The organism is Corynebacterium pygosceleis, assembly GCF_016595275.2.
In the GTDB taxonomy this organism is placed as follows: Bacteria; Actinomycetota; Actinomycetes; order Mycobacteriales; family Mycobacteriaceae; genus Corynebacterium; species Corynebacterium pygosceleis.
On the sequence record NZ_JAENIQ020000002.1, the window covers coordinates 1 to 461373 of the forward strand.

Annotated in this window: 404 protein-coding genes, 9 tRNA genes and 2 pseudogenes (1 of these 415 only partly in view); 159 read left to right on the forward strand and 256 right to left on the reverse strand. The window is 66.4% G+C overall.

Annotated features, from left to right (window positions below; genetic code table 11):
* Positions 1 to 263: 263 nt before the first annotated feature.
* From JIM94_RS03315 to scpB, 16 genes are all read left to right on the forward strand, one after another.
* The gene (locus JIM94_RS03315) at positions 264 to 1484 is read left to right on the forward strand and encodes a hypothetical protein (protein WP_200254724.1); all 1221 of its coding nucleotides are present in this window, start codon (positions 264 to 266) and stop codon (positions 1482 to 1484) included.
* 123 nt (positions 1485 to 1607) lie between these two features.
* Complete coding sequence (locus JIM94_RS03320) at positions 1608 to 2591, forward strand: HAD-IIA family hydrolase (RefSeq protein ID WP_200254726.1); 984 nt, start codon at positions 1608 to 1610, stop codon at positions 2589 to 2591.
* Between the two features lie 2 nt (positions 2592 to 2593).
* The gene (locus tag JIM94_RS03325; protein WP_200255190.1) at positions 2594 to 2785 is read left to right on the forward strand and encodes a hypothetical protein; all 192 of its coding nucleotides are present in this window, start codon (positions 2594 to 2596) and stop codon (positions 2783 to 2785) included.
* Between the two features lie 57 nt (positions 2786 to 2842).
* Entirely contained in the window at positions 2843 to 3679 is an 837-nt protein-coding gene (locus JIM94_RS03330) for a TlyA family RNA methyltransferase (protein ID WP_200254728.1), read from the forward strand.
* Positions 3676 to 4593 (forward strand): NAD kinase, encoded by a 918-nt coding sequence (locus tag JIM94_RS03335; protein WP_200254730.1) that lies wholly within the window; start codon positions 3676 to 3678, stop codon positions 4591 to 4593. Before JIM94_RS03330 ends, JIM94_RS03335 begins: the two co-directional genes overlap by 4 nt.
* A gap of 83 nt (positions 4594 to 4676) precedes the next feature.
* Positions 4677 to 6407 (forward strand): DNA repair protein RecN, encoded by a 1731-nt coding sequence (gene recN, locus JIM94_RS03340; protein ID WP_200254732.1) that lies wholly within the window; start codon positions 4677 to 4679, stop codon positions 6405 to 6407.
* 116 nt (positions 6408 to 6523) lie between these two features.
* Positions 6524 to 7708: a putative cytokinetic ring protein SteA gene (gene steA / locus JIM94_RS03345; protein ID WP_200254734.1), complete on the forward strand. Its 1185-nt coding sequence runs from the start codon at positions 6524 to 6526 to the stop codon at positions 7706 to 7708.
* 48 nt (positions 7709 to 7756) lie between these two features.
* Positions 7757 to 8818 (forward strand): copper transporter, encoded by a 1062-nt coding sequence (locus tag JIM94_RS03350; protein ID WP_200254737.1) that lies wholly within the window; start codon positions 7757 to 7759, stop codon positions 8816 to 8818.
* 242 nt (positions 8819 to 9060) lie between these two features.
* Positions 9061 to 10722: a CTP synthase gene (locus JIM94_RS03355; protein WP_234039985.1), complete on the forward strand. Its 1662-nt coding sequence runs from the start codon at positions 9061 to 9063 to the stop codon at positions 10720 to 10722.
* 12 nt (positions 10723 to 10734) lie between these two features.
* Complete coding sequence (locus tag JIM94_RS03360; protein WP_336296536.1) at positions 10735 to 11397, forward strand: NUDIX hydrolase; 663 nt, start codon at positions 10735 to 10737, stop codon at positions 11395 to 11397.
* A complete protein-coding gene (locus JIM94_RS03365) occupies positions 11394 to 12332 on the forward strand; it encodes a site-specific tyrosine recombinase XerD (protein WP_200254739.1) in 939 nt (312 codons plus the stop codon). Before JIM94_RS03360 ends, JIM94_RS03365 begins: the two co-directional genes overlap by 4 nt.
* A 217-nt stretch (positions 12333 to 12549) precedes the next feature.
* Positions 12550 to 13422, forward strand: coding sequence for a ParA family protein (locus tag JIM94_RS03370; protein WP_200255126.1), 873 nt, complete (start codon positions 12550 to 12552; stop codon positions 13420 to 13422).
* Between the two features lie 2 nt (positions 13423 to 13424).
* Positions 13425 to 14258, forward strand: a complete 834-nt coding sequence (locus JIM94_RS03375; protein WP_248085791.1) for a segregation and condensation protein A — start codon at positions 13425 to 13427, stop codon at positions 14256 to 14258.
* Positions 14259 to 14444, forward strand: coding sequence for an excalibur calcium-binding domain-containing protein (locus JIM94_RS03380; protein WP_200254741.1), 186 nt, complete (start codon positions 14259 to 14261; stop codon positions 14442 to 14444).
* Between the two features lie 149 nt (positions 14445 to 14593).
* Positions 14594 to 15424, forward strand: a complete 831-nt coding sequence (locus JIM94_RS03385; RefSeq protein ID WP_200254743.1) for a sulfurtransferase — start codon at positions 14594 to 14596, stop codon at positions 15422 to 15424.
* A gap of 30 nt (positions 15425 to 15454) precedes the next feature.
* Complete coding sequence (scpB, locus tag JIM94_RS03390; RefSeq protein WP_248085788.1) at positions 15455 to 16024, forward strand: SMC-Scp complex subunit ScpB; 570 nt, start codon at positions 15455 to 15457, stop codon at positions 16022 to 16024.
* Here scpB and JIM94_RS03395 read toward each other — a convergent pair.
* Together JIM94_RS03395 and JIM94_RS03400 are read right to left on the reverse strand one after the other, a co-directional pair.
* Positions 16018 to 16503: a hypothetical protein gene (locus JIM94_RS03395; RefSeq protein WP_200254745.1), complete on the reverse strand. Its 486-nt coding sequence runs from the start codon at positions 16501 to 16503 to the stop codon at positions 16018 to 16020. The two genes, scpB and JIM94_RS03395, sit on opposite strands and share 7 nt — an antisense overlap.
* A gap of 121 nt (positions 16504 to 16624) precedes the next feature.
* Entirely contained in the window at positions 16625 to 18115 is a 1491-nt protein-coding gene (locus JIM94_RS03400; protein WP_200254747.1) for a peptide MFS transporter, read from the reverse strand.
* Positions 18116 to 18333: 218 nt separating this feature from the next.
* Here JIM94_RS03400 and JIM94_RS03405 point away from each other — a divergent pair, with 218 nt between their 5' ends.
* From JIM94_RS03405 to JIM94_RS03440, 8 genes are all read left to right on the forward strand, one after another.
* Positions 18334 to 20061 (forward strand): ABC transporter transmembrane domain-containing protein, encoded by a 1728-nt coding sequence (locus JIM94_RS03405; RefSeq protein WP_234039987.1) that lies wholly within the window; start codon positions 18334 to 18336, stop codon positions 20059 to 20061.
* A complete protein-coding gene (locus tag JIM94_RS03410) occupies positions 20058 to 21878 on the forward strand; it encodes an ABC transporter transmembrane domain-containing protein (RefSeq protein WP_200254749.1) in 1821 nt (606 codons plus the stop codon). The genes JIM94_RS03405 and JIM94_RS03410 overlap by 4 nt, the downstream gene beginning before the upstream one ends.
* A 144-nt stretch (positions 21879 to 22022) precedes the next feature.
* A complete protein-coding gene (locus JIM94_RS03415; RefSeq protein ID WP_200254751.1) occupies positions 22023 to 23303 on the forward strand; it encodes an adenosylmethionine--8-amino-7-oxononanoate transaminase in 1281 nt (426 codons plus the stop codon).
* Positions 23300 to 23974: a dethiobiotin synthase gene (gene bioD / locus JIM94_RS03420; protein ID WP_200254753.1), complete on the forward strand. Its 675-nt coding sequence runs from the start codon at positions 23300 to 23302 to the stop codon at positions 23972 to 23974. Before JIM94_RS03415 ends, bioD begins: the two co-directional genes overlap by 4 nt.
* 71 nt (positions 23975 to 24045) lie before the next feature.
* Positions 24046 to 24924 (forward strand): pseudouridine synthase, encoded by an 879-nt coding sequence (locus JIM94_RS03425; RefSeq protein ID WP_200254755.1) that lies wholly within the window; start codon positions 24046 to 24048, stop codon positions 24922 to 24924.
* Positions 24925 to 24941: 17 nt separating this feature from the next.
* A complete protein-coding gene (cmk, locus tag JIM94_RS03430; RefSeq protein WP_200255134.1) occupies positions 24942 to 25634 on the forward strand; it encodes a (d)CMP kinase in 693 nt (230 codons plus the stop codon).
* Entirely contained in the window at positions 25631 to 27265 is a 1635-nt protein-coding gene (der, locus tag JIM94_RS03435; protein ID WP_200254757.1) for a ribosome biogenesis GTPase Der, read from the forward strand. The genes cmk and der overlap by 4 nt, the downstream gene beginning before the upstream one ends.
* Positions 27266 to 27571: 306 nt before the next feature.
* Complete coding sequence (locus JIM94_RS03440) at positions 27572 to 27724, forward strand: zinc transporter permease (protein ID WP_200254759.1); 153 nt, start codon at positions 27572 to 27574, stop codon at positions 27722 to 27724.
* A gap of 110 nt (positions 27725 to 27834) precedes the next feature.
* On the opposite strand, the gene JIM94_RS03445 is transcribed toward JIM94_RS03440, so the two are convergent.
* From JIM94_RS03445 to JIM94_RS03460, 4 genes are all read right to left on the reverse strand, one after another.
* A complete protein-coding gene (locus JIM94_RS03445) occupies positions 27835 to 29238 on the reverse strand; it encodes a Na+/H+ antiporter family protein (RefSeq protein WP_200254761.1) in 1404 nt (467 codons plus the stop codon).
* A 161-nt stretch (positions 29239 to 29399) separates the two neighbouring features.
* Positions 29400 to 29476: transfer RNA gene (locus tag JIM94_RS03450), tRNA-Pro, on the reverse strand.
* Between the two features lie 103 nt (positions 29477 to 29579).
* On the reverse strand, positions 29580 to 29975 hold the full coding sequence (locus JIM94_RS03455) for a YchJ family metal-binding protein (protein ID WP_200254763.1): 396 nt from the start codon (positions 29973 to 29975) through the stop codon (positions 29580 to 29582).
* Between the two features lies 1 nt (position 29976).
* On the reverse strand, positions 29977 to 31167 hold the full coding sequence (locus JIM94_RS03460) for an alpha/beta fold hydrolase (RefSeq protein ID WP_200255136.1): 1191 nt from the start codon (positions 31165 to 31167) through the stop codon (positions 29977 to 29979).
* A 260-nt stretch (positions 31168 to 31427) separates the two neighbouring features.
* On the opposite strand from JIM94_RS03460, the gene secA2 reads away from it, so the two are divergent.
* The 5 genes from secA2 (at position 31428) to JIM94_RS03485 (ending at position 36764) form a co-directional block, all read left to right on the forward strand.
* Positions 31428 to 33722 (forward strand): accessory Sec system translocase SecA2, encoded by a 2295-nt coding sequence (gene secA2 / locus JIM94_RS03465; RefSeq protein ID WP_200254765.1) that lies wholly within the window; start codon positions 31428 to 31430, stop codon positions 33720 to 33722.
* Between the two features lie 233 nt (positions 33723 to 33955).
* On the forward strand, positions 33956 to 34402 hold the full coding sequence (gene odhI / locus JIM94_RS03470; RefSeq protein WP_200254767.1) for an oxoglutarate dehydrogenase inhibitor Odhl: 447 nt from the start codon (positions 33956 to 33958) through the stop codon (positions 34400 to 34402).
* Positions 34403 to 34501: 99 nt separating this feature from the next.
* Entirely contained in the window at positions 34502 to 35254 is a 753-nt protein-coding gene (gene ftsR, locus JIM94_RS03475; RefSeq protein WP_200254769.1) for a transcriptional regulator FtsR, read from the forward strand.
* 89 nt (positions 35255 to 35343) lie between these two features.
* Positions 35344 to 36108, forward strand: coding sequence for a bifunctional nuclease family protein (locus tag JIM94_RS03480; protein ID WP_200254771.1), 765 nt, complete (start codon positions 35344 to 35346; stop codon positions 36106 to 36108).
* 110 nt (positions 36109 to 36218) lie between these two features.
* Positions 36219 to 36764 carry a MerR family transcriptional regulator gene (locus tag JIM94_RS03485; RefSeq protein ID WP_200254773.1) on the forward strand — a complete coding sequence of 182 codons (546 nt, stop codon included), beginning with the start codon at positions 36219 to 36221 and terminating at the stop codon, positions 36762 to 36764.
* A gap of 164 nt (positions 36765 to 36928) precedes the next feature.
* On the opposite strand, the gene JIM94_RS03490 is transcribed toward JIM94_RS03485, so the two are convergent.
* The 6 genes from JIM94_RS03490 to gndA all read right to left on the reverse strand — a co-directional run bounded on the left by JIM94_RS03490 (position 36929) and on the right by gndA (position 44691).
* Positions 36929 to 38401, reverse strand: a complete 1473-nt coding sequence (locus JIM94_RS03490) for a hypothetical protein (protein WP_200254775.1) — start codon at positions 38399 to 38401, stop codon at positions 36929 to 36931.
* 83 nt (positions 38402 to 38484) lie between these two features.
* The gene (locus JIM94_RS03495; protein ID WP_418904440.1) at positions 38485 to 39345 is read right to left on the reverse strand and encodes a 3-methyladenine DNA glycosylase; all 861 of its coding nucleotides are present in this window, start codon (positions 39343 to 39345) and stop codon (positions 38485 to 38487) included.
* Positions 39346 to 39350: 5 nt separating this feature from the next.
* Positions 39351 to 40412 carry a hemolysin family protein gene (locus JIM94_RS03500; protein ID WP_200254779.1) on the reverse strand — a complete coding sequence of 354 codons (1062 nt, stop codon included), beginning with the start codon at positions 40410 to 40412 and terminating at the stop codon, positions 39351 to 39353.
* Positions 40409 to 41788 (reverse strand): hemolysin family protein, encoded by a 1380-nt coding sequence (locus tag JIM94_RS03505; protein ID WP_200254781.1) that lies wholly within the window; start codon positions 41786 to 41788, stop codon positions 40409 to 40411. The genes JIM94_RS03500 and JIM94_RS03505 overlap by 4 nt, the downstream gene beginning before the upstream one ends.
* Positions 41789 to 41820: 32 nt before the next feature.
* On the reverse strand, positions 41821 to 43227 hold the full coding sequence (locus JIM94_RS03510) for a DEAD/DEAH box helicase (RefSeq protein WP_200254783.1): 1407 nt from the start codon (positions 43225 to 43227) through the stop codon (positions 41821 to 41823).
* Complete coding sequence (gndA, locus tag JIM94_RS03515; RefSeq protein ID WP_200254786.1) at positions 43228 to 44691, reverse strand: NADP-dependent phosphogluconate dehydrogenase; 1464 nt, start codon at positions 44689 to 44691, stop codon at positions 43228 to 43230.
* 145 nt (positions 44692 to 44836) lie between these two features.
* Between gndA and JIM94_RS03520 the strand changes: the two genes are divergently transcribed.
* Together JIM94_RS03520 and JIM94_RS03525 are read left to right on the forward strand one after the other, a co-directional pair.
* Complete coding sequence (locus tag JIM94_RS03520; RefSeq protein WP_200254788.1) at positions 44837 to 45310, forward strand: hotdog family protein; 474 nt, start codon at positions 44837 to 44839, stop codon at positions 45308 to 45310.
* A 61-nt stretch (positions 45311 to 45371) separates the two neighbouring features.
* Positions 45372 to 45824 (forward strand): PaaI family thioesterase, encoded by a 453-nt coding sequence (locus tag JIM94_RS03525; RefSeq protein ID WP_200254790.1) that lies wholly within the window; start codon positions 45372 to 45374, stop codon positions 45822 to 45824.
* A 48-nt stretch (positions 45825 to 45872) separates the two neighbouring features.
* Here JIM94_RS03525 and JIM94_RS03530 read toward each other — a convergent pair whose 3' ends face one another.
* Together JIM94_RS03530 and JIM94_RS11385 are read right to left on the reverse strand one after the other, a co-directional pair.
* On the reverse strand, positions 45873 to 47444 hold the full coding sequence (locus JIM94_RS03530) for a bifunctional hydroxymethylpyrimidine kinase/phosphomethylpyrimidine kinase (RefSeq protein WP_200254792.1): 1572 nt from the start codon (positions 47442 to 47444) through the stop codon (positions 45873 to 45875).
* A gap of 27 nt (positions 47445 to 47471) precedes the next feature.
* Positions 47472 to 47849: a thiamine phosphate synthase gene (locus JIM94_RS11385; protein WP_200254794.1), complete on the reverse strand. Its 378-nt coding sequence runs from the start codon at positions 47847 to 47849 to the stop codon at positions 47472 to 47474.
* 377 nt (positions 47850 to 48226) lie between these two features.
* Here JIM94_RS11385 and JIM94_RS03540 point away from each other — a divergent pair, with 377 nt between their 5' ends.
* The gene (locus tag JIM94_RS03540; protein WP_200254796.1) at positions 48227 to 48841 is read left to right on the forward strand and encodes a class I SAM-dependent DNA methyltransferase; all 615 of its coding nucleotides are present in this window, start codon (positions 48227 to 48229) and stop codon (positions 48839 to 48841) included.
* Between the two features lie 132 nt (positions 48842 to 48973).
* Here JIM94_RS03540 and JIM94_RS03545 read toward each other — a convergent pair whose 3' ends face one another.
* Positions 48974 to 50389: an NAD(P)/FAD-dependent oxidoreductase gene (locus JIM94_RS03545; protein WP_200254798.1), complete on the reverse strand. Its 1416-nt coding sequence runs from the start codon at positions 50387 to 50389 to the stop codon at positions 48974 to 48976.
* A 230-nt stretch (positions 50390 to 50619) separates the two neighbouring features.
* On the opposite strand from JIM94_RS03545, the gene JIM94_RS03550 reads away from it, so the two are divergent.
* Positions 50620 to 51972 (forward strand): SAM-dependent methyltransferase, encoded by a 1353-nt coding sequence (locus JIM94_RS03550; RefSeq protein ID WP_200254800.1) that lies wholly within the window; start codon positions 50620 to 50622, stop codon positions 51970 to 51972.
* Here JIM94_RS03550 and JIM94_RS03555 read toward each other — a convergent pair.
* The 4 genes from JIM94_RS03555 to JIM94_RS03570 all read right to left on the reverse strand — a co-directional run bounded on the left by JIM94_RS03555 (position 51957) and on the right by JIM94_RS03570 (position 58137).
* Complete coding sequence (locus tag JIM94_RS03555; RefSeq protein WP_200254802.1) at positions 51957 to 52631, reverse strand: histidine phosphatase family protein; 675 nt, start codon at positions 52629 to 52631, stop codon at positions 51957 to 51959. The two genes, JIM94_RS03550 and JIM94_RS03555, sit on opposite strands and share 16 nt — an antisense overlap.
* Before the next feature lie 41 nt (positions 52632 to 52672).
* Positions 52673 to 53344 (reverse strand): DedA family protein, encoded by a 672-nt coding sequence (locus JIM94_RS03560; RefSeq protein WP_200254804.1) that lies wholly within the window; start codon positions 53342 to 53344, stop codon positions 52673 to 52675.
* A gap of 206 nt (positions 53345 to 53550) precedes the next feature.
* On the reverse strand, positions 53551 to 54912 hold the full coding sequence (locus tag JIM94_RS03565) for an MFS transporter (protein WP_200254806.1): 1362 nt from the start codon (positions 54910 to 54912) through the stop codon (positions 53551 to 53553).
* 282 nt (positions 54913 to 55194) lie between these two features.
* Entirely contained in the window at positions 55195 to 58137 is a 2943-nt protein-coding gene (locus JIM94_RS03570) for an FAD-binding and (Fe-S)-binding domain-containing protein (RefSeq protein ID WP_200254808.1), read from the reverse strand.
* Between the two features lie 403 nt (positions 58138 to 58540).
* On the opposite strand from JIM94_RS03570, the gene JIM94_RS03575 reads away from it, so the two are divergent.
* Positions 58541 to 59518 (forward strand): bile acid:sodium symporter family protein, encoded by a 978-nt coding sequence (locus tag JIM94_RS03575; RefSeq protein WP_248085761.1) that lies wholly within the window; start codon positions 58541 to 58543, stop codon positions 59516 to 59518.
* 41 nt (positions 59519 to 59559) lie between these two features.
* On the opposite strand, the gene JIM94_RS03580 is transcribed toward JIM94_RS03575, so the two are convergent.
* From JIM94_RS03580 to JIM94_RS03595, 4 genes are read right to left on the reverse strand one after another with little or no spacing between them, the layout of a single operon-like run.
* Complete coding sequence (locus tag JIM94_RS03580) at positions 59560 to 60723, reverse strand: aminotransferase class V-fold PLP-dependent enzyme (RefSeq protein WP_200254813.1); 1164 nt, start codon at positions 60721 to 60723, stop codon at positions 59560 to 59562.
* Positions 60720 to 61592 (reverse strand): carboxylating nicotinate-nucleotide diphosphorylase, encoded by an 873-nt coding sequence (nadC, locus tag JIM94_RS03585; RefSeq protein ID WP_248702987.1) that lies wholly within the window; start codon positions 61590 to 61592, stop codon positions 60720 to 60722. Before nadC ends, JIM94_RS03580 begins: the two co-directional genes overlap by 4 nt.
* A 2-nt stretch (positions 61593 to 61594) precedes the next feature.
* Positions 61595 to 62932 (reverse strand): quinolinate synthase NadA, encoded by a 1338-nt coding sequence (gene nadA / locus JIM94_RS03590; protein ID WP_200254815.1) that lies wholly within the window; start codon positions 62930 to 62932, stop codon positions 61595 to 61597.
* A gap of 48 nt (positions 62933 to 62980) precedes the next feature.
* Positions 62981 to 63640, reverse strand: coding sequence for an NrtR DNA-binding winged helix domain-containing protein (locus JIM94_RS03595; RefSeq protein WP_200254817.1), 660 nt, complete (start codon positions 63638 to 63640; stop codon positions 62981 to 62983).
* A gap of 496 nt (positions 63641 to 64136) precedes the next feature.
* Here JIM94_RS03595 and JIM94_RS03600 point away from each other — a divergent pair, with 496 nt between their 5' ends.
* On the forward strand, positions 64137 to 64373 hold the full coding sequence (locus JIM94_RS03600; RefSeq protein ID WP_200254819.1) for a hypothetical protein: 237 nt from the start codon (positions 64137 to 64139) through the stop codon (positions 64371 to 64373).
* Positions 64374 to 64596: 223 nt separating this feature from the next.
* On the opposite strand, the gene JIM94_RS03605 is transcribed toward JIM94_RS03600, so the two are convergent.
* The 5 genes from JIM94_RS03605 to JIM94_RS03625 all read right to left on the reverse strand — a co-directional run bounded on the left by JIM94_RS03605 (position 64597) and on the right by JIM94_RS03625 (position 67900).
* Positions 64597 to 65040 (reverse strand): hypothetical protein, encoded by a 444-nt coding sequence (locus JIM94_RS03605; protein ID WP_200254821.1) that lies wholly within the window; start codon positions 65038 to 65040, stop codon positions 64597 to 64599.
* Positions 65041 to 65628: a DUF433 domain-containing protein gene (locus JIM94_RS03610; protein WP_200254823.1), complete on the reverse strand. Its 588-nt coding sequence runs from the start codon at positions 65626 to 65628 to the stop codon at positions 65041 to 65043.
* A gap of 974 nt (positions 65629 to 66602) precedes the next feature.
* A complete protein-coding gene (locus tag JIM94_RS03615; protein ID WP_200255192.1) occupies positions 66603 to 66836 on the reverse strand; it encodes a hypothetical protein in 234 nt (77 codons plus the stop codon).
* A gap of 14 nt (positions 66837 to 66850) precedes the next feature.
* Positions 66851 to 67516 (reverse strand): YceI family protein, encoded by a 666-nt coding sequence (locus JIM94_RS03620; protein WP_248702988.1) that lies wholly within the window; start codon positions 67514 to 67516, stop codon positions 66851 to 66853.
* A 57-nt stretch (positions 67517 to 67573) separates the two neighbouring features.
* Positions 67574 to 67900, reverse strand: a complete 327-nt coding sequence (locus JIM94_RS03625) for a hypothetical protein (RefSeq protein ID WP_200255140.1) — start codon at positions 67898 to 67900, stop codon at positions 67574 to 67576.
* A 369-nt stretch (positions 67901 to 68269) separates the two neighbouring features.
* Here JIM94_RS03625 and JIM94_RS03630 point away from each other — a divergent pair, with 369 nt between their 5' ends.
* The 3 genes from JIM94_RS03630 to JIM94_RS03640 all read left to right on the forward strand — a co-directional run bounded on the left by JIM94_RS03630 (position 68270) and on the right by JIM94_RS03640 (position 69252).
* Entirely contained in the window at positions 68270 to 68656 is a 387-nt protein-coding gene (locus tag JIM94_RS03630; RefSeq protein WP_200254827.1) for an RNA polymerase-binding protein RbpA, read from the forward strand.
* A gap of 102 nt (positions 68657 to 68758) precedes the next feature.
* Positions 68759 to 69058, forward strand: coding sequence for a Rossmann-fold NAD(P)-binding domain-containing protein (locus tag JIM94_RS03635; protein WP_200254829.1), 300 nt, complete (start codon positions 68759 to 68761; stop codon positions 69056 to 69058).
* Complete coding sequence (locus tag JIM94_RS03640) at positions 69055 to 69252, forward strand: hypothetical protein (RefSeq protein ID WP_200254831.1); 198 nt, start codon at positions 69055 to 69057, stop codon at positions 69250 to 69252. The genes JIM94_RS03635 and JIM94_RS03640 overlap by 4 nt, the downstream gene beginning before the upstream one ends.
* A gap of 53 nt (positions 69253 to 69305) precedes the next feature.
* Here the strand turns inward: JIM94_RS03640 and JIM94_RS03645 are convergent, their stop codons facing one another.
* From JIM94_RS03645 to JIM94_RS03665, 5 genes are all read right to left on the reverse strand, one after another.
* On the reverse strand, positions 69306 to 70100 hold the full coding sequence (locus tag JIM94_RS03645; RefSeq protein ID WP_200254833.1) for a polyprenol monophosphomannose synthase: 795 nt from the start codon (positions 70098 to 70100) through the stop codon (positions 69306 to 69308).
* 7 nt (positions 70101 to 70107) lie between these two features.
* Positions 70108 to 71676: an apolipoprotein N-acyltransferase gene (gene lnt, locus JIM94_RS03650; RefSeq protein ID WP_200254835.1), complete on the reverse strand. Its 1569-nt coding sequence runs from the start codon at positions 71674 to 71676 to the stop codon at positions 70108 to 70110.
* A gap of 12 nt (positions 71677 to 71688) precedes the next feature.
* Entirely contained in the window at positions 71689 to 72261 is a 573-nt protein-coding gene (locus tag JIM94_RS03655; RefSeq protein ID WP_200254837.1) for an FxsA family protein, read from the reverse strand.
* 37 nt (positions 72262 to 72298) lie between these two features.
* On the reverse strand, positions 72299 to 75901 hold the full coding sequence (cobN, locus tag JIM94_RS03660; protein ID WP_200254839.1) for a cobaltochelatase subunit CobN: 3603 nt from the start codon (positions 75899 to 75901) through the stop codon (positions 72299 to 72301).
* 79 nt (positions 75902 to 75980) lie between these two features.
* Positions 75981 to 77219: a lipase family protein gene (locus JIM94_RS03665; RefSeq protein ID WP_248167277.1), complete on the reverse strand. Its 1239-nt coding sequence runs from the start codon at positions 77217 to 77219 to the stop codon at positions 75981 to 75983.
* 168 nt (positions 77220 to 77387) lie between these two features.
* Here JIM94_RS03665 and JIM94_RS03670 point away from each other — a divergent pair, with 168 nt between their 5' ends.
* The 6 genes from JIM94_RS03670 to JIM94_RS03695 all read left to right on the forward strand — a co-directional run bounded on the left by JIM94_RS03670 (position 77388) and on the right by JIM94_RS03695 (position 82866).
* On the forward strand, positions 77388 to 78602 hold the full coding sequence (locus JIM94_RS03670) for a precorrin-3B synthase (RefSeq protein WP_200254843.1): 1215 nt from the start codon (positions 77388 to 77390) through the stop codon (positions 78600 to 78602).
* Between the two features lie 27 nt (positions 78603 to 78629).
* A complete protein-coding gene (locus JIM94_RS03675) occupies positions 78630 to 79274 on the forward strand; it encodes a precorrin-8X methylmutase (RefSeq protein ID WP_200254845.1) in 645 nt (214 codons plus the stop codon).
* Positions 79275 to 80816, forward strand: a complete 1542-nt coding sequence (gene cobJ / locus JIM94_RS03680) for a precorrin-3B C(17)-methyltransferase (protein ID WP_200254847.1) — start codon at positions 79275 to 79277, stop codon at positions 80814 to 80816.
* A 104-nt stretch (positions 80817 to 80920) separates the two neighbouring features.
* Entirely contained in the window at positions 80921 to 81280 is a 360-nt protein-coding gene (locus JIM94_RS03685; RefSeq protein WP_200254849.1) for a hypothetical protein, read from the forward strand.
* Between the two features lie 250 nt (positions 81281 to 81530).
* Positions 81531 to 82529 (forward strand): hypothetical protein, encoded by a 999-nt coding sequence (locus tag JIM94_RS03690; protein WP_200254851.1) that lies wholly within the window; start codon positions 81531 to 81533, stop codon positions 82527 to 82529.
* Positions 82522 to 82866, forward strand: coding sequence for a PadR family transcriptional regulator (locus tag JIM94_RS03695; RefSeq protein ID WP_200254853.1), 345 nt, complete (start codon positions 82522 to 82524; stop codon positions 82864 to 82866). Before JIM94_RS03690 ends, JIM94_RS03695 begins: the two co-directional genes overlap by 8 nt.
* Here the strand turns inward: JIM94_RS03695 and JIM94_RS03700 are convergent.
* Genes JIM94_RS03700 through JIM94_RS03720 form a run of 5 tightly spaced genes read right to left on the reverse strand, consistent with a single transcriptional unit; the run spans position 82863 to position 87619 of the window.
* Positions 82863 to 83600, reverse strand: coding sequence for a cobalt-precorrin-6A reductase (locus JIM94_RS03700; RefSeq protein WP_200254855.1), 738 nt, complete (start codon positions 83598 to 83600; stop codon positions 82863 to 82865). The genes JIM94_RS03695 and JIM94_RS03700 overlap by 4 nt on opposite strands.
* Entirely contained in the window at positions 83588 to 84361 is a 774-nt protein-coding gene (gene cobM, locus JIM94_RS03705) for a precorrin-4 C(11)-methyltransferase (protein ID WP_200254856.1), read from the reverse strand. Before cobM ends, JIM94_RS03700 begins: the two co-directional genes overlap by 13 nt.
* The gene (cbiE, locus tag JIM94_RS03710) at positions 84358 to 85656 is read right to left on the reverse strand and encodes a precorrin-6y C5,15-methyltransferase (decarboxylating) subunit CbiE (RefSeq protein WP_200254858.1); all 1299 of its coding nucleotides are present in this window, start codon (positions 85654 to 85656) and stop codon (positions 84358 to 84360) included. The genes cobM and cbiE overlap by 4 nt, the downstream gene beginning before the upstream one ends.
* Before the next feature lie 23 nt (positions 85657 to 85679).
* Positions 85680 to 86453 (reverse strand): SDR family oxidoreductase, encoded by a 774-nt coding sequence (locus JIM94_RS03715; protein WP_200254860.1) that lies wholly within the window; start codon positions 86451 to 86453, stop codon positions 85680 to 85682.
* Positions 86450 to 87619: a M24 family metallopeptidase gene (locus tag JIM94_RS03720; protein WP_200254863.1), complete on the reverse strand. Its 1170-nt coding sequence runs from the start codon at positions 87617 to 87619 to the stop codon at positions 86450 to 86452. The genes JIM94_RS03715 and JIM94_RS03720 overlap by 4 nt, the downstream gene beginning before the upstream one ends.
* Before the next feature lie 91 nt (positions 87620 to 87710).
* Between JIM94_RS03720 and JIM94_RS03725 the strand changes: the two genes are divergently transcribed.
* Positions 87711 to 88418, forward strand: a complete 708-nt coding sequence (locus JIM94_RS03725; RefSeq protein ID WP_200254865.1) for a trypsin-like serine protease — start codon at positions 87711 to 87713, stop codon at positions 88416 to 88418.
* A gap of 23 nt (positions 88419 to 88441) precedes the next feature.
* On the opposite strand, the gene JIM94_RS03730 is transcribed toward JIM94_RS03725, so the two are convergent.
* The 7 genes from JIM94_RS03730 to JIM94_RS03760 all read right to left on the reverse strand — a co-directional run bounded on the left by JIM94_RS03730 (position 88442) and on the right by JIM94_RS03760 (position 96561).
* Entirely contained in the window at positions 88442 to 91261 is a 2820-nt protein-coding gene (locus tag JIM94_RS03730; protein ID WP_200254867.1) for a DEAD/DEAH box helicase, read from the reverse strand.
* Positions 91262 to 91297: 36 nt separating this feature from the next.
* Positions 91298 to 92329: a twin-arginine translocase subunit TatC gene (gene tatC / locus JIM94_RS03735; protein WP_410170827.1), complete on the reverse strand. Its 1032-nt coding sequence runs from the start codon at positions 92327 to 92329 to the stop codon at positions 91298 to 91300.
* A 98-nt stretch (positions 92330 to 92427) separates the two neighbouring features.
* Complete coding sequence (gene tatA / locus JIM94_RS03740) at positions 92428 to 92856, reverse strand: Sec-independent protein translocase subunit TatA (protein WP_200254869.1); 429 nt, start codon at positions 92854 to 92856, stop codon at positions 92428 to 92430.
* Between the two features lie 51 nt (positions 92857 to 92907).
* On the reverse strand, positions 92908 to 93840 hold the full coding sequence (locus JIM94_RS03745; protein WP_200254871.1) for a helix-turn-helix transcriptional regulator: 933 nt from the start codon (positions 93838 to 93840) through the stop codon (positions 92908 to 92910).
* 53 nt (positions 93841 to 93893) lie between these two features.
* Positions 93894 to 94898, reverse strand: a complete 1005-nt coding sequence (locus JIM94_RS03750) for a helix-turn-helix transcriptional regulator (protein ID WP_200254873.1) — start codon at positions 94896 to 94898, stop codon at positions 93894 to 93896.
* Positions 94895 to 96364 carry a Pup--protein ligase gene (pafA, locus tag JIM94_RS03755; RefSeq protein ID WP_234040007.1) on the reverse strand — a complete coding sequence of 490 codons (1470 nt, stop codon included), beginning with the start codon at positions 96362 to 96364 and terminating at the stop codon, positions 94895 to 94897. Before pafA ends, JIM94_RS03750 begins: the two co-directional genes overlap by 4 nt.
* Before the next feature lie 5 nt (positions 96365 to 96369).
* Positions 96370 to 96561: a ubiquitin-like protein Pup gene (locus JIM94_RS03760; RefSeq protein ID WP_200254875.1), complete on the reverse strand. Its 192-nt coding sequence runs from the start codon at positions 96559 to 96561 to the stop codon at positions 96370 to 96372.
* Positions 96562 to 97075: 514 nt separating this feature from the next.
* On the opposite strand from JIM94_RS03760, the gene JIM94_RS03765 reads away from it, so the two are divergent.
* Positions 97076 to 100990, forward strand: coding sequence for a Rib/alpha-like domain-containing protein (locus tag JIM94_RS03765; RefSeq protein WP_200254877.1), 3915 nt, complete (start codon positions 97076 to 97078; stop codon positions 100988 to 100990).
* Positions 100991 to 101475: 485 nt separating this feature from the next.
* The gene (locus JIM94_RS03770; protein ID WP_200254879.1) at positions 101476 to 103887 is read left to right on the forward strand and encodes an HtaA domain-containing protein; all 2412 of its coding nucleotides are present in this window, start codon (positions 101476 to 101478) and stop codon (positions 103885 to 103887) included.
* Positions 103888 to 103946: 59 nt separating this feature from the next.
* Here the strand turns inward: JIM94_RS03770 and dop are convergent, their stop codons facing one another.
* The 6 genes from dop to JIM94_RS03800 form a co-directional block, all read right to left on the reverse strand.
* Entirely contained in the window at positions 103947 to 105494 is a 1548-nt protein-coding gene (gene dop, locus JIM94_RS03775; protein WP_200254881.1) for a depupylase/deamidase Dop, read from the reverse strand.
* Between the two features lie 41 nt (positions 105495 to 105535).
* Positions 105536 to 107158 carry a proteasome ATPase gene (gene arc, locus JIM94_RS03780; RefSeq protein WP_200254883.1) on the reverse strand — a complete coding sequence of 541 codons (1623 nt, stop codon included), beginning with the start codon at positions 107156 to 107158 and terminating at the stop codon, positions 105536 to 105538.
* Positions 107159 to 107241: 83 nt separating this feature from the next.
* Positions 107242 to 108078 (reverse strand): tRNA (adenine-N1)-methyltransferase, encoded by an 837-nt coding sequence (locus JIM94_RS03785; RefSeq protein WP_200254885.1) that lies wholly within the window; start codon positions 108076 to 108078, stop codon positions 107242 to 107244.
* 40 nt (positions 108079 to 108118) lie between these two features.
* Positions 108119 to 109381 (reverse strand): M18 family aminopeptidase, encoded by a 1263-nt coding sequence (locus JIM94_RS03790; RefSeq protein WP_200254887.1) that lies wholly within the window; start codon positions 109379 to 109381, stop codon positions 108119 to 108121.
* 15 nt (positions 109382 to 109396) lie between these two features.
* On the reverse strand, positions 109397 to 110167 hold the full coding sequence (locus JIM94_RS03795) for a YyaL domain-containing protein (protein ID WP_200254889.1): 771 nt from the start codon (positions 110165 to 110167) through the stop codon (positions 109397 to 109399).
* Entirely contained in the window at positions 110149 to 111390 is a 1242-nt protein-coding gene (locus tag JIM94_RS03800) for a thioredoxin domain-containing protein (protein ID WP_200254891.1), read from the reverse strand. The genes JIM94_RS03795 and JIM94_RS03800 overlap by 19 nt, the downstream gene beginning before the upstream one ends.
* Before the next feature lie 120 nt (positions 111391 to 111510).
* Between JIM94_RS03800 and JIM94_RS03805 the strand changes: the two genes are divergently transcribed.
* Positions 111511 to 112371: a RecB family exonuclease gene (locus tag JIM94_RS03805; protein WP_200254893.1), complete on the forward strand. Its 861-nt coding sequence runs from the start codon at positions 111511 to 111513 to the stop codon at positions 112369 to 112371.
* A gap of 165 nt (positions 112372 to 112536) precedes the next feature.
* On the opposite strand, the gene JIM94_RS03810 is transcribed toward JIM94_RS03805, so the two are convergent.
* The 8 genes from JIM94_RS03810 to JIM94_RS03845 form a co-directional block, all read right to left on the reverse strand.
* Positions 112537 to 113847 carry an anaerobic C4-dicarboxylate transporter gene (locus JIM94_RS03810; RefSeq protein WP_418904441.1) on the reverse strand — a complete coding sequence of 437 codons (1311 nt, stop codon included), beginning with the start codon at positions 113845 to 113847 and terminating at the stop codon, positions 112537 to 112539.
* Positions 113848 to 114018: 171 nt separating this feature from the next.
* Positions 114019 to 115587: an aspartate ammonia-lyase gene (gene aspA, locus JIM94_RS03815; RefSeq protein ID WP_418904442.1), complete on the reverse strand. Its 1569-nt coding sequence runs from the start codon at positions 115585 to 115587 to the stop codon at positions 114019 to 114021.
* A gap of 185 nt (positions 115588 to 115772) precedes the next feature.
* Positions 115773 to 116618, reverse strand: coding sequence for an ATP phosphoribosyltransferase (gene hisG, locus JIM94_RS03820; protein ID WP_200254895.1), 846 nt, complete (start codon positions 116616 to 116618; stop codon positions 115773 to 115775).
* A gap of 54 nt (positions 116619 to 116672) precedes the next feature.
* A complete protein-coding gene (locus JIM94_RS03825) occupies positions 116673 to 116945 on the reverse strand; it encodes a phosphoribosyl-ATP diphosphatase (protein ID WP_200254897.1) in 273 nt (90 codons plus the stop codon).
* Between the two features lie 26 nt (positions 116946 to 116971).
* On the reverse strand, positions 116972 to 117709 hold the full coding sequence (locus JIM94_RS03830) for an HAD family hydrolase (protein WP_248167264.1): 738 nt from the start codon (positions 117707 to 117709) through the stop codon (positions 116972 to 116974).
* 16 nt (positions 117710 to 117725) lie between these two features.
* The gene (locus JIM94_RS03835; protein WP_234040009.1) at positions 117726 to 118166 is read right to left on the reverse strand and encodes a hypothetical protein; all 441 of its coding nucleotides are present in this window, start codon (positions 118164 to 118166) and stop codon (positions 117726 to 117728) included.
* 18 nt (positions 118167 to 118184) lie between these two features.
* Positions 118185 to 119483, reverse strand: coding sequence for a cysteine--1-D-myo-inosityl 2-amino-2-deoxy-alpha-D-glucopyranoside ligase (gene mshC / locus JIM94_RS03840; protein ID WP_200254899.1), 1299 nt, complete (start codon positions 119481 to 119483; stop codon positions 118185 to 118187).
* A gap of 68 nt (positions 119484 to 119551) precedes the next feature.
* Positions 119552 to 120376 carry an undecaprenyl-diphosphate phosphatase gene (locus JIM94_RS03845; RefSeq protein ID WP_200255152.1) on the reverse strand — a complete coding sequence of 275 codons (825 nt, stop codon included), beginning with the start codon at positions 120374 to 120376 and terminating at the stop codon, positions 119552 to 119554.
* Between the two features lie 179 nt (positions 120377 to 120555).
* Here JIM94_RS03845 and JIM94_RS03850 point away from each other — a divergent pair, with 179 nt between their 5' ends.
* From JIM94_RS03850 to JIM94_RS03860, 3 genes are all read left to right on the forward strand, one after another.
* On the forward strand, positions 120556 to 121494 hold the full coding sequence (locus JIM94_RS03850) for an aldo/keto reductase (RefSeq protein ID WP_200254901.1): 939 nt from the start codon (positions 120556 to 120558) through the stop codon (positions 121492 to 121494).
* Between the two features lie 93 nt (positions 121495 to 121587).
* Positions 121588 to 122703, forward strand: a complete 1116-nt coding sequence (locus JIM94_RS03855) for a YncE family protein (protein ID WP_200254903.1) — start codon at positions 121588 to 121590, stop codon at positions 122701 to 122703.
* 134 nt (positions 122704 to 122837) lie between these two features.
* The gene (locus tag JIM94_RS03860; RefSeq protein ID WP_200254905.1) at positions 122838 to 123941 is read left to right on the forward strand and encodes a quinone-dependent dihydroorotate dehydrogenase; all 1104 of its coding nucleotides are present in this window, start codon (positions 122838 to 122840) and stop codon (positions 123939 to 123941) included.
* Here the strand turns inward: JIM94_RS03860 and JIM94_RS03865 are convergent.
* From JIM94_RS03865 to JIM94_RS11275, 4 genes are all read right to left on the reverse strand, one after another.
* Positions 123938 to 124348 (reverse strand): hypothetical protein, encoded by a 411-nt coding sequence (locus JIM94_RS03865; protein WP_200254907.1) that lies wholly within the window; start codon positions 124346 to 124348, stop codon positions 123938 to 123940. The two genes, JIM94_RS03860 and JIM94_RS03865, sit on opposite strands and share 4 nt — an antisense overlap.
* Before the next feature lie 65 nt (positions 124349 to 124413).
* On the reverse strand, positions 124414 to 124953 hold the full coding sequence (locus JIM94_RS03870) for a YbhB/YbcL family Raf kinase inhibitor-like protein (protein WP_200254909.1): 540 nt from the start codon (positions 124951 to 124953) through the stop codon (positions 124414 to 124416).
* A gap of 48 nt (positions 124954 to 125001) precedes the next feature.
* On the reverse strand, positions 125002 to 126822 hold the full coding sequence (locus JIM94_RS03875; RefSeq protein ID WP_200254911.1) for an ABC transporter ATP-binding protein: 1821 nt from the start codon (positions 126820 to 126822) through the stop codon (positions 125002 to 125004).
* Positions 126819 to 128423 carry an ABC transporter transmembrane domain-containing protein gene (locus tag JIM94_RS11275; RefSeq protein WP_200254913.1) on the reverse strand — a complete coding sequence of 535 codons (1605 nt, stop codon included), beginning with the start codon at positions 128421 to 128423 and terminating at the stop codon, positions 126819 to 126821. Before JIM94_RS11275 ends, JIM94_RS03875 begins: the two co-directional genes overlap by 4 nt.
* Before the next feature lie 215 nt (positions 128424 to 128638).
* Between JIM94_RS11275 and JIM94_RS03890 the strand changes: the two genes are divergently transcribed.
* Positions 128639 to 128724 (forward strand) — tRNA-Leu (locus JIM94_RS03890).
* A gap of 103 nt (positions 128725 to 128827) precedes the next feature.
* Positions 128828 to 130360, forward strand: a complete 1533-nt coding sequence (locus tag JIM94_RS03895) for an SDR family NAD(P)-dependent oxidoreductase (RefSeq protein WP_200254915.1) — start codon at positions 128828 to 128830, stop codon at positions 130358 to 130360.
* Between the two features lie 14 nt (positions 130361 to 130374).
* Here the strand turns inward: JIM94_RS03895 and JIM94_RS03900 are convergent, their stop codons facing one another.
* From JIM94_RS03900 to JIM94_RS03920, 5 genes are all read right to left on the reverse strand, one after another.
* Positions 130375 to 131004, reverse strand: a complete 630-nt coding sequence (locus tag JIM94_RS03900) for a dihydrofolate reductase family protein (protein WP_200254917.1) — start codon at positions 131002 to 131004, stop codon at positions 130375 to 130377.
* A gap of 312 nt (positions 131005 to 131316) precedes the next feature.
* On the reverse strand, positions 131317 to 131748 hold the full coding sequence (locus JIM94_RS03905; protein ID WP_200254919.1) for a cupin domain-containing protein: 432 nt from the start codon (positions 131746 to 131748) through the stop codon (positions 131317 to 131319).
* A 167-nt stretch (positions 131749 to 131915) separates the two neighbouring features.
* The gene (meaB, locus tag JIM94_RS03910) at positions 131916 to 133013 is read right to left on the reverse strand and encodes a methylmalonyl Co-A mutase-associated GTPase MeaB (RefSeq protein ID WP_200254921.1); all 1098 of its coding nucleotides are present in this window, start codon (positions 133011 to 133013) and stop codon (positions 131916 to 131918) included.
* Positions 133014 to 133028: 15 nt separating this feature from the next.
* Entirely contained in the window at positions 133029 to 135314 is a 2286-nt protein-coding gene (scpA, locus tag JIM94_RS03915; RefSeq protein ID WP_200254923.1) for a methylmalonyl-CoA mutase, read from the reverse strand.
* Positions 135315 to 135322: 8 nt separating this feature from the next.
* The gene (locus JIM94_RS03920) at positions 135323 to 137161 is read right to left on the reverse strand and encodes a methylmalonyl-CoA mutase family protein (RefSeq protein ID WP_200255154.1); all 1839 of its coding nucleotides are present in this window, start codon (positions 137159 to 137161) and stop codon (positions 135323 to 135325) included.
* A 389-nt stretch (positions 137162 to 137550) separates the two neighbouring features.
* Here JIM94_RS03920 and JIM94_RS03925 point away from each other — a divergent pair, with 389 nt between their 5' ends.
* Positions 137551 to 138183 carry a TVP38/TMEM64 family protein gene (locus JIM94_RS03925; RefSeq protein WP_234040094.1) on the forward strand — a complete coding sequence of 211 codons (633 nt, stop codon included), beginning with the start codon at positions 137551 to 137553 and terminating at the stop codon, positions 138181 to 138183.
* A gap of 157 nt (positions 138184 to 138340) precedes the next feature.
* Positions 138341 to 138940, forward strand: a complete 600-nt coding sequence (locus JIM94_RS03930) for a MarR family transcriptional regulator (protein ID WP_200254925.1) — start codon at positions 138341 to 138343, stop codon at positions 138938 to 138940.
* Positions 138941 to 139024: 84 nt separating this feature from the next.
* Here the strand turns inward: JIM94_RS03930 and JIM94_RS03935 are convergent, their stop codons facing one another.
* From JIM94_RS03935 to JIM94_RS03945, 3 genes are read right to left on the reverse strand one after another with little or no spacing between them, the layout of a single operon-like run.
* A complete protein-coding gene (locus JIM94_RS03935) occupies positions 139025 to 140224 on the reverse strand; it encodes an SPFH domain-containing protein (protein WP_410170958.1) in 1200 nt (399 codons plus the stop codon).
* Between the two features lie 35 nt (positions 140225 to 140259).
* The gene (locus JIM94_RS03940; protein WP_200254926.1) at positions 140260 to 140688 is read right to left on the reverse strand and encodes an NfeD family protein; all 429 of its coding nucleotides are present in this window, start codon (positions 140686 to 140688) and stop codon (positions 140260 to 140262) included.
* A 47-nt stretch (positions 140689 to 140735) separates the two neighbouring features.
* The gene (locus JIM94_RS03945; RefSeq protein WP_200254929.1) at positions 140736 to 141578 is read right to left on the reverse strand and encodes a DUF3097 domain-containing protein; all 843 of its coding nucleotides are present in this window, start codon (positions 141576 to 141578) and stop codon (positions 140736 to 140738) included.
* A 34-nt stretch (positions 141579 to 141612) separates the two neighbouring features.
* Between JIM94_RS03945 and JIM94_RS03950 the strand changes: the two genes are divergently transcribed.
* Entirely contained in the window at positions 141613 to 142434 is an 822-nt protein-coding gene (locus JIM94_RS03950) for a hypothetical protein (protein ID WP_200254930.1), read from the forward strand.
* A gap of 68 nt (positions 142435 to 142502) precedes the next feature.
* Here the strand turns inward: JIM94_RS03950 and JIM94_RS03955 are convergent, their stop codons facing one another.
* The 3 genes from JIM94_RS03955 to JIM94_RS03965 form a co-directional block, all read right to left on the reverse strand.
* Positions 142503 to 143594 carry a ferrochelatase gene (locus JIM94_RS03955; protein ID WP_200254932.1) on the reverse strand — a complete coding sequence of 364 codons (1092 nt, stop codon included), beginning with the start codon at positions 143592 to 143594 and terminating at the stop codon, positions 142503 to 142505.
* A 71-nt stretch (positions 143595 to 143665) separates the two neighbouring features.
* A complete protein-coding gene (locus JIM94_RS11280; protein ID WP_200255159.1) occupies positions 143666 to 145621 on the reverse strand; it encodes a DIP1281 family NlpC/P60 protein in 1956 nt (651 codons plus the stop codon).
* 677 nt (positions 145622 to 146298) lie between these two features.
* Positions 146299 to 146781 (reverse strand): Rv1476 family membrane protein, encoded by a 483-nt coding sequence (locus tag JIM94_RS03965; protein ID WP_200254934.1) that lies wholly within the window; start codon positions 146779 to 146781, stop codon positions 146299 to 146301.
* A 477-nt stretch (positions 146782 to 147258) separates the two neighbouring features.
* Between JIM94_RS03965 and can the strand changes: the two genes are divergently transcribed.
* The 3 genes from can (at position 147259) to JIM94_RS03980 (ending at position 151698) form a co-directional block, all read left to right on the forward strand.
* Entirely contained in the window at positions 147259 to 150078 is a 2820-nt protein-coding gene (can, locus tag JIM94_RS03970) for an aconitate hydratase (protein WP_200254936.1), read from the forward strand.
* A gap of 215 nt (positions 150079 to 150293) precedes the next feature.
* The gene (locus JIM94_RS03975; RefSeq protein WP_200254939.1) at positions 150294 to 150872 is read left to right on the forward strand and encodes a TetR/AcrR family transcriptional regulator; all 579 of its coding nucleotides are present in this window, start codon (positions 150294 to 150296) and stop codon (positions 150870 to 150872) included.
* 82 nt (positions 150873 to 150954) lie between these two features.
* The gene (locus tag JIM94_RS03980) at positions 150955 to 151698 is read left to right on the forward strand and encodes a glutamine amidotransferase (RefSeq protein ID WP_200254941.1); all 744 of its coding nucleotides are present in this window, start codon (positions 150955 to 150957) and stop codon (positions 151696 to 151698) included.
* A gap of 21 nt (positions 151699 to 151719) precedes the next feature.
* Here JIM94_RS03980 and JIM94_RS03985 read toward each other — a convergent pair whose 3' ends face one another.
* Complete coding sequence (locus tag JIM94_RS03985; RefSeq protein WP_200254943.1) at positions 151720 to 152259, reverse strand: DUF1990 domain-containing protein; 540 nt, start codon at positions 152257 to 152259, stop codon at positions 151720 to 151722.
* Between the two features lie 71 nt (positions 152260 to 152330).
* Positions 152331 to 153962: an ABC-F family ATP-binding cassette domain-containing protein gene (locus JIM94_RS03990; protein WP_200254945.1), complete on the reverse strand. Its 1632-nt coding sequence runs from the start codon at positions 153960 to 153962 to the stop codon at positions 152331 to 152333.
* A 106-nt stretch (positions 153963 to 154068) separates the two neighbouring features.
* Between JIM94_RS03990 and JIM94_RS03995 the strand changes: the two genes are divergently transcribed.
* Positions 154069 to 155181 carry a lycopene cyclase family protein gene (locus tag JIM94_RS03995; protein ID WP_200254947.1) on the forward strand — a complete coding sequence of 371 codons (1113 nt, stop codon included), beginning with the start codon at positions 154069 to 154071 and terminating at the stop codon, positions 155179 to 155181.
* Positions 155182 to 155212: 31 nt separating this feature from the next.
* Here JIM94_RS03995 and JIM94_RS04000 read toward each other — a convergent pair whose 3' ends face one another.
* From JIM94_RS04000 to JIM94_RS04040, 9 genes are all read right to left on the reverse strand, one after another.
* Complete coding sequence (locus JIM94_RS04000) at positions 155213 to 155650, reverse strand: hypothetical protein (protein ID WP_200254949.1); 438 nt, start codon at positions 155648 to 155650, stop codon at positions 155213 to 155215.
* A gap of 481 nt (positions 155651 to 156131) precedes the next feature.
* Entirely contained in the window at positions 156132 to 159461 is a 3330-nt protein-coding gene (locus JIM94_RS04005) for an exo-alpha-sialidase (RefSeq protein WP_200254951.1), read from the reverse strand.
* 421 nt (positions 159462 to 159882) lie between these two features.
* The gene (locus JIM94_RS04010; RefSeq protein WP_200254953.1) at positions 159883 to 160287 is read right to left on the reverse strand and encodes a metal-sulfur cluster assembly factor; all 405 of its coding nucleotides are present in this window, start codon (positions 160285 to 160287) and stop codon (positions 159883 to 159885) included.
* Positions 160287 to 160733 (reverse strand): Fe-S cluster assembly sulfur transfer protein SufU, encoded by a 447-nt coding sequence (gene sufU / locus JIM94_RS04015; RefSeq protein WP_200254955.1) that lies wholly within the window; start codon positions 160731 to 160733, stop codon positions 160287 to 160289. Before sufU ends, JIM94_RS04010 begins: the two co-directional genes overlap by 1 nt.
* A complete protein-coding gene (locus JIM94_RS04020) occupies positions 160733 to 162010 on the reverse strand; it encodes a SufS family cysteine desulfurase (protein WP_248702989.1) in 1278 nt (425 codons plus the stop codon). Before JIM94_RS04020 ends, sufU begins: the two co-directional genes overlap by 1 nt.
* Positions 162010 to 162765, reverse strand: coding sequence for a Fe-S cluster assembly ATPase SufC (gene sufC, locus JIM94_RS04025; protein ID WP_200254959.1), 756 nt, complete (start codon positions 162763 to 162765; stop codon positions 162010 to 162012). Before sufC ends, JIM94_RS04020 begins: the two co-directional genes overlap by 1 nt.
* 91 nt (positions 162766 to 162856) lie before the next feature.
* The gene (gene sufD, locus JIM94_RS04030) at positions 162857 to 164041 is read right to left on the reverse strand and encodes a Fe-S cluster assembly protein SufD (protein ID WP_200254961.1); all 1185 of its coding nucleotides are present in this window, start codon (positions 164039 to 164041) and stop codon (positions 162857 to 162859) included.
* Between the two features lie 5 nt (positions 164042 to 164046).
* The gene (sufB, locus tag JIM94_RS04035) at positions 164047 to 165492 is read right to left on the reverse strand and encodes a Fe-S cluster assembly protein SufB (protein ID WP_200254963.1); all 1446 of its coding nucleotides are present in this window, start codon (positions 165490 to 165492) and stop codon (positions 164047 to 164049) included.
* Positions 165493 to 166278: a helix-turn-helix transcriptional regulator gene (locus JIM94_RS04040; protein WP_200255161.1), complete on the reverse strand. Its 786-nt coding sequence runs from the start codon at positions 166276 to 166278 to the stop codon at positions 165493 to 165495.
* A 406-nt stretch (positions 166279 to 166684) separates the two neighbouring features.
* Here JIM94_RS04040 and mptB point away from each other — a divergent pair, with 406 nt between their 5' ends.
* The 5 genes from mptB to JIM94_RS04065 all read left to right on the forward strand — a co-directional run bounded on the left by mptB (position 166685) and on the right by JIM94_RS04065 (position 172275).
* Positions 166685 to 168379 carry a polyprenol phosphomannose-dependent alpha 1,6 mannosyltransferase MptB gene (gene mptB / locus JIM94_RS04045; RefSeq protein WP_248085673.1) on the forward strand — a complete coding sequence of 565 codons (1695 nt, stop codon included), beginning with the start codon at positions 166685 to 166687 and terminating at the stop codon, positions 168377 to 168379.
* Positions 168376 to 169362 carry an ABC transporter ATP-binding protein gene (locus JIM94_RS04050; protein ID WP_410170825.1) on the forward strand — a complete coding sequence of 329 codons (987 nt, stop codon included), beginning with the start codon at positions 168376 to 168378 and terminating at the stop codon, positions 169360 to 169362. The genes mptB and JIM94_RS04050 overlap by 4 nt, the downstream gene beginning before the upstream one ends.
* Before the next feature lie 98 nt (positions 169363 to 169460).
* Entirely contained in the window at positions 169461 to 170171 is a 711-nt protein-coding gene (locus JIM94_RS04055) for an ABC transporter permease (protein WP_200255167.1), read from the forward strand.
* A 150-nt stretch (positions 170172 to 170321) separates the two neighbouring features.
* Positions 170322 to 171263, forward strand: a complete 942-nt coding sequence (locus JIM94_RS04060; RefSeq protein ID WP_200255169.1) for a COX15/CtaA family protein — start codon at positions 170322 to 170324, stop codon at positions 171261 to 171263.
* Between the two features lie 52 nt (positions 171264 to 171315).
* Positions 171316 to 172275 carry a quinone oxidoreductase family protein gene (locus JIM94_RS04065; RefSeq protein ID WP_200254965.1) on the forward strand — a complete coding sequence of 320 codons (960 nt, stop codon included), beginning with the start codon at positions 171316 to 171318 and terminating at the stop codon, positions 172273 to 172275.
* Positions 172276 to 172303: 28 nt separating this feature from the next.
* Here the strand turns inward: JIM94_RS04065 and JIM94_RS04070 are convergent, their stop codons facing one another.
* Positions 172304 to 173236 carry a heme o synthase gene (locus JIM94_RS04070; RefSeq protein WP_200254967.1) on the reverse strand — a complete coding sequence of 311 codons (933 nt, stop codon included), beginning with the start codon at positions 173234 to 173236 and terminating at the stop codon, positions 172304 to 172306.
* A gap of 452 nt (positions 173237 to 173688) precedes the next feature.
* On the opposite strand from JIM94_RS04070, the gene tkt reads away from it, so the two are divergent.
* From tkt to pgl, 5 genes are all read left to right on the forward strand, one after another.
* Positions 173689 to 175788 carry a transketolase gene (gene tkt / locus JIM94_RS04075; RefSeq protein ID WP_248167253.1) on the forward strand — a complete coding sequence of 700 codons (2100 nt, stop codon included), beginning with the start codon at positions 173689 to 173691 and terminating at the stop codon, positions 175786 to 175788.
* Positions 175789 to 175963: 175 nt separating this feature from the next.
* Positions 175964 to 177046 (forward strand): transaldolase, encoded by a 1083-nt coding sequence (gene tal / locus JIM94_RS04080; RefSeq protein WP_200254969.1) that lies wholly within the window; start codon positions 175964 to 175966, stop codon positions 177044 to 177046.
* 98 nt (positions 177047 to 177144) lie between these two features.
* Complete coding sequence (gene zwf, locus JIM94_RS04085) at positions 177145 to 178701, forward strand: glucose-6-phosphate dehydrogenase (RefSeq protein ID WP_248085664.1); 1557 nt, start codon at positions 177145 to 177147, stop codon at positions 178699 to 178701.
* 72 nt (positions 178702 to 178773) lie between these two features.
* Entirely contained in the window at positions 178774 to 179742 is a 969-nt protein-coding gene (locus JIM94_RS04090; protein ID WP_200254974.1) for a glucose-6-phosphate dehydrogenase assembly protein OpcA, read from the forward strand.
* A 20-nt stretch (positions 179743 to 179762) separates the two neighbouring features.
* A complete protein-coding gene (gene pgl / locus JIM94_RS04095) occupies positions 179763 to 180524 on the forward strand; it encodes a 6-phosphogluconolactonase (RefSeq protein ID WP_200254977.1) in 762 nt (253 codons plus the stop codon).
* Between the two features lie 247 nt (positions 180525 to 180771).
* On the opposite strand, the gene secG is transcribed toward pgl, so the two are convergent.
* The 25 genes from secG to pyrR all read right to left on the reverse strand — a co-directional run bounded on the left by secG (position 180772) and on the right by pyrR (position 211836).
* A complete protein-coding gene (gene secG, locus JIM94_RS04100; protein WP_198735961.1) occupies positions 180772 to 181008 on the reverse strand; it encodes a preprotein translocase subunit SecG in 237 nt (78 codons plus the stop codon).
* 213 nt (positions 181009 to 181221) lie between these two features.
* On the reverse strand, positions 181222 to 183972 hold the full coding sequence (ppc, locus tag JIM94_RS04105) for a phosphoenolpyruvate carboxylase (RefSeq protein WP_200254979.1): 2751 nt from the start codon (positions 183970 to 183972) through the stop codon (positions 181222 to 181224).
* A 157-nt stretch (positions 183973 to 184129) separates the two neighbouring features.
* Entirely contained in the window at positions 184130 to 184912 is a 783-nt protein-coding gene (gene tpiA / locus JIM94_RS04110; protein WP_200254981.1) for a triose-phosphate isomerase, read from the reverse strand.
* A gap of 71 nt (positions 184913 to 184983) precedes the next feature.
* Complete coding sequence (locus JIM94_RS04115; protein ID WP_200254983.1) at positions 184984 to 186198, reverse strand: phosphoglycerate kinase; 1215 nt, start codon at positions 186196 to 186198, stop codon at positions 184984 to 184986.
* Positions 186199 to 186371: 173 nt separating this feature from the next.
* Positions 186372 to 187376 carry a type I glyceraldehyde-3-phosphate dehydrogenase gene (gap, locus tag JIM94_RS04120; protein WP_200254985.1) on the reverse strand — a complete coding sequence of 335 codons (1005 nt, stop codon included), beginning with the start codon at positions 187374 to 187376 and terminating at the stop codon, positions 186372 to 186374.
* 439 nt (positions 187377 to 187815) lie between these two features.
* The gene (gene whiA, locus JIM94_RS04125) at positions 187816 to 188802 is read right to left on the reverse strand and encodes a DNA-binding protein WhiA (RefSeq protein WP_200254988.1); all 987 of its coding nucleotides are present in this window, start codon (positions 188800 to 188802) and stop codon (positions 187816 to 187818) included.
* 80 nt (positions 188803 to 188882) lie between these two features.
* Positions 188883 to 189902: a gluconeogenesis factor YvcK family protein gene (locus JIM94_RS04130; RefSeq protein ID WP_272493927.1), complete on the reverse strand. Its 1020-nt coding sequence runs from the start codon at positions 189900 to 189902 to the stop codon at positions 188883 to 188885.
* A 16-nt stretch (positions 189903 to 189918) separates the two neighbouring features.
* The gene (rapZ, locus tag JIM94_RS04135; RefSeq protein ID WP_200254990.1) at positions 189919 to 190833 is read right to left on the reverse strand and encodes an RNase adapter RapZ; all 915 of its coding nucleotides are present in this window, start codon (positions 190831 to 190833) and stop codon (positions 189919 to 189921) included.
* A 61-nt stretch (positions 190834 to 190894) separates the two neighbouring features.
* Positions 190895 to 192952, reverse strand: a complete 2058-nt coding sequence (gene uvrC / locus JIM94_RS04140) for an excinuclease ABC subunit UvrC (protein ID WP_200254992.1) — start codon at positions 192950 to 192952, stop codon at positions 190895 to 190897.
* A gap of 58 nt (positions 192953 to 193010) precedes the next feature.
* Complete coding sequence (locus JIM94_RS04145) at positions 193011 to 193484, reverse strand: PH domain-containing protein (protein WP_200255175.1); 474 nt, start codon at positions 193482 to 193484, stop codon at positions 193011 to 193013.
* Between the two features lie 171 nt (positions 193485 to 193655).
* A complete protein-coding gene (gene rpe, locus JIM94_RS04150; protein WP_200254994.1) occupies positions 193656 to 194315 on the reverse strand; it encodes a ribulose-phosphate 3-epimerase in 660 nt (219 codons plus the stop codon).
* 42 nt (positions 194316 to 194357) lie between these two features.
* Positions 194358 to 195941 carry an RsmB/NOP family class I SAM-dependent RNA methyltransferase gene (locus JIM94_RS04155; protein ID WP_200254996.1) on the reverse strand — a complete coding sequence of 528 codons (1584 nt, stop codon included), beginning with the start codon at positions 195939 to 195941 and terminating at the stop codon, positions 194358 to 194360.
* Complete coding sequence (fmt, locus tag JIM94_RS04160) at positions 195938 to 196882, reverse strand: methionyl-tRNA formyltransferase (protein WP_200254998.1); 945 nt, start codon at positions 196880 to 196882, stop codon at positions 195938 to 195940. Before fmt ends, JIM94_RS04155 begins: the two co-directional genes overlap by 4 nt.
* Before the next feature lie 106 nt (positions 196883 to 196988).
* A complete protein-coding gene (locus JIM94_RS04165; protein WP_200255000.1) occupies positions 196989 to 199019 on the reverse strand; it encodes a primosomal protein N' in 2031 nt (676 codons plus the stop codon).
* A gap of 36 nt (positions 199020 to 199055) precedes the next feature.
* Positions 199056 to 200279, reverse strand: coding sequence for a methionine adenosyltransferase (gene metK, locus JIM94_RS04170; RefSeq protein ID WP_200255002.1), 1224 nt, complete (start codon positions 200277 to 200279; stop codon positions 199056 to 199058).
* A 238-nt stretch (positions 200280 to 200517) separates the two neighbouring features.
* On the reverse strand, positions 200518 to 201804 hold the full coding sequence (gene coaBC, locus JIM94_RS04175; RefSeq protein ID WP_200255004.1) for a bifunctional phosphopantothenoylcysteine decarboxylase/phosphopantothenate--cysteine ligase CoaBC: 1287 nt from the start codon (positions 201802 to 201804) through the stop codon (positions 200518 to 200520).
* A gap of 162 nt (positions 201805 to 201966) precedes the next feature.
* Positions 201967 to 202242 carry a DNA-directed RNA polymerase subunit omega gene (gene rpoZ, locus JIM94_RS04180; RefSeq protein ID WP_200255006.1) on the reverse strand — a complete coding sequence of 92 codons (276 nt, stop codon included), beginning with the start codon at positions 202240 to 202242 and terminating at the stop codon, positions 201967 to 201969.
* 75 nt (positions 202243 to 202317) lie between these two features.
* Complete coding sequence (gmk, locus tag JIM94_RS04185) at positions 202318 to 202890, reverse strand: guanylate kinase (RefSeq protein WP_200255008.1); 573 nt, start codon at positions 202888 to 202890, stop codon at positions 202318 to 202320.
* An 8-nt stretch (positions 202891 to 202898) separates the two neighbouring features.
* Positions 202899 to 203225 carry an integration host factor, actinobacterial type gene (mihF, locus tag JIM94_RS04190; RefSeq protein WP_198735979.1) on the reverse strand — a complete coding sequence of 109 codons (327 nt, stop codon included), beginning with the start codon at positions 203223 to 203225 and terminating at the stop codon, positions 202899 to 202901.
* Positions 203226 to 203453: 228 nt separating this feature from the next.
* Positions 203454 to 204305: an orotidine-5'-phosphate decarboxylase gene (pyrF, locus tag JIM94_RS04195; protein WP_200255010.1), complete on the reverse strand. Its 852-nt coding sequence runs from the start codon at positions 204303 to 204305 to the stop codon at positions 203454 to 203456.
* Positions 204302 to 207658 carry a carbamoyl-phosphate synthase large subunit gene (gene carB, locus JIM94_RS04200; protein ID WP_200255012.1) on the reverse strand — a complete coding sequence of 1119 codons (3357 nt, stop codon included), beginning with the start codon at positions 207656 to 207658 and terminating at the stop codon, positions 204302 to 204304. The genes pyrF and carB overlap by 4 nt, the downstream gene beginning before the upstream one ends.
* A gap of 6 nt (positions 207659 to 207664) precedes the next feature.
* The gene (gene carA, locus JIM94_RS04205) at positions 207665 to 208876 is read right to left on the reverse strand and encodes a glutamine-hydrolyzing carbamoyl-phosphate synthase small subunit (RefSeq protein WP_200255014.1); all 1212 of its coding nucleotides are present in this window, start codon (positions 208874 to 208876) and stop codon (positions 207665 to 207667) included.
* 41 nt (positions 208877 to 208917) lie between these two features.
* Positions 208918 to 210276, reverse strand: coding sequence for a dihydroorotase (locus tag JIM94_RS04210; protein ID WP_200255016.1), 1359 nt, complete (start codon positions 210274 to 210276; stop codon positions 208918 to 208920).
* 53 nt (positions 210277 to 210329) lie between these two features.
* On the reverse strand, positions 210330 to 211253 hold the full coding sequence (locus JIM94_RS04215; protein WP_200255018.1) for an aspartate carbamoyltransferase catalytic subunit: 924 nt from the start codon (positions 211251 to 211253) through the stop codon (positions 210330 to 210332).
* Positions 211254 to 211263: 10 nt separating this feature from the next.
* Positions 211264 to 211836, reverse strand: a complete 573-nt coding sequence (pyrR, locus tag JIM94_RS04220; RefSeq protein WP_200255020.1) for a bifunctional pyr operon transcriptional regulator/uracil phosphoribosyltransferase PyrR — start codon at positions 211834 to 211836, stop codon at positions 211264 to 211266.
* A 152-nt stretch (positions 211837 to 211988) separates the two neighbouring features.
* Here pyrR and JIM94_RS04225 point away from each other — a divergent pair, with 152 nt between their 5' ends.
* From JIM94_RS04225 to JIM94_RS04240, 4 genes are all read left to right on the forward strand, one after another.
* Positions 211989 to 213383: a TIGR01777 family oxidoreductase gene (locus JIM94_RS04225; RefSeq protein WP_200255022.1), complete on the forward strand. Its 1395-nt coding sequence runs from the start codon at positions 211989 to 211991 to the stop codon at positions 213381 to 213383.
* 128 nt (positions 213384 to 213511) lie between these two features.
* Positions 213512 to 213964, forward strand: a complete 453-nt coding sequence (locus JIM94_RS04230; protein WP_200255024.1) for a YbjN domain-containing protein — start codon at positions 213512 to 213514, stop codon at positions 213962 to 213964.
* Complete coding sequence (locus JIM94_RS04235) at positions 213957 to 214457, forward strand: YbjN domain-containing protein (RefSeq protein WP_200255026.1); 501 nt, start codon at positions 213957 to 213959, stop codon at positions 214455 to 214457. The genes JIM94_RS04230 and JIM94_RS04235 overlap by 8 nt, the downstream gene beginning before the upstream one ends.
* A gap of 35 nt (positions 214458 to 214492) precedes the next feature.
* A complete protein-coding gene (locus tag JIM94_RS04240) occupies positions 214493 to 215389 on the forward strand; it encodes a hypothetical protein (protein WP_200255028.1) in 897 nt (298 codons plus the stop codon).
* Between the two features lie 6 nt (positions 215390 to 215395).
* Here the strand turns inward: JIM94_RS04240 and JIM94_RS04245 are convergent, their stop codons facing one another.
* From JIM94_RS04245 to aspS, 17 genes are all read right to left on the reverse strand, one after another.
* Positions 215396 to 216244 carry a PPK2 family polyphosphate kinase gene (locus tag JIM94_RS04245; protein WP_200255031.1) on the reverse strand — a complete coding sequence of 283 codons (849 nt, stop codon included), beginning with the start codon at positions 216242 to 216244 and terminating at the stop codon, positions 215396 to 215398.
* A gap of 81 nt (positions 216245 to 216325) precedes the next feature.
* Positions 216326 to 216973, reverse strand: a complete 648-nt coding sequence (nusB, locus tag JIM94_RS04250; protein ID WP_200255033.1) for a transcription antitermination factor NusB — start codon at positions 216971 to 216973, stop codon at positions 216326 to 216328.
* 20 nt (positions 216974 to 216993) lie between these two features.
* Positions 216994 to 217557: an elongation factor P gene (gene efp / locus JIM94_RS04255; RefSeq protein WP_200255035.1), complete on the reverse strand. Its 564-nt coding sequence runs from the start codon at positions 217555 to 217557 to the stop codon at positions 216994 to 216996.
* Positions 217558 to 217652: 95 nt separating this feature from the next.
* Entirely contained in the window at positions 217653 to 218747 is a 1095-nt protein-coding gene (locus tag JIM94_RS04260) for a M24 family metallopeptidase (RefSeq protein WP_267173034.1), read from the reverse strand.
* Positions 218748 to 218952: 205 nt separating this feature from the next.
* Positions 218953 to 219390 carry a type II 3-dehydroquinate dehydratase gene (aroQ, locus tag JIM94_RS04265; protein WP_200255037.1) on the reverse strand — a complete coding sequence of 146 codons (438 nt, stop codon included), beginning with the start codon at positions 219388 to 219390 and terminating at the stop codon, positions 218953 to 218955.
* Between the two features lie 10 nt (positions 219391 to 219400).
* Positions 219401 to 220495, reverse strand: a complete 1095-nt coding sequence (gene aroB / locus JIM94_RS04270) for a 3-dehydroquinate synthase (protein ID WP_200255039.1) — start codon at positions 220493 to 220495, stop codon at positions 219401 to 219403.
* Between the two features lie 43 nt (positions 220496 to 220538).
* Positions 220539 to 221048, reverse strand: a complete 510-nt coding sequence (locus tag JIM94_RS04275; RefSeq protein WP_200255042.1) for a shikimate kinase — start codon at positions 221046 to 221048, stop codon at positions 220539 to 220541.
* The gene (gene aroC / locus JIM94_RS04280) at positions 221048 to 222259 is read right to left on the reverse strand and encodes a chorismate synthase (RefSeq protein ID WP_200255044.1); all 1212 of its coding nucleotides are present in this window, start codon (positions 222257 to 222259) and stop codon (positions 221048 to 221050) included. The genes JIM94_RS04275 and aroC overlap by 1 nt, the downstream gene beginning before the upstream one ends.
* 62 nt (positions 222260 to 222321) lie before the next feature.
* Positions 222322 to 222753 carry a prepilin peptidase gene (locus JIM94_RS04285; protein WP_200255046.1) on the reverse strand — a complete coding sequence of 144 codons (432 nt, stop codon included), beginning with the start codon at positions 222751 to 222753 and terminating at the stop codon, positions 222322 to 222324.
* A 76-nt stretch (positions 222754 to 222829) separates the two neighbouring features.
* A complete protein-coding gene (locus JIM94_RS04290) occupies positions 222830 to 223162 on the reverse strand; it encodes a hypothetical protein (protein WP_200255048.1) in 333 nt (110 codons plus the stop codon).
* The gene (locus JIM94_RS04295) at positions 223159 to 224007 is read right to left on the reverse strand and encodes a shikimate dehydrogenase (protein WP_200255050.1); all 849 of its coding nucleotides are present in this window, start codon (positions 224005 to 224007) and stop codon (positions 223159 to 223161) included. The genes JIM94_RS04290 and JIM94_RS04295 overlap by 4 nt, the downstream gene beginning before the upstream one ends.
* Positions 224008 to 224062: 55 nt before the next feature.
* Positions 224063 to 225253: an endolytic transglycosylase MltG gene (mltG, locus tag JIM94_RS04300; RefSeq protein ID WP_200255052.1), complete on the reverse strand. Its 1191-nt coding sequence runs from the start codon at positions 225251 to 225253 to the stop codon at positions 224063 to 224065.
* Positions 225254 to 225784 (reverse strand): Holliday junction resolvase RuvX, encoded by a 531-nt coding sequence (ruvX, locus tag JIM94_RS04305; protein WP_200255054.1) that lies wholly within the window; start codon positions 225782 to 225784, stop codon positions 225254 to 225256.
* A 254-nt stretch (positions 225785 to 226038) separates the two neighbouring features.
* A complete protein-coding gene (gene alaS / locus JIM94_RS04310; RefSeq protein ID WP_200255056.1) occupies positions 226039 to 228708 on the reverse strand; it encodes an alanine--tRNA ligase in 2670 nt (889 codons plus the stop codon).
* Positions 228709 to 228850: 142 nt separating this feature from the next.
* Positions 228851 to 230215 (reverse strand): replication-associated recombination protein A, encoded by a 1365-nt coding sequence (locus JIM94_RS04315; RefSeq protein ID WP_200255058.1) that lies wholly within the window; start codon positions 230213 to 230215, stop codon positions 228851 to 228853.
* A gap of 85 nt (positions 230216 to 230300) precedes the next feature.
* Entirely contained in the window at positions 230301 to 231563 is a 1263-nt protein-coding gene (locus JIM94_RS04320; RefSeq protein WP_200255060.1) for a phosphotransferase family protein, read from the reverse strand.
* 356 nt (positions 231564 to 231919) lie between these two features.
* Positions 231920 to 233716 (reverse strand): aspartate--tRNA ligase, encoded by a 1797-nt coding sequence (gene aspS, locus JIM94_RS04325; RefSeq protein ID WP_200255062.1) that lies wholly within the window; start codon positions 233714 to 233716, stop codon positions 231920 to 231922.
* 189 nt (positions 233717 to 233905) lie between these two features.
* Between aspS and ypfJ the strand changes: the two genes are divergently transcribed.
* From ypfJ to JIM94_RS04340, 3 genes are all read left to right on the forward strand, one after another.
* The gene (ypfJ, locus tag JIM94_RS04330; protein ID WP_200255064.1) at positions 233906 to 234793 is read left to right on the forward strand and encodes a KPN_02809 family neutral zinc metallopeptidase; all 888 of its coding nucleotides are present in this window, start codon (positions 233906 to 233908) and stop codon (positions 234791 to 234793) included.
* Positions 234794 to 234891: 98 nt separating this feature from the next.
* Positions 234892 to 235983: an ACR3 family arsenite efflux transporter gene (arsB, locus tag JIM94_RS04335; RefSeq protein WP_200255066.1), complete on the forward strand. Its 1092-nt coding sequence runs from the start codon at positions 234892 to 234894 to the stop codon at positions 235981 to 235983.
* Between the two features lie 26 nt (positions 235984 to 236009).
* Positions 236010 to 236459: an arsenate-mycothiol transferase ArsC gene (locus tag JIM94_RS04340; protein ID WP_267173032.1), complete on the forward strand. Its 450-nt coding sequence runs from the start codon at positions 236010 to 236012 to the stop codon at positions 236457 to 236459.
* Here JIM94_RS04340 and JIM94_RS04345 read toward each other — a convergent pair.
* Positions 236456 to 239179 carry a DEAD/DEAH box helicase gene (locus JIM94_RS04345; protein WP_200255068.1) on the reverse strand — a complete coding sequence of 908 codons (2724 nt, stop codon included), beginning with the start codon at positions 239177 to 239179 and terminating at the stop codon, positions 236456 to 236458. The two genes, JIM94_RS04340 and JIM94_RS04345, sit on opposite strands and share 4 nt — an antisense overlap.
* A gap of 143 nt (positions 239180 to 239322) precedes the next feature.
* Between JIM94_RS04345 and JIM94_RS04350 the strand changes: the two genes are divergently transcribed.
* On the forward strand, positions 239323 to 239901 hold the full coding sequence (locus tag JIM94_RS04350; RefSeq protein ID WP_200255070.1) for a TetR/AcrR family transcriptional regulator: 579 nt from the start codon (positions 239323 to 239325) through the stop codon (positions 239899 to 239901).
* Positions 239902 to 239910: 9 nt separating this feature from the next.
* Here JIM94_RS04350 and JIM94_RS04355 read toward each other — a convergent pair whose 3' ends face one another.
* Positions 239911 to 240570 (reverse strand): hypothetical protein, encoded by a 660-nt coding sequence (locus JIM94_RS04355; RefSeq protein WP_200255072.1) that lies wholly within the window; start codon positions 240568 to 240570, stop codon positions 239911 to 239913.
* A 122-nt stretch (positions 240571 to 240692) separates the two neighbouring features.
* Between JIM94_RS04355 and JIM94_RS04360 the strand changes: the two genes are divergently transcribed.
* The gene (locus tag JIM94_RS04360) at positions 240693 to 241460 is read left to right on the forward strand and encodes a CBS domain-containing protein (RefSeq protein WP_200255074.1); all 768 of its coding nucleotides are present in this window, start codon (positions 240693 to 240695) and stop codon (positions 241458 to 241460) included.
* A gap of 39 nt (positions 241461 to 241499) precedes the next feature.
* Here the strand turns inward: JIM94_RS04360 and hisS are convergent, their stop codons facing one another.
* On the reverse strand, positions 241500 to 242780 hold the full coding sequence (hisS, locus tag JIM94_RS04365) for a histidine--tRNA ligase (protein WP_200255076.1): 1281 nt from the start codon (positions 242778 to 242780) through the stop codon (positions 241500 to 241502).
* A gap of 89 nt (positions 242781 to 242869) precedes the next feature.
* The gene (locus JIM94_RS04370) at positions 242870 to 243517 is read right to left on the reverse strand and encodes an MBL fold metallo-hydrolase (RefSeq protein WP_200255078.1); all 648 of its coding nucleotides are present in this window, start codon (positions 243515 to 243517) and stop codon (positions 242870 to 242872) included.
* Positions 243518 to 243672: 155 nt separating this feature from the next.
* Between JIM94_RS04370 and JIM94_RS04375 the strand changes: the two genes are divergently transcribed.
* The 4 genes from JIM94_RS04375 to JIM94_RS04390 all read left to right on the forward strand — a co-directional run bounded on the left by JIM94_RS04375 (position 243673) and on the right by JIM94_RS04390 (position 246495).
* Positions 243673 to 244530, forward strand: coding sequence for a peptidylprolyl isomerase (locus JIM94_RS04375; protein WP_234040011.1), 858 nt, complete (start codon positions 243673 to 243675; stop codon positions 244528 to 244530).
* Between the two features lie 292 nt (positions 244531 to 244822).
* Positions 244823 to 245209: a hypothetical protein gene (locus JIM94_RS04380; protein ID WP_200255080.1), complete on the forward strand. Its 387-nt coding sequence runs from the start codon at positions 244823 to 244825 to the stop codon at positions 245207 to 245209.
* Between the two features lie 213 nt (positions 245210 to 245422).
* Positions 245423 to 245800, forward strand: a complete 378-nt coding sequence (locus tag JIM94_RS04385; protein WP_200255082.1) for a hypothetical protein — start codon at positions 245423 to 245425, stop codon at positions 245798 to 245800.
* Positions 245801 to 246024: 224 nt separating this feature from the next.
* Positions 246025 to 246495, forward strand: a complete 471-nt coding sequence (locus JIM94_RS04390; protein WP_200255084.1) for a hypothetical protein — start codon at positions 246025 to 246027, stop codon at positions 246493 to 246495.
* A 107-nt stretch (positions 246496 to 246602) separates the two neighbouring features.
* Here JIM94_RS04390 and JIM94_RS04395 read toward each other — a convergent pair whose 3' ends face one another.
* The 24 genes from JIM94_RS04395 to JIM94_RS04510 all read right to left on the reverse strand — a co-directional run bounded on the left by JIM94_RS04395 (position 246603) and on the right by JIM94_RS04510 (position 271467).
* Positions 246603 to 248882 carry a RelA/SpoT family protein gene (locus JIM94_RS04395; RefSeq protein ID WP_200255086.1) on the reverse strand — a complete coding sequence of 760 codons (2280 nt, stop codon included), beginning with the start codon at positions 248880 to 248882 and terminating at the stop codon, positions 246603 to 246605.
* Positions 248882 to 249436: an adenine phosphoribosyltransferase gene (locus JIM94_RS04400; protein WP_200255088.1), complete on the reverse strand. Its 555-nt coding sequence runs from the start codon at positions 249434 to 249436 to the stop codon at positions 248882 to 248884. Before JIM94_RS04400 ends, JIM94_RS04395 begins: the two co-directional genes overlap by 1 nt.
* Positions 249433 to 251082 carry an ABC transporter substrate-binding protein gene (locus JIM94_RS04405; RefSeq protein ID WP_200255090.1) on the reverse strand — a complete coding sequence of 550 codons (1650 nt, stop codon included), beginning with the start codon at positions 251080 to 251082 and terminating at the stop codon, positions 249433 to 249435. The genes JIM94_RS04400 and JIM94_RS04405 overlap by 4 nt, the downstream gene beginning before the upstream one ends.
* A 280-nt stretch (positions 251083 to 251362) precedes the next feature.
* A complete protein-coding gene (gene secF, locus JIM94_RS04410) occupies positions 251363 to 252481 on the reverse strand; it encodes a protein translocase subunit SecF (protein ID WP_200255092.1) in 1119 nt (372 codons plus the stop codon).
* Between the two features lie 3 nt (positions 252482 to 252484).
* Positions 252485 to 254500, reverse strand: a complete 2016-nt coding sequence (gene secD, locus JIM94_RS04415) for a protein translocase subunit SecD (protein WP_200255094.1) — start codon at positions 254498 to 254500, stop codon at positions 252485 to 252487.
* A 450-nt stretch (positions 254501 to 254950) separates the two neighbouring features.
* Complete coding sequence (yajC, locus tag JIM94_RS04420; RefSeq protein ID WP_200255096.1) at positions 254951 to 255361, reverse strand: preprotein translocase subunit YajC; 411 nt, start codon at positions 255359 to 255361, stop codon at positions 254951 to 254953.
* Positions 255362 to 255429: 68 nt separating this feature from the next.
* Complete coding sequence (ruvB, locus tag JIM94_RS04425; RefSeq protein ID WP_200255098.1) at positions 255430 to 256527, reverse strand: Holliday junction branch migration DNA helicase RuvB; 1098 nt, start codon at positions 256525 to 256527, stop codon at positions 255430 to 255432.
* A 58-nt stretch (positions 256528 to 256585) separates the two neighbouring features.
* Complete coding sequence (ruvA, locus tag JIM94_RS04430) at positions 256586 to 257185, reverse strand: Holliday junction branch migration protein RuvA (protein ID WP_200255100.1); 600 nt, start codon at positions 257183 to 257185, stop codon at positions 256586 to 256588.
* Positions 257182 to 257769: a crossover junction endodeoxyribonuclease RuvC gene (gene ruvC, locus JIM94_RS04435; protein ID WP_248085658.1), complete on the reverse strand. Its 588-nt coding sequence runs from the start codon at positions 257767 to 257769 to the stop codon at positions 257182 to 257184. Before ruvC ends, ruvA begins: the two co-directional genes overlap by 4 nt.
* A gap of 171 nt (positions 257770 to 257940) precedes the next feature.
* The gene (locus tag JIM94_RS04440) at positions 257941 to 258702 is read right to left on the reverse strand and encodes a YebC/PmpR family DNA-binding transcriptional regulator (protein WP_200255102.1); all 762 of its coding nucleotides are present in this window, start codon (positions 258700 to 258702) and stop codon (positions 257941 to 257943) included.
* A gap of 197 nt (positions 258703 to 258899) precedes the next feature.
* Positions 258900 to 259499, reverse strand: a complete 600-nt coding sequence (gene pdxT, locus JIM94_RS04445) for a pyridoxal 5'-phosphate synthase glutaminase subunit PdxT (RefSeq protein WP_200255104.1) — start codon at positions 259497 to 259499, stop codon at positions 258900 to 258902.
* Positions 259499 to 260377 (reverse strand): acyl-CoA thioesterase, encoded by an 879-nt coding sequence (locus JIM94_RS04450; RefSeq protein WP_200255106.1) that lies wholly within the window; start codon positions 260375 to 260377, stop codon positions 259499 to 259501. Before JIM94_RS04450 ends, pdxT begins: the two co-directional genes overlap by 1 nt.
* Before the next feature lie 112 nt (positions 260378 to 260489).
* On the reverse strand, positions 260490 to 261032 hold the full coding sequence (locus tag JIM94_RS04455) for a DUF7822 domain-containing protein (protein WP_200255108.1): 543 nt from the start codon (positions 261030 to 261032) through the stop codon (positions 260490 to 260492).
* A 96-nt stretch (positions 261033 to 261128) separates the two neighbouring features.
* Positions 261129 to 262025, reverse strand: coding sequence for a pyridoxal 5'-phosphate synthase lyase subunit PdxS (gene pdxS / locus JIM94_RS04460; RefSeq protein WP_200255110.1), 897 nt, complete (start codon positions 262023 to 262025; stop codon positions 261129 to 261131).
* Positions 262026 to 262152: 127 nt separating this feature from the next.
* On the reverse strand, positions 262153 to 262617 hold the full coding sequence (locus JIM94_RS04465) for a LemA family protein (RefSeq protein ID WP_200255111.1): 465 nt from the start codon (positions 262615 to 262617) through the stop codon (positions 262153 to 262155).
* Positions 262611 to 263735 (reverse strand): glycosyltransferase family 4 protein, encoded by a 1125-nt coding sequence (locus JIM94_RS04470; RefSeq protein WP_200255112.1) that lies wholly within the window; start codon positions 263733 to 263735, stop codon positions 262611 to 262613. Before JIM94_RS04470 ends, JIM94_RS04465 begins: the two co-directional genes overlap by 7 nt.
* The gene (locus tag JIM94_RS04475; protein WP_200255114.1) at positions 263732 to 264706 is read right to left on the reverse strand and encodes a phosphatidylinositol mannoside acyltransferase; all 975 of its coding nucleotides are present in this window, start codon (positions 264704 to 264706) and stop codon (positions 263732 to 263734) included. Before JIM94_RS04475 ends, JIM94_RS04470 begins: the two co-directional genes overlap by 4 nt.
* 13 nt (positions 264707 to 264719) lie before the next feature.
* Positions 264720 to 265370, reverse strand: coding sequence for a phosphatidylinositol phosphate synthase (pgsA, locus tag JIM94_RS04480; protein WP_200255116.1), 651 nt, complete (start codon positions 265368 to 265370; stop codon positions 264720 to 264722).
* Positions 265363 to 265974, reverse strand: a complete 612-nt coding sequence (locus JIM94_RS04485; protein ID WP_234040013.1) for an ATP adenylyltransferase — start codon at positions 265972 to 265974, stop codon at positions 265363 to 265365. The genes pgsA (JIM94_RS04480) and JIM94_RS04485 overlap by 8 nt, the downstream gene beginning before the upstream one ends.
* Positions 265958 to 267943, reverse strand: a complete 1986-nt coding sequence (gene thrS, locus JIM94_RS04490) for a threonine--tRNA ligase (protein ID WP_200255183.1) — start codon at positions 267941 to 267943, stop codon at positions 265958 to 265960. The genes JIM94_RS04485 and thrS overlap by 17 nt, the downstream gene beginning before the upstream one ends.
* Before the next feature lie 313 nt (positions 267944 to 268256).
* Positions 268257 to 269552, reverse strand: a complete 1296-nt coding sequence (locus tag JIM94_RS04495; RefSeq protein ID WP_200255118.1) for a Dyp-type peroxidase — start codon at positions 269550 to 269552, stop codon at positions 268257 to 268259.
* Between the two features lie 173 nt (positions 269553 to 269725).
* Entirely contained in the window at positions 269726 to 270442 is a 717-nt protein-coding gene (locus tag JIM94_RS04500) for a copper chaperone PCu(A)C (protein WP_200255120.1), read from the reverse strand.
* Between the two features lie 6 nt (positions 270443 to 270448).
* The gene (locus JIM94_RS04505) at positions 270449 to 271039 is read right to left on the reverse strand and encodes a copper resistance CopC family protein (protein WP_248085656.1); all 591 of its coding nucleotides are present in this window, start codon (positions 271037 to 271039) and stop codon (positions 270449 to 270451) included.
* 356 nt (positions 271040 to 271395) lie between these two features.
* Positions 271396 to 271467 (reverse strand) — tRNA-Val (locus tag JIM94_RS04510).
* Between the two features lie 358 nt (positions 271468 to 271825).
* Between JIM94_RS04510 and JIM94_RS04515 the strand changes: the two genes are divergently transcribed.
* The 9 genes from JIM94_RS04515 (at position 271826) to msrB (ending at position 275038) form a co-directional block, all read left to right on the forward strand.
* Positions 271826 to 271898, forward strand: a tRNA-Gly gene (locus JIM94_RS04515).
* 30 nt (positions 271899 to 271928) lie between these two features.
* Positions 271929 to 272002: transfer RNA gene (locus JIM94_RS04520), tRNA-Cys, on the forward strand.
* 13 nt (positions 272003 to 272015) lie between these two features.
* Positions 272016 to 272087, forward strand: a tRNA-Val gene (locus tag JIM94_RS04525).
* A gap of 32 nt (positions 272088 to 272119) precedes the next feature.
* A tRNA-Gly gene (locus JIM94_RS04530) sits at positions 272120 to 272192 on the forward strand.
* Between the two features lie 30 nt (positions 272193 to 272222).
* A tRNA-Val gene (locus tag JIM94_RS04535) sits at positions 272223 to 272294 on the forward strand.
* Between the two features lie 32 nt (positions 272295 to 272326).
* Positions 272327 to 272402: transfer RNA gene (locus tag JIM94_RS04540), tRNA-Gly, on the forward strand.
* A gap of 101 nt (positions 272403 to 272503) precedes the next feature.
* Entirely contained in the window at positions 272504 to 273250 is a 747-nt protein-coding gene (locus JIM94_RS04545; protein ID WP_200255194.1) for a pyrimidine reductase family protein, read from the forward strand.
* A gap of 52 nt (positions 273251 to 273302) precedes the next feature.
* Entirely contained in the window at positions 273303 to 274628 is a 1326-nt protein-coding gene (locus JIM94_RS04550; protein WP_200255196.1) for a glycosyltransferase family 87 protein, read from the forward strand.
* The gene (gene msrB, locus JIM94_RS04555) at positions 274625 to 275038 is read left to right on the forward strand and encodes a peptide-methionine (R)-S-oxide reductase MsrB (protein ID WP_200255198.1); all 414 of its coding nucleotides are present in this window, start codon (positions 274625 to 274627) and stop codon (positions 275036 to 275038) included. Before JIM94_RS04550 ends, msrB begins: the two co-directional genes overlap by 4 nt.
* Before the next feature lie 85 nt (positions 275039 to 275123).
* Here the strand turns inward: msrB and hemQ are convergent, their stop codons facing one another.
* Complete coding sequence (gene hemQ, locus JIM94_RS04560; protein ID WP_323374236.1) at positions 275124 to 275825, reverse strand: hydrogen peroxide-dependent heme synthase; 702 nt, start codon at positions 275823 to 275825, stop codon at positions 275124 to 275126.
* A gap of 187 nt (positions 275826 to 276012) precedes the next feature.
* Here hemQ and JIM94_RS04565 point away from each other — a divergent pair, with 187 nt between their 5' ends.
* The gene (locus tag JIM94_RS04565; protein WP_248085654.1) at positions 276013 to 276657 is read left to right on the forward strand and encodes a DUF3000 domain-containing protein; all 645 of its coding nucleotides are present in this window, start codon (positions 276013 to 276015) and stop codon (positions 276655 to 276657) included.
* A 14-nt stretch (positions 276658 to 276671) separates the two neighbouring features.
* Here the strand turns inward: JIM94_RS04565 and JIM94_RS04570 are convergent, their stop codons facing one another.
* From JIM94_RS04570 to JIM94_RS04585, 4 genes are read right to left on the reverse strand one after another with little or no spacing between them, the layout of a single operon-like run.
* The gene (locus JIM94_RS04570) at positions 276672 to 277427 is read right to left on the reverse strand and encodes an iron ABC transporter ATP-binding protein (RefSeq protein ID WP_200255202.1); all 756 of its coding nucleotides are present in this window, start codon (positions 277425 to 277427) and stop codon (positions 276672 to 276674) included.
* Entirely contained in the window at positions 277424 to 278455 is a 1032-nt protein-coding gene (locus tag JIM94_RS04575; protein WP_248085651.1) for an iron chelate uptake ABC transporter family permease subunit, read from the reverse strand. The genes JIM94_RS04570 and JIM94_RS04575 overlap by 4 nt, the downstream gene beginning before the upstream one ends.
* Positions 278442 to 279383, reverse strand: a complete 942-nt coding sequence (locus JIM94_RS04580; RefSeq protein WP_200255204.1) for an ABC transporter permease — start codon at positions 279381 to 279383, stop codon at positions 278442 to 278444. Before JIM94_RS04580 ends, JIM94_RS04575 begins: the two co-directional genes overlap by 14 nt.
* A 10-nt stretch (positions 279384 to 279393) precedes the next feature.
* Positions 279394 to 280410, reverse strand: a complete 1017-nt coding sequence (locus JIM94_RS04585; protein ID WP_200255206.1) for a siderophore ABC transporter substrate-binding protein — start codon at positions 280408 to 280410, stop codon at positions 279394 to 279396.
* Between the two features lie 377 nt (positions 280411 to 280787).
* Between JIM94_RS04585 and JIM94_RS04590 the strand changes: the two genes are divergently transcribed.
* Positions 280788 to 281993, forward strand: coding sequence for an HRDC domain-containing protein (locus JIM94_RS04590; RefSeq protein WP_200255209.1), 1206 nt, complete (start codon positions 280788 to 280790; stop codon positions 281991 to 281993).
* 63 nt (positions 281994 to 282056) lie between these two features.
* Here the strand turns inward: JIM94_RS04590 and dxs are convergent, their stop codons facing one another.
* From dxs to dut, 5 genes are all read right to left on the reverse strand, one after another.
* On the reverse strand, positions 282057 to 284033 hold the full coding sequence (gene dxs, locus JIM94_RS04595; RefSeq protein ID WP_200255211.1) for a 1-deoxy-D-xylulose-5-phosphate synthase: 1977 nt from the start codon (positions 284031 to 284033) through the stop codon (positions 282057 to 282059).
* Between the two features lie 345 nt (positions 284034 to 284378).
* Positions 284379 to 285713 (reverse strand): class I SAM-dependent RNA methyltransferase, encoded by a 1335-nt coding sequence (locus tag JIM94_RS04600; RefSeq protein ID WP_200255213.1) that lies wholly within the window; start codon positions 285711 to 285713, stop codon positions 284379 to 284381.
* Positions 285714 to 285812: 99 nt separating this feature from the next.
* A complete protein-coding gene (locus JIM94_RS04605) occupies positions 285813 to 286424 on the reverse strand; it encodes a DUF3159 domain-containing protein (protein WP_200255579.1) in 612 nt (203 codons plus the stop codon).
* A gap of 89 nt (positions 286425 to 286513) precedes the next feature.
* The gene (locus tag JIM94_RS04610) at positions 286514 to 287452 is read right to left on the reverse strand and encodes a DUF3710 domain-containing protein (protein ID WP_200255215.1); all 939 of its coding nucleotides are present in this window, start codon (positions 287450 to 287452) and stop codon (positions 286514 to 286516) included.
* 209 nt (positions 287453 to 287661) lie between these two features.
* The gene (dut, locus tag JIM94_RS04615; RefSeq protein WP_200255581.1) at positions 287662 to 288147 is read right to left on the reverse strand and encodes a dUTP diphosphatase; all 486 of its coding nucleotides are present in this window, start codon (positions 288145 to 288147) and stop codon (positions 287662 to 287664) included.
* A gap of 97 nt (positions 288148 to 288244) precedes the next feature.
* Here dut and JIM94_RS04620 point away from each other — a divergent pair, with 97 nt between their 5' ends.
* Entirely contained in the window at positions 288245 to 288736 is a 492-nt protein-coding gene (locus JIM94_RS04620; protein ID WP_200255217.1) for a DUF3093 domain-containing protein, read from the forward strand.
* Positions 288737 to 288870: 134 nt separating this feature from the next.
* On the opposite strand, the gene JIM94_RS04625 is transcribed toward JIM94_RS04620, so the two are convergent.
* From JIM94_RS04625 to JIM94_RS04635, 3 genes are all read right to left on the reverse strand, one after another.
* Positions 288871 to 289164, reverse strand: coding sequence for a DUF4193 domain-containing protein (locus JIM94_RS04625; protein WP_200255219.1), 294 nt, complete (start codon positions 289162 to 289164; stop codon positions 288871 to 288873).
* Positions 289165 to 289279: 115 nt separating this feature from the next.
* Positions 289280 to 289450: a hypothetical protein gene (locus JIM94_RS04630; RefSeq protein WP_200255221.1), complete on the reverse strand. Its 171-nt coding sequence runs from the start codon at positions 289448 to 289450 to the stop codon at positions 289280 to 289282.
* Positions 289447 to 290322 carry an inositol monophosphatase family protein gene (locus JIM94_RS04635; RefSeq protein ID WP_200255223.1) on the reverse strand — a complete coding sequence of 292 codons (876 nt, stop codon included), beginning with the start codon at positions 290320 to 290322 and terminating at the stop codon, positions 289447 to 289449. Before JIM94_RS04635 ends, JIM94_RS04630 begins: the two co-directional genes overlap by 4 nt.
* Before the next feature lie 81 nt (positions 290323 to 290403).
* On the opposite strand from JIM94_RS04635, the gene ppgK reads away from it, so the two are divergent.
* Both ppgK and JIM94_RS04645 read left to right on the forward strand, forming a co-directional pair.
* Positions 290404 to 291159, forward strand: a complete 756-nt coding sequence (gene ppgK, locus JIM94_RS04640; protein ID WP_200255225.1) for a polyphosphate--glucose phosphotransferase — start codon at positions 290404 to 290406, stop codon at positions 291157 to 291159.
* 494 nt (positions 291160 to 291653) lie between these two features.
* On the forward strand, positions 291654 to 293306 hold the full coding sequence (locus JIM94_RS04645; protein WP_200255227.1) for an RNA polymerase sigma factor: 1653 nt from the start codon (positions 291654 to 291656) through the stop codon (positions 293304 to 293306).
* A 117-nt stretch (positions 293307 to 293423) separates the two neighbouring features.
* On the opposite strand, the gene JIM94_RS11390 is transcribed toward JIM94_RS04645, so the two are convergent.
* From JIM94_RS11390 to JIM94_RS04660, 4 genes and pseudogenes are all read right to left on the reverse strand, one after another.
* Positions 293424 to 294767, reverse strand: coding sequence for a DUF418 domain-containing protein (locus JIM94_RS11390; RefSeq protein WP_200255229.1), 1344 nt, complete (start codon positions 294765 to 294767; stop codon positions 293424 to 293426).
* 101 nt (positions 294768 to 294868) lie between these two features.
* A pseudogene (locus tag JIM94_RS11465) lies at positions 294869 to 295051 on the reverse strand (ATP-dependent helicase); the annotation flags it as partial.
* A gap of 68 nt (positions 295052 to 295119) precedes the next feature.
* Positions 295120 to 296527, reverse strand: a pseudogene (locus JIM94_RS04655) (DEAD/DEAH box helicase); the annotation flags it as partial.
* A 47-nt stretch (positions 296528 to 296574) separates the two neighbouring features.
* Positions 296575 to 296814, reverse strand: coding sequence for a DUF3039 domain-containing protein (locus tag JIM94_RS04660; protein WP_200255583.1), 240 nt, complete (start codon positions 296812 to 296814; stop codon positions 296575 to 296577).
* Between the two features lie 156 nt (positions 296815 to 296970).
* Between JIM94_RS04660 and JIM94_RS04665 the strand changes: the two genes are divergently transcribed.
* From JIM94_RS04665 to JIM94_RS04685, 5 genes are all read left to right on the forward strand, one after another.
* A complete protein-coding gene (locus JIM94_RS04665; protein ID WP_200255233.1) occupies positions 296971 to 297408 on the forward strand; it encodes a DUF3099 domain-containing protein in 438 nt (145 codons plus the stop codon).
* A 53-nt stretch (positions 297409 to 297461) separates the two neighbouring features.
* Positions 297462 to 299066: a DUF7782 domain-containing protein gene (locus tag JIM94_RS04670; RefSeq protein ID WP_200255235.1), complete on the forward strand. Its 1605-nt coding sequence runs from the start codon at positions 297462 to 297464 to the stop codon at positions 299064 to 299066.
* Between the two features lie 25 nt (positions 299067 to 299091).
* The gene (gene dtd / locus JIM94_RS04675; protein WP_200255237.1) at positions 299092 to 299532 is read left to right on the forward strand and encodes a D-aminoacyl-tRNA deacylase; all 441 of its coding nucleotides are present in this window, start codon (positions 299092 to 299094) and stop codon (positions 299530 to 299532) included.
* Between the two features lie 114 nt (positions 299533 to 299646).
* Positions 299647 to 300636 (forward strand): sigma-70 family RNA polymerase sigma factor, encoded by a 990-nt coding sequence (locus JIM94_RS04680; protein WP_234040189.1) that lies wholly within the window; start codon positions 299647 to 299649, stop codon positions 300634 to 300636.
* Between the two features lie 414 nt (positions 300637 to 301050).
* Positions 301051 to 301734: an iron dependent repressor, metal binding and dimerization domain protein gene (locus JIM94_RS04685; protein WP_200255239.1), complete on the forward strand. Its 684-nt coding sequence runs from the start codon at positions 301051 to 301053 to the stop codon at positions 301732 to 301734.
* 50 nt (positions 301735 to 301784) lie between these two features.
* Here the strand turns inward: JIM94_RS04685 and JIM94_RS04690 are convergent, their stop codons facing one another.
* Positions 301785 to 302816, reverse strand: coding sequence for a DUF4192 domain-containing protein (locus JIM94_RS04690; RefSeq protein WP_200255241.1), 1032 nt, complete (start codon positions 302814 to 302816; stop codon positions 301785 to 301787).
* A gap of 507 nt (positions 302817 to 303323) precedes the next feature.
* Between JIM94_RS04690 and JIM94_RS04695 the strand changes: the two genes are divergently transcribed.
* Positions 303324 to 304352 (forward strand): PAC2 family protein, encoded by a 1029-nt coding sequence (locus tag JIM94_RS04695; protein WP_200255243.1) that lies wholly within the window; start codon positions 303324 to 303326, stop codon positions 304350 to 304352.
* Between the two features lie 51 nt (positions 304353 to 304403).
* Positions 304404 to 306944 (forward strand): DEAD/DEAH box helicase, encoded by a 2541-nt coding sequence (locus JIM94_RS04700; RefSeq protein ID WP_200255246.1) that lies wholly within the window; start codon positions 304404 to 304406, stop codon positions 306942 to 306944.
* Between the two features lie 15 nt (positions 306945 to 306959).
* On the opposite strand, the gene JIM94_RS04705 is transcribed toward JIM94_RS04700, so the two are convergent.
* The 4 genes from JIM94_RS04705 to JIM94_RS04720 all read right to left on the reverse strand — a co-directional run bounded on the left by JIM94_RS04705 (position 306960) and on the right by JIM94_RS04720 (position 311329).
* A complete protein-coding gene (locus JIM94_RS04705; RefSeq protein ID WP_200255247.1) occupies positions 306960 to 309179 on the reverse strand; it encodes a sensor histidine kinase in 2220 nt (739 codons plus the stop codon).
* 198 nt (positions 309180 to 309377) lie between these two features.
* Complete coding sequence (locus JIM94_RS04710; protein WP_200255249.1) at positions 309378 to 310037, reverse strand: response regulator; 660 nt, start codon at positions 310035 to 310037, stop codon at positions 309378 to 309380.
* 170 nt (positions 310038 to 310207) lie between these two features.
* The gene (gene ahpD, locus JIM94_RS04715) at positions 310208 to 310732 is read right to left on the reverse strand and encodes an alkylhydroperoxidase, AhpD family (protein ID WP_200255251.1); all 525 of its coding nucleotides are present in this window, start codon (positions 310730 to 310732) and stop codon (positions 310208 to 310210) included.
* Entirely contained in the window at positions 310733 to 311329 is a 597-nt protein-coding gene (locus JIM94_RS04720) for a peroxiredoxin (RefSeq protein WP_200255252.1), read from the reverse strand.
* A 162-nt stretch (positions 311330 to 311491) separates the two neighbouring features.
* Between JIM94_RS04720 and JIM94_RS04725 the strand changes: the two genes are divergently transcribed.
* Positions 311492 to 312484, forward strand: coding sequence for a hydrogen peroxide-inducible genes activator (locus JIM94_RS04725; RefSeq protein WP_200255254.1), 993 nt, complete (start codon positions 311492 to 311494; stop codon positions 312482 to 312484).
* A gap of 45 nt (positions 312485 to 312529) precedes the next feature.
* Positions 312530 to 316450, forward strand: a complete 3921-nt coding sequence (hrpA, locus tag JIM94_RS04730) for an ATP-dependent RNA helicase HrpA (RefSeq protein WP_200255256.1) — start codon at positions 312530 to 312532, stop codon at positions 316448 to 316450.
* A gap of 40 nt (positions 316451 to 316490) precedes the next feature.
* Here the strand turns inward: hrpA and nrdR are convergent, their stop codons facing one another.
* Together nrdR and JIM94_RS04740 are read right to left on the reverse strand one after the other, a co-directional pair.
* Positions 316491 to 316946, reverse strand: a complete 456-nt coding sequence (gene nrdR / locus JIM94_RS04735) for a transcriptional regulator NrdR (RefSeq protein WP_200255258.1) — start codon at positions 316944 to 316946, stop codon at positions 316491 to 316493.
* Between the two features lie 102 nt (positions 316947 to 317048).
* Positions 317049 to 317249 (reverse strand): hypothetical protein, encoded by a 201-nt coding sequence (locus JIM94_RS04740; protein WP_200255260.1) that lies wholly within the window; start codon positions 317247 to 317249, stop codon positions 317049 to 317051.
* A gap of 623 nt (positions 317250 to 317872) precedes the next feature.
* On the opposite strand from JIM94_RS04740, the gene lexA reads away from it, so the two are divergent.
* The 3 genes from lexA to JIM94_RS04755 all read left to right on the forward strand — a co-directional run bounded on the left by lexA (position 317873) and on the right by JIM94_RS04755 (position 320728).
* Positions 317873 to 318544 carry a transcriptional repressor LexA gene (gene lexA, locus JIM94_RS04745; RefSeq protein WP_234040198.1) on the forward strand — a complete coding sequence of 224 codons (672 nt, stop codon included), beginning with the start codon at positions 317873 to 317875 and terminating at the stop codon, positions 318542 to 318544.
* 436 nt (positions 318545 to 318980) lie between these two features.
* Positions 318981 to 319760 (forward strand): DeoR/GlpR family DNA-binding transcription regulator, encoded by a 780-nt coding sequence (locus JIM94_RS04750; RefSeq protein ID WP_200255264.1) that lies wholly within the window; start codon positions 318981 to 318983, stop codon positions 319758 to 319760.
* Entirely contained in the window at positions 319757 to 320728 is a 972-nt protein-coding gene (locus tag JIM94_RS04755; RefSeq protein ID WP_200255266.1) for a carbohydrate kinase family protein, read from the forward strand. The genes JIM94_RS04750 and JIM94_RS04755 overlap by 4 nt, the downstream gene beginning before the upstream one ends.
* 108 nt (positions 320729 to 320836) lie before the next feature.
* Here JIM94_RS04755 and ptsP read toward each other — a convergent pair whose 3' ends face one another.
* Entirely contained in the window at positions 320837 to 322546 is a 1710-nt protein-coding gene (gene ptsP / locus JIM94_RS04760; protein ID WP_200255268.1) for a phosphoenolpyruvate--protein phosphotransferase, read from the reverse strand.
* Between the two features lie 497 nt (positions 322547 to 323043).
* Between ptsP and JIM94_RS04765 the strand changes: the two genes are divergently transcribed.
* The gene (locus tag JIM94_RS04765) at positions 323044 to 324015 is read left to right on the forward strand and encodes a 1-phosphofructokinase family hexose kinase (protein ID WP_200255270.1); all 972 of its coding nucleotides are present in this window, start codon (positions 323044 to 323046) and stop codon (positions 324013 to 324015) included.
* A gap of 327 nt (positions 324016 to 324342) precedes the next feature.
* Positions 324343 to 324612: an HPr family phosphocarrier protein gene (locus JIM94_RS04770; protein WP_200255272.1), complete on the forward strand. Its 270-nt coding sequence runs from the start codon at positions 324343 to 324345 to the stop codon at positions 324610 to 324612.
* Between the two features lie 100 nt (positions 324613 to 324712).
* Here JIM94_RS04770 and JIM94_RS04775 read toward each other — a convergent pair whose 3' ends face one another.
* The 3 genes from JIM94_RS04775 to hflX all read right to left on the reverse strand — a co-directional run bounded on the left by JIM94_RS04775 (position 324713) and on the right by hflX (position 329406).
* The gene (locus tag JIM94_RS04775) at positions 324713 to 325990 is read right to left on the reverse strand and encodes a uracil-xanthine permease family protein (protein ID WP_200255274.1); all 1278 of its coding nucleotides are present in this window, start codon (positions 325988 to 325990) and stop codon (positions 324713 to 324715) included.
* Between the two features lie 99 nt (positions 325991 to 326089).
* Complete coding sequence (locus tag JIM94_RS04780; RefSeq protein ID WP_200255276.1) at positions 326090 to 327655, reverse strand: amidase family protein; 1566 nt, start codon at positions 327653 to 327655, stop codon at positions 326090 to 326092.
* Positions 327656 to 327822: 167 nt separating this feature from the next.
* Positions 327823 to 329406: a GTPase HflX gene (gene hflX, locus JIM94_RS04785; RefSeq protein ID WP_200255278.1), complete on the reverse strand. Its 1584-nt coding sequence runs from the start codon at positions 329404 to 329406 to the stop codon at positions 327823 to 327825.
* Between the two features lie 145 nt (positions 329407 to 329551).
* Between hflX and JIM94_RS04790 the strand changes: the two genes are divergently transcribed.
* The 3 genes from JIM94_RS04790 to JIM94_RS04800 all read left to right on the forward strand — a co-directional run bounded on the left by JIM94_RS04790 (position 329552) and on the right by JIM94_RS04800 (position 331356).
* Complete coding sequence (locus tag JIM94_RS04790) at positions 329552 to 330298, forward strand: hypothetical protein (RefSeq protein ID WP_200255280.1); 747 nt, start codon at positions 329552 to 329554, stop codon at positions 330296 to 330298.
* Between the two features lie 81 nt (positions 330299 to 330379).
* Entirely contained in the window at positions 330380 to 330919 is a 540-nt protein-coding gene (locus tag JIM94_RS04795) for a hypothetical protein (protein ID WP_248085640.1), read from the forward strand.
* Between the two features lie 29 nt (positions 330920 to 330948).
* On the forward strand, positions 330949 to 331356 hold the full coding sequence (locus tag JIM94_RS04800) for a hypothetical protein (protein ID WP_200255282.1): 408 nt from the start codon (positions 330949 to 330951) through the stop codon (positions 331354 to 331356).
* A gap of 68 nt (positions 331357 to 331424) precedes the next feature.
* Here JIM94_RS04800 and dapF read toward each other — a convergent pair whose 3' ends face one another.
* The 3 genes from dapF to JIM94_RS04815 are packed head-to-tail and all read right to left on the reverse strand — an operon-like array spanning position 331425 to position 333868.
* Positions 331425 to 332315, reverse strand: a complete 891-nt coding sequence (gene dapF, locus JIM94_RS04805) for a diaminopimelate epimerase (RefSeq protein WP_200255284.1) — start codon at positions 332313 to 332315, stop codon at positions 331425 to 331427.
* Positions 332316 to 332318: 3 nt separating this feature from the next.
* The gene (gene miaA, locus JIM94_RS04810) at positions 332319 to 333236 is read right to left on the reverse strand and encodes a tRNA (adenosine(37)-N6)-dimethylallyltransferase MiaA (protein ID WP_200255286.1); all 918 of its coding nucleotides are present in this window, start codon (positions 333234 to 333236) and stop codon (positions 332319 to 332321) included.
* Positions 333233 to 333868 carry a hypothetical protein gene (locus tag JIM94_RS04815; RefSeq protein ID WP_248085637.1) on the reverse strand — a complete coding sequence of 212 codons (636 nt, stop codon included), beginning with the start codon at positions 333866 to 333868 and terminating at the stop codon, positions 333233 to 333235. The genes miaA and JIM94_RS04815 overlap by 4 nt, the downstream gene beginning before the upstream one ends.
* A gap of 180 nt (positions 333869 to 334048) precedes the next feature.
* Between JIM94_RS04815 and JIM94_RS04820 the strand changes: the two genes are divergently transcribed.
* Both JIM94_RS04820 and JIM94_RS04825 read left to right on the forward strand, forming a co-directional pair.
* A complete protein-coding gene (locus JIM94_RS04820) occupies positions 334049 to 335371 on the forward strand; it encodes a DUF349 domain-containing protein (protein WP_200255288.1) in 1323 nt (440 codons plus the stop codon).
* A gap of 48 nt (positions 335372 to 335419) precedes the next feature.
* Positions 335420 to 336580 (forward strand): GNAT family protein, encoded by a 1161-nt coding sequence (locus JIM94_RS04825; protein WP_200255290.1) that lies wholly within the window; start codon positions 335420 to 335422, stop codon positions 336578 to 336580.
* Here JIM94_RS04825 and JIM94_RS04830 read toward each other — a convergent pair.
* Together JIM94_RS04830 and miaB are read right to left on the reverse strand one after the other, a co-directional pair.
* The gene (locus JIM94_RS04830; protein ID WP_200255292.1) at positions 336577 to 337356 is read right to left on the reverse strand and encodes an Rv2732c family membrane protein; all 780 of its coding nucleotides are present in this window, start codon (positions 337354 to 337356) and stop codon (positions 336577 to 336579) included. The genes JIM94_RS04825 and JIM94_RS04830 overlap by 4 nt on opposite strands.
* Positions 337357 to 337440: 84 nt before the next feature.
* Entirely contained in the window at positions 337441 to 338991 is a 1551-nt protein-coding gene (gene miaB, locus JIM94_RS04835) for a tRNA (N6-isopentenyl adenosine(37)-C2)-methylthiotransferase MiaB (RefSeq protein ID WP_200255294.1), read from the reverse strand.
* 241 nt (positions 338992 to 339232) lie between these two features.
* Between miaB and JIM94_RS04840 the strand changes: the two genes are divergently transcribed.
* The 4 genes from JIM94_RS04840 to JIM94_RS04855 all read left to right on the forward strand — a co-directional run bounded on the left by JIM94_RS04840 (position 339233) and on the right by JIM94_RS04855 (position 342649).
* Positions 339233 to 339961 (forward strand): amino acid ABC transporter ATP-binding protein, encoded by a 729-nt coding sequence (locus JIM94_RS04840; protein WP_200255591.1) that lies wholly within the window; start codon positions 339233 to 339235, stop codon positions 339959 to 339961.
* Between the two features lie 94 nt (positions 339962 to 340055).
* The gene (locus JIM94_RS04845; RefSeq protein ID WP_200255297.1) at positions 340056 to 340943 is read left to right on the forward strand and encodes a glutamate ABC transporter substrate-binding protein; all 888 of its coding nucleotides are present in this window, start codon (positions 340056 to 340058) and stop codon (positions 340941 to 340943) included.
* 77 nt (positions 340944 to 341020) lie between these two features.
* The gene (locus tag JIM94_RS04850) at positions 341021 to 341704 is read left to right on the forward strand and encodes an amino acid ABC transporter permease (protein ID WP_200255299.1); all 684 of its coding nucleotides are present in this window, start codon (positions 341021 to 341023) and stop codon (positions 341702 to 341704) included.
* Positions 341705 to 342649: an amino acid ABC transporter permease gene (locus JIM94_RS04855; RefSeq protein WP_200255301.1), complete on the forward strand. Its 945-nt coding sequence runs from the start codon at positions 341705 to 341707 to the stop codon at positions 342647 to 342649.
* A 131-nt stretch (positions 342650 to 342780) separates the two neighbouring features.
* On the opposite strand, the gene JIM94_RS04860 is transcribed toward JIM94_RS04855, so the two are convergent.
* The 3 genes from JIM94_RS04860 to JIM94_RS04870 all read right to left on the reverse strand — a co-directional run bounded on the left by JIM94_RS04860 (position 342781) and on the right by JIM94_RS04870 (position 345211).
* Positions 342781 to 343401 (reverse strand): regulatory protein RecX, encoded by a 621-nt coding sequence (locus tag JIM94_RS04860; RefSeq protein ID WP_200255303.1) that lies wholly within the window; start codon positions 343399 to 343401, stop codon positions 342781 to 342783.
* A 70-nt stretch (positions 343402 to 343471) separates the two neighbouring features.
* The gene (gene recA / locus JIM94_RS04865) at positions 343472 to 344578 is read right to left on the reverse strand and encodes a recombinase RecA (protein WP_200255305.1); all 1107 of its coding nucleotides are present in this window, start codon (positions 344576 to 344578) and stop codon (positions 343472 to 343474) included.
* Between the two features lie 426 nt (positions 344579 to 345004).
* On the reverse strand, positions 345005 to 345211 hold the full coding sequence (locus JIM94_RS04870) for a DUF3046 domain-containing protein (protein WP_200255307.1): 207 nt from the start codon (positions 345209 to 345211) through the stop codon (positions 345005 to 345007).
* Between the two features lie 105 nt (positions 345212 to 345316).
* Between JIM94_RS04870 and JIM94_RS04875 the strand changes: the two genes are divergently transcribed.
* The 3 genes from JIM94_RS04875 to JIM94_RS04885 all read left to right on the forward strand — a co-directional run bounded on the left by JIM94_RS04875 (position 345317) and on the right by JIM94_RS04885 (position 347422).
* Positions 345317 to 345919: a biotin transporter BioY gene (locus tag JIM94_RS04875; protein WP_248085633.1), complete on the forward strand. Its 603-nt coding sequence runs from the start codon at positions 345317 to 345319 to the stop codon at positions 345917 to 345919.
* Between the two features lie 184 nt (positions 345920 to 346103).
* Entirely contained in the window at positions 346104 to 346799 is a 696-nt protein-coding gene (locus JIM94_RS04880) for an energy-coupling factor ABC transporter ATP-binding protein (RefSeq protein WP_200255311.1), read from the forward strand.
* A gap of 11 nt (positions 346800 to 346810) precedes the next feature.
* On the forward strand, positions 346811 to 347422 hold the full coding sequence (locus JIM94_RS04885; RefSeq protein ID WP_200255313.1) for an energy-coupling factor transporter transmembrane component T family protein: 612 nt from the start codon (positions 346811 to 346813) through the stop codon (positions 347420 to 347422).
* 142 nt (positions 347423 to 347564) lie between these two features.
* Here JIM94_RS04885 and JIM94_RS04890 read toward each other — a convergent pair whose 3' ends face one another.
* The 4 genes from JIM94_RS04890 to pgsA (JIM94_RS04905) all read right to left on the reverse strand — a co-directional run bounded on the left by JIM94_RS04890 (position 347565) and on the right by pgsA (JIM94_RS04905) (position 350091).
* Positions 347565 to 348407 (reverse strand): PspA/IM30 family protein, encoded by an 843-nt coding sequence (locus JIM94_RS04890; RefSeq protein WP_200255316.1) that lies wholly within the window; start codon positions 348405 to 348407, stop codon positions 347565 to 347567.
* Between the two features lie 177 nt (positions 348408 to 348584).
* Positions 348585 to 348911 (reverse strand): helix-turn-helix domain-containing protein, encoded by a 327-nt coding sequence (locus tag JIM94_RS04895; RefSeq protein ID WP_200255319.1) that lies wholly within the window; start codon positions 348909 to 348911, stop codon positions 348585 to 348587.
* 54 nt (positions 348912 to 348965) lie between these two features.
* Positions 348966 to 349517, reverse strand: coding sequence for a CinA family protein (locus JIM94_RS04900; RefSeq protein WP_200255600.1), 552 nt, complete (start codon positions 349515 to 349517; stop codon positions 348966 to 348968).
* A gap of 7 nt (positions 349518 to 349524) precedes the next feature.
* Positions 349525 to 350091 (reverse strand): CDP-diacylglycerol--glycerol-3-phosphate 3-phosphatidyltransferase, encoded by a 567-nt coding sequence (pgsA, locus tag JIM94_RS04905; RefSeq protein ID WP_200255321.1) that lies wholly within the window; start codon positions 350089 to 350091, stop codon positions 349525 to 349527.
* An 89-nt stretch (positions 350092 to 350180) separates the two neighbouring features.
* Here pgsA (JIM94_RS04905) and JIM94_RS04910 point away from each other — a divergent pair, with 89 nt between their 5' ends.
* The gene (locus JIM94_RS04910) at positions 350181 to 350474 is read left to right on the forward strand and encodes a YciI family protein (RefSeq protein WP_200255323.1); all 294 of its coding nucleotides are present in this window, start codon (positions 350181 to 350183) and stop codon (positions 350472 to 350474) included.
* Between the two features lie 112 nt (positions 350475 to 350586).
* Here JIM94_RS04910 and JIM94_RS04915 read toward each other — a convergent pair whose 3' ends face one another.
* The 9 genes from JIM94_RS04915 to JIM94_RS04955 all read right to left on the reverse strand — a co-directional run bounded on the left by JIM94_RS04915 (position 350587) and on the right by JIM94_RS04955 (position 364296).
* Positions 350587 to 351660, reverse strand: a complete 1074-nt coding sequence (locus JIM94_RS04915) for a TerC/Alx family metal homeostasis membrane protein (RefSeq protein WP_200255325.1) — start codon at positions 351658 to 351660, stop codon at positions 350587 to 350589.
* Between the two features lie 225 nt (positions 351661 to 351885).
* Complete coding sequence (locus JIM94_RS04920) at positions 351886 to 355071, reverse strand: FtsK/SpoIIIE family DNA translocase (protein WP_200255327.1); 3186 nt, start codon at positions 355069 to 355071, stop codon at positions 351886 to 351888.
* A gap of 98 nt (positions 355072 to 355169) precedes the next feature.
* Positions 355170 to 355796 (reverse strand): TIGR03085 family metal-binding protein, encoded by a 627-nt coding sequence (locus JIM94_RS04925; RefSeq protein WP_200255329.1) that lies wholly within the window; start codon positions 355794 to 355796, stop codon positions 355170 to 355172.
* 80 nt (positions 355797 to 355876) lie between these two features.
* The gene (locus JIM94_RS04930; RefSeq protein ID WP_200255331.1) at positions 355877 to 358000 is read right to left on the reverse strand and encodes a ribonuclease J; all 2124 of its coding nucleotides are present in this window, start codon (positions 357998 to 358000) and stop codon (positions 355877 to 355879) included.
* Positions 358001 to 358002: 2 nt separating this feature from the next.
* Entirely contained in the window at positions 358003 to 358908 is a 906-nt protein-coding gene (gene dapA, locus JIM94_RS04935; RefSeq protein ID WP_200255333.1) for a 4-hydroxy-tetrahydrodipicolinate synthase, read from the reverse strand.
* Positions 358909 to 359001: 93 nt separating this feature from the next.
* Positions 359002 to 359754: an FAD-dependent thymidylate synthase gene (gene thyX / locus JIM94_RS04940; protein ID WP_200255335.1), complete on the reverse strand. Its 753-nt coding sequence runs from the start codon at positions 359752 to 359754 to the stop codon at positions 359002 to 359004.
* Between the two features lie 51 nt (positions 359755 to 359805).
* A complete protein-coding gene (gene dapB, locus JIM94_RS04945; RefSeq protein ID WP_200255337.1) occupies positions 359806 to 360570 on the reverse strand; it encodes a 4-hydroxy-tetrahydrodipicolinate reductase in 765 nt (254 codons plus the stop codon).
* 270 nt (positions 360571 to 360840) lie between these two features.
* A complete protein-coding gene (locus JIM94_RS04950; RefSeq protein ID WP_234040200.1) occupies positions 360841 to 363093 on the reverse strand; it encodes a polyribonucleotide nucleotidyltransferase in 2253 nt (750 codons plus the stop codon).
* Positions 363094 to 363339: 246 nt separating this feature from the next.
* Positions 363340 to 364296: a sugar-binding transcriptional regulator gene (locus JIM94_RS04955; protein WP_200255339.1), complete on the reverse strand. Its 957-nt coding sequence runs from the start codon at positions 364294 to 364296 to the stop codon at positions 363340 to 363342.
* Positions 364297 to 364505: 209 nt separating this feature from the next.
* Here JIM94_RS04955 and JIM94_RS04960 point away from each other — a divergent pair, with 209 nt between their 5' ends.
* Genes JIM94_RS04960 through JIM94_RS04985 form a run of 6 tightly spaced genes read left to right on the forward strand, consistent with a single transcriptional unit; the run spans position 364506 to position 370011 of the window.
* On the forward strand, positions 364506 to 365495 hold the full coding sequence (locus tag JIM94_RS04960; protein ID WP_200255341.1) for a phosphotriesterase family protein: 990 nt from the start codon (positions 364506 to 364508) through the stop codon (positions 365493 to 365495).
* A 2-nt stretch (positions 365496 to 365497) separates the two neighbouring features.
* Positions 365498 to 366148: an orotidine 5'-phosphate decarboxylase / HUMPS family protein gene (locus JIM94_RS04965; protein ID WP_200255343.1), complete on the forward strand. Its 651-nt coding sequence runs from the start codon at positions 365498 to 365500 to the stop codon at positions 366146 to 366148.
* The gene (locus JIM94_RS04970) at positions 366145 to 366996 is read left to right on the forward strand and encodes an L-ribulose-5-phosphate 3-epimerase (protein WP_200255345.1); all 852 of its coding nucleotides are present in this window, start codon (positions 366145 to 366147) and stop codon (positions 366994 to 366996) included. The genes JIM94_RS04965 and JIM94_RS04970 overlap by 4 nt, the downstream gene beginning before the upstream one ends.
* Positions 366997 to 367011: 15 nt before the next feature.
* Positions 367012 to 367689: an L-ribulose-5-phosphate 4-epimerase gene (locus JIM94_RS04975; protein ID WP_200255347.1), complete on the forward strand. Its 678-nt coding sequence runs from the start codon at positions 367012 to 367014 to the stop codon at positions 367687 to 367689.
* Positions 367682 to 368626, forward strand: coding sequence for a sugar kinase (locus JIM94_RS04980; RefSeq protein WP_200255349.1), 945 nt, complete (start codon positions 367682 to 367684; stop codon positions 368624 to 368626). Before JIM94_RS04975 ends, JIM94_RS04980 begins: the two co-directional genes overlap by 8 nt.
* A gap of 29 nt (positions 368627 to 368655) precedes the next feature.
* Positions 368656 to 370011 (forward strand): MFS transporter, encoded by a 1356-nt coding sequence (locus tag JIM94_RS04985; protein ID WP_234040202.1) that lies wholly within the window; start codon positions 368656 to 368658, stop codon positions 370009 to 370011.
* A gap of 204 nt (positions 370012 to 370215) precedes the next feature.
* Here the strand turns inward: JIM94_RS04985 and rpsO are convergent, their stop codons facing one another.
* Positions 370216 to 370485, reverse strand: a complete 270-nt coding sequence (gene rpsO, locus JIM94_RS04990) for a 30S ribosomal protein S15 (protein ID WP_200255352.1) — start codon at positions 370483 to 370485, stop codon at positions 370216 to 370218.
* A 211-nt stretch (positions 370486 to 370696) separates the two neighbouring features.
* On the reverse strand, positions 370697 to 371683 hold the full coding sequence (locus JIM94_RS04995) for a bifunctional riboflavin kinase/FAD synthetase (protein WP_200255354.1): 987 nt from the start codon (positions 371681 to 371683) through the stop codon (positions 370697 to 370699).
* A gap of 34 nt (positions 371684 to 371717) precedes the next feature.
* Here JIM94_RS04995 and truB point away from each other — a divergent pair, with 34 nt between their 5' ends.
* Complete coding sequence (gene truB / locus JIM94_RS05000) at positions 371718 to 372620, forward strand: tRNA pseudouridine(55) synthase TruB (RefSeq protein WP_200255356.1); 903 nt, start codon at positions 371718 to 371720, stop codon at positions 372618 to 372620.
* 7 nt (positions 372621 to 372627) lie between these two features.
* Here truB and JIM94_RS05005 read toward each other — a convergent pair whose 3' ends face one another.
* From JIM94_RS05005 to rbfA, 5 genes are read right to left on the reverse strand one after another with little or no spacing between them, the layout of a single operon-like run.
* Positions 372628 to 373284: a 4'-phosphopantetheinyl transferase family protein gene (locus tag JIM94_RS05005; protein WP_200255374.1), complete on the reverse strand. Its 657-nt coding sequence runs from the start codon at positions 373282 to 373284 to the stop codon at positions 372628 to 372630.
* Positions 373277 to 374131 carry a metallophosphoesterase family protein gene (locus JIM94_RS05010; RefSeq protein WP_200255376.1) on the reverse strand — a complete coding sequence of 285 codons (855 nt, stop codon included), beginning with the start codon at positions 374129 to 374131 and terminating at the stop codon, positions 373277 to 373279. Before JIM94_RS05010 ends, JIM94_RS05005 begins: the two co-directional genes overlap by 8 nt.
* 8 nt (positions 374132 to 374139) lie before the next feature.
* The gene (locus JIM94_RS05015; RefSeq protein WP_248085631.1) at positions 374140 to 375501 is read right to left on the reverse strand and encodes an MATE family efflux transporter; all 1362 of its coding nucleotides are present in this window, start codon (positions 375499 to 375501) and stop codon (positions 374140 to 374142) included.
* A complete protein-coding gene (locus tag JIM94_RS05020) occupies positions 375498 to 376484 on the reverse strand; it encodes a DHH family phosphoesterase (RefSeq protein ID WP_248085629.1) in 987 nt (328 codons plus the stop codon). Before JIM94_RS05020 ends, JIM94_RS05015 begins: the two co-directional genes overlap by 4 nt.
* Before the next feature lie 4 nt (positions 376485 to 376488).
* Positions 376489 to 376923, reverse strand: coding sequence for a 30S ribosome-binding factor RbfA (rbfA, locus tag JIM94_RS05025; protein WP_200255378.1), 435 nt, complete (start codon positions 376921 to 376923; stop codon positions 376489 to 376491).
* A gap of 382 nt (positions 376924 to 377305) precedes the next feature.
* Between rbfA and JIM94_RS05030 the strand changes: the two genes are divergently transcribed.
* On the forward strand, positions 377306 to 378085 hold the full coding sequence (locus JIM94_RS05030) for an enoyl-CoA hydratase-related protein (protein ID WP_200255380.1): 780 nt from the start codon (positions 377306 to 377308) through the stop codon (positions 378083 to 378085).
* A gap of 185 nt (positions 378086 to 378270) precedes the next feature.
* Here JIM94_RS05030 and infB read toward each other — a convergent pair whose 3' ends face one another.
* The 4 genes from infB to rimP form a co-directional block, all read right to left on the reverse strand.
* The gene (gene infB, locus JIM94_RS05035) at positions 378271 to 381144 is read right to left on the reverse strand and encodes a translation initiation factor IF-2 (RefSeq protein ID WP_248085627.1); all 2874 of its coding nucleotides are present in this window, start codon (positions 381142 to 381144) and stop codon (positions 378271 to 378273) included.
* Between the two features lie 126 nt (positions 381145 to 381270).
* Positions 381271 to 381615, reverse strand: a complete 345-nt coding sequence (locus JIM94_RS05040) for a YlxR family protein (protein WP_200255384.1) — start codon at positions 381613 to 381615, stop codon at positions 381271 to 381273.
* A gap of 404 nt (positions 381616 to 382019) precedes the next feature.
* Positions 382020 to 383030 carry a transcription termination factor NusA gene (gene nusA / locus JIM94_RS05045; protein ID WP_200255391.1) on the reverse strand — a complete coding sequence of 337 codons (1011 nt, stop codon included), beginning with the start codon at positions 383028 to 383030 and terminating at the stop codon, positions 382020 to 382022.
* Positions 383027 to 383602, reverse strand: coding sequence for a ribosome maturation factor RimP (gene rimP / locus JIM94_RS05050; RefSeq protein ID WP_200255393.1), 576 nt, complete (start codon positions 383600 to 383602; stop codon positions 383027 to 383029). The genes nusA and rimP overlap by 4 nt, the downstream gene beginning before the upstream one ends.
* Positions 383603 to 383652: 50 nt before the next feature.
* On the opposite strand from rimP, the gene JIM94_RS11395 reads away from it, so the two are divergent.
* Positions 383653 to 384582, forward strand: coding sequence for a DUF4439 domain-containing protein (locus JIM94_RS11395; RefSeq protein WP_200255395.1), 930 nt, complete (start codon positions 383653 to 383655; stop codon positions 384580 to 384582).
* 16 nt (positions 384583 to 384598) lie between these two features.
* On the opposite strand, the gene nagB is transcribed toward JIM94_RS11395, so the two are convergent.
* Positions 384599 to 385381 carry a glucosamine-6-phosphate deaminase gene (gene nagB / locus JIM94_RS05060; protein ID WP_200255397.1) on the reverse strand — a complete coding sequence of 261 codons (783 nt, stop codon included), beginning with the start codon at positions 385379 to 385381 and terminating at the stop codon, positions 384599 to 384601.
* 178 nt (positions 385382 to 385559) lie between these two features.
* Positions 385560 to 387311, reverse strand: coding sequence for a proline--tRNA ligase (locus tag JIM94_RS05065; protein WP_200255404.1), 1752 nt, complete (start codon positions 387309 to 387311; stop codon positions 385560 to 385562).
* Positions 387312 to 387356: 45 nt separating this feature from the next.
* Here JIM94_RS05065 and yaaA point away from each other — a divergent pair, with 45 nt between their 5' ends.
* Together yaaA and JIM94_RS05075 are read left to right on the forward strand one after the other, a co-directional pair.
* The gene (gene yaaA, locus JIM94_RS05070) at positions 387357 to 388109 is read left to right on the forward strand and encodes a peroxide stress protein YaaA (RefSeq protein ID WP_200255406.1); all 753 of its coding nucleotides are present in this window, start codon (positions 387357 to 387359) and stop codon (positions 388107 to 388109) included.
* Positions 388110 to 388412: 303 nt separating this feature from the next.
* Positions 388413 to 389813 (forward strand): sugar porter family MFS transporter, encoded by a 1401-nt coding sequence (locus JIM94_RS05075; protein ID WP_200255408.1) that lies wholly within the window; start codon positions 388413 to 388415, stop codon positions 389811 to 389813.
* A gap of 152 nt (positions 389814 to 389965) precedes the next feature.
* Here JIM94_RS05075 and JIM94_RS05080 read toward each other — a convergent pair whose 3' ends face one another.
* From JIM94_RS05080 to cobA, 6 genes are all read right to left on the reverse strand, one after another.
* Complete coding sequence (locus tag JIM94_RS05080) at positions 389966 to 390748, reverse strand: hypothetical protein (RefSeq protein WP_200255410.1); 783 nt, start codon at positions 390746 to 390748, stop codon at positions 389966 to 389968.
* Between the two features lie 2 nt (positions 390749 to 390750).
* On the reverse strand, positions 390751 to 391650 hold the full coding sequence (locus tag JIM94_RS05085; protein ID WP_200255412.1) for an ABC transporter ATP-binding protein: 900 nt from the start codon (positions 391648 to 391650) through the stop codon (positions 390751 to 390753).
* Between the two features lie 62 nt (positions 391651 to 391712).
* Positions 391713 to 392408 (reverse strand): response regulator, encoded by a 696-nt coding sequence (locus tag JIM94_RS05090; RefSeq protein WP_200255414.1) that lies wholly within the window; start codon positions 392406 to 392408, stop codon positions 391713 to 391715.
* Entirely contained in the window at positions 392405 to 393568 is a 1164-nt protein-coding gene (locus tag JIM94_RS05095) for a sensor histidine kinase (protein ID WP_200255416.1), read from the reverse strand. Before JIM94_RS05095 ends, JIM94_RS05090 begins: the two co-directional genes overlap by 4 nt.
* A 228-nt stretch (positions 393569 to 393796) precedes the next feature.
* Positions 393797 to 395302, reverse strand: a complete 1506-nt coding sequence (locus JIM94_RS05100) for an MFS transporter (RefSeq protein ID WP_323374303.1) — start codon at positions 395300 to 395302, stop codon at positions 393797 to 393799.
* Positions 395299 to 396060 carry a uroporphyrinogen-III C-methyltransferase gene (gene cobA / locus JIM94_RS05105; RefSeq protein ID WP_200255418.1) on the reverse strand — a complete coding sequence of 254 codons (762 nt, stop codon included), beginning with the start codon at positions 396058 to 396060 and terminating at the stop codon, positions 395299 to 395301. Before cobA ends, JIM94_RS05100 begins: the two co-directional genes overlap by 4 nt.
* Before the next feature lie 203 nt (positions 396061 to 396263).
* Here cobA and JIM94_RS05110 point away from each other — a divergent pair, with 203 nt between their 5' ends.
* A complete protein-coding gene (locus JIM94_RS05110; protein ID WP_200255420.1) occupies positions 396264 to 397286 on the forward strand; it encodes an FtsX-like permease family protein in 1023 nt (340 codons plus the stop codon).
* Positions 397283 to 398002, forward strand: a complete 720-nt coding sequence (locus JIM94_RS05115; RefSeq protein WP_200255423.1) for an ABC transporter ATP-binding protein — start codon at positions 397283 to 397285, stop codon at positions 398000 to 398002. The genes JIM94_RS05110 and JIM94_RS05115 overlap by 4 nt, the downstream gene beginning before the upstream one ends.
* Here JIM94_RS05115 and JIM94_RS05120 read toward each other — a convergent pair.
* The 3 genes from JIM94_RS05120 to JIM94_RS05130 form a co-directional block, all read right to left on the reverse strand.
* Positions 397999 to 399351 (reverse strand): cobyrinic acid a,c-diamide synthase CobB, encoded by a 1353-nt coding sequence (locus tag JIM94_RS05120; protein WP_200255425.1) that lies wholly within the window; start codon positions 399349 to 399351, stop codon positions 397999 to 398001. The two genes, JIM94_RS05115 and JIM94_RS05120, sit on opposite strands and share 4 nt — an antisense overlap.
* Positions 399345 to 399965, reverse strand: coding sequence for a cob(I)yrinic acid a,c-diamide adenosyltransferase (gene cobO, locus JIM94_RS05125; protein WP_200255427.1), 621 nt, complete (start codon positions 399963 to 399965; stop codon positions 399345 to 399347). The genes JIM94_RS05120 and cobO overlap by 7 nt, the downstream gene beginning before the upstream one ends.
* Positions 399966 to 400162: 197 nt before the next feature.
* A complete protein-coding gene (locus JIM94_RS05130; protein WP_200255429.1) occupies positions 400163 to 402295 on the reverse strand; it encodes an HtaA domain-containing protein in 2133 nt (710 codons plus the stop codon).
* Between the two features lie 283 nt (positions 402296 to 402578).
* Between JIM94_RS05130 and JIM94_RS05135 the strand changes: the two genes are divergently transcribed.
* Positions 402579 to 402974, forward strand: a complete 396-nt coding sequence (locus tag JIM94_RS05135; protein ID WP_200255431.1) for a hypothetical protein — start codon at positions 402579 to 402581, stop codon at positions 402972 to 402974.
* A gap of 1 nt (position 402975) precedes the next feature.
* Here JIM94_RS05135 and JIM94_RS05140 read toward each other — a convergent pair whose 3' ends face one another.
* The 4 genes from JIM94_RS05140 to mqo all read right to left on the reverse strand — a co-directional run bounded on the left by JIM94_RS05140 (position 402976) and on the right by mqo (position 408910).
* The gene (locus tag JIM94_RS05140; RefSeq protein ID WP_200255433.1) at positions 402976 to 405375 is read right to left on the reverse strand and encodes an HtaA domain-containing protein; all 2400 of its coding nucleotides are present in this window, start codon (positions 405373 to 405375) and stop codon (positions 402976 to 402978) included.
* A 163-nt stretch (positions 405376 to 405538) separates the two neighbouring features.
* The gene (locus JIM94_RS05145) at positions 405539 to 406330 is read right to left on the reverse strand and encodes a vWA domain-containing protein (RefSeq protein WP_200255612.1); all 792 of its coding nucleotides are present in this window, start codon (positions 406328 to 406330) and stop codon (positions 405539 to 405541) included.
* Entirely contained in the window at positions 406290 to 407399 is a 1110-nt protein-coding gene (locus JIM94_RS05150; RefSeq protein ID WP_200255443.1) for an AAA family ATPase, read from the reverse strand. The genes JIM94_RS05145 and JIM94_RS05150 overlap by 41 nt, the downstream gene beginning before the upstream one ends.
* A gap of 2 nt (positions 407400 to 407401) precedes the next feature.
* The gene (gene mqo / locus JIM94_RS05155; protein ID WP_200255445.1) at positions 407402 to 408910 is read right to left on the reverse strand and encodes a malate dehydrogenase (quinone); all 1509 of its coding nucleotides are present in this window, start codon (positions 408908 to 408910) and stop codon (positions 407402 to 407404) included.
* Positions 408911 to 409544: 634 nt separating this feature from the next.
* Here mqo and JIM94_RS05160 point away from each other — a divergent pair.
* The 6 genes from JIM94_RS05160 (at position 409545) to JIM94_RS05185 (ending at position 416922) form a co-directional block, all read left to right on the forward strand.
* Entirely contained in the window at positions 409545 to 410573 is a 1029-nt protein-coding gene (locus JIM94_RS05160) for an alpha/beta hydrolase (protein WP_200255448.1), read from the forward strand.
* Positions 410574 to 410659: 86 nt separating this feature from the next.
* Positions 410660 to 412048, forward strand: a complete 1389-nt coding sequence (gene mtr, locus JIM94_RS05165; protein WP_200255450.1) for a mycothione reductase — start codon at positions 410660 to 410662, stop codon at positions 412046 to 412048.
* Between the two features lie 91 nt (positions 412049 to 412139).
* A complete protein-coding gene (locus JIM94_RS05170) occupies positions 412140 to 413540 on the forward strand; it encodes an MFS transporter (protein WP_200255452.1) in 1401 nt (466 codons plus the stop codon).
* Between the two features lie 75 nt (positions 413541 to 413615).
* Positions 413616 to 414437 carry a PTS sugar transporter subunit IIAB gene (locus tag JIM94_RS05175; RefSeq protein ID WP_200255453.1) on the forward strand — a complete coding sequence of 274 codons (822 nt, stop codon included), beginning with the start codon at positions 413616 to 413618 and terminating at the stop codon, positions 414435 to 414437.
* 31 nt (positions 414438 to 414468) lie between these two features.
* Positions 414469 to 416058: a PTS ascorbate transporter subunit IIC gene (locus JIM94_RS05180; protein ID WP_200255455.1), complete on the forward strand. Its 1590-nt coding sequence runs from the start codon at positions 414469 to 414471 to the stop codon at positions 416056 to 416058.
* 108 nt (positions 416059 to 416166) lie between these two features.
* Positions 416167 to 416922, forward strand: a complete 756-nt coding sequence (locus JIM94_RS05185; protein WP_200255457.1) for a hypothetical protein — start codon at positions 416167 to 416169, stop codon at positions 416920 to 416922.
* On the opposite strand, the gene JIM94_RS05190 is transcribed toward JIM94_RS05185, so the two are convergent.
* From JIM94_RS05190 to dxr, 7 genes are all read right to left on the reverse strand, one after another.
* Positions 416919 to 417422 (reverse strand): hypothetical protein, encoded by a 504-nt coding sequence (locus JIM94_RS05190; RefSeq protein WP_200255459.1) that lies wholly within the window; start codon positions 417420 to 417422, stop codon positions 416919 to 416921. The genes JIM94_RS05185 and JIM94_RS05190 overlap by 4 nt on opposite strands.
* 175 nt (positions 417423 to 417597) lie before the next feature.
* Positions 417598 to 419034: a cobyric acid synthase gene (locus tag JIM94_RS05195; RefSeq protein ID WP_200255461.1), complete on the reverse strand. Its 1437-nt coding sequence runs from the start codon at positions 419032 to 419034 to the stop codon at positions 417598 to 417600.
* Between the two features lie 12 nt (positions 419035 to 419046).
* Positions 419047 to 419952, reverse strand: coding sequence for a type I methionyl aminopeptidase (map, locus tag JIM94_RS05200; RefSeq protein WP_200255469.1), 906 nt, complete (start codon positions 419950 to 419952; stop codon positions 419047 to 419049).
* 91 nt (positions 419953 to 420043) lie between these two features.
* Positions 420044 to 421999: a penicillin-binding transpeptidase domain-containing protein gene (locus tag JIM94_RS05205; protein WP_200255471.1), complete on the reverse strand. Its 1956-nt coding sequence runs from the start codon at positions 421997 to 421999 to the stop codon at positions 420044 to 420046.
* Positions 422000 to 422169: 170 nt separating this feature from the next.
* Positions 422170 to 423312 (reverse strand): flavodoxin-dependent (E)-4-hydroxy-3-methylbut-2-enyl-diphosphate synthase, encoded by a 1143-nt coding sequence (ispG, locus tag JIM94_RS05210; protein ID WP_200255620.1) that lies wholly within the window; start codon positions 423310 to 423312, stop codon positions 422170 to 422172.
* Between the two features lie 157 nt (positions 423313 to 423469).
* Positions 423470 to 424681 (reverse strand): site-2 protease family protein, encoded by a 1212-nt coding sequence (locus JIM94_RS05215; RefSeq protein ID WP_200255473.1) that lies wholly within the window; start codon positions 424679 to 424681, stop codon positions 423470 to 423472.
* 93 nt (positions 424682 to 424774) lie between these two features.
* On the reverse strand, positions 424775 to 425944 hold the full coding sequence (gene dxr / locus JIM94_RS05220; protein WP_200255481.1) for a 1-deoxy-D-xylulose-5-phosphate reductoisomerase: 1170 nt from the start codon (positions 425942 to 425944) through the stop codon (positions 424775 to 424777).
* A 263-nt stretch (positions 425945 to 426207) separates the two neighbouring features.
* On the opposite strand from dxr, the gene JIM94_RS05225 reads away from it, so the two are divergent.
* From JIM94_RS05225 to JIM94_RS05240, 4 genes are all read left to right on the forward strand, one after another.
* Positions 426208 to 426639, forward strand: coding sequence for a DUF2631 domain-containing protein (locus tag JIM94_RS05225; protein ID WP_200255483.1), 432 nt, complete (start codon positions 426208 to 426210; stop codon positions 426637 to 426639).
* A gap of 382 nt (positions 426640 to 427021) precedes the next feature.
* The gene (locus JIM94_RS05230; protein ID WP_200255485.1) at positions 427022 to 428005 is read left to right on the forward strand and encodes an ABC transporter permease; all 984 of its coding nucleotides are present in this window, start codon (positions 427022 to 427024) and stop codon (positions 428003 to 428005) included.
* On the forward strand, positions 428005 to 429069 hold the full coding sequence (locus tag JIM94_RS05235; protein ID WP_200255487.1) for an ABC transporter permease: 1065 nt from the start codon (positions 428005 to 428007) through the stop codon (positions 429067 to 429069). The genes JIM94_RS05230 and JIM94_RS05235 overlap by 1 nt, the downstream gene beginning before the upstream one ends.
* Positions 429066 to 430970 carry a dipeptide ABC transporter ATP-binding protein gene (locus tag JIM94_RS05240; protein WP_200255489.1) on the forward strand — a complete coding sequence of 635 codons (1905 nt, stop codon included), beginning with the start codon at positions 429066 to 429068 and terminating at the stop codon, positions 430968 to 430970. Before JIM94_RS05235 ends, JIM94_RS05240 begins: the two co-directional genes overlap by 4 nt.
* Before the next feature lie 95 nt (positions 430971 to 431065).
* On the opposite strand, the gene rlmN is transcribed toward JIM94_RS05240, so the two are convergent.
* Entirely contained in the window at positions 431066 to 432163 is a 1098-nt protein-coding gene (rlmN, locus tag JIM94_RS05245) for a dual-specificity RNA methyltransferase RlmN (RefSeq protein ID WP_200255492.1), read from the reverse strand.
* Between the two features lie 82 nt (positions 432164 to 432245).
* Between rlmN and JIM94_RS05250 the strand changes: the two genes are divergently transcribed.
* Positions 432246 to 432629, forward strand: a complete 384-nt coding sequence (locus tag JIM94_RS05250) for a LapA family protein (protein WP_200255494.1) — start codon at positions 432246 to 432248, stop codon at positions 432627 to 432629.
* Positions 432630 to 432719: 90 nt separating this feature from the next.
* Here the strand turns inward: JIM94_RS05250 and JIM94_RS05255 are convergent, their stop codons facing one another.
* The 5 genes from JIM94_RS05255 to rpsB form a co-directional block, all read right to left on the reverse strand.
* Entirely contained in the window at positions 432720 to 433781 is a 1062-nt protein-coding gene (locus tag JIM94_RS05255; protein ID WP_200255496.1) for a phosphatidate cytidylyltransferase, read from the reverse strand.
* Positions 433782 to 433911: 130 nt separating this feature from the next.
* Positions 433912 to 434469, reverse strand: coding sequence for a ribosome recycling factor (gene frr / locus JIM94_RS05260; RefSeq protein ID WP_200255498.1), 558 nt, complete (start codon positions 434467 to 434469; stop codon positions 433912 to 433914).
* Positions 434470 to 434618: 149 nt separating this feature from the next.
* On the reverse strand, positions 434619 to 435350 hold the full coding sequence (pyrH, locus tag JIM94_RS05265) for a UMP kinase (protein WP_200255500.1): 732 nt from the start codon (positions 435348 to 435350) through the stop codon (positions 434619 to 434621).
* Between the two features lie 201 nt (positions 435351 to 435551).
* Positions 435552 to 436379 carry a translation elongation factor Ts gene (gene tsf / locus JIM94_RS05270; RefSeq protein WP_200255502.1) on the reverse strand — a complete coding sequence of 276 codons (828 nt, stop codon included), beginning with the start codon at positions 436377 to 436379 and terminating at the stop codon, positions 435552 to 435554.
* 346 nt (positions 436380 to 436725) lie between these two features.
* Positions 436726 to 437580, reverse strand: a complete 855-nt coding sequence (gene rpsB, locus JIM94_RS05275; RefSeq protein WP_200255504.1) for a 30S ribosomal protein S2 — start codon at positions 437578 to 437580, stop codon at positions 436726 to 436728.
* A 427-nt stretch (positions 437581 to 438007) separates the two neighbouring features.
* Between rpsB and JIM94_RS05280 the strand changes: the two genes are divergently transcribed.
* Positions 438008 to 438541, forward strand: coding sequence for a murein hydrolase activator EnvC family protein (locus tag JIM94_RS05280; RefSeq protein WP_200255506.1), 534 nt, complete (start codon positions 438008 to 438010; stop codon positions 438539 to 438541).
* On the opposite strand, the gene JIM94_RS05285 is transcribed toward JIM94_RS05280, so the two are convergent.
* The 4 genes from JIM94_RS05285 to JIM94_RS05300 form a co-directional block, all read right to left on the reverse strand.
* Entirely contained in the window at positions 438516 to 439415 is a 900-nt protein-coding gene (locus JIM94_RS05285) for a tyrosine recombinase XerC (RefSeq protein WP_200255508.1), read from the reverse strand. The genes JIM94_RS05280 and JIM94_RS05285 overlap by 26 nt on opposite strands.
* A gap of 322 nt (positions 439416 to 439737) precedes the next feature.
* Complete coding sequence (gene dprA, locus JIM94_RS05290; protein ID WP_234040212.1) at positions 439738 to 440946, reverse strand: DNA-processing protein DprA; 1209 nt, start codon at positions 440944 to 440946, stop codon at positions 439738 to 439740.
* A complete protein-coding gene (locus JIM94_RS05295) occupies positions 440939 to 442468 on the reverse strand; it encodes a YifB family Mg chelatase-like AAA ATPase (RefSeq protein WP_200255514.1) in 1530 nt (509 codons plus the stop codon). Before JIM94_RS05295 ends, dprA begins: the two co-directional genes overlap by 8 nt.
* A complete protein-coding gene (locus JIM94_RS05300) occupies positions 442455 to 442820 on the reverse strand; it encodes a YraN family protein (RefSeq protein WP_200255521.1) in 366 nt (121 codons plus the stop codon). Before JIM94_RS05300 ends, JIM94_RS05295 begins: the two co-directional genes overlap by 14 nt.
* A 568-nt stretch (positions 442821 to 443388) precedes the next feature.
* Between JIM94_RS05300 and JIM94_RS11295 the strand changes: the two genes are divergently transcribed.
* Together JIM94_RS11295 and JIM94_RS05305 are read left to right on the forward strand one after the other, a co-directional pair.
* On the forward strand, positions 443389 to 443811 hold the full coding sequence (locus JIM94_RS11295) for a P-loop NTPase fold protein (RefSeq protein WP_200255523.1): 423 nt from the start codon (positions 443389 to 443391) through the stop codon (positions 443809 to 443811).
* Positions 443795 to 445501, forward strand: coding sequence for a P-loop NTPase fold protein (locus JIM94_RS05305; RefSeq protein WP_336296540.1), 1707 nt, complete (start codon positions 443795 to 443797; stop codon positions 445499 to 445501). The genes JIM94_RS11295 and JIM94_RS05305 overlap by 17 nt, the downstream gene beginning before the upstream one ends.
* Before the next feature lie 1719 nt (positions 445502 to 447220).
* Here the strand turns inward: JIM94_RS05305 and JIM94_RS05310 are convergent.
* From JIM94_RS05310 to rplS, 4 genes are all read right to left on the reverse strand, one after another.
* Positions 447221 to 447526: a DUF2469 domain-containing protein gene (locus tag JIM94_RS05310; protein WP_198736179.1), complete on the reverse strand. Its 306-nt coding sequence runs from the start codon at positions 447524 to 447526 to the stop codon at positions 447221 to 447223.
* Entirely contained in the window at positions 447523 to 448197 is a 675-nt protein-coding gene (locus JIM94_RS05315) for a ribonuclease HII (RefSeq protein ID WP_200255525.1), read from the reverse strand. The genes JIM94_RS05310 and JIM94_RS05315 overlap by 4 nt, the downstream gene beginning before the upstream one ends.
* Before the next feature lie 44 nt (positions 448198 to 448241).
* Positions 448242 to 449057 (reverse strand): signal peptidase I, encoded by an 816-nt coding sequence (gene lepB / locus JIM94_RS05320; protein WP_248085597.1) that lies wholly within the window; start codon positions 449055 to 449057, stop codon positions 448242 to 448244.
* Between the two features lie 147 nt (positions 449058 to 449204).
* Positions 449205 to 449546: a 50S ribosomal protein L19 gene (gene rplS / locus JIM94_RS05325; RefSeq protein WP_200255527.1), complete on the reverse strand. Its 342-nt coding sequence runs from the start codon at positions 449544 to 449546 to the stop codon at positions 449205 to 449207.
* Positions 449547 to 449785: 239 nt separating this feature from the next.
* Here rplS and JIM94_RS05330 point away from each other — a divergent pair, with 239 nt between their 5' ends.
* The gene (locus tag JIM94_RS05330) at positions 449786 to 450262 is read left to right on the forward strand and encodes a rhodanese-like domain-containing protein (protein WP_200255529.1); all 477 of its coding nucleotides are present in this window, start codon (positions 449786 to 449788) and stop codon (positions 450260 to 450262) included.
* A 23-nt stretch (positions 450263 to 450285) separates the two neighbouring features.
* Here JIM94_RS05330 and JIM94_RS05335 read toward each other — a convergent pair whose 3' ends face one another.
* Complete coding sequence (locus tag JIM94_RS05335; RefSeq protein ID WP_200255531.1) at positions 450286 to 452607, reverse strand: Tex family protein; 2322 nt, start codon at positions 452605 to 452607, stop codon at positions 450286 to 450288.
* Between the two features lie 99 nt (positions 452608 to 452706).
* Here JIM94_RS05335 and JIM94_RS05340 point away from each other — a divergent pair, with 99 nt between their 5' ends.
* Positions 452707 to 453063 (forward strand): GntR family transcriptional regulator, encoded by a 357-nt coding sequence (locus JIM94_RS05340; protein ID WP_200255539.1) that lies wholly within the window; start codon positions 452707 to 452709, stop codon positions 453061 to 453063.
* Positions 453064 to 453083: 20 nt separating this feature from the next.
* Positions 453084 to 454043 (forward strand): SdpI family protein, encoded by a 960-nt coding sequence (locus JIM94_RS05345; protein ID WP_200255541.1) that lies wholly within the window; start codon positions 453084 to 453086, stop codon positions 454041 to 454043.
* On the opposite strand, the gene trmD is transcribed toward JIM94_RS05345, so the two are convergent.
* Positions 454040 to 455278 carry a tRNA (guanosine(37)-N1)-methyltransferase TrmD gene (gene trmD / locus JIM94_RS05350; protein WP_200255634.1) on the reverse strand — a complete coding sequence of 413 codons (1239 nt, stop codon included), beginning with the start codon at positions 455276 to 455278 and terminating at the stop codon, positions 454040 to 454042. The two genes, JIM94_RS05345 and trmD, sit on opposite strands and share 4 nt — an antisense overlap.
* 5 nt (positions 455279 to 455283) lie before the next feature.
* Complete coding sequence (rimM, locus tag JIM94_RS05355; protein ID WP_198738198.1) at positions 455284 to 455796, reverse strand: ribosome maturation factor RimM; 513 nt, start codon at positions 455794 to 455796, stop codon at positions 455284 to 455286.
* Between the two features lie 111 nt (positions 455797 to 455907).
* Here rimM and JIM94_RS05360 point away from each other — a divergent pair, with 111 nt between their 5' ends.
* Together JIM94_RS05360 and JIM94_RS05365 are read left to right on the forward strand one after the other, a co-directional pair.
* The gene (locus JIM94_RS05360; protein ID WP_200255543.1) at positions 455908 to 456726 is read left to right on the forward strand and encodes a class I SAM-dependent methyltransferase; all 819 of its coding nucleotides are present in this window, start codon (positions 455908 to 455910) and stop codon (positions 456724 to 456726) included.
* 7 nt (positions 456727 to 456733) lie between these two features.
* Positions 456734 to 457135: a cupin domain-containing protein gene (locus JIM94_RS05365; protein ID WP_200255545.1), complete on the forward strand. Its 402-nt coding sequence runs from the start codon at positions 456734 to 456736 to the stop codon at positions 457133 to 457135.
* Between the two features lie 43 nt (positions 457136 to 457178).
* Here JIM94_RS05365 and JIM94_RS05370 read toward each other — a convergent pair whose 3' ends face one another.
* A complete protein-coding gene (locus tag JIM94_RS05370) occupies positions 457179 to 458798 on the reverse strand; it encodes an ABC-F family ATP-binding cassette domain-containing protein (RefSeq protein ID WP_200255547.1) in 1620 nt (539 codons plus the stop codon).
* 402 nt (positions 458799 to 459200) lie between these two features.
* On the opposite strand from JIM94_RS05370, the gene JIM94_RS05375 reads away from it, so the two are divergent.
* The gene (locus JIM94_RS05375; RefSeq protein ID WP_234040313.1) at positions 459201 to 460847 is read left to right on the forward strand and encodes an ABC transporter family substrate-binding protein; all 1647 of its coding nucleotides are present in this window, start codon (positions 459201 to 459203) and stop codon (positions 460845 to 460847) included.
* Between the two features lie 336 nt (positions 460848 to 461183).
* Positions 461184 to 461373: the 5' portion of a peptide MFS transporter gene (locus tag JIM94_RS05380; RefSeq protein WP_200255551.1), read on the forward strand. The gene runs 1298 nt beyond the window's last position; only the first 190 of its 1488 coding nucleotides appear in the window; its start codon is at positions 461184 to 461186; the stop codon falls past the right edge of the window.

Consider the following 461373-nt stretch of genomic DNA (forward strand, 5'->3'; position numbering starts at 1 on the left):
TTCGTTGTGCCTGTGAGCCAGTCCCCGCCGTGGATAGCGCCCGGGGTGTGCTGCCGCTTGTCCCGGCTCCGGCCCGCCACCGACGGCCCACAGCAGCCTCACCCGGACACCGGCGGTCGGCAGGGTGACGCGAGTTCACACTCCCCGGCCTCAGCCGGTACCATGAGATGTCCGGTGGTCCGCGTGAGGTGGACGATACAGACGATACAACCGATTAACACCCAACTTTTCCTGTACCCGATGATCCCGGAAGGGCATGTGTCATGGCTGAACACAATTCCAACGACAACCGTCACACCGGCCGCGGCCGGGGCGACGGCCGCCCCTCCTCGGCGCGGAGCCACAGCGGTCGCCCGAGTCGGGGTGGGCGACCGGAATCCGGGGAACGCCCCAAGGCGACCTACGACCGCAAGACCGGTGGCTTCAGCAACGATGAGGACCGTCCCGGTCGGGACGCTCGTCGTTCGAGGTCCAACGGAGGTCACTCCGAGCGTCGTGACGACCGGAACCGTACCCCCGGACGCGGATACGGCGACAGGGACCACGACCGGCGGCGCGGTGGCTACGGACAGTCATCCGGGCACGGATCACCGGACGGTTCGGGAGAGTCCTTCTCCTCCGGAGGTTCCAGGGGGACGGCGTCCAGGCGCCCCGCCGGTGGAGAACGACGCAACCGTGACGATGCCCGTCGTGGGGGCGGACGGAACAACAACGGTGGTCGGGGACACGCTCAGCGGGCGGGTGCGGGACGGCGCGGTGAGGACGACTTCCGCGCGGGGCCGCAGCGTTCCGGATTCCGCGAGGAACGGATCAAGGCACGTATGGTCGAGCCGGATCTACCGGACGACATCACCGCACAGGATCTCGACCCCTCCGTCAGACAGGATCTCCGGTCGCTGTCGAAGGACAACGCCGAAGCCGTCGGACGGCACATGGTCATGTCGGCCACACTCATGGCGGATGATCCGGAACTCGCGCTCCGCCACGCCCGCGCCGCGAAGGACCGCGCAGGTCGTGTCGCCGTCGTCCGTGAAACCTGCGGTATCGCCGCCTACCATGCCGGTGAATGGAAGGAAGCCCTCGCGGAACTCCGTGCCGCCCGCCGTATGAGCGGTGGCCCGGGACTCCTGGCCGTCATGGCGGACTGTGAACGTGGGCTCGGGCGTCCCGAGCGGGCGGTCGAGATGTCCCGCACCGAGGACATCGAAGCCCTCGATCCGGATTCCAGGACCGAGTTCGCCATCGTTCTCGCCGGTGCACGCAAGGACATGGGGGATGTCGACGCCGCGGTGATCGAACTCCAGCGTGAGGATCTCAATCCCGCACGCACCGGTGCGTCCGCGGCACGCCTGTTCTACGCCTACGCCGACGCACTCGCCGCAGCCGGGCGGACCGAGGAGGCCCGTGAGTGGTTCTCGAACGCGAAGAACGCGGACACCGATGAGATGCTCGACACCGACGAACGTCTCGCCGAACTGAACTGACCCCGTTCGGTTCCGGGCGCATCCCCTGGATCCCACGGGGCAGATACAGCGACGACGGGTGACGTCCGCCGTTGCGTGGGGCGACGCTCTACGGTCACCGACAGCTCGGTAGACTGGTTGACCATGACCGTGGCCACAGATTACGACGCACTCCTTCTCGACCTCGACGGCACCATCTACCAGGGTGGTGCCGCGATTCCCGGTGCCGTGTCCGCCGTGGGTGGATCCGGCTTACCCGCCGTCTATGTCACGAACAACGCCTCCCGTGCACCGCGCGACGTGGCGGAACAGCTGAATGATCTCGGTCTGGAGACAACTCCGGACCAGGTCATGACCTCCGCGCTCGCGGCCATTCAACTCGCACAGGAGCGGGTGCCCTCCGGTTCGACGGTCCTCGTCCTCGGGACGGATTCGTTCCGGGAACTGGCACTGGACGCCGGGTTCACCGTCACGGACACCGCCGACGATCGGCCCGCGGCGGTCCTGCACGGGCACAACCCGGAAACCGGGTGGAGGCAGCTGTCGGAGGCCGCGCTCGCGATCCGGGAGGGTGCGCTCTACCTCGCGAGCAACCTGGACACGACACTGCCCAAGGAACGTGGTCTCCACGTCGGCAACGGATCCATGGTCGCTGCGGTGGTGTCCGCGACCGGCGTGACGCCGATCTCCGCGGGTAAGCCGGAACCGGCGATGTTCCATTCGGCGGCCGGGACACTGGGATGCCGCGCTCCGCTGGCCGTCGGGGACCGGCTCGACACCGATATCGCGGGTGGAGTCGCCGCAGGAATGGACACGCTGTGCGTCCTGACAGGTGTCAGTGGGCATCATGATGTTCTCCGGGCGCCGCAGGCGCAACGCCCGACACTGATTTCGGACACCCTCGACGTCTTCGACCGGGAGACGGACACACTGCGTCCCGGGCCCCGGGGTGGATTCACCGCCACGCTTGACGGTGGAATTCTCCGGATCGACGGGGGAACCCCTGACTCGACGCCGGTTCAGGCACTGCTGACCGCCGTCGACGTGGCCTGGACGTCCGGTGTACGGGTCGATGAGGTTGACGGTGTGAGCGCTGACGCCAGGCGTGTCCTCGGGCAGTGGTGGTGACCGTGGGTGGACATCCGGTCCCGGGGCCCCGTCCGGGGACGCCTCGCCCGGGGGACCACACGGTCACCCGGATCACCCCGGAACAGCTGGGCGAGAGCCTTGACGCCGTCCTGGGGGAGCAGGCGTCGACGTTGGCGCAGGAGGCGGACCAGCTCACCAGAGCCCACCAGATCCTGCATGATGCACTGCAATAGTTCACCCACCGGGTCAGCGGCCCACCGCACCGCCCCTGAACACCGAGGAGTTTTCTGATGGTCGCCCGCCGCCGTCTCGACGCCGAGCTCGTCCGCCGCAAGATCGCACGTTCCCGTGAACAGGCCGTGGAGATGATCCGTGGCAAGCGGGTCGAGGTCGGGGGGATCCTCGCGGTGAAACCCGCCACCGTCGTCAACCCCGACGTCTCGATCAGGGTGTCGGAGGCGGAGGAGGACACCTACGCATCGCGGGGTGCGCACAAACTGGTCGGGGCACTCGATGCCTTCGGTCCGGAGGGACTGTCACTGGCCGGACGACGGGTCCTCGACGCCGGGGCGTCCACCGGGGGGTTCACCGACGTCTGTCTCCGTCGTGGTGCCTCGGAGGTGGCGGCCGTCGACGTCGGGTACGGGCAGTTGATCTGGCGGCTCCAGAACGACCCCCGGGTCACCGTCCTCGATCGCACGAACGTACGTTCACTCACACCGGACCTGCTCGGGGGACGGTTCGACGCGATGGTCGGTGATCTCTCCTTCATCTCCCTCAAACTCGTGCTGCCCGCCATCCGCGACTGTCTCGTCCCCGGTGCCGACCTACTGCCGATGGTCAAGCCGCAGTTCGAGGTCGGGAAGGACCGGCTCGGTTCCGGTGGCGTGGTGCGGAGCCCCGAACTCAGGGCCGAGGTCACCTGTGACATCGCGCGATTCGCCGGGAACCTCGGTATGAGGTGCCGGGGGGTCGTCGCCTCGCCGCTCCCGGGACCGTCCGGCAACGTAGAGTACTTCCTGTGGTTGGTCAACGGGGCCGACACCGCGGATGGCGCCCAGCCGCTTCCCGGGGACGAGGAGATCCGTGTGATGGTGGAACGCGCAGTCGAGGAGGGGCCGAGATGACCGACCGTGAGGTGCTGCTCGTTCCCCACGTCGGGCGCAGGGCGAATCTGGAGGCCACCGCCGACGCCGCCGAACTCCTCGACGCGGCCGGTGTCCGCGTCCGGGTGCTCTCGTCCGCCGATCCGGCGGTTCTGGTCGAGCACCCGGTCCTGGGGCGGTTCCCGCGCTTTCCGCACGGTGCGGAGGCGGCGGAGGGCGTCGAGCTCGTCCTCGTGCTCGGTGGTGACGGAACATTCCTCCGGGCCGCGGACATCGCGCACATGAATGACCTGCCCGTCCTCGGAATCAACCTCGGTCACGTCGGTTTCCTCGCGGAATGGGAGTCCGATTCACTTGAGCTTGCGATCAGGAGGGTGATCGAACGGGACTACCGGGTCGAGGACCGCATGACCCTCGACGTGACCGTCCGGGATGCCGAGGGGCGCACCGTCGGTGGTGCCTGGGCGCTCAACGAGGTCAGCGTCGAGAATCTCAACAGGTCCGGGGTACTCGACGCGACACTCGAGGTCGACGGCCGGCCCGTCTCGACATTCGGTTGCGACGGCATGCTGATATCCACTCCGACGGGGTCCACCGCGTACGCATTCTCCGCCGGTGGCCCGGTCCTCTGGCCCGCGCTCGACGCCATCCTCGTGGTCCCGAACAACGCCCACGCCCTGTTCGCGAAGCCGCTCGTGGTCAGCCCCTCGTCGACCGTCGCCGTCGAGTCGAACTCGGAGACCTCGGAGGCGGTCGCGATCATGGACGGTTTCCGGGAGCTGCCGATGCCCCCCGGTTCCCGGATCGAGGTGGAACGGGGAGATCGTCCGGTCAGGTGGGTGCGGCTCGACAACTCGACGTTCACCGATCGTCTGGTCACCAAGTTCCGGCTTCCCGTGGAAGGGTGGCGGGGGCCGAAGCCGACGCAGCGGTAACCGCCGGTCCGGGGGTCGGCGGCCGTCCGCACCCACCCGGACATCTAGCACGCGTGTTCTAAATCGTGCTGTATCGTGGTGGCATGCTTGCAGAGATCACGATCGAGAACCTGGGTGTCATTCCCGTCGCCACCACGGAACTCGACGGTGGGTTGACTGTCCTGACGGGGGAGACCGGGGCAGGTAAAACCATGGTCGTCTCCGGTCTCCGGTTGCTGTGCGGGGGGCGGGCCGACGCGTCACGGGTCCGGACGGGGGCCACTCAGGCCGTCGTCGAAGGCAGGTTCCTGATCGACGGTCTGCCCGGTGACACCGCCCGGGCAGTGTCGGAGCTGGTCGACGCGGCGGGCGGTACAGCCGACGAGAACGGTGAGTTCATAGCCTCCCGTACCGTCAACGCGACAGGGCGGTCCCGTGCGCATCTCGGGGGACGCTCGGTACCTGCGGCCACCCTCGCGGATTTCACCGCGGATCTGCTGACCATCCACGGTCAGAACGATCAACTGCGCCTGTTGTCCCCCGAGCGCCAGTTGGCCGCCCTCGACCGTTTCGATCCTGCCGTCGCACCGTTGCTGGTGGACTACCGGGAGGCATGGAAGACGTGGCGGGACAAGGCGCGGGATCTGAAGGAGCGTACGACGCGGCGGCGGGAGCTGGCGCAGGAGGTCGATCGTCTCCGGTTCGCGATCGGGGAGATCGACGAGGCCGATCCTTCCCCCGGGGAGGATCTGGAACTCAAGGAGCAGATCCGTCGGCTCCAGGACGTCGACGGTCTCCGTGAACAGGCCACCTCCGCTGTCGTCGCGGTCGACGGGCCCGAGGCGTTGGGGGGAGGTGACGGTGTCTCCGACGTGTCGGGGGCGTCAGACCTGCTCGGGGCCGCGCAGTCGGCGTTGGCGGGGTCGCAGGATCCCGTTCTCGCAGCGGTCGCCGCACGTCTGGGTGAGATGACCTCCCAGTTGGGGGAGATCTCCGCGGAACTCGGTGCGTTTCTCTCCGGTCTTCCCGCCGACCCCGATGCACTGGAACAGATGCTGCAACGCCAGCAACAGCTGAAGCAGCTGACCCGGAAGTACGCCGCGGACATCGACGGGGTTCTCACCTGGCGGGACAAGGCCCGCCGTAAACTCGCCGCCATCGATGTTTCCGGTGAAGCGGTGGAGAAGCTGCAGGCGGAGACACTCCGGGCGGAGAAGAAGATGCTCAGTGCCGCGAAGAAGCTCACGCGGGCGCGGACGGTCGCCGCGGAGCGGCTCGGGAGCGAGGTGACCACGGAGCTCCACGGCCTCGCCATGGCGAAATCCAGGTTCGAGGTCGCGCTCCGTCAGGTGGCACCGGGGCCGGACGGGGCGGATGACGTCGAGTTTCTGCTCGCCGCGACACCGGACGCGGAGGCCCGGGCACTGGCGACGACCGCGTCCGGGGGTGAACTCTCGCGCGTCATGCTCGCGCTGGAGGTGATCCTCGCCGCGGGCACCAGCGGAACCACCCTCGTGTTCGATGAGGTTGACGCCGGGGTCGGCGGAAGGGCCGCCGTGGAGATCGGACGGAGACTCGCCAGACTGGCGGTGGACAATCAGGTCATCGTGGTCACCCACCTGCCGCAGGTCGCGGCGTTCGCGGACACGCACCTGCACGTCGCGAAGCAGGTCGGGGACTCCGCCGTGACCTCCGGAGTCGAGGTCCTCGATGAAGAGCGACGGGTCGAGGAGATCTCGCGGATGCTGGCCGGGCTCGACGACACCGCGACGGGTCGGGCGCACGCGAGGGAACTGCTCGACACCGCCGAAAAGGTCCGGTCCGGGTTCCACTGACGACTTCCCGGTCCACCACCCGGGTGGCAGGGGGAGACCGCACCACTACGGTGCGTTCCCGGTGATGTCCCGCGAGCCTCCACCATGTGCGGCTCCGACGGTTGCACAATAGCGGCATGAGTCTGTTCTCCCGCACCGTAGATCTCCCCGGCCTGCGTGGCACTCTCCGTGAGTGCACCCGGCGCGGCAAAGGTCTCAAACGTCTTTCCGCCGGTGACATCGCGGTCATCGATGCGCCGGACATCAACCGCGCATTCTCCCAACGGTTGATCGACGCGAAACCCGCGGCGGTGGTCAACGTCGCCGCGTTCACCACCGGTGCCGTCCCGAACTTCGGTCCGCAGATGATGCTGGATGCGGGCATCACCCTCGTGGACGGTGTGGGCGCGGATGTCTGGCGTCATCTCAGGGACGGTCGCAAAGGTGTGCTCACGGATGACGGTGAGCTCTACCAGGGCGACACCCTGATCTGTGCCGGGCGGATGCTGGACACCGGATCAGCGGAGAACGCCTTCACCGAGGCCCAGGGGTCTCTCGTCGACCACATGGAGGCATTCTTCGGGAACACGATCCAGTTCATCCACTCCGAGGCGCCGCTGCTGATCGACGGCCTCGGGGTGCCCGAGACGGGGGTCGAGATAACGAACCGGAAGGTTCTGGTGCTGTCCCCGGGGCCCGGCCACCGTGAACAGCTGAAGCGGCTGCAGAACTTCATCCGCGAATACGATCCGGTCCTCATCGGCGTCGACTCAGCGGCCGACTCGCTCGTCGACGCGAAGTACACACCCCACCTCGTCGTCGGTGACCCCTCCGGTATCGGTTCGGAGGCACTGCGCAGCGGTGCGCGTGTCGTGCTGCCCGCGGACCCCGACGGACACGCCGTGGGGCTGGAGCGGATCCAGGACCTCGGTATCGGGGCGATGACCTTCCCCGCCGCCAGCAACTCCGCGACGGACCTCGCACTGCTGCTCGCCGACTATCACGGCGCCTCCCTCATCGTGAACGCCGGTTCACCGCTGGACCTGCACACCATCTTCGTGGGCGGCCCAGAGGCCACCCCCTCGGCACTGCTCACCAGGGCGAAACTCGGATCCCGGCTGATCGACGGCGACACCGTCGAGGAGCTCTACAACGTGGGCAGCCCCGTGAACCTCTCGTGGTTGTGGACACTGCTCGGGTTCCTCGTCGCCGTCGCCGTGATCCTCGTCATCGCCGGTACATCGGGGGACGGCGGTTTCACGGACAACCTCATCGACACCTGGAACAACCTGGCGTTGACCGTCCAGGGCTGGTTCCGCTGACCACCCCGTCCACCGTTTTCCACCCACACCTGATCAGGAGTTTCACCCATGGCCCACACATCACAGCGCCGGATCGGACCGCTGGCGGGCATCTTCTTCGGACTGGCGGGCGGCGTCGCCCTGGGCGCCTGCGTGCTGGCTCCCGTTCTCCCCGAACGGGATTCGGGTGCGGAGACGATCACGCCCGAGCAGCTCAGCGAGGCCCGGCTCGAGGCCCGGATCGGTGCCGCGCAGGCGGATACGGCCGACGCGGTCGTCGCCAGCATCGCCGAGGAAACTGTGTCAGGTGCCCTCACCGACCAGTCGGTCCTCGTGGTGACGACCCCGGACGCCGACTCCGGTGACATCGAGAACATCGCGTGGCTCCTCGGTAAAGCGGGCGCCGTCGACGCGGGCACTGTACAGCTGGCGGAGAAGTTCCTGAACCAGGACGGGGCGGACGGACTGAAGACGATCGTCACCTCCACGCTTCCCGCCGGGGCCCAGCTCTCCCTCGACAGACTCGACCCGGGTACCCATTCCGGTGAGGCGCTCGGGGCCGCTCTGTTCAAGGATCCCGTGACGGGTGAGCCGCTGGCCGAGGCCGGTGAACGCAACCTCCTGCTCAACGCCCTCTCCGAGGCGGGTTTCATCACCTATGAGCCCGGGACGATCCAACCCGCCGACGTCATCATCGTCGTCACCGGTGACGACGACGGGTCCACCGACCGTTTCGCGGCCAGGAACCTCGCGACGTTCGCCACCGCGCTCGACACGCGTGGACGGGGTGTCGTTCTGGCGGGACGTCTCCACGCGGCCGCGGACACCGGTGCGATCGGTGTCCTGCGTGCGGACGCGGACGCCAACGGGCACGTCTCCACCGTCGACTCCATCGACCGCGCCTACGGGCGCATGGCCACTGTCCTGGCCGCCCGCCACGAACGTGAGGGTGACTCCGGCTCCTACGGTTCGGCGGCGTCGGCCGACGCCGCGGCCCCGGCCAAACCCACCGGACCGGTCAGGGACCCGGAGCGCCCCGCCGGAGAACCGGAGGTTCCGGAGCAGCCGGTCGCCGAGCCCGAGGCTGCCGAACAGCCGGTTCCCGAGGGGGAGACACCGGCGGCGGGATAGCGTCAGCGGGGTAACGGCACGGGCTGTGTTAGAGTGAAGACCCGTGGGTTACGATGCCGGTAACCTTCTGCACCACCTGCGGTTTCCTCCCTCTTCCGGCCGTTCCACCCGACTCCACGGGTGTCGTGGAACACCGGGTACGGGATGTTAGATCGACACACCTCGGGTGGGGCACAGTCCGCACATCTCGATCCCCTCCGGCAGCGGGCCGGGGATCGACCTAGAACCCCGGGAGCCCCCTTTTGTCGCAAACGCGTGGCATTGATACCAAGTACATCTTCGTCACCGGCGGTGTCGCGTCCTCGCTGGGCAAGGGCCTGACGGCCTCCAGCCTCGGGCAGCTTCTCACCGCACGGGGCCTGAAGGTGACCATGCAGAAGCTCGATCCGTACCTGAACGTCGATCCGGGCACCATGAATCCCTTCGAACACGGCGAGGTCTTCGTCACCGAGGACGGGGCTGAGACGGACCTCGACCTCGGTCATTACGAGCGTTTCCTCGACCGGAATCTGGGGGCCAACGCGAACGTCACCACCGGCCAGGTGTACTCGACGGTCATCGCCCGCGAGCGTCGCGGTGAATTCCTGGGGCACACCGTCCAGGTCATTCCGCACATCACCGACGAGATCAAACGTCGCGTGCTCGAGATGGGGGAGCCGGACGCCGACGGTGTCCGACCCGACATCGTCATCACCGAGATCGGCGGCACCGTCGGGGACATCGAATCCCAGCCTTTCCTAGAGGCCGCACGCCAGGCCCGTCACGAGGTCGGTCGGGAGAACATCTTCTTCATCCACGTCTCGCTCGTGCCCTACCTCGCACCGTCGGGAGAGCTGAAGACGAAGCCGACCCAGCATTCCGTCGCCGCACTGCGCTCCATCGGTATCGTCCCGGACGCCCTGGTTCTGCGCTGCGACCGTGAGGTCCCGGACGCCCTGAAGTCGAAGATCGCGCTCATGTGCGACGTCGACGAGGAAGGCGTCATCTCCTGTGCGGACGCCCCGTCGATCTACAACATCCCCAAGGTCCTCCACCGTGAGCACCTCGACTCCTTCCTGATCCGTCGCCTGGGACTCCCGTTCCGGGACGTCGACTGGACCGTGTGGGGCGGGCTCCTGGAACGGGTCCACAAGCCCTCCGGTGAGGTCACCATCGCCCTGGTCGGCAAGTACATCGACCTTCCCGACGCCTACCTGTCCGTCACCGAGGCCATCCGGGCCGGCGGTTTCGGGAACAACGTCCGCACCGTGATCCGGTGGGTCGCCAGCGATGACTGCGCGACGACCGACGGAGCGGCCAGCGCACTCGCCGGTGTCGACGGCGTCGTCGTACCGGGTGGCTTCGGCATCCGTGGTATCGAGGGCAAGATCGGTGCGGTGCGTTACTGCCGGGAGAACAACATCCCGCTGCTCGGTCTGTGCCTCGGACTCCAGTGCACCGTCATCGAGGCGGCCCGTGCCGCGGGAATCGAGGACGCGTCCTCGGCGGAGTTCGACCCCGAGACCCCGGCGCCCGTCATCGCGACGATGGCTGATCAGCACGACGCCGTGTCCGGTAAAGCGGATCTGGGCGGCACCATGCGCCTGGGTGCCTACCCCGCGGTCCTCGCGGAAGGTTCCGTCGTGGCGGACACCTACGGAACGACGGAGGTCTCCGAGCGTCACCGCCACCGCTACGAGGTCAACAACGCCTACCGTCAGCAGATCGCCGAGGGGTCCGGCCTGGTGTTCTCCGGAACGTCACCGGACGGCAAGCTCGTCGAATTCGTCGAGTACCCGCGCGACGTGCACCCCTTTCTCGTCGCCACCCAGGCTCACCCGGAGTACAAGTCGCGGCCGACCCGCCCGCACCCCCTCTTCGCCGCACTCGTCGCCGCGGCGGCGGACCGTCGCGCCGGCAGCTAGGAGGACACACCCGTGACCGCACCCGGTTCCCACGAGTTCACCGTCACCGGATCGGAACTCCTCCTCGACGCCCCGATCATCGCGGTCCGCCGCGACCGGGTGACCATGCCGGGAGGGACCGTCTCGAACCGGGAGATCGTCGAACATTTCGGTGCGGTGGCCGTCCTTGCCTTCGACGGGGAACGGATTGCGCTGGTGCACCAGTACCGGCACTGCGTCCGGGATCGTCTCTGGGAACTTCCCGCCGGTCTGCTCGACCTGGCGGGCGAAAACCCCCTGGACTGTGCGGCCCGTGAACTGGCGGAGGAGGCCGGGCTCGCCGCCCGACGGTGGGACCTGCTCACCGACGTGGTGAGTTCCCCCGGATTCTGCGAGGAATCGGTCCGGGTGTACCTGGCCCGGGATCTGGCTGAGGTCGGACGCCCCGGGATCTCCGACGACGAGGAATCCGACATGGTTCTCACCTGGTTCACTCCCGGGGAGGTCCACGAGATGGTGGTCACCGGTCGGATCGTGAACTCGATCGCCGTCGCGGGCATCATGGTCGGACTCGACGTCCTCGCCGGGCGCAGTGAACCCCGGAGCGTTGATGAACCCTTCCGGCTCCGCCCGACGTCCCTGCCGCGGCGGCGTGGGGCCGGGAGGGACCCCGGAAGCGATCTCAAACGACCGTGACCGACCCCCGCGCGCTCGCGGAAACCTGGCTCGACCATCTCGTGGTCGAGCGTGGGGTGTCCCCGAACACCGAATCGAACTACCGGCGTGACCTGCGACGCTATCTCGACTGGCTCACCGCCTCCGGCCTGGAGGATCTCCGGGACGTGCGGGAAACCGACATCGAGCGCTATCTCATACACCTCCGGACAGCGGACCCCGACACCGGTCGTGGTGCCCTCGCGGCGTCGTCCGCCGCGCGGGCACTCGTCGTCGCACGTGGTCTCCACCGCTTCGGTGTCGCCGAGGGCGAACTGGAGATCGACGTGTCCAGCCGGGTCCAGCCCCCCTCCACCGGTGAACGGCTGCCCGAGGCGCTGACCGTCGACGAGGTGTCCGCACTCCTCGAGGCTGTACCGTGCGGCGAGCACGCCACACCCGCCGATCTGAGGGACAGGGCTCTGCTGGAACTGCTGTACGGTACCGGCGCCCGTATCTCCGAGATCACGTCACTCCTCGTCGACGACGCACCCCGCACCACCACGGACGGTTCGATGACGATGCTGGTGCTCACCGGCAAAGGCGATGTCCAGCGAATGGTTCCGGTGGGTGAGCCCGCGATACGTGCGGTCGGGGACTGGCTGGTCCGGGGACGACCCGCACTGTCGAGGGGCCGCTCACACGCCCTGCTGCTCAACCGCCGGGGTGGCCCCCTCAGCCGTCAGAGCGCGTGGCGGATCATCCGGGACGCGGCGGAGCGTGCCGGGATACGTTCAAAAATCTCCCCGCACACCCTCCGGCACTCCTACGCCACCCACCTGCTCCAGGGTGGGGCGAACATCCGTGTGGTGCAGGAACTGCTGGGGCACGCGTCCGTCACGACGACACAGATCTACACGCACGTCACACCGGAGAATCTCCGGCAGGTGTGGGCGAGTGCGCATCCGCGCGCCTGAAGAAATATGTCAAGCCTTCATCCTTGCCTGTGGGCGAATGTGTGTGGTTTGCCGGTGTCTTCCGGCTACCCGGCCCCGAGCATGTAATCTGGAACCACACCGGTGTGAGAGTGGAGGGGGCCGGCGACGGCGCGGTGTCGCCGGGGCCCCGGTCGATTGTCCGGCCGCACGCGCAGAAGGCATACAGGGTACAGAGGACAAGGGAGAGAGATTGACTGTGAGTGATTCGGCGTTGTTCGATTCACCGGGAGCTCAGGTGGGTCTGACCGGGCGGCCCCTCCGTGAGCCCGCTGAACCCGCGCCGCTCGACCGGCACGGCCCGGCGACGATCCTCTCCATGTGCAACCAGAAGGGAGGGGTGGGAAAAACCACCTCCACCATCAACCTCGGGGCCTGTCTGGCGGAGGAGGGGAGGAAGGTTCTCCTCGTTGACCTCGACCCGCAGGGTGCGCTGTCCGCGGGGCTGGGTATCCCGCACGACGAACTCGACCTCACCGTGTACAACCTCATGGTCGACAACTCGACCTCGGTACTCAACGCCATCCACCGCACCAATGTCCCGGGGCTCGATCTCGTGCCCGCCAACATCGATCTCTCGGCCGCGGAGATCCAGCTCGTCAACGAGGTCGGTCGTGAACAGACGCTCGCACGGGCCCTCAGGCCCGTCATGCGTGACTACGACTACATCATCATCGACTGTCAGCCGTCCCTCGGGCTGCTGACGGTCAACGCCCTCGCCTGCTCCCACGGCGTCATCATCCCCATGGAGTGCGCCTACTTCTCACTGCGTGGACTCGCGCTGCTCACCGACACCGTCGAGAAGGTGCGTGACCGGCTCAACTTCGACCTCGAGGTGGTCGGGATCCTGGTCACCATGTTCGACCGTCGTACGAGCCACGCCAGGGAAGTCATGTCGCGCGTCATCGAGGTGTTCGGTGACCGGGTCTTCGACACCGTGGTCACCCGAACGGTCCGGTTCCCCGAGACCTCGGTCGCCGGTGAACCGATCATCACCTGGGCACCCAGTTCCCAGGGGGCGGCCCAGTACCGCAACCTCGCGCGTGAGGTCATCGAACGGACCACCGACTGACCGTGGGGCAACGGATCCACGCCACGTCGGCGACGCTGGGCGAACAGCCCGAGATCACCGGGTTCCAGGTTGCGCTGGCCAATTTCACCGGGCCGTTCGATCTGCTGCTCCAACTGATCGGGCAGAAGAAACTCGACATCACCGAGGTGAGCCTGTCCCGGGTGACGGACGAGTTCATCGCCTACACGCGGGCTCTCGGCGAGACCGCCGAACTCGATGAGGTCACGGAGTTTCTGGTGGTCGCCGCGACACTGCTCGACCTGAAGACGGCACGCCTTCTTCCGCGTGGTGAAGTCGACAGCGAGGAGGATCTCGCGCTGCTCGAGTCGCGGGACCTGCTGTTCGCCAGACTGCTCCAGTACCGCGCGTACAAGCAGGTGGCGGAACTCTTCGCCACCTGGCAGAGGGGAGCACCACGTCGTTACGCCCGTGCGGTGGCCATGGAGGAACGTTTCGCGGATCTTCTTCCGCCCGTGGTTCTGGGGCATACGCCGGCAACCTTCGCCGAGCTCGCCGCCGGGGTCTTTCGCCCGAAGGCCCCGGAGCTCGTCGGGACGGATCACATCCACAGGGTCGCCGTGTCCGTGCCGGAGCAGGCCGGGAGGATCCTGGACACCCTGCGGATCGCCGGGGTCGACCACTGGCTGACCTTCGCGGCGCTCACCCGTGACTGCACCATCTCCATGGAGGTCGTCGGACGGTTCCTCGCGCTGTTGGAGTTGTACAAGGCCCAGGCCATCGGCGTCGAGCAGGAGGAATCGCTGGGGGAACTGCGCATCGCTTGGACCGGTGTCGACGTGGATCCCCGGGTGGTGGCCGCCGGAAACTGGGAGTAGGTGCGCACGGCGGCTCCGGTACGGCGACTTCGCCGCCCCGCTCTCGCGCCCGCGCCTGACGTGTACTACCGGAACTGCGACGCGGTTCGCGCGGCAGGCAAGGCACCTCTCCGGCGTGGGGAGCCCGGATACCGTCCCGGGCTGGACCGGGACCGTCACGGCGTCGCCTGTGAGCGGCGCCGCTGATCTGATCGGTGCCCCGGTTCGTCGGTCCGTCTGTACGTCCCGATCCCCGCGTCGTTGGTGCGGCGAACCGGCGTAGTGTCAGGTGAAGCCCCCGTGAGTAGCCCCTTGCGGGGGTTTTCCGTGATGTTTCGTTCACGTATCCTTCATCTATGTCCTCTGTCACAGTTCCCGGTTCCGTCGTATCAGTTGGCTGGTTGTCCGACCGGTTGTCCTCCGGGGACGCCGATCTGGTCGTCCTGTGCGCGTCGATGGGTGATCCGGCGAAGAGTGCGGAGGGGATACCTGGTGCTTTTCTGGCGGATCTCGAGGGGGATTTCTCCGATCCCGATTCTCCGCTGCCGCACACCGTGCCCACGGACGTCCGTGGGGTGTTCGAGGCCCGGGGGATCTCGGACGGTACCGCCGTCGTGGTCTATGACCGTTTCGGTGTGCTGTGCGCCCCGCGTGTGTGGTGGCTCGCGAAGGTCGCCGGTCTGGACAACGTCGCGGTGCTGGACGGCGGTTTGCCCGCCTGGGTCGGGGCCGACCACCGGGTCGAGCCGCTCGCCGTCCCGGCGGAACGCGGAGTGATCGCGGCGGAACCGCGTCCCGATCTTCTCGTCGGTGTCTCCGGTGTCTCCCGGGCGTTGGCGCGGAGTGCGTGGGAGGTCGTCGACGCCCGGAGTGCGGGACGTTTCATCGGTGTGGAACCTGAACCCCGTCCGGGACTGAAGGCGGGACACATTCCCGGAAGCGTGAACATTCCCTTCACCAGGGTCCTGGACGCGAACGGACACCTGCGGGACCCGGGGGAGCTGGCGGAGTTGTTCCGGAGCGTGGTGGGGGACGCCCGTCGGATGACCTTCACCTGCGGATCCGGGGTCACCGCGTGCGTGGACGCCCTGGCCGCGGAACGTGCGGGATACACGGACCTCACCGTGTATGACGGCTCCTGGTCCGAGTGGGGGAACCCCCGGGCGTGCCAACCGGTGGGCCCCTGAGCGGATTCACACCCCGGTAGAGTGTCCCGGGTGAGTGAAACAGGATTCCACAAGCCCGCACCGGTCACCGCACTACGGTCCCAGATCGAGTCCATTCTGCTCGTCGTCGACACCCCCGTCGCCGTGGAAACCCTGGCCACCGTGCTGGGGGCCGAGGTCGATCTGGTGACCCGGGTCCTGGAGGAGATCCGGGGGGAGTTCGACGCCCGGGGAAACGGCTTCGATCTCCGGGCCGGTGCGGAGGGATGGCGGTTGTACACCCGTCCCGAGAACGCCGGAGTCGTCGAGAAGCTGATCCTCGACGGCAGTCAGTCCCGGTTGAGCCGTGCGGCCCTCGAGACGCTCGCCGTCGTCGCCTACCGTCAACCGGTGACCCGCGCGCAGGTCTCGGCTGTCCGGGGAGTGAACGTCGACGGAGTGATGCGGACGCTGCAGCTCCGGGGTCTCATCCGTGAGGCGGAGACCGATCAGGCCACGGGGGCGCACAGGTACGTCACCACCGAACTTCTGCTCGAGCTTCTCGGTATAGACAGCCTCGAGCGGTTGCCGGATCTCGCACCCCTGCTTCCCGACGTCGACTCCATCGACGAGGACTACTGAGCGGCGGAGTCGGAGCCGGCCCCCTCGGGACCGGCCGGTGTCAGCGACACCAGGGTGAAGGTGCCGTCACGATCCTCGAAAGTGGCCCTGGTGTCGCCCGGATAGAGGCCCAGCTCCACCGTCCCGGCGCACAGATCGACCTTTGAACGGGCGAAGCGCTTGATGATCGTCCGTCCGGAAGGCTTCACGATGCCGAGTGCGTTGGAATCCTCCAGCAGTCCGGTTTCCGGGATGTCCTTGTGCGGACCGTCCCCGAGTACCTCATCCACGGCCGCCCTGGACTGGTACGGGCAGATCACCGCCATCCCGGTGGCCTCCGAGTCGTAGAGTGTCGCGGGTGCGACATCGTGGGGGCGGGTGTCCAGGATCTTGAGGAGCGGATCCCTGCCGAAGTCACAGGCACTGACGCCCACCGCCGCGGCGAGAAGCGTGATCACGAGGAACTCCGGGGTGGAGCGGATGAACGGGTGACATGACACGGGGCCTCCTAGTGGGAATGACCGCTCCACCTCTGTCGCGGGGTCGGGCGTTCCACACCATTATCCCCCTTCCTGTCCGGGGAGGCTGGGAATTGCCGGGAATCACCGGAACCGGGGACCGTCAGCCTGCTGTGGTCTCCGTCTGCGCCAGTCGGTTGATCCGCCGGACCATGCCGAGCACCACCGCACCGACGGTGATGACCGTCAGTCCGCATGCGGTGAAGTAGATCCGCTCGGACGTGGCGTCCTCCGGGTTGTAGAGCCTGGAGACGACTCCTGCGGCGGCGGTGCCCGCCGCCATGGTGAGGAAGTAGAGCGCGGAGAACCGGGTGCCGTAGCTCGCCGGTGCGAGAGCGGTCGTGGTGGACATGCCGACCGGGCCGACGAGCAGTTCCCCGCACGTGATGACCAGCACCGCGGTGGCGAGAGCGAGGAACGGGGTGCTAGAGGGGCCACCGCCGGCGAAGGGGAGGAGCACGAGGAGACCGCACCCGGAGATGATGACACCGACAGCCATCTTCGTCGCCGAGCCGACACGGTCACCGAGCGCGGTCCAGAGTAGTGCCGCCGGGCCGGAGAGGATCAGGATGAAGGCGGGGTTGAGCGACTGGGTCCAGGACGCGGGGACCTCGCGGACGGCGCCGAAGATGTCGACTGTCCTGTCGAGCCGGAGATCCGAGTACACCGCGAACACCCCGTACGTCTGGTTCAGGACCGCCCAGAACGCGGTCGAGGCGAGGAACACCGGTATGAACGCGACGACCTTTCTCCGTTCGACGTCACCGAGGGATCTGTCGCGGAGCATGCGGGTGAACAGGAGTGCGGCTGAACCGAGTGTGACCGCGAGGAGGATGTCGGCGGCCGACCCCGTGTTCAGTGTCCCGGTCACCACGGCGAGGAGAATCAGCAGAGAAGCTGAGGCCAGAATGGCCGCCAAACGGGGTAGCGCGGTGCGCGGAAGGGGGTCGGTCGGGGCGGACGCGATGGACCGTGACCGGGTCAGCAGATAGTTCCCCAGGCCGATGAGCATGAGGACCGCCGCTGCCCCGAACCCGTAGTGGAAGCCCCGGGTGGTCTGGAACCAGCCTGTGAGGATCGGGCCGAGAAGTGCACCGATGTTGATGCCGAGATAGAAGATCTGGAATCCAGCGTCCCGTTTCCCCTCGTCATCCGCGAACGCCGTACCGAGAACGGTGATCGCGGATGCCTTGAGAGCCCCGGAACCGACGGCGACGGCGAGCAGTCCCGCGGTGACGCCGGGGACGCCGGGCACCAGTGCGAGGGCGAGGTGTCCCACCACGAGGGTCAGTGCGCCACCGAGCAGTGTCTTCTCGGCTCCCGCGAGGCGGTCGGCGACCCACCCGCCGGCGAGCGTGCACAGATAGACGAGGGAACCGTAGGCGCCCATGAGCGCGGTGGCCTCGGCCCGGTCCAGGCCCAGGCCGCCGTCGGTCGCCGAGTGGTAGAGGTAGTACAGCATGATGGCCTGCATGCCGTAGAAGGAGAACCGTTCCCACATCTCCACCCCGGCGACGGAGAACAGTATCCGGTTGTGGGTCGGGGCGGGGGGAACTCCCGGAGGCGTTATTGAACGCTGTTCAAAAGTGGTCATGGAAAGGATTATCAGTTGATGCGGACGTTCCGGCAAACACGTCGACACCGATCGGATACCCCCGTCGCAGAGGAAGAAGCGAGCGGGACCCGACTTCGCGACGGGGGCGCGGGGATCGCGGGTTCCGGCGCCGGTCGTGGTGATGTGACGGAGAGGTGAGCCGCGCCTTAGTCTGAAGCGGTGGACACGATGTTTCCGGGCCCGGCCGAGGAGAACCCATGACGACGGAACGAGGACTGCCCCGTTGCGAGACCGGCAGGCACCGGGCCGAATCACCGGCCGCACCCCGTGTCGACGCGGAAACGACCCCGGGGCGGCTGCTCTGGCGGTCGATGACCGCGCATCCACGGCTGATGCTTCCGGCGCTCCTGCTCTCCGCCACGCACCAGATCGGCGAGATGGCGGTCCCCGTCATCGTCGGTCTGGCCATCGACCACGGGATCGCCGCCGGTGACGGGCGCACCTTCACCATTCTGCTCGCACTGCTGGCGCTGGATTTCCTCGTTCTCTCCACCGCGTACAGATACGCCTCCCGCCTCGGCTGGATCTCCATGAACTACGTCGAGCACGGCCTCCGCATGAGACTCATCGACCGCATGCTCGATCCCCGGGGGCTGGGGGGACAGCGCAGGCTCCCCGGTGAACTCCTCGCCATCGCCTCCACCGACGCCAGGCAGGTCGCCATGAGCACACAGGCGCTCCTCTACCCGGTCGGGCAGGCCGTCGGTCTCCTCTTCGGTGCCGTGATCCTGCTACGCATCCACTGGCCACTCGGCGTTGCGACGATCCTCGGGGCATTCGTCGTCCTCGTCGTCGCGGAGAAGGTCGGTGGCCCACTGGCGGGCCGGTTCCGGCTCCAGCAGCAGGCGGCGGCCGACGCCGCCGGGACGGCCGCCGACATGATGCAGGGGGTGCAGGTCATCAAGGGGCTCGGCGCGGACCGTGCCGCCGAACTGCGTTACCGGGACCTGTCGCAGCGGGCACTGGGGGCGACGCTGCGTTCGGTGCGCTCCAACGCAGTTCTGACGGGGTCGATGAGAATCACCGGTGGACTGCTCGTCGCGTCGATCGCCGTCGCGGGTGCCCTGCTCGCGGTCACCGGAGGGATCAGTCTCGGACAGATGATCACGGTCATCGGTCTCGCCCAACTGGTCACCGAACCCCTGAACTTCATCGGGGACTTCGGTGCCGTCCTCTGGGCCACCGGGAAAGGGAGCGCCGCCCGGGTCCTGGGGATACTCCAGGCGCCCCGGGTCTTCGACGACGGCCGAACCACCGCTCCGCCGTGGGACGGGGTGCCGCCACTGTCGCTGGACATCACCTTCGGCGACCGGCCCGTGACCGTGGCGCCCGGCGCGCTGACCGTCCTCGACCTACCCGCCACCGAGGTCGTCCGTCTGACCGACGCGCTCGCGATGACGGTACCGGCGGAACCGGGGACCGTCAGCGTCGGGGGAGTCGATCTCGCGGGACTGGACCCGGAGCACGTCCGCGCACGGATCCTCGTCGCACCGCACCGCGCGCAGGTCTTCGGCGGAACCGTCGCCGACAACATCGCGGAGGGCCACACCCCCGTGCCCCCGGAGGGGGAGCACGCCGCCGGGATCAGCGTCGAGACAGCCGCACTGGCTGCCGGACTCGACGACATCATCACCTCCCCGGACGGACTCGGCACGGCGACCGGAGATTCCGGTGACAGACTCTCGGGTGGGCAACGCCAACGGGTCGCTCTGGCCCGGGCGCTGGTGGCGGACCCGGAGGTCCTCGTGCTGGATCACCCGACCACCGCAGTCGACTCGGTCACCGAGGCCCGCATCGTCGAACGCACGCGTCTCCTCCGGCGGGGCCGCACGACCCTCGTCCTCACCGCATCCCCGGCCTGGCGCGCCGCCGCCGACAGCGTCACCGTCCCGTTCACCGCGACAGGGGAGCCGGTGACCCCGTGAGCCGACAATCACACGGCCGGCAACCGGATGTCTCCGGCGCCACGGACGCACTGCACGTCGCCACGGGTGAACAGGTCCGCCGGGTCCTCGCCGACGAGCTCCGCCCGCACCGCGTCCGGTTCTCCACCTCGCTCATCCTGCTCATCCTCGGCTCCGCCCTGGGGCTCGTCGCGCCCCGGTTGATGGGGGGACTGGTTGATCTCGTCCGTGACGGGCGTCCACTGCTCGGGCACACCGGAACCACGGCCGTCTGGTGGGCGGCCGCGGCCATGGCGGCGGCGGTCGGGGCGATGGCACTGATCACGGGTGTCGGCTACGTACTGATGGCCGGAACCGTGGAGAGGATCATCGCGTCACTGCGGGAACAGGTGGTGTCCGGGGGGATCGGTATGCCGGCGGAACGCATCGAGAAGGTCGGGGTCGGGGATCTCGTCTCCCGAACCACCGACGACGTCGCGGAGTTGACCCGGGCCGTCAACCAGTCGTTGGCGTCCCTCGCCATCGGGGGCCTCGCGGTACTGGTCACCGTGGTCGGCATGGCGTTCCTCGACTGGCGTTTTCTCGCGGTCGTCGTCCTCCTCGTCCCCGTCTACGCGACAGTCGTGCACCGGTACCGGGCGCAGGCCCCGGACGCGTACCTGTGCCAGCGCACGGAGATGGCGCAACGGGCGTCGGGGATCCTCACCAGTCTCCGGGGACTGCGCACCGTCCGTGCGTTCAACCTCCAGTCGTCCCGGAGAACCGGGATCGGGGACCACTCCTGGCGCACGGTGGAACTCGGGGTCTGGATAAGGATCCTGATCAACAGACTGTTCGGTGGGGTCAATCTCGCCGAGTATCTCGGGATGGCGGGAGTCCTCGTCATCGGCTGGTTCCTGGTCGAACGGGACACCGTCACCGTCGGAGTGGTGACCACCGCGGCCCTCTACTTCCTGCGTCTGTTCCAGCCGATCGGGATGCTCGTCGTGCTCATCGACCCACTGGCCTCCGCTGCGGCGTCGCTCAGGAGAGTGGTCGGTGTCGTCGTCGAACCGGAGACCCGGCCCCCCGGTGGCGGGTGCGGACCGGGGCCCCGGTACACGGGTCCACCGGAGTTGTGCATCGAACACCTCTCCTTCAGTTATCCGGGTGCCCGCAAGGTGCTCGACGACGTCACCGCCAGGGTCGCACCGGGATCGGTCACCGCTGTCGTCGGCGCCTCCGGGGCCGGTAAATCCACCCTCGGTGCGCTGATGGCCGGGTGCCGCCCGGTCGACACCGGGCGGATCCTCATCGGGGGCATCGACGCTGCATGTCTGTCCCCGGAGCAGCGTGCGCGGACCGTGTGTCTCGTCACCCAGGAGACGCACGTCTTCGCCGGGACGCTGCGGGACGACCTCCGGTTGGCCTGCCCGGGCGTCGATGACGCCGGGCTTCTCGACGCTCTCCACCGGGTCGGCGCACTCGACTGGGTCACCGCGCTCCCCGATGGCCTGGACACGGTCGTTGGGGAACGCGGGCAGGTGCTCGGGCCGGTCGAGGCCCAGCAGATCGCCCTGGCCCGCGTCCTCCTCGTCGATCCGCCCGTGGTCGTCCTCGATGAGGCGACCTCCGAAGCCGGAGCGGGAGGCGGAGCCGTACTGGAGGAGGCCGTGTGGAAGGTCGTGGAGGGCCGGACCGCCGTGGTGATCGCGCACCGACTGGATCAGGCGGCCCGGGCGGACGAGATCTGGTTGATGGACTCCGGGCGCATGGTGGAACGGGGCGCCCACCCGGATCTCGTGGAGAAGGGCGGCGCGTACGCGGAACTCTGGGAGGCCTGGTCTCGTGGCCGGTGAACGCCGTGGCACCGGAGCACACCGGTGAGCTGCGATGGCCGTCCAGGGGGTCGGTCGTCCCCACCTCCGGACGGGCGCACCGTACCGACGGGATAGAGTCTGTGGTGATCAGTGAACAATGTTCAATCCCGACGTGAGGAAGCGATGACCCGCACCGTCACCTTCGACCAGCAGCACATCTGGCACCCCTACAGTCCCACCCCGGCACCGGTGGACCCGCTCCCCGTCGCCTCGACCGGGGGAGTGCACATCACACTGGAGGACGGGAGGACCCTGATCGACGGCATGAGCTCCTGGTGGGCCGCCTGCCACGGTCACGGACACCCCGCACTCGTCTCGGCCGCACACCGGCAGATCGACACCATGAGCCACGTCATGTTCGGTGGACTGACCCACCGACCGGCCGTCGACCTCGCCGAACGACTGCTCCGGATCGCGGGTGAACCGCTGAACCGGGTGTTCTTCTGCGACTCCGGCTCCGTGTCCGTCGAGGTGGCGATCAAGATGGCGCTCCAGTATCAGCGCGGAAACGGGTGTCCCGAAAGAAAACGGCTGATCACCTGGCGTTCCGGTTACCACGGCGACACCTTCGGTCCGATGAGCGTCTGTGATCCGGAGGGCGGCATGCACGCCCTGTGGGCGGGGACCCTGACCGAACAGATCTTCGCCCCCGCTCCTCCCGTGAGAGGCTCATCCCCGCAGCGGCGCGCGGACTACCTCCGCCGGGTCGAGGAGTTGATCGACGGTACGGTCGCCGCGATGATCATCGAACCCGTCGTCCAGGGGGCGGGCGGGATGCGGTTCCACGATCACGAGCTCGTCGCCGGGGTCAGGGAACTGTGCGACCGTCACGGGATCCTGTTCATCGCCGATGAGATCGCCACCGGGTTCGGACGCACCGGGGATCTCCTGGCGACCCGGGCCGCCGGTGTCCACGCCGACATTCTCTGCCTGGGTAAGGCACTGACCGGTGGTTTCATGTCGCTGGCCGCTGTTCTGGCCACGGACAGGGTGGCCGAGGGGATCCAGGAACCGGAGGGTGGGGGTGCGCTCATGCACGGACCGACCTTCATGGCGAATCCGCTCGCCTGCGCCGTCGGATCCGCCGCTCTCGACCTCGTCGAGGAGGGGTACTGGCGGGAGACCGTGCCCAGGATCGAGAACGAACTGGCCGTGGGACTCGAGCCTCTCCGACGGATGCCCCACGTCGCGGATGTCCGGGTGCTCGGCGCGATCGGTGTCGTGGAGATGGACCGACCGGTGGACATGCGCGCCGCGACGGATGCCGCGGTGGACGCGGGAGTGTGGCTCAGACCGTTCGGCCGCCTGATCTACACCATGCCGCCGTTCACCGCCACGACACGGAATGTCGCCGACATCTGCGCCGCGATCACCGCCGCCGCGGGAGCCGGGGTGTCCGAATGACCGTGCACGTCATCACCGGAACGAACACGGATGTCGGCAAAACCATCGCCACCGCAGCCCTCGCGGTGCGCTTGTGCACGGAGGGCCGTGCCGTCACCGTCGTCAAACCCGCCCAGACCGGGGAACCGGAGGGGGCGGGGGATCTCGCCACCGTCCGTGGTTTCGCCGGTGCCGCCGTCGGGACCGTGGAGTTCGCCCGCTACCCCGAGCCCCTGGCCCCCAATCTCTCGGCACGCCGGGCCGGACTGCCCCAGCTCGACCTCGCCGCGACCGTCCGGAGAATCCGGGCCCTGGATGCACCCGGGCGGACCGTCCTCGTCGAAGGGGCCGGAGGTCTGCTGGTCCGTATCGCGGATGACTGGACCATCGCGGACCTCGCGGGGCAACTCGGGGCTCCGGTCACCGTGGTGACGTCACTCGGGTTGGGCTCACTCAACGCCGCGGAACTCACCGTGGAGGCCGCACGGCGCAGGGGCCTGACGGTCACGGGACTCATCGGGGGGTCCCTGTCCCGTGACCCCGATCTGGCGACGGGGCTGAACCTCGCGGAACTTCCCGAGGTCACCGGTGTGCCACTGCTCGGTTGTCTGCCCGAGGGGGCGGGCTCCCTCGACCGGGAGGAGTTCACCCGGGTGTCGGGAAACCTCGACACGAGGCCTTTTTCGAGGTGAAATGGCGTTGAACCGTTCAGCGGGCTAGAGTTGGCCCGTTACACAACCACATAGAAAAGGACACGATCACCGTGAACCAACCCGCTCGCCGAGACGGCACACCGGAGAAGAAGAAGCGCGCCGCCGACATCTACGTCTCCAGGGCCAAGCCCGCCCGCCACCAGCACGTCCAGTCCGACCAGGACCGCCGTGCCGCCACCGTCGGTGACGCCGCCGGTGAGGGCGTCCGCCTCCAGAAGGTCCTCGCGCAGGCCGGTGTAGCCTCCCGCCGGATGGCCGAGAAGCTGATCGACGCCGGCCGCGTCGAGGTCGACGGCAGGGTCGTCACCACGCAGGGGATGCGCATCAACCCCAACACCGCCATCGTCCGAGTCGACGGTGCCCGGATCCGGGTCAACGAGGACATGGTCTACTTCGTGCTGAACAAGCCGCGCGGGGTGCAGTCCACGATGAGCGACGACATGGGTCGTCCCTGCGTCGGGGACATCGTCGGCGAGAAGCTCGACGCCGGTCAGCGTCTCTTCCACGTCGGACGCCTCGACGCCGCGACCGAGGGGCTGCTCCTGCTGACCAACGACGGCGAACTCGCGAACCGTCTCATGCACCCCAAGTACGAGGTCTCCAAGACCTACATGGCCACGCTCATCGGTGAGGCCGACCGCAAGCTCCTCAAGGAACTGAAGGAGGGCATCGAGCTGGACGACGGTGTGGCACGGGCCGACTACGTCCAGATCGTGGATGTCCACCAGGGTAAGTCCATCGTCCGCATCGACATCCACGAAGGCCGGAAGCACATCGTCCGCCGACTGTTCAAGACAGCCGGGTACCCGGTGGAACGGCTCGTGCGCACCAAGATCCACACCGTCTCACTGGGGGAGCAGACACCGGGTGCGATCCGTGCACTCAACAGTGCGGAACTGGGCAGCCTCTACAAGGCGGTGGGAATGTGACGGCCGAACTATCGAACATGCCCGACGGCGGGCTCATCGTCGCCGTCGACGGCCCGAGCGGAACAGGCAAGTCCACGGCCTGTCGGGCCCTGGCCTCCCGTCTGGGGGCGCGTTACCTCGACACCGGTGCGATGTACCGTGTCGCGACGCTGCACGTCCTCCGGCAGGGCGTCGACACCGCTGACACGGACGCCGTCATCCGGGCCACCGCCGACCTTCCCCTGGAGGTCAGTGATGATCCCACGTCGACGGCCGTCCTGCTCGACGGGGAAGACGTCTCCGGGGTCATCCGGGAAGCGGAGGTCACCCGGAACGTGTCCGCCGTCTCCGCGATCCCCGAGGTCCGGGTCAATCTCGTCGAACTGCAGCGCGGTCTCGCGCACCGGGCGCACCGGTGCATCGTGGAGGGACGTGACATCGGTACGGCGGTCCTCGTCGACGCCCCCGTGAAGGCCTTCCTCACCGCCTCCCCGGAGGTCCGCGCGCGCCGCCGTTTCAGCCAGGACACCGCCGCCGGACGGGACGTCGACTACGACACCGTCCTCGCCGACGTGATCCGTCGGGACGAACTCGATTCCACCAGAGCGGCCTCGCCGCTCACCCCGGCCACGGACTCCGTGGTCGTAGACACCTCCGACATGACGCTGGAGCAGGTCATCGACCGGCTCGTCCAGCTCACCTCGGACAGCGCAGAAAGGACGCGCTCATGAGCGACAGACAGCATTCCTCCAGAGATGACGAACAGGAGACGATGTTCGTCTACCACACACAGGGTGGTGAGATGGACGCCGTCGGCGTGTTCGCCGACGAGGACGTCGCCGCACCGCACGGCGGACACGCCGCGAAGGACTTCGATCCCGCAGAGTTCGGTGAACACGACATCGACGACGACGGGGAGATCCTCGATCCCGAGTTCGATGAATCGGACTTCGCCGACGCCGATTTCGGCGAGGACTTCGACGACCGGGACTGGGAACGCATGGAGGAGGCCTTCGGCGTCGAGCGTCCGGAACACGTCGAGGAGGCACTGTGCACCGTCGCCATCGTCGGTCGACCGAACGTCGGCAAGTCGACACTGGTCAACCGGTTCATCGGGCGTCGGGAAGCGGTCGTCGAGGACTTCCCCGGTGTCACCCGCGACCGCATCAGCTACCTCGGCGACTGGAACGGTCGACGCTTCTGGGTCCAGGACACCGGCGGCTGGGATCCGGACGCCAAGGGCATCCACGGTGCGATCGCCCGTCAGGCTGACGTGGCCATGGCCACCGCCGACGTCATCGTCCTCGTCGTCGACACCAAGGTCGGCGTCACCGAGACCGATGAGGTCATGGCCCGCAAACTCCAGCGCGCCGAGGTACCGGTCATCCTCGTGGCCAACAAGTTCGACTCGGACTCCCAGTACGGGGACGTCGCCGAGTTCTGGTCGCTGGGTCTGGGTGACCCGTACCCCGTGTCCGCCCAGCACGGTCGCGGTGGTGCGGATGTGCTGGACAAGGTCGTCGAGTCCTTCCCCGATGAGCCGCGGCAGAAGTCCATCGTCGAGGGCCCGCGTCGGGTCGCTCTCGTCGGGCGCCCCAACGTGGGCAAGTCCTCGCTGCTCAACAAGATCACCGGTGAGGAACGCAGTGTCGTCGACAACGTCGCCGGCACCACCGTCGACCCCGTCGACTCCCTGGTTCAGCTGGACCAGAAGCTGTGGAAGTTCGTCGACACGGCGGGTCTGCGGCGCAAGGTGAAGAACGCGCAGGGGCATGAATTCTACGCCTCGCTGCGCACGAAGAGCGCGATCGAGGCCGCCGAGGTCTGCATCTTCCTCATCGACGCCTCCGAGCCCATCTCCGAGCAGGATCAGCGGATCCTCGGGATGGTCATGGACGCCGGCAAGGCCCTCGTCGTGGCCTACAACAAGTGGGACCTCATGGACGAGGACCGACGCCCGCTCCTCGAACGGGAGATCGACCTCCAGCTGGCCCACATCCCGTGGGCGCGCCGCGTGAACATCTCAGCCAAGACGGGGCGCGCCCTGCAACGTCTCGAACCGGCGATGCTCGAGGCGCTGGAGTCCTGGGACACCCGCGTGTCCACGGGGCAGCTCAACACGTGGCTGCGCGCGGTCATCGCCCAGAATCCGCCGCCGATGCGCGGGGGCCGGCTTCCGCGTGTCCTGTTCGCCACCCAGGCGTCGACCCGCCCGCCGGTGATCGTGCTGTTCACCACCGGGTTCCTCGAGGCCGGATACCGGCGCTACCTGGAACGCAAGTTCAGGGAGTCCTTCGGTGGATTCGAGGGATCGCCGGTTCGCATCGCCATCCGGGTACGGGAGAAGCGGAAGCGCAAGTAGGCGTACACCGTGGTCCGGGCAGCTGTCGGGGAGAAGTCCCACAGCTGCCCGGACCACGTGTTTCCAATAAGTGTGTCCCTGCTTTTTGTTCGCCACACCCGCGTTTTCAATAAGGGATTGAAAATAACGAGGTAGTGCGCTTGTAATCTCGGTACGTTTTCAACTAGGGTGATCGTTGAAACAGTCGGAAGCCCGTTTGTTTTCAATAGTCCCAGATAATGCTGGACGGTGCCGGACAGTGTTCACCGGATTTCAACGGTGTGCACGGACACCCACCCGGGCTGAATTCAATCCCAAGGAGACATCATGAGCCACACCATCCACGAGAGCCACGACCACGAGCACGGCGACAACTGCGGTCACGAGGCCGTCAGGCACGACGATCACATCGACTACATCCACGACGGACACCGTCACCACCGTCATGAGGATCACTGGGACGAGTGCGTCGCGGTCTAGTATCCGCCGATGAAGGAAGAGGGCCCGGACAGCGTGACCGCTGTCCGGGCCCTCTTCCTTGCCGCCCGTGGCAATCCCGGGCGGCGACACCGGGGCGGGGGCAGCCCGGATCAGAGAATCATCGCGGCGATCCAGCCGGCGGCGAGGAGCGGCAGGTTGTAGTGGATGAAGGTCGGGATGACGGTGTCGCGGATGTGGTCGTGCTGCCCATCGGCGTTCAGACCCGACGTCGGGCCCAGCGTGGAATCGGAAGCGGGCGAACCTGCGTCACCCAGCGCACCGGCCGTACCGATGATGGAGATGGTCGCCAGGGGAGAGAAACCCATCGACATGCACAACGGAACGTAGATCGCGGTGATGATCGGCAGAGTGGAGAACGAGGACCCGATGCCCATCGTCACCACGAGGCCGACCAGGAGGATCGCGAGGGCGGCCGCCGGTCGATTGCCGGCGAAAACCTCCGCCGCGGAGGCAACCAGAGCCGGGATGTCACCGGTCGCCGTCATCACCGCGGCGAATCCCTGGGCGGTGATCATGATGAACCCGATCAGGGCCATCATCCGCATACCCGCGGTGAAGACGTCATCCGCCTCATTCCACCTGACCGCACCGGTGGCCATGAAGATGGCCAGGCCGACCAGAGCGCCGGTGAGCAGGGGATCCGCGTCGATCTCCAGTGTGGTCATCACCAACTGAATGGCGAAACACGCGAGGATCGCGATGACGGAGACGGTGATCCTGTAGCGGGAGACGCCGGCCGGCCCGGTCCCGGTGGTGCCGTCAGCGGTCCCGGACTCCACCGCGAGCGGGACATCACGGTAGTTCCGGGGCCTCCTGTAGGAGATGAACACGGCGATCAGCAGACCGGCGACCATGCCGAGTGCCGGGATCCACATGGCGCTCATGACGTTGATCCCGGACGTGTCCAGACCCGCCTCGTTGATGTTTCCCATGAGGATCGACTCAAGGTAGATACGGCCGAACCCGATGGGGAGGAACATGTAGGTTGTGACGAGACCGAAGGTGAGCACACAGGCCACCAGGCGGCGGTCCATCCGGAGCCCGTTCATCACCCGGAGCAACGGCGGAATGAGAAGCGGGATGAAGGCGATGTGGACGGGGATCAGGTTCTGGCTCATCACGGCCATGGCGAGGATGCCGGCGATGAGACCGTACTCGGTGACCACCGCCGCCCGTTTCCGGGCCGGGGTCAGTTCACCGCCCGGCTCCTCCGCCGTACCGGTACCCGCGATCCTCCTGACCATCCAGTCCGCCAGCAGTCGCGGCAGGCCCGCGCTCGCGACGGCCATCGCGAACGCGCCCAGCAGGGCGTAGGACAACGCGATCGTCGCGCCACCCCCGAGACCCTCCTGGAAGGTGACCATGGTGCCGGAGAAACCCAGACCACCGATCAAGCCACCGACAACGGCCCCGATCAACAGTGCGAGTACGACGTGGACCCGGAGTACGGCCAGCAGGAGAACCAGCAGGACCGCTATCAGTACAGAGTTCATGGTGACAATACTAAGGTCCCGCATCGGACCGGCTCATCATTGCCCCAGGTTTCTCCTACGGTTGTCCCGTCCGGGGGTGTTTCCGACGGTCGCCGGGGCGGAGGCGGGCACAGCGTGAGGGCCCGGTGGAGAAAACTCTCCACCGGGCCCTCACGCTGATGTGGTCGGACTGACAGGATTTGAACCTGCGACCCCTTGACCCCCAGTCAAGTGCGCTACCAAGCTGCGCCACAGTCCGTCGCCTGCCCCGGATCAACCGGAGCAACTGCCACAGATTACAACAGTGTCGGGCGGTTGCGCCAATCCGCAGGCCATGGCGGAAAAACGGAGGGATCGCCGGATCATGTCGCGTCGACGTAGACCCACCGTCCGTCGAGACGTGTGAAGGTGGAGTTCTCCTCCTGGGTGCCCCGTTCCCCGGTCGCGGTGCGGTACACGGCGGTGAACCGGACCCGGCCCGTGGTGTCGAACGGCCCGCCTCCCGTCGTGTCGTGCACGATCAGGCGGATGAAGCTGATCTCCGGATCGATGCTCAGGTCCACCGGTCTGGTGTCCGGATGCCAGGACACGTTGAGGTGATCGACGTCACCGACACGGAACGCCGTGTAGCGTGACCGCATGAGAGCCTCCGCGGTCGGGGCCCTCCTGGTGCCGGCCAGGATCGGCCCGCAGCATGAGTCGAAGACATCCCCGCTGCCGCAGGGACACCGGGTTTCATCACCGATGGAGTCGTCCACGTCAGTTGTCCCCGTCGATGAGTGTCGAGGAGGTGGTGATGATCCGCTCGATCACACTCGAACCCGCGGCGGCGAGGAGCTCCGAGCGCTCGCTCTCGTCGAGGTCGCCGATGAGCTCTATCCGACGTCGGAGCACGGTGGCTTCATCGTCGGAACCCACCACCCGAGACACCGTGACACTCACGTCGTCGAGGCCACGGATCCGTGCCTCCTTCGCCGCGATCCTGATGCTCTGCGAGGTCGCGGACGCGAGGGACGCGATGAGGAGGGCGGTGGGGGAGAGTCCGAGATTCCGGCCGCCGAGAGACCGCTCCCGGTCGGTCGTGATCGTCTCCCCCTCGATGCGGACCAGGTCGGTGAACTTTCCCGCGGGGATCGAGCGGGCCTCGGCGACCCCCTCCGGCATCACGTCCGTGTCTCCGTCGCCGGATTCGTCCGCCAGATACGGGTCGACCCAGGTGCGGATGAGGTTCGCCGCACGCTGTGCGACGCCCGGACGGGTGCACAGATGATCAGCCTTGTCGAGGGCGATGAGTGATTTCGGGTAGCGGGAGAGCTGGAAGATCTTCTGCGCGTTGTCGATGCCGACCGTCTGGTCCGTCGGTGCATGGAGCAGGAGAAGCGGTCGGCGGAGTCCGCCCAGGTAGACCTCCGGGTTGATCTCGGCGAGATCCTCGAGATAGGAACGGGAGATCGTCAGCTCCCGGCCACCCAGGGTGAGGGTGACGGCGCCGTTGGCGTCGACCTCGCTGATCCGGTCCGCGAAGTGGAGCACCGAGTGCGCCGGATCGAAGGGGGCCCCGATCGTCGCGACGGCACGCAGCTTCGGCATCTGCGCCCCGGCCTTCAGCGCGGCGGCGCCCCCGAGGGAGTGCCCGATGAGCAGCTGCGGTGCGGCGTGGTTCTCCTCCATCCACCGGTAGGCCGCGACGAGGTCGGCCACGTTCGAGGAGAACGATGTCTCGGCGAAGTCGCCCTCGGACTGCCCCAGCCCGGGAAAGTCGAATCTGAGGCACGCGATGCCCTGGTCCGCGAGGGTCTTGCAGACCCGGGCCGCGGCCGGTGTGAAGCGCGATCCGGTGAAGCAGTGCGAGAACATCGCCCACGCCACCGGGGCGGAATCGGGGAGGTCAAGGGTCCCAGCCATCATCTGTCCGGAGCTGCCGGGGAGTTTGACGCTGACGGAGTGCACGGAATTCTCACTCACTTTCGGTTCAAGGTTCATGGTGGGGCGATCACGGTCTCCCGTCTCAGCCCGTCGTCACGGCCACTCTAGGCCAGCATCCGCCCGGACGCCGGGAGAGACCACGGACGCACCGGGAGGACCGTGGTGCCACGGGAGGCCGGGTCTTGGTTAAGGTCGTTGTAGCTACAGATATGTCAGACCACCGGGGAGCGTGGTGCCGCGGACACGGTGCACCCTCCCCATCGACGAGTCAAAGGAAGTCCCACGTGGCCGGATTCAACTGGTTCTGGAAGGCGATGGGCGGTCAGCAGAGCCGCAATCAGAAGCGGAGCCGTGCGATCGTCGACAAGGCGAGTGAGATCAACCGTGAGCTGGAGGGGCTCGATGACGCTCAACTCGCGGCACGGGCCAGGGAACTCACCGCGGGTGGTGCGGTCCACGACCCGGCGGCGCTGCTGGCCGTCCTGGGTGTCGCGGCGGGTCGGACACTCGGACTGACCCCGTTCGCGGTGCAGTCACAGGCGACACTGCGACTCATCGAGGGGGATGTCGTCCACATGGCGACAGGCGAGGGGAAGACCCTCGTCGGTGCGATGGCCGCCACCGGATTCGCACTGACCGGCAGGACCGTCCACTGCATCACGGTCAACGACTATCTGGCCAGGCGCGACGCCGAGTGGATGGCGCCGCTGGTCGAGTTCTTCGGGCTGACGGTGGGGGCCGTCACAGAGAAACTGACACCGGTGGAGCGCCGCGACATCTACTCCCGCGACATCGTCTACGGGCCCGTCAACGAGATCGGTTTCGACGTTCTCCGCGACCAGTTGATCACCGACCGTTCGCAGGCCGTGCAACGCGGTGCGGATGTGGCGATCATCGACGAGGCCGATTCCGTTCTCGTCGACGAGGCTCTCGTCCCGCTCGTGCTGGCGGGAAACGAACCCGGGCGTGCGCCGCGCGGGCAGATCACCGAGATCGTCCGGTCCCTCGATCCGGAGACCGACTACAGTCCCGACGACGAACGCCGCAACGTCTTCCTGACGGACGAGGGGGCGTCGAAGGTCGAGCGTGCACTCGGTATCCCGTCGCTGTACGACGACGACCACGTCGGAACCACTCTGGTGCAGGTCAATCTCGCGCTTCACGCCCGCGAACTGCTGATCCGGGACGTCCACTACATCGTCCGGGACGGGAAGGTCGCGCTGATCGACGCGTCGCGAGGTCGTGTCGCGGACCTCCAGCGGTGGCCCGACGGGATCCAGGCCGCCGTGGAGGCGAAGGAGGGACTCGCGGTGACCGAGGGGGGCCGGATCCTCGACACGATCACCCTCCAGGCGCTGATGGGTCGGTATCCCACGGTCTGCGGCATGACCGGTACCGCCGTCGAGGCCACGGACCAGCTGCGGCAGTTCTACGATCTGCGCGTGTCCGTCATCGAACGGAACCGGGAACTGAAGCGTTTCGATCAGGCGGACCGGGTGTTCGCGACGCTCGCGGAGAAGAACGCCGCGATTGTCGATGAGATCCGGGCGATCCACGCGACCGGGCAGCCGGTGCTCGTCGGCACCCAGGATGTGGCGGAGTCGGAGGAACTCGCGGAACGGCTCCGTGAGTACGACATCGAGGTCTCGGTCCTGAACGCCAAGAACGATGCGGAGGAGGCGAGGATCATCGCCGAGGCCGGTGATCTGGGCCGGGTGACCGTGTCGACGCAGATGGCGGGCCGGGGCACCGACATCCGGCTCGGAGGTGCCGATGAAGCCGACCGGGACCGGGTGGTCGAGCTCGGGGGTCTCGCGGTGATCGGCACCTCGAGACACCGGACGTCACGTCTGGACAATCAGCTGCGTGGTCGGGGCGGCCGACAGGGTGACCCGGGATTCAGTCTCTTCTTCGTCTCCCTGGAGGACGATGTCGTCACGGCCGGTGGTGCCGGTGAGGAGGTCACCGTCACCCCGGGTCCCGGCGGCGAGATCGACTCGAAGCGGGTCCGGGACTTCATCGAACACTGTCAACGGGTGACGGAGGGGCAGTTGCTGGAGATCCACTCGCAGACGTGGAAGTACAACAAGTTGATCGCGGATCAGCGGGAGATCATCGACGGTCGCCGCGCCGAGATACTCGACACCTCCGCGGCATGGGAGTCCCTGTCCCAACGGGCCCCGGAGCGTGCGGCGGAGCTCACCGCGAGGCTGCCACGGGAGGTCCTGGACACCGCGGCCCGCGAGATCATGCTCTATCACCTGGACAACGCCTGGTCGGACCACCTCGCACTGCTCGATGACGTCCGGGAGTCCATCCACCTGCGGGCGATCGCCCGGGAGACACCGCTCGACGAGTTCCACCGGATCGCGGTGGGGGAGTTCAGGGAACTGGCGCAGAAGGCGATGGCCGATTCCGTGGAGACGTTCCGGCGGATACGGATCGACGGTGATGGTGCACACCTGGACGATCAGGGACTCGCGCGACCTTCCGCGACATGGACCTACATGGTCAACGACAATCCGCTGTCGGGTTCGGGGAACTCCGTCATCGGTTCGATCACGTCGATGTTCCGGTGACCGCCGCCGGGTGTCGTCCCGTCCGGGGCGCAAGCTGTTTTCTGACGTCAGGTGATGCGTCCCGGGCAGGTCAGGGTTCCACCCCCGTGCAGCAGGTCGCCTGATATCCGCACCCCAGAGGGGGTTCGGCTCCGCCCCGGCACGGCCTGCGGCGCGGCAGGGGGCCGGTAACCGCTATGATGTTGAGACAACGCTAGATTTTTGTGATTTATCGTCGATCCGGAGGGTTTTACATGAGCGACAACACCGGCTTTTCCGAGGCACAGGCCGAAACCACCTCGGTATTCCGCGCTGACCTGCTCAAAGAGATGGAGTCCGGCGCAACGTCCGGAGCTCCCGCAAACACCACCGGGACGACCGGGACGGAGAATCTTCCCGCGGGTGCGGCGCTCCTCGTGGTCAAGCGCGGCCCGAATGCGGGGTCACGTTTTCTGTTGGATCAGCCCACGACGACGGTCGGTCGGCACCCGGAGAGCGACATCTTCCTCGATGATGTGACCGTCTCGAGGCGTCACGCCGAGTTCCGCGTCTCGGACGACCAGTTCGAGGTCGTCGACGTCGGAAGCCTGAACGGTACGTACGTCAACCGGGAACCGAAGAACTCCGAGGTCCTCTCCAGCGGTGATGAGGTGCAGATCGGCAAATTCCGGCTCGTCTTTCTGGCCGGCCCGAAGAAGTAGTTCCACAGGCCGGCGGATCCCCGATTCCGCCGGCAGCCGCGTGGGGAGACACCCCCGTTTTCCATCCGTATAGCCCTGACGATCCGAGTGGACACGCACGTGACAGCCTTAAGAAGAACCGCGGGGGACGACGCAGCCCCGGCAGCGCGGGCCCGAACCCCGAAATCCGCCAAGACCATGTCCATCGGCGTGGTCCTGGACCGGTTGCGCGCGGAGTTTCCCGATGTGACCGTGTCGAAGATCCGGTTCCTCGAGTCGGAGGGGCTGATCACCCCGCAGCGTACGGCCTCCGGCTACCGGCGTTTCACGGAGAGCGATGTGGAACGGCTGCGGTACATTCTCGTCACCCAGCGGGACAACTATCTGCCCCTGAAGGTGATCCGGGAACAACTCGAGGCGATGGATTCGGGGGCCGTCACCGCCATCCTGACCTCCGCTGAGGCGGCTCCGCTGATCAGCCCGGAAAACTTTCGCGCCCCGGTGCTCACCCGTCTCACGGCCTCCGATGTGGCGGCGCAGGCGGGAGTCGAGGAGGCGTTCGTCGCGGATCTCGCCGACGGAGGGATCATCCGTACGGATGAGTCGGGTTTCTTCACCGCCGATGACGTCCGGATCGTGCACACCGCGAGCGCACTCGGTGAGTTCGGTTTCGACATCCGGCACCTGAAGAGTCTCCGGACGACGGCGAACCGTCAGGCGGGTCTCATCGGTCAGGTCGCGGCACCGGTGGCGAAGTCCAAGGGGGAGGGGGCGCGACAGCGCGCCGAGGAACTGTCCCAGCAGATGACGGCACTGGTCGTTTCGTTGCACGCCTCGCTCGTCAAGAACGCACTCCGCGACGAACTCGGCTGAGGAACCCCGCCTCCGTCGGAATTCGCCGGATTTCCCGGGGAGTACAAAGAGACCCCGTCCAGTCGTAGAAAGGCACATGGGTGGACCCGATGAACGAGGATGAACCGGTGGAGGTCACGTACCGCGGCGTCTACGCCGCCGGTCCGGAGGGTTTCACGTGCATGGTGCTGGACTGGCCGGGGACCGGACGTGTCCTGCCCGTCTGGATCGACACGGTGCAGGCGGACAAGTTGAACGAGCTCACCGAGGGGACGGGGCAACGTCGACCGGGGGCGCATGAGGTGATCGAGTCCCTGCTCACCGGTTTCTGCGGTGCGGAACCCTCCGTCCACATCAGCAGCTGTTGGCGGGGTGTCTTCAACGCCGAGATCCACACCGGGCTGGATGATCCGGACTCCGAGTACGCGATGATCGACGTACGGGCCTCGGACGGTGTTCTGCTGGCACGGACCGCGAACTACCCGATCCACGTCAACCGTTCCGTTCTGGTCGCACAGTCGGTGTATCTGGGTGAGGCGCCGGTGGAGTCGCTGTTCGACGGTTCACTCGATGCCGCGGTCTCGCCGGGGGCGGACATGCGGGTCGGGGAGGTCCTGTCGGCGTCCGGCGACGCCGAGGCCGATGCGGACTTCGAACAGCTCATGCAGTCACTCGGTGTGTCCGAGGCCGACCTTCTGGGTTCCACCGGAGACCACGGTGGGGAACGGGCCACTGCCGTCGGGGGTGACGACGGGGGTGATGTCGCCGATGTCGAAGGTGAAGCCGATCCGGAGAGGGGCGGACGTGGGAATGACAACGATGTGACTGGTGATCGCGGTGTTACTGATGTGAATGATGGGGACAGTGAAGTCTGAATCTAAAGTTGAGGTTTAAGTTTCGGGCGTGTCGTCCCGGGACTCCTTGACGTTGAACTAGTCTTACCGAAGAATGAGCTGAAGAAGGCTAGATCACACAGGAGAGATTCATGACCGACACCACCCGCCCCGTCCAGGAGTCACTGTTTGACCTGGGCCCCGATGAGGAGGTCGGGTACCGTGTGCCCACCGCCTGTCAGGTCGCGAACATCACGTACCGTCAGCTCGATTACTGGGCCCGCACCAAGCTGGTGGTGCCGTCGATCCGTTCCGCCCGGGGATCGGGGTCGCAGCGCCTCTACTCCTTCAAGGACATCCTCGTCCTGAAGATCGTCAAGGGTCTCCTCGACACCGGTATCTCCCTCCAGAACATCCGGCAGGCGGTGGAGAAGCTCCGTGACCTCGGTGTCGAGGATCTGGCCACGATCACCCTCGTGTCCGACGGCACCACCGTCTACGAGTGCCGCTCCAATGAGGAGGTCATCGACCTCCTCGGTGGTGGCCAGGGCGTGTTCGGTATCGCCGTTCCCGGGATCATGAAGGAACTCACCGGCACGATCTCGGCGTTCCCGCACGAGCGCATCGACGATGACAGCGCGACCATCGTGGGTGAGGATGAACTCGCCGCACGTCGTCGCCGTCGGAACGTCTCCTGACCCATCCTGCACCGCAACACGAAACCCGCCCCGTCAACGATCTCTCCTCCGGGGCGGGTTTCGTGTTGTCGATGTTAGGCCCACCGACGTGGGCGGGACGGGATTCCCTGCGACCGGTCGCCGTGTCCGATGTGATCATCCGCTCCGGCCGGTAGGGAACGACCTCAGGGGCGTGCGACCCCGAACGCGTCCTGTAGCCCGGCGGCGATGGATGGCACGGACATCTCGGTGGTGACCGCCGTCCCACCGTTGGCCGTGGCCCACTCGGCGAGCACCGGGTCGACGGGGCCGGTCCCGACGTGAACGACCTGTGGGATGACCCGGTCCGGAGTACGGGCGGCGAGCTCATCGCGGAACACCCGGTCATCCACGGCCCCCTCGGAACCCGAGGTGACGATGACGAACCGTACCGGTTCACCGGTTTCGGTGGCGCGTTCGGTCGCGGAGTCCAGCGCGGCGAGGACGGCGGAACGGGTCAGCGGTTGGCCACCCGTGCCGAACCCCTTGACCACCCGTGCCGCGTTGGCGCCGGCGGAGTCATCGAGGAACGTGATGTTGTCGCGCCAGCCACGGGTCACCCCGGGGGACAGGGGGGATGAGTAGTTCCAGAGCGCGACCCGGCCACCGGCACGACCGACCGACAGCATCAACGGGTCCAGCAGACGTGCGACCTCACCCGCGATCCTGTGCCCGTCGATGAGCTGGTCCATGTTCCGAGAGGTGTCGAGCAGCACGAGTGTATCCGCACCATCGTCCACGGAACCCTTCGATTCCTCGGGGACCGTGGCGAAACGTTCGCTGATGACCTCGGCGGTGGTCAGGACCTGCCGCTGGGGTTCCCCCGGTCCGACCTGTTCCACGTGATCCGACACGTAGCGGGCGAAATCGGCGGCGGCCCGGCTCTGTTCCTCACTGACCCGGTCGGTCGCCGTCAACGGCACCGCGACCGTAGGGACCGCGAGACCGTCCGGGGAATAGAAGGAGTATCCCTCGGGAGTGGAGTCCTCGGTCACCGCGAGCAGAGGTGCTCCGTCAGCCACCGCCTGTTCGACGGTGAGCGTCCGATCCGACCGAAGGATGTCGACGCCCCTGTCGGCGTCACCGGCGGACAACGCCGAGGCGGCGACGGCCCGTGCGTAGGTGTCCGTTCCCGCGGGAACGACGACACCCCTGTCCGCGAGTTCATCCCATCCGGTGCCGTCGGTGACCTCGGTGTCCGCCGTGTGCGCCACACCCACGGGTGTGTTGAAGACCACCGGCCAGGTGTCGGACGCGGGGGTACGGTCCACCGCATCGAGGGCGGCGCGGGTGGCGACGGTGGGGCCGGACGCCAGGGTGAGAGCGGCCTCCGTCCCGGAGGAGACGAGTTCCGGTTCGACGCAGTAGTCCCGGACGACGGGGCCGGAGGCCCCGTATCCGGCGAGCAGATCATCGAGCTGAGGTGTCGAGGTGGCCTGGATGGGGAGCGTCAGTGTCCCGTTGATGCAGGGGGATGCGGTCGCGTGGGTGCGGTTGGTGTCCTCCCTGGCGGTCATCCACCAGAGAATGATCCCGACCACCACGACAACGGCGATCACCCCGATGGTCAGTTCGCGGGACAGCCGCCAGTTACCGTTCCCGTCTGCGTGTCGTGCCACGTCACTCACCTGTCCTTGACTTGCCGCGCCCTGCCGGTCCGGAGTCCCCACGGGTCCCGGGGAGGGTACGTCGAACGGAATACCTACAGTGCAACTCTACTTGTTTCGTCGACCAGTGCCGTCAGCGCGCGTCGGAGCGGGGCCGCGCGTCGCGCGAGTTCCCGTTGCCGGGTGACATAGGTGCGTTTCCCCTCGGCGGTCTCGATGGGGACGACACCGAACCCCAGATGACGGACATCATACGGAGACGCCTCCATGTCCAGGACCCGGGCGGCACACGCGAGCTCGAAGCAGTCGAGGAAGAGACCACCGGGGACCAGCGGACCGAGCTTGCTCGCCCACTTGTAGAGGTCCATCGTGGCGTGGACGCAGCCGCGTTGCTCTCTCGACGGCTGCTGTTCCCTGGTCAACGGTGTGATGTTCAGCGGGCGCGCGGAGGGGGTGAAGAAGCGGAATGCGTCGTAGTGGGTGCACCGTATCTGGTGCTGTTCGACGACGGCGTCGGTTCCGGTGCGTCCGAGCCGGAGCGGCAGGTCGTGGCGGGGATCGTCCGTACGGTAGACCATCGCCCACTCGTGGAGGCCGAGACAGTCGAACCGGGCGGTGTTGTCCGCTGTCGAGGTGAGGAGGTCACGGATGTAGCGGAAGGATTCCCCCCGCTTCCCCCACAGTTCCCGGAGGTTGACACCGGTGGTGCCGGCGGAGTCGGTGTCGTAGTACCGCCAGTCGCTGTGCGGGCAGTCCCCGTGGAGCCTGGTGCCGGCCCCCGGGTGCCATCTCGCGAGCTGTGCGGGTTTCACGGGATAGTAGTCGAAGAGGAAGTCCCAGACGGGGTGCTTCTCGCCCCGGCTCCGACGGTCGAGATGGTCCGCGGTGAAGGAACGCGCCCGTTCCGCGTGTGCTGCGGCGAGAGGTCTCCACTGCTGTTCAGACAGGACACGCACCGGCCTCACGCCTCTTCGTGGGTCCAGTCCCGCACGGTGCCGACGAACTCCTCGATGAGATCCTCGAGGGTGACGATCCCGACAAGCTCACCGCGTTCGTCCCGGACCTGGGCCATGTGCGCCGAGCGCCTGCGCATCAGGCGCATGGTGTCATCGAGGGTCCCGGCGGCCTCCACGGTGATGAGGGGGCGGAGCTCGGACTGCTTGACCACGTCATCGAGTGTCGCGTCGGGGGAGACCATGCGGTCGAGGATGTCCTTGACGTGGATGTAGCCGACGTAGTTGCCCGCGAGACCGGTCACGGGGAAACGGGAGTATCCGGTTTCACTGACGGCGTGCTCGACGGCTCCGAGGGTCGGTCCCTTGGTGCCGAACTCGAGGGTACGGACGTCGGGGCACGCGATGAGGACCTCCCGGATCGTGCGGTCGTCGGATCGCAGCGCCTTGTTGAGTCGGGCGTGCTCCTCGGCGTCGAGGAGCCCCTCGGAACGCGATTCGGTGATCATCGTGGCGAGCTGCTGCGGTCCCACGGAGGTGTCCATCTCCTCGCGCTGCTCGATGCCGAACATCCGCAGTGTGACACCGGCGAACCAGTTCATCGCGACGATCACGGGACGCGTGACCTTCACGAACAGCATGTGCGGCGGGACGAGGATCATCGCCACCGTCTCGGGACCCGCGAGGGCGATGTTCTTCGGCACCATCTCACCGAGCACGATGTGCAGGTAGGTGACGATACCGAGGGCGACGGCGAAGGCGACGGGGTGGAGGAGATTGTCGGGCAGTCCGAGAGCGTGGGCTGGGCCCTCGATGATGTGCGCGATCGCGGGCTCGGCGACCTTGCCCAGCAGGAGCGAGGCGATGGTGATGCCGAACTGTGCGCCGGCGAGCATCATGGACAGGCGTTCCGACGCCCACAGCACACTGCGGGCACGGCTCTTGCCCTGTGCGATGAGGGAATCGAGCCGGTCCCGCCGGGAGGAGATCAGGGAGAACTCCGCTCCGACGAAGAACGCGTTGATGAACAGGAGTGCGACGGCGAACAGAACCGCTGAGTAGTCGTTCATGCGTACTGCTCCGCTTCCTCGTCGGAGATGGGGGTGAGATAGACGCGGTCGACGCGGCGCTCATCCATGACGGTGACCCGTGCGAGCCACCTGCCGGAGATGCCCGACTCGAATTCGTCCATCGAATCGCGGTCCGTCTGGGGCAGCAGCACGAGATCCCCGGCACGGGGGATGCGGCCGAGTGTCGTCATGATCAGCCCACCCAGTGTCTCGTACGGCCCGTCGGGAGCGAAGTATCCGGTCTTCTCGGGCAGGTCATCGACGCGGACGAGGCCGGAGACGTCCCAGTTCGCACCGTTCTGGACGTAGTCCCTCTCGGCCTCGGCGTCATCGTGCTCGTCGTAGACCTCGCCGAGGATCTCCTCGACGACGTCCTCGATCGTGACGATGCCGGCGGTCCCGCCGTACTCGTCGGCGACGAGAACGACCTGGGACCCGGCGGAACGCACGGCGTTGAGCACCGCGTCACCGTCGAGGCTGGCGGGAACGACCGGAATGGGGCGCGCGAGGGTCCGTAGACTGGTCGTCGCCCGGTTTCCGCGGGGAACCGCGAACGCCTCCTTGACATGGACGACCCCCACCGTCGCATCGAGGTCCCCGTCGGTCACCGGGAATCGCGAGTGCCCGGTGGACAGGGCAAGGTTGAGCAGATCCTCGACGGTGTCGTCGACGTCGAGATCCTCGATGGTGGAACGGGGGGTCATGAACTCCTCGGCGGTGGCTTCACCGAACTTCAGGCTCTTGTCCAGCATGATCGCCTTCGACTGGTCGAGGCCTCCGTGCTTGGCCGAGTTGCGCACCAGGGCACCGAGTTCCTGCGCACTGCGTGCCGAGGCCAGCTCGTCGGCGGGTTCGATGCCCATCTTCCGGACGAGCCAGTTCGCGGTGGAGTTCAGGGAGTTGATGAACCACTTGAAGATCTTGTTGAAGATCCGGACCGGGCCGACCGTGATCCGGGCGGCCATCAACGGATCCGTGATCGCCATGTTCTTCGGTACGAGCTCACCGTAGACCATGGACAGCAGTGTCGCGGCGATCATGGCCAGCACGAGTGAGATCGGACGCGCCGCGGCGTCACTCAGACCGAACAACTCGAGAAGCGGGTCGAAGAACCGTGCGAGGACGGGTTCCGCGAGGTAACCCGTCGCGAGAGTCGTGATGGTGATGCCGAGCTGTGCGCCCGACAACTCGAAGGAGAGGTCGTTGTGCGCTTTCTGGATGTTCCGGGCCCGGGTGTCGGCCTTGTTCGCCACATGGTTCTCGATGCTGGAACGTTCCAGACCGGTGAGGGCGAACTCGATGGCGACGAAGAAGCCGGTCCCGACGGTCAGGGCGATGAACCCGACCAGGGCGAGGATGCTGAGGAGTATGTCCATGGACCAATCGTGGGTGTGGAGGGACGTCGCGGTCAGCGCCGTCGGCGACGACGACGCGGAGTGCCGTCTGAACCGGGTTCCGTCCGGGGCTTTCGGTCGGCGGATCGGTCGGTGCCGGGGGTAACCTTACCCCGGCCCTGACCATTTCCCCTAGCTGCGGGCTCGCCGGCGGGGCGTGCGGAGCGACGGCGTTTCGGGGGGACTCCCCGTGCACCGGCCCGACCCCGGCCCCGGGACTGCTGTTGTCCCGCACCCGGTGCCGTCAGGGGCTGGCCCGACGGTGGCCGTGCACCCGTGATGCTCGCGAGCTCCGGGGACGTCGGGGTGACCCTGACCTCATCGGCGGTGACGCCCGCCTTCTTGAACAGCGTGCGGACCTCGGCGACCTGCTCGTCGGTGACGAGCGTGACGACGGTGCCCTTCTCCCCGGCGCGGGCGGTACGCCCGGCGCGGTGGAGGTACGCCTTGTGCTCGGCGGGGGGATCGATGTGGACGACGAGGGACACGTCGTTGATGTCGATGCCCCGGGCGGCGATGTCCGTGGCGACGAGGACGGGGATCGAGCCGTCCGAGAATCCGGCGAGTGCGGTGGCACGGGTGTTCTGTCCCTTGTCCCCGTGCAGACCGACGGCGTTGATCCCGACTCTCCGGAACTTCTTGACCTGCCGGTCCACGCCGTGCTTGGTGCGCATGAACATGATCGTGCGACCCGCACGCGCGGCGATCTCCGCGGCGACCTCGCTGCGGTTGTCCCGGTCACCGACGAGGAGACGGTGGTGGGACATCGTGTCCACGGATGCCCCGACGGGGGCGGTGGAGTGGGTCACCGCATCGTGGAGGTAACGGTTGACCAGCTTGGTCACGTCACCGTCCAGCGTCGCGGAGAAGAGCAGCCTCTGGCCGTTCTCGGGGGTGAGATCCATCAGCTTCCGGACCTGCGGGAGGAAACCCATGTCGGCCATCTGGTCGGCTTCGTCGAGTGCGGTGATCTCGACGTCGTCGAAGGACAGGATCTTCTGGTTGATGAGGTCCTGGGCGCGGCCGGGGGTCGCGACGAGGAGGTCGACGGGTCGGGCGAGTGCGCTGATGTTGCGCTTGATGTTCACACCACCGACGACCTCGAGCACGCGGAGACCGAGGGCCTGCGCGGGAGCGTCGAGACGCTCCTTGACCTGGGCCGCGAGTTCCCGCGTGGGAACCAGGACCAGGCCACGGGGACGTCCGGGCCTGGAAGCGCCGGAGTCGGCGAGCCTGGTCAGCATCGGGAGACCGAAGGTGAAGGTCTTGCCGGAGCCGGTGGGCCCACGGCCGAGAACGTCACGGCCGCTGAGGGCGTCCGGGATGGCCTCGGCCTGGATGGGGAAGGGTTCGGTGATGCCCTGTCGCTTCAGTTCATGGACGACGGGAGTGGGCAGACCGAGATCGGAAAAGGATGTCATTTAGGCTTGGACCTCAGACCTGTCGCCGGACCATTCCGTGTGGAAGTGGCCGGGACGGTCGGTTCTTTCATAGGTGTGGGCACCGAAGTAGTCTCGTTGCCCCTGGATGAGAGCGGCGGGGAGCCGCTCCGCACGGAGACTGTCATAGTAGGACAGTGACGATGCGAACACCGGGACCGGCAGGCCCTGGCGCGTTGCGTTGATGACGACCCGGCGCCAGGAATCGACGAGGTCGACCATTTCGCCGGTGAAGTAGGAGTCGAGGAGCAGGGACTGGATGTCCGGATCGGCGTCGTAGGCGTCGCGGATACGGTTGAGGAAGGTCGCGCGGATGATGCAGCCGCCGCGCCAGATCGTCGCGAGATCGCGGGGATCGACGTCCCAGCCGTGCTCCTCGGAGCCGGCACGGATCTCATCGAACCCCTGTGCGTAGGCCACGAGCTTCGAGGCGTAGAGCGCACGACGCACGTCCTCGACGAAACGCTCGCGTTCGTCGGCGGCGACGGGGCCTGCGATGGTTCCGGACGGAAGGACCCCGGCCGTGGCGGAGCGCTGCGCGCGGGCACCCGACAGTGCACGGGCGAAGACGGCCTCGCCGATGGCGGTCACGGGGATCCCCAGATCGAGTGCGGCCTTGACCGTCCACCGTCCGGTGCCCTTCTGTCCGGCGGCGTCGACGATGACGTCGATCAACGGGCGACCGGTCTCCGCGTCGACCTGATCGAGCACCTCGGCGGTGATCTCCACGAGATAGGAGTTGAGGTCACCGGTGTTCCACTCCCGGAACACCCCGGCGATCTCCTTCGGTTCCATGCCCGCCGCGTAGCGGAGGAGATGGTAGGCCTCGCCGATGACCTGCATGTCGGCGTACTCGATGCCGTTGTGCACCATCTTGACGAAGTGACCGGCACCGTCGGGGCCGATGTGCGTGCAGCACGGGGTGCCGTCGACCTCGGCGGCGATGGACTCGAGCAGCGGGCCGAGGGACTCGTACGACTCCGCGGGGCCGCCCGGCATGATCGCGGGGCCGTTCAGGGCACCTTCCTCGCCGCCGGAGATCCCGGCGCCGACGAAGTGCAGGCCCCGGGCCCGCATCTCCGCTTCACGCCGGATCGTGTCCGTGTAGAGGCTGTTGCCGCCGTCGATGATGATGTCGCCCTCCTCCATGGCGTCGGCGAGCTGACCGATGACGGCATCGGTCGCCTTCCCCGCCTGGACCATGATGAGGGCGCGACGCGGACGCTGGAGGGAGGAGACGAACTCCTCGATCGTCTTCGCGGGGATGAACGTCCCCTCGTCACCGTGATCGGCGATCAGGGCATCGGTGCGTTCGGGGCTGCGGTTGTACACCGCGACCGTGTGTCCGTGGCGGGCGAAGTTCCGGGCGATGTTCGATCCCATCACAGCGAGTCCGACAACGCCGATCTGGGCGTCGCTCTGGGCGAGGTGCTTCTGGTCAGTCATGTCTCCACATCGTACCCGCTCACTGTGTCCGACCGGACACCCGAGGTCCGTTAACTGGTCACCGGCCATCGTTGTGTCGCCTCCCGCTTCCTCGGGTTGGGCGCGGTTCACCCGGTGAGGCCCGGCGGGTTTAAGGTTGGTGACTATGGATGCCAGTAACCTCAGTCTCAGACAACTCCTCGACCTCGCCGCCGACCGACCCCTCCACATGAGGGAACTCGCACGTTTCGCGGATCTGAATGACGGCATCGACCGTCTGCTCGGACTCCGATACCTGGAGATCACCCCGGACGGTGTCCGGGCGGAGATGCACATCAACTCCGACCACCTGGACTGCGGCGGGAACTCCGTGTCCCGCGCCGTCTGTCTCGCCGTCGCCGAATCCGTCGGGAGCGTCACCGCCGCCGTGGCCGCACGCGGAAACCCGATCAACGTGGCGCACGTCTCGGGCGAATTCTGCCGGAACATCGCCGCCGGGGTCGTCGAGATCACCGGAACCTTCATCAACGAGGGGGACTCCGTCGCCCTCGTCGACGTCAGCGTCACCAACCGTGGGGAGCTCATCCTCCGCAGCACGCAGCGGTCCGTCCGCGCGACCACGTCACCGTCGGCGCACTGACCCGGACGACCGTGCTCCCGGGCCGTTCCCGGTGAGCACGGTCCGAACTATGCTGGGCGACATGAACACCGCAGACCCGACACTGACCGAACTGCTCATGCACGCGACCGAACGTGACCTCACCACCGAGGAGATCGCCGAGGTGAACCGCTGCAATCCCGGGGTTGATCCGCACATCGGTATCCGCTACACGCGGATCGGCCCGAAAGGGGTGCGTGCGCGACTCAAGGTCGGGCCCGAGCATCTCCAGCCGTTCGGGCTCGTCAACGGCGGTGTTCTCGCGCTTCTCGCCGAATCGGCGGGCTCGATCATGGCGATCATCGCGGCGAAGGCCGTCGCGGTCGGCGTCAACAACAACACCGACTTCATCAGGTCCGTGACCGCGGGTGTGATCGAGGTCGAGGCCGTTCCGGTCCACGTCGGCGGTACGACGCAGCTGATCGAGATCACGATGAAGAACAACGGTCAGGTCGCGGCCAGGAGCCGACTGCGTACCCTGTCCCTCCGCGGTTGACCCCGGCTCCCGCACCACGGAGTCGTGGGGCGCGTGAGGATCCTCCGGTCACCGCACCCCGAACCGGTCGGCCTGACCGAAGAACTCCCGTTCATGGACACACGCACTGAGATAGGCACGGGCGGCACGGACACGTTGCCGTGGTGACGCGCCCGCGAGCGCCCGCTCCACCCGTTCCACGGCGGCCCTCGTCTCGGTGACGAACTCCTCCGCCGCGTACTCCGTCAACCAGGCGTGGTACGGATGCTCCGGGTGGTTGTGTTCCGCCAGTGCGAGGCCGATCTCGACGTACAGCCAGAAACAGGGGAGGACCGCAGCGGCTCCGACGACGTGGTCCTCACCGAGCGTGTTCGCCCGGAGGAAATCGGTGTACGCCGTGGTGACCGGGGACGGGCCGCCGATCCGTTCGCGGTCCGTGAGCCAGGACCGGTGGAGTTCGGCTTCACCCAGGATGCACCCGACCGCGTTCTGCGCCCAGGCGATACGGTCCCCGGTTTCCGGTGCGTTGACGGCCAGCGCCGCCAGAGCCCGTGCGTACTCGTCGAGGTAGTGGGCATCCTGGTCGAGGTAGAACGTGAAAGCCTTCTCCGCGAGATGTCCGTCCCGCAGTCCGGTGATCAGCGGGAGTTCCATGATCTCCGCCCAGATGTCGCCGGTCGCCTCCCACAGTGCGGCCGTCCAGGGGCCCGCCGGAGAGACGCCGGGGGTGGGGGCGGACCGTTCGGACGCGATCACCAGGGTCTCCGGTGTGTCGCCGTCAGGCACCGGGCCGAGCAGATGCCGCCAGGGGGTCGTGTCGGCCGCCCGTGCGAGTCTGCGGGCACGGTGCCCGTGGTCGACGGGGCCGTGCCCGCCACCCACCTCCAGGAGGTGTGCCTCCGCTATGGACTCGTTGAGCCATCCCGTCACCCACTCCAGGGCCTGTTCCGTCTTCCCCGACACGACCAGGCGTGTCGCCAGGGCCGAGGAGAGGGAACAACCGGTCCCGTGGGTGCAGGTGGTGTCGTGACGGGGTGCGGACACGGTGTACGTCTTTCCGTCGGGCTGCACGAGAGTGTTGCCGGCATCCGGTCCCGTCAGGTGTCCGGCCTTGACCACGACGGAGGTGCCCGTCCGGGCGGCCAGTCCACGGGCCTGGGCGACGGCTCCGGTGACGTCGAACGCGGGTTCCGTGCGGCAGAGGACGGCAAGTTCCGGGATGTTCGGTGTGACGACGTCGACATCCGCGACGAAGTCCCGCAACGCATCCTCTGCGTCGGCGTCGAGGAGTCGGTTCCCCGAGGTCGCGACCATCACCGGATCAAGGACCACCCACCTGGGACGGTGCGCGTTCAGATAGTCACGTACGACCCCGACCGTCGCGGCATCGCCCAGCATCCCGATCTTCACGGCATCGACCTCCACATCGTCGAAGACGGCGTCGAGCTGGGAACCGAGAAAACTGAGTGGCGGGGTGTGGACCTCACGGACACCGCGTGTGTTCTGCGCGACGAGCGACGTCGTCACCGCCATGCCGTACCCGCCGGCGGCGGTGATCGACTTCAGGTCGGCGTGCACCCCGGCACCACCACTGGGGTCGGTGCCGGCGATGGACAGGACTCGTGGGACTACGGGGGACACGTCTTCTCCTGGGGTTCAGCGGGTTTTCTACGGTGCCGGAGCGTCCGCCCGGCGGAACCGGGTCAGCGGGGACCGCACCGTCCGGTACGGATCCGGGGAGGTCACGGGCGCGGAGGACACGCGGATTCCTTCGACCGCAGTGTCCCCGAGCCGGTCCACGTTGTCCACGGTGATCCCCCCGCGCGCGACACCCGGCACCCCCGCAGCCAGCGTCAGTCGGGCGATCGCGTCGACACCTCCCGGTCCGATTGGCGACACCCGGCGCAGGCTCACCCCCTTCGACCACACCGGACCGATCCCCACCACATCGGGTACCCGTCGTCGGGCCTCCGCATGGTCGATGTCGCCGTGTTCGATGTGCAGGTGGAAACCGTGGCGGAGCGCGACGCGGAAACGATCGTCCACGAAACGGGGACCCGGAAGGGGGGGGGCGGACTCCGCGATCGTCCGTGACACCGCACCGCGTATCGGCAGAGCGGTCTCCGTGAACACCGCGTCGCTCGCGGTCGTGTCCCGGGGCCGTACGGCCCCGGTGACGATCTCACGGATCCGTGTGCCCCGGATGGGTCCCCCGAAGGGGCTGTGACCTGGTGGGGGTCCCGGTGGGGTCCGCTGTGGCCGGTCACGGGGACTCCCTGTCTTCGGGAGGATCCGCCCGTCCGGCACGGAACCCCGGATCCGCGACTGTTTCGGCGGGGACAACATGCCTGGATCTCCACGGGTTAGGGCAGCCTCGTACCCGGTGTCCGTCCTCCGGGGGCCGTATCGGTAGCGTGGGGCACATGCCCACGTGGAAAGAAGTTCTCGCAGCCAACCCCGATCATTCCGAACAGTACGCGGCCAGGTGGCGAACCTTCGCCGCCCAGGGGCGTGACCTCGACGGCGAGGCCCGTCTCATCGACGCCCTCGCACGAAAACGGGGGTCACGGATCCTCGACGCCGGGTGCGGAACCGGACGTGTCGGAGGGGTTCTCGCCCGCCGTGGACACGAGGTGACCGGAGTGGACCTGGACCCGGTTCTCATCAGGCACGCCACCACGGACTTCCCCGACTGTCGCTGGGAGGTCGGGGATCTCACCACCGGGGACATCCCCGACGGGGAGTTCGACATCATCGTCTCAGCCGGCAACGTCATGGCCTTCCTGCCCGCGGACGGCCGGGTCTCGGCCCTCGCGGCACTCGCCGGCGCACTCGCCCCCGACGGTCGTATGGTGATCGGCTTCGGTTCGGGGAGGGGGTACGGCTTCGACGAGTTCATCGGGGACGCCGCAGCAGCCGGTCTGGTGCCTCAGCACCGGTGGGGAACCTGGGAGATCGACCCGTTGACCCCGGAGTCCGACTTCATGGTCACGGTTCTGGTTCACGGACCGGAGAGAACACCGGGGGCCCGCATCTGAGCGGTCCCGACCGGACCCAACCCGGACGTGCGCCGTGTGACGGAAACACCGGGGCCGTGACACGGAAGAGGGGTGGGGCCGTCGAATCGGAATCGACGGCCCCACCCCTCACGCAGGTACGGGAACTGCGGATCAGGCCTTCTCGGTCCTGCCGTTGAAGCGGACCGTGTCCTTGACCTCGATGAGGTCGTCCCCTTCACCCGCGAGATCCCGCAGCTTCGCGAGCGCCGTCCGGGAGTGCATCTGCTGGCGGGTGGTGGCCAGCTGCCAGCGGTTCCTGGACAGGACGTTCAGGCCCCAGGAGACGGCGGCGACGAAACGGTTGCGGAAGCCCACGAGGAACATCATGTGGACGGCGAGCCACATGATCCACGCGAAGAAACCGGTGAACTCGACCTTGCCGATCTTGACGACGGCCGAGAACCGCGACACGGTCGCCATGGAGCCCTTGTCGTGGTACTCGAAGGGATCGCGTTCGGACGCCGGGGGGGCACCGTCAACGGACCGGATGATCTGTTCGGCGGCGTACTCGCCGGCCTGGATGGCGACCTGTGCGACACCCGGGAGCTTGTTCAGCGACATCATGTCGCCGACGATGAAGACATCGTCGTGCTCACCCACGGTGCAGTCCGGGTTCACGGGGACACGTCCGGCCCGGTCGGCCTCGACGCCACACTGATCCGCGACGAGCTTGCCCAGCGGGGACGCCTGCACACCGGCGGACCAGATCTTGCAGAACGCCGGGATCGTCTCGACGGAATCGTCGACCATGGACTTGTAGGTGACGGCGTTCTCATCGACGTTCGTGACCATCGCGTTCAGCTTCACGGTGACACCGAGCTTCTCCAGCTGACGCTGCGCACTACGGCCGAGGCGCTTACCGAAGGGCGGCAGAACCTGGGGGGCACCGTCGAGGAGGATGATCTTCGCGCTCGCCGGATTGATGTTCGAGTACTCACCCTTCAGGGTGCGGTGCGCCATCTCGGCCAACTGGCCCGCGAGCTCGACGCCCGTGGGGCCGGCACCGACGATGACGAAGGTCAGCAGACGCTCACGCTCGGCCGGATCATCACACAGCTCCGCGCGCTCGAACGCGCCGATGATCCGGGCGCGGAGCTCGAGTGCGTCATCGATGGACTTCATGCCCGGCGCGTACTCGGCGAAATGGTCGTTGCCGAAGTAGGACTGGCCCGAACCCGCGGCGACGATCAGCGAATCATAGGCGAAGGTCCGGTCGAAGTCGCCGAGCTGTGCGGTGACCTTTTTCCCGTCGACGTCGATGTCCGTGACCTCGCCCTTGACGACGTGGACGTTGTCCTGGTCCTTGAGGATCTGACGGGTCGACGGTGCGATCTCACCGGAGGAGAGGATACCGGTCGCCACCTGGTAGAGAAGGGGCTGGAACAGGTGGTGGTTGGTGCGGTCGATCAGGGTGACGTCGACGTCGGCGTCCGCGAGTTTCTGGACGGCGAACAGGCCACCGAAACCCGAGCCGATGACGACGACGTGATGGCGGCCGCCCTCGGGACGGAAAGGCTTGTCAGACATATAGGTATTTTCTCCTGGATAAGGATCTGGAGCCGCAGGAACAGGCTGCGGCGGTACGATGCTTCATCGTAGTACGTTGTCGGATAAATCACATCACCCCGGCTCACAGGGCACCGCCTGCCCGGAGTGCGGGCGGTGACGGGATACCATCGGCTGACGTTGTTCCGGCGCTCCACCCGGCGTCGTGCACCCGACCGCCCGATCCCATGGAAACGGAAGTGCTCAGACCCATGACCGGCCCCGCAAACGGGGGATACACCCCAGCCCACCTCACCCACATCGACGCCACCAGGTGGCCGGGTGTGGCGATCGTGCCGGACAACCGGATCCTGCGGCACCGGGCGGTGTCGGCGGAGTCCAGGTTCGCGGCCGCGTGCGCGACCGCCGGGATCACCCTCGACCCCGATGCTCCCGGTGGGGCGGACCTGACGGTCGAACACGAGGAGCTGTTCATCCGCCTCGCGGACAGTGGATGGCTGGGCCTCGCCGAGGGTTACATGGCCGGCGAGTGGCGGAGCCGGGATCTGGTGTCCTGTCTCGCCGGTCTCCTGGGGTACGGGTTCGCCCCGCGGGGTCGACTGCGCTCCGGTTCGCCGAAGATCACCGTGCCCGGTGGTTACGCGGGCGGTGAACTCCCCGGCGAACTCGTCCGGCTGTTCTCGGGTGACGGAATGTCGGCGTTCGGGGCGAGGTTCGCGTCCGGGGTCCCGACAACCGTCCGGACCTCGGTCCCCAGTTTCGTCCGGGGAGCCGGCCGGGGGAGTGAACCGGCGAACCATTTCGTCGACATCACGACGCTGGCGCCACCGGTCGCCGTGGAACGCGCCGATCTCGGCGCGGCGCAGCAACGTGCCGCCGAGGCACTCCTCGACGCGGCGCGGGTACGCGCGGGAACCGACCTGATCGAGTTCCCCTGCGGTGGCGGTACCGTCGCTCTCGCCGCAGCCCGGCGGGGAGTCACCGTCGATTGTCTTACCGCGGACCCTGAACTGGCCGGGTCGGTGCGTGCTCTGCTCGCGGACGACCGTGACGGTGGTCGGGTCCGGGTCACGGTGACGGAGGATCCGATTCCGGCCCGCCTCGACTGGGGCGGCAGGTATGACGCCCTCGTCAGTGTGGAGAAGCTCGAGGTGCTCGGTGGGGCCGGGAGGACCCCCTATCTGCGGGCCGTGGAGAGACTGCTCGCCCCCGGTGGCTACGCCGCTCTGCAGACCGTGGTCTCAACACCGGAGATGGCACGGGTGGGACGTGACGCCCTGGTGCCCCTGCGTGCCTACATCTGGCCGGAGCTCGAGCACATCACGACGGAGGACCTCCACCGGGTCGTCGACAGGTCGACGGACCTCCGGATCATCGCGGAGGCCCACTTCGCCTCCCACCACGAGATGACACTGCGGTTCCAGCGGGAGACGTTCGCGGCGAACGAACGGAGCGCCGCTGCCGCCGGCTTCGACGTCGTCTTCCGGCGACTCTGGGACTACCAGCTCGCGCTCACGGAGGCGATGTTCAGGTTGGGCTGGTTGGACGCCGTTCAGGTCACCGCGACCTCGAGGCGTCCCCCGCGTCCTCAGCGGGGTCGGTGATCCCAGGCCGTGAGGCGCCACCGACCGAACGGTGCGTCGCCGGGCTCCAGGATTATCACTCCCGTGTTCGGCAGCGGATGGGCGTCCTCGACCGCGATACCGGTCGCGTGACGGGCGAACAACCGCATCGCCGAGGCGTGGACCACGACGACGGCGTCACCGGGCGCACGGCCGGCCATTTCCGGGAGTACGACCCCCTCGATCACGGTCCGGTAGCGGCCGAGGAAATCGGTGATGTTCTCGCCACCGGGCGTCATCCCGGCCGGATCGCCCGACAGCGCCGCGAGGTGGGCGCTCCGGAACATCTCGATCGACGTGGCGTCGGTACGGTCCTCGAGGTCTCCGGCGGAGAACTCGTGCAGTCCCGCCCGGGGGGTGACGGGGACACTGTCCGGGGGGAGTCCCGCGTATCTCTCCATGGACCGCGCCAGGAGGATCCCGGTCGTCCGTGCGCGGACGGCCTCGGACGTGTGGACACCGGTGAGTCGACCGGCGGTTCCGTCGCGGGCACCGACGATCTCCGCGAGGCGTTCCCCCACCGCGCGTGCCTGGGAGCGACCGAGCTCGGTCAGGGGAGCTCCCGGTGGGCGGGTGTCCAGTGAGTGTCGGACGTTGGCTGTCGTCTCGCCGTGTCTGACCAGTATCAGGCGTCCGGTCATCGTCTCCTCCTCGGGTGGGTCTGTGGACGGGGTGGTGGGGATCACGGGTGGTGTGCGCGGGTACCGGAGGGCCTGTCGGTCCGGTTCCCGGGGTCCTCCCGCTGCGGACGTGCGTCCCGTCGGGAGTGACGGATGAGGGACACCACCTTGATCAGCATCGGGACGAGGACGAGGGAGACACCGACGACGATCACCCAGTGCATGTACTCCTGAACCACGGGGATCTCGCCGAGGAGATACCCGGCCGAGGTGATTCCGGCGCCCCAGATGATGCTGCCGATGACGGAGTAGAAGGTGAACGTCCGGTGCTGCATCGACGAGAATCCGGCGACAACAGGGGTCACCGTCCGCACGACGGCTATGAACCGGGCGAGGGTGACCGTCGCGGGTCCGTAGCGGTCGAAGAAGTGGTTCGTCCGCTCCACGGCCTCCGGTCCGATCCACTGCATCGCCTTCGAGTCCAACGCACGTGGCCCGTACCTGCGGCCGATGAAGAAGCCGAGCTGGTCTCCGAGTATCGCGGCGAGGGGGATGCCGATGAGCAGTGCCCACAAGGGGGCGAAGGGATTCTCGGCGTGCGCCATGATTCCGGCGGTGAACAGGAGGGTGTCCCCGGGGAAGATGAAACCGATGAGGAGTCCCGTCTCCATGAAGATGATGGCGAGGATGCCGACGAGCCCGAACGAACTGACCAGTGTGTCCACATCGAACATGACCGGCCCCTGCTCTCCGTCGGTTTCTCCGTACGCTGAACCGCGTCGGAATCGATCCACCTTCCAGGTGGCTGTCCCATCCGATGATACGACACCGGTGAACCGGTTGGTGCGGTGGCGTCAGGCGACGGCGTACCGGAGACTTCGTTCGGGCGGAAACGGTATCGGTCACACCCGTCTTCCGGGCTCGACCGATCGTGGCGTCCCTAGATCTCGGACATGTCGAGGCCCCGGGTCTCGCGCATCAGCCGTATCGCCACGAGGGAGATCGCGGACACGACGACCAGGTAGGCGCCGACGGAACCGATGCCGAAGGAGGCGACGAGAGCGGTCGCGACGAACGGGGCGATCGCCGCTCCGAGGATGGAGGACAGGTTGTAGGCGATCCCCGATCCGGTGTAACGGACGTTGGTGGGGAAGAGCTCCGGCAGCACCGCGGACATGGGGCCGAAGATCAGGCCCATGAGGAACATGCCGATGGTGAGGAATGCCAGCACGCTTCCGATCGTCGCGGAATCGGGGCTGAGGAACAGCGGGAAGGTCAGACCGAAGGTGATCATGACGAGAGACACGACCGTGAGTGTGCGACGTCGGCCGCGGGAATCCGCCAGTCGACCGGAGAGCGGGATACCGCCGATGAACGCGAAGATCGAGACCAGCTGGATCTTCAGGAAATCGGTGTAGGCGATGCCCAGCCCCAGGCCCCGGTCCCTCGGTCCGATTCCGTAGGACAGTACCCAGGTGGTGACCAGATAGAACAACGTGTAGCAGCTCACCATGATGAAGGTTCCCAGGACCAGTGGCCGGAAGGAGGTCCGGAACACCTCCTTGACCGGCGCGTCGACCTTCTTTCCGCTCTGGACCGCCCGGGTGAACACCGGGGTCTCCTCGAGTTTGAACCGGACGTAGAGGCCGATGACGACCATGACCGCCGAGAGCAGGAAGGGGATGCGCCAGCCCCACGTCATGAATGCCCCGGTGGTGTCGCCGTTGGTGTGTCCGAGGGTGCCCACGAGGATGAGGAACAGTCCGTTCGCGGTGAGGAAGCCGAACGGGGCGCCGAGCTGGGGCCACATCGCGGCCCAGGCGCGCTTACCCTCCTCCGCCGTCTCCGTCGCGAGCAGTGCCGCGCCCGACCATTCGCCGCCGAGCCCGAGGCCCTGGCAGAAGCGCATCAGTGCCAGCAGTGCGGGGGCCAGGACTCCCGCCATCGCGTAGGTGGGCAGGACACCGATGAGGAAGGTCGCGATACCCATGGTGAGCAGAGACGCCACGAGTGTCGCCTTGCGGCCGATGCGGTCGCCGAAGTGGCCGAACAGAACCGAGCCGAGGGGGCGTCCGAGGAAGGCCAGACCGAAGGTGGCGAATGAGGCGAGGAGGGCCACGGTACGGTCCTCGTCGGCGGGGAAGAACAGGTAGGGAAAGACGGCGACGGCGGCGGTCGCGTAGGCGTAGAAGTCGTAGAACTCGACGGTGGTGCCCACCAGTGATGCGATGATGATCCGGCGCCGCGTGCGCCGGTCGAACCTGGGGCGCACGGCGGGTGCCGGAGTTGTGGTGCCGGTCATGGGATGCTGATTCCTTCGTGCGGGAGTGCGTGTCGACGGACTGTTGAGTTCCCCGGCCCGGTGGTGTCCGGGTGATGCGGGGATTGTCGCCGTGGGGTGAAGGCGAACCGGGTGGGCGGTGGGTGTCGCCGCTTGAAAGCAGGTGATACCTTACACGCGTAGTCCCGTCAGATGGAATCCGTGTCCCGGAAAATGGGAACCTCCGGGAAGGTCGCCGCTCGGTGATCTTCGGCTACGGCCGGCACCGGGCACCGGCGCGGCAGCCGGACCCGGGAACCGGGATCAGGGGGTGACCACCGGCCGCGACGCCTTCTCCAGCAGGCACGCCACACTCTGGTACGGTCTGCCGGCGATCATCTCCAGGCCCATCTCACAGGTCCGGTTGTCCGAGACGAACGCGTCGAAGTGTCCGCGCAGTCCGGCGCGTTCCTCCCGGGTGGCCGACTCCACCAGCTCCGGATGCAGCAGGCCACGGTCGCCCGCGGTTCCGCAGCAGGTCGCCCTGTCGGGGACGACGACCTCGTCGGCGACTCTGCCGACCAGCGCGACGAGATCGTCGTTGATCCCCATGTGGGTGGTCGAGCAGGTCGGATGGACGGCGACCCTCCCGGACGAGTCGGTGAACGTCAGGCCGTCGACCACCTCGTCGCGCAACCAGTCGACGACGTCGAGTATCCGGATCGTCGAGAAGTTCTCCGCCAGTTCACCGTCCAGCGCCCCGGGAACCTGTTCCAGCAGTCCGTGTGTGCAGCTCGCGGCGTCGACGACCACCGGGAGCTCGCCACCGTCGGTCCACCGCCACAGGTCCGCGGCGATGGCCCGGGCGCGGTCCTCGAACCCCCTGGCGTAACCTTTCGACGACCACGGCGTGCCGCAGCAGTTGCCCTCCACGTCACCGGGGATCCACACCGGTCGTCCCGCACGTCGTCCCAGCTCGACGATCGCCCGGGGAAGTTCGAGCTGATCCGAGGGGGCACCGTGGGGGCGACCGAAGATTCGGTTGATGCACGCGGGGAAATAGACGGCGGTCGCACCCTCCCGCTGCGTGGCGGGCAGGTGACGTGACGCGGCCTGCGGCAGTTTTCCCGGGACCGTCGGCAGGATGTCGGGGGACAGGATGGCACGCCCGGCGTTCGCGACCCCGCGCAGGGGAGCGGTTCCACCGACTCCGTCGAGAAGCCCCGCCGCCTTGATTCCGCTGCGGGCGGCCCGTTCGACGTGGCGGAAGTTACGGGCCGTTCCGAGGGCGATGTGCTCGGCGGTGCCGTCGTGTTCGGCGGCGCGGAACATCTTCATCACCTTTCCGGTGTCGATGCTGATGGGGCACGCGACGGCGCAGGTGCCGTCGGCGGCGCACATCTGCACCGCGTCGTACTCGTACTCCTCCTGGAGTTTGGCCAGCACCTCACTGTTTTCGGGTTGTCGCGCCATCTCCCGACGGAGGACGATGCGCTGCCGGGGGGTGACGGTCACGTGTCGGGAGGGACAGACGGGTTCACAGAAACCGCACTCCACGCAGGCGTTGATCTCGTCCTCGACCCTGGGGAAGGACTTGAACCGCCGGAGGTGGATGTCCTGGTCGCGCGTGAGTTTCACGTCCGGGGCGAGGATGCCCTGCGGATCGATGAGTTCCTTGACCCGCCACATCAGACCCCATGCGCGTTCACCCCACTCGCGGAGGAGGAAGGGGGCCATGTTGACTCCCGTTCCGTGTTCGGCCTTCAGTGATCCCTGGTATTCGTCGATGACGAGGCGGGCGAGGTCGTCGAGGAAGCTCGCGTAGTGGGCGCGCTCGGAGTCGTCGTCGAGTCGGGGCAGGAGGAAGAAATGCAGATTGCCGAAGGCGGCGTGCCCCATGACCATCTCCGGGTAGCCGTATCTCGAGAGCAGATCCAGGAGATCGGCCGCCCCCTGCCCGACCTGAGCGGGCGGGAAGCAGACGTCCTCGGTGATCAGGGCCGTTCCCTGGGGGCGGTCCGCACCGATGAGTCCGAACAGTCCGTTGCGGATCTTCCACGCGCCACGCTGCCCCTCCGGGGTGCGGTCGAAGGTGAGCGGTGAGACGAGTTCGGCGTCGGCGAGGACGGCCTCCGCGGCGGCGATCGCCTCGTCGAGTGCGGTTTCCGAGGTTCCGCCGACCTCGAGCAGCAGTGCCGCCGTGTCGTCGTCGATGTCGGCCCACTCGCGGGGTGCCTCGCGGAAGTTGTCGACCGATCGCTTGAGTACCGGTGCGACGAGAAGCTCGCAGGCCTGGGCGCCGGTCTCCATCAGGGGGGCGACGTAGGAGGCCGCCTGGCGGAGGTCGGGGAGCATCACCCAGGCCACGGCCTTGTGTCTGGGGAGCTCGACGGTACGGATGACGGATTCGGTGATCGCCCCGAAGATCCCCTCGGAACCGACCATGAGGCGCATGAGGATGCGCACGGGCGTGTCCTCGTCCAGGAATGCGTCGAGGCGGAGACCGTTGGTGTTCCGGATCGAGAACTTCCTGCGCAGGAACCCGACCAGTTCCCCGTCCCGGCGGATCTCGTCACGCAGTGCGATCAGGCCGGCGACGAGTTCCGGTTCGGCGGCCGCCAGTTTCTCCTCCGCACCGGGGTCCGTCGTGTCGACGATCGTGCCCGAGGGCAGGACGAAGGTGGCGTCCTCCAGTGTGTGGTAGCTGTCCCGTTCCAGGGAACAGCGCATTCCACCCGCGTTGTCGGCGAGGACGCCACCGATGGTGCACACGGAGGTCGAGCCCGGGTCGGGGCCGATCATGTGGCCGTGCCGGGCGAGGACCGCCTGTGCGTCACCGAGCACGACGCCCGGGCGCGACCAGATGCGGCGCCCGCCGTCACGCACCTCCATACCCGTGAAATGCGTCTTGACGTCGACGAGGATGTCTTCGCTCATCGCCTGGCCGTTCAGGGAGGTGCCCGCGGCCCGGAACGTGAGGTGTCTGCCGCTGTGTGCGGCGAAGCGCATGATCTTCGCGAGGTCGTCGGCGTTCCTGGGGTGGACGACGACCCGGGGGACGGAACGGTAGGGGCTGGCGTCGGATGCGTAGCGGACGAGATCACTCACGCGCCCCGAGACATTGTCCCTGCCGAGCAGGGTCTGAAGTGCCTTCAGCAGCGGGACGGGGGAGCCTGTGGCACGGTCGGCGGTGACGGCATCCGGCTGTGCGGTGGCCCCCTCGGGGCGTCCGAGACGGCTGGGATCCGGGGTCAGCAGCTTCTTCATGGACGCAGTTTATCGCGCGTAAAACGACAGTGAAATGACAGTGAATGTCACATGGCGCTCTACGTGTCGCATCCGAATAATTAGGCTGACCTTGTTTTTCGCCGTCAGGTGTTGTCGGGTGCGGAAATCTCACCCAATCCCTAATCGTGATACGGGGGTGGGTAGTGGGGGTGATTGGTGTTGGTTCCTGTTTAGCTCGCACCGGACGTTCGGTTACGGTGAACCGGAGTTGCCGGGACCCGTGTCCCACCCCGCCACAGGAAGCCGGCATCCACCGGATACGTCACCACCCCCTGACTCCCCGGATCATCGGAACGCGCCACCGGTACGTGAAAGCCCCGAGAGGCGCCCGTGCCCGTCCCGCCGGACATCGCGGAGAGAACATCAGCGGAAGGAAGAGACCGTGTCCCTGCTCGACAGTCACAGCGCACCACACCCGGAAGAGAAGGTCGACGTCGAGGAACGCTCGGCGACACTGGCGGTCCTCGCTTTTCCCGCCGTCGTCATCATCGGGGCGTTCATCGCCTACCTCACACCCGACGCCTTCACGCCGCTGAAATCGTGGATCTCGCCGGGACTCATGGTCATCATGTTCTGCATGGGGCTCACGCTCACGCTCCCCGACATCGGGACCGTGGTGAAGCGGCCCTGGCCGATCTTCCTCGGCGTCGCCGCACAGTACATCGTCATGCCGCTGTCCGCCGTCGTGGTCGCCAGGGCGCTCAACTTCGGGCCGGAGGTGGCGGTGGGTCTGCTCATGCTCGGATCGGTGCCTGGTGGCACGGCGTCCAACGTCATCGCCTACCTCGCCAAGGGGGATGTCGCCCTCTCCGTCGCGATGACCAGCGTCTCCACGTTGCTCTCACCGATCATGACCCCGATGCTCATGCTCTACCTGGCCGACGCCCAGGCTGACGTCGACGCGGGTGGGATGACCTGGTCACTGGTCAAGACGGTGCTCATCCCGGTCGGTCTCGGACTCGTCCTGAGGGTGTTCTTCGACCGCTTCGTCAACATGATCCTGCCGATCCTGCCGTGGCTGTCCATCGGCACCATCGGGATGGTCCTCATGGTGGTCGTCGCACTGTCCGCCGAGAAACTCGCCGTCGTGGGTCTCGTCGTCCTGCTCGGTGTGATCATCCAGAACCTCCTCGGCTACGTCGTCGGTTACTACGCCCCGAAGCTGCTGGGGCAGAAGACCGCCGCGTGCCGGACCACGGCCATCGAGGTGTCGACCCAGAACTCCGGACTGGCATCCGCCATGGCGACGCAGTTCTTCAGCCCCGAGGCCGCCATCCCCGGTGCCATCGCCGCGATCTGGGCCAATGTCTCCGGAGCGGTCTACGCCGCCGTCGTGCGCCGTATGCCCATCAGGGACTGACCCCCGGAGGGGACACCGCACACCCGTTGAGGGGATCCGGTTCAGGGCCGGTGGAGGAGGCGGACGACCACGTCCTCCAGAGCCCGGGCGGCCGCCGAGAGATCGCCGTCGGTGGTCTCCCCGCCCAGGCTGAACCGGAGTGCGGTGCGGGCGAGATCCTCCCCGACACCCATCGCGAGCAGGACCGGGGAGGGGTCCTGTGACCCGGCGGCGCAGGCGGACCCCGACGAACAGATGATCCCGCGCCGTTCCAGCTCGATCAGCACGGTCTCGCCGTTCACGCCGTCGATCGTGAAAGAGGCGTTGCCGGGCAGTCTCCGGGTCGGGTGGCCCGTCAGTCGTGCCCCGGGAACCGTCGTCAGCACCCGCCGGATGAACCCGTCCCGCAGACGGGTCATCCGTTCGGCCGTCGCGGCGCGTTCCGCCTCCGCGGAAACCAGCGCCGTGGCCAGTGCGACGGCCCCGGCCACATTCTCCGTCCCGGAACGGCGGCTCCGTTGCTGCCCACCGCCGTGAATCAGGGGCTCGAGGGGAATCGAGGAGCGGAGCCACACCAGCCCGATCCCCTTCGGTGCCCCGACCTTGTGTCCGGACAGGGACAGGGCGTCGACACCCGACACCGCCGGCCGGATGTCCAGCTGCCCGGCCGCCTGAACCGCGTCGGTGTGCAGTGCCACGCCACGTCGCCGACACACGGCGGCCAGTGACTGGAGGTCCTGGACCGTTCCCACCTCGTTGTTCGCCGTCTGCACCGACACCAGGACCGTGTCCGGTCGGATGAGCGCCTCCACCTCGTCGGGATCGACGAGTCCCGACCCGTCACAGGTCAGAACCGTGTTCGCCACATCGTGGAACCTGCGGAGGTGTGCGGCGCTCTCGCGCACCGCGCCGTGCTCGAGGGGACCGGTGAGAAGATGAGCCCGTCCCGTTCGATGTCTGTGTCCGAGCGTGATCCCCTTGACCGCGAGGTTGTCGGCCTCCGTGCCCCCGGACGTGAAGACGAGTTCCTCCGGTCGAACACCGAGGGTGTCCGCGATCGCCCGCCTGGCCGCGGTGAGCCCGGCCCGCGCCGACTCGCCGACCCCGTGGTGGCTGGACGGATTGCCGAACTCCCCGGTGAGGAACGGCCACATCGCGCGCACCGCTTCCGGGCGCACCGGCGTGGTGGCGGCGTGATCGAGATAGACCGGTCCCGGATCGCTCACCGACCGTCACCCGGGCGGCGTACGCTCACGTCGAGCCCCAGATCGAGGGACCGGACCCCGTGGGTGAGCGCACCGACGGAGATCACGTCCACCCCGGTCGCCGCGACGTCTCCGACCGTGTCCAGACTGACCTGCCCCGAGGCCTCGACGACCACCGCACCGCCGATGAGGGCCACACCCTCCCGCAGCTGCTCCGGGGTGAAGTTGTCCAGCATGACGGAGTCGACACCTGCCGCGAGGACACCCGGGATCTGGTCGACGCGGTCGACCTCCACCTCGATGTGGGTCGTGTGGGGGAGCCTGGAACGCGCCGTCCGCAGAGCCTCGGTCACCGAGACCCCCTCGGCGAGCAGCACCGCCAGATGGTTGTCCTTGACCATGACCGCATCGGACAACGTGGCCCGGTGGTTGTGGCCGCCGCCGTCCCGGACGGCCTTCTTCTCCAGCAGGCGCAACCCCGGGGTCGTCTTGCGGGTGTCGACGATCCGGGCCCCGGTACCGGCGACGGCGGCCACGTAGCGGGAGGTGAGTGTGGCGATCCCCGACATCCGTTGGACGAGGTTCAGACCGATCCGCTCCGCACGCAGAACCGATCTGGCGGAGCCGGACACCTCCGCGAGAACATCACCGGCGGAGAAGGCGGCGCCGTCCGCCACCCGGACATCGACCTGTGTACCGGGATCGACGCGCAGGAAGGCGGCGGTGAACACCTCGCCGCCCGAGAAAACCCCGTCCTCACGGGCTGTGAGCGCCGCGGTCGCACGGGCGTCGGGCGGGATCAGCGTCTCTGAGGTGAGGTCGCCCCACGGGGCGTCCTCGCTGAGGGCGTCGTCGATGATGCCGTTGATCTGAGCTGTGGTCGGATACACGGTCAGTTCCCCTTTCCGGCAGTCGATCCGGCCATCGGGCGGGGCGCGACGGACAGCATGCGTTCCAGGGCGACAGCCGCCTTCTCGGCGGTGTCCGGGGCGACGGTGATGCGGTTGACGGTGTCACCCCCGACGAGGGACTCGAGCACCCAGGCGAGATATCCCGGATGGATCCGGTACATGGTCGAGCACGGGCAGATCACCGGATCCAGGCAGAAGATGGTGTGCTCGGGGTGCTCGGCGGCCAGCCGCTGAACGAGATTGATCTCGGTGCCGATCGCGAACACCGACCCCGGGGGAGCGGCGTTGATCGCCTTGACGATGAAATCGGTGGAGCCCGCGGAATCCGCGGCGTCGACGACCTCCATCGGGCACTCCGGATGGACGATGACGTGGGCGTCCGGATACTCGGTACGGGCCCGGTCGATCTGGTCGACGGTGAATCGCCGGTGCACCGAGCAGAAGCCGTGCCAGAGCAGGATCCGGGCGTCGAGAAGCTGTTCCCGGGTGTTCCCACCGAGCGGCAGACCGGGGTTCCACAGGGGCATCCGCGTCAGCGGGATTCCCCGGGCACGGCCGGTGTTGCGGCCGAGATGCTGGTCGGGAAAGAACAGGACACGCTGACCGCGCTCGAACGCCCACTCCAGCACCGCGTCAGCGTTGGAGGACGTGCAGACGATGCCGCCGTGCTCACCGACGAACGCCTTCAACGCCGCCGAGGAGTTCATGTAGGTCACGGGGATGACCGGGGCACGACCGTCGCGGTCGGTGATCGATCCGAAGATCTCCCCCAACTGCTCCCAGCAGTCGGTGACCGCATCGAGTTCGGCCATGTCGGCCATGGAGCAGCCGGCGGCGAGATTCGGGAGGATGACCTTCTGATGGGGTGCGGAGACGATGTCCGCGGTCTCCGCCATGAAGTGGACACCGCAGAACACGATGGACTCCGCTGCGGGTCGGGTCCGTGCCGCGTTCGCGAGTTGAAAAGAGTCGCCGACGAAATCGGCGTGCCGCACGATCTCGTCCCGCTGGTAGAAGTGTCCGAGGACGACGACCTTCTCTCCGAGTGCCGCTTTCGCCGCCCGGATTCGCCCGTGGAGTTCCTCGTCCGTGGCCTTCCGGTATTCGGGCGGCAGGCTGCCCTGCCTGGGGGCATCGGATGGAATCGGATCCGACATTGATGCGCCGGGCCCGTATCCGGGGACGGCGTCGAACGCCCAGGGGTCCTCGGTGAGTGAATTCGTGCAGGAGGATCCGGCGCGGGCACCCGCTGTGATCAGCTGCAACGCCCGATCCACGGAGGCTGGTTCGCGCGGGCCGGTTGATTCTTGGGTGGGCATGGTGTCTCTGTCCTCTGGTTGTGCTGTCTTCGGGTGGTCGGTGAGTTGTCACGGGCGGGCTGAACCCGGAGTGCGGTAGCTGTAGAGTTTGGGCGGCCGGTGGGGTGTGCCGGTGAGCACCTGTCCGGTGTCGACGAGATCGGGGGAGGAGGTCATGGAGCGGCGGAAGTTCGCCGGATCCAGGGGGTGTCCGAGGATGGCCTCGTGGACGTGCCGCAGCTCGGTGAGGGTGAACGTGTCGCCGAGGAATGAGCGGGCGATGGTCGAGTACTCGACCTTGGTGCGCAGGCGGTCGAGGGCGTAGTCGACGATCTCCCGGTGATCGAAGGCGAGGTCGGGGAGGTCACCGGCGGGAAACCACCGGACGTTCTCGTGTTCGCCGGCGTGCTGTGCCTCGTCGGTCCGGAGAAGGGCCCAGTAGACGACGGAGATGACCCTGCCGGTGGGGGAGCGGTCCACGTCACCGAACGTGTAGAGCTGTTCGAGATAGCTGGGGCGGAGGCCGGTGGTCTCCGCGAGTGTGCGGGACGCGGCATCCTCCAGCCCCTCGTCGGCGGGGAGCCAACCTCCCGGCAGTGCCCATTGGCCGAGGTGCGGGTCGCGGGTGCGTCTGACGAACGGGGTCCACAGGGATGGTGTGGCCTCGGGCTCCGGGCGAAGCGCGAAGATCACGGTGGATACAGCCAGTCGGGTGTCGGGCGCGGGCACGTTCCTCCTGTCGTCAGTCTTTTGGTCAGAATGACCTTTAGCGGTGTTGATTAGCTTACAGTCAAATCGACCTAAAGGGTGGCGGGGATCGCGGATCGATACAAAAAAGAGCATCATTGGCGGCTCGGTCCTCCGGTTCGGGGCCGGAATCATCTTTTTGACGGGCCGCTCGTGCCGCCGGCCCAGTATGCTCGGGTCTGTGACACCGGCGACGACCCCGACACGCTCGAAGTGCAGGCATAGCCCGAAAGCTGCCTTGCCACCGCCACGCCCTCCGCGAAGCGATCACCACCCGCCTCGATCATGGACATGTCGCCTGAGACTCTCATGCACCTCGCGCCTCATCGCCGCTGAGCTTCCATGTTCGAATTGCCTGATGTCGGGCGGCTGACGGGGTGGGGCACGAGTGGGGAGTGGAATATTTCGGTCATGTTTCCCGATATCTTGACACCATTATAATTTATTCACCTTCTTCGGGAAGAGAAGAAAAAGAACAATGCATGAATTCCTGGGCCTGGACAAAAAGCGGCCCGCAAGGGGAGCGTGGGGTGGCGGTAAATCAAATAGAAAAGTCATCGCCTTGTCCGTGGCAACCGCCTGCGTAACTTTTTTGATTTTTTCATGGCTTTTGTCTGATATGTCGATCGGTCCCAATCTGACAGTGCTGATAATTGCAACGTTGAGCGCGCTAAATCTGGCTCAGGTTCTCACCAATACGGGAGAAGGGCGATAAGACCGACCCCTGAAGGAAATTGCGGCCGCAAGCGCAGCCCGCTGCAGGTACTGACCGGGTAACCGTAGTCGGCGGTTTGTTGCTGGGGTTTCGGTGGACTGTCCGGATTGGGCACGAGAGGCAGTAGGGTGCACTAGTCGTGGGATTAGTGTCGCCGGTTGATGGGTGGAAGTGGTGCGGGCAGGCAGCTGCGGTATGCGCAGCGGGCGGTGTTGGTGAGGGTCTAAAAGCCGGCAATCTGCTGGGGGTAGCCTCGCTCGGAAGCAATTTTCTCTGGCACTTCCTTCAGCAGCAAAGCTGTTGGCTCGAGGGATGACGTGAAGATGTCGATGCCATGGGTCAATGCATGAATCAACCCAGAGGCAGTATGCGCTGACTTTTGCGTGGGACCTTTTACACGATATGGCTGAGGGATGCCGAGCCAGTGCAGGCCGCACTCAGCGCAACGTGTTCGTTCGTCACGTCGATCCGCTCCGACCATCTGAACGATATCGTGAGTAATGATCGCATCGACACCCTGGTCTTTGGCGAGTTCGAATAGGGCGAGATCGTTAAGGTCTGGGGAAAATGGATCCTCCCATGCGGCCACGAATATGTGTTTGGTAAATACCGACTGTACAGCCTTTTGGGCTTTTTTCGGCACATTGGCATCGAAGAGGAATTTCATTTAAACCGCTTCCTCCAAGTCATGCTTAAAGGACTCTGCGTTCAGGACATCCCTCATCGTCAAGAACGGATAATATTCCTTCAGGTCTTCGTCGGTGGTTACTTCCTCTGACCATCCAATCACGGTATCGAAGGGGACCCGAAGATCTCGAATTGTCGGTCGACCCCCCAAGCGATCAGGAGAGATCTTGATGCCGTTGCTAGGTTCCAACAGATGCGGAACGGTGCGCTTTCGAAAGTTGACGAACGATTCATAGATCTTCTCGAGGTTGAACAGCTCCCATTGGCCTGGGTTGTTAACGACATCCATGAATCCGTTCTCGGTCCACAGCTTCACAGACTTGCTGTCAGTGGCAAAGCGGTATTCGGATAAGTGATCAGTAAGGTCGTAGTCTTCCAATGTTTGAAGTGCGAGGCGTATCTTCTGCAGAGACACGGTCGACCGAAGTCGGGCGATCATACGGAGAGCGACCAAATCGCGGAAGGAGTAGAGTTTCGGTCTCGATTGCTGGATTTCCGGGACGAGGATCCCTTCGCGTGCCCAGCGGTTTAACTGCGACTCCGTTGCTCCTGTGAGAAACTGAGTCATCTTCATATCGTAAGCCACTTTGCTCACCCCCTTCATTTTTCAGCATCATCGGTCGCTAGAAATCAACATTGTGTTAACTGTTTTGTCCCCAGCTTATCTAAGCGGATAGGCTTTCGGAACGAGGCGCGCCAATTTTCTCGCAGCGCATCGTCAGCACCCGGCCAATGCGGGTTGACCTGTGAGACTTTAGGTAGCTATATCAAATTGTGATCTGTCACACCCTTCACCTGTCAGAAGCGAGCGCTACGTCCCAGGGGTCCTATTGCCTAACTCACGACCCGGCCCTCAGAGCCTGTCGGTCCTGGCGCCGTCGAGAGCGTCCCAGTGTGACCTACTGAGACTTGATGTGGGGCAGTAGTCTCTACGACCGCACGGATAGCTCTGACCACTCCGGAACGAGGAATGCGGTCCTTGCGGTGGTGCAAGGGTCCATAATCGTGGGATCGCATCGACGAAAATGTCGAGCCGATCTAGGGATCCGTGCGTTGGATTAAGGCGATTGCGGGGCCGATGCATCATTCGCTCGGGACTCGGGGTTTCGTGGAGGACGGTCCGGCCCCTGGGGGGAAGTCTGAAATGACATAATGTACATTATCGGACAATTATTGAACAGGGACGTTTCGCGGGGTCCGCTTGTTCGACCGTGACATCGTGCGGCTGTGCCGTGCCGCCGTGATGGTCCCCGGATCGGCCGCCCACGTCATTTCCCGGTGTGACGCACACACCGACTGTCGACGGAGTCCGCGTCGCCGGCATCCCTCTGGCGCGGAGGCGTCCGGACGGCCCTCTTCAGTCCGGGCGTTCCTCGTGGTGTCGGGAACGGCTGAATCTGCGGGCGCCATCCTCCGGATGCCGTTGGTGTCGGGCCGCTGTCGCCACTCTTATGCCCCCTCGGGACGGGGCCCTGCTGGTTCATCTTCCGTCACGCGTGACGAAAGTGTGGGTGTGTGCGCCCCCCTTGGCGCACGGGGATCCTAGATCTTCTTTCTCTTCTCCGGACTCTTCGCCCGGGCCCCGGACGGGGCGGTCGCCTCGGCGCGGACCCTGTCCCGCGTGTTCCGGGCGCTGCGGAGCTGAAAACCACTGAGGACCAGAAGTACGACGCCGATAGCGGCGAGAACCCACATTCCCGAGTATGCGGTGTACGCGAGGAATCCGACCAGGACGAGGATGCGGAACCACAGCATCGGGATCATACGGTGAGCCATGTGTCGGTTACCTCCTATTTCTCGAAGACGAGACGGATGTTGATCTCGCCCTCCTCGGCGATCGTGGCCGCCACGAACTCGGGTGTGTGGATGTTGTAGTCGGTTCTGTTCACGGTGAGTACACCGGCGACGATCACCCGCTCTCCGGTGCGGAGAATGTCGAGCGTCGGCGTCACATCCCGGGATGTGCCGTGGAGGGTCAGAACCCCCGGAACCTCGACACCGGTCACGGTGCCGTCGTCCGGAAGGGCGGACAGGTCGATCGGCCCCGACACGCGGAACGTCGCCGTCGGGAACTCGTCGGTGTGCAGGATGTTCCGGCGGACGTTGATGTCACGTTTTTCTATGTCCGTTCTGATGGCCGTGGTGTCCGCGACCACCTCACCGGTGGTGAGTGCACCGTCCGTCACATCGAGGAATCCCGTGACCTCATACGTGCTCCCCGAGGTGCTCTTTCGTTCTCCGGGCAGCACCTCGTTGAAGGTGAAACCGACCCCGGTCGTGTTCGCCCCCGAACCCGGGACGAGTTTCCAGTGGCCGTCGACACCGGTTGCCGCCGGAATTGCGTTCTCCGCGTTGATGCCCCCGGTCCGGATACCGGGATCGGTGATGAGCCTGTACACCAGCGGACCGACACTCGCCAGGGATATCACGATGATGGCGACGACGGTCAGAGCCACGAATGGCTTCCTGAGGGTTTCCATGTGTCCTCTTCCGGTGTTCTTTGAAAAGCCGAGTCAGCGAAGATGTTCGGCGCGGCGCGCCAGCGTGACGAGTTCAGTGCACAGGTCCCGGATCTCGGCCGGGGGCGAGTCCTCCTCCGCGGCCGTGGCGATGTCCTCGGCGGCGCAGCGGAGCTCGAACAACAGGTCGGTGAGTTGCTCGGCCTTCTCCGGCCGCATGATGACCGCGTCGGCGGGTATCGACGTACCGGAGACCCGGTTCCTCTGTTCATAGGCGCGCTGCCTGCACGAATGGCTGCAGTACTTGCGTGGCCGCCCGCGCCCCTGTTCGGGGACCGGGGACTGGCACCACCGGCATGTCGCCTGACGCCTGGTGTCCACTTCCTCACTCACTCCCCCAACCTTAGGGCGTCCGTGCCCACGGCATCAACAGACACCCCGGGTGGACCGTCCGTTTGGTGCCGCCTGTCCCGGGAACACGGAGGTATCCGCAGGTGGTCGTCCCGGGTGATCGGGGCTATAGTGGGGTGGATGAACAGGCCCGCCATCGGTTGACCCGGAATTGAGCCGGAATCGAGCAGGAATCGTCCCGGGTGATTCCCGGGTGATGCAGTGGGATCTCGTGCGGTCGCCGATTCTGATTCGTCGATGTCGTGGATTCTCCGCCCATCCGGAACGTCGTTCCGACCGTCCGCGTCCGGCCGGACCTGTTGACACCAGTATTTCGCACAGTAAAGGACTGATACTTCTATGGCAGATCGTGTTCTCCGCGGTAGCCGCATGGGCGCCGTGAGCTACGAGACCGACCGCGACCACGACCTCGCGCCGCGCCAACTGGTGAAGTACCGCACCGATGACGGGGACATCTTCGAGGTCCCCTTCGCCCATGATGCGGAGATTCCCGGCACCTGGATGTGCAAGAACGGACAGATGGGCACCCTCATGGAGGGTGAAGGCGTCGAGGCCAAGCCCACCAAACCGCCGCGCACCCACTGGGACATGCTCCGTGAGCGTCGTACCATCGAGGAACTCGATGAACTCCTCGAGGAACGCATCGAGCTGCTCCGTAAGCGACGCCGTAACGCCGCCCGTCTGCTGAAGCAGCAGCAGGAGGAAGCGAAGAAGAACGGGGCCTGAGACTCCCCGCCCGTCACACCGGAACGGACCGTCACGTCGATCGCCGCTGATCGGATCGTGGCGGTCCGTTTCCGTCAGACCGTGCAGAAAGGTGCCGTCCACATGGACCTCGCCCCGACCCGTGCCCTCGTCATCGGCGGAACGGGAATGCTGCTCCCCTTTTCCCGCGGGCTGGCCGCTGCGGGCGCATCGGTGGTCGTGCCCTCGCGACATCCTGAAAGGTTGAAGCCGACGACGGGATTGATCGGTGTCGAGACATCGTGGCATGATCCGGACATGTACGCGCACAGGTGCCGTTCCGCCCTCGGCGGAACGGTCGATCTACTCGTGATGTGGTGCCACTCCCCCTGGCGACGTGCCGTCGCCGATGCGGTCACCCCCTCCTCACGCGGGAGACCGTGATCATCGAGGTCCTCGGAAGTTCCGGGATCGTCTCATCCGATGCCGTCCGGGCCACCGCAGCATTCGACGACAGCATCCTGTGCGTCCTCGGGAGACACCCGGAGGGCCGTTGGTTGACCCACCGGGAGATCTCGGACGGAGTGTGGGAGGCGGCCCGCAGGCGTGCCGATGTGGTGGTCGGTACCGTCGGCTGAGGCCCACCCCGGTCCGGCGACGCCGCCGTGCGGGGACGCGACGGCGGCGTGAATCAGCTGCGGCGGCGCTGACGCCGACGGAACTCGATCTCCTTCTTCACTTCGTCGATCACAGCGGAGAGCTGTTCCCGACGGTGCGCGATGCCCCACGCGGTGACCTGCGCGAGGGAATCCTTGACGAAACTGCCGTCGAGCTTGGACTCGCCGATCTCACGTTCGGTGAAGGTGATCGGAACCTCGCGGACATCGAAGCCCTCGCGTACGGCACGCCACGCCAGGTCAACCTGGAAGATGTAGCCCGCGTTCGACAGCTCATCGAGATCGAGGGATTCGATGAGTTCACGGCGGTAGGCGCGGTAGCCGGCGGTCATGTCGCTGAGACCCGCTCCGAGGGCCAGGGAGATGTAGATGTTGCCGCCCTTGGAGAGCACCCACCTCTGCTTGGGCCAGTTGACGACCTTCCCGCCTTCGACGTAGCGCGACCCGATGACGAGATCAGCGCCCGCATCGACCTGTTCCAGGAGGAGATGCAGCTGTTCCGGGGCGTGGGAACCATCCGCGTCCATCTCGCACAGCACCCGGTACCCGCGATCGAGGCCCCACCGGAACCCCTCGACGTAGGCTCCGCAGAGACCTCCCTTACCGTTGCGGTGCAGGACATGGATCCGCTCGTCGTTCTCCGCGATCTCGTCGGCGAGCTCCCCGGTACCGTCCGGGCTGGCGTCATCGACGATGAGGATGTCGACCTCGGGGGTCGCGGAACGGACCCGCCCCGTGATCAGGGGGAGATTCTCCCGCTCGTTGTAGGTCGGGATGATGACCAGTGTTGCGTCGCTGGGTTTCGACATGGGTGAGTCATTCTCCTCGGTGTGGCTGGGGCCTGCGTCGGGTACCGGTGGCGCGTCCGCTTCCTTCTTTTCTCGGTTTTCTTTCGCGTCGACCGGTGACGAACCCGGCGAACAGGCATATCCACCCGATTATACCCAGGGTCAGTTCGATCCCGGAACCGTGGCGGGCGGCGAAGGTGAGCCTGTCGCGGAGCGGGAGGGTGTCGGTGAGGACGGCCGGGGTGAATATCCTCGTGCTGGAGGTGACGTGTCCGTCCGGCTGAATGATCGCCGACACCCCCGACGTGGCGGCGACCACCACCGCGCGGTCGAGTTCGAGTGCCCGCATCCGGGACATCGCCAACTGCTGGTAGGTCATGTCGGAGAAACCGAACGTCGCGTTGTTCGTCGGGGTCGTCAGGAGTCGCGCCCCGGCCCTGACAGCTTCTCTCCCCGCAGCATCGAAGGACACCTCGTAGCAGGTCGCCACACCGACGCCGACGGTCTCTCCGGTGGCGGGGACACGGATGTGCACCACGCCGTCGCCGTCGCCGGGCTTGTAGTCACCGGCCCGGTCGACATAGGGGGACAGGGGGCGGAGCAGATCCCGGTACGGCATCCACTCCCCGAACGGCTGGAGATACTTCTTGTGGTGCCACTCCCCTGGCCCCGTAACCGGGTCGAACACGACGACGGTGTTTCGGTCCCCGACATCGTCCCTGGTGAGGGTGCCGACGAGGATGGGGGCACCGGCGGAGTTCACCGCCTCGTCGACGAGTGCACGGGCCGTGGGATCGGCGAAGGGGTTGACGTCGGCCGAGTTCTCGGGCCAGACGACGAGATCGACCGGTTCACCGATGGTCTCCGTGACCCGTGTGTGGTTCGCCAGGACGGCACGACGTTGGGCATTGAAGTCCAGTCCGAGCCTCGGTACGTTTCCCTGGACCGCAGCGACCGTGATACGGCCGGTGTCGGCGCTGTCCCCGGGGGCGGACGCCCACGACCCCGCCGCTGCGACGGCGGGAACCGCCACCAGCGTCAGGGCGGTGGCCCTCCGGCCACGGAGAAGGAGAGCCGCAACCCCGGCGGCGACCATGACGGTGCCGAACGTGACCGACGCCGGTCCCCCCAGCGGCGCCAGGAAACGCAGGGGCCCCTCGATCTGTCCCCAGGCGAGCCGGACCCAGGGAAAACCCCCGAAGGGCCAGGAACTGCGCAGCCACTCCACCGCGACGGTGATGAACGCGTAGAACACCGGACCGACACGCAGCCGGGCGGCCGCGGTCACCCCGAGTCCCGTCACGACCGCGTAGAGCGACTCCGTGACGGCCAGTGCCACGTACGGGAACGTTCCGACGAGTTCACCGATCCACGGGAGCAGCAGCAGGTAGAGGGTCATCGCGTGAGCGAAGGCGAGCAGCACCCCGGTGCGGAGTCGGGGGCCGGAATCCCGTGTCCCCCCGGACCATGGCGCGAGTGCGACATAGAGCAGCGCCATACCGAGAATCCCGGAGAACCACCACCCGAGGGGTTCGTAGGAGGCGTAGACCAGGAGACCGCTACCCGTCGCGAGCAGGAGTCGGAGAAGGAGATTCATGACGGGCGGGGCTCAGCCCCTCGGGCGTTCGCCGCCGTCGTCGCCGCCCGAAGTGTGGCCTCCCCCACCGCCGCCGAGGAAGTCCTCGGGTTTCACGTCACTGCTCCACTGCTGGATCTCCCGGTCGTCGGGTACTCCCGCCCCGGAGTCCCGGGTGGGATCGTGCTCGACGACGAAGGACCCGTAGCTCGTCTGCGGACGGTACCGGTTGGCCGCCTCGAATCCGCGGACGCCGAGATCCTCGATCTTCCGGCGCATCTTGCGCGCGAGTATCCCGCGTACGACGGCTCTCGTCGGGGAGATGATCAGCAGCAGGCCGATGATCGTGGTGATGAACCCCGGCATCGCCACCCCGAGGGCACCGGCGGCGACGAGTCCGTAGTCGCCGGCACCGCGTCCCGCGTTGACGCGTCCCCGGGACAGCTTCAGCGCGATCCGGCGCATCTCGACGGCGGCGAGCAGCAGGCCGCCGAAGAAGAAGAGCAGGAGCAGAAGCAGCGCCCAGCCGACCCCCAGCCATCTGGCGACCAGCCAGAACGCGAGGGTCTCGGTCAGGATGTACGGGATCGCGATGAAGATAGGCACCCGTCCGAGTGTACCGGCTCACCCCCGTGGACGCGGGTCAGCGGCGATCCTCCAGTTCACCCTCGGTTTCGATGAACGTCTCCCGCAGCAGCTCCATGGCCTCGGCGGAGGGTTCCTCCCACAGGCCGCGGTCGGCTGCCTCGATGAGTCGCTCGGAGATGTCCCGGAGCGCCCAGGGATTCGACCGGCGGAAGAACTCACGGTTGACCTCGTCGCGGACGTAGGTGTCCGTCAGCGTCTCGTACATCCAGTCGTCCATCAGGTTGGTCGTGGCGTCGTAGCCGAAGAGGTAGTCCACGGTGGCGGACATCTCGAACGCCCCCTTGTAGCCGTGCTTCCGCATGGCCTCGATCCAGCGTGGGTTGACCACGCGGGCGCGGAACACGCGGCGTGACTCCTCGTGGAGCGTACGGGTGCGGACGGTCTCCTGGCGGCGGGAGTCGCCGATGTATGCCTCGGGGTCGTTGCCGGTGAGTGCCCGGACGGTCGCGACCATGCCGCCGTGGTACTGGAAGTAGTCGTCGGAGTCGGCGATGTCGTGCTCCGCTGAGTCGACGTTCTTCGCCGCCACCTGGATCCGCCGGTAGGCGGTGCGCATGTCCTCGGCCGCCTCGACGCCCTCGATGCCGCGCCCGTAGGCGTATCCGCCCCAGGAGGTGTAGACCTCCGCGAGATCGGCGTCGTCACGCCAGGCACCGGACTCGATGAGCTGCAGCAGACCGGCACCGTAGGTCCCGGGCTTGGATCCGAAGATCCGGCGGGTGTGTTCGTCGAGGGTGCCGTCGGCACGTGCGTGGGCCCGGACGTAGTTGCTCTCGTCCGGCTCGTCGAGGTTCTTGACCATCTGCACCGCGTCATCCAGCAGCGCCAGGACGTGCGGGAACGCATCGCGGAAGAACCCGGAGATACGGACGGTCGTATCGATGCGCGGGCGGCCCAGTTCCTCCAGACCGATGACCTCGAGGTCCGTGACCCGGCGGGAGGCCTCGTCCCAGACCGGCCGGACACCGAGGAGGGCGAACACCTCGGCGATGTCGTCGCCGGAGGTGCGCATCGCGGAGGTGCCCCAGACAGACAGCCCGACGGACGTCGGGTAGGCGCCGTCGTGGTCCTCGCGGTAGCGGTCGATCAGGGAGTCGGCGAGCAGCTGGCCGGTCTCCCAGGCGAGGCGGCTGGGCAGGGACTTCGGGTCGACGGAGTAGAAGTTCCGGCCGGTGGGCAGAACGTTGATCAGGCCCCGCATCGGGGAGCCCGACGGACCGGCGTCGATGAAGCCGCCGTCGAGGGCGTGCAGGATCTGGGTGATCTCGCGCGGGGTCTGGGCGAGCCGGGGAATGATCTCGGTGCACGCGAAACGCATGATCGCGGCGACCGTGTCCCGGTCCGCGGTCTCGGGCATCGGGGCTCCGTCGAGCACGGTTTCGACCTGTTCGACGTCCCAGTCGAGTTCATCGAGGCGGGTGAGGATCCCGTGCGCGACCTCCTCGACCGTGTCCACACGCGTCCGGGTCTCGTCGCCGGCCTCGGACAGACCGAGTGCCTCCCGCAGACCGGGGACGCTGCGCTCGCCACCCCAGAGCTGGCGGGCGCGGAGCATCGCGAGAACGAGTTCGATGCGCATCTCACCGGAGATGTCTCCGCCGAGGATGTGCAGGCCACCGCGGATCGCGACGTCCTTGATCTCGCAGAGCCAGCCGTCGATGTGCATGAGCATGTCATCGAAGACCTCCTCGTCCGGGCGCTGCTCCCAGCCGAGGTCCTGGTCCATCTTCGCGGCGGTGAGCAGGGTCCAGATCTCCTGCCGGATGGCGGGCAGCTTCGCCGGGTCCATCGCCGAGATGTTCTGGTGTTCGTCGAGCAGCTGCTCGAGCCGGGTGATGTCGCCGTAGGATTCCGCGCGGGCCATCGGCGGGATCATGTGGTCGATGAGGGTGGCGTGGGCCCGGCGTTTCGCCTGGCTCCCCTCGCCCGGGTCGTTCACGAGGAACGGGTAGATCAGCGGCATGTCGGCGATCGCCTGGTCGGTGTAGCAGTCCGCGGACATGCCGACGGTCTTGCCGGGCAGCCACTCCATGTTGCCGTGCTTGCCCATGTGCACGATGGCGTCCGCGCCGAAGACGTGGCGGAGCCAGTGGTAGGTCCCGAGGTAGTGGTGGTTCGCCGGAAGATCCGGGTCGTGGTAGATGCCGACCGGGTTGTCACCGAAGCCACGGGGCGGCTGAACCATGACGACGACGTTGCCGAAGACGAGTCCCGCGACGTACAGCTCACCGGTGGCGGGGTTGACGTAGTGCGTTCCGGGTGCCTCGCCCCAGTGTTCGGTCATCTCCTCGCGCATGCCCTCCGGGAGGGTCGCGAAGTAGTCGAGGTAGTCCCGCCGCGACAGCTTGAGCGGATTGTTGGCGAGCACCTCCTCGGTGAGCCACTCGGGGTCGTGGCCGCCGGCGGCGATGATGGCGTGCATGAAGGCGTCGCCGTCGAGATCGTCGTATCCGGGGATCTCCGAGGTGTCGCCCAGGTCGTAGCCGGCCTCGGCCATGGCGTGCAGCACCCTCAGGGTGGACACCGGGGTGTCCAGGCCGACCGCGTTGCCGATCCGGGCGTGCTTCGTCGGGTACGCCGACAGCATGACGACGATCTTCTTCTCCGCGTTGTCGAGGTGCCGCAGACGGGCGAAACGGCAGGCGATCCCGGCGAGCCGGGCGCAGCGCTCGTGGTCGGGGACGTAGGAGATCAGACCGTCAGCGTCGTACTCCTTGAAGGAGAAGGGCACGGCGATGATCCGGCCGTCGAACTCCGGCACCGCGACCTGGGTGGCGACGTCCAGCGGTGAGAGCCCGTCGTCGGACTCCTCCCACCGGGCGCGCGGGTTTGTCAGCGCGAGCCCCTGGATGATGGGCACATCGAGCGCGGCGAGCGCCGCCACATCCCACGCCTCGTCCTGCTCCCCCGCCTGCGCGGTCGCGGGTTTCGTGCCACCGGCCGCGAGCACGGTGGTGATGAGCACGTCCATGTCCGCCAGTTCGGCGAGCAGACCCTCCGGTGCGGTGCGCAGGGATGCGGAGTAGATCGGCACCGCGCGCACGCCGAGGTTCTCGATCGCGTCGGCCAGGCCGTGGATGTAGTCCACGTTGCCGGCGAGGTGCTGCGCCCGGTAGTAGAGGATCGCCACCCGCGGTGTGTCGGCGGGCCCGGAGAACTCCGGACGGTCCAGGTGTCCCCAGAACGGCATCCTGACCGGTTCGTCGAAGCCGAGACCGGTGAGCAGCACCGTGTCGGAGAGGAAGTTGTGCAGCTGGTGCAGGTTGTCCGCTCCCCCCTCGGCGAGATAGGTGTGCGCCTGGGTGACGACGCCCGCGGGGACGGTGGACAGCTCGGTGAGTTCGGCGTCGACGGCGAGTTCACCGGACACCACGACCGCCGGAACCCCGCTGCGCAGGATGTGGTCGAGGCCGTCCTCCCACGCGCGTCTGCCGCCCAGCAGCCGCACGATCACGAGGTCCGCGTCGGCGAGGTGCCCGTCGAGCATCTCGGTGGACAGTCCGTTCGGGTTGGCGAAGCGGTACTCCACCTCGGTGCTCTCATTCGCGGATTTCGCGGACAACAGGTCGGTGTCGGAGGTGGAGAGAAGCAGAATCACGGTCGAGAGGTCCTTGCCTGCGCCGCCTTCGGGGCAACGCGTTCGGGGGTACGTAAATCGGGCTTTGTCTCCGGTCAGCCTACCGCAGTGCGGCCAGCAACCACGCGATGTTGCGGGGGAGCCGGAGGTAGTACGGGAGGAAGTGATTGAGGGTTCCGTGGCCCGGAATCTGTGGCATCATCGACTCCCGGTACGACACCTCTCCCCCCGATCCACTCCACCTCCGGGCAACGTCACGGACCTGTCCCACCGGTATGACGTCGTCGTTCGCCGACCCCCACAACAGAACCGGACACGAGGGCACACCACCCCCGAGCAGCTGCCGACGCAGCGCACGGCGCACCACCGGCAACGATTCAGCCAGTTCGGCCAGCGACCTGCCCGACACCGTCCACCGTCTCGTCGACGCCCACGCGGAGGTGACGATGCTCCCTCCCGCACACGTCGCCGTGTTCGCCCTGATCTGCGCCCTCCCGTGCTCGTTGAACAACGGCCAGAGGGTCCTGCGCAGATCGTCCGAACTCACCATCAGACCCGCCACCGCGTACGCCAGCGCACCGGTGATCAGACCACCGTCCACGTGGCGGAGGACCGCGGCGAGGTCCGACGGCGGAGCACCGATCACCGCGGCCCCGGGGACGACGTCCGGGGCGTACCCGGGGTTCTCCACCAGCCACCCGACCGCCCCTCCCCCCTGTGAGAAACCCCACAGTCCCAACGGGGCCCGCGGTGACACACCGAGTGCGGTTGCGGCCCGCACCGCGTCGGCGAGGGCCTGTCCCCCGGCGATGTTGTCCCCGTAGTACTGCACCCCGGTCGCGGTGTCCCTGGGGTAGTCGATGAGCACGACGTGGAACCCCGAGGCGACGAGGGCGAGGAGAACCGGCAGTTCGTAGGCGATGATGCAGTCGACCGGTGGTCTGAGAAACAGGTTCAGGCCCACCGTGCAGCTCACCGACGGATCGCAGTGTCTGGCGACACCCTGCGTCGACGGTGCGAAGGCGATCAACGGACGGGGGCCCGCATGGTCGGCGGTGAGTCTCCGGGACCGCAGGAGCACCCCCGTCGCGGGAATCGTCCGGCCGGAGGAGTCACGCGTGGCGTAACAGAACGCGGTGGCGGTGGCCGGATTCAGTCTGCTCCCCGCCCCCAGCACCCCGACTGGTTCCGCCGACAGCACCGTACCGGGCGCCGCATCCGGCACCGCCACTGTCCCGCGTTCCGGGTACCTGATCTCGGCGCGTTCACGGCTCATCCACCGCGTGATCTGACTGCGCAGCACGTCCACGGTCACGGGCAGCACCGTGCGAAGCAGCACTGATGCGACCGTGCCCGGGGTGGGAGTGTGACGGCGGGAGAACATGACCCCACCTTATCGGGGTCTCACCCGTTGTCCGGCCGGCGTCCCCCACAGCGCGCGGGGCACCGTGGAGGACGTCGTGGACCCGGATCCGGGTCCACGACCGGTGGCCCTAGACTGGGGTCCATGAACCTGGAATCCAGTGAACCGTCCACGACCGGGCGCACGGAGGGCAACTCCCGGATTCTCGGCGACCGGAACCGGCCCGACGCCTGTCCCGGAGCGGTGCACATGCACCTGGCCGCGGACGGGCGGATCGGACGCATCAGGCTGCCCGGCGGGTATGCGGATCCCGGCGTCTGGGAGACACTCGCCGATCTCTCCGACACCTACGGTGACGGTGCGATCCACCTCACGACGCGGGGAAACCTCCAGATCCGGGGCATTCCGGAGGATTCAGCCGCCGGGTTCACCGGCGCCGTCGACCGGGCGGGACTGCTCCCGAGCGTCGACCATGACCGCATCCGCAACATCATCGCCGCGCCCTTCTCCCCTGAACTCGTCCCACTGGTCGGGGAACTGGACCGACTGCTCCTCGAGGATCCCGGCACGGCGGGGCTCAGTGGCCGGACGTTGTTCGGTGTCGATGACGGAACCGGGATCATCGCGGCCCGCCGCCCCGACATCGGGGTGTTCCCGGCGGACGCGCATCACCATCTGATCCTCGGCGGCGACATCGTCGACGCCGCGGTCACCTCACCCGACGACACCGCGCGCGCCCTCGCGCGTGCGGCGGCACTGTGGGCGGACAGACGGGGACGCTCCTGGCGGATGGAGGAACGCCCGGACGTCGTGGCGGACATCGTCGCGGAGCTGACGGGGTCCGGTCTGGCGCGGCCCCTCGCCGTCCCCTCCGGACCGGCGGAGACTCCGGCTCCACCCATCGGATGGTTCGACCGGCCCGACGGAACCGTCAGTCTCGCCGCGGGACTGAGATTCGGGGTGCTGGACACCCATCTCGCCCGGATGATCGCGACCATCGGTCGCCCCACCCAGGTGACCTGCTGGCGGTCGGTGATCATCGACGGTCTCGACGAAGCCTCCGCGGAGGTCGTCGTCAAGGTTCTCGCCCCTATGGGACTGATCTTCGACGCGTCCTCCCCGTGGCTCGACGTCTCCGCGTGCACCGGCTCCACCGGCTGCGACAAGGCCGCGTCCGATACCCGTGCCGACGCGGAGGCCGCCGTCCGTGGACGTCGTGTCCCGGATGGAGCGGAGGGACACGTGCACTTCTCCGGGTGCGAACGTCGTTGCGGGCACCCGGTCGGGGGGCCGTACACGGATTACCTGGCCGTCGGCGACGGGGAGTACGAGATCGGGCGGAGACACGACGCGAAGTGAACACCCCGGGACGTAGGATGATGCACCATGCATGACTACATCACCGACGGCGCGGAGATCTACCGCCGTTCCTTCGCCACCATCCGTCACGAGGCCGACCTCTCGGCTTTCGACCACGATCAGGCCACGGTGGCCGTACGGATGATCCACGCCGCAGGTGAGGTCGATCTCGCCGGGGACATCGAGATGTCCCCGGCGCTCGTTCCCGCCGTCCGGCACGCACTGCGGTCCGGTGCCCCGGTCCTCACCGACGTGAGGATGGTCGCCTCGGGTGTGACCGCGCGGCGCCTGCCCGCAGACAATGAGGTGATGTGTCTTCTCGGGGACGGTCGTGTCGTCGATCTCGCCCGGGATCTCGGAACCACCCGCACCGCCGCTGCCGTGGAGCTGTGGCGACCGATGCTCGATGGCGCGGTGGTCGCGATCGGCAACGCCCCGACCGCACTGTTCCATCTGCTCAACCTGCTCGCCGCTGAACCGGAACTCCCCCGGCCGGCCGCCGTACTCGGTGTCCCCGTCGGATTCATCGGTGCCGCGGAATCCAAGCGCGCCCTCGCCGCGGAGGCCGCCGACCTGGGAACGGAGTACCTCACCGTGCACGGTAGACGTGGTGGTTCCGCGATCACCTGTGCCGCCGTCAACGCACTCGCCGATCCCCGGGAGATCATGTAGATGTCCGCGAACGGAGGCACCCTCACCGGCGTCGGGGTCGGCCCCGGGGACCCCGACCTGCTGACGATCGCGGCGGCCCGGGCGATCGCCGGAGCCGACGTCGTCGCGTATCACGCCAAAGCGGGTGGGGAATCCGCCGCGTGCGCCGTCGCCGCCGGGCACCTGCGGGAAGGGCAGATCCATGAGCTGCTCACCTACCCCGTGACCACCGGTGACACCACCCATCCCGGCGGTTACGCCGGGGCCCTCGGTGACTTCTACGCGGAGGCGGCGCACCGTCTCGCGGTTCATCTCGACGCGGGGCGGGATGTCGTCGTCCTGGCTCTCGGTGATCCGATGCTCTACAGCTCCTACCAGCATCTCCACCGGCTCCTGGCGGATCATCCCGGGACGCGTGAGGCCCGGATCATCCCGGGTGTCACCTCGATCACCGCAGCCGCCGACGTCCTGGCCCGGCCGCTGGCCGAGGACGACGAGGTCCTCACGGTTCTCCCCGGGACACTCGACGGCCGGGAACTCGCCCGCAGGCTCCGCGACACCGACACCGCCGTGGTGATGAAACTCGGCAGGACCTGGCCCAAGGTTCGTCGGGCCCTCGATGAAGCCGGGGTACTGGACCGCGCCTACGTCGTCTCGCGGGTCGGCATGGACGGGGAGGAGACACGACCGGCCGGTGAGGTGGGCGGCGGCGATGTCCCGTATTTCGCGGTGGCTGTCGTCCCGTCACTGCGTGAGGGGGTGTGCGCCGCCTCCCCGGGGTCGTCGTCCCCGGGCGCCGCCGAACCGGTGGCGCCGTCGCCCGCCGGTGAGGTCGTCGTTCTCGGACTCGGCCCGGGTGACTCCGCATGGACAACACCCGAAGTCTCCCGTGAGCTGGAGCTCGCGGAGGACCTCGTCGGCTACTCGACCTACATCAACCGTGTCCCGGAGCGTGCCGGGCAGCGGCGTCATCTCTCCGACAACAGGGTCGAGGCGGAACGGGCCGCCATGGCTCTCGATCTCGCGGCCGCAGGCAGACGCGTCGCCGTCGTGAGTTCCGGAGACCCCGGTGTGTTCGCGATGGCGGCGGCCGTACTCGAGACCGCCGACGACGACGCCTGGCGGGACGTCACCGTCAGGGTGGTTCCCGGAATGACCGCGGCGCAGGCCGTCGCCTCCCGTGTCGGTGCCCCGCTCGGTCACGACTTCGGGATGATCTCACTGTCCGACCGGTTGAAGCCGTGGGAGGTCATCGCCCGTCGGGTGCACGCCCTCGCCGGTGCGGACATGGCCTTCGCCGTGTACAACCCGGCATCCGGGACCAGACGACGTCAGGTGGCGCAGTTGCGCGACATCGTGCTGGAGCATCAGGATCCGGACACCCCGGTGATCGTCGCCCGGGCGGTCGGTTCCGACAGTGAGTGCGTCACGGTGACCACTCTCGCCGACTTCGATCCGGAGGTGGTCGACATGCGGACGATGCTCATCGTCGGTGCCTCGACGACACGGGTCTACCGGGGGCCGGACGGGCCCCGGGTGTTCACCTCGCGTCGTTACGGTTAAGATGTCATGAACCTTCGGTCACGATGCGGCGTCGCACCCGGTTTTCGTCCGTGCGAACACCGTTGCAGAGGACCGGTTTCCCCGGAACTAGGAGACTCACCCTGATGCGGAACCCCACACACCGACTTCGTCGTGCGGCACTCTCCGGTGCTCTCGCCCTCACCCTGGCGGCCGGCGCGGTCGCCCCCGCCGTCGCGGATGACCGGACCGGTGCACCCGCCGATGCCGTGCAGGCCGTCGAGGTGGCGAAGAAGACCGGTACGGGGTCCTCGGATCTCGGATCCGTGTCGGACAACGACTTCTCGTCACGTGCCGGTGCCGATGGTGCGCAGAAGTGGTTCGACGGATCACCCGGGTGGGCCCGCGCGCTGATCTCCTTCGCCGTGGTTGCGGTGGCCCTCGACGTCCTGGGGGTCCTCGCCGGGCCGGTGCGCTCGATGCTGTTCAACCTTCTCCCCCGGTAGGGGATGGACCGGACACCGTGACTCTCCGGCCCCACCGCGCTCCGCGCACGGTGGGGCCGGTTTTCTCATGGTCGGGTGGGGTGTCCGCCGTTCGTCCGTGGTACGGCCCGGCGCCGGTTGTGGTGCCGGTGTTCGTGCCTCATGCGGGAGGAACACGGTGCAGGCACGGAAGTGCCCTTGACTAGATAGAAAAATTATCTAGCATGATCGGTGACCGTCCAGATATCCGACGAACCGAGGAGAACCACCGATGCGTGACGATCTCACCGCGGCGCAGTCCGACTGGATCGCGGCGTACCGTTTCCGTCTCGTCGTGAGCGGCAGGCTCGACCGGGATGCCCTCGACCGGGAGACCGACACCATGCGGAACGCCATGACCGGTGCCGCCGTCGACCCGGACGACGAGGCGTGGTCCTCACCTCAGGACGCCGCGCGGGAGACCGTCGCCACCTACCCGTACGCGCCCGAAACCGCGGCACTGACGTGGCGGAACCTGCTGTCGGGCGTGACCATGCAGGCCGGACTCCTCGTCCTGCTCGCCTCCCTCTGGCTGTTCACCGTGGGATGGTCCTTCACGCTGACCACGAAGACGATCGTGCTCGCGATCGGATTCACGGTCAGTCTCACGGCACTCCACCTCGCCATGCTCAGCCACGGCAGCGGCCGTACCACGGGCTTCTGGGCCGGGGCTCTCGGCACCGTCGCCGGCGTCATCGGCACCGGCGTGATGACGGTCTCGACGGATCCGGTACCGGTCATCGATGTCCCTTCCGCCGTCTTCCTTGCTGTCGGCCTCGGCCTGGTCGCCCTCAGCTGGTGGATCACCCCGGACGACGGCGTTCTCCCCGACCACGAGAGGGACACCTGCGACGATCCCGAGCAATGGGTGTCCCGCTACGGTGCGCTGCTGCGCAGCAACTACGGCTACAGCCCCTCCCGTGCCCGGCAGGAGGCCCGCCAGCTCGCCGACCACTCACTGTCCCGGGGAGAAACACCCCAGGAGGAGTTCGGCTCACCCGCCATTGCCGCGGCCCGTACCGGAGGAGAAGCCAGATCGCTGCGGAGCCGCAGCCGGTGGCGGCTGCTCCAGTACGCGTTCATCACCCTGGTGGCCGTCAGAGTGATGCGGAGCGGAGAGACGTTCCCTATGGTGATGGGAGTGATTCTCTTCGCCGGCCTCGCCCTGACGATCCCGAAACTCTGGGTGGACGCGGGTCTGCCCACGCTCCGGGGAGGAGACGATGGGTGACCGTTCCGACCGGGAATTCGCCGCCTGGCAGCGTGTGACGCTGCCCCTGCTGCTGCTCGGTGAGATGGAGGTCGCGCCCGGGCACGGCTACGGACTGGCCGAGCGACTCGTGCAACGGGGACTGAACCCGGTCAAGGGTGCGGCCCTCTATCCGGTCCTCAACCGGCTCGAGGACGACGGCCTGGCCACGTCAACGTGGGAGCCCGGCGAGAGCGGCCCCGGCAGGAAGGTCTACCATCTCTCCCCCGCCGGCGCCGTGCAGCTGGCGGAGTCCCGCCGCCGGTTCGCCGAGTTCGCGGCGATCGTGGGCGGCTACGGACAGCTCACCGCACCCTAGAGCTCCATCGCGGCGTTGAAGGCGGCCTCCGCGGTGTGCACCACGGTGATCCGCCCGCCGCCGGGCAACTCCGGGCGGCGCACCATCACGACGTCGATACCCAGTTCGCGTGCGGCGTCGAGCTTCGGCCGCGTGTGCTTGCCACCGGAGTTCTTGGTGACGACACAGTCGATCTGGTTGTCCCGCATGAGCTTCTTCTCCCCGGCCACGGTGAACGGCCCCCGGTCGAGGATCACCCGGTGCCGGGCGGGAAGCGGGGCATCGGGTCTGTCCACGCAGCGGACGACGTAGAGGTTGAGATCGTCGTGGGCGAAGGGGGCGAGCTGCTGCCGGCCGATGGTGAGCAGGATGTGGTGGTAGTCGCGCTCCGTGATCCGAGCGGCCTCCTCCATCGTGTCGACCATCCGCCACTTGTCCCGTGCGACCGGCTCCCACGCCGGTCGGTGCAGCGCGATCAGGGGCACGCCGGTGGCCCGGGTGGCCTCCGCCGCGGAGATCGATATCCGTTCGGCGAAGGGATGGGTGGCATCGACGACGACCTCCACACCCTGGTCGATCAGCCAGCGGGCGAGGCCGGCGGGCCCACCGAACCCCCCGATGCGCACCTCCCCCACCGGCAGCCTCGGGCTGGCGACCCGGCCCGCTAGTGAACTGGTCACGAGCCATCCGCGGGCGGACATCAGGGCGGCGAGTTCCCGTCCCTCAGCGGTCCCGCCGAGAATCAGTGCACGCACGGTATCGTCCGTCCCTCCGCGTCGCGTGGCCGGTCGTCGGAGTAGAGGTAGCTGTCGGGAAACCCCTCCGCCCCGAGGACCTCGCCGACGATGATCACGGCGGTCCGGCTGATCCCCGCCTCCTTCACCGCCCCGGCGATGTCGCCCAGCCTGCCACGCACGATCCGCTCCTCCGGGCGGCTGGCGTAGGCGACGACCGCGACGGGGCAGTCCACCCCGTAGTTCGGGGTGAGTTCGTCGACGACGCGGTCGATGTCGTGTGCCGCGAGATGGATGCACAGCGTGGCGTGCGAGGCACCCAGGGTGGTGAGGTCCTCGCCCTCGGGCATCGCGGAGGCACGGCCGCTGACCCGGGTGAGGATCACGGTCTGGCCGACGGTCGGCACGGTGAGCTCGTGGCCGAGTGCGGCGGCGGCCGCCGCGAAAGACGGCACGCCGGGGACGATCTCGTAGTCGATTCCGGCGTCGGTCAGGCGGCGGGCCTGTTCGGCCAGCGCCGAGTACACCGACGGATCCCCGGAGTGGAGCCGGGCGACGTCGAGACCGCTCGCGTCGGCCCGCCGGATCACGGACATGATCTCGTCCAGCGGCATCCGGGCCGTGTTGATCACCTCGGCGCCGTCGGGGCAGTGCTTGAGGACCTCCTCGGGGACGATGCTGCCCGCGTAGAGACAGACACCGCACGAGCGGATGAGCCGGTCGGCGCGAAGGGTGAGGAGATCGGCGGCTCCGGGGCCGGCTCCGATGAAGTATACGGTCATGGTGTGTGCTTCTCCCCTTGTTCTGTAGATTCGGGCACCCGCTTCGTGACCCTCCACTGCGTCACCGGTAGTGCGGGACGCAGCGCGGTGTATCCGCCGATCGATGTCTCCGAGTCGACCTGGATACGGGTGATCCGGCCACCGAGGCGGTCGCGGAGACGCCAGAGCACCCGTTCGGACTCGACGGTCACGGCATTGGCCACGAGTCTCCCGCCCGGTTTCAGGCGCGACCACGCGGCTTCCACGAGACCGGGCGCGGTGAGGCCGCCGCCGATGAAGAGGACGTCGGGATCGGTGTCGGCCTCCCCGAAGGACTCCGGTGCCTCGCCGAGCACCTCGAGGTGCTCCACGCCGAGGTTCCGGGCGTTGTCCGCGATGGTCGCCCGGCGGTGATCGGCCCGCTCGAAGACGGCGGCCGTGGTACCGGGGGTACTGCGCAACCACTCGATGGCCACCGACCCGGCACCGCCGCCGATGTCCCACAGATGTTCACCCGGGCGCGGCGCGAGTGCACAGACCGTCCAGGCGCGGACGTCCGCCTTCGTGAGCTGCCCCTCATCGGTGTCGTAGGAGTCGTCCGGCAGGCCCGGGAGCAGGCTTCTTCCGTGGTTTCCGGCGGGCACCACGGCGATCACGTTCAGTGCGCTCCGCGGAGGTTCCGCGGCGGCTGCGCGGTAGCTCTGGGTGTGGGCGTCCGGTCCCCCCAGGTCACTCAGGACGTGGACCCGCGCCCCACCGTGCCCCCGGGCGGTGAGCAGTGAGGAAACCTCACCCGGCGTGGTCTCGTCGCGGCCGAGGACGAGGAACCTTCCGCCCTGATCCAGCGGCGGGAGGATGGCGGAGACCGGGCGGGTCACCAGACTGACCACGGGGGTGTCGTTCAGCGGCCAACCCAGGTGGGCGCAGGCCAGCGACACCGACGATGCGAGAGGAAGCACCTCGATGTTTGCGGCACCGAAGATCCTGGACAGTGTCGTTCCGATCCCGTGGAACATCGGGTCCCCCGACCCGAGGACCACGATGCGGCGGCCCGAAAACTCCTCGAACAGCGGCTCTATCGAAGGCAGCAGCGGGGACGGCCAGGGGCGGCGTTCCGCGGGAATCTCCCCGTCGATGAGGTTGAGCTGACGCCAGGAACCGATCACCACGTCGGCCGCCCGCAGCCGTTCGAGGGATGTGGCGGGCAGGTCGCCCATTCCGGCGGCGCTGATACCGACCACGCTCGCGAGGAACGCTGCCGGGTGCGAGGCACCGCTGTCGGTCGCGGCCCGGTCACCGGTGGCGGAGTTGCTCATGTGGCGTCATCCTACCGCGTCGGTCACCGGGGTATCCGGCGCCACACCGGGCGGGGAACGAGCCGCATCACCCGGGCGAGAGCCTTCAGTCGGCGCGGGATCCACAGGGTCGTGCAGCGGACCCTCCCCCGCCTTTCCTGCGAGTGAATCTCCCCGACGATCGCGTCGGCGACCTCCGCCGAGGTCACCGACAGCGGTGCGGGATCCATGCCCTCTGTCATCCGCCCGATGACGAAACCGGGGCGGGCGGTGATCAGCCGGACCGGACCTCCGTGGAGCCGGTCGGCCAGACCCTGGCAGAAGGCGTCGAGGCCGGCCTTCGTCGATCCGTAGACGTAATTGGCCCGTCGGGCGCGCCAACCGGCCACCGAGGAGAAGGCGACGACGGTCGCCGGGTGGTTCATCGTCGCGGTCCGGGGCAGCAGATCAGCCAGTACGGTCAACACCGACACCTGGGCGGTGTAGTCCACCGTCGCGATGTGCACGGCGTGGGCCTCGTCGTGCTCCGCACGGCACTGATCACCGAGGACACCGAACGCGACGATCACGTGGGCGGGAGGTCCGGCGAGATCCATCGCCCGTGCGACGACCTCCCGGTGCCGTTCCGTGTCGACGGCATCGAAGGCGATCCGGTGGACGGCGGTGGCGCCGGCCTCCCGGAGCCTCCGCTCGACGTCGTCGAGGGAGTCGGTGTCGCGCGCGGCGAGGACCGCCTCACGCCCGGATACGAGACGGGCGGCCAGCTCACCGCCGATGTCGCTGCGGCCGCCCAGCAGGAGAACGGATCCCGGACTCACCAGAACAGGCTCCGCGGCCGGTTGTTGAGGGGACGGACGCCGTCGTCCGTCACGACGACGATGTCCTCGATGCGTGCGCCGACCTCATCGGTGATGTAGATGCCGGGTTCGACGGAGAACGCCATACCCGGTTCGAGGACCGTCCCGGAGTCCGCCGAGATGGACGGTGCCTCGTGGGTGGTCAGGCCGATCCCGTGTCCGGTCCGGTGGATGAACTGCTCACCGTATCCGGCGGCGCTGATCGCCTCGCGGGCGATCCGGTCGATCTCACCGGCGGTGACCCCCGGGCGGACGGCCTTCACCGCGGCGGCCTGCGCCTTCTCGAGCACACGGTACATGTCCAGCACACGTTCGGTCATCACCTGGGGGTCGGTGTCGGCGACGAGGTAGGTGCGGGTGCAGTCGGAGCGGTACCCGCTGGGCAGCGCTCCCCCGATGTCGACGACCACGAGTTCACCGGTCCGCAGTTTCCGGTCGGAGAAACTGTGATGGGGATCCGCACCGTTCGGTCCCGATCCGACGATCACGAAATCCACGGACGTGTGACCCTCCTCGAGGATCATCCCGGTGATCTCCTCCGCGATCTCCGCTTCGGTACGTCCCGGCTGCAGGAGCTCCGGAACCCTCGCGTGCACCCTGTCGATGGCGGCGCCGGCCGCGGCCAGTTCCTCGATCTCGTACCCGGTCTTCACCATCCGCAGCCTGTCGATGACCGGACCGGCGAGGACACAACCGTAGTTGATCCGGGAGAGCCCGTCCTGGATGTTCAGGACATGGTCGGCGGTGAGTGCGGCACCCAACGCGACACCGGGGACCCGGCCGGCCTCGTCACCTGAATCCGGTAGCGCCAGGTTACGGAGGATGAGTTCGTACGGTGAGTCACCGTCACGCCACGGCATCAGGGTGATTCCCGTCTCGGTGGCCGTCGTGCGGACCGCCCTACCTGCGTCGACCGCCGGAACGACGAGGAAGTCCTCACCGTCGGTCTGGATGACCAGGGCGGTCAGACGTTCGTGGGAGCTGATCCTCAGCCCGGTGAAGAACTCGAGATCCGGGCCTGTACCGAGGATCATGGCCGACACGCCCGCCTCCCGCATGTGATCCAGGACAGCGGCGCAGCGATCGCGGTACATGGTGCCGGTGGATGCGGTTTCAGTCGAAGTCATGGGCCCATCATAGGTACCTGGACACCGCCGCACGGTGACCGGGGTTGACGGCACGGCCGCCGTGCACACCGTGCGCCGTAGAATCGTCACCGTGATCTCCCCGACACCGAAACCTCCTGTTCCGGGCGGCCCGACACCGGACCCCGACGGTGCGGTCGTCCGTCTGAGTCGGGACGGACGCTACTGCTCGGGTTTCCTCAGCTCCCCCGGGGCCGTCGCAGCCGCGATCGACGGAGACCGTGGCGTGACGTCGGGACCGACGTCCACGGATTTCGTCCTGACCGCCGCCCATTTCCTCCGCGCCGGTGACGACCCGTCGGGAATCCGCGTCTCCGGTGCCGGGATACGCACCACGGTCGGGGACGCCCGGGTCATCGTCGGCACCGACATCGCCGTCGTGCGGCTTGTCGACGCCGTACCCGCCGCCGCACTGCCGGCTCTCGCCCCGGAGGTTCCTCCGCTGTTCTCGACGACCGTCACGCACGGTTTCGGTGGTACCCGGCCGGGGGAACCCGCGCAGGCACGTCGTGGTCTGCTTCTCGCCAAGGTGCCGTTCGCGGTCTCACTGAACCTGCGTACCCGCGTGCGGCACGCGGCCGTGTGTGTTCCGACGGAGCGGAACCAGGTCGTCTACGGTGACTCCGGCGGCCCCGTGTCCGTCGCAGGCGGGGTGATCGGTGTCCAGTCTCTCCTGGTCGGGTACCGGCACCGCGAACTCGTCAACATCGCCACGGTGGCGGTCCTCGCACCGCATCTGACGGCGGTCCGGCGGGCCATGGGGATCATGTCCGGGAGGTGACGGGGAACGGTCCACTCTCACGCTCACGATCCGAGCGCGACCACCCCACGCCGGATCGCGTCGATCGCGGCGCGGGCGTTGTGCCTCACACCGGTCGTGTACCCCGTCTTCGCCACCTGTTCGAGGAGATCGACGACCTGGCGGCACCAGCGGACGAAGTCACCCGGGGTGAGCTCCGCGCCTGATTCCGCGGCCGCGGCCATGCAGTAGCCCATCGGTGCGCCCGCCGTCCACTGGTGGATCGCCAGGGCGAAACCGGCCTCCGGTTCCCGGGTCACGGGAAGGTTGTGCCGCTGCTCGTCGAAGACCAGCTCGCCGTGGATACGCATCGTGGCGTTCATGGCGGTGGCCATACGGTCCGTCGCCCCGTCCGGGGAACCGCCCCGGACCTCCCGTCGGTTCTGGAAGGTGCACATGCTCACGACACCGGCGAGCTCCGCGGGATCGAGATCGTTCCAGACACCCCGACGCAGACACTGCGCGACGAGGAGATCGGACTCGTTGTGGATCTGCGCCAGCCGTTCCCCCTCCTCGGTGATGACCGGTGTGGGCTCCGCGCCGTCCTCCCCGGAGACGAACTCGAGGTAGTCCATCTCCGCGAGCAGATCCACGATCCGGTCGAAGGTCCGGCCGAGGGTGTCCGTGGCGGCCGACACCCGGGAGGTGAGACGGTCGAGATCGCGCTGTCTGCGCACGAGTTTTTCCGCCGTGCGGGCGAGCGTCTCCCGGTCGGCCCAGCCGTGGGCGGGGTGCGCCCTGAGCTCGGCGCGGAGTTCTCTGACCTCGGCCGTGTCCCGGACCCTGGTCTCGTGACGCAGTCGCTTCGGTCGTGGGTAGTCCCCCCGCCGGAACTGCTGGACCACGATTCGGGCGTTCTTCCTCGGTTTGCGCTGCACATCCTTTCCCAGCGACATGTGACCGACGATCTGGGGGGCGACGGCGAAGGATTCCGCATTCACCCGGCCCGACCACCCCGTCTCGGTGATGATCCACGGGCGTGGATTCTTCGAGTCGGGTGCGGGGGTGACGACGACCGCGAGCATCGGTCGTTTCTTCGTCGGTAGCGCGATGACGTCGCCGATCTGGAGTTTGCGGAGGGCCACGACCGTCTCGGTGTGGCGGTCCTCGAGGTGGTGACGACGGGCCTTCTTCTCCTGTTTCGACAGGTCGGAGCGGATCCTTATGTAGTCGAGGAACTCCCCGACCGGATCACCGTCCACCGATGGCGGATTCGCCGCGGACACCGCGCGTTCCAGATGATCCCGCAGCTCCGCGACCCTGCGTTCCGCACGCTCGATCTCACGGACCTCGTCGACGACCGATCCATCGGCCTGGAACTGAGCGAACGACTTCTCCAGGAGCCGGTGGGCCGGACCGTAGCCGATGGTCCGGATCAGATTGACACTCATGTTGTACCCCGGTTGGAACGTCGAGATCAGGGGGTACGTCCGGGTCGAGGCGAGGCCGGCGACCGCACGCGGGTCAACCGCCGGTGAGTACTGGACGACAGCGTTTCCCATCGTGTCGATGCCCCTGCGGCCCGCGCGGCCGGTCAACTGCGTGTACTCACCGGGGGTGAGGTCGACGTGCGCCTCACCGTTGTACTTCACCAGCTTCTCGAGGACGACGGACCTGGCGGGCATGTTGATGCCGAGCGCCAGGGTCTCCGTGGCGAACACCGCGCGTACCAGACCCCGGGTGAACAGCTCCTCCACGATGTGCCGGAACGCCGGCAGCATCCCCGCGTGGTGCGCCGCGAACCCCCGGGTCAGGGCGGCGCGCCACTGACGGAAGCGCAGGACCTCCAGATCAACCTCGGGGATCTCCGCGACACCGGCGTCGATGATCCGGCCGATCTCGGAGGCCTCCTCCTCCGAGGTGAGAGTCAAGCGGGAACCGAGACACTGGTGCAGTGCCCCGTCACAACCGGCGCGGGAGAAGATGAAGGTGATGGCGGGAAGCATGTTGTTCCCCTGGAGCACCCGGAGAACCTCCGGCCGACCCATCGGCCGCTGCGCACCACCTTCCCGGGGGTGCCCCGAACGTCGACCACCGTGGCGACGGTCCGCACGGTCGTCCCCTCCGCCCCCGCTGCGTGACCGGAAACCTCCCCCTCCTGAATAGGCGGAGGCACCGCGTTCGATTTCCGCGGAGTTCAGACGCTGCACGTGCTTCTCCAGCTCCCGGTTGACGTCACCGCCGGTCCCAGGTTCGAACAACGGATACAGTTTCCTGCCGAGCAGCATCCACTGGTCCAGTGGAACCGGGCGGTGCTCCGAGACGATGACCTCGACGTCGCCGCGGACGGTCCGCAACCATGCCCCGAACTCCTCTGAGTTGGACACCGTGGCCGACAGACCGATGATCCGGACGGATTCATCCAGGTTGAGGATCACCTCCTCCCACACCGGTCCCCGGGACCTGTCCGCCAGGAAGTGCACCTCGTCCATCACCACGTGGCTGAGACGGTCCAGCGCTGGAGAACCCGCGTAGATCATGTTCCGGAGAACCTCCGTCGTCATGACGACGATCTCCGCCGTGGCGTTCACCGAGACATCTCCGGTGAGGAGTCCGACGGAATCCTCACCGTGGACCTCGACGAGATCATGGAACTTCTGGTTCGACAGAGCCTTGATCGGGGTGGTGTAGAAACACTTGGTTCCCCGGGACAGGGCCAGGGACACCGCGAACTCACCCACGATCGTCTTGCCCGCGCCGGTGGGGGCACAGACGAGGACCCCTCTGTCCGCCTCGACGGCTCGGCACCCCCTGACCTGGAATTCATCGAGGGGAAAATCCAGTCGTGCGGTGAACTCGTCGAGGTGCGTGGCGGTGTCCGTCATGGACACCACGCTACCCGGGTTTCGTCGTACCGGGAGTCAGGGAACGTCGTCGAAACCGCTACCGTCGGGAGTGTCGAAACCGGGCCGTCGGTACGGCTGCCCGGACGGCGTGTGCAGCGGACCGGAGGACGTCACCGGACCGGAGGGACGGACCGGGCCGCCGGGTCCGGGGGCCGTTCCCGGTGTGTGCAGGGGGGAAGCCTCGTCGTCGCCCAGGTCCGCCCACTCGGGACGGTCCCGGTCGCGTCTGCGGTCGTTGAACCGGCAGAACTGGATGGACATCTCGACGAGGAGGGTCAGTGCGATCGCGAGTGCCACCATGCTCATCGGATCCTGGCCCGGTGTGATCACCGCCGCGAAACAGAAGACCCCGAAGATGATGATGCGCCGTTTGTCCCTGAGCTGTTCATAGCTCACCACACCGATGACGTTCAGCATCCCGATGATGAGCGGCACCTCGAAACTCACCCCGAAGATGAGGAGCAGTCCGATCAGGAAGCTGAAGTAGAGTTTGCCGTTCAGCGCGGTCGTCGAGGACTCGCTGGCGATCGTCAGCAGAAACTCCAGGGCGAAGGTGATGACCCAGTACGCGAGGAGCGCACCGAGCACGAAGAGGAGGACCGCCACCGTCACGAAGATCGCGGTCGAACGGCGCTCGTTCTTGTGCAGGCCGGGCGTGATGAACAACCACAGCTGGCTCAGCCACACCGGTGACGCGAAGACGAGACCGGCCAGGCCACCGACCTTGAAGCGGAGCCCGAACATCTCGAAGGGCCCGGTCGCGAGCAATCGACAGCTGCCGTCCGCGGAGAAGTCGGCACGAACATCGGCGGGGAGACTGCAGTAGGGCTCCCGGAGGAGGAAACCGAGGGTCGGGAGGCCGAACAACGAGTGCTCGAACCAGATGACCCCCAGAATCGTCCCGACACCGAGTGCCAGCAGGGAGATGATCAGTCGGCGACGGAGCTCCTTGATGTGCTCGACCAGCGTCATCGTACCGTCAGGGGATGTCGGGGCTTTACGGTGAAGACGGGGAAGGAGTCGTTTCTTCGGGATGGAGGTGCTCATGGAGATTGGTGTTCCGCTCCGTGGTCGACGCACCCGGGATCCGGGTGCACCTGGCCGGTCAGGCGGGCGGGTGCGCCCGCATGTTCACTCGGTGTCTTCTACTGCTGGCGAGGGTCATTCGGGTTCGGCTGCTGGTACCCGGGGTGGGGCTGTCCGTAACCGGGGGGCATGGGCTGCTGATACCCCTGGGGGGTCTGGTATCCCTGCGGCTGCTGGTAGCCCGGTGCCGGGTTGGGGGGCTGATGGAGATTCGCCTGCGGATTCGGGACACCGTAACCCTGCTGGGGATACTGCGGCGCCTGGGGGTTCTGGGTCAGTTCGCGGGGTTCGGGTACGACGTGACCGGCGTGCGGATCGGTGGAGGGGTTCTCCGCGGACTGGTCGTCGTTCTTCATTTCCTTGACCTCGGACTTGAAGATACGCATCGATCGCCCGACCGAACGTGCCGCGTCGGGAAGTTTCTTCCACCCGAACAGCAGTAGTACGACAACGGCGAGGACGGCTAGTTCAAGGGGACCTGGAGTCATGGAGACGGCCTTTCATGCAAACGGGTACAGAAGTCGGGTGACGCTCCCTGCCTAATGATGATACGCCGAGAGCCCTGCCCGGGCGCGTTCCGACACCTGCTCCGCCAGTTCCGGAGGACCGTCGACGATGACGCGGCCGCCCTGTCCCAGAATGAAGCGGATGAACCACTCCCGGGAGGACACCGGCATCCGGGCCCGGTAGAAACCGCCCGACGGCACCGCTTCCGCAGGTAACTCGAGAGGTACGTAATCCGCCAGCCAGATCGCCTCCTCACTGATCCGGACCTCGGCGTGACAGGACACCGTCGTGAACGAGAACGGATCTTCGGAATCGAAGTGCAGCTCGTTCAGATGCGGGTCCCCCGATTCGCCGGTCCTGCGCAGGTCATGCATCCGGTCCGTCCGGAACGTCCGGTGGGTACCGGCCTCCCGGTCCCAGGCGGAGACGTACGTGTGGCCTTCGCGGGTGAAGACACGCGCGGGTACCGCCGACCGTCGCGTGGTGGTGTCACTCGCGGCACTGTAGTACCCGAAATCCAGGACCTCCCTCCCGTCCAGTGCGTCCCGGATGATCTCGAGAACCGTGGACGTGGAGGAACGGAACTCATCGGACACGACCGAATCCACGACGGCGACGGTGTCGTCCGGCACGATGCGCCGGAGCTTCGCGGCCGCACTGACCACGGATTCCAGGTCAGTGAGTCCACCGACGTTCTCGAGCGACTCGAGCGCCAGGAGAAGTGCCCCCGCTTCTGTCGGGGTGAGCCGGAGAGCCCGATCCATTCCCTGACTGTTCGTCACCCGTACCGAGGGATAGGAGTGATCGAGATCGACGAGGTCCCCGGGACCGAGTCCCGGCAGCCCGCAGCACCACAGTCGGTTGAGATCGTCCATGATCTGTTGCGGCCGGTAACCGAGGTCGCTGGCGGCCTCCATGATCGAACGTCCCGGATGCGTCTCGAAGTAGGGCAGCAGATTCAGCATCCGCACAAGATCAACGAGACGATCCGAACCCCCGGATCGTTTCCCTCCCCGGCTCACGGCGTCTCCTCCCCCGGAAGGACCGCCCCGGCACCGTGACAGGACGCGGACGCGGACAGGGTCTCGATGACCGACCGGCGGATGTCGTCCGGTTCGGTGACGATGACCTGGGGGGCGTGTGCGGCGGCGGTCCGGACGAACCAGTCCCTGTCGACGTTCCGCAGCAGATGAGAGTGATTCCCCAGGTACTCCGCGGCCCCGGTCAGTTCCCCGGCGGATCCCGGAGGTGCGGTGAAACGGACGTCGACGAGTTCACGGCCGCGTCTCAGTGCCTCCGCGACGAGGAGCTGGAGGTCGGCGTCGACCGGTCGGACCACGGAGGCCGGCCCCGCCGCGACGATGTCGCGAACCCGGGTTATGCGGAAGCACCGCACGGCATCACGGTCGGTGTCATGACCGACGATGTAGAGGCGGTCACGGTGGTTGACCAGTCCCCACACGTCCATCTGGCGGGTGGACACCTGGCCGACGGGACCCCGGGAGTAGGAGAATCTGATGCGTCGGCCCAGTCGGCAGGCGGTGAGGAGGGTGTCCAGTGTCTGTGGCGCCAGATGGGCTGTGTCGTTGACCATGCTGACCACCGGGACCGTACCCAACTCCCGGGAGGCTCCGGCTGCGGCGAGTTTCGTCCACCCGGAGCGGGCGAAGGCCGCGAGCTGTCGTCCGAGCCCCATGTCGCCCGCGAGGGCGAGGACGGTGGCCTCCCCGGGGGTGAAACTCAGCTCCGGCAGGGAGTATTCCTCGGACTGCAACCTGTATCCGGTCTGTCCGGAGTCCTCGGGGTTCGCGACGATCTCGATCGGTACGCCGGCGGCACGCAGAACACCGATGTCCCGCCTGAACATCTTCCGGGATGCCTCCTCACCGCGGTCGGAGTATCCGGCGACGTTGTCGCGCACCCATGACGGGGTGAGCAACCTGCGGCCACCATTCTGTTCCGCGTCGAGAAACGCGAACGTCAGGTTGGTCAACCTCTCGAGGGGTTCATCCTTCACCGTCATGACGGTGTCCCGTAGTCGGTGGCGTGGGCGTCCATGTAGGAGATGAGTTCATCGACCCGCGGGTCGTCAGCCGTGAAGGGGTCCCCGAGCTGCAGCACCTGGGGCTCCGGACGGTTGACCCGCAGACGCATCCAGTCGACGGTCACCGGTGCACCCAGTGCCCGCGCATGATCGAGGAACCGTCCGCGGAGCGCGGCGCGGGTGTCGTGGGGCGGGGTGTGGACCGCCGTTTCAATGGCCTCGTCCGTGGTCCACCTGGCGATCATTCCCCGGTTCACCAGGGTGGAGTACAGGCCCCTGCCCGGTCGGACATCATGGTAGGCGAGATCGATCTGCGCGAGCTTCGGATGACCCAGATCGACCCCCAGACGCTCCCGGTAACGGTTCAACAGCTTCCTCTTGATGACCCAGTCGATCTCGGTGTCCACCGTGGAGAAGTCCCCCGTGTCCAGGGCGGTGACCGTCCTCCGCCAGAGATCGACGATACGGGCGAACTCCTCCGGAGGGGTGCCACCCCGCGACGGAGGACGGACGTCCAGCCACCTCTCCGCCGCTGAGCAGTACCGGTCCTGGAGCTCAAGTGCGGTGACGGTTCCCTCTCCGGTGAGCGGGAGGACGGTGCGTCCACGGGGATCACGGGCGATGTCACGGATCGCCGCCGCATCGTTGGCGAGTTCCACCTCCGGCATGGGGAAGCCCGCCTCGATCATCTCGAGCACGAGCAGTGCCGAACCGATCTTCAGTGCGAAAGTGGGTTCGGCCATGGACGAGTCCCCGACGATGACGTGCAGACGCCGGAAGCGCTCGGAGTCGGCGTGCGGTTCGTCCCGGGTGTTGATCATGGGTCGTGACCGGGTCGTCGCCGAGGACACCCCCTCCCACACGTGGTCAGCGCGCTGAGAGACACAGAAACCGGTGCCGTACCGCTCGCTCGGGCTGCCCGGGAAAGGACGGTAGATCTTACCCGCCCCGGCGATCAGCTGGCGGGTGATGAGGAAGGGCACCAGTGCGAGGCCGAGCTTCTTCAGGGACAACCCGCGTCGTACGAGATAGTTCTCGTGGCACCCGTAGGAGTTACCGATCGAGTCCACGTTGTTCTTGAACACGTAGACACGGGCGCCCTCCCCGAGCTCCTGTTCCACACGCCCGGCCAGACCGTCGACGACGACGTCCCCCGCCCTCTCGTGGTTGAGGAGCTGGGTGATCGACCGGCACTCCGCGGTCGCCCATTCCGGGTGTGAACCGACGTCGAGGTAGAGACGTGCGGCCGAGGACGTGAAGATGTTGGAGCTCGCGTATTTCTCCACCACGGGTCGGAACATCAGGCGTGCGAGCTCGTCCGGGATCATCCGACCCCCGTCCGCCGTCGTACAGGCGATCCCGTACTCCGTCTCGACACCCATGATCCGGGTGGTCAGTGCCCCAGCGGGCTCCGCCGTCGTCGCTGCCGCGCCCGAGTCGGTCATGGTGGCTACTGCCCGCCCTTCTGCACGTACGAGCGGACGAACTCCTCCGCGTTCGACTCGAGGAGCCCGTCGATCTCGTCCAGGAGATCGTCGGTTCCGTGGGTGTCGATCAGGGACTGTCCCACGCCCTGGTCCACCGTGTCGTCGTCACCGTGGTCGCGACCGCCACCGGCGTGAATCGTCGGGTTGCTTCCCATGTGTCTCTTCCCTTCCTTGGAGATTCCCCGGGGATGTGCGGGACACCGGCCTCTCGACGTGTCCGGGCCGGGGTGGCCCGACCGCCCCGCGGTTCCGTTCAACCCAACTGTAGCGGCCGGTGACGGTGACCGTTCCGGAGACACGCTACCCGGAGCGGGACGAGAAGTGACCGCAGCCGGCGGATGCCCGACACCCCGGTGAAAGCTGAATGAAACCTGTGTTGAAGATGGGTTTAGACCTTCATCTAATGCTGAGCTGCTTAGCCTAATCTATGTTAGATTGAGTGCTGGTAAGTGCCACCTAACCCGCCGTGGTTGGTTGGAGACCTTGTCGGTGTCAATTCCGACGAAAGAAATGTGCAGGTAAACAACCCTGTCGGCCGCAAGTGCAAGTACGTCGGTCGATGTCGGGGTTGGTTGCGGGTAAATCCCCACGGGGTGCACCGAACTTCATCCTCCACAAATACGTGAAGCAAACATAAGGAAAATCTGAATGGCTCAATCAAGTCGCCGCATGTCCCGAGCAGGAGTCGCAGCGATCGCCTGCCTCTCCCTCACCCTCTCCCCCCTCAGTCCGGTCGGCGTCGCGCTCGCCGACGCCACCTACACCAAGGGTGTGGAAGCCACCGACGGTGCCGAGCAGGTCTACGCCGCTGACACGGACGCCCTCCACTGGGGCGTCAACGAGATGTTCCGCGGTAAGGCGACCTCCTTCGAGGCCGCCGACGGTGCCCGCTACGACGTCGAAGCGAAGCAGTTCGTCTTCCCCTACGTCTCCAAGGATGACGGGGCGAAGACCGTCAGCTACACCGGATCCGTCACGATCCTCGGCGAGTGCGAGGACGCCACGGATCCCTCGCGCGGCACCTGCAAGGTCGACGTGACCCTCACCGACCCGGTCGTCACCGTTGACGCCGACGGCACGAGCTCCGTCTCCGCCACCGTCCACTCCACCAGGGACGGCGCCGAGTGGTTCGGTCCCGAGACCGTCGAACTCGCCACCCTCGACTTCTCCGGTGCCAGGTTCAACAACAGCGACACCGACACCACCTGGGTCGACGTCGCCGCCACCGCCACCGACGCCGCGGCCGACAACGCCTTCCTCGGCACCGGCGCACTGGAGAACGTCGAGTTCACCTATCCCGGAAAAACCGAGGAGAAGCAGAGCACCGAGCTCAAGCTCGAGAAGTACTCCACCGCGGAGACCGATCTGAAAATCGACGACCCCATGAGCATGATCCAGTTCGATGACGGATCCGTGCTCCAGGTCACCGACCACTACGGCACCGCGAACGGTGCACTGTTCAATCCGGAACATTCGGAAGTCGTCGCCGTGAACGGACTCGGTGTCCACATCGTGGCCGACACCGCCACCAGGACCCTGTACTGGGTCGACGAGAACAACGCCGTTCAGTCAGGTGTTCTCGGTGCTGACGGAACCATCACCGCCATGACCAAGGTCGCCGATCTCGGGGACACCGGTCACGTGACCGGATTCGCCCGGCAGGCGGACGGCACTCTGGGCGCCGTCCTCATACCGACGTACCAGTCGGAACCCACCTACGCACGCATCGTCGAGGTCACTCCGGCCGGGGAAAAGACGGTCACGGAGCTCCCCTCCGCAAAGACCCTCCACCCCGAGATCGACGACTCAACCGGCTACTACACGGATGAAGCCTACGGTCTGTCATTCGGAGTCCACGACGGGCTCGCGGCGCTGCCCGACGGTACCTGGGTGTTCAACTACGATTACGAGATCTCGGGAAAGGGTGCCACCCCGATCCACATCACCCCGAAAGAGGACGTGAAGGCCTCTCTGTTCACCGGTGCCGAGAGCCTCTTCTCCGAGTACCAGGTTGTCAGGGGCGTCTACACCAACGGCGACATCGTCGCGTTCTACAACGGCCGTAGGGAGTCCGACGAGAAGAAGCACACGGTCGTCGGCTTCTACCGTTACGCCGACGGTGAACTGACCCCGATCTACACCAACACCGCCGCCGCAGACTTCGAGGTCGTCTCCGGTGTGGCCGCCGATGCCGATTCCCTCTATGTTCTGAGCTCCGCGAACAAGACTCTGAACCGCCTGAGCATCGCTGACGGAACCGTCCAGGACAGTGTCGTCCTCGACGAGTCCACCGAGCTCTACAAGTACGGCAGCAGCAACTTCAACAACCTCATCTCAGCGGGCAACAAGCTGATCGTCACGGTCCCCAAGGACGGCGACGGATGGGGCGACAACCACACCAGACTCGCGACCGTCACCCCGGCGATGTCCGGGATGACGGCTGATCCGAGCGTCGAGCGCGTCACCGTCGGTGACTACGACGACGAGACCAGCTACGAGCCCATGGCCGACGCCACGGCCGTCGAAGCCACCGTCGGTACCGCCGCTGTCGCGCCTGCACCGACCTTCGACATGGTCGCCACCGACGCCACCGAGACCGATGCCGCACCATCGGGAGCAACCTTCTCGATCCCGGAGGCTGTCGAGGGGGCGACCGTCGGCGATGACGGCGCCGTGACGCTCACCGCCGTCGACGCCCAGGCCGGCACCGATGTTCCGGTCACCGTCCTGGTCACCTACGCCGACCAGACCACCGACGAATACACCGTCACGTTCAAGGTCACCGCCGCGGCAGATCCCACCGCCGACACCGGCAAGGTGTTCTACGGCAGGGACGCCCTCACCGTCACCGCCGGTGAAACCGGAACCGCCACACCGACCTTCGTCACCGATGACGGAAACAAGGACGTCCCCACCGCCACCTTCGTCTTCGAGGGTGATGTTCCGGCGGGGGCGACGATCAACGAGAACACCGGCGTCGTCACCTACGCCCCGACCGAGGCGACCGATGAGGTCGAGAACGTCAAGATCCGCGTCACCTTCGAGGACACGAGCACCCAGCTCACCGGTGTCTCGCTCAAGGCGGAAGCGGCCACCCCGACCTACACCGAGCAGGTCTGGTACCCGGATTCCGTCACGGTCGCCCCCGGCGAGACGGCGACGAGCACGCCGAAGCTCGGCGGAATCGAGGCCGGTTCCGAGAAGAAGGACATCCCCGCGGACTTCAGCTTCGAACTCATCGAGGACATCGCCGGGGTCAGCATCGACGCCACCACGGGAACCATCACCTACGTGGCTCCCGCCGACGCCGCCGAGCAGACCATCTACCCGCGGGTGAAGGTCACCTTCCCCAGTGGCAAGACCCAGCAGACCGCCCCGGTCATCACCGTCAAGAAGGACGAGCCCGCCCAGAGCGACATCTACGTCTACTACGGCGGGACCGTGACCGTGGATCCCGGTCAGGAGGCGGTGGCGACCCCAGAAGCCGCTATCCCCACCCCCACCTACACCGTCGTCGACATGCCCGCTGGCACGACCTTCAAATTCGTCGACAACGACGACGAGGCACGTCCGGCAGGCATGACCCTGGACGAGAACACCGGCGTCGTCACCTTCACCCCCACCGAGGACCAGGCAGGACAGAGCTACTTCTTCTACGTCCAGGCCACCTACGGTGACGGAACCACCGCCCCCCGGCCCGCCGTCGGCCTGATCAAGGTCAACGAGGCAGCCACCCCGGATCCGGACGACAGCTCCATGTACAACCTGTTCTACCCGAACACGGATGTCACCGCCGGTGAGAGTGCCACCTCCGCGCCCTTCGCCGACATGGCCGGCACCGACGACATCGAGAACGGCGACATCCCGGCCGGGACGGTCTTCGAGCTCCCCTCCGCGGGCAACCCCGAGGGTGCCGTGATCGATTCCGGGACCGGTGTCATCACCTACACGCCGTCCGCCGACATGGAGACCGAGAACGTCGCGTTCTCCGTCAACGCAACTTACGCTGACGGCTCAACCGACACCGCGATCGCGGTGTTCGTCGTCTCCGCCGCCGCACAGGAGATCGACGACAACGCGAAGTACACCCCGGTGTACGCCAACGGTGAGGTCAAGGCCGGTGGATCCGCTGCGGTCACACCGACCTTCGACATGTCCGACACCGACACCGTCGAAACCGGCACCGCACCGGACGGCACGACCTTCGCGTTCGCCGGAACCCCGGATGACGGTTTCTCCATCGATTCCGTCACCGGTGAGGTCACCTACGAAGCAGCCGAAGACGCGGAGGACGCGACCGTCCAGGCCATGGTCACCGTGACCTACGCGGATGGAACCGGGGATGACGCCACCGTCACCTTCGCCGTGAAGGGTGCCGAGGACAAGACCCCGGCCCCGGGATCCTCGTCGATCGTCGACACATTCACCGGCAGTGCCGCCGGAGGATCGGCCGCGACCGGAATCATGGGTCTGCTTTCGGTCGGTGCCCTGTTCGGTGTCATCGCCGCGATCGTGCACTTCCTGAAGACGCAGATGCCCGGTGGTTTCCACCTCCCGCCCTTCCCCGGCCTGCCCCGGAACTAGAAGTGGCATTCCGGCCCACAGAGTGGCCGGACGCTGATTGAACGGAACCGGCCCCGCCCCCCACTCACCAGTGGAGGCGCGGGGCCGGTTTTTCGCGTATCAACATCGCACTCAGATCGGACGGACAAGGCGTGACACGGGGCGGGTGCCCCCGCACCGCGGAAAGTTGTGGGGCTGTCGGACGAACGCACCGGTCAGGCCGAACCCTGATGGAAAATGAACCGGGAAAATCAATCCTTCGGTGGAGGGATACCTCCGTACTCTGACGCGATCGTCACGACGGTGGATTCCGACGATATTCGACGAAGTAGGTTCCTGGCGTCATCTGACGCTTCAACAGTCTTTAGTCAGCTGCAAAAATGATGGTGAGGTCTGGCTAACCTCTGTTACTGTTACCTGCATTCACCGGTGCAGGCACCCCGCACAGGCGGGGACCATGAACACCGGTGTTCACTTTCGAACATCAGATCCTTAAGGACATATCAGTGCCCAGAACCTCTTCCCGCCGAATCTCCCGAATCGGTCTCGCCGCCGTCACCGCGCTCACCCTGAGCCTCGGTGTCTCGGCCCCCGCCTTCGCCGGTGTCAGTGACACCATCGGCATCACCCCCAGGGACGGAGTCGCCCAGGAAGTCGCTGACTCGACCTCGGCTCTCGCCTGGGAGATCCGCGACTCCTTCAACAGTTACACCGGTGGGGCGACACACGTCCTCGACGGTGCGAAGCTCGTCGACGGTACCTTCCTGTGGCCCTACGAATCCACCGAGACCGACGCCGACGGCAACACCGTCGTGCAGTACAGCGGCACCGTCAACTACATGAAGTACTGCGAGGGAGATGAGCCGGTCCGTGGCGGTTGCCAGCTGGACCTGACCGTCGCCGACCCGAAGATCGTGTTCAACGCCGCGGAGGGTACCGGGACGCTCTACGCGACGGTCAACTCACGTGTCTACCTGACCGGCGCATGGTTGGGTGTCGAGGAGGTTCCGTTCGCGACCCTCGACTTCAAGGCCGGGCGCTACAACAACCAGGCTGACACCACCACCTGGACGAGCGTGGCGGGATCCCTGCTCCCGAAGGGGCAGGAGGCGTTCTCCAACTTCTACACCGGAAATCCCTACATCAGTTCCCTTTCCTTCTCCTACCCCGGGAAAACCGAGCTGAACTCCTCGGACGCTGAAGGCTACTCCCTCGCGGAGAGCATCCAGCTCCCGGTCAAGGCGGGTGGCTCCGAGCGTCTCTACGGTCTGTCCGACGGGTCGGTCCTGTACGTGACCAACTCCTACGGTGCGGGCAAGGGCGTCGTCGTCTCCCACGATCTCGGGACAGTCTCCGAGTCCTTCGATTTCGTGACCAACGGCGCCACCGACACCGCCTTCGACACCGCCACCGACACGCTCTACTGGGTGGAACCGAAGCAGGAACCGGCGATGGGTGTCATCCACAGCGCGCACGTGACCGCCTCCGGGATCGGCGCCGCCACAGAGGTCGCCACCGTTGAGGGCACCGTCACGGGATTCTCCCGGAATCCCTCCGACGGGACGCTCGGTGTCCTGCACCTGCTGCCCAAGGCCGAGGACTCGGTCGACGATTATCCCGCCCGTTTCACGACGATCGCCGCCGACGGAGGCACGAGCACCGTGGAACTCCCCGAGGCCACCGAACTGTACCCCGACGTGGACGCCGAGGAGCACTACAACGAGGTGTACGGCTCCCCCTACGTGTTCAGCTCCACCTCGGGTCTCCGCGCACTCAACGACGGAACCTACATCTACGTCTACGACCACGGCGTACCCCGCACCGACGGAACCACCCCGGGTGCGCTGCCCGTTCACATCAACCCCGCAGCCGCCGGTGTGAAGGCCACGTTGGTCGAGGCCTTCGCCCCCGCAGTCGAGGACCACAGCCACAGCTTCCGTGGCGTCGCCACCGACGGTACGCACATCGGGATCTACAACGACTACAGCAACTCCAACGTCGCGTTCCTTAAGTACGAGAACGGCACGTTCACCATGCCGTACCATGCCGCGCAGCCGGAAAAGCTCGTCTCCATCGCGGGCATGACCTTCAACTCGCAGGGCCAGGCGCTGGTCTCGTCCGCGAACAACCACTTCATGGTCGTCGACCCGTCCACGGGCGCCGTCCTCCAGGACGCGTCACTCTCCGGCAACATGAAGGGGACCGAGAAGAACCAGCCGCTCGCCACCATTCTGGTCGGTGACGACGTGTTCATCGTCGACCGTCGTGAGATCAACTACACCGACTACGCGGGCATCCAGCGGCTCGAGCTCCCCGGGGCTGAAGGCCAGTACAATCCCGCGATCGATGCGGTGACGATGGGCCACACCCCGGACAAGACGGATTCGAAGACCACCGCGGATTCCGTGGACGCCTACCTCGAGGAGAACACCCTCGAGGTGACCGCCGGCGAGTCCGTCACCTCCGGCAAGGTCGTCTTCGATGAGACGACGACCACCGACAAGGAAGCTGCGGCGGCACCTGAGGGCACCGTGTTCAGCCTCGTCGCGGACGTCGACGGCGCATCGGTCGACGAGAAGACCGGCGGTGTCACCTACGTCGCTGCCGAGGATGCACCGACCGCCGAGGTCACCGTTTCGGTGAAGGCCATGTTCAAGGACGGCAGCGAGGACATCGTCGAGCTGAAGGTGAAGGTCACTGAGGCCGCACCGACGCCGACCTCGACCTCCACTCCGACCCCGACGTCCACGCCGACGCCGACCTCGACCCCGGCACCGGGTAGCAGCGGCAAGGACATCTTCTCCGGTCTCTCCGGAGGGAAGAACACCAGCCTGCTGGCCATCCTGTCCGTCGGTGGCGTCCTCGCGCTCATCGCCGGTCTGATCCACTTCATCAACACCACCCTGCTCCACCGCTAGTCCGGGAACATGAAGACCCCGCCGGGACAACGTCCCGGCGGGGTCTTCCCGTGTCCGCCTCAGCGACCGGGACCACCGATCAGATCGACTGTCGCGAGTCCGCGGTCATCGACGAGCCGGAGAAGTTCCGCGGCGTCGGAGGCCCGGTCAAAGAGATCGCCGCACCTTTCACGGGTCAGACAATCGAGCTCGGGCATTCTCAACCTGTGGTGTCCGGTCACCCGATCACCGGACACCACCACCGTGTCCCAGCTCGCCGCGAGGACCTGGTCCGGCCAACGCCGCATGATCTCCCCACGGAAGAAGGCACGGGTGTCGGTGGGGGGTGTGAGCGCCGCCGTGTCAATCACCGTCGGATCGACGAAGGTCCGCATGCTGCCCCTCCGGACCAGTGCATGATGGAGACCGCGATCCGGATCGATGTCCGCGTACTGGAGGTCGACCAGTGCGATCTTGGGATGACCGATGTCGAGTCCCCGGTCCGTGAAGCGGCGGATGAGGGACCACTTGGCGGTCCAGTCGAGTCGGTCAGCGGTGCGTAGCGGATCGACGTCGAGATCGTCGAGAAGCTCCTCCGCCGTCCTCAGCACCAGCTCATCCGTGTCGCTGACGGCACTGCACCGGGAGAGGTATTCCCGCAGAATCGCGGTGGCCCGCAGTTCACGTCCGTCCGCCAACCGCAGGGAACTCCGGCAGTCGAGATCCCTGGACACCTGTTTCACCGCGGCCACGGGGTCGGCGAGTCCGAGATCCGAGAACTCCTCCCCCGCCTCGATCGCGTCGAGAACCAGGGAGGTCAGACCGAACTTGAGCAGGTTCGACGTCTGGGACATGTTGGCGTCACCGATGATGACGTGCAGACGGCCCCAGCGGTCGGCGTCGGCGTGCGGTTCATCCCGGGTGTTCACGATTCCCCTGTTCAGGGTCGTCTCCAGGGACACCGGCTGTTCGATGTAGTCGGCCCGCTGGCTGATCTGGAACCCCGGTGACTCACCCCGTTCCCCCAGCCCGACGCGTCCGGCACCGATCAGCACCTGTCGGGTGACGAAGAACGGGATGATGGCCCGGGTCAGGACATCGAAATCGGTGGAGCGGCTCCAGCGGTAGTTCTCGTGGCTGCCGTAGCTCGCACCCTTGCCGTCGACGTTGTTCTTGTACACCTTGAGCGCCGGACAGGGCGGCTGGCCCTCGATCACGCTCTCACCCCGGTCCGTGTACTGGTGAACCGCATCGACCGCCCTATTCATCACGAGGTCACCCGCGGCGTCGTAGATCACCGCCTGCATGGCGTCCGTCGTCTCCGGCGCGGAGTACTCGGGGTGCGCGTGATCGACGTAGAACCGGGCTCCGGAGGACGTGATCACGTTGGCGACACCGACGGTGTTGGGGTCGATGACCGGTGCGGTGCGGAACCTCCGGAGATCGAAACCCCGGGCGTCCCGGAGGGGCGACTCCTCGCCGAAGTTCCACCGGGTGCGCCGGAGGGATGCTCCGGTGGCGACGGCGTAGGCGAGCACGGCGTGGGTTGAGGTGATGATCGGGCTCGCCGTCGGGTCAGCCGGTGTCGCGATACCGTATTCGGTCTCTGAACCGATGAAACGGGGCATGGGGGCTTCTTTCTGGCGGTGTGTACCGACCTGGTCGTGTGTCAGACGGCGGTGTCGAGCACCCGGACACCGGTGACCCGGGCGCCGGGGCGTCCGGTGATCCGGGACCAGGCGTCCGGGTTGGAGGTGTTCGGGAGATCCTCGTTCTCCGCGTTCTCGGCGTCGATGGCCCGGGCCAGGTGTTCGTCGGTGATCCCGTCGGTCCGGCCCGCGAGGTGGTCCTTGATGGCCTCCTTCTTCGCCCGGTCGACGATGTTCGCGATCATCGCCCCGGAGACGAAGTCGTGGTAGTGGAACACCTGGGTGCCACCGTCGAGGTAGGTCAGTTCCACGAACGGGCGTGGCCGGAACAGGTACTCCGCCGCATTGTCGATCAGTGTCGCGGGATCTCCGGCGACGGGCACGTTGTCGTGCAGAAGACGGTGGAAGATCTCCCGTGCACCGGTCCGGTCGGGGCGCTGCACGCGGATCTTGACGTCGAGGCGACCCGGACGGAGGATCGCCGGGTCGATGAGTTCCTCACGGTTCGTCGCCCCGATGACGATGACGTTGGACAGGCTCTCGACGCCGTCGAGTTCGGCCAACAGCTGCGGGACGACGGTGGTCTCCATGTCGGAGGACACCCCCGTGCCCCGGGTCCGGAAGATCGACTCCATCTCGTCGAAGAAGACGATGACGGGCCGCCCCTCACCCGCGAGTTCCCGGGCACGTTCGAAGATGAGCCGGATCTGCCGCTCCGATTCGCCGACGTACTTGTTCAGCAGCTCGGGGCCCTTGACGTTGATGAAGTAGGAGCGGGAGCCGTCCCCGATCCGTTCCGACAGTGAGTTGGCGACGGCCTTGGCGATCAGCGTTTTACCGCAGCCGGGAGGACCGTAGAGCAGGACACCCTTCGGTGCCCGGAGATTGTAGGTGCGGTACAGCTCCGGGTGGGTGAAGGGCAGCTCCACGGCGTCCCGGATCCGCGTGATCTGGTCGTCCAGTCCCCCGATGTCCGCCCAGGTGACGTCCGGGACCTCTTCGAGCGCGAGTTTCGCGACCTCGGTTTTCGGGATGATCTCGAAGGCGTAGCCCGCACGGGTGTCCACGAGGAGGGTGTCCCCGGGGCGGGGCGGTTTCCCGCCCGTGAGCAGAGGGCCGGCGAGTCGGACGAGACGTTCTTCCCCGGTGGTGTCCACGACGAGTGCACGATGGTCCTCCAGAACCTCGGTGACACCGGCCATCTCGCCGGAGTCGTCGAAGCCGCACACCTCGACGACCTGGGCTCCCTCACCGAGACGGACCCGGGCACCGGGGACTAGCTCGGAGCGCTCGATCAGGGGGCTCACGGCCAGCCGCATGCGCCTGTTGGAGGTGAACACCTCGGCGCAGGTCTCCTCCAGCCCGGGAGTCGGTTCGAGGTAGGTCCCGTAGGTCGACGGTGGGGCGGCCAGCTGTTCGAGCTGTTCGTTCAGCGTCGCGAGTTTCCGCCGGGAGGCGGTGAGAAGCTCCACCAGTTTCGTGTTGCGGGTGGCCAGCTCACGGTTGTCCCGACGGGCACGCCGGAGTTCCGCCGCCGTGTCCCCGGATCTTGTGGCGGTGACCTCGGGTGCGGGAATGGGCCCGGGTCCGGTGGCGGGCGGCGCGTGGCGGTCCGGTTCGGGGGTGTTGGCGGAGGCACTCATGGAACTCCAATCTAGCCCACCGTGGCGGGGCGGGTCCGAGGTGAGGCTCGTGCGACCCGGCGCGCGGGCAGCAGCGGGCTCTGTTATTTCCGGGCGCGACGCTGCGGACGGGGTGCGACCGTACCGTCCGCGAGGCGTCGTGCCCAGACGAGGAAGGCGGTGTGTGCGTTCATCCGGTGTTCCGGTCGTGTGGCGAGCCCCTCGACCTTCCATTCGCGGACGAGGGACTCCCAGGCACGGGGTTCCGTGAAGCACCCCTGTTTACGTATCCCCTCCATGACCTTCATCAGCTGCGGGACGGTGGCGACGTAGGTCATGAACACGCCGCCGGGGAGCAGGAGCCCACGGACCGCGTCGAGGCACTCCCACGGCTCGAGCATGTCGAGGATGATGCGGTCGACCGGTCCCCCGATATCGTCCACCGTGACCTCCCTGAGGTCACCCAGACGGGGGGACCACGTCGGGGGCCGCCCGCCGAAGAACTCGTCGACGTTCGACTCGGCGTAGTCGAGGTGGTCCTGCCGGATCTCGTAGGAGATGAGTTCGCCGGACTCACCGATCGCCCGCAGCAGGGTCATCGACAGGGCGCCTGAACCGGCACCGGCCTCCAGCACCCGGGCCCCGGGGAAGATGTCACCCTCTATGAGGATCTGCGCGGAGTCCTTCGGGTAGATGACGGCCGCACCCCGGGGCATCGACAGAACGTGGTCGACCATGAGATGGCGGAAACAGAGGTAGAGCCCGCCCTGGGAGGATTCCACCACCGTCCCCTCGTGCCGTCCGATGATGTCGTCGTGCGCGATGCCCCCCTTGTGCGTGAAGAAGCTCTCCCCTTCCCTGAGCACGATCGTGAAATGGCGACGCTTCGCGTCGGTGAGCTGGACGCGGTCGCCAGCCTGGAAAGGTCCGGAATAGGCCATGGATGTCTCTCGTTCTTCCGTGTCTGTGGTTGATCCGCTGTCAGGCGCCGGCGTAGTAGGCGCCGAGGATCCGGGTGAAGGTGTCGATGTCTCGGACGGCCGCCATCTCCCTGGCGGAGTGCATCGAGAGGATGGGCACACCGACGTCGAGTGTGGTGATGCCCAGGCGCGTGGCGGTGATGGGCCCGATGGTCGTTCCACAGGGTACGTGGTTGGCGGAGACGAACACCTGGTTGGGTGCCCCGGCCGCGGAACATGCCCGGTGCCACAGGACAGCGGACTCGGCGTCGGTCGCGTACCGCTGCTTCGCGTTCACCTTGAGCGCCGGGCCGAGGCCCGCGAGCGGGCCGTTGACGGGATCGTGGCGTTCGGCGAAGTTCGGGTGCACGGAGTGTGCGGCGTCGGCGGAGATGCACGAGGAACGCGCGTACATCCTCGTCCTGGCGTCGATTCCGGTGGCACCGAGTGCGTCGGCGGTACGCTCGAGGACGTTGTGCAGGATGGGTCCGGCCGCGCCGGTCACCGCGCCGGAACCGACCTCCTCGTAGTCGAACGCCGCCAGGACGAGGACATCCGCCTGTCCGTCGGCTCCGCCGTTCCGGACGGCCGTGGTCAGTGCGTCGGTCGCGGGCCAGACACTCGACAGGTTGTCCAGACGCGGTGCGGACAGGAGATCCCGTTCGGCACCGAACAACTCCGGGGCCTGCGTGTCGCAGGTGACCAGATCATGGGCGATGATCTCACCGTCGATGTCCGCCAGCCGGGCGACGGTCTCGAGAACGGTTTCCCGGGGTTCACCGGTGCCGAGGACGGGACAGAGGTGGCGCTGCGGGTCGTACTCGAAGCCCTTGTTGACCTTCGGGTCGAGGTGGATGGCGAGGTTCGGGACACGGAGCAACGGGCCCGTGTCCACGAGGTGGCGGTTCCCGTCCGCGGTGAATACGCGCCCGGCGAGCCGGAGTTCGCGGTCGAGCAGGCTCGACAGGACCGGGCCGCCGTAGACCTCGCAGGCGGCCTGCCGCCAGCCCGCGGTTCCGGTATCCGGAACCGACTTGAGTTTCAGCCCGGGGGAATCGGTGTGCGCCCCCACGATGCGGAACCCCGAGTCGGGACCCGCCCCCTCGGGGACGTACCACGCCATGACGGCGCCGCCACGGACCATGACATGGCCTCCCGGCGAGGCGTCCCACGGATCCGCCTCATCCTGCTCGGTGAACCCTACGGCGGTGAGAGCCAGGCGGACCTGATCCGCCGCGTGGTACGAACTCGGCGAAGCGTGGATGAAATCACTGAAGCTGATCATGCCTCCATCCAACCATCACAGGGGGACGAGCCTGCCACACACCCCGTCGCGGCAGATCTGCACGTGTGGACCGTCGTCACACGGTTGGCCGTCGACCCGGATCCCGGAGACACCCGCACCGAGCACCACCGCCGCCGAATCGAGTTGCCCCCGGAGTCGACCGAGCGCCTTCCGGTTCGGCGCGCTCACCACCGCGCGGGTGAGGCCGCGTGCCGCGACTTCACCGAGACTGAGCCAGCCACCCGACTGGAGGGGACGGGTCCGCGCGACCTCCCCGTGCACGGCGAGGATCCCTCCGGCGGCCTCCTCCCACCGCTTCGCGGTGTCGGGGTCACCGGTGGCGGAGATCACGGTCGCAGCCGTGAGGAACGCCTCACCGGCAACCGCCACCCCCGAGGGGACCGCCGTGTCGAACGGATCGCGGGTCCGCAACCCGAGTACCGGAACGGCGGCACCACCGTCGAAATAGGTTCCCGGGTTGTCCGGGTCGGTGTGGGAATCCAGGATCTGTCCCAGGGAGTCCCGCACGATCCGGAGACAGGCGGTGACCGTTTCACCGTCACCGACGCAGGACCCGGACGCCGCTGCGCGTGAGGCACCGAGTGCGAGCCACGCCAGATCGGAGAGGGTCGCGGCGCCACCGCCACGGTGCCGGAGAAACGTCCCGTCCGGCGCACGGTGGACACGTCCGATCCCCAGGATCGCCTCCACGGCGGCAGCGTGGAGCTGCCGCGCTGAACCGTCGGGAAGCAGATCCGCCGTCTCGATCAGTGCTGTCGCCGCCATCGCCGTACCCGCCGTGGTCGCGGTCTCGTCGCGTCCGGGTTGCGGGTCCCGTGCGCGGGCGGCGGCGAGGCGACGTCGGACACGGAGGAACCGCGCGGTGTCCTCGGGTTCACGGTGCAGCGTGGGCACGGCCCCGCCTCCGGTGACCTCGGTGTCGTCCACACCGAGCAGGGCACAGATCCAGTCGGTGTCCCGGGCGGAATCCGGGCCGAGAGCCGCGGCGATCCGCTGTCGCGTGTACAGGTAGGTCGCTCCCTCGACCCCGTCGGTGTCCGCGTCCAGGGAGGTCGCGAACAGTCCGTCGTCACGGCGGAGATACGCGAGGAGGAACTCCGCCGTCTGGAGCGCCGCCCGGGCCGCCAACGGATCCCCCGTGGCGTGGCGTGCGCCGACAGGGCCCTGAGCAGGAGCGCGTTGTCGTCGAGCATCTTCTCGAAGTGGGGTGTCCGCCACGCCGCATCCACGGTGTAACGGGCGAACCCACCGGCGATCTGGTCGAAGATTCCACCCCGGAGCATCGCCTCGATGGTCCGGCCGACCAGCGCGTGGGTACTCCCGTCACCGGTGCGTTCCGCCCGCCGGGTCAAACCCAGGAGTGTCGCCGACGGAGGAAACTTCGGGGCTCCACCGAAACCACCGTTGCGCAGGTCCTCGGCATCGGCGAGCGCTGACACGATCCGGTCGAGGACCCCGGTGTCCGACGGGACGGGCCGTACCGGCGCAGTGTGCAGCTCCATCATCGCCCGGACCTTCGCACCCATGTCCGCGACCTCACCGCGGCGACTGCGCCACGTCTCGGCCACCGCCCGGATCAGGCGTGGCATTCCGGGGCGTCCCTGCCGGTCAGCGGGAGGAACATAGGTGTCCGCGTGGAACGGTCTCCCCTCCGGATCGGTGAAGACGGTCATCGGCCACCCACCGTGGCCGGACAACGCGATCGTCGCCTGCATGTAGAGGGCGTCAATGTCGGGGTGCTGTTCCCGGTCGACCTTCACGCACACGAGGTGCCGGTTCATCAGGTCCGCGATCTCCGGGTCGGAGAACGACTCCCTCGCCATGACATGACACCAGTGGCACGCGGCGTAGCCGATTGAAACCAGGACCGGCACGTCCCTCCTCCCGGCCTCCGCGAAGGCCTCCGGGCAGAACGGCCACCAGTCGACAGGATCACCGGCGTGCTGGAGCAGGTAGGTGCTGTCGCTGTCAGAGAGTCTGTTGACCATGACCCCATTGTGCCCGGCGGTCGAGAGGTGTGGATGCGTCCTCCGCGATTTCCGTCCATCCACACCGCACCGTCCGGGCCGGCGTGGGGATGTCCGGTCCGGGAGGTAACGTGATGAGCCATGACATCACCGGCAACGACCAGCCCGTCCACCCGGCCCCGTCCCCTCGCACTGTCACCGTCCCGCGCGGGTGACTACCAGCAGTGCCCGCTGCTCTACCGGTTGCGCGCCATCGACCGTCTCCCGGAACCGAAGACCGTCGCGCAGGTCAAGGGGACACTCGTCCACGATGTGCTCGAGCAGATGCACAAATGGGAGCCGGAACAGCGCACCTACCCGGCGGCCGTCAAACGCCTCAGACCCACCTGGGCGGCGATGTGCGCGGCGGACGACGAGCTCGACGAACTCGTTCCCGAGGCGGCCCGCCACGACTTCCTCGTCGAGTGCCGTTCCCTGCTGCGCGGGTACTTCGAGATGGAGAACCCCCGGGGTTTCACCGCGAAGGCGTGCGAGATGTACGTCGAATCGATCCTCCCCAACGGGGTTCCCGTCCGGGGTTTCATCGACCGGGTGGACGAGGCGCCGGACGGACGCATCAGGGTCGTCGACTACAAGACCGGAAAGAAACCGATCCCCCGGTTCAGCCAGCAGGCCATGTTCCAGATGCGGTTCTACGCACTGGTCTACTGGCGGCTGCACAAGGTCCTGCCCGCGCAACTCCGGCTGATGTACCTCAAGGTGACCGATTCGATGTTCCTCACCCCCTCCGTCGAGGAGCTGGAGTACTTCGAACGCGATCTCGGCGAGCTGTGGGCGAAGATCGAGGCCGACGGCCGTAGCGGGAATTTCCGCCCCAAGACCTCCAAGCTCTGCGGCTGGTGTTCCCACCAGGCACTGTGCCCCGCCTTCGGTGGTACCCCTCCCGAGTACCCGGGATGGCCCGGCAGCACCGCCGACGGCGCGGCCGTGGGCGACTTCTGATCAGCTGTCGACCAGTCCCGACCGGAACGCCCGGATCATGAGTTGGACCCGCCCCCGCGCACATGTCTTGGACATGGCGCCGATACGGTCATTCCACGTACTTGCCCGGGCGGCTGATGGAGAGGATGCATCCGTTTGGGTCCGCTGCCCGGGACCGGTACGGGGTCAGAGGATGACTGAACCGAAGAGGAATCCCAGCGCCACCGACAGTGCGATGCAGAGGGTGCCCGGGACGAGGAACGGGTGGTTGAAGACGTACTTCCCGATCCTGGTCGAGCCGGTGTCGTCCATCTCGACAGCTGCGAGCAGCGTCGGGTAGGTCGGCAGGACGAACAGCGCACTGACGGCCGCGAAGGACGCGACCGCGGTGAGCGGGGGAACGCCGATGGCGAGTGCCGCGGGCATGAGCGCCTTGGTCGTCGCGGCCTGGGAATAGAGCAGTGCGGCGGCGAAGAAGAGGACAACGGCGAGCAGCCAGGGGGTGCGGGAGAGGACGTCGCCGGAGGCCCGCTGGATGCCGTCCAGGTGGGCGTTGATCAGTGTCGTGCCCAGCCATGCGACGCCCATGACACACACGCAGGCCGACATACCCGCCCGGAACACCTGCGTGCCGGGGATCTCGTCGGCCGGTATCCGGCACAGCACGACGATCGCCGTGGCGCAGGCGAGCATGATGGACATGATCGCCTCATTCCTGGGCAGGGTGGGATCGGCGATGAGCCCCACCTGGTCGGAGATCGCGGTCGCGTAGGTGACGACCAGAATGATGGCTGCGAGGAAGAGCCAGACCGAGCGTTTCGCCGCCGCGGGAGCTTTCTTCATCGCCTTCGCTTCAGGTGTCCTGATGAGTCCCTTCTCCAGGCGCTCACGGTAGATGGGGTCCTTCTCCAGATCGACGCCGAGCCGGTTGGCGACGAACGCGGTCGGGAAGACGGCGAGGAATGTGGACGGGATCACCACCGCGAGCAGCTGCAGGTAGCCGATACCGTGGGGCTCGAGAATCGAGGCGAAGAACACCACGGCCGCCGAGATCGGTGACGCCGTGATCGCCATCTGGGAGGCCACGACGGCGACCGACAGCGGGCGCGAGGGGCGGACCCCGCCCTCTTTAGCGACTTCCGCGATGACCGGGAGTGTCGAGAAGGCGGTGTGCCCGGTGCCCGCCAGAAGCGTCATGGTGTAGGTGACGACGGGGGCGAGGTAGGTGACGTGCCTCGGGTTCTTTCGGAGCAGCTTCTCGGCGAGATCGACGAGCCAGTCCATTCCCCCGGCCCTCTGCATGGCCGCGATGGTGGCGATCACCGACATGATGATGCCGATGACGTCGAAGGGGATGTCGGCGAAGGCGACCTCGGTGCCGGTCAGCCCGAGCAGCAGTACGCCGAGACCGCCCGCCAGACCAATCCCTATTGAGCCGAGTCGTGCCCCCAGCACGATAGCGGCGATGACGATGATGACCTGCAGTGCGAGAATCACGGCCTGTGCTCCTGGTCGATTGTCGCGGTTTTGCCCGTGCTGGGCGGCTGACAATTCAATTAAACGTACCATTCGCGCAGGGGGCAAACCGGGACACACCGACCTGCGTCGGTGCATGGGAGCGCCCCCGTCGAGATGGCGGGGGCGGTCGCCGGAAAACGGCTTGGAATCTCAACGATCCAGGTGAAGCTGCCCGCGGAAGACCGGATGCATGAGGTTCTCCTTGCTCAGCACCTGATCCAGGGTCTCGGCGTCCATGAGCCCCTTCTCGAGAACGAGCTCGCGAACGGTCTTACCGGTCTCCGCAGCTTCCTTACCAATGAGATCACCATTGTGGTGGCCGATGAACGGGTTGAGGTAGGTGACGATGCCGATCGAATTGTCCACGTATGCCCGACAGACGTCCTCGTTCGCGGTGATTCCCTCCACACACTTGGTGCGGAGCGTCTCGACGGCGTTCCGGAGGATCCGGATCGACTGGAACAGTGACTCCCCGATCACCGGCTCCATGACGTTGAGCTGGAGCTGCCCGGCCTCGGCGGCCATGGTGACGGTGATGTCGTTGCCGAACACCTTGAAACAGACCTGGTTGCAGACCTCCGGGATGACCGGATTGACCTTGGCGGGCATGATCGACGAACCGGCCTGCCGGGCGGGCAGGTTGATCTCGTTCAATCCGGCCCTCGGCCCGGAGGACAACAGGCGCAGGTCGTTGCAGATCTTCGACAGCTTCATGGCGGCCCGTTTCACCGCACCGTGCGCGTGGACGTAGGCGCCGCAGTCGCTCGTGGCCTCGATGAGATCCTTCGCGGACTTCATCTCCAGGCCCGTGACCTCGGAGAGTGACGCCGTCACCTGGTGACGGTATCCGGCGGGGGTGTTGACCCCCGTGCCGATCGCCGTCGCACCGAGGTTGATCTCCAGGAGCCGTTCAGAGGCGTCACGCAGGACGACCCTCTCCTCCGAGAGGTTGTGGGCGAAAGCGGCGAATTCCTCGCCGAGGGTCATCGGTACGGCATCCTGGAGCTGGGTCCGCCCCATCTTCAGGATGTCCATGAACTCGTGCCCCTTCGCCGCGAACGCCCCCTGGAGCGCGTCGAGCTCCTCGATCAGGTCATTCAGGGCGTAGTGGACCCCGAGGCGGAATCCGGTCGGGTACGCGTCGTTCGTGGACTGGCTCATGTTGACGTCATCATTCGGGTTGATGATGTCGTAGGAGCCCTTCGGCTCCCCCAGGTACTCCAGCGCGAGGTTCGCGATGACCTCGTTGGTGTTCATGTTCAGACTCGTCCCGGCACCGCCCTGGAACACATCGAGCGGGAACTGGTCCATGCACCGGCCCTCGACGAGGATCTGGTCGCAGGCCCAGACGATCGCCTCACACTTGTCCGCCGGCAACGTGTGCAGCCGTCTGTTCGCGAGTGCGCACGCCTTCTTCACCTGCACCATGCCCCGGATGAACTCGGGCACCTCGTTGATGGTGATCCTGGATATGCGGAAGTTGTCCATGGCACGGAGGGTGTGGACACCGTAGTAGGCGTCGTCCGGCACCTCCATCGCACCGAGCAGATCCACCTCGGTGCGGGTCCCCGTGGTACCGGAGCCGTCCGTTCCCTTCACCGGACGGGTGTGTGTCCCGTCCACCGACCCCGCGTTCTCCACGGAGACGTCGGCGCCGTCGCCGTCCCTGTTCACCGCTTTCGGTGTCCCGGACTTGCGTTTCGATGACTTCGCCATCATCGTTCCACCTCTCTGTTCGACCTCTACCGGTTCGGCGGGAACCGCTCTCGCCCCCAGCATAACGGCGTTTCCCGCGACACGGACCGGTGTCGGACGACACCGGTGGCCTGATTCCGCTCCGGATCCGGGTAAAGAGGAGACCCCGTTCCCGGTTCGTCGGGGACGGGGTCGGTGAGCGGACCGGATCAGAGTCTGGCGATGCGGATCTCGGAGGCGAGGATCGCCTGAGCCCCCAGCTCCGAGAGCTCATCCATCACATCGTTCGCGCTCCTGCGCGGGATCATGGCGCGCACCGCCACCCAGTCCTCCAGTGCGAGCGGGGACACCGTCGGACCTGAGATCCCCGGGGTGACGGCCGTTGAAGCATCCAGCAGAGACCGTGGGACGTTGTAGTCCAGCATCAGATAATTCTGTGCGTGCAGGATGCCCTCGATACGCCGCAGCAGCACCCGCTGCTCGGCGGTGACCTCGACACCCGCGCGACCGACGATCACCGCCTCCGATGTGACCAGTGGATCACCGAACGGTTCGAGCCCCTGCTTGCGGAGGGTCCGCCCGGTGGACACGACGTCAGCGATGACGTCGGCGACGCCGAGCCGGATCGAGATCTCCACCGCACCGTCGAGACGGATGACCTCCGCCGACTGACCTCGCGACGCGAGATCCTCCCGGACGAGATTCGGGTAGGAGGTCGCGATACGTCTGCCGTCCAGATCGTCGACGCTCCACTTCTCCCCCGCAGGTGCCGCGTAACGGAACGTCGACGTACCGAAGCCGAGGGAGAGAACCTCCCGGACGTCCGCGAGGGAGTCACCCGCCAGGTCCCGGCCGGTGATCCCGAGATCGAGCTGGCCGTTGGCCACGTAGATCGCTATGTCCTTGGGGCGGAGAAAGAAGAACTCGACGTTGTTCGCCTTGTCGGTGACGGTCAGTGCCTTGCTGTCCCCGCGGCCGGTGTAACCGGCCTCGGAGAGAATCTCGACAGCGGATTCGGACAGGGAACCCTTGTTCGGTACGGCGACTTTGAGCATGATTTCCCGGGGATCCTTCAGGGGTACGTGGTGGATGGTGGTGGCGGTGCTGGGTCAGAGATGCTTGTAGACGTCCTCGGGCTTCAGGCGCCTGGCGACCATGACGACCTGGGTCCAGTACAACAGCTGGGAGATTTCCTCGGCGAGTTCCTCGTCGGACTGGTACTCCGCGGCCATCCACACTTCCGCGGCCTCCTCGACGATCTTCTTGCCCTGGGCGTGGATACCCGCGTCGAGGGCGGCCACGGTACCCGAGCCTTCGGGGCGTTCGGCGGCACGGGAGAGCAGTTGCGCGTAGAGCGAGTCAAAGTCTTTCACGCCGATCATTGTTGCACACACGGACGGTTCGACGGTCAGGGTGTGGGGGTGACGGACATGAACAATCTCCCGACGGTGTCGACGTCGACGCCACGGAAATCGGCGCCGGTCAGCTCCGGCCGGTCGGTGAGCTCGCCGAGTGTCCGCACACCGGTGGGCCGGTCCGCGGCGGGATCGCCGGGAAGACCGACCACCCGGCACCCGGCGTCCCGGGCCGCGGCCATACCGGTCGGGGAATCCTCGAACACCAGGCAGTCCCCCGGGGCGAGGTCCGCCCGGCGGGCCACCTCACGGTAGATGTCCGGGGCGGGCTTCCCGCGGGGTACCTCGTCACCGCACACCGTGTCGACGAAGTAGGACCGGCCGACCGCACCGATGGCGAGGTCGGCGATCTCACGTGGTGTGTTGGTTGCGACGTACATCGCTGTACCCCGATCCAGGAGCGCGTCGAGGAGCTCGCGGACACCCGGATTGAGCGTGAGACGCTCCGCGAACAGCTCGGAGACCCGGTCGAACAGGACCCTCCGGTATCTGTCGCGTGCGGCGTCGTCCGGGGTCACCCCCGCGTGCTCGGCGCAGACCCGGAAGGTGTTGTCGAAGGTGCCGCCCATGGTCTTCGCGTGTTTCTCGACCGTCAACCGCCGTCCCATGCGTTCACTCATCTCGTAGGTGGCGATCGCCCAGAGTGGTTCGGTGTCGGTGAGGGTTCCGTCCATGTCCCAGATCACCGCGGAGGGGAAGACTGCGGGTGTGTCCGGATGCCGGTCTGCCACGGTCTGGATGTCCTTCCTACTCGAACCTGGGGAGCGCGTCGTCGTCCCCGGAAACCTGTGCGTCCTCCGCGTTCCCGGAGGCGTCGTCCTCGTCGTGCGTCGGGGTGAAGCCGGTGGCGTCCACGGCACGGGTGATGAGTGTGTTCAGCTCCTCGAACTCCTCCGGTTCGATGACGGCGTCGGCGTGGCGGGCGTTGAAGGTTTCCACCGCAGTGATGAACCTGGTCAGGACGACGGTGAGGGCCTCCCGGCCCGGGGTTTCGGGCAGGTCGTCGAGTTCGGCGAGGAAGCCGTCGATGATCTCCCGGAGTTCCGGGAGGACCGCCGGGTTGAAGGGTTGTTCCCAGAACTCCTTGTCGTCCTCGTTGAGGTAGGAGCCGGTGGAGAACGTGGTCAGGTCGTCGATGAACTCATCGACGAAGGGGCGGAACCGCTGACTGATACGAGTGGAGGTCATGGCTCCATTGTGTACCAGTCACCGGCGTCCTGTGGGGCGACCCCCGGGAGTCCCCTGGTCCCGGGGCAGCAGCGGAACACCCATCAGGGCGTCGAGCGCACGGGAAACCAGCCTTCCGGCCTCCGTCGCCGATCGGCCTTCACCGGGGGTGCCGTCGACGGATGTCGCCCAGGCGTCGACCGCCGCCAGCGCCCCCGGAGTATCGAGATCGTCGGCCAACGCCGCGCGCACCCGCTGAACCAGCTCGGTGGCGGCACCGGTGTCCGACGCGGTCTCCGCTGCGCGGCGCCACAGTGCGAGCCGTCGTTCCGCTTCCGCGAGGACCTTTTCCGACCAGTCCCGGTCGTCACGGTAGCCGCTCGCGAAGACACCGAGACGAATCGCCTCCGGCTCGTGGCCCGCAGCGGTGAGTTTGTGCACGAAGACGAGATTGCCGAGGGACTTACTCATCTTCGTTCCGTCGAGACCGATCATTCCGCTGTGGACGTAGTGTCCCGCCATCCTGGGTGAACCGGTGGCCGCCTCGACGTGTGCGGCGCTGTACTCGTGGTGCGGGAAGATCAGGTCGGTGCCGCCACCCTGGACGGCGAATCCGGCGCCGAGCCGGTTGACCGCGATCGCCGCACACTCGATGTGCCAGCCGGGACGCCCCGAACCGAACGGAGCCTCCCAGGTCGGTTCCCCGGGGCGCGCGGCGCGCCACACCAGTGCGTCGAGGGGGTCACGTTTGCCGGGACGGTCCGGGTCACCGCCGCGTTCGGCGAAGAACCGCATCATCGTCTGACGGTCGTAGTTCGACTCATACCCGAACACGGGTGTCGCATCCAGGGAGGCGTAGATGTCCGGATACCCGTCATCCACGATGTAGGCGCTCCCGTTGTCGAGCAGCACGGAGACGAGATCGATGACCTCGTCGACGATGTCGGTGACGGCGATGAAATCCGTGGGCGGCAGGACCCGGAGCGCGGTCATGTCGGAGCGGAACAGATCCGTCTGGTCCCGGCCGAGTTCACGCCAGTCGACGTTGTCACGGGTCGCCCGCTCGAAGAGCGGGTCGTCGACGTCGGTGACGTTCTGCACGTACCGGACGGTGTACCCGTTGTCCCGGAGCTGACGGTTGATCAGGTCGAAGGTGAGGTAGGTCGCCGCGTGACCGAGATGGGTGGAGTCGTAGGGGGTGATACCGCAGACATACATCCCCGCGGTACCGCCGCTGACGGTGACCGGTCGGACCGTGCCGTCGGCGGTGTCGAAGAGGGTCAACGGTACTGGGGGTCCGTCGATGACGGGGACCTCGGGGTGGGGCCAGGAATGCATGGGGACAACTCTAGCGCGGTCCCCGGACCGTCGCGGACGCACCCCGCCACCACCGGTGACCGACCCGGTCAGGGCTGGAGAACCCCTGCCGCGAGCAGCCCCATCACCGCGAGTCCCACGGGTATCCGGTACGCGGCGAACCAGGAGAAGGAATGCGTGGAGACGAACCTCAGCAGCCACGCGATGGAGGCGTAACCGACGACGAAGGCGATTCCCGTTCCCACCGCGAGCTGAGCCGCCGAGGCCGCCTGCCCCGCATCCGGGGCGAAGGCGTCGGGCAGGGAGAACAACCCGGAGGCGAGGACCGCCGGGATGGCGAGCAGGAAGGAGAACCGTGCCGCGACCTCCCTGTCGAGGCCGAGGAACAACCCGGCGGAGATCGTGCCACCGGAACGGGACACGCCGGGGATCAGCGCGAGACACTGCGCCAGGCCCATCAGCACGGCATCCCGCATGGTGAGCTCGTCGAAGGATCGCTTCTTGTTCCCCCACTTCTCGGCGGCGATGAAGACGAAACTGAAGAGCACCAGCATGGCGGCCGTGATCCACAGGTTGCGCAGATTATCGCGGATCAGGTCCTTGCCGAGGTAACCGATGATCCCGACCGGAATCGTGCCGATGATGACCATCCACCCCATCCGGTAGTCGAGGCCACGCTTCGACCTGTCGACGATCCCCCGGAACCAGCCGCGGGCGATACGCAGGATGTCCCGCGCGAAATACACCAGCACCGCCGCCTCCGTCCCGAGCTGGACGACGGCGGTGAACGACGCCCCCGCATCCTGCCCGAACAGCAGCGAACTCACGATCCGGAGGTGACCGGAGGAACTCACCGGCAGAAACTCGGTGAGGCCCTGGACCACCGAGAGAACCACGGTCTGCGCCCAACTCATCTGGTCGGGGACGGTGTCGGTGCCACCTGCCGCATGAACCGCCCGCAGGGTCGACGACGGGTCGGCGGCGGACAGGGACACCTGGGGACGACCGGGCACCAGGCCGGTAAGAAAACTCATCAGACTCACGAACCACACCGTACCCCGTGCGGCGACCCGGGTGGTTTAGGGTGGTTTCCGTGAGAGAGAACACGGCGGGTAAGAGTGGGTTGCGGGTCTCCGAGCTGGGGTTGGGGGTGTCGACCTGGGGGGAGTCGACCCCCGCGGAGGAGACCGGGGCGATCCTCCGGGCGTTCCTCGACGCGGGAGGCACCCTGATCGACACCTCTCCGGCGTACGCCGACGGTGCCGCGGAGAACCTGCTCGGTGATCTCATCCGGCGGCGCACCGTCGAACGCGGTCGGCTCGTGTTGTCCTCGTCGTCCGGTGTCGATCCGACTCTCCCGCTGGGACGCAGGGTCGACTGCTCCAGGCGTTCCCTCATGGCCCAGCTCGACAGGAGTCTCACGGCTCTCGGGACCGACCACCTCGATGTGTGGAGCGTCGGTTTCTGGGATCCGCGAACCCCTCCGGAAGAGGTCGCCGACACACTCAACTGGGCGGTGCGGACCGGACGCACCAGGTACGCCGGTGTCCGCGGATACTCGGGATGGCAGCTCGCGGTCACCCACGCGGCGGACCAGAGCCGTCGCATAGTGGCGGCGCAGAGCGGATACAGTCTGCTCGACAGGAGGGCGGAGGAGGAGCTGCTCCCCGCAGCCGAACATCTCGGGGTCGGTTTCCTCGCCGCGGCGCCTCTCGCGCAGGGTGTGCTCACGGGTAAGTACCGCCAGTGCATTCCGGCCGACTCCCGGGGAGCGTCACCGAGACACGACGCGGAGGTCCAGGGTCTCCTCGTTCCCCGCAGCGCGACCGTCGTCGAGGCACTGTGCACGGCGGCGGAGGGGCTCGACATCCCTCCGGTGGCGGCGGCGATCGCGTGGTTGAGGCAGCGTACCGGTGTGACCTCGGCGGTGGTCGGGGTGCGTACCGTCGCGCAGCTGGAACAGGCGATGGAGGGGCTGACCGCGGGGCTGCCGAAGGCGATCCGTGCGGCACTCGATGAGGTCTCCCTCTGAACGGAAAACGGTGGAGTCCGGTCCTGAACCGGTGCCTCGACGTCAGTCCACGGGCCCGGTGCCGGTGCCGGGTGCTCTGGTAACGTCCCCGGTGTGTCTACACCACGTTCTGCCCTGCTCGCGGCACTGACCGTGACGGCCCTGACGGTCGCCGGTTGCAACAGTGCGCCGTCCCCCGTCGATGAGTCCTCGCTTCCGCAGCTCACCGACGCCACCGTCGCAGACTCCCCGCCCGCGGCGGCGCCGGACGGGCGAGTTCTCCGGCTGTCCGGCCCGCTGGAGGGCGGGGAACTGACGGATCTCGCCGTCGCCGACGGTGGTGACATCCTCGCGGTGCGCGCCGGAGCACATCTCGGGATCGGCACGGTGGAGCAGTTCACGTCCGGCGGGTACACGGACATCGAGGTCTCCCCCGACTGCGGTCCACTGTCATCGCGGGACTCGACCTTCGTGCTCGCCTGCCCCGACGGCGGGGGCGGGGGTGTCGTCCGGGTGATCGACGCCGGTTCCCCCGACACACCCCGTTCGCTCCGGGTTCCGTCACCGGTCACCTCCGCGGCGATCACCGGTGACGGCAGAATCCTGGCCGGTACCTCGGGGCAAGGTGATGTCCTGGTGCTGGGTACCTCGTCCGGTGAGGTCGGCGACGGGGACACCACGACCGAGGCGACGATAGACATCAAGGACTCCGTCGACCAGCTCATCACCGTTCCCGTCACCGGTGAAGCCGATCGTGCGGTCGTCATCGACCGGGGCAACACCGTCATCAGCGGTGTCGACTGGACGAACGCCAAACCCGGAGCGGCGTTGCGTGCGGGGCTCGGGGTCGGACGCGTCGCCGTGGGTGAACCCGGGACCGGTGTGATCTTCGCCTCGGACACGCGCGGCGGTCAGCTGCTGGTCTACACGGTGAATCCGGTCATCATGCTGCACCAGATGGCGACGGCGGGAGACAGCCCCTGGGCGGTGGCCTGGGACGGTGGGAACCGGGTCGTCTGGGTGTCGGATACGGCGGACAATCTGGTCACCGCGTATTCCGTCGCCGAGGGTGTACCCGTGGCCGTCGGTTCACTCCGTTCCGGCGCGAATGTCCGTGGAATGGCCGTCACCGGCGCCGGTGATCTCGTCACCGTCGGTTCAGACGGTCTCCAGGTCATTGACGCCGACACCCGTGCCGGAGCCCTGGAGCATGCCGCCCCGGCCCCCTGACGGAACCGCCGGCGGGTAACGGCCCCGTCCCGTCGTAGGATGTTCCCCGGGGCGGTCCGCACGGTCGTGCCCGTGCCCCTCCCCCGCCAGCTCCGCAACCTTCCCCGACTCCCCGAGCTACCTGAGGATCAACCATGCCCGACCAGCCGTCACGACCCCTCTACAACCTCGCCCTGAGGGCGATGTTCACGCTCCCCCCCGAGCGCATCCACAACTACATCATGAACGGGCTTCAGGTCCTCCACGGTATGGGGCGCCCCAACCGTGTCCTCGGTCGTGTCCTCGGCGTATCTGATCCGGTGCTGCGCCAGGAGGTGTTCGGTGTCGAGTTCCCCCAGCCTCTCGGCCTCGCGGCGGGCTTCGACAAGAACGCCACCTGCGCGGATGCCTGGGGCGCGCTCGGCTTCGGTTACGCCGAACTCGGTACGGTCACCGCCTCCCCGCAGTCGGGGAACCCCCAACCCCGCCTGTTCCGGCTCCGGGAGGACCGTGCGATCCTCAACAGGATGGGCTTCAACAACCACGGTGCCGCCGCGGTCGCCCGCAATCTGCACCGGCGCAAACTGGATGACGTCATCGGCATCAACATCGGGAAGACGAAGGTCGTGCCGTCCGATGAAGCGGTGGAGGATTACCGGACCTCGGCGAAGATGCTCGGACATCTCGCGGACTATCTCGTGGTCAACGTCTCCTCCCCCAATACCCCGGGGCTCCGGGATCTCCAGGCGGTTGAGTCGCTGCGTCCGATCCTGCGTGCCGTGACGGAGGTGGCGGACACGCCCGTGCTGGTGAAGATCGCCCCGGATCTCAGTGACGCGGACGTCGACGCGGTCGCGGATCTCGCGGTCGAGCTCGGACTCGCGGGAATAGTGGCGACGAACACGACGGTGTCGAGGGAGGGTCTGGTCACCGACGCGGCGAAGGTCGAGGCGATGGGCGCGGGAGGTTTCTCCGGCCCGCCGGTGGCCGCGAGATCCCTGGAGGTCCTGCGGCGTCTGCACGACCGGGTCGGCGGAAAACTCGTGCTCGTCAGTGCCGGAGGAATCGAGACACCGCAGCAGGCGTGGGAGCGGATCACCTCCGGCGCCAGCCTGCTCCAGGGGTACACCGGCTTCATCTACGGTGGCCCCTGGTGGATCCGGGACATCCACAAGGGTGTCGCCGCCCAGGTACGGGCACACGGTCTGAGTGGCGTCTCCGAGGCCGTGGGCAGCGGACTCCCCTGGATCGATGACTAACTGACCGGCATCATCTGTCGTTTGATGATCAGTCCGGCGAGCAGGGAGACGATGGCGTAGGACGGCAGCCAGTACTGCCCCATCACCATGAAGATGTGGTTGGGCAGTACCCGGCTCAGCATCAGGAGAACGAGGGCGACACCGAGGATGACGATCCTGCCCATCGTCACGTACTGTGTCCGGCCGGAGGTCGCCGAAGCGCCGATGATGATCGCCGCGACACAGATGAGCAGGAACCGTGTGGTGACGTAGAACGGCGCCATCCAGCCGTTCATGACGACCTCGAGGAATGTCCACAATGCGAGGACGAGGGCCAGTGCGATGAACGCACCACCCGCCCGCATCGCCGGGGGAACCGCTTTCACCGGCTGCGGTTCAGTGTTGTCGCCGGAATCTTTTTTCGTCATAACAACCTCCGACTCTAGCCGGTGCGCTGGTGTTCGACTCAACCGGTGTCCGTCCGGTCCGGACGTCAGCTGTTCTCGTGCCAGCCCCAGAGGACCGTCCGGGCGATACTGTGGAAGTAGAGGTTGAAACCGAGGACCGTGGGTGAGGCATCGGCGGGAACGTCGAGCTTCTCCACATCGACCGCGTGCACAGCGAAGAGGTACCGGTGTGGTCCGTGTCCTTCCGGAGGCTGCGGACCGAAGTAGCCACGGGTACCGCTGTCCCCGACCAGACTGAGTGCACCGTCGACACCGTCGAGGGTCTCGCCGCCGGCACCGGTGGCGAGCTCGGTGACGTCAGCCGGGATGTTGAGGACGGCCCAGTGCCAGAACCCCGCTCCGGTGGGGGCATCCGGGTCGAGGCATGTCACCGCGATCGACCTGGTCCCCTCGGGGAGTCCGGACCACGCGAGGTGCGGTGAGACGTCATTACCGCCGAGATGCCTGTCGGCGAAGGTCCCGCCGTTGTCGAGATCATCGGAACGGAGCTCGAAGGACGGCAGGTCCTTCAGCGGGGCGTAGGGGTCGGGGCCGGGGAACCGGGGATCGTCTGCGTAGGAAGTCATGGTTCTTTTCTAACAGAACACACGTGTCCGTGTTGTGGGGCGGGCCACTCAGCCGTCGTCCCGTGAACCACTCCACCTGGCGTAGAGGTCGGCGTACCGTCCCCGGGCCGAGAGCAGTTCCCGGTGGGATCCGTCCTCGAACACCGCACCGTGGTCCATGAGGATGATCCGGTCCGCGGTGACCGCCTGATCCAGACGGTGTGCGACGACCAGTGACGTCCGCCCCCGGGCAACCTCCTGTGCCGCGAGCTCGAGACTGCGTGCGTTGTCCGATCCGGCCTCACTCGTCGCTTCATCCATGATGAGGACCGGAGGATCGATGAGGATCATCCGTGCGAGTGATATCTGCTGCTCCACCTCCGGTGCGAGATCGTCGTGCCCCGCCCCGATCAGTGTGTCCAGTCCCCCGGGCAGCCACCGCTGCCAGCCGGGACTGTCCGGCCCGAGACCGACTCTGGTCAGTGCACCGATGAGCGTGGCGTCATCCGCCTCCGGTGAGGCCATGCGGAGATCGTCCCGCAGCGTCCCGGAGAACAGGTGGACCTCCTGGCTGATGAGGGACACCTGTCGAGCCGTCCAGGTGTCCGGGACGGTCGAGGTGTCGGTCCCCCCGATGGAGATCGTCCCGGACGAGGGGCGTTGCAGGCCCGCGATCAGTCCGGCGAGTGTCGATTTCCCGGCACCGGAGGCCCCGACCAGAGCGGTCATGGTCCCTGGTTCGAGGGTCAGCGAGAGATCGTCGATGATCGCGGCACCTCCCGGATACCGGAAGCCGAGGTTCTCGATCCGGACCTCGGGAGATTCCGTACAGTCCGCGGGAGCCGGCGCGTCGATCGCGTTGTCCGAGAGCATCGCGAGGGACACCGCCCGACCGAGGGCGGTGAGTGCGTTCTGGATCTCCCCCGTGAAGATCAGGACGTTGAACACGTGGATCTCCAACCGCACCACCAGGACGATCGCGGCAGCGGCCTGTCCGGTGGTGAGCACCCCGTCGGCGACCAACCAGGTCGACATCGCGATCGCCCCGGACAGCAGTACCCCGTAGGCGAGGTACCCCGTTCCGATGAGCCGGAGGAACAGCGGGATCCGGTCCGCCTCCCGCCGCACCGTGAACCAGGAGTTCCTCTCCAGGCGTTCGACGGCCCACCTCCGTACGCCGAAGGAACGGATCGTCGGCATGCCCCGGATCGTGTCGAGGAGCATGTTGTTGCGCCGTGCCTGCGCCGTCGACAGGGCGTTGGTCGCCGCGGGCAGAGCCGTGAGGGTGCGTTTCACGGGAATGGCGAAGATTGCCGGAAGCAGGAGCAGCAGAAGCAGGTACCAGGGTGAGACCAGGGTGAGTGCCACGAAGGTGAACGGGAACATCAACGCGGTCACGACAACCCGTGGGCCGATTCCCTGCACGGTGCGGTAGGCGGTGTCGATGTCCTTGGTCAGGCGGGTGATCACGTTCCCGGTGCCGAGTTGGAGCACATCCGGGATCGGGGCCTCCAGCGTCGCCCCCAGACAGCGGCGACGGAGATCGACGGACAGTCGGCGGGTGGCGGTCAACATGAGGTACGTTGCCGCGGGACGCGTGACGAGTTCGAGGAACATCAGTGCACCCACCACGACGAGAAGGAACGTGAACCCGTCCCTCCCCGATCCGAAACCGGGTACGGACAGTCCGGAGATGAGGTCCACGGATCTTCCGAGAAGCGTCGAGGATCCAGTCATCGAGGCCAGGTTGACGCCGAACACCGCCACGGTGAGCAGCCACCATCCGGGGCCGGGAAAACCGGGAAGTGCGCGGATGCACCTGCCGATCTCGCGGAGCGGTGCGGGGACGAGTGCGTCATGGTGTCCGGTAGCGGACGAACCGGGTGTCATCGGAGAAGCTCCTCATCGGTCAGAACACGATCCGCGACGGCCCGCCACGCCCGTCCGGCGGTGATGACGACCGTCGGACGATCACCGCGCAGTTCCCTGACGGCGTGTGCGACATCGTCGAGTGTCACGGCATCGAGACCCGTCGTCGGTTCATCGAGCACCAGGACATCGGCGTCAACGGCGAGCGCACGGGCCAGCGCCACGCGTTGACGTTGCCCTCCGGAGAGGTTGAGACCCGCCTCGCCGATCGGTGCATCCGGCAGCTCACCCTCGGTCCCGTAGCCGCCCAACCGGTCGACGATGTCACCGCAGCATGCGGCATCGAGCGCGGCACGGACCACCCCGGTATCCAGGACGCCGGACGGGTCGATGTTCTCCCGCAGTGTGCCCTCGAAGATGTTGACCGCGTGGGGCGGAGCCAGGACTCCGGGATTCGAGGCCAGTTCCCGGGCCATCCCGGCCGCGGCGCGCCGCCCCTCCGGACCGACCGGCGCCCACACCGTCAGTCCCGGCCGCGGACACGGGACGGAGCCTCCGGAGGCAACCTCCTCCGGAGGAGTCAGAGCCCGGGAGAATTCCCCGATACGCCCGGCGGAGGCCTGTGCCCGTGACCACACATCGATGAAGAACCCGAGGGAGAAACCCGCGACCGTGAGCGCGGGCGGTGCCAGCAGCACGACCGTGAGGAACTCCCCCGGGGTGATCCGCCCGTCGAACGCGAGATGGGCCGAGGCCACCACGAGTCCGAAACCGAAGACGGCTGGAACGGACTGTCGTACGACGGTCAGGACCATACCGATGCGGACCTCCCGCAGCATGACCGTCAGCGCGTCGTCGGCGGCGCCGTCGAAACGCGCGTGGCTGGTCTCCACCGCACCGAGCCCCTTGATGATGCGTGAACCCTGGGCGAAATCGGTGGCGAGGGAGATGGATCTCGATTCAGCCTCCCGACGGGCCTCCGCCACCCGGGTCAACGGCCCCGCCGTCCCGGCGGCGACCAGCGCGGTACACACCCCACCCAGCAAGAGGCCTGCCCCGAGGCGGTGGTCCACGGCGGAGATGACCAGGGCGGAACCCGTCAGGTAGAAGAACAGGGACAGAGTGAAATCGTAGGAGTTCTTCACCTCCGCGAGAGCCGTCGAGTCCTCGTCGACGGTGTTCAGGATGGTCCCGGGGGTCAGCGTCCTGGCCTCCATCACCATGAGATTCCGGGTGAGTTCGAGCCGCAGACCGTGAATCATCCGGGCGATCGACATGTCGTTGAGACCGATCTTCATCACCTCGGCCCAGAACCCGACCCCCTGCAGGACCATCAGCAGGAGGACCGTTCCGGCGAGAGCGACGGTATGTCCCGTGTCGATCACGGAGTTCGTCGACCAGCCGGCGATCCTCGAGAGAGCGATGCCGCATGATTCGGACACCAGTGTCGTGATGACGACGAGCAGAACCACCCGGGGATGGTTGAGGAGCGCCGCGAGCGTCATGCGTGCCGGGGACATGCCGGATGTCCTGGCGTGGAACGGTTTCTCTGCGGGAGGGTCGGTCGGCACGAACCAGGACCAGGTGACGTTCCCGGCCCGTCTCGGTGAACTCGTGGGCATGTGACGACGATACACCGGTGACCGGGGGCGCACCGGGAATCCGGCCACCGGTGTCCGTCGCCGATTCTCGAACGTGGACGCCGTCCGTGAGGTCCTCTGACACGGGTGCAGAAACCAGCCTTGACCGGGTGATTTGATACTGCGCTCCGTTTCGGGCTAAGGTATGCGAGTGCCCAGCCGGAGAGGCCGGGAACAAAGAAGAGATATTCACTCGGGTCCGGGTGGCGGAATGGCAGACGCGCTAGCTTGAGGTGCTAGTGTCCTATTAACGGACGTGGGGGTTCAAGTCCCCCTCCGGACACAGATGAGAACCGGGGGCCGTGACATCAGACGATGTCACGGCCCCCGGTTCTTCGTCTCCCCCGACCCATCCCCGTGACACCCCCAGTTGAAGGAAATCCGTCATGTCCATCGATCCCGATGATCTCGCCACCTGTCTGAGAGTGGTCGAACAGGCCGGTGAACTGGATCCCGCCCATCCCGACTCCGTCGCGGTGCAGCGTGCGGTGGCCGCCCTGTTCAAACAGGTGAAGCGGTCCCGCAAGATCGCGGCGAGGGAGAAGCAGAGGAAGGCGGATGAAAAGGTCCTCCACGCGACCGCCACGGCGAATCCGAGGCGTATCGACGACGAGACCTCCGGTCTGCTCATCACCCCGGCAGAGGGCAAACCCGCGCAACTGGAACCCGGGGCGGTGGCGACCCCCCACGGTTTCGCCGGACGCCTCCAGCGTGCCCAGAACTGTTACGTCTGCAAGCAGCCCTACACCCTCGTGGATTCCTTCCACCACCAGCTGTGCCCCGACTGTGCCGCCGACAACCGAAGGCGACGGGAGGCCCGTGTCGACCTGTCTGGCCGTCGCGCTCTTCTCACCGGTGGCCGCGCGAAAATCGGGATGTACATCGCCCTGAAACTTCTCCGGGACGGTGCTGACCTGACGATCACCACGCGGTTCCCCAAGGATGCCGTCCGCAGGTTCACGGCGGTGGCCGACTCCCCCGACTGGATCCACCGTCTGCACGTCGTCGGTGTGGATCTCCGCGACCCCGCACAGGTCATCACTCTCGCCGACTCCGTCGCGGCGGCGGGCCCCCTGGACATCCTCATCAACAACGCCGCGCAGACCGTCCGCCGGTCCAGTGGTGCCTATTCGGGGCTCATCGACGCCGAATCCGCACCGCTGGAAGGTGTGGAGCGGGAGGTAGACTCCTTCTCCCTCGGGACGACCTCGGCGCTCCACCCTGCGGCACTCACCGGTGCGGGTACGGACGGTGACGCCGCCGTCGCCGCCCTCGGTGGTGCCTCGGCCGGTGTGCCGGTCGACGCCGCTGCGGCTGCGGCGCAGGCACACGCCTCACGCCTCGCCGCCCTCGCGATGACCGGTGGTTCCGCGGACCTGGAGCGGGTGAGTGACGGTACCGCCGTCGATGCGGGTGGCCTCGTACCCGATGAGGTGGCCCACAATTCGTGGGTGGCCCGCATCGGTGAGGTCGGTCCCCTCGAGATGCTCGAGGTTCAACTGTGCAACGCGACCGCGCCGTTCATCCTCGTTGACCGCCTCCGTCCGGCCATGGAGGCGGCCTCCGCACGCCGCCGCTACATCGTCAACGTCTCCGCCATGGAGGGGGTCTTCGGGCGTGGGTACAAGGGGCCGGGACACCCGCACACCAACATGGCGAAAGCCGCGCTCAACATGCTCACCCGCACCGCTGCGGGCGAACTCGCCGAACACGGCATCCTGATGACCGCCGTGGACACCGGATGGATCACGGACGAACGCCCGCACACGACGAAGGTGAGGCTGGCGGACGAGGGATTCCATGCCCCGCTCGACCTCGTGGACGGTGCGGCCCGCGTCTATGACCCGATCGTCCAGGGCGAGAACGGTGTCGATCTCTACGGTTGTTTCCTGAAGAACTACGTACCCAGTTCCTGGTGAACGCGGTCGGTCGGTCAGTCCACGTGCGGGCGCTTGACGTTCGGGGTGTAGGACCGGCGCGGGTCATGCCCACGGGAGTGCGGCACCGGCGGCAGAACCTCGTATCTGGCGTGGACATAGCCCCCCGCCCGGGTGGTGCCTGACCCGAGCAACCTGAGCGGGATGTCGCAGTCCATTCCGCCGAACAGTGACACGCCGTCACCGAGGATCAGGGGAACGGTGGTCACGGTGAGTTCGTCGACGAGTCCACGCTCGAGGAACTGGCGGATCTTCCCGGCACTGTCGATGAACACTCCGCTGTAACCACGTTCCTCGATGAGCGAGATCACCTCCTCCAGATCACGGGCCACCGTCACCCTGTCATCGGAGAAGGACTCCCGGGTCGTCATGACGATGACGTCCTTTCCCGGGTACGGCCACTCGGGAAGCTCACTCAGCTTGTTGAACGCAGGACGACTGATGACGACGGCATCCGTCTCCCGGAAGACACGGCTGAAGTCACCGGCGTCACCCGGAGAATGCTGGGCCGGATGATCGATACCGTCATCCTGGTCGAGGAGCCAGCTGACGTCGCCGTCAGGCCGGGTGATGAAACCGTCCAGGCTGGTGACGATGAAGACGAGTCCCTTCCACTTCCGCTGCATGTTGCGTGTCCTCTCAGGTTGCCGGCCGGACACCCGTTGACGGCTGTCGTGCCGCCCCGGTGCGTCCGTTCTCGGCCGGATGATGTCGTTCGCCACCCCAGAATAGATCCGTTCTCCGGTGTCACGCCAGCAACGGTGCCCCGCAAGCTAACGGTGTCCCACCCCGATGGGTGGTGGGTCGGAGGCCCGGGTCAGGCACGCCCCGAACGGTGAGGTGGGCAGCCGTCGACACCGGCTCCGTCGGGAAACGAAACCGGCAGGCGGCGGCCCTCCCCCGAAGGTGGGCCGCCGCCTGCCGGGACGGTGGGGGCACTAGTCTTCGTGCTGCTCGTTCGGATCGTTGTCCGCGTCTTCCTTGGTCGCGTGGATCGTCCCGCGAACATGGTCCGGCGCCGCGTAGATGGAGTAGACCTTCAACGGCTCCGAACCCTCGTTGACGACGTTGTGCCACTTACCCGCGGGGACGAAGACCGCCCAGTCGTCCTCGACGGTCCGGTCGATGTCGAGGTTGTCGGCGTCATCCCCGATCATGACGTGGCCCTCGCCGGCCTCGACACGGAGGAACTGGTCGTGGTCGTCGTGGACCTCGGCGCCGATCTCCCCGCCCGCGGGAATGCTCATCACGGTCATCTGCAGGAACTTGCCGGTCCACAGCGTGTCACGGAAGTTGTCGTTGTCCTTGGTCACCTTCTCGATGTCGAGGACGTACGGGTTCGGACCATGGTCGGTACGAAGGTCAGACATATAAGTCTCCTCTTATCTATAGGGTTTTATGTTCTACAGGACCACTGTACCCACCTTCGTCCCCCTTCGCATCGATCCACGTCAGGAGGGACTTCGCAGGTGCTTCGCGGAGTGGTCGCACATACACGGAGGGGACGGGAACGGCCCGTGTGCCGGGCCGACGGAAGTCAGGCGCCGGCGTCGAACGCCCCCAGGATCTTCTCCGCGGCGAGGGTCGGTGTGATCCGACCGTGCCGCAGCTGATCCTCGACGAAGACCCGGGTCTCCCCGACCCTGGAGCTGGTGTTCAGGCGCTGGAGCAGCGTCTCGTGGACCATCGACCACATCCAGCCGACCTGCTGTTCCCTGCGGTTCTCCTCGAACTTCCCGCACCTGAGCATCGCCTCGTGGTGCTCCCGCACGGTGTCCCAGAACTTGTCCACGCCGTCGCCCTCGACCGCCGACATCGTCATCGTCGGCGGATGCCAGACGGCGTCCTCGCTACGGACCATGCGCAGGGCGGCGGCCAGCTCACGGGCCGCCCGCTTCGCCGTCTTCGTGTTCGGGCCGTCCGCCTTGTTGATGGCCACGAGGTCGGCCATCTCGAGAACACCCTTCTTGATGCCCTGGAGCTGGTCCCCGGCCCCTGCGAGGGCGAGGAAGGTGAAGCAGTCGACCATGTTCGAAACGGCGACCTCCGACTGCCCGACGCCGACCGTCTCGACGAGGATGATGTCGAAACCCGCGGCCTCGAACACGACCATCGACTCCCGGGTGGCCTTTGCGACCCCTCCGAGAGTGCCCGCCGACGGTGAGGGCCGGATGAACGCGTCCTCCTGAACCGACAGCTTCGACATGCGGGTCTTGTCCCCGAGAATCGACCCGCGTGTTCTCGTCGACGAGGGATCGATGGCGAGGACGGCGACCCGGTGCCCCTCGCCGATCAACTTCATGCCGAGCGCCTCGATGAACGTGGATTTACCGACACCCGGAACACCGGTGATCCCCACACGCAGAGCGTCACCCGAGAACGGGAGCAGACGGACGAGAAGTTCCTGGGCCAGGACCCGGTGTGCGGGCGCCGTCGATTCGAGGAGCGTGATCGCCCGGGACATCCGGGTCCGGTCCCGGTCCCGGACCGCCTCGAAGAGCTCGTCGACGTCGATCCGGCGACGGGCGCGCCGAACCACCTCCGGTGCCACGGCCGTCGCCGAACCCAGATCGGTCCCGGCGGTCGTCTTCAGTGACCCGAGATGGTGCTCGAGGAACTCGTCACCGATGCTCATCGTCCGTCGACTCCCCTATGACTCGACCGGTGTGCCGTAGGACCCCTCGGAATCCTCGGCCTCCGCCTGAATCTCATCCGGGAGATCGAGGTCGAACCCGAGGTTCGCGGAGAGCTTCGTGATCATGTCGATCGCGGAATCCGCGATGACGGTGCCGGGCGGGTAGATCGCGGCGGCACCGAAATCGTAGAGCTCCTGGAAGTCACCGGGCGGAATGACCCCGCCGACGATGATCATGATGTCCTCGCGTCCGAGCTTGGCCAGCTCCTCCTTCAGCGCGGGCACGAGGGTGAGGTGCCCGGCCGCGAGGGAGGACACGCCGACAACGTGGACGTCGGCGTCGACGGCCGCGCGGGCCGCCTCGGCGGGCGTCTGGAACAGTGGTCCGACGTCGACGTCCATGCCGAGGTCCGCGTAGGCGGAGGCGACGACCTTCTGGCCGCGGTCGTGCCCGTCCTGCCCCATCTTGGCGATGAAGATACGTGGGCGACGGCCCTCCTCGGCCTCGAATGCGTCGGCCATCGCGATCGCACGCTGGACGTTGCTCACGGCGCCTTCCTTTCCGACCTCGTCCTTGTACACGCCGGACAGCGTGCGGATCTCGGCCTCGTGCCGGCCGAAGACCTTCTCCATGGCGTAGGAGATCTCGCCGACCGTCGCCTGGGCGCGGGCGCAGTCCACGGCGAGCTTCAGGAGGTTGTGCTCGAGGTCGCCGGCCTCCTTGGATTCCATCCGGCAGGCCTCGGTGAGCTTGTCCAGCGCCACCCGGACGGCCTCGTTGTCCCGCTCGGCGCGGAGCCGGTCGAGCTTCTCGAGCTGCTCCTGGCGCACCTTGGTGTTGTCGACCTTGAGGACCTCGATCTCCTCGTCCTCCTCGACGATGTACTTGTTGACGCCGATGAGAGCCTGACGCCCGGAGTCGATGCGGGCCTGGGTCCGGGCGGCGGACTCCTCGATGCGGAGCTTCGGGATGCCCTCGGCCGTGGCCTGAGCCATGCCGCCCGCGGCCTCGACCTCCTCGATGTGCGCGCGGGCACGGTTCGCGAGCTCGTTGGTCAGCCACTCGATGTAGTAGGAACCCGCCCACGGGTCCACCGGGCGGACGGTCCCGGACTCCTGCTGCAGGAGCAGCTGGGTGTTGCGGGCGATGCGCGCGGAGAAGTCCGTGGGCAGCGCCAGCGCCTCGTCCAGGGCGTTGGTGTGCAGCGACTGGGTGTGGCCCTGGGTCGCGGCCATGGCCTCGATGCAGGTACGCGGGACGTTGTTGAACACGTCCTGCGCGGTCAGCGACCACCCCGAGGTCTGTGAGTGGGTGCGCAGGCTCTGGCTCTTCTTGTTCCGGGGTTCGAAACCGCCGACCAGCTCGCTCCAGAGGAGTCGGCCGGCACGGAGCTTCGCGATCTCCATGAAGGTGTACATGGATATGCCCCAGAAGAAGGACAGTCGGGGTGCGAACTTGTCGACGTCGAGACCGACTTCCTTACCGGCACGGATGTACTCGACGCCGTCGGCGAGGGTGTACGCCAGCTCCAGGTCGGCCGTGGCACCGGCCTCCTGGATGTGGTAGCCCGAGATCGAGATCGAGTTGAACCGCGGCATCTTCAGCGACGTGTACTCGAAGATGTTGGAGATGATCCGCATCGAGGGCTTCGGCGGATAGATGTAGGTGTTACGGACCATGAACTCCTTGAGGATGTCGTTCTGGATGGTCCCCGCGAGCTGCTCCGGGCCGACGCCCTGTTCCTCGGCCGCGACGATGTAGAGGGCGAGGATCGGCAGGACGGCGCCGTTCATGGTCATCGAGACGGACACCGCGCCCAGGTCGATTCCCTCGAACAGCTGGCGCATGTCGAGGATGGAGTCGATGGCGACACCGGCCATACCGACGTCACCGAGGACCCGCTCGTTGTCGGAGTCGTAGCCGCGGTGGGTGGCCAGGTCGAAGGCGACCGAGAGCCCCTTCTGCCCCGCCGCGAGGTTGCGTCGGTAGAACGCGTTGGATTCCGCTGCGGTGGAGAAACCGGCGTACTGGCGGATCGTCCACGGCTGGTTGGTGTACATGGTCGGGTACGGGCCACGCATGTAGGGCGGGGTGCCCGGGAACGTGTCGAGCGGGTGCGGGGGACGCTCCCCGTCACCGACGGTCGCGGTGTCGCGGTCGGCACGCGTGTAGACGCGTTTGACGTCGATCCCCTCGGGAGTGGCCCAGATCTGTTCCGCGGCTTTGCCGGGTTCGTCGACGGACGACGGGGCCTCGCCGGTGGTACGTGGGATGTCGTGGAAATTCGGGATGGTGCTCATGGTGTGCGTCACGCTCCCAGCGTCTCGAGCAGGCCGGCCAGGGTGGCCGCGGCGTCAATGGTCAGGTTCAGGTAGTCGTCGGGGATGTCCTCCGTTTCGGCGAAGGACTTCGGGGAACCGGCGACCAGCAAGGTGCCGACCCCGGCGGCGCGGGCAGCCCGGACGGCCTCTGCACCGGTCGCCGTGTACTCCGGATCAGCGCCACAGAGGACGGCGATCTCGGCGTCCTTCACTGCCTCGGTGAACTCGTCGGTGCCGGGCACGAGCTGACCGGGGTTGACGACCTCGATCCCGCCCGAGGCGAGGAGGTTCGTCGCGAAGCCCGTCCGTACGTTGTGCTTGGCCAGTGGCCCGATCGGGATGAGCACCGCCCGCGGCCGACTGCCGTGTTCCTCGAGGAACGCGTCGGACCGGTTGCGCAGCGCCTCGAACCCGGCGGCCCACCGCCGGACACCGGCAGGCTCCACCCGGCGGTCCGCCGGGAGCGGCTTCTCGGCGAGGTTCGGGAACTCGTTGATGCCCGTGATCTGCTTGCGGCGGTGCGCGACGTCAGCGCGGACGGCCTCGTGGGACTCATCCAGGGCCGACTGCAGGGCACCCGATTCGTGGTGTCTGCGGAACCCACCGTCCGCCTCGACGCCGGTGAAGATGGACCACGCCGCGTCGGCGAGTTCCCGGGTGAGGTCCTCGATGAAGTAGGCCCCGCCGCCGGGATCCACGACGAAACCGAGATGGGACTCCTCGAGGAGCAGCAGGTTCGTGTTGCGAGCGATCCGGTGGGCGAAGGACCGCGAGGTTCCCTGCAGGCCTCCCCTGACCGCGGCGTCGAAGGGCAGCACCTCGACATCCGTGGCGCCACCGACCCCCGCGGCAAAGGCGGCGACGGTGCTGCGGAGCATGTTGACCCAGGGGTCACGCTGGCTGAACATCACGGGAGCGGTCAGCGCATGCTGCGGTGCACCCCCGTCCTCCGCGTGGCCGACGACCTCGGCGACCCGGGCCCACAACTCGCGTGCGGCGCGGAACTTCGCGATCTGCGCGAACTGGTCATCGGTCGCGGCGAACCGGAAGGAAATCTGGCGGAGCGCGGAGGCGGTGTCCAGACCGGCGTCGACCAGTGCCCGCAGGTACTCGACCCCCGCAGCCAGGGCGAAACCGATCTCCTGGGCGTCGGTGGCGCCCTGGTTGCTGAAGGACGCACCGTCCACGAGGATCGCCCGGACCTCGCCCTCCCGCCCCGATGCCTCGACCGCGAGGTCCACTGCCGTGTCGAGATCCACCGACGCGGACGAATCGACCGGTGCGGTCAGGGGGGCACACGACAGCTCGACGGACACCCGCCCGGGATTGTCCGCGGCGTCGATCACCGCGTAGAGCTCATCGGCGGCGGCCCGGGTCTCCGCCCCCGCGACGATCCGCAACGGCACCAGGTCGAGAAGAACACCACCGAGCATCTCACGGAGATCGCCGACCGTCAGATCACCGGTGAGATCCAGGACGAGATCGGTCGTGCCGTTGTAGAGGGCGTGCAGTATCCGCTTGTTGACGGACGCCGCCCCTTCCCCGGCGACCCGCCCGAACGTCTCGGTCACGCCCCATCCCGCGCGCCGGGCGTCCTTGACCTCGTTACCACGGGTGAACGGGAAAACCCCCGGGGCCGCGCTCTCGGAGAACTCGTCGGCACGGGTGTACAGCGGGCGGACGTCAATGCCGTCATAGGTGGTCCTGATCAGCTTCCGCCACACATTGAGGGGCACATCCGCGACATCCCTGCGCTCCACCCTGGCGAAGACACCGGCGACGGATCTGTACCAGGCCTCCTGCCTCAGGTGGAAGTCCTCGGGCAGCCCCGGAGAGGTCGACGGGGCATTCTCCCGTCCGTGCTCACGTTCATCATCTGTGGTGGTCCGTGTGGTGGTCACTGTGCGAGAATCCTGTCCATCCGGTCGTCATTATTGCCTTCGCGGCAGAAACCGAGTCTAACCGGTACCCACCCCGGCCAGGAGCCGTTTCGGACAGTGGACCACCCCCTTCGGGTGGGTCACTCCCCCCGCAGGCACGTTGCACCACCCCGCAGGACCTGTGCACGAACGGAGCCCCGCCACCCCCGCCGGCGAGAACCGGTGGGCGTCGTAAGCTTGACCCGGTGAGAGTCAGGGAGAAGGCCAGACGAATTTTCCGGGGAATCCCCGCGGTCATCGTCCAGCTGTACCGTGGGTTCATCGCCCTGCCTCTCCTGAAACGCTCGGCGATCATCGCGTTCGTCACCACCGCGGCAGCGGTCGCCCTCTGGACGGATGTTCCGGGCGTGACTCAGCTGAGATCATGGGCGGAGGCGACCGGGCGGTGGTTCCCCGTGATGTTTGTCGGCGCCTACATCCTTGTCACCCAGTTTCCGGTACCACGCACGATTCTCACCCTGACCAGTGGAATCCTCTTCGGGCCCGCCATGGGGATCCTCATCGCGCTTTCCGCGACGACGATGTCAGCGGCACTCTCCCTCGTCATCATGAGGAACCTGCTCGGGGACTGGATCCGCCCCCGGCTCACCCACCCGTCGGTCACGCAGATCAATGCGCGGCTGCGCGAACGAGGATGGCTGGCGGTGGCGTCGCTCAGAATGATCGCGGTCGTGCCGTTCTCCGTTCTGAACTACACCGCCGCCCTGACCCCCGTGACGGTTCCGGCCTTCACCCTCGCGACCCTCATCGGGTCCGCGCCGGGGACCATCGTGACGGTCATCCTCGGGGATGCGCTGACGGGACAGGCGAATCCGGCCGTGGTCATCGGAACCGTCGTCCTCACACTGGTCGGGGTCACCGGACTCGTCGTCGATTCACGGCTACCGGTGGATCGGCCACTCCGGTAGCACCGTCCCGGCGGCCGGCGGCGGGTCCCTGACTGACGATGGCGGTCAGCCGACCACAACCGGCACAGGTCAAGTCCTGGGGGTAGACTCATGTATGTTCGCGGCATTCCCGGACACGGGGGAACCGCCACCACCACGACCACCACGGGAGACAATCATGTTCGCAGTTCACGCCCGCTACCGTGGGAGGGAGCGTCGGCGGGCGGATCTGGTCCGCCGCTCCGCCGAGGCACTGTCGACACTCGACGGTGTCGGGCGCTTCGAACTGCTCGGCGTCGAGGACATCTGTGCGGTCATCGATTCGGCCGAGGCGGTCACCGACACCACGATGGCACTGCTCTCCGCCGGTGACTGGGCGATCGGTATCGGTGTCTCACCGGGTGAAGCCGTGGATCCGGAGGAGATCCGTCAACTCGCCACCGCCGCGATCGGGCGACGGTGCCGGACCGGGGTCGTGAGGGTCAGATCCCGGACCGGGGACGACATGGGCGACATCGCCGCGGTCTTCGTGCTCCTCTCCCATGTTCTGGCGAAACGGACGACGGAGGGGCGCGAGGCCACACAGTTGATGCGGGGCGGGATGAACCAGAACGAGGCGGCTGCGGAACTCGGGATCTCCAAACAGGCCATGTCCCAACGGCTCGCCGCCGCAGGATGGGCTGCGGAGACGGCCGGTTGGAAACTCGCGGTCACGTTGCTCCGTGCCGCGGACACGGGGACACCACAGGACCCCGGGCGACATCCCGGCATCCGATGACGGAGCACGGAAAGCCCCGACCCCTCACCGGGTGATCGTACGGTGAGGGGTCGGGGCCGGTGACGGTCCGGAACGATTGCCCCGTCAGTTCGGTTCGGGCTGTCCGGGCTCCGGCGCGACAGCCGGGGCTTCCGGTGTTCCATGCCCGGAGAACGGGGGAATCGCGATCTCCGGGTCCGGCACGGACTTCCTCGCCGCCTCGTGGGGTGAGGGGTCGACGGGTTTGTTGGCGACGGCGTTGGCGGCAGCGACCGCCGCGGCGATCTCGGGATCCGATTCCGTGGAGAACCATCCTTCGGTGTCATCGTCCTCCGCGATCTCCCGGGTCCGGTCATCGACCTCGTTCGGTTCGAACCGGAAGACACCTTCGTCGTCCTTGTTCGCCATGGCGCGGGCGAACTGTTCGAGAGAATCACCGAACTGGTTCGGGATCATCCACACCTTGTTGGCGTCGCCTTCGGCCAGCTTCGGCAGTTTGTCGAGGTACTGGTACGCGAGAACCTCGGGAGTCAACTGCGAGGCCTTGATCGCGGCGTTGATCTTCTGGATCGAGCGGGCCTCACCCTGCGCCCGGAGATAACTCGCCGCACGGTCACCCTCCGCGCGGAGCATCTCGGCCTGCCGTTCCGCCTCGGCCGCGAGGATCGAGGCGTGCTTCTCCCCCTCGGCGGCGAGGATCCGGGCCTGCTTCTGCCCCTCGGCGGTCTTGATGTAGGCCTCACGCTGTCCCTCGGCGGTGAGGATCATCGCGCGCTTCTCCCGCTCCGCGGTCATCTGCTTCTCCATCGGCTGCTTGATGGACGGCGGCGGATCGATCGCCTTGAGCTCGACACGGGCGATGCGCAGTCCCCACTTCGTCGTCGCACCATCCAGTTCGCTGCGGAGCCGTCGGTTGATCACCTCACGGGAGGTCAGGGTCTCCTCGAGGTCCATGCCCCCGACGACGTCACGGAGCGTGGCGACGGAGATCTGCTCGACGCCGTATATGTAGTTGTCCACGCCGTAGATCGCGAGGTGAGGTTCGTTGATCTTGAAGGTGACGACGACATCGATGTCCACCGTCAGGTTGTCCTTCGTGATGACAGCCTGCGGCGGGAAGCTGACGACCCGTTCACGGGTGTCGACCTTCGCACGGACCCGGTCGATGAACGGGATGAGGAAGGTCAGGCCCTGTGCGGTCCGGGTGTAGGAACCCAACCGCTCGATGACGGCGGCCTCACCTTCGGGAATGAGTTTCAGGGACTTCGACACAACCAGCCCGATGAGGATGACGGTCAACGCCATCAGGACAAGTTGAACCAGGGCGGCTTCGTCCATGGTCAGATCTCCTTCCAGACGACGGCCACGGCGCCGTCGATCGTGACTACATTCACCTGTTCCCCCTCGGTGAACCGGTGGGAGGGGTCGAGACTGCGGGCCGTCCAGATGTCCCCCTCCAGACGGATCTGTCCGGCTGTACCGTCGACGTCCTCGACCACGGTCGCCGATGCGCCGATCAGTGCACGGGGGGACGTGTCGAGGAGCCCCGTCGGTTGACTCCGGCGGCGGAGCACCGGGCGCACGAAGACGAGGAGACCGAGGGACGAGAGGGCGAACGTCCCGATCTCGACCCACAGGGGAACATCGAGAACCCCCACCCCGGCGGCGGTGAGGGCGGCGCCCCCGAGAAGGAGCAGCGTGAAATCGCCCGCCAGCAGCTCGAGAGCCGCGAGCAGAACCGCCGCTATCAACCAGACCATTGCGCCCACAGACCACACCTTACCTGAACACGGAAACCGGTTAGCGGGACAGAAGATCAGATCAGGTCCCGTTTATCGACGTCGGGGATGGTGACGAAATCAACGAGCCGTTCAACCGCCCCGATGAGTGTGGAGTCGAGATCACGGTAACTCTCCACAGCGCCGTAGACACGGTTCCAGCCTTCACGGGGCGTTCCCCACCTCAACCGGGAACAGATGCCGGTCTTCCAGTCCTCACCACGCGGAACCTCCGGCCAGGCACGCATACCGAGTCTCTCCGGTTTCACCGCCGCCCAGATGTCGATGAACGGATGCCCCGTCACGAGAACATCCGGTCCGAGGGACCGGGTCATCCTCGTTTCCTTCGATCCCTCCACGAGATGGTCCGCGAGCACCCCGACCCGCCGCCCCGGACCCGGCCCGAATTCCGCGAGGCGCTCCGGGAGGTTGTCGAGCCCCTCCAGATATTCGACGACGACGCCCTCCACCCGGAGATCATGCCCCCAGACCTTCTCGACGATCGCCGCATCATGGATGCCTTCCACCCAGATCCGTGAGGGTGCGGCCACCTTCGCCGTGACGCCGGTGACCTTCCGGGAACCCGAATTCGACCGTTGCGGCTGCGTCTGGGGCACGTAGCGGGTCAGTGTCACCCGTTTCCCCTCCAGGAGAAAGGCACCCTCCCGCAGTTTGAACAGGCGTTCCCTGTCGTACCTGTCGGCGAGCCGGATGAAGTCCCCGTCATAGGTCCGCTCGAAGCCGGTGACCGCACCGACGAAGCCGTCGGCGATCACCTCCACCACCAGGCCCGGTTCGGCGGGTACCTTCGGGTGCTCGGGCCGACGCCGCCGGGAGTGTCCCGAGAGAATGTCACCGGAGTAGGGATCATTGAAACTCATGGGAACCCAGCCTATCGGTTAAACTCTGGCAACCATGGATTTCCGACCGTTGGTCCACTCGCCCCTTCAGAACGCCGCAGTCTGGCTCGCCGGCTGGCTCCACGGCAGAGTCAGCTACGACGACCTCCTCGATGCCTTCGGGGAGTACGGAACCCGGCACACCCTGATCATCGGGGATCCCCCGGCGGACGGGCACCACCCCCGGACGCACGGACTCACCGGACTTCTCCGTCACCTCCGTGAAACCACGGCCCCTCTGCTACCGCGGTTGATCCCCGGTGAACCGGTCCTCCGGCTCGTGTTCGGTGGCCCCGGTCAGGTGCCGGGACTCATCGCGGGGTCACCGGCCGCCGAGGCCGCCCGGGACATGAACTTCAGCGCGCTGGTCATCCGGGACGCTGATCCGGAGGTTCACCATGTCCTCCTGCCGGACACCGACCTCGGAAGTCGGAGTCGTCCCGTCACATGGCGGTGGTACACCGAGAGGGGACGCGTCCCGGAGCCGGAGCATCTCGGGCCGGGTGAGGCGGACCGTCTTCTAGCCGACGCGACCAGATGTGCTGCGGAACTGATCGAGGAACGCGGATTCAGACCGAACCCATTGCCGTCTCCGCGTCTGACCGTCGGTCGTCTCGACGACCTCTACGCAGGTCCGGGGCTGCCCGACTCCGTCTCACCGCGGGCCGCGAAACTCTTCGCCCGTGCGGACCGGGTCGCCGCGATCATCGAGAGCGTCATGGGCGAAGCCGGTGATCACAGTCTCGATGCAGAGCTCACCCGACTGCTCACCCATCTCCGCACCGCACGCATGGCCGGTGTCGCGTACGCGGTCGGCGAGTACGGGAGGGCGCGCTGAGGGCGGGTCGCCTCCGCCGGATCCGGGACGACGGACACCCTTGCGGTACTCCCGCCCAGCAGGTCGACTCATCCCCTCCCGGGAACTGGGGAAGGCCGCCGGGCCGGTGCACAGCAGCCGGTCCCGCAGTAGGCACCGTTCACGGTGCACCCCTTCAACGGCGCTGATCCGAGACGTACCGGTGCGGTGTCCTCGACCATCTCCATCGCGAGATCGACCACCATCTTCGCGAATTCCGGGGTCGGACCGGCGGTCGCCGTACGTTCGATCGGTATGCCGAACTGCTCGGCTTCATCGGCCAGTTCCGAATCGAGGTCCCACACCACCTCGATATGGTCGGAGACGAATCCGATGGGACAGACCACCGCAGCCGGGAGCCCGCGGTCATGGTGCAGTTCCGTCACGTGGTCGACGATGTCGGGTTCGAGCCACGGAGTGTGGGGCGAGCCCGAACGTGACTGCCAGACGACGTCGAAATCGGTGACCCCCACCTCCCTGGCGACCAGAGCTGCCGCCTCCTGTACCTGACGGGAATACAACGGCCCGTCGTCGTCTACCCCTGCGGCGTTGTCGGCGGCCGTGGGAATCGAGTGGGCGGTGAACATCAACCGGGCGGAGTCACGGACGTGATCCGGAAGCCGCTGGTATGCCGCACGAACAGCGTCGGCCATCGCACCGATGAACAGCGGATGATCGTAGAACTGGCGGAGTTTGGTGAACCGGATCTCCGGTAGTCCCTCCGCGGCCAGACGTTCCCGCATCCCGGCGATGTCCTCGTCGTACTGCCTGCACCCCGAGTACCCCGCCCATGCGGAGGTCGCGAACACGAGTGCGTTGCGGATCCCGTCCCCGGCCATCTCGGCCGCGGTGTCCGCGGCCATGGGGTGCCAGTTCCGGTTACCGAAGTAGACGGGCAGTTCAATCCCCCTGTCCGACAGTTCGGCACGGACGTTGGCGATGATCTCCCGGTTGAGCTGGTTGAGTGGGCTGACGCCACCGAAGTGGTGGTAGTGGACCTCCACCTCATCGAGACGCTCCGGTGGGATTCCGCGACCACGGGTCACATTCTCCAGGAACGGCCGGACATCCTCATGGCCTTCAGGCCCTCCGAATGAGAGAAACAGTAGTGCGTCGTAATCAGTGGTTCGAGCGTCAGCCATGGGTCAAGAATACCCAACGACCCCACGGATGGCGGGGTCGCCACCGGTGGGGTCGTCGACGGTCAATCCACTCAGATGAGGCGGACGGCGTAGGGGCTCATACCGGACCAGCGGACGGGGCTGATCTGAACGTGACCACCGGACTGCGGCGCCTCGAGCATCTGCCCGTTTCCGAGGTAGATCGCGACGTGGTATTCGGCGTTCGGTCCCCAGAAGAGCAGGTCACCCCGCTGGATGTTCGACGTGGACACCTTGGTGCCCCGCTGGTACTGGTAACCGGTGTAGTGGGGCAGCGCGATGCCCGCGCCCGCGAAGGCGTAGAGGGTCAGTCCGGAACAGTCGAAACCTATCTTGTTGTAGTCACCGTAGGAGTCGGCGACGCCACCGTCCCGGATGCCGCGGGTGGGGCCCGCCGCGTTTCCGCCGCCCCAGGCGTACGGTGTCCCGATCATGGCGGACGCCCGGGCGATGACACCCTCGATCTTCTCCGCCCTCGATCCGGTGATGACATCCGTGGCGGTCTCCGTGACCTCATCGAGGTCCGTCAGGGTGACGTAGTCGACGACGGTGTCGATGGTCCCCGACACCGGATCCTCGGCCGTTCCGTTACGAGTCGAGGTTGTCGTCGTCGTGGTCGTCGTGGTCGGCGATGCCGTGGTGATCGCCGGAACACCGGAGTTGTCCGTCCGCCCACCGTCACTGACCGTCGCACTCTCATCCGCTGCGGTGGTCTGGGGTGCGGAGGAGAGACCGTCTGCACCCCCGAAGTTCTCTTCCAGCAGCGTAACGGTGTCCCGAACCGCAGCGATCAGCGTCTCCGCATCGGATTCATCCGAGGGGTAGGGGTTGTCGAGGGTCGCGTGATCCGGTGAGTTCACCGCGACGAGCGCCGCAGCGGCCAGTGAGGCGGCCGCGCTGGCCGCACGTCGGAGATCCTCCGCCCGAAGTACCTCGTCGGGGCGGTCACCCGCCTCGGCCGTCGCCTTCTCCGCGACCTGCTGGGCGCGGACTGCCTGATCGGCCGCTTCCTGCGCCTTCTCACGTGCTTCCGCCCGGTCGGGTGCATCCAGGGCCGCGGCCGCGGCCGCGCTCGCCGCCGCCGCCGCTCCCTGGCGGCCGTCGGCGGATTCCTGTGCTGCGGCCTCCTTCTGCCGGGCGGCGAGTTCCGCCGCCGCTTCCGCGGCCTTCCGCTCAGCTTCTGCGCGGGTGTAGTCCTCGTATTCCCGGCGCTGGTTGAGAAGTTCACCGGAGGTGGCACGCGCTTCCGCGAGACGCTTCTGCGCGGCATCACGTTCTGCGGCGAGACGATCCCGCTCAGCTGCGGCTTCCTCGAGCTGGCGGGCGTTCGCCTCGATCTCGGCACGGGCGGCGGCTTCGGCTGCCGCAGCCTCGGACTCGCGCTGTTCCGCGACGTTGCGGGCCGCCCTCAGCTGGGATTCCTCATTCGCGTTTTCGGTGCGGAGTCGATCGAGGTCGTCGAGGACGCCCTGCTGCTTCGCGGCAGCGGTCCGGAGGAAGGTCTGACGGTCCAACGCATCATCGGCGTTTCTGGCCCCCGCCAGCCCACTGACCGCGAGCGACGTCGTCCCGCGGCGGTAGGCGCTCCGGGAAATCTCGTCGAGTTTGGACTGTGCGGAACTCAACTGTCCCTGGGTGGTCTCGAGTTCCTCGCGGGCGCCCCGGGCGTTCTGACGGGCCTGTTCCGCTCCGGCCTGTGCGTCATGGAGGTCGACGAGAGCCTTGTTCACCGCTTCCCGGAGACGCCCCATCTCATTCTCGAGGACCGCAATCTGCTCCTGGGCCGAGGACAGTCCCGCAGCGAGTGACGCGACCTCCCCGGAACTGAGCTGCACCGCCTGTTCCGCTGCGGCGATCTCGGCGTCATCGGGGTTGTTGGGTGCCGCTACCGCCGGTGTCAGACCGAAGGCGAGTGATGCGGTCAACAGGACACCTGTCAGGCGTCGCGATGCAGGAGGTCGGAAACCGGATTCTGCACCATCGGTGGTGGCACGGCGGGGCGTGAACATTGCCACTGAATAACTCCTATCCCCGCCCGGACCTGCACCGGGTCCCCGGATCCGGAACGGAGGACCGTTCAGATCGGATTCGGTGACCGGTACCGGTTGAACCGGTGGCGGCGACTGTCTCTCGCATCGTGGGCCGGCCCCGGAAGATTCCGGGGACCGGTAGTGAACATTCGATGTCACTCATGGGCCGCGCCGACGGTGATCGAACGCGGTACGGAGACCTCACCAGGCATGCTTCCCCACGTGCCTGATGATCTCATCCCGCCGCACCGATCCCGGGACACCCCTCCGGCGTCCACAGAGGGAAGTCGGAGTGTGGCCAGTGGTAGCAGATGTACCTGACGAGACTCATGAGCTGACAACTGAACGTTAATTCACCTGAAAGAACTTGGGTACACATTCACCACATAAGTCACAGGGGTAAAGCCTGAAAACATGACCGGGATGGTTGCTGACCTGTACTCTTTCGCCCCGCCCGCCGTAATATGACATTGATCACATTACATAGGCTTCCCGGCGTGTCGTCCACGGTCACGGGCGATGTGTCCGGTCGCGAAGTTTCCGGACACGCTGGAAGATGTAGCCTGGGTCAAGTTCTCGGACTTGACCGCTGTGGCCGCCGCAGACGTTCCACCACGGCGTCCGCACGTTCACCCCGTCAGCGCACGCCGACCCGGTCACCGGGTCCGACGTCGGAGGGCGGCGACGGTAACCAGCACCGCGACCAGAACCGTGGCCCCCACGCCGAGATTCAGTCCCTGCCAGGGCACCGTCACATGATCGAGGTCACCGATGAACATCTCGGTCCCCGCCACGAGGTCCGGATTGGCGAACATGTGGACCTGCGCCGACTCGATCGCCGCCCTCGAGTGGTTGTCACTGACGACGGCCCCACCGGCGGGCGACCGGAGTATCAGTGTCTCCGCACCGGACATGTCCATGAGATCCTGGGCGATGTCGCGCTGGTCCGCGGCGACGGCCGGCGCCGAATCCAGGAAAACGAAACGAAGTTCACCGAACCCGCTCTCCCTGGCCCCCTCGACCACGCCCGACAACGCGTCCGCCAGTCCCGGGTATTCACCGTCCAGGGATCCGATGGACACACCGTCCCCGGCCAGATCGTCGGCGATGTCCGGCAGGTCAATGTCAGCGGGGATCATGGGACGGATCTTCCTCTCGGTGATTCTGAACGGGGAACTTCCACCGGCCGAAGCGGGACTCCCGCGATCGACCCCTCGACTATCCCACGTCCACCCCACCCACGCCACAGCGACACCCCGTGACACCATCAGGACGGCGGCGGGACGGGCCCCGGTCGACCGTCGCCGATCGTGGGCCGGTCGGGAATGGCACCGCACGCACGATCCCCACCAGCACTCCGGGGGTGACCGTACGGGGGTTTCACGGCGGTCGACCACGGCGTTTCGGAACACGGTGATAAATTACGGGGGTGGTATGTATCGACACGGGGCACGATTGCCGAACAGAACGCCCGTACTGTTATACTTTACCGCAGATGACGTTCATGTTGGCTGTATGCCCTGATGGACCGCTCTTTCGACCCGCGTCGGCGCCAGCCGGATAGTCACCCAGTCGACGCCCTTACTCACCCGAATAAATTTAGGAACGGAGCTTACGTGACTGAGAGCCAGAACTCATTCAACGCCAAGAGCACCCTCGAAGTCGGCGACAAGTCCTACGAGTACTACGCCCTCGATGCCGTCTCCGGCATGGAGAAGCTGCCCTACTCCCTGAAGGTTCTCGGCGAGAACCTTCTCCGTACGGAGGACGGCGCCAACATCACCCGCGATCACATCGAGGCGATCGCGAACTGGGATGCATCCGCTGAGCCGAGCATCGAGATCCAGTTCACGCCGGCCCGTGTCCTGATGCAGGACTTCACCGGTGTCCCGTGTGTCGTCGACCTCGCCACGATGCGTGAGGCCATCAAGACCCTGGGTGGCGACCCCGACGGGGTCAACCCGCTGAACCCCGCCGAGATGGTCATCGACCACTCCGTCATCATCGAGGCGTTCGGCCACTCTGACTCCCTCGAGAAGAACGTCAACATCGAGTACGAGCGCAACGAGGAGCGCTACCAGTTCCTCCGTTGGGGTTCCAAGGCGTTCTCCAACTTCCGCGTCGTCCCCCCGGGAACCGGCATCGTCCACCAGGTGAACATCGAGAACCTGGCACGGGTCGTCTTCGACAACGAGGGTGTCGCCTACCCCGACACGTGCATCGGCACCGACTCCCACACGACGATGGAGAACGGCCTCGGCATCCTCGGTTGGGGCGTCGGCGGCATCGAGGCTGAGGCGGCCATGCTCGGCCAGCCGGTCTCCATGCTCATCCCCCGCGTCGTCGGCTTCAAGCTGACCGGATCCATCCCCGCCGGGGTCACCGCGACCGACGTCGTGCTCACCATCACCGAGATGCTCCGTGAGCACGGTGTGGTCCAGAAGTTCGTCGAGTTCTACGGCTCGGGTGTGAAGGAGGTCCCGCTGGCGAACCGCGCGACCATCGGCAACATGTCCCCCGAGTTCGGTTCCACCTGCGCGATGTTCCCCATCGACGAGCAGACCACCAAGTACCTCAAGCTCACCGGCCGGTCCGAAGAGCAGATCGCTCTGGTCGAGGCCTACGCCAAGGCACAGGGCATGTGGCTGGACGAGGACACCCCCGAAGCCGAGTACTCGGAGTACCTCGAACTGGATCTCTCCACCGTCGTTCCGTCCATCGCCGGTCCGAAGCGTCCGCAGGACCGTATCCTGCTCTCCGAGGCGAAGGAACAGTTCCGCAAGGATCTCCCGAACTACTGCAACGACGAGGTCGAGGACGACGAGAGCCGTCCGGCGGTCCGCATGGATGCCGAGGGTGAACTCGACTTCGACGACGCCGACGTCGCGGAACTCTACAACTCCTCCCGCGAGGGCCACGGCGAATCCGCCGCCACGGGAGCCAAGGGACGGGCTTCCCGCCCGGTCACCGTGACCTCACCCAACGGTGGCGAGTACACGCTGGACCACGGAATGGTCGCCATCGCGTCCATCACCTCGTGCACCAACACCTCCAACCCGTCCGTCATGATCGGTGCCGGTCTCATCGCCCGGAAGGCCGCGGCCAAGGGCCTGAAGGCGAAGCCGTGGGTCAAGACCATCTGTGCCCCGGGTTCCCAGGTCGTGGACGGCTACTACAAGCGCGCCGACCTGTGGAAGGACCTGGAGGCCATGGGCTTCTACCTCGCGGGCTTCGGTTGCACTACCTGCATCGGCAACTCGGGCCCGCTGCCCGAGGAGATCTCCGCCGCCATCAACAAGTACGACCTGACCGCCACCGCCGTACTCTCGGGCAACCGCAACTTCGAGGGCCGTATCTCCCCCGACGTGAAGATGAACTACCTCGCGTCGCCGATCATGGTCATCGCCTACGCCATCGCCGGCACCATGGACTTCGACTTCGAGAAGGAGCCGCTCGGCCAGGACCAGGACGGCAACGACGTCTTCCTCACCGACATCTGGCCCTCCACGGAGGAGATCGAGGCCACCATCGAGGAATGCATCTCCCGCGAGCTGTACGAGGCCGACTACGCCGACGTGTTCAAGGGTGACGAGCAGTGGCAGAACCTGCCCACCCCCGAGGGTAAGACCTTCGAGTGGGACGAGTCCTCCACCTACATCCGCAAGGCCCCGTACTTCGACGGCATGACCATGGATCCGGAGCCGGTCAAGGACATCAAGGGCGCCCGCGTCCTGTGCAAGCTCGGTGACTCCGTCACGACCGACCACATCTCCCCCGCCTCCTCCATCAAGCCCGGTACCCCTGCGGCGCAGTACCTCGACGAGAACGGTGTCGAGCGGAACGACTACAACTCCCTCGGCTCGCGGCGCGGCAACCACGAGGTCATGATGCGCGGTACCTTCGCCAACATCCGCCTCCAGAACCAGCTCGTCGACCAGGCCGGTGGCTACACCCGTGACTTCACGCAGGAGGGCGCACCGCAGGCCTTCATCTTCGACGCCTGCGAGAACTACAAGGCGGAAGGCATTCCGCTGGTCGTCCTCGGTGGCAAGGAGTACGGCACCGGTTCCTCCCGTGACTGGGCCGCGAAGGGCACCAACCTGCTCGGTGTCCGGGCCGTCATCACCGAGAGCTTCGAGCGTATCCACCGCTCGAACCTGATCGGTATGGGCGTCATTCCGCTCCAGTTCCCCGAGGGTGAGTCACATGAGTCTCTCGGACTCGACGGAACCGAGGTGTTCGACATCGAGGGCATCGAGGAGTTCAACAACGACACGATCCCCCAGACGGTGAAGGTCACCGCCCGCAAGGACGGCGGCGAGGACATCGTCTTCGACGCCAAGGTGCGCGTCGATACACCCGGTGAGGCGGCGTACTTCCGCAACGGCGGTATCCTGCAGTATGTTCTGCGGAACATGGCCAGGGACGCTTCCTAAGAAGATCTGCGGGCCGGGTCTCCGGCATGATCGGGACACCGGCCCCGGACAGCTCCACACAGTGTGACCGATGGGGGCTGTGGCGACGCGGGAAGGGTTCCTCTTCCCCGTACCACAGCCCCCTTCGTCGTCGAACACACCAGCACCATCCACTCTGTAGCCCCCCGCTCTCCCGCACCGGATGGAGCACACGCCACAAACCAAGGAGAACTGTCATGCCAAAGGTCAGTTCCTCAGATCTCTCACAGAGACGCAGAGAGATCCTCGAAGGCGCCCGCCGCTGTTTCGCCGAGTTCGGGTATGACGGTGCCACCGTCAGACGCCTGGAACAGGCAACCGGAAAATCCCGGGGTGCCATCTTCCACCACTTCGCGGACAAGGAGAACCTCTTCCTCGCTCTCGCCCGCGAAGATGCCGCACGCATGGCGGACGTCGTCACCGCAGAGGGCCTCGTCGAAGTCATGCGCGACATGTTGTCGCATCCCGACCGTTACGACTGGCTGTCCACGCGACTGGAGATCACCCGTCTCCTCCGCACCGACCCCGTGTTCTCCGCGAGATGGGTGGAGCACCAGGCGGTTCTCGATGAAGCGATCAGATCCAGACTCCAGTCGGGCGTCGACGCCGGGCGGATGCGCACCGATGTCCCGGTCGAGGTTCTCCACACCTACCTCGAAACCGTGATGGACGGTTTCATCACCAGACTCGCCAGCGGAGAACCGACCGACTGCCTCCACCACGTGCTGGATCTCGTCGAGGCCAGTGTCCGCACGCAGTCCCCCGGACACCTCTGAGCAGACCGGTCTGATCATTTTTTCCTAAGTTTCGGTGTGATTACTCCCATATTGCGGTCAGCAGACAGTAATATCACTCGGTATGGCCGTCACCGAGATCACCAAACCGTTTCTTCTGCTGAGCACCCGTCCCGAGGATGAGGCCGCGGACGCCGAATACGATTCGTTCGTCTCGATGATGGAGATCGCACCGGAGTACCTCATCCAGAAACGCGTCGACCGGGAACCACTCGGCCCCATCATCCTGGATGACTACTCGGGCATCATCGTCGGGGGCGGGCCGTACAATGCCACGGAGCCGGACAAGTCAGACCACCAGGTGCGCGTCGAAACCTGCCTCAACACGGTCATCAGGGAATGCATCGAACGGGATTTCCCGCTCTTCGGTGCCTGCTTCGGTGTCGGGATCGTCGGTAGCGTCGCGGGCGCCGTCATTGACAGGCACTACGGTGAGAAACCCGGTTGCATCACCGTGGACATCACCACGGAAGGGCTCGCCGACCCCATCCTCGACGGAATGCCGCGGCGTTTTCCCTGCATCGTCGGGCACAAGGAAGCGACCAGGGCGCTCCCTCCCGGGGCGACCCTGCTGGCCCGTGGTGAGGCCTGCCCCGTCCAGATGTACAGGATCAAACGACACATCTACGTCACACAGTTCCACCCGGAGCTGGAGATGGACACGTTCCGCGACCGACTCGAGGTCTACCGGGAGGCGGGCTACTACCAACCCGAGGAATTCGACTCCATCATGGAGTCCTGTTCCGGACAGGACCTTTCCACGGACAACCGGTTGCTCTGGAACTTCGCCCACCGCTACGCACGATGACGTTCTTCGGGATGTTTCCACCTACGGGCGCATCCCCTCAAGATATCGTCGGGTGATCATCGTCTGCACCGCCCGGGCCACTCCGCCCCCGAGCCTCGTGATCCACCGTGCGTGCGCAGAGAAAGCCACGATCCTGCCCCACACCAGTCCGTCGGATCCCAGTACGACCGAGAACGATTCCTCACCACACTCAACATGGCCGGGAAGCGTTCCGTAGGTCATCGTCGTCGCCGTCGGGCCACTCTCAACGCACAGAATCAGACACGGCGAATCGGTACCGGCGAAACGTACCCTGACGACGTCATCGACCGTCGCGCCACGCCAGGCACCGACGCCCACTCCGGCCCTTCGATGCGCCCGCCAGTTCAGGAGGCTCCACGCGGCCCTCTCGTAACACTCCCGACCTTCACCGAGGAGGGCACTCTCGTCGAGAATGCGCCAGCTGCCGGCATCCGGGCACACCGGCGGGCACTCGCCCGCGACCAGGTGGTGAGTCGAGAGGATCAGCTCCGCCGGATAGGTGACCTCATCAGCCCAGCGCTCAAACCGGTCACCGGACATTCGCGGGGGGGCACATGGCACCAGGATAGCCTCCGGCCCCCTGCCTCCGTCGGCGGCACGATCTAGCCCCGTCAGGCCAGTTCGACGATCTCCATGTACTCGTCGCTCCACAGATCCTCGGTGCCGTCCGGCAACACGATCACACGCTCGGGATCGAGGGCCTGCACGGCACCCGGATCGTGGGTGACCAGGACGACAGCTCCGGTGTAGGTGCCCAGTGCATCGAGGACCTGCTCGCGGGACACGGGATCAAGGTTGTTCGTCGGTTCATCGAGAAGGAGGACATTCGCCCGCGAACTCACCAACGCGGCGAGAGCCAACCGGGTCTTCTCACCACCAGAGAGGGTACCGGCGGGCTGCTCGAGCTGGTCGCCGGAGAACATGAAGGCGCCCAGCAGGCCCCGGAGATCCTGGGCACCGGCATCGGGACAAGCTCTGATCGTGTTCTCCCAGACCGACGCCTCCGGGTCAATGGTGTCGTGTTCCTGGGCGAAGTAGCCGATCTTCAATCCGTGCCCGGACACGATCCCCCCCTCGCCGTCGGTACGCTCCACCCCGGCCAGAAGCTTCAGCAGTGTCGTCTTTCCGGCACCGTTGAAGCCCAGGACCACCACCCTCGACCCCCTGTCGATGGCGAGGTCCACCCCGGCGAACACCTCGAGGGAACCGTACATCTTGGTCAACCCTGTCGCATTCAACGGGGTTTTGCCGCACGGGGCCGGCTCCGGGAACGTGATGTGGGCGACCTTGTCGGACCGCCTGATCTCGTCGGTGCTGTCGATCATCTTCTCGGCCCGGGCGAGCATCTGCTTCGCGGCTGCTGCCTTCGTCGCCTTCGCTCCGAGCTTCGCGGCCTGTTTCTTCAGCGCCGACGCCTTCTTCTCGGCGTTCGAACGCTCCCGACGACGACGTGCCTCATCGGTCGCCCGGGCATCGAGGTACTTCTTCCACCCCATGTTGTAGACGTCGGCTTCGCCCCGCACGGCGTCGAGGAACCAGATCTTGTTGCAGACCGCATCCAGGAGATCGACGTCGTGGGAGATCATGATGAGACCGCCCTCATGTTTGGTGAGGAACTCCCGCAACCACGTGATCGAGTCGGCGTCGAGATGGTTCGTCGGTTCATCGAGAAGAAGAGTCGTCGCCGATTTACCGGAGCCCGCTGAAGCGGCGAAGAGAATCTGGGCCAGTTCGACCCTGCGTCGTTGGCCACCCGACAGCGTCTTGAGCTTCTGGTCCAGGATTCTGGCGGGCAGACCCAAGGCGTCACAGATCCTCGCGGCTTCACTCGCGGCCTCATACCCGCCGAGCGTGTGGTATTCCTCCTCGAGACGCGAGTACTTGCGGATAGCGGTGTCACGGCGATTGTCGTCGGCCGTGGTCTCCATGATCTCCTGCTGCCGCTCCATCGCCGCCTGAATCCTGTCCAGCCCCCTCGCGGACAGGACCCGGTCCCGGGCGGTGACCTCGATGTCTCCCTCACGGGAATCCTGGGGAAGATAACCCACGCTGCCGGAACGGGTGACCTCGCCGGCGTAGGGCTCAGCTTCACCCGCCAGAATCCGCATCGTCGTCGTTTTGCCCGCACCATTACGACCGACCAGGCCTATGCGGTCCCCGGGCTGCACCCGGAGCTGCTGTCCCGGGGCGGTGAGCAACGTCCGGGCACCGACACGCACTTCAAGATCACTGGTTACAATCACAGCCGGTCAGTGTATCAGTGGCCACCCGAAATCCACCTCCCGACAAATTCCGGGGACAGCGGAGAGCACAGACACGGTCGCACCCCGGTGGAACAGTGACCTCACCATGAGTTCTTCCGCCGAGAACAGCCCTCGACCGGACGTCACCCGATTCGACATGATCGTCGTCGGTCTCGGGCCTTCGGGGGCGGCACTCGCGCACAGGGCCTCCCTGCGGGGGTGGGACGTTCTCGGCGTTGATCCTCAACCCGTGTGGCGCAACACCTACGGCCTGTTCACCGACGAGTTACCCGACTGGCTGCCCGATCCCCCGGTCGAGAGCCTTTCCACACCATCGGTCATCGGCGAATCCGAACATCACCCCGACCGGGAATACGCGATCCTGGACAATGACGCACTCCGCCGCCGCTTCCTCACCTTCCCCACGATCATTGGAGCCGCGGCTGAGGTCGGCAGAAGACGTGTCCGGGTCAACAACCGGACTCATGTCGCCGACATCGTCGTTGACGCGCGCGGTGCAACGGAGACGGAGGGCCCGGTTCAACAGGCGTACGGGGTCGTCCTCCACGACGAGGCCGCCCCGGTGTGGATGGATCTCCGGCCCCTGGAACACGGCACAACCCCGACCTTCCACTATCAAATCCCGGTGCGTGGGGGGATGCTGCACGAGGAAACCAGTCTCGTCCATCAGGGCCCGTTACCCTGGGAGGTTCTACGGAACGCCCTCAGGCAGCGTATCGGTGACCACCCCGACGCCGAGGTCATCGCTTCAGAGAAGGTCCTCTTCCCGATGAACGCGCCGGCGGACATCGATCCGACCGGCCCCGTTCCTTTCGGTGCGAGAGCGGGATTCATCAACCCGATCTCTGGTTTCTCCGTCGCGACATCCCTCGAACTCACGGATCCCACACTCGATACCCTGAGCTCGATCATCCGTGGCGGGACACAACACCGGCTACCGTGGATGACCCCCCGGTACCGGGCGGATCGACGGTTGCTCTCCATCGGACAGCAGGTACTCCTCGAACTGGATCCCGATGAACTACCGCTCTTCCTCGAAAAGGTTTTCACCCTGTCGAGGACGGAACAGAAACGCTTCCTGCATCTGGGTGACCCGGTCGGAACGATGCGGGGCATGTTACGGATATTCCTCGCCTGTGACCGACACCTTCAGCGGAAGATAATCCGGGCCGTTGTCTCCCGGAGTCAGCGGTCATGACCCCGGGAACATCGGCAGGGCAGCTGCGCCCCTAGCTGCTCCCGGCGAACAAGGAACGGAACCACGCGATGATCGCCTGGAACATGCTCCCGACACCACCGGACATCGGGGGTTCATCAACGTCGTCAGCCGCATAGTGGATCTCGGCGTGCGCATCGGAGACGTAGGTCAGACCACCTTCCTCGACATGCATCGGAAGGCTCGCGGTGATCATTCCCCCACCCGGCTTCGGTGTGAACACCACACCGGCTTCGAAGTTTGAGTCAACCACAGCTGTTCTCTCGACGCCGTCGATGGTGAACGTCACCGTTTCCCCCACGGTCCCGAACATCTCGGGATGGGTACTGATCCGCGCCGTGACACGCATCTGGGCGGAGTCCGCGATCTCTGAGACGGTGAGGTTCATCTCACGGGCGATCATCACGGGGTCGACCGGATGCGGATGATCGCAGTTCTGCGGCTGAGCCACCTGGGGATCTGTAGTGATGATGCACGGATTCTCGGGCGTGGGGATCTGTACCGCAACGGCCGAGGTCCCGGCAAACGCCAGACACGACGCTACGGTGACGGAAGCGAAAAAACCTCTTGTGAACCGATTTCCCATGGAATGACTCCTCTGTGTTCAGACGGTTGGTGGGACACCTGCAGCTTATCTGCTTTTCCGGTCGGAGGTCGGAGGAAAACGGCAAACACATTTGACTTACATCCAAGAATATAACCTGCCTGACATGGCATGAATGCCATACACACCGTCCTCCACGCACCGAAGGACCCATCGGTGATTGCGGACGGTCGACACCGGACTCCGGAAATGCGGAACTCCGGAAGAGACCACCTACTCCCCGAACACAGAGAAGGCCCCCGGATCCTGGTTCTCACCATTTTCCGGGGGCATCTCCTCAACCGCGGCCGACTCTTCCCGTCAGGGAATCCCTCGGCATACCCTCACATCAGCGGCCGATGAGGTTGAACAACCAGTTGAAGTTGCCCAACTCGTAGAACCACGGCAGGTACCGGATCAGCGCGGCAATGCCGCTGATGACCGCCACAGCCGCTCCCACACCCACCGCTCCGGCGACAATGGCGTTCTCATTACCGCCATCGTCCGGGGTCTCGGTCGGTGTCGCTGTGACCGTCACCGTTACCGGTGCACTCGTCTCGACGACGGTCTCCGTGACCGGGGCTGCCGTACTGGTTTCAGTGACGGTGGCCGTCGACGGCGCGGGGGTGATCGTCTCGGTGACCGGGTCCTGCGTCTCCGTGACAACCTCCGTCACCGGATCAGGCGTCGACGTCACCGTCTCAGTGACCGGCTCCTGCGTCTCCGTGACCGTTATCGGCTCCGGGGTCTCGGTTATCGTCACCATTTCAGTTTCGGTCGCCGTAGCGGTGACAGTCACCGGGGCCGGGACCTGTGTCGTGGTTTCCGTTGAAGTGACCGGGTCCGGAGTCTCAGTCACCGTAGTTGTCGAGGTCTCGGTCAAAGGATCGGGCGTCTCGGTAACCGTCGTCGTGGACGTCTCGGTGACCGGATCCGGGGCCTCAGTCACCGTGGAGGTGACCGGATCCGGGGTCTCCGTGACGGTCGTGGCCGGCTCGGTCGTTGTCGTGGTGGAGGTGACCGTGGTTGTGACGGTGCTCGTCACCGTCTCCGGTGGTTCCGGTGAGGGCACCGGCAGGACGTTGAAGGATCCGGTGTCGGAAGCAGCAGGATAGTCTGTCGTACTGTCGGAGGATTCCTCAATTGCGGCGGACACATTGACGTTGCGCTCGGGGCCGCCGGTCGCGATCGAATCCACGGTGTACCGGACGACCGCGAGGCCATCCATGTTGGTGGTGGACTCCGCGACGGTCTCACCGTCGACACTGAAGACGACCGGGATTCCTGCGACGGTGCCGTCGGGTCCGGAGACGCGGGCCGACAGCGGGATGGAACGGGGCTGTCCATCGGATACGATGTCGGGCTGTTCCCCGAGCGTGACGGTGCGCTCGACGACCGGGCGATCCTCGGGGGTGACCGTCGCCGACCCCTGAGCGTCTCTGCTGAGAAGCTGGACACCCGGAGCTGCGGTCGCGACGAGTCGCGCACGGAGCTGGTGGGTGACGCTGTCGGAGCCACTGGGGACATTCGGCACGGTGAACGGAATGGAGGCGGTGCCTTCAGCGGTGACGTCGGCCTCCCCCGCTTTGACGGTGTCAACGTAGAGCGCGATACGGGCGTCTTCTGGGATCTCCGCGTCCTCCTCCCGCATCTCAACCGTGACTACAGCGGTGAAATCGACGGGTCCTCCGGTCGCCTGGACGGGTGCGATCGGTTCGATCGAGAGGTCTGCGTGGTTCTCGGTGATCTGACCCTCATCACCGAAGGTGACGCGGGGAAGGGTCATGGTGATGATCTTGTACGGATCCCCTCCGTGCCCGGGCCGGCCGATACGCCAGGAAACGGTGGGCTCATAGTATCCGCGCTGAATGTCTTCCCCGGTCACGGTGTGCTCGGGGAAACCGCAGTCCGCGACGGTGTTTCCGTTGAACCTGTTCCACCGACAGCTCTTATGCGGGGAGGTGTCGGGGTCGAAGAGCTCGAGTTCACCGGACGGGAGGACCCCGACCGGTGTCGGATGAGGGTTGTCGACCCGGAAGTTGTAGTGGATCTTGCTTCCCTCGACGAAGTCTTCACCCGGGTTCTTCACGGATGCCGTGATGGAAACGTCTCCGGCGCTGAGTACATGCCCGTCAACGACCTCGATGCTGAAGGTGTCCTGCTTCACCACGCCTGCGTCGTCGATGCGGAGTGTTCCCTCAACGGTGCCGTTGGGTGCGTCGGCAGGAGCGGTGACCTCGAAGGAAACCTCCTGCGTATCGCCTGCCGCCACTGTGACGTTCGGCGCCTCTCCCGTCCAACCGGCGGGTAGAACGATCTCGAGGGGCCGATCGACGATGTCGTCACCGAGGGTGTTGGTGACGGTCCCCGTGACTGTGACGGTCTCACCGGGACGGACCTGGGAGGCTTCCGTCTGGATGTCCAGACAGGAGGCTCCGAGCCATTCCAGGTTGAACCGCGAGAAATGGATGTTGTTGTGGGGGCCGTGATTGTGTTCCTCGAAGAGAAGTCCGATGTTGCCGTCGGGAAGCGTCGCCATCGAGGTGTACTGGATGTTTCCGGCTCTGAAAGACCGGGACACCGGCCACGTCTTGCCGTCGTCGCAGCTCAACCGAATGGTTCCGTTGCTGCGGGAACTGGTCGAGGCGGTGTTGCTGAACAGGAGTGCCTTCGCTTTGGGGGACCCCTCCGGGGCGTTCGGGAACAATCTGATCAGGGAGGCGTTGTTGTGCGGATCCGGTAGTGAATGATCGAGATAGGGCTCGGTCCAGGTGACACCACCATCGTGGCTGAAACTGATTTTCCTGGCCTGCTCCCCGCCCGCGGAGGAACGCGAGTTGTCCATGAGCGTTCCGTCGGAGAGCTCGATGATCTTGTTCTCGTCCATGCCGGTACCGAAGGGGTGTCCGGCGTACCAGGTCTGACCATGATCATCGGAGAGCCAGGCGATGGCCTTGAACTGACCTGATGTCGTGACGACCATCGCAGGTTGCACGAGACGGCCCGCATGTGCGCCGTACTGCAGCTGAATTCCGTTTCCGGAGGTGGCGAAACGTCCACGCCAAGCATTGTCGCCGGTGACGGAGTGGGTGATGACATTGTCGTCGTCCCAGGTCACACCGTTGTCGGAGCTCTTCGCGTAGGCGGCGTGGAGAACATTCCGATCGTTGGGGTCCGTCCCGAGCCGGGAGTTCCGGATACCGGCGTCGAAACTCTTGACGTGGAAGTTGAAGACATCGCCGGTGTGATAGTCGACCAGAACCGACGGATCGGAGAATCCGTACTTCGGCGCATTCACCTGGCCGGCCGCGACAGCCTGGGGCGCGGTCCACGAGAGGCCGTTGTCGTCGGACCGGCGTTGAACGACGGTGTTCGCCTGAGGCGCGTCGGCGCATCCCCCCGGCCGACCGTCCCACGACGCGAGTACCGTACCGTCCTTCGCCACCCCGAGCGAGGGGATCCGGTAGCAGTCGTAACCGTCCTCCCCTCCGACGGCGAGAACCTCATCGGTGAAGAACGCTTCACCGTTCAGGTCGTCGTTTGCGTCAAATCCCGCCGGCCCCGCTGTGTTCTCGGTGGCGGAGGCTTCAGGTAGTCCCGGAGGTGAGAGCACTCCACCCATCACGGCGAGGATGCTGAACACCCCCAACACTGTCTTTCGTCGATTCAGAATCTTCATCGATACTCCCGGATCTCGTGGTCGGATGAACATGCCCCTCAAACATGTCGCCGGTCACATGGCGGCGAAAGTGTAGCGAAGGTCACGCATGTTAGGAGTGTAGAGGATCTGAGTTACGTTTGGAGATTTTCCAGTCTCATGTCCTACAAGAATGAAAAACGGGTACCCCCGTTGGGGTTGGAGTTATGCGGTGTGATTTGTGGTGCACCCCATCGGAAGGCCGAGGTCCGAGACTCCAATTCGGGAAAATCGGGGACAAACACCCGGAAGAATGGCGGAAGACACATGTGGACCATCGAATCAGTCGAGGGCCTGCACGTCAGAACATCCGTGGCAAGACCGGTTAGATACGGAAAAGCGCCGCCCCCGAAATCAGGAACGGCGCCAACCTGTCAGACATGTTTTGTTCGGCTATGCATCCTCACACCGAGAAACCCAGGGCTCGCAGCTGTTCACGCCCGTCCTCGGTGATCATGTGGGGTCCCCACGGCGGACGCCAGACCCACTCGAGGTCGAGCTTGCTGGCTGTTCCGGAACCGACGACGGCGGTCTCCGCCTGCTCCTCCAGAATGTCGGTGAGAGGGCAGGCCGGTGAGGTCAGCGTCATCTGGACGACGGCCTCGTCGCCGTTCTCGATCCAGATGTCGTAGACGAGACCGAGATCGACCACGTTGATGCCGAGTTCCGGGTCGATCACGTCGCGCATGTACTCCTCGACGTCACTCGCCTTCGCCAGGTCGGCCTCGGACTGCTCGGGACGGACCCGTTCCCCGGTGTCTCCGGCAGCGTCCACTTCTGCGTCGGGATTCTCTGGTTGCTCCGTCATTACTTCTCCTTGAGGGCTTGGGCGGTGGCGGCCTGGAATGCCTTCCAACCGAGTAGTGCGCATTTGACCCGGGCCGGGTATTTGGAGACACCGGCGAAGGCGACACCGTCACCGATGAGATCGGCGTCCCCGTCCTGGGTGCCACGGGAGGTCACCATCGTCTCGAAAGCGGCGACACTCTTCATCGCGTCCTCGACGCCTGCACCGACGATCTCCTCGGCCATCACCGACGTCGACGCCTGACTGATCGAACACCCCACGGCGTCGTAGGAGACGTCCTCGACGGTGGAGCCATCCTCGGAGAGCCGGACCCGGAGGGTCAGCTCGTCACCACAGGACGTGTTGACGTGGTGCACCTCGGCATCAAAGGGCTCCCTGAGGCCCTTGTGCTGCGGGTGGCGGTAGTGGTCCAGGATGACCTCCTGGTACATCTGTTCAAGTCGCATCAGCTGACCCCGAAGAATTCTCGTGCCCTGAGGACTCCGGCAACGAGCCGGTCCACCTCATCGGGCGTGTTGTACAGGTAGAAGGAGGCGCGTGCCGTGGCCTGGACGCCACAGGAACGGTGGACGGGCCAGGCACAGTGGTGGCCTACCCGGATGGCCACCGAACCGTCATCGAGGACCTGGCCGAGATCGTGCGGATGGACACCGTCGACGGTGAAGCTGACGGCGCTCCCCCGCTTCTCCGTCGTTCCGGGACCGATGATCCGGACGCCCTCGATCTCGGCGAGAGCATCGAGCGCGCGGCCGGTGAGCACCTTCTCGTGGGCGGCGATCGCGTCCATGCCGACCGTGGTGAGAAAATCCACGGCGGCACCGAGACCGACCACCTGACTGTTCATCTGGGTTCCGGCCTCGAACCGCTGCGGTGGCACGGTGAAGGTGGTTCCCTCCATGGTTACCTTCTCGATCATCGAACCACCGGTCAGGAAGGGCGGGAGTGCCTCGAGGATCGCCGATCGTCCGTACAGGACACCGACTCCGGTGGGCCCGCACATCTTGTGGCCGGAGAACGCGGCGAAGTCGACGTCCATGGTGTGGAGGTCCACCGCCTGGTGCGGCACCGACTGGCAGGCGTCGAGCACGGTGAGTGCACCGACCGAGCGTGCACGACGGACGATCTCGTCGACATCGGTGATCGCTCCCGTCACGTTCGACTGGTGGGTGAAGGCCACCACCTTGACCGTACCGTCGAGATCCAGGGATTCGAGATCGATACGGCCGTCGGCGGTCATCCCGTACCACTTCAGTGCCGCTCCGGTACGCCTGCACAGTTCCTGCCAGGGCACCAGATTGGCGTGGTGTTCGAGTTCGGTGACGACGACGGTGTCCCCGGGGCCGACGTACAGATCACCGGAACGCTCGTCCCCGAGTACATGGGCGACGAGATTGAGTGCCTCCGTGGCGTTCTTGGTGAACACGACCTCGGATTCATCGACTCCGACGAATCCGGCGATCCGCTCACGGGCGGTCTCGTAGGCGTCGGTGGCTTCCTCTGCGAGGAGGTAGGCACCACGGTGGACGGGCGCGTTGGTGCCGAGAACGAACCGTTCCTCGGCACGCCACACCCGTTCCGGGCGCTGTGAGGTCGCGCCGGAATCAAGATAGGCGATCGTTGAACCGTCGCGTCCGGTCCTGCCCAGGACAGGGAACTCGGCCCGGATCCCGTCGGTGTCGAGGGTTCCGTCCGGATGGCGGTACATCGGGGATGAATGTGACATCAGATGAAGCGGTCGTAACCGTTGGCCTCGAGTTCATCCGCGAGTTCCGGCCCACCGGAGGTGACGATCCGGCCATCGGCGAAGACGTGCACGTGGTCGGGCTTGACGTAGTTCAGGATTCGCTTGTAGTGCGTGATGAGCAGAAGTCCGCCGTCATTGCGGTCGCGGTAGCGGTTGATCCCCTCACTGACGACCCTCAGTGCGTCGACGTCCAGACCGGAGTCGGTCTCGTCCAGGACCGCGAACTTGGGACGCAGCAGGCCGAGCTGGAGAATCTCGTGACGCTTCTTCTCGCCACCGGAGAATCCCTCGTTGACGCTACGCTCGGAGAAGGTGCGGTCGATGGAGAGCTCGTCCTGTGCCTCGCGGACCTCCTTGATCCAGTCGCGCAGCTTCGGTGCTTCACCCCGTACCGCCGTTGCCGCGGTACGGAGGAAGTTCGCCATGGACACGCCCGGCACCTCGACGGGGTACTGCATCGCGAGGAAAAGTCCCGCACGGGCCCGCTCGTCGACATCCATGTCGAGGAGATTCTCACCGTCGAGGAGAACCTCACCCCCGGTGACCTCGTACTTGGGGTGTCCTGCGATGGTGTAGGACAGGGTCGACTTTCCGGAGCCGTTGGGCCCCATGATCGCGTGGGTCTCGCCCGACCTGATCGTCAGGTTGACGCCCTTGAGGATCTGCTTCGGTTCGCTGTTTTCGTCGGCGGCGGCTACCTGCGCCGAGAGGTTCCTGATTTCGAGAGTGCTCATTATCGGTTCTTTCTTGGGCTATGGGGTGTAGTACTGCGGAGATGCCGGGTGACGGGGCCTCTCGGTGGACACTGTGTCCGGGGAGGGAGTGTCAGAGCCGGGTCTCCTCGAGCTCTTCGGCGATCTGTTCCTCGAGCTGATCGCGGACGGCCTTGACCGGGATCCGTCCGATGACCTCGGAGAAGAAACCGCGGACGATCAGGCGCCGTGCCTGATTGGGGTCAATCCCCCGGGAGAGCAGGTAGAAGAGCTGCTCGTCGTCGAAACGTCCGACAGTTGCCGCGTGGCCCGCACCGGCGATCTCGCCGGTCTCGATCTCCAGGTTGGGGACCGCGTCGGCACGTGCCCCCTCGGTGAGGACCAGATTCCGGTTGGTCTCATAGGTGTCGGTTCCCTGCGCGTTCGCGCGGATCAGGACATCGCCGACCCAGGCGGTGCGTGCGTCCGGCAGATCGGATGCCGGGTCCGCCTGGAGTGCACCCTTGTACAGCACGTTGGACCGGCAGTTCGGCTCAGCGTGGTCGACGAGCAGCCGCTGTTCGAAGAACTGGCCGTCGTCGGCGAAGTAGACACCGAGGAGTTCGGCGTCGCCGCCGGGCGCGGTGAACTTCACGCTCGGAATGAGTCGCACGACGCCGCCACCGAAACAGGCGACATTGTGGCGCAGTACGGCGTCGCGGCCCATCTTCGCCCGCTGGTTGCCGAGATGGACCGCGGTGTCGTCCCAGTCGACGTGGACGACAACCGTGAGCCGGGCGTTGTCCCCCACGATGTACTCGTGGTTGTCGGCATGGGTCCCGTCACCGGTGTAGCGGATGTTGACGATGGCCTCGGCACCGTCCTCCACGACGATGCTGACGTCCGTGAAGGAGGTGACTCCGTCGTCTCTGCCGGTGACCGTGACGGTGACCGGTTCGGTGTTCGAGGAGTTCTTGGCGAAGGTCACGAGGGTGGCCTCCTCCATGGAGGTCCACGCCTGGGCACCGACACGGTCGACGGGTGCCCCGGCGTTGCCGATCCGGTCGTCGTCACGCCCCACCTTCTCGACCGTGACACCCGACGCCGACCCGGGAACGTCGACGGAGACGTCCGGGATCGTCGCCTCCGGGAAGGTGCCGTCGTGAAGTCCCCTCAGTCGACGGAGCGGGGTGAAACGCCAGACCTCGTCGCGGCCACGGGGAACGTCGAAGTCATCGACGTTGAAGGAGGTGAAGAGGTCGCCCTTTGTGTCGTGATAGGTGGCGTTCTTGACGCGTTCCACTGTTGTCTCGGTCATCGGTTTTAGCCCACCGATCCTTCCATCTGGAGTTCAATCAGTCGGTTGAGTTCGAGCGCGTACTCCATCGGGAGTTCCTTCGCGATGGGTTCGACGAAACCACGGACGATCATGGCCATGGCCTCGTCCTCGGCGACTCCACGACTCATCAGGTAGAAGAGCTGGTCCTCGGAGACCTGTGACACCGTCGCCTCATGGCCCAGCGACACATGGTCGTTGCGGATGTCGTTGTACGGGTAGGTGTCCGACCTGGAGATGTTATCCACCAGGAGCGCGTCACATTCGACGTTGGACGTCGAATGGTGTGCGTTGGCGTTGATCTGCACGAGGCCCCGGTAGGCGGCCCGACCGCCGGACCTGGCGACGGACTTGCTGACGATGTTGGAGGACGTGTGCGGCGCCATGTGGACCATCTTCGCACCGGTGTCCTGGAACTGTCCCTCGCCGGCGAAAGCCACGGACAGCACCTCGCCCTTGGCGTGCGGGCCGGTCATCCAGACGGCCGGGTACTTCATGGTCACCTTGGAGCCGATGTTGCCGTCGACCCACTCCATCGTGGCACCCTCTTCGCACTTGGTGCGCTTGGTGACGAGGTTGTAGACGTTGTTCGACCAGTTCTGGATGGTCGTGTAGCGGCAGCGGCCGCCCTTCTTCACGATGATCTCGACGACCGCGGAGTGCAGGGAGTCCGACTTGTAGATCGGCGCGGTGCAGCCCTCGACGTAGTGGACGTAGGCGTCCTCGTCGACGATGATGAGCGTCCGCTCGAACTGTCCCATGTTCTCGGTGTTGATCCGGAAGTACGCCTGGAGCGGAATGTCGACGTGGACGCCCTTGGGAACGTAGATGAAGGACCCACCGGACCAGACCGCCGTGTTGAGTGCCGCGAACTTGTTGTCGCCCGCCGGAATCACGGTGCCGAAGTACTCGCGGAACAGATCCTCGTGCTCCCGCAACGCGGTGTCGGTGTCGAGGAAGATGACGCCCTGCTCCTCCAGATCCTCGCGGATCTGGTGGTAGACGACCTCGGATTCGTACTGCGCGGCGACACCCGCGACGAGACGCTGCTTCTCGGCCTCCGGAATTCCCAGCTTGTCGTAGGTCTCCTTGATGTCCGCGGGCAGGTCATCCCATGTGGTCGCCTGCTTCTCGGTGGAACGCACGAAGTACTTGATGTTGTCGAAGTCGATTCCGGAGAGGTCCGCTCCCCAGGCCGGCATCGGCTTACGCTCGAAGATGTCGAGTGCCTTCTGCCGGTTCCTGAGCATCCACTCGGGTTCGCTCTTCTTACCGGAGATGTCCGCGACGACCTCGGCGCTCAGTCCGCGCTTCGCGGCCGCGCCGGCGACATCCGGGTCATGCCAACCGTAGTTGTACGCGCCGATTGAGTCGATGATCTCCTCATCGGTGCGGGGGGCGTCGACAACCGGCTTTTCTTGGGCCTGGGTCATTTAGCCTCTCCTTTCATCAGGAGTGTGGGGTATGGGGGTCAAAGTGAGCTGCCCTACAGGAACATTGGTGGTGCAGATGCCGTGTCCCTCGGCGATGGACGCCAGAGGTTGCACGTGGTTTCCGAGCAACCTGGAGATCGCCTCGTGCTCCGCTTCGCAGAGCTCGGGGAACTCCGAGGCGACCTGGGAGACCGGACAGTGGTGCTGACAGATCTGCACCCCTCCACCGGCGTGGTGCACCGTGGCGGCGTAACCGTGGGCCGAGAAGGCGTCCGCAACCGCGTGGGCTGTCGCGGGAACGGACTGGTCGTCGTCGGCGGGCGGGATCCCGTCGACGATGGTCGAGATACGCCGCCGGGCGAAAGCCCGGACAGCCTCCTCGCCGCCGGTCTCCCGCAGAGCGCGGAGTGCCGACGCGGCAAGAGAATCATAGTCGTGGCCGAAGGTGGCGCGTCCACGGTCAGTCAACCGGAACGTCTTCGCCGGTCGACCACGTCCACGACCACGACCGGTGGGTCGGGTGACCTCGACCAGATCGTCTTCAACCAGAATGTCCAGATGACGACGTACGCCCGCCGCGGAGAAACCCAGACGCGTGCCGATGTCCGATGCACTCACCGGGGCCTGTTCGAGAAGTGTCCGCAGGATCGCGCGGCGGGTGTCACCGTCCCGGGGACGGAACGAATCCGCCGGAGAAACAGGGGAAGAGGTCGGACGGGACCCGGGCCGACCCTGTCGCGCTGTCGTCACCGTTGTCACCTCCTGCTCTTTCGTCCGTTGTCTCATTTCGCCGGACACCGCAGCCCTCCACACCCCGACCACGCACGGACGTGCGCGGTACGACGGTTGCGGTGGACATCGGACGGTCCGGATACGTCCTTCGGCGGCGGGGGATATCCGCCACCCGTCATTAGACAACACAAGTGTTCCGTAATTCATTCCCGTTGTCCAACCGGCGCAGACACGGCACGAAAACCGGTTTCCGCCGCCACTCCCCGCACTCCGGCCCCGGTGGGCCGGCCGAGTGTGTTGACCATTGCCCGGTCTCCCCCGAACCCCGGCCCCGTCCGACCCCACGACAACGGACGGGGGTGCTCCGAAAACAGATAAACCACCCCCTCGACGGGAAACGGCGTTCCATTCCCCGCCCCACGGAGCTTCTTCCGTCCCCCGTCACGGTTAGAATGCCGGTGTGTCAGAAGCCCCCTCCCGTCGAACGGTGATCCTCCGCGCCCTCACCGGCGAACTGCCCCGGCTGGGTACTTCGGGGTCCCGGTCGGCGTCACTCCACAGGGCCGATGCGGGAGACCGGGACGAGCGGCACCTGTCCCCGGGCGAATCGGTGCTCCCCCTGAGGTTCGCGCTGCTCCGGTGGACCGGTACGGTCGGAGCGCTGATGCTGAGTTTCGGTGCGCTCGGATCCGGCGCCCTGCCGGTGACCGACAACGTCTACCGTTCCTTTCCCGGCGGTTCGATCATGCAAAGGATGTTGCAGACGTCCTCCACCGTCGCGCTGACGGGGGTCGCACTTCTCGTCATCGCATGGGTGCTGATGGCCCCGTACGTGGGTGCGGGCCTCCAGGACCGTCGTCGGCGGGACCGGGTCAGCACCGGGCAGCTGTACCGGACCCTCGCCGCCTGGATGACACCCATCGCACTGAGCGCCCCGATGTTCACCCAGGACATCTACTCGTATCTGGCGCAGGGGGCCATCACGGCGAGAGGGCTCGACCCCTACAGCGCGGGGCCCGTCGACCTCCTCGGGCCGGACAATCCCCTCGCCCGTTCGGTCCCGCTGATCTGGTCCCACTCCCCTTCACCGTACGGGCCCGTGGCCAGTGGCATCTCGGCGGCCGTCTATCTCGTCGCGGGAGAGTCGGTGTCCCTCGGCGTCTACCTCCACAGACTTGCGGCGATCCTCGGGATCATCGCCGCGGGCTGGGCACTCAGCAGACTCGCGGTCCGGTGCGGGGTGAGTGTTCAGGCGGCCGTCTGGCTCGGTGTCCTCAATCCACTGACACTTCTCCACCTGGTCGGCGGAATCCACAATGAGTCGGTCCTCCTGGGCCTGCTTCTGGTGGGGCTCGAAACCGGGTTCCGGGGCGTCGACGGGATCACGTCGGCGTCGGGCCGGGACCGGTTGCGCGGATGGCTCCTGTTCCTCCTTTCCGGGGTGCTGATCTCCGGCGGTGGAATGGTCAAGATGACCGGGTTCATCGCACTCGGATTCACGGGCATGGCTCTCGCGCGGGCCCTGGACACGAAGGTCGGGCATCCGGTGGGGAGTGTCGTCCTCTGTGGCTTCATTCAGGCGCTGGTGATGATTGTCTCGGTGCTGGCGGTCACCGCGGTCACCGGTATAGGACTCGGGTGGGTCACCGGTCAGGGCGGTGCCGTGACCGTCCGTTCCTGGATGTCGGCCACAACCGCCCTCGGGGTGATCGCCGGTGGCATCGGCATGGTGTCCGGTCTCGGGGACCAGACCGCGGCCATGCTGACCGTCACCAGGGGCATCGGGGTGACGGTCGCGGGACTGTTCATGATCCGCATGCTCATCGCCGTCCACCGGGGGACGATCCATGCGGTCGGTGGGTTGGGCATATCCACCTTCGTTCTCGTCCTGCTGTTTCCGGTGGTGCAGCCCTGGTACATGCTGTGGGCGATTCTGCCGCTCGCGGCATGGGCGAACAGACCGTTGTTCCGGGTTTCCGCCACCGCCTACTCCGCCGTGGTCTGTTTCCTCGTCCTGCCCCGTGGACTCCCCCTGCCCCCCGGTACCGTGGCGGGAATCTACCTGTCGACCGCGTTGTCGACCACCGCCGTGATGGTGTTCCTGTGGTGGGCTGTGCGGCGCTGGCACCCGCGTGTCATAGACTGGCCGTCGTGACTGAGACAGACCGAGCGCGTCCACGGACGAGTGGAGCCGCCGCAGACGCGGCCCTCGAGACCCGCGGACTGACGCGGAATTTTGGCGACGTCTGTGCCGTCGATCACCTCGACCTGCGGGTTGAACGCGGGACGGTCTTCGCTCTACTCGGCCCCAACGGTGCCGGGAAGACCACGACCATCGAGATGTGTGAGGGGTTCTCCGAGCCATCGGCCGGTGAGGTCCGTGTGCTCGGCCTCGATCCCGTCACCGACGCCGATGCCGTCCGCCGGAGGATCGGTGTCATGCTCCAGGGCGGCGGCGCCTACCCGGGTATCCGGGTCGGCGAGATGCTGGAACTGACGGCCTCCTACAGCGCCCGACCACTCGATCCGTCCTGGCTGCTCGAACTCGTCGGTCTGTCGCGACACTCCCGTACCTCCTACCGGAGGCTCTCCGGTGGACAGCAGCAACGTCTCTCGCTCGCCTGTGCCCTCGTCGGCAGGCCTGAACTGGTTTTCCTCGACGAGCCGACCGCGGGGATGGACACACAGTCCCGCCTCGCGGTCTGGGAACTGGTCAATTCCCTGAGACGCGACGGTGTGACAGTCGTGCTGACCACGCATCTCATGGACGAGGCGGAGGCACTCGCCGACCACGTCATGATCATCGACCGGGGGGTGAAGGTCGCCGAAGGCAGTCCGGGCGAACTCACCGCGCTGACAGGCGCCGGTGCCGCCCAGATCCGGGTCGACACCTCGGCGCAGCTCGATGCGGGTCGTTTCACCGCGTCATTGGTCGACGGTGGATATCCGGAGGGGGTGGCACTCACGGCGACGCGTCCCCTCTCCTACCGCGTCCGGGCGCGTCCGACACCGGATCTCATCGCCGCGATCGCCCGGGCCGCAGCGGACCAGGAGGTTCTCATCCGTGGGCTGGGCATCGACCACAGGAGTCTCGAGGATGTCTTCCTGGACATCACCGGACGTGAAATGAGGAGCTGACAGTGAGTTCAGAGAAATCCACCGCCCGAGACGGTGTCCCCCCACGTTTCCGGCCGGGCACCTTCGCTCCGGATCCGCAACGGGCCGGCGCGGCGGACATGCTTCTCGCCCAGGCGCTGATCGAGGCCCGGTTGTTCCTCCGCCACGGTGAACAGCAGTTGCTGAGCCTGGTGATTCCGCTCGGCTCACTGATCGCACTGTCTCTGATGCCGCTCCTCGACGTCGATGATCCCGTGTCCGTCGTACTCCCCCTCACGCTCGCGATCTCAGCCGTGTCGGCCGGGTTCACCGGCCAGGCGATCGCGGTGGCCTTCGACCGCCGCTACGGGGCGTTGAAACGCATCGGCGCGTCGGGGGTTCCGCGCTGGGTCATCATCGGCGGCAAGGTCCTCGGTGTTCTCGCGGTCTCATCCGTCCAGACGACACTGCTCTGCGTCACCGCACTGATCCTGGGCTGGCGACCGGACCCCGTACAGTTGCCGCTCGCCGCTCTCACACTGATCGTCGGCGTGGCCGCATTCACGGCACTGGGGCTCCTGATGGGCGGGACCCTCAGCTCCGAGATCGTTCTCGCCCTGGCGAACCTCATCTGGTTCCTGCTGATCGGTATGGCGTCCTATGTGCAGATCCGGGCCGAAACCATCGGCGAGTGGGCGGACTGGACCGTACTCATACCGTCCGTCGCCCTGACCCAGGGGTTGACGACGGCCCTGTCGGCGGGGTTCCCCAGTGTAGAACTCCTCGTCCTCGGGATCTGGGCCGCCATCGCGGGGACGGTCACGGTGAAGGTGTTCAAGTTCACCGCATGACGCACCGACCGCGTTCCGGCGGGAACGACCCGGCAGGATAGGATCGGGGGCGTGAGAACCAGCCCCAGTCCTTCCCTGTTCACCCACCCGCTCCGGTGGTTCCGTGCCCTCAGCGACGGTCCCGGGATCCGGATCCAACGCCGTCTGGCGATGGTTCTCCTCGTCTGTCAGGCGGGGATCACGGTCACCGGATCGATCGTCCGTGTCACCGGCTCCGGCCTCGGATGCGTCACCTGGCCGAACTGCCAGCCCGGGTCCCTCGTCCCCGTCGCCGGGGCCGCACCCTGGGTGCATCAGGCGATCGAGTACGGCAACCGGCTCCTGACGTTCGTCGTCGCGGCGGCAGCCCTCCTCGTCTTCATCGCCGTGCTGCGGGCCTCCCGCAGACGGGAGATCCTCGTCCTCTCATTCATTCAGGGCCTCGGGGTCATCGTCCAGGCGATCCTCGGTGGCATCTCCGTCCATCTGGAGCTCAGGTGGTGGTCCGTCGCCATGCACTTCCTGCCCTCGATGCTCCTGATCTGGCTCGCCGCCATTCTCTGGGTCCGCATCGCCGAACCTGACGACGGAACCCCGGTGGCGACCTACCCGGGGCCGTTGCGCCACCTCGCCGTCCTCTCCGCGGCGAGCCTCGCCATCGTCCTCGGGACGGGCACGATGGTCACCGGCGCAGGGGTGCACTCTGGTGACACCGGCGTCGGCATGGAGGGACGGCTGGACGTGGACCTCGCCGCCATCGCCAACATCCACGCCCACTTCATGTACCTCTACCTGGGCCTCACCGTCGGCCTCGTCATGGCGCTGGTCACCATCGGCGCCGCACGCAGGGCGAGACGGATCGGATGGATCCTCATCGCCTTCATCATCGTCCAGGCCGCGATCGGCATCATCCAATTCAACTTCGGTGTTCCCCGGTGGACGGTTCCGGTGCACGTGGCCCTCTCCGGGACGGTCGTCGCGATCACCGGTCTCCTCTTCGCCCACGGGCGGGACCGTGTCAACGGGCACACCTGGCTCACCGGATCAGCCGCCGGCGACGATCTGCGGCGTGAACGGATCAGCTCCCGCGCCTCCGGTGGGTCGCACGCCTGACGCACGGAGCGATTCACGGCACCGTACCGGGCCAGCACGTTAAGATCGACCTATGCGAGCTATCCGGATATCCAGTCACGGCGGTCCTGAGGTACTGGAACCTGCCGAGGTCCCCCGCCCCACGCCGAACGAGGACCAGGTTCTCGTCGCCGTCGACGTCGCCGGCGTCAACTACATAGACACCTACTTCAGGGAAGGTGTCTACGCAGCCGAAACGCCGTTCATTCCGGGTCTGGAGGGGACGGGCAGGATCGTCGAGGATCCTCGTGGGGAGATCGCGGAGGGAACCCTGGTCGCCTGGTGCGATGCATTCGGGTCCTACGCGGAGTACGCCGTCGTACCGCGTGACCGGCTGGTCGCGGTTCCCCGCGAGGTCGATCCGCACACCGCCGCGTCGATGCTGCTCCAGGGAATCACCGCGCACTACCTCACCGACGGCGTCTACTCTCTGCGCGAGGGCGACAGCTGCCTGCTCACCGCAGGCGCCGGCGGTGTCGGTCTGCTCGCGACGCAGATGGCGGCAGCGCGGGGGGCCACGGTCTATTCGGTGGTCTCCACCGACGAGAAGGAGGAACTCGCCAGGCTCGCCGGCGCGACGGAGGTCTTCCGTTACTCCGACCGTCTCGCGGACCAGGTCCGTCAGGCGAACGGCGGTCACGGTGTCGACGTCGTCTACGACGGTGTCGGGAGAACCACCTTCAACCAGTCCCTCCGGGTGGTGCGACCCCGGGGAACGGTGTGCCTGTTCGGTGCCGCCTCCGGTGCCGTCGAACCGATCGATCCCCAACTGCTGAACACCCACGGTTCCCTCTTCCTCACCCGTCCTTCCCTCGGCGCGTGGACGGCGCGGGAGGGAGAGTTCGTGATGCGGGCGCAGGCCGTGACCCAGGCGATCGTCGAGGGTCGGCTGAATGTACGCGTGGGGTCGGTGCACAAGCTGGAGGACGCCGCCGCAGCCCACCGTGAACTGGAGTCCAGGAAGACGACCGGATCCATCGTCCTGGAACTCTGACCCGGCGAGCCCGTGTCGCCTCCGGTGATCAGAAGAACGTCGTCGACATCCCTAGCATGTGGCCGATGGTCTCCAGGCCGAAGAACGCGTCGAGGGACAGGGCCACGAACACCGCCGCGAGATAGTTGTTCGAGAGAATGAACAGTTTCAGCGGTTTGACCTCGGCACCGTGGCGTACGCCACGGTGCAGCAGGTGCGACATGACGATGAACCAGACCCCCGCCAGAACGGCGACGGCCGCGTAGATGAACCCCGCCGCGGGGACGAGGAGAAGTGTCGTGAGGACCGTCGCCCAGGTGTAGAGCACGATCTGCCTGGTCACCTGAATCTCGGTGCGGACAACCGGCATCATCGGGACTCCGGCGGCCCGGTAGTCCTCCTTGTACCGCATGGCCAGAGCCCACGTGTGCGGAGGCGTCCAGAAGAAGATGATCAGGAACAGGACTATCGCCTGCCACCACTGCGGGGGAACCCCGGCCGGCAGATTGTCGGTGATGACCGCCCACCCGACGACGACGGGCATGCAGCCCGCCGCACCACCCCAGACGACGTTCTGCGGGGTCCGCCGCTTCAGCCATTTCGTGTAGACGAAGATGTAGAAGGCGATTGTCGCCATGACGAACAGTGCCGCGAGCAGGGACGAACACAACAACCAGAGCCAGAGGAAGCTGACCACGGTGAGTGTCCAGGCGAAGACGGTCGCGTTCCGGTTCGTGACCACCATCTTCGCCAGCGGTCGGCGTTCCGTCCGCTTCATGACCTTGTCTATGTCACTGTCCGCGACCATGTTGAAGGTGTTGGCGGCGGCGGCACCCATCCACCCGCCGATGACGGTCAGCAGAATCAGTCCGACATGGTTCTCACCCCGGTCCGCCTGGAGCATCGCGGGAATCGTCGCGACCAGAAGCAGCTCGATGACTCTTGGTTTCGTCAGCGCAAGGTACGCCTTTATCGTCTCCAAGGACCATTCCTCCAGCAGATGTCGGGTCGAAGCGTCAGTGGGTCGTGGGCTTCGGGGTGTGTTCCGTCGGGGATGATGACCGCTCAACCGGATCCGTCCACCGCAGCACCGGGAACGGACACGTACGGGAAACGGACCACCACTGACATGGCGTCGTACCCTCGACAATAAGTAGAGGGTACACACCCGGTCGATCTTAACTGTCTTCGACCCCGCATCACAGTCAGCCGCCACACGCTCCCCCTCCGACGACTCCGGGGACGGGCCACCGGGACGATACGGAATCACCACCCGACCACGGTCAGCCGTGTGGGGCGGCACCACCGGGCACCACCCTCGGAGCACGAGGAGCGCCGAGCCGTTAAGCTGGTGACGTGATGCCACGGGCACCCGTCCCGTGGCTGATGATCCCGCCAGTTGCTGGCCATCCGAACGAAACGAGGACCCAGACCGTGAGCCTGCCCGATGAACTGAAGGAACCCACCCGCCGCAATTACCCGGAGAGCTGGACCGACCTCGACACACGTGCCGTCGACACGGCCCGGATCCTGGCGGCCGATGCGGTGCAGAACTGCGGTTCGGGGCATCCGGGTACCGCGATGAGCCTCGCTCCCCTCGCGTACACGCTCTTCCAGCGCACGATGGACATCGATCCCGCTCAGCCGACCTGGGCGGGCCGGGACCGTTTCGTCCTCTCCTGCGGGCACTCTTCACTGACCCAGTACATCCAGCTCTTCCTCGGCGGGTTCGGTCTCGAGATGGGTGACCTTGAAGCGCTCCGTACCTGGGGGGCCAAGACACCGGGTCATCCGGAGTACCGCCACACCGACGGTGTCGAGATCACCACCGGCCCACTCGGCCAGGGGCTCGCCTCCGCCGTCGGTATGGCCATGGCGGCCCGCCGTGAACGTGGTCTTTTCGACCCGGACGCCCCCGCCGGTGAATCGCCCTTCGACCACTTCATCTACTGCATCGCCTCCGACGGTGACATCGAGGAGGGCGTCACCGCCGAGGCCAGTTCCCTCGCGGGAACCCAGGCACTGGGGAACCTGATCGTGTTCTGGGACGACAACCGCATCTCCATCGAGGAGGACACACGGATCGCCTTCACGGAGGACACCGTCGCCCGCTACGCCGCCTACGGCTGGCAGACCCTCGAGGTCGAGTCCGGTGAGGACATCGTGGCGCTCGAGGCCGCCATCGAGAAGGCCAAGGCCGACACCTCCCGACCGTCCTTCATCCGGGTCCGCACGATCATCGGTTACCCGGCCCCGAACATGATGAACACCGGCGCGGTCCACGGCGCGGCACTCGGCGACGACGAGGTGGCCGCCACCAAGAAGGTTCTCGGCTTCGACCCCGGGGTCTCCTTCCACATCGACGACGAGGTTCTCGCCCACACCCGCTCCCTCGGTGACCGCGCCGCCCGGAAGACCGAAGCGTGGACCGCGAAGTTCGACGCCTGGGCCGAGAACAACCCGGAGCGCAGGGAACTGTTCGACCGGCTCGCGGCCCGTGAGCTCCCGGAGGGCTGGGCCGACGGTCTGCCGACCTGGGAGGCGGACGCCAAGGGCGTGGCCACCCGCAAGGCCTCAGAGGCCGTTCTCCAGGCCCTCGGTGCCACCCTTCCCGAGCTCTGGGGAGGTTCCGCCGACCTCGCCGGCTCGAACAACACCGTCATCAAGGGCGCACCGTCCTTCGGCCCCGAGCACATCACGACCGACACGTGGACCACGGACCCCTACGGCAGGAACCTGCACTTCGGGATCCGCGAGCACGCGATGGGCTCGATCATGAACGGCATCGCCCTGCACGGCGGCACCCGCCCCTACGGCGGCACCTTCCTGATCTTCTCGGACTACATGCGCCCCGCGGTTCGCCTCGCCGCGCTGATGGGCACCGACGCCTACTACGTCTGGACCCATGACTCCATCGGGCTCGGCGAGGACGGTCCGACCCACCAGCCGGTCGAGCAGCTGGCCAGCCTCCGCGCCATCCCCGGCTTCTCGATGCTCCGGCCCGCGGACGCGAACGAGACCGCGGCGGCGTGGAAGTACTCCCTGCTCTACCGGGAGGGACCGAAGGGCCTCGCGCTCACCCGCCAGAATGTCCCGGTTCTCGAGGGGACCGCGGAGAAGGCCGACGAGGGGGTCTCCCGTGGCGCCTACGTCCTGGTCGAGGGTTCCAAGCCCACCCCGGACGTGATCCTCATGGGTTCCGGCTCCGAGGTGCAGCTCGCCGTCGAGGCGGCCTCGGTCCTCGAGAAGGACGGCGTCTCCGCCCGCGTCGTCTCCGTCCCGTGCATGGACTGGTTCGAGGAGCAGGACGCCGGGTACATCGAATCCGTCCTCCCCGCGGCGGTCACCGCCCGTGTCTCCGTCGAGGCGGGTATAGCGATGCCGTGGTACCGCTGGCTCGGCACCGCCGGCCGCCCGGTTTCCCTGGAGCACTTCGGCGCGTCCGCCCCCTGCGAGAAGCTGTTCGAGGAGTTCGGGATCACGGTTGACGCGGTCGTCGACGCCGCCCGGGCGTCCATGTCCGCCGCCCGCTGATTCTCCCGTCGTTCCCGTTCCGGGCCACCTCGCGCCGTACCCTCCTGGCCGGTGGTGGCCCGGAACACTCTCGTCGGGGATTCCGCGGAGCTGCACCCGGCTGAAAAGCCGACTACCCTCGTTTCTCGGATACGAGGGGATACTGAGTCCCCCGCCTGCACTAGGAGCCGCCACCATGACACACATCGATGAACTCGCCGGGATCGGTACCGCCACCTGGCTCGACGATCTCTCCCGTGACCGCATTGACAGCGGGAACCTGGAGGAACTGCTGACGACGAAGTCCATCGTCGGGGTGACCACGAACCCCGCCATCTTCGCGGCCGCGATGACCTCCGGAACAGCCTACGACGAGCAGATCGAGGTCCTCAGGTCCGAGGGCGCGGACGCCGACACGGCCGTGTACGCGATGGCGGTCGACGATGTCCGCCGGGCGTGCGACATATTCCGGGACACCTTCGAACGGACCGGCGGCGTCGACGGACGCGTCTCCATCGAGGTTGATCCGAGGATCTCCGATGACGCGGAGGCAACGCTCGTCCAGGCCCGTGAGCTGTGGAAGAGGGTCGACCGTCCGAACCTGCTCATCAAGATCCCGGCGACGCTCGGTTCGCTTCCCGCCATCACCCGAGCACTCTCCGAGGGCATCAGCGTCAACGTGACCCTGATCTTCTCCTGTGACCGGTACAGCCGGGTCATCGACGCCTACAAGGAAGGCATCCGTGCCGCCGCTGAAAAGGGACTCGATGTCGCGGGCATCCAGTCCGTCGCGTCCTTCTTCGTCTCACGTCTCGACGTGGAGGTCGACCGGCGTCTCGAGGAGATCGGCACCGAGGCCGCGCTCGCACTGCGTGGTAAGGCGGGTGTCGCGAACACCCGGCTCGCCTACGATCTCTTCCGTACGTCCTTCGCGGACAACGGCGAGCTGCCGGAGGGAGCGACCGTGCAGCGTCCGCTGTGGGCCTCGACGGGAGTGAAGAACCCCGACTACCCGGCGACCCTGTACGTGACCGAGATCGCGGGGCCGCAGACGGTGAACACCATGCCGGAGCCCACGATCGACGCTGTCCTCGCGGAGGGCGGTCTCCACGGTGACACCCTCACCGACCGCGCCGGCGAAGCCAGGGAGGTGCTCGCCGCCGTCGAAGCTGTCGGGGTCGATCTCGACGACGTGTTCGCGGTCCTCGAGCGCGAGGGCGTGGAAAAGTTCGAGAAGAGCTGGAACGAGCTCCTCGACTCCATGCGTCAACGCCTCTGATCCGAGCGTCCTCCCCTTCCACCACCCGTGTCCACCCGCCGGCCCCTGCGGTCCGGCGGGTGGACGCCCGATCACAGACAAAGCAGGCAGACATCACCGTGAGCAATACCCTGACCGGTCTTCCCGACAACGCCCCCTGGTTCAATCCGCTCCGCGACAGCCAGGACAAGCGCCTGCCCCGTATCGCCGGGCCGTGCGGAATGGTGATCTTCGGGGTGACCGGTGACCTCGCGCGCAAGAAACTCCTTCCCGCGATCTACGACCTCGCCAACCGCGGACTGCTCCCCGCGGGGTTCGCACTGGTCGGCTACGGCCGCCGCGAATGGACGAAGAAGGACTTCGAGGAATACGTCCACGACGCCGTCGTCGCCGGTGCCAGGACCGAGGTGCGTTCCAGTGTCTGGGAACGGCTCGCGGAGGGCATGGAGTTCGTGAGCGGGACGTTCCGCGACGACACGGCCTTCGACAATCTCGGCGCGAAACTCGCGGAGCTCGACAGGACCCGGGGTACCGCCGGTAACTGGGGGTTCTACCTGTCCGTACCGCCGGAGTATTTCTCCGACGTCTGCCATCAGCTGAAACGTTCCGGTATGGCGGAAGCCCCCGAGAACTCCTGGCGCAGGGTCATCATCGAGAAACCCTTCGGCCACGACCAGGAATCCGCCCGTGAGCTCAACCGGGTCGTCAACGCCGTCTTTCCCGAAGATTCCGTCTTCCGGATCGACCACTACCTCGGCAAGGAGACCGTCCAGAACATCATGGCGCTCCGCTTCGCCAACCAGCTGTTCGATCCCCTGTGGAACAGCCACTACATCGACCACGTGCAGATCACCATGGCCGAGGACATCGGACTCGACGGCCGTGCCGGCTACTACGACGGCATCGGAGCCGCACGGGACGTCATCCAGAACCACCTGCTCCAGCTCCTCGCGCTCACCGCGATGGAGGAACCGGTGAGCTTCACGCCCGCGGAACTCCAGGCCGAGAAGATCAAGGTGCTCCGTGCGACCGCACCCGTCTACCCGCTCGCCAAGACCACGGCACGGGGGCAGTACACGGCCGGATGGCAGGGATCGACCCGGGTACCGGGGCTCCGGGAGGAGGAGGGCTTCTCCGATGACTCCAACACCGAGACCTACGCGGCCTGCACACTCGAGATCAACTCCCGCCGCTGGGCCGGTGTCCCCTTCTACCTCCGGACGGGTAAACGACTGGGACGCCGGGTCACGGAGATCGCACTGATCTTCAAACCCGCGCCGCATCTGCCGTTCGGTGATGTCATGACCTCCGCACTCGGACAGAATGCGGTGGTGATCCGCGTCCAACCGGACGAGGGTGTCCTCATGCGTTTCGGTTCGAAGGTCCCCGGATCCACCATGGAGGTCCGCGACGTGAACATGGACTTCTCCTACTCGGAGGCGTTCACCGAGGAGTCACCCGAGGCTTACGAACGGCTCATTCTGGATGCGCTGCTCGACGAATCAAGCCTCTTCCCCACCAACGAGGAGGTCGAACTGTCCTGGCAGATCCTCGACCCCGTGCTCGAGTACTGGGCGCAGCGCGGACGACCCGAGGACTACGAGGCCGGAACCTGGGGGCCGACCTCGGCGGACAGGATGCTCGCCCGCGAGGACCGTACCTGGCGACGACCCTGATCCGACGCCCCGCTCCGCACCTGCTCCACAGCTCCCGGCGGTTCTCCCGCCGTTCCACGTTGAAAGGCCCCCATGATCATCACAATGCCCGACACCGACACCCGGGCGATCGCCGCTGAACTCGTGTCCATCCGTGAATGGGGTGCGCAGGTCACCACGGGCCGGGTCCTCACACTCATCGTCGTCGCCGATGCCGACGACGACATCGAGGCCCTCATCGGTGCCACCAACGACGCCTCCCGTGAACATCCTTCCCGGGTTCTCGTCATGGTGATCGGTGACTCCTCGGCGGAGAAATCCTCCGTCGACGCCGAGATCCGCATCGGCGGTGACGCCGGCGCCTCCGAGATCATCCTCATCCGGCTCAACGGTGAGGTAGCCGACCACGTCGAGGCCGTCGTGACCCCGCTCCTTCTCCCGGACACCCCCATCGTCGCCTGGTGGCCGGGCACGGCCCCCGTGAATCCCTCGGATGACCCCATCGGACGTATCGCGGCCCGCCGCATCACCGACGCCCTCTACGATCCCCCGGAGGATTCGATCTACCGGCGCCGGAACCACTACCGGCCGGGAGATTCCGACATGGCGTGGTCCCGTATCACGCAATGGCGCGGTGTGGTGGCCTCGACCCTCGATCAGCCCCCTCACGAGGGCATCCTGGACGCCGAGATCCACGGACCGGCGGACTCCCCCAGCGTCGACCTCGCCGCCGGCTGGCTCGCCGACCGCTTCGGCGTCAACATCGTCCGCCAGTCGACCGGCCAGGACGCTGTACCGGTCGACGACGCGGGACGTGAATGCATAGCGGTCACCCGGGTGGTCCTCTTCAGGAGCCGCTCGACGATCACCGTGGAGGTCCGTGACGCTGAGACACTGTCCGTCTCCGTCGACGGTGCCCACTACGGGCTCGTCGCCCTCGGTCGTCGGAGCCAGGCGGACTGTCTCGCCGAGGAACTCCGGCACCTCGATCCCGACCTCGCCTACGCGCGTGCACTGCGCGGGTTGAACCGTGTCCGCTACGTCGACGCGTTCACTGACTGATCCCCGGAAAGGAGCGGACCATGGTTGACATCACACGTGTGAGAGACCTCAACGCACTCATCGACGAAGCCGCCGCCCGGATGACCCGGACGATAGCCGCCGTGCAAGCCACCGGGGGCCTTCACGGCGACGGTGTCGCACGCATCGTCCTGACCGGCGGTGGCGCGGGAATCGGCCTCCTGAGGAAACTCGCGGAGTTCGACAACACCGCCCGCACCATGGGCGAGGACTTCCCCGTCGTGCACATCGACTGGTCGAGGGTGCACGTCTTCTTCGGTGACGAGCGCAACGTCGATGTCACACACCCCGAGTCGAACGAGGGCCAGGCCCGCGCGGTGCTTCTGGACCACGTGGACATCGCCGACGCCAACATCCACGGCTACGGTCTCGGCTCCGGCGACCTCGAGGCCGCGGTGTCGAGGGTCACACGCGCACTGGAGTCCTTCGCCCCGAAGGGGTTCGACCTCCATCTCCTCGGGATGGGCGGCGAAGGCCACATCAACTCGATGTTCCCCCACACTCCCGCGGTACGGGAAACCCGTGATCCCGTCACCGCGGTAACGGATTCCCCGAAACCACCGGCGGAACGGGTCACACTCACACTCCCGGCGGTACGGTCGGCGGAACGGGTGTGGCTGCTCGTGTCAGGTGCCGAGAAAGCTGAGGCCGCCCGGGCCGTCATCGACGGCGCCGACCCGGAAGCCTGGCCCGCCGCAGGTGCCCGGGGACGATCCGAGACCGTCCTCTTCCTCGACGATGCGGCGGCCGCTCCCCGTCACTGACCGGTCCCCCTCCCCGTGCGGTCCGCACGGGGAAAACGACGAAACCCCGTCACGACTGTTTCCGTGACGGGGTTAAGCGGTGGACGGGTGGACCGGCCGTCCGCGCGACGGTCCACCCGTCCTGCCTGCGCATGTACCGCCCCGGCCACCGGGTCTGCCGGGGCGAGGCGCTGGATGACCGGGCCACCGGTGACGATATGGTCGCCGTGACGGGGACCGGGACCAGGTGCCGGAACCGCGGTGAAATCTAGCCGACGTAGGCGTGGATCAGGTTCAGCCCCACGATACAGACGATCCAGATGATCGCGCAGATGATGGTCACCCGGTCGAGATTCTTCTCGACGACGGTGGAACCCGAGAGGTTCGACTGCACACCGCCACCGAACAGACTCGAGAGGCCGCCCCCCTTGCCCTTGTGCAGCAGCACGAACATGGTCATGCCGAGGCAGGCCAGGAAGAGAACGATCTGAAGGGTAAGCACCATGGAAACGTGGATCCTTTAATTGTGGATAATGCGTCTGTCTTGTCCGGTGCCCGCCCTCCCGGGAGAGCACCGCTGTCGTGACCTCTTGTTCATCTCACCGGGTCAACGGCTGTCGCATACCACCATACACGTCCACGGTGGCCACGACGGACCCGACACAGCGCATCAGCGACCCGAGGTCGACGAGGACACCGATGCACTGCGCGGCCGGGACTATCCGGAGTTGCGCAACGCCGTCGCCAGACCGTTCATGGTCAGCTGGATACCGTCGGGCACGCCGGCGTCGGTATCCCCGGATCGATACCGACGCAGCAGCTCGAGCTGGATCACGTTCAGCGGGAGCAGGTAGGGATACCGGCTGCGGACCGACCGTTCGAGGGTCGGGTTGTCCGCGAGCAGGCGGTCGGCACCGGTGACGGTGAGGAACATGTCCGTGGTGAGCCGGTATTCCTCGGCGATGGCCCCGGAGATACGGTCGGCCACGTCACGGTCCCCTACCAGCGACGAGTAGAGCTCCATGAGCGGCATCTCCGCTTTCGCCATGACCTGCGCCATGTTGGACATGACGGACGTGAAGAACGGCCAGTCCCTGTAGAGCTCTCGGAGTTCCGTCAGACGGTCCGGATCATCGCCGATCCAGTCGCGGAGCGCCGTACCGACACCGAACCACCCGGGAATCATCGCCCGTGACTGCGACCACGCCAGTACCCACGGGATCGCCCGCAGATCATCGATGGAGGAGGTCTGCTTCCTCGCCGAGGGCCGCGAGCCGATGTTCAGTGCGCCGATCTCCTGGAGCGGAGTCGACGTGGTGAAGTACTCGATGAAGCCGGGGTCCTCGTGAACGAGTGTCGCGTACTTCCGGCGGGAGGCCTCGGCGATCTGCCGCATGATCTCGTGCGCCCGTTCCGGGTTCTCCAGATCGGCGACCGGCAGGAGTGAAGCCTCCAGTGTCGCCGAGACCAGCGCCTCCAGGTTGCGTCTCGCGGTTGTCGGATGACCGTACTTCGCGGAGATGATCTCGCCCTGCTCGGTGATGCGGACCGAGCCCGCCACCGCACCCTCCGGTTGCGCGAGAATCGCGTCATAGCTCGGCCCGCCCCCGCGCCCGACGGTGCCTCCCCTACCGTGGAAGAACCGGAGTCGGATACCGTTCTCCCGGCACGCCTCGACGATGTCGAGTTCCGCGTCGTAGAGCGCCCAGTTCGCGGCGAAGTAACCGCCGTCCTTGTTCGAGTCCGAGTAGCCCAGCATCACCTCCTGGATCTCACCGCGTCGCGTCACGTAGGAACGGTAGACCGGGACCTTCCAGATGTCCCGGAGGATCGATGCCCCGGCCTGGAGATCCTCGATGGTCTCGAACAACGGGATGATGTCGACTGATCCGGACGGCGCACCGTCCTCGACACGGATGAGACCGTATTCCTTGAGCAGCACCATCGGTTCGAGGATGTCGGAGACCGACTGGGCCATCGAGATGATGCAGTGGGGCACCATCCGTTCACCGAACTTGTCGACGGCCTCGGCGGCGGCCGCGATGATCTCCAGCTCCCGTCGGGTCTCCTCGCTGAAGTTCTGCGGGTGCGGGGGGACCAGTGGGCGTGGTGAGCTGAGCTCACCGACGAGGAGCCTTCTTTTCGCGTCCTCGTCGAGCGCCCGGTAATCCTCTGTGACCCCGGCGTGCGCGAAGACCTCGGTGAGGACGTTCTCGAAGGACTCGGAGTTCTGGCGCAGATCCAGGGAGTAGAGGTGGAAACCGAAACTGGCGACCGCTGACCTGATCCGTCCGAGTCGATCGTCCGCGATCAGGCCGTCGTAGGATTCCCGCAGGGCGGCGTCGATGATGTCGAGGTCGGCGGCGAATTCGCCCGGCCCCGGATAGGGTTCATGGCACTCGTACCAGGTTCCCTCGACGGACTCCGGGCCGATCAGTTCGGCCTGGGTTGCGGCGATCCGCCCCCGGACACCGTGAACGGCCCGACGGTACGGCTCATCCACCCGGCTCGGGACATCGTTGTGTCCGCGGTCCGCGAGCTCGACGAGTTCTCGGCTCACCTCGGACAGTCTGTCCGACAGTGACAGTTCGTGCTCGAGTTTGTGCAGTTGGGACGCGTAGAACTTCAGGACCGTGTGGGCTGCGCGGTTCGTCGCGTAGCGGACCGTCTCCGCCTTCACGTAGGGGTTTCCGTCGTGGTCCCCACCGATCCAGGATCCCGGTCTGACGACGGCGGTGGCGGGGACCACGTCACCGTACCGGTTCTGCAGTTCGGTCCGGACATCGTGGTTGATCGCGGGGATCTGACGGAGCAGGCTCAGCTTGTAGTAGCGCAGTCCGACCTCGATCTCATCCTCGATCCGGGGACGAACCACGCGGATCAGGGCCGTCTGCCACAGGATGGTGATCTGGCGTTGGATACCCCTGTCGATCTCCTCGGTACGTGCCGCCGTGCGTTTGCTGGGTGGTCGTGAAGCGATGTCGTGACGCTCCTGCATCAGTGCGGTGATGTGCTTCTGGACATCGAACACGGTGCGGCGGCGGGTTTCGGTCGGGTGTGCCGTGAGAACGGGGGCGACCTCAGCCATGGCGATGGCTTCCGCCACTGCTTCGGCGCTGATGCCCGCCGCTTCAAGTTTGACCCACGTCGCCTCGAGAGTGGAGTCGGGTGCCGGTGCACCGCCGTCGAGGATCGCCTGCCGGGTGGTCTCGTCGTTGAGGTCCTCCACGAGGTTGACCAGGAGCGCGAAATGGGAGAACGCCCGCACGACCTTGATCATCGTGAATGTGTCCCGGTCCCGGAACATACCGACCAGATCGTCGAGGGTCTGCTGGCCCTTGGCGACACCGAAGGATGCTCTGCGGGCACCTTCGACCAGATCGAAGATGTCGTCACCCTCCTGCTGGCGGATGACGTTTCCGAGGATGCGTCCGAGATGCCGGATGTCCTCGCGAAGTTGTTCAGGCACTGTGTACTTCCTTTTCGATTGGCGGATGGATCCGGTGTCCGGTCCTGTTCCTCCCCGGCCCCGGTGCGCGCAGACCGGTGCCCGCCGTCACCTCGACGGGGCCGGGACAGCGGTGCTGTCGGCGATCACGGCGAGGACGGCGGGCACTGGACGGGAATCAGGCCCGGGGGCCGGCGGCGTTGGCGACGAGCTTCGCGAAGTCCTCGCCGTTGAGCGAGGCCCCACCGACCAGTCCGCCGTCGACGTCGGGCTTGCCGACGATCTCGGCGACGGAGTCGGCCTTGACCGAACCGCCGTAGAGGATACGCATGCCGTCGGCGATCTTCTCGTCGGCGAGTTCGCGGACGGTCGCGCGGATGGCGGCACACACCTCCTGGGCGTCGTCGGCCGACGCGACCTTCCCGGTGCCGATGGCCCAGACCGGTTCGTAGGCGACGACGGTGTTCGCGAGCTGTTCGGCGTCCAGCCCGGCGAGGGAGGCGCGGGTCTGGGCGACGACGTAGTCGACGTGTTCGCCGGCTTCACGGACCTCGAGGGGCTCGCCGACGCAGACGATCGGGCTGACGCCGTGCTTCAGGGCGGCGGCGGCCTTGGCGGCGACGAGTTCGTCGGACTCCCCGTGGTACTCGCGGCGCTCCGAGTGCCCGACGACGACCCAGGAGCAGCCGAGCTTGGCGAGCATCTCGGCGGAGACCTCTCCGGTGTAGGCACCGGATTCGTGGCGGGAGACGTCCTGGGCACCGTAGGTGATCTGGAGCTTGTCACCGTCGACGAGGGTCTGGACGGAGCGGATGTCGGTGAACGGGACGGTCAGTGCGACATCGACCTTGTCGTAGTAGTCCTTCGGCAGGGCGAAGGCGAGTTTCTGGACGACGCTGATCGCCTCCAGGTGGTTGAGGTTCATCTTCCAGTTGCCGGCGATGAGGGGGGTGCGTGCCATGTTCTGGCCTTTCTTCGTGGTTGGTGTCTGTGGGGTGAGTGGTACCCGCCCTGTCGGGGCGGGGCCGGGTGTCAGTTCTCCAGGACGTTGACGCCCGGAAGCGTCTTGCCCTCGAGGAATTCGAGGGAGGCACCACCGCCGGTGGAGATGTGGCTGAAGCCGTCCTCGTTCAGACCGAGGGTCCGCACCGAGGCCGCGGAGTCGCCGCCGCCGACGACGGAGAACGCTCCGTCGGCGGTTGCGGAGATCATCGCCTCGGCCACGCCCTTGGTGCCCTCGGCGAACGCCGGGAACTCGAAGACACCCATCGGGCCGTTCCAGAAGATCGTCTTCGCCTCGGCGAGCCGTGCGGCGAACAGCTCGACGGACTTCGGGCCCATGTCCAGGCCCATCCAGCCCTCGGGGATCCCGGAGACGTCGACGGTCCGCTTCTCTGCGTCCCTGTCGAACCTGTCGGCGGCGACGACGTCGACGGGCAGGACGATGGAGTCGCCGAAACGCTCGAGGAGGTCGCGGCAGGTGTCGATCATCTCTTCCTGGAGGAGGGACTTCTGGACGTCATGTCCCTGCGCCGCGAGGAAGGTGTAGCACATGCCGCCCCCGATGATCAGTGCATCGGTCTTGGGCGCGAGGGCCTCGATGACGCCGAGCTTGTCGGAGACCTTCGACCCGCCGAGAACGACGACGTAGGGCTTGGCGGGGTTGGACGCGACCTCGCCGAGAACCTTGATCTCCTTCTCCACGAGCTGACCGGCGTAGTGCGGCAGGCGCTGCGCGACATCGTAGACGGAGGCCTGTGCGCGGTGGACGACGCCGAAGCCGTCGGAGACGAAGGCACCGTTCTCACCGGTCAGAGCGACCAGCTGATCGGCGAACTCACCGCGCTCGGCGGCGTCCTTGCTGGTCTCGCGGGGATCGAAGCGGACGTTCTCCAGCAGCAGCACGTCACCCTCGGTCAGACCGTTGGCCCGCTCGTGTGCGTCCTCGCCGACGACGTCGCCGGCGAGAGCCACGTACTGGCCGAGTTCCTCGGAGAGCGCCTCAGCGACCGGGGCGAGGGAGAACTTCTCGTTGACCTCACCCTTCGGCCGGCCGAGGTGTGCCATGACGATGACCTTGGCACCACCGTCGACGAGTTTCTTCAGGGTCGGGAGGGAGGCCGTGATCCGACCGGAGTCGGTGATCTCACGGTTCTCGTTGAGCGGGACGTTGAAGTCGGAACGGACGAGGACGTAACGGCCCTCGACTCCTTCGGCGATCAGGTCGTTGAGGTTCTTGACGGTCATCGATTCTCCTTGGTTTCTGTTCTGTCTGTATCGGGGTAAGGATGTTGGCCGGACCCGTTCGACCGGGTTCGGGTGCGCGAACGGCCCGGGGCGTACCTCCGGAGAGGTACGCATCCCGGGCCGTTGGCGTTTTTCAGGGCATCAGCCCGGACGGCGGAGGTTTCCGCGCCGTGTCAGAGCCGGTCGCCGACGTACTCGGTCAGGGTGACGAGCTGGTTGGAGTAGCCCCACTCGTTGTCGTACCAGGAGACGACCTTGACCTGGTCACCGATGACGCGGGTCATGCCCGAATCGAAGATCGAGGCGTGCGGGTCGGTCACGATGTCGGTGGAGACCAGGGGCTCCTCCGAGTAGGCCAGAACACCCTTCAGGTCGCCCTCGGCGGCCTTCTTGATGGCGGCGTTGACCTCGTCGACCGTGACGTCCTTCGAGGCGGTGAAGGTGAGGTCGGTGCAGGAGCCGGTGGGAACCGGGACGCGCATGGCGAAACCGTCGAGCTTGCCCTTCAGCTGCGGGAGGACCAGGGCGACGGCCTTGGCCGCACCGGTGGAGGTGGGCACGATGTTCACGGCTGCGGCGCGGGCACGGCGCAGGTCGCTGTGCGGCGCATCCTGGAGGCGCTGGTCGCCGGTGTAGGCGTGGATCGTGGTCATGAGACCGCGCTCGATGCCGAAGGCGTCGTCCAGAACCTTGGCCATCGGAGCCAGGCAGTTCGTCGTGCAGGACGCGTTCGAGATGATGGTGTGGTTCTCGGGGTCGTAGTCGGTGTGGTTGACACCGACGACGAAGGTCGCGTCCTCGTTCTTCGCGGGCGCCGAGATGATGACCTTCTTGGCGCCGGCCTCGATGTGCGCCTTCGCTGCGTTGGCGTCGGTGAAGAAGCCGGTCGACTCGATGACGATGTCGACGTTGTTCTCGCCCCAGGCGAGGTTCTTCGGGTCCCGCTCAGCGGTGACGATGATGCGCTTGCCGCCGACGACGATGGACTCGTCGTCGTAATCGACGTCCTGGCCGAGACGGCCGAGGATGGAGTCGAACTTGAGCAGGTGCGCAAGGGTCTTGTTGTCGGTCAGGTCGTTGACCGCAACAACCTCGATGTCGGCGCCGCGCTCGAGGATGGCGCGGAAGTAGTTGCGTCCGATGCGACCGAAGCCGTTGATGCCTACACGAACCGTCACTGTGATCTCCTTTGTCCTGTTGGAACTTTGATCATCGGGATGACCCTGAACCGGGGAGCTCGGGCGTTCATCCCTGATGGCTCCCACTGTACCGACGTAACGTGAACCGTGCAGTGAAACCGGGCACAGTCACACGAAAAATAGACACATCCGGGCATTAAAACGGACAGCGACACCAACCGAATCCGGCAAAACCAACACCCGGGCACCCACCGATTTTGGAATGCAGATCATCTGCCCCGGGGAACCCCACATATCGACCACCCGATCACCCCCGAATAGCGGAGCAGCACTGTTCCCGTCGAGGCCCGTTCGGTCGGCACCGGTGCATGTGTGCCGTTGATCACACCCGGAGAACATGGAGGGGCCGCGGCACAACCTCACGACGGGTCTCCGCCGGTACGGCGAGCTCCGCCGCCACGGGCTCCGACGATCCCCGTCAGGACTCCCCGGAGAACAGGTGCTCGGTGACGGCCTCGGAGGTCTTCGGCACACCCAGTTCCACAGCCCTGCGGTCGGCCATGGACAGCAGACGTCGGATCCGACCGGCCACCGCGTCCTTGGTCATCTGGGGATCCGCCAGGCGCCCCAGTTCCTCGAGGGACGCCTGCCGGTGCTGGACCCGCAGTTTCCCCGCTTCCGCGAGATGGTCCGGAACATCCTCACCGAGGATCTCCAGCGCCCTCTCCACCCGGGCGGCCGCCGCGACCGCGGCACGGGCGGAGCGCCGGAGGTTGGCGTCATCGAAATTCGCCAACCGGTTCGTCGATGTCCGGACCTCCCGCCTGGTGCGCTGCTCCTCCCACTCGAGACGGCTGCGTTGAGCACCCATCCGCGTGAGCAGTGCGCCGATCGCCTCACTGTCCCGCACGGTCACCCGGTCGGTGCCACGGGATTCCTTCGTCTTCGCGGTGATACCGAGACGCCGGGCACAACCGACCAACGCCAGGGCCGCCTCCGGACAGGGGCAGACGACCTCGAGGGCCGAGGAGCGTCCCGGCTCGGTGAGCGAACCGTGGGCGAGGAACGCACCCCGCCACGCCGCTTCCGCGTCGGAGACCGTCCCGGAGACGACCCTGGGGGGCAGACCACGGACGAGGTGCCCGGACGGCGAGACCAGTCCGACCCTGCGGACCGTCTCACGGGCCCCGTCCGTGACCGTCACCGTATAGCTCCTGGTACGCCGTGCTCCACCGGCACCGACGGCACGGATGACCGCCCCGTGTCCGTAGAGGTCTCTGACGGAGTCCCTGATGCGCCGGGCGGTGTCCATCGACTCGACGTCCGCCTCGATCACCAGTCGGTCGCCCACGACGTCGATCGTCGCCGAGAAGCGGAGCAGTGACGCGAGCTCCGCGATTCTCGATGCGTCACGTTTGACTGTGACGCGCACCAGCTCTTCCTTGACCCGTGTGGTCAATCTCACGGTGACCGGCTCCCCTCGGTGTGTGTGTATCCGGTGTACTGACGGACCCTCCGTCGGGCCCGAGCCAATGACCGTCGATACTACCGCCGTGGTTCCGCGGACACGTGCCGGGTGTAGACGCGCTGGAGCGCCGACGCCAGTTTCACCGGATCATGACGGTTCACCCAGCCACCGTTCCCGTCATCCGCCCGAACCGGTTCGAAGGTCACGTCCGCCCCGATGGTCGCGGCGGCGCGAGCGAGATAGCGCCGTTCGACCTCGCTGGTGATGGTCGTGGCGTCGATGAGGATGTGGTCGACACGGAGTTCGGGGGCGTGCTGCGTGAGCATGTGGATGTGGCGTTCCGTGGAGAACCCGGCAGTCTCCCCCGGTTCGGCGGTCAGGTTGAGGATCACCACGCGACACGCGTCGGTCTCCGTCAGGGCGCGGGTGATGTCGGGCACGAGGATGTGCGGGATCACCGAGGTGAACCACGAACCCGGACCGAGGGTGACCATGTCCGCCGACAGGATCGCGGCGATCGCGTCGGAACCACCCGGAGGATTCTCGGGGAACAACCGGACCCGACGCACGTTTCCTGTCGTCGACGCCACGGCGACCTGGCCACGGACCGGACGGACCGACATCGGTTCGTCACCGAGTCCGGCGACCTCCGCCTCGATCTCCAGGGGTTGCTCGCACACCGGCAGGACCCGGCCGTGGGACTGGGTCAACGCGGCCACCGCGTCAAGTGCCTGGACCTGACTTCCCAGGACATCGGTCAGCCCGGCGATGAGGAGATTACCGACGGCGTGACCCGCCAGTGCACCGTACCCGCCGAAACGGTGCTGGAGCGTCTCCTCCCACAACCTGCCCTCGTCGGAGTCGCGGGACAACGCCGCGAGAGCCATGCGCAGATCCCCCGGCGGGATCTGGCCGAGTTCCTTCCGGATCCGCCCGGATGAGCCCCCGTCATCGGCGACCGTCACGACGGCCGTGATCCGGTCGATGTCCAGATGACGGCCGGCCCGGAGCGTCTGGAAGAGACCGTGACCGCCGCCCAGACAGGTCAGGCTTCCCGGCATCCGCACCACCGATTCCCCGCCACTGCCGTGCATCATGTCCGCTCCCCCCTTTTCAGCCACGAGAGATGTCACGGTGGTTGACCGAGACATCGAGCCCGTGGATCCCGTCGAGCTGACGCGCTATCTCGGCCGCCACCGCCACCGAACGGTGGTGTCCCCCGGTGCAACCGACTGCGACCGTGATGAAGCTCTTCCCCTCCCTGCGGTAGCCCTCCACCATGGTCGAGAACATGGACACGAAATTGTCGATGAACTCCCGGGCCGCCGGCTGCGCCAGCACGTAGTCACTGACGGGCTTGTCGATGCCCCGGAAGGGGCGGAGATCCGGTTCCCAGTAGGGATTCGGCAGGAAACGCACGTCTACGACGAGATCGGCGTCCGCCGGTGCACCGTTCTTGAATCCGAAGGACTGGACCGTCACGTGCTGACGCATGTTGTCGATCGTCGCGAAGGAACTCTCGATGGCCCGGCGAAGGTCGTGCACCGACAGATCGGAGGTGTTGATCACCACATCCGCACGCTCCTTGATACCGGCGAGCACCTCCCGTTCCCTGGAGATGCCCATGCTCAGGGTGTCCTCCCCCTGCAACGGATGCGTCCGGCGTACGGTGTCGAAACGCCGTATCAGCATGTCGTCCCGCGCATCCATGAACAGGACCGTCGGATTGATTCCCCTGTCCCGGAGTTCATCGAGGACCTGTTGCAGACCCCCGTGAAAATTCCGCGACCTGACATCCGTCACCATGGCGAGTTTGCTCACCGGAGAATCGTCACGACGGCACAGTTCGACGAGTTCCACCATCAGCTCCGCCGGAAGATTCTGCGACACGTACCAGCCCAGGTCCTCGAGGACGCGGGCGGCGGAGCTGAGCCCCGCCCCGGACATACCGGTCACGAGGACCGGAGCACTCTCGATCGAGTGGCCGTTCGAACGTTCGGGAGAAAAATCGGCTCCATCGACTGTCATACCGACACTCTATCGCAGTAATCCCCACCTGTGACCGGATTGACGGTCACGGTCCACCCGGTCAGTTCGGGTGCAGACCCCGGTAGACCGCCTCGGCGAGAGCCGGACCGAATCCCCTGACCTCCGTGATCTCCTCGATGTTCGCGGCTCTCAACTTCTTCACGCTGCCGAAATGACGGACGAGCTCCGCCCGCCGGGCGGCCCCCAGCCCCCTGATCCCGTCGAGTTCACTGACCCGCATCCTCTTGCTCCGCTGCTGGCGGTGATAGGTGACGGCGAACCGGTGCGCCTCATCCCGGATCTGCTGGAGAAGATAGAGCGCCTGGCTGTTTCGCGGGAGAATGACCGGTTCACCGTCCCCCGGAACCCAGATCTCCTCCAGTCTCTTCGCCAGTCCGACAAGCGTCACGTCGGTGACACCCAGTTCATCGAACACCGCCTGTGCGGCGTTGACCTGTGGAAGACCACCGTCGACGATGAACAGGTTCGGCGGGTAGGCGAACCTGCGGGCATCGGTGGAATGCTCCTCCACCCGCTCATCGTCGAACCGGGTGCCGTCGAACTCCTCGGCGTCCGGGACATCGGTGGCGTCCCGGTGGTGCCGCAGGAACCGCCGGCGCGTGATTTCGGCGATGGACGCGACATCGTCACTGTGTCCGTCCCCCGCCGCCTCCCGGATCCGGTAACGGCGGTAGTCGGATTTCCTCGGTAACCCGTCCTCGAACACGACCAGGGAGGCCACGACGTCGGTGCCCGCGATGTGCGAGATGTCGGTGCACTCGATCCGCAGGGGTGCGTCGGACATGAACAACGCCTCCTGGATGTCCCGCAGGGCGGCGGAGCGTGCGGTCAGGTCACCGACACGCTTGAGCTTGTGCTGCTTGAGGGCTTCCCTCGCGTTGCGTTCGACGGTCTCGGCCAGGGCCCGCTTGTCTCCGCGCTGAGGTACCCGCAGATCGACTTTCGCCCCTTTCAGCGCACTGAGCCACGCGGTCGTCTCCTCGGGGTCCTCCGGCAGTTCCTGGACGAGGACCTCCCGGGGGACGGGAGAGATCTGCGACTCCTCCCCGTCGTCGGTGTGGGACAGCTGGTCCACACCGCGGCGCCGGATCCTCTCCGCCTCGGAACGGTCCTCAACGGCACGTTCGGCGGCCTCCCCGTAGAACTGGGTGAGAAAATTCTGGATGATCCGCGGAACCGCGGGGTCACGACCGTCCTCCCCCATCTCGAGTTCGGTGTCCCCGGTCTTCTCCACGACCCAGCCTCGCTGACCACGTATCCGGCCACCCCGGACATGGAAGATCTGCACGGCGGCCTCCAGTTCATCGGTGGCGCAGCACACGACGTCCGCGTCGGTACCGTCCCCGAGGACGACCGCCTGCTTCTCCATCGCCTTCGTGATGGCGCCGAGGTCGTCGCGCAACCGTGCGGCACGTTCGAAGTCCAGGGCCTCCGCGGCGTCGTTCATCTCCCGCTCCAGCCGCCGTGTGACCCGGTCGGTCTGTCCCGACATGAACGAGCAGAATCCGTCGACGATCTCGCGGTGTTCCTCGGGGCTGACCCTGCCGACGCAGGGTGCGGAGCATTTGTCGATGTAGCCGAGGAGACAGGGGCGTCCGAGCTGCCGGTGGCGGTTGAGCACGCCCTTCGAGCAGGTCCGCACGGGAAAGACCCGGATCAGCAGATCGAGTGTCTCCCGGATCGCCCAGGCGTGACTGTACGGGCCGAAGTACCGTACCCCCCTTCTCCGCGGACCCCGGTAGACGAACGCACGGGGAAGCTCCTCACCGACGGTGACCGCCAGCATCGGGTACGTCTTGTCGTCGCGGTACTTGACGTTGAACCGTGGATCGAACCGCTTGATCCAGGTGTACTCGAGCTGCAGCGCCTCGACCTCGCTGGACACCACGGTCCATTCGACGGACGCGGCGGCGAACACCATCTGCCGCGTCCGTGGATGCAGCTGGGTGACATCCTGGAAGTAATTGGACAGCCGTGCCCGGAGGTTCTTCGCCTTCCCCACGTAGACGACCCGGCCGGACTCCTCCCGGAATTTGTAGACCCCCGGATCCGTGGGGACGGTCCCGGGGGCGGGACGGTAACTCGCCGGATCAGCCACGGATGACCGGACCGTCGTTTCTCATGCGCATCCGCATACCTGACAACCCCGGACCGCCCTAGTCCTCGGGCATGTAGGCGTCCTCCAGCCCCCGGAAATCGGCGACGGCCCGGACGACGGCCTCACCATCCGCGGACTGGAACGCCCACATCGGGACGAACTCGAATTCGGGAAGCTCCAGACGGGCCCAGCGGGCACCCTTCGGGAAGGACAGACCGTAGATCACGGACCACGGGTAGAACCTGGTGCCGATGAAGTTCCTGACCTCAACCCCGTCGGCGTTCGCCCGGACCCGGGGCCGCGCGATACCGATGCAGCAGAAGGAGAGGACGAGTCCCACCCCGACGAAGGACCACTGGTCGACGGTCGTCACCGCTGCGCCGGTGTCCCCGACGGCGACCGCGAACGCCATGAAGACGTGGACCGCCATGACGACGATCACCGCGACCACGGCGAGCACCCTCAGACGCCGGGAGGTGACGACGAGCTCCCACGGACGCCCGGTGGTGGTGGGGGTGTCCGCGGCGAGCATACGGTGAATGTCGACGCTGCCGTCCGCAGCTCCACTGGTCTTGCCCTCAGGGTTCACGTGCACTCAATCTCTGTCTCGTCGATCCGGCTGTGTCTCGCCGACCAGTCTAGCCCGCCACCCCGCCACCCCGGCAAAGAGCGTGCCCGACCCCCGTCTCCGCCGGTGGAACCGTCAGGAACGGCGTGCCAACGACCGCAGATGACCGACCTCGGCGTTCGGGTCATCCGCACCGTAGACCGCTGAACCGGCGACGAAGGCGTCGCACCCGGCTTCTGCTGCGGCCGCGATGGTGGAACGGGAGATACCGCCGTCGATCTCCACGGTGCAGTCCAGCCCACGTGCGTCGATCTCGCGGCGCAGCGTGCGTACCTTCTCCAACTGGTCGGGCATGAACGACTGTCCACCGAAACCGGGCTCGACACTCATCACGAGCACCTGGTCGAACTCCTCCAGGATCGGGAGATGGTCCTCGATCGGGGTACCCGGCCGCAGGGAGAACGCCGCACGGGCACCCCTGCTCCGGATGTGGCGGGCCAGAGCCACGGGGTCCTCCGTCGCCTCGACGTGGAAGATCACGGTGTACGCTCCGGCGTCGATGTGGTCGTCCACCCACTTCTCCGGGTTCTCGACCATGAGGTGCACGTCGAGCGGTGTGTCCGTCGCGCGGTGAGCTGCGGCGGTGACCATCGCCCCGAAGGAGAGGTTCGGCACGAAGTGCCCGTCCATGATGTCGACGTGGATCCAGTCCGCGTCAGACACCCGGGAGATCTCCTCCCCGAGACGGGTGAGGTCGGCGGACAGTATTGACGGTGCGATGATCGGCTCTGACATGCACCCATCCTATCGTTCCGGTGTCCGCGGGGCGACAGTGCCTCAGTTGTCCCCGACCCGCAGGACACTGAAGAACATCGCGTCCGTACCGTGCCGGTGCGGCCACATCTGGACGCTCGCGTGTCCGCCGGTGTCCGGCATCCCGCACGCGAATTCGGTCGCGTCCAGTTCCACGACGTCGAGTTCCGACAACGCCCGTTCGACGACACCACGGGTCTCCCGGAGATCGGGTGAACAGGTCGAGTACACGACCACTCCGCCGGGCCGGACCAGCGACACCGCGCTGGTGAGCAACTCGAACTGGAGCTTCGTGAGTTCGGCGATGTCCGCCTCGGATTTACGCCAGCGTGCCTCGGGGCGACGGCGCAGGGCACCGAGCCCGGAGCACGGGGCGTCGACGAGCACCCGGTCGTACCCCGGCTCGAGCCCCGGGTCACGACCGTCGGCCGTCACCACGTTCACCGGCAGCCCGCTGGTCGCGGTGCGCACGAGTTTCGCCCGGTGTTCGGACACCTCCACCGCGTCGAGGCGGGCACCGTCTATCCGGGCGAGGGCACCGATCAGGGCGGCTTTACCGCCGGGGCCCGCACAGAGGTCGAGCCACCGTCCCCGGTCGGTCCCCTCCACGGGAGCCTCGACGACGGCACGGGCGATGATCTGGCTGCCCTCGTCCTGGACCGTCGCCAACCGTTCACGCAGCGGCTCCAGGTCACCGGGGTCACCGGAATCCAGATGGACCGCGTACGGCGAATAGGGACCGGGTTCACCCCCTGTCGCGAGTGCGAGTTCCTCCGCGGTGATCTCTCCGGGCCGGGCGGCGAGGTGGACCTTCGGCCGCTCCGAATCAGCTGCGAGTGCGGCATCGAGATCCCCCTCGCCGAGGACACGGGCGAAGCTCTCCGCGATCCACACGGGGTGGGCGTTGGCGAAGGCGGTGGCCGCCACTCCCCCCGTCGGGGCGAGTTCGTCCATCCACTCGTCCGGGGTCTTCCTGGAGATGGTCCGGAGGACGGCGTTGACGAACCCCTTCGCCCGTTCCTGCCCGATGCCCTCGGTCAAGCGCACACCGGTGTCCACCGCCGCGTGCGGACTGACGCGCATGTTGAGGAGCTGATAGGCCGACAACCGGAGGACGTCGAGAAGCTCCCCGTCGATCGTGTCGAGCGGACGGCTCGACGCAGCGTCGATCACCTCATCGAGGACCCCGAGCTGACGCAGCGTACCGTAGGTCAGCTCGGTGGCGAACGCCGCGTCGCGGTCGGTGATCCCGTGCGTCCGCAGCAGGCCCGGCAGGACGAGATTGGCGTAGGCGTCGTCGGCGCGGACCGCCCGGAGCACGTGAAGGGCCGCGGCACGCGGCTCATCGACACCGGGGGTCAGGGGCCGTACGGAGGTGTTCGGGGAGTTGCGGGCCCCGGGGGAACGGGAGTCGGTCTTCTCTCCGCCACCGGGACGTCCCGACCCGGCCCGGGGACGCCGACCGCCGGACGGTTTCCCGCCGGAACGCCTCCCCGCCTGACCGCCGGACCGCACCGGCTTCTCTCCGCCGCCACCGTCCCGGTTGGCGGGTTCCTTCCGTCCGCCACCGCTCCGTGCACGGAATCCACCGGATCTTTCCAAGCTCATACGAGTACCGTTCCCTCTCCGGGGTGCGCACCGCGCGCCCAGTCCATTGCAGCCATCATCTTCTTTCCGGGCGCCTGCACCTGACGCAGCACCACGGCACCGTCCCCGGTGCCCACCACGACACCGTCCCCGGTGACGCGGAGCGCACCGGGCACACCGGACACCGACGCACCATCCCCGGTGGGCAGGACGGGACCGATCTTCATGCGTTCCCCGTCCAGGGTCGTCCATGCCCCGGGTGCCGGTGTGTGCGCCCTGATCCGTCTGTCGATCACCGCTGATGTCGCGGTCCAGTCGATCCGTGCGTCCTCCTTGGAGATCTTCGGTGCGTGGCTCGGTTCCCCCGACTGCGGCGTCGGGTGCAGGGAACCGTCGGCGATCCCGTCCATCGTGTCGACGAGCAGCCGGGCGCCACTGTGGGCCAGCTTCGTCAGCAGGTCGTCGGCGGTGTCACCGGGGCTGATCGGTTCAGTGACCGTCCTGAAGACCGGCCCGGTGTCCAGGCCCTCCTCGATCCGGAAGGTCGCCGCTCCGGTCTCCCGGTCACCCGCGGCGATGGCGGCCTGCACCGGTGCCGCACCCCGCCAGGCCGGGAGCAGCGAGAAGTGGAGGTTCACCCACCCGTGCGGCGCGGCGCCCAGCAGATCCGCGGTGACGAGGTTTCCGTACGCGACGACGGGTATGCAGTCGGGTGAGAGCTCCGCCAGCCGGGCGCGCAGCTCCCGCCCGTCGGCGGTGTCCGGTTTCAGACTCGTCGGTTTGAGCACCTCGACGCCGTGTGCCGTGGCCGTCTCGGCCACCGGCGACGGGTGCAGGGTGCGTCCCCGTCCACGACGTGCGTCAGGTCTCGTTATCACCGCGAGGACCTCGTGGTCCGAAGCCAGCAGCTTCTCAAGGGCGACGACGGCGGGTTCCGGGGTGCCGGCAAAAACCAGGCGCATAAGCGGGGAACATCCTTACTACGGGAATTGGCACGGTCAACGCACCATCCTACGGCCCTGTCCCGGATCTGTTGAAGTCCGTCACCCCGCCGGCACGGGACGACGGTCAGCCGAGATGCAGTGGATCGATCTGGATTCGCAACGGCAGCTCATCCTTCCGGACCGCTCTGGCGGTCCGTGCGGCCCGCAGCGCCCGACCGAGTGCGCTCCGCGGCCCCGCACCGAGCGGGACCCGGATGAGCATCCGCTGGGGTGGACCGAAACGGGATTCATCGTAGTCCCCGGGCAGCGCGGACCCCGGGGGGAGATCGACGGGGCCGAGAACATCCGCCCCCGGCGGAAGATCCACCAGACCGAGGAAATCATCGAGCGTGGACTGGGGCCCGTCCACCGCCGCCATGTGTACGGCGGGGGGGAGATCGACCTCCCTCCGCTCGGCGAGCTCGGCGGCCGCGGCCGTGGTCGTGTCCCAACGGATGAGCGCCTGAACCACGGGAAGCGCCGGAGCCGCGACGACGATCACCTCCCCACCCCTGTCGTTGGAGGAGACGAGGCTCGCGGCCGCCATCCACTTCGCCAGAGTGTCCTCTGTGGCACGCAGATCAGCCCGACCGAGGAGTGCCCAGGTGTCGAGCAGCAGACAGGCGCCGTAGGCCCCACCGGTGACGGCGGGTTCCGCCCCCGGGGTGGAGACCACGAGTCTCGCCCCCGGGGGAACCGCGTCGAGGACCCGAGATCCACCGGACGTGGAGACCGGCGTCTTCGGGAAGGCCCGCCCCAGTTCCTCGGCCGTCCGTTCGGAGCCCAGGACCACCGCCCGCAGCCTGACCGACCCGCAGGTGCCGCACCGGTGACCGGCAGCGGGTCTACCGCACCATCGGCAGGTCGGGACACCCGGGGTGTCATCACCGGTCGACGGCAGTCCGAGAGGCCCGTTGCAGGAGCGGCACCGTGCCGGAACGCGACACCGCCCGCAGGCGAGCGTCGGTACGTAACCTTTTCTCGGGGTCTGGATCAGCACCGGTTCATCCCGGGCGAGTGCCCGCCGCACCGCATCGAAGGCGACCGCCGGGAGCCTCGCGGACCGCGCCAACGGATCACGTTCCAGGGCTGTGTCGCTGTCGGCGGTGGCCCGGACCCGCGGCATCCGCTGCCGCAGGACCTCCCGGGGAGCGACGAGACCGTGCATCCACCCCTGCTCGACCATCAGTTGGACCTCAGCCGTCCGCGTGTGTCCGCCGATGATCAGCGCGCACCCGCACTGGGCGCTGCGGGTCGTGAGGACCTCGCGGGCGTGGGTGTAGGGCGCACGCGGATCGACCAGGTTGTCGTCGCCGTCGTTCAGGAGCACCACCAGACGCAGATCCCTGACCGGGGCGTAGGCCGCACTCCTGGTTCCGATGACGAGCCGCCCCTGTCCGTGGAGGATCGAGAGGAAGCGCCGGTAACGGGCCTGTGGCCCGAGTGCGGAGTTCAGAACCGTCACCTGGCGCGCGGACACGAGTTCGCGGAGCGCCTCCCCGAGGGCGTCGACGTCACGTTGATCGGGGAGAACGACGAGCACTCCCCCGCCGGTCTGGGCGGTCGCCACCGCGAGACCGGCGACCGCCCGGGCCCAGTCGTCGCCGGGCGCGATCTGCCACGCGGCCCGGGCGGCCCTCCCCGCGAGGACGGCGTCGACGAAGTTCGGGCCGTGGAGGTAGCTGATCCACGGGGAGAGGTCGGGGTCGGTGACGGTGCCCAGTTCATCCCACGGTGTCGAGATGTCGGAGTTCTCCGCCGTCGCGTGACGGGCGGGTACGGCGGAGCGGATGAGATCACTGCGGATCCCGCCGTAGCGGTCGCAGAGCGCCTCGACCAGTGCACGGGTCTGCTCCGGGTACACGACCTCCGGGGAGATCACACGTTCCAGCCATGCCAGGTTCCCCGTGTGGTCGCTGACGGAGGTGCGGGAGAGCACGACGGCGTCGACGAGCCTCCCGGCGAACCGGACCCGGACCCGGACACCCGGCCTGCATCCCTCGTGCTGATCCTCGTCGACGAGGTAGTCGAAGGGGCGGTCGAGATGCGCCAGTCCGAGAAGCGGCAGCACCCTGGCCACCGGCGCACTCGGAGCCGGGGAACGGGGTTTGGACATGCCGGCAATTGTATATCGGCCGCCGCGTCCGCCGGATCAGAGACCTGCCGCGACGCGGAGTTCCTCGACCCTGTTGAGCTGCTCCCAGGGGAGATCCAGGTCGGTTCGGCCGAAGTGCCCGTAGGCGGCCGTGTCGGCGTAGATCGGCCTGAGCAGATCCAGTTCACGGATGATCGCGCCGGGCCGGAGGTCGAAGACCTCCGCGACGGCGGCCTGGATGTCGGAGTCCGTCAGATCACCGTGCCCGGTACCGAAGGTCTCGACGTAGAGTCCGACCGGTTTGGCCCGGCCGATCGCGTAGGCGACCTGGACCTCGGCCCGGTCGGCGAGACCCGCCGCGACGATGTTCTTCGCGACCCATCGCATCGCGTAGGCCCCCGAACGGTCCACCTTGCTCGGGTCCTTGCCGGAGAAGGCGCCACCACCGTGACGGGCCATGCCGCCGTAGGTGTCGACGATGATCTTCCGGCCGGTGAGTCCGGCGTCCCCCATCGGACCACCGACGACGAAGGATCCGGAGGGGTTGATGAGGATGGTCAGGTCGTCGTCGACGAAACCCTCGAGTCCGGCGTCCGCGATGACGTACCCGATCACGTGCGTACGCAACTGCTCCTCGAGCCACGCCTGGGTCACGTCGGGGTCGTGCTGCGTGGAGATCACCACGGTGTCGAGCCGGACCGGGCGGTCGTCGGAGTCATAGGCGAAGGTGACCTGCGTCTTCCCGTCGGGCCGGAGATTCGGGACGATACCCTCCTTGCGGACCTGGGTCAGACGACGGGCCAACCGGTGCGCCGTCGCCGCGGGGAGCGGCATGTACTCGGGGGTCTCGTTTGACGCGTAACCGAACATCAGGCCCTGGTCCCCCGCGCCACTCTGGTTGTCGTCGTCCCCGGTGTCACCGTTGCGTACCTCGTGCGACGTGTCGACACCGGCCCCGATCTCCCGGGACTGTTCCCCGATCGCGACGGTGACACCGCAGGTGGTCCCGTCGAAACCGACCTCCGAGGAGGTGAATCCGATGTCCCGGAGCTTCGTCCTCACGAGCGCCGGGATCTCGACGTAGCCGGAGCACCTGACCTCACCGACGACGTGGACGAGACCTGTGGTGACGACCGTCTCGACCGCGACACGGGAATGCGGATCAACCTTGAGCATCGCGTCGAGGATCGTGTCGGAGATGGCGTCACAGATCTTGTCCGGGTGTCCTTCGGTGACCGATTCGCTGGTGAACAGACGGACAGCGGTGGTGCCTGCAGCCACGGTACCTCCTTCTCAACTCATTGTTTTCCTGGTTCGGCGGGCTCGTGCGGTGTTCCCGGGTACCGGCCGGTTGTTCCCCGGTTGCCCGGGCTGACTGTACGGGGGTGTCGCGGCGGAGCGCACCGTCGGGTCGCCGGATGCGGCGGCACCAGAATCAATATAGACCAAGCTGTCTAAATCTGCAAAGGTGTCCTCACCCTCGCCCCGCCGATCCGCCGCTCCGCCGCGACGTGCCGGGTCACCGGTCCGGGATGAGCCGCACGGCGGAATCGAGGATGGCCGACGCGACGCGGAACTTCGTCCCGTCGTCGACCTCGGTCACGGAGCCGTCCGGGGTGATCAGCCAACCACGGTTGCGCCGACGCCCGAAGACCTTGCCGGACCCGACGTCGTTGCACATCAGCAGATCACACCCCTTCCGCCTGATCTTGCGGAGTGCATGGTCGAGGACGGAACCGGTGTCGTCCCCCGTCTCCGCCGCGAATCCCACGATCACCGTGTCCGCGGAAATGCGCCCCTCGCGTCGAGATGCGGTGAGACCGGCGAGGATGTCCGGATTCTCCGTGAGCTCCACGCCGGTCAACGCCGAGGCACTGTTCTTCTTCAGTTTCGCCGGAGCGGTGGTGGTGGGCCGGTAGTCCGCCACCGCCGCCGCCATGATGATGATGTCCCGGTCGGTCGCCCGTGCGGCCACCTCCCCCTCGAGTTCGCGCGCCGAGGAGATGCGGATGAGCTCGACACCGCACGGGACGGGAAGCTCATCGGTGGCCCCGGCGATCAACGTCACCTCGGCCCCGCGTTGCGCGGCGACCTCCGCCAGCGCGAAGCCCTGCCGTCCGGAACTGCGGTTACCCAGGTAGCGGACCGGATCGATGTTCTCCCGGGTACCGCCGGCGGTGATGAGGACCCGACGGCCGGACAGGTCCTGCGGCAGCTCGCACCCGTCGAGCCGCAGGAGGGACAGGGCGACGATCTGTTCCGGGTCCGGCAGACGTCCGGCCCCGGTGTCGGGGCCGGTCAGCCGACCGTGTGCCGGCTCCAGCACCGTGACGCCCCGGTCACGTAGTGTCGCGACATTCGCACGCGTCGCCGGATGGTTCCACATCTCCGTGTGCATGGCGGGCGCGACGACCACGGGACAGGTGGCCACGAGACAGGTCGCGGTCAGCAGATCGTCCGCTCGCCCGGCGACGAGCCTGGCCATCAGGTCGGCGGTGGCCGGAGCGATCACCACGAGATCGGCCTCCTGCCCCACCCGCACGTGCTGAACCTCCTCGACACGGTCGAAGACACCGGTGGAGACCGGATTGCCGGACAACGCCTCGAAGGTCGCGGCACCGACGAAGTTGAGGGCCGACTCGGTGGGCACCACCCGCACGGAATGACCCTGTTCGGTGAAACCACGCACGACATGGCACGCCTTGTACGCGGCGATACCGCCCGCGACACCGAGCACGATGTTCTGCGGGCGCCGGTCTTCACCGGGTTCGGATTCTACGGTGTCAACGGACGGCGGTGGGGTCACGGGATCCTTCAATCTTCGGTCGGTGGGCGGTGAGGGGCCGGAAAACACGGAACCCCTTCCCCTTCAGGTACCGGACACGCGTTCGTGGCTGTGGGCCGACGGATGTCCGTGGAAGGGGAAGGGGTGGTGGCACGGCGTGTGCTTCTCGTCCGACCCTGAAGATCAGCCTTCTTCGTGATCGAGCATTCCGCGGTTGATCTCACGGAGAGCAACGGTCAGCGGCTTCGCCTGATTGTCGTCGATCAGCGGGCCGACGAACTCGAAGACGCCTTCATCACGCTGATGGAGATAGCTGTTGATCTGACGCGCGCGCTTCGCGGCGAAGATCACCAGGGCGTACTTCGAGGACACCTTGTCCAGCAGCTCGTCGATCGGCGGATCGGTGATGCCGACCGGCGGGTCGAAAACGGCCTCGGTGGCGGTGATGTCATTGCTCACTGTTTAGCACCTTCAAAAGTCGGGAAAGAAAAAGTGGTTCTGGTTCGTCCGGGCCATCAGGACGGCCCGGACCGGTCAGTCGCCGGTGAGGATCGCACGGATCTGCGCGACGGCACTGTCGACGTCGTCGTTCACGACGACATGATCGAACTCGTCGGCGGAGGCGAGTTCCTCCTTGGCGGTCCGTAGCCGACGTTCGATGACGTCGGCCGGTTCGGTGCCACGTCCGGTCAGGCGTTCCACCAGCACCTCCCACGAGGGGGGAGCGAGGAACACCGTTCGGGATTCGGGCATGATCCGGGCGACGTTCCGCGCCCCGACCAGATCCACCTCCACGAGTACGGGACGCCGGAGTTCCAGCGCCTCCCGGACAGGTCCGGCAGGCGTCCCCGACCGCTGGAGGCCACCGTGGATGTCAGCCCATTCAAGCATGTCACCCGCATCGATGGTCCGTTGAAATTCCTCCGGGGTGACGTAGAGATAATCACGGCCGTGAACTTCTCCGGGACGTGGCGCACGTGTCGTCATGGACACGGAGAAGAACAGGTCGGGGACTTCATCGCGGAGCCGGTTGACCACGGTGGATTTACCGACCGCAGACGGCCCCGCGAGCACGACGAGACGTGCTGGGATCCGATCACCCGACATATCGACGACTAGTCCTCTTCGGAGAAGCCGAAACGCTCCAGAAGCGCACGACGCTGGCGGTCACCGAGACCACGGAGACGACGGGTCTGGGCGATCTCGAGCTCCTCCATGATCTCCTTGGCCTTGACCTTACCCACCTTGGGCATGGCCTCGAGAAGCGCGGAGACCTTGGTCTTACCGATGATCTCGTCACTCTGTGCCTGGGCGAGCACCTCCTTGAGGTTGGTGCCACCTCGCTTCAGCTTCTCCTTCAGCTCGGCACGTGCCTTACGGGCCTCGGCGGCCTTGGCAAGGGCATCCTTGCGCTGCTCATCGGTCAACTTGGGAAGGGCCACGGGGTTCCTCCGTTTTTCTTTTTCTCGGACAGTGTCATTGGGTCATTGGGTAGCCTCGGGATCCGGTTCTACCAGTTCTCGCCGGTCCCGACACGAATAATCTCATCAGTGTCAGCCAGCGAACTTGGAACAGTCTAACACTAGTGGCCCAAAGTCACAGGTCGGGGCCGACGACGACAACGGACGCCACCGGAAAAAAGCCTTTGACCAGTGATTTTCAGGGGTACCTCAGGCGGCCGGACCGGCGAAGATCCGCGCCTGCTGCGCACAAGCTTTCCGCAGGTCATGAACATTCGGCCCGTTCCGGAGAACGCCCCTCGAGACATTGGCGAACGCCAGCGGCTCCACACCACGGGTGAGTAACGCCACATCATCGGGCCCCGCCCCCTGGGCACCGACGCCCGGAAGGAGGACGGGCCCACCGAGCCGGTCGAGCAACGGCGCGGCGGTGACCGTCGCACCGACGACGACACCACACGGACCGTATCCCCCGGCTTCGACGAAGGGACGGTTACGGTCCGCACAGGAATCAACGACGTACTGCGCCACCGACGTGCCGTCGGCCCGGTCGGCACGTTGCACCTCGGGTCCCTCGGGGTTCGAGGTCGCGGCGAGCACGAACACCCCTCTCCCCTTCTCCAGTGCGAGGGACACCGCCGGGTCCAGTGACCCGAAACCGAGGTACGGGGAGACGGTCACGGCGTCCACGGCGAGCGGCGACTCGTCGTCGAGCCAGGCGTCGGCGTACGCGGCCATGGTGGAACCGATGTCGCCCCGCTTCGCGTCCGCGAGCACGAGGCACCCGGCGTCCCGCAGAGCGCGAATCGTCTCCTCGAGCACGGCGTATCCCGCGCTGCCGTACCGCTCGAAAAAGGCCACCTGCGGTTTGACGAGTGCCGCGCTGTCGGCGAAGGCCTCGACACAGATGCGGGAGAAGTCCGCGAGCCCGCGGGCGTCGACGGTCAGCCCCCAGTCACGGAGCAGACCCGGGTGCGGGTCGATGCCGACGCACAGTCGACCCCGGTCGGCGCCGGCGGCCGCGAGCCGGTCACCGAAGGACGGGGTCACGGTGCCGTTCATTCGGACTCCCGGACCATGTCGACGGCGTGATCGAGCTGCTGCAACGCACGCACGGTGAGTTCACCGGAACGCATGGCCTCGATGCCCTGGACGGCCGCGGTCACGCCCTGGACGGTGGTCACCAGAGGCACGCCGACCGACACCGCGGAGGAACGGATGTCGTAACCGTCGTGCCTCGCGCCGGCGGATCCGGCGGGGGTGTTGAGGATGAGGTCGATGTCGCCGCCAAGGATCCGGTCGACCACGGAGATCCTGTCGTCCCCCTCCTTGACGTCGGAGTGCTTGTACACCACCTCGCACTCGATCCCGTTGCGGCGCAGCATCTGCGCCGTACCGGAGGTGGCCAGAATCCTGAAGCCGAGGGTGGCCAGCCGCTGGATCGGGAAGATCAGGGTCCGCTTGTCCCGGTTGGCGACGGACACGAAGACCGTACCTTCGGTGGGCAGGCCGCCGTAGGCGCCGTCCTCGGCCTTGGCGTAGGCGGCTCCGAAGTTGTCCGCCAGGCCCATGACCTCACCGGTGGACTTCATCTCCGGGGACAGCAGACTGTCGAGCAGGGATCCGTCCGCCCGGCGGAAGCGGTTGAACGGCAGGACCGCCTCCTTGACCGCGATGGGTGCATCGAGCGGCAGTGAACCACCGTCGTGGCCGGTCGGGATCATGCCCTCCTCCCTGAGCTCGGCGAGTGTCGCGCCGAGGGAGATCCGGGCCGCGGCCTTGGCCAGGGGGACGCCCGTGGCCTTGGACACGAACGGAACGGTGCGGGAGGCACGGGGGTTGGCCTCGATGACGTAGAGGATGTCGTCCTTCAGGGCGTACTGGACGTTCATCAGGCCCCGGACGCCGATCCCGTGCGCCAGCTTGACCGTCGACTCACGGACCTTGGCGATGTCCTCCGGTCCGAGCGTCATCGGCGGCAGCGCGCACGCGGAGTCGCCGGAGTGGATCCCGGCCTCCTCGATGTGCTCCATCACGCCGGCGAGATAGACCTCGTCACCGTCGCACAGGGCGTCGACGTCGATCTCGATGGCGTTGTCCAGGAACCGGTCGACGAGCACCGGGTGATCGGTGGTGATCTCGGTGGCGCGGTCGATGTAGTCGGACAGCGACTGCTCGTCGTAGACGATCTCCATTCCGCGCCCGCCGAGCACGTAGCTCGGGCGGACGAGGACCGGGTAGCCGATCTCCTCGGCCACGGCGCGGGCCTCCCGGAAGGAGGTGGCGGTGCCGAAGGCCGGGGCCGGGAGCTCCGCCTTGCGCAGGACCTCCCCGAACTCGCCGCGGTCCTCGGCGAGGTCGATGGCCTCGGGGCTGGTGCCCACGACCGGGACACCGGCGTCGCGCAGCTTCTCCGCCAGCCCGAGCGGGGTCTGGCCGCCGAGCTGGACGATGACGCCCGCGACGGTGCCGGACTGCGTCTCGGCGTGGTAGACCTCCATGACGTCCTCGAACGTCAGCGGCTCGAAGTAGAGGCGGTCGGCGGTGTCGTAGTCGGTGGAGACGGTCTCCGGGTTGCAGTTGACCATGACCGTCTCGTATCCGACGCGGGACAGTTCGAGCGCGGCGTGCACGCAGGAGTAGTCGAACTCGATGCCCTGGCCGATCCGGTTCGGGCCGGACCCGAGGATGATGACCTTCTCCCGTTCGGTCTGGGGGGCGACCTCGGATTCCGCCGCCGGATCGAGCTCGTAGGCCGAGTAGTGGTACGGGGTCTTCGCCTCGAACTCCGCGGCGCAGGTGTCGACCGTCTTGAAGACGGGACGGACGCCGAGGGACCAGCGCAGGCGACGGACACCGTCCTCGCCCGCGAGTTCCGGGCGCAGCGCGGAGATCTGCAGGTCGGACAGTCCGTACCATTTCGCGGTGCGCAACAGTTCCTCGGTGAGCACCGGTGCGTTCTCGAGTGTGGAACGGAAGTCGACGAGTGCCTGCAGTTCGCCGAGGAACCAGGGGTCGATGCCGCTGGCCTCGTGGACCTGATCGACCGTGGCCCCGAGACGGAGCGCGAGCTCCGCGTCGTAGATCCGGCCCTCCGTCGGGCGCTTCAGATCGGCGAGCACCGCGTCGACGTCGGTGGCCCGGTCCCCGGCGAAGAACTCGTCGGGTTTCGTCCAGAATCCGGTCTGCTTGGTTTCGAGGGAGCGCATGACCTTGCCGAGGGCGGCGATGTAGTTGCGGCCCAGGGACATCGCCTCACCGACGGACTTCATGGTCGTGGTCAGGGTGTCGTCGGCACCGGGGAACTTCTCGAAGGCGAAGCGGGGAGCCTTGACGACGACGTAGTCGAGGGTCGGCTCGAACGCGGCCGGGGTGACGCCGGTGATGTCGTTGGTGATCTCGTCGAGCGTGTAGCCGATGGCGAGCTTGGCGGCGATCTTGGCGATCGGGAAACCGGTCGCCTTGGAGGCCAGCGCCGAGGAGCGGGAGACGCGGGGGTTCATCTCGATGGTGATGAGCCGCCCGTCGTCGGGGTTGATGGCGAACTGGATGTTGCAGCCACCGGTGTCGACGCCGACCTCACGGAGGATCGCGAAGCCCTGGTCGCGCATGATCTGGAACTCGCGGTCCGTCAGCGTCATGGAGGGCGCGACGGTGACGGAGTCGCCGGTGTGGACGCCGAGGGCGTCGACGTTCTCGATGGAACAGACGACGACGCAGTTGTCGTTGGCGTCACGCATGAGTTCGAGCTCGAACTCCTTCCACCCGAGGATGGACTCCTCGATGAGGACGTTCGCCTCCGGGCTGGCGGCCAGTCCCCCGCCTGCGATCCGTTCGAGATCCTCGTCCGTGTAGGCGAGACCACTGCCGAGACCGCCCATGGTGAACGACGGCCGGACGACGACCGGCAGGCCGAGTTCGGCGACGGTCTCCCGGACCTCGTCCATGTCGTGGCAGACCCGCGAGCGGGCGGATTCGCCGCCGATGCGCTCGACGATGTCCTTGAACTTCTGCCGGTCCTCGCCGCGTTCGATCGCGTCGATGTCCGCACCGATCAGTTCGACGTCGTACTTCTTCAGGCTGCCGCGCCGGTCGAGGGCGATGGCGGCGTTCAGTGCGGTCTGTCCGCCGAGGGTGGCGAGGACGGCGTCGACGGGGTGACCGGCGGCGCGTTCCGCCTCGAAGATCTTCTCGATGTACTCGGGCCGGATCGGCTCGACGTAGGTGTGGTCGGCGAACTCCGGATCGGTCATGATCGTCGCCGGGTTGGAGTTGATGAGGGTGACCCGCAGGCCCTCCTCCTTCAGGACGCGGCACGCCTGGGTGCCGGAGTAGTCGAACTCGCAGGCCTGTCCGATGACGATCGGCCCGGAGCCGATGACCAGGACGTGGTTGATGTCACTACGTTTGGGCATGGGTTCTTAACCTTCCGTCGGGGTGCTGCTGGTGGACATGAGCTCGACGAAACGGTCGAACAGGGGGTTGGCGTCGTGGGGACCGGCCGCGGCCTCCGGGTGGTACTGCACGGAGTACGCGAGTCCGTTGGTGAGGGCGACACCCTCGACGACGTCGTCGTTGAGGCAGGTGTGGGTGACCTTCGCTGGTCCGAAGTCTGTGTCGAACTCGACACCGGCCTCACCCTTGAGGGCGAAGCCGTGGTTCTGGGCGGTGATCTCGACGGTGCCGGTGGAGTGGTCGAGCACCGGGACGTTGATGCCGCGGTGGCCGAACTTGAGCTTGTAGGTCTCCATCCCGAGCGCGCGGCCGAGGATCTGGTTGCCGAAGCAGATCCCGAAGAACGGGATCTTCGCGGCCAGGACGTCGCGGACCGCGGCGACCATGTTGTCCGCGGTGGCCGGGTCCCCCGGTCCGTTGGAGACGAAAACACCGTCCGGCGAATAGGAGGAGATGGTCTCGAAATCCGTACCCGCGGGGACGACGACGGTGCGGATGCCGCGGGCGGCGAAGTTGCGCGGGGTGTTGGTCTTGATGCCCATGTCGAAGGCGACGACGGTGAAACGGTGTTCCCCGTCGGGTTCGACGGTGTAGGGCTCGGTGCAGCTGACCTCTCCGGCGAGGTCAGCACCGGCCATGGAAGGCTGTTCGTTGACGATCCGGACGAGTTCGTCGGTGTCCCGCTGTGCGTCGGCCCCGCTGAACACGCCCGCGGACATGGATCCGTGGTTGCGGAGGTGGCGGACGAGTGCCCGGGTGTCGACGCCCCGGATGCCGACGATCCCCTGTTTCCCCATCTCCTCGGCGAGGGTCCGTTCGGCGCGCCAGTTGGACACCCGGTGCGCCAGATCCCGGACGACGAGGCCCGCGACCCAGATCCGGTCGCCGCGGGACTCCCCGTCCTCGTCGTTCCATCCGGTGTTGCCGATCTGGGGGGCGGTCGCGACGACGATCTGGCGGTGGTAGGAGGGATCGGTCATCGTCTCCTGGTAGCCGGTCATGCCGGTGGTGAACACGGCTTCACCGAGGGTGGTGCCGGTGGCGCCGAAACCGAAGCCACGGTAGGTGCGTCCGTCGGCGAGGACGAGAACTGCTGGGATGTCGGTCCGTTGGGTGTCGACGGAGTCGCTCACGGGGCCGCCTTTCGGTGATGTGGGAAGAGAATCAGATTTATTCATCAGGCTGTATTGTATGCAATCTTGTCGTGGGGTGGCCCGGGTCAGTTCCGGGGCGCGGAGGCTTTTCCGTCGTCGCAGGTGACCCGACCCCGCAGGATGGTGGCACGAACCCTGGTGGAGAACTCCCGCCCCTCATAGGGGGTGTTCTCCGCCTTCGACGCCATGTCGGCGCCCCGGGCGGTCCACCGGGTCCCCGGATCGACGACGCACAGGTTCGCGGGTTCCCCTTCGGCGACCGGTCGACCGTGTCCCGGGAGTCGGGTGATCTCCGCGGGACGTTCGCTCATGACCTTCGCCACCCAGCGCCAGTCAGCGAGACCGGTCTCGACGAACAGCTCGGCGATGACGGCCAACGAGGTCTCGAGGCCGAGCATTCCGGGGCGCGCGTTCTCGAACTCGCAGCACTTGTCCTCGGAGCCGTGGGGGGCGTGGTCGGTGGACACGCAGTCGATGATCCCGTCGAGGAGTGCCTGCCGCAGGACGTGGGTGTCGCTCTCCTCGCGCAGCGGCGGGTTGACGCGGTACACACCGTCATAGGAGGACAGCAGTTCGTCCGTCAGCAGAAGGTGATGGGGTGTGACCTCGGATGTCAACGGGATGCCGTGTTCCCGGGCCCAGGTGAGCAGCTCCACGGTACCGGCGGTGGAGGCGTGGCAGACGTGCACGCGCCCGCCGTAGTCGCGGGCGAGCAGTGCGTCCCGGATCACGATGGATTCCTCGGCCGCCCGGGGCCAGCCCCGGAGCCCGAGTCCGGCGGCGACCTCGCCCTCGTGCGCCACGGCACCGGCCGTCAGCCGGGGGTCCTCGCAGTGCTGGGCGAGCAGCACATCAGTGCCGCGCGCGTACTCGAGGGCCCGTCGCATGATCAGCGGATCGGAGACGCAGACACCGTCGTCGGAGAACATGCGCACCTTTGCCGCGGAGTCGGCCATCATGCCGAATTCGGTGATCTCCTTTCCCGACAGCCCCTTGGTGATGGAGCCGACCGGGTGAACGTCACACAGGCCGGTGGCCTGTCCCTTGAACCAGACTGATTCGGCGATGATCGGCTGATCCGTGACCGGGTTCGTGTTGGCCATGGTGAAGACGGCGGTGAACCCACCCTTTGCGGCGGCCGCGGAACCGGTGGCGATCGTCTCGGTGTCCTCGCGGCCCGGTTCCCGCAGATGCACGTGCATGTCGACCAGCCCGGGCAGGAGCACGCCGCCGGCTCCGTCGACGCGGCGGTCTGCGACGGTGTCCGCAGGTGCGTCGAGCGAGGTGATGACACCGTCGGTGACCAGTACGTTGACCGGCTCGCCCTCACCGTAGGGGCGGACGTCGGTGATGAGGAGGGTGCCCGCCTCCGCGGGCGCGAGAGCGCCGGTGGCGGGCCGGTCGGAGGTGTGTGCTGCAGTCATGGGAATCACGTTTCCTGGGAAAGTCTGGGAAGGGTTCGGGGTGCGGCGGACCATCAGCCGGCGAGCAGGGTGAACAGGACGGCCATCCGCAGATGAACACCGTTGGAGACCTGCTGCAGCACCGCGGTCTGCGGCGCGTCGGCGACGCTGTAGTTGATCTCCATGCCACGCAGCATCGGGCCGGGGTGCATGACGATGCAGTCCTTCTTCAGCCGCGCGAGCCGGTCCTTCGACAGCCCGTACCGGTTCGCGTACTCCCTGTGCGAGGGGAAGAAACCGCCGAGCATGCGCTCCTGCTGGACGCGGAGCATCATCACCACGTCGGCGTCGGCGATCTCATCGTCCATCGACCAGGCCGTGCGCACGGGCCAGTTCTCCACACCGGTCGGCAGGAGGGTCGGCGGTGCGACGAGCACGACCTCCGCACCGAGGGTGGACAGCAGATCGACGTTGGAACGGACGACACGGGAGTGCAGGCAGTCACCGACCAGGACGATCTTCCGGCCCTCGACGGAACCGAGTCGCTGGCGGATGGTGACGGCGTCGAGGAGCGCCTGGGTGGGGTGCTGGTGCGCGCCGTCGCCGGCGTTGATGACGCTCGGCCCGTCGCCACCGGGAGCGACCCACCGGGCGAGCTGCTGCGGGGCACCCGAGGACGGGTGCCGGATGATCAGTGCGTCCGCACCGACGGCCTTCAGCGTCAGACCCGTGTCCTTCAGTGACTCCCCCTTCTTCACCGAGGACGAGGACGCGGAGATGTTGATGACGTCCGCGCTCATCCACTTGCCGGCCGTCTCGAAGGACGACCGGGTACGGGTCGAGTTCTCGTAGAAGACGGTGAAGATCGTCCGGCCGCGGAGCGTCGGGAGCTTCTTGACCTCCCGGCCTTCGAGCGCCTCCCGGAACCGGTCGGCCTCATCCATCAGACCGATGATCTGGTCACGGTCGAGATCCTTGATACTGAGCAGATGTTTCATGGGGTATCCCTCACACCCCGTCGGGGCGGGTCAGCACGACGGCATCCCGGCCGTCGATGTCTTCGAGCAGGACGTCGACGTCCTCGGAACGGGAGGTCGGGAGATTCTTCCCGACGTAGTCGGCGCGGATGGGCAGCTGCCGGTGGCCTCGATCCACGAGCACCGCCAACTGGATCACATCGGGTCGCCCCAGGTCCCGCAGGGCATCGAGTGCCGCGCGGATGGTGCGCCCGGAATACAGGACGTCATCGACGAGAATGACCGTCGCCCCGTCGATTCCCCCCGCAGGGACGTCGGTGGGTTGCAGCGCCCGGTGTCCACGGCTCCGCAGATCGTCCCGGTAGAGGGTGATGTCCAACGAACCGCAGGAGATCTCCACCCCCGAGAACTCCGCGATCTTTTCCTTCAGGCGCACGGCCAGAGGAACTCCCCCCGAGGGGATACCCAACAGGATGACCCGTCCCGACTCCACGGAGTCGAGGGCCGTCTTCTCAATAATCTGGTGCGCGATGCGCGCGACCGTCCGACTGACGTCGTCCGCTGACAGCAGCTCCGTCGTGACCGGTTGATCGTGTCCGCTCATCGTGACCTCCTTTCCCGCCTCACGGTGCGGTTCCTTAAAGGATGCCTATGCTTGAACTACGATGACCACCCTAGCACCACCGACGCCGACGGGGAACGCTCCAGCACAGCTTCCACCCGTCCGGCGGTGAAACACAGGACGGGAGCGCCAGCATGAGCCTGACGACCAGCCATTTCATCCCCTTCGACAGGGAGGACGTCTGGGACTGGCACACGCGTACCGGTGCAGTCGTGCGCCTGTCCCCCCCGTTCGCCCCCATGACCCCGATCCGGGAGGCCTCCCGCCTCTCCGACGGGACGACCGTGTTCAGTCTCCCCGCCGGCCTGAGATGGGTCGCCCGACACGACCTGTCGGGATACCGACGGGGGCACCGCTTCACGGACGTCTGCGTCTCGGCGCCACTCCGGGCGCTGTCCAACTGGCGCCACGTCCACACCTTCGCCGACGCACCCGGTGGCACGATCATCACCGACGACGTGTCGACGCGGGTGCCCGGTACGGCCCTCACCGGCCTCTTCGCCTACCGCCAGCACCAGTTGTTCGAGGATCTGAAGTTCCTCCGCAGGATGGCCGCCTTCACCCCCGACGAGCTCCGCGACGAGCGTGGCGGTGCCGGACCGTTGACCATCGCGGTCACCGGTTCCGGGGGCACCGTCGGTCGCGCACTGTGTGCCCAACTGACCACCGCCGGTCACACCGTCATCAGACTCAGGCGGGGTTCCTCGCCAACGGATGCGTCCACCCGCGCCTGGAATCCGGCGGACCCGGACCCGGAACTCCTCACCGGTGTCGACGTGCTCGTCCATCTCGCGGGGGAACCGCTGATGGGTCGCTTCACGGAGGGACACAAGCGTTCGATCCGGACGTCCCGCACCGCACCCACCAGGTACCTCGCCGACCTTGTGGCCGCCTCCCCCACCTGTCACACGATGGTCTGCGCCTCCGCCATCGGGTATTACGGCCACGACCGGGGCGATGAGGTCCTGACGGAGGCAGCCACCGGTGGCGCGGGATTTCTCGCGGAGGTGTGCCGGGAGTGGGAACGGGGGTGCGGTCCGGCCGCCGACGCTGGTAAGCGGGTCGTCAACATCCGGACGGGCATCGTCCTCGCCGGTACCGGCGGGGTCCTTCCCCTCCTGAAGATGCTGTTCTCGGCGGGACTCGGCGGAAAGTTCGGGGACGGTTCCCTCTGGTTCAGCTGGATCGCACTCGATGACCTGACGGACATCTACTGTCGTGCGGTGGTTGATCCGGCGTTGACCGGTCCGGTCAACGCCACGGCCCCCGTTCCGGTCCGGAACGGGGAGATGACGGAGGCGCTCGCCAGCGAACTCAATCGCCCGGCGTTCCTCCAGATCCCGACTCTCGGACCGAAGCTCCTCCTCGGCAGTGAGGGAGCCGAACAGATCGCCCTCGCCAACCAGCGGGTGACACCCGCGGTACTGCGGGAGTTGGGGCACACGTTCCGTTATCCGACGATCGGTCGGGCGCTCGCCCACGAACTCGGTGGTGAGGAACTGCTCGGTTCGACCGGTCCGCGCCCCTGAGCCGCCCCGCCCGATCGGACGGGTGAACGTCGGGCGGAACGGGGCCCCCGGTATCATGACGCCTGACACCACCGGCGGCCCGACACCCGCCGCACTCCAGTCAGCTACACGAGGAGCTCTGCGCCAGCGTGACCGACACCATCCCGACCCCGGTCAGTCTCGACCGGGTCACCGACATCCTCGACGACCAGGACCTGAAATGGTTGTGGGACGACGAGTCCGACGACATTCTCCGAACCGGTTTCCCGAACGCCGCCTTCGCCTTCTTCGTCCGCGAGGACAGGATCCTCGCGGACGCCGTGTGGCGCGCGACCCCGCCCCGTGAACGGGCACCGGAACTGCTCGCCGCGGTCAACGAGTGGAACCTGACCCAGATCACCCCGATCCTCCATTTCTCGGAGGCACCGGACGGTTCACTGTCCGTCCACGCCCACCGCCGGCTCCTCGCCGGCGAGGGCGCGACCCGCAACCAGATCGGGGCGTTCACCATGTCCACCCTCGAGCTCACCGTGAACTGCTTCAACTGGCTCGGTACGCAGTTCCCCGACCTCGTCACCTGGCAGGAGCACAACCATGAGTAATGACACCGACACCGGCACCACCCCACCGGACGGGCAGACCCCCGGGGTCGGCCCCGTCACCTTCGACGACATCCGCGGGATCATGCGTGGATTCGGCGTCGAACTGACCATGGCCGACGATCCGACCATCGGCGGGGCGAACCTCAACGGGACCCAGGTGACCTTCGCCATCATCGGTGGCGGGGTCCTCCTGATCCGTGCCGACGTCCCCACCGGAGACGACGCCTCCGCGGGTGACCCGACGCTGTTCCTCGCGGCGAACCGCTTCAACGCCCTGAGTTTCGACGTCAAGGCGACCGTCGTCGACCGTACCGAGGAACTCATCCTCCGCACCGAGAGCGAGACGCTGCTGGCTGCGGGAATGACCCCTGCACAGCTGACCGCGTCGGTACGCTCGGGTGTCGACGTCGTCCTCGCCGCGCAACAGGCGCTGGCGGAGATCTCCGGTTCCATCCGCGACACCGCCCACGGTCAGCCGTCCACCGACGCCTGACCCCCGTTCCCACCTCTCCCGGAAAGCCGATAGCCGTGAACCCCATTCTCGAGACCGCCTCCCGTGTCCTCACGTCCGACGGACGGAACGTTCACCGGGGTGATGACGATGACCGACTCACGATCGAGACCGATACCTGGGTCCTGACGTTCACGGTCTCGGACAAGAGCTCCCTGATCGCCTCGGGCATGTGGAAACGGCTCACCACGATGGAGGATTCCTCCGCCGTGGTGGATCTCGTCCAGGCGTGGTACACGCGCGGCTGGGACATGCCCTCCGCCGGGTACAACACCGACGTCGCCCCCGGGCACATCGTCCTGGTCTCCTCCGCCGCCCTGATGTGCGCGGACCGTGTGGATGAGGCCACTGTGTCGGCTTTCGTCCGCCATGCACTCGACGGAACACGCACCCTCATGGACTACGCGGAGGAGGCCCTTCCGGGCGGGGTTCCGGCCAGACCGGCCTTCGACGTCATACCCGGCGCCGACGGGAGGGAGGGGCGGGGCCCGGGCATCGATCCCTCACACCTCCACGCTGTCCTGTCCGGGTTGGAGGGGATGGCGGTGGGGGTCACCCACGGCACGGCACGCCGGGGGCCGGTGCTCTGCACCATCTCATCGGCGGAGCACTCCCCCTGGTACCGCATCGAGGGACGCTGGCCCACGGGTCTGCCCGTCGACGACATGAACCTGCTGACCATGGCCCTCCACGTCTGCAACGAGTTCACCGTCTCCGCAGCCGGGCCGGTCGTCGACTTCGTCACCTCCCGGGGTGAAATCATCCTGAAGGCGACCGCTCTGGTCTTCTGCCCGGGCACGCTCGACGATGACGTTCTCGCCGAGACCCTCGACCGCAAGCTCCGCTGGATGCAGGCCGGTCTCCACCACGTCTCGGACCGCCTCCACGCGCCGGCGGTCTGTCCCCTGCCCTGACCCGGATCAGCTCTCCGCCAGCCGCCGCTTCTCCGCGTCGACGTCGAAGTCCGGCTCCGGCCAGTCCAGGTCCATCGAGCGCAGTGCGTCCAACAGGAGGTACTTGACCACCATCCTCGCGTACGGCTTGTCGTCACCCGGCACGCAGTACCAGGGCGCGTGCTCGGTGGAGGTCCTGCGCAGCGCTATCTCGTACGCCTCCTGGTACTCCGCCCAGTACCCGCGTTCGGTGACGTCTCCCGGATTGTACTTCCAGTGTTTGTCCGCACGATCCAGACGTTCCTCGAGATTCTCCCGCTGGAACTCCGGGCTGATGTGCAGCATGACCTTGACGATCCGGACGCCGGACTCCACGAGCTCCCGTTCAAAGTCGACGATCGCACCGTAACGACGTTCGATCTCATCGGCGGACGACAGTCCGTGGACCCGGTGGATGAGGACATCCTCGTAGTGGGACCTGTCGAACACCCCGATACGCCCGGGCCTGGGCAGCTTCTTCCGGATTCGCCACAGGAAGTCGTGGGCCAGTTCCTCCTCGGTCGGTTTACCGAAGGACGCGAGATCGACCCCCTGCGGGTCAACGAGACCCAGGACATGCCGGACGACACCGCCTTTCCCGGCGGTGTCCATACCCTGGAGGACGAGCAGGACGGCACCCGTGTCCGCCGAGACCCTGCCATTGGCGTAGAGCATCTCCTGGAGTTCCGAGAGCTCCTCGTCGATCTCGGAGAACTCCTTCCTCAGTTTGTCCCTGTCCCCCTTGAAGTTCGGGGTGGAACCGGGGTCGACGTCGGACAGGACGAAATCAGCCCCGACCCTCAGTTCCTTTGCATCGCTCGTACTGAAATTAGCCATGCCGCCATCGTAGCCGCACACGGGAAAACCCCGGCGAACGCCCTTTCGGATGTTTCGCCGGGGTTTTTCCCGCACACGGGGTCACCGTGATTCCGGTTCCCCTGCACCGTCCGTGGGAGAGGACGGGACGTGATGAGCCGGATCGCCCGGGTCCCCGGTTTCCCCGGGGGCATCCGGGTCCTCGTCACCCCCGGTTTCTTCGGCGTCCCCGGGATCGAGGAAGTCCGGGGCCTCGGGTGCGGGTTCCCCCTCACGCAGGGCGTCCAGGTTCCCCGCGACGGAGTCGAGCACCGCGTTGACGTACGCCTGGGCCGTGTCCGAGGAATAGTCACCGGTCAGGCGGACGGCCTCGTCGATCGCGGCGACGGGCGGAACCTCCGGATTGAAGAGCAGCTCCCACACGGCGACACGGAGTATCGCGCGTTCCACGGCCGGAAGACGACCGAATGTCCAGTCCTCCACCAGGTAGCGGGCGATCGTGTCATCGACGCGGTCGAGCTCGCAGGCCGTCCCCTCGACGATCGTGCGGGTGTACTCCGCGACTGGGGCGACGTCGGGTTGCGGAAGCCGGGACAGTTCGACCCGGTCATCCACGATGGCGACGGGGTCGACGTCGCGGGCTTCCGCCTCGAAGAGGATGTCGACGGCCCGACGGCGTGCGCGGAACCGTGAACCACGCCGCTTGTGGGCGGGCCTGCGGCCGGAGCTCTGTCTGTCGTTGTCAGTCACTGCTGGAATTGCCCCGGCGCTCAGTTGTTGACGCGCGACAGGTAGGAACCGTTGCGGGTGTCCACCTTGAGGACGTTACCGGTCTCGATGAACAGCGGAACCTGGATCTCCGCACCGCTCTCGAGGGTGGCGGGCTTGGTGCCGCCGGTGGAACGGTCACCCTGGAGACCGGGATCGGTGTGCTCGACCTTGAGCTCGACGGAGATGGGCAGCTCCACGAAGAGGGCCTCCCCCTCATGGAACGACACCTGGACGGTCATGTTCTCGAGGAGGAACTTCGCGCCGTCACCCATGAGGTGCTCGCCGACCTCGATCTGCTCGAAGGTCTTCGCGTCCATCAGGACGTAGGAGGTGCCGTCGTGGTAGAGGTAGGTCATGTCCCGACGGTCGACGGTCGCGGTCTCGACCTTGACACCGGCGTTGAAGGTCTTGTCCACAACCTTGCCCGAGACGACGTCCTTCAGCTTGGTCCGCACGAAGGCGGGGCCCTTGCCCGGCTTGACGTGCTGGAACTCGACGATCTGCTGCAGCTTGTTGTCGATCTTGAGCACAAGACCGTTCTTGAAGTCGGCGGTGGTTGCCACTCGTAGCTCTCCCTCGGATGTCGCGGTGCGGAAACTCACCCGGTGGAACCGGGTCTCCCGCTGGTACGGCGTATCAGCTTACATCACGCCCCGGATCAGATCACCCGCAGGTCCTTCGGCAGGCGCGTGATGACCTTCGGCGCACCGGCGGTGATGATGAGCGTGTCCTCGATCCGGACGCCACCCCGTCCCGGGATGTACACCCCGGGTTCGATGGTGAGCGTCATCCCCTCCCGCAGTTCACCGGAACCGGTCGCCGACGCCATCGGCGGCTCGTGGACATCCAGGCCGATCCCGTGTCCGGTTGAGTGCACGAAGTACTCCCCGTAGCCGGCCTCGGCGATGATGTCCCGGCAGGCCGCGTCAACCTCCCGCAACAGGGTCCCCGGTGTCGCCGCCTCCACGCCCGCGGCCTGCGCCCGGTGCACCAGACTGTAGATCTCCTCGGTGAACTCGGTGGTGTGCCCCATGATGTAGGTGCGGGTGCAGTCGGAGTTGAAACCACGGTCGTGTGCACCGAAATCGACGGTCACCAGATCACCCGGCTCGATCACCCGGTCACCCGCGCCGTGGTGGGGCTTCGCCGAATTCGGCCCGGAGGCGACGATCGTGTCGAAACTGACCCGTTCGGCACCGAGCATCCGCATGCGGTACTCGAGATCCGCCGCCACCTGACGCTCTGTACGACCGACCGCGAGTTCCCCGGCGTCGAGAACCTGCTGGAGCGCGGTCGACGCGAGCTCCGCGACACCCGTGAGCCGTTCCAGCTCGAGCTGGTCCTTCGTCAGCCGGATCTCCTCGATGAGCCCGGTGACCGGCACGAGCGTGACGTCGTCCCCGCAGGCCCCGTTGAGGGCGTCGAACTGCGCCATCGTGACGTGCGAGGCCTCGAAACCGACCCGGCACGGCCCCGTGATCTCCTTGAGCAGTTCCACGGCGACGTTCCTGGCGTTCAGGCAGTCGATGTCCGGGACCTCCTCGGCGATCTGGGTCGTGTACCGGCCATCGGTGGCGATACGTGCGGAGAGATCCTTGGACAGCACGAGGGCGCCGTTCGACCCGGAGAACCCGGAAAGGTAACGGACGTGGGTCAGGTGCGTCACGAGCATGGAGTCGATGCGTCGTCCCGCCATCTCGGCCGCGAGTGCGCGCCTACGGTTCGAGAACCGGGTATCTGCGAAAAAAGTCACGATGTCACCATGCCTAACGTGGTTGCGGTTTCGGTGTCCGGCGCCCGGTGGGGCAATTCAGGCCGCCGACACGACGTTCTCCCCACAGGTTAACCTGTCGTGCCCCACCCCGGCGCCGGGGGCGTACGGCGTTGCGTCACGGGGGTGACCGGTGAGTCTCCGGCCGCCGCCGAAACCCCCGGCACGGGCCCGCGACGGTACCGGCTCAGTGGCCCGCGGCCAACCGGCGCAGGGCGAGGGAGTAACCGTCCGTGCCGAGCCCCGCGATGACACCGAGGGCGATGGGTGAGAGGTACGAGTGTGCGCGGAACGGCTCACGGGCGTGGACGTTGGATATGTGCACCTCGATGAAACCGGCGCCGTCGGCGATCTCCGCGAGGGCGTCACGCAGCGCCACGGAGGTGTGTGTCAGGCCTCCGGGGTTGATGATGACGGCGTTACCGGCATCGGCCGACTCATGGATCCAGTCGATCAGCTGCCCCTCCCAGTTCGACTGTCGGCATCTGACGGTGACACCGAGCTCATCCGCCAGTTCGGTGAGTCGGTCCTCGACGTCGCAGAGAGTCGTGGATCCGTAGACCTCGGGCTGCCGTTTGCCGAGACGGTCGAGGTTCGGGCCGTTGTAGACGTCGATGGTGCGCATGTGGAAGATCCTAGACAGTGATCGCGGTGTACGCCGCTTCGAGACTCTCCGCCGACGGCCCCTCTATCCGGGTGGTCCGGCCGACGTCGGTGAGTGCCACGAGCCGGATGTGACCGTCGCGGTTCTTCTTGTCCCGGGTCATCCCCGCGTACAGGTCCTCGAAGCAGCCGGAATCATAGGTTGTCGGGAGCCCGACCGAACCCAGGATACGGCGGTGCCGTTCCACGAGGTCCCCGGTGATGAGTCCCTCCCGGAGGCTCAGCTCAGCGACGAACATCATGCCGACGGCGACGGCCCTGCCGTGACGCCACGCGAAGTTCTCCCGGAGTTCGACGGCGTGACCGAAGGTGTGGCCGTAGTTGAGGATCTCCCGCAGACCCGACTCCTGGAGGTCCTCGGAGACGACACGCGCCTTCACCGCCACCGACCGCGCGATGAGCTCCGGCAGATGGCCGTCGGGACGCAGACAGGCCCGGGGATCCGACTCATAGAGCTCGAGGATCCTCGGATCGGCGATGAAACCGGTCTTGATGATCTCCGCGCTGCCCGCGATGATCTCGTCGGCCGGGAGTGTGAGCAGCCGGTCGAGGTCGATGAAGACGGCGGCCGGTTCATGGAAGCAACCGACGAGGTTCTTCCCCGCCGCCGTGTTGATCCCGGTTTTGCCTCCGACCGCCGCGTCGACCATCGCGAGGAGTGTCGTCGGGACCTGGATGACGGCGATACCGCGCATCCAGGTCGCCGCGATGAATCCCGCGAGATCGGTTGCGGCTCCCCCTCCGAGGCCGATGACGACATCCCTGCGTCCCATCCCGGAGCGTCCGAGCTCGTCCCAGCACGCACCGGCGCTGGTGAGGGTTTTCCCCGCCTCCGCGTCCGGGATGGTGTGGCGCACGACCTCGAGCCCCGCAGTCTCGAGGGCACGCTGGAGACCGTCCGCCACGTCACCGAGCGCCTCCTGGTGGAGAACGGCCGCCTTCCGTGCGCCGGGCAGTTGTCCGGCGCACGCCGCGATGGCGTCGTCCATGTTGTGACCGATACGGACGGTGTACGGGGACGGGCCGGTGACGGCGATCGTTGACTCAAAGGTGCCGGCGGTACTCACGGTGGGGGCCTTTCACGTGTGGGGCGGAGGGAGGGGGCGGTGTTCAGACTTCGGAGTCGAGGTACCCCAGGACATCGGCGACGATCTGCTGGGGCGTACGACCGTCGGTCCGGGCACGGAAACTCGCGACCTCGCGGTAGAGGTCACGCCTGGATTCGAGGAGCTCCGTGTAGCGTGCGAGCGCATCCTCACCGTCGAGCACCGGCCGGTTGCTTCCCGCGGTCCGGCGGACCCCCTCCTCCGCGGACACGTCCAACCAGATGACCTCGTGGTCGTCGAGGAGTTCCCGGGTCGCGCGGGTGACCACCGCACCACCACCGAGACTCACGACACCGTTGTGCCGGAGAGCGGAGGCGACGGTCTCGGCCTCTAACTCACGGAAGCCGGACTCCCCGAGTTCGGTGTAGATGTCTCCGCAGGGTTTTCCCCGGTCCTGTTCCATCATCTGGTCGGTGTCGATGACGGTCGTGTTGAGTGCACTGGCCAGACGGCGACCTATGGTGGACTTCCCGGCGCCGGGGGGACCGACGAGTACGACACGGGGCGTGGACATCAGTTCTCGAACTCCAGACGCTCGGCGACACGGGAAAGATAGCCCTCGATGTTGCGGGTGGTCTCCGTGAGACTGTCACCACCGAACTTGGTGAGCACGGCCCGCGCCAGGACCAGCGCGACCATCGCCTCCGCGACGACTCCCGCCGCGGGAACCGCACAGACGTCACTTCGCTGGTGGATCGCACTGGCGGGTGCCCCACTCGCCATGTCGACCGTTCTGAGCGCACGCGGTACCGTCGAGATCGGCTTCATGGCGGCTCTGACGACGAGGGGTTGACCGTTGGTCATGCCTCCTTCGAGTCCCCCGGCCCGGTTCGTCGTTCGGGTGACGCCGTCACCGGTCCGGACCATCTCGTCATGGGCCGCGGTACCCCGGCGACGGGCCTCGGCGAAACCGTCGCCGATCTCCACCCCCTTGATCGCCTGAATTCCCATGAGCGCCGCGGCCAGCTGAGCATCGAGCCGGTCCTCCCCCGAGACATGACTGCCCAGTCCGACGGGAAGACCGTGGACGACGACCTCGACGACCCCGCCCAGCGTGTCCCCGGCCTTCTTCGCCGCCTCGATCTCCGCGATCATGGAGCTCTCCGCCTCCGCGTTGAACGCCCGGACCGGTGAACCGTCGATGGCCTCGAGGTCACTGAAGGCTGGGATCGGCGCATCATCGACGGTCGTTGAGTCACCGATGGAGATGACGTGGGAGAGGACCTCGACACCGAGGGTCTCCCGGAGGAGGTTCCGTGCGAGGGTGGCCGCCGCGACCCTGGACGCCGTCTCCCTCGCGGAAGCGCGCTCGAGAACCGGGCGGGCCTCATCGAAGTCGTACTTGAGCATGCCCGCGAAATCGGCGTGGCCGGGTCGGGGACGCGTCAGTTTCGCGCCCCGTCCGGAATTCATCGCCCGGGCCACGTCCTCGTCCTCCGGATCGATCGGATCCGCGGACATGATCGTCGTCCACTTGGGCCACTCGGTGTTGCCGATCATGATCGCGACCGGGCCGCCGATGGTCCGTCCGTGCCGGACACCGGTGAGCATCGTCACGTCGTCGGCCTCGAACTTCATGCGGGCACCCCGCCCGTAGCCCAGGCGCCGGCGCGCGAGTTGGGTGGAGATCTGATCAGTCGTCACAGGGACGCCCGCCGGTAGGTGCTCCACCATCGCGATGAGAGCCTGACCGTGGGATTCCCCTGCTGTAGTCCATCGAAGCATGCGCTCATTGTTCCATGCCCGCGCCGGGACGTGTCACGAGGGTCCCCCAAGGGTGCCTGCGGTCACAGAGGTCCGGTTGACAGGATCGTGGGGAGCAGGACGAGGAAACTGCCCGCGAACATCGCGGGACCGTGCGGAACCGAGTCCCTCCGGGTGCACAGGAGGAACGCCGCACTGAGAACCCCAGCGAACATTGCGGCACGGAACCCCGCGGTGAATCCACAGGTCACCGTCACCGAGATACCGAGGGAGACAGCCAGCTTCATGTCCCCTCCCCCGATCCCGCCACCCGACGCCGGGGCGACGAGAAGATACACCAGGAACCAGCCCAGTCCGGGAAGCAGACACCCGGGGGCGAACCAGCAGGCCACGGTGATCGCGGACACCGCCGGAGGAAGGGTCAGACCGTCGGGAAGCCGCCGGTGCCGGACATCATGATGCACGAGGAGACACACCCAGGCGGCGAGAACGGGAACTGTCAGCAGGTGGATCATCCACCGGACGGTAGACCCCCGGAGGCCGGGCCGCTCCCCCAACGTTCGTCTTCTGTGGACAACCGCACCGGACGGGTCAGAATACGGTGCCCGCCATCATCACGACAGCGAAGATGAGCAGTGGCAGCACCGCGAGGTGATAACAGGCGAACGTGACGGTCACCCACGTCGGGGGTCGGTTCATCCGGAGGATCTCCAGATGCCGTGCGTAGATGACGGCGTTGACGACGAGCGACACCGTACCGAACGTGAGGTAGCTCAGCTCAGCGAAGGGTCGTGTCTCCGGGTCCAGACCCGAGAGGAGGACAACCGGCAGGAAACCGACGGGAATCAGCAGGGCCACGAGGAGATGCCGGGACCAGGGTCCCGGGGTCCCCCGCCACCCGTCGGTCCGGACCGGACGACTCATACCCCACGATTCCGTTCGCGGAGCGCCGCGGACAGCGCCTCACGCATCGTGCCGCGCGGAGCGGCGACCCCGGTGAACTGCTCGAACTGACTGAACGCCTGTCCAGCGAGCATCACGTCACCACCGACCACCGGGAATCCCGCGTTCCGGGCGGCGAGAGCCAACGGTGTCGGCCACGGATCATAGATGACGTCCACGACAGGTGCCTGCGCGAGACTGTCCTCCAGACCTCTGAGCCCCACGGCCGGAACCGTGGAGAGAACGACGGTGGCACCGGCTGCCGCGGACCGGACCTCACCGACTCCGGTACCCACCCGGTGGAGCGTGATGCCCAGGGCTTCCGCCAGTGGTTCCAGCTCAGCGCTCCGGTCCGAACGGTTGACCACCGTCACCGCACGGAAGCCGGCCCGGCCCAGGGCCCAGAGCGCGGGTCGTGCCGTGCCTCCGGCGCCGACGAGCACGGCCCGCCCGTCCTCAGGCGAACGGGTGATCCCGATTTCAGCGAGGGCCTCCACGACGCCCTCACAGTCCGTGTTGTCGGCGCGCCATCCACCGGGGACACGGACCAGAGTGTTCGCGGAGCCGATCATCTCGGCGCGTGCGGTCACCTCCCGGGCTACCTCGAGTGCCGCGAACTTTCCGGGCATCGTCACGGAGAAACCGGCGAACTCCTCCGGGGTGTCCGCGAGGATCCCCGGGAGCTCCTCCGCACCACAGTCGATCCTCGTGTAGCTCCAGTCATCGAGACCGAGGGCACGGTAGCCGGCGTTGTGGATCACCGGCGAGAGACTGTGCTCCACGGGACGTCCGAGTACCGCGGCCCGGCGGCGGGGGAACTCGCTCATGGCGATTGCCTTTCAGTCGGGTGCCGCCCCACCGTGACACGGTGGGCGGGCGCCGTCAGCGGTTGGAGTCGAGGACACCGTTGTCGAGGGACTGCTGGGTGTCACGCAGATGATCCTCGAAGGTGTCGTTGAAGACCGTGGTGCCGTCGGTGTCGACGGTGACGAAGAACAGCCAGTTTCCGTCGGCCGGATTCTCCATCGCCTCGATGGCCTCTATCGACGGTGCGGCGATGGGTGTCTGCGGCAGACCGTCCATGGCGTAGGTGTTCCACGGTGTCCGGCGACCACGGTCCTCATCGGTGGTCGCGACCTCGACGTCGGTGAGACCGTAGTTGACCGTCGAATCGAACTCGAGGCGCATCGGCTCCGCGAGCCGGTTGAGGATCACCCGGGCCACCTTGTCGAAATCACCGGCGGGGGCCTCCCGCTCCACGAGGGAGGCTGCGGTGAGAAGCTCATAGGGCGTGAGGTCCATGGCCCGGGCGCGCTCGACGATCCCGGTCCTGTTGTATTCCTCGGTTCCGGCGCTGACGAGGGCACGGAGGATACCGGTGGCGTCCTGTTCGGGATTGATGACGTAGCTGCCGGGGGTGATGAGCCCCTCGAGCCGCTTCGGATCACCGTTCCGGGCCCGGACCTGCTCGTACGCCCACTCCGGGGCACCGAGTTCGGCTGGATCGGTATCCGCCGCGACACGTTCGAGTTCAGCGGCTGTGACGCAGTTGGGGGATCCCTCGGTGCAGGTGACCGCAGCGATCTTCGTGTAGATGCCGGGGCGGGTTTCTCCGCCGATGACGCGGACGTCCATCAGTGTGGCACCGCCGGGAATGTCGAGCATCTCCACCTTGTTCGCCGGGTCCACGAGTGCGTCGACCGCCGAGGTGGCGCTCATCTCCCCCTGGAGCCGGTAGAAACCGGGCTGCACCTTCGCTGCGGCGGGATTCGCACCGGCCGCGGCCTGGAAGGCCCCGTTGGACTTGACGATGCCACGATCGACGAGCTCGGGACCGAGAGCCGACACGGAGGAGCCCTCCTCGATCTGGACGAGCTGGACGACCCCGTCACCGGTTCCCTCGAAGTCCTCCGGGCCGCTCGGACCGCTGCGGGCTCCCACGATGTAGATCACCGTTCCGATGATGATGAGGATGCTGGCTATGGCGATGGCTGCACCGTACTGGCGTCGACGGACGTACCTGGGTTCCATCCTGCGCCCCCTCGGGGTGCGCCCGGAGCGTGCTCTGTTCATCTATGAACCGTCCTCAACGTCGGTGGCCGACAGGGCGTTCGCCCGGGCGTCGAGCCAGGATTGAAGTATTTCAACGGCCGCGGCCTGATCGATCACGCCGCGCCCGCTTTTCGTGGTGTGCCCTGACATGTGCAGCGCCCTGGTCGCCAGTACCGACGTCAACCGTTCGTCGGCCAGTCTGACGGGTATCGTCCGGCCCTGGTCGTCCCAACCTGTCAGCCGACGGTTGATGCGGAAGGCGAACTCCTTCGCGTGCCTGACGGATGACGAACCGTTGGCGTGGAGATCCCGGGGCAGCCCGACGACCACTTCAACGACACCGTAGTCGGCGATGAGTTCGATGAGCCGGTCGATGTCGGCACCGTCCCGGTCCTTCAGCCCGGTGACCCGGGGAACGGTCTCCACCGGCGTCGCGAGTCTGGCGTCGGAGTCCGACACAGCGACCCCGATCCGCACGGTACCGACGTCGACGCCGAGCCTGCGGCCCCTACCGGGATCGTCGGTTCCGGGTTTGTCTGGCTGAATGGACATGCTCGGGTAATCATCCTTTTCACTGGCCCGTATCGGACATCATCGGACGCTCTGGACACACACGGGGCACCCGCACCGGGAGAACCGGTCCCGATGCATCCGCTGACCGGGTGGTGCACCCGCCTCCACGCCACGACCGTAACAGAACGGTCACGACGGTGAAGGGGACATGTCCCATAAATCTATAGCAATTCCCCGCCGGGGAGGGCTCGCCGGGACGACGGCCCGCCACGGCCCGGAATGCGGCCGCACCTTCAGCGGAGGCGAAGGTCCTCCTCCACGGCCCTGAAACCGGCGTCGATACCCGATGCGTCGGAGCCCGATCCCTGCGCCATGTCGGGCTTGCCGCCACCACGACCACCGACCGGACCGCCGAAGACCTTGATGAGGTCCCCGGCACGGATCCCGCGCTCCACGGCACCGTCGGTCGCCGCGACCAGGAACGGAACCTTGCCCCGGTCGTCCGCCGTGGCGAGCACGATCACGGCGGGATCCGAACCGAGACGGTTCCGCAGATCGGTGGCGACGGTACGCAGATCCCCACCTGCGGTACCTTCCGGAAGTCGCGCGGTGAGGAGGGTCAGGTCACCGACCTGACGGGCCTGCCTCAGATAGTCGGCGGTGGCGGCCGCCAGCTGCTTACGGTGCAGCGACGCGATCTCCTTCTCGGCGGCCCTCAGCTTCTCGGTGAGCTGTGCGATACGGTCCGGCAACTCTTCGCTCGGAGCTTTCAGGGACGTCGCGAGGCCTTCCACGAGGGCCCGTTCGCGGGACAGGTACCGGAAGGAGTCCAGGCCCGAGTAGGCCTCGATCCGCCGGACGCCGGAGCCGACGGACGCCTCACCGAGGACGGACACCGGTCCGATCTGGGAGGAGTGGCGGACGTGGGTGCCTCCGCAGAGTTCCATCGAGAACGGTCCCCCGATCTCGACGACACGGACCCGGTCGCCGTAGTTCTCACCGAACAGGGCCAGCGCGCCCATGGACTTGGCCTCGTCGAGGCTCGTCTCGAAGGTGTTGACCGCCCAGTCCGCGTCCACCGCCTGGTTGGTGATGGTCTCGATCTCGGTGAGCTGCTCCGGTGTGAGTGCCCGGGCGGAGTTGAAGTCGAAGCGGAGGTAACCCGGCTTGTTCATCGACCCGGCCTGGACGGCGTTCGGACCGAGAACCTGACGCAGGGCGGCGTGGATGAGGTGGGTACCGGAGTGCGCCTGTCGGGCGGCGTGCCGCCAACCTTCGTCCACGGAGGCCAGCGCCTGTTCGCCGACACCGATCTCACCGTTCTCCACGGTCGCCTTGTGCACCCAGAGTTTCTTGCCGATCTTCTGGACGTCGTTGACGCGCAGCACGGTGTCCCCGAGGGTGATCGCCCCCCGGTCACCCAGCTGTCCACCCGCCTCCGCGTACATCGGAGTCACGTCGAGGATCACCTCGACGTCATCGCCCTCGGCCGCCCTGGTGACGGTCGCCCCACCCTGCAACAGGCCGAGAACGCGTCCCTCCGCCTCGAGGTTGTCGTAGCCCACGAACACCGTCGGGTGTTCATCGACGAATTCCCGGTAGACGGACAGATCGGCGTGACCGTGCTTCTTGGCACGGCTGTCGGCCTTCGCCCGGTCCCGCTGTTCCGCCATGAGGGCGTCGAATCCGGCGCGGTCGACCTCGAGGCCGGCTTCCGCGGCCATCTCCATCGTCAGGTCGATCGGGAAACCGTAGGTGTCGTGCAGCGCGAAGGCCTGGTCACCGGCCAACGTCCCCGCACCCGACGAGCGGACGCTCTCGGCGGCGCGCTCGAACAGGTGGGTACCCGACTCCAGGGTCCGGAGGAAGGCCTTCTCCTCGGTCACCGCCGTGTCGAGGATCCTGCCCCGGGACTCGGCGATCTCGGGGTAGGACGGGGTCATCGTGTCCATGATCGTCGCGATGAATCGTTCCATCGTCTCTCTCGTGGCACCGAGCAACCGCGCGGAACGGATGATCCGGCGCAGCAACCGGCGCAGGATGTAACCGCGTCCCTCGTTGCCCGGGGTGACGCCGTCGAGGATCAGCATCATCGCGGTCCGGGAGTGGTCGGCGATGACCCGGAAACGGATGTCATCGGCGTGCTTCGCCCCGTAGGTCGCGCCGGTCAGCTGCTCCGCGACGTCGATCACGGGCCGCAGGAGGTCGGTCTCGTAGACGTTCTCGACCCCCTGCAGCAGGCAGGCGACGCGTTCGATGCCGAGACCGGTGTCGATGTTCTTCTTCGGCAGCGGGCCGAGGATCTCGAAGTTGTCCTTGCCGATGCCCTCCCCGCGCTCATTCTGCATGAAGACGAGGTTCCAGATCTCCATGTACCGGTTGTCGTCGGCCTCCGGCCCACCGTCGGCGCCGTACTCCGGACCACGGTCGTAGTAGATCTCCGAGCACGGGCCGCAGGGGCCGGGGATTCCCATCGACCAGTAGTTGTCCGCCATGCCGAGTCGCTGGATGCGCTCCTTGGGCAGTCCGATCTTCCTCTCCCAGATCTCCGCGGCCTCATCGTCGTCGAGATAGACGGTGACCCACAGGCGGTCGGGGTCCATCCCGAAGCCCCCGTCCGCGACGGAACCGGTGAGCAGACCCCAGGCGTGGGTGATCGCGCCTTCCTTGAAGTACCGGCCGAAGGAGAAGTTGCCCGCCATCTGGAAGAAGGTGTTGTGCCGGGTCGTGATACCGACCTCCTCGATGTCCAGGGTACGGACGCACTTCTGGATCGAGGTAGCGGTTCCGGAGGGGAAGGGCGGGTTCTGCTGGCCCAGGAAGTAGGGCTTGAACGGCACCATCCCGGCGTTGACGAACAGGAGGTTGGGGTCGTCGAGGATCAACGGGGCACTGGGTACCTCGACGTGTCCAGCTTTGACGAAGTGCGCGATGAAGCGCTCCCGGATCTCGTGGGTCTGCACGGTTCTAGAATCCTCGCTGTCGTGGTTTTGGGATCGGTCCCGGACAACCTTACCCGCTCCACCCGAGCCTTCCCGCCCCGCCCCGGGAACCTGATTCCCCGCACGACGGTGCACCCCGGCCCCCGGGAAAACCCCGGACGGGTCAGTTCCCGCGTCCCCGTATTATTCCGCGCAATCTACCGACGACGTCTCCGAGACGTTTTTCGCCGCCGTGTCCCGTCGGACGGTAGTAGGTGGCCCCCGTCAGCGGATCCGGGAGGTACTGCTGGGCGAGAATCCCCCGGGGATCGTCGTGCGGGTACAGGTAGCCCACCGCGTTCCCCAGCTTCCGGGCGCCCGCGTAGTGTCCGTCCCGCAGGTGCGGGGGCACATGACCCGACTTCCCCTCCCGGACGTCCCGCAGCGCGGCGTCGATCGCGGTGATGACCGCGTTGGACTTCGGTGAGGTCGCGAGATGGATCGTCGCCTGCGCGAGGGCGATCCGCCCCTCCGGAAGGCCGATGAGCGCCACGGTCTGCGCAGCGGCGACCGCGGTCTGGAGCGCACCCGGATCCGCCATACCGATGTCCTCGGAGGCGAGGATGAGCAGGCGTCTCGCGATGAACCGGGGGTCCTCCCCCGCCTCGATCATCCGGGCGAGGTAGTGGAGGGCGGCGTCCACGTCGGACCCGCGTACGGACTTGATGAACGCACTGGTCACGTCGTAGTGCTGGTCACCGTCCCTGTCGTACCGGACGATCGCCCGGTCCACGCTGTCGCGGACCGTCTCCACGGTGATTTCACCACCGTCCGCCACCGCTTCCGCAGCGGCTTCGGTGTAGGTCAGTGCGCGGCGGGCGTCACCTCCGGCGAGCGCCACGAGTTGGTCGACCGCCCCGTCAGCGGCGGTCACACGTCCACCGAGGCCACGCTCATCCGTGAGCGCCCGCCGCACGACCGTGGCCACGTCGGCATCCGAGAGCGGGTTCAACTGGAGGATGAGCGACCGGGAGAGCAGCGGGGCCACGACGGAGAAGGACGGATTCTCGGTGGTCGCGGCGACGAGGAGGACGATCCGGTTCTCCACGGCTCCGAGGAGTGCATCCTGCTGCGTCTTCGAGAACCGGTGGACCTCATCGATGAACAGCACGGTCCGTCGACCGTCGATGAGGTCCCGACGGGCACGGTCGATGACCCCCCGGACCTCCTTGACACCCGAGTTCAACGCAGAGAGTCCGACGAAGTGACGGTCCGTCTCGGTGCTCACCAGTGAGGCGATCGTGGTCTTGCCCGTGCCGGGGGGCCCGTAGAGGATCACCGACGCGGCACCGGACCCGTCGACGAGCCGACGGAGAGGTTTGCCGGGCCCCAGAATATGCTCCTGACCCACCACCTCGTCCAGGTTCCGGGGCCGCATCCTGGCTGCGAGAGGCGCGTGGTCACCCGGGTGGAAGTAACTGGAACCGGTGCCGTTCCCGGCGGCACCACGGTCGTCGTCGCCACCGGGAAACAGCGTGGCCTGTGCCATTGAGGGTGTCTCTTCCTCTCTCAAAGGGTCTGGTTGTTCCTTGGGGTATTCCCGGTCCACCCGGACTGGACACCACCGGCGCCGCTCATCTCCGGGCCAGCTCGTCGAGCCGTTCCACCACGGCGGAGGCGAACCGGTGCACGTCCGCGAAACGCGGATCCTCTCCCCTGTCGGCGTAGTGCGCGAGTGCCGTGAACGTCTCGCGGAGATCGTCCCGGGCGAGTCTGCTGCTCTCCGAGATGTCCCCCAGTACGTCCGCCAGGACGTCGTAGTCCTCGTCGGGATCCCCGATACCGGCGGTTGCGGCGGCCTCGACCTCGGGGGCCGGGATCCCGGGGGACGACGGGGCCCCGGCACGCTCCCCGTACTCGTTGATCACCTGATTCATCGAGCCGTAGTAGAGGTAGCAGACACTCGACATCGCCCACCCCGTCATCGCCGTGACGATGCGCGCCTGCAGACGCGTCTCGTTGGTGACGTTCGGCCACGTGTCCCGGACCTCCTCGACCCACGACTCGACGAGTGCGTCCGCCTCATCGTCGGTGATCGGCCGGGTGAAGAGGAACTGCGGGAAACCGGCGATGACACACGCGATGTCGAACGTGGCGTCCCGGAACCCGGCCCACTCGTAGTCGAGGAACTGGGTGCGGTCGGCGAGGATGATGTTGTCCGGGGACAGATCGAAGGGGGTGAAGGCACGGTGCCTGCCGCTCACCAGCCTCCGTCTGGCGTCGGCGGCGAAATGCCTCACGTTGGCCGGTATCTCGATGCCCGCGGCCTCGAGCAGCTGGAGTCCCCTGTCGATGGAGGCGGGAATACCCTGTTCCCGTGCGTACTGCAGCTCCTCCGTGTCCGGATACGTCCGCAGCATCCTCTTCAGGAGGATGTCGAATCCGGCTTCGCGGTCAGCCGTACCCGCGTGCATCCGACCCAGGGCACGTCCCAGGTTGCGCAGCAGCGGCAGCCGCTTCCCGCCTTCCGCCCCGGCGAGCAGATCGGCGTAGGTCTCGCCGTCCCCGGAATCGGTGATGACCAGGATCCTCCGGTCGATGTCGTGGGCCAGGAGAACCGGTCCCGGACGGACATCCGCAGGCAGTGATGTCGTGAACTGGTAGGACACGACCTCACGGATCAACGCGGCGTCATCGATGCGGTCGCCGGTGGGCGGTGTGTACTTGAGCACGACCGACCGTTGCTGAAGGAACGGTGACTGCGCGACACGGGCCCGGAGCACGATCGCGTTACCCGAGCCTCCGAGGGAGATGACCTCCCCGAGTTTCTGGGTACCACCGAAACGTTCGGACAGCAGCTCCTGGGCCACCGCGACGATCTCTTCGGTCGCGAGCATGGAAAAACTCCTTCATCGGTCATTCGCCGGACGGCGGGTACAGGCCGGGCGTGGAGCGCCCGGAGAACCGTTGACGCGCCCCTTCGTCTCTCCCCCACTGTATCCCGTGGGCATCGCGTGGGTGGAACACGTGAACGGGGGGATCCCCGGACCGGCACCGGGGACCGGCACGGACGCCGACTCACGACACCCGCGGTGAACTGCGCGGACGGCGCGAGACATCCCGGCCACCGGGAAGTGGTCCGGGCGGCGCACGGGTGGGGAGCTACCCCACCGGGACGGTCACCGCCATCGCACCCGATGCCCGTTGGACGGGGCTCCGTCCCCACCCGGGGGGGGAACGGACCCCGGTTCAACTACCGCTCGGTCTGGGATGCCTTCTTCGGCTTCGCGTCGATGCCGGATTCCCTGCGCTGCTCCGGGGTGATCGGTGCGGGGGCGTCGGTGAGCGGATCGACTCCGCCACCGGACTTCGGGAACGCGATGACGTCCCGGATCGAGTCGAACCCACCGAGCAGGCTCATGATCCGGTCCCAGCCGAAGGCGATACCACCGTGCGGAGGGGCACCGAAGGCGAAGGCGTCGAGGAGGAAGCCGAACTTCTCCTGCGCCTCCTCATCCGTGATCCCCATGACCTTGAACACCCGTTCCTGGACGTCCCTGCGGTGGATACGGATCGATCCGCCACCGATCTCGTTGCCGTTGCAGACGATGTCGTACGCGTAGGACAGTGCGGAACCGGGATCCTGGTCGAAGGTGTCGAGGAACTCTGGTTTCGGCGAGGTGAACGCGTGGTGGACGGCGGTCCACTTCGAATGACCGAGGGCGACGTCCCCGGATGCCGTCGCGTCGGCGGACGGCTCGAACATCGGGGCGTCGACGACCCAGGTGAAGGCCCAGTCGCCGTCCTTGATGAGGTCGAGTTTCCGGGCGATCTCCCCGCGTGCGGCGCCGAGCAGCGCGCGGGAGGACTTCGTGTCACCGGCCGCGAAGAAGATGCAGTCACCGGGCTTCGCACCGACGTGCTCGGCGATACCCTCCCGTTCCTTCTCGGTGATGTTCTTGGCGACCGGGCCACCCAGTTCACCGTCTTCACCGACGAGGATGTAGGCCAGGCCCTTGGCACCGCGCTGACGGGCCCAGTCCTGCCATGCGTCGAGCTGACGGCGGGGCTGGTCGGCGCCCCCCTCCATGACGACGGCTCCGACGTACTCGTTCTGGAAGACCCGGAACGTGGTGTCGGAGAAGAACTCGGTGCACTCGGTGATCTCGATGTCGAAACGGAGGTCGGGTTTGTCGGAACCGTAGCGGCGCATCGCCTCCGCGTACGTCATACGCGGGATCGGGGTGGTGATCTCGTAACCGATGAGCTTCCACAGCTCGACGAGGACCTGTTCCGCGAGTTCGATGACGTCGTTCTCGTCGACGAAACTCATCTCGACGTCGAGCTGCGTGAACTCCGGCTGGCGGTCGGCGCGGAAATCCTCGTCCCGGTAACACCGGGCGATCTGGTAGTAGCGTTCGAGGCCCGCGACCATGAGCAGCTGCTTGAACAACTGCGGGGACTGCGGGAGCGCGTAAAAGGTACCCGGCTTGAGACGCGCCGGCACCAGGAAGTCACGGGCGCCCTCGGGCGTGGCCCGGGTCAGGGTCGGTGTCTCGACCTCGGTGAAACCGTTGGCGTCCAGGACACGGCGTGCCGCCTGGTTGGCCGAGGCACGCAGACGCATGGCCTTCGCCTGGCTCGGGCGGCGCAGATCGAGGTAGCGGTAGCGCAGACGCGCCTCCTCGCCGACCTCACCGGAAGTGGCCGAATCCTCGATCTGGAACGGCAGAGGAGCGGATTCATTGAGGATCTCCAGGGAGGTGACGTTGACCTCGATGTCACCGGAGTCGAGGTTCGGGTTCTCGGATCCCTCCGGACGTCCCTCAACGACACCGGTGACCCGGATGCAGAACTCACTGCGCAGGTGGTGCGCCTTCTCGGCGACCTCGGATTCCCGGAAGACCACCTGTGCGACACCGGAACGGTCCCTCAGGTCAATGAAGATCACGCCCCCGTGATCGCGGCGGCGGGCCACCCATCCGGTCAGCGTCACCGTCTGTCCCGCTGATTCCTTACGCAGTTCGCCTGCAAGATGAGTGCGCAACACGTGTCTGGTGTCCTTCCACTAGTAAAGATGTAACTCTGATCGACCTGCGAGTCTACCCTTCGTCCCCGGGACGCCGTCCGGCCGGGCGGTCGATGGCCAGGCCCGCCGCCCACCGATCCTGAAAAAGCACCGGTCCGACCGGCCGCTTTGCGGCACACCGGCGCCGCGGAGGTGTGGCATGATCATCACATGACCTTTCGTGATGATGTGGACCTGAGTTCGTCCCGCGCCCGGCGTTCAGGGGGCGGGATGAAACTCGCCGCAGGTGGCGGTATCGGTACGGTACTCGTCGTCGTGGCCTTCGTTCTCCTCGGTGGGGACCCCTCCCAGTTGAACGAGGTCCTGGGCCAGCAGCAGACCCAGGGTTCACGGGGGGAATCCGACGGAAACGGGACCCTCGACCACTGTCGTACGGGTGCCGACGCGAACCGTTACGCCGACTGCCGGGTGTCCGCCACCGCGGAGTCGCTGGATGGCGTGTGGGGGACCGTTCTCCCGGATCAGGCGGGTATCGAGTACTCCCGACCGGGCCTCGTGATCTTCGACAGCTCGACCCGGTCGGGGTGTGGTGTCGCTTCGGCCGCGACCGGCCCCTTCTACTGCCCCATCGACCAGACCGCGTACTTCGACGTCAGCTTCTTCGACCAGATCGTCCAGCTCGGCGGTGAGAACGCACCACTGGCACAGGAGTACATCGTCGCCCACGAGGTCGGCCATCATCTCCAGAATCTCGAGGGCACACTCGGGTTGAGCGACTACAAGAATCCGGGAGCGGACTCCAACGCCGTGAAGATCGAGCTCCAGGCCGACTGCTACGCCGGGGTCTGGGCCCATTACGCCGACGACGGCGAGGATGCGCTCCTCGAACCCATCACGGACGAGCAGGTCAGAGATGCCGTGCAGACCGCCCGCGCGGTGGGGGACGACAACATCCAGAAGCGGAGCCAGGGCGAGGTCCGCCCCGACGCGTTCACGCACGGGACCTCCGAGCAACGTGAACGGGCGTTCCTCGCCGGCTACCGATCCGGTTCGATGGGTGCCTGCGACACCCTCGACCGTGGCGGATACCGGATGTAGCCCGTCCACGCGTCAGAACCTGTGCTGTTGACCACGGACGTTCCACTACCTAGAGTTACCTAGCGGCCAGCTCACCGACAAGACAGGTTGCATCACGCATGAGCACCTCCACCCGCCCGCCCGTACCTGCACGGTTGAGTTTCCTCGACAGATGGCTGCCGGTGTGGATCATGGCCGCCATGGTCCTCGGTATCCTCCTCGGCCGTTTCATCCCCGCACTCGGGCGGCTCCTCGATTCCTGGACGGTCGGCGGGATCTCCGTCCCCATTGGTCTCGGACTGCTGGTGATGATGTACCCGCCGCTCGCGAAGGTCCGCTACGACAAGACCGCGGAGATCGCGACGAACCGTCGGTTGATGGCACTGACCGTCGCACTCAACTGGATACTCGGCCCGGCGCTGATGTTCGCCCTCGCGTGGATTCTCCTTCCCGACCTGCCCGAGTACCGGACCGGTCTGGTCATCATCGGCCTCGCCCGCTGTATCGCCATGGTCCTGATCTGGAATGACCTCGCCTGCGGGGACCGGGAGACCGCCGCTGTGCTGGTCGCCATCAACTCGGTGTTCCAGGTGGTGATGTTCTCTGTCCTGGGATGGTTCTATCTCCAGGTGCTCCCCTCCTGGATCGGTCTCGAGACGACGAGTGCGGAGTTCTCCTTCACCGCGATCCTCATGTCGGTCCTCGTGTTCCTCGGCGTCCCTCTCCTCGCGGGTTTTCTGTCGAGGATCCTCGGTGAGAGGGCGCGGTCACGCCACTGGTACGAGACGACCTTCCTCCCCCGAATCTCCCCGTTGGCTCTGGGAGGACTCCTCTACACCATCGTCGTGCTGTTCAGCCTCCAGGGTGGACAGCTGACGTCGAATCCGTGGGCGGTCGTCCGGATCTCGATTCCTCTGGTCCTGTACTTCTTCATCATGTTCGTTCTCGCGACGCTGGTGTCCCGGGCGGCCGGCTTCGGGTATGCCACCTCCACCACGATCGCGTTCACTGCCGCGGGGAACAACTTCGAGTTGGCCATCGCCGTGGCCATCGGGACATTCGGTGCGGTCTCCGGTCAGGCGCTGGCAGGAACCATCGGCCCGCTCATCGAGGTTCCGGTGCTGCTGGCACTCGTGTATGTGGCGATGTGGTGGGCTCCGCGACTGTTCCCCGGTGATCCCTCCGTGCCCGGCCGGGCCCGCGTCCGGTGACCGCCCGCGTGAACGGGGAGACTCCCGTGAATCGGGACCGACACCCCGTCGTCCTCTACGTCTGCGCCCGGAACGCGGGCAAATCCCAGATGGCCGAGGCCGTCACCCGTCACTACGCCGGATCCCGGGTCGAGGTCCATTCGGCGGGCACCGAACCCTCCGGTCGGATCAACAGGCTCTCGGCGGCCGCCGTCGCGGAGATCGGCGCATCCATGGAGGGGGCGGTGTCCGGGGCCATTGACCCGGCGGTGCTCCTGCGGGCGGACCGGATCATCGTCCTCGGTACCGAGGCCACGGTGGATGCGGTACCCGGCATGCGGTGCCGGCCCGAGACCTGGGTGACCGATGAACCGTCGCACCGGGGTATCGGGGGGCTGGAACGCATGCGCCTGGTCCGGGACGACATAGCGGCGCGGGTCCGGATACTTCTGGAGGACCTCGGTGTCCCCGCCACCGATGACCGTCGCGACCCCTAGTCCCCACCACCGTCCCCCGTGGTTTCCTCCGGTTCCGTGGATCCGTCCAGGCCCAGTCTCCGACGTTCCGCAGCGATGATCTGCCGTGCGAGCTCCGGTTCAGAGATGTCGACCGCGTCGGGCACCCCGGCGGCGTCGGAGGTACGCGCGAACGAGTCGAACACGGTACGTTTCCCGGCGAGAATCTCCAGCATCCGTTCATCGACGGTGTCCGCCCCGATCAGTCTGTGGACGTGGACCGTACCGGTCTGACCCATGCGGTGGGCCCGTGCGACGGCCTGATCCTCCTGGGTCGGTTTCACCTGCGGCTCAGCGAGCACGACAACGGACGCCGCCTGAATGTTCAGGCCCTGTCCACCGGCGTGGATCTGGGCGAGCAGGACACTTCCTCCCGGCGCACGGCTGAAGGAGTCGACGAGTTCCTGTCTGCCTTCGGGTGACACGGAACCGTCTATCACACCGACCACCCGATCATCGAGGGCACCGGCGATGGCGTCGAGGACGTCGAGGAAGAAACTGAACACGAGGACACGCCTGCCCGCGGTGTCCGCGTCTCCGACGATCTCCGCGAGTCGGTCGAGCTTCGCCGATCGCCCACCGGGGGTGAGCCACGCGGCCCGACGCATGTCCATCCACGAACCGGCGGCGACACTGCGCCGGTAGTGGTTCTCGTCGGCGTCGCTGAGTGCAACCCACTCCATCTCATCGACACGTTCCGGCAGCTGATCCAGGACCTGTTCCACATTTCGGCGGAGATACACCGGGGCGATGTGCTTCCGGAAGGTCTCCGCGTCCAGTTCAGCCATGCCGCGCGTGACCAGATCGGGCCGCACGACACGAACAAGATTCACGAACTCGTCGACACGGTTCTCCAACGGTGTCCCCGTCAACAGCATGACGGTGTCCGACTCCGCGGCCAGGGCGGTGCACGCGATGGTTCTCTTCGCACGCGGGTTCTTGATCATGTGGGCTTCGTCGACGACGAGGACATCCGGAGACCCCAGAGCGAGGTTCCGCGCCCCGTCATAGGTGCACACCAGCACCCCTCCCCTGTCCCGCCACGCCGTGGCCATCACGTCCTTGTCCGGGCCGTGGGCGACGAAGACCTCCAGTTCACAGAACGTCGCGAGCTCACGTGACCAGTTCACCACCACGGATGCCGGACACACCACGACGGTGTGTCCCACGCTGCCGTCGGCCTCCGTCTTCTCCTCCGCGTGGTGCGCGGCGACGGCGATCGCCTGCACCGTCTTCCCGAGCCCCATCTCGTCACCGAGAATGATCCGCCGCTGGACGACAGCGAATCTCGCACCGTAGGACTGGTAGCCACGGAGATGCAGTTCCCGCAGCAGGCCACGTTTCAACCGGAGTTCCCGGATCCGCTCGATCAGGGCGGTGTCCAGCAGTTCCGGTTCTTCTCCGGTGACGGTGTCGAGGCGGAGCAGATCGGCGAGCAGTGCCTGGTAGTGGGCGGGTCTGGCGAGGTAGTCCTCCCACGCCGCAGGTCCCGGGTCCGTGACGGAGGTGGGGAGGAGCAGCGCCGGTCCCGCCTCCGCCCACCTGAGATCGTCCAGGAGCAGTTCACGCGCGCCCGTTCCCCGGACGATGAGATCGTACGAACCACCCGGAGGCCCGTCGGGGAGGGCACGGAAGAGGTCGATGAGTCGGTCACGACGTGCACGTTCCGCCTCATCGAGTACATCCACCCGTTCATAACGTGCGAGTATCCGGGTCAGCGCGACCGCTTCCCGGCACGGCTCATCCCCGATGTGCGGCGTCCGCTGCGCGATGGCCTCGGACTCGAGCGTGCGGGCCGCCGCCCGCATCCGCTGTGCCGTCTGGGTGCCGATACCGTTCACCGACGTGAGCCGGTCGACGGGGGTGTCGAGCACGTCCGCGACGCTGGTGACACCGATGCCGGGCAGGCCCGTGAACCTGAGTCTGTCATCGGTCACCCGTTTGAGCGCGTCGAGGGGAAGCCGCTCCATCAGCTGTCTCGCGCGGCGACGTCCCAGAGCCTCGAGTTCCTTCTCCGCCTCACCCCGCAGGGCCGGCTCGGAATCGGGGTGACGGAGCACCCGCTCAACGGCGGCTCTCGCCCCCGCGAACGCAGCGGCGTCGATCCGGTCGAAGTCGATCGTGCCCGGGTCTCCGCCGGATCCGCGCCGGACCGCCGCCTGCGCCGCTTCGACGAGGTACGGGGGTGGGCCCTCCGGCCCGGTGGTCAGCCGGACACCCGAACGCCGTTGCAGTTCCCCGGCACGCCGCGCCACGTCGAGAGCCTCCCGTACCGTGGTCACGGTCCATCCGGTGGTGGTGTCGGCCAACAGGAGGAGAAGATCGGTGGCGGCTGATTCGGCGGTCGGATCCACCCGCCCCAGTCCGAACATCCGCCCCAGTATCCCGGAACCCGCCCGCGCGGCGGGTTCCCGTAGTCCGTCCACCCGAACGACGACAGACACCAGGTCGCGGACGTGTCTCTCGAAATCCGGGTGATGGTGCCGGACCGCGGCCCGGGTGTAGAGGTCGGCGGGCCACTCCCACCGGTGCGGCGGGAGAATGTCGACGCCGCCGTCGGCGGCGTCGACGTGCACGGCCCCGGTGGTGTCCACGACAGGGGCCGCACCGTTGACGACGTCGAGGAGACGGACGGCACGGCCGGCGAGGGACCTGATCTCATCTGCGTCGCGGAGCAGACCACGTAATCGGATACGATCCATGTCCAACATCCTGCCCGTTCACCACGACGTCGGAAAGTCGGCACGCGGATCAATTGGACAGAACTGGAAGTGGAGACTATCACTTTAGGTGAAGGCTGATTGACCCGAAGCCGATCCACCGTCCCCCACAGCTGGAGAATCCGTTGCGCGCCGATGCACTCGAACGCCGGAACAGAATCATCGACACCGCCTGTGAACTGTTCCGCCTCAACCCTGAGACGGTGCCACTCGAGATCATCGCGGAAAAGGCCGATGTCGGCATCGCCACCCTGTACCGGAACTTCCCGGACCGGGGGTCCCTCCTCCACGCCTGCGGTGCCCGCCTCTTCGTCCGGGCGATCGAACTCCAGCACTCCGTCCTGGAGAACTTCGACGACGATCCCGGGGGGCAGTGGCTGCGTTACGTCGACTCTCTCGTCGACATGGGACTCGGATCACTGGTGGCGGCCTTCGCCCCGGACGATCTGACACTCCTTCCCCCGGATGTCATGGATCTCCGTCAACGTACCTCGAAACTCGGGGACACCATCCTGGCGGAAGCGAAGCGGCACGGTCTCGTCGAGGCGTCCATCCGGCACGACACGTTCATCATCGGTCTGCTGACGGTCTCACGCCCCCCGGTACCAGGGGTCCTCTCCCTGGAACCGAACATCACCGCCAACCTCGTCGAGATCTTCCTCTCCGGGCTGCGCAACGGGACGCTCCGTCCGTTGCGGTACTGAGCCTCCGGATCACCAGAACCAGGCGTGGGGGCGTCCTTCGGAATCCCGGCAGTCGAACAGGATGTTCCCCTTCTCCACGCAACTCAGCACCGTACCGTCCCCGGTTCCGACCGACCGCGGCGCGGTGAAGTGGACGTTGGTGGTGGCGTCCTCGGACCCGAACGCGTCCGACATGACCGCCTGCGCGGTCGCACAGCCGTCCTGTTCCGGTGCCGCGATGTAGTGCACCCCGTAGAACCCACCCGCCGCACAGATGACCGCCGGCTGCCCGAGCACCTCCACCTGATCCCCCGGGTACAGGGGATCGGCCGGCATCTCCGCAGCGAGGGCACGGTCGTAGTCGTCGCCTCCCCACCGTTTGGCCTCCGGATCCGGCGGGACGATGGACGCGACGGTACGTTCCCGTGGCGTGGTCCCCCCGACGGATGTTTCACCGTCGGGATCGTCCGGGGTCTGCCCTCCCGTGTCGAACGCCGGGGAGCTGCCGCCCGATTCCTCCGTCGGTACCCCGGACGTTGACGGCGACGGTGGCGTGGACGGCGACGACTGCCGCTGGGCGGCGGGGCCGCCGTCACCGGCCGTCTCCGTACTCTCCCGTCCGCAGCCCGTCCCGAGAATGGCGGTGGCGACCACCACGGCGACCACCCGGGTCCCACGATTCGCGATCATCGTTCAAACTCCTCACGCACGTTCGGCACCGGGATGACCGGCAGGATCGATCCCGCCGATTCTACAGCCCCGACCGTCGGCACCGTGAGCGGAAGGACAGCACGGCGGCTACAGTGGAGGTCGTGTCCGATTCCTCCGCACCAGTCCCCGCCCCGTCATCCACGGCGGCGACGGCGTCGTCTCCCGCGACGCGGTTCCTGACGGCGTTCAACCAGATCGAGGGATTTCTCCGGGAGGAGCTCGACGCCCGCAGGTCCGACTCCTTCACCTGGATGGTCCGCCAACTCGCGAAACGCGGTCGGCTGACGCGGTCCCAGTCCGACGCACTCCACGCGTTCGCGGATCTCCGCAACGCGATCAGCCACGGTGAGTACCGGGACGGACGCCCCATCGCGGATCCCCGCCCCGACGTCGTCGCGGAGATCAGCCGGCTACGCGACGTTCTCCTTGCCGCACCGACGGTGGTCGGTGTCCTCAGCCAGGAGAAAATCATCCGGTTCTCCCCCGCTACCACCGTGAACGAGGTTCTCTCCGCAATACGGGAGAACGGCTACGCCCAGTTCCCCGTCTATGACGACCACGGGTACCACGGTCTGCTCACGACACGGTGCGTGGCCCGGTGGCTGGCCCACGATCTCGCGGACAACGGTGCCCTCGATGCGGGCACCGTCGGGGACATCCTCCGGTTCACGGACCATGTTGACCGCGCTGTCCTGGCCGCACGGTCGACGACGGTGCCCGAGATCCTGGAGATTCTGGGGACACGGGATGCCGGGGGAAAACTGCCGGAGGCGGTGATCGTCACCGAACACGGGCGACGCGACCAGCTCCCGATCCTCATCGTGGTCGCCTCCGACATCCCCGCACTCCTCGGTGCGGTGGAATTCTGATCCTCCGCCATCCGGCGCTCGGGTGCGGGGAAAGGGGGCTCAGATGCTGAGTCGACCCTGGAGATGTACCACCAGGTCCTCGATCGGGACATCAATCTGCTCATGGGCGGCGAGATCCTTCACCGCCACGGTCCCCGATTCCAGCTCACGGTCACCGAGCACGAGGGCGAAGCGGGCCCCGGCCCGGTCGGCCCCCTTCATCGCACCTTTCAGACCGCGTTCACCGAAGGACATGTCGGCGCTGATCCCCGCGACCCGGAGACGGTCCACCTCAACAGCCATGCGTCTGCGGGCCGCCTCTCCCATCGCCACGCCGTAGACGGCCACGCGCGCCCCGTCACACACGGTCAGTTCCTCCGCACGCAAGGCCAGGAGCGCCCGATCGACGCCGAGCCCGAACCCGATACCGGACAGTTCCTGACCACCGAGCTGGGCCATCAGACCGTCGTATCTGCCGCCCCCTCCGATACCGGACTGTGCACCGAGTCCGTCGTGGACGAACTCGAAGCAGGTTCGCGTGTAGTAGTCGAGGCCCCGGACCAGTCGCGGCGCGGGAGTGTAGGCGACGCCCATGTCATCGAGCAGCCCGGTGACGGTCTCGAAGTGTCCGCGGCAGTCGGCGCAGAGGTGGTCCGGCATGAGTGGTGCGTCGGCGGTCATCTCCTTCACCTCCGCCCGTTTGTCGTCGAGCACGCGGAGAGGATTGATCCGCGCCCGTTCGCGGGTCGCCTCATCCAGCGGAAGTCCGAGGAGGAAATCCTGGAGTTTCGCCCGGTACGCCGGCCGACAGGCACCGTCCCCGAGGCTCGTCATCTCGAGACGGAACCCGGTCAGACCGATGGAACGGAAGCACCTGTCCGCCAGGGCGACCGTCTCCGCGTCGAGCACGGGATCATCAGCCCCGATCGCCTCAACGCCGACCTGCTGGAGTTGGCGGTACCGTCCGGCCTGGGGCCGTTCATAACGGAAGAAAGGGCCCGCGTAGGACAGCTTGACGGGCAGCTGCCCCCGGTCGAGATTGTGTTCGATCACCGCACGCATGACTCCGGCGGTCCCCTCGGGGCGCAGGGTGACGGATCGCCCGCCCCGGTCCTCGAAGGTGTACATCTCCTTGCTGACGACATCGGTGGATTCTCCGACGCCACGTGCGAACAGTCCCGTTTCCTCGAACACCGGCAACTCGATGTGCTCGTAGCCCGCGAGCCGGGTCTGCCGGGTGAACGCCTCACGCACGGCGAGGAATTCGGGGGACACCGGTGGAACATAGTCCGGGACACCCTTGGGGGCGGAAAAAGGCTGGAATTTCGGGGATTCGCTCACGGTTCCAGAGTATAGAGGATGACTTTCCACCCCCGTGCGCCGGCCGACGGCCGCCCACCGCCCCACCGGAGCCGCAGTCTGGACATCCGTCAGTTCCGACCCAGAGCAAGCAGAAACGGGTTCGACCGGCGCTCCGCCCGCATCGTGGTCACCGGGCCGTGCCCGGGCAGAACCTGGAGGCGGTCGTCCAGGGCGAGAACCTCATTCCGGAGTGTCCGGTCCATCGCACGCGGATCCGACGCGGGCAGGTCGGTTCTCCCGACCGCCCCCCGGAACAGAACGTCCCCGGAGACACAGATCCCGGCACCGACCAGCAGCACGCTGCCGGGTGAATGCCCCGGTGCGTGCCGGACCGTGAAATCCGTTCCCGCCAGGCGTACGCACGCACCGTGGGTGAGTTCACCGACCTCCGCCGGACGCGGCATCCGATCGGCGGTGAACAGTTGGACGGACGCCGCGGACACACCGGTGGAGGGATCGTCCAGCATCATCCGGTCATCCGGGTGAATGTGGACGGGGACACCGAAGCGGTTCGCGAGTGTCCCGGAGTCCCGGGTGTGGTCGATGTGACCGTGGGTGAGCACGACCGATTCGAGGGTGAGGTCGCGCTCGTCGAGAATCTCCACGACACGTCGCGCGGCGTGCATCCCGGGATCGATGACGACGCAGCGGCCGTCGCCGACGAGCAACCACGTGTTGGTCTGGTAGGGGCCAGCGGCGAAACCGAGAATCTCCATGGAGTCATCCTAACGACCTTCGTCGGACGGGCCACCGGAACCCGGGAATACGGTGGCGGGAAGCACCCGGGCTAGTATGGGCGGGAAAGTTCACGACCACCGGACATCCGTATCCGCGGTGCCGGCCCACCCGATCCGACCAGGGGACAATAACGTTGACCAGTAACAGAACCCGCCGAACCGAAGCGATGAAGAAGCTGGAGCATGAGCTGAAGAGCCGGGACCGCTCCGAGAAGACGAAGCCGCTGACTGTCGCCGTGGCCGCCCTCGCGGTCATCGCACTGATCGTGGGTGGCATCTGGTTCCTGAGCACGCAGACAGGCTCCGGGGACGAAACCCTGGACGCCTCCGGGGAGACGGCGCAGACCGAGTCCGCGGACGCGGAGGCCCGCACACTCGACGGTGAACGCGCCACCCCCCTGGGCGACACCGTCTCCTGCACCTATGACGCCGAGGGACAGACCGCCGCGCGGGAGGTCGACACACCGACGCACACGACCGAGGTCGCGGCCACCGGCACCGTTGATCTGACGTTGAACACGAACCAGGGACCGATCCCGATGACCCTGGATCGTTCGGTCTCCCCCTGTACCGTCAACGCCATCGAGCACCTCGCCTACTACAAGTACTACGACGACACGATCTGCCACCGGCTGACCACGTCCGGCATCCACGTCCTCCAGTGCGGCGATCCGACCGGCACAGGTACCGGCGGCCCCGGCTTCGTCTTCCCGAACGAGTACCCGACGGACGACACCGACGATCCGAACGCCGCGGTCGTCTACCCGCGGGGCTCCATCGCCATGGCGAACTCCGGCCCCGGGACGAACGGTTCCCAGTTTTTCCTGAACTATGAGGATTCCACGCTGCCGGCCCAGTACACCTACTTCGGCACCGTGGACGAACAGGGGCTGGAAACCCTCGACAAGATCGCCGCAGCCGGCGTCGACGGAGACGGTGTCGACGGTGCCCCGGCGGAAGAGGTCCGGATCGAGACCGCTGAACTCGGGTGAGACCGGATGACCGGCTCCGGTCGATGATCTGAGCCGGAGGAAAGACGCGGTTCCCCGACCGCGCAGGAGGCCCCGGAGCGCTCGTGCTCTCCGGGGCCTCCTGCGCGACCACCCCCGGTTCCCGCACCCCATCCCACCCGCAGTCAACCCTCAGCACTTGATAAGCCCTACAACCGGCCAGGAAGATCCTGAACCGAACCTATGTTGCCGCACGGTTGTGGCGACTTTTCCTTATGCCGCGTTAGGCTGTATCTCAGTCCGAACGCTTGTCAACGTTGAATAAGGAACACTCATGAAGCTGCTGTCCCGCAAGTCCCTCGTCTCCGTCGCCACCGTCGTCGCGATCTCCACCTCAGGCCTCGCCGCCCCCGCTGTCGCGGAGGAGGCGACCACGACCGCCGCCACGACCACCACCGCCACCGAGGACAACGGCGACACCGGAACGCCGGAGAAGGACAGCTCCTCCGAGGGGTCCTCCACCGAGGGTTCCTCCGAGGGTTCCTCCGACGACACCAAGACCTGCATGAAGAACGGCAAGGAGAAGCCGTGCTCCACGATCGACTACTACGTCTCCAAGATCAGCGGCTGGGTCAAGATGCTCACCACCGTGGCATCGCTGTTCACCGCACTCTTCGCGATCAGCAACGCGATCCAGAAGGTCACCAAGATCGCCGGCTAGTTCATCACCGGCAGCATCCGGAGTCCACGGATGTACCCCACTGAAAGGTGGTCACCTGATCGGGTGACCACCTTTCTTCTGCCGTGTCATTCCACCGTCGCCCCGGCGCCCGGTCGACGTGTTCCACCGGCCGGACACGGTGGTGTGCGCGGGTTTGCGGATTTTTGGCGCCGGTTGAGCTATCATGATCGCCAGGTACACTACCCCCTTCACATGACAAGGATTCTCATGAAGCTGATCTCCCGCAAGGCGCTCGTCGCAGCTGCGACCACCGTTGCACTGTCCACCTCCGCGCTCACCGCCCCCGCTTTCGCGGACGACGACACCACCACGTCCCCGGAGAGCTCCGTCTCGACCCTGACCGACGGCAGCTCCGAGGGCAGCTCCGATTCCGACGGCTCCTCCGTCGGTTCCTCCAGCGAGCCGATGACCTACACCGACGAGAACGGCAAGGAGAAGACGACCACGAAGCTCGACTACTACGTCAAGAAGATCGGCTCCTGGGTCAAGATGCTGACCACCGTCGCCTCGCTGTTCACCGCGATCTACTCCATCAGCAACGCAATCCAGAAGCTCGCCCCGAAGGCGTAACGCGTACTGATATCCATGAAGGAGCGGCCCCCGGTTCCCCGGGGGCCGCTCCTTCTTCGTCGTGTGACCTCCCCGTGTAACACCGCGGTCCGCGCCGATGATGTAGTGTGCGGGTCAGGTGTTGACAGTTATTCAACCGAAACACTCACGACTGTCTGTCGTGACTGATCCGTGTCTGATAGTGGCAACCGTTCATCCATTCCGTTCTGAGGATCCCCATCATCATGAAGCTCTTCTCCCGTTCCACCGTCATCGCCGCCGCCACCACCGCCGCTCTCGCGGCGTCGTCGCTCACCGCTCCGGCGTGGGCCGACGAGAAGGCGCCGGCATCCACCGAGATCTCCGGAAGCACCGCCACGGGGTCGAGCGAAGCGGGCTCCGGTAAGACCGGTGACGACTCCGCCACGACCGAAGGCGATGACTCCGACACGGAGGACAAGGACACCACGACGAAGGATTCAGATCCCGTCGCGACCGCCGTCGAGGGGTCCTCGGACAATCCGCTGTCGTCGGGCATCGGTTCCAGCGAGGAGACCGTCTACAAGAACCTCGACGGTGAAGAGGTCACCGGACCGAAGATCGCCATGGTCCTGACGAAGCTTATGCGGCTGGTGAAGGCCGTCGTCGGTATCGTTAGCCTCGTCTCCGCTGCGGCGTCGCTCGCTGAGATCGCGAAGAAGTACATGCCGCGCTAGGACGCACCCCTCCTCCCCGGAGGCGGTCGCAGCCTGCGACGCCCGGCCCCTTTTCCCGGGGCCGGGCGTTTTCTCCTTTGTCCGGACGGGACCGGTTGCGACGGTCGTCAGTCCGTGGACACCCGGTAGACGTCGAAGACTCCCTCGGTGTTCCTCAGCTGTGTCATCAACGAGCCGAGTTGCTTGGTGTCCGAGACCTCGAAGGTGAAACGGCACACCGCGACATGGTCTTCGGCCGAATAGGAGTTCATGGCGGTCACGGCGACCCGTTGCTCGTTGATGACCCGTGTCAGTTCGAACAGCAGTCCGTGCCGGTCCAGTGCCTCCAGCTGGAGCGTCGCCGCGAACACGCTGCCGGATTCCTCGGACGCCCAGGAGACCGCGATCAGGCGTCCCGGTTCCTGGTGGAGTTTCGTGGAATTGGTGCAGTCGGTGCGGTGCACGCTCACTCCTCCACCCCGGGTGACGAACCCGAAGATCGCGTCCCCGGGGACCGGGCCACAGCACTTGGACAGCTTCGCCATCACGTCGGGGCTTCCCTCGACGAGGATCCCGGTACCGTCGCCCGGTGCGTGACTGCGCGAACTGACGAGCTCACTGAACGGTGTACGTGCGGCGAGGGCGTCCTCCGCCTCATCCGTGGTCCCGAAGTTCGCCATGAGCCGCGACGTCACGTGCTTGGCGGAGACTGATCCGGCACCGATCGCCGTGTAGAGCGCGTCCACGTCGGGATAGTGAAGTTCCGTCGCGACGGTCTTCATCGACTGGGAGGTGAACAACCGGTGCATGGGGAGCCCGCCCCGTTGAACCTCGGCCGCGAGGGCGTCGCGCCCCAGCTCGAGTGATTCCTCTCGGCGTTCCTTCGCGAACCACTGCCTGATCTTCGCCTTGGCACGCGGCGAGACGACGAACTTCTGCCAGTCCGCACTCGGTCCGGCACCGGGGTCCTTGGAGGTGAACACCTCGACACGGTCACCGGATTTCAGGGCGGATTCGAGAGCGACGAGTTTTCCGTTGACCTTCGCCCCGATGCACCGGTGCCCGACCTCGGTGTGCACGGCATAGGCGAAGTCGACGGGTGTGGCGTCGACGGGGAGGTTGACCACGTCCCCTTTGGGGGTGAACACGAAGATCTGTGTGGCCTGGAGGTCGTACCGCAGGGAATCGAGGAACTCGTTGGGGTCAGCGGCCTCCTTCTGCCAGTCGAGCAGCTGCCGCATCCACGCCATCTGGTCGACCTCCGACTGTTCACCGGAGTGCGATCCCTTGGTTTCCTTGTACCGCCAGTGCGCGGCGATACCGAACTCCGCGTTGTAGTGCATCTCATGGGTGCGAACCTGCACCTCGAGAGCCTTGCCACCGGGCCCCATCACGGTCGTGTGGAGGGACTGGTACACGCCGAATCTCGGCGCGGAGATGTAGTCCTTGAACCGACCGGGCAGTGCCGAGTACAGGGAGTGGACCGCACCGATGGCGGCGTAGCAGTCATTGAGATTGTCGACGAGGATCCGGATTCCGACGAGATCAAAGATCTCGTCGAAGTCGCGACCGCGGACGATCATCTTCTGGTAGATCGACCAGTAGTGTTTCGGTCGGCCCATCACGCTCGCGGTGATGGAGTTCTCCTGCATCGTCGACTGGACGTCCGCGATGATCTCCGCGAGGTAGCGGTCCCGGGACGGGGCCCGGTCGGCGACGAGCCGGACGATCTCGTCGTACTTCTTCGGGTAGAGGATCGCGAAGGACAGGTCCTCCAGTTCCCATTTGATCGTCGCCATACCCAGGCGGTGCGCCAGCGGTGCGATGACCTCGAGGGTCTGCCGGGCCTTCTTCGCCTGCTTCTCCGGAGGCAGGAAACGCATGGTCCGCATGTTGTGCAGCCGGTCCGCGACCTTGATGACCAGGACCCGGGGATCCTGACTCATGGCGACGATCATCTTCCGGATGGTCTCCGCCTCGGCCGCGGCGCCGAGTGCGACCTTGTCCAGCTTGGTCACACCGTCGACGAGACGGGCGACCTCCTCCCCGAATTCCGCGGTGAGGTCCCCGAGACTGTAGTCGGTGTCCTCGACGGTGTCGTGCAGGAGAGCTGCCACCAGGGTCGTCGTATCCATGCCGATCTCAGCGGCGATCGTCGCGACAGCCAGGGGGTGGGTGATGTACGGGTCACCGGATTTCCGGTAGACGCCCTCGTGGAGACGCTCGGCGGTCCGGTAGGCGTGCTGGAGCAGATCGACGTCCGCTCTCGGGTGGATTCGACGGTGGATGCTCACCAGGGGGTCGAGAACCGGGTCGACCCTCGTCCGGGTGCCGGTGAGACTCCGGGCCAACCTGGCGGACATGCTCCGCATGTTGACCTGCTGCCTGCTGTTTCGGTTCTGGTTCATCACCGTTCACCGTCAACCGGCTGATTGACCACGACGAGCGGGCCGTCACCGAGCCGGTCACGCCCGCCCAGACCGGGCACCTCGAGTACGACGGCGTGGCCGGCGACGGTCGCCCCGCAGCTCTCCAGCAGTTTCCGCGCAGCCACGAGGGTTCCGCCGGTGGCCAGGACATCATCGACGAGAACGACGCGGATCCCCTCGAGATCCGTCCCCGTCCCCGCGGGCACCTCCAGCGCGGCGGTGCCGTACTCGAGCTGGTATTCCTCGGTGTGCACGGGTGGCGGAAGCTTGCCCTTCTTCCGGATCGCGAGAATGCCGAGTCCCAGGCGGTACGCGACGGCGGAACCGAGGAGGAATCCCCGTGCGTCGAGCCCACCGATCAACTGCGCACCGAATCGCTCTGCGGCGTCAGCGAGTTCATCGACCACCAGCTGGAAAGCCTCGGCGTCCGCGAGGACCGGAGTGAGATCCTCGAACAGGATGCCCTCCTCCGGGAAATCCTTCACGTAACGGATCTTCGCCGCGAGTGCTTCGCGCGCGTTGTCGTAGGTCATTGTCCCTCACTCTCCTGCCACCGGTCCATGTTCCACCCGATCCCGGAATTACCGGTATTCACCACAACGTTACCCACGTTGCGGTCCACCACAAACGTACGGGGTTCCGCAGCCAGAGGAATCGTCGGAATGTCCTGCCACAGGCGCTCTTCCGCGGCCCTGAAGCCCTCGAGGTCATCGGTGGTCACGTTCACCGATCCGTACTCCCCTTCCGGCCCGAGTGCGACGAGCAGCGCATCGAGGTTTCCGTCACTGATCGTGGGGTTCCACCATTCGTCATGGGTGGCGGTGACGAGATCTCCGAGGGTGGTACCTTCCGCGCTCGCGTCGACGACGGTGATCCCCGCCGGTTCACAGGAGACCCGGATCGCCTCGACCATCGCGGCGAACCTCGGGTCCGGTCCGAGATACCCGATTCGCACCGTCGACCCGGACAGCAGCCGCGCCCGTGGCAGATCCACACCGAGGTGGGCGTCGGCGACCGGGCGATCGTGGTTCGTGGCTGGACTCCCGGCAGGTGAAAGCCGCACCGCCATCGCCGGGACCGGTTGCCCGGCGAGCTGCGATGAGGCGGCGGCGACGGCGGGCTGATCGACACACGCCGCGAACGCCGCGCGGCTTTCCGGGGTGGAGAGCACGCCGCCGTCACCGATCACCAGTTGCTCGATCCGCACACCCGTGGCGTACTCGATCTCCTCGGTGTTCCCCGGTTCATCCCGGTGGACCCAGTCCACCGGGGTCCCCCCGGTGAAATCGGCGATGATCGCCGACACCTCGTCCCTTCGTGACCCGATGTCGGTCCCCTTCGGCCACACCACCACTGCATCCGCTTCCGCGGGATCACCGTTGAACCGGTCGTTGCGGCGCAGCAGGACGGTTCCGTCGTCATCGACCCGGTCGATGGTGAAGGGGCCCGAGGAGACCTGGAGGGCGGGATCGAAGTTGTCGAGATTGAAGCCGGTGTTCCAGATCTCCGCCACCGGCCGGAGCGTCTCGACGTCCTCGGCGACGAGTGCGGTGACGAGTTCCTCCTCGGTCACACCCGCCTTCGCGGCGATGGCGTGTGCCGGCAGAACGGTTCCGGGTCCGAAGAACTGGCGCCATCTCGCTCCCATCCCCTCGTTGAATATGAGGGTGAACTCCCGTGCCCCGGCCGCGCACTCGAGGTTCTTGACCTGTGCGGTGAGCGGCAGGAATGCGTCGAAGAGCCCGGGTAGGGTACCGGCTTTGTAGGAGAGCAGGAAGTCCGTGCAGGTGACCGGGGCACCGTCGGAGTACGTCGCCTCGGGGTTGATGGTGTAGACCACCCTCGGCTCCGGTCCCGGAAGCGTCTGGGCGGTGACCAGGTCCCGGTTGGGGATCTGCTGCCCCGAGGGGCCGTGGACGAATGCCGGTGGGTAGAGCCGCCCGGCGAGGGTGTCCGCACTCGTCGACGCACCGAGCAGGCCGGCGGCGTTCGTGGTGGCGAGAGGCGACGAGGTGGCGAGGGTGAGACGTGCGGGTTCCGGCGGCGGTGACGGTTCCTCCGGCCCACCGGAGCCGGACGTGCATGCCGCACCGGAGAGGATCACTGCGGACAACACCGCACACAGTCGGGCGGTGCGGGGCACACTTCTACCCGTTGTTCGGGCCAGCACGTCGGCCATTGAGGGCTATCCTTGTCGGTCGGCGAGGAAGTCCGCGCGTCGGACGCGGGTGGCGTCCGACGCGCACTTCCTTTTTTCTCGGATCACCGGCTCGGAAACCGGGTGGACGCTCCACGTGGAACTCACCACAGTATAGGCAATGGCAGTTCCGTTTCCCGCATCCCGGCAGCAGGGTCTCCGGTGGTGGTGGTCTCGGTCGACGGCCCGAAAAAAGGGGCCGGCACCCGGACACGTCAGATGTCGGGTGGCCGACCCCGGAGGGGCGGTTGAACGGTGGGTGCTATTGGCCCGGGCGCCAGCTCGCTCCGTTGGGGCCGTGCCCCGGATTCACGGGTGTGACGGGTGTGGAAACGGTACGTCGTTCAACCGGTGCGTCGACCGTGCGCTGCGGAACTCCGGATTCCCGTCGTCCCTGCCTTTCGTCGAGTACCCGTTCGTTGTGCTCCCGCACCGTGCGCTGCCGGTTCTTCAGGGTGACGAGGATCGGGGTCGCGAGGAACACGGACGAGAAGGTTCCCTCGATGACACCGATGAACTGCACGAGCGCGAGGTCCTTGAGCGTACCGACACCCATGAGCCACACGGCGACGACCATGAGGGCGGCGATGGGCAGAGCCGAGATGACGGTCGTGGCGATGGAGCGCATCACCGTCTGGTTGACGGCCAGGTTCGCCTGTTCCGCATAGGTTCGTCGGGTGGTGTTCAGGAACCCCGCGGTGTTCTCCTTCACCTTGTCGAAGACGACGACGGTGTCGTAGAGGGAGAACGCGAGGACGGTCAGGAGCCCGATGACGGTCGCAGGTGTGACCTCGAAGCCGATCAGGGCGTAGATACCTGCGACGACGACGCCGTCGACGAAGAGGCCGGCCATGGCGGCCACGGCCATGTCCCGTTCGAATCGAACCGTGATGTAACCGAAGATCAGGACGAGGAAGACCCCGAGCGAGAGCAGCATCCGGTTGGTGATCGTCGAACCCCAGGATTCGGAGACCGTCGAGTCTCCCACGACATCGGGGTTCGGTTCACCCGAGGCGTCCACCGGTTGGAACGTGTCGAAGAGTTGCTCACGGGCCTCGGAGATCTGCCGGTCGTCGAGGCGCTCGGAGTTGATCTCCAGGATCCTTGAATCGCCGGCACCGACGATCTGGACCTTCTGCGGGGTGACACCGGTCGCGTCGGTGAAGACCTCGGCGGCGGCCTCGGTGGAGATTCCCTCCGCGGGCATGTTCATCTTTGTACCGCCCTCGAAGTCGATGCCGAGGGTGAACCCGCGGACGACGATACCGAGGAAACAGATCACGAGGATGACGCCCGTGACGGAGTACCACACCCGGCGGCGACCGACGAATTCGATGCCGCCCTCACCGGTGTAGAGACGTCTGAAGATGGAAGAACTCATGTTTTACTTCTCCTCGTTCTCGCCGGATCCGGAACCGGGGTGTCGTGTGGCGGCCGGGTCCGCCGGTGTGTCGTCCGTCCGGTCCGTGAGGCGTGCGGTGGTCTGCTCGTCGGTCTCACCGTCGAGTGCGTTGTCCGCGTGATCTCCGGCGAGCCACTCACCACGGTTCCGACGCTCCCCCGCGACCTTCATGACACTCGCCAGGCCGTTGATCCGCGGATTCGCGAAGACGGCCTTGCGGGAGGCGAGGATGACCAGCGGCGAGGTGACCAGGAAGATCACGAGCAGATCGAACACCGTCGTCAGGCCCAGAGTGAACGCGAAGCCCTTGACGTCTCCGACGGCCAGGACGTAGAGCACGACCGCCGCGATCAGGGAGACGAAGTTACCGGAGAGAATGGTGTGCTTGGCGCGTTCCCACGCCCGGGGTACCGCGGACCGGAACGTCCGGCCGTCGCGAACCTCATCCTTGATCCTCTCGTAGAAGACGACGAAGGAGTCGGCGGTGGTGCCGATACCGATGATGAGCCCGGCCACCCCGGCGAGATCGAGTGAGTAGCCGATCCACCGGCCGAGGAGCACGAGAGAACCGTAGATGAGGGAACCTGCGGCGAAGAGCGTGAACACCGTCAGGAAACCGAAGACCCGGTAGTACGCCAGGCAGAAGATGCTGACCAGGATCAGACCGATGATACCGGCGATGAGACCCGCCTTCAGCGACGCGAAACCGAGCGTCGCCGGGATGGTCGTCGCGGTTCCGCCCCGTTCACCGTTCTCCCCCGCGAAGGAGAGGGGAAGCGCACCGTAGCGGAGGTTGCTCGCCAGGTCCATGGCCTCCTGCTGTGTGAAGGAACCGGTGATGGAGGTACCGGAACCGACCGGTGTCGGAGACTGGATGACCGGCGCCGAGATCACCTCGGAGTCGAGTGTGATGGCGACCTGGCGTTTCAGGTATTCCTGGGTGAGGGCCGCCCAGGTGGCGCCGCCCTGCTCACCGGGGCCGGACTTGAAGGAGAAGTTGATCTCCATCTGCCCGGTCTGCGGGTTCAGGCCGCCGTTGATGGGACGGTTGGTGTCGATCTCGTTTCCGCTCAACCGCAGTCCCTCGACCGGGTCGGTCTCGCCGACGAGCAACGGTGACGGACCGAGAATGTACTTGGCACCCGACTCCACGTCACAGGCGACGAGCGGTTTCGCGGGGTCGTCGGTTCCGGCGATGGGGTCCAGTTCCTCGTTGCAGACGAGAAGCGATGCCGCAGCGAGCTGCTTCGTCGGATCCTCGGACTGCCGGTCCTCCCGGAGCATGGAGGTCACCTCAGCGCGTCTCTCCGCCGCCTCGATCGAGTTGGCCGGTGCATCAGGCGCGGTCGCCGTGACGGTCGGGGCCTCGATCTTCTCGACGTCCACCTCTGGTTCCGTGGTTTCGGTCGTGTCTCCGGCTCCTTCCTCACCCTCCGCACCGGTCTGGGACCTGATGTCGGCGAGCGCCTTCGCCTGCTGCTCGGCGTTGAGGTTGAGCTGCTCCGTCAGTTCATTGACGGCGGTCTGCGCCTCATCGGGTGAGATCACTCCGAGCGAAACCCAGCGGTCCGCCATCCCCGTCTGCTCGGTGAGCAGTTTCTCGGGGTCCGGCTGGCCGGGTTCCGAAACCGGACGGAACAGCAGCTGTGACGTCTGCCCCAGCGCACGGGCCTGCGAGGTGTCTTCCCCGGGGACCGTGATGACCAGAGTGTTTCCGTCCGTCACGACCTCGGCACCGGACACGCCCATACCGTTGACACGGTTCTGGAGGATGTTCCGTGCCTGGTCGAGCTGGTCCTTCGTGGGTTCCTCCCCCTGTGGGACGAGCGTGACCCTGGTCCCGCCCTGGAGATCAATTCCGAGGCGGGGCTTCGCCGAATGATCGCCGGTCAGCAGGACCAGCGAGTAGACGAAGATCAGGATCACCAGGTAGAGGGCGAGCGCGATCACCGGCCAATTCTTCTGACCGACGCGTCTGCGCCCAGATTGCGAAGCCAATGGAGTGTCTCCTTGTGTCTCAGCTCGCCGGCGCACCTTACCGTCCTTCAACGGGGTGGCGCCGGGGAATGCTGATCGGTGGTCTGGCACGGGTGATCCGCTCCGCGTCCTCTACGTCGGCGGTGGTCACCTGTGCCCGGGGTCTGATTCAGGTGTCCGGGACAGAGCCCGGGTGTCGCAGGGGCCACGGTGAGTGTGGTGTGGCCCGATGCGGTTTCCGGCGGCCGCCCCGCACGCCGCGCGGTGCGGGGCGTGCGGAACGGCTGCCGGGTGTCACGGTCATAGTACGGCATCACGGCAGCTCGAGGGCTACCCCCGTTCCCTGCGTGACGTTCGGGTGGTGGACCGTGGGGCGCGCCGCCGTACCGATGACGTGGAACGACGGCTGCGTGGGGGGGCACCGTGCACACCGTCGGACGTGGTTCGGACGCCCTCACGGTGTGTTCAGTGTCACTGGCGGGGGTCGGTGGTGGCACCATCCGTCCCGGTGCCCGGATCAGACTCCGGCACGGACCGCTCGGTCGTTCCGGTGTCGACCGACTCGATGTCCTCGTCCTCCCAGAACCGCTCACCGTTCCCTTCGTCGGTGCGGGGCGTCCGAGGGGCCTCGACCTTGCGGATCACCGCACTCCGTTCCCAGGTCATCGTGACCCCCACGGACACCTCCAGGTCGACGAGTTCGTCCGTCATTCCACGGACGACACCGTGGACGCCCGACGTGGTCACGACCCGGTCACCGGAACGCAGGGAGTTCTGCATCTCCTGGATCTCATCCATGCGACGACGCTGACGACGCGCCTGGATGGCGGTGGGGATGATGAAGATGGCGGCGATGAGAGCGATAAACAAAAGACTTTCCATGCGTCCCACTATGCCAGAGACGTACCGGCCCGCCGCACTCCCCCGGCCCACCGGGACCGCCCGGGTGGTCACCCCCGTAGAGAGCCGGGTTCCACCCCGGGTGTCCCCTCGGGCGGTGTGAGTCCGAGGTGACGCCATGCGGCGACGGTCGCGACCCTGCCCCTGCCGGTGCGGGCGATCATTCCCGCACGGACGAGATAGGGTTCGCAGACCTCCTCGACCGTCGCCGGTTCCTCGCCGACGGCGACGGCCAACGTATTCAGACCGACTGGTCCACCCCCGTGTCCACGGATCAGCGCGTCCAGGACGGCCCGGTCGATGCGGTCCAGCCCCATGGCGTCGACGTCGAAGACGACGAGTGCGGCCCGTGCCGAGGCGATGTCTATGCGTCCGTCACCGTGAACCTCCGCGAAGTCGCGGACCCGCCGGAGCAGCCTGTTGGCGATACGCGGCGTACCCCGCGACCGGGACGCGATCTCTCCCGCGGCATCCGCGTCCACGGCCACCCCGAGGATCCGCGCCGCACGGGTGACGACCCGGGTGAGATCGGCGGTACCGTAGAACTCCATCTGTGCGGTGAATCCGAACCTGTCCCGCAACGGCCCGGTGAGCATACCGGCACGGGTCGTCGCACCGACGAGGGTGAACGGTGCCAGCTCCAACGGAATCGAGGTGGCACCGGGCCCCTTCCCCACGATGACGTCGATACGGAAGTCCTCCATCGCCATGTAGAGCATCTCCTCGGCGGGGCGGGCCATCCGGTGGATCTCGTCGATGAACAGCACGTCCCCCTCCATCAGGTTGGAGAGCATGGCCGCGAGATCCCCGGCCCGTTCGAGGGCGGGACCGGACGTCATCCGGAGCGAGGTACCCAGTTCCTGCGCGATGATCATCGCCATCGTCGTCTTCCCCAGGCCGGGGGGACCCGACAGCAGGACGTGATCGGGGGCGACCCCTCTCCTGCGGGCACCGGTCAGGACGAGATCGAGTTGGTTCCTGACCTTCTGTTGCCCGATGAACTCGTCGAGCGACCGTGGCCTGAGGGTCGTCTCGACGTCACCGTCCGCCGGTTGGCGGTGAGGGGTGACCGGCGCATCGACCCCCCTCCCCTGTCCCGGGCGGGTGCCGTCGGGAAGCTGGAACTCCGTTTTCTCGATGTCGGACACTCCGCTCACCCCACCCGTCCGGAAAACATCCGACCGGCCGCCGTCTCATTGCACCGCATCAGCCACGTCCCAGCCGCGCGAGGGCGGCACGGAGCGCACCGGCGGTATCGAGACCGGGATCATCCCCGGAGACCGCGGCGACCGCGGCCGACGCGGTACGTTCGGGGAATCCCAGTCCGACGAGAGCCTCGACGACCTGTTCCGGGACGACCGACCCCACGACCACCGGCGCGACCTCCGGAGCGGTCTCACCCGCGTAGGCGCCGACCTTGTCCTTCAGATCGACGATCATACGTTCAGCCATGCGTTTACCGACACCGGGAATACGCTGCAGACTCTTCGCGTCGCCGCCGCCGATGGCGGCGGCGAGTTCAGCGGCGGAGAAAACGGACTGGGCCGCGAGCGCCAGTCGAGGACCGAGCCCCGACACGCTCTGGAGGAGCGTGAACATCTCCCGGCTCGTGGCATCCGTGAAACCGTAGAGACTCATCGCGTCCTCCCGGACGACGAGGGTGGTGAGGACCCGGGAGGATTCACCACGACGCAGCGTGGCCAGGGTACGGGGAGTGGCGGTGAAGACGTATCCGACGCCCGCGCACTCGATGACCGCCGTATTGAGACCGATGTCGATGACTTCCCCGTGCAGTGAAGCGATCATGAGGGAAAACTCCTGTCGTGGTTGTCCGGTGACGGCGTCCGGCGTTTCGCCGCGGAGACACGTCCGTCGATGAGACCGGCACGCTGCCGGAAGAGCATCGGCGCCCGCCAGCAGTGGCAGACCGCCAGCGCGAGGGCATCCGCCGCATCAGCGGGTTTGGGGGGTTCGGAGAGACCGAGGATCCGGGTGATCATCGCGGTCATCTGCTTCTTGTCGGCCCTGCCGTTCCCGGAGACCGCCTTCTTCACCTCACTCGGGGTGTACATGTGCACCGGCACCCCACGTTCAGCGGCGGCGAGGATCAGGACCCCCACGGCATGTGCCGTGTGCATCACCGTGGAGACGTTACCGCGTTCAAAGACACGTTCGACGGCGACCACATCAGGCCGGTACTCATCCATCCACTCCCCCACGGCACGCGACAACCGGAGCAGACGCAGAGCGAGATCGTCACCGGACGGTGTGCGGACGACCCCGACCGCGACCGGGAGAACCGCACGCCCTCTCCCCGCCTGAACGACGGAGAGGCCGCAGCGGGTGAGACCGGGATCGATCCCCATCACCCGCAGACCCTCTAGATTCACCCCTGGCACCGATCCTTCCGCCGTGACGTCACCGTGTACGGAGACAGCTCCGGTGTCCGGGCGGGAGGTTTCCCGGAGTCGGGGTTCGCCGGACACGCCCCCAGATTAGCACAGACATTCTAACCCCGGGTGTGCGGCCGGTGCCACCGGCGGCCGCTGCTCCGAACGGGCTCAGTCCTCCTCGAGCTCAGCGAGTACCTCATCGGACAGATCCATGTTCGTGTAGACGTTCTGGACGTCGTCCGAGTCCTCGAGGGCGTCGATGAGCTTGAAGATGCGCCGTGCATCGGCCGCCTCCAGGGGAACCTCGACGGACGCACGGAAGTCGCTGTCGGAGTCCTCGACGGGAATCTCCGCCTCCGTGAGCGCATCCTTCACGGCCGGGATGTCTCCCGGTGCGGAGACGATCTCGAAGACCTCACCGACCCGGCCCACCTCCTCGGCATCCACGCCGGCCTCCAGGACAGCCATGAGGATGTCGTCCTCGGTCCGTCCCTCGGCACCGACGGTCACGACGCCTTTCCGGCTGAACAGGTAGCTGACGGCACCCGAGTCAGCCATCGAACCACCGTTCTTGGTCATGCGGGTACGCACCTCGGTGGCCGCGCGGTTCCGGTTGTCCGTCAGACACTCGATGAGTACGGCGACACCGTTCGGTCCGTAGCCCTCGTACATGATGGTCTGCCAGTCCGCGCCACCGGCTTCCTCACCGGAACCACGCTTACGGGCACGCTCGATGTTGTCGTTGGGGACCGAGGCCTTCTTGGCCTTCTTGATCATGTCGTCGAGGGTCGGGTTCGCGGACGGATCACCGCCGCCGGTACGGGCCGCCACCTCGATGTTCTTGATGAGCTTGGCGAATTCCTTGCCGCGCTTCGCGTCATTGGCGGCCTTCTTGTGCTTGGTGGTCGCCCATTTGGAGTGGCCGGACATCGTCTACCCTTTCCTCGGCGCGGTACCACCCGTCCGGTGCCCGGTACTCCGGACCACGGACGACGGGGCGGATTCCCACCCGCTCCCTCCGCTGTCATCGATGACACGGCGGTACCACTGAAGTACGTCGTTGGATTGCGTCCCGATTATACGCTGAGGTCGGTCCGACCCCACCGCACCCCCGGCTCTCCGGATTCTCAGGACTCGCCGGGGCCGGCGGCGACCATGTCCCGGAACAGCTCGTGCACCCTCGTGTCCCCCGTGCACTCCGGATGGAAGGACGTCGCCAGCACGTTCCCCGACCGGACCGCCACGACGGCGCCCTCGGCCGGGCCATCCGGCACCGTGGCCAGAACCTCGACACCGGCACCGACCCGTTCCACCCACGGTGCGCGGATGAACACGGCGTGAACCGGATCATCTATACCCGAGAAGTCGAGGTCGGTCTCGAAGGAATCGACCTGCCTCCCGAAGGCGTTTCGCCTGACGGTGACATCGAGGACACCGAAGCTGTGGGCGTCCGCACGGGTGTCGAGGACCTCCGCGGCCAGCAGGATCATCCCGGCGCAGGTCCCGTAGACCGGCATTCCGCCGGACAGGAGTTCACGAACCGGTTCCAGGAGACCGCCGAGTTCGAGCAGCTTCGACATCGTGGTCGACTCGCCGCCGGGCAGGATCAACCCGTCGATCCCGGCGAGATGCTCGATCCGCCGGACCTGACGGTGTTCGACACCGATTCGGTCGAGTGCCTGTTCATGTTCCCTGACGCCGCCCTGCAGCGCCAGAATGCCGATCATCACCGCTGTGATGTCCTTTCTCTACGGACCGATGTGGACAGGGGGATGGACTGGGCCCCCGGTCTCAAGGTACGCGTCAGCCCCTCCTGGGTGACAACGGCCACGAGATTGCCGGAACGGTCGAAGATGCGCCCGTGCGTCAATGCCCGCCCCGCGGACGCGGACGGAGAGACCTGGTCGTACAGCAACCACTCGTCCGCCCGGAACGGCCGGAGGAACCACATCGCGTGATCGAGGGACGCCTCCTGGACCTCCACACCCGGATGCGGCACGAGGGCCGACTGGAGGAGGGTCATGTCGGACATGTAGGCCAGCGTGCACACGTGCGCGGTCTCGTCCTCGGGCAGGGGTGCCCGGGAACGGAGCCAGACCACCTGCTGACTCGCGGCGTGGGGGTTCGCCGGGTAGTCGGCGGGATCCACGACCCTGATGTCGAAGTCACTCCACTCCTCGAGCAGTGCGCGGAACGACTCCCGCATCCCGGAGACGTCCATCACTATGTTCTCCGGACCGGGGACCTCAGGCATCCGGTCCGCGTGCTCCACCCCGAGGTCGCCGGAACGGTGGAAGGACGCCGACATGATGAACAGTGTCTCGCCGTCCTGGATGGCCCTGACCTGGCGTGAGCGGAAACTCCTGCCGTCCCGTACCCGGTCGACCAGGAAAATGGTGGGTTCATCGGATCTTCCTCCCGCGACGAAGTATCCGTGCAGAGAGTGCACGGAGAAGTCCCCGTCGACGGTGCGGCTCGCCGCCACGAGCGCCTGTGCGGCCACCTGTCCACCGAAGGTACGGAGCAGCGTCGACTCGATGACCGGTCCCCGGAAGATGTCCCGGTCTATCTGTTCCAGGTCCAGGACCCTGTTGATTCTGGTCACGGTGTTGCACCACTCCTCACACACTGCCGGATGACGTCCACTCCGGAGGGGGCGGACACGGGGAAGGACCCACCGGAACCTCTTCCGGCGGGCCCCCGTGGATACGGACCACCTACCGCGTGGCCCCGATGCTGGTCATCCCGATCTCCGACACCCTCCGGACCCCGGCTTCATCGCCGGGGGCGACGAGGGACTGGTTCTGAAGGAGCTCCGACAGACTCGACGCCCTGTCCCCGACGAGAATCGGATCCGAGTCGATCGTCCCGTCGATGTTCCGGACCTCGGACAGCAGGACGTCCACCGCCGGGCCGTCGGCGACGCCGGTGCAGTCGAGCACGAGGAAGCGGCAGTTCCGGAGGCGCTTGCTGTTCAGCACCATTTTCGCGTTCTCGGCACTGCGGCGCAGCTCACCACGGTCGAGCCCGGCCCCCGATCCCGGACCGAGATCCTCGATGAACTGCTCCAGCCTCCGCACACCCCCGGAGAAGTCCGCCGAAATGCGGACCGTCTCCGGGTCGCTCGCGTCGTGTCGTTCGGCGTCGGTGCTCAACAGGATCTTGAACACCAGGGGGACACCCCCGTCATGCTGGCCCAGCAGGATCCGGTCACCGCCCTCGGCTGCTGTCGCGGCGTAGATGTAGCTGCGGTTGGCCATGGATGTAACCTCCTGCTGAAAATGGACTGGCGATGGCACCAGTGTAGTCCTACGCGTGGAGCCCGGGGCGGGTGGTCACACCCGCCCCGGGCGGGATCACCAACCGCGTTCGGCGAGCCGGTGCGGCTGGGGGATCTCGTCGACGTTGATACCGACCATGGCTTCACCGAGTCCACGGGAGACCCTGGCGATCGTCGCGGGGTCCTCGTAGTTCTGGGTGGCCTGGACGATGGCGCGGGCCCGCTCCTCCGGATTACCGGACTTGAAGATCCCCGAACCGACGAACACACCGTCCGCACCGAGCTGCATCATCATCGCGGCGTCCGCGGGCGTGGCGATGCCACCGGCGGTGAACAGCACGACGGGAAGGGTCCCCGTCTCCGCGACCTCGCGGACGAGTTCGTACGGCGCCTGGAGTTCCTTGGCCGCGACGTAGAGCTCGTCCTCCGCCATGGAGGACAGACGCTTGATCTCCGCACGGATGGTGCGCATGTGGGTCACCGCGTTGGAGACGTCCCCGGTTCCGGCCTCGCCCTTGGACCGGATCATGGCGGCACCTTCATTGATGCGACGGAGCGCTTCGCCGAGGTTGGTGGCACCGCAGACGAACGGAACGGTGAAACCGAACTTGTCGATGTGGTTGGCGTAATCGGCGGGGGTGAGCACCTCGGACTCGTCGATGAAGTCGACACCGAGGGACTGGAGCACCTGGGCCTCGACGAAGTGTCCGATGCGGGCCTTCGCCATCACGGGAATGGACACGGCCTCGATGATCCCCTCGATCATGTCCGGATCGGACATGCGGGACACGCCGCCCTGTGCGCGGATGTCGGCGGGTACACGCTCGAGTGCCATCACGGCGGTGGCGCCCGCGTCTTCGGCGATCTTCGCCTGCTCCGGGGTGACGACGTCCATGATCACGCCGCCCTTGAGCATTTCTGCGAGTCCTCGTTTGACCCTGGCGGTACCTCGGGTGGGTTCGTTGTTGCTCACTGCGTCTTCCGTCTCCTGTGTGCGTCGGTGGGTCCTGGAAAGTACCCGCTCATAGTAGAACGGACCGACCGTGAAGGCACACAACAGGTCGACTTAGTTTCACGGTGACCTTTCCGTGGGGCCGCGTTCAGCTCTCACCGTCGTTGAGGGACAGTGCGAAGTACTCGGGCAACGGAGCGGTTCCACCGAGCCGCAGAATCCGCACGAGGGGCCGCGTACGCAGCGCCCGGGTCCTGGTGACGTAGTCGTTGTAGAACCTGTACGAGGTGTCCACCCGGAAGATGGCGCGTTCGAGCAACTCCGGCGGATCTCCCTCCAGTGTCCTCAGATGGGAACTGATCCGGTGTTCCAGCTGCACACGTTCCGTGAACCGCCCGGGGTGCAGCGGAACATCGATGGCCCGTCGGGCGTCGGCGACGGCACCGGGCACCAGCACACCGACCAGGTCAGCACGCCGGTCGAGAGCCGCCTGGAGACTGGACAGTGCCGCGTCGGTTCCGATGTGGAGTCTGTTCAGACGCTGGGCGGTGAAGTAGCACCAGCAGGCGGCCACCGTGAGGATGACGGCCAGGGCGATCCAGAGAATCAGCACAGCCGTACCCCCGATCCATCGTCCACGGTCCGGTACACCTCGAGGACCTTGTCCGCGACAGCCTGGCAGTCGTACAGCTGCGCCCTCCGCCGCCCGGCCTCGACGAGTGCCCGCCTCCGGTCCTCATCGTCCAGCAGCAGCCTCAGCTTCCCGGCGAGATCCCTGTCCGAACCGACCCTGAACAGCAGTCCCGCGGGCTGCTCCGATTCCGCGTCGCACACGGCCGCAAACGCCTCCAGATCACTCGCCACGACGGCGGCACCGGCGGCCATCGCCTCGACGAGCACGATCCCGAAGGACTCTCCCCCGGTATTCGGCGCGACATAGATGTCGGCGGCACCGAGGATCCTGGCCTTCTCCGCGTCGCTGACCCGCCCGACGAAACTGACGGAATCCATGGAACGGGGGGTTCCTCCGCCGATGACGGTGCAGTGGACGTCACGGTCGAGCTGCGCCAGTGCCCGGAGCAGGATGTCCAGGCCTTTCCGGGGTTCATCGATACGTCCGAGAAAGACGATCTCGGGACGACGCCCGAGCTCCGGTGGGGTCGGTTCATCCGCGTCCCCGGTGTCGTGCTCCGCCCGGGCGGCACCGAAGAATGCGGTGTCCACCCCGTTCGGGATGAGTATCGGATCACCGCCGAGCTGCTCTACCTGCCACCGTCTCGCCATCTCGGAGACGGCGATACCGCCACGGATCTTCTCCAGCATCGGCCGGAGCACCGGAAGTGCGAGGCGGAGGAGCCGGGAACCACTTGACGAGGCATGGTAGGTGGCGACGATGGGGCCTTCCGCGAGCCGCAGCGCCGCCATCGAGAAACTCGGTGAATTCGGCTCGTGGATGTGGAGGACGTCGAAGTTCCCCTCACGGATGAAACGACGGATCCGGCGGTCGACCCACGGTCCGAACGACAGTCGTGCGACCGACCCGTTGTACCGGAACGGCACACTCCGACCGCCGCGCACGATGAAGTCGGGGACGTCGGCGTCATCGGAACAGGGCCCGATGACGCGGACGTGGTGTCCGGAATCGATGAAGCGACGTGCGACGTCGATGATGTGGGCCTGCACACCACCGGGTTCGTCGAAGGAGTACGGACAGACCACTCCGATCCTCATGCGGCCTCCTCTTCCCGTCGGACGACCCCGCGTCTGAGCCGGTCGGTGTCCAGGTCCGCGAGCCACAACGGTTGGAGCATGTGCCAGTCGACCGGGTAGGCGGCGATGTTCGCGGCGAAGATGTCCGCCATCTTCTGGACCGAGGCCACGATGTCCGTGTCGACGTCTATCTCGTCGGAGACGCTGAATCCCCAGCCCTCCGGGGTGAAGTAACTGTGCGCGACGTGGAGGGCGGCTCCGGTCTCCCTGGCGAGACGTACCGCACCACTCGGCATCCTCGTGGGTTCCCCGAAGAACTCCACCGTCACACCGGTGTGCCTGAGATCCCGTTCCCCCATGAGACAGACGATGCCACCGGACTCCAGACGCTCCCGGAGAACCGGGAAAGGTGCCGGCCCCCCGGTCAACGGGAGAACCTCGAAACCGAGGTCCGTCCGGAAACGGACGAAGGCGTCGTAGAGGACCTCAGGACGCAGCCGTTCCGCGACCGTCGTGAAACGCCCGTAGCGTTGGGCCATCAGCAGGCCCGCCATGTCCCAGTTCCCGGTGTGCGGGAGAACCAGGACGAGTCCGCGTTTCGAGGCCACCGCGGCGTCCAGAGTGTGCAGCCCGACGACATTCGGTGCCAGCTGCCCGAGCAGGTCCGGGTTCCCCGCCAGGACCGGCAACCGGAACGCCTCCGACCAGTAGCGGGCGTAGGAACGGACCGACGCCCGGACCAGTTCACGGGTGACGTTCTCCGGACCGACCACCCTGCTCAGGTTGGCGCGGAGCTGCTCCATACCTCTGCCCCGGTCGGAGACGAGGTCGGCTCCCAGGTTGAACAGACGACGCGCGACAGATCCGGGCAGCCACCGGACGAACCGCCACCCGAGCAGGTAACCGACCGCTGCGGGATCACCGGAACGGATGGCGGCGAGAAGATCACCACCCCGACCGTGGGGTTGCGGTCGAGTGTCGTTGCCGTCCATGCACTGGTTCCTTCTATTTTCTGTAGCTTCGGGCCCCGGCGGGCGGGGCGGTTGTCTCCGAGGCTCCGGCGGAGCGTGCCGCGAAACGGAGACGCTGGACGATCGTGAACAGGCTCCCCGCCGCCAGCACACACAGTGCCGTCTCGACGGCTCCCGGGACACCGAGACCTGTCAGTCCGATTCCCACGAGCCCGATGATGAGCCGTTCCGGTCTCTCGATGAGCCCACCCACGATCCTGAGGCCGGATGCTTCTCCTCTGGCTTTCACGTACGAGATGACCTGCGAACCGACCAGAACGATCAGTGCGGCGACGACGATCGGCGGACCGGCGTGGTGGGTGTAGATCAGCCACCACGTGATGGCCCCGAACAGTGCACCATCGGTGATCCGGTCACAGGTGGCGTCGAGGGTCGCACCGTACCTCGTACCGCCGCCCCGCATGCGGGCCATGGTGCCGTCGATCATATCGAAGGCGGCGAAGACACCGGTCAGTACCGCAGCCGCGAACAGATGCCCGGTGGGGATGAGAATGACGGAGAGGGCGATCGTCAGGGAGGCCGACACCACGGTGATCGTGTTCGGGGACAGACCGAGCCTGAGCATGAATCTGGCAACCGGTTCGACGACGACCGCCGCGGGCCGCCGTCCGCGTGCGCTAAGCATCCGGCCCTCCCCCGACGGCGGTCCGGCCGGTCCACGCCTCGGCGAGCAGCCGACGGGTGTCCCGCAGCAACTGCGGCAGGACCTTCGTCCCGTCGATGACCGTCATGAAGTTCGCGTCACCGGACCAGCGCGGCACGATGTGCATGTGCAGGTGGTCCCCGACGGATCCGCCTGAGGCCCGACCGAGGTTGAGCCCGACGTTGATGGCGTCCGGGGAGGACACCGATTTGACGGTTTTCACCGCTGTCTGCGCGAAGGACATCAACTCTCCTGACTCGTCGGCGGTGAGATCCTCCAGATTGGCCACCTTCCGGTAGGGAACCACCATCATGTGACCGGAATTATACGGATACAGGTTGAGTACGCAGTACACGAACTCACCTCTCGCGACGATGAGTCCCTCCTCATCGTCGAGTTCCGGTATCCGGAGAAACGGGTCACGGCGTCCCTGACCGCCGTCCCCGGAGCGGTCAGCGGCACCGGAATCGGTGATGTAGTTCATCCGGTACGGGGCCCACAGTCGCACGAGTCTGTCGGGCACCCCGGCACCGCGGTCGACGAAGGCACCGTCATCCGCAGGTTCTCCGTCAACGGCGGGCCGCAAGGCGTTCCTCGTTCGGTTGTTCGTTGACCCGGTCCCGGACCCACGAGGTGATCAGGGTGACGGCTTCGTCGACCGGCACCCCGTTGACCTGACTACCGTCCAGGAACCGGAAACTCACGGCATCCGCCTCGACGTCACGGGCGCCCGCGAGGAGCATGAACGGGACCTTCCCGGTGGTGTGGTTGCGGATCTTCTTCTGCATGCGGTCATCGGAGGTGTCGACCTCCGCGCGGATACCGGAGCGTCGCAACCGTTCGCAGACTGAATCCAGGTGGGGTGCGAAGTCATCCGCGACCGGGATACCGACGACCTGGTGCGGCGAGAGCCACGCGGGGAATGCCCCGGCGTAGTGCTCGAGGAGAACACCGAAGAACCGCTCGATCGAACCGAACAACGCGCGGTGGATCATGATCGGCCGCTTCTTGGTGCCGTCCGACGCCGTGTACTCGAGGTTGAAGCGCTCGGGCAGGTTGAAGTCCAGCTGGACGGTCGACATCTGCCAGGTACGACCGATGGCGTCCTTCGCCTGGACCGAGATCTTCGGGCCGTAGAAGGCTGCTCCGCCCGGATCGGGCACGAGCTCGAGACCGGAGTTGTGCGCGACACGCTCGAGGATCTCCGTCGACCGCTCCCAGATCTCGTCGGAGCCGACACTCTTCTCGTCGTCCCGGGTCGACAACTCGAGGTAGAAGTCGTCGAGACCGTAGTCCCGGAGCAGCGAGATGACGAACTGCAGCACCGTCGTCAGCTCCGCCTCGAGCTGGTCCTCGGTGCAGTAGATGTGGGCGTCGTCCTGCGTGAATCCACGCGCCCTGGTGAGCCCGTGGATCACACCCGACTTCTCGTACCTGTAGACGGTGCCGAACTCGAACAGGCGCAACGGCAGTTCCCGGTAGCTGCGTCCACGGGAGGCGAATATCAGGTTGTGCATCGGGCAATTCATGGGCTTGGCGTAGTAGTCCTGCGCCTGCTTGGTGACGTTGCCGTCGGCATCCGTCTCTCCGTCGAGCTGCATGGGGGGGAACATGCCGTCCGCGTAGAAGTCGAGGTGACCCGACTTGGAGAACAACTCGCCCTTGGTCAGGTGCGGGGTGTTGACGAAACTGTAGCCGGCGTTGATGTGCTGACGACGCGAGTGCTCCTCCATCTCCAGACGGATGATGCCTCCGTTGGGGTGGAACACGGGGAATCCGGAGCCGATCTCATCCGGGAAACTGAACAGGTCGAGTTCGGTCCCCAGACGACGGTGGTCACGCTTCTCGGCTTCCGCGAGCATCGTCTGGTACTCCTCGAGCGCCTCTCTCGTCTCCCACGCCGTACCGTAGATGCGCTGGAGGCCGGCGTTCCGCTGGTCACCGCGCCAGTAGGCGGCGGAACTGCGGGTCAGGGCGAAGGCCGGAATGTACCTGGTCGTCGGGACGTGGGGTCCACGACAGAGGTCATACCACTCCGGTTCACCCGTGCGGGGATTGACGTTGTAGTAGCCCGTGAGCTCACCGGCGCCGACCTCGGTCGCCTCATCGGAATCCGGATCGACGGACCCCTTGTCCTGGATCAGCTCCAGTTTGTAGGGCTCACCGGAGAGCGCCTCACGCGCATCCTCGAGGGTCGCGTAGACGCGCCGCTCGAACTTCTGCCCCGACTTGATGATCTTCTTCATGCGCTTCTCCAGCGTCCGGAGATCCTCCGGGGTGAAGGGTTCCGCGGCATCGAAGTCGTAGTAGAAACCACCGGTGATCGCCGGACCGATACCCAGCTTGGTTCCGGGGAACTCGGCCTGGACGGCCTGCGCGAGCACATGGGCACAGGAGTGCCTTATCACCGAACGTCCGGCCTCGGTGTTCGCGGGCACCGGGAAGAACGCGGTATCGGTGTCGGGTACATGGGACAGGTCAAAGAGGGTTCCCGACTCATCGGCGACACACACGATGGCGTCCGCCCCCTTGTTGGGGAGTTCCAGGTCACGCATGGCTGCGCCGACGGCGGTACCTGCGGAGACCCGGAATGACGGGTGGGATCCGGAATGGGAGTTTTCAGTGGTGCACACGATGCTTGGTCGCGCTCCTTCTTGCGCTCGACGGGACCGGCATACCTGGCCGGCCCCCGTTCACGGTGGTGGGACAGTCGCGCCCTCGTCCGGCGGTACCGGATCCGGACGGCCCCCACGCCAGGACGTCAGGTGGACCGGTGCCGGACCAGACGCCCACCGGCCGACGCGGCAGAGCGTCACGGGTGGGCGGATTGGACCGACCGAACTGTCAGACATCATCTTAACCCTCCCGTCAGTCTTCGAGCAGCGCGGCTCCCCAGTAGGCGTCCCGTGACCGCTCACCGTCCCCGACCTCACCCTCGACACCGGGTGGGCACGCGAACACGGCGGAGCCGATGTGGACGATCCACTGATTCAGCCGGTCCTTCTCGTCCAGTCGCCGTTGGATCGGAACGAACTGTTCGAGGGGGTTCTTCTGGAAGCAGATGAAGACGAGTCCCGCGTTCGAGGTCTGTCCGCTGCCGGGTTCGGGGGGAAGGTCGTAGTTGAACGCCCTTCTCCTGATCCGTTCGTACGGCGCATCCGTGGGGTTCCTCGAACGGGCGACGTGGCTGGCGGGATCAATGACGGGCAGTCCGTAGGAATCCGTCGCCGCGAAGTCTGGTTCATCGAATTCCCGTTCCCCCGTCAGGGGTGCCCCACTCCCGAGTGTCCGGCCGATGACCACCTCACGGGAGGTCCGGTCGAGCATCTCCCATTCATCGAGATTCATCGCGATCCGGCGAACGACCAGTGAGGTACCGCCGTGGAGCCAAACGGGGCCCTGATCGATCCAGACGAGTTCGTCGAGTTCCTCCCGAGTTCGGGGATTGACCGTGCCGTCCTTCTGCCCGAACAGGTTTCGGGGGGTTCCGTTGTCCGGTCGCGTCCCGTCGGAGTTGAGGAAACCCTGCTGGAACCACCGGACCGACACATAATCGACCGCCGCACGGATCATGTGACGCGTGGCGTGCGAGAGAGTCACCGGATCATCGGAACACAGCTGAAGGACCACATCAGCTTCCCCCCACCTGTCGTCGAGCTGATCGAGCGAGAATTCCGGCAGCGGCCCCAACCACTCCGGCCGTTCCTCCGGTCTCCCGATGACGTCGAAGAAACCCGAACCGAACCCACAGGTGACGGTGAGGTTGGCGGGAGCCTCGACCATCTCCGGTTCCAGGTCGCCCAGAGGTGCACGCCCGTCGCAGAGCCGACGGGCGTCTTCCGTCCACAACCGCATCAGGCGGCGCGCGGCCCCCCGGTCCGCGCCATCCGAGAAGGTGAACGCGACGAGATTGAGGTGCGCCTGGAACGGTGTGGCGATGCCTGCCTGGTGTTCCCCGTCGAAGGGCACCGTCGATCGTCCGCGGTCGGGAACACCGTCCCCGTCCTCACCCGGGATACGATTCCCGGGGGCCGCAGCGGGTCCGGCGTCCCCCGGAGAGCATGCGGCGAGTCCCACTCCGGCTGCTCCCGCGGACAGGCCCGCGAGGAATCCGCGTCGGGTCAGGGAGTGCGGCACTGGACAGGAACTGGGCTCGTGGGACATGGGCTCGGGGTCTTCCGGGAGAAAGGGTGGGGTGAAGCGGAACCGTCATCGAGGGGATCTGCGGACCGGCGGGCACCGGGCACGGGGACACCCCCCGCCGGTGCACCCGCGACGTCGGGTCTGGCGCGCCCCGGAACGGAGAGGTCCGCGGTCGCGCCTACGCCACGTCCGTTCTACTTGTCGTGGTCGTGATCCATGTCCATGCCGTGGTCACCGTCGGCGGAGTAGTCCTCTTCGCCGGCACCGATGGCCCTCACGGCGACGTCCTTGACGGTGACCTTCGAACCGTCGGCGAACTCCAGGGTCACATCTGCGGTGGCGCCCGCCTCGATGGCGCCGTCGTACCCGAGGATCATCAGGTGATCGGCACCCGGCTCGAGGACGTGCTCTCCCCCGGCCTTGATCGCGATGCCGCCCTTCTTCTCCTGCATCTTGCCGTCGACGACCTCGTGGATCTCGTAGGTCGCGTCACCGAGGGAGGTCGTGAAACCGATCAGGGTCACCTCCCTGTCGGAGTGGTTCTCCAGGGAACCGAAGATCGCGGTCATACCGGCTCCGGCGGGTATGGCCTTGATGAAACCGTCATGGAGGTGGACGTCATCTGAGGTCAGTGTGCCGGCAGTGGCGTTCTTCACGTCCTCCGCGCTGTCCTTCGCCTTGTCGCCCGCTTCCTTGACCGCGTCCTTGGCGTCCTCGGCACTGTTCTTCACCTTGTCACCGGCGTCCTTTGCCGCGTCCTTGGCGTCCTCTCCGGCCTCGGCGGCCGCCGAGGTGGCGGCGGAGGCCGCTTCATCGACGGATTCCTTCGTCGAATCGGAGCAACCGGCGAGCGCGAGGGTCACGACGGCGAGGCTTGCGATGGAGATGCGGCTGAGCTTGAGGGTGGTCATGGAGACTCACTTTCTTCTTTTCATGGTGACTGCCGCTGCTGTGCCGATGGCGATGACAAGCAGCAGGAGTCCGGTTCCGATGGTGATGGTGGACATTGATGGGGAGGCCCCGGAAGATCCGGTGGTCTCGGGGGATCCGTCGGAGTCCGTCTCCGGGGATCCGGGCGCACCGTCGGAGACGGTGAAGGTGGTCTTCCCGCGGGTGGCGTGTCCGTCGGACGAGGTGATCTGGAAGCCCACGGTGTAGTCACCCGGCCCCGGATCGGTTCCCTCGGGAACCTCGAGTGTGACGACCTGTCCGTCCAGGGTGGGTTCACCGCTGAACAACACGGAGGATGTCTCCGAGTCACTGACGGCGATCGTGTTGAAGCTGTCCCTGGGAATACCGGAGAACTCCAGGACGATCTCACCGGGGAACTCGTCGACGGTGTCACCGTCTCCGGGAGTGGAGTCGAGGACGACGTCGTGTGCGACGGCGTAACTGGTCGACCAGGTGGGCCCGATCCCCGTCTGGAGTCCGATGAGCAGGATCGGTGCACACGCGACGGAGGCGACGACGGCACGGGACAGATACCGTCCCACGAACTGCTGAATCACGAACTGGTCACTCCCTGAGCTTCAGTGGTCACAAGTGTCTTTCCGACGGCCCGACATGTTTCGGTGCGTCATCGACGGTTTTCCGCCACTCCCGGACGTCCGGATCATCTCCGGGGCCGGGACACGGGATACGGCGCATCAACCTTCCACGATACCCCCGATCCTCCGGGGGCCTCACCCACTAGTCGGACCGTACCTCCGGGAAGTTCCCGTCCCCGTCAAACCCGCCGGAACGGTGGGCGACGCCCGGTGGATCCACTGAGACGTGCGGACACACCGCACACCGGCGAAACCCGTACAACGAGAGAAGAACCCGACCGGTGACACCGGTCGGGTTCCTCATTTTCCTGTTTCCGTGGTCCCAGCTGGGATCGAACCAGCGACCTTTCCGGTGTGAACGGAACGCTCTTCCACTGAGCCATGGGACCGTGAGCGGCACATCCCCGCTCGTCTAGAAAATTAACACGCCCGCCCCGACACACCTAATCCGCAGGTGGCACAGGCTCCGGCACCGGTAGGGGAATCCGGTGGCCGGTGGACTGCGGTGCCGGTCCGGGTCGGGGTTCACCGAAGCGTCCCGTCCCGGCCGGTGACGCTCCACGCCACGAAACCGGGGTGCGGTGCGGAAAGGCCCGTGCGGTCCGGACCCGGCCGGGACGCATCGACCCCGACTTCTCCGGACCGGTCGGGAATACAGTTCAACTGCGGATTTGTGTACCGGTCCCGGATAGGGCTAGAGTTTGGTCTCGCACCACACCGGATCTTCGGATCGAGGTTTGTTGCGGTGCGGATGTAGCGCAGTTGGTAGCGCATCACCTTGCCAAGGTGAGGGTCGCGAGTTCGAGTCTCGTCATCCGCTCTGGTATGGTTTTCGTACCTGCACAGCCACGGTGGAATGGCCGAGTGGTGAGGCAACGGTCTGCAAAACCGTGCACACGGGTTCGATTCCCGTTTCCACCTCCAATTTTATAATCCTGCGCGTTTAGCTCAGCGGGAGAGCGCTTCCCTGACACGGAAGAGGTCACTGGTTCGATCCCAGTATCGCGCACCGGAGCAGCACGGCTCCTTAAAAATGTGCGTGCGGATGTAGCGCAGTTGGTAGCGCATCACCTTGCCAAGGTGAGGGTCGCGAGTTCGAGTCTCGTCATCCGCTCTGGAGATACTGCCACGCAGTTCCCCACCCGCGCGTTTAGCTCAGCGGGAGAGCGCTTCCCTGACACGGAAGAGGTCACTGGTTCGATCCCAGTATCGCGCACCGGAGCAGCACGGCTCCTTAAAAATGTGCATGCGGATGTAGCGCAGTTGGTAGCGCATCACCTTGCCAAGGTGAGGGTCGCGAGTTCGAGTCTCGTCATCCGCTCCAGCGTGAAACGATCCCGCCTCCGGGCGGGATCGTTTTTTCATGTCCCGCACATGTCCGCACGCCACCTCCCCACCCCGTGCCGGGGAACTAGAGTGGGACCCATGCATCCCCTGTCCGGTTTCATCGATCCCGAGGTCCTCATCGGTGAGACGAAGGCGACGACCATCGACGAGGTGCGCTCCATCTCGGTGGTGACGTTGACCGGGGCGACCTCCTACGGCGGCAACTCCGGCGAACTCGGCAATTCCACCGACACGAACCTGCTGCTGGCACTTCGCCGGTGGTCCGATGTCGTCCTCGTCGGTGGTGAGACCGTCCGTGCGGAGAACTACGGTGGTGTCTCCGTCGCTCCGGGGTACCGCACGGCACGGCTCAGACGCGGACAGTCCGGGGTGCCACCGGTCGCGGTGGTGACCAGGTCCTTCAACTTCTCCCCCCGGTCACGGCTCTTCACGGAGGCCGCCGTCGGGCCGTTGTTTCTCGCACCGGACGCCTCATGCACCGATCCCGCGTTGGATCGGGCCAGGAAACAGGTCATCTCCGCCGGTGGTGTGATCGTCCCGACGGGCGGCGGAACCGCGACGGACATCGTGGGGACCCTCCGCGCGCGGGGGCACCACCGCATCATCTGCGAAGGTGGGGCACGCCTGCTCGGGCAACTGACCCGTGCCGGGTTGGTCGACGTCCGGCACGTCACGATCGATCCGAGCCTCACCCTTCCCGTGGACCCACCTCTGATAGCACCACCGACGGAGCGCGGCACCTCCGGGCCGGAACGGTACAGGCTCCGGCTGTCGGACGTTCGGGCGACGGAGGACGGCTGCGTGTTTCTCCGGTACGTCCGGTGACACCCGGGACTCGCTCACGGGGCCGGGTCGGGCGACGCGGTATGGTGGGACGGTGACTGAGCCAGCCTTCTCCCGCCTGACCACTCTCTGGACCTCCCCGGGCCCGCGGGTACCGGTGACGGCGCCGGCCCCCCGGGGCACCGGGTTCGACCGCGTGGGCCGGATGGTCTTCTGGCCGCTGTCCCTGATGCTGATCGTGCACCGTATTCTCGTTCTCTCGGTGAACGGCTCCGTGACGGACGATTTCTCCACCGTCTATTACGCACTGCGTCGTTTCCACGACGGGGTGCCCATCTACAACGAGGTGTACCACCACGTCGACCCGCATTACCTCTACTCGCCGGGGGCGACGCTCGTGCTCTCCCCGCTGGGTCTGCTCACGGATTTCGATTCCGCGCGGATGTGGTTCATCTGCCTGAACGCCGCCGCGATCGTCGCGGCACTCGGTGTCCTGACCAGAATGTTCGGTTACGCCCTGTCATCGGCCGTCTTTCCGGGGGCGGTGTTCTTCGCCTATCTCACCGAGGCCGTACGGAACACCCTGGTCTTCTCGAACATCAACGGTATTCTGCTGCTCGCGCTCGCGGGGTACCTGTACTGTCTCATCCACGAACGACGCTGGGCCGCCGGAATCCTCATCGGGCTCGCGATTCTGGTCAAGCCGATCTTCGCCCCGCTGCTCTTTCTCCCGTTCGTCCTGGCCAACTGGCGGACGGTGCTGACGGGTCTCGCGCTGCCGGTCATCGCGAACGCCGTCGCCTGGCCGCTGGTTCCCGGCGCCGGTGATTACGTGACCCGTACCATGCCGTATCTCCGTGAGGTTCGGGACTACGCCAACAGCTCACTGCCCGGGATCGCCACGTACTACGGCATGCCGTGGTGGCAGGAGAAGTTCTGGTTCGTGTTCTTCGCCGCCGTCGTCGCCGTCGGTGTCATCGTTCTCCTCAGGTGGCGGTACACCGATCCGCTGCTCTGGATGACGACGACCTCCGCACTGTTGCTCGCCGGTGTGTTCCTGCTGTCCTCTCTGGGGCAGATGTACTACTCGATGCTCCTTTTCCCCCTGTTGTTCACGGTGCTTCTCCGCCGGTCCGTGATGCACTCCCCCGTCGCCTGGGTGGCGGTCTACTGTTTCCTGTCCGCGGACGTCTGGTTCTCGGATGAATGGCTGGATCTCGGGCGCGCCGCACACTATCTCAAGCCGACGGTCGGCTGGGCGTTGATCGTCCTGACGATCTCGGTGGCTGCGGTCGTCTGGTGGTGGCAGGAGCGCGACGGGCGGGCGGCCCTCCCGACTGAGCCGCCCGGAGAAGGGGACGGGAACGTCGGCACCGCATCCACAACCCATTCCGAACCCGCCAACGGAGGACGACCATGACAGATTTCAGGTTCATCAGCGATGACCAGTGGCGCGAGCGTCTCAACGCCGAGGAGTTCAGGGTTCTGAGGCGGGCGGGTACCGAGGCTCCGCACACCGGCGAGTACACCGACACGGACACCGAAGGTGTCTATTCCTGCCGTGCCTGTGGCACGGAGCTGTTCCGGTCGACGGAGAAGTTCGCCGCCCACTGCGGTTGGCCGGCGTTCTTCTCGCCGCTCGCCGGGGACCGTGTCATCGAAAGGGAGGACACTTCGCTGCCGGGAAGGCCTCGGGTGGAGGTCCTTTGTGCGGCCTGCGAGTCGCACCTCGGTCACGTCTTCACCGGAGAGGGGTACGACACCCCCACCGACCGCCGCTACTGCATCAACTCCATCTGCCTGACGCTCGAGGAGAAACCTGTCAGCTGATCCGGACAACACACCCGACGCCCGCCGGTTCCCCTGTGGAACGGACGGGCGTCGGGTGTGTTGCCGATCAACCGCGCGGGGATGATCAGGGCAGGACGGAGATGATCTCCTCGACGTCATCGACCCTGCGGCCGGAGAAGAACGGGATCTCCTCACGCACGTGACGACGTGCCTCCGTGTACCGCATGCGGTACATCAGGTCGACGATCCGGTGCATCTCCGGCGCCTCGAACGCGAGGATCCACTCGTAGTCCCCGAGGGAGAAGGCCGGCACCGTATTCGCCCGAACATCGGGGAAGTCACGGGCGGCCATACCGTGCTCGACCAGGATCTTCCTGCGCTCGGCGTCATCGAGCAGATACCAGTCGTAGGAACGGACGAACGGGTAGACGGAGATCCAGCGACCCGGCTCCTCCCCCATGATGAAACTGGGGAGATGCGACTTGTTGAACTCCGCGGGACGGTGCAGCGCGGTCCCCGTCCAGAACGCCTCGGAACAGCGTCCGAGAGTCGTCGTACGGCGGAAATCGTTGTACGCGCGCTGGATGTCCTCGATCTCCTCCGCGTGCCACCAGATCATCACGTCGGCCTCGGCACGGAGACCGGAGATGTCGTAGATTCCGCGCACCGTGACCGGCCCGTCCTCGAGTCCCCGGAAGAACTCACCTGTGTCGGTGATCGCCCGTGAGCGATCTTCCCCGAGTGCTCCCGGAATGATCCGGAAGGTGGCGAACTGGGAGTACTGCTGCATCGAGTTGAGTTTCTCGAAGTCCTTGCGCTGGGCCACGGTGATCGGGCTCCTTTCATGGTGGGGCGACCCCTGTCACGGGGCCACCGGAGGATGTCGTCGACGGCTCTGACCTCGCCGACCTACACTGCCGTCCATCATAAGTTGGAGCCCCTCCCGCAGGCACGACCACCCCGGTCGGCGCGCCTCCACACCCATCATGTCGTGCGGGGTTAGGTTGGGAGACGTGACCGAATCCGAAGCCCCCCAGCATCCCGTTTCCGCCGGGACATCGGCCGACGCCGACGCTCCCCAGCTGTTCAACGATGCTGTCGAGTCGATGCACCGTGCCAGGCTCCGTTCCGAGGTGACCCTGGGCACGATCCGCCCGCCCCAGCGACTCGCCCCGTACAGTCATGCTGTCGGGCTCGAGGTCGAGCGGCCCGTTGACGGGGAGGGGGAGGTTACCGCGGACAGCGACGGCGACGCCTTCGGCCGTCTGATCCTGCTCCACGACCCCGGTGCGGAGGAGACCTGGGACGGAAAGATGCGTCTCGTCGCCTACATCCAGGCCGACATGGACGACTCGGTCGCCGGTGACCCGCTGCTCCCCGATGTGGCATGGGACTGGTTGAAGGAATCCCTCGAGCAGGCCGGGGCAACGCACACGAATCTCGGTGGCACCGTGACCTCCACCGCATCTGTTCGTTTCGGTGACATCGGAGGCCCGCCGCGGGCGTTTCAGGTCGAGATGCGTGCCTCGTGGACGGCCGTCGACAATGACCTGTCGGGCCATGTCACCGCTTTCGGTGAACTGCTGGGTCATGTCGCCGGGCTTCCGCCCGAGGGAGTCGTACCGCTCGCGCGGCTGCGCGGTGCCTCCCGTTCCTGATCTGCCGCCCGCGATCAGAAGTACACGGCCACGGGTCGTCCGTCGACCTCGGTGACCCTCAGGTCGACATCGTAGAGGGAGGCCAGGTTCTCCGTCGTCATCAGTTCCGCCGGGGTGCAATCGTGCACCAGCGAGCCGTTCTTCATGGCGATGATGCGGTCGGAGTACGCGGCCGCGAAGTTGATGTCGTGGATCACCACCACGACCGTCCGGCCGAGATCCTCGGCCGTCCTGCGCAGAAGTTTCATCATCGCCAGTGAGTGTTTGATGTCGAGATTGTTCAGTGGCTCATCGAGCAGGATGTATTCGGTCTCCTGGGCGAGAACCATCGCGACGAACGCGCGTTGACGTTGCCCACCGGACAGTTCATCGAGGCTGCGTTCCGCGAACTCCTCGAGTTCCAGGTATTCCATGGCGCGTTGGATCGCCGCCTCATCGTCCCGTGTGAGGCGTCCCGCACTGTGGGGGAAACGTCCGAACGCGACGAGTTCCCTCACCGTGAGCCGGACCGCGACCCGGTTGTCCTGCCGCAGCACCGAGAGTATCCGCGCGAGTTTCTTCGACGGTGTCGTCGACACGTCGTGTCCGTCCACGCTGACCGATCCACCGTCGGCCCGGATGAGGCGGCTCACGATTCCGAGCAGGGTCGATTTACCGGCCCCGTTCGGGCCGATGACACTGGTCACTCCCCCTGCGGGGATGTCCACGCTGACGTCGTCGACGACCGTGGCGGAGTCGTATGTCTTGGTCACACCGGAGATCCGGATCAACGGCCCAGGCCTTTCTTTGACAGCAGGAGATAGAGGAACAGCAGGCCGCCGGCGAACTCGATGATCACCGACAACGAGGTGTCGAAGGAGAACAGTCTGCCGAGCACCCACTGACCGACGACGAGAAAAACCACACCGAGGGCGGAGGCGACCGGGATGGTCCACCCGTGCCGGTCGCTCCGGACGAGGAGATACGCGAGGTTGGCCACGAGCAAACCGAAGAACGTGACCGGACCGACGAGGGACGTCGACACACTCACCAGGACGGAACAGAGAACGAGTGCCGTGATGACCTCACGCCGGTGGTTCACACCCAGGGAGACCGCGGTGTCCCGACCGAGGAGCAGTACGTCAAGTTGCCTGCGGCGGTACAGGAAGATTCCGACGCACACGACGGTCACCAACCCCGCCCAGGGCAACAGTTTCTTGTCGACCACCGAGAATGTCGCGAAGAAGACGTCCTGCAGCACCTGGTACTCCCCCGGGTCCAGCATGCGCTGCAGCAGCGCGGACAGGGAACGGAAGAAGACACCGGTGACGATACCGATGAGCAGGAGCAGGTCGATCGAGGTGCGTCCCCCGGCGAAGACCGTTCCGAACAGCAGGAGCGAGAAACCCACCATGGTGACCGTGTTGACCAGGAACATAGCGGCGGACGGCACCGTCGAGAAGAACATGGAGCCAAGCCAGTAGACGATGACCGTCTGGATCAGCAGATAGAGGCTGTCGAAGCCCATCAACGCCGGTGTCAGGATCTTGTTGGCGGTGATGGTCTGGAACACCACCGTCGATGCCCCGATGGCGACGCCGACGATCACGAGTCCCGCGACCGTCGAGACACGTAGCTTCAGCGCGAACTTCCAGGCCGAGGGAAGATCCCAGGTCAGGAAGAAGGCGACGCCGAGTACGGCGAGGAGGGTCAGGCCGACGACGAGCAGTCTGCGGAAGTGGTCCGCCCTGCGCCGTCTGGCGTACTGCTCCCCGGCGATGGACGGGGGGTTCGGGACCGTGGTTTCAGCTGCGGACACGGGAATTCCTCCGGTACAGGATCGCCAGGAAGATGGCTGCACCGATGACACCCATGACGGTGCCGACGGGCATTTCGTAGGGGAAGCGGATCGTCCGGCCGAGGATGTCGCAGACCATGCACATCATGGCGCCGATGAGGGCGACCCAGGGGAGGGAACGCCTCGTGTTGTCCCCCATCACGGCACTCACCAGGTTCGGTACGACGAGTCCCAGGAACGGGATCGCGCCGACGACGGTGACCGTCACCGCGGAGACGACCGCGACGACAGCCAGACCGAAGGTCTCCACCGCGCGGGCGTTGATGCCGGCGTTGACGGCGTAGGAGTGACCGAGGCCGAGGATCGTGAATCTGTCGGCGGCCACATAGCTGACGATGACCAGGATCCCGATGATCCACAGCAGTTCGTAGCGGCCCCGGAGCACGCCCGCGTAGCTGCCCAGCTGCCAGGAGCCGAGGGACTGGAGCAGCCCGTAGTTGTAGGCGATGAAGGTGGCCACCGCCCCGATGACGCTGCCGAGCATGATGCCCACCAGCGGGACGGTGAACAGGCCGGGATTCGGGATCCGCCGGATGGCCGCGAGAAACAGAGCTGTTCCGGCGAGAGCCGTCAACGACGCGGCCGCCATCTTCCACCCGATCGGAGCGGACGGGAAGAAGAGGGTGACCAGGAGCAGTCCGAGTGCCGCCGACTCCGTCGTGCCGACCGTCGACGGTTCGACGAACCGGTTGCGGGCCAGCAACTGCATGAGCAGCCCGGCCACGGCGATGGTCGCGCCAGAGAGCACGATGGCGACGGTCCGCGGAATCCGCGAGACGACCATGATCCGCCAGTCCGAGTCGGCGACGCCCACCAGCAGACTGACGGCGGACAGGGCCGCCAGTGTCAGTACCGCTGGAAGCAGCAGCGTCGTTGAGTTGAATCTCATTTGCGTCGGGTCAGCCCTTGTAAGCGGAGCCGGCGGCGTCGATCATCTTGGACATCGTCGTGAGCCCGCCGACGACGAGGTACCAGTCGGCGGAGTTCAGGTAGACGATGTTGCCGTTCTTGGCGGCCTTCGTGTTGTTGATCAGTTCGTTGTCGAGGGTCGCCTCCGCGGTGCTTCCGTCACGTCCGATCGCCGCGTCCCGGTCGACGACGAACAGGTAGTCGGGATCGGCGTCGGCCACGAATTCGAAGCTGACGGGATCACCGTGCGGCCCGGCTTCGTCCACCTTCGCCGCGGGCTTGTATCCGAGATCGAAGACCACGCCGAAACGCGATTCCTCGGAGTAGGTGGACAGTTCCCCGCCGTTGGTCATGATGACGAGGGCGGTCGGATCTCCGGCGGAGATCTTCTCCTTGTACCCGTCCGCCTTCTTCTCGAGCTCCTCGCCCTTCTCCTCGGCCCTGTCACCGGCACCGAACGCGGCACCGACCATCTTGGCGGATTCGGCGTTGGACTCGAGGTAGTCGTCGTACTCGACCGTGACATCGATGGTGGGGGCGATCTCGGACATCTGCTCATAGGTTCCGGCCGAGCGCCCACCGACGACGATCAGGTCCGGTTCGAGGGAGGCGATGGCCTCGTAGTCGGGCTCACGGAAGGAACCGATGTTCTGCTTGTCCTGGAACCCCTCGAGGATGTCCGGATCGGCTCCGCCGGAGGCGACACCGACGACACGGTCGCCGTAGCCGAGTGAGACCAGGTAGTCGAGTCCCGAGTAGTTCATGACGACGATCTTCTGCGGCTCAGCGGTGATCTCGGTCTCCCCCTGGCGGTGTTCGACCGTGAGCGGGTAACTTGCGGTGACCTTGCCGTCGTCCGTGCTGTCGGCGCCTGAGGAAGCGGCGCCGGAGACGGCGCTGGATGCGGTGGCGGTCGCGTCCTCCGCGGCGTCTTCCGCGGAGGAACAGCCCGCCAGTGCGAGAGCTGCGACGGCCGCCACAGCGGTGACACGGGTCCTGATGGTCATGTTTTTCCTTTTCTTTCGGCGAAACTTGTGGGCCGGGCCGCCCTTCTCGCGTACTCTGATGTCACCGGTTCCAACCGGGAGACACACATCCCTCGGGCGCGCCCATACGTGTGCCGAACACGGACAGGGGGCCTCGGAAGTCCGGAGAAGGATTGTCCGAACTGTCGGAGAGGCATCAACCTATTTGTGGACGGCGGTGCCAGGATAGCCCAGCCTCCCCTTCCCGGACCACCGCGCGTTCACCGTTTCACCGCCCCCACCCCCGATCGTTCATGTTTCTGAACTGCACATAAACAAAAACTGAACATTCTGTTCCATGTCAGGTCCGGAACCTGAGCCCGCCATGAAAGACCGGCATCGCACTAGACTCGGATCTCATGGCAGTACCGCTGACATCACCGACCGGAGGCACTCCGGTACTCATCGACAGTGTGCGGGGGTTCAGCGCTGCAGCGTCCGCCCTCGCCGCCGGGCGTGGTCCCGTCGCCGTGGACACCGAGAGGGCATCCGGTTACCGGTACGACGAACGCGCGTTCCTCATCCAGCTCCGACGGCGGGACACCGGAACCCTGCTGCTCGATCCAGAGGGAAGACACGATGAAATCCGGGAGGCCCTCGCCCCGGTCCTGAATGACATGACCTGGGTCATCCACGCCGCCCCCAGCGATCTGCCCTGCCTCGGTCAACTGGGACTGTATCCCGCGGATCTCTTCGACACTGAACTCGCGGGCAGGATCGCGGGGATGGAACGCGTCAATCTGGCGGCCATGGTCGAGGATGTTCTCGGGTACAGCCTCTCGAAGGGGCACGGCCGGGAGGACTGGTCGACACGTCCCCTGCCGGTCGACTGGCTCAACTACGCGGCACTCGACGTCGAACTGCTGAATGAACTCGCCGAGGCGATGGCGGAGATCCTCGACGCCGGGGGAAAACTCGACTGGGCCGTACAGGAGTTCCACCACATCCGGAGAGTCCACGGCCCTCGGGCGACCCCGGCTCCATCGACGTGGACCGGCGCTAAGGGGATCAACGGACTGACCCGACCGGAGCAGCGTGCGGTGGCGCGCGAGCTGTGGATGGAAAGGGACCGGATCGCCCGTCAACGTGATTGTGCCGTGCACCGTGTCCTGAAGACGAGAACCATGATCGAGATCGCGCGACGGTTACCCGATTCATCCCGGGAACTCGCCACCATCAGCGGATTCCCCGGTCGCGATGAGCGGGCACGGGCGAGGTGGATGTCGGTCGTCGACAAAGCACGGCGCAGTCCCCGTTCCTCGTGGCCGACGGTTCCCCGGAACGGCGCGGAACATGTTCCCGGAAGGTCGGCACTCTCCTCCTACCCGGAGGTCAAGGCATCGCTGTCCCGGGTGCGTGACGCTCTCACGGAGGTCTCCGTCGATGTCCGGGTTCCGGTGGAGAACATCCTCGCCCCCGCCACTCTCCGCTCGGTTGTCTGGAACACGGTGGAGAAAGGACGTATCCGGTCGGTGGGTGACCTGATAGGCCACCTGGAAAACTGTGGGGCACGGAGCTGGCAGATCGGGCTCAGCCTCCCCGTACTGAGCCGGGAACTCCTCTGATCCTTCTGTCACCGTCGCCCGGTGGAGCCCGCCGGAACCGGGGCCGGGCACCCGTGCCGCCCCTCAGCTGTGCCCGGTGGGGTTCTCCGCGTCGTACCCGAATCCGATCGTCCGTAGCCACGAGTCGATCTGCTCCGTGACACCGTCGGCGTCGAGGCCGAGTTCCCCGAGAATCTCTCCACGGGAGGCATGGTCCAGGAATCTCTCGGGGACCGCCAGCTGCCGCAGGGGGGTATCGATCTCACTGGCGTTGAGTGCCTCGGCGATCAGGGATCCGACCCCTCCGTGGATGACCCCGTCCTCGAGCGTGACGACGAGGTCATGGTCGGCCGCGAGTGCCGGTACGGACGGGGCGACCGGAACGACCCACTTCGGGTCGATGACGGTCGTGTCCACGCCGCGCTCCCGCAGCCTGGTCGCGGCTTCCACGGCGGTGTGCGCCATCGCCCCCACGGAGACGATGAGCACCGAGGGTGCCGCAGATGGCCCGTCATCATCCACGAGGGGTGCATCCCCGTCGCTCTCCGGGTCGGCGACGCAGTCCGAGTAGACGAGGACGTCCACACCGTCCCCGAGGGTGAAGGCCTCCGGGAGATCGTCGGGAAGTGATCCCTTCGGGAAACGCACGACACTCGGGCCGTCGTCGATCTCCGTGGCCTCCCGCAGAAGTTCCGTCAGACGCTGACCGTCCCTGGGGGCGGAAACCCGGATACCGGGGATGATCCCGGTGACGACCAGATCCCACACACCGTTGTGACTCGCCCCGTCCGAACCCGTCACGCCCGCCCTGTCGAGGACCAGGGTGACCGGCAGACCGAGGAGCGCCACATCCATGAGGAGCTGGTCGAAGGCCCGGTTGAGGAACGTGGAGTACACCGCGACGACCGGATGCAGCCCCCCGAGTGCGAGTCCTGCCGCCGAGGTGAGCGCATGCTGTTCGGCGATACCGACGTCGAAGAACCGTTCCGGGTGGACCTCACCGAATCTCGCGAGCCCCGTCGGACCCGCCATCGCCGCGGTGATCGCGACGATGTCCTCGCGCTCGGAGCCGAGCTCAACCAGCTCCGACGAGAACAGACCGGTCCAACCGGGTGCGGACACCCCGACGGCCTCCCCCGTCAGTGGATCGATGACACCGGTCGAGTGCATCAGATCGGCGACGTTGTTCTCCGCCGGGGCGTAGCCACGCCCCTTCTCCGTCACGCAGTGCACGATGATCGGCCCCTGGTGTTCGCGTGCGTAGCGGAAGGCGTTCTCGAGACTTCCCAGGTCATGACCGTCCACCGGGCCGATGTACTTCATCCCCAGCTCAGGGAACATCTCGCTCGGTATGACCGAGTGTCTGACACCTTCCTTGACCGCGCGGAGCGCCTCGAAGGTGCGGCGTCCCACCCAGCCCATGGAATTGAGGGTGGTCTTCCCCTGCTCCATCACCCGGTCGTAGAAGGGCTGCATCCGCAGGGAGGCGAGGTTCTCCGCGAGCCCGCCGATGGTCGGTGAGTAGCTCCGACCGTTGTCGTTGACGACGATCACGACCCGGCGGTCACGACCGGCGGCGATGTTGTTGAGTGCCTCCCAGCACATGCCACCGGTCAGGGCTCCGTCGCCGACGACCGCCACGACCGTACGATCCGTCTGCCCGGTGATCCCGAAAGCCTTCGCGAGTCCGTCCGCGTAGCTCAACGACGCTGACGCATGGGATGACTCGGTCCAGTCATGGTCGCTCTCACTCCGACTGGTGTACCCGGAGAGCCCGCCCCTCTGGCGCAGGGAATCGAACCGTCCGGCCCTCCCCGTGAGGATCTTGTGCACGTAGGACTGGTGACTGGTGTCGAAGATGACCGGGTCATTCGGCGAATCGAAGACCCGGTGCAGCGCGATCGTCAGCTCGATGACACCGAGATTCGGGCCGAGGTGCCCCCCGGTCGCGGAGACCTTCTCCACGAGGAAGTCGCGAATTTCCCCCGTGAGCGCCTCCAGCTCGGTATCGGTGAGGGCACGGAGGTCAGCGGGAGTGTGGATGCGGTTGAGGATCTCCATTGGCGTGAGTCAGACACCTTTTCTTTCATCGGGTTCCTCCGGTGGGTGGCCGGGAGCCCTGGTCGGGTGCGCCGTTCGGCTGGGAACGGCCTGATGGATCGTTGTGTTCGGCGACAGCTGGGCCGGTGCCCCGGGCGGGCGCCGGTGTCCGCCCCGGATCTCGGTGCACACGGTGCGCCACTCGGTTCCGTCCGGACCTTTCGGGTCGTTCGGGCACTGACGCCGGGAACCGCACGGGACGACCCGGGTGCGGGTGTTCCGACAATCCTACCCCGTGCCCGTTTACCGCTGCCAGCAGGGACGGGGATCACGGGGGCGTCACCGGGGACCGTGACGGTGACACCGTCAGGTGTCGGCCCGGCCGTCCCCAGGGGTGAGCAGACCGAAAGCCTCGAGGTGGTGGGTGCCCGGGAATGCCCCGGCGACAGCCAGCTTCTCGAGTCGGTAGCCGGCCCCGTACCAGGCCGCGATGTCACGTGCGAAGGTGGCCGGATCACAACCGACATGCACGACCGCTGCTGGATGAGCTGCGGCGATGGCGGTCACCGTGTCGGTCCCGGCACCGGTACGTGGCGGGTCGAGGACCACCGCACGGGGCGCCGGTAACTGCGGTATCTCGGCGTCCACGGCGCCGGTCCGGAACTCGACGGGGAGATCCGCGAGAGCCGCGCGTCCGCACTCGGCCGCCATTCTGGACTGTTCGACCGAGATGACCGACGCGTCACCACCGGATCCGGGGGCGGTCCGCAGCACCTCCAGCAGAGTGGGGGCGAACAGACCCGCACCGCCGTAGAGGTCCCAGCCGACCACGGCGCCCGGGGCACTCTCCCCCTCACCTGCCGACCGGGTGGACAGTGCCTCGGTGAGCCACTGTCGGACCAGCGACGTGAACCTCTCGGGGGCCTCACTGTGCGCCTGCCAGAATGCGGTCGCCGGCAGGTGGTAGGTGTGCGGACCGACCTTCTCGGTACAGATACCGCTTCCCTCGAGAGTGCTCTGGATCGCCTCCGTCCTCCGTCCCCGGGCTGCCCGGCGTGATTCGATCACGTGCCGGTCCCCGGAGGAATCGACCGCGACGATGATCTCCGCCCCGGGATTGAACCGTGCCGACCCGGCTCCGACGATCCCGTCGAGCATCCCCGGCAGTGCCTGCGCACAGGGGATGGAGAGAAGATCGTGACTACCGGCGATTCTCGTTCCCGCATGACCCGTCGCGTCCACCCCCAGTCGGACGCGGGTACGCCAACCGGAAATGGGTTGCAGCGCGATGCTCTCGATCTCCGGGAGGTCCTCGGCTGCGAGATGCCCGATCCTGCGCAGCTGGTCGAGCAGGACCTCCTCCTTGAGCTTTTCCTCCGAAGCGGGATCGACGTGTCCGTAGTCGCAACATCCGGCGCCACGCGCCGCTGCGGCGCAGCGCTGGGCCACCCGGTGCGGGGATGACTGGACGACATCGATGATCCGGGCGGAGGTGAACCGTTTCTTGGCCTTGGTCACCTCGATCCGCACGACGTCACCGGGGAGTCCGCCCCGGACGAACACGATTCGACCGTCCGGCAACTGGGCGATGCCCTCGCCACCGTGGGCGGGTCGATCGACGGTCACCGTGACGCGGTCCCCGACACTGACGGTCGGGGTTTCCCGGGAGGTGGAACGGTCGGGTTCTGTGTTTTCGCTCACTGGGGTCCAATCGGTTCTGGAGATTTCTGGGGATTCAGGGGATGAGGAGGGTTGAGGCAATGGGAGGGGACGGCGAAGGCGGTTACCCCGGCAGAGGGGTCAGGGACGCCCTGCCACGGAAGCCGGTTCCGTGTCGGGGTCAGCCGCCGCCACGGCCTTCGCCGCGTGGCGGACCGCCCAAACCGTCAGTAGCGCGGCCACACCGGTGAGCGGCCACCCCATCGCGATGCGGGCGATCGCGAGCGCGTTCGTGGCGTCCGCGTCATAGAGGTTCCGCTGCACCAGGAACCTGGCGAGGAAAACCACGGACCAGGCGAGTGTCGCCCAGGCGTAGGCTCTGCGTGCTGCGGGGATCTCACGCCACGACATGTCGTGACCGTTGAGTCCCCGCCAGGCGACCCCCACCATCGGCCAACGAACCACGACCGAGGTGAGGAAAACCACCGCGAAGAGCAGGGACATCCAGATGCCGTAGAGGAAGTAGGCTTTGGCGTCCCCGGTGAAAAGAGCGAAGGCGGCACCGATCGCCACACCGAGGAGACCCGAGATCGCGGGCTGGAGGTTCTCCCGCCGGGCCAGACGCCAGACGAAGATCCCGACCGCCACCGTGAGTGACGCGAGCAGCGCCCAGACCAGTCCGAACCGGTTGTTGACCGGGATCAGGACGAGAATCGGCAGTGTGGATGAGACGAGCCCCCCGAGTCCCCCCATCTGTTCGAGGAGGGTCGGCGCGGGGGCCTCCCCCGTTTCGGGTTCGACGACGGACGGGTGCGGACCGGGATCTCTCTGCTCGGCGGACACTACCGCTCCGTCTTCCGGATCTGCTGCATCGCGGAGGTCTCCGGGCTCTGACCCGACGGCTGCTCCGGTGCCGGAGAGCCGGTGCCGGCTCCGGCACCGGCGGTGTCTCCGTCTGTTTCGGCGGACCTCTGCTGCGCGGCCTCCGCCGGGGTGGCCGCGCGCGCCCGGAGATCGCGAGTGTCCATGGTCCCGGTCTCCCGCGCCTTCTTCAGGCGTTCCTGCATGGCCTGGGTGACCTGCTTCGCGAGCGGTTCAGGCAGTGCGACAGGCAGTGACTGGCCGGCGGGCAGCGGGCCGTCGCCCCGGTGCACGAAAGTCCTGGCGGTGACGTCCCGGCCCAACTGGGCGAGTTCGTCTGCGGAGCCGGCGGGGGCGGCGAGCGTCATCCGGAGCATCCAGCGCGGACCGTCGACGCCGATGATACGTATGACGGCCTCACCCGCGGCGCCCACGACCTCACGTCCCCAGGGGCCGTGCTCGACATGGACGGACAGCCCGTCCTTCCGCATGCCCTCGGTGATCTCCCTGGTCGATTCCCGCCACTGTCCAGCCGACCGCGGAGCCGCGAACGCCACCGGGGTGATCCGGCCGTGGGGGGTGATGATGTGCAGCATCCGGGGGCCGTTCTCCCCCATCTCGACCTGGACCTCTGATCCACGCGGAAGCGGGACGACAAGGGAACCGAGGTTGAGTGCGCCGTCGGCGAAATCGGAGAAGTCGAAGTCCCTGATGTCCACGGAACCACCGTCGAAGGGGCCGACCTCTCCGGCCACCGCATCGTGGACCGGATCCGGACCGTCGATCCCGGACGGGAGAACCTCCGGTCCCGCGCCGTCCACTCCCGCAGTGGCGCCCCGGGTCTCCTCCGGTTGTTCGTCGCGGGCGGGGGCGGAAACTTCCTTCCCGTCGTTCTTCTTTCCGAATCCGAATAGCGCCATGTGCTCTTCAGTCTCCTTCCCCGCGTCACCTTGTCGTCCGGTAGCGGTGTCCGCCGGATCGGTGACGGGTTGTAGTTGTGTGGTGTGATGCCCGGTCCGGTCGGGTCATCGAACGACGGCGATGTTCGCCGGTTCACGGTACCGTCCCATTATGCAGGTGACGGACGTCCGGGTGGCGTCGGGCGGGGCCGGACGGGTGAACGGGGTGGTCAGGCGGTACCGGGTGTCCCGACGCCGGTGGAACCGTACCCGGATTCCCCGCGGACGGTCTCATCCAGCACGTCGGTTTCCTCGAAGTCGCACAGTTCCACCCTCTGAACCAGCAACTGGGCGATACGGTCGCCGGGTTCGACGGTGATCGGATCCCTGGGGTCGAGGTTGATCAGACAGACCTTGATCTCCCCCCTGTAGTCGGCGTCGATGGTTCCGGGGGTGTTCACGATGGAGAGACCCGACCGCAGCGCCAGGCCACTCCGTGGGTGGATGAGCCCGACGTATCCGAGGGGCAGGGCGACGGCCAGGCCGGTGCCGACGAGGATCCTTTCGCCCGGTTCGATCACCGCGTGGTGCAGCGCGGAGAGGTCGACACCCGCGTCACCGCGATGGGCCCGACGGGGGCTGACCGCGCCGGGGTCGAGTTTGCGGAAACGGATCACCGGAGGTGTGGAAGGGGACGGGGACGGAGGCTGGGTCATTTCAGTCACGACGACAACACTACGCACCGTGAGGGTCTCCTTCGTGCTGACCCACACCCGGGTCGTCCGGCCGAGGGGTGCAGTAGGATGGACTCCCGTGAGTGAATCCGTATCGAACACCACCAGGGTCGTCTACCGCGAGCGGCAGTGGGTGCCGTGGTCGTGGTGGATCTTCGGCGCGCTGATCGTGGCGCTGCTCACCGGACAGCTGGCACACAACCGGTCCGAGATCTGGTTGTACGCTCCCGGCGTCATCCTGACCTGCACCGCAGTGTGGGTGCTGCTGTCCCTGTCGGGGACCGTCATCTCGGTCGAGGAGGACTCGGAGGGCGTGCGCTGGCTTCACGCCGGCGATGCGGTGCTCCCCGATGATGCCGTGTCCCGGACACTGGCGGTCCCGGCGTCGGCGAAGCGGAATGCGATGGGGCGGCAGCTCGATCCCGCGGCCTTCGTCGTCTCGCACGGTTGGGTACCGGAGATGGCGATGTTCGTTCTCGACGATCCGGAGGACCCGACCCCCTACTGGTTGATCGGTTCCAGGGACCCCGACTCACTCATCGCGGCCTTCATCCCGGAACATCACCACTGACCACTGACGCCACGACATGCGGTCGCACTGCGGAATCCCCGGACGGCCGGGAACGGGAACGGGGCCCGGGGAGACTGACACTCCCGGGCCCCGTTCCTGCATCAGCCGGAGACGACGGCTGTGACGATCAGAGATCAGGCGCAGTCGAGACAGATCTCCTCGCCGTTGTCCTCGACATGCGACAGTCGGTTCTGTCGCTGAACGAGGAAACAGCTTCCGCAGGTGAACTCGTCCGCACGTCGGGGGACGACCTGGATGTTGAGTTCCTCCCCCGAGAGATCCATGGCCGGGAGTTCGAAGGGCTCGACGATCTCACCGTCGTCATCGAGTACGGTCTGTGCGCTCTCGGAGGCCTTCAGCCCCTCGAGTGAGTCGGTCTCGAGATCATCGTCGGGGCGCAGCCTCGGGGCGTCGTAATCGGTAGCCATGGTGTCGGCTCCTTTGTCTCACAATGTGGGCGGTTCGGGGCAGATCAGGCAGCGGGACCTGACCCGCCGTCATATTGCATGTCGACGCGCATATTAGGCCCTAAAACGCGCCTTGTCATATCCGGGCCGCATTCAGCTGTCCTCCACGTCGTTTCCGCAGCTGGCCGGGCTCCCACCGCCGTGCGCGGCACAACACCACGACCACGATGATGCGGATGCGGGCGAACCGCATCGCCCCTGTCGCCACGGCGACGTGCGTCACGGCCAGCGGGACCCACGGTCTCACCGGACGACGTCCGTGACCCCGCACTGTTCGAGGAGCGCGCCGAAATCATCGGCCAGCGGACCGGCCGCGGCCCAGATCAGATCCCTGTCGGCGGACCGGGAGGCGAGATCCGGGGTGACCACTCTCGCCCCCGCCTCCCTCGCTATGACCGCACCCGCCGCGAAGTCCCAGCCGTTCAACGCGTGCTCGTAGTAGGCGTCGACCCGGCCGGCCGCGAGCTGGCAGAGATCGAGTGCCGCACTACCCATCCGCCTGATGTCCCGTACCCGGGGCAACATCCGGGTGAGGATCTCCGCCTGCCGTCCCCTGAGCCCGGAGTCGTAGGAGAAGCCGGTGGCCACCAGGGCCAGGCCGGTCTCCCCGACCTCATTGCACCGCAGTCTGTGCGACCGGCCGTCACCGTCGGTGACGAAGGCCCCGTGACCGGTCGCCGCGGAATAGAGTTCGCCGGTCGCCGCGTTGAGGACGACCCCGGCCACCGGTGCACCGTCGACGGCCGCCGCGATCGATACGGCGTAAACGGGTACGCCGTAGAGGAAGTTCACCGTACCGTCGATGGGGTCGACAACCCAGTGGACGGAGGTCGAGGATTCCCGGTGCGCACCTTCCTCGCCGATGAGTCCGTCGCCCGGTCGCTCCTCCTCGATCAGGATCGTCAGCAGTTCCTCGACGGCCCGGTCCACGACGGTGACGGGATCGACCTCCGAGGATTTGAGTGTGACGGAGGCACTGAGGTCGTCGATCCGGGAGAGCTCGTCGAGGATCAGCCGGTGCGCCCGGCGGGCCCAGCCGATCGCTGTGTCACGGAGGGCCCTGGGATCGGTGGTCCGTCGTTTCTCCCCGGCCTCCGGGGCGGCGTTGATGTCGGTCATGATCCCATTGTGCCGTCGTCACCCCGGAACGTCACGGTCCGGATCCGGGGAGGCGCCACTTGGGCTTTGTACAATGGGGACATGACGAACATCGGTTTTGGAATAGACGTCGGAGGGTCGGGCATCAAGGGTGCACGGGTGGACCTGGATACCGGCGAGTTCATCGACGACCGGATCAAGATCCCCACTCCCCGCCCCGCCACCCCCGGGGCTGTCGCCGCGACGGTGGAGGAGATCGTTCGTCTCGCGGACTGGGACGGCCCCGTCGGGATCACCCTTCCCTCGGTCATCCGGAATCAGCGGGCACTGACCGCCGCCAACATCGATCCCGGGTGGGTCGACACCGATGTCAACGCTCTCTTCCACGAGACCCTCGGGAGGCGCCGTATCAGTGTCCTCAATGACGCCGACGCCGCGGGTCTCGCAGAGGCGTCCTTCGGGAACCCGGAGGCGCGCACGGGGTCGGTGATTCTGCTGACGTTCGGGACCGGTATCGGTAGCGCGTTCCTGATGGACGGGGAGCTGTTCCCGAACACCGAGCTCGGTCACCTGTTGATCGACGGGAGGGAGGCCGAGCATCTGGCTTCCTCCGCGGTGAAGGAACGTGAGGATCTCCGCTACGGGGAGTGGGCCCGTGAACGGGTCTCCCCCGTTCTCCGGGAGTATGAGCGGCTCTTCTGGCCGTCCCTGTTCATCGTCGGAGGCGGGATCTCCCGGAAGGCACACAAGTGGGTGCCCAAGCTCGACTGTTCGACCCGCGTGGTGCCTGCCGAACTGCGTAACCGGGCCGGAATCGTGGGAGCCGCGATGGCCGTGGACCGTGGTCTCACCCCGTAGGACGGGAATCCGCATCCGCCCGGGGCGTCGACCGGGGAATCCGGCACGGCCGGCGTTTCGCGGGTTGTCGGGTGCACCGCCTGCGACGTCTGTGCCGGGGTTGCTCTATACTGGCGAGTTGACCGTGGATTAACTACGTCGCAGTGTGGCCGGTGCGGCCGCTGCCGGGCCATCGTCAGGTCATCGTCAGGTCACTGTCAGACCATTCTCGGGTCATCGCTGCCAGAACAGGGCCGACCCGTGAGCCGGTTTCAGGTACCGGTGGTCGGTGACGTGCCGATGACGTGTCAGTGGTGGTGGTGCCGCAACCCCTCCATCGGGTGCGGCCGCAGTGTGCACGTACATGATTCACCCATGTGACCGGCGCGGGCGTTCGTGGAACCTGGTGTTCCGCGACCACGACACGTTCCGCTGCCGACTCCTCATTGGAGCCGACGTCGGGGCGACGATCCGGCACCGGACACAGAACACGATCTCAAGGCGAAAGGGCGCACGTGGCAGCCACTGATTCTTCAGACCTGGCCCGACCGGAGGACACCGAGAACTCCTCCTCGGACACACCCGCAGCACGCAAGACGGCGAAGAAGACCGCCCGGAAAACCGCACGCAAGGCGACGGCCCGGAAGGCCGCTCCCCGCACCGCGCGTGCCGCAACGGCATCGACCACCCCCGACACCGACACCACCGGAGAGACACGGGAGACCGCGTCCACCGCTCCGGTGAAGAAGACCGCGAAGAAGACGGCGAAGAAGACCGCCCGGAAGGCCTCCCCCAGGAAGCCCGCCGCCGGGTCCGCGGAGGCCGCGGAGGAGGTCCGCTCCCCGGATGAGGGAGAGACCACCACCCCCGCCGGGACCACGGCGAAGAAGACCGCCAGGAAGACGGCGAAGAAGAAGACCGCGAAGAAGACCACCCGGAAAGCCCCCTCCACGAAGGCGGCACCGGGGACGTCCACCGCGAAGAAGGTCGACGAGGAACCGGATGCTCTCCGGGACGATGACGCGGAGGACGTGTTCATCACCGATGAGCCGGGCGAGGACGATGACTTCGTCGCGGGTGATCTGCCGGCTGACGAGGACAACGAGGACACCGACGCCGATGACGTGGGTGAATCGGACGGTGACGATGACGATGACGACGGGTCGTCCGTCTGGGACGAGGACGAGTCCGCCGCTCTCCGGCAGGCCCGCAAGGATGCTGAGCTCACCGCGTCCGCCGACTCCGTCCGTGCCTATCTCAAGCAGATAGGCAAGGTCGCACTGCTGAACGCGGAACAGGAGGTGTCTCTGGCGAAGCGGATCGAGGCGGGTCTGTACGCCACCTACCGCATCGAGCAGATGCAGGAGGCGTTCGCCGCCGGCGACAAGGACGCGAAACTCACCCCGGCGGTCAAACGTGATCTGCGTGCGATCGCCCGCGACGGCCGGAAGGCGAAGAACCATCTCCTGGAGGCGAACCTCCGACTCGTCGTCAGCCTGGCCAAGCGCTACACCGGCCGCGGTATGGCTTTCCTCGACCTGATCCAGGAGGGCAACCTCGGTCTGATCCGCGCGGTGGAGAAGTTCGACTACACCAAGGGCTACAAGTTCTCGACCTACGCCACCTGGTGGATCCGTCAGGCGATCACCCGGGCGATGGCGGACCAGGCCCGGACCATCCGTATCCCGGTCCACATGGTCGAGGTCATCAACAAACTCGGACGTATCCAGCGGGAGCTGCTCCAGGATCTGGGCCGCGAACCGACCCCGGAGGAGCTCGCCAAGGAGATGGACATCTCCGAGGACAAGGTCCTCGAGATCCAGCAGTACGCACGTGAACCCATCTCCCTCGATCAGACGATCGGCGACGAGGGCGACAGCCAGCTGGGCGACTTCATCGAGGATTCGGAGGCCGTCGTCGCCGTTGACGCGGTGAGCTTCACCCTGCTCCAGGACCAGCTCCAGGATGTCCTGCAGACACTGTCCGAGCGTGAGGCGGGCGTCGTCAAGCTGCGTTTCGGCCTGACCGACGGCATGCCCCGGACCCTCGATGAGATCGGTCAGGTTTACGGGGTGACGCGCGAACGGATCCGGCAGATCGAGTCCAAGACGATGTCGAAGCTCCGTCACCCGTCCCGCTCCCAGGTGCTCCGGGACTACCTCGACTAGAGGGGTGGACCGCCCGGGCACCCACGACGGAACGGCCCGTATCCGCGATCACCGGTATCGCGGATACGGGCCGTTCCGTCGTTTCCTGACCGGACCCGGATTTTCCCCGGGCAGGGGTCAGTGCCCGGGCGGTGTCCCCGGTTCCCGGTCATCGACGGCCGGAGTGCTGCGGGACACCGGTGGTTCCCATCGGCGTGGAAGCCCCGTCCTCCCGTAGGCGAGCCTCCGGTGCAGCCACTCCAACGGGCCGGGGAGACCGAGACGCTCGAGCGCCACGGCGATCACCACCGTCACCAGCCAGACGACGAGTCCCGTCGCGGTACCGGCGGCGGCGCTCCCCGGTGTGACCAGATGGAGACCGAAAGAGGCGAGGAACACCACGCACAGCACCGACTGGAGGACGTAACCGGTCATGGACCGCCGACCGAGGGCGATCAGGGCCCTCACGCAGAAGCCCGGTCGATGCTCATTCCCCGCCGCGCGCGCGGCATCGATCTTCCGCTGGAGCGGCAGACTGCCCAGGGCGATCGCCGCGACGAGTCCGGGACCGGTGAACATCCCGACGACGGCGTTGACCCCCTCGAGACGGGGTGCCCAGGAGGCGGGTGCCCAGCCCGCCATCGACAGTCCCCACGGAAGTCCGACGAGAACGATGACAGCGACCGCGACGCCGACAGCGCTCCACAGCGCGCGGAGATGCCTCTCCGGATGCGTGAGAACGCCTTTCCTCGCGGCGACGAATCCGACGATGATCACGGGCGCGACCATGGCGGCCTCCGCGGGGAACATGAACAGGGAACCGATGAGGATGATCCCGCCGGTTGCGACGTATTCGCCGTAGCTTCCGAAGTCCAACGATCCGTGCATGTCGAACTCCGAGCTGAACATGATCATCGGGACGATGAAGAGCAGCGCGATCGCCTGGAGCACCGCGGCGATGATCAGCAGCGTCCGGTCCCTGAGCGGCAGGAGGAGGGCGAGGAGCACGCCCGTGACACCGTAGAAGGTCATGATGTCGCCGTAGTAGAACACGACCGTGTGCACGGCACCGAACGCGGCGAGTATCCCGTAGCGGCGGGCCAGGACCCCACGGGCCGCAGTGAGGGGGTAGGACCGCCGCCACAGACTGAGAGCGAGGAGCCCGAATCCGTATCCGAGGAGCGTCGAGAACATCGCGATCCCCCGGACGTGGATGAACAGTGCGCCGAAGACGACCGCGATCCGGTCGAGCAGTCCACCGTCCGCGATTCCGCCCGCCGAGGCCGCCAGATCCGGCTCATCGCCGAGCGGGGCGAGCCAGGTGCTCGTGATGTTCGCGATGGCGATCCCGAGGAGCATGAGGCCCCGGGCGAGGTCCGGGCTCACCAGTCGGGCGCGGGGGGGAACGGTCGAGGCCGGGGCCCCGTGGTGCCGGGAGGGCCCGTTGCCCCCGGGGGGTTCGGGAAGGGAGGTCGGATTCACGGTTCTCCTAGGGGTGTCGGGGGCGAAACACTGTGGCCTGGGTTGCATGTGACCTGTGTGCACGCCGTCCCGGTTCACACCGGGGCGGCGTGCACGGATCGTCACCAGTCCCGAAGATAGGCGATCCGGTCACGCAGCTGCTCTGCTGTACACAGTGCGGTGGGCGGTCCCCCGCAGTTCTGCCGTACCTCGTTGTGGATGGCTCCGTGTGGACGCCCGGTCCTACCGGAGGTGATGGACACCAGGGTGTTGAGTTCCTTCCGGAGCTGCGGAATCTCGTTGGACACCGTGGCCGCTGCCTCGGTCCTCCGCCGGGGCGGTTGTCCGTCCTGCTTCTCCTGCCCCTGACGGTGTTCCCCGGCACGCGCCTCGACCTGTTCTGCCTGGCGTTGTTTGAGCAGCTGACGCATCTGTTCGGCGTCGAGGAGACCCGGAAGTCCGAGGTAGTCGGCCTCTTCGGCGGAGCCCGCGATCGTTCCGGTTCCGTAGGTGGAGCCGTCGTAGATCAGTGAGTCGAGTTCGGCTTCCGCGCCGATCGATTCATAGGATTTCGTGTCGTCCGGTTCGTTCTTCTCCCTATTGGCTTCCGCGAGGAGTTCATCGTCCCATCCCTCCTTCACCCGGTCGGGTTTCCCGAGGACATGGTCGCGCTGGGTCTCCAGCCGGGAGGCGAGGTCGAGGAGAACGGGAACGGACGGCAGGAACACCGACGCGGTCTCACCGGGCATCCGGGAACGCACGAAGCGTCCGATGGCCTGGGCGAAGAACAGTGGAGTCGACGCCGAGGTGGCGTAGACACCGACGGCGAGCCGTGGCACGTCGACGCCCTCGGAGACCATGCGGACCGCAACCATCCACTCGTCGGTCGAGTTCGAGAAGTCCTCGATGCGTTGTGAGGCCCCGATCTCGTCGGAGAGCACGACGGTGACCGGTGTGGAGGACATAGTACCGAGAATCCTCGCGTAGGCCCGGGCCGTGGTCTTGTCGGTGGCGATGACGAGGCCACCGGCGTCGGGCATCCGCTCACGCAGCTGCTTCAGGCGGGTGTGTGCACCCCGCAGGACGGCGGGGATCCAGTCGCCCTTCGGATCCAGGGCGGTCTTCCAGGCACGTGCGGTCTGTTCTGCGTTGAGGGGCTCACCGAGTCGCGCCGCGAACTCCTCCCCCGCCGAGGTCCGCCAACGTGCCTCCCCGGAGTAGGCGAGGAAGACGACGGGACGGACGACACCGTCGGCGAGTGCGTCGGAGTACCCGTAGGTGTGGTCGGCGCGGGACTTCAGGTAGCCCTCGCCGTCATCGGTGTACCGGACGAAGGGAATCGCGGCGTCGTCGGAGCGGAACGGTGTACCGGTGAGCGCCAGGCGGCGTTCGGCGTCGTCGTACGCCTCGCGGATACCGTCACCCCAGCTCTTCGCGTCACCACCGTGGTGAATCTCGTCGAGGATCACCAGAGACCGCTGCGCGGTCGCGACGGCACGGTGCTTGTAGGGGTGCATCGCGACCTGGGCGTAGGTGACCACGATTCCGTGGTACTCCGGATTGACCACACCGGAGGTGTTGGTGAAGTGCGGATCGAGGAACAGCCCCACCCGTTCGGCCGCCTGTGCCCACTGCACCTTGAGGTGTTCGGTGGGTACGACAACGATGACCCGGTCGACGGTCCGGTTGCCGACGATCTCGGTTGCCAGCCTCAGCGCGAAGGTGGTCTTACCGGCACCCGGGGTCGCGACGGCGAGAAAGTCCTTCGGCTGGGCGGCCATGTACTTGTCGAGCGCCGCGCGCTGCCAGGCGCGTAGTCTGCCGCCGCTCACTTCTTGCGCAGTGACCGGTAGACACGCTCACAGTCGGCGCACACCGGCGATCCGGGTTTGGCCTGCTTGGTCACGGGGAAGGTCTCTCCGCACAGTGCAACCACCATGCGGCCGGAGACGGCCGACTCGACGATCTTGTTCTTCTTGACGTAGTGGAAGAACTTCGGGGTGTCGTCGGACGTCGTCGTGTCTTCCCGAACATCGGGACGTTCAATGGTTTTCGTCGTGGTGTTCACGGCTCCCATCATGCCCCAATCACGGGTCTCCGGGCACAACAGGGTTATCGTGGGTTCATGGTGCAGCAGCGGAGTGACGGTGACCCCGGGGATGATTCCGGTGGTCACACGTCCGCGTGCGCCGGACGCGGGAGGGATGCTTCGGACGACGGCTGTGTGGACGTCCCCGACGGGAACTCAGCGGGCCGACGGGGTCTGCGCCGGTTGATCCGTCGTCGGGCCGGGGTCGAGCTCATCACCGACGCCCGCCAGACCCCGCTGGACAATCTGAACGCACGACGGCGCAAGTACGCGATTCTCCAGGGTTCACGCATCCCCTTTCTCCTGGCCAGTGCGGTGACCTGGGTCTGGTGGGAGAACACCTGGATCTCGGCCGTGTTGTTCGCCGTCTCGGTTCCGTTGCCGTGGATCGCCGTCGTCATCGGGAACGGGGCCGGTGAGCCCCGTGATCCCCGGGTGAAACAGGTCTACAAGCCGGGGGTGATCCGGGACCTCAACGCGCGGCAGATGCTCCGTGGCGGAGGTTCCCCGGAACTGGGGGATGGCCGGGGCGACGCTCCCGGCCCGGGCGGCCGCGTCATCGAACATGATTAACTTGACGCACGTGTCTTCCGGTCCGTTCCGCACCGTTTTCTGAGGAGTTTCCAGTGCCTGATGCACTTTCTGCCGCTGTCCCCCATCTCTCACGGGTTTTCGGGGAGCACGGATTCACCGAAGGCGGGGTGTCCGCGCTGCTGGGGGCTGCGGCCACGGCGGCGCTGCACCGCGGTGAAACCGCTGCGGCGCTCCGCGCCACCCGGGGAACCGGAGATTCCGGACGGGCGGAGCTGATCCGGTTCTTCCTGCTCCGGCAGCCCGCCGGCCCACGGGAGCTCAGGGAGCTTCTGGGGGCCCGTACCGTCGAACTTCTCGACGCCGCCGGGGTGCTGGAGCACGACGGTGATTCCGATGGTGTCCGGATCTCGGTGGACGTCCGGCCCCGGGTGGTCGGTGGAACCGACCGGTGGATTTTCTCCGATCCCGACCCATCGGTGTCCGGTCTGGTTCCGGGAGCGGATCATGTTCCCGGTGTCGGGGCCGCGTCACTGTCGCTTCTCCAGGCCACGCCGACCGATCCGGTGCGTTGTGTCCTCGATCTGGGTACGGGATGCGGTATCCAGATGCTCGGTCAACTGGGTTGCGCGGAGACGGTGACGGGGACGGACATCCATACCCGGGCGCTCGATTTCGCGGAGGCGACACTCGCCGGGGGTGGGGTTCCGGTGACACGGGAGGGACTCCGGGTGAGCAGGACCGAGTCCCGCGCCGGTGACGGTGTCGCAACGGTCGATCTCCGACGGGGATCATGGTACGAACCGGTGGCCGGACGACGTTTCGACAGAATAATCGCGAATCCCCCCTTCGTCATCAGTCCCGGTGGCGGGTTCGTCTACCGGGACTCCGGCCTCGACCTCGACGCCGCGAGCGAACTTGTCGTGTCGGGCGCCGTGCGGCATCTGAATCCGGGGGGCAGCGCGCACATGCTCGCGTCGTGGGTGCACACGGAGGAGACCTCGTGGACCCAGCGGGTGGCCTCGTGGATCCCCGACACCGGTGTGGCGGCCTGGATCCTCCAGCGGGATGTCGCGGACCCCGAACTCTACGTCGGGACATGGCTGCGGGACGGATCCGTCGATCCCCGTTCCAGTGAGGGCAGGGAGCGGACCGTCGAGTGGCTGGACCACTTCACCGCCAACGGTGTGACGGGGGTCGGGTTCGGTTTCGTCGCGCTCCAGCGGATCGACGATGACAGTCCCTCGGAGGTCACCGCGGAGGATTTCAGTGTCAACGAAACCTGTGGCCTGGGTGATGAGGTGACGGAGTTCTTCACGCGCTCGGCGTGGTTGAGGGAACGGGACACGGACGGGATCGCGGACTCCCGCTTCGTCGTCCGTCCGGGTGTCGCGGTGGAAGACGTCCGTGTCACCGACGAGGACACCCGCCAGGGCTTCCGCCCCGCGGCACTGCGGATCACCCGCACGGAGGGCCCCCGTTTCTCCCATGACATCGATGAACACCTGATGGCGGTTCTCTCCGGGATCCATCCTCGGGGCCTGACTCTCCGGGAGACGGTCGAGCTCTACTGTGCGGCGAAGGGACTGGACGCGGATGAGGTGCTGCCTGAGGCGGTCGCGGCCGTCGTCGACCTGATACGCCACGGTATCGTGTTGCCTGCGGACATCACCGTCACCGGTGATCGACCGGTCCCGTGATCCACCGTCGTAGAAGGAGAACCCCTTGAAAGCTGTTCTGACCCGTGTGTCCCATGCGAGCGTCACGGTGGATGGCGAGGTGGTCGGTGAGATCGACTGCCCCGATACCTGTGGGGTGCTGGCGCTGGTCGGTGTCGCCCGGGGGGACGGCGAGGACCTTTCCGGGGTGGAGACGATGGTGCGGAAGATCGCGGAACTGCGGATCCTCCCGGAGGAGACGTCGGTGGAGTCGGCCGGTGCGCCGGTCCTGCTGGTCAGCCAGTTCACCCTCCAGGGGAGAACCGCGAAGGGACGTCGTCCGAGTTGGTCGGATGCAGCCCCCGGTGATGAGGCGGAACCGGTGATCGCGGCCATCGCGGAGGGACTGCGCGCCCGTGGCGTCCGGGTCGCCGAAGGACGGTTCGGCGCGATGATGCGGGTCTCCTCCGTCAATGAGGGACCGTTCACCGTCCTCGTTGACTGCTGACGGGCGCCATCCCCCGGTTCACCAGCGGCGATGCGGCACCGGAGTGACCGGGGAACTTTCCCTCGGCCCTGTCCGTTGAACGGAGTGAGAATCCGATGAAAGCAGGAGGCCAGTATGACGACCACGTCCCAGCAGGGCATTGATGTCGAGGAGCCGGACCGCGGATCACGCCGGGGACAGACCAATGACAATCCGTCAGCTGATCTGGTCCGCGTCTACCTCAACGGAATCGGGAAAACCGCCCTGCTCACCGCCGAGGACGAGGTTCACCTGGCCCAGACCATCGAGATCGGTCTCTACGCCGATCATCTGTTATCGGATCCCGACACGAAATTGACCCGCGCGATGAAGCGTGATCTCAAGGTCCTGTCGAAGCAGGGCAAGCAGGCGCGGTCGCATCTGCTGGAGGCTAACCTGCGTCTCGTGGTCAGTCTGGCGAAGCGGTACACGGGACGCGGGATGCCGCTCCTGGACCTGATCCAGGAGGGTAATCTCGGGCTGATCCGCGCCATGGAGAAGTTCGACTACACGAAGGGCTTCAAGTTCTCGACGTACGCGACCTGGTGGATCCGTCAGGCCATCACCCGGGGCATGGCCGACCAGTCACGGACCATCCGCCTTCCGGTCCATCTGGTGGAGCAGGTCAACAAGCTCTCCAGGATCAAGCGTGAGCTGTACCAGAGCCTGGGCCGTGAGGCCACCAACGAGGAACTCGCCGAGGAGAGTGGCATCGACGAGTCGAAGATCGAGATGCTCCTCCGGCAGTCCCGTGATCCGGTGAGCCTGGATATGCCCGTCGGTGCCGATGAGGAAGCTCCGCTGGGGGATTTCATCGAGGATTCGGACGCTACCGACGCGGAGGCTGCGGTGGTCGCTTCCCTCCGGCATTCGGATGTGCGTGCCGTACTCGCTTCGTTGGAGGTCAGGGAGCAGGAGGTCATCCGTCTCCGGTACGGCCTCGATGACGGTGTACCCCGGACCCTCGACCAGATCGGACGGCGTTTCGGCCTGTCCCGTGAACGCGTCAGACAGATCGAACGCGAAGTGATGAGCAAACTGCGTGACGGTGAACGGGCGGACAAGCTCCGCGCGTACGCCAACTGAGTGTTCCTCCCGGACGACGCAACCGTCGGACGTCGCGCCGTCTCCGCCCGCCGGTTTCCGCCCGCCGTCGGACGGAAACCGGTACGCTTGGCCGGTGACGGGGACTGTCGTGTTTCCACCGTCAAACCTGGATGACCACCGGTTTCGCGTCCGCGTGTGCCTGTTCGACTCCAGTGGACCTTTCGGGCGCCACCGGACACCGCCGTGGATCAGGTTGGGCGGGGGTACTCCCGACCCCCCACGGGAACAACGCTCGCCTCCGCCACGTTGGTCCTTGTGCGACGGTAGTGGACGTCCGGGCACCATGTTCCAGGTGACGGCCCGGCCCCGTCGGATTACCGGTGCTCGATGACGCGGCAGCGGACACTATGGATTTACCGAGCGCATAATTACCTGAGGAAAGGCGTTACATCCGTGAAGGATCTGGTCGACACCACCGAAATGTACCTCCGCACCATCTACGAGTTGGAGGAGGAGGGCGTCGTGCCGTTGCGTGCACGCATCGCCGAGCGCCTGGAGCAGTCCGGCCCCACGGTGAGCCAGACCGTGGCCCGGATGGAGCGTGACGGTCTCGTCCATGTCGCGTCCGACCGGAGCCTCAAGATGACTGACGCGGGCCGTTCGACGGCCATTGCCGTGATGCGCAAGCATCGCCTCGCAGAGCGCCTGTTGACCGACAAGATCGGGCTGGACATCCTCAAGGTTCACGCGGAGGCGTGCCGCTGGGAGCATGTGATGAGTGTCGAGGTCGAACGTCGACTCGTGGAGGTTCTGGAGGACTTCTGCTCGAGCCCCTTCGGCAACCCCATCCCGGGGCTGGACGAACTCGGTGTCGAGGATACCGAGAGGGTTTCCTTCGGGGAACGTGCCATCGACCTGCCGCAGGGTGAAACCCTGAAATGTCGCGTCGTGCAGTACAACGAGATCCTGCAGGTTGATGTCGCCCAGCTGAAGGCCCTCATCGAGGCCGGTATCACCATCGGTTCGGAGGTGGAGGCGGTCAACGCCGAGGGCGTCGTGGCCCTCACCCTCGACGGCAGGAGTGTCACCGTCGACCAGGACCTCGGTCACGCTGTCCGGGTCAAGCGCCTGGACTGACGCACACTCCGTGGGGTCGACCGGTGACGGTCGGCCCCACTTTCCCATTTTCAGCGGCAACTCTCGAGAATCAGATCGAACCGCCCACGACGGTAGGCGGAGAGCAGGAGTCCCGTCAGACGGTGACCCGGATCCTCGTCGTGGGAGCTCCTGAGGGCGGGCCAGATCCGCGTCGTACGGCCACACACGATCGACGTGACCGCGTGGACGCACAGGGCATTGCACCTGATCTCACCGCTGAAGGTCCGGGCGGCCGCCAACATCAGGCCAGCCAGGGGCCGCGCGACGTCCGGTGAGAGCACGTGTCCCAGGACCACATCCCGCACCTGTGCGCGGACAGTGATTTTCGCCGCGACCGCGAGCATCCGTTCGGACTCCGGGAGTTCACCGCCGGTGCCACCGGAACACCGTATTCCGTCGAGCAACGCCACGGTGCGGTGTTCTACCGTTCTCCGCCCCGCAGCGTCCTCTCCGGTGGGCCCCTCCCCCAGGACTCCCGCCGCCCAGCTCTCCGCGTCAACGACGATCCGGGCGATGGTCGTGTCGGGGAGACGGCCAGGACGCCGGGCGAAATACTCCAGACTCTCCCGCCTGTTGAGCTCCGGCAGCACACCTTCCGCCGACACCAGTGCCCGCATCGCCGCTCCCGTGGCGACATCGGGGACCACTCCCGTACGGCGGTGCCCGACGGCGTCCCGACTACGGGGGTTCACCGTGAGCATCCTGTACGGGATGCCCGACATGATGTGCGGAACCCACCAGACCGCCGGGACCAGGATGTTCCACTTCTCCGCCTCCGCGCACAGCATCGTGGCGATGCCGGTCATCCCGCAGTCCGCGTCCTCCCCTATGAGGAACCCGAAGGCGACGGTCACCCCGATGTCACCGAGTGCTCCGAGGGTCGCGGAAACTGCCTCCATGTCCGATACGTCCGCCCGGGTCACCGGACCTATCCGTGACCGCGTATTTCCCGGTTCCCCCGGATCCAGGGCGACCATGACCAGGGATTCACCCGGATAGAAACCGAGAAAGACGGGAATGCTCGCGATCAGATCGCCCGGTACCGATAGTGTTTCTGTCATGCACCCACCGTGGTACACGACGCCACCCGTGGGACCGTGGGATCGCCCGTTCATCGTGTTCCGGAACCGTACCTGTACCCGGTGCACAGGTCCCGACCACGTGTCTGGCAGGGGAACCGTGCGACGGTGTATTCTTGTGGGTCAGTCTCCGTCACCCGGTGTCGCACCGAAGTTTCCCCTGAAAAATCCTGGAGGACCTGAACGGCGCTGAAGGACGCTGAAGGATTCTGTGGGATTCTGAGGGACCCTGCGGGACCCTGTGGGACGCTGAAATGCCCTGAAGAACCCGGAGTGAACGGGAAGACCGGGCGCGTGTGCCGTCCCTCCGGGGAACTCCGATACACCCGGTGACACCGGAACGATCCGTCCGGCGTCCACGCACGGAATATCCGTGCCCCGGATGCGGTTGGGGTACACGAGGTGTCCCACCGGGACGGCGGACGGTGTTCCGGCGGTCGGCCGACGGCCCGGAGAACGAGCGCAACCACGTACGAAGGAGGATGGCGCATGCAGGACAGCAGTCGTCGCATGTATGAGCTGGAGTACCCCGCGCCCGAGATGAAGCCGAAGGACGGAACCACTCTGGTGGTGGCTCTCCAGGGGTACGCGGATGCCGGGCAGGCCGTGGATTCTTCCGCCGCTCATCTCCTGGGGTCCCTGGAGAACAGTCCCGTCGCGGTGTTCAACAATGATGAGCTCATCGACTACCGTTCACGTCGTCCGGCGGTCCGGATCTCGGATCATGAGGTCGTGGGCATGGATGAGCTCACCCTGGGTCTCTACGCCATGCGGGATACCGTGGGGCATCCGTTCCTTCTGCTCGCCGGTCCCGAACCCGACATGCGGTGGAACGCCTTCACCGACGCCGTGATCGACCTCTCCGAGAGGTTCAACGTCGCCAGGACCCTCTGCCTCTATTCCGCACCGATGGCGGTCCCGCACACCCGGCCACTGCTCGTCACCGCGCACGGGTCCTCCGAGGAGATCACGCGCCGTCATTTCCGGGTGCACAGCAGCATGACACTTCCGGGATCCGCTTCACTCCAGCTCGAGTACGTTCTGGGATCCAGGGGGAGCCAGGTCGCCGGTTTCACGGCACATGTCCCCCACTACATCGCGGCATCGAACTACCCCGAGGCCACGCTGAAGCTGCTCCGCTCGGTCGAGACGGCCGGGTCACTGTCGCTTCCACTGGGGAGTCTCGAACAGGATTCCGCCAGAATGATGACGCTCCTCCGTGACCAGGTCGATGATTCCGGTGAGATCGCGGGAATGGTCCAGTCCCTGGAACAGAGCTACGACGAGGAACTCGAGTCCTACCGCGAGGACAATCCCGAGGCTCTCCTCCCCGGGGAAACCGGGGCGGCCGACGGTGAGGCGCTGGCGGAGGAGTTCGAGCGTTTCCTCGCGACGGTGGACACCGACGACCGGGAGGGGCCGACGTCGTCTGATCCGGCCCCGGGATCTCCGGAAGCCACCGGTGGATCAACGGTGGAACACGGTGAAGGCACCGATGACGACGGAGAGGGGTCCTAGACGGTCCCCGCCAATGGCGCGTGTCCCCGGGGGACCGTTACCCTGGGGTGTGTGACCCTGACCCAGATTCTCCCCGACCTGTCCGACGTTCCCGATTCCCTGATCGATGACTGCATCTGGGATTCATTCATCGGCTGGACGAGGGAGAAGGGGATCAGCCTGTATCCGGCGCAGGAGGAGGCGGCGTTCGCCGTACTGGCGCGGAACAACGTCATCTTGGCCACCCCCACCGGGTCCGGCAAGTCGATGGTGGCGACGGCCGCCCATTTCATCGCCTTGGCGCGCGGTCAACGGACGTTCTACACCGCACCGATCAAGGCGTTGGTGAGCGAGAAGTTTTTCGCCCTGTGCGATATCTTCGGCCCGGAGTCGGTGGGCATGATGACCGGCGACGCCACCGTCAACGGCGGTGCCCCGATCATCTGCGCGACCGCCGAGATCGTCGCCAACATCGCCCTGCGTGACGGCGCTGACGCGGACATCGACCAGGTCGTGATGGATGAGTTCCACTACTACTCGGAGCCTGATCGTGGGTGGGCCTGGCAGATCCCCCTCCTCGAGTTGACCGGAGCTCAGTTTCTCCTGATGTCGGCGACCCTGGGTGACACCGCCTGGTTGGAGGAGGACCTGACCCGGCGAACGGGACGGGCCACCGAGCTGGTGGCGGGTAGTGAGCGCCCCGTCCCACTGGAGTTCTCCTACGTCCACACACCGGTGCACGAAACCATCGAGGCGCTGGTGGAACAGAACAAGGCGCCCGTGTACGTGGTGCATTTCGCGCAGCGCGAGGCGATTGAACGCGCACAGGCGCTGACCTCGATGTCGATCATCGACAAGGAGACGAAGGAGAGGATCGTCGCGGAGATCGGCGACTTCCGCTTCAGCACGACCTTCGGGCGGACCCTGTCCTCGCTGCTGCGCAAGGGCATCGGGGTCCACCACGCCGGTATGCTGCCGAAGTACCGCCGACTCGTGGAGAAGCTCTCGCAGACCGGTCTGCTCAAGGTGATCTGCGGAACCGACACCCTCGGCGTCGGTATCAATGTGCCCATCCGTACGGTGCTGATGACCGGTCTGTCCAAGTTCGACGGTACGAGCCAGCGTATGATCAAGTCGCGTGAGTTCCACCAGATCGCCGGACGGGCCGGCCGTGCGGGGTACGACACGGTGGGACACGTCGTCATCGAGGCCCCGGAGCACGAGATAGAGAACTTCCGGCTGCGCCAACGCGCCGGGAGTGACCCGAAGAAGTTGAAGAAGCTGCGGAAGAAGGCGGCCCGTCCGGGCGAGGTCAGCTGGACCGAGAAAACCTACGCGCGCCTGACCACCGCTGAACCGGAGGCTCTGAGCAGCCAGTTCCGGATCTCCACCTCGATGCTGCTCAACGTCATCGCACGCCCGGGCGACGGATTCGCGCACATGCGTCACCTACTGCGGGACAACCACGACACCCGCCGGAAACAGAACAAGGACATCCTGACCGCGATCGAGCTGTTCCGTGGTCTGGTCTCCGCGGGAATCGTCGAGCGGGTCCCCGACGGACCGGATCACACCGGGCGCCACTGGCACCTGACCGAGGATCTCCAGCGGGACTTCGCGCTCAACCAACCGCTGGCACCCTTCGCGCTGGCTGCGCTCGATCTCCTCGACCCGGAATCCGACACCCACGTCCTCGACGTCATCAGTGTCTTCGAATCGATCCTCGACGACCCCCGTCAGCTCCTCATCGCGCAGCAGCGGGCAGAGCGGGGTGAGGAGATAGCCGCCCTCAAAGCCGAGGGCGTCGATTACACCGAGAGAATGGCCATCGTCGAGGACATCACCTGGCCGAAACCACTCGAGGAGCTTCTGGAGACGGCCTACGAATCCTACGCCGAGGGACACCCGTGGGTCAGGGAGTTCGAACTGCGCCCGAAATCGGTCGTCCGTGACATGATCGAGCACGGGATGACCTTCTCCGATGTGATCGCCACCTACGGTCTCGCCCGGAGCGAGGGGGTTGTTCTGCGTTATCTCACCGATGCGTGGCGCACCCTCAGACAGTCCGTTCCGCCCGAGCACACCACGGAGGAACTCGAGGACATCATCGTCTGGCTCGGTGAGATGATCCGGCAGGTCGATTCCTCCCTCGTCGACGAATGGGCGCAGATGGCGGATCCGGATGCACCGGTGTCCAGGGAGACACTGGAACGGGAACTGGCTTACGGGGTCGAGGATCCGACCGCGTTGACCGCGAACCGTCGCGCTTTCACGATCATGGTGCGCAACGCCATGTTCCGGCTGGTGGAACTGTTCGCCTTCGAGAAGGAGGATCAGCTCGCCGAGTTCACGGAGTACCTGGACTCTCCCCCGGATTTCGCCGCAGGCATGGACGACTACTTCGCGGAGTACGCGGACATGGACACCGGCCCCGCAGCCCGTGGTCCGGAGTTCTTCCGTCTGAAACCCGAAGGCAGGTCATGGAGTGTCCGGCAGATCCTCAAGGATCCCGAGGGAGACAATTCCTTCGCCTTCGTGGCGACCGTCGACCTGGATGCCTCGGATGCGGCAGGGGAGGTCCGTTTCTCGGATCTCGTCCTCGAACACCACTAGCCGGAGGGGAACCGCTCACCCCACCCGTCGGGTCGTACTGGTTCCGTCGGCGTCGAACCATGTGCAGCGGACCCCGCCACGGTCCTCGGCCAGGACGGTGGCGACATGCTCACGCCCCACCGGAAGCAACCTGACGGTGACGCTCCCCCCGGACAGTGCGGCGACGATCCCGACCGCCTCGGTGCACACGGTGTCCACCCCCTCGCGCTCATCCTCCGCATCACGTCGTCCGGCACGGGCGAGGAGCTCCCCGCTGCCGGAACGTTCATCGAGGAGAGACACGCGCACACCCCGCAGACGCGCCTTCCAGACGGCCTCGGTGAGAACCGGGACATCGAGCAGGGGCGAGCGGATCGAATCACGGAGACGGAGCTCCAGCAGCCCGGCACCACGCACCCTCTCATCCTCGGGGAGCTCCGGATCGAGCACATGCTGCACCTGTTCACCGATCCACGTGCAGTTCTCCTCCAGGTAGCGGCTCATGGTCCGGTTTCGGGCCCGGTCGATGATGCGGTGGCTCGACCTCCGCACCACGTAGGGAAGTCCCGCCGTCGCCCGGCGAAGCAGCAACGGGAGCAGTCCACCGGCGACGATCGACGGGATGAAATGCAGCACCCGCAATTCGATGCCCTGCAGGTCATACCCCCGCGAAGCCACCGTCACAGCGACCGCGAAACACACTGCCGCGGTACCGATCGCGATTCCGGGCCGACGTCGCATGGCCAGCAGCGGCAGAGACACCTGCAGGGCGTACATCCACCAGCCCTGCGGCCACGTTCCCCCCGTGGGTTCACCGATGGCCGTGCCCGCCGCGACCATCAGCACCGAGGCGACCGCCACGACACCGGTGGCGCCCCGCCCCAGTTGTTCCCCCTCCCCGTGAACGACCCCGAACATGGCCGCGACCAGGGCTCCCGCCGCAATCCACCAGGCCGGACCGAAAACCGGAGGGTCCCCCACCAGGGACAGTCCCAGAAACTCCACGACCACGAATGCGGCGAAGTAGTGACTGAATGTCACCGACAGTCCCGCGAACGTCATCAGCGGCGGGAAACCCGGAAGATCCGCCGTCCCGACATCCGGTTCCCCCGAGCTCCCGTCGCCGGACCACCCCACCGTGACGACGGTCCCCTCCCCCGGAGCGGATTCGACGTGGGCACGGCACCCCGGGGTGGTGGTGACCCGTCCGATGATCGCCTTCCTCACCCCCGCGCGGTCCGCCGGTACGGTGTCCGGATCGAACCCCTTTCCGTCGTCTGAGAAACTGATCTCGCAGGACAGCTTCCCGTCCCCGGTGAGACGGACCCTGAACCTGCATCTCCGGTGGGCGTCCGGGGCGTGGCGCACCGAATTCCGGCAGGCCTCCTGCAGTGCATCGCACAGTGCGGCCACCGCGGCACCGGGGATGATCTTCGTCGGCGGTAGATGGCCGGAGGGTTCGATGACGGTGTCCGGTGCCGTCGCACCGATACTGCGGATGATGGAGTGGACGAGGTCACCGGCGGTGAACCGGACCACCTCAGAGGGGATCTCCCCAGGCCTGAGGTGGTGCAGAACAGTTGCGGCCACGGCGGGCCGCTGCCCACCTGCGACCGCCCTGAGCAGGGTGAGCACCGTGTCATGGACGTGTGCCAGGAACCGTGCCTCCGTCTCACAGAGAACCCGGTTCCGGATCACCGTCTCGGTCATCTGGTTCATCCCCGCCAGCTCCCGGTCGACCCTCCGCGCAGCTGAACGCGCGTAGGCGAAGGCGAGCAGAAAGGGAAGGACGACCGCCACCGCGTGCCCTGCGGAGAGTACCTGAGTGGTGACGGTTGCGGCGTCGTTGTTGAGCGGTGCGCTCAGGACGAGGAGAACGAGGGCGAGGAGAATTCCGTACGGTGGGGCGAAGGCCGCCGCCAGCATGATCGCGGGAAGTCCCGCACTGTCCCCGATGTAGGATTCCGCCAGGGGAGACGAATCCAGAACCCTCCGCATGTAGACGTCCGTCCCCAGGACGGCGACGTAGCTGAGACCGGCCGTCGCCATCGCCGCCCGGTACAGTGCGGCGCACGGGGACAGGCACACGGGAAACTGGATGAGGGCGCAGCACAGGAGAATGATCCACACGACGGCGTCCAGGGGGTTGTCCCTGAACTGTGACCAGCCGCCCGCCAGAATGTGGGAGCCGTGCCGGGAGAACACCATCTGCAGCGCCCAGACCAGACCCGTGGTGACGGCGGTGACCCGGAGCACGGACACTTCGGCGTCCCGGCGCCGGAGGCCGGAATCCCGGGACGGAGACTGCGGAACCCACCCACGGTGGGTCGGGGCGGGTCTCAGCACGCCCGGCCCCGGAGCCGGGCCACCATCGGAACCGTGACGACTCATGTGCTTCGCCGTGCTCCCTTCATTTTTTGTCGGTGTCCGGAGGTTCCGTGGCCGGGAAGCGATTCAGTCGTTCTCCAGCGGTCCGGGCAGGTACCCGTCCTCCTGTGCGACCCTGTAGAGGTCCACCTTGCTTCCCCCCTGACGACCGGCCTCACTGTACTTCTCCCGGATACGGTTGAGATGGTCCTGCACGGTGGGGGTCTTGAGGCCCGTGGCCCGGGCGACGGAATCCGCGGTCATGCCTGCGGCGTAGCTGGTGAGGATCTGCAGCTGCCGGTCCGTCAGGTCGAGTGCGTGCTCAAGCGGGTGCGAGTCAATCAACGAGGCCCAGTCACTCGTAGCGTAGGTGCCGTCCACCGCGGCTATCCTGATCGCCCCGATCAGTTCCGTGACATCGACGGACTTCTGGACGAGGCCGTTGACATCGGCGAGCATGGCCCGCCGCATCAGGAAGGGACTCTCCATCGCGGAGAACACGAGCACCTTGAGACCGCGTTTCCGGAGTCTCGAGACGTTGTCGTAGGGGTCCGATGAATCCCGTAACCGGAGATCGAGGAGAACCAGATCAACGACGGGGGCATCGGCGCTGTCGAGAAAGGCGATCAGTTCCGTGACATCCGGGAAACACCCGACCAGCGAGCATTCATCCGATCCGGCGAGAACACTGCGGATCCCGGCGAGGGCGACATCATGGTCATCCACGGCTACGACTCTTACGCTCATGCCGTCAGATTAGTTGCTTCAGGGGAGCTTCTCGCCTCCTTTCAGAACGGGTGACCCCGGTCCGGGGAGGTCGAACAGCACCCCGGGACACGAAAAGCTGACCCCCGGCCCGGGAAAACCGGGACGGGGGTCAGCGGATGCACGGCAAACCGGTGCCGGTGCCGGGAGATCTAACGTGCGGCCTCGATCTGGACGGCCTGGGCGACGCCGGAGATCGTCGCGGCGATCTTGACGGCCTCGAAGACCTGTTCCTTGGTGAGTCCCTCACCACGGACGGTCTTGTCGTGCGCCATGGTGCAGTCGGGGCAGCCGTTGATCGTGGAGACAGCCAGCGACCACAGCTCGAAGTCGACCTTGTCGACGCCGGGCTTGCCGATGATGTTCATGCGCAGGCCCATCTTGACCTGGGTGTAGTCGTCACCGAGGAATTCCTTGGCACGGTAGGCGACGTTGTTCATGGCCATGATCGACGCGGCACCGAGGGCGGCCTCGACCGCCTCATCCGACAGGTGGCTCGAAGCCTCCTCCGAGATCTCGGAGAACACGGTGTCATTGCGGGTGGCCGCCGCGCAGGCCAGGAAGGTTCCCCAGAGCTGCTGCTCGCTGAGCTCGGTGCTCCGGGCGAGGCTGCTCAGGTTGAGCTTCAGGTCCTTGGCGTACTCGGGAAGTCCGGACTTCAGGTTGTCGATCGACATTTACTTCAGCTCCTCCTTCAGGACATCCATCTTGTCGATGTTCTTGGTGGGGTCGTTCTTCTGCCAGTTGCAGGCGCAGACCTCCTCGGACTGGAGTGCGTCCAGCACGCGGAGCACCTCGTCGACGTTGCGGCCGACGGCATCCGGGGTCACGGAGACGAACTGGATGATGCCGTCAGGGTCGACGATGAAGGTTGCACGATCGGCGACACCGTCGGCGTTCTCGACACCGAGGGCACGCATCAGGTCGTGGCGGATGTCGGCGAACATCGGGAACGGGACGGTCTTCAGCTCGGGGTGCGTCGCACGCCAGTTGAAGTGGGAGAACTCGTTGTCACCGGAGCCGCCGAGAATCTGCGTGTCGCGGTCCTGGAACTCCTCGTCGAGCTTGCCGAAGGCGGCGATCTCGGTCGGGCAGACGAAGGTGAAGTCCTTCGGGTAGAAGAAGAACACCTTCCACTTGCCCTCGAAGGAGTCGTTGGAGACGGTCTCGAAGTAATCCTCGGGCTGGTTGGCCTTCACGTCGTGGAGGGAACCGCCCTTGAGTGCGGTGAGCGAGAATTCCGGGAACTTGTCACCGATGGTCAGCAATGCCATGTCGTGCCTCCTGATTGTGGTCGGGTAGAAGATAGTCTGTTCTTTTCATCCGTCCGCACCCCGGCCCGATTGAGGAGCCGGCGTCGGACACTGACGAGTATGCCTGCCTCAACCGGACACGTCAAAAGGTTTAACTTTAGGGTGTGTTATATAGTAATAGGCATGAGCAATAAAGAGTACCGTCCGACGCTCGCACAGTTGCGAACCTTCGTCACCATCGCGGAAAACCGCCACTTCGGCACAGCCGCGGCAAAGCTGTCCATCTCCCAGCCGAGCCTGTCGCAGGCACTCGTCGCCCTGGAGACCGGACTGGGGGTGCAGCTGATAGAAAGGTCCACCCGCCGTGTCATCGTCACCCCGACCGGAGAGGAACTTCTGCCGTCCGCGAAGGCGACCCTCGACGCCGCCGAAACCTTCCTCGCCATGGCCCGCGGGGCATCCGGCAGCCTGACCGGACCACTGACCCTGGGGATGATCCCGACCGTCGCCCCGTACATCCTGCCCAATCTCCTTCACCGGGTCACGTCGGATCTGCCGGACCTCCAGCCCTGCATCATCGAGGACCAGACCCGGCACCTCGTCGAACAGCTCCGCGACGGACAGATAGACTGCGCCGTCGTCGCCCTCCCCGTGACCGGGACCGGGCTCACCACCATCCCCCTCTACGACGAGGATTTCGCGATCGTCGTCCCCGCCCCCTCCCCGATGGCGGGGAGGGAGGACGTGACCCTGCCGGAGCTGAGGAAACTCAATCTCCTCCTCCTCGACGACGGCCACTGCCTCCGGGACCAGATCATCGACCTCTGCCAGAGCCAGGACTTCTCCCCGACCCCGCAGGGCCCCGGGACCGCGACGACCCGCGCCGCCAGCCTGTCGACGGTGATGCAGTGCGTCGCGGGTGGACTCGGCGCCACTCTCGTACCCGTGAGTGCCGTCCCCTCCGAGTGCGACAGGCCGGGGCTCGCGGTCGCACGTTTCACCGACGGAGTCAGTGCGCGACGGACGATCGGACTCGCCTACCGTGCCTCATCGGCCCGTCGCGAGGAGTTCCAGCAACTCGGTGAACTGATACGTGGCGCGTACGACGACATCGTCACGGATCTCGCCGCCCCGTCGGGAGCGTCCCCTTCCACGGAGACCTCCGACAACCGGTGAGCTGATCCGTCCGGACCCACGGCCGGTTAAGATGAACACCTAGTGATGACAACGACTGACTCCAGCCCCCAGGCCACTCCCCCGTCGAAGAAAGAGCTGCTCGAACGGCTCGACGGTGTCACGATCACCGACGAACGGGCACTTCGTCGACGGCTCCGTAAGGCGCGCTCCCCCCGTGCGCTCCAGGCGATCGCCCGGGACGTCGACACGGCCCGGGTGAAACTGGCGGCCCGCGAGGCGGCCGTACCGGAGATCACCTATCCGGAACAACTGCCCGTGACCGCCCGCAGAGAGGACATCGCTGCGGCGATCCGGGACAATCAGGTCGTCATCATCGCCGGTGAGACGGGATCCGGCAAGACCACCCAGATACCGAAGATCTGTCTCGAACTGGGACGCGGCCGCCGGGGCCTGATCGGTCACACGCAACCCCGGAGACTGGCGGCCCGGACGGTGGCTGAACGTGTGGCCGAGGAACTGGGACAGGGCGTCGGCGAATCCGTCGGTTACGCCATCCGCTTCGATGACCGTGTGTCCGCGTCAACATCCGTGAAGCTCATGACCGACGGCATTCTCCTCGCCGAGATGCAACGGGACCGCCACCTCAACGCGTATGACACCATCATCATCGACGAGGCCCATGAACGAAGCCTCAACATCGATTTCCTCCTGGGGTACCTGAAGCAGCTCCTCCCCCGTCGCCCCGACCTCAAGGTCATCGTCACATCGGCGACCATCGACCCCGAGGCTTTCGCGGAGCACTTCCACGACGCCTCGGGACGGCCTGCACCGGTCATCGAGGTGTCCGGCCGCACCTTTCCGGTCGAGGTCCGTTACCGGCCCCTCGAGTTCGAGGTGGACGGGAAGACCGTCGACCAGGATCCACTCGACGGCCTGCTGGAGGCCATCGAGGAACTCATGGCCCTGGGCCCCGGAGACATCCTCTGTTTCTTCGCCGGCGAGAGCGACATCCGCGACGCCATGGAAGCCATCGAGGGCCGTCGGTGGAGAGGCGTCGAAGTCACCCCGCTGTTCGGGCGACTCTCCAACGCCGAACAGCACAGGGTGTTCTCGGGCCACCGGGGCCGCAGGATCGTCCTCGCCACCAACATCGCCGAGACCTCACTGACCGTCCCCGGCATCCACTACGTCGTCGACACCGGACTGGCACGTATCTCCCGTTACTCGGTCAGGACGAAGGTCCAGCGTCTGCCGATCGAACCCATTTCCCAGGCCTCCGCCAATCAACGTTCCGGTCGCTGCGGTCGTGTCGCCGACGGAGTGGCCGTCCGGTTGTACTCCGAGGAGGACTTCACCTCCCGTCCGGAATTCACCGACCCCGAGATCCTCCGCACCAATCTCGCGAGCGTCATCCTCCAGATGGCGTCGCTACGCCTCGGTGACATCACCGAATTCCCCTTCATCCAGGCTCCCGACAACAGGGCCGTCCGGGACGGCCTGCTTCTTCTCCATGAACTCGGGGCCCTCACGGACGGCGAGGACAACGGTGCACCCGAGCTGACACCGGTGGGCCGTCAGCTCGCACGCATCCCCGTCGACCCCCGCATGGCCCGCATGCTCGTCGAGGCGGAGAAGCTCGGATGTCTGCACGACGTACTCGTCATCGTCGCGGCGCTCACGATCCAGGATGTACGCGAGCGCCCCCTCGACCACCAGGCCCAGGCGGACCAGGCTCACGCCCGGTTCAGGGACACCACCTCGGATTTCCTCGGGTACCTGAAGTTGTGGGGGTACCTCCACGACACCCGCGACGGGATGACCGGGAACGCCTTCAGGAAGCGGATGAAGAAGGAGTTCCTCCACTACGTCCGTATCCGTGAGTGGTTCGACCTCGTGCGCCAGCTCCGCACCGTCACCCGGCAACTCGGTTGGACGGCGGATCAGGATGTCGCGACGAAGACGGATCCGGGTTCCGTTCACACTGCCCTGTTGGCCGGCCTGCTCTCACACATAGGCATGCGCATCAGCGATTCCAGGGAGTTCCAGGGTGCACGCGGGACGAAGTTCATGGTGTTCCCCGGCTCGGCGCTCGCCAAGAAGCCACCGCAGTTCGTCATGGCCGCGGAGCTCGTCGAGACCTCACGCCTGTGGGCCCGCGATGTCGCACGAATCGAACCGGAGATGGTGGAGCGGACGGCACCTCACCTCCTGCGGCACTCCTACTCCGAACCGTTCTGGTCGGCGAAACGTACCGCGGCGATGGCACATCAGAAATCGACGCTCTACGGAGTCACCATCATCGCCGACCGTACCGTGCCCTACCACCGGGTCGACCCGGTCACCGCCCGGGACATGTTCATCAGGCACGCCCTCATCGAAGGTGACTGGACCACGCACCACACGTTCTTCCACGACAACCGTGCGATGCTGGAGGACGCGGCGGGACTCGAGGACAAGGCCCGTCGACGTGACATCGTCGTCGACGAAGACGCACTGTTCGACTTCTACGATTCACGTCTCCCGGACTCGGTCACCACCGGGAGAAACTTCGATTCCTGGTGGAAGAAGACCCGCGCACAGAATCCCGACCTCCTCAGTTTCGATCCTGAGGCCCTCATCAGTGAGGCCGACCACGGCATCAGCGAGGAGGCCTTCCCCGACTTCTGGCGCCAGGGCAGTCTGGACTATGCCCTGACCTACCACTTTGAGCCCGGGGCCGATGATGACGGTGTCACCGTGCGGATACCGGTACCACTCCTCGCCGGTGTCGCCGACGAGGGATTCGACTGGCTGGTTCCGGGTGTCCGCCGCGAACTGGTGACGGAACTCATCCGTACCCTGCCGAAGGCGCTCCGTCGCTCGGTCGTCCCCGCACCCGACTTCGCCGAACGGGCCCTTCCTCTCCTGCGCCCCTATTCGGGAACGATCTGCGCCCAACTCGCCGACGCACTTCGCCGCCTCGGGGGACACGGCATCAACGACACGGATTTCCGTCCGGGGAACCTGCCGGATCACCTCCGCGTCAGTTTCGCCGCGGTCGACAAGCGCGGCAGAGTGATAGACCGTGACAGGGACCTCGGGGCACTGAAGCGACGGAATGTGGAGCAGATCAGTGCGTCGGTCAACCGTGTGAGCAGAGGCATCCAACGTGCGACGTCCAGGAACTGGGATCCCGGTGCGATCGGGGACATTGAACCCGAGGTACTCACCAGGGTCGACGGCCAGGAGGTCACGGCGTATCCGGCGTTGGTGGCGACGCCGGACGGTGTCGCCGTCCGTGTCATGCCGACCAGGGAGGCCGCCGACGCGTCGATGCTCACCGCCACCCTCACCCTTCTCATGCGGGAGATCCAGGTGTCGACGAAACAGATGCTCAAGGGCCTTCCACTGAAGCAACGTGTCGCGGTCGAGAACTATCCCCACGGCGGCGCCGACGGCCTGGTCAACGACGCCCGCGTCGCAGCGATCAGGGACGCACTCATCGAGGCAGGTGGACCGGTCCGCACACCGGATGCATTTCGTGAACTCGTGGCGACAATCTCCCCCGACATCCCACGCCGGGTCCGTCAGATGGTGACCGGCCTCGCACCCGGGCTCGTCGACTACCACCGCGTCGCCGATGAACTCGCGCAGTGGAACGGTGACGCCATCGACGACATGCGTGCCCAACTGGATTTCCTGCTCCCGGCCCACGCTGTTTCCGTGCACGGCTTCAACCACCTGAGGCACCTCCCCAGGTATCTGGAGGCGATGGTGATCCGACTGGACTCGATGGAGCAGGATCCCGACCGCGATGCGGACAATCAGGAGACCGTCCGCTCCGCCGTCGACTATCTCGAGACCAGACTGAGCAAGCTGCCGGAGAATCGCGCGAAGAGGAGTGACGTCAAGGAGATCCGTTGGATGATCCAGGAGCTCCGTGTCAGCCTGTACGCCCAACGTCTGGGCACCCCACGACCTGTCAGTGTGAGACGCATCCAGAAATCAGTAGATTCGCTGCGCTGATCCGAGGACGCCCCCGGCATCCCCGAACCACGGAAGGTTTCTAGGTTTCACGGGACCGCCTGCGCATCAGGCGGATCTCCGACTCGAAGTCACCGGCCGACTCGAAGGACTTGTAGACGGATGCGAAACGCAGATAGGCAACCTCATCCAGCTCCCGCAGTGGTTTGAGGATCGCGAGGCCGATCGTGTTGGCGGGGACCTGCGAACTGCCGTGTTGACGAACCGTCTCCTCAACCTGTTGGGCGAGGCGCTTGAGGGCGTCATCCGAGACATCCCTCCCCTGACACGCACGTCGGACGCCCGTGATGACCTTCTCCCTGCTGAAGGGTTCTGAGATGCCGTTCCTTTTCACGACCATGAGAACGGCTTTCTCCACCGTGGTGAACCGACCGTGGCAGTTGCTGCACTCACGCCGACGCCTCACCGCGGAACCGGCGTCGACGGTCCGGGAATCGATAACCCGGGAAGTGGACTGGTGGCAAAAAGGGCAGTGCACGGATTCATCCTCACAAGGTCAGAGGCTCCGATCTGAACCTCGTCACACATCCTAGTTCCGTTCCACCGCACAGTTGAACCGACCGGACCAGCCGTGGAACGGCTAACGCACCGCGGCGACTGTGTTCGTCGAGAAATGGGCGGCATCCTCAGCCGTGGTGTCCCCGGACGGCGTCGCGACGAGGAAACCCGCGAAGAGCGCACAGCCGATGAGTGCACCCGCCACATACGTGCGTAGCGCCGCTCCCCATCCGGAACCGGTTCCGTCGTCCCATTCCCCGGCGGCCGGATGAACATCCCCCACCCCCTCAGCGATTGGCCCGGGTGTTCTATACGCGGAACCTACTTTTCGAACACCGACACCACCACCGGGGCCCAGTGGACGGCAACGACCGTTCCACACGGACGCGGCCGGAACCACCGAAGCGCGGGGCCGTACCACTGTCTGACGTGCTGTAACATCCGAATTCTGGAGAGTCATGTTCTTTTCCTTCATCATGGTGGAGAGCCTATACCGACCCCGGGACACATCGAACAGAGTAATCGTTAACCTGTTCGAACTCGTTCGTATGTTCGATTTATAACACCCCACCCGGACATTGTCCAGATCCCGACGGAAATTTTCGAACACCCGTGTTAGAATCGGGCGAAATTATGTAGGCTGGGGTGCATCATCCGCACCCCGACCTCCGCAACATCGCCAGAATCATCGAGAACAGATGATCGCGCGGGCCACTGATCCCGCTCGAACAACCAGGACCGACCCGGTGTCGACGGCGGGGCCGCACGCCCCGCACGGAAAACCCCGGACCCGTGGTCCGCATCGTTCACCGGCGGCGGTCAGGGCGGGAGACGACCGTTCCCCCGCCCGCCGGCGGTAACGTCCGGTACCGGATGACAACAGACAACACAGACCCAGGAGCCCCGATGTCGAACGCAGGCAAGCCAGATCCGTCCGAACTCTCCCCCCGGCAGCGCCGGATCCTCGAGGTCATCCGGGATGCGGTCGTCCTCCGGGGATACCCGCCGAGCATCCGCGAGATCGGCGATGCAGCGGGCCTTCAGTCCACCTCATCCGTGGCCTACCAGCTGAAGGAACTGGAGAAGAAGGGCTTCCTCAGGCGCGATCCGAACAAGCCCCGCGCGGTCGACGTGCGCCACATGCCCACCCCCGCGCGTCGCAAAGACAGGAAGGTCACGGAACCGGACGTCAGCGAGCGTGCGCAGACGAGCATGATCCCGGCGGTCGGTTCAATCGCGGCGGGCAGCCCCATTCTCGCTGAGCAGAATGTCCAGGAGTACTACCCCCTCCCGACGGAGTTCGTGGGTGACGGCGAACTGTTCATGCTCGAGGTGGTCGGCGAGTCGATGCGTGACGCCGCCATCCTCGACGGGGACTGGGTCATCATCAGGAGCCAACCGGTCGCCGAGCAGGGCGAGTTCGTCGCGGCGATGATCGACGGTGAGGCGACCGTCAAGGAATTTCACCGGGATGCGTCGGGGGTGTGGCTACTCCCCCGGAATGACGCCTTCTCACCGATCAACGGAGACAACGCGGAGATCATGGGCAAGGTCGTGTCCGTCATCCGGAAGCTCTGAGCACCATCCGGACCAGTGGTCCGACGACCGTGGACGACCATCCCCCACACACAATCGGGGGGTTCCTGTCTGTTTCCGCGACGGTGCACGACGAGTCCCCGGTTTCAGGCACCGAAACCAACAAGTGGGCTTTGAACTGGTAATACGAGGCCTTTTTCGACACTCCCGACCCGGTTCGAGACAGCGGAAGGGTCTGTGGATCTGTGGTTTTGCTCTCGTAACGGCGCCTCATTCCGTCCGGTTGTTTCTTTTTTGTGGGACACTGGAACAGTTAACTAGACAGGCAGGCCGAGACACCGGCAGTCGATGATCCTCCCCCGGTTCACACCGGGTGCAACGGGATTGTCCGTGACGCCCCATCATCCAGTCGTTGTTTGTCGGAGGTGGACCATCGTCCCCGCCACGACTGGTCCCTGCCGTGTACCGAGGAGGACCCATGTACGCAGAGGAACGCCGTAGGCAGATCGCGTCCCTGACCGCTGTGGAGGGCCGCGTCAATGTCACTGAACTGGCGGAACGCTTCGAGGTGACCGCGGAGACGATTCGACGCGATCTCGCGGTACTCGACAGCGAGGGTACCGTTCACCGGGTTCACGGTGGCGCCGTTGCCAGCCAGAACTTCCAGACCGCGGAACTGGCGGTCGATGTCCGGGCGAAGAGCGCCTCGTCGGCAAAGTCGGCGATCGCCCGCGCCGCCGTTGACTTTCTCCCCGATCCCCAGGGCGGAATGTTCCTCGATGCGGGAACCACGCTCGCGGCTCTCGCGGATCTGATCTCCGCGCACCCGACGGGCCCCCGCTGGTCCATCGTCACCAACTGTCTCCCGATCGCCCTGAAGATGGCGGCGGCGGGGCTCGACGAGGTCCAGCTGCTCGGCGGATCCGTCCGTTCCATCACACAGGCCGTCGTCGGCGACACCGCACTACGGACACTCGCGCTCATGCGGGCCGATGTGGCGTTCATCGGGACCAACGCCCTCACACTCGACCACGGCCTGTCCACGGCGGACAGTCAGGAGGCGGCCGTCAAACGCTCGATGATCATCAACGCCCGCAAGGTGGTCGTGTTGTGCGACGCCACCAAGATGGGCTGTGACTACATGGTCAGCTTCGCGAGCGTCGACGACATCGACGTCGTCATCACCGATTCCGCCGCCCCCAGGTCATTCGTGGATGCCCTCCGTGAACGCGGCATCGAGGTGGTGATCGCCGAATGATCCTCACGGTCACACCGACCCCGGTACTCGAACGGTTCGGCGTGATCGACGGACCACTCACCGGCGGCGAGGTCCTCCGGTTACGTGGCGTCGACGCCTGTCCGGGCGGATGCGGTGTCACGGTCGCCCGTCTCATCTACCTCGCCGGACATCCCGTCCACGCGATATTCCCCGCCCCGGAGATCAGTCAGTACCTCCGGATGATCGGGCTCCTGGGCATCCCCCACGACCACGTCCCCGTCGCCGGGCCGGTGCAGACACGTTTTCTCGTCGCCGACGATTCCGGCCGGACGACCCAGTTCCTGGATCCCGCGATGCCGCTCGACACAGCACAGCTCGCCCAGTTGCGGGACCTGACCGTCAGCCGGGCGGAGGACGCCGCGTGGGTGGTGCTCGGTGGTCCGCTCCCCGATGTAGCACCCACCGCATGGTACGTCGAGGTGATCCGCGCGCTCGCCCTCTACCACCCCACCGTCGGGACCGCCGTCGCGACGTCGGGTGCGCCACTCCGTGCGGTCATCCGGCAGCTCTCCGCGATCACCCCGTCACTACTGGCGCTGACCACGACAGACATCGCGGACATGGTCCCCGACTGCGGCATCCGGGGTGTCGAGCGGTCACTGGAAGACGGCGGCGACCTCTCCCTCGTCCGCGACGCGGTCACACCACTGCTGGAGGCCGGTGTCTCCGAGGTGCTGGTATCCGGCGCACCCGGTACGGCGATGTGCCTCACCCAGGGTTCCACCTGGATCGCCAGGTCCGGGGCAGGGAGCGAAACCGATGCCGGACGTTTCCGGGAGCTGTTGCTCGCCGGGTACCTGATGAACCACGGAAGCGATGACCGGATGGGCCGCCTGTCGACCGCCCTCGCCTACGCTTCCGCGGAGACGACGGCCGGCAGCGGTGAACTGCCGACGCCGGATCTCATTCATCCGGAACAGGTGACATGCACTGAACTCGGGTCCTGACGACAGGATCACGTCACCGGGAGAAAAAGACGGTGCCGTCCCCCGAGTGGGGACGGCACCGTCTTTCGTCACCCTTCTGGTTCAAGGGTGCGCTCTCTTCGGCCCGTGTTACGCCTCGGGCAGCGGAATGATGGCACGGACCGCTTCACGTGCGGCGGTCGCACCTTCTGCGTCAAGAGCGGCTTCCGCGGCACGGACGCAGGTGTCGAGGTCCACCTCAGCCAACTGTGCACCGACTCCGGCCAGCGCCGTGGAAGCCGCGGAGAGCGAATTGACCCCGAGGCCCGTCAGGACACAGGCGAGAAGCGGATCGGCTGCGGCCTCACCGCAGACACCGACCGGGGTCCCGGTCTTCCGGCCTTCCTCACACGTCATCTTGATCAGGCGCAGCACCGCGGGCTGCCACGGGTCGGTGAGGTAGGCGAGCTGCGGGGACATACGGTCGGCCGCCATAGCGTACTGCGTCAGATCATTGGTCCCGATCGAGACGAAGTCGAGATGGGGCATGATCTTGTCCGCCATCAGCGCAGCGGCCGGCACCTCGATCATCGCACCGGCGGTGAGGCCGCGTTCGGCGCAGAGACCCGCGAACCACTTCGCTTCCCGGGCGGTGGCGACCATCGGGGCCATGACCCACGTCGGTACGTCATCGCCCCGGCCGAGATCCTTGGCGGCCTTCGCGATCGCGTCGAGCTGCCTGATGAGAAGACCCTCGTTGGCGCGCGCGATACGCAGACCCCGGACACCCAGTGCGGGGTTCATCTCGTCGGCGAGCGTCGCGAAGGCGACGGGCTTGTCGGAACCGGCGTCCAGCGAACGGACGACGACCTTGGAATCGGGGAACGCCTCGAGAACCTTGGTGTAGACCGCGGCCTGTTCCTCGACGGACGGTTCCGACGTGGCGGACAGGAAACACATCTCGGTGCGGAACAGGCCGATCCCCTCGGCCTCGGTTTCCGCGGCGGTGGCCGCGGCCTTCCCGTCCTGGACGTTGGCGAGCAGCTGCACGCGGTGACCGTCACTCGTCTGCGCCGGACCACGCCAGAGCGCGACCTTCTCGGCGAGCGCCTTCGACTCCGCGACCTGCCTCTTCGCGTCCTCCGGGTCAGCGCCGATCTCGATGCTGCCTGCACCGCCGTCAACGAGAACCATCTCCCCGGCCGCGATCTTGTTCAGATCCGAACCGACCGCGACGATGCACGGCACGTTCAGCTGGCGGGCGATGATGGCCGTGTGGCTCGTCGGTCCGCCGAGTTCGGTGACGAGTGCGGTGAACAGGCTGGTGTCGAGGGCCGCCGTGTCGGCGGGCGACAGATCATCGGCGAACAGCACGACCTCACCGTCGACCTCGGGGAGACCGGGTTCATCCTCGCCCCGGATCTCGGCGATCGTACGGTCCCGGATGTCGCGGAGATCCGTGACGCGCTCCGCCATGATCCCACCGGCGGCCTCGAACATGGAGATGAACTTGGTTGTCGCGGCCACCACCGCGTAGTCCGCCGGATGCCCGGCGGTGGTGTTCTTCTTCACGGCTTTGCGCCAGCCACGGTCACGGACCAGGCCCGCCGTGGCGTTGAGGACCTCGCTCGCAGCGCCGACAGCACGCTCACCCCGTGCGGCGAGCCGGTCCGCGACGGTGTCCGCGGCAGCCACGAAACGCTCGTACTCGGCGTCACGCTGCTCTTCGCCGACCTGCGCACCCGCCTGCGGGAGCGTGGGACGAGGCTTGATCCACACAGCCTCGGCGTAGCGAATCCCCGGGACGACCGCTGTACCGTGCAGCACGGTGTCTTTGGTGTCGTGTGGCACATTATCCATAATTCAGTCCCTGTCCTCACTCTTGCTTCATTTGTTCCGAAGATACCACCGCACAGCCGAAACCGCTGTGGGTTCCCACATATCCCACACATGAACGGGAGAATTCGGACAGAAAGACAACATCGAGGGGTGGCACCGTCGCACCGCCCCGGGCACGCCGCCACCATTCCGACCCACCCTCACCTGGGTGATACCCCCGAAGGCCGGGGTAACACCCTTTGACCGGGGGCAACCGAACACTGAACCACCACACTCCCGACACCGCGGCCGGCATCTCCACCTGCTACGGTTGTCCCAGCTTCAGCAGAGAACCCCACGTCCCACCAGCCCTGAGCCACACCTGTCCGATCGGGATGTTCTCCACACCCGGCCCGGAGGGACGGAGAGTGGACCGCCCTACCGGCACAGCCCAGCCGGTGGGCGACGCATCCGTTCCCCAGCCGGGGCACGACCGCGAAAACCATCTGCGCCATCTACCGGATCCGAGGACCTCCCCCTTGATTCTCACACTGACTCCGAACCCGAGCATCGACCTGAGTCTGAGTCTGCCCGCGCCGCTGCAACCGGGAGGTGTGCAGAGGCTCACCTCGGTCACCCAGTCCCCCGGCGGGAAGGGGATCAACGTCTCACACGCCTGCCACTCAGCGGGAGTGGACACACTCGCGCTCTTCCCCGCTCCCGCCCGGGGAACCTTCGTGAAACTGATGGCCGAAACCGGAGTTCCCTACAGAGTCATCGCCGGGGGCGATTCCGTCCGGACGAACACGACGGTGACGGAGCCGGACGGCACCACGACGAAGTTCAACGGTCCCGGCAACCCGCTCTCGGCATCCGCGGTCAAGGCTGTGGAGGAGGCCCTGATCATCGCGGCGGGCGCCGCGGAATGGGTTGTCCTCAGCGGTTCCCTTCCCCCGGGTGCCCCGCACGGCTGGTATCAGCGTCTGCTCGGTCTGGTCCGGGACACCTTCCCCGACGTTCCGGTGGCGGTCGATACCTCCGACGGCCCTCTTCTGGAGCTTGCCGAACGGGTCCGGAACGGTGCACCCGCGCCGACGATGATCAAACCCAACGGGTATGAGCTCGGACAGATTACCGGCGTCGACGGCCATCTGATCGAGCACCTCGCGCTCGAGGGCGACTTCTCCCCGGCGATAGACTGCGCACAACAGATCCTGCGGTACGGGGTGCAGCGTGTCCTGGTGACACTGGGGGCGGCCGGGGCCGCACTGGTGACCGCCGAGGGATCGTGGACGACTCCGGCACACCCGATCCGTCCGGTTTCCACCGTGGGAGCGGGTGACTGCACCCTGGCCGGGTATCTCATGGCTGATGCGCGTGGAGCCGTTCCCCCCGTAGCACTCGCCGAAGCCGTGGCACTGGGATCCGCGGCAGCCGGTCTTCCGGGGACCTCCATCCCCGAGCCCGGGATGGTCATACCGGACTCGGGGCTGGTGCGGAGCTACTGCTGACGTTCCGGCCGTCCCACCGCACCGGACACGTGACACCTCCATGACCTCCTTCGGTGGTGAAGTGGCGCAACCGGTGAATCCGATCCCACCGTCACTTCATGCACATCCTTTTGACCTGCCCTGATCCCCGGCCACCGAAGTGTCCGACACTATTTCGCGGGCCCGATTGTGGCGGCCGTCGCGGCATAGTGCGTAGAGTTGGTTGCAGTGTCCCGCCGTCTGAGCGACAAGACCGGGTTTCTGTTCCCGGTGGGCGGAAGGGGCTCATGAACATCTAAGGAACCACTTCGCCCGTGCCCGGTGCACGAGGTAAGAAAGGACTGCCACATGGCTTCCAAGACCGTTACCGTCGGCTCCTCCGTCGGCCTGCACGCCCGACCCGCCACCATCGTCGCTGAAGCAGCCTCCGAGTACGACGAGGACATCTTCCTCTCCCTCGAGGGCGAGGACGCCGATGAGGATCCCACCGAGGCCGCTTCATCCATGATGATCATGGCCATGGGCGCGAATTCCGGCGACCGCGTCACCGTGACCTCCGAGAACGCGGAAGCCGTGGAGAAGATCGCCGCCCTGATCGAGAAGGATCTTGACGCCTGACCGCTCCTCGGCCACCCGGATCAGCCGGGACGAAGAACCCCGGTACCTCAGTGAGGTACCGGGGTTCTTCGTCGTCCGTTCCGGCGTGGAATGGTCGGGGTCAGAGGAACTGGCCTTCGCCGATACGGTTGTAGAGCCGGTTCAGGATCGGGTAGACGATGATGATTCCGGCCGACCCCCAGGCGATCCCCTGGAGTTCCAGTCCGAACAGGGTGAGGGTCAGGTTGCCGATTCCGGCGATCATGGCGACGGCTGCCGCCATGAGATTGACGGGGTTGCTGAAGTCGACCCGGTTGTCCTGCCAGATCCGTACACCCAGCATCCCGATCAGGCCGTAGAGGACAATCGTCGCCCCGCCCATCACACCGCCGGGGACCGTGTTGATCAGAGCCCCGAACTTGGGTACGAACGCCAGAGCGATCGCGGTGAGGGCCGCGACCCAGTACGCGGCGGTGGAGTAGACACGGGTCGCGGCCATGACACCGATGTTCTCCGCGTAGGTGGTCGTTCCGGAGCCACCGAAACCGCCGGCGAGGGTTGTCGCCAGTCCGTCCGCTATGAGGGCGTCCCCGGCCACGTCATCGAGGTCTCGGCCCGTCATCGCGGACACCGCTTTGACGTGACCGACGTTCTCCGCGATGAGGACGATGACGACGGGGAGCGTCACGAGCACCGCGGAGACCTGGAAGGAGGGCGCGTGGAAGGTCGGTAGTCCGATCCAGTCGGCGGCGGAGACCGCGTCTGTGGCTCCCTCACCGAGTTGTCCGGTGAGCGCCGCGAACACCCATCCGACGATGACACCGATGAGGATCCCGAGTCTGGCGACCATTCCTCTCCCGGCGACCGAGCAGAGCAGAATCACCGTCAGGGTCACGGCCGCGACCCCCGGTTGAGCAGCGAAGTCGGATGCCGCCACAGGAGCGAGGTTCAGGCCGATGAGCGCGACGATCGCGCCTGTGACGGCGGGTGGCATGACCGCATCCAGGACACGTTTCCCGGCGGTTTTCACCACCACACCGACACCGGCGAGCACCAGGCCTGCGATGACGATGCCGCCGAGCTGCACCCCTATCCCCTCCCCCTGGGTGGCGATGAGTGGCGCGATGAAGGCGAAGGAACTGCCGAGATAGCTGGGGAGCCTGTTCCGCGTGACGACCAGGAACAGGATCGTGCCGAGTCCCGAGAACAGCAGTGTCGTGTTGACCGGGAAACCCGTCAGCGTCGGTACCAGGAGCGTGGCTCCGAACATGGCTATGACGTGCTGCATACCGATGCCGACGGTGCGCGGCCAGTTCAGCCTCTCCTCAGGGTTGACGACGGCACCGGGACTGATCTTCTTGCCGTCACCATGGACGGTCCATCCGAATATTTGGCTCACAACGTGCCATTATTCGCCGCATGGGGCGTTCCAGGCAATCTGAGCCCCGGCGGCTCCCGGAATCAGTGATCTTTCAGAAAACCGGTTCCGCCGCGTCGGTCAACCGTCGAACGGTCGGGCGGACTCGATACGACGGGCGATCTCGAGCAGTGCCGCCGTGTCGGTGTCGGTGGCGTCGATGGTGACCGCGTACTTCCCGAACACGTCGACCGCGAGGTTCTGGGTCACCGGGATCAACGGGACGGTCGCCCGGGCGGAACCGCCTGCCGTGATCTCCGGGAGACCGTCCCCACGGCCGACCAGTGCGACGGCTCCCCGGGCGGCCATCTGCTCGTTGATCCGCCCGACGATACGCCGGGCCCTGTCCATGACCTCGTCGGACTCCTCGAAACTCATCGGCGGGGTCAGTCCCTCCTCGATGAGGTTGAGCCCGTAGGGCGCCGCCTCCGGATGCTGCCGGTAGTACTCGACGAGATCATGGAGGTTCTCGAGCCTGCCGGACTCGTTGTCCGCGAAGTAGGTCTCCATCGACGGTCCGACCCCCGCGATCAGCGCCTCGATGAAGGGGAGGCTCCTGAGTTCCTCGATGCTCCGCTGCAGTTCGGGGCCGGGCTCGACGACGGAGATGCCCGCACGGGAAAGAGCCTCGACGAGGACGGGGTCCAGTCCCATGTCGATGACGGTCAGCTCGGTCTCCCCCGGTTCCTCCGGCGACATGCCGCAGGCGTACCGGAAACCGACAGCGAGATCGGCGACACTGCGTCCGAAGACACCCGGGGAATCCACCCGGTCGTCGATCGGCACGATACCGCTGATGTCGCACTCACCGTAACCGGCCTTGGCGGCGTACACACCCGCGACGACGGCGGGTGAGATGACGGAACCCTGCGTCTCCGTGCCGAAGGTCAGGTCGGCGTAGTCGAGTGCGATCGCCGTCGCGGATCCCGTGGAACTCCCGTACGGGTCCCGGTTCAACGGGTCCCGAGCGTCCAGGGTCTGACCACCGACGGCGCTGAATCCGTTCGGACTGTCGATCGTGAGGAAATTCGCCAGTTCGCTGAGGTTCGTCCGCCCCGCGACGATCGCACCGGATTCCCTGAGTCCGGCGACCAGTGCGGAATCCCGATGTGCCGCAGCTGAATGCAGGGCCCTTGAACCGGAGTCGTTGGGCAGATCCTCCACCGCGATGTTCCCCTTGACCAGGACGATGCTCCCCCGCAACGGATGTTCCTCGGTCGGGCCCACCCCCCTGGCGTCGAGATCGGCGGCCATGTCGACCGCGGCGGGGTCCAGCTGGAGGACGGAACGGTAGTACCCGTTGTTCTCCCGCATCTTCGACACGTAGTACGCGAGCGCCTCGGTGTTGGTGATCCCCAGCTCACGTCGTACCCGGGCTCTGCCCGCGAGGTCCTGTCCGTCGAACGCCACGGAGATCTGCTGACGACGCTCCGCGCTGAGGTCCGAGAGGATCTTCTCGAAGGCCGTGTAGTCGACCTCCGTCTGACCTGCGTAGGAGTTCCTCTCCTCGTCCAGGATGAAGTCTCCCCCCACACGACGTTGCAGGGAGCCGTCCCTGCCGCTCAGGTTGTTGTAGGTGATGATTCCCCCCACGGTGAGGACACCGATGGCGAGGACCGCGGTGGCGACTCTGGTGATCGTGCGCATGATCCAGCTCTTTTCTGGTGGACGGGTTGTTTACCGGTTGCGGGACTGTCGTCGCGGGGCGGCACGGTCGTGCCCGTTGCACCCCGAGGCTCCCTGTTCGTCGGGGTGCATTTCTCCTCCGTTTCCCCGTCCTCCGGGGGTCAGAGATCCCCTGCCCCACTGTGCCTTCATCCGGCCGTGGAACTCTCCGGCACGACGAACTCCGCGAGCTCGGCGGCCACGGACTGCGGTAACCGGACATCGACGTGGGTTCCCGTTTCGCCGTAGGTCTCCGACAGGACGGTCCCCTGCTCGTGCAGCCTGGCGACGATGTCACCGCGACTGAAGGGGATCTCCACCTGCACGTGTGCGTCGAGTGAGTTGAGGAAGGCCTCGACACGCTGCTCGAGTTCGGGGATGCCCTCCCCCGTCAGGGCGGAGACGAACACGACGTCGTCGATGGCGTGGCGGAGTTCCGCGAGAACGAGGGGATCTGCGGCATCGATCTTGTTGACGACGATGAGCTCCGGTGGTGCGGGGACATCGAGTTCCCGGACGATGTCGGTGATGACCCCGTTGACCGCTTCGATCTGCTTCAGCGGGAACGGATCCGACCCGTCAACGACGTGGAGAACCAGATCAGCTTCCACGACCTCCTCGAGCGTCGAACGGAACGCCTCGACGAGTTGGGTCGGCAGATGCCGGACGAATCCGACGGTGTCGGTGAACACGACCGCACGGCCGTCGGCGAGCTCCGCCCGTCTGGTGGTGGGGTCGAGGGTCGCGAACAGAGCGTCCTCCACGAGCACCCCGGCCCCGGTCATGGCGTTGATGAGTGAAGACTTTCCCGCGTTGGTGTAACCGGCGATGGCGATCTGGGGGATGGTCGATCCCCGCCTTTTCGCACGCTTGACGTCCCGCGAGGTCTTCATGCCGGAGAGTTCCCGGCGCAGTCTCGCCATGTCCTGCCGCAGACGACGACGGTCAGCCTCGATCTTCGTCTCGCCGGGGCCACGAAGTCCGACACCGCCGTTGGACCCGGCCCGGCCACCGGCCTGCCGGGACAGGGCGGACCCCCACCCACGCACGCGGGTGATGAGGTACTCCATCTGCGCCAGGGAGATCTGGGCCTTGCCCTCCTTGGATTTCGCGTGCTGGGCGAAGATGTCGAGGATCAGCATGGTCCGGTCGATGACCTTGACGTCGAGTGCCTTCTCGAGGGCGATCAGCTGTCCGGAGGACAGCTCTCCGTCGCACACGACGGTGTCTGCGCCGGTGGCCGCCACGATCTCCTTGAGCTCCCGAACCTTGCCGGATCCGATGTATGTACCGGCGTCGGGACGGTCCCGCTTCTGGTAGATCATCTCGACGACCTCGGAGCCCGCGGTCTCCGCGAGTGCCTTCAGTTCCGCCATGGTCGCCTCGATCTCGGCGGTCGTTCCCTCCGTCCAGACCCCGACGAGCACGACCCGCTCGAGCCGCAGCTTCCGGTACTCGACGTCGTAGCCGTCGGACTGTTCGGTCGTGTGCGTGTTCGCGCCACGGGTCAGCCGGCGGAGACTGCTGCGCGCCTCGAGGTCCAGCTCGCCGGTCGTCGGATTGTGTTCTCGGGCACTGGTTTCCGGGCTGGAGGCTCCGTCACCGACGGATTCCAGACCGGATTCAACCGCGGATCCGCTACCCGGTGCGCCGCCGTCACTGTCGGGATCATAGCCCGCGACGTGATCACGGAAGGCGGCGGCGAGCAGGTCATCATTGTTTCTCTGAGTCATTGTCCCCCATTGTGGCACAAACGGACCGTGCCGGGATCCGACCGGTGGAACCGGTGCACCGCTCCGGTGCACGGGCTGCGGGCTCCGGGGCCTTCCCGTGTCCCCGACGCGACCCGCCGGAGGATCACCACATAGAATCGGTGTCATGAGTCAAGATCTCGCAAGTATCGGCCTCCGCTACGACCGTTGGCAGGACGCGGTGGAGGCCGCCATCGCGTCCGGACAGTTGTCCGTGACCGGGGAGGTCCGGGGTGGGCAGCTGATCCAGTTCTCCGATCCGTCGGGGGCCTGCATCAACATCCTCGCGGTGGAACCCTTCGCCACCTGGGCCGGATTCGAGTCCACCACCGACGCCCTCGGACACGTCAACATGCTCACCGATGTACTGGCGTTCTGCGATGTGGTGACCGGTGACGGTGAACAGATCGCCTCCGTCACCGCGAACCTCGCACAGGGCCCTCTGCTCGTCGATGAGAACGCCCAGCAGTGGCAGCAGCTGGCCATCACCGCGCTCGGTGTGGACACCACCGTGTATCCGTCCGTCGAGGACTTCACCGCCCGGCAGGGCGGCGAGGTCGGGATGCTGGTGAGCCACGGTGCCGCCGTGGTTCTCGCCGGGGACGGGTCGAGAGCCCCGGACGCGGGTGCGACCCTCACCGCCGAGGTCCGGTCCGCCGGGTACCGCACGACGGCCCTGTCCGGACAACGCTTCATCCACTGCGAGATCGAGGCACCGTTCCCGATGGATCTCTGTCTCCCCGATGCGCCGGAGCTCCCGGCGGCCGGATCTGTTGTCGCGGGAACCGTCATGCTGACCGCGTCCGTGAAGATGCCCGCCGGATGCGGTTCCGGCGGGGGCGGCTGCGGTTGCGGATCCGGTGGATGCGGTTAGATGACACCGCGTCGATGGTGGAAGAGTACGGGCGGGACCGGATCCCGGCCCTGTCATGGACAGTGAGGATGTGAGCGACCCGTGGACGATGATGCACTCCCCGAACGGAGTGGCACCGGAAGCCCTGTTCCGGTGTGGCCGCTCGCCGGCATCGGCCTTGTGTGCGTGCTTCTGGCCTTCTGGCTGAAACTCGAGGGTGTCATCCTCGGGGTGCTGATCATGTCGATGGCCTACTTCGTGCTCCGGCACCGTCCGGATGGGGCGGAGGCGGAGTCCCTCGCCACCTCCATCCGTCTCTCCGCCGAGGACATCACCGATGTCCTCGATGAATTCGAGAGGTTCCGTCACGGGGCCGACTCCGATTCCGTGGCCGACCGTTCGCAGAAGCGACCCGCGCTCGCCGACCCGGACTGCGGTGACCCGGACATAGAGACCTTCTACTTCGAGTGCGGGACCGCCCGCCGGTTCGTCTCCCGACTCGATGACCGGCTCTCAACCGATCTCAGCATCCCCGAGCTGGAGACACTGCTCGGGGTGACCGATCGGCGGGCACTCGATCTCCGCGACGCCTGGGCCCGGGCACGCCGTGCGGCCCTCAGACTCGGGACCGACTACGTCTGATCCGGTCTCTACCTCTAGGATTGACCACCATGACGCATCCCGTTGACCCCCGCCCCACCACCGGCGGCGCCGGAACTGAACCAGCCCGTGGTTCAACCCCCGATGCCCTCGCGCACATCCCGGACGGCAACGGCACAGCTGTTTTCGCGCTGTGTGTCGCGGGGCTCCTCGGGGTCGGTTTCCCCCTGTACCAGGACCATCCGCTGCTCCAGTGGATCCTGTTCAGTCTGTCGGCGATCCTTGGGCTGCTCGCCGTACGCCGGGCTCTGCAGATTCCCCGGGGGCAGCAGGGCCGTCGACTGTTGATGTCTGTCGCAGCGGTCCTGATCCCACTGTTCATGTTGGGTTTCACGGTCTGGCTGGAGATGTACGTCGTCCGTGGCGGCAACCCCATTCCCGGGGTCGGACAGTACGTACCGGTCCCCGGGCAAGACTAGAACCCGGCGGAGACCACGGAACGCGCCGCACGTCGTTCGTGCCGGTTCTTTCCGGCCGAACCTCCCCGCTACCCGGACAGCGGAAGTGCGTTCAGGTCGACGGTCCCCTCCGCGACGATCAGCGACGGACCGGTGAGGGTGGAACCGTCCTCACGGACGACGACGGTGATCTCCCCGCCGGGGACGGTGACGGTCACCTCCCCGGTGATCTCACCCGCGTCGGCGAGGGCCGCGACCGCAGCGGCTACGGTGCCGGTTCCGCAGGACAGTGTCTCCCCCGCTCCACGTTCGTGCACACGCATGTGGACGCGACCGTCGGTGAGCTCGGTGAGGATCTCGACGTTGGCCCCGGCGGGGAAGAACTCGGGGTCGAGGGTGAAGGGCCGGTCCACCGGAAGCTCCGCCAGCGCCGCAGGCTCCAGTCCGGGGAGCACACACGCGAGGTGGGGGTTTCCCGTGTCGACACCGAGGCCACCGAACCGTTGGCCCGAGACCGTGCAGGTGCTCACCCCGGTGACCTCCGGCACGCCCATCTCGACGGTGATCTCCGCGGCGGATCCCGTGCAACGGTCGATCCGGACGCCGCGCAGCCCCGCTCTCGTCCCGACCCGCACGGTGTCACCGGTGACGGTGCCGCTGGAAACGAGCCAGTGGGCGAAGACCCTCACACCGTTACCGCACATCTCCGCCGTCGTTCCGTCCGCGTTGCGGTAGTCCATGAACCAGTCCTCCTCCGACACCCCGTCGGGTACCCGGTCCAGGACCCCCGCCGACACGAGGTCCGCGGTCCGGGCGACCCGGAGGACACCATCACCCCCGAGTCCACGGCGCCGGTCGCAGAGCACCCGGACGAGGCCCGGTGAAAGATCCACCCCGACTTCGTGGTCGGGGAGGATGATGAAGTCGTTTCCGGTCCCGTGTCCTTTGGCGAAGGAGAGCGGTCGTCGCTGATTGGTCATGGCTCACGAGTCTAGCGATTCGAGTGCCTGTCCCACCGTGTCCCCCGCCGCATCAAGCCAGACCGTTCGCGGGTCACGGCGGAACCAGCTCCGCTGCCGCCGGACGTAACGCCTGGTTCCGGTGACCGTTCTCTCGACCATCTCCTCCGCCGTGAGCTCACCTCTCCAGTGCGCGAGGACCTGGGCGTAGCCGATCGCACGACCTGCCGTCGAATCCGCGACGAGACCGGATTCACGCAACCGGGCCACCTCATCGACGAGTCCCCCGTCGAACATCTGTCGCGTCCTGAGCTCGATCCTGGGGTTGAGCCAGTCCGGGTCCGTGGCCAGACCGAGAATACGGGTCCCCCAACGGGGAGGGGCGTCGATCGGGGGCTGCGAGGCCGCGAACGGACGTCCGGTCAGTTCGATGACCTCCAGTGCCCGCACGGTGCGTCGCGGATCGTTGGTCTCGATCACCGCCGCAGCCGCCGGGTCGACGGCAGCCAGCTCCGCATGCAGGGCGACCACCCCGATCTCGTCGAGTCGCTCCCTGTACCTCCCGCGGACCACGGGATCGGTGGGGGGAAAGTTCCAGTCGTCGACGAGCGCCTGAACGTAGAGCATGGACCCGCCGACGAGGATCGGTGTCTTTCCGCGACCGAGGATGTCCTCGACGTCGGTGACCGCCTCACGCTGGTAACGTGCCACGCTCGCGTCCTCCGTGACATCGAGGACGTCGATCTGGTGGTGCGGGACCCCCTCGCGTTCCACCAACGGCATTTTCGCCGTCCCGATGTCCATGCCCCGGTACAACTGCATCGAGTCGACGTTGACGATCTCACCGTCCAGGGCGTGTGCGAGAGCGAGTCCGAGCGCGGATTTTCCCGAGGCGGTCGGGCCGACGACGGCGATCGGTGTCCGCTGTCCGTGTCCGGTCATGCGCCCATCCCCCATTCCGCCACGTAGCGTCCGACACCCGCCGTCGTGTCCGCCGCATGGATCCGTGCGTCGCGCGGGTGGAGCGCGGCGAGTTCGATCCAGAGATCCGGTTCGATGATGCCCCCGGACCGCAGCTGTCCCGCCGTCTCCGGGGTCGGGCACTGCCCCGACAGCAGGGATCTGCACCAGGTGTCGATCCGGTCACCGCCGTCGATGAGGGCCAGCGGCGCCCGCGGGGTCAGACCGGCGGGGCCGTCGAGCGCAACGACGGTCAGCGTCGCCGGGGCGGGATCCCCGATGGTGCCGCGCACATCGGATATCCGGTCACGGTGCTGCGGCCTGAGCAGAAAACGTTGCACCAGTTCCGGCAGGTGCGTACCCGCACCGACGTCAACCGAGGAGTCTCCCCAGGCCGCGAAGGATCCGTGCAGTCGGGTGCTCCACCGGGGGTCTCTCGAGCCGACCAGGTGCACGGGCCTGTCACGGTGTCGGTCGAGGGCACCGCGGGCCGCGGCCCTCAACCCCTCGCCTGCGGGATCTGCGTCACCGGACAGGACGAGGGCGGGGCTCGCCGGGACGATCACCAGGACGGCGTCCCGGGTGTCGGCGTCGGGGGGAGTTTCTGCTGTCACGGAGTCCAGACTAAACCACAGCTCCACCGTGCCCCTGCCCCGTGTCAACGGCAGGCTCCCCCGGAATCTTCACGCCGGTGTGCCGTGGGCTGTATCCTCGACAGGAGAGTTCCCTTCAGGTACTCCCCACCTTTTACGGCTGCCGTGTCGCGCGGCGATGATTCCCTAAGGACGTTGACCATGAGCACGAACCCCACCCCCAAGCCCGGCCCCCGACCGGGACCCCGGCCCGGCGCCATGCCCGCCGTCCGTCCGAAGGCCCCGGCCGCACCGTTGATCTCCCGCAGCGATCCGACGAAGTGGGGGCGGGTCGACGAGGACGGCAACGTCTACGTGACCACCCGTGACGGTGAGCGGCTCGTCGGAAGCTGGCAGGCGGGGACCCCGGAGGAGGGACTGGCCCACTACGGTGTGCGCTTCGATGATCTCGCCACGGAGGTTGAACTCCTCGAGACACGTCTGAGGGCCCATCCCGATGAGGCCCAGGGCATCCGCGAGACCGCCGTGCAACTCAGGGAGGGCCTGCCGACGGCCGCTGTCGTCGGTGATCTCGAGGGGCTGGACGAACGCCTCGCCCGGATCATCGACGAGTCCGAGGCGGCCGGTGAACGTGCTCGGGCAGAGAAGGAGGAACGCCGGGCGAAGGCGATCTCCCGCAAGGAGGAGCTCGCCACCGAGGCGGAGGAGATCGGTGAGAGCTCGACGGAGTGGAAGGCCGCGGGCGACCGACTCCGGGAGATCCTCACCGAGTGGAAGTCCATCCGGGGAATCGACCGGAAGACGGACGACGCCCTCTGGAAGCGGTATTCCCGTGCACGGGACGCCTTCAACCGACGACGCGGGTCCCACTTCGCGGAACTCGACCGGGGTCGTGCCGCGGCCCGGCGTGCGAAGGAAGCTCTCGTCGAGCGTGCGGAGGCACTCAAGAACTCAACCGACTGGAACGAGACCGCCCGCGCGTTCCGGGACCTGATGACGGAGTGGAAGGCCGCGGGGCGCGCACCGCGCGAGGTCGATGACAAGCTCTGGGCCGCGTTCAAGGCCGCGCAGGACCACTTCTTCGAGGCGCGTAACGCCCTCAACGAGGAACGCGAGCGTGAGTTCGAGGAGAATGCGAACCGAAAGGAGGCGCTTCTCGCGGAGTACGAGCCGCAGATCCGGCCGGAGGACGACCTCGACGGGGCACGGGCGAAACTCCGTGAACTCCAGGAGAGGTGGGAGGAGATCGGCTTCGTCCCCCGTGCACGCATCCGTGAGTTCGAGGACCGGATCGGGGCTGTCGAACGACGGGTGTCCGATGCCGCCGACGATCAGTGGCGCCGGACCGATCCTGCGGCGCAGGCCCGCGCGGCACAGTTCGAGGAGAAGGTGCGGGACTTCACCGCCCAGGCCGAGGCCGCCGAGGCCCGCGGGGACGCGGGGAAGGCGGAGCAGCTCCGCGCCCAGGCTGCACAGTGGTCCGAATGGGCCGATGCAGCGAGAGCGGCTGTCGGGGAACGTTAGACACGTACGTCGCCGGGGCGTGTGGACGGGACGATAAACTGTCCTTCCATGCGCCCCGCCCAGTTCACCGCTCCCCCTCTCGCCACCCCACCGGATACCGCGTCTGAGGCCGTCCGCCACTGGACGATGATGCTCGGTGTCCATGGCCAGCAGGTCACCGGTACCACGGATGCGTCGGTGTCGGTCGACTCGTTGCTCAACACCCTGTCCGGTGGCCCCGATACCCGGGTGATAGCGCTCGCGGTGGTGGACGACGGGGATCCCACCACCGCGGTGGCACTCTCCAGCGCCGAGACCTCCGATCTCGGATACCCGCTCATCCCGTCCACCGGGGACGCCCCTGCACCTGACGTGTACGCCTGGGCGGTGCTCTCGCTTCCGCTCCGTGAGAATGTCACGGTGTGCGGTGCCGAGATCACCCTGGACGTACCTTTTCTCCCGCTGCCCGGAGAGCCTTTGGGCGACCTGGGTCGGGCCGCCGTCGATGCGGTCGTCACGGAAATCGAGAACGTGTGCCGTTCCCTCGGCAGAACGGTGATCCAGATTCGTCAGCTCGGTGCCCCGGACACCGCGTCAGCCGATCCTTCCGACCCGGTTCTCCGCGCCCGTGGTTTCACCCCCGTGCTGGTGGAGGAGCAGGCGTCGGTCCCCGTCCCCGCTGATCCGTCCCCCTGTCGGATACCGGCCGGATTCTCGACCGCGATATTCCCGGGCATGTGCCCCGCGAACGCCACCGACCGGATCATCGACGGCCTGTGCAGATTGCTCGAGGTCTTCTCCGCCGATCTTCCGGTGGGGGATCTGTTCTCGCAGCCGCAGAGCTGGGACCGGGAGAGGTTGGAGCGCGCGGACCGGGACGCCCGGAGCACCGGGCGGTCGATCGTCTGGGCCATGGTGCTCGACGGGTCCGGGGTACCGGTGGCGGTGTCCGGCTTCTCCCGTGATCCGTCCGACCGTCCGGGGGTGGCCCGGCAGATGCTCACGGTGGTGGACCGCCGGCACCGCGGCACGGGACTCTCCCGTGCCGTGAAGACCGCGTTGGCGGTCGCCGCCCGTGACACCGGTGTGAACCGGATCCACACCTCGGTGACGGCGACGGGGGCGACACCGGTCAGTGTCCTCAACGGGGAATGGGGGGCGGAGTTGCTGGCGCGCGACGTCCACTGGCAGAAAGAGGGCGTGGGCACCGGGGGAACCACCCGCTGCTAGACGGTACCCTCCACGGGTCCTTCCGGCCGATCCCGGCCTTCGCGGTGTGCCCGGTCCCGGTTGGCGCGACGGCGTTTCGCCGCGCGGGAACGACGCTCATCGACGTAGACGTCGTGACTGTCCCGCTCGACGCGTGCGGCCAGCAGTTCCTCCTGGACCTTCTGCACCTCGTCGTCCCGGGGGGCCTGCCTGCGTGCTTCGGCGAGGGCACTCTGGAAACTGGAGCGGCGGAGGACGATACGGGTCAGGGCGAGCGCCACCACCGTCACGCTCACGGCCCCGATCACCAGGCCGTACGAGGGACCGGCCCCGGGTTCCGTCGGTGGACGTGACTGGCGCATCCAGATCGCGAACAACGAGTAGAACATGCACGCCCCGGAGAACAGCCATGCCAGGCAGGCGATCAGTGCGGAACGGGTGAACACCGTTGCCCCGGTCAGCAGCAGAACTCCGATCACACCGGTCCAGACATAGATCCGTTCCGGCCAGGTGGTGACGAAAGCCCTGGCGGTGTCGGAGAAGAACAGGACGTCCAGGCCGAGCACCTGTCCGGAGTGCGGCAGGAAGAGCGACATGAGGAATCCGACCATGCCCACCCCGAGGAACACCTGCTGCGGGCCGAGGTGGAGGGTCTGTGCCGCCCGTCGTTCCGCACCCGGTAGATCGTCCATGTACGGAGCGAGTTTCTCGGCTCTCAGACGTCGGCGTCTCTCGGCTGCGGATTCGTCCGGTTCTCCGGCAACGTGGTGCTCCCGGGAGGGGTTGTCGTCACTCACGGCGTCGGGGTGCTCCTTCATTCGGTGATCGGTTTCATGCGGTGGACACTCTCAACTATGCCACCGGTGCGCGGACCGCGGTCCTCAACACCCGCAACCCGGGTCGGACACCACCGTGGTCCGCTCGGCGGGACGTCCGAACGCGGGCAACCCCAGGCCGACACCGGTCGGCCCTGTCGTGGGGGTCTTCCCCGCCTCGGACATGTCCCCGGCGGTCGTCCGACGGTGCGTGAGCACCCCGTCGTCGGCGATCAGGTAGTGCGGGGCCGAGGAGGTCACCGTCGCGGTGACGATGTCGCCGGGCCGGATCTCCCGGTCGACGGCGGTGGGGTTCTGCGGTGCAGCCACGGGGTTCAGGTGGACGAGGCGGCCGTCCCGTGCCCGCCCAGATATCCGGTGGGTCCTGTCGTTCTTCCGTCCGCCGTCGGCCTGGATGAGCAGTTCCACCTCGGTGCCCACGAGGGCGGCGTTCTCCTCGGCGCAGATGCGCTCCTGGAGCGCCATCAGGCGTTCGAACCGCTCCTGGACGACCTCCTTGGGAATCTGATCCTCGTATTCGGCCGCCGGGGTTCCGGGGCGGGGACTGTACTGGAAGGTGAACGCGGAACTGAATCGGCTGGCCTCGACCACGTCCAGGGTCGCCTGGAAATCCTCCTCGGTCTCGCCCGGGAATCCGACGATGATGTCCGTCGTGATGGCGGCGTGCGGGATCTTGGACCGGACCTCCTCGAGGATGCCGAGGAACTTCCTCGACCGGTAGCTGCGTCGCATGGCCTTCAGCACCCGGTCGGAACCGGACTGGAGCGGCATGTGCAGCTGCGGGCAGATGTTGGGGGTCTCGGCCATCGCGTCGATCACGTCGGAGGTGAACTCCGCGGGATGCGGGGAGGTGAAGCGCACACGCTCCAATCCCTCGATGTCGCCACAGGCCCGCAGCAGTTTGGAGAACGCCGAGCGGTCGCGTTCGAGCTCCGGATCGGCGAAATGCACGCCGTAGGCGTTGACGTTCTGACCGAGGAGCGTCACCTCGACGACACCCTGGTCGACGAGTGCCTGTACCTCGGCGAGGATGTCACCGGGGCGCCGGTCGGCCTCTCTGCCACGGAGCGAGGGGACGATGCAGAAGGTGCAGGTGTTGTTGCATCCGACGGACACGCTGACCCACCCGGCGTAAGCGGATTCGCGTTTCGCCGGGAGCACGGACGGAAACTGCTCCAGGGAGTCGACGATCTCGACCGCCGCCTCCTTGTTGTGGGCCGCCCGGTCGAGCAGGGCGGGGAGCGAGCCGATGTTGTGGGTGCCGAAGACGACGTCCACCCAGGGGGCCTTCCTGACGACGACCTCCTTGTCCTTCTGTGCGAGACAACCGCCGACCGCGATCTGCATTCCGGGTCGGGTACGCTTCACCGCCCGGAGCGCGCCGAGACTGCCATAGAGACGCTGATCGGCGTTTTCCCTAACCGCACACGTGTTGAACACGACGAGGTCCGGCTCGGTGTCCGTGGCGGCCGGTTCGTATCCGGCCTCCTCGAGAAGACCCGCGAGGCGTTCCGAGTCGTGGACGTTCATCTGGCAGCCGAAGGTACGGACCTCGTAGGTACGGCTGTTCTGGGATGTCAGATTCTGCTGCAACACAATCGCCAATCATAACCCCTGATACCCCCGTTGAACGATCCGGAGCCACCCCGGTTCACGTCGGTGACGAATCGTGCCGGTGAACAACCCGCCCGGGGCCGGACGTCCACCACCTCCACCACCCCCGGAGGCCGATTACCGGCCGAAAAACACGGGTGACGCCCCTCGTTCCACCCCCAACACAATATTGTGTCATGGGTTACATTATGATTCATTCATGGCGAACAACACTCCCGACACCATGATCCGCATGCGGAACGTGGAAAAGTACTTCGACGACTTCCATGCACTGAAGGACGTCAACCTCGATGTTCCGAAGGGTCAGGTCGTCGTCGTCCTCGGCCCGTCCGGTTCCGGTAAATCGACGCTGTGCCGCACCATCAACCGTCTCGAGACCATCGATTCGGGCGAAATCTACATTGACGGTGAACTGCTTCCCGAGGAGGGCAGGGATCTCGCCCGCCTGCGTGCGGATGTCGGAATGTGTTTCCAGTCCTTCAACCTGTTTCCCCACCTCACCATCAAACGCAACGTGACACTTGCCCCGATGAAGGTCCGGGGCATGAAGCGGGAGGAGGCGGACGCCGAGGCGATGCGACTGCTCGAGAGGGTCGGGATCGCCGAGCAGGCGGACAAGTACCCGGCGCAGTTGTCTGGCGGCCAGCAGCAGCGTGTCGCCATCGCCCGGGCCCTCGCCATGAATCCGAAGGTCATGCTGTTCGATGAACCCACTTCGGCACTTGACCCGGAGATGGTCAACGAGGTCCTCGACGTCATGACCGACCTCGCCCGTGGCGGCATGACCATGGTCGTCGTGACCCATGAGATGGGGTTCGCACGCAAGGCCGCCAACCGCGTTCTGTTCATGGATGCCGGAGCGATTGTCGAGGACACCGATCCGTCGACCTTCTTCGACAGCCCCGAATCCGACCGGGCCCGGGACTTCCTCGGAAAAATCCTCGGGCACTGAACCTTCCCGCGGGCCCGCACTCTTCCCACGGCGTCACGACGCCATCCGGGCGGATCACCGATACCGCCCCACGAACAACTATCTAAGGACAATCATGAACAAGTTCATCAGGAACACCCTCGCCATCACCGCCGCCGGCGCCATGGCCCTCTCCCTCGCGGCGTGCGGCGACAGCGGCGACGCTGACGGCGCGGGCCTGCTCGGCGCCATCGAGTCCGGCAAGATCAACATCGGAACCAAGTTCGATCAGCCGGGTCTCGGTCTGCGCACCCCGGACGGCAGTTTCACCGGTCTCGACGTCGACGTCGCCACCTACATCGTGAACCACATCGCCGAGGAGAACAGCTGGGACACCCCGGAGATCACCTGGAAGGAGACTCCTTCCGCACAGCGTGAGACCATGATCAAGAACGGGGAGGTCGACATGATCGCGGCAACCTACTCGATCAACGCATCCCGCGCGGAAGCGGTGAACTTCGCCGGACCGTACCTGATCACCCATCAGGCGCTCCTCGTCCGCAAGGACGACGACAAGATCTCGTCCCTCGAGGATCTCGACAAGGGCGGCAAGCTCTGCTCCGTCTCCGGTTCCACCCCGGCGCAGAAGGTCAAGGACGCCCTGCCGGGTGTCCAGCTCCAGGAATACGACACCTACGCCTCCTGCGTCGAGGCCCTCAGTCAGGGCAAGGTCGACGCGGTCAGTACCGACGCGACGATCCTCTACGGCTACGCCGCACAGTACGACGGTCAGTTCCGGGTCATCGAGATGGTGAAGCCCGACGGCGCCGCCTTCACCGACGAGTACTACGGGATCGGTGTCATGAAGGACGACGAGGCAGCGACCGACGCCGTGAATGAGGCGCTCACCGAGATGTACTCCTCCGGCGAGTTCGCCGAGCTCCTGAAGAAGAACCTCGGCGACGACGCCTCCGTGGTTGAAGAGGGAACCCCCGGCGACCTCTCCTTCCTGACCGCCAAGTAGGACGAACCGGGTACGGGGAACCGGTACCACCACCCGGTTCCCCCTTTCCCGACTGCGATAAGGAGTCCCCTCCTCTCATGAACGCCATGTGGAATGACCTCGCGCCGGCCCTCTGGCCCGCGTTCTGGGTCACGGTCAAACTGACGGTCCTGTCGGCCATCGGTAGTTTTCTCCTCGGCACCGTGCTCACCGCGATGCGGGTGTCTCCGGTGTCGATCATGCGCCGCCTGTCGGTCCTCTACATCAACACGGTGCGAAACACCCCGTTGACGTTGATCGTCCTGTTCTGTTCGATCGGGTTGTACGGGAATCTGGGGTTGACCCTGGCACCCGACAACTCCCACTTCATCGAGTCGAACAACTTCCGTCTGGCGGTCCTGGGCTTCGTGCTCTACACCTCGGCGTTCGTGGCGGAGTCTCTCAGATCGGGAATCAACACGGTGCACTTCGGCCAGTCCGAGGCCGCCCGTTCGCTGGGCCTCACCTTCCCCCAGATCTTCGCCTCGGTCATCTTTCCGCAGGCGCTGCGGGCGGCCATCGTCCCTCTGGGCAACACGCTGATCGCGCTGACGAAGAACACCACCGTCGCCTCCGTCATCGGAGTCGCGGAAGCCTCACTGCTGATGAAGGCGACCATCGAGAACCACGCCGCCCAGGGGTTCGTGGTGTTCGGAATCTTCGCCCTGGGATTCCTCATCCTCACACTGCCCATGGGTCTCCTGGTCAGCCACTACTCGACGAGATTGGCGGTGAAGAACTAGATGAGCAGCAGCGTACGTGCGACAGTTCTCTACGACGCACCCGGCCCGAAGGGGCGCCGGGCGAACCGTGTCCTGACGGTGATCACGCTCCTCGCCGCGGTGGCCATCGGTGTCTGGGTACTCCAGGTGCTCAACACGAACGGGCAACTCGAGTCCGAGAAGTGGACACCGTTCCTCCGGTCGACGACATGGACGACCTATCTCATCCCCGGATTGTGGGGAACCCTGAAGTCGGCGTTCTGCTCGATCATCCTGGCGCTCGTCCTCGGCACCATGCTCGGTCTCGGCCGACTCTCCCCGACCCGCCCGGTGGCGATCTTCTGCGGCATCATCGTCGAGTTCTTCCGCGCCATCCCGGTGCTGATCCTCATGATCTTCGCCTACCAGATGTTCGCGGTCTACAACGTCGTGCCGTCCTCCCAGCTGGCTTTCTCCGCCGTGGTCTTCGGTCTGACGATGTACAACGGGTCAGTCATCGCGGAGATCCTGCGGTCCGGTATCAGGTCCCTGCCCAGAGGGCAGATGGAGGCCGCCCGGGCCCTGGGAATGTCCCACAGGAAAACGACCTGGTCGATTCTCCTGCCGCAGTCGGTCGCGGCGATGCTGCCGGCGTTGATCTCCCAGATGGTCATCGCCCTCAAGGATGCCGCACTCGGCTACCAGATCGGGTACATCGAGATCGTGCGTTCCGGTCTCCAGTCGGCTTCCGCGTACCGCAACTACTTCCCGGCCCTGATCGTGGTCGCCGTCATCATGATCCTCATCAACTACGCACTGACACTGGTCGCCGAACGGATCGAACGTCAGCTCCGGGCAGGGCGTGCCCGCAAACTGATCGTCGCGAAGGTTCCCGAGCACGCCGATCAGGGAGTCGAGACGAAAGACCGTGCCGTCGTGGACTGGCACGAGCCGAACCACAGGGATCTCCGCCCGCAGGGTGAGTGATCCGGGGTCCGGTGAACCTCAGTCCGGCAACCTGACCCAGGGTTACCCGGACGGGCGATGAGAGAACGGGGCGGTGTCCGGAAGACCCTGAGGGCCGGGCACCGGCCCGTTTGCTGTCCGTGGACGGGGATTCAGCGGAGTTCCGTGATCCTTTCGTCCAGTGCCTGCCTGGCCAGGCCCATGGACATTCCCTGGGGGAATCCTCTCCGCGCCAGTACCCCGAGTATTCTCCGGAGCGCCCGGTCCCTGTCCGCGCGCGCCTCGGGGACCTCGGTGACCGTTGTCCGGGCCTTCTTCCGGGCGAGAGTCAACGCCATGTCCCGCTCATCGGATTCAGCTATCTGCCCGAGGGCACGGCCCCGGATGTCCGGGGCGACGCCCTTCTCCTTCAGTTCCCTGTCCAGGATCTCCCGGGATTTACCCCGGTGACGGTGGCGTTGCCGGACCCATTCGACTGCGAAGGATTCGTCATCGATGAGTCCGACCCGTTCCAGATCATCGAGTACGTCCGTGACGACACCTGGCGGAAAACCGAGGTCACCGAGCCTTCGGTCGAGTTCCCGCCGCGACCGTGAACGGTGTTCGAGCAGGAGTAACGCCCGGTGCCGGACTTGCGCGAGGTCTTTCTCGGCTTCGATGTCGATGAATCCGGATCCGTTTCGGGACTCAAGCGTGCTGACGGCCGCCCGGAGCTGATCGACGGTCAGTTCCCGCTGTCGCCCGGCAGGGCTGCAGCCGTTGTTCCCATCCATTGCGCTGCTGTGACCTTCCTTCCGCTGTCACGCGGTGGAGATACCGCCGGATCCCCCTCCTGTGACGGGCTCAGTTCTCCTCGTCGATGTCGTCGAAATCGACATTCGGGACGACATCCACCGGATCATCGCTCAGGGCATCGTCGTCGGTATGGCCGGCGACGCCCAGTTTGGCGAAGATCTTGTGCTCGATCTCATCCGAGATATCCGGGTTGTCCTTGAGGTAGAGCCGCACCTTCTCCTTCCCCTGCCCCAGCTGATCCCCGTTGTAGGTGAACCACGAACCGGACTTCTTGACGATCCCGTTCTCCACACCGAGATCGATGATCGACGACTCCCGCGAGATCCCCTCACCGTAGATGATGTCGAACTCGGCGAGTTTGAACGGAGGGGCGACCTTATTCTTCGCGACCTTCATCCGGGTGCGGTTACCGATCGCGTCCTGCCCGTCCTTGAGGGTCTGGATACGCCTGACATCACACCGGACCGAGGCGTAGAACTTCAGCGCCTTACCACCCGTGGTGGTCTCCGGGGAACCGAACATGACGCCGATCTTCTCACGCAGCTGATTGATGAAGATCGCGGTGGTCCCGGAATTGTGCAGGGCACCGGTCATCTTCCGGAGCGCCTGACTCATCAGCCGTGCCTGGAGACCGACATGGGAATCCCCCATCTCGCCCTCGATCTCGGCCTTGGGGGTCAACGCGGCGACCGAGTCGATGACGATGATGTCGATGGCCCCCGAACGGACGAGCATGTCGGTGATCTCCAACGCCTGCTCACCGGTGTCCGGCTGACTGACCAGGAGATTATCTGTGTCGACGCCGAGTTTCCGGGCGTAATCGGGGTCGAGGGCGTGTTCCGCGTCGATGAACGCCGCGATCCCCCCGTCCCGCTGCGCCTGCGCCACCGCGTGCAGCGCCACCGTGGTCTTACCGGAGGACTCCGGCCCGTAGATCTCGATGATCCGCCCACGCGGGAAGCCCCCGACGCCGAGAGCGATGTCGATGGCGGTGTTACCCGAGGAAATGGCCTTCACCGGCGGGCGGTTGTCATCCCCCAGACGCATCACGGCGCCCTTGCCGAAGTCCTTCTCGATCCGAGACATCGCCACATCAAGGGCCTTGCGGCGTTCATCGCCGGTGGACGCTGCGTTGGTCTTCTTCTTCGTTGCCATGCGGTGGGAACCTCGTGCTCTGTTTCGGTGTAGCTGGGAAAAATTCAGGTGAGTTCAGGTGAACGGACGGTCCGGGGAAATCGCCGATGCGGAAGTGACGGAACGGAACGCCCGCCGGAGGGGTCCGCGGGATCCGGCGGTACGGAGAAAATCCCTCACAGAGGATGGGACCGTCGAGCCGGGCGAACGGATCCCGGGAGAATCCGATCCACCCCCGGAAGAGGCCGACGGGCGGCGATGACCGTCCGTTTCAACCACTCATGTCCCCGACGGGTGCCGACCACCGCCGGATCAACCGGGGCTGCGCGTCTGACCTTAACCGGCCGGTGTGACACCGCCCGATCGTACACGCACACCTGTTCGATATCAATGTGCGGTGACCGTGAGGAACCGGGCGCGGAAAGCACCGTCCCCGACCCGGGAAAATCACTCATCGGGACCGAGGCGCCGCTCCTCGGGAACCTCGAAATCATGGCACAGTTCCCACCAGACGTCCCGGGGATCGACACCGTCCTCGATCAGCTCAACGGCGGTCCGTCCCCTTCTCGACAGAACATGCGACCCCATGATCCACCGGCCGTGGGAGTGGCCGAATTCCGAGTCGATGAGTCGATCAAACTGATGGAGGCGCATGGGGACAATCCTACAGTCGCCCACCACGGCCCCCGTGTGCACCGGTGGCGGACCTTCCACATGAACGCTGTTCAATTGCAGCACATCCGGGTAGTGTCAGCACATGTGAATAACAGAAGCATCTTCAACGTCCGTGACCTCGCTTATTCCGCGGTGTTCGCCGCGCTCATCATAGTCCTCGGCTACATATCCATTCCGGTCGGTGCCGCCGGTGTCCCGATCGTCCTGCAGAACGCGGCCTGCATCATGGCGGGTCTCATCCTCGGTCCGCGCAGGGGTTTCCTCGCCCTCCTGATCGTGTTCCTGCTCGGCATGGTCGGTCTACCGGTGCTGGCCCAGGGCAAGAGCGTGCTCACCGCACTGAGCGGCCCGACCATCGGCTACCTGCTCGGCTACCTGCTCGCACCACTGATCGCCGGTGTGCTGAGTGCCCGTGCCCCGCGCAACCGGGCGGGCATGGCCCTCAACTTCGCGCTCGCGTTCCTCGCCGCACTCCTGGTGCAGTATCTCTTCGGGGTCCTCGGCCTCATGTGGCGTCTCGACATGACACTGACCGACGCGCTCAAGGTGCAGATCCCGTTCATCCCGGGGGCGGTGGTCAAACTCGTCATCGGCGTCATCGTCGCGGTCGGTGTTCACACCGCGCTCCCCGATCTGCGCGGATTCGGTTCACGCCCCGTGTCCACACCCGGTGCCCGGGCGGCGTGACCTCCCTGCTGAGCTGACATCGACCATCGCCCGGCCGTCCCCGGTACCGCAGCCCCGGTACGCGACAACGGACCGGAACCGGGCGCGACGCCCCGTCCCGACGGAGGCACCCGTATCCCGGTGAATCACCCCACCGGTTCCGCCCCGGGGCTGCGGGGCACCGCGTGTGAAAGGTGGACGGTACATGCCCCGGATAGTCTTCGATGAGGTTTCCGCGGTCTTCGACGGTCGCACGGTGCTGGAACCGCTCTCCCTCGAACTCTCCGAGTCCCGCATCGGCGTCATCGGTGCGAACGGAGGGGGAAAATCCACCCTCATCAGAATGATCAACGGGCTCGGCGAACCGACCACGGGAAAGGTGACCGTCGATGGTGTGGATCCCGGCACGCACGGCCGCGACATCCGCAGGCGGGTCGGTTTCGTCTTCTCCGACGCGGAGAACCAGATCATCATGCCCACGGTCCGCGAGGATGTCGCGTTCTCTCTTCGCCGGATGAGACTCGGACGGGAGGAACGGGAGGCACGCGTCACCGCGGTACTCGACCGGTTCGGGATCGGTCATCTGGCCGATGCCTCACCGCACGTGCTCTCCGGCGGGGAGAAACAACTTCTCGCGCTCGCGGCCGTCCTCATCATCGATCCCGACGTGATCATCGCGGACGAACCGACGACCCTGCTCGACCTCCGTAACCGACTCCGGATCAGGAGAGAGTTCGACCGCCTGGAACAGCAGTTGATCGTCGTCACCCACGACCTCGACTTCCTGTCCGGTTTCGACCGGGTCATCTGTGTCCACGACCACAGGATCATCGCGGACGGTGCCCCCGAGGACGTCGTGGCCGTCTACCGCGACCTCATGTCCCGGGACGGTCACCGGTGACGGGACGGGGCATGTCCGCGATCCCGATGGGGGTTTACGTTCCCGGGGACACGGTCATCCACCGCATGAATCCCTCCCGGAAATTCATGCTGCTCATCACGTACATCATCATGTCCACCGTCTTCATCGGATCCCTCCCGGGTGCTGCGACGTGTCTCCTCGCCGTCACGGCTCTTGTCACCGTCGCCCGCATCCCGGTCCGGACGGCATGGGGACAGATCTGGCCCGCGCTCCCCCTGCTCGCCTTCTTCGCGGGTTTCCAGTGGTGGCGGCAGGGTTTCGAACCGGCGGCGGTCGGTTTCCTCCTCATCACGTCCTCCATCATGGCTGCGACACTGCTGACACTGACGACACGGGTCTCCGCGATGATGGACGCACTGGACGACACTCTGCGCCCCCTGGAGAGGTTCGGTTTTCCCGCCGGGAAAGTCAGTCTCGCGATGTCCCTGACCATAAGGCTCATCCCCCTTCAGCTGGCTACCGTCCGTGAAGTTCTCGACGCACGGAAGGCACGGGGGGCGGGAATGTCGTTCTCCGCGTTCGGGGTTCCCGTTGTCGTCCGCTCGATCCGACGGGCCCAGCGGATCTCCGATGCACTCCTCGCCAGAGGGGTCGACGACTAGGGGACCACACCGGGTGCGGGGCCCAACACCCGTATCCCCGCACCCGGTCCACGCCCACGACAAACGGGAGGGCGGCCCCGTCAACATCCCGGGGCGCCCTCCCGTTTCCCACCTGACCGGTGGACAGTCACACGTGAGACTGCTACTTGTTCTCCTCGCGCAGCTGCCGCATCTTCTCCTCGACCGCGGAGTTCGCGATGTTCGGGGTATTCGACTCCGGGGAACGCTCCAACGACTTCTCCGGGCTACCGCTCTCGAGCTTCTCGGCCGCCATCTGTGCGCGGATCTGCTCGAGGCGGCTGTGACCGGCGAGCTGGACACCGGCGTGCTCCACCTCCGCCATCCGGTTCTCCACCGAGTTCTCGGCGAGTTCAGCCTGTCCGAGCGCATTCGCGTAACGGCGCTCGATCTTCTCCCGGACCTGATCCAGATTGGGCGTGCTGCCGGACGCGGTCATCGAGTTCATCGAACGGAGCGACTCGGAGACCTTCTCCTGCATCTTCGCCTGCTCCAGCTGGCTCAGCAGTTTCGTGCGCTCGCCGACCTTCTGCTGCAGCATCATCGCGTTCCGCTCGACGGCCTTCTTGGCCTGGGCCGCCTGCTGGAGCGCCTGATCATGCAGCTGCTTGGTGTCCTCGACGGACTGTTCCGCGGTGACCAGCTGAGCGGAGAAGGCCTCGGCGGCGTTGGTGTACTCCGTCGCCTTCGCCGTGTCACCCGCCGCCGCTGCCTTGTCGGCCAACTCGAGCGCCTGCCGGGTGTTCGCCTGGAGCTTCTCGATGTCCGCCAGTCGGCGGTTCAGCTGCATCTCCAGCTGCCGCTGATTGCCGATCACCGTGGCGGCCTGCTGGGACAGTGCCTGATGCTGCCGCTGCGCGTCCTCGATGGCCTGCTGGATCTGGATCTTCGGATCAGCGTGTTCCTCGATCTTCGAGTCGAACAGCGCGATAACGTACTTCCATGCTTTGGCGAAGGGGTTAGCCATTGTGAGAGTCGAGCCTTCCGTTCATTAACTTGACCGCCCACCACAGCGCAACTGCGGCAGCTGCACCGGTGGGCCGATGATGCGGTATGGGGACACGTGCGGAAACGTGCCGGACAACGTGCGGATCTTATCCGGGCCGGTACGGCTCGGTCTGCTACCAATCTAGCCGCTATAAGACTACACCGCAGCGAGGTCCGCTTCTGCGGTGTGCACCGCCATCGAACCGGCCGCTTCAATGAGAACATCCGAGACCGTCGCCCCCAGTGCGTGACAGACGGACGCGAGGAGCTCGGAGGACACTTCCTTCCGGCCCCTCTCCAGCTCGGACAGATAACCGGGTGACACCCGCGACGCCTCGGCGAGTTCCCTGAGGGTTATACCCCGGTCCGCCCGGAATGCACGCAGCGCAGAACCCAACGCTTCACGCAGAAGCGGCTCACGCGGTGAGTCGCCACGTGCCGGGGCGGAGACCGGCTGGTCGAGAAGAGCAGTGTAAGTAGCCATCACTGTAGTCAACGGTGCAGCGACCGGTTTTGTTCCCTGCCCGCCGAAATCATCTCAATGAGCGCCGTCGCCGGTGTTCTCCGGTCCGCCACCGCGGGGCAAGGTTCCCCCACGGACGGCCGCGAGCAACTCCTCCAGGGCGACGACGACAGCCCGCGAACGGATGGCGTCCCTGTCCCCCACCAGACGTCCACCGCCGGCACGGACCGCCCACCTGTCTCCCGTGGGTGCGGCGATGCCGATCCACACCTCCCCGACGGGGTGCCCGTCCTGCGGGTCCGGGCCGGCGACCCCGGTCAGGGCAACCCCCCAGTCCGCCAGACAGGTATCCCTGGCGCCCCCCGCCATCGCCGTCGCGCAGTGCCCCGAGATCACACCGTGTTCCGCGATGACCCGTCCGTCGACACCCGCGAGCGTTGTCTTGAGGTCGGTCGCGTATGTGACGAGTCCACCCCGCAGAACGCTCGAGGCACCGGGGACTCCCGCGACGGCGGCCGCTGCCAGACCCGCGGTCAGGGACTCACAGAACGCCACCGTCATCCCCTCCTCCCGGAGCGCCCCGACGACCTCCGCCGCCAGCCCACGAACTCCGGCACCGTCCCCCATCACGCGCTCACAGTCGACGGGAGGCCAGCAGATACTGGATCCCCGTGACGACGGTGACCAGAACGGCCAGCAGCATCACGGACACGACGAGGGGGTGGAGGAATCCGGGCAGGGGCACGAGATAGAGAGCAACAGCCGCCGACTGCAGGACGGTCTTGAGTTTTCCGCCCCGTGAGGCGGGTACCACCCGGCCCGCCCGCAGCTGCCCCATACGCCAGACGGTGATACCGAGTTCACGGACGACGATGACGACGGTGACCCACCACCAGAGTGCCCCGGTGAGGTTGAGACAGACCAGTGCGGCGATCATCAACGCCTTGTCCGCGATGGGATCGGCGATCTTGCCGAAGTTTGTCACCAGACCACGGGCACGGGCGATGTCCCCGTCCAGCTTGTCCGTGATCATCAGCGCGATGAAAAGGGCGAAGGACGCCCACATCCAGCCGGCGTGCTCGCTGCCGCTGCGGAGCACCAACCACGCGAACAACGGAATGGCGACAATCCGCAGCGAAGTGAGCACGTTGGGCAGATTGAGGTTCGACGGCGACTCCGCCGTCCCGCTGGATTTCTTCATGGCACCACTCACAGTCCCCTACATTACTCATATCCCGGACCGGTGCCGCCGCGGGTCACCCGTGGGTCGGCGTAGCTACAATCGGGACCATGAACACCTTCGTCGTCGAGTACACCTATCCCGCCGATTCCTCCGTGATCACCGAGGTCCGACCCCGGCACCGTGAGTTCCTCGCAGGACTCAAGGAGAGGGGCCACCTGATCGGTTCCGGCCCCTACACCGACGGTGACGGTGGCGCACTCATCGTCATCCGTCTCCCTGAACCGGCGTCCCTCGACGATGCCCGGGAGCTGATGGATCAGGACCCGTTCCACACCGAGGGCGCACTCACGGCCCGTTTCTTCCACACCTGGAATCCCGTGCTCAACGTCTTCGGTGACTGAATCCGACGTATGAGCGGGCCACCGCGAACGGGAGAGGTGCCGCTCCCGTGCCCGCCGATCCGGAGCGGCCGGAGCGGCACCGGTGTCCCTCCGGCCGCACCGACACTCTCCGTCAGTTCACCGCGGTCTCGGCGTCGTCTTCGTCGTGATCGCGGATGTCCCCGGCCCTGTTCCGGTTCGGGGCCACGGCCCCCTGCGTCTCATCCCGTTTCGTCTTGATGACCGAGGCGATGGTCGTCAGCAGGAGTGTCAGCACGATGAAGACCAGGGAGAAGGCCGTCGACACCTCCGGGACGGGGATCGATTCCCCGCCGTTGAGGAACGGCAGGTTGTTCTCGTGCATGGCGTGGAGGGTGAGCTTGACACCGATGAAACCGAGGATCGCACCGAGTCCGTAGGGCAGGAACACCAGACGATCGAGAAGCCCGTCCAGCAGAAAGTACATCTGGCGGAGGCCCATCAGTGCGAAGGCGTTCGCGGTGAAGACGATGTAGGGCTCCTGCGTCAGGCCGAAGATCGCCGGGATCGAGTCGAAGGCGAACATGAGGTCGATGAATCCGATGCACACGAGACAGATCATCAACGGTGTGACCATCCTGCGTCCGCCCGACCTCGTCAACAGTCGGTCCCGGTCGAAGCTGCTCGACACCGGAACGGCGGTGCGGACCGTCCTGACCACGAGCATGTCGTCGACCTCGGTCTCCTCCGCACCACGGAGCTCGTCGACGATGAGTTTGACGGCGGTGTACAGCAGGAAGACACCGAAGAGGTAGAACACCCAGCTGGCCGCGTTGATCGCCGCGGCACCGAGACCGATGAAGACACCCCGGAACAGGAGCGCCAGGGCGATACCGATGAGCAGAACCTTCTGCTGGTACGCGCGGGGGACCTTGAACGACCCGATGATCAGGGCGAAGATGAACAGATTGTCGACGCTCAACGAGAGCTCGGTGATGTAGCCCGCGAAGAACTCGATGCCGTGCTGGTGGTTGCCGTCCGGTCCTCCCCACGTGAACCACAGGAAACCACCGAAGACGCACGCCAGGAGGACGTAGAAGATCATCCACCCCGCCGCCTCTTTCATGGTGGGCTCGTGGGGACTCCGTACATGGCTGACGAAGTCGAACACGATGAAGCCGAGAAGAACGACGACCGTGACGACCCAGGTGAGGGTGTTTACTTCCACTTGGAAAAAGACCTCCGGTCTCAGGGAATGACGTGAAAACCGGAGGTCTCCCCCGCTACGTCGGTGTGTAGCCGGCACGGCCGGGGACCGCGTCCCACGCCACCCCGGGGTGGCGTGGGACGGTCACCGTGTTGACGACCGGTGCCGTTGGGTGGGGTACTCCCCTCCATGAACGAGACCACTCTACAGCGGCCCCACTCGACGGCGCCAACGGGTGGCGACCGGTCAGAACACTCCGCCGGTGGGGTTGGTGGTCACGCCACCGGTGTCGGTGTCGGCGCCGTCGGGATCCCCGACGGTCTCGTCCTCCCGGGGCGCCTCCGCGGGATCGGCCCCCTTGATCATCCAGATGACGGTGTCCAGCTCCTCCGGCTTGACGAGCACCTCCCGCGCCTTGGAACCCTCGGACGGCCCGACCACCCCACGGCTCTCCATCAGGTCCATGAGACGTCCGGCCTTCGCGAACCCGATGCGCAACTTCCGCTGGAGCATCGAGGTGGAGCCGAACTGGCTCGTGACGACGAGTTCAACGGCCTGGAGAAGATCCTCGAGGTCGTCCCCGATGTCGTCGTCGATGTCCTTCTTCGCTTCGGCGGACTTGTCCTCGGTGACTCCCTCGGTGTAGTCGGGTTCCGCCTGTTCCTTCGCCGCGTCGACGACGGCCTGGACCTCTTCGTCGGTGACGAAGGCGCCCTGGATACGCTGCGGTTTACCCGCTCCCTGGGGGATGAAGAGCGCGTCACCCATACCGATCAGTTTCTCGGCGCCCGCCTGGTCGAGGATGACCCGGGAGTCGGTGAGTGAGGACGTCGCGAACGCGAGCCTCGAGGGCACGTTCGTCTTGATCAGTCCGGTGACGACGTCGACGGAAGGACGCTGTGTCGCGAGCACGAGGTGGATGCCCGCGGCCCGCGCCTTCTGGGTGATACGGACGATCGAGTCCTCGATCTCCTTCGGCGCCGTCATCATCAGGTCGGCGAGCTCGTCGACGACGCACACGATGTACGGGTAGGGCCGGTACTCGCGTTGAGACCCCTGGGGGGCGACGATGTCACCGGAGAGCACCTTGCGGTTGAAGTCCTTGACGTGCCGGACACGGGCGGACTTCATGTCCATGTAGCGCTGCTCCATCTCCTCGACGAGCCACTGCAACGCCGATGCGGCCTTCTTCGGCTGTGTGATGATGGGGGTGATCAGGTGTGGAATTCCCTCGTAGGGGGTGAGCTCCACCATCTTGGGGTCGACGAGGATGAGCCTCACCTGCTCCGGGGTCGCCCGGGTCAGGATCGAGACCAGGAGTGAGTTCACGAAAGCGGACTTACCGGATCCCGTCGCACCGGCGACGAGGAGGTGCGGCATCTTCTGCATCGAGTGGGAGACGAACTCCCCCTCGATGTCCTTGCCCAGCCCGATGAGCATCGGGTCATGGTTGCCGACGGTCGCGGGTGCGTTGAGGACGTCACCCAGTCGGACCATCTCGCGGTCACTGTTCGGGACCTCGATGCCGACGAGTGACTTACCCGGGATGGGGGTCAGCAACCGGACGTTGTCGGTGGCTGCGGCGTACGCGAGGTTCGACTGGAGGTTGGTGATCTTCGAGACCTTCACCCCGGGGCCGAGTTGCACCTCATAGCGGGTGACCGTCGGCCCCCGGGAGAAACCGACGACCGAGGCGTCGACGTTGAACTCGCTGAAGACCTCCGTGATCGCCTCGATCATGCGGTCGTTCGCCTCGGAGCGGGTCTTCGGTCGGTTGCCCGGGATGAGCATGTCGGCGCTGGGCACGATGTAGTCATCGCCACCGGCGAACGTGGTTACCTGCGCGGTTCCCGAACCGGCGGTCTCCTTTGTGTCGCTCCGGTCGTCCCGCTCACTGGCGGGCACGGCGGCGGGGACGGCGGCGGCGTCGACCCCGGACCGTGCGATGATCGCGTCCCGGACGGCCCTGCGGGACGCGGAGACGGCGTCCTCGACCCCCCGCGCACCGGCGGCAGTGGCGGCCACCGCACCCCCGGCGGCCGTCCCTGCGGTCCGTGCGACGCCGGAGACCGCACCGGCGGTCGTCGCTCCGGGTCCGCTCACCGTGGCACGGGGAACCGGGTCACCCGCGGGTTTCCGTCCCGGTGCCGGGGCCGGTGTGTCCGGCACCACCGGCAGTTCATTGGTATCGGATGCCGACGGCCCCTGCTTCCGTGTCACGGAGGCGGATGTCTGCGCCGCGGGCGCGGAGAACAGGGTGTGTTCCCCCTGGTCGAGATCGTGGTCGTCCGTGTCCCCTGCTCCGCCGTCGGGGTCCGGCAGCGGATAGGCCTCCATGGGGCTGACGGGACGACGCCGGGCGACCGTGGGCCTGGTGGGCCGGTAGGTCTCCTCGTAGTCGGTGAAGTCGGCGTCCTCGTCGGACTCGTCCTCGAGCGGTGCCCCGGAGGGCGTACCGAACCCGAAGTAGGCTGCGATCCCCCCGAGGAAGGAGGGGCGGCCGGTCTCCGTTTCCTCGTCGTTGCTCCGTTCGAGTAGTCCCACCAGATAATCGGTGAATTCCCTGACGGTGATACCGGTGACTTTCAGTGCACCGTAGACGATGACCAGGAGCAGCAGCGGTACCGCGATGTACGGGGTGAATCCCCGCGCGGCGACGTCCCCGACGAGTACACCGATCGTTCCGCCGGCTGCACGGCGTTCCGCGATGTCCCCCGGCAGACCCGCGAAAATGTGGATCAGGCCGAGCATCGACGCGACGATCAGGGCCACACCCACCGTGATCCGGGGGGCGGCGGAGGGCGACCGGTATCCGGCTGTCCCCGCCCCGACCATGAGGGTGACCGCCCCCGTGACGAGCACGACGGGCAGCACGAGCGCACCCGCTCCGATCAACCATCGGACACCGTCGTCGATCGCCCGCCCCACCGGGCCGGCGACATCGAGCCACACGGCTCCGCCGAGAATCACGGCGAGGGCGATCAGCGCCAGCCCCAGACCGTCATGAGTGGGGTTCTGTGCCGGCTCCGCGTCCTCGGGGACCGGTGCGGAACCCCGGCCCGGGGAGGCGTTGCGGGGCGGACGGATCTTGTCTCCGCCGGTCTCTCCGTCCACCTTCGTCCTCCTGCCCCCACCCGGTGCCGTGTCGTCGCCGGTGTCCCCGTGCACGGCCCCGTCAATCGCGTCGTCGGGATCATGCCGGGACCCCAGCGAACGGGCCGCACCGCCGATACCTCTCGCCGCGGCACCGAATGCGCCACGGATACCGCCACCGACCGCGCGGAACGCGCTGCCGGTGCGTTCGTCGGCGGTGACCGCCGCACGGTGCGCCGGCCGGGTCTGAACCGCCTGGGTCACGCTCCGCTGACTGCGGGATGTACCGGGGCGGTTACTGTCTCGTCGTGCGGTTCCGGGGCGACTCTTGGCTGGCATGAGAGCAAGGATAGACGCACGGGACACTCCAGCCACAGCTGCCACACCGATGTCCCGCGAAGTTTGTGACCCGTCCCCTCGGACGGGAGGTTGTCACATCAGATACGTGCGAACCGCAGCCGATCCGCGTCTCCGCTCACCGTGACGTCGACCTCCTCCCTGCCGAAGCAGAACAACAGGATCTCCCCCACCGGACCGGACACCCGGATCACATCGGATCCCGACCGCACGACCCCCCGACGATCCACACCGACGAAGGACGGGGCACCGTCCGGATCCACGATGACCGGGAGCTCGGAGTTCCTGAGCAGGCGCACCCCCATCCGTCGCAGCACCCCGGACAGCACGTTCTCGTCCTCCGGGCTGAACCGGCGGGGCCGCCACCCCGGCCGCGCACGGCGTACGTCCTCGTGATGGATGAAGTGTTCGCCGGCATTCAGTTGCGCGTCGAGAAAGCGCACCGGACTGAACTTCGGGGGCCCCGCCATCCACCGCCGGACGATCTCTCCGTGACTCCGTGATCCGATCTCGTCGCTGACCGATCGGAGATGCGCACGAAACGCGGGAAGGAACATTCCCGGCACCGCATCGGGCCGGGTTTCCCGGAGGAGAAGGTGGACGGCCATGTCCTTCGTGGTCCAACCTGCGCAGAGTGTGGGTGCGTCGGGGCCGAGTTCCAGGAGGAGCCCGCCGAGTGCGGCGCGCTCGGATGCGGCAAAAGTCATGGCCCCAGCCTAGTCGCATCAATTCAGTGAACCGATGTGACGGGGCCGGGGCCGTGACTTCTCTGACGTCGCCGGACGGGTCAGCGGGTCTCGCGCGCCTGGCGGACGGCCTCATCCGGGACCGGGCTGTGGCTCTCGGAGCTCATCGGCACGACGGTAGGGATGACCATCGGCTTACGGCGCCACTTCTGTTCGACGAAGCGGGACACCTTACGACGCAGCTGGCGGACCATGCGGTAGGGGTCGTTCTCCCCTTCACCCGCGAGCTGACGCATGGTGTTGTCGACCAGCTCGGTGATCTCCGGCATCATCGCCTTCGCGTCCTCGGAGAAGCCCTTGGCCTGGACCGTCGGGCGTTCCAGCGGGCGGCCGGTACGGTTGTCGATGACGACGGTGATGGAGATCAGACCGCCTTCACCCATCTCCGTACGGTCGGCGAGGACCTCGTCATCGATGTCACCCATCGTGACACCGTCGACGTAGAGGTTGCCGATCGGGATCTGGCCGACGACCTCCGCCTTACCGTCGACGAGGTCGACGACGACGCCGTTCTGGGCGAGCATGACGCGCTCCCGGTCGACACCGGTGGAGACGGCGAGTTCCTTGTTCGCGCGCAGGTGACGCCACTCACCGTGGACCGGCATCGCGTTCTTCGGGCGGACGGCGTTGTAGAGGAACAACAGCTCTCCCGCGTAGCCGTGACCCGAGGTGTGGACCTTGGCGTCCTTGCCGGTGATCACGGTCGCACCGATCTGGGCGAGCATGTTGATCACGCCGAACACCGCTTCCTCGTTGCCGGGGACGAGCGAGGACGAGAGGATGATGAGATCGCCGTCACGGACGGTGACCTGACGGTGCTCACGACGCGCCATGCGGGACAGGGCGGCCATGGGCTCCCCCTGGGTACCGGTGGTGATCAGCATGACCTTGTGCGGGGCCATGCGCCCGGCGTCATCCATGCTGACGAACGTTCCCTTGGGTGCCTTCAGGTAGCCGAGCTTCTCGGCGATCTCCATGTTCCGGATCATCGAGCGCCCGTTGAAGGCGACCTTACGTCCGGTGGCGACCGCCGCGTCGACCGCGGCCTGGACCCGGTAGACGTTCGAGGCGAAGGAGGCGAGGATGACCCGCTGCTTCGCCTCACCGATCAGACGACGCAACGTCGGCGCGATGTCCGATTCGGAGCCGGACATGCCCGGGGTCGTGGCGTTCGTCGAATCGCAGAGGAACAGATCGACACCCTCGTCGCCGTACCGCGAGATGGCGGGAAGATCCGTCGGGCGACCGTCGGTGGGGGTCTGGTCGAGCTTGATGTCACCGGTGAGGAGAACCGTACCGGCCTTCGTCTTGAGCACGATGCCGAGGCAGTCCGGGATGGAGTGGTTCACGGCGAAGAAACGGACGTTGAACGGACCGTAGTCCTTCTCCGACGCCTCGTCGACCTCGATCAGCTTCGGCCGCAGCCGGTGCTCGCGGCACTTCGCGGCGATGAGTGCGAGCGTGAACTTGGAACCGACGATCGGCAGATCGGGACACATCTTCAGCAGCCACGGGATGGCACCGATGTGATCCTCGTGGCCGTGCGTGATGACGAGGGCGTCGATGCGGTCGAGCTTGTCCTCGAGGTACGAGAAGTCCGGCAGGATCAGGTCGACGCCGGGCTCGCCGGAGGACGGGAAGAGCACGCCGCAGTCCACGATGAGGATGCGGTTGTTGTACTCGAAGACGGTCATGTTGCGGCCGATCTCCGAGATACCTCCGAGCGCGATGACACGGAGACCGTTCTTCGGCGCCTTCGGCGGTTCCGGCAGACGACGGGTCAGATCCGCGCCCTGCATCGACTTGACGACGTTGCGGTTGCGGTCGTTTCCGGCGCCCCGGCCACCGTTCCGGTTGCCCTGGGAACGCTCGTTGCCGCCACCACCGTTGTTTCCGCGGTTTCCGCCACCGGAGTTGTTGCCCCGGCCGCGACGGTTTCCACCGGAATTCCGGTCGTTGTTCGCGCCACGATTGTCCCGGCGACCACCGCGATCCTCGTTCGAGGACCTGGATCCGGACTTCTTCGTGCCCCGGTTGTCGGTTCCGGTATCACCCTCCGCGCCTTCGGCTGCGGGGGCGGGCTGCTCGGGGGCCTTGAATTCGGGGGCCTCCGGCGGACCCGCCTTGCGGGTGACCTTCCGGGATCGATTACGGGTGTCAGACATATTTATAGGACTCCAGCCTGTTCTAGATCGGTGCGGAGTTCCTCGAGCTGCTCCTGATCCACGGGGATCTGCGGCAGCCGGGGTTCTCCGGCGTCGAGGCCCTGCAGTCGCAGGGCCCCCTTTGAGAAGCTGACTCCGCCCAGACGTGCCTGGGCGCGGATCAGCGGGGAAAGTTGTGTGTTGATTGCCCGCGCACGAATGAGATCGCCTTCGGCGAAACTCGTGTGCAGCTCACGCAGTTGGCGAGCCGCGACATGCCCGATCACCGAAATGAAACCGGTTGCCCCCAGCGACAGCCAGGGAAGGTTGAGCGGATCATCTCCCGAGTACCAGGCGAGGCCCGTCTCGGCGATCAGGGGTGTGGCGGCGGCGAGGTCACCTTTGGCGTCCTTGACGGCCACAATCGTGCGGTGTTCAGCTAGACGTCGAATGGTATCAGACTCAATCGGTATAACCGAACGGGGCGGAATGTCGTACAGGCACACCGGCAGATCGGTGGCGTCGGCGACGGCGGTGAAGTGCCGGTAGACGCCCTCCTGCACCGGTTTCGAGTAGTACGGCGTGACCACGAGCAGGGAGTCAGCACCCGCGTCCGCGGATGCTCTCGCGAGCGCCACCGTCGCGGCGGTGTCGTAGCTGCCGGCGCCGGCGATGATCTTCGCGCGGTCACCGACCTCCGCCTTGACCTCGCGCAGCAGGGTGAGCTTCTCGTCGACGGTCGTCGTCGGGGACTCCCCGGTGGTTCCGGCGAGAACGAGGGCGTCACAGCCCTCGTCGACGAGATGCGCGGCGAGCCGGCGGCCCGCCGCGACGTCGAGATCACCGTCACGGTTGAAGGGGGTGACCATGGCGACGGCTACGGTGCCGAAGTGCTCGGCTCCGGTGCTGACTGTCATACCTGTGCTCATGTCACACGAGGTTACCCGGTCAACCGATCGTGCCGGGCATTGCGGTCACTCCGGCGTGTGGCGGACGGTGCCCGGAATCGGTTGATCCGACGGTCAGAAGTCGGTGACGTACGGGCTGACAGCCATCTCGGATCCGTCCGAGAGCGTCGCGATGTCGAAGTCCCCGAAGATGGTCGGGGCCAGTCCCCTGAGCAACCGGAGGCATTCGACGGCCACGGTCCGGATCTCGATGTCGGCGTGCTCGGTCGCGCGCATACCGATGAAGTGGCGCCAGGCCCGGTAGTTTCCGGTCACCACGATCCTCGATTCGGTGGCGTTGGGGAGAACCGCCCGGGCCGCCTGCCGCGCCTGTTTCCGGCGCAGCAGAGCGTTCGGCTCGTCCGCGAGCTTCTCCTCCAGGGCGGAGAGAAGCTCGTTGAACGTGAAACGTGCATCGTCGACCCCCTGCATGAAGAGTCTCGTCAGTTCCTCGTCCTCGGCGATCAGACGTGGGACCACGACCTCACTGTCCTCGGAGTGGACGAAACGCTGGGACAGCTGGGAGAACGAGAAGTGGCGGTGCCGCACGAGTTCGTGGGTCGCCGAGCGTGAGATGCCCCGGATGTACATCGTCGCACTCGCGTGCTCGAACAGCGCGGTGTGCCCGACCTCCATGATGTGCCGGAGGTAGGCGGCGTTCGACGCCGTCCTCGGGTTCGGCTTGTCGAAGGTCTCGTAGCACGCCCTGCCCGCGAACTCGGCGAGTGCCTCGCCGTCCGACGCATCGGTCCCCCAGTCGATGTCCTCGGGTGGTGTGAAGGTGGTGTGCGCGATCAGCTGCACCTTCAGGTCGACGGGTCGGGCCACGGGTGATGTCTCCTCGGTTGATACGGGTGGTACGGGGTGCGGGGGTGCGGATCAGAGATCCAGGTACTTCTCCAGTCCGACGGTCAGACCGGGGAACTCGTGGATCCGTCGGACCCCGACCAGAACACCGGGCACGAAGCTCGTCCGGTCGTAGGAGTCCTGCCGGATCGTCAGTGACTGACCCTGTGAACCGAAGATGACCTCCTCGTGGGCGACCATTCCGGTCATTCGGACCGCATGCACCCTGACCCCGTCGACATCGGAACCGCGGGCACCGTCGAGTGACTGATCGGTGGCGTCGGGCTGGTCCCCCATACCGGCGTCACGGCGGGCCGCGGCGATGCCCTCCGCGGTGTGGATCGCGGTGCCCGAGGGGGCGTCGAGCTTGTTCGGGTGGTGGTACTCGACGACCTCAGCGGATTCGAAGAACCTGGCCGCCTGTTTCGCGAACTGCATGGTCAGTACGGCGGAGATCGCGAAGTTCGGGGCGATGAGGACACCGGTGCCCTCATGCCTGGAGTCGGCGATCCATGTGCGGACCTGATCGAGGCGCTCCGGGGTGAAACCCGTAGTACCGACGACACAGGAGATACCGTTGCGGATGCAGAACTCGAGGTTGTCCATCACGGCGGAGGGGGCGGTGAAGTCGACGATGACTCCAGCTCCGGCCTCCACCAGTGCACCGAGATCATCGCCCCTGTCGATCTCCGCCACCAGTTCCAGGTCCGCTGCGGCGCGGACCCCCTGCACCACCGCCTGTCCGACGCGTCCGCCGGCTCCGAGCACTCCCACCTTCGTGGATACGCTGCCTGTCATGTCTGCTCCTCACGTCCTTCTCCGGGTCATCCGGTGGGCCCACCCGATGACGTTGTCACGGGCACGTGCGCACCGATCTCCCCGACCAGTGTAGGCACCGTGACCGCCCGGTTTCTCCGGGGGTGCGCCCCGGTGGGTGGAGCGGTACCGGCTGCCGGCGCCGGCGGGCCCGTCACACAAAGCGGACCACCGCCCCGGGTGGAGCGGATTCCGTCGGGAATCCACCCGCCGGGGCGGTGGCTCTGGTCGGCGTGTCCGCCGGGATGGTGACTACTCCGCGGCGTCGTCCTCGACGGGCGCGAGGGAGATCTTCCCGCGGTTGTCGATGTCCAGGATCTCGACCTGGATCTTGTCGCCGACGTTGACGACGTCCTCGACGCGTTCGATCCGCTTCTTGCCGCCCAGCTTGGAGATGTGGACGAGTCCGTCACGTCCCGGCAGCAGGGAGACGAAGGCACCGAAGTTGGTGGTCTTGACGACGGTTCCGAGGAACCGCTCCCCCACCTTCGGCATCTGCGGGTTGGCGATGGAGTTGATCTTCTCGATCGCGGCGTCGGCTGCCTCCCCGGAGAACGCGGACACGTAGATGGTGCCGTCGTCCTCGATGGAGATGTTCGCGCCGGTGTCCTCGGTGATCGAGTTGATGGTCTTGCCCTTCGGGCCGATGACCTCACCGATCTTGGACTGCGGCACGGTGACCGTGACGATGCGCGGTGCGAGGGCGCTCATCTCGTCGGGACCGTCGATGACCTCGGACATGGTCTCGAGAATCGCCAGGCGGGCGTCGCGGGCCTGGGACAGCGCGCCGGCGAGCACCTCGGAGGGGATGCCGTCGAGCTTGGTGTCGAGCTGGAGGGCGGTGATGAACTCCTCCGTGCCGGCGACCTTGAAGTCCATGTCGCCGAAGGCGTCCTCGGCACCGAGGATGTCGGTGAGCGCCACGTAGCGGGTCTCTCCGTCGACCTCGTCGGACACCAACCCCATGGCGATACCGGCCACGGGGGCCTTCAGCGGGACACCGGCGTTGTAGAGCGACAGCGTCGACGCGCAGACGGACCCCATCGAGGTCGAACCGTTGGAGCCGAGGGCCTCGGACACCTGACGGATCGAGTACGGGAACTCCTCTCGGGTCGGGAGCACCGGCAGGACGGCACGCTCGGCGAGCGCCCCGTGGCCGATCTCACGGCGCTTCGGCGAACCGACACGACCGGTCTCACCGACGGAGTACGGCGGGAAGTTGTAGTGGTGCATGTAGCGCTTGTGGTCGACGGGGGACAGCGAATCGATCTGCTGCTCCATCTTCAGCATGTCCAGGGTGGTGACACCGAGGATCTGCGTCTCACCGCGCTCGAAGAGCGAGGAACCGTGTGCGCGGGGAATCAGATCGACCTCGACACCGAGATCGCGGATGTCGGTGATACCGCGACCGTCGATACGGAAGTGGTCCGTGAGGATGCGGTGCCGGACGACGGCCTTCATCACCGCGTTGTAGGCGTTGCGGATCTCCTTGCCGCGCTCCGGGAACTTCTCGATGAGCTCGGCCTCGATCTCGGCCATGTGCTCGTTCGTGGCGTCGTCGCGGTCCTGCTTGCCGGCGATGGACATCAGCTTCGTCAGCTTGGACTTGGCCTTCTTCTCCACCGCGGCGTAGACGTCGTCGGCGTACGGCGGGAAGAGCGGGAACTCCTGGGTCTCCTTCGCGGCTTCCTTGGCCAGCAGACGCTGCGCCTCGCAGAGCTTCTCGATGAAGGGCTTCGCGGCCTCGAGTCCCTCGGCGACGACGGACTCCGTCGGTGCGGGCGCACCCTCGGCGACGCGTGCCACGACGTTCTCGGTGGCTCCGGCCTCGACCATCATGATCGCGACGTCGTCACCGCCGCCCTTCTTTCCGCCCTTCTTACCGGGGACGATGCGTCCGGCGACGACGATCTCGAACAGTGCCTGGGCGTGCTGCTCGTGGGTCGGGAAAGCGACCCACTGACCCTTCGGGTGCTTCTCGTCGACGACGAGCGCCATCCGGACACCACCGACGGGGCCGGACACCGGCAGACCCGAGAGCTGGGTGGCTGCGGACGCGGCGTTGATCGCCACGACGTCGTACATGTCCTTCGGGTCCATCGACAGGACGGTGATCACGCACTGGACCTCGTTGCGCAGCCCCTTGACGAAGGTCGGGCGCAGCGGGCGGTCGATCAGACGGCAGGCGAGGACGGCCTCGGTGGAGGGACGTCCCTCCCTGCGGAAGAACGAGCCGGGGATCCGTCCGGCGGCGTACATGCGCTCCTCGACATCGACCGTCAGCGGGAAGAAGTCGAATCCCTCACGGGGATTGCCGGAGGCGGTGGTGGTGGCCAGCAGCATCGTGCCCTCATCGAGGTACGCGGTGACTGATCCACCTGCCTGGCGGGCCAGCTGGCCCGTCTCGAGGCGAATGGTGCGGGTACCGAAATCACCGTTGTCGATCGTGGCGGTGGCCTCGACGATTCCGAATTCGGTGTCATTGTTGATAGTAACGTCGCGCAAGCGAGTTCTCCTTTTCCTGGCCTTCCGCTCGGCGATCTTCGGTGTCGCCGTTCATGTCTTCTTCGTGGAAGGCTCCGTACAAGACTACCAGCACATCGGACCACCTCACCCGGATTTTTCGTCCGACCGAAAAATCACCCCCACGGCACATCCGGCGACGGGGACACGGTCGACACCCGGGGACAACCGGACACGGGTTCTCCACGGCCACGACGCAGCACAGGACGGACCGGGAACACCACCGCGCTAGGGCCGGTAATCCAGGAGCAGTGCCGCCGTCGCACTGTCGGTGACGAGGGCCGGATTGACGTCCGACCGCGCGATCGCCGAGATGGCGGCAACCTTCTCCCACCCCCAGGCGACCACCAGGGGCAGATCGATCTTCCTCAACCGCTCCGGCTCCAGGGAGATGGTCCGGTCGCAGAGAGGGGTGTGCACGTGCCTGCCCTTCACATCGAAGTGGTGCCCGGAGAAATGCGCCACGACCTTGTACCTCCGGAGATCACGGGTGATCTGCGGCGTGATGAAGGGCTGAAGCAGCGCACTCGCGTTCCCCTGCCCCACCGACCCGACCCCGACGACGGCGATGTCCGCGCGGGCGGCGAGCTCCAGGGTGGTCACCATCATCTCCTCCCGCCGGGCCCAGCGGGCCGCGGTCGCGGAGCGCAGCACGATCGGCACGGGGAGCAACCGGTACCCTCCACCGAACTTCGCGGCCAGCCGGCGGGTGAGATCGGGCGCGTCGACGGCGTGGTGCTCCGATCCACCGTAGGAACCGACCATCTGACAGACGACGGACAACGGCCAGTTCTGCTGCGGCATCGATTCAACCACGGCCGCGACCGACCGGCCGTTGGACAGCGCGACCACCGCCTGCCGGTGTCCCGCGCTCTCGATGATGTCGGCCGCGAGCCTGCCCACATCATGGGGTGCGGTGTTCTCACCCGAGGACGAGGCGACGAACACCCTCTCCAACCCGAGGTGACGACGGAGTTGACGCTCGAGTTCGAACGACTGCTCCAGGGGATGGTGGACCGTCGTCCGGACCATGTGCCGTTCCCTCGCCTCCTTCAGCAGACGGGACACCCTCGACCGCGAGCAGAACCGCTGTTCGGCGATCTCGCTCTGCGAGAGGTGCTGTTCGTAGTAGAGCCTCGCGACGGTGAGGATCTCCTCGACCCTCTGCCGTTCATTCCCTCTCATGTCCGCGCACATAGTTGCAACCTCTCCGATCAGTTAATCCGCTACACCTCCACCATAGCCACACCAACCTGGCAAAACGGACGAATTAGTGGTTTTGATGCAGAAGTAACCGCACATCTGTGCACGACGACCCTCCCGCCACTGCTGCACTTCTGGCAGCGTACGACTCAGGCAAACCGCCTTTTCCGCGTCATTTTGAGGAGTAAACTATGTCACAGTTCGTACGGACCATTCTCGGAGACGTAGCCCCTGAGACCCTCGGTGTGGTCAACGCCCACGACCACCTGATCCGGGTCGGTGCGGGCGAGGTCTACATCGACGCCGATCACCAGCTCGCCGACGTGGACAAGGCCGTCGAGGAGGCCACCTACTTCGTCGAGGCCTCGAAGAACTGGGCGGACGGCGGAACCGTGGTCGACATGTGCCCCGCCAACTGCGGCCGTGACCTCGACAAGCTCGCCGAGGTCAACCGACGTGTCCCGGGTCTCCAGATCGTGGCGACCACGGGCTTCCACCGTGAACACGTCTACCTCGAGACACAGTCCCACTGGGTGAGCCGCTACAGCGTCGACCAGATCGCGGATCTCCTGATCGCGGACATCACCGAGGGAATCGACAGGCACGACTACTCCGGCCCCATCGTCGACCGCACCGGGTACAAGGCGGGCTGCATCAAGGTGGCGACGGCCTACGGAAAGATCACGCCCTTCGAACGCAAGTGCATGGAAGCCTGTGCGAAGGCTGCCGTCGAGACCGGAGCACCGATCAACACCCACACCACCTACGGCACGTGCGGACTCGATCAGGCACAGGAACTGATCCGGATGGGGGTGCCCGCAGACCAGATCGCGATCGGACACATCCAGCGCAACGCCGACGTCTACTACCTCCGGCAGATCCTCGACACCGGCGTCTGGCTGGAGATCGACGGCACATACCGCATCAAGTACCAGCCCGAGTCCAACCGCATGATGGAACTGAAGGAACTCGGCGACCGGGGATACGGTGACCGTATCCTGCTGGGAACCGACTCCGGCAAGCGGAGCTACCAGAAGGCCTACGGCGCCGTGACAGGTGTCGACTTCAACCCGGCCGTCGACGGTCCCCGCATGATCGACGAGGGCTTCGATCCGGGGTACGTCCATCAGCTGCTCGTGACCAACGGCCAGAAGTTCTTCACCATGCGGGGAGCGCGGTAGTCATGGCACCACGGTTGCAGGTGGCGGTTGACTCCCCCGACATGGTCTCCGCTCTCGGCCCCCTGAACAAGGCGGTCGAACACGTCGACATCATCGAGTGCGGGACGATCCTCGTGATCGCCGAGGGGCTCCGGGCGGTCCGGGAGATCCGGGCGCTGTACCCGGAGAAGACGATCCTCGCCGATGTCCGCATCGCCGAGGCGGGCAGCCTCATCGCCCGCCAGTGTTTCGAGGCGGGTGCGGACTGGGTCTCCTGCGTCGCGGGTGCCTCCCTGTCCACCATCGGTCAGGTCGTCAAGGTCGCGGCCGAGTACGACGGAGAGGTACAGGTCGAACTCGGGGAGGTCTACTCGCCGGACCGTGCTCGGGCCTGGCGGGACCTCGGTGTCCGGCACGTCATCGTGAAACGTTCCCGTGACAGGGAGGCCGCGGGCGATCTGTCCTGGGGAGACGAGGACATCGAGCGGGTCAGCGAACTGGCGGACATGGGATTCACCGTCACCGTGACGGGCGGGATCAAGGCCGCGGAACTCGATGTCTTCACCGGCCGTCCGGTGGGGGTGGTCATCGCCGGCCGCGAGATCATGCAGGCGGAGGATCCGGAAGCCTCCGCACTCAACCTGCAGCGGGCGATCGGTCGGGTCTGGCCATGAGCACCATCCGCCTCGGAATCTACGAGAAGGCCCTCGTCAGTGCCCCGTGGCCCGAGTTCTTCGGGCAGGTCCGGGCAGGGGGTTTCCATTTCGTCGATCTCTCCGTCGACGAGACACCCGAGCGGGCAGCCCGCCTCGACTGGTCCCAGGAGGAACGCCGCAGCGTCCGTGACGCGGCGCACACGGCAGGGGTCCAGATCGGTGGGATCTGTCTCTCACTGCACAGGCGGATCATGCCGGGTTCCGCCGATCCCGCCGTCAGGGCGCAGGCGCGGGACGTGTACCGGAAAGGTATCGACCTCGCCCATGACCTCGGTGTGTCGGTGGTGCAGGTCGCCGGCTACTACGCCTACTACGAGGATGACGATCCGGAGAGCCGTAGCCGGTACATCGACACGCTGAAGGACGCTGTCCCGCACGCCGCTCACAGGGGTGTCATCCTCGCGATCGAGAATGTCGACGGCCACGACATCTCCTCCGTCCAGGACGCGATGTCGGTCGTCCACGAGTGCGCCAGTCCGTGGGTGCAGATCTACCCCGATGTCGGGAACATCGCGGAACACGGCGGAGACGCCACCGAGGAGCTGGCCGCGGGACGCGGACACATGGTCGCCCTGCACGTCAAGGACGTCCTTCCCGGTGAACCACGCCGGATCTTCTTCGGAACCGGCGTCGCGGATTTCGACGCGGCGTTCGCGGAGCTGAAGAGACAGGACTGGGACGGTCGGATCATGCTCGAAATGTGGAACGACGACTCCCCCGACTCGCCGGCGACCTGCGAGAGAGCCAGAAGATTCATCGAAGAAAAACTCATTTCCGCCGGTTGCACCGTGCAACCCCTACAGTGAAGGAGATCATTCCACATGATGCTCAGGGAACTACGGGAACAGGTCTGCGAGGGAAACCTCGCGCTACCCCGGCACGGTCTCGTCGCCTGGACCGGAGGAAATCTCTCCGCTCTCGCGGACTCCGGTGACCGGATCGTCATCAAACCGTCGGGCAGGCTCTACACGGACATGACGCCCGAGGACATGGTCGTCGTCGACCTCGACGGACGCATCATCGAGGGTATCCACGGCCCGAGCTCGGACACCTCCTCGCACCTCGGCATCTACCGGGGCCGCGACGACGTGAAGTCCGTCGTCCACACCCACTCAACCTACGCCACCGCCTGGGCGGCCCTCGGGGAAGAGATCCCGTGCTGCCTCACCGCGATCTCAGACGAGTTCGGTGGGCCGGTCCCCTGCGGTGGCTACGCCCGCATCGGCGGTGACGCGATCGGTGAGGAGATCCTCCGCAGTATCGGTCGTTCACCGGCGATCCTCATGAAACAACACGGTGTCTTCACCATCGGCCCCGGAATCCAGAAGGCCCTCCAGGCCGCCGTGATGGTCGAGGACGTCGCCCGCACCATGTGGGCCGCACGGCTCATGGGTACTCCAATCCCGCTGCCCGAGGAGGAGATAGCGGCCAACTTCGACCGCTACACGCACCGCTACGGGACAGCCCAAGCATCCGAAGGGGTGACCGGAAATGTTTGACATCACATCCATTGGCGAAGGCCAGATACGACTGACGGTGATCGAAGGCCGCCGTCTCCTCAACTCCACCAAGGTCCTCCTCAACGCCGCATGCTCGGAGGCGAACGTGTGCGGGGTCCTCTCACAGCTCGGGCGTTCCACATCATGGTGCTCGATACTGCCGGAAGGCGATCTCGCCGAGCGTTGTCTCTCCGAGTACCGTGCCGTCGGGGTGGACCTCTCCAACATGATCCGTGTTCCGGAGGGTCGCACCGCCCTCTACTTCATGGAGCCGGGTAAATCACCGATGCCGTCCCGGGTGATCTACGACCGCCAGCACACACCGTTCCGGGACATCGGCGTCGACGACGTCAACTGGGATTCGATGCTGGACACCAGACTCGTCTTCGTCACCGGCATCACGGCGGCACTCACGGACGAGACCGGTGCGGTCATCACGCACTTCGTCGAGAGGGCCGCCGAGAGAGGCATCGATGTCGTTCTCGACGTGAACTACCGGGGCCTCCTCTGGTCCCCGGAGAAGGCGGCGGAGGTGCTCACCCCGATCGCCGAGAAAGCCACGGCGCTGTTCTGCTCACGCCGCGACGCCGAGATCGTCTTCGGTGTCACCGGCGACGGGCCGGGGTGCGCCAGGGCCCTCCGGGAACGTTTCGGTACCAGATTCGTCGTGTCGACGGACCAGACGAATCCGGTGTACTACTCCGACGACCGGGGAGAGGGCAGCGTCAACGTCGAGATGGTACCGGTCGTCGACCGACCGGGCGCCGGAGACAGCTTCGTCGCCGGCTGCCTGCACGGTTTCCTTTCCGGGGACATGCGCCGGGGGGTCGAATTCGGCAAGGCGATCGCGAAGTACGCGCTCACCCACCACGGTGACCTGACCAGAATCAACCCGGCAGAACTCTCCATCCCCACCACCGCCGACATCATCCGCTAGCGGACTGTCCAGAGATTAAGGATAACCCCATGTCCAACACACCCACCGTGCCGGTGATGACGGCCGCCAGCCAGATCGACTCCCGGAAACTCACCCGGAACCAGAAGTCCATCGTCGGCCTCGTCATCATGGGCAACATCGCCGAATTCTTCGACATCTTCCTCATCGGTTTCGTGGTGTCCCTCCTGGTGAAACCGTGGCACCTCTCGGGATTCGAGGCCGGGGTCATCCTCGCCTGTTCCGGGCTCGGAACCGTGGCCGGAGCCATCCTCTGGGGACGCCTGGCCGACAAGGTCGGCCGCAAGGGCGCATTCCTGTGGTGCATCGTTCTCCTGGTCGTCTTCACCGCACTGTGCATCATCACACCGGACCGGGGATGGTGGCTGCTCGCCATCCTGCGGATCGGGGTCGGCATCGGAGTCGGTGGCCTGAACATCACCTCGATCCCCTACGTCCAGGAATTCGTGCCCGCCAAGCATCGTGGCCTCCTGGCGGGACTGGCCTCCGTGTTCATTCCCGTCGGCCTGCTCCTCGGTGCACAGGCACAGCAGTGGCTCGCCGAGCCCATCGGCTGGCGTGGCCTGATCGCCCTCGGCGTGATCCCGGTGTTTCTCTTGTTCTGGCTGGCCCGGGTACCCGAATCACCCCGTTTCCTCCAGACGCACGGCCGCGCCGAGGAAGCCCGACAGGCCTACGCCTGGGCGCTGATGGTTCCCGTCTCGGAGGTCGGTGAACTTCCTGAACTGAAGAAGGAGAACTCCGCCAGCTTCAGCAAGGTCTTCGGGGCCCACAAGAAGTCACTGGCGCTGATAACCTTCGGTTCCTTCTGTTTCATCCTCGGTTCCTTCACCATCCAGTCCTGGGGACAGACCCTGCTCAAGGACGGGTTCGGTTACACCGCCTCCATGGTCGGAATGATGTTCACCTTCGTCTCGCTCGCGGACATCATCGGCCGGCTCAGTTCAGCGTGGCTGTCCGACATCATCGGTCGCCGATGGGTGATGTTCAGCTTCGGCATGCTGGGGGCCGCCGGTTGCGTCATCTCCGCCACGGCCTCGACCGGAACGGTGTTCTTCATCGGTGTCCTCATCGCGATGATGTTCGGTGACGGAGCATTCGGCATCCTCAACGCCTTCGGTGCGGAGCAGTTCCCGAATGATGTGCGCTCGACGGGACTCGGCCTCGGTTACGGCATCGGGGCCACTGCCAAGATCTTCGGGCCCGCGCTCATGGGCTTCCTCATCGGAGGTTCGGCCATCAAACAGGACGTCACACTCGATGCGGTGCCCCCGGCGTTCTTCCTGTTCGCCACACTGCTCGCGCTCGGTGGCATCACCTACCTCTTCGCCAAGGAGACGAAGGCCCTGCAGCTGGAGAAGATCTGATCTCACCACCGGACACCGCAGCTGTGTCCCCCGCTGACGACGTTGACACCGGATCGGTCCCACCGATCCGGTGTCACCCGTTCCCGCAGGTGTTCCCCGGACCCGACGCACACGGGCCGGCCCCGCGACGGGGGCACGGAAACGACGAAACCGCCGCCCCGGATGAATCCGGGGCGGCGGTGCCGTATCAGGGGTGCACCGAAATCAGCGGCGCAGACCCAGGCGGGAGATCAGATCGCGGTAACGATCGACGTTGTTCTCCTTCAGGTACTTCAGCAGGCCACGACGGCGACCGACCATCAGGAGCAGGCCGCGACGGGAGTGGTGGTCGTGCTTGTGGAACTTGAGGTGCTCGGTGAGCTCACGGATTCGGGTGGTCAGCAGAGCGATCTGAGCCTCCGGCGAACCGGTGTCGGACTCGTGCAGGCCGTACTCGGCCAGGATGGACTTCTTCTGCTCGGTGGAAAGTGCCACGGAGTGTTCTCCTCTTACATAATTTCAGTCCACATGAAAAATTCCGTGTGCCGGGTTTGTTCTCTATCTTCATCAAGCCGACATCAAGCCGTCATCGAGCCGACGTCAACCGGATTCCGGAGGATAACACCGCTTTCCGCACACGGGGAGCAACTGCTGTGGACCGCAGTCGCAAACCTCCGTCAACCATAGCACGACGACCCCGGCACCGTCATTCGGACGACCGGTGCCGTTCCATGATCCCCCGGGTACGTCGGACATCCCGGTCCATGGCGGTGAGCAGCTCATCGACACCGTCGAACTTCTCCATACCCCGCAGGTGCTCGATGAAGTCGACCGCGCAGTGCCTGCCGTAGAGGTCGGCCTCCCGGTCCAGCACGAACGCCTCGACGCTCCGACGCTCGTCACCGAACGTGGGATTCGTTCCGACGGAGATGGCGGTGACGTAGCGGACCCCCGTTTCCATGTCCCCGTCAACGGGGCCGGCAGCCGGATCATCACAGAGGGTGAACCATCCGCAGTAGACCCCGTCGGCGGGCACGGCGACGGACTCCGGGAAGTACAGGTTCGCCGTCGGATAGCCGAGTTCCCGACCACCGCGCCCCGCTCCACGGACGACCTCACCGGACAGGCGGAAGGGACGTCCGAGCGCCCAGTTGGCCCGGGCCACGTCCCCCTCACGCAGGAGCCCCCGGATCACGGAGGACGAGATGGTGATCCCGTCCTCCGTGAGAAGCTCCCGGACATCCACCCTGATCCCGTGACGCTCCCCCAGTTCACGGAGGGTGTCGGTGTTCCCGGAGGCCCGGTGCCCGAAGGTGAAGTTCTCCCCGACGACGACGGTGTCCGCTCTGAGCCGGTCCACGAGGACGCCCCTGACGAACTCCCCGGGGCTCTGCTTCGCCATGTCCACGGTGAAGGGGACGACGAGCATGTGGTCCACCCCCAGCTCCCGGGCGAGATCCGCCCGGGTGGCGACGGTACCGAGCATCGGGGGAAGCCTGTCCGGTGCGAACACCGCCATCGGGTGCGGGTCAAACGTCATGAGAACCGAGGGCAGGCCGCATTCCCGGGCCCGTCGGGTTGCCGCCGCGATGAGCCGACGGTGACCCCGGTGAACCCCGTCGAAGACGCCGATGGTCACCACCGACCCGTCGAGGTCGGTGGGTATCTTCTCGAGTCCGTGCCAAATGTCCACCGGTACAGGGTACGTGATCGCCTAAACTGTCCGCATGACTGATCCCCTCGCCACTTCCGGACTCGTTGTCGTGGACAAACCCGCGGGTTTGACCTCCCATGATGTGATCGCCCGCCTCCGCAGGGCGTTCGGGACCAGGAGGGTCGGCCACGCGGGAACCCTCGACCCGATGGCGACCGGGGTCCTCGTCGTCGGTGTCGAACGGGGAACCCGTTTTCTCGCGCACCTCGTGGCGGAGACGAAGTCCTACACCGGCACCATCAGACTCGGTTCCGCGACGACGACGGATGACGCCGAGGGGGAGACCGTCTCCACCGCCGCAGCCGACACGGTGACCGGACTCGACGACGCGGCGATCGCCGCGGGGCTCGCTGATCTGCGGGGTGACATCATGCAGAAACCGAGTGCCGTCAGTGCCATCAAGATAGACGGAAAGCGCGCACATGAGCGGGTGCGGGCGGGAGAGACCGTGGACATACCGGCCCGTCCGGTCACCGTGCACCGCCTCGAGGTCACGGATCTCCGCCGGAACGCGGGATCCATCGACATCGACGTGGACGTCCTCTGTTCCTCCGGCACCTACATCCGTTCCCTCGCCCGTGATCTCGGCGCGACACTCGGGGTGGGCGGCCATCTGACCGCGCTCCGACGGACCTCCGTCGGCCCGTTCGACGTCACCCGGGCGCAACCGCTCGCGGAGATCACGGAACACCCGGAACTGTCCCTGAGCCTCGATGAGGCTCTGGCCGTCTCCTTCCCGGTGCTCGGGGTCACGGAGGAGGAGGGCTCCGCCCTGGCAATGGGAAAGTGGCTGGAACCGCGCGGGTTGAAGGGCGTTCACGCCGCCGTCACCCCTGACGGCCGCTCCGTGGCACTGGTCAGGGAGACCGGGAAGCGTCTGGCCACGGTGTTCGTCGCGCGCCCGTCGACACTCTGAACCGGCGTCAGGTGATCGCCGTCGTCGCGATGACGTATCCGTCCCGCATCACCCACCGGCCCGAGATGAAGGGCACCGGTGTCGGGCGGACGAGCAGGTACGACACGAATGTGCCGTCGACCCGCAGGTCGATCTCCGCCTGCTCGAAGCCCAGCCAGCGGTGGGTCAACGGAAACCACGCTTTGTAGGTGGCCTCCTTCGCGCAGAACAACAGACGGTCGGCGCCCCTGATCCCCGCGTCCCGGAACTTCTTCAACTGCGGAAGTTCGCCTTCCCGTGCGATGGAACCGAGGATCCCCTCCGGGAGGGGTTCGAGGGGTTCAGCGTCCAGTCCGAGCGAACGGACCAGCAGTGACGGGGCGACGACAGCCGCACGGAACCCCTCGGTGTGGGTGAGGGAACCGGACACCGCGGGCGGGAGCAGCGGCATTCCCCGTTCGCCCCGCAGAATCGGTGCGCCCGTCTCCCGCCCGAGTTGCTCCAGTGCCCGGTGCGCGCACCAGCGGGCGTCACCGAACTCCGCCTTACGGACATCGAGGGAATGGGTCACCAGGGCCTTCTCCAGGGGGTGCAGCCCGTTGAAGTTGGTGAGGTCGTTCACCCCGATCTCGGTCTTCACCCAGCAGAACCTGGCGGAGTTCGGGAACAGGTCACCGTCAAGCATCCCGCACCTCCATCACCGGATACGGCCAGGTCCACTCCCCCTGCAGGTGCCGGTTCCACTCCCTCGGGTAACCGAGGGACACCTCCGTGTGCGGGACACCGTCGACCACCGTCGTCCCCGGGGTGTGCAGGTGTCCGTAGATGACGGAACGCGCCCCGTACCGCTGCGCCCAGGCACGTGTGTGGCGGGTGCCGCACCAGAGGGAGAGCTCCGGGAACGCCAGCTTCTTCACCGGTTCTATGACCAGTGGCCAGTGGTTGATGAGGATCGTCGGACCGGAGACCTTGCTGAGCCGCTTGATCGAGTACGCCAGACGGTCCCAGCACCACGCACGGATGTCGACGAACGGGGCGATGGCGAACTGGTCGGTCATCACCACCTGCCGGTCGTGGGCGGCCTGAACGGCCTGTTCCACCGTGGAACCGGTCTTCCGGAAGGAGTAGTCGTAGAGGGTGAACAGCGGTACCACTGTCACCCCGTCGAACACCGGGTACGGGTCTTCCGGGGTGAGAACGTCGATCTTCCGGCATCCGGCCACGAGTTCGTCGTATTTGGCACGCCCCTGGTACCGGTCCGTCGAACGGCAGAACAGTTCGTGGTTGCCGGGCACCCAGATCACACAGGCGAACCGCTTCCGGAGCCGGTTCAGGATCTGCAGGACCAGTTCGGTGCGTTCGGCGACGTCCCCCGCGACGATCAGCCAGTCCGACGGGTCACGCGGCCGGATCGAGTCGATCATCCCGGCGTTGTCCTTCACGGCCCCGTGCAGATCCGCGACAGCCCACAGTGTCTGCGTGACGGTACCCGGCCGGTCGGTGCCGCCGGGTGCTCGGGAGGACTGGGGCATGGGGTTCATTATGCCGTACCCGCACCGACCCGGTCATCGTTCCCGTCCCCCACCACGGCACCGTCCGGCAGGGCCCATCTCATGGAGCGGAAGCGCCGTACCACGAACCCGAGCCGAAGGAGCATGAAGGCCGTCAGGCCGCACCAGACGCCGGTGAGACCGGTCCCGGTGAACAGCGCGAGCCATACCCCCGGAACGAAGCCGAGCAGCACGGAGGCGATCGTGGCGTTACGCAGGTAGGCGACGTCCCCGGCCCCCAGCAGAACGCCGTCGAGAGCGAACACCACACCACCCGCGACGATCATCGCGACCATCAACCACCAGGGGCCGGCCATGGCGCGCAACGTCTCCCCGTCGGTCGTGAACAGTCCGGGGATGAGGGAGTGTCCGAGTGCGAACACGGCGGCCAGGACGGCGGCCATACCGCAGGAGAAGACGGTCACCCGGGTCCCGACCTTCCGCGCCAGGCCGGAGGTACCGGCACCGAGTGCCGCACCTGTCAGTGCCTGGGCGGCGATGGCGAGGGAATCCAGGACGAGGGACAGGAAGTTCCACAGCTGCAGCATCACCTGGTGGGCCGCGAGAGACGCCGCCCCGAATCGCGCGGCGACCGCGGCTGCGGAGATGAACGCGACCTGGAAGGACAGGGAGCGGGCGATGAGATCCCGCCCCATCACCAGCTGTCTGCGCATGATCCCGGGGTTCGGACGCCAGCCTCCTCCGTGCATCCTGGAGAGGCAGATCAGGAACAGGATCGCGGTGATGGACTCGCCGGTGAGATTGGCCCAGGCTGAACCGACGATGCCGTGGTGCCCGACGAGGTAGGGCACCAGAGCCGCCGAGGGCAGGACTCCGGCGAGTGTGAACCACAACGGGAGCCGGGTGTTCTGGATCCCCCGCAGCCATCCGTTTCCGGCCATCGTCACGAGTATCAGCGGAATGCCGAGACCCGCGACCCGCAGCCAGGTGGTTGCTTCCTCCGCGATGACCGCGTCGTCGGCCAGCCATCCGGTGAACCGCGCCGCTCCGGCGAGGATCACCACCGCGATCACGAGCCCGACGGCGAGTGCGACCCAGGTCGCCTGAACTCCTTCGCCGACCGCGTCCCGCCTCTTCCCCGCGCCGTAGAGCCGTGCGGAACGCGCCGTGGTCCCGTAGCTGAGGAAGGTCAGCTGGGTGGTGACCATCGCCTGAATGGTGGTGGCGGCCCCGAGCGCCGCGAGTTCGTGCCGCCCGAGACGCCCCACCACCGCCGTGTCGAAGAGCAGGTAGAGGGGGGTCGCCGCGAGGACCCCCAACGCGGGAAGGGCCAGACCGAGGATCTCTCCGACGCTCACCTTCTCCAGGTTCCTGGCCGTCCTGTCGCTCACGCGTCGTTCTCCGGTGTGTACGGGTGGGCGTGTCCGCCGACGGCACGACGAACCGCCGCCAGGACCGTCCCCCTGGTTCCCCGGACCGTCGCACCGGCGGCCAGGAGGTGTCCTCCACCGCCGAGCGACGTCGCCACGGAGGCGACGTCATGGTCCGTCGAACGGAACGAAACTGACCAGACACCGGGCAGATTCTCCTTGAGCAGCACACCGACCCCCTGACCGGTCGCCCGGATGAATTCGGTGAGCGACTCGATCGTCTCGGGGTTCGTTTCCGTGATGGTCGCGTGATCGGCCGTGAGCACCGTCACCCCGGGGCCGTCGGGATGGGTCTCGACCCCGGCGAGCACCCGCCCGATGATCCTCAGGGATTCCGGGGTCGTCGCATCCATGAGATCGACGGCGACCGCCCGGGTGTCGACGCCACGGCCGATGAGGTCCGCGGCCAGGAGGTGCATGCCGGCTCCTCCCCACCGGAAACTTCCGGTGTCGGTGACCAGTCCCGCGTAGAGGGCGTGCGCCACGTCACGGTCGATCCCGTCACCGGATGCGGTGAACCAGCGGTGGAGTATGGCGGTGGTCGATTCCGCCGCCGGGTCGATGACGTCGACGGTTCCGAAACCCGTGTTCGACGAATGGTGGTCGATCACCAGGACACGGTCGTGGGCACCGATGCCCTCCGCGCAGGTTCCGGTGCGTCCGAGATCCCCGCAGTCGACCGTGACCACGAGATCCGCTTCGGGGAGGCGTTCCACCAGCTGAATGTCGGCACACCCCGGGATCGTGTACAGGTTGGTCGCGATCGGCTCCCGCTGTCCGATGACACCGGTCGCGTCGATGCCCCGCTGTCGGAGGACGGCAACCGTCGCGCACACGCTGCCGATCGCGTCGGCGTCGGGCCGGATGTGCCCGACGACGACTGCGGTGGAGATCTCCGCCGGATCGGCCAATTTGTCGGCGGCGGTGAAACCACGGTCCGCCACGATGTCAGTTCTCCCCGGTGCGGTAGGGGTTCTCGTCGCCCACGGGTCGGGCGTTCTCACGGAGTTTGGCCAGTTCCTCGTCGCGGGCCCGCGCCTTCGCGAGCAACTGCTCCATGTGGTTGGCGGTCTGCGGCACCGTGTCGTGCGCGAAGACGAGCGTCGGGGTGAAGCGCACCCCGAGATCGTCACCGACGATCTTGCGGAGCTGACCCCGGTACCTCTTGAGGGCCTCGGCGGCCGCGGGCACGTCCGGATCCTCGTCGATGGTGGCACCACGGACCGTGTAGTAGACGGTCGCTTCGTGGAGATCGCCGGTCACCTTGCAGTCCGTGACGGTGATGAGTTCCAGCCGACGGTCGTTGATCTGGTTCTCGATCGCGGTCGCGACGATCATCTGGATACGTTTCGCCATTCTGGCGGCGCGGGCGTGGTCGACCATGGTCGGGACTCCTCATGATTCCGGTGGGGCTGTGACACTACGCCCCGTACTTAGGCCCACCCCGTGCGGTCGGTGCCGGTCGGAGACGGTGCACGACACCGCACTCCGTTCTCCGCCTGTGGACGACTGCACCCGGGCGGCTGTTCGGAGGACGATTCTACCCGGTGCAACGGTGGAGGCGGCGCCCGGGTGCATCCGTGACCGCGACTCCCGAACCGACCCGACGAACGGGGCTGATGTGCTGGTGGGACCCTCCACCCGGAGTTGTCGGGGAACGACGGTTCAGGTACGCACGGTGGTGGATGACCTGTGTGTCCGTACGGTTCCCGGCCTCACAGGCACGCCCCAGCCCACGACGACCGGAGAACCCCAGGGAGAGACCATGACCACCTACAACACCCTCACCATTGAACGGGACGGACGTGTCGCCGTCATCACGATCAACCGTCCGGAGGTCCTCAACGCCCTGGACAGCGAGACCATGCACGAGGTGGTCTCCGCCGGAACGGAACTCGACCGCGACGACGGGATCGGCTGCATCGTCCTCACCGGAGCCGGCGGCAAGGCCTTCGCCGCCGGTGCGGACATCGGGGAGATGGCCTCGAAGTCGGCGACCGACATGTACTCCCTGGACTTCTTCGCCCGGTGGGAGGACTTCACGCGACTGCGCACACCCGTGATCGCCGCGGTGGACGGTTACGCACTCGGTGGCGGGTGCGAGCTGGCCATGATGTGCGATCTCATCATCGCGGGTGAGAAGGCCAGGTTCGGGCAACCGGAGATCAACCTCGGTGTGATTCCCGGGATGGGCGGCTCCCAGCGCCTGACGCGCGCGATCGGCAAGGCGAAGGCCATGGAGATGTGCCTCACCGGCCGGATGATGGAGGCGGATGAGGCCGAGAGCGCGGGGCTCGTCGCACGTGTCGTCCCCGCCGGGGAGGCCCTCACGGAGGCGATGGAGACCGCCCGGGTCATCGCCTCGAAATCGAAGATCGCCGCCACGATGGTGAAGGAGGTGATCAACGCGGCGTACGAGAACACCCTGGAGCAGGGGGTCCGCTACGAACGCCGGATGTTCCACTCGGTGTTCGCCTCCGAGGATCAGACGACCGGGATGACCGCGTTCATGAACAAGGAGAATCCGGAGTTCAGGCACCGCTGATCATCAACGGGGAGCAGGGGCCCACCCGACCCCGGGCGACCCCGTTCATCCCGGATGCCCGCGCACGGAACAGCCCCCGCCCGGCGGAGCGTCCACCACTGAAGGTGAACGTCCCGTCACGGACGGGGGCTGCCGTGTCCGCGTCGACGGCCCGGGGGAACCGTCGACGCGACCCGGTTGCCGGATCAGTCGCGGGGAACCTCGACCTGCTCGTAGGCCTCGACGATGTCACCGACGGAGATGTCCGGGTAGGACAGCACCATGCCGCACTCGTAACCGGCGGACACCTCGGTGGCGTCGTCCTTCTCGCGGCGCAGGGAGACGATCGTGGCCTTTTCCGCGATGACGTTGCCGTCGCGGATGAGGCGGACCGACGCATTGCGGCGGACCTTGCCGGATTCGACCATGCAACCCGCGATGAGACCGACGGCCGACGCCTTGAACAGGGCACGGATCTCGGCGCGGCCGATCTCCCGCTCCTCGTAGACCGGCTTCAGCATGCCCTTCAGGGCCTGCTCGATCTCCTCGATCACCCGGTAGATGACCGAGTAGTAGCGGATCTCGACGCCTTCGGTGTTCGCTTCCTCCGTGGCCTTGCCCTCGGCACGGACATTGAAGCCGATGATGACGGCGTCCGACGCCGCGGCCAGCGAGACGTTGGTCTGCGTGATCGCACCGACACCACGGTCGATGATGTTCAGCTGCACCTCGTCGTCGACCTCGATCTTGAGCAGGGCCTCCTCCAGCGCCTCGACGGAGCCGGCGTTGTCGCCCTTGAGGATGAGGTTGAGTGTCGAGGTCTCCTTGAGCACCGCATCCAGATCCTCGAGGGAGACGCGCTTGCGGCTCCGTGCGGCGAGCGCGTTGCGCTTGCGCGCGGCACGCTTGTCGGCGATCTGACGGGCGATGCGGTCATCCTCGACGACGAGGAGGTTGTCACCGGCACCGCAGACCGCGCTGAGTCCCTGGACCTGGACCGGACGCGACGGACCGGCTTCCTCGACGTCGTTGCCGTACTCGTCGACCATGCGACGGACACGACCGTGGGCGTCACCCGCGACGATGGAGTCACCGACGCGGAGGGTACCGCGCTGGACGATGACGGTGGCGACGGGGCCACGGCCACGGTCGAGGTGTGCCTCGATGGCGACACCCTGGGCGTCCATGTCGGGGTTGGCGACGAGTTCGAGTTCGGCGTCGGCCGTGAGCAGAACGGCTTCGAGGAGCGCCTCGATGTTGGTGCCCTGCTTCGCGGAGATGTCGACGAACTGGGTGTCGCCGCCGTACTCCTCGGGAACGAGGCCGTACTCGGTGAGCTGTCCGCGGATCTTGTCCGGGGACGCGCCCTCCTTGTCGATCTTGTTCACCGCGACGACGACGGGCACTTCGGCGGCCTTGGCGTGGTTGATGGCCTCCACCGTCTGCGGCATGACTCCGTCATCCGCCGCGACCACGAGGATCGCGATGTCCGTCGCCTTGGCACCACGGGCACGCATGGCGGTGAACGCCTCGTGACCGGGGGTGTCCAGCAGCGTCAGGGCACGGGGCTGGTCCTCGAGGTTGACGGTCACCTGGTAGGCACCGATGCCCTGGGTGATTCCGCCGGCCTCGTCACCGCCGACGTTGGTCTTGCGGATCGTGTCGAGCAGTCGGGTCTTACCGTGATCGACGTGGCCCATGACGGTGACCACCGGAGGACGCTTGGCGAGCTCCTCCTCGTCGCCCTCGTCCTCACCGAACTGCAGGTCGAAGGACTCCAGCAGCTCGCGGTCCTCGTCCTCCGGGGAGACGACCTCGATCTTGAAGTTCATCTCCTCGCCGAGGAGCACCAGGATCTCGTCCGACACGGACTGCGTCGCGGTGACCATCTCGCCGAGGTTGAACAGAACCTGCACCAGGCTCGATGCGTCGGTGTCGATCTTGTCGGCGAAATCGGACAGGGAGGCACCCCGGGCGAGACGCAGTTTCGCGCCGCGACCGTCGGGCAGACGAACGCCGCTGACGACGTTCGGGGCCTGCATCGCCTCGTACTCGTTGCGCTTCTGCCGCTTCGACTTGCGTCCACGGCGCGGAGCGCCACCGGGACGCCCGAATGCGCCGGCGGTACCACCGCGACGTCCGCCGCGTCCGCCGCCACCGCGACCGAAGCCGCCGGGACCACCGGGGCCACGCCCACCGGGTCCACCGGAGCGTCCGCCACCGGCGGACTTCTGCGGCATGGCGCCCGGGCTCGGGCGCTCCGGCATCATCGCGGGGGTGGGACGACGCCCACCGCCCTGACGCTCCGGGGAGGAACCGGTTCCGGGGCGTCCGCCCTGGGCACCGCCGGGACGCGGGCCACCGGGACGGGGACCGCCACCGGGACGCGGGCCACCGGCACCGGGGCGTCCGCCCTGGGCACCGCCGGGACGCGGGCCGCCGCCGGGACGGGGACCGCCACCGGGACGCGGGCCGCCACCGGGACGGGGCTGGGTGCGCTCGGTACCGGTGGAGAAGGGATTGTTGGCGACGCGGGGTGCGCGTGCTCCGGGCTTCGGACCGGGCTTCGCCATGGGACGCGGCATCGGGGAACGTCCCTCGGAGGCGGGTTTGTCCCCGGCGGGCTTCTTCGCCTCGGCCGTGGAGGATGCCTCAGCGGTCGCGGCGGGAGCAGCGTCAGCCGGAGTCGGCGCGGACGGCTTCTTCGCCGGCGCCGCGGTCTCGTTCTTCGCCTTCGCGACGGCCTCTGCGGGAGTCGGCACGGACTTTCCGGCGGGCTTCGCCGCGGCGGCGGGCTTCGCGGCAGCCGCACCGGGTTTCGGTGCGGAGCCGGGCTTAGCCCCCGATTTCGCGGGGGCGGTGGAGGTCTTCTTGTCGGTGGCGGGCTTGTCGCCACCCTCATTGTCGACGCCGACACCCTTGTCGGCGTAGTAGGACTGCATCTTCTTCACGACCGGTGATTCAACGGTCGATGATGCTGTCTTGACGAACTCGCCCTGCTCTTTGAGCGTGGCAAGCAGTTCCTTGCTTGTAATACCGAGCTTCTTGGCGAGCTCATGTACACGTAGCTTTCCGGGCACTTCTCTCCTCGTAGGTTTAGCTCCAGGCGGATCGAAGGCCGGCGGACCGCGCGTTCTTCAGATCAGCAGGCTGCCGGGTTCTCCGAGCGCCTGAAGATGTTGCGTGTGACGTTCATCGCTGATGCTTCATCGTGTGCTCATCAGTGTTCGTGTCTTTCCTGGGGTAGGTGGTTCAGCGGCATGTTCCCGTAACCAGGTTCGTACCGCCTCGGTGTCCACGGGGGTGGACACCCGCAGCGCACGGTTGAACGCGCGCCTTTTCTCTGCCAGCTCCAGTGCCTCCAGGCTCGGTGTGAGCCATGCGCCCCGTCCCGGTTTCCGGCGTGCCGGATCCGGGATGAGACGGCCGGAACGGGAAGCGTCGGCGACTATCCTCAGCAGCTGCGTGTCCGCTCTGCGTTCACGGGTCGCTATACAGGTGCGTACGCGAATACCGGCGGGTGCCTCGGCACTGGCTCCGGTCTGTCGCATTCGTCTCCTCGTTGCAGCGGTGTCCACCGCCGGTGTGATCCGGCGGTGTGTCGGACAGGGAAAATCTTCCCTGTCACGATTCCCTGTGATGTCGCCCCACGCTTCTCCGGATGATGATCTTCCGGTGGTGACGACGCAGGTCCCGGGAATCCGGTGATCCGGGAAAAATACGGGGAAGTTTCACGGAAGTCACGGCGTCCCGGAGTTCATGACGGAAAATCATGCACGTCGTCGGCACGGGCCTCATACAAGCCTACTCGAAAACACCTCCGAATGTGAACCCGCCCGCTTCCCCCGGAACAGGGGAAGCGGGCGGGGAACACGGGGAACCCACCGGAGGAATCACAACGGTGTCATCTCCGACGGTGATCACCGCGCACATCACCGGGCAACGGACGTCCGACTCAGTGACCGTCGGTGTCGGCGTCCGAGTGGATGTCGATCTTCCATCCCGTGAGACGCGCGGCGAGACGCGCGTTCTGACCTTCCTTGCCGATCGCCAGCGACAGCTGGTAGTCCGGCACGGTGACCCGGGCGACCTGCATCTCCGGATCGAGCACCTCCACCCGCACCACCTTCGACGGTGCGAGCGCGTTTCCGACGAACTCCGCGGGATCCTCGGAATAGTCGATGATGTCCAGCTTCTCGCCGCCCAACTCACCCATCACGTTGGAGACACGCTGGCCACGTGGACCGATGCACGCCCCCTTGGCGTTGAGGCCCTTGACGGTCGCACGGACCGCCACCTTCGACCGGTGCCCGGCCTCCCGGGCGATGCCGGTGATCTCGACCGAACCGTCGGCGACCTCCGGAACCTCGAGTTCGAACAGCCTGCGGACCAGTTCTGGGTGCGTACGGGAGAGGTTGATCTGGAGGTTGCGCTGCCCCTTGGTGACGCCGACGATGTAGCACTTCACACGGTCACCGTGCCTCAGTTTCTCACCGGGAATCTGCTCCGCGGGCAGCAGGACGCCGTCCTGGCCGTCGACCTCGGTCCCGAGACGGACGACGACGATCCCACGTTCGTTGGCACGGGCGTCAGCCTGGACGATACCGCTGATGACCTTGCCCTCGAACTCCGCGTATTCCCCGAAGGCACGCTCGTTCTCCGCGTCACGCATACGGCGGATGATCGCGTCCCGCACCGCTCCGGCGGACACCCGCGCGAAGTTGTTCGGGGTGTCGTCGAACTCACTGACGACGGCGCCCTCCGCGTCGTACTCCGTGACGATGACCGCGACGGAACCGGTGGCCGGATCAATGTCGATGCGCGCCCGGGTGTTGTCGTCCGCACTGTCCCCGTTGTGCGCGTGATACGCCTGGAGAAGTGCCCGTCCGATGGTGGTGAGCATGTCGTTGACGCCGATACCGCGTTCCTTCTCGATGCTCTTCAATGCCGCGACGTCAATATTCACTTGTCTTCCTCCCGCTTGGACAGCGCGTCTTCGTAACTGAGATCCGCCAGCGCGACTTCTGCCGCGGGCGGTTGTGAAAACTCAATTTCTACCACTGCGGTGGCCTCGGCTCCAAGCTCGGCGAGTCGGAGCGTGTCAACCGTGACGCCCTTCCGTCCCTTCTCCGGGCGGCGGATCAGGATGACGGAGTTCCCACCCTCGTCGAGAGCGCCGATACGGGCGATTTCGGTGCGCCCCCCTCGGGTGAGCGCGACGAGCCGTCCCCGGTTCCGGCGCCAGTGCCGGGGTGCGGTGAGCGGGTGATCGACCCCCGGCGTCCCCACTTCGAGCGTGTACCCCTGCCCGCCGAACTCGATGTCGCCGCGTTCCTCTGCCGCATCGAAGGCCGCGGAGATCTCCTGCGAGATGCCCTCCAGGAGATCGAGGTCCGGACGGTCGTCCCCGTCGAGGGCGACCGTCACGGAGGATTTCGCCCCGGCCCGGTTCACCCGGAGATTCTCGACGTCCAGTGCGTGCGCACCGGCGATCGGCGCGACGAGTTCAGTCAGGGTCTGTTCAGTTGGGAATGCCATGGGGCCAACACTACCGTGCCGGTCCACCGACCCGGGTACACTGATCCGCCGTGAAACGCTGCAACTTCCGTCATCGCCTGGCGGCACCCGTCACCGCCCTGCTCCTGGCCGGCGGGCTCTCGGGCTGCCACATCACCCCCACCCCCGAGCCGGACCCCGCGCTCTCCGCACTCTCGGCGGACGCCCACGCGGACGTCTCCGTGCTCTCCGGTACCGACCCCCGGGGTGCGGAGGCACGCGAACGCCACGCCGCGGAACTCGACGGGGAGATCCGGAGGCTGTGCGGCCACCGCGAGGACGGATCCGTGCCGGAATCCTGCGTTCTCCCCCAGACCACGGAACGGGATCCCTCGACGGGTGGGGACCCGTCAGCGGTTCTCCCGGGTTCGGCGGAGTTCATCATCGGAAAACTCGGTGAAATACCGACCGAGTCGGTCCCCCGGGTCGCACGGATGCACGCCGAACTCGCCGTACTGGCAGGCACGACGCCGGATCCTTCGACGGCCGTCCGGGAGATGGATCCGGGATCCGGGGGCGGTTCCGTCGACGTGGATGCCGCGAGGGAGGCACTGGACTGGGAGTACTCGGCGATCTACGGACTCGGGGTGGCACAGGCGTGGGCGGATCCGGAGGTCGCCGAGGTGATCGGCCGGTCGATCGAGGGACACCGGGATCTGGCTGAGGCGCTCCGCGGCCTGCTGGCAACGGTTCCCGACGCGGATCCCCCGGTGCCCGCCGCCGGGTACACGGTGGCCTCCGGGGCGGAGACCCCGGAGGACCCGGCCTCCGCTCTCGCCGCAGCGGTACGGATAGACACCGATTCGGCCCTGATGTGGCAGGCCGCGGCCGGTACCGCGGAAGGCGCGCTGTGGCGCACCTGGTGTGTCCTGGCCGGCTCCACCTCGGTGCTCACCGCCGTGCCCCTCCTCGACGCCGCGGGGACGGATCCGGCCGCCGCCGGGTTGTTCGATCTGCCGTGAGTTCGTCCCGAACCGGTCAGATCCGCTGCCAGTCAGGCTTGTTGTCGAAGGCGTAGCGGTAATAGTCGGCGTTGGCCAGTCCAGCTGCGGCGGCTTCATCGACGATGACGGTCGCATGCCGGTGGAACTGCAGGATCGACGCCGGACACAGTGCGGACACCGGCCCCTCCACGGTTGCGGCGACCGCCTCCGCCTTCCCCGCACCGGTGGCCAGGAGCAGGAGGTGACCGGCGTCGCTGATCGTCCCCAGTCCCTGGGTCAGAACATGGTGGGGGACCTTGTCCGCGTCGTCGTCGAAGAACCGGGCGTTGTCCGAGATCGTCTGGGGGTGCAGGGTCTTCAGCCTGGTCCGCGACCGCAGGGAGGAACCGGGCTCATTGAACCCGATGTGTCCGTCCGTCCCGATACCGAGAAGCTGGACATCCACTCCCCCGGCATCGACGATCGCCTGATCGTAGGCGATGCCTGCGGCCGTGGGGTCGTCCGCGAGACCGTCGGGGCTGTGCACGTCCGCATCGGGGATGTCGATGTGCGAGGTGAAGTTGTCCCGGATGAAGCGGTAGTAGCTCTGCTCATGGGTGCGGGGCAGCCCGACGTATTCATCGAGGAGGAAGGCACGGCAGTTCGCGAAGCTCAGGTCCCCGTCCCGGTGCCTGCGGATGAGTTCCCGGTACATCGCCAACGGTGTCGAGCCGGTGGCGAGGCCCAGGGTGGCGGAATCACGACGCGCGTAGTCGGTGAAGACGTCCGCTGCGACTCGTGCGACGGACTCGGCGTCGGGCTGGATGATGACCTCCATGTCAGGGGCCGTCCTTTCTCCTCGTGGGTCCTGGCCATCGGTGGAATACCGGTGGGAGACACCGCGCTACGGCGGTGACCTCAATTCAACACTAGTATCCGCGTGTCAGACAGGAAAACGGCGAAAGACCGAAACTTCCGCCGTTTTTCCCGGAGGGACGCCACCCGCCCACTAGTTGTCAGACAAGAGCCCGCACTTCTTCGAGAATGTCGGTCACCGGAACCTCCCGGGTCTCCCCGGTTTCCCGGACCCGCAGCTCCACGACACCGTCAGCGAAACCACGGCCCAGCACGACGACGAACGGCATACCGAGCAACTCGGAGTCCTTGAACTTCACACCGGGACTGACCTTCGGCCGGTCGTCGAAGAGCACCTCGACACCTGAATCCGACAGATCCCCCGCGAGCTTCTCCGCGGCCTCGGCCGCCTCCGCGTTCTTGTTGGCCACGACGACGTGCACCTGATAGGGCGCCACGGCGACGGGCCAGTTCAGACCCTTCTCATCGTGGCGCTGCTCGGCGATGACCGCGACGAGCCGGGAGACGCCGATTCCGTAGGACCCCATGGTGGGGACGGAGCGCTTGCCGTTCTCATCGAGGATCTGCAGCTCCAGCGCCTCGGAGTACTTGCGTCCCAGCTGGAAGATGTGACCGATCTCGATACCCCGTGCCAGACGCAGAGTGCCCTGGTTGTCCGGGGCGGGGTCCCCCTCCCGGATCTCGGCGGCCTCGATGTACCCGTCCGGGGTGAAGTCACGGCCGGCGACACAGTTGACCACGTGCCGTCCCTCGGCGTCGGCACCCGTGATCCAGGACGTCCCGGAGACGACCCGCGGGTCGGCGAGGATCGTCACCCCGTTCGCCGCCAGACCGCGCGGACCGACGTAGCCCTTGACCAGGAACGGCGTGGTGGCGAAGTCCTTGTCGGAGGCCAGTTCCACGGCTGCGGGCTCCACCGACGCCTCCAGCCTCTTCATGTCGACCTCACGGTCACCGGGAACGAGGATGCCGGTCAGTTCCGGCTCCTCACCGGGGCGGGTGATGTTCACCACGATGCACTTCAGCGTGTCCGCGGCGGTGACCTCGCGGCCGCCGACACCGACCCCGGCAGCGTTCGCCCAGTCCACCAGCTTGTCGATGGTCTCGCAGTCGGGGCTGTCGTATTCGAGGGCTGCGGGCTGTCCCTCGATCGGCTTCTCCTCGGCCCGCGGAGTGATCACGGCCTCCGCGTTCGCCGCGTAGTCCCCCTCCGTCGCACGGACGAAGGTGTCCTCACCGTTCCCGCAGACCGCGAGAAACTCCTCCGAGGCCGATCCACCCATCGCACCGGATGTCGCGGCGCAGATGACGTAGTCGATCCCCATGCGGTCGAAGGAGTTGATGTACGCCTGACGGTGCTTCATGTAGGCGGCGTTCAGTCCCTCGTCACTCATGTCGAACGAGTAGGAGTCCTTCATCGTGAACTCACGGCCCCGGAGAATACCCGCGCGAGGACGCTCCTCATCGCGGTACTTCGTCTGGATCTGGAAGAGGATCGCCGGGAAATCCTTGTACGAGGAGTACATGTCCTTCACCAGGCCGGTGAACATCTCCTCGTGCGTCGGTCCCAGAAGATAGTCGCCGCCCTTACGGTCCTTGAGCCGGAACAGGTTGTCGCCGTATTCGGTCCACCGTCCGGTCCGCTCATAGGGTTCCCGGGGAAGGAGCGCCGGCAGGCAGATCTCCTGGCCGCCGATACCCTCCATCTCCTCGCGCACGATGCCCTCGATCTTCCGGAGCGTGCGCAGGCCGAGCGGGAGCCAGGAGTACACCCCGGGAGCGGCGCGACGGATGTACCCGGCGCGGACCAGGAGCTTGTGGCTGGGGACCTCGGCCTCGGCCGGGTCGTCGCGCAGAGTGCGCAGGAACAGGGTGGACATGCGTGTGATCATGAGCGCCAATATACCCGCCCGCCCCCACGGGTTAGGGTGGTGACCATGCTCATTGTCCTGCCCCCTTCCGAAACCAAGGCCGACGGCGGCGACGGCGCCCCGCTCGACCTCGGTGCGCTCTCGTTCCCGGAGCTCAACGAGGTGCGCCGTACGGTGGCGGCTTCACTGCTCGCGCTCGATGACGACACCATGCGTGACGCACTGAAGATCAGTCCGAAACTGGACGCCGAGATCGCCGCCAACCGGGAACTGTGGACCTCTCCGACGATGCCCGCCATCCAGCGCTACACCGGTGTGCTCTACGACGCGCTCGACGCCGGCACACTCGACGGCACCTCCCTTTCCAGGATCGCCGTGGGTTCCGCGCTGTTCGGCCTCGTCCGGGCGGACGACCCGATCCCCCGTTACCGGCTGTCCGGTGGATCGAGGATCCCGGAGAGAGGTGCGGCGAAACCGCCGACGATGAAGGCACGGTGGGGAACATCCGTCACCGGTGCACTGCGCACGGTGGCCCCGACCGAGGGGCCGGTCGTCGACCTGCGGTCCGGGGCCTACCTCACCCTCGGCCCGTTGCCCGGGGCGATCACGGTCCGGGTGGAGTCGGTGCAGGAGGACGGAAGCCGGAAGGTGGTCAGTCACTTCAACAAGCACTACAAGGGTGTGCTCGCGCGCGTACTCGCCACCGCCGACCGCGCTCCCGGCCCCGGTGACGGCGTCGGGGAGATCGCGGCGGTCGCCCGCGCCGCGGATCTCACCGTGGAGATCACCGGGCCGGACTCACTGACGCTCGTCGTGTGACGACCGTCCGCCACCGGACGGACCCTCCGCCCACTCCCGGGCCCTCCGTCGGACGCCCGGCGGAGGACCTCCCCCTACGGGGACCAACGGTCCGGGGAAAGCTGCCACTCTCCGTGACCTCGGGCCTGCCTCCCGGCAGGCGCGGACAGATCCACCGGCCGACAGCGGGCGGATGAGTCCGTTGACACCGCACCCCACCCGGACACGATGTCGGGGACGCTCCCTTCACCGCCGTCACGGAGCCGGCCCCACCCCTTTCTCTCCTGCTGCTTCCCCGCACCACAATCCCCCGAAAGGCCGGTCATGTCCTTCATCAGTGACCTCAGATCCGCTCCTCCGGTCGGACGTGCCGTCGCACTGACCGCGGCGGCCCTCGGGATCACCTACGGCTACGACATCTCCAACATCGCGGCCGTCCTTCTCTTCCTCGAGAAAGACTTCGGACTCGACACCACCGGTCAGGCGACGATGGCCACCGCCGTGGTCGTCGGCCAGATCGTCGGTGCCATCTCCGGGGGTTCTCTCGCCAACGCCATCGGCAGGAAGAAGACGATGCTCATCGTCGCCGCCGGTTACGTGGTGTTCTCCGTGGCTGGTGCCTTCGCCCCCACCGCAGGCGTCCTGCTCTTCCTCCGTGCACTGCTCGGTGTGAGCATCGGTCTGTCCATCACCGTCGTTCCGGTGTTCATCGCGGAGTCCTCCCCCAACCGGATCCGCGGTGGTCTCCTGACCGCGTACCAGGTGACCACGGTCCTCGGCATCATCGTGGGCTACCTCGTCGGCTGGGGCCTGTCCTTCCTCGAGAGCTGGCGCTGGATGCTCGGTGCCGCCGCTGTCCCGGCCACGATCGTGTTCGTCGCCCTGTTGAGGATCAGTGAGACCCCGCAGTGGCTCGTCATGCGGGGACGGGTCGCGGAGGCCCGTGCGGTTCTGCTGAACATCAACGCACCGAAGGAGGCGGAAGAGGAGCTCCGCTCCATCTCGGAGTCGGTCAACCAGAACGGTGGCGGAAACGATCTCAAGCATCTCGGTGAGATGTTCCGCCGACCGATCTCCCGGGCAACGGTCTTCGCCATCGCACTCGGTTTCTTCATCCAGATCACCGGTATCAACGCGACCATCTACTACGCACCCAGGATCTTCGAGCAGATGGGCTTCCACGGAACCGCACAGCAGCTCCTCCTCCCCGCTGTCGTGCAGACCTTCGGTCTCGCCGCGGTCCTGGTCTCCATGGTCGTCATCGACTCCTTCGGCCGCCGCAGGGTGCTGCTCAGCGGCATCGGAACGATGATCCTCGCCGATCTCCTGCTGGTTCTCGTCTACCTCATGGGGGCGGACTCCTCCACACTGTTCCTCGTCGTCGGGTTCATCGGCGTCGTCCTGTTCACCATGGGCTTCACCGGTGGCTTCGGAGCGATCGTCTGGGTCTACGCCGGCGAGTTGTTCCCCACCCGGTACCGTGCACTCGGCGCCTCGCTGGTACTCACCGCCGACCTCGTGGCCAACGCGATCGTCGCCCAGCTCTTTCCACCGCTGCTGGAGAGGGTCGGCGGTGCCGGTGTGTTCTCCATCTTCGGGGTACTCGCCGCGGTCGCCTTCGTCACCGTGTTCCGCTACGCCCCGGAGACGAAGGGCCGTAAGCTGGAGGACATCCAGAGCTACTGGGAGAACGGCGCGAAATGGGACGATAAGGTCAAGGCCTGACCGTCCCGGGCGCCATCTGACCCGACACCGCTGAACCGGGGCCCGGCCACCTGCGCATTCCGCACGGTGGCCGGGCCCCGGTTCGTCCACTCCGGAAGGACACCACTCCCCGGACGACCGTCGGTGGATGTCACCGGGGACACCGCCGCCGGTCAGCGGATCGCGCGTCTGGTGTCGGACCACCACGCGAGACCGCCCAGAACGACCACCCAACAGGCCAGCGCGACACCACCCTGGAGCGGCGTGGCCGTGATACCCGGGATGGAGCTTCCGTTGGCTATCTGTCCGGAGAGGAAGGGCAGGACCCAACCGACGTCCTTGAACGCCTGGACGGGCAGCGCGTAGACCATCGCCTCGATGACGAAGACATCGGCGGCGAAGATCAGGGATGCGAGAACCGTCGAACGGGTGATCACGGCGAGAAGAGCGGCGAGGACAACCGCGGTGACGAACTTGATCAGACCGAACCGGAAATCCCGGAGCTGCGCATCCGGAATATCGGTGGGGAGAGTGTCGCCGGTGAGGAGAACGGCACCACAGGCGAGCGCCAGCCCGAGCGCAAGCCCCGCGAGAGCGCCGGTCAGGACGACCCCGATGCGGAGGAGGGTGACCCGGCCTCTCCTGTTGTCCATCATCCAGATCCAGGCGATGGAGTGGTGCCGGTAGGCGCCCCCGATGATCGCCGCGGCGGCGAAGCCCGCGATGAGGAACGACAGATCGATGCCGACCGTGAGGTCGCGTAGAGTGAGCGGCTCGTCATCCAGGGCGAGCCGTATCCCGACCGAGAGAGCCGGAATCACCAGTGTCACGGCGGCGAGGAAGACCAGGTGGCTGCGCACCGAGGTCAGTTCGGTGATGACGGCGGCGAGTATTCCCCCGAACCCGGGACGTCGATCGGTTCCGGCGGGCGGGAATTCTGGGGTTGAGGCGGTCATGATCAGGCGCTCCTGTAGGTGGTGGTGTCGGCTGTCGCGGTGAGGAAGACATCTTCGAGGGATTGCTCCCGGGAGACCAGGTGTGTGATCACGATTCCCGCCCCCTGACACAGTCGGGCGATGTGCTCGGCGGTCGTGGTGTCCGCGTTGACGGTGATCAACCCGTCGGGCGCACGGTCGGCGGTGATGTCGTGCCCGGCGAGGACCCGGACGGCGGCGTCCGCGTCGGTGCACCTGATCTCGTGCACCGCCTGCCCGGCGAAGTCCGACAGCGGCCCCTCGGCGATGAGCCTTCCCCGTCCGATGATCACGAGGCGGTCGGTGGTCACCGACATCTCGGAGAGCAGGTGCGAGGACACCAGCACGGCGCGTCCCTCCTCCGCGAGTTGCCGGGTGATCCGGCGCATCCAGATCACCCCCTCCGGGTCCAGCCCGTTGACGGGTTCATCGAGGATGACGTGGCCGGGATCGCCGAGCAGAGCGCACGCGAGGCCGAGCCGCTGCCGCATGCCGAGACTGTATCCGCCGACCCTCCTGTGCGCGACGGAATTCAGGCCCACCTGCTCGAGCACGGTGTCGACACGATCAGCGTCGACACCGCCCGCCCGCGCCATCATGCGCAGTTGCGCCCGTCCGCTGCGCCCCGGATGGAACCAGGAGGCGTCGAGCAGCGCACCGATGACACGGGCCGGTGCGGGCAGCGCGGTGAAGCGGTTCCCGTCGATGACGGCGGTACCCGCGTCCGGACGTTCGAGTCCGCAGATCATGCGCATGGTGGTGGATTTTCCGGCACCGTTGGGGCCGAGAAAACCCGTGACCTGCCCGTCGGGCACGGTGAAGGAGAGATCGTCGACGGCGGTCGCACCGCCGTGTCTTCTGGTGAGTGAGGTGACTGTGATCATGGCTCCACGATCCCGCGCCGGGTGGGTTCCCCACGTCCTCCGCCCAGGTGATGTCCGGGAAATCAGTCCCCGGGATGAGCGAGCAGCTCCGCACGCCCCACCAGACCGGTCCGGTAGGCGTACAGGACGGCGTGGACACGGTCCCTGGAACCCGTCTTCGCGAGAATGTGCCGGATGTGGGTCTTCACCGTCGCCATGGACACGAACTCGCGGGCGGCGATCTCGTCGTTGTTGTAGCCGAGTGCGACCAGGCGCAGAATCTCGGTCTCCCGCGGGGTGAGCGGATCGATGAGGGGAACCGGAGCCGGGACCTGCTCTTCGGCCGTATCCACACCCGTCCGTCCCGGTGTCCGCAGTCGTTCAAGCAGTTCAGCGGTCACCGACGGCGCGAGCACCGCCGCCCCGGAGTGCACGGTGCGCACGGCGTCTAGAAGCTCCTCCGGTCGGGCGTCCTTCAACAGGAAACCGGAGGCACCCGCGGCGATCGCACCGCTGACGAAACGCTCATCGTCGAAGGTGGTGAGCATGATGACGCGGACGGCGCGGTCGTCCGCGAGCACACGCCTGGTCGCCGGAATCCCACCGGTCCGGGCCATCTGGACATCCATCAGGATGATGTCGGCACCCGATTCGCCGTCGGGGATCTCATCACCGTCACCCGCCTGCCAGACGACCTCCATGTCGTCCTGGCTGCCGATGAGCATGGCGAAACCGGCACGCACCAGGGGCTGGTCGTCGACGATTCCGACCCGCATCATCTCGGCACCACCGCCGTCACCACGAACCGTGCACCCGTGTCCGCGACATCCAGCCGCCCACCGACCGCTCTGAGTCTTTCCCTCATCCCGGTGACACCGAAGCCGCTCGCCCCGGTGCTCTCCGTCCGACCGACCGGGTTGGTCGCGGTGACGGTGACAGCCCTGCCCGTGTCGGTCACGGTGAGTTCCCCGGTGCCGTCACCGTGCCGGAGCATGTTCGTCAGCATCTCCTGGACCAGCCGGTAGAGAGTCATCTGCGACAGCTGCGGCAGATCCCCGGGGATCGTCTCCGTGCCCCGCACGGACAGCCGCAGTCCACTGCGCCGCGCATCCGCGATCAGGCCGGGGATGTCCGCGGCACCGGGTGGCGCGGACTCCGACCGTCCGGTCTCGTCACGCAGCACACTCAGCAGTCCCCGCATCTGCTCCAGTGACTCCCGGGAGGTCTCCGCGATCAGTTCCAGCGTGTCGACCGCCGCCTGCGGGTCCCTGCGCGCCGCGAACCTGGCACCGTCGGCCAGGGAGATGACCGCGGCCAGGGAGTGCGCCACGATGTCGTGCATCTCGCGGGCGATGCGGGTCCGTTCCACAACTCCGGCGAGTTCCGCCCGCTGGCGGAGTGCCTCGAGGTTGTCGCGACGCCGACGTGAGGAGTCGCCGAGCATCCAGAAGAACGCCACCCAGGTCCACGACGAGACGAGGGCCACCGCCAGCATCACCACGGGCAATCTACCTCCTACGGGGAAGAGGGAGACGTTCCACAGCATGGACAGGGCCACGGTGGCGCCGAGCAGCATCGCGCCGAGGTACACGAAGCGGATACGCGATGTGATGCGCGCGGCGGTGAGGAACGCACAGTACGCCACGGCCACCGCGCCGGCCACCGGTCCGCCGGGTAGCCCGCGCAACAGGACCGCCGCCAACACGATGCCCGTGGTCCCGACGGCGACCGCCGGGTACCCGGGCGCGACGAGCAGCACGCAGGCGACGATGAGGTAGAGGACCGAGGAGAGGGTGTCGGTGTGCCCACCTGCGTCCAGGAGGATGACCCCGGACGCGCAGAACACGTAGCAGAAGGCGTGGGCCGACCCGCCGACGGCGGCCCGGACACGCTCCCGGAACGCGGCGGTGGCTCCGGAACGGGTGGCGGCTGGCGGCATCGTGCAGGTCTCTCGGATCGGGTGCGGGGCCACCCACCAATCGTAGGACCCCGCGGGCGGGAGAAAATCAGCCTCCGGGATGACTCTGGGGAACCGACCGAAAAAACGGGTCCTCCGGACGTCTCCACCGAAACAGGGGCACTCCCGGTCACCTGCCCGGGGCGGTTCATCCTCCGGGAGCTTCCGCCGAGTCCGACACCGGATGACCGGGCTCGACCGGGCATCCCCCTATCCCAGCGTGCTGGCCTTCTCCGCTTCGCGGCCCTCGCGGATCTGCTCCGGGGTGAAACGCACGGACACCAGGGAGATCACCACGACCGCGATCGCCAGACCGGCGCAGATCAGCAGTGAGGAGGTGTAGCCCGTTCCGAGGGCGGCGCGCGCCGCGTCATCGAGGGCGGCCCGGTCTATCCGGTCGAAGTCGGTGCCGAGTATCGACCTGGCACGGTACTCGGCGAACGCGGTCACCGCAGCGAGCCCGAGGGGCCCACCGAGGGTCTGCGACACCAGGGACGTGGCGGTCAGCGGGCCGACGTCCATGGGTTTGACGCCCGCGACGACGGACAGGGTCAGCGGGATGAGCACGACACCGATACCGAACCCGATGATGAGGATCGGCAGAAGGAGGTCGGGGATGTAGGTGGTGTCCACACCGAGCGTGGAACCGAAGACGAATCCGGCGACGAGGATGAGGCCACCCGCGGCGATGATGAACCGGGGTGCGGTCCGCTCCACGACGAGCCCGGCGATCCAGCTTCCCGCCCCGAGTGCGAAGGCGAAGGGTATGAACGCCAGTCCCGCCTGGAGCGGCCCGTAGCCGACGACCTCCTGGACGAACAGTGCGACCTGCACGGTCATGGCCATCATGAGTGCGCCGACGAGCAGCAGACAGACGAATACCGCGGCGCGCGACCGCTCACCGAACATGTGCAGCGGGAGCACCGGGTTGGGGACCCGACGCTGGGAGAGGAAGAACGCGACGAGGGTGGCTGCGCCGAGGATCAGTGCACCGACGACGACGGGCGAGTACCCGGTGCCGCCCTCCGCGAGGCCGAACACGAGGAGAGTGGATGCGCCCGTGGCGAGGATCGCCCCCCGGACATCGAGCCGGATCCGCTCGAACGCCGGAGTGCGGGCGAGCACCTTCGCACCGACGGCGAGGATCAGCAACCCGATGGGGACGTTGATGAGGAAGATCCAGCGCCAGCTCGCCTCGGTGAGGGCGCCGCCTGCGACGAGGCCGAGCACACTGCCCAGACCCGTCATCATCGCGAACACGGAGAACGCCTGGTTCCGCGCTTTCCCCGGGGCGAAGGTGACGACGATGAGCGCCATCGCGGTGGGTGACGCGATCGCCGCCCCGATCCCCTGGACGACCCGCGCGGCGAGCAGGATCACGGGGGTCGTCGACAGACCGCACGCCAGGGAGGCGAGGGTGAACAGCCCGACACCGGTGAGGAACACCCGCTTCCGGCCGAAGGTGTCCCCGAGCCTCCCGCCGAGCAGGAGGAGGCCGCCGTAGGCGAGGGCGTAGGAGGTGACGACCCAGGAGCGGAGGTTGTCGGTCAGTCCGAGCTCGATCTGGATCCGCGCGAGCGCGAGGTTGACCACCGTCCCGTCGAGAACGACCATCAGCTGCAGGGCCGAGAGCACGGCGAGCGGCCAGCCGAGGGCGGAGGCCCCCACCGGTGGGGTGATCTCGCGGGCGCCGGGCCCGGTTCCACGCGCGGTCACAGGCCCGCCACCTCCCCGATGACGATGACGGCGGGAGGGGTGACCCCGTTGTCGGCTATCAGCGCACCGAGACCGCCGAGGACACCCCGGAAACTGCGTTCGTTCGCGGTGGTTCCCTCCTGGATCACGGCTACCGGCGTCTCCGGGCTGCGCCCGGCGGCGATGAGCGCGGTGGCGATGGCCGGGGAGTTCTTCACCCCCATGATCACGACGAGGGTGCCACCGGTACGGGCCAGGGCGTCGTAGTCGACGAGTGATGCGTGGTGCCCGGGCGGCAGATGCCCGGACACCACGGTGAAGGAATGCACGACACCACGCTGCGTGACCGGGACGTCGGCGGCGGCGGGAACCGACACGGCGCTGGTCACCCCGGGGACGACCTCGCACCGGATCCCCGCCTCGCGGCAGGCGACGAGTTCCTCGAACCCCCGGCCGAAGACGTAGGGATCCCCGCCCTTGAGTCGGGCGACGGTGCGCCCGGCGCGGGCGTGGGACACCAGGAGTTCGTTGATCTTCTCCTGCGCCATCTGCCTGCCGTACGGGAGTTTGGAGGCGTCGATGACCTCCTTGCCGGCCAGGTCGCAGAGCTGGTCCAGCTGGTCCGTCGGTCCGAGGTGGTCGGCGACGATGACGTCGGCCTCCCGGAGTCGGTTCATGCCCCTGACGGTGATGAGATCGTGTGCGCCGGGCCCGCCGCCGATGAGGGTGACGTGGCCGGATGCGGGCTGTCCGGTTCCGGGGCTAGTGGGTGAACTCATAGGTGTCGAGTGTAGTCGGTCCGTCCGGGCCGACCGGGGTTGGAGTCCGGTCGGTGGAGGATGCCCCACCGAACGATTGATTTGCCAAATGACTAAACGAACTGTCCGGTTCTGTCCGGTTTTCCGATTCCGCAGAAGGGTGTTCCGCGCAGACTGGAGGACAGTTCCCACCGGTCCGCCCTGAAGGAGGAGTTTCCCCGATCATGTTCCTCGCACTCCGCGACCTGCGTGCCGCCCGCGGCCGGTTCGCCCTGATCACCGTCACCGTCGCGATGATGGCGCTGCTGGTCAGTTTCCTCTCCGGCCTCACGGGAGGTCTGGCGCACCGGAGCATCTCCGCCCTGTCCACCGTCGGCGGCACCTCCGCCACCCTGTCCGACACGGGCGAGGCGAGCCTCGACCGGTCCCGGCTCGATCCGGAATCCACCACGGCGCTTCTCGACGTCGCGGCGAAGGACGGGATCCCCGCCACCGCAGTGGGGGTCGACCGGAGCCTGCTCGGCGAAGAGTCCGTGTCGGTGCTGGCGACCCGGCCCGCGGCCGACGGCCCGGCCGATGGTTCCACTCCCCTGCCCGGACAGGGGCACATCGTCCTCTCCGGGGCCGCGGCGAAGGCCACGGGGCTGGCGGCCGGGGATTCGGCGGAACTCGGCCGGTACGGAACGGTGACGGTCGACGCCGTACGCGGCGACGACCACTACTCGCATCAACCGGTCGTCTGGGCACACCTCGACGCGGATGCACCCGCCACGTTCATCGCCTCAGGTGCGCCACTCAACGGAGTACCCGGCACGGTGGGTGTCTCCGCCGGCGAACTGCCCGGCACGATGGCGTCGTACAAGGCGGAGTCGACCTCCCTGACCATGATCAACGTGATGCTGCTGATCATCACCGCGTTGGTCACCGGCGCCTTCTTCACCGTGTGGACCATCCAGCGCAAGCCGGACATCGCCACCCTGAAGGCCCTCGGGGCGACGAGCGCGGCACTGGTCGTCGACGCCCTCGGGCAGGCCGCCGTGATCCTCGCCCTGGGCGTCGGCACGGGACTCGCGCTGACCCTCGCCGCCGCATCGCTGATCGGCGACGGACTTCCGTTCGTGGTGTCCACCTCGACGACACTCCACCCCGCGCTCGCCATGTTCGCACTCGGCCTGGTCGGTGCCGCAGCCGCACTGTCCTTCCTGAAATCCGCGTCCCCGCTTTCCGCCCTCGGAGGTAACCGATGAACTCCCGCCCCGTCCTCGTCCTCGACGACGTCACCCTGACCTTCCCCGACGGCGCCGGTGAGATCACCGCGGTCGATCACGCGTCGCTGTCCCTCGACGCGGGTGAGCTCGTCGCCATCACCGGCCCCTCCGGTTCCGGCAAGTCCTCGCTCCTGGCGGTCGCCTCCACGCTGCAGCCCCCGACCTCCGGATCGATCCGGCTGCACGACCGGGAACTCGCCGGGCTCTCCCCCGGGGAGGCGGCCGCCGTCCGCCGGAAGGACATCGGGATCGTCTTCCAGCAGCCGAATCTCATCGGATCGCTCACCGCCACCGAACAGTTGATGATGACGCGGCACCTGGAGTCACCGTGGCGGAGGCGTGCCCCCAAAGCCACGACACGGAACCGCGCCCTCGGACTCCTCGAGCGTCTCGGCCTCGCCGAGGCCCGCGACCGGAGCGTCGGCGCACTGTCCGGCGGCCAGAGGCAGCGTGTCAACATCGCCCGCGCCCTGATGAACGCCCCGGCACTCCTCGTCGTCGACGAGCCGACCTCCGCACTCGACTCCGGACGTTCGGCGGACGTGATGGACCTGCTCCTGGAACTCGTCGCGGAGGAGAAGGTCGGGACGCTCCTGGTCACCCACGACGAGGAGGCCGCCCGACGCGCCGACCGCCGGTTCACCATGGTGGACGGGAAACTCACCGAGGATCACCGGGCGCTCGTCGGCGGCTAGACGCAGGCGGCGACGAACCGCTCGACGGATCCGGGCATCGCGGCCGGATGACAGTGCAGGTAGGAGGCGTGCACCGTTTCGTTGACGAAGCCCTCCCGAACACCGCGACCGTCCCAACCACGCCAGCCCCAGGCGGGTGACCAACCGGCGACGGTGGTGTCGGTGAGGGCGGTGTGGTGGAACTCGTGGCCCGTGAGTCGTTCGCCCTCCCGGTGGAGCACCGAGTCGGACAACGCGACGGCTTCCCGGTACCCGAGGGTGAGCCGCCGCCCCATGGCGGCGTGGGTGTCGATCACCCCGAGCATCGGATACGCGTCGAGGGTCGCCGTGAGCCACAGCAGGCCGGCGCATTCCCCGTGGACGGGCATGCCGTCGGCGATCCGTTCCCGGACACGCTGACGGAGTGCGGTCCGCGCGGCGAGATCCTCCACGTGTTCCTCCGGGAATCCGCCGGGAACGATGAGTCCGTCACATTCCGGCAGGTCATCGGTGAGTGGGTCGAAGCGCACGACCCTGGCCCCCGCCGCCCCGAGGAGCTCGGTGTGCTCGGCGTAGGCGAAGGTGAATGCGGTTCCACCGGCGATGGCGACGGTCGGGTTTCCCGCCACCGCGACCTCGGCCCGCGGATTCCACGCCTCCCCGCTCCACGTGCAGTCGGCGACGGCGGTGAGGGCGTCCAGGTCGAGGTGCTCCTCGACGAGGTCGGCCATCCGTTCGACGGCGGTGACCGCGGCACCGCCCTGCTCGACCGCGGTCACCAGTCCCAGGTGGCGGGAGGGCACCTCGATGTCCGCGAAACGGGGCAGGGAACCGAGGACGGGGACGCCGACCGCATCGCACGCGCTGCGGCAGACCGCGTCGTGGCGTCCGGTTCCCGCCCGGTTCAGGATCACACCGGCCAGGCGCACCCCGTCGACGGCCGTCGCGAATCCACGGACCATCGCGCCGATCGACTGGCTCATTCCCCGGACATCCACGACGAGGATGACCGGCATTCCCAGTGTACGGGCGATCTCCGCGGTGGAACCGGGCGCGCACACCGGATCCGAACCGGGCACGATACGTCCGTCGAACAGTCCCATCACCCCCTCCACCACGGAGATGTCGCATCCGGCGGAACCGTGGGCGTAGAGCGGACCGATCCGGTGACTCCCGCACATCACGGAGTCGAGGTTGCGGCCGACCCGTCCCGCGGCGAGACCGTGGTAGCCGGGGTCGATGTAGTCGGGCCCGACCTTGAACGGGGCGACCTCCATCCGGCGCGCCAGCGCCCGGATCAGCCCCGTGGCGATGGTGGTCTTCCCGGTACCGGATGCGGGCGCCGCGATGCACAGGCCGGGTACTACCACTCGATGCCCTTCTGTCCCTTGCGGCCCTGGTCCATGGGGTGCCTGATCTTCGTCATCTCGGTGACGAGATCGGCGACCTCGATGAGTTTCGGGTCCGCGTCCCGTCCGGTCATGACGATGTGCTGGCGTCCAGGACGGTCCGTCAGCGTCGCCACAACGTCGTCGACGTCGATCCATCCCCACTTGATCGGGTAGGTGAACTCGTCGAGGACGTAGAAATCGTGGGTCTCCGTCTCGATCCGGCGACGGATCTCCGCCCACCCCTCGGCGGCGTCCCGGGCGTGGTCCTCCTCCGCACCGGGTTTCCGGGCCCAGGACCAGCCCTCCCCCATCTTGTGCCACTCGACGGCGCCCCCTTCCCCGGTCTGCTCGTGGAGTTCCCCGAGGCGCCGGAACACGGCCTCCTCCCCGACCTTCCACTTCGCGGACTTCACGAACTGGAACACGCCGATGTTCATTCCCTGGTTCCAGGCGCGCAGCGCCATACCGAAGGCGGCCGTCGACTTTCCCTTGCCCGGACCGGTGTGGACCGCGGTGACGGGCAGCATGCGGCGTTGCCGGGTGGTCAGACCGTCATCGGGAATGCTGGCGGGATCGGGTTTTCCCTTGGGCATGGAGGTGTCCCTTCGGCTGAGCTGTACGAGGTGGTCGGGGTCATCCTATCGTGCACCGGTCCGACGGCGCCGTTCACCGGTCGGGGTGCGGAACCGTGGACCGTGGAAAAGCTGTCCCCCGTTCTCCGGAGGGGAGAACGGGGGACAGCTTCGGGTCTCATCGCCCCCGGTGACCGGTGGGCGGATGTACCACCGGGTTAACGCTCCATGCCCGGCATCGTCGGAAGCTGGAAGCCTCCGGGGAACTGGGTCTTGATGAAGTGGAACAGTGCCGCGATCAACGCGATGACGCCGCCTGCGGTGAACAGCGTCATGAGACTCAGACCACCGGAGCCGAGAGCGGCCTTGCCGGACAGACCGTCGATCTTGCCCTTGACGCCGGAGGAGAGGTCACTCCCGGATCCTGCGGGGCCGCCCGGTGTATCCGAACCCTTGAGCGGTTCATTCGCGTCCGAGGTACCGAGCTCGACGGTGGTGAGGGAGTCGTCCTCGGAGCCGACCGTGGTGCCCGCACCGCCGGTACCGACCTTGACGAAGGTGAGCTTGTCGTCGGTACCGTAGCCCTCGACACCGGTGATGAAGATGTCATCTCCGATGATCTTCAGTGTTTCAGCGGCCTTGCCGTTGGTGTACTGGAGCGTGCCACCGACGGTGGTGCTCGAGATGACCTCGAGTGTCGTCGGGTCGAGCACGGCGAGTTCACCGGCTTCACCGGCACTGGCCATCACGAGGTTGCCGTCGGCGTCGAAGGTCGCTCCGGTGATGAAGTCGAAGGCCTCGACCTTGTCGGCGGTGCTCTTCTTCGTGAAGGCGCCGTCGGAGTAGGTGTAGACACCCACCGACTCGACTCCGTTGTTCACACCGTTGTAGAACACGATGTTATCGTCGACGACACTGACGGTACGACGCCCACCGCTGAACAGCACCGACTTGAACTGGTCCTTGGCCGCCGCGATCTCCACCGCTGCGGGGGTCTGCCCCGGACGGATGTGCAGCGGGGTGCTGCCGGTACGACCGTCCGGGCCTTCCAGGATGTCGTCGAGGATGTAGACGAACGTACCGTCCGGAAGCGCCCGCAGACCGACCGCTTCACCGGCGGCACCCTTGTAACCGTACGTGCTGTCGAAGTCTCCACCGTCCTCTGAGGGGGCGGTGCCGCGGACCTCGCTCATCGGGGGAAGTTCGGTGGCGGTGGTGCTCATGTCCGAGAGCTTGAACTCGGTGAGCACGCCCTTCCGGGTGTCCAGATCGGCGGTCAGCACACCGATCGAGTCGGTGACCTCCGAGTAGGCGAGACCCGAGACATTGGCGTTCGGCAGGGTACCGAGATCCATGATGGCGCCGACGCCCGCGGACGACACGGTCGCGTAGCGGACCGTGTCACCGTCAGCCCAGTAGAGGGTGTCCGTGGCGGACTTGAAGGCCGAGGGGTTGCCGCGGTTGATGGTCACGTCGTCCGAGGTGACGAATGTCCCGAGATCGTTGTCCGCGATCACCAGCTGGGTGGCGCCACGGAACCCACCGCGGGTGACGTGCAGAACGGAACCGTCGCTGAGACCGAAGAGACGGTTCGACTCACCGCGGGTGAAGTCGGTGGTGACCTCCTTCTCCAGGGTGAGTTCCTCGGTCGCGCCGGAGGATGCCCCGAAGGTGACGGGGCCGGTGAAGGAGAGATTCAGTGCATCGAGGCCGTCGGAGCCCTTCGGATTGCCGCTGAGCGCGGAACGTCCCTCTGCGGTGACGGTGACCGCGATGTCACGGACGGTGGACACGTCGCCGGACCGGTACTTCGCGTTCGTCAGGTCAAGATTCGCCATGACCACACGGGAGGGACCGACCCACTCCTTCGTCTTCTTGTCCAGGGAATGGACGACGAGAGAGAGGGTTCCCGTACCGTCAGCCGGGTTGAGGGTCACGATCGGCTCACTGACGGTCAGGTCGAGCTTGCAGGCACCGCGTTCATCCGCCCCCAGGTAGGTCGGGCCGCAGAAACTCATGACGTTGGCTGTACCGGCGTACTTCAGCGACACGGACCCGTCATCTTCGTTGGTCCGGGAGACGAAGGCGAAGGACGGCACACCCGAGTGGAGGGCCGCGCCGTCGAACACACGATCAAAACCGCCGGAGACCTGACGGAACAGGGAGAGAACACCCCACGACAGTGCCGGGGTGCTCTCCGGGTAGCTGGTGGTGGACGAGACATGCTCGATACCGAGCTTCGCGTTCTCATCGGCACCGGCGACCGCGGGTGCCACCAGGGACAGTGACATGGAGAGACAGGCGACCGCGGCGAGCCCGGTACGGGAGAGACGACGGGAGGACAGGTTCATGGTGAAGGATGCTTTCTGGGGGTAAGGAAACTCAAGGTGAAGCGGTGCGACGACCACCGGGGACGTGGTGGCTTCCCGGTGACGGACACCATCACCACCCAATCTACATTAGGCAAACCTTAACTACCATAGTTTTCTTGAAGTATTTTCACCGGAGCCTCAGGAAAATGACGGCCGAAACGAGATGCTCCTTCAGGATGCGGCATCAGTCACGGGAATAGAACGGTGTCCCGCACACGTTGACCGGAACAACACTCCCCACCGCACCGAAAAGGACCCCACCTTGTCACACACCCGCGACACCCCGGACTCCCCCGCACGTCTCGTCGGCGTGTACAACGCCGACGGCGGGATCATCGGCGAGCTGACCTACGTGCTGGGAAAGATACGCGGGGTGACGCACTGCGGCCTGTGCGACATCACCCACGGGAGATCCCCCTTCCCCCGGAGGGACTGGACCGACGCACTCGGGTCGCTCCCGCTGCCCATGGAGACCGTCCACCTCAACGAGATGGACACCCCCACCGCCCGGGCGGCCGGGGGAACGAGCCCGGTCGTGGTCTACCTGGACGGTGAGAACGACCGGATCCTGATGGACCCGGTCGACCTCGACGCGTGCGGCGGCCGGGTCGACGACTTCCTCGCACTCGTCACCACCCGACTGGCGGAGATCCCCTGACTCAGCGGGCAGCCCAGGGCAGGTGGAACGCCCCCGGCATCTGTGTCCGGAGGTAGTGGATCAGTCCCGCGATCAGAGCGAGGAATCCGCCGACGGTCAGCATCGGGATCAGGACGGGAATGCCGGAGGAACCGGATCCGCCACCGGGTTCCCCGTCCCCCACCGTCACCGAGAACGCGGCGATCGTCCTGTCGGTGCTGCCGTCACCGTAGGTCACGGTGACAACCACCCCGATCGTCTTCCCCTCGTCGGCGGGACCGGGCGTCAGTGTGACGACACCCGAGACGGGGTCGACCTCCGCACCACCCGGGCGATCCCCCTCGAGAGAGTACGTCACCGCACCCGGGGCCCGACCACTTTCCGAGGTGAAGGTGGGGGCGGTCGAACGGGACGTGCGCCCGACCACGGCCGCGGACACACCGTAGACGGGTTCCAGGTCGCGGGCATCGGTCACCGGGACCCCGGCGCCACCGTTGAGGGACTCGTCGAGATGGAACGGGGTGACACCCGGATCGAGTTTCCCGGCGGAGGTCGCCTCCTCCAGCAGTTGCAGTCCGATGTAGGTACCGAGATCACCGTCGGGGTCTCCGGTGGTGGGCCGACCGTCGATGACGACGATCCGGTTCCCCGTCGCGATGACGCTCTCGTTCTGGTTGCTCTCGGTCCCCTTCATGAAGCTCGACAGTGTCGCGGAATCGAGAACCTCGTAGGTCGCGGGGTCGATGATCACCAGGGTGGACTTGTCCGCGTCGGTGAGGACGAGGTTACCGGCGTCATCGAATGCCCCACCCGCGATGTTCGCGAGGTTCCGGTCCCCGACGACCACCTTGTCACGGGCGTGGACGAGGGTGAACTCTCCCCCCTCGTAGGAGTAGACCGCCACGCCCTGCCGTTCCTGGTCGGCGTAGTCGTTCCAGATGGCGATCCGGTTTCCGCGGACGGTGACGCCGTCATTGGAGGCGACGAACTCGTACTGCGGCCAGGCCTCCGTCATGACGGTCGCCGTCACCTCCTCCTTCGGTGTGACGTGGACGGGTGCGGCCCCACGCTTACGCGGATCACCGAAGCCGTCGGTGGTTCCGGCGACGAAGTTCGTTCCGTGGTCGTTCACCGACAACCAGGTACCGTCCGGGAGACCGAAGAGTTTCGAGGCCTGCCCGTTGGGCGTGTACTCACCGTAGACACCGTCCGAGTAGTATTCATCGTCCTCCGGGACACCGTAGAGCGTGTGCCCGTCGGGCAGGTCGACGGTCGTTGCGGCGCCCCCGGGAACGATCGTGGTGAACCGGTCCCCACCGTTCCTCTTCTGGTGGATGACACCGAGTTCACCGGTCGCGGAATTGAACCCCAGTGAGGTCACGCGGTCCGGCACCCTGACGATGAGCTCCGGTTCACCGACACCGGCGGCGGTGACGGCCACCCTGTACACGGGGGTGTCCACCACCGGGTCGAGGAAACCGGCGGGTTCGTTGAAACCGGCGAAGTAGAGGATGTCTCCGGCCGCATCGAACGCCGAGGGATTGTCACTGTCGAGGTCGATGCCCCGTTTCTCCCCGATCTGCCTCATGTCCGGGCCGAGCAGCACCGCGGTGTTCAGGTCGTGGTCCCCCGCGACGAGAACCACCGAGCCGTCGGACCGGGGGAAGATTCTCGCGGCGTGCTCCAGGACGACACCGGTGTGCTCCGAGGCCGTCGTCGAATAGCCGCCGGCCCCCGCACCCGTGAACCCCGGCGCGCCGGTGTAGGTGAAGTCGAGCAGCGACAACGAGTCCCCCTCCTCGAGAATGTCGCTGAAGGCGTGCGCGCCTGCGCGGGTGAGGGCGGAGGGGACATCGGCCCAGGTGGTCAGGTCACCGTTGGTGTTGTACCGGCCGTTCTTCAGGTCGAAGGTGGCCAGATCGATTCGGTCCGGCCCCTCCCATTCACCGGAGTTCCGGTTGACGGTGTGCACGATCGCACTGAACACGCCCCGCCCGGTCGCCGGATCGTAGGTGACCCAGGGCTGGGAGAAGGTCAGGTCGAGCTGGCAGGTGCCACGGACCTCATCGGGGGTCTCGCAGAAACTGCGGATGTTCGCGGTGCCGTGGTACCGGACCCTGACCTCACCGTCAGGGGTGGTGTCCCGCCCGACGAAGGGCCAGATGATGTCACCGCTCCCCTGCCGTGCCCCGTCAAGGGTCGTGTCGGCGCCTCCCGAGATCTGCATGAACAGATCACGGACGTTCCAGTACATCGCCGGGGTGTCATCGGCGTACTCGGTCTTCTCCGCCGTGTGCTCGAGACCGATCGGATTGTTCTCGTCGGCGGACGCCGGCGCGGCCGCCAGTGGTCCGGTGCCCAGGGCGAGGCAGACGAGCACCGCGGTTCCCGTTCGGCGCAGACGGGTGTTTCTTCTTGTCATGGGGTGTCCTTCATGGTCTCGGAGTCGGTACCGCACCTGTTCCCCGGACTCCATCTCCGGAATCCACCGCGCAGCAGATGAGCGCTATTTTAGCTCTTTCTCAGGTTTCTGTGGACGGTGTTCCCCGAATGTGAGGGAACACTCACTCCGGACGGGTGGTCCCTCAGACCGCCTCGATGACCCCCGCGACCGAATCCGCCGAGATCTCGTCCAGCCGGACACAGACCCCCTCGAGTCGTTTCGCCAGGTCCGCGGCCAGTCCCAGCCGGATCCGTCCCGCGCGTTCGCAGTCGATAACGAGGCTTCCGGCGAGTCCCCGGTCGCGGATGACCGCGGCCGCACGTCGGACCCCGGCGGTGCCGGATGCCCCGGTGGCCCGGCCGTCGGACAGCACGACGAGCAGCGCCCGCCGCCCGGGCTCTCTGCGGTGTTCCCTCTCCACGAGCTCATGTGCCATCATCAGCCCCTCCCCGAGAGGGGTGCGGCCACCGGTGACCGCACCGTCGAGTCGCCGGACCGCGGCCACGGTGGATCCCGTCGGTGGAAGAAGTACCTCCGGGGCGGAGCCCCGGACCGATATCACCGCGATACGGTCACGTCGCTGATAGGCGTCCCGGAGCATCGAGACAACGGCACCGGTCACCGCTGACAGCCGGTCCCTGCCCGCCATGGAACCCGAGGCATCGACCACGAAGACGATCAGATTCGACTCCGTACCCCGCCGGAGTGATCCACGCAGATCCTCCGGACGGAAGTCGATGAGCCCGTCGGTGATCCGGGCACCCCGTTCCGCCGCGGCGAGAACAGTTCCGACCACGTTCAGTCCGTGTCCTCCGGCCACCGCGCGGACGTTCTGCCCCTGAGCCGACCACGACCTGGATCTTCTTCCGGGGATGCCCTCCTCCCCGGCCCCCTTACGCCTGAGTGCCCGGGGAACGAAAGGGGGCGCCCTGATCGGCGCGACCTGCCTTTCCGTCGTCCGTCGGCTCCCCGTCCCCCGTCAGTTCCGGTGCCGGTTCATCCGCCCCGGTATCCGGGTCGGGACGCTCGTCCGGTTGCGGTGTCCCCGTGTCCCCGGACGGCTCGCTGTCGGGGTGTTCGTCACGTGCCTCCTCCATCGTCTCGTCGAGTCTGTCCCCGTCGAGCCCGGGTTCGTCGAAGGGGTCGCGGCGCCGCCGGTGCGGAAGTGCGAGCTGTGCCGCGGTCCGGATGTCGTCGTCCGTGACCGTCGTGTCCCCCCGGTAGGCCGCGCACGCCGCCGCGGTACGGGCGATGACGAGGTCCGCACGCATCCCGTCGACGTCGAAACTCGCGCAGACGTGAGCGATGCGGGCGAGGTTCGTGTCCGTGAGCTCGACCGTCGGGAGGATGCGTCGGGCACGGACGATCCGGGCGGCGAGATCCGCGTCCTCGGCGGCCCATGCGGACGCGAAAGCGGCGGGATCGGCCTCATAGTCGAGACGACGGCGGATGATCTCCCTCCGCACCTCGACGTCACGGGATGCGGCGACGTCGACCGCGAGACCGAATCTGTCGAGCAGCTGTGGACGCAACTCGCCCTCCTCCGGGTTCATCGTGCCGACGAGCACGAAATCCGCCGGGGAACTGTGCGAGATACCGTCCCTCTCGATGGTGACCCGGCCGGTGGCGGCCGCGTCGAGGAGCGTGTCGACGAGATGATCCGCGAGCAGGTTCACCTCATCCACGTAGAGGACACCACCGTGGGCCTGCGCCAGGAGTCCGGGGTGGTAGTCGGCGCGCCCCGTGGTGAGAACGGTCTCGATGTCGAGGGAACCGACGACCCGGTCCTCGGTCGCACCGATCGGCAGATTCACGAGGGGAGCCCCACCGAGCAGGGCCGCGAACGCCCTCACCGTCGTCGTCTTCGCCGTGCCCTTCTCCCCGCGCACAACGACACCCCCGATCCGGGGCGAGACCGCGTTGAGGATCAGGGCCAGCCGGAGCTGGTCCTGACCCACGACCGCAGCGAACGGAAAACCGGCGTCGGGGGTGGAGTGCGGCACCGCTAGTCCTGCCCCTCCAGCTTGAGGGTCTTCTGGGTGCGCTCCCAGGTCTCACGGAACAGCGCGGTGTCCGTCGCGAGCTTCGTCCCGTAGGTGGGGACCATCTCCTTGATCTTCGGCCCCCACGCGACCATGTGGTCACCGAAACACCGTTCGAGGAGCTCGAGCATCGCGGCCGGTGCGATGGAGGCACCCGGAGATGCGCCGAGAATACCCGCGATCGACCCCTCCGCATCGCTGATGAGGGCGGTGCCGAACTCGAGGGAACCGAACCTCGGTGCACCCACGGGCTTGATCACCTGGACGCGCTGCCCTGCGGTGACCAGCTCCCAGTCCTCCGAACGCGCACTCGGCATGTACTCCCGGAGAGACTCCATCCGTGCCCCGGCGTCCTTCATGACCTCGGTGATGAGGTACTTGGTCAGGCCCATCTCCTGGACACCGACCGCAGCCATGGAGGGGATGTTCGTGGGCCGCAGCGACCTGACCAGATCGAACCAGGAACCCTTCTTCAGGAACTTGGGCGTCCATCCGGCGTACGGACCGAACAGGAGACCGGTCTTGCCGTCGATGACACGGGTGTCCAGGTGCGGGACACTCATCGGCGGTGCACCGACCGAGGCCTTGCCGTAGACCTTCGCGTGGTGCTGGGCGATGATGTCCTCGTTGGTGCAGCGCAGCCACTCGCCGGAGACGGGGAAACCACCGAAGCCACGGATCTCCGGGATACCCGACTTCTGGAGCAGCGGCAGAGCCATGCCGCCCGCACCGACGAACACGAAGTTGGCGCGCACCACACTGGTGTCACCGGTGTGGACGTTCCTGACCCGGATCTTCCACTTCGCGCCGTCGCGGATGATGTCCTCCACCTCATGCCCGTAGCGGATCTCCGTACCGGCCTGCTCCGCGTTCCGGATGAACTGACGGGTCAGGGCACCGTAGTTGATGTCCGTGCCCGCATCGGTCCAGGAGATCGCGACCTTCTCCCGGTCGAAATCACGGCCCTCCGCCATCAGCGGCAGGAACTCGGCGAACTTCTGCTGATCATCCGTGAACTGCATGTCCGGGAACAACGGGTGCGCGGACAGCGCCTCGTAGCGCTTACGCAGGTAGGTGACCTGGTCCTCGCCCTGGGCGAAGGAGACGTGGGGAACCTGGTTGATGAAGTCCCGCGCGCTGTCGAGCTGGTCGTTCTCGAGCAGGTAGGACCAGAACTGCCGGGAAATCTGGAACTTCTCGTTCACCGCGACGGCCTTGGCGGTCTGGATCTCCCCGTTGACCTCGGGCGTGTAGTTCAGTTCGCACAGCGCGGAGTGGCCCGTACCGGCGTTGTTCCACGGGGAGGAGGACTCCTCCGCGGGACCGTCGAGGCGCTCGAAGACGAGCTGTGACCACCCCGGTTCAAGCTGCCGGAGCATCGCACCGAGAGTGGCGGACATGATACCGGCACCGATCAGACAGACGTCTACCTCATCCGTCACATGAGCTGCTGAAACCTTGGAGTCAGACACTGTATTCAACCTTCGCTAGTTCTTTGAATCGTGCATCTATCCCAGTCCCGGATTCCGGGTTCCCCGGACGCGCCGTCCGTCCCGGCGTCCCGTCGTCCCGGTGAGTGCCGGGACACGCACGACACGACACTGCACCGATGGAATCGAACGAAAGGCACCGACCGATCACCACTGATCCACGGCGCCGTCACCAGCATCCGGGTGGCGCAGCGGAGGATCCCCTGGACTGGCCTATCGCGTTAATACCTTACGCCTTGAGCCCCGGGGGTATCAGTATGACCCCGGTCCCGATGCCCACATCACCACCCTCAGACACCCCCGAAACACGTGGAGGCCCCTGCATCACCTCGGACTTTACCGCGAATGTCCGCCCACACCCCCAGACACCCGGATCCGACAGGAGAGTCTCCGACAAAGCCGGTTACCCCCGAAATGGTCCGGCCACCCCGGGAACGGAACGGGGACGGACCATCCCTCCCGTCTTCCGCCCGGATCACCGCACGGCCGACGACAGTCGACGCATCCGTCGGCCCCCGGGCCACCCCCGGAGCGGGACCGGGTCCCACCCCGCAGGTTCCTCCGTCACGGCCGGAGGAACACCCGGCCCCGGGTGTGCCGGGTTAGGGTGGTCCGTATGAGTGACCTCCCGATCTCCGACAGCTACACCGCCGACATCCTGGGCGAGGGATTCACCCGACGCACCCTGCGACTGGGCGAGGATCCCGAGGGAGACGGACCCGTCGTGGCGACACTCGTGCGCTACCTTCCCGACCGGTGCCCGGATCACGGGGACCGTACCGCGATGATCTTCGTCCACGGCATGAGCGACTACTTCTTCCACCGGCACGTCGCCGAACGGTTCCACGACGAGGGGTACGCGGTGTACGGCGTGGATCTGCGCAAGTGCGGACGGTCGCACCTCGCCGGCCAACTGTGGCACGACATCCGGGACCTGCGTCGGTACTTCGATGATCTCGATTCGGTACTTGACGCGGTACGGGAGGAACACGGCACCTGTGTCATCCAGGCGCACTCCACCGGTGGACTCATCGCACCGTTGTGGCTCGACCATCTCCGCAGATCCGCCCTCGCGGGCGATGCCACGGCCGCTGCACGGCACTCCGCTATCGCCGCAGCGGTGCTGAACAGCCCGTGGCTGGACCTGATGTTCCCGTCACCGCTCGACCGGTGGTCCCGACCGTTGATCCGTGCGCTGGGGGCCCGTCGTCCCGAACTCGATCTCCCCGGTGGACTGGCCGCCTACGGGCATTCGATCCACGCCGGGCACCACGGGGAGTGGGAGTTCGACACACGGATGAAACCGATCGCCGGACACGCCAAGAACGTGGGGTGGCTCGCCGCCGTCGTCAGGGGCCAGGACGTGATCCAGGCGGGGGGTGTGGAATGCGGGGTACCCGTTCTGGTGTTGTGTTCCACGCAGTCCTGGTTGAACAAGCCGTACTCGGCGATCACCGACACCTCGGACGCGGTGCTCGACGTGCACCAGATCCGGCGGTGGGCGCCGTCGCTCGGGGCCGGTGTCACCGTGCTCCCGGTGGAGGGCGCCCGGCACGACGTCTGGCTCTCCCTCCGCCGGCCGAGGGAACGCGCCTTCACCGGGACGGTCGACTGGCTGAACGACACCCTCGCCGACCGGGGCTGAGCGATCATCCGGGAAACACCACGCCGCCGGGTGCGACCGCTCCCGGCGAAGACACGGACACGAACAAGGAACAACGGACACAGACAATGACAACCTCCTCCCCCACCCACTACGACCTCATCATCATCGGAACCGGATCCGGCAACTCCATCCCCGGACCGGAGTTCGACGACAAGAAGATCGCCATCATCGAGAAGGGCCGCTTCGGCGGCACCTGCCTCAACGTCGGCTGCATCCCGACGAAGATGTACGTCTACACCGCCGACGTGGCGGAGGAGATCCGCAACGCCGCGACCTACGGCCTGGACGCACAGCTCAACGGTGTGGACTGGGCGTCGATACGCGAGCGCGTCTTCGGCCGCCGCATCGATCCCATCGCCGACGGCGGGGAGGCCTACCGCCGGGGTGACGAGACCCCGAACATCGACGTCTACGACCGGGCCGCGCGCTTCGTCGGGGAACGGACCATCGAGACCGGGACCGGAGAGGAGGTCGTCACCGTCACCGGCGACACGATCATCATCGCCGCCGGTGCACGGCCCACGATTCTGCCGGCGATCGCGGAATCAGGCGTGACGTACCACACCAACGAGACCATCATGCGGCTCGAGGAACTGCCGAAGACGATGACGGTGCTCGGTGGCGGATTCATCGCCGTCGAGTTCGCCCACGTCTTCGCCTCCCTCGGGGTCGACGTCACACTGGTCAACCGGTCGCAACGGTTGCTGCGGCAGACGGACACCGCCATCTCCGACCGCTACACCGAACTCGCCGCGAAGCGGTTCAACCTCCGGCTCGGCGTGACCCCGACCGGGGCGACCGAGGACGAGAACGGCGTGACACTGAAGCTCGACGACGGATCCGAGGTCACCTCGGAGGTGCTCCTCGCCGCGACCGGCCGCACCCCGAACGGGGATCAGTTGAATCTGGGCGCGGCCGGCATCGAGATGGACGGACCGCGCATCAGGGTCGACGAGTACGGCCGGACCACCGCCGACGGTGTCTGGGCGCTCGGGGACATAAGCTCGCCGTACCAGCTCAAGCACGTCGCCAACGCGGAGATGCGCACGGTGCGGCACAACCTGCTCCACCCGGATGACCTCAAGCCGATGCCGCACGAGAACGTCCCCGCCGCGATCTTCACCCATCCGCAGATCGCGAGTGTCGGACTCACCGAGGACGAGGCCCGTGACGCCGGACACGACATCACCGTCAAGGTGCAGAACTACGGTGATGTGGCCTTCGGTTGGGCGATGGAGGACGACACCGGCTTCGCCAAACTGATCGCCGACCGTTCCAGCGGGCGGTTGCTCGGCGCGCACATCATCGGCCCGCAGGCCTCCACCCTGATCCAGCAGCTGATCACGGTGATGGCCTTCGATCTCGACGTCCGCGACGTCGCCCGTGACCAGTACTGGATCCACCCGGCGCTCCCCGAGCTCATCGAGAACGCTCTCCTCGGCCTGGAGTTCTAGGTCCCGACCCCGGTGCTCCCCGGGGAGGTCACGCCCGTCCCCTCCGGAGGGGACGGGCCGGTGTTCCCGCGCTCGGGTAGGATCGCCCGCTATGCAGTCCGGTTCACTCCCCCGAAGAACAACCCGTCAGAAGCGGGACGGCATTTTCTCCCCCGCGTATCTCGCGACCACCGTCGGCCTGCTGATGGCCATCACGGCCTGCGCCTTCGACAACACCGCCGTCACGGCGGTGATGCCCCGGATCACCGAGGTACTCGGCGACACACGTTCCTACTCACTGGCGTTCGCGATCCCCTTCGCCGTGTCGATCCTGGCGATGGTCGCCGCCGGAATCGCGACCGATGTCGCCGGTGTCCGCCTCTCGCTGATGACGGGCACCGGCATCCTGGCCGTCGGGTTGGCGCTGTCGGTCGTGGCACCGGACATGACGGTCTTCCTGATCTCGCGCGGAATCCAGGGGTTCGGGATCGGCGCGGTGATCGTGGCCATCTACGCGGTGATCGCGCAGGTGTATCCGGCGCATCTGCGCGCCACGGTGTTCGCCGCGTTCTCCGGGGCCTGGGTCATCCCGTCACTGGTCGGACCCGCATTCGCGGGGATCCTCACCGAGACGTTCACCTGGCACGCGGTGTTCCTGTTCACCCTCGTGCTGCTGCTCGCCGCGGCGGTCCTGCTGTGGCCCGCCGTGCGGACGGTACCGGCCACCGGCGGCACCCTGTCCCCGGGGAGCACACGCATGCTCCTCGCCGCCCTCACGCTGTCCGCAGCCGCCGGGATCCTCAACTACTCGTCCCAGCTGGCGGTCGGGGCCGCGTTCCTCGGTTTCGTGCTCGTGCTGCCGGTCATAGCCGTCTCGATCCGCCCGCTCGTGCCCGCCGGAACCCTCCGTGGCCGCCCGGGCGTTCCACGGCTGGTCTCGTCCAGGGTGCTCACGGACATGGTCCTCGCCGCGGAGATCTACGTTCCGCTGCTCCTCGCCGACGTGTACGGGCTCGGCCCCACCCTCACCGGTCTGGGCCTGACGGCCAGTGGCGTCACCTGGTTCCTCGGTTCCCACATCCAGGCCCGCCATGCGGGGCATCTCCCGACACCTCTGGTGTGCAGAACAGCTGCCGCGGCGATGGCACCGGGTCTGCTCATCGTCGCCCTGGCCGCGATGACCGGGGTGCACTGGGGGATCGCCGTGCTCGGGTGGGGACTCTCCGCGTTCGGCATCGGCTTCGTCTACCCGCGTATCTCCAGTGACGCACTCGAGCTGAGTCCCCCGGAACGAACGGGATTCATCGGTTCCGCCCTGCAGGTGGCCGGGATAACGGGTATGACGATCGCGGTGGCGGTCGGTGCCCTGGTGCTGTCCGCCACCGCCGACCTCGGGGCCCAGTCCCGGTTCCTCGTCACCTACCTCGTCCTCGCGCTGGCCGTCGTCCCGTTCGTGTGGCTGTGGCGCCCGGGTGCCGGGGAATCCGCTGACGCGCCGCACCACAGCCACTGACAGCACATTCCGTGGGGACGCAGGCCACATCCGAGACCCTGGCGCGTCACCTCTCACACGTCATAGTGTCGGATCATGGCTGATCTCACCGAACTACTCACCCCGGACACCATCGCCGTGCACGTCCACGCCGATGACTGGGAGGCGGCGATCCGGCACGCCGGACAACTCCTCGTGGACTCCGGAACCTGCACACCGGACTACACCGGGGAGATGATCGACACCGTCCGCGACAACGGGCCGTACATCGTCATCGCACCGGGTCTGGCTTTCGCCCACGCCCGCCCGTCACCTGCCGTGCACCGGACCGGCATGTCGCTCACCGTCCTCGCCGAACCGGTCGCCTTCGGACACCCCGACAATGATCCCGTGTCACTGGTCGTCGCCCTGGCCGCCACCGACCCGGACACCCACCTGTCGGCCATGCGACAACTCGCACGCTCCTTCAGACCGGAACGGAAGCGGGTGGAGATCACACGGGCGGACAGTCCGCGGGAGGTCCACCGGATCCTCTCCGGAGACCCCACGGGCACACGACGGGAACAAGCCCGTCCGACATCCGCGACCACCACGGTCGCCGAGGGCACCGGCACGTCGGAGACCGTACCCAGCAAGGGACTGATCCTCACGGTGTGCGGCAACGGGCTGGGCACCTCCCTGTTCCTGAAGAACACCCTCGAGGACGTCCTCGACGGCTGGGGCTGGTCCCGCCACATGAGGGTGGAGGCCACCGACACCATCTCCGCGAAAGGCAGGGCGGGGGACGCGGACTGCATCCTCACCTCCGGGGAGATCGCCCGCGCACTCGGCGATCTGGGGGTCCCGGTGCGGGTGATCTCCGACTTCACCTCCACCGACGAGATCGACGCCGCGCTCCGCGGGATCTACGCGGTCTGAACGGCACCAACACACAGAAAGGACTTCCGACATGGTCGTCATCGAGTTCCTGGTCAACCAGATTCTCTCGGTGCCGGCGTTCCTCATCGGCATCATCACCGCCGTGGGACTCGCCGCACTGCGCAAATCCACGGGTGAGGTCATCGGCGGTGCCGTCAAGGCGACACTCGGCTTCCTGCTCATCGGCGCGGGCGCAGGCCTCGTCGTCGCGTCACTGGAACCCCTGGGCACGATGATCACCGGCGCGACCGGTGCACGGGGCGTGGTCCCGACCAATGAGGCGATCGTGGGGATCGCGCAGGAGAACTACGGCGCACAGGTCGCCTGGCTGATGGTCCTCGGCTTCGCGGTGTCCCTGCTCCTCGCCCGGTTCACTCCCCTGCACTACGTGTTCCTCACCGGGCACCACGTGCTGTTCATGGCGACACTGATCACCATCGTCCTGGCGACGGCGGGATTCTCCGCGGGTGTCACGGTCCCGCTCGGGGCGGTGCTGCTGGGTATCCTCATGGTGTCCCTGCCTGCGTTCGTGCACCCGTGGACCAGGCGGATCACCGGCGACGACTCGATCGCCATGGGACACTTCGGTACGGCCGGGTACATCGTCGCGGGTGGGGTCGGCTCGCTCGTCGGCGGCCGCAAACCGGAGAAACTGTCCCCCTCCACCGAGAACCTCAAACTGCCCGAGGGCCTGAAGTTCCTCCGGGACTCGATGGTCGCCACCGCACTGTCCATGGCGCTGATGTACGTCATCCTCGCGGTGATCTTCCTCGTTCGGGCCGGACGGGACGAGGCGTTCACCGCGTTCGAGGACGGTGCCTCCGACGTGGGTGCCTACCTCATGCACTCGTTCACCCTCGGCCTGCAGTTCGGCGTCGGCGTGGCGGTGATTCTGTTCGGTGTGCGCACCATCCTCGGTGAACTGGTACCTGCGTTCCAGGGGATCGCCGCGAAGTTCGTGCCGGGGGCCGTCCCGGCCCTCGACTGCCCGATCGTGTTCCCCTACGCGCCGAACGCCGTGCTCATCGGCTTCGTGTCCTCCTTCATCGGCGGACTCGTCGGCCTGGCGCTGCTGCAGGTGGCGTTCAATCCGCTGTTCGGCGTGGTGCTGATCCTCCCCGGTCTGGTCCCCCACTTCTTCACCGGTGGTGCGGCGGGTGTCTACGGCAACGCCACCGGCGGACGACGCGGTGCCGTGGCCGGCGCATTCGCCAACGGCCTGTTCATCACCCTCGGCCCCGCGTTCCTCATGCAGGTGCTGGGTGTCTTCTCCGGTGAGAACACCACCTTCGGGGACGCCGACTTCGCCTGGTTCGGCATTCTCATCGGCGCGGCGGCGAAGACCGGCGCCGTGGGCGGCACGATCCTTCTCCTGTTCATCGGAGCCGCGATCCTCGGCGGGGCGATTCTGGTCCAGCGTCGTGTCGTCGACACGGGGTGGGATCCGAGTCCCGTGCGCACGGCGGTGCCTGCGGGATCCGCGGTCGGTGGTTCACCCGCCGCTCCCGGGGGTGCGTCCGCCACATCCGGTGGCACCGGCGGGTACCCGAAGGTCGCCCCACCCGAGGGTGCCCCGCTTCCCCCGCCGCTCCGGGAGAAGGGGGCCGGCACCACGGCGTGACCGGCCCGGCCATCGGCGTCACGGGGTACGCGCGGCTAGAATGAGGGGCCGCGACCGACGCTGACCCGACGATCCCGAAAGCCCCGGTTCCCCGTGCCTCTCCCGACCATGCCCCCGAACCGCAGTGACGTACCCGCCGCCACGGCGTCGATAGCCGCCGCCGTGGCGGTGCTGCTGGCGACCCTCGGTGTCACCTACACACGGAGCCACATCGGCTACGCGGGGCTGGCGGCGGCGACCGTCACATTCGGTGCGGCCAGTGCACTGGCCCAGTTGTACCGGGCCGGCAGGATGACGGTGTTCCGCGCGTCGTCGGCGGCGGGGGGCATCGCGTTGCTGACGCTGGGGGTGCTCGTCGCGGTGAGTCGGTTCACCACACTCGACGAGGTGTTCACACTGACGACGTTGGCCACGGTGTATCTCACTCCCCCGGCGGTCGTCGCCTGCCTCGTCGGCGGCATCGGGCAGTTGCCCGGACGCTGGGCTCCACGGGCGGGCTTCAGTGTGCTCGGGGCCGCCGCCACCGGCTGGTTCGCGCTCGGCCCCGACACCGCGGCCACCCGAGGCCTGGTCGTGGTCTCCGCGATCCTCGCGCTACTGGGCTGCGTCCCCGTGCTCGCCGACACCCGGCGCGGCGGCGGACGCCACCGTGGATGGAGATCGGTGGCGGTCACCGTCGCGGCCGCGATCCTCGCGGCGACGATGGTCTACGCGGTTGTTCTCGCGGCCACACCGGTCACGTGGTGGCCGGCCCGGGCCCCGAGCATCGTGCTGGCGTGGGCGTACATCATCGCGGCGGCGCTGCCCGTGGTGGCCGGCGTGACCTACCGTGATCGACCGGCACACCCCGAGATGACGGGCTAGTTCAACTGGTCGGCGCCGAGGGTGATCTTCGTGATCGCACGCCCGTTGATGCCACCCGGGACCTTCACGTCGATCCTCGGGTAGCTGGCGACGGCACTGCACGGCCCTTCGCCGACGCCCGGTCGGAGCCCTTCGACGGCGGCGACGCCGACGGTGGTTGGCGTGGTGGTGACCACGCCACGGACCCCGTAGCAGCCGCCGTCACCGGAGGGGATCGTCATGCGGATGGTGTCGTTGTCGACCACGGTGTAGAAGAAGTCGGTCTGATGCTCGGAGTGCATGCCGGTCGCGGGTTCCACGGTCGTGTCGGAGTGAGGGTGGAGGGGCATCCCGAACACCTGGATGATCTGTCCGATGAACCACTCGAGGGTGGCCTCGGAGGAGCTGGTCCCCGATGAACCGAACACGTGCTCGTCCGCGGAGGCGACCGCGGGGGACGCGCCGAGGAGCAGAAGGGTTGAGGCGATGGTGGCGGTCATCCGCCGGGACAGCTTGTGCATGGTGGGGACTCCTGGTGTGCGGGACAGGATGAGGGGGGAACAAGGCCCGTTATAGCAGATTCTCTTTTCTGCACGGCCCGAAAACCACCCCCGTAACCGATCAGATCGGGTTCAGGTTTCCACCGGTGTGCAGTGGTCGTCCACCGATTGGCGTCGTGCAGCGGGGGTTACCGGGTCACCGACGTCCGATGATGCCGTCCAGGTCGATCGCCCGTTCCACCGCGTCCGCTATCAGATCCAGCTGGCGGAGGCGTTCGGCGTGGAAGGAGGTGTCCGCCGCGAGGACGAAGCCGTTTCGCCCGGTGGCTGCGGCGACGTCCCGGAGGAAGGCACGTCGGTGTCCGTCGTGTTCGAGGTGGCCGTGCCGGTGGGTTCCGAAGATGACGCCGCGTCTGGATCCCTCCTCCCCGATCCACGGCTGTTCGGTGGAGCGGACGACCCGGCCGTGGTGCACCTCGTAGGCTCCCCCCTCGTGCCGGATGAGCGTCTTGTCCGGGTGGAACACGATGTCGGTGTCGAACACCCCGAGCCCGTCAACGGGGACGGTGGAACCGGACTCCACGGGGTCGGTGATGCTGCGGCACAGCATCTGGTAGCCACCGCAGATCCCGAGCACCGGCCGGTTCTCCCGTACGCGTGCGGTGACGGCCGCGGCGATCCCCGTCCGGCGCAGCCACGCGAGATCGGCGACGGTGGCGCGTGTCCCGGGCAGGACGACGAGATCGGCGTCGGCGATCTGGTCCGCGTCTGCCGACCAGACGACACTCACCCCGGGTTCGCAGGCGAGTGCCTCGACATCGGTGGCGTTCGAGATCCGCGGCAGTCGGACCGCCGCGACCCTCAGGCGCCGGGTGCCCAGGGCGGGCGTTGCGGGGCCGACGCTCGCGCCGAGTGGCGACTGGAGCGAATCTTCGGCGTCGATCCACAGACCGTCGATGAACGGCAGCACCCCGACGGTGGGTACCCCGGTCAGTTCCTCGAGCTGGACGAGGCCCGGATCGAGGATGGTCCGGTCACCGCGGAACTTGTTGATGATGAACCCGCGGATCCGGGCCCGGTCCCCGGGGGCGACGATCTGGTGGGTTCCGTAGAGATGGGCGAGCACTCCCCCGCGGTCGATGTCCCCGACGATGTAGACGGGCAGGTCGCAGGCCTCGGCGAGACCGAAGTTGGCGACGTCGGTGGCCCGGAGGTTGATCTCCGCCGGTGACCCCGCCCCCTCGCAGACGACGACGTCGAACCGGTGGCGCAGGTCGGTCAGGCACCCGGCCGCGACCTGCCTGAGGTGGGTGCGGTGCTCGATGTAGTTCCGGGCGCTCACCGAACCGGTGGCCCGCCCCCGGACCACGAGTTGGCTCGTGCGGTCGCCGCCGGGTTTGAGGAGCACCGGGTTGAAGTCCACGCTGGGGTCCAGCCCGCAGGCCGTGGCCTGCAACGCCTGGGCCCGGCCGATCTCCCCGCCGTCGGGGCAGACGGCGGAGTTGTTCGACATGTTCTGCGCCTTGAACGGCGCGACGGAGACGCCGCGGCGGGCCAGTGCCCGGCAGATTCCCGCGACGATGACGGATTTACCGGCGTCGGAGGTGGTTCCGGCGATGAGGACCGCGGACACGACTGGCCCGGATCAGCTGTCGTGGCCGTAGGAGTCGATCTCGGCGTCGGGGATGGTCAGGATCTCCGGGCCGTCCTCGGTGATGACGAGGGTGTGCTCGAACTGGGCGGTGAACTTTCCGTCCCGGTTGGCCACGGTCCAGCCGTCGTCCCAGATGTCGTAGGGCAGGTCACCGATGTTGATCATCGGTTCCACCGTGAGCGTCATGCCGGGTTCGAGGATGGTGCGGTCCTCCGGGTTGTCGTAGTGCACGACGACGAGACCGTTGTGGAACGTCGGGCCGACACCGTGGCCGGTGAAGTCCCGCACCACGGAGTACCCGAAGCGTTTCGCGTAGGACTCGATCACCCGCCCGATGACGTTGATCTCGCGGCCGGCCTTCGCCGCCCTGATGCCCCGCATCGTGGCGGTGTAGGTGCGCTCGACGAGCAGACGGTGCTCCTCGCTGACGTCCCCGGCCAGGAAGGTGCGGTTGGTGTCGCCGTGGACACCGTTCTTGTAGGCGGTGACGTCGATGTTGACGATGTCGCCGTCCCGGATCACCGTCGAGTCCGGGATGCCGTGGCAGACGATCTCGTTGAGCGAGGTGCAGCAGGACTTCGGGAAACCCCGGTAGCCCAGGGTCGACGGGTAGGCACCGTGGTCACACATGTATTCGTGGGCGATGCGGTCCAGCTCGTCGGTGGTCACACCCGGGGCGACCGCCTGCCCCGCGACGGCGAGCGCGTTCGCGGCGATACGGCTGGCCTCCCGCATGGCCTCGACGGTCTCCGGGGTCTGGATCAACGGTTCACCGCACGCCTCCCTGACCGTGTCCCGCCAGACGTATTCCGGACGCTCGATGTGCTTGGGTACCGTGCGGACGGGGCTCTGTTTTCCGGGGGTCAGGCGTGCGCGTGCGTTAGACATGCCCACCATCGTAGCGCTGCCGGCGGGCGGCGCGACGGGCAGGTGCCGGTGCACCGAACTTTCCGGGATCCGTGTGGTCCGGGGCGCCGACGACACGCACCTAGAGGTACGGCGGCGGGACCGCTGCAACGTCGGAGCCGCCGGGGGTCGGAGCTTCCGGCGCGACCGGTGCGGGGGCTTCCTCAGGTAGCGGAGTCTCCTCCTCTTCGCGGGCCCGCGGGCGCGCCGCATCCCGCGGAGGCAGCAGGGACGGGTCGTCGAGGGCCCGGAAGAAGTGGTCGGTGATGGCCACGGACGTCTCCGACCCACCACCGAGGACGACCAGTGTGGCGAAGGCGATGTCGTCGTCGCGGAAACCGGCGAACCAGGCGTGGGAACCGCCCGCGATCTCCGCCTCACCGGTCTTGCCGTGGATCGCTCCCCCGGCCCGCATACCGCGCGCGGTTCCGGTGGTGACCACCTGGCGCATCATGCGCTGCAGTCCCTCGATGGCGGCGGGACTGGGCGGGTCGACCTGTTCGCTGACGGTGGTTTCGTGTCCGTTGATGAGCACGGGCACGGGGGTGTGCCCCGTCGCCGCGGTGGAGGCGACGAGTGCCATGCCGAAGGGGCTGGCGAGATCCCGGCCCTGGCCGAAGCCCGCCTCGGTCCGGTCGACGAGTTCCTCCCCGCGCGGAACGGAACCGGTCACGGTGCCCAGCCCCTCGATGGTGTAGTCGAGTCCCAGACCGAACCGCTTCCCGACATCCTGCAGTTCACCGGGTTCCAGACGGGCGGAGATGTCCGCGAAACTGGTGTTGCAGGACGCCGCGAAGGCACGCTCCAGCGGCACCGAACCGAGGGAGAAACCGTTGTAGTTGTTGACGATACGGTGACCGATCTCCATCGCCCCCGGGCAGGGCACGATGCTGTCGGGGGTCAGTCCCTCATCCATCATTCCCGCGGTCGCGGTGATGATCTTGAACGTCGACCCGGGCGGGTACTGGCCCATGAGCGCGACCGATCCGTCGCGGTCGGCTTCGGCGGTCTGCGCGATGGCGAGCACCTCTCCGGTGGAGGGACGCATGACCACCATCATCGCCTTCATCTCCCCGCGCAGATCGACCGCGGCCTGGGCCGCGCGCTGGACCCTGGTGTCGAGGCTCACCCGGACGGCGGGCGCCGGTGTCGGGGCGTGGGTCTCCAGGGTGTCGATCTGCGCGCCGTACGCGTTGACGATAGCGACCTGCCAGCCACGCTCCCCGTCGAGATCGTCGTTGACGATACGTTCGACCCGGGAGATGATGTCGGGCGCGAAGTCACGGTCGGTGCGGACCATCGCGGCCTCCGGGTTCACCGTCACGGCGTCGACGCCGTCGAGGGCCTCCACAACCTTCGGCCCCTCGATCTCGTTGACCAGTCCCACGGAGTACATGCCCGTGGCACGGCGGAGGTTGTCCGCGAGTTCGTTGGCGTTGACGGTGGAGACACTTCGGTCACGGGAGTGCGCCGCATCGAGTGCGCGGGCGACGGTCCGGGCCGTGGCGTCCGGGTCCTTGAGCCCTTTCGCGTTGACGAGGACCCTGTAGGTGGTTCCGGGCTCCAGCAGTGCGACACCGTCACCGCTGATGACACGTGCCCGTTCGGCGTTGATCGCACGGAGTTCGAGGTGCTGGTTCGCTCCCAGCCTGGGGTGGAGGAGGTTCGGCCGCCAGCGGATGAGCCACTCTCCGCCGACCCTGCTGAGGGACATGCGCGACGGGTAGCGCAGTTCACGGTCGCGGGGAAGGGACCAGTCGACGGTGAACCCGGCGGTGGCGGTGTTCTCCCCGGTGGACAGCTCATCGAGTTCAACCCCGATTCCCTCGGCCTGCAACCCCTCGAAGGACTCCCGCAGCATGTCCGCGGCGGACACGGGATCATCGGTCAGGGCGCCCGCGGCGTCGAAGTCGCCCTCCGAGACGGCGGCGAAGAAATCCTCGACCGCACCGTCGACCGGCGGCGGTTTGGGGGTGCAGCCCACCAACCCGACGGCAACCATCATGATCACCGTGAGCAGCGTGGACGTCTTCTTCATGGGGTTCAAGGTAGCAACAGGACCGTCCCGGGGGACGGAACCTCACGGCGTGCCGTGACCGGAACCACCAAGTTGTGACGGATGGGACTGCCGGATAGCCGTGTGGCGCACAGAAAAGCGTGCCGACACCCCGGGGGGGCATCGGCACGCGGTCCCGGTGGGCAGGAGGGTCAGGAGGTGACCTTGACCTCGGGGGACCCGCTCACGCTACCTTCCTCGAGGCCGAGTTCCTCGGCGATCTTCATCGCCTCCTCGATCAGGGTCTCGACGATCTGCGACTCGGGCACGGTCTTGATGACCTCACCCTTGACGAAGATCTGGCCCTTGCCGTTGCCGGAGGCCACACCGATGTCGGCGTCACGGGCCTCACCGGGACCGTTGACGACACACCCCATCACGGCCACACGCAGCGGGAACTCCATCCCGTCGAGAGCCGCCGTGACCTCTTCGGCGAGCTTGTACACGTCGACCTGGGCACGTCCGCAGGACGGGCAGGACACGATCTCGAGCTTGCGCGGACGCAGGTTCAGCGACTGCAGGATCATGTCACCGACCTTGATCTCCTCCTCCGGCGGAGCGGACAGCGACACCCGGATCGTGTCACCGATGCCCTCGGCCAACAGCGCGGAGAACGCCACCGAGGACTTGATGGTGCCCTGGAACATCGGGCCGGCCTCCGTGACACCGAGATGCAGCGGATAATCACACTGCGCGGCGAGCTGCCGGTAGGCCTCGACCATGATCACGGGATCGTGGTGTTTCACCGAGATCTTGATGTCCCCGAAACCGTGTTCCTCGAAGAGGCTGGCCTCCCAGAGAGCCGATTCGACGAGGGCCTCCGGGGTGGCCTTGCCGTACTTCTCCATGATCCGCTTGTCCAGCGAACCGGCGTTGACGCCGATGCGGATGGGGATCCCGGCGGATCCGGCCGCGAGCGCGACCTCCTTGACCCGACCGTCGAACTCCTTGATGTTGCCGGGATTGACGCGGACGGCCGCGCATCCGGCGTCGATCGCCGCGAAGATGTACTTGGGCTGGAAGTGGATGTCGGCGATCACGGGGATCGGCGACTTCTTCGCGATGATCGGCAGCGCCTCCGCGTCGACCGGTTTGGGGCACGCCACACGCACCATGTCGCAGCCCGTGGCTGTGAGCTGGGCGATCTGCTGCAGGGTGGCGTTGATGTCGTGGGTCTTCGTGTTCGTCATCGACTGCACCGAGATCGGGTGGTCCGATCCGACGCCGACGCTCCCGACCATGAACTGCCGGGTCCTGCGTCTCGGGGCGAGCACCGGCGGCGGCGCCTCGGGCATGCCGAGTCCGATGGGGATAGTCACAGTGAAAGAACTCCTTGTCGCGCACCGCCTGCAGGTCGGTGCTCGTGGGTGGGATACGGGTGGGTCGTCGGGGTCGATGGTAGCACCGGGCGGGAGACCTGTCCGGCCAGGGGATCCTCCGTCAGATGATCGGTCAGCCGGGCAACCGGATCGGATTGACCACGTCGGCAGCGATGACGATCATGCCGACCGTCAACAGAACCGCGGCGACCGCGTAGGTCAGCGGCATCAGCCCCCGGTAGTCCGCCGGGCCGCCCGGGGGCAGGCCCCGCAGCCTCCGGACCGCGTCCCGGAGCTTCTCCCAGACGACGACGGCGATGTGCCCGCCGTCCAGGGGCGGGAGCGGCACGACATTGAACAGCGCGAGGAAGAAGTTCAGGCTGGCGAGCATCATCAGGAATGTCGCCCATTCACTGCGCTCGGCCAGTTCACCGCCGATCCGGGTGGCACCGACGACACTGACGGGCGAGTCCTGTTCACGTTCGCCACCGACCACGGAGGCTGCGACCCCGGGGATCTTCGCGGGGAAGGAGATCAGTCCCTCGACGGTGCCGGAGAACATCAGACCCGCGAACCTCAGCGAGGCGCCGATCCCCTCCACCGGACCGTAGGAACGGAACACGTTCGCAACCGGCGCCCGGGAGACGCCGATCGCCCCGACGGTGACCTCCTCCCCCGCGGTGTTGATCCGGGTGGCCTCCGCGACGACGACCGGCACCGCGCGGGACACCCCGTCACGTTCGACGGTGAGTTCAACGGTGTCACCGGGCTTGCCCATGACGGTGTCGCGGAGCTCGATGAAGGTGTGCACCGTCCGCCCGTCGACGGCGGTGATCCGGTCACCGGCACCGATGCCCGCCTCAGCGGCGGGCCCCGGGCCGGAACAGGGGACGAGTGTCCCGTCGGGGTTCTGGGCCGGGGCGACACAGGCGGTTCCGTCGACCGTCGGGGTGAGATCCACGTCCGGATCCGGGATACCGGCGGTCACGGCGACCGTGTAGATCAGCACGAGACCGACGAAGGTGTTCATCACCACGCCACCCGCGAGGACCGCGATGCGCTGCCACGCGGGCCTCCGCCACATCGCGAGCGGTTCCTCCTCCGGCGTGAGCGGATCGTTGGCTGTCATGCCCGCGATGTCGCAGAACCCACCGAGCGGGACGGCCTTGAGACCGTAGGTGGTGTGGCCGCGTGTGAACTGGCCGACGGTGGGGCCGAAACCGATGAAATACCGCCGCACCCGCATGCCCAGCAGCCGGGCGACACCCATGTGCCCGGCCTCGTGCAGTGCGATGGTCAGCGCGATACCGAGGGCGAAAAGAATGACGCCCAGCAGATAACCCACGGTGAGGTCACTCCCCTTGCATGTCTGTCAGTGGTCCCGGATAGGGTCGACCGCCTTCTGCGGCGCCCCAAGTTTCGCACAGCGGTGGCCGGTTCACCGTTTCCCGTCGAGGATCCGGCCGGCCAGGCCGCGTGCCCGCCGCTCGACGTCGAGGACGTCATCGACCGTGCCTGCGGGTCGGGCGAACTGCGGGGCACGGTCGAGGACCTCGGCGACGGTGTCGACGATCTCCGGGAAACGGATCCTCCCGGAGAGGAACGCCGCGGCGGCCTCCTCGTTGGCGGCGTTGTAGACCGCCGGCCAGGTTCCCCCCGCCGAGACGACCTGCGCGGCGAGTTTCACCGCGGGGAAGGAGGTGTGGTCGACGGGTTCGAAATCCCAGGAGAAGGAACCGGTGAAGTCGAGGGCGGGTTGGGCACCGGGCACCCGGTTCGGCCAGTCCAGTGCCATCGAGATCGGTAGCTTCATCGACGGCGGCGACGCCTGCGCGATGGTCGCACCGTCGACGAAGGTGACCATCGAGTGCACGATCGACTGGGGGTGGACGACGACATCGATCCGGTCGCCGGGGATCCCGAACAAGAGCGACGCCTCGATGAACTCGAGCCCCTTGTTCACCAGGGTCGCCGAGTTCAGGGTGTTCATCTGCCCCATGGACCAGGTGGGGTGCGCGGCCGCCTCCTGCGGTGTCACATCCATCATCTGGCTCCGTGTCCTGCCCCGGAACGGCCCACCCGAGGCGGTGAGCACCAGGCGGGAAACCTCCCGGCCGATACCGGACATGAGGCACTGCGCCATGGCGGAGTGCTCGGAGTCGACGGGAACCAGCTGGCCGGGTTTCGCGGCACGGAGAACAAGGTCACCACCGGCGACCAGCGACTCCTTGTTGGCCAGGGCGAGCACGGCCCCGGAGTCCAGGGCCGCCAGTGTCGCCGCGAGCCCCATCGAACCGACGAGAGCGTTCAGGACCGTGTCCGCCTCCACGGCCGCGACGAGGTCCCGGGCCGCATCGGGTCCGGCGATCACCGTTCCACCGAGGGCACGGGACACCTCCTCCGCCGCGGCGCCGTCGGCGACGGCCACCCGCCCGGCGTCGAGGCGCAGCGCCCGCGCCTGCGCGATGATCTGCGCGGGGTCGGAACCTCCCGCCGCGATCCCGACGACCTCGAAGGCGTCCGGATTGGCGTCGATGACCTCGATGGCCTGGGTTCCGATGGAACCGGTACTTCCCAGAATAAGAACGCGTCTGCTCACCCCGCCCATTGTTCCATTGATCTGATGCGGATGCGGAACCGGCCGACCTCCCCTCATCCAACTTTCCGCTACACCCGAAAGGGGCGGGACCGGCCGGACTTTTCAGCGGACGGTGGGACGAATCCAGGTTGTTCCGGGGATTTTCGTGTTGATTTGTCGCATCCCGCCGCCTGCCGGCCGGTTTCGAGTCGCCGTCGGCCAGCCGATGTGAGATGATGACGTCAACAGAATGCGATTTCGGTATGTGCGCTTTATCCCATAAGGAGTTTGACGTGTCTGGTTCCGACCACAACGTTCCCCAGATCCACAACGGAGTGTCAACGCTCGACGAGCCCTCGGCCGCCTGGGGCTGGCACGGTCTGAGCCGTAACGCCATCCAGATCTCCGGCTGGATCTCGGTCGCCTTCCTTCTGGCCTACCACTTCGGCAACCACCGCGGACACGTGGAGACGATCTGGCTGTTCTCCATCACCGCACTGATCGTGATCGGACTGCTGCTCAACCTGTTCCAGCCGAAGCTGAACCAGGTCCGTACGGTCACCGCACGCAACAAGCCGATCGATCACGTCGAACCCGACTGGGCCCACGATCAGCACAATCTCACCGGCGCATACGCGGACCTGACCGATTCGCAGCTGCGTTCCCTGAACATCGACCCGGCCACCGTCCCGGGCCGCGCGGGACGTCACGCCATCGACTCCTAGGCCACCCCGCACCGACCGCGATCCGGATCCGGATCGCGGTTTTTTCATGCGCGCACATCCCGGACACCGTCACATCACGCACTCACGGGCGGTCCTCGCCCACACTTTTTCACCCCCGCCGGAGCCAACGGCGACCCCGGAGTGTAACCCACCTCACCTCCGACATCGCACCATCCACCGCCCGCAGAGCCCGGTACGGGTGACATCGGATCACCCCCTGTCGAAAACCTGTCGGCGACGTCGTGTTCACTTCCGCTTAACCGAGCCTATATTGTGGCGTCAGACACACCCGTACCGTCACACCGCCGCCCGATTCATCCGTCCCACCGCGAACACACCGTTTCCACGACACGCGGATGACGTCGAACAAGGAACGCCCGACATGATCAAGTACCTGCTGAAGAAGACCGTGAGTTGGGTCGGCATGATCTTCATCGCCGTCAACATCACCTACTTCCTGGCATCGGGGTTCCTCAACCCCCGGTCCAACTACGCGGAACGCCGGCCTCCAGTCCCCGAGGAACGCGTCGATGCGATCCTCACCCCGTTGAACCTCAACGACAAGACACCGCTCCTCGAACGGTGGTGGACCTGGCTCACCGACATCCTGTTCCACTGGAACTGGGGAACCTCCCCCATCGGTGACGCGGTCAACGAACAGATCTCCTACCGGGTCTGGGTGTCGGCACGACTGATGCTGCTGGCCACCGCGCTCTCCGTCATCATCGGCATCTCGATCGGCGTGTACACCGCCTCACGCCAGTACAGGGCGGGCGACCGATTCTGGCAGTTCACCTCGATCTTCACGATGAACATCCACATCGTCGTCGCGACACTGATCGTGGTCTGGGGCGCCATCAGGATCAACCACGCGGCCGGACGCAACGTCTTCTACGTCACCGGGGCCTCCTCCATCGGCGTGGAGGGGTTCTGGCCGTCGGTCATCGACCTCGCCCAGCACCTGATTCTCCCCACCGTGTCACTGGTCATCATCTCCTACGCCGGATACCACTTCCTCCAGCGTTCCCTCCTCCTGGACAACATCAACGCCGACTACGTCCGTACCGCACGGGCGAAGGGACTCACCAGGGGGCAGGCGGTGCGTCGGCACGCGCTGCGCACCTCGATCATCCCCGTCGCGACGACCGTCGCGTTCTCCATCCCCGGGATCTTCACGGGAGCCGTCATGACCGAGACGATCTTCGGCTGGCAGGGAATGGGCCAGTACTTCATCCAGACGATATCCAGGAACGACATCCACGGTGTCGTGGCGGTCGCCGCGTTCGGCGCGGCGATGACCGCCATCGGCGCGATTCTGTCCGATGTCTTCGTGGTCTTCCTCGATCCCCGAGTGAGGGTGAGCTGATGCACAAGAGATACCGCAACAACGGAAACGACGAGACGGAGAACCTCGGTGGCACCGTCGGCCCCACCGCCGACATGACCATCGCCTCCCAGCCTTTCGCCCAGTCATCGACGGTCGCCGAGGCGCAGGCCGACGGCGAGGAACACCATCCACGACTCAGGGGACTGGACCCGGACCTCCCCACCGGAACCCCCGCGGCCACCAACAGGCCGATGGGCAAAGCCCGGCTCTACAGCAGGAGATTCCTCCGCAACAGGATGGCCGTCATCGGGCTCGTCATCTTCACCGGGCTCATCCTCCTCGCCGTCATCGGTCCCTTCACCACCGCATGGGCCTACGATGACCCGGACTTCCTCGCCCTGTCGACACCACCGGACGCGGAACACTGGTTCGGGACGAACTCCTCCGGCAACGACCTCTACGCGATGACCGTCCACGGCCTCGGCAGATCCCTGACCATCGCCCTGCTCGTCTCCATCGGGACGACCGTCATCTCCGCGTTCGTGGGAACCTCGGCGGCACTGTTCGGCGGTAACGCGGAGAAGGCGATCCTCGGACTGATCCACTTCCTGCTGGTCATCCCCTCCTTCCTCATCATCGCGCTGCTCGTCGCGGGATCGGGCGGTGACTGGAAGCTGCTCACCGTCGTGCTGATCGCCTTCGGCTGGACCTACTTCGCCCGCGTGATCTGGTCCATGGCCCTGTCACTGAGGGAGCGGGAGTACGTCCGCGCCGCACGGTACATGGGGGTCAGCCCCCTCCGGATCATCATCCGGCACATGATCCCGAACATCGGTTCCCTCCTCATCATCAATCTCACGCTCGGAGTCGTGTCCACCGTCATGAGCGAGACCGGCCTGTCGTTCCTCGGCCTCGGGGTGAAGATCCCCGACGTCTCACTCGGAACACTCCTGTCCACGGGCGCCAACGCCCTCGAATCATCACCGTGGGAGTTCTACTTCCCGGCCGCAGTCCTCACCATGCTCACCGTCTCCATGGCGTTCATCGCCGACGGTCTGCGTGACGCCCTCGACCCCAACTCCGCAGCAGGAGGCACCGCATGAGCCAGTCACCCGTGCTCACCGTCCGCGACCTCAACGTCTCCTTCCCCTCCGAAGCCGGCACGGTCGAAGCCGTCCGGGGCGTCGACTTCGACCTGTACCCCGGGAAGACCCTCGGCATCGTCGGGGAATCGGGCTCCGGCAAATCCGTGACCTCCATGGCCATCATGGGCCTGCTGCCCACGTACGCCGCGATCAGCGGATCCGTACGGCTCGACGACCGGGAGATCCTGGGACTGTCGGATGCGGGGATGTCACGGATCCGGGGCAACGACATCGGCATGATCTTCCAGGACCCGCTGTCCGCTCTCACCCCCGTCTTCGACATCGGGACCCAGATCGTCGAAGCCATCCGGGCGCACCGTGACGTCCCCCGGAAGAAGGCGTGGGCCGAGGCCGTCGAGCTCCTCGACCTCGTCGGGATCCCCGACCCCGCCGCACGGGCGAGGGCCTTCCCCCACGAATTCTCCGGTGGCATGCGGCAGAGGGTCGTCATCGCGATCGCCATCGCGAACAAACCGAAGGTCCTCATCGCGGACGAACCCACCACGGCCCTCGATGTGACCATCCAGGCGCAGATCCTCGACCTCATCAAACTCGCGCAGAAGGAGACCGACGCCGCGACGATCATGATCACCCACGACATGGGTGTCGTGGCGGGAACCGCCGATGACGTCCTCGTGATGTACGCGGGGCGTCCCGTGGAGAAAACCGACGTCTACACACTCTTCGACGACCCCAGGATGCCCTACACCGTCGGACTGCTCGGATCCATCCCGTCCCTCGCCGCCACCGAGAAAACCGCCCTGACCACCATCGAGGGCTCCCCTCCGGTCGTCGTCGACCTTCCCGACGCCTGCACCTTCGCGCCCCGTTGCCCCATCGCGATCCCCGCCTGCCTCGACCGTGAACCCACGCTCACCGAGGTCCGCCCGGGGCAGCAGGCCGCCTGCGTACGCAGTTCCCGCATCTCCGGACGTACCCTGGACGGTGACCCCATCTTCCCCGTGCCTCCCCGCCCGGAGGAGATCCTGGGTCACGTTCCACGCGAGGAACGCGACACGGTGCTCGAGGTCCGGAACCTCGTCAAGACCTATCCACTGATGAAGGGGGCACTGCTCAAACGCCGGGTCGGCTGGGTGGAGGCGGTCAAGGGCCTCACCTTCGACATCAGGGCCGGCGAGTGTTTCGCGGTCGTCGGAGAATCCGGCTGCGGAAAAACCACCACCCTCCTGGAACTGATGGAACTCAATCCGGACGACGAGACGACCATCATCCTCAACGGAACGGACACCTCGCGCATCTCACGCCGCGAGCGGCGACTCCTGCGCAGGGACATCCAGATCGTCTTCCAGGACCCGATGGGCGCACTCGACCCGAGACTCACCGTCTCCGAGATACTCAGGGAACCCCTCGACGCGCTCGGATGGGACGGCGACAAGGATGACCGGGTCTCCGAACTCATGTCCCTCGTCGGACTCAACCCCGAACACGTCGACAGGTTCCCCGGGCACTTCTCCGGTGGCCAACGGCAACGCATCAGCCTCGCACGCGCACTGGCGGCCAACCCCAGCCTCATCGTCCTCGACGAGCCGGTGTCCGCACTGGACGTCTCCATCCAGGCCGGCATGCTCAATCTCCTCGACGAGCTCAAGGCCCGACTCGGGATCTCCTATCTCTTCGTGGCCCACGACCTGTCCGTGATCCGGCACATCTCCGACCGCGCCGCCGTGATGTACAAGGGCACCTTCGTCGAGCACGGCCCGACCGATGAACTCTTCGACAACCCCCGGCACCCGTACACCAGAGCACTCATGTCGGCGATCCCGGTCCCGGATCCCAGGATCGAACGCAACCGGACCCGGATCACACTCGACGAGACGTACTCACAGATCACGACCTGACCGACAGCCGGAAGCGGCCGGTGGTCCTGTCCACCGGCCGCTTCCCCACCATCCGACGACGGGACCGCACACCACCGCGTCCCGGAAAGTCGCCGTCAGCGTTCCTCGGCGGCGAGCTGGCCGCACGCCGCGGCGATCTCCTGGCCCCGGGTGTCCCGGACCGTACAGGCGACGCCCTGTGCCGCGACGCGCCGCACGAACTCGTTCTGCCGGTCCCTCGGGGATGCGTCCCACTTCGATCCCGGGGTCGGGTTCAGCGGGATCAGGTTCACGTGGACACGCGACCCCAGGGCGTGCCGGAGTTTCTTGCCGAGCATGTCCGCACGCCAGTCGTGGTCGTTGATGTCACGGATCAGCGCGTACTCGATGGACACCCGGCGTCCGGTCCGGTCAGCGTAGTACCGGGCGGCATCCAGGACCTCGTCGACGGACCAGCGGTTGTTCACCGGGACGAGCGTGTCCCGGAGTTCGTCGTCCGGGGTGTGCAGCGACACCGCGAGCGTCACGGACAGCCCCTCGTCGGCCAGCCGCCGGATGGCCGGGGCGAGACCGACGGTCGACACAGTGACGTTGCGTTGGGAGATGCCGAAACCACCGGGGTTGGGTTCGGTGATCTGCCGCACGGCGTGGACGACCCGCCTGTAGTTCGCCAGGGGTTCCCCCATCCCCATGAACACGACGTTGGAGAGCCTGCCGCCCTCGTCACGCATCGTGGCGGCGGCGGCCCGCACCTGATCCACGATCTCCCCGGTGGAGAGGTTGCGGTCCAGTCCCCCCTGTCCGGTGGCGCAGAACGGGCACGCCATCCCGCATCCCGCCTGGGAGGAGATGCAGAGTGTCGCACGGTCCGGGTAGCGCATCAGGACCGATTCGAGGAGGGTGCCGTCATGCAGCCGCCAGAGGGTCTTGCTGGTCTGTCCCGCGTCACAGCTGATACTGCGCACAGACGTCATCATGTCCGGGAAGAGCGCCTCCCGGACCGTGTCGCGTTGCGCGGCCGGGAGATCCGTCATCGTGCGCGGATCCGCTTCCAGTCTCCCGTAGTAGTGGCGGGCCAGCTGATCCGCACGGAATCTGGGTAGACCGAGGTCCTTGAGGGTCTCGATGCGACGGTCGGCATCGAGATCAGCGAAATGCGTGGGCGGCATACCCCTTTTCGGGGCGGCGAAAACCAGGGGTAATTCCTTCGTCATAATTCCCCCATCATTGCATGCCGCAGCCCGATCGGTGGAACCGTGGGTTGTGTATCCCACCCCGGCATCGTTGAATGGGGGTATGACCCGAAACAACGAGGCCGAGTCCTCCCCCGACACAACTCCGACGCCTGACGCGTCGAACCAGGTTCCCGCCTATCCCGACTCCGCTGCTTCGACGTCCCCGAAGGTGCCCTCCGTCCCGGACGGCCCGGGCACGAAACGCCGCACACTCGCCGGGAGCACGTGGGTCTCGATGATCATCGGGGCCCTGCTGCTGATTCTGCTCCTCGTCTTCATCATGCAGAACCAGCACACGGTCGATCTCACCCTCTTCGCCTGGGAGTTCACCGTGCCCGCCGGGGTCGGCGTCCTCCTCGCCGCGATCGCCGGTGCGCTCATCATGGCGCTCGTCGGAGGGGTCCGCATGCTGGAACTGCGCCGTGAACTGAAGAAACTGCGCTGAGTACCGGTACCTTCACGCGCGTACGCCCCCGCCCGGTCGACCGGGCGGGGGCGTACGCGCGTGAAGGTGTGCTGCGCCGGGGTGCGGGGATCAGGTCTGGAGGAAACTCAGCACGAGCCACGTGACCATAGCGGACGGCAGCAGCCCGTCCAACCGGTCCATCAGACCACCGTGTCCGGGAAGAAGCGTCGACATGTCCTTGATTCCCAGTTCCCGCTTGAACTGGCTCTCGACGAGGTCCCCCAGGGTCGCGCAGATGACCAGTCCCGGCCCGAGGAGCAGTCCACGCCACCAGATGTCATCGAGGAGGAAGTGGACGAGAAGTACACCTGACACCGTCCCGAGGAGAAGGGAACCGGCGAAACCCTCCCAGGACTTCTTCGGGCTGACCGCGGGCGCCATGGGGTGTGCGCCGAACAGGACGCCGAAGATGAAACCGCCGATGTCGGAGGCGATGACGCAGACCATGAACGTGACGATGAACATCTGCCCCGGAACCCCCTCCCGGGTGATCAGGGACAGCATGGCCGCGAACGACGCGAACAGGGGGATCCAGGTGAGGACGAAGATCCCGAGCGAGGTGTCCCGCAGATAGTTCTGCGGTGCGGTGTTCGCACCGTGGTGGAACAACCGGCCGAACATCAACGCGAGCACGCTCACCACGAAGCCGGCGACCAGCCCCTTGGTGCCGAACGGCCACGACAACCACAGCATCAGCTGTCCCCCGGCGAGAAGAATCACGCGGGGGATGACGTATCCGCTCTCCTTCAACCGGGAATGGACCTCCCAGGTCGCGACGGCCACCGCAGCGGCGACCGCCGGATACCAGCCGAAGGGGACGACGAAGATCATCAGCAGAACGAGGGCACCGAGGCCGACACCGACACCGACGGCCTTCTTCAGGTCCCGCCCCGCCGAGTTCCGGGGTTTGGGCAGGTGATCGAGCCCGAGTGCACGGAGAGAGTCGGTGACGTCACCGCTGCCCCCGCGCAGAGCACCGGAGAACAGATTCCGCACCGACTCATCCGGATCCGTGTCGTTCTCCGGGTCTTCGGGGTCGACGCGGACATCGGACAGCCGGGGATCCGGGTCACCGGATCCCCGTACCGCCTTACCGGCACGGTTCTGGGGTGGGGTGTGGTTATCAGACATGGTGGATCCGCACTGAGATGCCCCGGGGCGACACCGCGGGGGCCGTCACCGCCGCAGCGACCGTCATCCCGCCCAACGGGGTGTCGACGGGCGCGGCCGGGGGCGTTCTACCGGATTCGATGGTGGCCATCTAGACCTCCATCAACTCCTTCTCCTTCTTCTCCACGAGTTCATCGACCTGGGCGACGTACCTCTGGGTCGTCTTGTCCAGCTCCTTCTCCGCCGCGATGACCTCATCCTCTCCCGCGTCGCCGTCCTTCTGGATCTTCTTCAGGACCTCCATGTGCTTGCGACGCACGTTACGGATCGCGATCTTGGCGTCCTCGCCCTTGGACTTGGCCAGCTTGACCATGTCCCGACGCCGCTCCTCGGTGAGCTGCGGGACGGTGACCCGCAGCACCTGACCGTCGTTCGTCGGGTTGACACCGAGATCCGAGTTCCGGATCGCGTTCTCGATCTCGTTCATCACGTTCTGCTCGTACGGACGGATGATGAGCATCCGGGGCTCCGGGACGGAGATCGTCGCCATCTGCGTGATGGGTGTCGGCACACCGTAGTACTCGGCGACGATGCCGTTGAACATTCCCGGGTTCGCGCGACCGGTGCGGATCGTCGTCAGATCCTCACGGGCGTGCTCGACGGAGTTGGACATGCGCTCTTCGGCTTCGAGGAGGGTGTCATCGATCATGGTGGTTCGTCTGTTCCTTATGACTCGGCCCGCCCGCTCCCGCGTCCGCTGCCCCGCACCACCACGGTCGGTGGCACGGCGCGGCGGTGACGGTGCAGGCGAACTGGAATGGCCTGGACTGGTTTATTCTCTTGCTCCCGATAAATCTATCAGGACTGGACGAGGGTTCCGATACGTTCACCGGTGACGGCGCGTGCGATGTTCCCCTCGGTGAGCAGATTGAACACCAGGATGGGCATGTTGTTGTCCATGCACAGAGAGAACGCGGTGGCGTCCGCGACCTTGAGCCCCTTCTCGATGCAGTCCCGGGGGGTGATCCGGTCGAACAGCTCCGCATCCGGGTTCGTCCGGGGGTCGGAGTCGTAGACCCCGTCGACGCCCTTCGCCATCAGAAGGACCTCACAGTCGATCTCCAGGGCGCGCTGGGCCGCGGTCGTGTCCGTGGAGAAGTACGGCATACCCATACCCGCACCGAAGATGACGACCCGCCCCTTCTCCAGGTGACGCTTCGCGCGCAACGGAAGATAGGGCTCGGCGACCTGCGCCATGTTGATCGCCGTCTGGACGCGGCAGTCGATACCGAGCTGCACGAGGAAATCCTGGAGGGCGAGACAGTTCATCACGGTGCCGAGCATGCCCATGTAGTCGGAGCGGGCACGGTCCATGCCACGCTGCTGGAGCTGTGCCCCCCGGAAGAAGTTGCCGCCACCGATGACGACGGCCACCTCGGTTCCGTTCTGCACGACGCCCGCGATCTGGCGGGCGACGTTCTCCACGACGTCCGGATCGATGCCGACCTTGCCGCCGCCGAACATCTCCCCCCCGAGCTTCAACATCACCCGTTTGAATCCCTGACGTCTGGCGCCCGCTTCATCGGCCATGCCGCACTGTCCTTCCGTTGTGGTTCGTGCCTTCGTTGTTCTACCACCGGCCGATCTTACCTGAGCCACAGGCGGCACCACGATGCGGACGACGCACCACCACCCGAAACCGCCCGCACCGTCCACCGACGGTGGCGACGAAGAGACGAACCCCCGGTCCCGGCAACCGGGATCGGGGGTTCGTCGGAGGAACGGCGGCTGCTAGTGCTGGCCGACCTCGTAGCGGACGAAACCGGTGAGGGTGACGCCGGCCTCCTCCATGATGGTCTTGACGGTCTTCTTGTTGTCCGTCACGGAAGCCTGCTCGTTGAGGCAGACATCCTTGAAGAAGCCGTTGAGACGTCCCTCGACGATCTTGGGCAGAGCCTTCTCCGGCTTGCCCTCCTCGCGGGAGATGGTCTCGGCGATGGTGCGCTCCTTCTCCACGACGTCGGCGGGGACGTCCTCGCGGTTGAGGTAGCTGGCCTTCATCGCGGCGACCTGCATGGCGGCGACGCGGGCGGCCTCAGCGGCCTCCTCACCTTCGCCGGTGTAGGCGACGAGAACGCCGACCGCCGGGGGAAGGTCAGCGGCACGGTGGTGCAGGTAGACGGCGACGTTGTCGCCCTCGACGGTGACGGCGCGACGCAGTTCCAGCTTCTCGCCGATCTTGGCGGAGAGCTGCTGGATGGCCTCGTCGGCGGTGGAACCGTCGACCGGGGCGTTCCGGAGCTCCTCCGGGGTGTTGGCCTTCACGGAGGCGGCGGCCTCGGCGATCTTGGCGGCGAAAGCCTTGAACTCGTCGTTCTTGGCGACGAAGTCGGTCTCGGAGTTGATCTCGACCATGGTGTTGCCGGAGACGGCGATGAGACCCTCGGCGGCGGTGCGCTCGGCACGCTTGCCCACGTCCTTGGCGCCCTTGATGCGCAGGAACTCGATGGCCTTGTCGAAGTCGCCGTCGTGTTCCGCGAGGGCCTTCTTGCAGGCCATCATGCCGGAGCCCGTGATGTCACGGAGCTTCTTGACGTCTGCAGCGGTGTAGTTCGCCATTATGGGGCGATCCTCCTTGATTGGTTATGAAAGTAGAAATCTGTGCGGTGACGTTCGTCGTGGACGAGCTTAGCCAAACGCCGGCGCTCTGTGTGCCGGACGTGGGGCATCCGCGACGCCCGGAATCCCCCTCGGGTTTCCAGTGTGCCTGACCACCGGCCGGTTCCGCAGCCTTCCGGCGCAGCCGGAGTTACCGGGTCCGACACGAAACCCCCGCGCCTTGGTCCTCCCCGGCCCCCGACCACGGGGGTGGTCGGTTGATGCGCACGGCGGCGGAGAGATCTCCGGCTCCACGCGGTGGCTGGGTCGCGGCGAGGGGGTTCAGGTGGCCTGACGGAGGTGGTGACTACTCCGCAGACTGCTCGGACGCGGCGGCGTCTTCCTTCGGAGCGGACTCCGCGACAGCCTCGGTGGCCTCGACCTTGGCCGCGACCTCGACCTTGGCGGTCTCCTCGGTGGCCTCGGCCTTGCTCTCGCCGGCGCTCTCCTTGGCTGCGGCCAGCTCGCGGTCGGAGCGGGCCTTCTTGCCTGCCTCGACGGCGGAGGAGATGATGCGGCTCAGGACGGAGATGGAGCGGATCGCGTCGTCGTTGCCCGGGATCGGGAAGTTGACGACATCGGGGTCGCAGTTCGTGTCCAGCACGGCGACGACCGGGATGTTCAGCTTGTGCGCCTCATTGACCGCGATGTGCTCCTTGTTGGTGTCGACGATCCAGAGCGCCGAGGGCACCCGGGTCATGTCGGCGATACCACCGAGGACACGCTCGAGCTTGGTGCGCTCGCGGGTCAGCATGAGGATTTCCTTCTTGGTGCGACCCTCGTAGCCGTTCTCGGCCGCATCCATGGCCTGAAGTTCCTTCATGCGGTGCAGACGCTTGGAGACGGTCTGGAAGTTGGTGAGCATGCCGCCCAACCAACGGTGGTTGACGTAGGGCATACCGACGCGCTCGGCCTCGGTGGCCACAGCTTCCTGGGCCTGCTTCTTCGTGCCGACGAAGAGGATGGTGCCGCCGTGGGCGACGGTCTCCTTGACGAACTCGTAGGCCTGGTCGATGTAGGTCAGCGTCTGCTGAAGATCGATGATGTAGATGCCGTTACGGTCCGTGAAAATGAAACGCTTCATTTTCGGGTTCCAACGGCGGGTCTGGTGTCCGAAGTGGACACCGGCGTCGAGAAGCTCGCGCATGGTCACAACTGCCATGGTGATGCTCCCTTTCTGTGCTCGGAGTTTCGGTTTTTGATTGTGCGGGTTTTCGTCCCGCACCCTGGCGACCGACACCCGACCCCTCACCCGCACACCGTCCCCACGTGAACAGGGGCGTTGGGCGGGACCTCGAGTGGCCTATATCAGGTTTCCGGCAGCTGGCCCGACCGGTCACGGACCCCGGGAAACGGGATCGGATCGATCAGGTGCGTCCGGCACGCGGCCGCGCGTAGTCAGCGCACCCGGGAACGGGCACACTGCTAACCGGTGATTCTAGCCCCGAACGGACCCGTAGACCAAAAGGATCGGCCGGCGGACCACCGGCCATCCACAACCGTGACACCAGGGGCCACATGTGCCACGTCATCCACACCCCGGGTTCATTTACGCTCCCCCGGACAGCGGGTCCGGAAGCATCGGACGGATGAGTATCCGACAGCACCACCGTCACGGCTCCCACCGAAAAGCCGCTGCGGGCGCCCTCACATCCCTGATCCTCCTGTGCCTGGCCGTCCACGGACGGTCGGCGGTGACCGCCGACGCCTGGGTCTCCCCCGCCACGGGCCGAGAGGCCCCCGGCCGGGTTCTCCGGCTCTTCGACCCTCCCGAACACGACTGGCTGCCCGGCCACCGGGGCGTCGATCTCGAACTCCCCCACGGTGCACCGGTTCATGCGGCCGGCGACGGAACCGTCTTCTTCTCCGGCACCGTGGCCGGAACGGGAACGGTGTCCGTCGACCACGCGGACGGCACCCGCACCACCTACCAGCCCGTCACCGGAACCGTGTCGGCGGGCGACACCGTCCGCGAGGGGCAGGTGATAGGCACACTGGGCCGAAACCCGCGCGGGTGGCCGGGCGTCAGCTGGGGCGCCCTCAGGGACGGGGACTACATCAATCCGCTCGGACTGCTGCCGCGGCCGTTGATCAGGCTCAAGCCCGTGGATGAGCCTGCCTGAACGCCTCACCGAGGCGTGCGGTGGAGACGTGCGTGTAGATCTGGGTCGTCTGCAGCGAGGAATGCCCCAGCAGTTCCTGGACCTCCCGGATGTCCGCCCCACCGTCGAGCAGATGGGTGGCGGTGCTGTGCCGGATCCCGTGGGGCGTGAGCCCGTCCGCGCCGGCTGCGGCCGCTGCGGCGTGCACGATGCGGCGGACCTGCCGGGGATTGATCCGCCCACCCCGCACACCGACGAACAGCGCACCCTCCGCACCGGTGGCCAGATGCCCGCGCCCCTTCTCCAACCAGGCGGAGACCGCTTTCGCGGCGGTGGAACCGAACGGGAGGACACGCTGCTTATTGCCCTTACCCGTGACCCGTGCCGTTCTCGCGGCGAGATCGACATCGGCGACATCGAGGCCGCAGAGTTCGGATATCCGGACTCCGGTGGCGTAGAGGAATTCGAGCATGGCCGCGTCCCGGAGTTGCTCGGGTTCACTGGTGGCGTCCGCCGCCCCGACGACGTCGGCCGCTTCCCCGGGGTCGAGGACCCGGGGCAGGTGACGGGAGGTTTTCGGGGTGGCGAGCCGGGCGGCGACGTCGGTGTCGAGATATCCCTGGCGAGCGGCCCAGGAGCTGAAGGAACGGACGGCGGCGGTGCGTCGGGCGAGGGTCGCGCGGGCGAGGCCCGCACGGTGCGCGTCGGCGAGCCACGTCCGCAGCGTGGCCTGGGTGAGGTCACCCCATCCGGACAGGGTGCCGAGAAGTGGAGCGAGGTCACTGCGGTAGGCGCGTACGGTGGCGTCGGAGCGGTTCTCCACGAGGGAGAGATGTTCGCAGAAGTCCTCGAGCGCCTCGGGTAGCGGCCCCGTCGGGGTTGTCCTGTCGTTCATGAGCCCTCCCCTCTGTCTGCACCGTGCGTCGACGGGGAGCATCTCCCGGCCGTGTACCCGGGACATGCGGAAGGCGGCACGATCATCACTGACCGTGCCGCCTTCGCATCTGACTCACCCATATGCATAACCCTAGCGCCTTCATCAGCCTCATCCAGGACTTGGAGGTGCGGACACCGCCCGGTGCGTGAGAAGCTTCAGAGGCAGTTGCTACAAGGAACCAGCCCGAACCTTGAAGCAGTAACTTAGGCTTGCCTCTGCAACTTTAGGGTTGGCTTCGCAATCGTGCAACCCTTTGGCTGAAATTTCTTCCGCCGATCATTCATCCGGTACGTCGCCACGACCGCCCATCCCGTTGGACCAGCCCCTTCTGCTGCAGGTCAACCAGGATGTGGACGGCCAGGGGAACTGTGATTCCGGCCTCCGCGGCCACCATTTCTGTGATGCGGCTCTCAGTAGAGGTGGCGTCGAACACCTTGAGTTCCATGTGACTCAACGACTGAATCCTGTCGGCGGGGAAGGCGAACTCGTACTGCGCCCGTACGTCGACGGTACCGAGCGGCTCGATGAGTTCCCTGATCTCCCCGGCCGTGGTGACGAGCTGCGCGTCCCCGTTGCGGATCCGCTCGTGACAGCCGAGGGATCCGTGACCGGTCACCGGGCCGGGTACGGCCATCGTCACGGATCCGAGCCGTGCCGCCCAGGTGAGGGTGTTGAGTGCACCGGAACGCCACGCCGCCTCCACCACCACGGTTCCACCGCTGAGCGCCGCGACGAGCCGGTTTCTGGTGAGGAAACGGTGCCGCGCCGGATGGACACCGGGTGGGTATTCGGAGATGACGGCACCCCGGGCCCCGTCACCGGCGATGCGGTCGAACAGGGCGGCGTTACGGGCCGGGTAGGTCCGGCCCGGGCCACACGCCGCGACCGCGACGGTGGGGGTCCCGTTCGCCAGCGCGGTCTCGTGGGCGACGGTGTCCACCCCGAGCGCTCCCCCGGACACGATGGTCCACCGGGACGCCGCGAGCCCTTCCACGAGCATGCGGGTGACCTCCCAGCCGTAGCGGGTGATGGACCGGGTGCCGACGATGGCGACGGATCTCTGCACGAGTTGTGCGGGCGATCCGCCGCGAACCCACAGAGCGTGCGGCGCCACGGCATCCCGCCCACCGGCCCGTCCGACGTGATCCCGCGCGGCGTCGGCGAAGCCGAAGGCCCTGTCCAGGGGTTCGGACGGCCATTCGTCATCGTCCGGGGTGATGAGCCGGGTGCCGTTCCTGTCGGCCGTGAGGAGATCGTGTGCGGCACTGTCGGTCCGGTACCGGGCGGCGGTCTGTCCGAGCAACGACCCGATCCACGGTTCCCTCCGCTTCACCCCGTGTGCGATGGCTTCGACGTCCCGGCCTTCGGCGAGCAGCTGCCGGAGCGGTGCCGAGGGGCCCTCGATAACCCGCGAGAGGTAGGCCCACGCGTGTCGCCGGGCCGACCACCGGTCGTTGACCGTGAGTGTCCCGCGCATCGGTTCAGTCATCGGTTCCACCACCGTCCACGACGTCGGAGTAGTCCAGGGCACGGGCCACATGATCCAGATCGGGGACGTTGCGTCCCTCCAGGTCCGCGAGTGTCCAGGCGACCCGGAGCGTCCGGTCGACGCGCCGCTGGCTGATCCGGCCCCGCGCCGTGTGCGCCGCGAGCAGTGCCATCGCCACATCATCGGCTGGATGTTCCCGGCGCAGCACCGTTCCCCTGACACCGGCGGTGAGCGTCGTCTCCAGCCCGGCACGCCGCCACCGGGCCGCCGCCCGCTCCCGGGCTGCGGCCACCCGTCCGGCGATCACGTCCGATGATTCCTCGTCCCCCGGTGTGATGACCGTAGACCTGGCCCGGGTCCTGACGTGGAGGTCGATCCTGTCCCGCAGTGGACCGGAGAGGTTGCTGAGGTACCGTGACCGTTCCCCGGAACGGCACCGGCACCGGCGGGGATCGTCTGACGCGCAGCGACACGGGTTGGCGGCCATCACCAACTGGAAACGGGCGGGGAACGTCACGTCCCGTCTGGACCGGAGGATCCGCACCGCACCGGTGTCGAGCGGAGTCCGGAGACAGTCGAGGATGCGGGCGGGAATCTCGCTGACCTCGTCGAGGAAGAGGACACCGTGATGCGCGAGACTCACAGCCCCCGGCAGCGGGCTCCCGCCACCGCCGAGCAGCGCCGCACGCGTGACACTGTGGTGGGGAGCGATGAACGGCGCCCTCGACACGATGCCGGTGAACGTCCGTCCGGCCACGGAGTGAACGGCGGTCGCCGCCAGGCACTCCCGCTCCGTCAACGGCGGGAGAATGCCCGGGAGGCGTGCCGCGATCATGGACTTCCCGGACCCGGGCGGACCGATCATCAACATGTGGTGACCACCGGCCGCGGCGATCTCCGCCGCCAGCCGGGCCTCCGGCTGCCCCACGACATCCGCGAAGTCCGTGTCCGCCGGAACCTCGGCGACGTCGGAACCGACATCGACTGCTGCGGTGAGGGCCCCGGTACCTGTCACCCACCGGAGAACCTCGTCGAGGGTGTCGGCGATCATGACGGGAAACGACGGAATCAGTGCCGCCTCACCGGCATTGCCCCGGGGAATGACGGCTCCGGTCAGGCCCGCCGCGCGGGCCGCGAGCAGACACGGCAGGACGCCCGTCACCGGGCGGACCGCCCCGTTGAGACCGATCTCCCCCAGCACCAGCGTCGAGGCCAACCGGTCATCCTCCGCCGGGACCGATCCGCCGGCCGTCAGGATCGCCAGCGCCATCGCGAGATCGAATCCCGAACCGGATTTCGGCAGCGACGCCGGTGAGAGACTCACCACGATCCGCGTACGAGGCCACGGCAGGCCCGAGTTCTGGCACGCGGTACGGATCCGGTCCCGCGCTTCACTGACAGCGGCGTCCCCGAGCCCGAGGACACTGACACCGGGTAACCCGCGCCCGACATTCACCTCCACGTCGATGACACTGGCCGTGACACCCCTGACCGCTGCGGTGCGGGTCCTACCGAGCGCCACGGTCGATATCCTCCCAGCACTCGATCGACCAGTGACCCGCGTGCGGGGTAACCAGAACCGCGTCGAAACGCACCGAATGCGCGGGATGCTCCGCCAGCCAGACAGCCGCAGCCCTCCTGATCCTGGAGAACTTGAGCGGCGAGACCGCCTCGACCCCACCGAACGACGCCGTGGAGCGGGTCTTCACTTCGACGAAGACGACGGTTCCGTCCGCAGCCTCGACAATCAGGTCGATCTCCCCTTGAGGGCAGGAAACGTTCCTGGCGAGGATGCGGTCGCCCTTGGACGTGTAGTGCCGGGCGGCGGCTTCTTCACCGGCACGACCGAGTTCAGCGGGTGTGGGAATGGACATTCGGGTGACTCCCGGAGGATCGATGATGTGGTTTCCTCCCCCGTCTTATGCAACGGAGGTGGCTGACCTCACCGTCCCCGAAACACGCGCGTCGGACATTCCTCATGACCAGTCGCTGTGCACAACACGCCGGAACCGGTGGTTGTCCACCGGCGTTCGGGAACGACATGACGCAGTCTCTTAGGCCAAACTAGCTATCCACCACTACTGCACCCACAACACCTTGCCTCGAAGATATCCACATACATTAAACCCCAAACCACTGGACAATCCGTGGGCTCACAAGCCAAAACAAAAGAAACACAAAGTTCTATTGGTTTGGGACACTAAGATATTTCATTAGCTTGACAACCTTCACGACCATCCATTAAATTAAGTATCCGAGGTCACCTTTGACAAAACCCAAATCTAATACCCTACACTTATTTATCTAAAACTATTTTATATACGTATAATATGCAAGAAAAGAAACCTATTTCTTCTTGACGATACTCGCACCACACCTTCAGAACCCAAATTATATAACGGTCTACATAATCCTCAGATTCAACAAAATGGAAGCCTACCAATGAATAGAAATCCGATCACCAACTCTGCCAAAAAGAAGTGGGACGATGATCCCATCCGGTCAATAGCAGAAGATCGTCTCAACCGCGCCCCTTGGGCCAAACAAGCTGCTGAGTTAATAGCACGGAACCACAACCCAGAATCAAGTATTGTTTATGGAATTTCAGGCCCTTGGGGAAGCGGCAAATCCTCTATAATTACGCTTATTAGTTTCTACCTACTGGAAGTTCAAAAGAATAATAGATGGAAAGTTGTAACTTTCACTCCCTGGGCAACGTCGAGTACAGAAAGCCTGTTTTCAGAGTTTTTCGCAGCACTATCCACAGTATTGCCTCCAGAAAAAAAAGGAGACTCTACGCAATCTGATTACCTCATACTCGGATATCGCCAGCCCCTTACTATCATTAATACCGTACCTCGGTAAGGCGGCGAGTGATTTAGCGACGACACTTTCCAAACGCCTTGAGAAGCCTTGGGATATTGCATTCGAAGAAATATCGAATAGCTTTCGTGAATTAGATACACCGGTGCTCGTAGTTGTTGACGATATCGACCGGCTCCAAACCAATGAACTACTCGACCTTTTAAAAGTAGTCCGTCTAATTGGTCGATTTCCCGGCGTAGATTTCCTACTGGCTTACGATGAAGAAACCATCATAGAAACCCTTCGCGAATCTGGTCAAGGAACTTCTTCCAAAAAGCGAGCACGCGCATTCATGGAAAAAATCGTCCAGTATCCTCTCACAGTCCCACCGCTCCTTACAAATAAAATAATAAAAATACTCGACGACAGCCTCACAGAAATCGTCTCACCCATTCGGATCGAAACTAGCTTCGAAAAAACACGCTTTAATAAGATCATTCTCACTACAATGCCGAGACAACTAAGAACACCCCGGTCAATCGATCGATTCCTAGCACAGGTACGCGAGCAATTCTTCACCCAGGATCTCGATGAGATGAACGAGGTCGACCTCATACTAGCAACTTTCCTTCGAGTACAGTTCCCGGATGTTTTTGCGAAGCTACAATCAAGCAAAGATAGATTAACACGCGCACACCAACCACAATTTAGTAATTATCTAAATAATTCAGGAAAAGCATCCGATTTGGACTTTCTCGTAACAGGTCTTGAACTTGCTGAAGACCGCGAGGATGCTTTAACCGTTCTCAATACAATTTTTCCCGCCGCCTTTAATAATAATGGGCCAAGAGCAGTAGCACGCAGGTTTGCACACCCCGACTATTTTGATCGTTATCTAGCACAGACCATCCCCGACAACGACATTCGTGACTCATCTATCACTGAGGCATTGAAAACAGCGGCGAATGGGAACGATCAGGGTATTCGAGATTTACTATTTGACCAGAACGTCGATCGGAGCATGCTGGCAATTAGTAAAATACGTGAACGTTATCCCGACCATGGACCCAAGAAAAAAACTGAAGCAACCACGGGGCCTGTAAATCTTGAGCTACTGGGAATAGCGATGAAACTAATCGGAGAGTGTAGAAACGATCATCGAGTTTCACTAACCTCAAAGATTGACCAGTTATGCTATTGGGCCGCCACCCTACTGGATGGACTTCTACATTCCAGTCCAGAATTGTCGGATTCAGCCTTTTCCGAATCTCTATTGAAGTGCTCCGATACCAATCTTCGAATTGGTGTTATCATGATAACGAAACACGGTCATAGCCATATGACCCAAGAGGCCCAAACCGCTCTGGATAGAGTGATTAATAACGAGGCCAATCGCTTACTACCACACCTTTTAGACAGCTTGAAAAACGGCGACAATGCAGACGAAAAGTCCAGCATTCTACGCTATGAACTATTGGCAGCATCTAACAAATTCGAAGAACTAAAGAAAGAAATCGCGCACGGCTTAAAGCAGCAAGATTTCACAAAAGGTGATGTTGCGGCCAGGTTCGTCTCTTTCTTTTATTCCGCTGGCAGCCCTGATGTCCCAGTTGCCGCCTCATTCTCTGGGGACTTTTTTGCCGAGGTTACCGGCATCCCTGCCCGTTCTGCCGATTACGTGTCAACAGAAGATTGGCCGAATTTTTCAATAAGTCAACGTCGTTTATTCTCGAGCCAGTTCGTTGAGTAACAAACTCTCATCGACGTTTGAAGACTGCGGTCAGAATTATAGGCGGAAAGATTCCTTACCCGTAGCTATAGCAGGCCTTCCTCGATAGGTTTCCACCACCCCTCAATCATGCTCAGATTGAGCCAGAATCACGGGAGATCGAATTTGTAGTTCGGGACAACCGCAATTATATTAGCCGACCTGACAAAGATTGGTCCCATATATATAGAGATAAAGTTGTAGCTGGCAGCTCAATATCTTGAAGAGCCCGTAGCTCTAGCGCTTATCCAGCGGGAGATTCTTTATCTGAACGCAGTGACGAATATACGCACCGAGATTGGCTTGAACAACCTCTGCCGCTGGAACGGGTGACATTGTTACGCAGACCGGTCGGGGCGATTGCCAATATTGTCTCAAAATCGACGGGGTGAACACCTGAACCGTTTCTGTCTCCGTCGGCGGCGGTATGTCCGTTCATCTTGGTGACAGTCGCGATCCACAGACCGTCACGGGTGATTCACCGGCACCGGTTGAAAACGTTGTACTGTAACAATCCGAACACCCTCCCCACGACGGCGTTGCCCATCCCTCGGCCACACCTACCCAGCTCGTCGAACCGATCATGCAGTTACGATAGATCGGCTGCTGAAGGTTCCCGGAAAGGAATTGTTCAAGATCATGACCACGAATTCGGCTTTCCATTTTCGGACGAGTTAAGTAGCCCGCGATCCAGACCGGGAACACTTCATTGACCGCGTACAGGTGCAACTAGCGTTCAGCGGTCTGGCGCCAGTGAGCCATAATCGTTCAGCCCGTTAGCGGTCAACTAACCTTGCACGAGATCATCCTGAACCGGTAAAATGTCGCATTTTTGCTTGTCAAAACCCTAGATTCCCAAATTCGACCACCACCGGTTCACCCTGCAGATCCGCCATTGGTTATTGTTTCAGCCATCGGCTGGACCGCGGCTCGGGACTGATCTGCCGGGAATCGGTAGCCGAACTCCGGATCATCACGGTGAGCATCAAACAACGCGTTAGTGCGTTAGGTCTTGGCTCACTCGGCGTCGGTCACCGGGCAGACACGTCAATGGTAGTAGGGCTGACGGGAGCGATTCAACACCCGACAAGGTCGCCGCCGCCGAAGTCTCGCCGGCGGGGAGCTCGGCTCACGAGTAGGTGGAGTCTGGTCCCGGCAGATCATCTTGGGCGGTACGCCACGGCGCCGATCTATATTTCCTTCTCCTGCTCCAACAAGCCGACACGCCGGTTGGCCTCACCCAGGGCTTTCGACCACATGGTATTGGTTCCCAGTTACTCACCAGTATCGACGCGGTCTTAGCGCAGCCATCTGGTCAGTGTCATCGGGTGGTCCCCGACGTTATTGACACCTGCTCTACCGTGACGTCTGTGGTCACGGTTGCCAGCCACGCGTGCTACATCGTCACGGAGCTTTTCTGGGATCGGACCTAGGCATGGTGACTTCTTTCCAGCCAGCCCCCAGGTCGTCCATCTCGAGTGTCACCGGTCTTGTAGCATGTCCGTTTCATCAGACATGAGCAACGTGCTCACGCCGGAACCTTAGAACGCAATCCGTGCCATGCTGAGATACTCCGAAGGTGAGGCGTCGGCACTCCGGTATCCGCGCCGACGAATCCATGTCAGTGGGACCCCCTTGGGTACATAGGCCCGATGAGCACCTAGAAGACCAATCCCTCCCGAAATCGCTGTGCCCCCGGAATCACTCCGGGATGATCATCTCCGGTTTGTCGAGTTCCTCGATGTTGACGTCCTTGAAGGTGATCACGCGGACGAAGCGCACGAAACGCGCGGAGCGGTACATGTCCCAGACCCAGGCGTCGGACATGCGTACCTCGTAGTACACCTCTCCGTTGGCGTTGCGCGGGATGAGTTCCACGGCGTTGGCGAGGTAGAAACGGCGCTCGGTCTCGACGACGTAGGAGAACTGGCTGACGACGTCGCGGTATTCGCGGTACAGCGACAGTTCGACCTCTGCCTCGTAGTTCTCCAGTTCTTCGGCGCTCATTCGTGCCTGACCTCCTCGGTGCCGCGTGTGACAGCTGACGTTGACCCGGCACACCACTGTCGGTGTGCCGTGGCCACATTGGCGTAAGTGTAGCGGTGGACGGGGCTTGCGCCGTGGCGGCGCACCGCGTCCATGTGGGCGGAGGTTCCGTAGCCCTTGTGTCCGGCGAAGCCGTATCCGGGGTGTGTGCGGTCGAGTTCGACCATGATCTCGTCGCGTGTCTGTTTCGCGAGCACACTGGCTGCGGCGATGCACCGGGCGGCGGCGTCGCCACCGATGATCGGCAGGCTGGGTGTCCCGAAGCCGGGGACCCGCATGGCGTCGGTGAGGACGTATCCGGGCGGGGTGGAGAGCTGGGCGACCGCGCGGCGCATTCCGGAGATGTTGGCTTGCTGGATGCCCCAGCGGTCGATGTCGGCGGCGTCGATGAGGACGACCGTCCAGGCGAGGGCGGTGTCCTTGATCAGCGGTGCGAGGCGGGCGCGGAGCGCTGGGCTGAGTTTCTTGGAGTCGGTGAGGCGTTCCAGTTCGGGGATGGGGCGGTCCGGGAGCACGCAGGCCGCTATGGAGATCGGTCCGGCGCAGGCGCCGCGCCCTGCTTCATCGACACCGGCGACGGGGCCGAGGCCGTGTTTGTCGAGGGTGTGTTCGAGGGTCCGTGCCTGGGGCATCCTGCGGACCCGTACGTGTCGTAGGGTGTGGGACGCCACGTCGCTCAGTGCTGGATGTCGGGGTTGTCGACGAGTCCGATGCGGCTGATCGGCAGGATGATGGCCTGTACCTTGCCGCGGATGTTCTCCTCGGGGATGGTGCCCTGGTACTGGTCGCCGAGATGGTAGCGGGAGTCGGCGGAGTTGGTGCGGTTGTCGCCCATGACGAAGATGTTGTCCGCCGGGACGGTGATCGGTCCGAAGTAGGGGCCGCCGCAGGCCTCGGAGCCGGTGCGTTCGTCGACGGGGTAGGTCGGGGGCTGCTGGATGAAGAAGTCCTCCACCTGTTTGCCGTCGACCATGACCCCGGGGTCACCTTCCTGGCATTCGATGGTTTGTCCTCCGGTGGCGATGATCCTCTTGACCAGTGTGTTTTCGTCCGGGGCGACGAGTCCGACGTAGGATCCGAGGTTCTGGAGGCCCCTGATGGCGGGATTCTCCGAGCGGTGGGTGGTGAACTGTGAGTTCCAGGAGTCGGTTCCCTTGAACACGACGACGTCGCCGGGTTTGGGGTCACTGAACCGGTAGGTCAGTTTGTCGACGGCGATCCGGTCACCGGTGCAGCCCTCGCAGCCGTGGAGGGTGGGTTCCATGGACTGTGAGGGGATGAGGTAGATCCGCCCGACGAACAGCTGCATGACCGCGACCACGACGAGGGTGAGGACCACGACGACGGGGATCTCGACGTACCACGGGTAGGCCTTCTTCTGTCCCCGGGTGTCCGGGGTGGGGGCCTCTGCGCCGTCGGTGTGGCTGGTGCTCTCCCCTACCTGGAGCTCACGCGAGTTCGGTTCGGGGGTGGGGTTCGTCGGTTCGTTCACGTCGGACCACGTTACCAGCACCTTGACCCGGTCGACCGGTGGAGCACGCCCGGGAAAAGGGAAAACCACCCCATCTCCCGCCGGGGCGGGAGATGGGGTGGTCCGAGTGCTGCATCCGACGGCGTGTCAGCGCCTGTCGGGTGTGGGTCAGCGCTTCTCCTTGATCTTGGCTGCCTTGCCGCGCAGGTTGCGCAGGTAGTACAGCTTGGCACGACGCACGTCACCGCGGGTCAGTACCTCGATCTGGTCGATGTTCGGGGAGTGGACCGGGAAGGTACGCTCCACGCCGATGCCGAAGGAGACCTTGCGGACGGTGAAGGTCTCGCGGATGCCGCCGTTCTGGCGACGGATGACGACGCCCTTGAAGACCTGGATACGGGACTTTTCGCCCTCGATGACCTTCACGTGCACGTTGACCGTGTCGCCGGCGCGGAAGTCCGGGATGTCGTCGCGCAGCTGTGCGGCATCGACCTTGTCGAGAATATTCATGTGTTGATTCCTTAGCTTCTGGTGCTGGACAGAGGACCCTGGCGGCTCTTCCCACTCAAGTCGGGCGCTCGGCCGGTTCGTGCCCGGTACATGTGCGTCGTCACCGGGACACACCCGGTATGACAACTGCCCAAGTATGCCACCATCGGCGCGCGTTCACAAACCAGGCTGGGCCCCCTTCCGGTATCTCACGGTGACGGTGCCGGGTGGGCCGACCCCGTTTCCCGAACACATCGGGCATGATCGGATGCATGAAGAAGATGATGTGCGTTCTTGTCCTCGGCTCGACACTGCTGGCGTCCTGTGCCGGAGGAGGCGACGCCCCGGGGAACGACGCCGCCACGACGGCGACATCTGCTGGAGCGGCGGGCGCGTCGGCCGCCCGGACCCCGGAGTTCGACGGCGGGCACGTCTCCCCCGCCGAGTTCGCGGCGGCCGTTGACGGCGGTGCGACGGTCCTCGATGTGCGGACCCCGGAGGAGTACCGCGAGGGGCACATTCCGGGGGCTCTGCTCCTCGACGTCAACGCGGATGATTTCGATGCGCTGGCCGGGCACCTGAAAGAGGACGCGGACTACGCCGTCTACTGCCGCAGCGGGGCCCGGTCCCGCGAGGCGATCGAGCGCCTGCGGGATGCCGGGATCCGGCGGACCGTCGGGTTGGACGGCGGGATGAATGCGTGGCCGGGTGACGTGATTCCGGGCGAGCCGAGCTAGCCGCCGAACCGCCCCGGGGCGTCTCAGTTCCCGAAGCCGGCCTTCTTCAGCGCGTCCGCGAGTGACCCGCCCGGGGCGGGCCTGCCGCCGGCGTTGCCGCGGGCACCTTGTCCTCCGCCGCGCCCCTTCCGGCCGCCACGGTTGCCGCTGTTCCGGTTGCCGCCGCCCCCGCCGCCGCGCTGCGGTTTCGGTGCGGGCGCGCCCGGTTCGTCGTCGAGCCGCAGGGAGAGCCCGATGCGTTTGCGTTCGACGTCGACCTCCATGACCTTGACCTTGACGACCTGTCCGGAGCGGACGACGGTGTGCGGGTCCTCGACGAACTTCGTGGACATGGCGGAGACGTGGACGAGTCCGTCCTGGTGGACGCCGACGTCGACGAACGCGCCGAAGGCCGCGACGTTGGTGACGGTGCCCTCGAGGATCATGCCCGGGGTCAGGTCGGAGATCTTCTCCACGCCCTCCTTGAATGTCGCGGTGGTGAACTCGGGCCGGGGGTCGCGGCCCGGTTTGTCGAGTTCGGCGATGATGTCGGTGACGGTGGGCAGGCCGAACTTGTCGTCGGTGAAGTCGGCCGGGTTCAGGGAGCCGAGGACCCGGGAGTTGCCGATGAGGTCGGCGACGCCGAGTCCGGTCGCTTTCGCGATGCGGCGGACGACGGGGTAGGCCTCGGGGTGGACGGCGGAGGCGTCGAGGGGGTCCTCGCCGCCGGTGATGCGGAGGAAGCCGGCGCACTGCTGGAAGGCCTTGGGGCCGAGCCTGGGCACGTCCTTGAGGGTGCGGCGGGAGGGGAAGCGGCCGTGCTCGTCGCGCCAGCCGACGATGTTGTCGGCCAGCGTGGAGCTGATCCCGGCGACGCGGGTGAGCAGCGGCGCGGAGGCGGTGTTGAGGTCCACGCCGACGGCGTTGACGGCGTCCTCGACGACTCCGTCGAGGGTGCGGGCGAGCTGCGTCTGGTTGACGTCGTGCTGGTACTGGCCGACGCCGATGGATTTGGGGTCGATCTTGACGAGTTCGGCGAGCGGGTCCTGGAGCCTGCGGGCGATGGACACCGCGCCACGCAGGGAGACGTCCATGCCGGGGAACTCGGCGGCGGCGAGGCTGCTCGCGGAGTAGACGGAGGCGCCTGATTCACTGACGACGACGGTGGTGGGCTTGCGCCCACCGGCTTTGGCCAGGAGGTCCGCGACCTGGTGGGAGATTTTCTCGGTCTCCCGGCTGGCGGTGCCGTTGCCGACGGCGATGAGTTCGACTCCGTGGGTGGCGCACAGGTCGGCGAGTTCACGGACGGCACTGTCCCACCGGTTCTGCGGCTGGTGCGGGTAAATGATGGTGGTGGCCAGGACCTTTCCGGTGGGGTCCACGACGGCGGTCTTCACGCCGTTGCGGTAGCCGGGGTCGAGACCGAGGGTGGCGCGTTGACCGGCGGGCGCGGCGAGCAGGACGTCGCGGAGGTTGGTGGCGAAGACGTCGAGGGCCCCGGCTTCGGCGTGCTCCTTGAGGCGCATGCGGACGTCGAGTCCGGAGGAGACGTAGAGCTTGGTGCGCCAGCCCCAGCGGACGGCGTCGGCGAGCCAGGTGGAGGCGGTGACGTCGAGGTCGAAGCGGTCGGCGATGAGTCCCTGGTAGAACTCGTCGTCACCGGCGTCGAGGTCGAGGTGCAGCACGCCCTCCTTCTCCCCGCGCAGCAGGGCGAGGATCCGGTGGCTGGGCAGCCGGGTGAACGGCTCGGAGAACTCGAAGTAGTCCTTGAACTTCGCGCCCTCCTGTTCCCTGCCCTCGACGACGGTGGCGGACATGCGTCCGCGGCGGTACATCTCCTCGCGGACCTCGCCGACGAGGTCGGCGTCGGTGGCAAAGCGGTCGATGAGGATGGCGCGCGCCCCGTCGAGCACCTTCTTCGTGTCCTCGAAGCCCTCGCAGATGTAGCCGGCCGCGGCCACATCGGCGTCGGTGCCCTGTTCGGTGGTGAGCGTGTCGACGAGGGGTTCGAGGCCGGCTTCCCGCGCGGTGTCGGCCTTGGTCTTGCGGCGCTTCTTGAACGGCAGGTAGAGGTCCTCGAGGCGGGCCTTTGATTCGCAGGCTGTGATGAGCGCCCGGAGGTCGTCGGTGAGCTTCCCCTGTTCCTCGATGGCGGCGAGGATGGCGGCCTTACGGTCCTCGAGCTCGCGCAGGTAGCCGAGCCGTTCCTCCAGTTGCCGGAGCTGGGTGTCGTCCAGGCCGCCGGTGGCCTCCTTCCGGTAGCGGGCGATGAAGGGGACGGTGTTGCCTTCATCGAGGAGGGCGACGGTGGCCCGGACGTGGGCCTCCGGGACTCCGAGTTCACGGGCGATGGTGGAGATGATCATTCGCCTCAGTCTAGTGGCCGGTGCCGGGCCCCTTGACACCCCGTCACATAGTGCTAGTTTAATTAGCACTATCAGTTCTTTACCTTTCGGGAGGCCCCCGTGCTGATCACCCTCGACACCTCGTCACCGGTGCCCGTCTACACCCAGCTCGTCGCGGCACTGACCAGGTCGATCACCGACGGGGAGACACCCGCGGGCGCGAGGCTGCCGTCGGCCGGGGAGCTCGCCGAGGCACTCGATCTCAACCGGAACACGGTGCTGCGCGCCTACCGCCAGCTCCGCGACCGGGGCCTGGTGGAGCTGCGCCGGGGAAAGGGTGCCACGGTGCTCCGACCGCCCGAGCGAACCACCGCCGTGGAGAACGCACTGGACGCCCTCGCCCGCCTCGCCCGGGAGTCGGGGGTCTCCCTCGACCAGCTCACCGCATCTCTCGCCGCACGCGGCGTCACCGGATGAACCTGAAACGGAACCCACCCATGAAACCAACGACACGCTTCCGTACCCTCGCCCTCGGGGTACCGCTGCTCATCGCCGTCACCCTCACCGTGATCGCCGCCGTCATGGCGCGGGGACACCGGGGCGAACTGGCGACGCACTTCGCCTCCGACGGAACCCCCGACGGCTTCGATTCCCCCACCGCGTTCCTCCTGGTGGTCGGCGTCACGACCATCGGAACCGCGGCACTGATGGGCGCGTTGGCCGGAACCCGCCAGCGGTTCCTCGCCGGCTGCGCGGGATTCACCGCGACCTTCCTGGGCGCACTGGAGATCCGGACCGTCCACGTCAATCTCGCGGCCCCCTCACCGCAGGATGCCCGGCTGCCCGCGATCGAGGGCCTGCTGTTCCTGGTGCTGTCTGTGGCGGTCGGGGCACTGCTGGCTTGGGCGGCGACCCCCGTGCCGAGGGAATCCGACGGGGAGCGGGTCACCGCGGTGGTGCCGGTCTCCGGGGCCCGGCGCGCCGTGTGGTTCGGCCACGCGACCGCCCGCCCGTGGCTGATCGCCCTGACGGTGGGTATCGGCGCCGTGTTCACCGCCATCGGCCTGCTGATCCCGGACGATACCGGTGGCGCGGACCGGGTGATGATCGGCTCGGGCGTCGTTCTCGTCATCGTCGGAATGATGTTCACCCGGGTCCGGGTGCGCGTCGACCACCGTGGTCTGACCTGGTCACTGTGGCCGGGACTCATCCGTTCCACGATCCCCCACGAGAAGATCACCGGGGTCCGTGCGATCGACCTCGACCCCGGCGAATGGGGCGGCTGGGGCTGGCGCCTGAGCGCACGCGGTACCGCCCTCGTCCTGCGCGGCGGGCCGGCGATCGTGCTGTCCCGCCGGACCGCGGCCGATTTCGCCGTCACCGTCGATGACGCCGACACCGGAGCGGGGCTCGTCCGGGGATACCTCGACGCTCTCCGGGAGGAGAAGGAGAGCTAGGGACGCCAGGCGCAGGCGGCGCCCGAGCCGGGCTCGGTGTGTCCCTCCTCGGAGGTGCCGTACCAGTAGGCGTCCTCCGGCAGTTGGGCGACGACGGCCTTCGTGACGACCCGGAGATCGAGGGCCGAGACCCCGTTGACGATCACGCGGTGCAGCACCTCGGAGGTCGGTGCGTGTCCCTCGGCCTGCATGAACTGGGCGACGAGCATGTTCTCCGGTTCGCAGGACAGCGAGATCTCCTCGGCGTGAACGGTGGCCTCCAGGTACCCGGCGCGCTCGAGACCACGGCCCAGCTTCTTCGAGATCTTCCGCCACTCCCCCGGCGTGATCAGCAGATTCAGGTCGGTGGACACGGGCCGGGGTGCGACGTCCGCGAGGATCTTCTCGTCGTCGGTGTTCAGGGCGTCCTCCAGTCGTAGTTTCTCGATGAGTTCGGGCCGTCGTGCGGCGGTACGGAGCAGCGACCGCTCCCGCCGCCAGGCGTCGATGTGGGCGTGGTTGCCGCCGATCAGCACCTCCGGGACCTCGAGGCCGCGCCACTCGCGGGGTTTCGTGTAACTCGGGCCCTCGAGCAGTCCGTCGGAGAAGCTGTCGTCCACGTGGCTCGCGGCGTTGCCGAGGACCCCGGGAATCAGCCGGACGATGGCCTCCGCCATGACGAGGACCGCGACCTCACCGCCGATGAGCACGTAGTCACCGATGGAGACCTCGCGCACGCGGTAGCGGTGGGCGGCGTCATCCACCACGCGCTGGTCTATGCCCTCGTACCTGCCGCAGGCGAAGACGATGTGGTCCTCGTGGGACCAGGCGCGCGCCATCTCCTGGGTGAAGGGCACACCGGCCGGGGTCGGGACGATGAGCAGCGGGGCGGTCCCGTCCTCCCCGTCGCGGACGTCGCGCCGGGTGTCGTAGCCGGTGAAGTCCGCGCCCGACAGGTCGTCGTGCCGGGGGCGGTCGACGTGGGGCTGGGCGGAGTCGAGTCTGTCGGCGACCGCGGCCGGGCCGGTTCCGGCCGCGATGTCGTCGAGTGCCGGACCCCACACAGTGGGTTTCATCACCATTCCGGGGCCGCCGCCGTAGGGCGGGCCGTCGACGGAGCGGTGCACGTCCGTGGCCCAGTCGCGCAGATCGTGGACACCGACGGAGAGGATGCCGCGCTCGATGGCCTTGCCCAGCAGGGCGTGCCGCAGGGGATCGAGATACGCGGGGAAGATCGTCGCGACGTCGATGCGCAGTCCGCTCACAGGTCCAGCAGTCCTTCCGGCGGGGTGATCGTGGCGGTCCCCGCCCCGAGGTCGACGTCGGGGACGATGGCGTGGACGAAGGGGATGAGCACGTCCTTGCCCGTGTCCAGGCGGACCTCGAGCGTCTCCCCGGCGGGGCCGTGCAGGACGCCGGTGACCTCGCCGATCTCCTCACCGTCCTGCACGATGCGCAGACCCTCGAGCTCGTGGTCGTAGAAGCCCTCCTCACCGGGCTCCGATTCCCGGGGTGCCCCGAAGAACCGGGTGCCGCGCAGCGAGTCGGCGGCGTTCCGGTCCGCGATCTCCGCGAACTTGATCAGCAGCCGGTTCTGGTGCCCGCGCACCGAGTCGATGGTGAGCCGGTGCTCGCGCCCACCCTGACGACCGGTGAGCACCTCGCCGACCACGAAGCGGGCCTCCGGTTCATCGGTGGTCACCTCCACCGAGACCTCGCCCCTGATTCCGTGGGACTTCACCACGCGTCCGACCAACAGCTCCACATTCTCCATGGGCAGTGATCCTATCCGACCCGGAATCGACACCCGAACATCCGGGAAGACCGACGAGGTTTGATTAGGCTTGGTTGTGTACGTCCCACCCCTTCCCGCCAGGAGGCCACCATGTCCCAGAAGCCGCAGAATCCGACCAACCCGCTGCCCGCGAGCGACCGGGAGGCGGGCCGGGCACCCGGGCACTGGCTGCTTGCCCGGGTCGGGAAGAAGGTCCTGCGCCCCGGTGGGCGGGAGACCACGGAGTGGGTGATCGACCATCTGCCCGTCGAGGGCCGGGATGTCGTCGAGTTCGCCCCCGGTCTCGGGGTGACGGCCGCCGAACTGATCTCCCGGAAACCGTCCAGCTACGTCGGTGTAGACGCGGACGCGGACGCCTGCGCGATCACCGGATCGAAACTCCCGCAGGATGACCCGGCGTTCCGGATGCAGCTCGGTTCCGCGAAGGAGACGAACCTCGAGGCCGGTTCTGCCGATGTCGTCATCGGTGAGGCGATGCTGACGATGCAGACCGACAAGCACAAGCTGGAGATCATGCGGGAGGCGCACCGGGTCCTGCGCCCCGGTGGCCGGTACGGCATCCACGAGCTCGGTCTGCACCCGGACAACCTGGACCCGGTGATCAAGAACCGCATCCAGAAGGATCTGGCCCGCGCCATCAAGGTCAACGCCCGGCCCCTGACGACGGCGGAGTGGACGGCGCTGGCGGAGGAGGCGGGGTTCCGTGTCGTGGACGTCTACCACGCGCCGATGGCCCTGCTCGAACCGAAGCGTATGGTCGCGGATGAGGGGCTGCCGCGGACCCTGAAGATCATCGTCAACGTGCTCCGGCAGCCCGAGATCCGTAAGCGGGTGATGACGATGCGCCGCACGTTCACCACCTACGCCGACAACCTGAACGCCATCGGTATGGTGCTCGAGAGGAAGTGACAGGAAGATGGAGATCCCGGTCAACCAGCCGGACACCTTCGGTGAGCCCGAACGGGAGTCAACCGGAACGATGACGGTGCTGGACCTCCTCGAAGAGGCCGCGGACGCGAATCCGGACCGCAGGGTCCCGGCCGTGAAGCGAATCCTGGAGGGCAACGGGGCGAACATCATCACCTTCAGTTTCGCCCCCGGTCAGCGTCTCAACGATCACAAGGCCGCCCACCCCATCACCGTCCAGTGCGTCACGGGGACACTCGACTTCACCTGTGGGGAGGAGACGGTGCGGATGACACCCGGGACCGTCCTGCACCTGGATGACCACGTCGTGCACCGCGTCGACTGCCCCGCCGACGCCACCGGGGAACGCAACATCCTGCTGCTCCACATGCTCACCGGCGAACGGCACTGACCCACCGAACACCCCACCCGGGCCCCGGTGTCCGCGCCGGGGCTCAGCGCCGTTCCCGGACCTGTCCGTCGGCCACCTCGAGTACCCGGGTCGCCCGGAACGTGTCCCTCATCCTGCGGTCGTGGGTCACGAGCAGGACGGTACCGGGGAAACTCTCGACAGCCTGCTCCAGCTGTTCGATGGCCGGGAGATCCAGGTGGTTGCTCGGCTCGTCGAGCACGAGGAGGTTGGTCCCGCGCACCTGCAGCAGTGCGAGGGCGGCACGGGTCCGCTCCCCCGGCGAGAGGGAGTCGCAGGCGCGGTGGACGTGGTCACCGGTGAGACCGAACTTGGCGAGCAGGGTCCGCAACTCGGCGGTACCGAGATCGGGTTCCTGCGCGCCGAACACGTCGACGAGTGGTTCGGCACCGCGGAACACCTCGCGCGCCTGGTCGATGCGCCCGAGGCGGACACCGGATCCGAGTGCGGACGAATCGGTGAGCAGCCCGAGCAGCGTGGACTTGCCCGAACCGTTGGCGCCGGTGATGAGGACCCTGTCCCCGTAGTTGACCTGGAGATCGACGGGGCCGAGCCGGAAATCACCCAGGTCCACCAGGACACCGTTCAGCGTCGACACGACGTTCCCGGAGCGGGGTGCCGACGCGATGTCCATCTGCAGCACCCATTCCTTCCGCGGCTCCTCCACCTCCTCGAGCCGCTCGAGGGCGCGTTCGGACTGGGCGATCTTCCCCGCCTGCTTCTCGCTGCGCTGCCCGGCCCGGTGCCTGATGTGCTTGTCGTTGTCGGTGGATTTCCGGATGGCGTTCTTCGTCCCCTTGTCCAACCAGGTCTTCTGCGTCTGGACCCGGTCCTTCAGTGCCCCGACCTTGTCGGCGTACTCCTCGTACTCCTCGCGGGCACGCTCGCGCGCCCGTTCACGTTCGATGAGGAAGGCCTCCCAACCGCCGTTGTAGACGGTGATCTGGCGCTGCGCGGAGTCCAGCTCCACCACACCGGTCACGGTGCGGGCGAGGAACTCGCGGTCGTGGCTGACGATCATCATGGGGCGGTGATCGGAGGCGACGAAGTCCTCCAGGATCTCCAGACCGGCGAGGTCCAGGTCGTTGGTCGGCTCGTCGAGCAGCAGGATGTCGTGTCCGGCGAGCAGGATCACGGCCAGGTTGGCGCGTGCCGCCTGACCTCCGGAGAGCGCCGTCATGGGGAGATCCGGGGCGACGTCGAGCCCGAGGCGCGCGGCGACGCGCTCGTACCGTTCGTCGAAGTCGGCTCCCCCGAGATCGAGCCACTCCTGGAGCGCGGCACTGTAGGCGTCACCGGTGGCGTCGTCACCGGTGGCCAGCGCCTCGGCGAGGATATCCATCCGTTCCAGGGCGCCGGTCACTCCGGTGCGCCGGGCGATGAAGGCGCGGACACTCTCATCCCCGCGCTCCACCTCCTGTTCGAGCAGGCCGACGGTCGCGTCAGGCGGTGAGAGCAGGCGTTCACCGGTGATCTCCGCTCCGGTGTCCCCACCGGAACAGACGGCGAGGAGCGTCGATTTCCCGGCGCCGTTCGGCCCCGTCAGCCCCCACCGCTGTCCGTCCGCGACCACCAGGTCGAGATGTTCGAACAGGGTGCGCGCGCCGTGGGCCGTGCCGAGGTCCCGGAGGGTGAGGGTGGTCATGGGGCAATCGTACAGTTCCCCCGACGTTCCCCCGGCACCCCTGCCGTGCGCCCCGGACCGGAGAAACGGCCCGTACCACCGGTCATTGACACCCCCTTTCACCACCCCCGTGCATGGCAGTCGGAACCTCATCGAGATCCGCCGTCCACCACCTTTTTTATTCACCCGAACCCCCCGAAACGCGCACAACAGTGACCCAGACGACACAGGCGGGTGACTGATGTCACGATATTTCCAAATATGTGATGAAAAAAGGGTTAAGCTACGGGAAATTTCGGCACGAGACATCAGCCGGTGTCGATGCGCCGCTCCCCCCAACTCCCACAGAGAAGGATCCCGCACACCGTGAAACCCAACAAGTTCGTCCTCCAGCTCACGGCCGCCCTCGCCGCCGGTGCACTCATGCTCTCCGGTTGTTCCGGAGACAGCGGATCCTCGGGCTCCGGCTCCACCGGGTCCGGCTCATCGTCGAGCACGGACAGCGTCGAGGTCGCCGCCTCCGACTTCGCGCCGACCGAACGCGACGACATCCGGGACGGCGGCGAACTGGTCACCGCCATCTACGAGATCCCCGAGCAGCAGAACCGTTTCCACGCCGACGCCTCCGCCCCCGTCGTGACCATCTGGAACTGGTACAACCCGCAGATCGCCCTGTTCGACGGCGAAGGCAACTACACCGCGAACCCGAACTACATCTCCGAGGTCACGGACGAGGTCGTCGACGGCAACACCGTCGTCACGTTCACCGTCGTCGATGACGCGAAGTGGAACGACGGCTCCGACATCGACTGGACCGCCTTCGAAACGACCTGGAGGATCAACAACGGCGAGTCGGACGACTACACCCCGAGTGCGACCGACGGCTACGAACGCATCACCTCCGTGGAAGAGGGCGACAGCCCGAAGCAGGCCGTCATCACCTTCGACGGCGTGTACCCGTGGTGGGAGGGTCTGTTCAACCAGATCGCCCACCCCGCACTCGCCGATCCGGCGAACTACAACTCCTATCTGAAGGAGGTCCACCCGGAGTGGGGTGCGGGCCCCTACACCGTCGAGAACATCGACTTCAACAGGGGTGAAGCGGTCTTCGTCCGCAACGACAAGTGGTGGGGACCGGAAGGAAAGCTCGACCGCCGGATCTTCCGGCAGATGGAGAGCCAGGCCGCTATCAACGCCTTCAAGAACGGCGAGATAGACGTGGTCGGCGCCAGCAGCCGTGAGAGCTACGCGACCGTCGAGAACATGGACGGCATCGACCTGCGCATGGCCACCCGCCCCTCCAGCGGACTCATCACCCTCAACTCGGAGGCCGGCGCACTCGGGGACATCAAGGTCCGTGAAGCCGTCGCACGCGGCCTCGACCGTGAGCTGCTGGGCCAGATCCGCTTCAACGGGACCCCCTACTCCGAGACCCCTCCCGGTTCACTCATCATCTACCCGTTCCAGGAGGACTACCAGGACAACTTCTCCGCTGCGGCCAGCTTCGACCCGGAGGCCGCCAAGGCACTCCTGGAAGAGGCCGGGTGGACCGAAGGTTCCTCCGGTATCCGGGAGAAGGACGGCGAGCCCCTGCACCTGACCTACACCCTCATCGGTGACAACGAAACCTCGAAGGCGCAGGCCACGGCGACGCAGAAGATGATGAAGGACATCGGCATCGACCTGGAGATCAAGCAGCGCCCCTCCTCCGAGTTCTCCGACGTCTACACCAACCGGGACTTCGAGATCTTCCCGATGGGCTTCAGCTCCTCCGACCCGTACGGCGTCGCCTACTTCGGGCAGACCTACAACTCCGACTCACAGCTGAACCTGTCCGGGACCGGCACCCCGGAACTCGATGAGCAGATCAGGGAACTCCAGGCGCTGCCGACCGCCAAGGAACAGATCAAACGGGCGAATGAGCTCGAGACGGACGCGTTCAAGCGCTACGGCCTGATCCCGACCGGCAACGGTGCGGACATCTACGCGGTCAAGGACGGCCTGGTCAACACCGGTGCCCTGGGATTCGCGGTTCTGCCCGTCGAGAACATCGGGTGGAAGAAGGACTGACAGATCCCGACCGGATGATTCGCGGCCCCGACACGGGTGGGCCGCCCGATCAGACGTCCCCGCGGAACCTCCCCTCGACCGACAGACGGCACACGTCTTCCCGAGGGGAGGTTCCGCGTTCTCCCGTCCCCGATCCTCCCCGAGATGAACCGGAGGGGAACACGGGGAAGCGGAATTGCGTCGATCACGGTCGAACGGACACAGCCCCACCCCGGAACGTCACCCTTCCGCCGACATTGCCGGCCATCCGTACTTCCCGCCCCGGTTGGTGACGGTCCTCTCACCCCACCGGCACGCGACCCCCTGGTACTCCCCGTATGAAAACCAGCGAGCATAATGGGCGGCATACGTAAAAAGACAGATCAATCCACCGACCCCGGTGAGAAGACCTTCTTCGGCCAGCCATGGGGACTGGCCAACCTCTTCGGGGTGGAGATGTGGGAGCGTTTCAGCTTCTACGGTATGCAGGCCATCCTCGTGTACTACATGTACTTCTCCGTCACCGACGGCGGACTCGGCATGGACA

Bases quoted from the DNA above. Each gene is read 5' to 3' on its own strand.
- JIM94_RS05360 (WP_200255543.1), top strand. From the start codon at position 455,908: ATGTCCCAGAAGCCGCAGAATCCGACCAACCCGCTGCCCGCGAGCGAC.
- JIM94_RS04580 (WP_200255204.1), bottom strand. From the start codon at position 279,383: ATGAGATTCAACTCAACGACGCTGCTGCTTCCAGCGGTACTGACACTG.
- JIM94_RS04155 (WP_200254996.1), bottom strand. From the start codon at position 195,941: ATGAGCTTGGAAAGATCCGGTGGATTCCGTGCACGGAGCGGTGGCGGA.
- JIM94_RS04165 (WP_200255000.1), bottom strand. From the start codon at position 199,019: ATGTCCAAACCCCGTTCCCCGGCTCCGAGTGCGCCGGTGGCCAGGGTG.
- JIM94_RS04930 (WP_200255331.1), bottom strand. From the start codon at position 358,000: ATGTCTGACACCCGTAATCGATCCCGGAAGGTCACCCGCAAGGCGGGT.
- JIM94_RS04060 (WP_200255169.1), top strand. From the start codon at position 170,322: ATGGTTCTCCTCGTCTGTCAGGCGGGGATCACGGTCACCGGATCGATC.
- JIM94_RS03335 (WP_200254730.1), top strand. From the start codon at position 3,676: ATGACCGACCGTGAGGTGCTGCTCGTTCCCCACGTCGGGCGCAGGGCG.
- JIM94_RS04970 (WP_200255345.1), top strand. From the start codon at position 366,145: ATGAGCACCATCCGCCTCGGAATCTACGAGAAGGCCCTCGTCAGTGCC.
- JIM94_RS03510 (WP_200254783.1), bottom strand. From the start codon at position 43,227: ATGACATCCTTTTCCGATCTCGGTCTGCCCACTCCCGTCGTCCATGAA.
- dut (WP_200255581.1), bottom strand. From the start codon at position 288,147: ATGACCCAGCCTCCGTCCCCGTCCCCTTCCACACCTCCGGTGATCCGT.
- JIM94_RS03480 (WP_200254771.1), top strand. From the start codon at position 35,344: ATGAACGAGGATGAACCGGTGGAGGTCACGTACCGCGGCGTCTACGCC.
- JIM94_RS03980 (WP_200254941.1), top strand. From the start codon at position 150,955: ATGGCCGTCACCGAGATCACCAAACCGTTTCTTCTGCTGAGCACCCGT.
- JIM94_RS05335 (WP_200255531.1), bottom strand. From the start codon at position 452,607: ATGATCATCTCCACCATCGCCCGTGAACTCGGAGTCCCGGAGGCCCAC.
- JIM94_RS03945 (WP_200254929.1), bottom strand. From the start codon at position 141,578: ATGAGTTTCAATGATCCCTACTCCGGTGACATTCTCTCGGGACACTCC.
- cmk (WP_200255134.1), top strand. From the start codon at position 24,942: ATGCCCGACGGCGGGCTCATCGTCGCCGTCGACGGCCCGAGCGGAACA.
- JIM94_RS03350 (WP_200254737.1), top strand. From the start codon at position 7,757: ATGGCCCACACATCACAGCGCCGGATCGGACCGCTGGCGGGCATCTTC.
- JIM94_RS04860 (WP_200255303.1), bottom strand. From the start codon at position 343,401: ATGGATGGGAACAACGGCTGCAGCCCTGCCGGGCGACAGCGGGAACTG.
- JIM94_RS04980 (WP_200255349.1), top strand. From the start codon at position 367,682: ATGTTTGACATCACATCCATTGGCGAAGGCCAGATACGACTGACGGTG.
- JIM94_RS05030 (WP_200255380.1), top strand. From the start codon at position 377,306: ATGACCACCTACAACACCCTCACCATTGAACGGGACGGACGTGTCGCC.
- JIM94_RS03635 (WP_200254829.1), top strand. From the start codon at position 68,759: ATGGACCTCGCCCCGACCCGTGCCCTCGTCATCGGCGGAACGGGAATG.
- JIM94_RS04500 (WP_200255120.1), bottom strand. From the start codon at position 270,442: ATGACCACCCTCAAGCTCAGCCGCATCTCCATCGCAAGCCTCGCCGTC.
- JIM94_RS05075 (WP_200255408.1), top strand. From the start codon at position 388,413: ATGTCCTTCATCAGTGACCTCAGATCCGCTCCTCCGGTCGGACGTGCC.
- dprA (WP_234040212.1), bottom strand. From the start codon at position 440,946: ATGACTGAACCGATGCGCGGGACACTCACGGTCAACGACCGGTGGTCG.
- JIM94_RS05010 (WP_200255376.1), bottom strand. From the start codon at position 374,131: ATGCCCCAGTCCTCCCGAGCACCCGGCGGCACCGACCGGCCGGGTACC.
- JIM94_RS03875 (WP_200254911.1), bottom strand. From the start codon at position 126,822: ATGACACCCGGTTCGTCCGCTACCGGACACCATGACGCACTCGTCCCC.
- JIM94_RS05330 (WP_200255529.1), top strand. From the start codon at position 449,786: ATGATCGGATGCATGAAGAAGATGATGTGCGTTCTTGTCCTCGGCTCG.
- secF (WP_200255092.1), bottom strand. From the start codon at position 252,481: ATGAGTTCTTCCATCTTCAGACGTCTCTACACCGGTGAGGGCGGCATC.
- JIM94_RS03500 (WP_200254779.1), bottom strand. From the start codon at position 40,412: ATGAACGACTACTCAGCGGTTCTGTTCGCCGTCGCACTCCTGTTCATC.
- JIM94_RS03400 (WP_200254747.1), bottom strand. From the start codon at position 18,115: ATGACCACTTTTGAACAGCGTTCAATAACGCCTCCGGGAGTTCCCCCC.
- bioD (WP_200254753.1), top strand. From the start codon at position 23,300: ATGACCGTGCACGTCATCACCGGAACGAACACGGATGTCGGCAAAACC.
- JIM94_RS03330 (WP_200254728.1), top strand. From the start codon at position 2,843: ATGGTCGCCCGCCGCCGTCTCGACGCCGAGCTCGTCCGCCGCAAGATC.
- JIM94_RS05255 (WP_200255496.1), bottom strand. From the start codon at position 433,781: ATGTCTGATAACCACACCCCACCCCAGAACCGTGCCGGTAAGGCGGTA.
- JIM94_RS03610 (WP_200254823.1), bottom strand. From the start codon at position 65,628: ATGACTCAGTTTCTCACAGGAGCAACGGAGTCGCAGTTAAACCGCTGG.
- nagB (WP_200255397.1), bottom strand. From the start codon at position 385,381: ATGGAGGTCATCATCCAGCCCGACGCCGAGTCCGTCGCACGAGTCGCA.
- ptsP (WP_200255268.1), bottom strand. From the start codon at position 322,546: ATGGATAATGTGCCACACGACACCAAAGACACCGTGCTGCACGGTACA.
- JIM94_RS04985 (WP_234040202.1), top strand. From the start codon at position 368,656: ATGTCCAACACACCCACCGTGCCGGTGATGACGGCCGCCAGCCAGATC.
- rimP (WP_200255393.1), bottom strand. From the start codon at position 383,602: ATGGCATTCCCAACTGAACAGACCCTGACTGAACTCGTCGCGCCGATC.
- JIM94_RS03405 (WP_234039987.1), top strand. From the start codon at position 18,334: ATGACGACGGAACGAGGACTGCCCCGTTGCGAGACCGGCAGGCACCGG.
- JIM94_RS04605 (WP_200255579.1), bottom strand. From the start codon at position 286,424: ATGGGGGGACTCGGGGGGCTCGTCTCATCCACACTGCCGATTCTCGTC.
- truB (WP_200255356.1), top strand. From the start codon at position 371,718: ATGACTGATCCCCTCGCCACTTCCGGACTCGTTGTCGTGGACAAACCC.
- JIM94_RS04755 (WP_200255266.1), top strand. From the start codon at position 319,757: ATGATCCTCACGGTCACACCGACCCCGGTACTCGAACGGTTCGGCGTG.
- ispG (WP_200255620.1), bottom strand. From the start codon at position 423,312: ATGCCCGAGGCGCCGCCGCCGGTGCTCGCCCCGAGACGCAGGACCCGG.
- JIM94_RS05065 (WP_200255404.1), bottom strand. From the start codon at position 387,311: ATGATCACACGCATGTCCACCCTGTTCCTGCGCACTCTGCGCGACGAC.
- JIM94_RS03690 (WP_200254851.1), top strand. From the start codon at position 81,531: ATGCGTGACGATCTCACCGCGGCGCAGTCCGACTGGATCGCGGCGTAC.
- JIM94_RS05345 (WP_200255541.1), top strand. From the start codon at position 453,084: ATGAAACCAACGACACGCTTCCGTACCCTCGCCCTCGGGGTACCGCTG.
- pafA (WP_234040007.1), bottom strand. From the start codon at position 96,364: ATGACCGACTCGGGCGCGGCAGCGACGACGGCGGAGCCCGCTGGGGCA.
- JIM94_RS11275 (WP_200254913.1), bottom strand. From the start codon at position 128,423: ATGCCCACGAGTTCACCGAGACGGGCCGGGAACGTCACCTGGTCCTGG.
- JIM94_RS04610 (WP_200255215.1), bottom strand. From the start codon at position 287,452: ATGGCGCTATTCGGATTCGGAAAGAAGAACGACGGGAAGGAAGTTTCC.
- JIM94_RS03570 (WP_200254808.1), bottom strand. From the start codon at position 58,137: ATGAAGAAGCTGCTGACCCCGGATCCCAGCCGTCTCGGACGCCCCGAG.
- rplS (WP_200255527.1), bottom strand. From the start codon at position 449,546: ATGAATATTCTCGACAAGGTCGATGCCGCACAGCTGCGCGACGACATC.
- fmt (WP_200254998.1), bottom strand. From the start codon at position 196,882: ATGCGCCTGGTTTTTGCCGGCACCCCGGAACCCGCCGTCGTCGCCCTT.
- JIM94_RS04405 (WP_200255090.1), bottom strand. From the start codon at position 251,082: ATGGCCGACGTGCTGGCCCGAACAACGGGTAGAAGTGTGCCCCGCACC.
- JIM94_RS05005 (WP_200255374.1), bottom strand. From the start codon at position 373,284: ATGCTTGACGGTGACCTGTTCCCGAACTCCGCCAGGTTCTGCTGGGTG.
- JIM94_RS05095 (WP_200255416.1), bottom strand. From the start codon at position 393,568: ATGCCGCCAGCCGCCACCCGTTCCGGAGCCACCGCCGCGTTCCGGGAG.
- JIM94_RS05365 (WP_200255545.1), top strand. From the start codon at position 456,734: ATGGAGATCCCGGTCAACCAGCCGGACACCTTCGGTGAGCCCGAACGG.
- JIM94_RS04920 (WP_200255327.1), bottom strand. From the start codon at position 355,071: ATGCCAGCCAAGAGTCGCCCCGGAACCGCACGACGAGACAGTAACCGC.
- JIM94_RS04800 (WP_200255282.1), top strand. From the start codon at position 330,949: ATGACGCATCCCGTTGACCCCCGCCCCACCACCGGCGGCGCCGGAACT.
- ruvX (WP_200255054.1), bottom strand. From the start codon at position 225,784: ATGTCCATTCAGCCAGACAAACCCGGAACCGACGATCCCGGTAGGGGC.
- JIM94_RS05300 (WP_200255521.1), bottom strand. From the start codon at position 442,820: ATGTCCATTCCCACACCCGCTGAACTCGGTCGTGCCGGTGAAGAAGCC.
- JIM94_RS03685 (WP_200254849.1), top strand. From the start codon at position 80,921: ATGCGGAACCCCACACACCGACTTCGTCGTGCGGCACTCTCCGGTGCT.
- JIM94_RS03930 (WP_200254925.1), top strand. From the start codon at position 138,341: ATGTTCGCAGTTCACGCCCGCTACCGTGGGAGGGAGCGTCGGCGGGCG.
- JIM94_RS03415 (WP_200254751.1), top strand. From the start codon at position 22,023: ATGACCCGCACCGTCACCTTCGACCAGCAGCACATCTGGCACCCCTAC.
- JIM94_RS04900 (WP_200255600.1), bottom strand. From the start codon at position 349,517: ATGGGGGACGGTGCCGGAGTTCGTGGGCTGGCGGCGGAGGTCGTCGGG.
- nadA (WP_200254815.1), bottom strand. From the start codon at position 62,932: ATGCCCACCCAAGAATCAACCGGCCCGCGCGAACCAGCCTCCGTGGAT.
- rapZ (WP_200254990.1), bottom strand. From the start codon at position 190,833: ATGACAGTCGATGGAGCCGATTTTTCTCCCGAACGTTCGAACGGCCAC.
- JIM94_RS05315 (WP_200255525.1), bottom strand. From the start codon at position 448,197: ATGCCCCAGGCACGGACCCTCGAACACACCCTCGACAAACACGGCCTC.
- dapF (WP_200255284.1), bottom strand. From the start codon at position 332,315: ATGACCAATCAGCGACGACCGCTCTCCTTCGCCAAAGGACACGGGACC.
- JIM94_RS04275 (WP_200255042.1), bottom strand. From the start codon at position 221,048: ATGTCCACGCCCCGTGTCGTACTCGTCGGTCCCCCCGGCGCCGGGAAG.
- JIM94_RS03525 (WP_200254790.1), top strand. From the start codon at position 45,372: ATGAACACCGCAGACCCGACACTGACCGAACTGCTCATGCACGCGACC.
- JIM94_RS04010 (WP_200254953.1), bottom strand. From the start codon at position 160,287: ATGACGGAGCAACCAGAGAATCCCGACGCAGAAGTGGACGCTGCCGGA.
- JIM94_RS04725 (WP_200255254.1), top strand. From the start codon at position 311,492: ATGAGCAATAAAGAGTACCGTCCGACGCTCGCACAGTTGCGAACCTTC.
- JIM94_RS04625 (WP_200255219.1), bottom strand. From the start codon at position 289,164: ATGGCTACCGATTACGACGCCCCGAGGCTGCGCCCCGACGATGATCTC.
- JIM94_RS03835 (WP_234040009.1), bottom strand. From the start codon at position 118,166: ATGACCTCCACTCGTATCAGTCAGCGGTTCCGCCCCTTCGTCGATGAG.
- JIM94_RS04320 (WP_200255060.1), bottom strand. From the start codon at position 231,563: ATGCTCGCGACCGAAGAGATCGTCGCGGTGGCCCAGGAGCTGCTGTCC.
- JIM94_RS04770 (WP_200255272.1), top strand. From the start codon at position 324,343: ATGGCTTCCAAGACCGTTACCGTCGGCTCCTCCGTCGGCCTGCACGCC.
- JIM94_RS03905 (WP_200254919.1), bottom strand. From the start codon at position 131,748: ATGTCTGACCTTCGTACCGACCATGGTCCGAACCCGTACGTCCTCGAC.
- JIM94_RS04825 (WP_200255290.1), top strand. From the start codon at position 335,420: ATGCGCCCCGCCCAGTTCACCGCTCCCCCTCTCGCCACCCCACCGGAT.
- JIM94_RS04475 (WP_200255114.1), bottom strand. From the start codon at position 264,706: ATGGACGGCAACGACACTCGACCGCAACCCCACGGTCGGGGTGGTGAT.
- JIM94_RS03860 (WP_200254905.1), top strand. From the start codon at position 122,838: ATGCCCGACCAGCCGTCACGACCCCTCTACAACCTCGCCCTGAGGGCG.
- sufC (WP_200254959.1), bottom strand. From the start codon at position 162,765: ATGAGCACTCTCGAAATCAGGAACCTCTCGGCGCAGGTAGCCGCCGCC.
- JIM94_RS03720 (WP_200254863.1), bottom strand. From the start codon at position 87,619: ATGACTTCGACTGAAACCGCATCCACCGGCACCATGTACCGCGATCGC.
- gndA (WP_200254786.1), bottom strand. From the start codon at position 44,691: ATGACTGACCAGAAGCACCTCGCCCAGAGCGACGCCCAGATCGGCGTT.
- cbiE (WP_200254858.1), bottom strand. From the start codon at position 85,656: ATGAGCAACTCCGCCACCGGTGACCGGGCCGCGACCGACAGCGGTGCC.
- JIM94_RS04820 (WP_200255288.1), top strand. From the start codon at position 334,049: ATGAGCACGAACCCCACCCCCAAGCCCGGCCCCCGACCGGGACCCCGG.
- JIM94_RS04870 (WP_200255307.1), bottom strand. From the start codon at position 345,211: ATGCGCCTCCATCAGTTTGATCGACTCATCGACTCGGAATTCGGCCAC.
- JIM94_RS03540 (WP_200254796.1), top strand. From the start codon at position 48,227: ATGCCCACGTGGAAAGAAGTTCTCGCAGCCAACCCCGATCATTCCGAA.
- hflX (WP_200255278.1), bottom strand. From the start codon at position 329,406: ATGACTCAGAGAAACAATGATGACCTGCTCGCCGCCGCCTTCCGTGAT.
- yajC (WP_200255096.1), bottom strand. From the start codon at position 255,361: ATGGAAAGTCTTTTGTTTATCGCTCTCATCGCCGCCATCTTCATCATC.
- arsB (WP_200255066.1), top strand. From the start codon at position 234,892: ATGAGCACCTCCACCCGCCCGCCCGTACCTGCACGGTTGAGTTTCCTC.
- pgsA (WP_200255116.1), bottom strand. From the start codon at position 265,370: ATGCTTAGCGCACGCGGACGGCGGCCCGCGGCGGTCGTCGTCGAACCG.
- mtr (WP_200255450.1), top strand. From the start codon at position 410,660: ATGACAACCTCCTCCCCCACCCACTACGACCTCATCATCATCGGAACC.
- JIM94_RS05285 (WP_200255508.1), bottom strand. From the start codon at position 439,415: ATGAACGACAGGACAACCCCGACGGGGCCGCTACCCGAGGCGCTCGAG.
- JIM94_RS04845 (WP_200255297.1), top strand. From the start codon at position 340,056: ATGAACAAGTTCATCAGGAACACCCTCGCCATCACCGCCGCCGGCGCC.
- JIM94_RS05190 (WP_200255459.1), bottom strand. From the start codon at position 417,422: ATGCACAAGCTGTCCCGGCGGATGACCGCCACCATCGCCTCAACCCTT.
- JIM94_RS04545 (WP_200255194.1), top strand. From the start codon at position 272,504: ATGCATCCCCTGTCCGGTTTCATCGATCCCGAGGTCCTCATCGGTGAG.
- tatC (WP_410170827.1), bottom strand. From the start codon at position 92,329: ATGAGCACCTCCATCCCGAAGAAACGACTCCTTCCCCGTCTTCACCGT.
- JIM94_RS05090 (WP_200255414.1), bottom strand. From the start codon at position 392,408: ATGATGCGGGTCGGAATCGTCGACGACCAGCCCCTGGTGCGTGCCGGT.
- msrB (WP_200255198.1), top strand. From the start codon at position 274,625: ATGACAGATTTCAGGTTCATCAGCGATGACCAGTGGCGCGAGCGTCTC.
- JIM94_RS05250 (WP_200255494.1), top strand. From the start codon at position 432,246: ATGACCCGAAACAACGAGGCCGAGTCCTCCCCCGACACAACTCCGACG.
- JIM94_RS03670 (WP_200254843.1), top strand. From the start codon at position 77,388: ATGAACCTGGAATCCAGTGAACCGTCCACGACCGGGCGCACGGAGGGC.
- gmk (WP_200255008.1), bottom strand. From the start codon at position 202,890: ATGTCGGGTGATCGGATCCCAGCACGTCTCGTCGTGCTCGCGGGGCCG.
- JIM94_RS03900 (WP_200254917.1), bottom strand. From the start codon at position 131,004: ATGCAGCGGAAGTGGAAGGGACTCGTCTTCATCGTCACCAGCCTGGAC.
- JIM94_RS05375 (WP_234040313.1), top strand. From the start codon at position 459,201: ATGCTCTCCGGTTGTTCCGGAGACAGCGGATCCTCGGGCTCCGGCTCC.
- JIM94_RS03765 (WP_200254877.1), top strand. From the start codon at position 97,076: ATGTCCCGAGCAGGAGTCGCAGCGATCGCCTGCCTCTCCCTCACCCTC.
- cobO (WP_200255427.1), bottom strand. From the start codon at position 399,965: ATGCCCAAGGGAAAACCCGATCCCGCCAGCATTCCCGATGACGGTCTG.
- sufD (WP_200254961.1), bottom strand. From the start codon at position 164,041: ATGACCGAGACAACAGTGGAACGCGTCAAGAACGCCACCTATCACGAC.
- JIM94_RS03975 (WP_200254939.1), top strand. From the start codon at position 150,294: ATGCCAAAGGTCAGTTCCTCAGATCTCTCACAGAGACGCAGAGAGATC.
- JIM94_RS03550 (WP_200254800.1), top strand. From the start codon at position 50,620: ATGACCGGCCCCGCAAACGGGGGATACACCCCAGCCCACCTCACCCAC.
- tatA (WP_200254869.1), bottom strand. From the start codon at position 92,856: ATGACTCCAGGTCCCCTTGAACTAGCCGTCCTCGCCGTTGTCGTACTA.
- JIM94_RS03445 (WP_200254761.1), bottom strand. From the start codon at position 29,238: ATGAACTCTGTACTGATAGCGGTCCTGCTGGTTCTCCTGCTGGCCGTA.
- pgl (WP_200254977.1), top strand. From the start codon at position 179,763: ATGGTTGACATCACACGTGTGAGAGACCTCAACGCACTCATCGACGAA.
- hisG (WP_200254895.1), bottom strand. From the start codon at position 116,618: ATGCTCAAAGTCGCCGTACCGAACAAGGGTTCCCTGTCCGAATCCGCT.
- dxs (WP_200255211.1), bottom strand. From the start codon at position 284,033: ATGGAGATCCTCAACCGCATCCACACTCCCGCTGACCTCCGTGCCCTC.
- JIM94_RS04005 (WP_200254951.1), bottom strand. From the start codon at position 159,461: ATGAAGATTCTGAATCGACGAAAGACAGTGTTGGGGGTGTTCAGCATC.
- JIM94_RS04295 (WP_200255050.1), bottom strand. From the start codon at position 224,007: ATGAGCGAGTTCCCCCGCCGCCGGGCCGCGGTACTCGGACGTCCCGTG.
- JIM94_RS04380 (WP_200255080.1), top strand. From the start codon at position 244,823: ATGAAGCTGCTGTCCCGCAAGTCCCTCGTCTCCGTCGCCACCGTCGTC.
- tsf (WP_200255502.1), bottom strand. From the start codon at position 436,379: ATGGCGAACTACACCGCTGCAGACGTCAAGAAGCTCCGTGACATCACG.
- JIM94_RS03790 (WP_200254887.1), bottom strand. From the start codon at position 109,381: ATGATCAGCTTCAGTGATTTCATCCACGCTTCGCCGAGTTCGTACCAC.
- pyrR (WP_200255020.1), bottom strand. From the start codon at position 211,836: ATGAGCGGACACGATCAACCGGTCACGACGGAGCTGCTGTCAGCGGAC.
- JIM94_RS04720 (WP_200255252.1), bottom strand. From the start codon at position 311,329: ATGGCATTGCTGACCATCGGTGACAAGTTCCCGGAATTCTCGCTCACC.
- frr (WP_200255498.1), bottom strand. From the start codon at position 434,469: ATGATCGATGACACCCTCCTCGAAGCCGAAGAGCGCATGTCCAACTCC.
- JIM94_RS04910 (WP_200255323.1), top strand. From the start codon at position 350,181: ATGAACACCTTCGTCGTCGAGTACACCTATCCCGCCGATTCCTCCGTG.
- JIM94_RS03750 (WP_200254873.1), bottom strand. From the start codon at position 94,898: ATGACGGTGAAGGATGAACCCCTCGAGAGGTTGACCAACCTGACGTTC.
- JIM94_RS03730 (WP_200254867.1), bottom strand. From the start codon at position 91,261: ATGACGGACACCGCCACGCACCTCGACGAGTTCACCGCACGACTGGAT.
- JIM94_RS11280 (WP_200255159.1), bottom strand. From the start codon at position 145,621: ATGTTCACGCCCCGCCGTGCCACCACCGATGGTGCAGAATCCGGTTTC.
- JIM94_RS03935 (WP_410170958.1), bottom strand. From the start codon at position 140,224: ATGGCGTTGACCGTCATCCTCATCGGGCTGGTTGTGTCGAAGTCCCTG.
- JIM94_RS04145 (WP_200255175.1), bottom strand. From the start codon at position 193,484: ATGCTCGCCGCGGACACCCCCACCACCACCGGGCGTCCGTGGGAGCTC.
- JIM94_RS04965 (WP_200255343.1), top strand. From the start codon at position 365,498: ATGGCACCACGGTTGCAGGTGGCGGTTGACTCCCCCGACATGGTCTCC.
- JIM94_RS05130 (WP_200255429.1), bottom strand. From the start codon at position 402,295: ATGAACCTGTCCTCCCGTCGTCTCTCCCGTACCGGGCTCGCCGCGGTC.
- JIM94_RS05140 (WP_200255433.1), bottom strand. From the start codon at position 405,375: ATGACAAGAAGAAACACCCGTCTGCGCCGAACGGGAACCGCGGTGCTC.
- JIM94_RS04065 (WP_200254965.1), top strand. From the start codon at position 171,316: ATGCGAGCTATCCGGATATCCAGTCACGGCGGTCCTGAGGTACTGGAA.
- JIM94_RS11295 (WP_200255523.1), top strand. From the start codon at position 443,389: ATGAATAGAAATCCGATCACCAACTCTGCCAAAAAGAAGTGGGACGAT.
- JIM94_RS05240 (WP_200255489.1), top strand. From the start codon at position 429,066: ATGAGCCAGTCACCCGTGCTCACCGTCCGCGACCTCAACGTCTCCTTC.
- scpA (WP_200254923.1), bottom strand. From the start codon at position 135,314: ATGAGCACCATCCCGAATTTCCACGACATCCCACGTACCACCGGCGAG.
- secG (WP_198735961.1), bottom strand. From the start codon at position 181,008: ATGGTGCTTACCCTTCAGATCGTTCTCTTCCTGGCCTGCCTCGGCATG.
- JIM94_RS05170 (WP_200255452.1), top strand. From the start codon at position 412,140: ATGCAGTCCGGTTCACTCCCCCGAAGAACAACCCGTCAGAAGCGGGAC.
- JIM94_RS03605 (WP_200254821.1), bottom strand. From the start codon at position 65,040: ATGAAATTCCTCTTCGATGCCAATGTGCCGAAAAAAGCCCAAAAGGCT.
- JIM94_RS03675 (WP_200254845.1), top strand. From the start codon at position 78,630: ATGCATGACTACATCACCGACGGCGCGGAGATCTACCGCCGTTCCTTC.
- JIM94_RS04210 (WP_200255016.1), bottom strand. From the start codon at position 210,276: ATGACTGCAGCACACACCTCCGACCGGCCCGCCACCGGCGCTCTCGCG.
- JIM94_RS03745 (WP_200254871.1), bottom strand. From the start codon at position 93,840: ATGCTGAATCTGCTGCCCTACTTCGAGACGCATCCGGGACGTTCGATC.
- aspA (WP_418904442.1), bottom strand. From the start codon at position 115,587: ATGATGGCGAAGTCATCGAAACGCAAGTCCGGGACACCGAAAGCGGTG.
- JIM94_RS04235 (WP_200255026.1), top strand. From the start codon at position 213,957: ATGAGTAATGACACCGACACCGGCACCACCCCACCGGACGGGCAGACC.
- sufB (WP_200254963.1), bottom strand. From the start codon at position 165,492: ATGACCCAGGCCCAAGAAAAGCCGGTTGTCGACGCCCCCCGCACCGAT.
- dxr (WP_200255481.1), bottom strand. From the start codon at position 425,944: ATGGGCGGGGTGAGCAGACGCGTTCTTATTCTGGGAAGTACCGGTTCC.
- JIM94_RS05235 (WP_200255487.1), top strand. From the start codon at position 428,005: ATGCACAAGAGATACCGCAACAACGGAAACGACGAGACGGAGAACCTC.
- JIM94_RS03805 (WP_200254893.1), top strand. From the start codon at position 111,511: ATGACATCACCGGCAACGACCAGCCCGTCCACCCGGCCCCGTCCCCTC.
- JIM94_RS04400 (WP_200255088.1), bottom strand. From the start codon at position 249,436: ATGACCTACGACAACGCGCGCGAAGCACTCGCGGCGAAGATCCGTTAC.
- rbfA (WP_200255378.1), bottom strand. From the start codon at position 376,923: ATGGTCGACCACGCCCGCGCCGCCAGAATGGCGAAACGTATCCAGATG.
- hrpA (WP_200255256.1), top strand. From the start codon at position 312,530: ATGACAACGACTGACTCCAGCCCCCAGGCCACTCCCCCGTCGAAGAAA.
- dop (WP_200254881.1), bottom strand. From the start codon at position 105,494: ATGCCCCGTTTCATCGGTTCAGAGACCGAATACGGTATCGCGACACCG.
- JIM94_RS03505 (WP_200254781.1), bottom strand. From the start codon at position 41,788: ATGGACATACTCCTCAGCATCCTCGCCCTGGTCGGGTTCATCGCCCTG.
- JIM94_RS03760 (WP_200254875.1), bottom strand. From the start codon at position 96,561: ATGGGAAGCAACCCGACGATTCACGCCGGTGGCGGTCGCGACCACGGT.
- JIM94_RS03795 (WP_200254889.1), bottom strand. From the start codon at position 110,167: ATGGCGGCGACAGCACTGATCGAGACGGCGGATCTGCTTCCCGACGGT.
- ypfJ (WP_200255064.1), top strand. From the start codon at position 233,906: ATGACCTTTCGTGATGATGTGGACCTGAGTTCGTCCCGCGCCCGGCGT.
- JIM94_RS03545 (WP_200254798.1), bottom strand. From the start codon at position 50,389: ATGTCTGACAAGCCTTTCCGTCCCGAGGGCGGCCGCCATCACGTCGTC.
- JIM94_RS04975 (WP_200255347.1), top strand. From the start codon at position 367,012: ATGATGCTCAGGGAACTACGGGAACAGGTCTGCGAGGGAAACCTCGCG.
- JIM94_RS03985 (WP_200254943.1), bottom strand. From the start codon at position 152,259: ATGTCCGGTGACCGGTTTGAGCGCTGGGCTGATGAGGTCACCTATCCG.
- JIM94_RS04455 (WP_200255108.1), bottom strand. From the start codon at position 261,032: ATGGCCAACCGCAGCTACATCTACGCCGCGACAGCAGCCGAGGGCGGT.
- JIM94_RS04495 (WP_200255118.1), bottom strand. From the start codon at position 269,552: ATGTCCCACGAGCCCAGTTCCTGTCCAGTGCCGCACTCCCTGACCCGA.
- JIM94_RS04355 (WP_200255072.1), bottom strand. From the start codon at position 240,570: ATGATCGCGAATCGTGGGACCCGGGTGGTCGCCGTGGTGGTCGCCACC.
- JIM94_RS04020 (WP_248702989.1), bottom strand. From the start codon at position 162,010: ATGTCACATTCATCCCCGATGTACCGCCATCCGGACGGAACCCTCGAC.
- cobA (WP_200255418.1), bottom strand. From the start codon at position 396,060: ATGAGTTCACCCACTAGCCCCGGAACCGGACAGCCCGCATCCGGCCAC.
- JIM94_RS05085 (WP_200255412.1), bottom strand. From the start codon at position 391,650: ATGATCACAGTCACCTCACTCACCAGAAGACACGGCGGTGCGACCGCC.
- JIM94_RS04635 (WP_200255223.1), bottom strand. From the start codon at position 290,322: ATGACCGACATCAACGCCGCCCCGGAGGCCGGGGAGAAACGACGGACC.
- JIM94_RS03600 (WP_200254819.1), top strand. From the start codon at position 64,137: ATGCATGAATTCCTGGGCCTGGACAAAAAGCGGCCCGCAAGGGGAGCG.
- JIM94_RS04690 (WP_200255241.1), bottom strand. From the start codon at position 302,816: ATGACAGAAACACTATCGGTACCGGGCGATCTGATCGCGAGCATTCCC.
- cobM (WP_200254856.1), bottom strand. From the start codon at position 84,361: ATGACCGTATACTTCATCGGAGCCGGCCCCGGAGCCGCCGATCTCCTC.
- JIM94_RS03870 (WP_200254909.1), bottom strand. From the start codon at position 124,953: ATGACTTCCTACGCAGACGATCCCCGGTTCCCCGGCCCCGACCCCTAC.
- JIM94_RS05185 (WP_200255457.1), top strand. From the start codon at position 416,167: ATGCCCCCGAACCGCAGTGACGTACCCGCCGCCACGGCGTCGATAGCC.
- JIM94_RS04090 (WP_200254974.1), top strand. From the start codon at position 178,774: ATGATCATCACAATGCCCGACACCGACACCCGGGCGATCGCCGCTGAA.
- JIM94_RS04880 (WP_200255311.1), top strand. From the start codon at position 346,104: ATGCCCCGGATAGTCTTCGATGAGGTTTCCGCGGTCTTCGACGGTCGC.
- JIM94_RS05180 (WP_200255455.1), top strand. From the start codon at position 414,469: ATGGTCGTCATCGAGTTCCTGGTCAACCAGATTCTCTCGGTGCCGGCG.
- JIM94_RS03520 (WP_200254788.1), top strand. From the start codon at position 44,837: ATGGATGCCAGTAACCTCAGTCTCAGACAACTCCTCGACCTCGCCGCC.
- pgsA (WP_200255321.1), bottom strand. From the start codon at position 350,091: ATGAAGAAATCCAGCGGGACGGCGGAGTCGCCGTCGAACCTCAATCTG.
- JIM94_RS05370 (WP_200255547.1), bottom strand. From the start codon at position 458,798: ATGACCACCCTCACCCTCCGGGACCTCGGCACGGCCCACGGCGCGCGC.
- JIM94_RS04345 (WP_200255068.1), bottom strand. From the start codon at position 239,179: ATGGATCGTATCCGATTACGTGGTCTGCTCCGCGACGCAGATGAGATC.
- JIM94_RS03895 (WP_200254915.1), top strand. From the start codon at position 128,828: ATGTCCATCGATCCCGATGATCTCGCCACCTGTCTGAGAGTGGTCGAA.
- lnt (WP_200254835.1), bottom strand. From the start codon at position 71,676: ATGAATCTCCTTCTCCGACTCCTGCTCGCGACGGGTAGCGGTCTCCTG.
- JIM94_RS05310 (WP_198736179.1), bottom strand. From the start codon at position 447,526: ATGAGCGCCGAAGAACTGGAGAACTACGAGGCAGAGGTCGAACTGTCG.
- recN (WP_200254732.1), top strand. From the start codon at position 4,677: ATGCTTGCAGAGATCACGATCGAGAACCTGGGTGTCATTCCCGTCGCC.
- JIM94_RS04470 (WP_200255112.1), bottom strand. From the start codon at position 263,735: ATGAGGATCGGAGTGGTCTGTCCGTACTCCTTCGACGAACCCGGTGGT.
- lexA (WP_234040198.1), top strand. From the start codon at position 317,873: ATGTCGAACGCAGGCAAGCCAGATCCGTCCGAACTCTCCCCCCGGCAG.
- JIM94_RS04225 (WP_200255022.1), top strand. From the start codon at position 211,989: ATGAGCCTGACGACCAGCCATTTCATCCCCTTCGACAGGGAGGACGTC.
- JIM94_RS04285 (WP_200255046.1), bottom strand. From the start codon at position 222,753: ATGATCCACCTGCTGACAGTTCCCGTTCTCGCCGCCTGGGTGTGTCTC.
- carA (WP_200255014.1), bottom strand. From the start codon at position 208,876: ATGAATAAATCTGATTCTCTTCCCACATCACCGAAAGGCGGCCCCGTG.
- JIM94_RS04290 (WP_200255048.1), bottom strand. From the start codon at position 223,162: ATGAGTCGTCCGGTCCGGACCGACGGGTGGCGGGGGACCCCGGGACCC.
- JIM94_RS03485 (WP_200254773.1), top strand. From the start codon at position 36,219: ATGACCGACACCACCCGCCCCGTCCAGGAGTCACTGTTTGACCTGGGC.
- mltG (WP_200255052.1), bottom strand. From the start codon at position 225,253: ATGAACAGAGCACGCTCCGGGCGCACCCCGAGGGGGCGCAGGATGGAA.
- sufU (WP_200254955.1), bottom strand. From the start codon at position 160,733: ATGCGACTTGAACAGATGTACCAGGAGGTCATCCTGGACCACTACCGC.
- JIM94_RS03645 (WP_200254833.1), bottom strand. From the start codon at position 70,100: ATGTCGAAACCCAGCGACGCAACACTGGTCATCATCCCGACCTACAAC.
- JIM94_RS04780 (WP_200255276.1), bottom strand. From the start codon at position 327,655: ATGCGCACGATCACCAGAGTCGCCACCGCGGTCCTCGCCATCGGTGTC.
- JIM94_RS04840 (WP_200255591.1), top strand. From the start codon at position 339,233: ATGATCCGCATGCGGAACGTGGAAAAGTACTTCGACGACTTCCATGCA.
- JIM94_RS04040 (WP_200255161.1), bottom strand. From the start codon at position 166,278: ATGAGACAACGGACGAAAGAGCAGGAGGTGACAACGGTGACGACAGCG.
- JIM94_RS05175 (WP_200255453.1), top strand. From the start codon at position 413,616: ATGGCTGATCTCACCGAACTACTCACCCCGGACACCATCGCCGTGCAC.
- JIM94_RS03800 (WP_200254891.1), bottom strand. From the start codon at position 111,390: ATGGTCAACAGACTCTCTGACAGCGACAGCACCTACCTGCTCCAGCAC.
- JIM94_RS03785 (WP_200254885.1), bottom strand. From the start codon at position 108,078: ATGGCCTATTCCGGACCTTTCCAGGCTGGCGACCGCGTCCAGCTCACC.
- JIM94_RS04585 (WP_200255206.1), bottom strand. From the start codon at position 280,410: ATGACCATCAGGACCCGTGTCACCGCTGTGGCGGCCGTCGCAGCTCTC.
- recA (WP_200255305.1), bottom strand. From the start codon at position 344,578: ATGGCAACGAAGAAGAAGACCAACGCAGCGTCCACCGGCGATGAACGC.
- dapA (WP_200255333.1), bottom strand. From the start codon at position 358,908: ATGAGCACAGGTATGACAGTCAGCACCGGAGCCGAGCACTTCGGCACC.
- JIM94_RS03955 (WP_200254932.1), bottom strand. From the start codon at position 143,594: ATGGCTGACGCTCGAACCACTGATTACGACGCACTACTGTTTCTCTCA.
- JIM94_RS04695 (WP_200255243.1), top strand. From the start codon at position 303,324: ATGCAGGACAGCAGTCGTCGCATGTATGAGCTGGAGTACCCCGCGCCC.
- miaA (WP_200255286.1), bottom strand. From the start codon at position 333,236: ATGACCGGACACGGACAGCGGACACCGATCGCCGTCGTCGGCCCGACC.
- JIM94_RS03865 (WP_200254907.1), bottom strand. From the start codon at position 124,348: ATGACGAAAAAAGATTCCGGCGACAACACTGAACCGCAGCCGGTGAAA.
- aroQ (WP_200255037.1), bottom strand. From the start codon at position 219,390: ATGCGCACCATCGACGTCTACAACGGCCCGAACCTCGACCGTCTCGGC.
- JIM94_RS04440 (WP_200255102.1), bottom strand. From the start codon at position 258,702: ATGTCCGGCCACTCCAAATGGGCGACCACCAAGCACAAGAAGGCCGCC.
- JIM94_RS04925 (WP_200255329.1), bottom strand. From the start codon at position 355,796: ATGACTTTTGCCGCATCCGAGCGCGCCGCACTCGGCGGGCTCCTCCTG.
- JIM94_RS05115 (WP_200255423.1), top strand. From the start codon at position 397,283: ATGAACTCCCGCCCCGTCCTCGTCCTCGACGACGTCACCCTGACCTTC.
- cobJ (WP_200254847.1), top strand. From the start codon at position 79,275: ATGTCCGCGAACGGAGGCACCCTCACCGGCGTCGGGGTCGGCCCCGGG.
- carB (WP_200255012.1), bottom strand. From the start codon at position 207,658: ATGCCCAAACGTAGTGACATCAACCACGTCCTGGTCATCGGCTCCGGG.
- ruvA (WP_200255100.1), bottom strand. From the start codon at position 257,185: ATGATCGCTTCACTGCACGGGGAAGTCATCGACATCGGTCTCAATACG.
- der (WP_200254757.1), top strand. From the start codon at position 25,631: ATGAGCGACAGACAGCATTCCTCCAGAGATGACGAACAGGAGACGATG.
- JIM94_RS03845 (WP_200255152.1), bottom strand. From the start codon at position 120,376: ATGAGTTGGGCGCAGACCGTGGTTCTCTCGGTGGTCCAGGGCCTCACC.
- JIM94_RS04885 (WP_200255313.1), top strand. From the start codon at position 346,811: ATGTCCGCGATCCCGATGGGGGTTTACGTTCCCGGGGACACGGTCATC.
- JIM94_RS03950 (WP_200254930.1), top strand. From the start codon at position 141,613: ATGGATTTCCGACCGTTGGTCCACTCGCCCCTTCAGAACGCCGCAGTC.
- JIM94_RS03555 (WP_200254802.1), bottom strand. From the start codon at position 52,631: ATGACCGGACGCCTGATACTGGTCAGACACGGCGAGACGACAGCCAAC.
- yaaA (WP_200255406.1), top strand. From the start codon at position 387,357: ATGCTCATTGTCCTGCCCCCTTCCGAAACCAAGGCCGACGGCGGCGAC.
- tal (WP_200254969.1), top strand. From the start codon at position 175,964: ATGACACACATCGATGAACTCGCCGGGATCGGTACCGCCACCTGGCTC.
- JIM94_RS04895 (WP_200255319.1), bottom strand. From the start codon at position 348,911: ATGGCTACTTACACTGCTCTTCTCGACCAGCCGGTCTCCGCCCCGGCA.
- JIM94_RS04590 (WP_200255209.1), top strand. From the start codon at position 280,788: ATGGCAGTACCGCTGACATCACCGACCGGAGGCACTCCGGTACTCATC.
- JIM94_RS05205 (WP_200255471.1), bottom strand. From the start codon at position 421,999: ATGAAGAAGACGTCCACGCTGCTCACGGTGATCATGATGGTTGCCGTC.
- JIM94_RS03385 (WP_200254743.1), top strand. From the start codon at position 14,594: ATGTCCTCTGTCACAGTTCCCGGTTCCGTCGTATCAGTTGGCTGGTTG.
- JIM94_RS05230 (WP_200255485.1), top strand. From the start codon at position 427,022: ATGATCAAGTACCTGCTGAAGAAGACCGTGAGTTGGGTCGGCATGATC.
- JIM94_RS05280 (WP_200255506.1), top strand. From the start codon at position 438,008: ATGAGTATCCGACAGCACCACCGTCACGGCTCCCACCGAAAAGCCGCT.
- aroC (WP_200255044.1), bottom strand. From the start codon at position 222,259: ATGCTTCGATGGACTACAGCAGGGGAATCCCACGGTCAGGCTCTCATC.
- JIM94_RS03615 (WP_200255192.1), bottom strand. From the start codon at position 66,836: ATGGCTCACCGTATGATCCCGATGCTGTGGTTCCGCATCCTCGTCCTG.
- JIM94_RS04750 (WP_200255264.1), top strand. From the start codon at position 318,981: ATGTACGCAGAGGAACGCCGTAGGCAGATCGCGTCCCTGACCGCTGTG.
- mshC (WP_200254899.1), bottom strand. From the start codon at position 119,483: ATGCATTCCTGGCCCCACCCCGAGGTCCCCGTCATCGACGGACCCCCA.
- rpsB (WP_200255504.1), bottom strand. From the start codon at position 437,580: ATGGCAGTTGTGACCATGCGCGAGCTTCTCGACGCCGGTGTCCACTTC.
- JIM94_RS04215 (WP_200255018.1), bottom strand. From the start codon at position 211,253: ATGAAACATCTGCTCAGTATCAAGGATCTCGACCGTGACCAGATCATC.
- JIM94_RS03315 (WP_200254724.1), top strand. From the start codon at position 264: ATGGCTGAACACAATTCCAACGACAACCGTCACACCGGCCGCGGCCGG.
- ppgK (WP_200255225.1), top strand. From the start codon at position 290,404: ATGACGAACATCGGTTTTGGAATAGACGTCGGAGGGTCGGGCATCAAG.
- JIM94_RS04890 (WP_200255316.1), bottom strand. From the start codon at position 348,407: ATGGCTAACCCCTTCGCCAAAGCATGGAAGTACGTTATCGCGCTGTTC.
- JIM94_RS04385 (WP_200255082.1), top strand. From the start codon at position 245,423: ATGACAAGGATTCTCATGAAGCTGATCTCCCGCAAGGCGCTCGTCGCA.
- JIM94_RS04370 (WP_200255078.1), bottom strand. From the start codon at position 243,517: ATGGAGATTCTCGGTTTCGCCGCTGGCCCCTACCAGACCAACACGTGG.
- pyrH (WP_200255500.1), bottom strand. From the start codon at position 435,350: ATGGCCGATGAAGCGGGCGCCAGACGTCAGGGATTCAAACGGGTGATG.
- JIM94_RS03630 (WP_200254827.1), top strand. From the start codon at position 68,270: ATGGCAGATCGTGTTCTCCGCGGTAGCCGCATGGGCGCCGTGAGCTAC.
- JIM94_RS03565 (WP_200254806.1), bottom strand. From the start codon at position 54,912: ATGACCGGCACCACAACTCCGGCACCCGCCGTGCGCCCCAGGTTCGAC.
- JIM94_RS04395 (WP_200255086.1), bottom strand. From the start codon at position 248,882: ATGAACCAGAACCGAAACAGCAGGCAGCAGGTCAACATGCGGAGCATG.
- JIM94_RS03965 (WP_200254934.1), bottom strand. From the start codon at position 146,781: ATGATCCCCGCTGACATTGACCTGCCGGACATCGCCGACGATCTGGCC.
- JIM94_RS04115 (WP_200254983.1), bottom strand. From the start codon at position 186,198: ATGACCGTCAAGAACCTCAACGACCTGATCGCCGAAGGAGTCGAGGGC.
- steA (WP_200254734.1), top strand. From the start codon at position 6,524: ATGAGTCTGTTCTCCCGCACCGTAGATCTCCCCGGCCTGCGTGGCACT.
- JIM94_RS03995 (WP_200254947.1), top strand. From the start codon at position 154,069: ATGAGTTCTTCCGCCGAGAACAGCCCTCGACCGGACGTCACCCGATTC.
- JIM94_RS04390 (WP_200255084.1), top strand. From the start codon at position 246,025: ATGAAGCTCTTCTCCCGTTCCACCGTCATCGCCGCCGCCACCACCGCC.
- thrS (WP_200255183.1), bottom strand. From the start codon at position 267,943: ATGCGTGACCTGGAACTCCCCAACAAGGGGGCGGACGCCATCGTGTGT.
- JIM94_RS05160 (WP_200255448.1), top strand. From the start codon at position 409,545: ATGAGTGACCTCCCGATCTCCGACAGCTACACCGCCGACATCCTGGGC.
- dapB (WP_200255337.1), bottom strand. From the start codon at position 360,570: ATGACAGGCAGCGTATCCACGAAGGTGGGAGTGCTCGGAGCCGGCGGA.
- JIM94_RS03560 (WP_200254804.1), bottom strand. From the start codon at position 53,344: ATGTTCGATGTGGACACACTGGTCAGTTCGTTCGGGCTCGTCGGCATC.
- rlmN (WP_200255492.1), bottom strand. From the start codon at position 432,163: ATGACGAAGGAATTACCCCTGGTTTTCGCCGCCCCGAAAAGGGGTATG.
- pdxT (WP_200255104.1), bottom strand. From the start codon at position 259,499: ATGATCGGCATTCTGGCGCTGCAGGGCGGCGTCAGGGAACATGAACAG.
- JIM94_RS04055 (WP_200255167.1), top strand. From the start codon at position 169,461: ATGCTTCTCGCCCAGGCGCTGATCGAGGCCCGGTTGTTCCTCCGCCAC.
- arc (WP_200254883.1), bottom strand. From the start codon at position 107,158: ATGAGTGCCTCCGCCAACACCCCCGAACCGGACCGCCACGCGCCGCCC.
- JIM94_RS03440 (WP_200254759.1), top strand. From the start codon at position 27,572: ATGAGCCACACCATCCACGAGAGCCACGACCACGAGCACGGCGACAAC.
- JIM94_RS05040 (WP_200255384.1), bottom strand. From the start codon at position 381,615: ATGCGACAGACCGGAGCCAGTGCCGAGGCACCCGCCGGTATTCGCGTA.
- map (WP_200255469.1), bottom strand. From the start codon at position 419,952: ATGGTGGGCATGTCTAACGCACGCGCACGCCTGACCCCCGGAAAACAG.
- meaB (WP_200254921.1), bottom strand. From the start codon at position 133,013: ATGAGCATCGGTGACGAGTTCCTCGAGCACCATCTCGGGTCACTGAAG.
- JIM94_RS04955 (WP_200255339.1), bottom strand. From the start codon at position 364,296: ATGAGAGGGAATGAACGGCAGAGGGTCGAGGAGATCCTCACCGTCGCG.
- JIM94_RS04680 (WP_234040189.1), top strand. From the start codon at position 299,647: ATGACGACCACGTCCCAGCAGGGCATTGATGTCGAGGAGCCGGACCGC.
- JIM94_RS04245 (WP_200255031.1), bottom strand. From the start codon at position 216,244: ATGGCTAATTTCAGTACGAGCGATGCAAAGGAACTGAGGGTCGGGGCT.
- JIM94_RS03320 (WP_200254726.1), top strand. From the start codon at position 1,608: ATGACCGTGGCCACAGATTACGACGCACTCCTTCTCGACCTCGACGGC.
- JIM94_RS05080 (WP_200255410.1), bottom strand. From the start codon at position 390,748: ATGACCGCCTCAACCCCAGAATTCCCGCCCGCCGGAACCGATCGACGT.
- JIM94_RS04130 (WP_272493927.1), bottom strand. From the start codon at position 189,902: ATGATGCACGGCAGTGGCGGGGAATCGGTGGTGCGGATGCCGGGAAGC.
- JIM94_RS04315 (WP_200255058.1), bottom strand. From the start codon at position 230,215: ATGGCACAGGCCACGCTGTTTCCCGGTGGCGACGACGACCGTGGTGCC.
- JIM94_RS04710 (WP_200255249.1), bottom strand. From the start codon at position 310,037: ATGAGCGTAAGAGTCGTAGCCGTGGATGACCATGATGTCGCCCTCGCC.
- rpe (WP_200254994.1), bottom strand. From the start codon at position 194,315: ATGTCAGAGCCGATCATCGCACCGTCAATACTGTCCGCCGACCTCACC.
- JIM94_RS05110 (WP_200255420.1), top strand. From the start codon at position 396,264: ATGTTCCTCGCACTCCGCGACCTGCGTGCCGCCCGCGGCCGGTTCGCC.
- ahpD (WP_200255251.1), bottom strand. From the start codon at position 310,732: ATGTCGATCGACAACCTGAAGTCCGGACTTCCCGAGTACGCCAAGGAC.
- JIM94_RS04855 (WP_200255301.1), top strand. From the start codon at position 341,705: ATGAGCAGCAGCGTACGTGCGACAGTTCTCTACGACGCACCCGGCCCG.
- JIM94_RS03695 (WP_200254853.1), top strand. From the start codon at position 82,522: ATGGGTGACCGTTCCGACCGGGAATTCGCCGCCTGGCAGCGTGTGACG.
- JIM94_RS04790 (WP_200255280.1), top strand. From the start codon at position 329,552: ATGAGTCAAGATCTCGCAAGTATCGGCCTCCGCTACGACCGTTGGCAG.
- odhI (WP_200254767.1), top strand. From the start codon at position 33,956: ATGAGCGACAACACCGGCTTTTCCGAGGCACAGGCCGAAACCACCTCG.
- JIM94_RS04960 (WP_200255341.1), top strand. From the start codon at position 364,506: ATGTCACAGTTCGTACGGACCATTCTCGGAGACGTAGCCCCTGAGACC.
- JIM94_RS04850 (WP_200255299.1), top strand. From the start codon at position 341,021: ATGAACGCCATGTGGAATGACCTCGCGCCGGCCCTCTGGCCCGCGTTC.
- tpiA (WP_200254981.1), bottom strand. From the start codon at position 184,912: ATGGCACGCACCCCCCTCATCGCCGGCAACTGGAAGATGAACCTCAAC.
- JIM94_RS03825 (WP_200254897.1), bottom strand. From the start codon at position 116,945: ATGATCGGCGTGAAAGACTTTGACTCGCTCTACGCGCAACTGCTCTCC.
- rimM (WP_198738198.1), bottom strand. From the start codon at position 455,796: ATGGAGAATGTGGAGCTGTTGGTCGGACGCGTGGTGAAGTCCCACGGA.
- pyrF (WP_200255010.1), bottom strand. From the start codon at position 204,305: ATGAACGGCACCGTGACCCCGTCCTTCGGTGACCGGCTCGCGGCCGCC.